We start from the raw sequence: 387528 nt of genomic DNA, 5'->3' as shown, positions 1-387528 counted from the left end.
CTGTATTTGAATATGTTGTAGTATTAGCTGAAAGCGAAATAATAGTACTAAAACCACTGCTTGCTGATAAAGAACGCTGAAGGACAAAACCTGTTTCATTCGAAGAATTGTCAGACATGGGTAAGATTGAGTCAGATGGATCCCGATGCGGTAGCTGTAAGATTGGAAGGAACGGCGGGTAGGGTAGGAGCGCCTGTTTGTGGTAACCTGGCAGTAGTGCCTCAGGCTACAAAATACCCTTGTTGTCAGTTCCAAAATCAAGGTCATATGCATATCCGCCGGAAATAGTTGCTGTCCATGCTGATGTGCCATCACTGTTAACTTCATGCAACAGCCTCTGAAATAATACTGGCTCAAGATAGGCTGCATTTGATGCATCCAGTTTCATCATGGCATGTGATAACAGATTATAAGAAGGACCATCAGCATCCAGGTTTTGCCACAAAACATTGCCATTAATATCGAACTTCATAAATGCAGCACCAGCAGTTCCGGAATTAGGGAATCCGCTGATTACAGGATTATTATCAGTTCCTGTTTCTACCCGAAACCCTGCAATAGGATTAATTTTCTCCCAAATTAATGAACCAGCCGGAGATATTTTTTTCAGTATACTTCCAGTGGCACCAGTTACATATTGACCATTAATAAGTGTAGATTCCCGAAAACATCACCGGCAGCATCACCCACTGTTAAGCTATTTATGCCGGCAAGGTTCCAGATATTATTTCCATCCAGGTCGATTTTTGCATAGCCATTTATGCTCCCATAAATCGATCTGCAAGAAATAAGTAGTTTATTATCAGGTGTAAACTTAAAATTCACAGGTACGCCAATCCCTGCATTATCAATATATGACCACAATGCATTCCCTGATGAGTTAAACTTTTTGACTTTGCAGAGCAGTCAGGGAGTTGCGTAGGTACATAAATATTATCCTGTGCATCAATCAAACATTTTTGTGGAGAGGGAACCATCAAAATCGACTTCACTTTTTCTCTCCATAATAAAGTTCCAGATGAACTAAACTTCCTTAAGAAGCTGTTGGCGTTGGTTAAATACTTCCTGATCAGTTGTCCCTGAAACAATAACATTTCCCTGGCTGTCTGTCTCAACCCAGGTAGCAACCTCATGCCTGGTTGTATTAGTATTATCATAAGCCACCTCCCATAAAATGTTTCCATTTTGGTCCCACTTTGTAACAGTAATATCTCCTGCGGCATTATAATCCCAGTTTGCAGTATAAACGTTGTTCAATGCATCCGTTGCAGAGGCTACTCCTCCTGGATAGTTTGCCCATAAAACAGTTACCTGCGCCTGGACATAAAACCCTGCCAGTAGCAATGCAATTAGAAAAATTTTTTTCATACAATAATTTTTAGGTTTTAGGTTTTTGGTGAATTATTCCATGCATTCAATTTGCAAATTCACTTCTCTGATTAATTGTGAATAACGTAAAAAGCATCATAGCAAGACAGCAATACTGAGCTTTCAGTTATATTGCTTCTGGATAAATACAAAGGTAATTCAAATGGAAAGTCTGTTCAGTGACTAAAGTTACACCGGCATAATTATCTCAATAGTATCATTATGTTGCCTGAGTAAATGCTGATTTTCGAGTTTCTTGATCAGGCGGCTTACAACTTCTCTGGCCGTCCCTAATTCAGCAGCAATCTCTTTATGAGAAATTCTGACATGGTTTTTTCCTGTTAATCTTGCTTTTACGCTCAGGAAATCAAGTAATCGTGTATCAAGTTTATGATATAAGAGTCCATGAAAATTGAGCAAAAGCTCAGAATAACGAAGTTCATACTGTTCATAAAATAAAAGGTTGATCCTTGGTAATTCAATAACCCATTTCGATATCTTTTCCATTGGAATGAGCAGCACAGTGCTGTTTTCTTCAGTGTTGTACTATTTTACTCTTTTTTTTTTTTTAAGGCCTGATGAAAAGGACATGATGCAACTTTGTGCTGGCTGAATATAATAAAAGCAGGGTTCTTTTTCTTCAAATTGGGTAATTACTTTCACCAGTCCGTTGATGACTATAGGAATAAATTTAATATACTGGCCATTTTTAAGCAATTCAGTTTTCACTTCAACCTCCTTAACAATCCCAATATCAAAAATCTCATTGAGAAGTTCATCCCCCAGGAAATATAGTGTTTTCTTCAATGATGCTTTATCATTCATCAGCTCATACAATTAGGAATAGGATACTCATATACAAATATAACTGATTTTAAATTGAACCAACATTGAATTCAATATCAAAAACTGTAATATATCTATGTTTTTGTTATATTAGTACAGATGCGAAGAGTGCATACAGAGGTAAGGTCTACTAAAAGTCGAAGACCTTTAGTTTTACATTATTATACAGAATTTGAAACAAAAAGTCTGGCAGCAAAAGAGGAGTACTTCTACAAGACTATTAATGGTTATATCTTTCTGAAAACTAAAGGAATTATTTGATTTTCACACTGAGCTTAGTCTACATCAAACAATTCAACTTGCCTATTCAATAATACTTCCTATTTTTGCAACTGTTTATTACTAAGGAGATGCCAGAGTGGTCGATCGGGGCGGTCTCGAAAACCGTTGACCCCGCGAGGGGTCCCAGGGTTCGAATCCCTGTCTCTCCGCTGATTCAAAAAGTGAAAAAACGCAAACCACTGAAAATGAGTACTTTTTCAGTGACTTGTTCTTTTTAGCGAGGCAAAAAATGGCTATTTAAGGCTATATTTAAAGTGGAGAAGAGGCGGATATTTTCAAAAAATACAATGTCTACCGAATAGAGCCTTTTTCATAGAATATCAGTGATTTGCTTTGCAGAAACTTGCTCGAAAAATATAGTTTTGCTAACCTAAATTACATTACTATGTCTTGAGTAACATTCTCTGTAATCTACTACATTAACCGTAAAAAGGTCAGAAAAAATCATTAAAATTGCCCCCTTTCATTTTGTGTAATCGGAAGAAATAAGGGTCATAGATATAGGATGGACTATAACCACTTTTGTTCCCACTTTCCCATCTGGTTGCAAACACATCTTCTCTGCCCTTGAAAAGGGATTTGAAGATTATTAATTTCTGTGTCAATGAATCTATGAGCACCATTTAGAATTTAAAGAAGATTTAAATTTTCTCTATCAATTCGTGTTTTACTAATTCACAAGCAACCAGAGGATTATAATCTATACCTGGGCGAAGAATAGCATGCATATCGCTGGAAAATTCCTTATCCTTCATCTTTTCATCCAAATTATTTATAAACATGTTAGAGGATGGAGACTGGCCTTCTGAAAAACTCATATATCCTTTGTAGCACTTGATCAAGTCATTAGAGTGAATGTTATAATGGGTTAGTGCCCAATATAAATCAAACAGGTCCCTTCCTTTTCTTCTTTGATATAACGCTCTTAGTTTTGTCCCTAAGAGTTCTTCTAGTGTGAATGTAGTCAGTTGACAGCCACCTGAAAACCACGAGTTCTCCATTTGAAAAGTAAATTCCTGTAAACCAAGGATGTTAAAATGTTCCCGGGTGTTGATCTCTATTTTTAACCTCATATTAATAACCGGCTGAATTTCAGTTTCAAACCGATATAGGATCGTATTGTTATGGATGTGTTGCTTTACCGTCCTTTTGGTCCCCAGGAATGAAAGTTTTTCCCGTATTCTTTTTAATACCGGACTTATAGGTCCTTGTTCTATTTGTACCAGGTCAATATCTTCGGAATATCTCGCCTGTGGTTTCATAAATAGCTTATGTAAGGCGGTTCCACCTCTAAATGCCAGGCTATTCTTAATTAAATCATCGGAAAATAATTCAACCAAAGACCTTTCAATAATCAAATCCTGTTCAATTTGAGCATTTGTTTGCCATGGCGCTCTTTCCTGCCATTCGTAAATAAAAGCTCTTGGTATCATATTTCATCTTCGATATTAGAATTCACAATCAACTTCCATTTTTCATTCCATATCCCAGTTTTGTCAGTTGAAGATTTCAAAAACACTTTTTTCATGCTTTCAGTAGCCAACTTATTCTCAAAAATACTTGCAAGCTTGTCATTCATTAGGATATGTTCAGCTATAAATCCTGCACGTTGAAATGTGCTTACAGGGAAGTCAATCTTAACCGCTTCTTTCATCCTGGTTATGCTTATGCTCTCCGATAATTCTCTAAGGACTGAAATAATTCGGTTGAAACCTCCAATGCCCTGTTCAAAATAAATCAGATCAAGAAAAGTAAGTTCCTTATTTGAGATCTTAAAGTAACCTGTATCTGTTTTTTTTTCTTCAATTCCAGAAGTAGAGAGAATCTTCTTTTCTGAGAAATTTATCAGGGTGTTCTTGCTTTTTATCGTCCGTGGTTTTGGAGATTGAGTCAAAACAAAGAACTCCTGTGGCTGCTGATGAGCCGCTCCATGGAACATAGCTGCACTTATTAACCCTACATAATACTTCTTTGCCAGGTACCTCATTAGTTCATCTATATACAACTCTACAGGAATTGAACCCATTTTCTGGTACTCGACGGGAATCACTGTATAAAACCCTCTTCTGATATTGATCACCTCACCTTTATCCCGGAGTCTATCAAGATCCTTTCTTATATTCTTAACTGTCTTGGGAACTTTTTCGATGAGTTCATCTATCGTAAAAGCATATCTGCCGTTGCTACGTATAACCTGCAGAAAATCATTCGTGTGTTTAATCGAACCATTCATAGTAAGATCGTTTCTAACAGCATGCAATATACCCTTTTTTTCGGGGTTTATTGCAAGTGGATTATAGAATTATATTCTTATTGATTAAATGAATACGTTTCCGGGGATTTTTGCGATAATCATAGTATGTAAAGGCATTAGCCAGGTCAGTAAACTGCCAGTTTTCGAAAAAATCAGAAAAAATATTGTGTTTCAGGAGCAGGATGACATTGACGCTTTAGGGAAAGCGGTTGATAGCTTTGAGAAGCCATTTTAATCGCTTGATAATGAGGGATTGTTCCCATGTATATGTGTGGAGTCATACGAGCGAGAAAAGTGCAAAACTAATGGTATAAGTCAGAGAAAAGGAAGGTCTCCAAATATTCAGTGTTTTAATCTTATACCGAAGCTAAGTAGTTTTCATTTTTTATTCTGCCGCATCTTTCTGCATTACGCCTATCTAGCAGATTTGCGTTTACAGATCCGGTAAGAAGGACCATAGATTCACATCATATAAAGAAATTCTTTGTATCTTAGTATTTTATGCAAACTGAAATCATTTCTGTATGTTGTATGAGTAAACACATACATCAGATTAATTAAATGAAGATATATATCAAATATATGGTCTCAATCCGATGCAAAATGCTGGTGAAATCGGAGTTGGAGAAACTGGGACTGCAATTTGGTGTAGTAGATTTAGGTGTTGTGGATATAAAGGGTTCATTAACTGATGAACAACATGCTACACTGAAATCTGCCTTGTTGAAATCCGGTCTCGAATTGATGGATGACAAAAGATCGATTCTTATTGACAGGATAAAAAGCCTGATTGTTGAAATGATTCACTATTCGGATGAGATGCCAAAGGTGAAAAATTCTGAATATATCAGTGAAAAGCTGAACATGGATTATACCTATCTCACTAATCTGTTTTCAGAAGTAACGGGTGTTACTATCGAACAATATATTATTAATCATAAAATTGAAAAGATTAAAGAATTTTTGCTCTACGATGAATTGAGTATTACTGAAATTTCATATCGACTGAATTATAGCAGTGTTGCACATCTTTCCAATCAGTTTAAAAAAGCAACAGGCCTGACTCCTTCTTATTTCAAATTGCTTAAAGGCAAGAGAGTTGAAGCAGGAAATGTGTGAATCATGCAACTGTTTTCTGTAATCATGTAATAACTTAAGTGTTTCAGGGTTGCACCTTTGCAAAGTGAAACCTGCTTTACTTATCAATTTTGGTGAAGCAGCCATGATCTGCCACATTGTGGCGGATGCCACTTTTAAATTGAAATACATGAAACCATTGAAAATTGTATTAGCAGGAATAATCTTTTTCCTTGCAGGGGCTTCTCATGCACAAATTGATGTTAATATTACTATTGGTTCTCCACCTGCATGGGGACCTGTTGGGTATAGTGAAGTAGAGTATTATTACCTCCCCGATGTCCAGGCCTATTATGATGTGCGAACTTCAATGTTCATCTACAATTCCCGTGGTGCCTGGATTCATAGATCCTACCTTCCATACAGATACAGGAATTATGATCTGTATCATGGCTATAAGGTTGTTTTAACTGACTATCATGGCAAAACTCCTTATGTACATTATGGTGAACATAGAAAGAATTACGGTAAGGGTTATAAAGGATCACATCAGAAAACGATAGGTGAACGTCCCTCAAATCATAACTCCAGAGCTACCAGGCACAATGTAAGAAGCAAATCAAACCATGACCAGGGTAGAGATGCCAGGCACTCCAATGATTCCAGGGGGAAACATAATTCAGGTAAAAAAGGTGGTAAAAAGAAATAGTGCAGTTGACATTTCTACACATTTAACACTCAATTGAACTTTTCGAAGAAACAGGATTTTGAAATGAAGGACATTATAGTTGTTGAAAAATCGAAAGCAATGAGTATAGCCGAAACTATCGAATATGTTAAACATTCGGTAGTGATAAAACCTATACTTAGTAAAGTCACAGGTAACATTAGTACTATTTCTTTTGATGCCGGTGAATCCTTACTCGAGAAAATAATACCCTTTGACAGGTTTGTACAGATTATAGAGGGTATTTCAGAGATTGTCATTGATGGAGTGTCATTTAATTTAAGGGTTGGACAGTCTATCATTATTCCCGCTCATTCTTCCTATCTGCTGAAAGCTAATGTGCGGTTTAAAATGATCTCTACGATCATAAAAAGCGGATATGAATAAGATCTAATCAACTTAATTTGAATACCATGAAAAAGAAAAATATTATTCTGCTAGGGATAGCTGTGTCATTATACATGATTATCTCACAAAATTATTGCTTCGCACAGGGGAGGATTGCTGATTATCGCGACATGATCCAACTGGGTGTGAAAGTGGGTACTAATTACTCCAATGTATATGATACTAAAGGAGAAGAGTTTAAAGCCGATCCTAAGTTTGGACTTGCAACAGGTGTATTTGTAGCCATTCCTATTGGAAAATACCTGGGATTCCAACCTGAAATTCTTATCTCACAAAAAGGATTCCATGCTACTGGTAAGTTCCTGGGAATCTTATATGATTATACAAGAACCACAACTTATGTAGATGTTCCTCTATTGTTTTCACTAAAACCAACGCCATTCCTGAACCTGGTGGCAGGGCCCCAGTATTCTTACCTGCTGAAACAAAAAGATGATTTTGATGGCTCTTTTTTTACGATCCAGCAGGAGGAAGAATTTAACAATGATGATCTCCGTATGAATACCTTGTGTTTTTTGGGAGGACTGGATATTGACCTGAATAATTTTGTAATCGGTACAAGAATGGGTTGGGATCTTTTTGACAACAATAAGGACAATACGACCACAACGCCCCGATACAAAAATGTCTGGTTCCAGGCTACAGTTGGCTACAGATTGGTAAACAACTGAAATAGATTCATTTAAAAGAGTTATTTGAAGTGTTAATTTAAATACATGAAATCGTAAACCATGAAAAAAATAGGCTTTATTATGCTTGTTGTTCTTTTTTTCCTTGGAACAACTTTATCGGCACAGAAAGGAGAACAACATGGAAAAACCTTGAATCTCGGATTGGGGATTGGCGGTTACTCCGGCTATTATGGATATTTAGCACGTACATTGCCGGTCTTCCACATTAATTATGAATTTGATGCTGCCAGGAATTTTACGTTGGCACCCTTTATTACCGTGTTCTCTTACAGGGGTGATTATTATCGTGAAACGGTTATTCCACTGGGTGTAAAAGGCTCCTATTATTTTGACCAGGTGTTTGAAGCCGGTCCTGCATGGGATTTTTACCTGGCCGGTTCACTGGGATTTGCAATCAGAAACGCAAGCTGGGATGAAGACTACCATGGAGACAGAGATTATTATCATAGGGCGAGTCCTTTATTTCTTGATATTCATGTAGGTACAGAATATCATTTCAATAGCAAAGTCGGAATGTTTCTGGACTTGTCCAGCGGTGTTTCAACCATTGGGCTTGCAATCAGGTAATTGAAACAGAAAGGCAAGATTCTTAAATAAACACAGTACTAATACATAAATATCATGCCAATAGTTACCATATTAATCATTCTTGTAGTTGCCGGTGTTTTGCTTTGGCTAATCAATACTTACATTCCAATGGATAATAAGATCAAAACGATTTTGAACGTTGTGATTGTAATTATCGTTATCATTTGGCTCCTGAAAGCATTCGGAGTTTTTGATGATTTGATGAATATCAGGGTATAAATATAGCCGGTGTAAATGCTTGAAGGACTGAACAGGTGCTACACGAGTTTAATTAGTGTATGTACCTTTCAGTTCGTCAAGTAACTCTTTGAGGTTCACTGTAGCATAAGTGGATGCATGGTTGGACATTGCATAGGGAATAATAAGGTCCTGGTTGTGGATGATAGAACCACAGGAGTAGATAACATTCGGGACATATCCATCCCTTTCTGTTTCGCTCGGTACTATTAAAGGAGTGGATAATCTTCCTATCTCATTTTCAGGATGCTCAAGTTCAAACAAGGATGCGCTGATCACACATTTTCTCATCGGTCCGATGGCATGTGTTATCACCAGCCAGCCTTCATCAGTTTCTATAGGAGAGCCTGCATTTCCAATCTGCAGAAGTTCCCAGGCATATTTAGGTACCTGGATCAGTTGAGCATCCTGCCAGGTATAAATATCATCCGAATAGGCGATATAGTTATTTACCCCATCAATTCTGCATAACATAGCATATTTCCCATTGATTTTACGAGGGAAAAGAGCCATTCCGCTACTCCTGGCTATTGTGCCGGATAATGGCTGAACATTAAAATGGTAAAAATCGGTGGTATATAGAATTTTAGGCATGATGTTGATTCCATCATTGGCAGAAAGCGTTGCAAAGTAGGTCACTTTCCCGTTTTCATCTTTAAACTTCACAAAGCAGGCATCTTCAATTCCTTTTTGTTCTGTTGGGGAAATCGGAAAAATTACCCTTTCAGAGATGGCGGAATCCATAGAGAAGTCTATTTCATAATAAGCAGAAGCCAATCCAATCATCTGGTTCATTTGCAACTCATTAGAAGAGGAGGGTAGGGCTTTTTCTTCAGCCAGGCAATGTTCAAGTTCCTTAAAAGTAAAACTATCGCCTAACTTGTCAAGGATACTGCCAAGAGTGAATTCATGGCCATTGTGTTGTAGTTCAGATAGTTTTGCCTGAAAGGAAACCTTGTTAAAGACGACTTGTTTAACAATATCAGCCTCAGAAAGTAGTTTTCCGACCGGTTCGAGGGTGAGATTATTTTCTTTATCCAAAATACCATTTCGATACACAATAGAAGAGATATGCCCTTCTCCAGTTGCCCTGAAACTAAAAATAACCCTTTTTTCACCGCGTCCTATCCCTGATTGATCGGGATCTTCAAGTAAAGAAGGATTGTAGAAAGCAGCAGATTCAACCGAATATTCCATCGTAAAATAGGATCCAATCAATACTTTCCTTGAATAGTTAAGCTGATCTGCTGATATTCCATCCACTGGAAACAAGCTTTGCAGTTTTTCAAAATGTTTTTCAAATATCCTGGAAATATTCCGATGTCGGGTAGAAAAATCCCTAAGTAATTGATTCATAGATGAATTGACTTCCGAATCCGACATTAAAAGTACTGATTTAATGATCTCGATGCTTCTTTCGTTGGTGGTTTTAAGGAAGCGTGGAATGATTCTGCTGGAGTCGGGTGAGAATTGAATGTCTTTCCTGATAGCTGTTACTTGCATCCTAGTAGTTGTTAGTTTAGGTTCACTAATAGTTAATTGAAATTCAGTGAATTAGTAATTGATTTATAATGAAAAAAATGAATATTTAGTGAACATTTTTTACAAACAGGACATCCATGCAATTTACTTTTCATCACTGGCATTCCCGGAGTTTTTTAACACTTCCAATAATTCCTTCAAATCGACTGTAGCATAGGTTGAAGAATGGTCTGACATAGCATAGGGGATGATAAGGTCATCATTATGAACAATGGAACCACAGGAGTAGATTACATTAGGGACATATCCTTCTCGTTCTGATTCACTGGGCATCATTAAGGGGTCGCTGAGCCGTCCAATCTCTATTTCAGGATTATTGAGATCAAATAATGAGGCACCCAGGGTGTATTCGCGCATGGAACCGACCGCATGTGTAATAACCAGCCATCCATCCTTTGTTTCAATCGGGCTTCCTGCATTTCCAATTTGTACCAGTTCCCAGGGGAATTTGGGGCGCTGAAGGATTTTTGCTTCCCTCCAGATATTGATATTATCAGAATAGGCGATATAGTTATTCACTCCATCAATCCGGCAGAGCATGGCATATTTCCCGTTAATTTTCCTTGGGAAGAGTGCCATCCCTTTATTCTGGACGATCTCTCCATTAATGGGTAATATTTTAAAGTTATAGAAATCAGTTGTGCTGATCAGCTTAGGCATAATGGTAATGCCATCATAGGCTGTGTAGGTAGCATAGTAAGTGATTTCCCCGTTATCGTCAGTAAATTTTACAAACCTGGCGTCTTCAATTCCTCTTTGTTCGGTGGCAGAAACAGGAAAGATTACCCTTTCAGAAATGGCTGAATCGATGGAAAAGAAAATCTCATAATGAGAAGATGCTAACCACATCATCTGGTTAATGATTTTTGCCTGTTCTTCGGTGATCCCTGGTTGCTTTCTGAATTTTTCGATATTCATCATCAATTCACCATAGGTAAATTCTTCAGGAAGCTGATCCATGATAAAGCCGGGAGATGTCGTAACGGGTTTTAAAGGTAAAACTTCCGGACTTCCTACAATAACAGGGGGAATGATGTTTCCCTGATCCGGTTTTTCATCATGTTTATCCAGGATAGCAGGGGAGATCGCATTTCCATACTCTTTCATCTCTTCAAGCTTTTCCTGGAATGATTTTTTTTTATACGCATTCCTTTTAATGACATCAGCTTCAGCAAGCATTCTGCCCACTGGTTCCAGGGTAAGGTTATTGTTTTTATCCAGCACTCCTGAGCGGAAGACAATGGATGAAATATGTCCTTCACCTGTAGCCCTGAAACTAAAAATGACTCTTTTTTCATCAGGTCTCGTTTCTGACTGATCGGGGTTTTCCACTACAGAAGGATTGAAGAAAGCTGCAGATTCAATGGAATATTCCATTGTAAAATAAGAACCTATTAATGCTTTCTGAGCAATAGACAGATCCTCTTCATTCACTTCAATTTTTTCAAAGACCGGTTCCAGCTTTGCAAAATGTTTTTCGAATATTTTGGAAATATTCCTGTGCCTTCTTGAATAGCCCCGCAATAACTGGCTCATTGCAATATTTACATCCTTTTCAGGCATAGCAAGCACTTTCCTTATGATGTCAGCCGATCGCTCGTCATTCATATAAAGGAAGCGGGCAATAATCCTTGAAGGATCCGGGGAAAAAGTAAACTTCTTTCTTATTACCTCAACTTGCATGATTTCAATTCTATAACATTGTGAAAAGAGGAAGGATTACTCAGGCTTTGAGGCAAATGAATCAGAGAAAAAAGCAGTAAACACACAACAGAAGAAAAGAACCTTTACTTGTAGTTTGAGAAATATTATTCTCTGACAACTCAGGTGGAGGATCACACAAAAGTACGTTAATAATCAACAAGTGTGAATTATATAAGTAATTCCAAAAGTTATGTAAGACTTGAGGCGGTAATCAGAAATACCTTTGTTTTGATCGTAAAAATCCGCCTTAATGCGGACCAACAGCAGAGGCTAAAAGTACTCATAAACATTTGCTTCGAGTCCAGGGATTTTCCAGGAAAGATTCTGGATTTTTACAGATACATCGACTTCATTTTACTTAACAAAACTAACATCATGGGAAATCTACTTTATGTCATAGCTGTCATTCTGGTAATTGGATGGGCAATTGGCTTTTTCGCTTACAGTGCAGGATCAGTGATTCATTTGTTATTAGTCATTGCTCTAATTGCAATAATTTTCAGAATTATCCAGGGAAGAAAAGTAGTTTAATTTAATTAATCAAGTAACCTCAAAAACAATGAAAAAACTAGCAATTTGCTGTTTATTGGCAACAGGATTGTCATTATCAGTTTTACCATTTCAAACAGCCGCTTCAACCCCAGCTCCATCTGTAACGATGGAAGCACCTAAACCTCCTGTTTCTCCCCAGGCTAAAGCTCTTTTACTCCGGCTGGATGAAATAAAGGCTATGGATAAATCCGAACTTAAAGCCTCTGAAAAAAGAGAACTCAGGAAAGAAGTCCGGTCGATTAAACAACAACTCAAGGAAATGGGCGGATATATTTATATATCTGTAGGAGCTGCACTTCTGATCGTTTTGTTACTTATCATCTTATTATAAACCTTGTAAAGCTAAAAATTATGAGTACAGGTAAAATATTATTGGGCATAGCAGCAGGAATTGCTGCCGGTGCATTATTAGGAATTCTCTTAGCTCCTGACAAAGGGAAAAATACCAGGAGAAAAATCGGTAAGAAAGGTGAAGACTATGTGGATGCTGTCAAGGACAAGATCAGTGAATTTATGGATACAATTACTGAAAAATTCCAGGCGGTTAAGGAAGAAGTTGAAGATTACACCTCTCAAACGAGTAACCCTGTTGCAGGTAATCCAAAAGAAGAAAAAACTGCATAGAGAAGGCAAGTTTGCTTGTGGTTTTATTCATGAGACTTTCTTAATGTAATAAATTCATTAGCAGAGCAGCTAAAGGCTTAGCCGAATTACCTGGAGAAACGAACTCATGAGGTATCCCGTCTCGTCATTTTTGACGAGACGGATTCCTATCATATCTGTGAATATTCTAAAGTTTGGAAAGCAATTGAATCGTTGGTTTCGGCTCATGATCACCATTACTACTTAAAATCCAATTTTCAATGTCTGCCACATGGAAGAAAAAGAAAAATTAATAGAATCGCTACTCGAAAAGTCAATTGATTATGGAAAAACTTCATTTGAGTTAGTCAAGCTTAAAGTTCTTGATAAAACTTCAAATGTAGTTTCTTCATTTATTCCACATTCGGCAGTTTTTTTCCTGGTGGCTTCGTTTATGCTTTTCCTGAATTTAGGATTGGCACTGTGGATAGGAGAGCTGCTTGAGAAAACTTATCTAGGCTTTTTCGTAGTTGCCGGTTTCTACTTTATAGTTGGAGTCATTATTCATGTGTTTCTACACAAATGGCTCAAGAGAACATTTCGCGACTACATTATTAAACAAGTACTTAAATAAAGCCTGATGGAAAATATTACAACATCTTCAGAACTTTTGGAGGCTATCAAAATATTGGAAGCAGAGCAGGATTTTAAAGGCCAGGTATTAAAGACACAATTCTTTCTTACTTACGAAAGCCTTAAACCTATCAATTTGATCAATAGTACCTTAAAGGATATATCTTCCTCACCCTACCTGCTCGATAATATTCTGGGAACGGCTATGGGACTTGTTTCCGGATTTTTATCCAGGAAACTGATTGTAGGTGGCTCATCCAGTATCATCAGGAAACTGCTGGGTTCTATACTGCAGTTTGGGGTGACAAATATTGTGGCGCAGCACCCTGATATGCTGAAAAACCTGAGTCATTTTATTATGCAATTCATCTCACCCAACAAATCTAGCCCTGATAAGCCATGATAATAAAAGAATTTCATCTTCCATTTAGTTTAAAGGTGGTTTTTTTTTTCATTGGAATAATTGCCTTCCTTACCCTATTATATGTAGCCCAAAGCATTCTTATTCCCCTGGTTTTCTCAATCATTTTTGCCATAGTACTCCATCCTCTGGTAAATTTCCTGGTTAAAAAGCGTTTTAATCGTGTTGTAGCCATTGTAATAACAATTATCCTGATCTTTATAAGCATAGCAGCTATTGGAGGGTTGCTTATTTCGCAGATCAGCAAATTCAGTGAATCATGGCCGGCACTGGTTGAGAAATTTACTGCACTATTAAATAATACAATTACGTGGGCTTCAGGCTATTTTGATATAAGTCCCAGCAAGATCCATGGGTGGATAACTAATACAAGGAATGAGTTAACTCATTTTAGCGGAGTATCCATCGGAAAGACCATCATTAGCCTGGGAAGCGGACTTGTTGTAATCTTCCTGATGCCGGTTTATATATTCCTCTTGCTCTATTATCATCCCCTTTTACTGAAGTTTTTACATATGGTTTTTGCAGATGGTAATCAGGGCAAACTGACGGAGATAATTTCACAGATAAAAACCGTGATCCAGCGTTACCTGGTAGGTTTGGTTATCGAAGCAACCATAATTGCAGCAATGGAGATTTCTGCATTGCTACTTCTGGGGATTGAATATGCCTTATTGCTGGGAATCCTGGGGGCACTGTTGAATGCTATTCCCTACATAGGAGGCCTTGTTGCTGTGGCCTTGCCAATGATGGTTGCACTGGCAACCAAGTCATCTGCATGGTATGCATTATATATACTGGGCATCTACTATTTTATCCAGTTGGTTGATAATAATTACATCGTTCCTAAAATCGTGGCATCCAAAGTCAAGATCAATGCGCTGTTCTCCATCATTGTCGTAATTGTCGGGAACGCGTTATGGGGAGTTCCCGGCATGTTCCTTTCAATCCCGATGTTAGCCATCGTAAAACTCATATTTGACCATATCGATGAACTGAAACCCTGGGGATACTTATTGGGGGATACGATGCCACCTATGCTTAAAGTAAAACCCATTCGCTTACCCCGAATTAAACTGACTCCAAAGAAAAAATGATAAAGGTTACAAAAGAAGGAATCTTACTTTCAAAATCTCAGCTGGAGTTTGAAAATGAAGCTGTGATGAATCCTGCGGCCATTATTGATGGAGGAACAGTTCATCTTATCTATCGTGCAGTGAAAGAAGGCAATTTTTCGAGCCTTGGTTATTGCAGACTTGAAGGGCCGCTCAAGGTTGATGAAAGATGGGATGAACCGATCCTCAGTTCAGAAATGGAATATGAATCCCATGGGCTGGAAGATCCCAGAATTGTTAAGATTGAAGAATGCTATTATCTTACTTATACTGTTTATGATGGAATTAGTGCTCTTGGTGCTTTAGCATTATCTAGGGATATGAAAATGTTTAAAAAGCATGGGATTATTACACCAATGGTACATTATGATGAATTTGTTTCATTAGTTGGATCAGATAAACTACTTCATAAAAACTATATCCAGAACCAATTGTTTTATGAGAAGTTAGATGATAAGGAGGGTAACGCTCTTACCTGGGATAAAGACGTTGTTTTCTTTCCTCGTAAAATCAATGGTCAACTGGTTTTTCTTCACAGGATCAGACCTGGAATTCAAATTGTTACCATCAATACTCTGAACGAACTCTCACAGGATTTCTGGTTAAATTATTTGAAAAACTTCAGAGATCATATAGTACTTGATCCCATATTTCCCCATGAATCCAGCTACATTGGAAGTGGATGCCCCCCAATTGAAACAGAGTATGGCTGGTTATTGATTTATCATGGGGCTGCAGATACTGAAAAGGGGATGTATTACACCGCCTGTGCAGCAATGTTAGATCTAAACATTCCTTCCAAGGTTCTGGCAAGATTACCCTATCCTTTGTTTCGTCCTGATTACGATTGGGAAGAAAACGGAATAGTGGATCATGTTGTATTCCCAACAGGCGCTGTGGTTTTTAATGAGAGATTGTTTATTTACTATGGTGCCGCCGACTCCAGGATTGCATGTGCATCCATCATACTGGAGGAATTGATCACAGAACTGATGAGCTATGCTGTAAAGGATGAAACAAACACTCATTCAAATACTTCAATCGTTGTCAGTGATCTTACTACAGATATTTCTGAAATGTGGAAACCCGTTCAGAAGCTTGAAACTACTAAAAACCAACTCCATGAAAAATAAAGCTAATTCCAACAAGACCAATGATATACAAGATATTCAGGAAGGGGTATTTGGTCGGGAAAATATAGAATATCCTTCTGCTTTACCCTTGCAAAATCCATATATATCCAGGAATGAACCTGTTAAACCTTTACTTGAAGTACTGTTTATTTCGTCCTATCCTCCAAGGGAATGTGGTATTGCAACCTATTCCCAGGATCTGATCAAGTCATTGAATAATAAATTCAGCAATTCATTTGCCTTATCTGTTTGTGCACTGGAATCAGGAAAAGTAAACTATAGTTATCCTGAAGAGGTAAAGTATATCCTTGATACCTCTAAAGAAGATGCGTTTAAAAAGATTTCTGAGAGTATCAATAAGGATGACAATATACAAATGGTGCTTATTCAGCATGAATTTGGATTCTTTAATTCGCAGAAACAGGCGTTTTTAGATTTCCTGAGAAGTATCCATAAACCCGTAGCAATCGTTTTCCATACAGTACTGCCAAATCCTGATGACAGGCTGAGGTCAGAGGTAAGGGAAATTGCAGATGCTTGCGTTTCAATTGTGGTAATGACTAATCATTCAGCAAAAATACTCATGCTTGATTACAGGATTTCTGAGCAAAATATTTCAGTAATTGCACATGGGACTCACCTTGTTACCCATCAAAGTGAAGAATTCCTGAAAATGAAGTATGGATTAAAAGACAAAAAAGTACTTACCACTTTTGGACTGCTTAGTTCCGGAAAAAGCATTGAAACAACATTACATGCTATGCCTGAAATCCTTTTAAAGAGCCCGGAAGTTGTATTTCTGGTCATTGGGAAGACTCATCCGGAGGTGGTGAAATCAGAAGGTGAAAAATACCGGGAAATGCTTGAAAATACAGTAAAGGAATTAAATCTCCAGGAACAGGTTAAATTTATCAATCAGTATCTTGCATTGCCTGAATTGCTCGAATACCTTCAGTTAAGCGATATCTATCTCTTTACAACCAATGATCCCAACCAGGCTGTTAGCGGGACATTTGCCTATGCTATGTCCTGTGGTTGCCCTATTCTTTCCACTCCAATCCCGCATGCAAAAGAGGTTCTTACAAAGGATACCGGAATCATATTTGATTTTCGTGATTCAGGTCAACTGGCTAAAGGAGTTGTCCACCTTTTAAATAATGAGCCTCTTCGCAGAAGTATCATTATAAATACCTTGCAAAAAATTGTCAGTACGGCATGGGAGAACTCAGCAGTAATGCATGCCAAGCTTTTTGAGAAGATTACAGGTACGGGGGAAGCTGTTAAATATAATCTCCCTCAGATCAATCTTGCCCACCTGAACCTTATGACAACAGAAACAGGAATCATCCAGTTCTCAAAACTGAACCATCCGGATCTGGATTCAGGGTATACCCTTGATGATAATGCAAGGGCCCTGGTTGCAATTAGCATGTATTACAAAATGACAGGCTATGAACAGAATATCATAGACATTCGCAAATACCTGTCTTTTATTGGCAGCTGTCAGCAAAAGGATGGGAATTTCCTGAATTATATGGATGCCGACCTTCAATTCACCTCCCAGAATGAAGATGTCAACCTTGACGATTCCAATGGAAGGGCCATATGGGCACTGGGTTATCTGATATCCTTAAAGGAAGCGCTGCCCGCTGATATTCATTCCCTGGCAAAAGCTATATTTGAACGTTCCCTTCCACATATAAGTAAGGTATATTCTACCCGTTCAATGGCTTTTGCAATTAAAGGGCTTTACTACTATAACAGGACGAATCCATCCCACACTGCAGTTGAATTAATCAGAACAATTGCTGACCGTCTGTCGAAAATGTATCATCATGAATCAAATATTAACTGGGAGTGGTATGAAAGCTATCTAACCTATGCTAATAGCGTATTACCGGAGGCTATGCTGCTTTCCTGGTCAGTTACGGGAGAAAACCTGTATAAGGAAATAGCTCTCTCATCCATGAAGTTCTTGTTGTCACAAACATTCAATGAAAATGGAATAGAAGTAATTTCAAATAAAAACTGGCTGCTCAAAGGAGAGAAACCTGGGCATTATGGTGAACAACCTATTGATGTGGCTTATACAGTTATGACGCTTGGGATGTTTTATGAAGCTTTTCAGAAGGAAGAATACAGGTTGAAAATGGAAATAGCTTTCAACTGGTTCTTGGGGGATAACAGGTTGCATCAGATTATTTATAATCCTTGTACAGGAGGATGTTATGATGGTCTTGAAGAAACACATGTGAATCTCAACCAGGGCGCAGAATCTACAGTCAGTTACCTGATGGCCCGATTGTCGATGGAATCTTTCCGGCAGGAAGAGACTCCCCCGATGTTTCCCGTTCGCAAACATGCCCGCATCAATCCTACTCAGAAGCGGTTGCTCTACTCAACTGACGAAAAACAATTTAGCCAGCCAATCCTCCGGTCACAACCTCAGAAGTTGGACTAAAAGTTTACTGCTCTTCTTCTTAAAAGGTGTGAATTGTATAAAAATTCAATTGAATTGTATAATTCAATTGAATCCCTTATGACGCAATTTTATGGTTAAAATGTATCATACTGAACGATACAGATATCCGTTCCGGTTGAATAATTGGCTATCTTATGAACATACTATTGGTTTACCCGATTTATCCAGATTCTTTTTGGAGTTATAAGCACGCCCTGGGTTTTATATCAAAGAAAGCGGCGGTGCCTCCACTCGGGCTGATTACAGTTTCTGCATTACTGCCACTTTCATGGAATAAAAAGCTGGTGGATATGAATGTGACACCTTTGTTGCAGCTAGATATCCAATGGGCAGATTATGTTTTTATCAGCGCCATGTATATCCAGAAAGCCTCCGTTGATAATGTGATTGTGACTTGCAGGAAGGCCGGTGTAAAAGTTGTTGCCGGTGGGCCACTTTTCACACAGGAATATCAGAATTATCCTGACATTGATCATTTTGTCCTGAATGAAGCCGAAATAACAATGCCCTTATTCCTTCAGGATATTGCATCAGGTAAAGTTCCTCAAAAGGTGTACTCATCTGATGAATTTGCCGATATAACTCAGAGTCCGATTCCTGATTATCATTTGCTTTCAAGGAAAGATTATGCTTTCATGAATATCCAGGTTTCAAGAGGATGCCCATATGCATGCGATTTTTGCGAAATTACAACCCTTCTGGGGCAAAAAGTACGCATGAAAAAGCCTGCACAAGTGGTCCGGGAGCTGGAAGCTTTGTATACACTGAACTGGAGGGGATCCGTTTTTATCGTGGATGATAACTTTATAGGCAATAAATATGAAATTAAAACGAAATTGCTACCGTTGCTGATCCTCTGGATGCAGGCACATCGTTTCCCATTTTCGTTTAATACACAAACTTCAATAAATCTGGCCGATGATGAGGAGTTACTGAAGATGATGACGGAAGCGGGATTCAGTTCCACATTCATTGGGATTGAAACAACGGACGAAGAATCGCTGGAGGAATGCAATAAGGTTCAAAACAGAAACCGCAATATGTTGCAAAGCATACATACAATCCAACGCGCCGGATTGATTGTTTCAGGTGGATTTATTGTTGGATTCGATAAAGATCCGCCTACGGTTTTCAGAGAACAAATTGAGTTTATTCAGAAAAGTGGTATTGTATCTGCAATGGTTGGTCTTCTGAATGCACCCAAAAACACGAAGCTCTATAAACGGCTGGAAGCTGAAGACCGGCTGATTAACGAAGGTTCTGGAAATAACACAGATCAGTCAATGAATTTCATCCCACGAATGAACAATGATTTGCTGCTTGAGGGGTATAAAATGATCATCCAGGAAATTTATACCACAAAGCCTTATTACGATAGAATCAGAAGATTGCTTATGAACTATGAGCCTCCAAATATTGGACATGTAAGGATCAACTCACAGAAAATCATGGGATTTCTAAAATCTGTCATAATCTTAGGCCTGCTTAAGGAAGGAAGAAGGGAATACTGGAGGTTTCTTTTCTGGACGCTGCGCAAGCGGCCCGGATCCCTGGCTGATGCTATTGAATATACCATCTATGGGTTTCATTACAGGACTGTATTCGGACTTTAATCTGGATTTTTACTCTTGGTGCCGTGGCTGAGGAATGCTTGTGAGTTAATGAGAGCGGCCCCCCGGTTGGCGCCAACTACCCACGGTAATTCCACCTGTAAAGCAACGTATGGAATAAGGCGCAGGCCTGCGAAGCCAATAAAGTTCAAAAAAAAGAGCTACTGATTTGAACAGTAGCTCTGAAAAGGATTGATTGTGCTTTTTTACCTCTTGACAAATTTCTCCGTGGAATTGAATCTTAGAGATTTGATTTTAACAAGGTAAATCGCAGGGGGGAAAGAAGAAACATCTAAAGAAATGGTGCTCATATCTGAATATTGCCTGTTAATAAGGGCTCTACCTGACATGTCCAATAAGATAAGTTCAACACTTTCAATGATAGGTTCATCGAATTTGATATTCAATGTACCATCAGTAACTGGATTAGGAAAGATATGCATTGAATTGGACACTTGTGCGAATTCACCTGAAACACTTGAATTCCGGACCTCAATGCCAAAGGTTTGAGTCACTTCACCTGAGGCAGTAAACCCCTTCAAAAGAACCTGGTGGCTTCCAATATCATCCATTCCAGGCGTCCCGGCTAAAGATGCAGTTCCATTTTGATTGTCAGTAAAAGTTAGCCATTCAGGCAGGTTTTCTATGCTGTAGTTTACCAGTTCCTGGTTACTGGAAAGGCATACCATATCATAGGAATAGGTATCCCCCACAATAATGGTGTTGAGTGGAGTTGTAACTATGGAAATGGTTGGGACTGATTTACTGCTAATTACATTAATGGTCATTGTCCCGGTGGAGGATAGGTTTCCGGCACCATTATCCCTGGCTTTCACTTTGAGGTAGAAAACAGGTGTGCTGGAATAATTGAGAGCACTACTGTTGTTAACATAGAGTTTACCCGTGGTGGAGTTAATAGAGAAGGCATTACTGGTATTACCACCTGTTATCGAAAAAGTTAAAACTTGCCCGGCATCAGGGTCGGTGGCAACTATGGTGCTTACCAGTGAACCGTTAGGTGCAAATTCAGCAACACTGAATGACTGATTGCCTATTACAGGCTTATCATTTAAATTAATTAAGTTCACTGTGATAGTAGCCGTGGCTGAAAGGGGAACTGTTGCGTTATCAGTAACTTTAACACTGAGTGAATAACTAGGTGTAGATTCATAATTAAGTAAAGATGAATTAGTTACAATTAATTTTCCGGTGGCAGAATTAATTGCGAAAACACCTCCTGTATTTCCTGAAAGAATCACATAACTCAATAATTGGCCTGCATTTGGATCAGAGGCTACAACAATACCGACTGTGGTTCCATTAGGTGAATTCTCATTAATGGAGAAAGTTTGATTGCTGATCACCGGTGGAAGATTAGTCGCCGGTAAAACGTTGATGGTAATGACTGCATCATCAAAAAGGCTTCCTGTGCCATTGTCAGTAACTTTAACAGTCAGGGAATAAAGTGGATTTGAAGAGGAATTCACTAAGATGCTGTTTGCCACATAAATAGCCCCTGTAGATGGATTAATGGCAAATGCAGTGCCAGTATTTCCCGCAGTGATAGAGTAAGTCTTTGTCTGGCCTGCATCCGGATCTGTTGCAACAACACTTCCAACGAATGTCCCGTTTGGTGATAAATGGACAATACTGAATGTTTGATTGTTTACAACTGGTGGCTCATTCACATTATTTAGTGAAATATTGACAGTAGCCTGACTGCTCAATGCACCGGTACCATTGTCCTGCACTTTCACAACCAGTGCAAAAGCCGGTGTTGTTTCATAATTGAGCGCTGTAGAAGTGGCAACCTTAATAACACCGGTAGCAGCCACAATTGAAAATGCACTGTTGATGTTTCCGGATATAATAGAGTAGGTGAGGGTCTGCCCTGAATTTGGGTCAGTCGCAACCACTGTCCCTACGGTAGTGCCATTGACTGAATTTTCATTTAATGAGAATGATTGGTTTACAATCACTGGCGGAAGGTTAGTACCCTGGAGTACATTAATGGTAATAATGGCATCATCAAACAAGCTTCCGGTACCATTGTCAGTTACCTTAACAGTAAGGGAAAACAACGGGTTTGTGGCATAATTCAGGATGCTGCTGTTGGCAACAGTAATAGCGCCTGAAGATGCATTGATTGCGAATGCGGTACTGGTATTTCCGGCGGTGATGGAAAAGGTTTTGGTTTGCCCGGCGTCCGGATCTGTAGCAACAACAGTCCCAACAAGGGTTCCGTTTGGCGATAACTGAATAATACTGAAGGATTGGTTGTTAACAACCGGGGGTTCGTTAACATTAGTCAGCGCTACAGTTACTGTTGCCTGGCTGCTCAATGTTCCCGTTCCATTATCCATAACTTTTACTACCAGCGCAAAGGAAGGGGTTACTTCAAAATTGAGGGCTGTGGATGTAGCTACTTTAATGATACCTGTAGTGGCTACAATAGTAAAGGCATTATTTGTATTGCCTGATAATATAGAGTAGGTGAGGGCCTGACCCGCATTAGGGTCAGTAGCCACTACCGTGCCCACTGTTGCACCATTTGCAGCATTTTCATTTAAGGTGAATGTTTGGTTAACAATCACCGGTGGAAGATTAGTGCCCTGGAGAACATTGATGGATATTATGGCATCATCAAACAAACTTCCGGTACCATTATCAGTAACCTTAACCGTGAGGGAAAACAACGGGTTTGTAGCGAAATTCACAATGCTGCTGTTGGCAATTGTTATTGCTCCTGAAGATGCATTGATTGCGAATGCGGTACTGGTATTTCCGGCAGTGATGGAAAAAGTTTTGGTTTGCCCGGCGTCCGGATCAGTAGCAACAACAGTCCCAACAAGGGTTCCGTTTGGCGATAACTGAATAATACTGAAGGATTGGTTGTTAACAACCGGGGGTTCGTTAACATTTGCCAGCGCTACAGTTACTGTTGCCTGGCTGCTCAATGTTCCCGTTCCATTATCCATAACTTTTACTACCAGCGCAAAGGATGGAGTTACTTCAAAATTGAGGGCTGTAGAAGTAGCGACTTTTATGATACCAGTAGTGGCAACGATGGAAAAAGCATTATTTGTATTGCCTGATAGTATGGAATAGGTGAGGGTCTGACCCACATTAGGATCAGTAGCTACTACCGTACCGACTGTTGTTCCATTTGCTGCATTTTCGTTCAGTGTAAAGCTCTGATTGAGGATGACAGGCGCCTGATTACTTGTTCCTGTTGATTCAAATACCCCCATATCAGGAGCTGTACCTGTATAAGGTAAACCAACATTTACACCGGCATTAATGAGGTCAGAAGTGGATGCAAGACGCAGGAAATTTAAAACCGGTAAACTGCCATCAGCCTGCCTGGCTCCGGCCATCCCGGTTGTATCAGTTGTTACAAAGTCTGCACCATTAAGTGTGACTCCCCCGTTCCATGTATTGTACTGGTTCACAGAGGCTACATTTACTGAGGCATTGGTTCCGTTTAAATAAGCAGAATTGTTCTTTAGAATATGTGCATCAGAAAACTTCTGGTAATAGAAACCACATCCGTTATTCCTGAAAGCAGTACAATTATATAATGTACTCGGAAAGTGATTCAGACCATTACTATTAAAGTTTTCATCAAAACCATTCAGGTAATTGTCGTAAGCAAGGCAGTTTGTGAGTTTCCTCAGCTGAGTGGTAATGACTCCATTGGTATTGGGCCCAAGTTTGAACCCACTTCCATTGCCTGTATGAGACATATTAACCGGAGAATATCCATTAAGGAAGGACCAGCAGTTGTCAAGAGTAACATAAGTATTACTGCCGAAAAAGTCGAATCCATCATCACTGTTGAACCAAGCCCTGCAACCCCTGAAAATATTATTGTCTGAGGTCGTATTGTTGGTCATCCCAAAACCATTTGAACCATCATAAGGCGTGGCAGAAATCGGGTCCTCATTATGATGGGAATCACAGTTCAGAATCAGATTATTATCACAGCTGCTAGAGATCGTGAAGCCATAACCGCCAATCCGATCAATCTCGCAATTTTCAATCGTACAATTATTGGAGCTGGATGCCAGCATAAAACCAATGTTACAGTCGGAAACCTGTGGAAGTTTGGTGATTCTTAATCCACGAATGTGAAGGTAGCTTGACCAGCCTGTCGCAACGGCAATGGTGGCTGCGGTGAAATTCCCAAGTCCGAAACTGAATACCGGTTTTTCGTTTGGATAGGCCAAAACCCTGATGGGATTGGCAGCAGTACCACTTTTGTTCTGCATGCGCTGCACAACTGTATAGTTATAAGTGCCTCCACGAACATAAATGGTATCCCCTGATAAAACCTTTGTCCAGGCTTTATTCAGATTGAAAAAAGGAGAAGTAATTGTGCCTGTATTGTTGTCGTTACCCGTAGGGGAAATGTAGTACTTACTCGCAAAAACTCCTGCAGAGTAAAATGACATTGTAAGGGTAAGAAGAAGGAAGATTATTGTTTTCAGACGGTTTGCAATGCTGAGAAATGATACTTCAGCTACCGGTTTATTTGAGTTTAACTGCAGGGCGCAGTTCGTGATGGTAAGCCAAGTGGGTCGAGTTTTCATTTTAGTTGGGTTAGTAAAATGAGCAGTAAAAAGTAGTGAAACAAGGAATCTTGATTCCGAATTTACTTCGGGTTAATTCTTATTTTAATGCAATCAGAAAAATATTCCTTGTTGAACGTATGCGTGTTAAAACTTAAACAATACAAAGTTACACATTAATAAGATAGCCAATTCTATTTAGGTATTACAGTACCACAATTTATATTCAATCTAAATAGTATATGAGTTAACTATCTGTATATGAGTATTATAAAAACTTGAAAATTTTATTTTACAGTAAAATTATTTTTCATCAGGCTATTTTGACCAATAAAGTGGGCAACTCAATTCCATTTGTTTTTGATACCGGGGAATAGCCTTTGAGGGTTTACTGCTGCTTGATTTCTGTAATCAAATTCATGCATCCGGGTACGTTAAATGTGTGAAAGATGTAATTAATACTAAAATTAGTGTAACTGAAGCAGTATTCGGAGAATGCACCTTTGTATTGTGATTTAAAGGAATGACCGGCTGCTTATAACTAGTCCTCCGGTATCTGTTTTGCAGACAATCTTCATTTCCAGGAATGGTCATTGAAAGATGGAATGATACAGGGAGGATGAAAACTAATTGTGCATACATGAAAAAGATCCTACCTGTCATCAAGGTACTCCCCAATATTCAGCACGCTAAAAAACACATTATCAGGCTGAGTGAAAAAACCATTGAGAAAACAGAGAAAGCCAATACCTTTCTTACAGATATTGCAAATGTAACGCTCTTTATAAGTCGCATTGTTCAGGAAACATTTTCTCGAAACTTTGAATTCAGGGAATTTTTCAGGCAGTGTTTCCAGATTGGTTACAAATCTTTACCGCTGGTATCAATTACCGGGGCGATTATGGGATTGGTTCTCACTATTCAATCCCGACCGGTACTGGTTGATTTTGGTGCAGTTACGCTCTTGCCGGGGATGGTTGCAGTATCACTTATCCGGGAAATGGGGCCTGTGATCACTGCCCTCATTTGTGCAGGAAAAATAGGTTCCGGAATGGGTGCAGAATTAGGCTCCATGAGGGTAACAGAGCAGATAGATGCCATGGAGGTATCATCTACCAATCCCATGCGGTTCCTTGTGGTTACAAGGGTATGGGCTGCCACGCTTATGATTCCGCTACTCATCCTGTATGCCGATGCTTTTGGGATACTGGGCAGCTGGGTAGGGGCTAATATCAAGGGGGATGTCTCATTGGTGTTATTTTTCTCCCAGGCTTTTGGTCATGTGCATTTTACGGATCTATTCCCGGCCATCATCAAATCATTTTTCTTCGGTGCGGTTATTGGATTGGTGGGCTGTTACAAGGGATATACTGCGGGACGTGGTACTGAAAGCGTTGGTATTGCTGCAAATTCAGCGGTTGTACTGGCTTCACTTCTCGTCATTATTGTTGATATGATTGCGGTTCAAATTACTGATATGCTGATGCCATGAAAGACATTCAATTAAAATCGGTACAATCAGATCCTGATGATTTTTCATCGGATGGACCCGTGATTGAAATCGAACACCTGAAAATGTCTTTTGGGAACCAGGAAGTGCTTAACGATGTTTCCTTAAAACTGGAAAGTTTTGAAAACCTGGTGGTTCTCGGAAAATCGGGAAGTGGTAAATCAGTGCTGATAAAGTGCATTGTCGGGCTCTTACAGTCGGAAAGCGGAACCATACACGTGTTCGGGAAAGATGTGACTTCTCTTAGCCGGAATGAAATGGGTGAAATCAGGGAAAAAATTGGATTCCTGTTTCAGAGTGGTGCTTTGTATGATTCTATGACTGTGAAACAAAACCTCGAGTTCCCATTGATTAGGATGAAAAAACATCTCACGGCACTTGAAATTAAGGAGAAAGTGGAAGAAGTACTTGATAATGTTGGATTATCAGATGCCTTACATAAGATGCCCTCCCAATTATCTGGTGGGATGCGTAAAAGAATCAGCCTGGCCCGGACCCTGGTGGTGGATCCGAAAATCGTTCTTTATGATGAACCTACCACCGGGCTCGATCCGATAACCTCTGATGAAATCAGCTCCCTGATTAACGATGTAAGGGAAAAGTATAAAACTTCCTCAATCATCATTACTCATGACATGGATTGCGCCAGGAAAACAGCAGACAGGATCATTATGCTGCAGGATGGAGGAGTTTATATGCAAGGTAAGCCCAAGGTTTTCGAAACATCTTCCGATCCAATCATTAAAGCATTCTTTCATTAAGCAGGAGTTTAGGCTCCTAAGGATACTAACTATACAACTGAAACAGAAATGGATACACATAGTCAAAAGTTTAAAGTCAGGCTGGGGATGTTTATCACTGGCGGACTGGCAATTTTCATCCTTGCCATATTTATCATCGGGAAACAGAAAAACCTCTTCGATCCGGTAATAAAATTGACTTCTACTTTCTATAATGTTAGTGGATTGCAGGTTGGAAATAATATCCGGTTTTCTGGTATCAATGTAGGAACGGTTGATAATATCACCATCATTAACGATTCGACCGTCAAAATTGATATGCTGATCAGGAAGGATGTGAAAAAATTCATCAAGACAGATAGTGAGGTAGCCATTGGCTCCGAAGGTCTGATTGGTGACCGCTTGCTGGTAATTACCCAGGGAAGTACTGAAGCCGCAGTTGTAAAAGAAGGGCAAAGATTACCATCGGCTGAGCCTATCGAAACTGATGCCATCATGGCAAGTCTCCAGATTACAGCGGGATATGCTGAAATAATCTCACAGCAACTTGCTGAGATAATGTACAAGATTAACAGTGGAAACGGAACATTGGGAAGGCTGATCCAGGATTCAACCATTGCTGACAACCTGACCCAAACTATGGTGAACCTGAAAAAAAGTTCTAAAGGCCTGGATGAAAACATGGAGGCAGCGAAGCATAATTTCCTGTTAAAAGGCTTTTTTAATAAAAAGGCGAAAGCAGCAGAAAGAAAGAAAAAGGAAGCGCTGGAGCTGAAAGAATCTCAGAATGAGAAAAAGAAGTAGTTGCCTTGAATGTGGGTTTGTACCCGGCCACCCTTTTGTCTTGTCCTGAAATAGGTTTACAGAAAAAGTAAACTAAAATCAGGACTATACATTTGGAAAATTATTCTGGATTCTGTCCGCCTGAGGCGGATGGATTCTGGAAGCCTTCGGCTTGGATTCTTCACTGAATGGCATTATTAGACCAATCTCTACCAAAGCATTTTCGGATGAGAAAAGTGATCATAATCTTACTTTGTATGGCATCCCTGCTTTCATGTAAAACGTTGTATGGACAAACTAAACCTGTAGCAACCGACACTGTCAGGTTGTATAAAAACATTGAAACCTATTCCGGAAGAAATCAGTTTACCCGGTTCATGTATCGCTTGATATTCAAGCCGGTATCTGATAACGTCAAGAAGAGTGATACTCGCAAAAAAAAGTATAAGAGGTCTGTTCAAAAACCATATAGCAATTTTGAAGGCAAAATCATCAGGAATATATCAATAGTAACCCTGGATCCTTTCGGATTTACCGTCGGAGATACGCTAAAATACAACCTCAATTTTCTTACCGCTGCAGGGAATGGGCTTCACGTAAAATCACAGCATATTACCATCAGGAATTTATTGCTCATCCATAAAAATCAGGTGTTTGACTCATTGCTGGTGAAAGAATCTGAGCGATTGGTGAGAAGCCAGACCTATATCAGGGATGTATCATTTTATGTAGCTGCTACCCATAAAAATTCTGATTCAGTAGATGTGTTCATTCGGGAACTTGATAACTGGAGTATCATCCCCAATTTTTCTGCTTCACCTTCCGATATAACGATAAACCTTTCTGACAAAAATTTCCTTGGTACCGGACATGAGTCAAAAAACAAATTTTCCTGGAATCCCAAAACTAGAAATAATGCTTACAACCTCGGGTATTATATCCCAAATATCAGGAATTCATTTATTAGCGCTTCCATTGGGTATAATACGGATGAATTCAGGAATTACAATAAAATCCTGGCATTCGACAGACCTTTCTTTTCCCCCTTTGCAAAGTGGGCTGCAGGAATAAGTATCACACAAAAGTTTCAAAGAGATTCCATTTGGAATTCTGAATCTCAATATGTTGACCAAAGGGTCAGGTTTAACACCCATGATTACTGGGCGGGTATTGCCATACAGTTATTCAAGGGTAATTCAGAAAACAACAGGACCACGAATTTTATCTCAACGCTTAGATACGTCAGGATCCGATACCTTGAAAAACCGGAAAATGAAATAAATGAATTGCCTCGCTTTTCTGATGAGAATTTCGTTCTTGCAAGTTTTGGGGTTTCAACCCGGAAATACATTCAGGATACCTACGTTTTTCGTTATGGAGTTACTGAAGATGTACCTATTGGTAAATTATTCAGCATCACTACCGGTTTCCAGAAAAAGACTTCCGGGCGATTTTTCCTCGGTGCCCGTATCGCATGGGGCGATTACTATAACCTCGGATACCTGGGATCAAATCTTGAATTTAATACCTTCTTTAATGGTTCTCATCCGGAACAGGGCACCTTCGTCGCCGGCATCAACTATTTTACCGGGTTAAAAGTGATTGGAAAGTGGAAGTTAAGGCATTTTGTTAAACCTCAACTCACTATGGGACTTAACAGGTTTGAGAATGATAGTCTGACACTTAATGATGGCTTTGGACTGGATGGGTTTAACGGGGCAGGACTCACTGGTACCAGCAGGTTGTTATTCACATTCCAAACCCAATCATACGCACCATGGAATGTCATTGGCTTCCGTTTCGGACCTTTCCTTGTATGCTCAATAGGCTTGTTAGGCGATGAAGTGAACAATTTTAAAAATAGTAAGGTCTACTCACAAATTGGACTTGGAGTTCTGATAAAGAATGAAAGTCTTGTTATTAACTCTTTCCAGGTATCTTTCTCATACTACCCGGTTATTCCGGGCAGGGGTTTTGATATCTTAAAATTCAACTCCTTCAGGACTACTGATTTCGGATTCAGGGACTTTGAGATTGGGAAACCAGTCATTTCATCATTCCGTTAATCCGGAAGTAGTAAAGGAATCGTTTTCAAAATCTTGATATGAAGCAATTTACTGACATTTTTAAGAAAATCGGGCATCTCATGAAGGTGACGGCCAGGGAATTTATTGAAGATGATGCCGTAAAACTGAGTGCAGCCCTGTCATACTATACCATCTTTTCATTACCACCTTTGTTGATTATCATTATAAGTCTTAGTGGATTATTCTTTGGTGATGATGCAGTACGTGGGGAGCTATTCAGCCAGATAAACGGACTGGTAGGCAATGCTTCCGCTTTACAGATACAGGAGATTATAAAGAACGTTAAGCTTTCGCATAGCAATGTATTTGCTACCATAGTTGGAGTCATTTTCTTACTGGTAGGAGCATCGGGAGTGTTCGCTGAAATACAGGATTCTATCAATTTCATTTGGGGTATCAAAGCTAAACCTAAAAGAGGGTTTATCAAGTTCCTGAAAAATCGCCTGATGTCGTTTTCAATGATCGGATCAGTAGGATTCCTGTTACTGGTAAGCTTAATTATCAATTCACTTATGGATATCCTGAACAGGAGGCTTGCATTGTATATTTCCCATGAATCAGTTACCCTCTTCTATATCCTGAACTTATTGATTGTTTTCTTTATAATCACACTATTATTTATCCTGATATTTAAAACCTTACCTGATGGGAAAGTGAATCTGCGCGACAGCTTCGTCGGAGCTTCTTTCACAGCATTCCTCTTCATGATCGGGAAATTTGCCATAGGTGCTTACCTGGGCCGGTCATCCATTGCATCCTGGTATGGAGCGGCAGGTTCCGTTATCCTGATCCTGGTCTGGGTGTATTACTCTGCCATCATCTTATACTTTGGCGCTGAATTCACCAAAGTTTATGCATTTAATCACGGACAGAAAATAATCCCGAATGCGTATTCTGTCCGCATCCAGAAGGAATACTGATTCTTACCTGAGAAATTGACGGGCTTTATGGATTTTATTCCTTTTGGCTTAGGTGTGAATTTTACAGATATATTGATCAGTTATATAACTCTACTGCATGCTTTGAATCGCACCTTTGGCATGTCTCAATTCATTGGGATGTGGCAAAAAAAAACAGGTGATATAGTCATGATGGGTATAAAACACCAAACGAAAATAATAATATAATCAACCGGGTGGATTCGCAGTATGTCGGGAAGGCCGGCTTTTGACCCGTAAAAAATGAAAATTACAAATGAAAATATATAAAACCAGGTTAGGAAGGGTCACCATTCGGATAATCATTTCATGCCTGATCCTGTTGGTTTGTGCTATTCTTTTTATTTCCCCGATTGCAAAGTACCTCGTGGAAAAGTATGATGAAAGATACCTCGGCAGACAAATAACAATGGATTGGATATATGTAAATCCTTTTACAGGATTTATAAATATCCATAATCTTAAAATCTTCGATTCCCAAAGTATCGATAGTACTTCGAACGATAGCATCGCCTTCTCAGCAAATAGTGTGAAAGCTAATTTTGCAGTGTTTAAACTCTTGTCGAAAACGATTCAAATAAGCAGTATCACTTTAGTCAAACCCAATGGAATAGTAGTTCAATCCGGAAATAAATTCAATTTTGACGACCTGGTACAAAAGTTTTCATCTCAAACATCTGACTCAATAGCTACAAAATCAGGATATCAATTCAACATCTATAATATTAAAGTAATTGAGGGTGAATTTTATTACAGGGAGCAGAAAATCCCTATCAATTATTCCATCAGGAATGCCAATTTTGAAAGCAAAGGAAAGCGATGGGACAGTGATAGCCTTTCGGTACTTTTCAACTTCCATTCGGGGAATGGGAAAGGATTTGCGGATGGTGATTTTATGATCAATTTCAATAACCTGGACTATCGCTTCGATGCTGTTATTAAAGAATTTGACCTGGCTATCCTTGAACAGAACCTCAGGACGATGTCGAATTATGGCCACTTCATTGCCAGTCTTAATGCCGACTTTATTGCTTCCGGGAACTTCAGGGACCTGGAAATCCTCGATGCGAAAGGATTATTTGAATTGAATGATTTTCATATTGGCAGAAAAAAGGGGGATGATTATGCGGCATTTCAGAAATTGTCCGTTCAAATCACGGAACTGAGCCCGAGAAACCGCCTATACCTGTTTGACACTATTTCAGTAAGCCATCCCTATTTTAAATATGAAAGATTTGATTACCTGGATAACCTGCAAAGGATGTTTGGAGAAGATGGAGCCAACATTCAGGCATCCCTGGCAACACCAGCACGATTCAACCTGGTAGTTGCTATTGCCGGTTATATTAAATCATTGGCTAAGAATTTCTTCAGAAGCGACTTCACCATTAATAAACTGCAGGTTAAGGATGGTTGCCTTGAATTTAATGATCATGCACTCAATGAAAAGTTCTCCGCAAAAATTAGTCCGCTGGAAATTGATGCTGATTCTGTCGACCGCAATCATAAAAGGGTAGGGGTGATATTGCGAGCTGGGATTCTGCCCTATGGAAAGGTTTTGCTCACGCTGGATATAAATCCAAGGGATAGCGGGGATTTTGAATTTCGATACCACCTCCAGGGCGTTTCCATGGCAATGTTCAATCCATATCTCATCTCATACACCTCCTTTCCTCTCGACAGGGGCACCGTCGAACTAAAGGGAACCTGGTTAGTCAGGAATTCAATGATTAACAGTGAGAACCATTTAATACTGATAGATCCAAGGATCACGAAACGTGTCCGTAACAAGGCGACAAAGTGGATACCCCTGCCATTGATCATGGCTTTTGTTCGTGAACGAGGAAATGTGATTGATTATGAAATTCCAATCAGCGGGAGCCTTAAGGATCCGGCATTCAATCTGAAAGATGTGCTCCAGGACTTATTGAGCAATATTTTTGTGAAACCGGTTACCACCGCTTATCGTATGCAGGTAAAATCAGTGGAAAATGAAATTGAGAAATCACTCACACTAAAGTGGCCTTTGCGGAAAGGGAAACTGGATGCAAAACAAATTAAATTCTTAGGGAAAATGGCTGATTTCCTGGCCGATAACCCTGCTTCTTCAGTAGATGTATATCCAATGCAATTCGAGGATAAGGAGAAAGAATATATCCAACTGTTTGAAGCCAGAAAGAAATACTTCCAGGTGAAAAATCACCTTAATGCAAAATCACTTAGTCAAACGGACTCAATAAAAGTGGAAAAGATGTCGGTAAAAGACTCCCTTTTTATCCACTTTCTGGATGCATTTGGTTCAAATAAATCGATGTTCACAAACTATGAGAAATGTCATAATCTAGTGAGTGAACAAGCAATTCTAGCCTTGTTCGAAAAACTTAATAAAGAAAGATGGGAGTTATTCATTTCCTGTTTTCCTGAAAAAACCATAAGTCAGAGAATTCACAGGCATAAAGCAGTCAGTACAATTCCCTTTAACGGGTATTCGTATTATAAGCTTTCTTACAAAGGAACCCTTCCTTCTTCCTTGCTAAAAGCCTATGAAAAAATGAACGATTTAAACAGTGAAGCCCCCAGGAGCAGGTTCAGGAAATACAGGGAGAAAAATAATACCGGCCCGATTAAAAATTGATTTTCAAAACATGTGAATCATGTAAGGATTATATTTAGTTATGTAACATAGTTCATAGCAAAGTAGCTCAATTTTGCATATCTAATTCCAAGTTATTATGAAAAACAAAATACCAATGCATCTTTTGGTGGTTACTCTTATCATGCTGATATTCATATCATGCGGACCCGGGAAAAAGCTTCTGTTATCCGAAGCCAAAGTTGATGCGCTGGAAAAAGCAAATTCTGCTTCCGCTAAACAATTATATGAATGCGATAACCAGCTCAATTCACTGAAACTGGAGAAAACCAACTTGCTGCTGGCCAATGCCAGGTACCAGGATGATTTAAGTGCATTAACCACATCTTCTGATCTCACCATTGCTGACCAGGCAAAAAGATTAAAAAATCTCCAGGAAATTATTCAAACACAAAAAAATGCAATGACCACTTTAAAGTCATCATTGACTGATGCACTTGTTAAGTATGGCTCCGATGAACTTACTGTTTACTTCAAAGATGGTAATGTACATGTGGCATTACAGGAAAAATTGCTGTTCAAATCCGGAAGTGATGTTGTGGATCCAAAGGGGAAAGAAGCGCTCAAATCGCTTTCAGAGGTTCTCAATAATGCTGGAAATATAACTGTTCTCATTGAAGGACATACCGATAATATCCCTATCAAAACAAAAGTCTATAAGGACAACTGGGATCTGAGCACTGCCAGGGCCACTGCTATTGTTCGTATCCTGACAGCTGATTTTGGTTTTGATTCGAACAGGATCACCGCCTCGGGCAAAGGTAAATTTCATCCGGTAAATACAAATGAATCAGTTGAAGGACGTGCCGGAAACCGCAGAACAGAAGTCATCCTGTCACCTGATATGAAAGAACTGTATTCATTGTTAAATCAATAGATTAATTTGAATCTATCCATGAAATTGCTGAAACCAAAAATTGCCATAATTGGTGCCGGAAATGTGGGAAGCACTTTTGCATTTTCATTGATGATCAGTGGATTGGCCAGGGAAATTGTACTGATTGACCTGAATGAGGAATTGGCAAAGGGAGAATGCATGGACCTGAATCATGGCTTGAGTTTTAGCCACCCTACAAAGATCTATGCTGCCGGTTTCGAAGCCTGTAAAGAAGCAGATATTGTGGTAATTGCAGCTGGGGCTAACCGTCAACCCGGGCAATCCAGGATTGATTTATCCCATGAAAATGTAGCCATTTTTAAACAGGTCATCCCTGAAATTATCAAAAATACTACAGAGGCAATTCTATTGGTCGTTACCAATCCGGTCGATATTCTAACCTATGTTACACTGAAACTTTCAGGGCTTCCTGTTGGAAAGGTGATTGGATCAGGTACCGTATTGGATACGGCCCGTCTAAGATTCCTGGTCAGCGAATTCTGCAGAGTCGACCCGGGAAATATACACGCATACATCATAGGTGAACACGGTGATTCAGAACTTGCAGTCTGGAGTAATGCTACCATTGCAGGAATGCCAATTGATAAATATGCCGAATATGCTCAAATGGAAAATGTAAACACTGTTCTGGATCAGATTCTTACTCAGGTAAAAACTTCCGCCCAGCAAATCATTAAAGCTAAAGGGGCAACAAATTACTCTATCGCATTGGCATTATTGAAGATTACAAGGTCTATCCTCAGAAGTGAAAATACAATTTTGCCTGTATCGACTTTAATCACTGACTATTACGGAATGAGTGATGTCTGTATCAGTGTTCCATCCATCATAAATAGCAGCGGTATCGATCACTATCTTCAACTTGATCTTACTGAGTATGAACAGAAATTATTCAGAAAATCAGCTGAAAGTCTTAAACTCATTATTAAAACCATCCGGCTTTAAAAATTCAGTGAATAATGTAATTTATTCTCAGAATTGTATAAAGTAAAAAATTGATTATCAGGGTATTTTTATGATTATTATGGAAAGCAAAAATTCTCCTCGTACTAAATCTGGAATCGTAATGCCTGCAATAATTTGTCCTGCTATTTAGAGAGAGCGGAAATTAGCTTCCACAATATTAATGCCTTGGATTTTTCGAATACCAGTATTGTAATACATTGCGAATGAAGGGACTGCCTTTTTAAAGCACTGCAGGAAATCAGGGCAGGGGGAATAGATTGCAGAAGTGAAATATATGAAAACTGATAAAAGTACTCATCAATCAAGGCTTGTAGCATCAGAAATCCGCTACCGGCGCCTTTTTGAGACTGCAAAGGATGGTATTTTGATTATAAATCCTACCACAGCGCAAATCGTAGATGCAAATCCATTTATCCTGGAAATACTACAATGTGATCTGGAACATGTTACCGGAAAACAACTTTGGGAAATCGGGCTGTTCGCAAATAAGGAGGAGTCGAAGAAAGCGTTCAAAGAATTAAAAGTGAACCGGTATATCCGGTTTAATGACATGCCTTTACTCCGGAGGAATGGTCATACTGTGGCGGTGGAATTCATCAGCAATGTTTATAAAGTGGACAATTTGGATGTCATCCAGTGCAATATCAGGGATATCTCTGCCCGAAAAAGTGCAATGGAATCACTGCAGGAAAATGAGCAATTATTATCCAGGACCCAGCAGATTGCCCATATTGGCAGCTACATGTATTACTTCAAAGATGACGAAGTAAAATGGTCAGATGAAATGTATCAGATCTTTGGAATGGTAAAGGAAACTTTTAAATTATCTATAGAGGCCTTTATTAATTGTATTCATCATGACGACAGGCATTTATTGCTTGAATGGATTTCAAAAACTTCCGGAGGGGGCACTCCTGCGGAGTTGGATTTCAGGATCATACGACCCGATGGTTCTGTCCGGGAGTTGCATGGAACAGGAATTCTTCAAAATGATGCATCAGGGCAACCTCATCATGTAATCGGTTCTGCACAAGATATTACTGAAAGGAAAACCATTGAGATTGAGCTCATGAACAGTGAAAAGCATCTGAAAGAACAAAATGTACAAATCACAGAACTTAATAACAGCTATTTACAATTGAATGAAGAATTAAAACAAAGCTTACGGCAAATTCAGACCATGAATAAAGACCTCCTGATTGCCAAAAACAAAGCAGAAGAATCTGATAAACTTAAAACTTCATTCCTGGCAAACATAAGTCATGAAATCCGTACTCCCATGAATGCCATTATGGGGTATTCTGATTTTTTACTGGATGTTAATCTGAACAAAACAAAAACGGAACAATTTGTCAGGATTATTCATAACAGTTGCAATCAACTCCTGTCAATAATCAGCGATATCATTGATATTTCAAGAATTGAATCGGGTGAACTGGTGATTAAAACTACCAGGGTCAACCTTAATCAAATTCTGTATGAAACCTTTAATGCCTACAAAGAAATATCAAAGGTAAAAGGAATTAACCTGGTATATAATGCCAGGCCAGAATATCAATATGTTGAGATTGAAACCGATCTGAATTGGCTAAGACAGGTGATTAACAACCTGATGTGTAATGCCATAAAATTTACCAGGGCCGGAGATGTCACCTTTGGATTTGAGATCAAAAAAGATTTCACCGAATTCTATGTAAAAGATTCGGGTATAGGAATCGATAAGAAACACCATTTAAAAATCTTTGAAAGGTTTAGGAAAATTGATGCATCAGCTGATACTCTTTACGGTGGTAACGGATTAGGCCTTTCCATTTCCAAAGCATTGATCGAAAAACTGGGAGGCTCCATCTGGCTTCAGTCAGAACCGGGTAAGGGCTCATCTTTCCATTTTACTATACCTCTCATTTTAATCATTAATAAAACCGCTCAGGAAGAAAATAATATCAAGGTTCAGGTTTGCCCCGACTGGACTTCAACTACCATTTTAATTGTGGAAGATGATGTTTCCAATCATATATACCTCGAGGAAATCCTGAAACCCTTAAATGTCAGGCTGTATCATGCCTGGGATGGAGTCAATGCAATTGAAATCGTTAGAAATCACGATGATATTTCCATCGTCCTCATGGACATCATGATGCCATTATTAAACGGAATAGAAGCAACACGCATAATTAAATTAATTAACCCAACGCTTCCGGTAATTGCTTTGACGGCCTATGCAAATGACTCTGCAAAACTACAAGCCCTGGAAGAAGGTTTTGATGGATGTTTGTCGAAACCCATGCAAAAAAGTACCCTCATCGAATTTATAGCAAAGCATCTAAACTTCTAAAAAACAATAAATTGACAAATACAGATTTTCAAAGCAAGCTGATAAATCTACAGGCAAGTCTTTTAAGGCTGGCCTACAGATTGACCTACAATAATGAAGATGCTAAGGACCTTGTACAGGAAACCTTATTAAAAGCATTAATCTACAAGGAGTCATTCAGGTCTGATTCAAACCTGAATGCATGGGTGAATACCATTCTGAGAAATACCCATATAAATAATTACCGACGCTCACTGTGTCATAATGCTCTGATTGCGCAATCTTCAGAGTTGAAGACAGGAAATATGGAACATATCTATGGTAGCGAAGAACCTGATTCCATCTACACATCGAAAGAACTTGAAAGAATCATAGAATCACTCGACGATCACCTGAAATTACCTTTCAAAATGCATCACACTGGTTATAAATACAAAGAAATTGCTGAAGAACTGGAATTGAAAATCGGGACAGTTAAAACCAGGATTTTTGCTTCCAGGAAAAAGATCAAAAGCCAGCTTAACTGGCATTAGCCTTAATAGCTCTGGCTGATCCCAGGTTATGCAGCCCGGAGAATAAAATCAAAATTACAGTGTAAAGTACTGCTTACAAGAATAACATTAATTCAAAATCATCATGAAATCACATCTCAAAATAATTCTGATAGGGTGTATGATCCTATTCATGGCTATACTGATGCCGAACCAGTTAAAATCACAGCAATATTCGGTGAGTTTCCAGGTATTCTATGATCAGTTAAGTCCATACGGACAATGGGTGGATTATCCAAATTACGGATATGTCTGGATCCCTGATGCAGGGCCTGATTTTGTGCCATATGCATCTGATGGTTACTGGGTAAACACTGATTATGGCTGGACATGGGTTTCTGATTATGAATGGGGATGGGCTCCTTTCCATTACGGACGCTGGGACTACAGTGATTATTACGGATGGCTTTGGGTGCCTGATAATGAATGGGGGCCTTCGTGGGTTACCTGGAGAAGAGCTGAAGGTTATTATGGCTGGACTCCAATGGCACCAGGTGTGAGCATTGAAATTAGCCTGGCCAGGAATTACAATCACCAAACAGATCACTGGATTTTTGTCCGTGATCAGGATTTTGAAAGACCCCATATTAACAGGTATTTCGTTGATCGCAACCAACAGGCAAGAATCATCAACAATTCAACGGTTATCAATACTACTTATATCGACAATAGCCGGAATACTACTTATATCACAGGACCCGGAAGGGAAGAGGTACAAAGGGCTACCGGAAGAAAAGTTAACCACGTTGCTATTCAGGAAAACAATAAACCGGGCCAGCAATTGAGGGATGGACAAATGAACATATATCGTCCCAGGGTAGAGCGGCATAGTGAAAAAGCACAGAAACCCGCACCTTCAAAAATCACGAATATAAAGGATGTGAAACGCCCTGCCGAACGAAACATTTTAGCCCAGCCCAATAACCAAAATCCAGCGCAAAATACCAGGCAGGATAAACAAGCCGGAAAGGTAGCTCCTAAGGGAAATAATAAGGCAACACCCCTTCAGCCCCGCACTAATGAGCCAAATCAGAGGAATAACTCAAAAAAGCAGGCAACGGATGTGAAATCTGAAAAGAGGAATAAAACTGAAAATTCGAAAAAACAGAATCCAACATTAGAGAAACCTTCTGGTAATGAACCGGAAAGGCGACAACCTGCAAGGACTCAGCCCACAAATAACCAACAGAAAAATAAAGCGGTTAATCAAAAGATAGAGAAGCCTTCCAGGAATGAATCCCGACCTGCAAGGACTCAGCCCGCAAATAACCAACAGAAAAATAAAGCGGTGAATCCAAATGTTATTAAACCTGGAAATGAACCGGCAAAGCAACAACAAAATGCTGTTGAACCAGGAAAGAATAAAAATCCCCGGAATGTGAAGCCTCAGAATACAAATCCCACAAAAAACAAGGAGTCAAGGAAGAGCCGGAAAACGACCAAACCCCGTGAAAATGGTACAAATGATCCGAAAAAAGATCCGCGGTAAAGGGTCAGAAAAGGGTTATTCTATTATAAGTTGAATCTAATATATGTAACAAATTTGCATTTATAGATGTGTGAATTATGTAATTCTGATCAAGAATTATATAAGTGACTTGGTGAATCAGTGAATTATTTTTACATACTGCGTAAACTTGATCAATATAAATTGGGCAGGTTTTAGTGACGAATCCATTTTGTGGAACTTGAAATCGAGCGAACCTGAGTTTAAAATTTAACTAAATATATAAAAGAAGCTTTATTTTAAATCTTAATGAAAAATATCAAGTTAAGCCTATGAAAAAATCATCCATGGTACAAACAGATTTCCAGGCAGTTAGCAACATGAAAGGTGTTAGTAATAAGTCAGTGAATACTACCAAATTATTCAGCAATGTTCAGATGCAAAAGCTGATTGAAAGAAATGCATACCTGGAGGAACTTATAGAGCAAAGAACTGTAAAGCTAACAGAGGTTGTCGCAACAAATACCAAGTTTATATCCATCATCGCACACGACCTGAGAAGCCCCTTTAATTCTATTATCGGGATACTCGAAATACTCAAGGATAGCCTGGGAGAATATGATATTAATGAAATTGAGAAGTATATAAATATGGTTTCGGAATCTGCCAACCGTACACTGAACCTGCTTGATAACTTGCTGGTATGGACGATCTCGCAGAACAAGGAGAAAAATTTCAACCCTATAAAAATCAATTTACATGAACTTTTGGATGATGAAGTAAATAACAATGAAACACATGCGGTTCAGAAACGTATTACTCTTAATCATTCCATTAAACAAGATATTTTTATAAATGCAGATGTGCAGATGATCAGGACCATCCTGAGGAATTTGATTGGAAATGCCATAAAATTCACTCCTCCCGGCGGGGAGATTACGATAACTGCTAAAGAGAATCTGCATTTTGTTCAGATTTCTGTAAAAGATACCGGGATTGGTATCTCCCTTGCGGAACAGGCTCAACTATTCAAAGGATCGTCAATCCATTCAACAACAGGTACCAATAATGAGCCAGGCATGGGAATCGGATTAATCCTTTGCAAGGAATTTGTTGAGTTGCATGGCGGTTCCATCAAAGTTGAAAGTAAGCCTGGAATTGGAAGTACCTTCAAATTTACAATTCCAAACTATCTGTAGTAATACTTTGGTTATAGGGTTACTAATATTCTCATCAAAGGCAATTATACAGGTGCAGAACTGCTTTTAGGTAAGTCAGGTGGCAAAAAGATATTCCTCCAGGTATCATTCAATTTGTCAGCTTAACCCGCCAGGTATGGGTTTACTTTGATCTAATAGTTAAAATTGCTACATTTGTAGAAATGGCTTTCAATTTTCAGGTATAGGTTGAAGGATCCAAGTGAATCAGGAACTACTAATCAAAGAACCTTTAAAGCCTGCGGGTATTGAAGATTTAAGGAAAAAGGGAACAATGCAAAAAAAAGATCTGCCCAAAAATAGTAAGAAACTTCCAAAAGAAGTCACAATAAAGGATCACTCTACTTTCCCAATCGTTGGAATCGGAGCGTCGGCAGGTGGTCTTGAAGCATTGGAACTTTTTCTGAGTAATGTAGAGGAAAATAGTGGAATAGCCTATGTTGTGGTTCAGCACCTGGATCCTACCCAGAAAGGTATGCTCCCGGAATTACTGCAAAGAGTATCTAAACTTAAGATCTTTCAGGTAAAGGACCGGATGGCTGTAAAACAAGATTGCGTTTACGTGATACCTCCCAATAAAAGCATGTCAATCCTGAATGGCGTGCTTCATTTATTTGACCCTGTTGAAGTAAGAGGCCTCCGGTTGCCTATCGATTATTTTCTTCGTTCCCTTGCCGACGATCGCAAAGAAATGAGTGTCGGGCTTATTCTTTCCGGAATGGGATCTGATGGGAGCCTCGGACTTCGTGCAATTAAAGAAAAGAATGGAATTGTAATGGTGCAGGATCCTACTACGGCAAAATTCGATAGTATGCCCCGTAATGCCATTGATTCTGTGATTGCTGATATTGTTGCCCCGGCTAATGAAATTCCTTCCAAACTCCTCGATTTTCTAAAACATATTCCAATCGCCAAATATGGCCTTGATAGTGAATTGTCAGATCAGAGCGGACTTGAAAAAGTGATCATACTGCTTCGCTCTAAAACAGGAAATGATTTTTCATTATACAAAAAAAATACCTTATACCGCCGGATTGAAAGAAGGATGGGAATCCATAAAATTGCCAAATTAACTTCCTACGTGCGCTTTTTGCAGGAAAATCCTAAAGAAGTGGATATCCTTTTTAAAGAACTCATGATTGGAGTAACCAATTTCTTCAGAGATCCAGGAGTATGGGAAAAAATACAGGATGCCATTTTACCGGACCTTATTTCCAGTCTGCCGAATGATACCATATTCCGTGCCTGGGTTCCCGGATGTTCGACCGGAGAAGAAGCTTATACCCTTGCAATCATTTTTAAAGAAGTACTCGAAAAAATGAATCCGCATGGAGGGATTTCACTTCAGATATTTGCAACGGATCTCGACAATGATGCCATTGAAATTGCCAGGAAAGGGTTATACCAGTCTAATATTGTGGCTGATATTTCAGCTTCCCGTCTCAGCCGATTTTTTGTAGCTTCTGATGAAGGGTACAGAGTTAATTCCGAAATCAGGGAAATGGTGGTGTTTGCACAGCATAACATCATTATGCATCCCCCATTTACCAAGATTGATATACTCTCTTGTCGTAACCTGCTCATATACATGGATGCAGAACTTCAGCAAAAATTGCTTGGACTTTTCTATTATAGCCTGAATCCTTCCGGAGTGCTGGTTCTGGGAAGTTCAGAATCGCTGGGATCATTAGGCCATCTGTTTGGTGCTATCGACAATAAATTAAAGATATATAAGCGATCCGTTACTTTACAGGTGCCGGAATTCTTTGATTTTCCATCCTCTTTTTCCAGGTCTAAACCATCCAATATTGAAAAACCTACCGTTGCTAAATCAGGGAAAAATATCCAGGAACTAGCCGATCAACTTATACTTGAGCAGTTTGCTCCGGCAGGTGTCCTGGTAAATGAAAACGGAGATATAATTTACATCAGCGGAAGAACGGGGAAATACCTCGAACCTGCTGTTGGTAAAGCAAACCTGAACATTTTTGCGATGTTAAGGGAAGGATTACGGCACGAATTCCCGATGTTCTTTCGGAAAGCTTTGGTCTCAGAATCTCCTGTTTATATGTACAATGTCAAGGTTGGGACCAATGGCGGCACTCAGCTTATTCATGTTACCATTCAATTGATTAAAAAACCTGAGCACCTTCATGGTATGGTAATGGTTATCTTCTCTGATGTAGCTGATACCCCTCATAGCAGGATCAGTCTGAAAAAAGGAGAATTTAAACAAGACCCCTCTCAGCAGTCAGCACTAGAGACCGAATTGCAACATACCAAAGAAGAAGTACAACATATCCTCGAGGAAATGCAATCCTCACAGGAAGAGTTGAAGTCCGCAAATGAGGAATTGCAATCTACAAATGAGGAATTGCAATCCACTAATGAGGAACTAACTACCTCCAAAGAAGAAATGCAAAGCTTAAATGAGGAACTGCAAACGGTAAATGCGGAATTACAGTCGAAGGTGGATGATTTTTCTCACCTGAATAACGACATGAAGAACTTGCTCAATAGCACCGACATTGCAACATTGTTTCTCGATAAAGAATTGAATATTAGGCGATTTACCATCCAGGCTACACGAATTTTCAAATTGATCAGGAGCGACATTGGCAGGCCATTTACAGATCTTGTTTCGGAATTGGAATACCCGGAACTGGCTAATGATGCTATTGAAGTGCTGCGATCTCTGGTCTTCATGCAAAAACAAATTCCAACGAGGGATGGCCGATGGTTTTCAACCCGAATTATGCCTTATAGAACCTTTGATGATCGGATTGATGGATTGGTCATTACATTCATCAATATCACTGACCTTAAACAGGTGGAAGTAAAACTGCGGGAAACAGAACATTTTAATGAAGTGCTGATGATGTCTTCGTCTGCTTTGATTATCAATCTTTCTAAAGAAAGTAAAATACTAGAGTTTAATCATTCTGCAGAAACAATACTGGGGAAAAAGAGGGAAGAAGTTTTAAATCAGAGTTTTATACAGTTATTTGTACCAAAGCCTGACCAGAAGGAAGTGGAGAGGAAAATCTCCAATATGAAGGATGACGTATCAAACGTTAGCTTCATGACCAGGTATAAAACCGCTGAAACCAAAAACATGACCATTGAATGGATTGGAATTAAAAAACATGATAGCCAATCAAATCATACAGGATTAATAATAATTTCTAAAACAATAAGTCATGATTGAAGAAGAAGAAATGGATCTGACCAATGCTCAATTGCTGCGACTAAAAGCTGAAGAAAGACTAAAAGTTCATAAACAGAAAGCAGAAGACATTATTCGTGAGATGGATTTAAAAAGGATAGTCCATGAACTGCAGGTGCATCAAATCGAACTTGAACTCCAGAATGAGGAGTTGATGAAAGCTTTCCAGATTGCCGAAAATGCACTTAAAAAGTATACCATGCTGTATGACCTGGCTCCGGTTGGCTTCTTTACCCTTGACACCGAAGGTTATATCTCTGAATTGAACTTCACAGGTGCTGAACTGCTGGGAGACAAAAGGTTTGTTTTAATCCATAAAAATTTCAAGCTTTTTGTTGCTGATTCCTCAAAGCATGAATTCACTGCATTTTTGAATAATGTGTTTGCTTCCGGCAAGAAGGAATTCTGTGAAGTAACATTGAGTTACGATAATAAGCTTTTAGGCAATGTATATATAGAAGGAATTCTGACCAGTGAAGATGGCGATTGTTTACTAACGGTAATGAATCTTTTTAATTTAAAAACCTAGAATCTGCCTAACAAGCTAAACATAATCAAGTAATAGTAACATAAAACCAGGTGATGATCTTACATATCAGGAATATGGTGAGTGATCGGTGTAAGATGATCGTGAAATCCGATCTGGAAAAGTTGGGCCTGCCTCATATTCGGCTCGAACTGGGGCTGGTAGAACTCGGGGATAACATAACTGCTGAACAATATAATCTCCTGGATTTAAATCTGCGAAATTCAGGGCTTTCCATCATTGAGGATAAAAAAAGCATTCTTATTGAGAATATTAAAATAGTAGTGATCGAACTGATCCATTATTCAACTGAAGCGTTAAAAGTAAATTTCTCCACCTATTTAAGTGATCGGTTACAACATGACTATACCTACTTATCGAACTTATTTGCAGAAAATGAACATGTTACAATTGAACATTTCTTAATTTCACATAGAATTGAACGGATCAAAGAGTTACTGATCTATGATGAAATGAATATTAATGAGATTTCGTATCTCATGCACTATAGCAGTGCAGCCCATCTTTCAAATCAATTCAAGAAAATGACGGGCCTTACTCCTTCACAATTCAAGCATCTCAGGCTTCGAAGGCGAATCACACTCGACAAGGTGTGAATGATGTAAGTTTTTTCTGAATATATGTAATACTTCCTGCTCCTGAAAATCACAATTTTGCAGGAGTTCCCGGATTGTTTCAGGGGTTGATGGAATGATCAAAATCCATCTTTACTTTAAAAACTACATGTTCAAAAATCTTATATGAAAACTAAGAAAATTACCAAGGTATTGATTGCTTTGGATTATTTCCCAACAGCCCAGAAAGTTGCTGAAATGGGCCATGAACTGGCAAAAGAAATGAATGCTCAAATCTTCCTTGTTCATGTAATTTCTGACATAGTTTATTACAGTACTGTGGAATATTCACCAATCATGGGATTTTCAGGATTCCTCAATTTGGACCCCGATGAAACCAATGGAATTAATGGTTTGAAAAAAGCAGGCCTTGATTATTTGGAAAAAACCAAGGTGCACCTTGCCGACTGGACAATTAAGACCATCATTAAGGAAGGTGAAGTTGCTCCTTCAATACTGGAAACTGCAAAAGAAATCCATGCCGATATTATCGTCGTGGGTTCCCATAGTAGAAATTGGGTGAAACATATCCTGATGGGAAGTGTCACCGAAGCCGTGCTCCATCATACAGCTATTCCTCTCATTATCATTCCAACTAAAAATTAAAAAGCGTTTATTTTTATTGCGATTCATGAGACTTTTTAATAAAAGGTGCTCAAACACTGAAAGAACAATTTTATGAACAGACGAGTGATTGTTAACACACTTTCCACGATGGTATTATTCATCGTCCTTATTTTTGTATGGGTAGATTGCCAGGCAGAACAAAGTATCATGGGAGTAAACGGGGCCATCATTGGCAACCTGAACTGGATACAAATTATACTAAGCCTGGTAATTGGAACTATTTTAGGCTTCATTCTTGCCCTGGCATTAATTAAAAGAGAAAGATAACAACATTGATAATTTAGGATTATTACGCATCAGGGATTTGTGATGAATCAGTGAATCATATAGTTATATATCTCAATTATGTAAGGACTTTCAATATGATTAGAGTGAAATTTGTTATGGGATAAGAATTCATTTACCCAATAATCAAATTGATAATGAAAACTAAAAAAATCGAAATGCAGCCGCTCGAGGTTAAATTCGACAAGGTAACTTATTTAGAAAATTTAAAAATCGAGTTAAGAACAAGAATCATTAAACCTTTTGCGAAGTTGATTCCTGTCGCTGGATTGACAATCATCGGACTTTTTTTTAATAGTTGTACCACCGGTTATGTTGCAACAGAACCAGCCCAGGTTGAGTATTCTAGACCTGTGAGACCAAGTGAACTGCATGTTTGGATTGATGGGGATTGGAAGTATAATCGCCAAAATCATACTTATATACAAAGAAATGGGTATTGGAATAAACCAGTTCCCAGTCGCACCTGGGTGGCCGGCTATTGGCAATCAAGTCACAGGGGACAATACTGGATTCCTGGGCATTGGCAACGTAATTACAGGTAAAAGCCTTTTATCGCTATTCATAAGTACGAGTAAATTCTTATAAGTTTGGAATTGACTATTCCCGGGCTTTTGTCGTGATCTCATAACACGGTATGTAAAAATGGACTTCATCGACTACTATAAAATTCTGGGAATTGCTAAATCTGCAACGCCTAAGGAAATAAAGAGTGCATACCGAAAACTAGCCAGAAAATTCCACCCGGATCTAAATCCTAATGACAAGAATGCTAAAATTAATTTTCAGCAGATCAATGAAGCGAATGAAGTATTAAGTGATCCTGAAAAACGCAGCAAATATGATCAACACGGATTAAACTGGAAACATGCTGATGAAGCTCAGGATTCCGGACAAAAATACAGGCAGTCGGCAGGTCCACAACATGCTGGAAGAGCAGCTTACTCAGATGAAAGTGATTTTTCTGACTTTTTTGAGTCTTTGTTCAGCGGTCAGCAATCATCCGGAAGCCGCCGACAGGCTAAATTCCGTGGCACTGATTATAATGTAGAACTACGGATGGAACTTGCGGATGCGGTAAAAACCCATAAACAAACGATCTCTGTAAATGGAAAAAAATTAAGAATTAATATACCTGCAGGAGTTGAAAATGGCCAGACCATTAAAATAGGCAATCATGGCGGGCCAGGTATTAATGGTGGACCAAATGGTGATCTGTTCATTTCATTCTCCATCGCCAATCACCCTGCTTTTAAAAGGTTAGGAGTAAACTTATATACAACTGTTGACCTTGACCTCTTCACTGCCATCCTGGGTGGGGAAATGATTATTGATACCCTGAACGGGAAAGTAAAACTTCTTGTGCCTCCTGAAACACAAAATGGGAGCAGGGTTAAACTTAAGGGTAAGGGCTTTCCTTACTACAAAAAGGAGGGACAATACGGGGATTTGATAATTACTTATATGATCAAAATACCCTCCCAATTAACAGAAAAACAAAAGTCCCTTTTTACTGAATTGTCAAAATTGTAACCGTGTATGATCTGAATCTGATATAATCCAACTTAAAGGATGTCAGAACCTCAGTTTTAAAAGAATGATCAAGGGGGATAAAATGTCAGCAACCAATCATATTTCTTTAATTGCCATTGACGAATTCTGTCTCCAACATAATATTGAGCATTCGTTTATCAGTTCATTACATCATTCTGGAATGATCAGGGTTACTTTCATTGAAAAATCCGGATACATCGAAGCAGACCAACTTGAATATCTTGAAAAAGTTGTCCGTTTATATTATGATCTGGATATCAATCTGGAAGGGATTGAAACGATAATTCATCTTCTAGATCGCTTGCAATATCTTCAGAATGAAATAATTAAACTAAAGAATACGCTAAATCTGTATGAAAGTGACTGACATTCAATCTGTGAAATTTGCAACTCTTTGCCTGAATAATGTAACAGTTTAATTATGGTAAGTGTCCACCTTTGTATCGTGAAAATAAATTCACTCCTGTAATCGCCAGCAGCGTGTAATTAAAATATCAAATCGATGAATACAATAGAATTAAAAGGAAATTGGAATGAACAGAAAGGCAAGTTAAAACAGAAGTTTGGCTTCCTGACTGATAATGACCTGATGTTTGAAGAAGGAAAGAAGGATGAAATGCTGGGAAAATTACAGATAAAACTCGGCAAAACGAAGGATGATTTACACAAAATGATTGAAGGTCTTTAAACATTAGATTTGGAAGAGTGCCAATCAGTGGGAAATACCACTGAAAGGTACTCTTTCTTTGATTTCTGGCAATAGATTAGAAATACTAAGGCTCATAAAAAACAAAACCACAATGAAAAAATACATATATACTTTCGGAATCATTGGTATAATCATATTTGGAACTTTTGTAACCGGCTGTAAATCGGATGCTCAAAAGGAACGCGACGCACGCAATGAATTGAACGATATGCTAGACGATGCTGGCAATGACGTTCAAAAAGTGGCTACTGCAGAAGAATGGAGCGTATTTAAAAAAGAAGCTGAGATAAGAATTAAAGAAAATGAAATACGCATTATTGAACTCAGAGCAATCAAGGATAAACCGGGCAAAGTATTTGACGAGATTTATCTAAATAAAATTGAAAAGCTGGAGCAGCAAAACATTGACCTTCAGGCAAGAATAGATATTTATGAGAAAAATCAAAGTAATTGGGCTGCATTCAAGCGTGAATTTGATCATGATATGGATGAACTGGCCAAGGCTTTGAAAGATGTCACGGTTGATAATAAGAATTAATGTTCTATTACATATTCATCTTGAAACCCCAGCCTTCAGGCTGGGGATACGCAAGAGAACAAACCCATGGCCTTAAGGCCTGACTTATTGGTATTGCCGCTGGGTATAAAAACAATTTAATTCTGAAACCAGCTATTCAGGCTGGTTAGATTATATATTCATCTTGAAACCCCAGCCTTCAGGCTGGGGATACGCAACAGAACAAACCCACGGCCTTTAGGCCTGACTTATTGGTATTGCCAATGAGCATAAAAGTGAAGAATAATTGTGCCGTCGCTCAGAAATTTTTGTTAATCTAATTGATCCCAATTCTTTAGGCTGGTTCAGACTAGTAGGTTGGAAAATTGAATATAGAAAGAGGTTTGCCTCCCTTTTCGAGACAACCTCCTCTTATTTAGACTCATATGATAAACATATCCCTTACCGTACCGATAGCTTGCCTGAATATATTTCATTCTTGCTTCCCAGGAGTCTGTATACATAAATGCCCGGCCACAATTGGGAAACATCTGTAGTTGTATTTTTTCTAACGGTTTGATCTATTAATTTTCTGTGACTCACATCATACACCTCTAATCTGAGCTCAGGGGAAATAGATTCCCAGTTGAAGGATACAACAGAGGAAGCAGGTTGAGGATAGACACTGATTTGATCCGCTTCAACAGTTTCAATCCCGGTAATATTTACTTCAGAGTAATTAAAAATGCTCTTCCCGGTTAATTCGAATGAACTTCCTGAATATTCTGTGATATCAAGCAGCATATGCTGAAGTCCGGAGATTCCCTGCTCAAAGATCCAGGGTAGTATCAGATCATTGTATGTGAAATCATTGTTATAACTAAAATCATATTTCCCGGATACAATCCATACCGATCCATTCCATTCATATTCCATGTCCTGTACCATATTCATGTTTCCATCGTAGGTATATTCATCTTTAAAGCCATTCTCCCATTGGTTTGACACGGAATTCCACTCATAATCCATTTGAAGTATTAAAAAGTCATACGAATTGTACGTGTACTCAGTCTTTGACAAATTCATCCAGTCATTGCCCATAAAGTCCCACATATAAAAAGTAGATTCTATGATCAGGTTATTGACATTATAGGTGTTTTCAGTCTTGCTGCTGTTCATCCATTGGCTTGTAGACATATCCCACCAAGAGTTGATTTCTTCAGTAAGGTTGCCATACATGTCATAAAATCTTTCGATTCGACCGGACATTTCCCAGGAGGTTGTTGTTTCATCCCAATAATAGCTGTAACCAATGGTCAGGTTGCCCTCAGTATTATATGTATACAGATATCTATACGCTTGTATCCACTCACCTGATGTTTCATCCCAGGCATAGTCTGTATCAGATATTCTGTTACCATTTTCATCGTATCCGAATTCCTTTTTACTCAAAAGCTCATAATTCTGGTTTACTTCATTCCAGCTTGAGTACAAATCTGAGGTATTGTTGCCATTTCCATCATAATTGAATTCATTCAATGAACTATTCACCCAGATTGAACCTACAGCATCGTATTCTTTGTATTCATAAGTATCCAACTGTTGCATTATTGCCAGGGCTTTTTTATTTTGATACGCGTAATTGCCCGGATTGGAAAGGCCTGTCTTTATATTAGTATTGATGAAGGAACTATTGCAGGCGGCGGGGACTCGCATCTGCCTGAATTGTTGGTTATGTTCAATTAAAAAAGGGTTCCCGAACTTACTTTGCCCAAACATTGTAAGGGTCAAAAGTCCGAAAATTAGGAAAGTAAAGGTTGTTTTCATCGTCGTAAGTTTTTAGTGAACACTATGCAGTTACTATAAATCCTTATTCCTGACACGGACTGGATCTACTTAGCTTATTATGCCTGGTATAACTCACTGACATTAGAACTGCATCTAGTCAGAAAGCTACTCAGAATATAACAAGTGGTAGTTTGCAAAGTTTGCAGCATAAGTAATTATTACTCAGGAAAATGATAGGGCTTTGCGAATGATGACCTATAGATTCCTACCCATGAATGGAATGATAATAAAAGGAAAAAAAATACACGGTTTTGATGATTACTTTTTATGTCATCATACATTAATGATTGAGTTGAATTAGATAAATATTCCTTCATTTCAATTGTGCTGAAAGATATGAAGGATAGGGTCAATAGGCAGTAGTATCTTGAAAAGGGCATAGTTATTACATTATGTGATAATTATGATTCTTTACTATGCATGCTGATGTTATTCATTTTTTATATGAGACTTTTTAGGTTACTCTCTCATCGCTCGGCTACTCCCATCAAATTTTGGGGTAGAATTCTTTTTGCCAGACAACACATAATTCCTGCTAGTTTAATTTTAGCTGTAACCTTTGCCAGTATTGAGGTTCAGGCACAAATAACTACCCTGTATTCTGAAAATTTCGGCACAGGAACCGCATTTCCTGCCGGCTGGTCAGCAGCTAACAGCAGCACCTGGACAATCAGTACCTCAAATTCTTCTACAACTCCCCAGTTTTCCGGAGGAAGTAATGCCGCTGCCGGTTCCAGTAGCAATTCAAGGACAATTACGTATTCAAATAACTTATCATCAGTAGGTTATAACAGTATTACTGTACTTTGGGCTGCCAGGAAATCTATAAATAAAACACTCACTTTCGAATGGTCTGCTGATGGCTCAAATTGGAATACGCTTGGAATAACAGATGTCGCGAATAATTCCACCTGGGCCTGGATCAACGGAGGAACAGGAACCAGGGTAGCCCTGCCAGCCGGTGCAGCAAATGCGGCAAACCTTAGTTTCCGCTGGACTTTTGATACTGATGGTACAGGTGGGGCTTATCGAATTGATAATTTTACAGTTGAAGGATGCCAATTGCCAAATGCACCCGGCACTATTACAGGAAGTACCTCACCGTGCTCAGGAACCAGCCAGGTTTATTCTGTAGTAAATGTAGCCGGAGTTACCTACACCTGGACTTTTCCTGCAGGATGGACAAAAACAGCTGGTGGAACTACTAACTCCGTTACTGTAACGACTTCCGGAAATTCAGGAAATATTACGGTGACGCCTTCAAACAGTTGCGGAAATGGAACTGCATCAACACTGGCAGTCACAGTTTCAGGCATTCCTTCTCAGCCTTCTGCGATCACCGGTACTATTACACCTTGCCAGGGGACAAGCCAAACTTATTCAGTTACCAATGTGGCAGGTGTTACATATTCCTGGACTCTGCCCTCCGGCTGGACCCAAACAGGGGGAGGGAGTTCCAATAGTATCACGGTAAATGCAGGTGCCTCATCCGGAAATATCACTGTTACTCCGTCTAATGCATGTGGAACAGGTCCTTCACGGCAATTGGCTGTCACACCGGTTTTATCCATACCAACCTCATTAGGTGCAATTTCAGGAAACACGTCCCCTTGTCTTGGTAACACGGAATCATATTCAGTTTCAGCTGTTTCCGGAATTAATTACACCTGGGTGGTCCCTGCAGGTTGGACAATACTCTCCGGACAAGGTACAGCAGCAATTTCTGTAACCGTGGGTGCTGCTTCAGGAAATATCACTGTAACACCCTCAAATTCATGTGGTAATGGTCCAAGCTCTGATCTTGCAATTACTGTTCAGACTATTCCGGCACAACCCGGTGCAATCACTGGAAATACTTCATGTTGTCAGGGTGCTTCACTAAGTTTTAGCGTTCCGAATGTTGCAGGGGTGACATTTACATGGCAATTCCCGGCAGACTGGACCATTACTTCCGGTCAGGGCACATCTGCTGTGACAGTCACAGTTGGTAGTATAGCAGGGAGTATTGTAGTTACCCCTTCAAACATCTGTGGACCCGGACCTTCAAGATCCATGGCAGTAAGCATTATAAACATACCTTCTCAACCTTCCGCTATCTCTGGAAATGCCATTGCCTGTAAATTATCAACCCAGGCATACAGTGTTATCAATGTGGCTGGGATTACTTACACCTGGACCGTTCCTGTGGGCTGGACCATCAATTCTGGGCAGGGAACCAATTCGATACTTGTTACCACTTCCGCAAATAGTGGGAATGTCACCGTTACTCCCTCTAATGCATGTGGGAATGGCACTTCACAATCCTTAGCTGTTACCATTCAGATTTCAGCTCCATCACTTCCATCAGTTATCACTGGAAATACGGTTCCATGCTCAGGGTCAACAGCATCTTATTCAGTTGTTAATATCCCGGGAACCACTTATTTATGGAGTGTCCCGGCTGGCTGGACCATAAGTTCAGGGCAGGGCAGCAATTCCATTACTGTCACCGTTGGGGCCACACCAGGCAATATTTCGGTAAGTCCATCCAATACCTGTGGGGGAGGGGCTTCAAGGACACTGGCAGTGAGTCCTCTTTCAGCAATTCCTCTCCAGCCTTCACCTATTAGCGGAAATGATACGGTTTGTGTCGCTTCATCGCAGGTTTATTCCGTAACAAATGTTGCCAATGTCACTTATACCTGGTCAGTACCAGCCGATTGGACACTCATTTCCGGGCAGGGTACTAATAGCATACAGGTTACGGTTGGAACGACTTCAGGAACTATTACAGTTACCCCTTCCAACTCATGCGGCAATGGCTCTCCATCATCCATTACTGTCGTAGTAGAAAGTTTGATTCCACCTCAGTCCGGACCAATAAGCGGTTCTCAAACACCTTGCGAAGGTTCAGTGCAGGTATATACCATACCAGCCATTACCGGTTCAACTTTCCATTGGACGATTCCTGCCGGATGGATTCTCCAGAGTGGTCAGGGAACCCATACCCTGACGGTTCTGGTTGGAAGTAACAGCGGAAATATTGCTGTATTTGCTTCAAATTCATGCGGGAATGGTCTTTCAGACACTTTTCCGGTAACTGTTGACCCACTGCCGGTTTCGGCAGGAGTGATTTCAGGCAGCAATAGTCTGTGCAGAGGGGAAATACAGAATTTTTCAGTAACTGCGATTTCGGGAGTTACCTATACATGGTCAGTTCCGGGAGGATGGGTAATTCTTTCAGGACAGGGAACTTCATCAATCAGTGCATCCACAGGAAATACCACTGGTAATGTAATAGTGGTTCCTTCAAATTCATGCGGCAATGGACCGGCTTCAAGCCTGATGGTGAATATTAAAGATACTCCCCAAGCCTTTACAGGGAATAATTCAACGATATGTGAAGGCGCCAGCATCCAGATTGGAGGGCCTGCCGTACCAGGGAATACTTATTCCTGGACTTCCGATCCTCCCGGTTATTCCTCTACTGAATCTGATCCCACAGTAACCCCGACAACTTCAACAACATACACCTTGATTGAAGTGAATCAGGTTACCGGTTGTTCAGACACGAACAGTGTTACTATTACTTTGAATCAAATTATCACAGTCACAGTAAATCCTTCCTCACTCGAACAAACCATCTGTTCTGGCGAGAGCACTCATATAGTGCTGGGTAGCAATATTACAGGCACATTGTTCAACTGGGAAGCAATATTGACCACCGGATCAGGAACAACCTTCAATGCAAATGGCACCGGTACTCAGATCAATGAATTGATCATGAACACTTCCGGACTTGTTTCCCAGGTTACATATAATATCACTGCAACAGCTAATGTTTGTACCAACACTTCCACATCCGTATTAATAAATGTTAATCCTGCTCCTGTTGTTCCATCTCAAACAGCCACAATATGCAGCAACTCAGCATCAGGATTGCTTTTAGATGCCAGCACCAATGCAGAACCTGTAGCTTCTTATAATATATTTTCAATTAATAGCAATGGTCTCCCTGCTGTGGCAGGTAATCCCGTAACCGGGACAGGCTTTTCTGAAACAGTGATTGCTGATGATGCCTGGTCAAATACTACACTTCTTCCGGTGGATGTGCTCTATACCTTAGAACCGGTTAGCGCATCAGGATGCAAGGGTGATGTTTTCACTGTTAAACTCACAGTTCATCCCAGGCCCATTCTGACGAATGCCACAGCTGTTGAAATATGCAGTGGTGCAACAACTAATATTCCACTTACATCAAATATACCCTCATCTTATAGTTGGACCATCGGAACAATAACAGGTGGAATTACCGGTGCTTCAGCTGGTACAGGAGACCTTATTTCCCAGGTATTGAATAATCCGGGTAATGCTTTAGATGGAACAGTAGAATATCTCGTTGTGCCAACTTCCGGGTCGGGTTCATGCCAGGGAATTCCTGTTTCAGTAATTGTCACAGTTCATCCAAAACCTTCGCTGCTGAATGCCGCATCATACAGTGTTTGCAGCGGTTCAGCTTTTTACCTTACACTGGCAGCATCAGTAACTTCAACTTATACATGGTCAATAGGCACAATCTCGGGGGGCATTTCAGGTTATTCCCCTGGTACAGGAAATGAAATCAACCAGGTACTTCTGAATTCCAGCAATAGCATTGCAGGAAGTGTTCAATATATTGTAGTTCCGACCTCCCAAACTAACTTATGCCAGGGTAATCCTCTGACTATAACAGTCACTGTTAACCCCATTCCAACAGTGAGTGCTTCATCCTCTGCTGCATCTGTTTGTCCGGGATCCCTGTTTAACCTGAATTCATCCTCATCATGGGCTGCATCACCTACCATTATGAGTGAAGACTTCAATGCGGCTACCAATACCTGGGCCCGGACAAATACTTCTACCGGTGGAACAACTGCAAATGCAACCTGGACATTAAGGCCTGATGGCTACGTGACGAATAGCCAGACTCTTCATTCCAACGATGTAAGTCAATTCTATCTTTCCGACAGCCGTTCTCAAAATGGCACAGTTACCGCGACCACGCTGGTTTCTCCACTATTGAGCACTGTTGGATATTCCGATTTATCACTTTCATTCTGGCATTATTATGACTTTAACAGTACTACTGGAGAGTCTGCCAAAGTTGAAGTTTCCACTAATAATGGGACTTCCTGGTCAACGGTAGCTACCTACACCAATGACAGGGGGTCTCCCGGAAGTTTTCAAAATGTGGTACTCTCACTAGGTGCTACCTATATCAATAGCAGTACTTTCTTAGTAAGATTCAACTATTACTGTGGTTCAAACAGGGGACGCTATTGGGCTATTGATAATGTAGTCCTCACAGGAACACCTACTAATCTGCCGGCTATCAGCTGGAGTTCCAATCCTGCCGGATTCACATCTACTGCAGAAGATCCTGTGGGAGTTACACTTACTACAACTACACAGTATCTGGTTTCTTATACAGATCCTTTAACAACCTGCAGTGGAAATGCTTCTGTTACTGTGAATGCTTATCCAGTGCCGGAACCTGAAATTGTTGCCGATTATTGCAGCGTTCCCGGCATGATTGTGCTCACGGCTTCAGGTGGTGGAACTTACCTCTGGAATACAGGAGAAACCACTCAAGCAATAAAAGTGGATATCGCCGGGATGTACAGTGTTGTTGTGACAAATGCCAATGGATGTACCGGTGCTGCATACCTTTCAGTTTCTTCCGAACTGGTTGTAAATGGTGACTTTTCTGCAGGTAATACAGGTTTCACCTCAGGTTATGCTTATGACCCCACTGCAAATGGATTGGTTGCTCCGGAAAGTGAATATGCCATTAACAGCAACGCGAATTTTAACCATAGTAACTTCTGGGGCTATGACCATACCACGGGTAGTGGAACCGGTAATGCCAATTTCCTTATTGTTAACGGAGCTAAATATGCTCCTCAGCCCTTTGTTTGGAGAGAAACAGTAACTGTCCTTCCGAATACAGATTATTACTTTTCTGCCTGGGCCATCAGCTTGAATAATGTATCTCCCTATGCTGAACTTAGATTCTCAGTAAATGGTACTCAGGTTGGAACTACTGCTTTTCTAACCGCTGGACAAAATATACTCAATAATCCCTGGCTGCTCAAGGATAGATTCTATGGTACCTGGAATTCAGGGGCTTCAACCACTGCTATAATTGAAATTCTTGACCTCAATACATCAGCAAACGGAAACGATTTTGGTATTGATGATATCTCGTTTGGAACCCTGGCCCCAATCCCATTTTCTACTGACCCTACTTGTAGTGGAGATGGTATATTCTGTGAAGGTGAAAACGTTCAACTGTTTGCAAACCTGACAGGTGGAAAGCCCCCGGTTTCCTACTCATGGACAGGTCCGGGAGGATTTACCTCCACTCTGAAAGATCCTGTAATCAATGGGATTACAACGAATGGCAGCGGAAGGTATTATCTTTCTGTATCTGATGGTTATGGCTGTCCTCCACTTACCGATTCCATTGATATTATTGTCTATCCATTACCTTCAGCATCTATCACAGGACCCACTTCTGCTTGTCTGTATTCCATTTCCCCGATCCTTACTTTCACAGGAACAGATGGGACAGCACCTTATACTTTCCTTTATACCATCAATGGTGGTGCACAGCAATCCATCACCACAACATTTGGTTCATCAGTGGAACTGTCAGTTCCCACTAATATGCCCGGGACATATATTTATACCATCGTTTCAATCAGTTCAGATAATGGCTGTTCCCAAACTCAGAATGTAAGTCATACCATCACGATCAATTCCCTGCCCACTTGTATCATCAGTGGTTCCAGCCCGGTTTGTCCCGGGACTTCCGGAAATCAATATTCAGGACAGGCAGCAATGAGCAATTATGCCTGGTCGATCTCAGGAAATGGTGCTATTACTGGTCCATTTAATGCTCAGGTAGTAAGTGTCACTGCAGGTGACCTCTGTGATGAAACATTCCTGCTGACATTAATGACAACTGATGTTAATGGCTGTAATGCAATTTGCCAGGAAGAAATTCTGGTTGAAGATATTAATCCTCCCGCATTGTCTTGCCCTGCATCTGTAACACTTCCTGCTGAACCGGGAGAAGAATTTGCCAACGTTTCTTTATCAGCTCCTTCAGCTGCCGATAATTGTTCTGTTGCAGATTCATTGATCTTTTCATGGAGCCTGTCAGCACCTTCAACGGGGGCAGGGACCGGTTTTATTCCGTCACCCTACCAGTTCAATGTTGGAACAACGACCGTAAGCTATACTGTGACCGACTTATGTGGAAATTCATCATACTGCAGCTTTACTGTAACAATTACACCTAACGACCCTCCTGATATCACCTGTCCGGCTGATATTTTGCAGAATACACAATCCGGTTTATGCATAGCTTCATTAGATCCAGGGATACCTGCTCTCAATTCCGGGGCTTTACCTGTAAGCTGGCAATGGCAAATGTCTGGGGCAACAACAGGCTCCGGTACCGGGATTCCGATTCTTCCAAACCCCTATACCTTTAACCTGGGTACAACCACGATTCGTTGGATTGCTTCCAATATCTCAGGTTCTGATACATGCTACCAAACAATAACAGTAGTTGATGATCAGCCACCTGCATTTGTATTGCCGGGACCCTTTAGTTTCTGCGTTGAGTCGATTAATACAGCAGTTTATTATGACCCAACCATGGATATTCAGCCAGATCGACCTGAGTATTACACATTTATAGCAGGAAGTACAACTTTTGACCTGGATATTTCCGCTATTACCGATAACTGCAGCCTGGGTTGTACTCCGGAAATCCGCTGGCACATCGATTTTGCTGATGGAAGTATCCTCCCTGCTTTACCCTCATTGTATTTCACCGGACAACCATCCACCTACAGCAGTGATATTCAGTTCCCGGGAATATTAACCGGTAACCTGATCCATAAAATCAGCTACCAGGTGGTGGACTGCAATGGAAATGCATCTGCAATTTATGAAGTCAATATAACCATAACTCCTCGTCCAAACGTAATTAAACAATAATAAAAAATCAACTGATGTCAAACTAATAGTATGCCTATGGATAAATAAAAAAAATTAACATCTGACCCAACTCAATCACTAATTCAATGAATTATGAACATTAACAACAATTTTGAAAAAAGCAAAGAAAACAAAGTTTCATTCACAATCAATTAAAAATTAAAAACATGAAAAAGCAACTTTTATTAATGTTGGCAGCTTTCCTGGCCATAGGTATCTCTACATCCATGGCTCAGTTAGCTCCAAGAACGATCACCTGTCTTCCCGCTGATGCTCTGCATCCTATTGCAGGTACACCTTACACTTATGAAGTGAATGTTCCCACCCCTCCGGGTACTAAGACCTATTTATGGAGAGTTACACAAGACCAGACTTTTATCACAAATAAAGTACTGGTTGCCACCCCGGAAGTTCCCGGTACCAGTGCATTCCTGGCAGCAGCAGGTGCCAATTATAACGTAGGAACAGTTGATGGTAACTCAATTTCACTTACCTGGAACAGTTTTACCTACGATCCGGCAAACCCTGTATTCGTAATCATCAATGTGGTGAATGATAATGGCACCTGTAGCCCTAATAATATGAAGGTTTACAAGATCCAGCCTATCAATGCTTTCACCCTTGATATTGCTAACCTTAATGCAAGTAAAGTGCTTCAGCCGGGTTACGGAACAAACATCGACCGTTGTATCTCCGACATTGTAAGTGCTGATTATGATGCAACAGCACCTGAAGGAGTTATATATGATTTCGGTGCAGATACACTCTATTATGAAGTGTCTGCTGCTAACTGGTCTGTGTCTTGGTTACCCAGCATCACCATTGCCGGTTTAGATCCTGAAGAAACAGTTTCAGAAGTAGTATGGTCTTCCGCTACCTCTTTTGCTGCAACTCATGCAATGACTTTGGCAGCAGGTGTTTATACTTCTGTTGATCCCGTTGTACCTGGCACAGGAACTACCATTGGTGCAGCAGGGGAATCCATCTTTATTCGCATCATCATCGACCATTCAAATGGTGCCAGCAATTACGAAGGACTTACTGCTGAGCAGGTTGCAGTTGCTGTCGATGGTATTACAATGCTGTCAGCTACTCCTCCATTAGGTGACGTTCATCATGATAATGGCCCCAATTCACCTCCTTGTCCAAACCTGGTGGTTGATGGCTTTACCAATGATATCGCCTACCAAACGATCACTCCAAGACCGGATGTACAGGCTGTTACACCAACACCTTTCTTACCGGTTAAGCCATAACGGCATGATCATACCTTGTTGCTTTTTCATACTAATGACTCCTTTTACCTGCAGTTGAATGGCAGGTTAAAGGAGAGGTAGTATGAGAAACAAATAGAATGAGCGGATATAAAACCGGCAGATGCCATGTGAGCCTTGTGGCTCAGGAAAAATACAGGCATTTCCTGGTCGATTTGATGCACTTTCTGTAAGAACTTCAAATTCAGGAGACGATCCTGGAAGAAACATTTCTGAAAGATATGATCTGAAATATGCAATCATGACATCATGAATCATGCACCATAACATGAGTGCAATGGCAGCTTCTCTTTCTTGAAAAGGGTAGGGGCCTTATTGTATTTATTGGAACTGGTATTCATCCGATCATTATAACTGATGTAGGATGAAGATGAGCTTCATGCATTGTATAATCATATCCTGTGATGTACACTAGTATTGCGATTGAATGATTCAAATCTGACTCAATTGAAGTCAAATGAATAGATTCTATAATAAACATGGTCCACTCCCTGGTCATGGCCAGATCTTAACGAGGCATGCAAGGGATGGAATTGGAGCTGATAGTAGCATAACCCATGCAAGAGATGGAACATTTGCCTCTTATAGGGCAATTAAGCTCAGGCAAAGTTCCGGTCCAATGCCCAGGGATGCCACAATCATTGCTGTATTCAAACGGAATAATCGCAGAATTCTCCCTGAACATCATGATCTGATATTCAGTCAAATCTGGCGAAAAATCAGGTTCCGATGGCGAAAAAAGATGGCAGGAAACCGGCCCTTAAGACCGGTAATGGGAGAGGTATGCCCTCTTGGGTCCTACTTAACCTGGAATTAAATGCTTGATAATAATGTGAATAGGTGATAAAATGTAAAAAAAAGAAGTAGAAATGTCAGAAAACTATCCTGGCTGCTCGAAAGTACTTTTTCACGAAAAAAAATAACAGTTACTCGTCTGAATGACACAGTTTAAACACATAGGGTACCGATTATTACTGGTAGGAATACTGGTAATGACTATGGCTTCTGCCATGGCCCAGGTATCTGTGTCAGCTGGTCAGACTTATAACCTTTCTGTGATTGCCGTTCCAGGTGATACCTATTCCTGGGAACTCTATAATGAGGTCGATGGAATTAACCTCGCCAATACTCCCGGAAATTGTCCGAATTCTGAAGCTTTCTTCTTAAATGGTGTCTCAACTGGCCCTGATGTAAGTGTTACCTGGCTCATTCCGGGTACATACTTCTACAAAGTAACTGCCTCACGGGCCGGATGTACAATGAACCTGAAAGTGGGTAAAATGACAGTACTTGAATCTCTTCCAACTGCAGTTATTGCACAACCTGAACCCATCTGTACAGGAGATACCTCTGCACTTAATATCCAGTTAACCGGCGAAGGCCCCTGGTCTGTGACGCTGTTCGATGGAACCACATCTCAAACATACTCTGATATAACTTCCAGCCCTTTCATCATTCCTTTGAATCCTTCGGTAACAACATCTTACCAGGTACTTGAAGTAAGTGATGCTAACGGAACCAATAACGTACCCACACTGCCGGTCGAACTTATGGTTAAACCTCGCCCTGTGAGTTCACATATATATCAATACTGATAGAAATGCATAAAGTGCTCAGATACATATTGTTCGCTATACTGTTGGTGATTGGACTCCAATCATTCAGCCAGTATAGTATCGACAAGGTATGTATTGGAGCCGTTCGCCATTACAGGATCGATGGTGAACCAAATGCAACTTATACCTGGAAGATCGAAGATCCTTCAGGCACTCAAAATATACTTCTAAGTACCGCCGACACAGTTGAAATTGAATGGAATGTCACTGCAGGACTTTATCAGCTTTCTTGCATACAACATTCAGCAAATGATTGTGATGCAGTCATGGAATTAGGTACTATTGAAGTATTTGCTCAGCCTTTTGCTGATGCAGGCCCTGGATTCATATTGTGCAATACTTTACAGGTTTCTGTTACCGGTGCCCAGGCATCCGATTACAGTTATTTAGTCTGGAGTAGCAATGGAGACGGCTATTTCAGTGATTCAAGCCTGCTTAATCCCGAATATTTTGCTGGTCCGGATGATATACTTCAAGGAACAGTCATTCTTACACTAACAGCCTATGGCAATGGGAACTCTAACGCATGTATCCCCTCAACTTCATCACTGGAAGTTACTATCGATAATCTTTCAATCTTATCCGTTCAGGCAATAGATGCCACCTGCGGACAATCAAACGGCAGCATCCAAATCTCAGCCACCGGAACCGGAACCCTGCAGTTCAGCATCGACAATGGAACAAGCTGGTCAACCGACAGCCTGTTTACGAATCTGTCAGCCGGTACCTATAATATAAAGGTAAAGGATGACTTCTGCGAAACACCTTACCTGAATAACCCGGTAATCATCAACAGCCTGGGTGGCCCGCAGATTCTGGCCGTCACTGCAACTGATGCCACCTGCGGACAATCGAACGGCAGTATCCAAATCTCAGCCACCGGAACCGGAACCCTGCAGTTCAGCATCGACAATGGAACAAGCTGGTCATCCGACAGCCTGTTTACGAATCTATCAGCCGGCACCTATACTATTAAGGTAAAGGATGACTTCTGCGAAACGCCTTACCTGAATAACCCGGTAATCATCAACAGCCTGGGTGGCCCGCAGATTCTGGCCGTCACTGCTACTGATGCCACCTGCGGACAATCAAACGGCAGTATCCAAATCTCTGCCACCGGAACCGGAACCCTGCAGTTCAGCATCGACAATGGAACAAGCTGGTCATCCGACAGCCTGTTTACGAATTTATCAGCCGGAAGCTACACTATTAAGGTAAAGGATGACTTCTGCGAAACACCTTATCTGAATAACCCTGTAATTATCAACAGCCTGGGTGGCCCGCAGATTCTGGCCGTCACTGCTACTGATGCCACCTGCGGACAATCGAACGGCAGCATCCAAATCTCGCCACCGGAACCGGAACCCTGCAGTTCAGCATCGACAATGGAACAAGCTGGTCATCCGACAGCCTGTTTACGAATTTATCAGCCGGCACCTATACTATTAAGGTAAAGGATGACTTCTGCGAAACACCATATCTGAATAACCCGGTAATCATCAACAGCCTGGGTGGCCCGCAGATTCTGGCCGTCAATGCTACAGATGCAACTTGCGGACAATCGAACGGCAGTATCCAAATCTCAGCCACCGGAACCGGAACCCTGCAGTTCAGCATCGACAATGGAACAAGCTGGTCATCCGACAGCCTGTTTACGAATCTGTCAGCCGGTACCTATACTATTAAGGTAAAGGATGACTTCTGCGAAACACCTTATCTGAATAACCCTGTCATTATCAATAGCCTGGGTGGCCCGCAGATTCTGGCCGTCACTGCTACTGATGCCACCTGCGGACAATCAAACGGAAGTATCAAGATCAGCGCCACCGGAACCGGAACCCTGCAGTTCAGCATCGACAATGGAACAAGCTGGTCATCCGACAGCCTGTTTACGAATCTGTCAGCCGGCTCCTATACTATTAAGGTAAAAGATGATTTCTGCGAAACACCTTACCTGAATAACCCTGTAATCATCAACAGCCTGGGTGGCCCGCAGATTCTGGCCGTCACTGCTACTGATGCCACCTGCGGACAATCGAACGGCAGTATCCATATCTCTGCCACCGGAACCGGAACCCTGCAGTTCAGCATCGACAATGGAACAAGCTGGTCATCCGACAGCCTGTTTACGAATCTATCAGCCGGTACCTATACTATTAAGGTAAAGGATGACTTCTGCGAAACACCATACCTGAATAACCCGGTAATCATCAACAGCCTGGGTGGCCCGCAGATTCTGGCCGTCACTGCTACTGATGCCACCTGCGGACAATCGAACGGCAGCATCCATATCTCTGCCACCGGAACCGGAACCCTGCAGTTCAGCATCGACAATGGAACAAGCTGGTCATCCGACAGCCTGTTTACGAATCTGTCAGCCGGTACCTATAATATAAAAGTAAAGGATGACTTCTGTGAAACACCTTACCTGAATAACCCGGTAATCATCAACAGCCTGGGTGGCCCGCAGATTCTGGCCGTCACTGCTACTGATGCCACCTGCGGACAATCAAACGGCAGTATCCAAATCTCAGCCACCGGAACCGGAACCCTGCAGTTCAGCATCGACAATGGAACAAGCTGGTCATCCGACAGCCTGTTTACGAATTTATCAGCCGGAACCTATACTATTAAGGTAAAGGATGATTTCTGTGAAACACCTTATCTGAATAACCCTGTAATCATCAACAGCCTGGGTGGCCCGCAGATTCTGGCCGTCACTGCAACTGATGCCACCTGCGGACAATCGAACGGCAGCATCCAAATCTCAGCCACCGGAACCGGAACCCTGCAGTTCAGCATCGACAATGGAGTTAGTTGGACATCTGACAGTGCATTCCTCAACTTGGATCCGGGAACTTACCAGCTCTGGATCAAAGATTCCTACTGTGAATTCCGGGATCATGAACCAATTGTAATACAAGATCTTGCAGGACCACGGATCACTGAAATGAAAACTTCAGGAATAAGTTGTCATGGAGGGAATGATGGTTATGCAGAAGCTATTGTTGAAGGTGGAGTTGCACCAATTACCTATTCATGGAATGATCCGGCAAATCAGCATACTGCCCGCGCTGTCGGTTTGGTAGCTTCTACCTATATTGTTGTAGTTTCTGATATCAATGGCTGCATTGATACAGATTCAATCGTTCTGACACAGCCGGATTCATTGCTTATTTTCCAGGCTGCATTAACACATAATTTATGCTTCGGTGATAAGGCAGGTTCGATTCAATTAGCTGTTTCAGGAGGTATTGCACCTTACGAGTACAGTTGGAATGGCATCGAAGGTAATAATGGAATAGATAGCCTGGGTGCAGGCTGGTACCAACTCCATCTAATTGATCATGCAGGTTGTGAGATCGATACTCTTTTCCGGATTCTGGAACCTGAACGCCTGGAAGCCATTGCTGAAATTACCACAGCCGTTCAACTCATTGGCGGCTCTGCAGAGATAACTGTTACTGCAAATGGCGGATTGCCACCATATGTTGGAACTGGCCAGTTCTTTGTATCTCCGGGTGTCCAAACCTTTACCGTGGTGGATTCAAATTTCTGTACGGATGAAGTAACAATAAATGTTCCTGATGCCGGGAAGCTAATGGCAGAAGATGTGGCAGCCTGTCTCGGAGATTATGTCGAATTACCCATTATGGTATATGGTTTCAAGGACATTGTTTCCTTCGGACTGAATCTGAAATATGATCCGGAAATCATGAATTGTGAAGGATTCAACTATGCTGATCCTGACATTAAAGATGCCTTGTCAGTAAAAGCCGATTCATTGAGTGGCAGGGTTTCCATTCAGTGGACTCAAAGCACTCCTGCTTCCATTGCTGATAGTGGACAACTGATCAGGCTTATTTTCAAAACCAATGAACCTGGAAAATGTCATGTGGATCTTGATGATTCAATACCAGGATATAACATCTTCTTTAATCAGGATCATCACCAGATCAATGTTCAGTTTGAGGCTGGACAGGTGAATGTTATAAGACCTGCTACTGTTGAGATTATTGGGGATAAGATGCTGGAAGCCGGTGATCCACTGGAACTCATTGGGAATGATCTGGACCGGTAACCCTGTGGACATTTCTTGGAAGAGTCCGGGTAATGCTACTACTCATGGCAATTCTCTGACAATTGATCATGTCAGGGAGTCAGACCAGGGATTCTATTCCATTTTTATTATCGACAAAAATGGCTGCATGACCGATGATACTGCCTGGATTAGTGTAGGTAGCCGGCAGCTATCAAGAATCGAAGTACCGAGTGCTTTCACACCTAATGGCGATGGATTGAATGATGTTTTCCTTGCTTATACAAATCTGGATATTGAATTTACATACAAGATGATTGTCTTTAATAAATGGGGACAACAGATATTTGAATCTGATGATATCAAACAGGGATGGGATGGAACCTTTAATGGCCAACCTTGTCAGACTGACCTTTATACCTGGTTGGTTTACTTTAGTGTTCCACCATATTATCAAATGGAACAGGAATCGCCACTCCGCGGTGTTGTGATGCTCATGAAATAATCCTTTAGCTTTTTTATGAAACTCTCTTTTGTCTTAAGAGGGTTAGATATTTTGGGAAAATGTCCCAAAATTGTACTATTTGTAATAAGTATAGATTCCTGAAAAGGTGAAGTTATTATCAATATATTATATATTATATTGAAATACAGGTGTTTGTAAATTTTGGCATAAGAATTGAAATATGCTAATCGCACCTACACAAGATAGACTTTTTAATAAGAATCAAATAGTTTAAAGGTTTTCATAAAAAGTTCATTATCTTTGTATAAGCCTGAAGAAGAATAAGTTTATTCCAATCCGGCTAAGGTTGCAACCCAAGAGTCCTACTGCTTTTACTACTGCTTAGCTAGTTTCACTACATTACTACTACTCTTACAATGCAATCAAAAACGAACATCTTTTTTCTTTTCATACTTCTGGCTGCCTCAATAAGGTCTTTTAGTCAGGATGTTGCGTTTTCCCAGTTTTATGCCAATCCTCTTTATTTGAATCCAGCTCTTGCAGGAGCAAAACTTTGTCCGCGTCTTACCCTTAACTTTCGCAATCAATGGCCTACCATTAGTGATGGCTATGTTACCTATAGTGCTACTTATGATGATCACCTTGAATCTGTTTCAGGTGGTGTTGGTTTGATGGCTACCTCAACAGTGGCTGCAGGTGGAGCTTATAATATTTTCAGCGGAAGCGGAATTTATTCCTATCGCTTGCAAGCATCCAGAAGTCTTGTTTTCAATGCAGCTTTCAAGGTTGGTTATACCCAGTACCGCTTAAATTGGGATAAGTTCGTTTTTGGTGATCAAATCAATGTTAACACCGGTGTGCTTAAACAAACATCCGAAACTGCACCCAGCAGACCTAATTATGGTGATATCGACCTTTCAGCAGGATTTTTGGCTGGATATAAAGAAAGCTTGTATTTTGGTCTGGCTGTTGATCACCTTAACAAGCCGGAAATGTCATTTTACGGAAACAATACCCTAAGAATGGACTACAGACTCACCATTCATGCCGGTGCATTGTTCGATTTTGTTCAGGGTATGGAAGGAGAAGATCTTCGTAATTTCTCCCTTTCACCAAATGTTGTTTACTTCCAACAAGGTAAATTCCATCAACTGAATTTAGGGATGTCAGTAAATATGTATCCTTTTGTAGGCGGCCTTTGGTTCAGGAACAATATTGAAACTTCAGATGCTGTCATCGTATTACTAGGATTCCAGCAAAAACAATTCAAATTAGGTTACAGTTTTGATTATACTATTTCCAGGCTAGGTGTTCAATCAGGCGGAGCTCATGAATTCTCTGTTACATACCTGTTTAATGCACCTAAGAAAAATTTCCATATCAGGGAACTGAAATGTCCCAGCTTCTAATCCCAGCCTTTTTACTCCTTTATTACTTCTGGTTTTCTACTGTTTTCTCAGTGTAAATTGAATCAAAGAGATACCATTCCTATTATCTTTATTTTATTGTAAAAGTTCTCAGGACTTCTCATTAAAACCTGTTTCCTGAAATCAGCTATCTTTACAATTAGATTTAGCACTGAACCACACTAATGATAATAAAACCCGGAAGGATACTCGCATTCCTTTGTGCATTAATTATGCACCTTTCGGTAACTGGTCAGGATTCAGTGGGTTTCGACTGGAAAGATAGTAGCAGGGTATATAGAAAGATTCAGAATTATTCGAACAAAAGAGGATTGACAAGATTGATCTATCCTGTTTTTTTTAAATCGGCCCCTGCTGAATTACAGGATAGAATTGAAGGGCATGATAACAGTAGCCTAACTCCAGCATACCTGGAATGTGAAAATAAAATCATCCGTTCAGTCCGGGTTGAAGTATTGGATCCATTTGGTTACAGGGTATCAGATTCTGCCGGAAAACCTGTAGATAGGGTAGCTAAAACCGGTAATTATTTGCATGTGAAGACTTTGCCTCTTGCTGTAAAGAACTTACTCCTTTTCAGACGGCACCAGGCCTTCGATTCCTTGTCAGTTATGGAGTCATTGCGACTGCTGCGTAAACAGTCTTATGTCAGAGAGGTATATATGGAGCTGGCAGTAGTAAACGATTCCATTAATGTCCTGCTCAAAATTCAGGATGTCTGGAGTATTGTTCCTGATGGAGCCCTTTCCGGGAATCAACTATCTCTTTCGCTTAAAGAACAGAATTTCCTGGGATCAGGTCACCAACTCAGGGTGGAACAAATGAGAAACCTCGATATATTCAGAACCTGGTATGATGTTGGATACCAGATACCTAATGTGTATAATACCTTTATAAGTGCACAGCTTCGGTATTCTCAATCAGAAAATGGGGGTTATAATAAATACCTTCATATCGACCGTCCATTTTATTCAACCTATACACAATGGGCCGGTGGACTTTCTTTGGAGCAGAAATACGGAAGGGATTCCCTTTTACTGACTTCAGGCAAATTCCTTCAGGATTATCGCTTTAACACTCAGGACTATTGGGTGGGAAATTCAATTCCTGTTTTCCGGGGCACATCCGAAGTGGAAAGAAATACACATCTGATACTTTCCAACCGATGGATAAAAAAACGATTCTTTGAAAAACCTTCAGAAACAATCGATACTTCATTCAGATATGCTGATGAATCCCTTTATCTGCTTGGTATAAGCCTTAATTCCAGGAAGTATATTCAGGACCGGTTTCTCTTTCGGTATGGTTTCATCGAAGATATCCCGATTGGAAGGTCATATACCGTATTGGCCGGGATCAGGAACAGGAATTCAGTGGTTTCATACTACCTTGGGTATAAAAGTCTTTGGGCTGATTATTACAATTTTGGCTACCTGGCATTCAGGTTCGAACTAGGTACATTTTATACCGGACTCAAGCGGCAGGAGGGAAGCCTTCTTGCAGGAAGTACCTATTTCACAAAACTCAGGAAGATAGGAAATTGGAAATTCAGGCAGTTTGTAAAATCAGAATTCGTAATGGGCTTCAATCGTTTGCCATTGGAATCGACTTCCTTTAATTCCTATATGGGAAGCAGTGGATTTGACCTGGAAGCACAAATGAGCACTGCTAAGTGTATCCTTACCTTCCAGACGCAATCCTATGCCCCATGGAGTGTCATCGGCTTCAGGTTTGGCCCATACCTGCTTGGTAGTTTAGGTATGATGTCGGATGCCAATGGGAGTTTCAGGGGCAGTAAGATTTATACGCACCTTGGAATAGGAGTGCTTATCAAAAACGATTTCCTGAATGCCAGTTTCTTGCAGATATCACTATCATATTATCCTGTTATACCCTCGCAGGGAAATAATGTGATCAAAATGAACACATTTAACACAAGAGACTTCGGTTTAAAAGAGTTTGAAACCGGAAAACCTGAAATTGTTGAATTTAACTAATCGTTTTAAACATCTTCAGTAGAATGAAAAAGCAACTCAATCCCCTTCAGGATTTCGATTGAAGTTTTAGGATTATTTGTTTAATGGATTGTAAGCCAATTTCTTGTATATCAATCTTGTCGGGATTCTTGAAAATATACCCGGCAACATCATCCCCTGCTGAGAGATTGTCAAAATTGTCCACTTTACACCTGAATACCAGGTCGAGGGTTTCATAAATCACTCCACTGAAAAGATACTGATTCGGATAAGAGCCCATAAAATCCATTGTGGAGATTTCCAGGTCAAGCTCTTCTTTGATTTCCCTTCTTAATGCCTGATCAGCATTTTCACCCATATCCACAAATCCTCCCGGAAGATCAAGCAATCCTTTTCCCGGATCTTTAGCCCTGATAGTCAGTAAGAGCTGACCCTTTTCATTGAAAATTAGCCCAGCTACTGCAGCTGCCATATTGAAATACCAATCGAGCCCACAATCCGGGCACTTCATCGATCTTATACTGGCCTCTTTTATCCGGGCAGATCCACACCTTGGACAAAACTTAAAAACTTGGATGGGGAAGTTTAATTTGCTCATCAGATGCCATAATTAATTGCTATAAACAAGCATCATATAATATTTCAATCGGATGAAATGCCTTCCTTCCGGTGCCATCCTTGATCTGGTGCCTGCAACTGGTCCCGGGAGCTGCTATTATTACGTTTTCTGAAGAATTTCGTACTTCAGGGAATAATACCAGTTCTCCCACTTTCTGGGAAAATTCATAATGCTCTTTCTCATATCCAAAGGAACCCGCCATACCGCAACATCCGGATTTGATTTCTACTATCCTGTAATTGGCAGGTAACGACAACATCTCTTTTGTGGGTCCTGTAGATGCAAGTGCTTTCTGATGACAATGTCCATGCAGTTTAATGCTTTCTTGCCTGCTGGAGAACTGATTCGATTGTATCTTTCCCTTTGCTACCTCCTGCATTATAAATTCATCAAACATCAGGCAGTTTCTTGATAGTTTGATGGCAGCATCTTTTAATTCGCTTCCGACCAGGTCAGGGTACTCATCGCGGAATGACAGAATGGCAGAAGGTTCAATGCCTATCAAAGGAGTCGCATCATTCACCATATCCTTTAAAGAATTCACATTCCGGATGGCGAACTTTTTGGATGCTTTGACTAAACCCTTCGATAAGTAAGTGCGGCCACTTTGTGTATGCGCCGGTATTTCAACTTTGTAATTAAGTTTATTCAGCAACTGTATGGCTTTGATTCCCACGGTCACATCATTGTAATCAGTGAACTCATCAGCGAAAAGATAAACACCTCCATTGCTGAAATTACTTCCCTTATTCCCGTTTATTTTAAGCCAGGCACGAAGGGTATATTTATGAAGTACGGGAATGGATCGCTTAGGTGCAAAGCCTAGTGTTTTCTTAAGCAGGCTGCTGGTCAATGGGTTGGTAACTACCCAGTTGAAAACTGAAGGCAGGATCATCCCGAGTTGGTTAATCAGTGTAATATTGGCTATGAGCCGTGTACGAATGGGTATTCCATGGTTCTTATACCAATGTTGAAGGAATTCAGCCTTGTACCTGGCCATATCAACATTCGACGGGCATTCGCTTTTACAACCTTTGCACGAAAGGCACAAGTCCATCACATCATAAATTTCCTTGTGGTCGAAACGATTGGGCTTCGTTGAATGAGTCAGGTATTCTCTTAAAATGTTTGCCCTGGCTCTTGTGGAGTTCTTTTCATCGAAAGAAGCCATATAACTCGGACACATCGTACCTCCCATGATGGAAGATTTCCTGCAATCAGCTGAACCATTGCACTGTTCGGCTGCCCTCAGCAATCCATGTGTCCTTGAAAAATCGAAATAGGTTTCAGGCTCATCAACCTGTTGTCCGCTGTTATACCTCAGCTGGGAATTCATTTTAGGCGTTCGGGTAATCTTACCCGGATTGAATATCCCTTCCGGATCCCAGCACTGTTTGAGCTCTTCCAGCAAGCGGTAGTTCTTTTCTCCGATCATCAGGGGGATAAATTCACCTCTTAACCTGCCATCACCATGTTCTCCGCTGAGGGATCCCCTGTATTTTTTTACAAGTTTTGCCGTTTCAAGCGCTACGGTATGGAAAAGTTCAACATCTTTTGCTTCTTTCAGATTCAAAACAGGCCTCAGATGAAGTTCTCCCGTTGCAATATGAGCATGATATACACAACTTAATCCATACTGGTCGAGCATCAACTTGAATTCCGCAAGGTATTCAGGTAGCACTTCCGGATTCACTGCGGTATCTTCAACAACTGCCACGGGCTTGGCGTCGCCCGGTACATTGGAAAGCAATCCTAATCCTGCTTTACGCAATGCCCATACTTTATTAATATCTTCACCCTTTATCAAAGGGAAATGGTATCCATAACCCGCAGTCCTGAAATCGGATTCAAGCTTGCTGGCTTTAAAATCAAGTGCTTCCTTAGTTTGTTCTGCCAGTTCAATGATGAGTATCGCAGCAGGATCTCCCTGCAAAAAGAAGCGGTTCTTGTTTTGAGAGATATTTGATTTGGTCTGCTGAAGAATGATGTCATCCATCAGTTCAACAGCAACAGGATTGTGTTTTAATGCCACTAGATTTCCTTTGAAAGCATCTTCAAGTGAACTGCAGTGAACACACAAAAGAGCTTTTTCAGGAGGTGGAAGGGGAACCAAATTGAGCTTGATTTCTGTTATCAGGCATAAAGTGCCTTCTGAGCCTGCAATTAATTTACAGAAATTGAATGGCTGGCTACCGGCAATAAAAGGGTTTGAATCAAGGAGTAAGTCTAAAGCATACCCGGTATTCCTGCGATGAATCGATGGGTCGGGGTATTGTTGAATGATCTCTGATTGATGGCCGGGATCGGATAATATTTCATTAATATTCTGATAGATACTCCCTTCAAGATCTTTCTGAAGACATTTCTTTGCAAATTCTTCTTTTGTCAACGAATTGAAAACCACTTCCTGGCCATTACTTAAAATGGCCTTTATTTCGAGGGTATGGTCACGCGTGCTCCCATAAACTAGAGAATGTGAACCACATGAATTATTGCCTACCATCCCACCAATCATACACCGGCTGGAAGTCGAGGTCTCAGGGCCAAAAAATAATCCTTTCGGCAATAGTACTTTGTTTAATTCATCAAGTACTACTCCAGGTTGAACCCTTACCCAATGTTCAGACTCATTGATCTCAATAATGGAGGTAAAATGCTTTGAAATATCAACAATTATCCCTTTCCCAACGACCTGTCCGGCCAATGAAGTTCCTGCTGCTCTGGGAATAAGAGGTATTTTCATCTGCCTGGCAAATCCAACCAGGTATTTGAGATCGGCATCATCAACAGGAATGGTTACAGCTAACGGAAGTTCCCTGTAGGCTGAAGCATCTGTTGCATACATTAATAGGCTGGCCTCATCAACCAGCACATCTCCCTTAAGGTGAGTTTTGAGTTCCGAAAGTTTGTTATGAGGAATCATATGCGTGATCACTATTCTTTGGTACAAATGCCATGAAAACACTTTCAATACATCATGAAAGACTTCAGGTGATTATATGTAAGTGATTTATTAATAGCAGTATATGACTCAGATAGCTATTCCTCCAAAAGATCTTTCAGTGGCTTGAAATAGTATCTGTCCCATCCATCTGCAATATTTTCAAATGCATCATCAGGAATATCAAGATGCAGAACTTCTACCCTGGTATCCTTACCTTCCGGTTCAAGGGTGATGGTTACAATTGAATTGCCTTCTTCACCTTCAAAATCCCATTTCTGTTTCAAAAGTTTATTAGGTATAATTTCAAGATTAATACCTGTGATATCACCATCCCATAGTGAAAACTCGGTACCGGCTTCCGGAATCATGACAGCCGAAGCCCCGGTCCACATTTCAATGGTCAATGGGTTAGTTAATGCTGTAAAAACATCCTCAGGGAGGGATTTGATATGATAGATCTTTTTTAAGTTCTTCATGATTTCAGAAAGTAATGTTTAAACCTGGTTGTACCGTTATCATCGGCATTTTCAGGATTCTGTCAGTTTTTATTATAAAGTTGGCATCCCAGAAAGTGAACACAGCTTCAGAGTAACTGTATTCCGACTGAAGGAATAGTTCCACATGGTCAAAAAGCTTGTACCTGAGGTTGAGACCTGCCGAGAATGCAGGGGTAGTGCTAATAGCCTGGGTTTTGACCCAGGATAGTTTTCCAATAAAAAAATAGGTTGCTGCATAGAGCTGGTCAGGGGACTTCGCTCTGCAAACTCCACCCTGGGCATTCAATGCCAGGTTAAATCGCTCGCCCATTGGTAAAGAGTAAGCGCCTCCAATCAAATACTTAGAAATCTCATAGGCTCCTGATTTTATCCAAAGATCCTCCAATGCAGGGTCATCGGCTTTTTTATCCTTGACATAATAGCCGGAAGCTATAGGAAAATATGATACTGATGCACTTCCACTAACACTTAAAGATTTGGAAAAATGCCACCCACCCTCAGCTGTGAAATTACTTCCGAGCAGCGCATAAGCACCGTATTCAACATTATCCTTTTTGAATTCATGTGATGCAAACTGGCCTAAAGGGAGGGAAAAACCATATCTGGCACCCAACCAGAAAGGCCTTTGCTGGGAAAACACAGCAATCGGGCCTATCCATAGCAGCATCAACAACAGGTACTGAAATATTCGTTTATGCATTTACTTCTTTTTTATATACAGGGTATTCAGTACCCATTTTCAGTATTACTTTTTGTAGAAATCGGTGCTTTCAAAGATTTTATCCGCTGATTTTGCGATAAAACCGGAGTAAAGCTCGCCATCTGTATCCGGGTACCTGCGGGCAAATTCATAATAACAGGAAGGGATATGATAAATCCCTTCAATGAATTGGATCGGAAGTATACCGGCTTTTGTGCTCGACTGTTCAAGAAGTTCAGCAGGGGTGCCTTTTACACGTCCTCCGGATTCATTCAGGAGAAATCCTTTGTCATTCAGAAATTGATTCACAATTTCAATGGTATTCAGCTTTTTTAAATGATTGATACTGACGGTAAAATGATTTACCCTGAATCCGTAAACATACAACCATGCTGCATATTCCGACTCCTTTCTCAACATCTCATAAGTTGAATAGGAAGGCATACCCCATACATCGCCTGCATAGATCACCTCATTACTGAAATATAGAGATTCAGGTAATCGGGCAATAATTCCACTCACCACCTGCTGAAGTTCCGGGCTGAAATGTTCAGTCATCAGCTGACTGATAAAAACCCTTGGAGCTTCTGCCCAGTCAGGGTGTTCATAATGCTTGGCCGTCAGGTGTTTATCTTCAAAAACGTAGTAGCCTTTCTGAACGTATCCGGCCAGCAGGAACGGACGGGACAGAACATCCACATTAATATGAGGATGATAAAATGTGCGGAATGCAATATGATCATTCTCAACGATCTCTCCTTCTGCAACAAAAGCATCATAAACTTGCTTAGCTTCAGGGTTTTGAATGATATAATCCTGCCACAACTTTTCAAATATTTCTTTAGCTTTCTCCATTATTCAGGTTATTGGGTTATTGAATGACGAAATTACATAAAAGGGATCAAAAGTAAAGGTTCTTGTTATTCATCTGCCTTAATTAATTCGATCTTTTAATAGTCCTGGTATGCATGGAATTAGCCCTTTTTAAGATTCCCTTACCAAAAATATTCGATATTTCAGTTGTTTTACCTGGGTTCATTCCTAGATCTACCATGGTATTAATGCAAGATGAGATAGCTGCAAAAAATAAAAAAGCGCCTGTTGAGGCGCTTTCATCCTAAGTTTTCAGTATCAATTTATTTGCTTCAATACTAATACCCTTAACTCTGTTTCACCAGGATTCTCAAGGCTCCTGGAGGTATTTTCCAATATCTCTATGCTGTCAAATGGCGAAACAACAGATTTTCCTTCTTCAGTGACAAGGATTCCAGAACCCTGTAAAATACAGAATACTACCCTGACCGGGTTCTTGTGTAAAGGAATACTCTCGTTTGGTTTGAGGCATATATGTACTACTTCGAGACGTTCAGACTGATACATTCTAAAGGCCTCAAATTCAGTGGCAAGTTTCTCAGCGTTTTTCAGATTTTTAATCGAAATATTCATGTTTGATTTCTTTTAGTGTCTGGAATCAAATAAATGTACCAGGGCGAAGAGTGGATGCAGATATATCATCCTTGGTCCTGACCATTTCATGACAGTCTTCATTTTTTCTCTTTGTTCTTTTGAATAACAATGAACCACACAATCTTTACAAACAGGCTTCTCATCACCAAATTTACATCTTTCAAGCCTGGTATCTGCATAGCGGATTAAATCCTGGCATTCAATACATGGAACCTGATCAGTGGAATGATTTTTTTTGCAATACATTCTGATCATGGTTGTTACAATGATGAATTCTCTCTTCCGCCTGTTTTGAAACAATAGCATGATGACTGTTCAAAGAATTAAACTGCTGGCAGATTCCTGATCATGATAAGTAACATCTTAAAAGGTTTGATGGCATTAACAGCATGTGGAATACCGCCCGGCATAATAATGCTCTGACCAGCCTTGAGCAGATTGGGATTTCCATTGATCACTATTTCAGCTTCACCATCCAGTACCTGCACCAGGGCATCAAACGGAGCAGTATGTTCACTTAGCTTTTGCCCTTCATCAAAAGCAAATAAGGTGACATTCCCATTTTCTTTCTGGATGACTTTTTTGCTTACAATCCCTCCGGCAGAGTAGTCAACTTTTTCTGAAAAACTAAAAGTTTTTCCGGTTTCAAATACATTGGGTTCCATAGTTTTATGTTTAAATGGATTAATTTTTCTTTTCAATTGACCAGCCGGTTTTTAGTCCAATGATAAACCAGCCCAGGGATAATGTTCCGAGAGCAAATATAGTATCTCCGATTACCCTTAGCCAACGGAATGTTGATAAAATATCACTCTGAAGGAATTCTGCAGAACGTGCATACCATAAACCGTATTTCACACTCACCCAGGTTTGAGCAAGTCCGACAGGTAAAACACTCAGAAGAACCATCAATGCTAAACCGATATTGATCGACCAGAATGCAAACCTGATATAGGTTGATTTCCAGGTGGCATCAGGGTTCATCGTTCTAAGGACAAATAACATAAGCCCAATTCCCAGCATTCCGTATACACCAAATAATGCCGTGTGGCCATGCACCGGGGTGGTGTTCAACCCCTGCATATAATAGAGGGCAATTGGAGGATTGATCAGAAATCCAAAGATTCCGGCTCCTACCAGGTTCCAGAATGTTACTGCCAGGAAACTGTAAATCGGCCACCTATAATTCCTGATCCAGGTGTCAGATTTTGCAATTTTTAAAGTTGAATGGGCTTCGAAACCTAAAAGAACCAGGGGAACAACCTCCAGGGCACTGAATGTTGCCCCTAAAGCAAGGATGGCTGTTGGAGTACCGGTAAAATACAAATGATGGAAGGTGCCGATGATACCTCCTGAAAGAAAAACAATGGTAGAGAATAAAACATTACTTGTCGCTGTCTTAGTCCTGACAAGGTTTAATTTGACAAAAAGAAAGGCGATGGCAACTGTTGCAAATACTTCAAAGAAGCCTTCAACCCATAGGTGAACAACCCACCATCTCCAATATTCAGCAATAGCCAGGTTGGTCTGTCGTCCCCACATAAGCCCTGCACCATAAAAAGCAGCAATAGCTATGGAAGCGATCAGGAACATGGTAAGCAAATGCCTGTTTTCATCCTTTTTTGTAATGGCTGGCCAGATGGCTCTACCCATCAGGAGTAACCATAAAATAAGGCCTATAAAAAGAAATGCCTGCCAGAACCTTCCCAGGTCAACATACTCATATCCCTGGTGACCAAAGTAGAAATTCGAGACAAGTCCTAATTTTTGCATGATTCCAAACCATTGCCCTGCTAATGATCCAACAACAATGACGAGGAGTGCCATGAACAGGAAATTAACTCCAAACCTCTGAAACTTTGGCTCATGCCCCGAAATTGCAGGTGCCAGGTATAAACCGGTGGCTAACCATGAAGTAGCTATCCAGAATATTGCCAGCTGAACATGCCAGGTTCTGGATAAGGAATAGGGGAGGAAGTCGGAAAGCGGGAAACCATAGAAAGCTTGTCCTTCCACACCATAATGTGCTGTTATAATTCCCATCAGGACCTGAACAAGGATTAATCCGGTCACTACCCAGAAATATTTGAGAGTGGCTTTCATCGAAGGAGTCATGGCCAGACCTAAAAATGGGTCTCTGGTCAATCGTTCTATTTCCTCTTCTTCCCGGGTCCGGGCATAATACCAGGCAAGCAATCCAATACCTGCCAATAATACGATAACACTGAAACCTGTCCATAGTATCAGTGAACTTGTAGGTGTATTTGCTACCAACTCTTCTGACGGCCAGTTATTGGTATAACTGATATCACTGCCTGGCCTGTTGGTGACACATGCCCATGATGTCCAGAAAAAGAATGCATTCATTTTCTGCATCCTGTCCAATGTTTTGATGGTGTTGGCAGGAATTGCATAAGCATCTCTCAAAGCCGATTTTGAAGTGTCACTCATGAAGAGCCCGGTGTAATGCTCGCTAACCTGCCTGATTGCTTCAGCTCTAACCACCGAAATCGTCAACTCCTTTTTATCAGGATCATAAGTATTTGTCCTAATGTCTTTTTGAAGCCTTGCCTTGTATGCCGCCTGCTTTTCCAAATCCAAAGCTGAGAAAGTGGTGCTATCATTATTCAATGCATAGGATTCCAGCATGAAACTTGCTTCCCGGTGCAGCCAATCTGCCGACCAGTCTGGTGCAACATAGGATCCATGTCCCCATATCGTCCCAACTTCTTGTCCTCCAATTGATTGCCAGATGTTTTGTCCATCCTTGATATCCTGTCCGGTAAAGAGAATTTTTCCATCCGTTGATTTAACAAAATCAGGGATCGGGGGAGCCTGACGGTAAATTTCCTTTCCATAATACCCTAGAACGGCGAAAGAAATTACCATAACAGCAATAAAGCCAAACCAAAGTTTTCTGTTTTTCATTTTGTGTTTATTTATGAGTACTTAAATACTTAATTAAAACTATAAAAAAAGCTCCTTTCAATGCAAATGAAAGGAGCTGGCCCTTTTAACTCATTCAGAACTAATGACCTCACCTTTAATGCTGATGATAGATTTGTGGACCGGTATGGTCACATTGGCTTTTTGAACAGCTAGTTTCACCAATTGAAGCAGTCCGCCACAACACGGAACTTCCATCATAACAACCGTTATGGATTGAATATTTGCCAGGGTAATCATGGCAGCAATTTTATCAATATAGGATTCTTTATTGGAGTCGAGTTTTGGACAAGCAATGGCTAATGCTTTTCCTTTCATAAAAGTGCCATGGAAATCTCCCATGGCAAAAGCTGCACAATCTGCGGCCAGAAGTACATCAGCGTTTTGAAAATAAGAAGCCTGGGGGTTCAGGAGATGAAGCTGAACAGGCCATTGCCTTAGTTCTGAAGGTACATGAGAAGGAGTAGTAGTTTCAGCAACCGATTGGTTTAATTTATCCATATCAATCTTGAAATCCATCGGTTGTGACCCGGAACAACCGCACATCGGGGACGATTTGGATTCCTTAATGGCAGCCTGCAGATTATGAACTACTGAGGCTTGGGCAACAGCAGCTTCCGGACTAAGATCGATGTCATTTTCTTTTATATAGGCGATTGCCTCCTTTAAAAGTTCAAACTCTTTATGGTCTCTTAAATGTTCAAGATGGGCAAGTATGGTATTTCTACCCTGCTTAGAGATAATCTCCATTACTTTGGTTTCGTTGTAAGCCTCTGCTTCCCTTTCAATGATCTCAATGGCACCTTCAGGACAATGCCCGATGCAGGCCCCTAATCCATCACAAAACAGGTCACTGATTAATCTTGCCTTTCCATCAATAATTTGTAAGGCACCTTCATGGCAATTTGGAATGCATAAGCCACATCCATTGCATTTCTCTTCATCAATTTGAATGATCTTTCGAAGCATATATTTTTGGTTTGGTTGTTAGATCTGATATCATGGTCTGTTTCAGGTATAAAACAAATTCTTCTGAAAAAATTTCAGCTTTAAGACCAAAAACACAACTAATAAATGGACATTTTTCCTCGGGTATGCCACAAAACTTACAATCTATCTCACCTTCAATAAATTCATAAACTTCCAGGAGGGTGATCTGGTTGGCTGGTTTATTGAGAATAAATCCTCCATTTGGACCACGCGTCGATTTTAGATAATCATTTTTTACCAGGAGTTGCATCACCTTTGAAAGATGGTTCGAAGATGAGCCAGTCAGCTTTGCAATCTGCCTTGCATTCAACATCTCAGGACTGGACGCAATGATTGCCAGGCTATGAATAGCTATTGAAGCCGCTTCAGAAATATGTACAATCTTGCTCAATTCTAAATAGGAATTTAAGTATTACAATGCGCAAATATACATTGTTTTTAGACTTTTGGTGTTTTTGTTAAAAAAATCTTTTATTACAATTTGAAAGGGGAGAAGAACAAACCTTTAGTTCTAGAGCAAATCGGCCAGTGTATGGCTATTTAGGTGATCTCTGAATAGTTGACTCATCTGTAGTACAACGGTCCCAAGAATACATTTGCCAAAAGGGCATACAGGCTTGTCATGAGGACATTCTACAACTTTAACATGCCCTTCAATAGATTCATAAATCTGAAGTAAGGTAACACTACCAGGATCAACACTCAGTTGAAATCCTCCCGAAGGGCCCCTGTTTGAGAGCAAAAAACCTTCTTTCACAAGGCGTTGCATCACTTTGGCAACATGATGGCGGCTTGAGCCGGTAATATCAGAGATTTTCTGTACATTCACTGTTTCTCCTGCACGTGCAACCAGCACCATTCCATGCATTCCTATTGAAGCTGCTTCTGAATATGAAACTATTTTTGCCATTTTGATAATTGGGTATTTATTTGCTCAAATGTCGATACTTTTTTATTACTAAGTTTGACTTTTCATAAATTTCGAATCATTCTAAATAATTTCAGGAATGGTTTTTGCTATTTCCCATCCCATAAAATCTATAAATCATGAAAACGTATAAGTATAAAATTACTGGTTTCCTCATTATTTTGCTCTCCGCGCTTACGATGAATTCCTGCGATGTTCTTCAACAAGCATCTCAAATGGCAAATCTTTCCAAGTGCGAATTTAAATTACAGTCAGTCAATCAATTAACCTTGGCTGGGATTAATGTACAGAGCATTCATAAATACTCTGACCTCACACTAAAAGATGCCGCTAAGCTTACTGCAGCAGTTGCCTCAGGACAATTCCCTCTCGACTTTACGCTCAATATTGAGGCTAAAAATCCAAATACTGCCGCTGCAGGAATTACAAAGTTAGATTGGATTCTCTTCATTGACGGGATAGAAATGACTAAAGGAGTCGTAAATCAGCAGGTTACAATACCCGCCAATAATGGCATCGCTGTTATTCCTATGAAGATGAGTGTTGATCTGAAGCAAGCCCTTTCCGGCAAAAGCCTTGATGCTATTGTGAATTTCGGATTAAATCTTGCTGGTACCGGAAATAAACCTACCAGATTTACTATGAAACTTCAACCAACGATAAATGTTTCTGGTTTTCCTATTACCTATCCCGGTTACATTACTTTCGGTACTGAGTTTTCCGGTAATTAAGGATATAAGTGAAACTGTTATCTTTGAATGTCTGAAACAATTAATATGAAATCCATTAAATCCTGGTTCCCGAACTTTACTATACTGCATGTTCTGGCCTTGGTGCTGGGTTTTTTACCCTCTTTGTTTTTCCTTCTATTCCTGATAGGTGATGGTGTAGCAGAAATAATTGATGGCAAATTGGGTGTTGTCCCTATTTTAATCATGATGCTGCTTACAGTTTCCGGGTATGTATTAGCCTGGAAAAGACAAAAAAAAGGTGGTATAGTGATGATCGCAGGTGGAGTGATCATGGGGATATACCTGTTAATTTCCGGCGGCTTCCAGGGATGGCAAATGGCATTGCTATTTTCTTTGCCTTTTGTTCTTCCGGGTGTTCTTTTAATGTCCCCTGCAAAAGTTCATGAGTCTAAGTGAAAATGATTCATTGAGTTATTTCTTGCCAAATTTTTTGAGGTTTATCTCAAACTAATAGTAGCTAATATAGCTCACTTCAACTAAAAAAAGAGGCTGTCTCAAAAGGCGTAGTCAACTTCGGCTCCGCACAGTCTGACCACTAAATCTCATCCATTTTTTCAAATCGAGTGAAGACGAGATTATGACAAAATGTTGAATTTGAGACATCTTCATTTATTGACTTGAAAGATGATACTGTAACTCAGGAGTTCAGGCCTATTTAATCAGAAAATATTCATAAATCATCTTGAAACCCCAGCCTTTAGGCTGGGGTTGTCAATACCAAGTAAGAGCGGCCTTTAGGCCTGACTTATGGAATGAATAATTAACCTATTATGATAACATTTACCTTCATAATTGTTGTTGTTTCAGTATGAAATTTCGGGCATTGTTTTAGTGAATATTGAAAGAACAAACAGGAAACATTTTTCTGCTCAACTTCAAACCAATCTGTCAGGCCTAAAGGCCACGGTTTTTGTTGAGCAGCATGTCCCCAGCCTAAAGGCTGGGGTTACAAGATGTAAATGTCTCTCTAAAAAAAGGAGACCGTCTCAAAAGTTTTGAGACAGCCTCTTTTTCATAATTCGGAGGATAAATTATAAGAGTCCTCCATTTTTATAGATCTGTAATTGTGCATCATAACACTTATTGATCATAACTGTTTTGTTGCGGGTCAGGTTATTTAATTCCCCTGTTTGAATATTGATTCTGACTTTGTCATCCTGCTCCAGTCCGAGTTCTTCAAGTTGACCGGCACTATAGGTGAGGATTGGCATGGCAGCATTAATAGCATTTCGCTCATATATGGCACCAAACGATTCAGCAATAATGGCAGATACACCCAGGGAAAGGAAGCAATCCACCGCCTGCTGTCTTGAACTTCCTGCCCCGAAATTCTTGGTTGTAAATATGATATCTCCTGGCTGCGCTTTCTTGGCAAAGTCTTCATAGCCTTTCAGATTGTCGAATGAATACTGTCCCATCTCTTTAATATTAGTGATGGTTAAGTACCTGTTATGGAAGATCATATCAGTATCGATATCATCTCTGCGGATTACCCATGCTCTTCCTTCAAATATGAAAGGCTTTTCAGTGATCTCCCTGGTAACTACTTCCCGGGCTTTCATCTCTTTCTTAGCAAATAAAGCGGGTTCATCTGGTATTTCATCGGGAGTGGTAATGAATCCGGCGATGGCTGAAGCAGCAACAATTTCAGGGGAAGCAAGATACATGGAACCTTTTCCCTGTTTGCCTGAGAAATTCCTGTTTCCTGTGCTGATACTGATCTCTTCGGGGCCGTTTTGTCCCACTTGCCCTGCAGCACAACCCGCACAACCTGCATTGGAAACTAAGGCACCTGCGTCCTTAAAAATCTGGATAAGGCCTTCATCTAAGGCCTGACGCCAGATAGCATCAGTTGAAGGGACTACCTTGAATACTACTCCGGGGGCAACCCGCCTTCCTTTTAGGATATCAGCTGCTATGCGGAGATCCTCAATTCTCCCATTTGTACAACTGCCCAGGAATGCAGAATCAATCTTTGTGTTTTTAACCAGCGAAACTGGTGAATCGTCATGCGGATGACCAGGGTTGGCAACCATCGGAACAAAGGCCGACATATCGATTTCATGGGAAAAAACATAGCTTGCTCCTTCATCCGGGGTAACCGCTTGGAAAAGCTTGCCAGTCTTTGCATAGAGTTCTCCCAGTATCTTATCATTTGGAGTAAAAAGCAGAATAATTGCCCCCATCTCTGTCGCCATAGAGGCAATGGTGATTCTTTCATCCAGGGTAAACTCTTCCACAGGAATTCCACTAATCTCTACAGAATAGCCCAAAAGTTTATTGGCGCCATAAATGGCCAGAAGATTTAGGATCACATCTTTGGCAGATACATTGGAAGGTTTTTTCCCATTTAGTATAAGCCTTACTGATTCAGGTACTTTAAACCAAACAGATCCTTTTGCCCATGCAGCAGCAATATCCTGGTCGCCCATCCCTTGTCCGAATGCCCCAATTGCACCCATAATGTTGGCATGCGAATCAGTGGATACAAAAGTACTGCCAGGAAAAGCTAACCCTTTATCAATGGCAAGGTGGGTACCTACTCCTGAATCAATATCATAAACCTTTATGTCATTCTGCCTGGCAAACAGCCTGCAAAAATGCTGATTGGCAGCATATTTCTGATCACTGCCTCCAGGATTGCAATCGAAAGTGAAGAAAGTCCTGGATGGATCATGTACAGTTAACCCATTGTTAAGAATATTTTCAACAACATTGGCTCCTCCAAAATCCCTGGCAGCACGGGCATCAATAAATACATCCACAATATCCCCTGGTTTCACAATCGACTGGTTCGAATGTTGGGCAATAATTTTCTCTATGATGGTCATCATATTATATAAGGTTATGGGTTAATAAGTTAACATTGATCTGTCACTATTTTATTAAAAAGCAGTTGATTTTGCTGCAATTCCTGACATGGATTCTTCCTAAACAGTATCTTCAACACAGATGTTGAGTTACCGGTTAACACGAAAATCAGAAGATTTAGAGCTTTAGTCTTTCACGAAATGGTTCAAATGTCATGAAATCAGCATGATGCACTACATATGCTTCAACTGAACGCTTTACCATGTCGCCTTCTCCTGCATGGGTTGCAATGATGTGACAAACACTGGCGGGAACACCGCACTGCTCTGCCAGAGAAACGCCTGAAAAGGGATGACGCACGTATTTACCATAACTTCCTTGTACAGATTTTCCATCCTTTAATTCATATTCAAGCAATTTTCCAACATCGGCCAGAATAGCACCTGCAATAAGGACATCCATATTTACAGGGAGATCATCTTTGAAGAATTTATTCATCTGATCTCCGCAATCTTTGGCAATATGCACAACCGCCCTCTTATGTCCCATGAAGGTAACCTTGAGGTCAGGCCCACAAAGAAGGGTGAAAGGAATGGTATTCAAATCCTTGGGAGTCAGCACACTCTTTTGAAGTGCCAGTGCCCAGGTATGGGTAGTTTGTTCTTTAAGTGATGAATCATTGATCCATTCAAGTTCAGGCCATAATTCCCTGGCTTGTTCGATAAATTCAGGTTTAATCACCATATACTTATATCTTTTGATTGAAATTAATGTATTTCTTAATATAATCCCCTTTGTCTAAGTAATAAACAAAGGGGATTATTCATTCAGCTTTAAATACTAGAGCTTTGCAATAATGGCATCAGCCATCTGACGGGTTGAAGCGGCACCCTGATTTACTACATCAGGTGAACCTCCCATTTTCAACATGTCGTACGCCATCACCTTACCTTCTTCAACCACCATGGAAATTGCTTTCCTGATCCGGGTAGCCATCTCACCTTCACCAATATGGTCAAGCATCATACAGGCTGACATCACCATGGCTATCGGGTTGACTATGGAAACTGGGTAATCTGCATACTTAGGTGCTGAACCATGTGTAGGCTCAAAAACAGCAACTTCAGGACCAATATTGGCACTGCATGCAAATCCAAGACCTCCGACAAGTCCGGCGAATCCATCGGAAACGATATCTCCGAACATATTTCCGGCAACAATAACATTATAAGTTTCAGGATTCTTTGTCAGCCACATCATTTGGGCATCAATGTTTACATCCTGAACACGAATATCAGGGTATTCATTCTTCGACATTTCCTGTGCAACTTTCAGCATCATTCCGGAAGTCTCACGGATCACATTAGGCTTTTCGCAAACAGTAACTGTTTTAAACCCTTTTTCTTTAGCATATTCAAATGCAGCTTTTACGATCCGGGTAGTATATTTTTTTGTGAAAATACGAGTTGAAACAGCTAGTTCAGGACGAGGGCACCATGCAAAATTTTCTTTGAATTTAGGATGGCTCATGAGGGCTTCATAAACAAGATCCGAAGGATTTGTCCATTCAACACCACCATATAATCCCTCAGTGTTTTGACGGAAAATCATGGTATCGATAACAGGCTCATCAATCGTTCCGCCCTTTCCCCTTCTGATAAAATTCAGAGGGTTTCCTTTAAAAGTCCGGCATGGACGCTGGCAGATATCCAGATCAAACATCTGGCGCATGGAAACAATTGGACTATAATAGGTATATCCTTTGCCCTGAAGTTCAGGAGCAAGTTCAGATGCAGCTTTGTCCTTTGGCTTGGAAGTAATAGCTCCAAAAAGCGCTATTTTGTGTTTCTTGAGAAGCTCTATTGTGCGATCAGGAAGAGGGTTTCCTTCCTTGCACCAGAATTCCCATCCAATGTCACCATTTACATATTCAGCATCAAAACCGGCTGCATCCAACACGCGGATAGCCTCATCCAGTACTGCTTTCCCGATGCCATCTCCGGGCATCGCTACAATTGTCCTTTTTGCCATAAACTTGGTTTTAACAGGTGTTAACTACTTCTCTATTTATGGTCAAAATTAGAATATCAGCGGAACATTGCAAGCATCCTGAAGAAAAAAAAACTAGAACTATTCACATCGAAATTTGTAATTTTGTGGCCCTTCCAAATTGGTTGGTAATAGGAGAATGTTGACAAATAGTATTGATGAATCGACCGAATTATAGCAGTTACCTTACTACCCCCGTTTTTAAAACTATATCAGATACTGCAGCTTCGCTTAGCACTGATGCCTATGTAATTGGTGGTTTTGTGAGGGATATGCTCCTGAAACGCCCTTCGAAGGATATAGATATTGTTACTTCTGGAGACGGAATTGAGCTTGCTGAAAAAACAGCCAAAGCCTTGGGAGTAAGGAAAGTGACTGTTTTTAAGAATTTTGGGACAGCAATGTTCATGCTTGATGATTTGCAGCTTGAATTCGTAGGTGCAAGGAAAGAATCTTATAGAAAAGAATCCAGGAAGCCTGCCGTTAGCCCTGGTACAATCAGTGATGATCAGCTAAGACGTGACTTTACTATTAATGCACTTGCACTTGACCTTGGTACTGCTCAATTCGGTGATCTTATTGACCCTTTTAACGGATTGACAGATTTATCGGAAGGGATTATCAAGACGCCATTGAACCCGGATATCACCTTTGCTGATGACCCTCTCAGAATGATGAGGGCAATCCGTTTCGCTACCCAATTGGAATTTACGATTTATCCGGATACTTTCCAGGCAATCAGGCGAAATGCTGAGCGAATAGAAATCATCTCCAAAGAACGTATTACCGAAGAATTAAATAAAATAATTCTCTCATCCCGTCCTTCAACTGGTTTCCTGTTGTTGGATGATTCCCATCTTCTGGAAAGAATTTTTCCACATTTTGTTGCATTGAAAGGTGCCGAAAATATTGATGGTAAGGGTCATAAGGATAATTTCTACCATACGCTCGAAGTGGTGGACCGGATTGCCCCAAACACAGATAATCTTTGGCTCCGTTGGGCTGCTCTCCTGCATGATATTGCCAAACCGGTTACCAAGCGTTTTGATCCGGGTACCGGCTGGACCTTTCATGGACATGAATTCAAGGGGATGAAAATGATCCCTGCAATTTTCACTTCCATGCGACTGCCATTGAATGAAAAGATGAAATATGTTCAGAAACTGGTTCAATTGCATCTTCGTCCAATTGTGTTATCGGAAGAAGAAGTCACTGATTCAGCAATCCGGCGTCTCCTGTTCGATGCCGGAGATGACATTGACGACTTGATGACCCTCTGTGAAGCAGATATAACCTCAAAAAATCCCGAGAAAGTTAAAAGATACATGGGTAATTTTGAGATCGTCAGGAAAAAACTTAAAGAAATAGAAGAAAAGGATAAGCTTCGGAACTGGCAACCACCGATTTCAGGGGAATTGATCATGGAAACCTTTGGTATTTCTCCCTGTAAAGAGGTAGGAATCATCAAGACTTCTATCCGTGAAGCAATACTCGACGGAATTATTGAAAACTGTTTTGAAGATGCCTATCATATGATGCTGGCTGAAGGCCGGAAATTGGGATTCAAAACTGTTACCGAATCTAATGTTACAAATCCATCTGAAAGCAATAAACTAGAAAAATAATTTTGTATTTTTTTGTAACTTTACGTCTGATTTAAACCACCAACACACTATGCAAGCTTACCGATTCAGGCTGTTGTACGATGATCAGGAAGATTTCCTAAGAGATATTGAGATCAAGCCTGGTCAAACATTTAAGGAGTTTCACGAAATTGTCCAGAAATCTGTTGGAATTGAAGGACAAGAACTCGCATCTTTCTTTGTTTGTGACCGAAAATGGAATAAAAGTAAAGAAATCACTCTCATCAACATGCTTGCTGAAGCAGATGCCCCGCAAACAATCGATGAATATGATGAAGATGCACCGGTAAAGAATCATATTCCGGTGATGGTAATGGATGATGTAAAAATCAGGGATATCATTGAAGATCCTCACCAGAGACTACTTTATGAGTATGATTTTCTCAATCCGCGTACTTTTTTCATTGAACTCATCCGGATACTCGATGCCGATGAGAAAAAGGTTTATCCTCTCTGCGTAAAACAGGAAGGTACCCTCGCCGCAATGGTTATACCCAATTATGAGTCCTTCCTCGACGATCCCGACGAAGAAGCAATGCTGAGCGAACTTAACGATCTTATCAAAGATGGTGATATGGAAGAGGAAGTTGATGAAAATTTCTCTACAGAACCGGAATGGTAGAATTATTAAAGTCATTCACAGCATCTTCTAATATCTGATTTCAGATGCTGACCACACTTCTTGTTATCGCAGGCCCTACTGCAGTGGGCAAAACTGCTTTTGCCATCGAACTTGCTAAAAGTCTTGATGCAGTCATTATTTCAGCGGATAGCCGGCAATTTTATCAAGAACTTAATATAGGTACTGCTAAACCTTCTGAAAGTGAATTAGCAGCCATTAAGCATTTTTTTGTTGGCCACCTCTCTGTTAATGATTACTACAATATTTCCAGGTTTGAACAGGATTGTCTTTCGATCCTGAAAGAATTATTTGTCAATAAAAAAGTAGTCCTCCTGGTAGGGGGATCAGGTTTATATATTGATGCTGTTTGTAATGGTGTAGATGAGTTTCCAGACCCGGATCCTCAAATTCGTCATGATCTGAAGAAGGTTCTGGCAGATAAAGGAATTGAAGGACTCAGGGAATTATTGCAGAAATACGATCCTGCTTATTATCAGCAGGTTGATCTTTCAAATCCAAACCGTATCCTAAGAGCATTGGAAGTCTGCATAGAAACTTCAGTTCCTTATTCTGAACAACGGCTAAATCAATCCAAAACAAGATCTTTTAATATCATTAAAATTGGCTTAAACCTGCCAAGGTTACAGCTATTTGAGCGCATCAATCATCGGGTGGATGTAATGATGCAAATGGGATTGCTGGATGAAGTAAAAAGTCTGAAACAATACCAGCAGTTGAATGCTTTGAATACAGTGGGATATAAGGAGCTATTTGATTATTTGGATCATAAATCCACCCTGGAACAAGCGGTGCTGGATATTAAAACACATTCCAGGCGCTATGCCAAACGCCAGTTAACATGGTTCAGGAAAGATCCGGATTATCATTGGTTTGAACCCTCCCAAATTAAGGAAGTAATGGAACTACTCAATAATCTGGGAGTACAATAAAGATATTAACCGGTAATATTGGTAGATTATCTAAGCCATTTATTGAGCCAGTTAAAGAACTCTCTTTGCCATAATACCGAATTCTGGGGTTTCAATACCCAATGATTCTCTTCCGGGAAATGCAGGTATTTCGAAGGAATCCCTCTTAATTGTGCTGCATTGAAAGCCGCCATTCCTTGGGTAAAAGGGATACGGTAATCATTTTCTCCCTCAATGATAAGAATTGGAGTATCCCATTTATCAACAAAATTGTGCGGTGAATTGGCATAGGAATGAGCAACTTTGGGATTATTCTTTTCCCAGTAGGGTCCACCAAGATCCCAATTGACAAACCACATCTCTTCAGTGGTAAGATACTGATCTTCCAGGTTAAACATTCCGCAATGAGAGATAAATGCTTTAAATCGCTTTTCATGATGTCCTGCTAACCAAAGCACTGAGAATCCGCCATAACTAGCTCCTACAGCACCTAGTTTTTGTTTGTCAACAAATGGTTCATTCGAAAGTGAATCAATAGCCACAAGATAGTCTTTCATATTCTGACCTCCATAATCACCGCTGATCTGATCATTCCATTCCTGTCCGAACCCTGGTAAACCTCTTCTGTTAGGGGCAACAATAATAAAATCATTGGCAGCCATTAGCTGGAAATTCCATCTGTAGGAGAAGAACTGGCTCACCATCGTTTGAGGACCTCCTTCACAGAAGAGCAGTGTGGGATATTTTCTGTTGGGATTGAAATCAGGGGGATAGATGATCCAAACCAACATTTTTTTATTGTCGGTAGTGGTAATCCAACGTCCTTCCACTGTAGCAGAGCGGACCGTTTTTAATAAATCTGTATTGGTGAAAGTCAACTGCTTTTCCGTTCCGCTGGCATCTATTTTAAAGAGTTCTGCAGGGGCAAGCATGGATTGGCGTGCTCCAATGATATCTTTCCCGGCGAGGAGTATTGACAGGTAATCGTGCATCCCTTCAGTGAGGGGTTTAATATTTTTATTTGAAAGATTCAATGTATAGATTTGGGTGGTCCCATGATGCCCGCTAAGGAAATAGAGTGACCTGCTATCTGACGACCATACAAAGTTGCTCGAACTTTGATCGAAATGAACCGAGTAATCCTCATATTTACCATTCTCAGTCTGGTAAATCATTATCCTATCCTTATCTGCTTCAAAACCATCCCTTTCCATGGATCTCCATACGATTTTCCGACCATCAGGTGAAAAAACAGGGTCCTGGTCATATCCCATATTCCCGGCACTGATATTTCGAACATTTTGCCTGGCAATATCATACAGAAAGATATCTGAGTTAGTGCTGAGGGAATAATCCTTCCCTACCATCTTCTTACAGGTATAAGCAACCATGGTTCCTTCCGGGTTCCAGGCAATTTGTTCCATACCTCCCCAGGGAAGCATCGGGGAGTCGAATCGCTCTCCTTGCATAATATCAACTCCTGCTGCCATTTTACCCTGTACAATAGAGGCAATGAAAATATGACTGTAAGAATAATCACTCCACGAATCCCAATGCCTGTACATCAGATCTGTTTCAATCCTGGCATTTGCTTTAGGCAGATCAGGATACATATCAATAACAGATTGATCCAGTTTCACCCGAAGTGTATATAGAATTGCATTTCCTGAAGGTGAATAGGAAAATCCTGTAATATCACCATTAACATCTGATATTTGAATCACACCACTGCCATCAGGGTTGGCTTCAAATATTTGCATGGATCCATTTTTGGAGGCTAAATAAGCAATCTTTGTTCCATCAGGTTTATAAACCCCATTATATTCACTTCCTTTCGATGAGGTAATATTCCTGCTGTCACCTCCGGTAACCGGAATCAGGAAAAGATCGCGGTTCCCTTTGTTTTCAGCCAGATCATAACGTGTAATGCCATACATCACATTTTTTCCATCCGGGGATAGTTGTGGTTCACTAACCCTGCCTAGTTTCCACAGGAACTCTGGTGTAAACCTTTCAGGGGTCATACTTTGCTGAGCTTCAGTATGTAGAAAAATTAATGCAGACAGGGCAATTAGAAATAGCTTCTTCATCTGGCTTTAGATTGAGTTTATGAGCAACGAAAATACTTGAAATGCGATTTCGGGACACAAATTATTAAAACTTTCCCCACTTTTGCATTGCGGGTAATTTTTACGCAAATTAGGTGAAGATCAATAGGGATCACATCTATTCGTAATTTTATATCTCTGTTAACTTATCATTTTAAGCTGTTTTTATGCTGATTTCCAGGATAGTAAAAGAACAATTCAAGCATCAGCCACTCCAACTGATCCTTATTATTGCAATCATTCTCCGGTTGCTGGCAGCTATCTTCTCAAAAGGATTTGGTATGCATGATGACCATTTTCTTGTCATAGAACCGGCTCAGGCATGGGCTGATGGTATTAACTATCAGGGATGGTTGCCTGGGGGAAGAACAAATGTTCAACCTGATGGACATAGCCTGCTCTATTCAGGCCTGCATTTTTTATTTTTCTGGTGCTGTAATGCAATCGGATTGTCGGATCCACAGATCAAGATGTTAATAGTAAGAGTAATACACGCTTTTTTTTCGCTGCTGATTGTAGGCTATGGCTACAAAATAGCCAGGAAAATCTCAAACGAAGAGGATGCAAAAACTACCGGACTGTTGCTCGCTTTACTCTGGTTCTTCCCAATGCTGGGAGTGAGAAACCTGGTGGAAATAGTGTGTATTCCTTTCCTGATGGCTGCTATATATGAACTTCTGAAAGCTGAAGAATCGGACAAACCCTTGAGAAAATATCTGTTGGCTGGAATTATCATTGGCATTGGCTTTTCAATACGTTTCCAGTCAGCCGTTTTTATTAGTGGGGTAGGACTTGTTTTACTCATCCTTGGAAAGTGGAAACCCACGCTCGTTTTTAGCCTGGGCGTTCTGTTAGCCATCATTCCCGTTCAGGGTGCTATCGATTTCTTTGTATGGGGTTTTCCATTTGCCGAATTAGGGGAATATATAAGGTATAACCTTGAAGCTGCCAACGATTACATCACAGGGCCCTGGTATAACTATATACTATTAATAGCAGGAATCCTTCTGCCCCCCATTTCATTCTTCCTCCTGGCCGGGTTCTTTAAAGTCTGGAAGAAACACCTGTTGATCTGGTTGCCATCTGTTCTTTTCCTGGTATTCCATTCTATTTTCCCTAATAAACAGGAAAGGTTTATATTTCCCATTTTACCCTTTGTTATTATCCTTGGGACCATTGGCTGGAATGAAATCATCAGGGAAAGAAAATTCTGGTTAAAACATAAAACCTTTCTGAAGGGTTCCTGGATATTTTTCTGGGTATTAAACTCCTTATTATTATTAGGGATTACATTCAGTTATTCAAAGCGCTCAAGGGTAGAAGTTATGTCTTACTTATCCAGGTATAAAAATATTGATGTACTTCTTCTGGAAGATACCAATCATGGGAGTGCTAAAATGCTGCCACAGTTTTATTCTGGACAATGGATGCAGGTAATCTCCAAAACCAATGAGGGAATTTCATGGCATTGTTCTGTGCCGGATTGTGATTCTACAGATATCGTGAATGCAAGGTTCGTTTGCTTTTTTGAAGAAACCAATCTCGATAAACGCATTGAAGGTCTGAAAGAAACCTTACCTCAACTCGAATATGAAACAACCATCTATCCCGGGTATATTGATAAGGTTATGTTCTTTCTGAACCCGGTCAACCTTAACCAGACAATAATTGTTTATAGGAATAAAGCATTTTTTCCTGAAAAAGTACAATAATGATTTTCGAAGAAGCAAAACAACGGATAAAGGAGCTTTCAGAAGAACTCAACTACCATAACTACCGGTATTATGTGCTGGCACAACCGGAAATATCAGATTATCAGTTTGATCAGAAAATGGAAGAACTGATTAAACTGGAGAAGGAGTTTCCTGCACTTCTGCAAGCTGAATCACCTTCTCAACGGGTTGGTGGACAAGTTACTAAGGAGTTCCAGTCCGTCAGTCATATTTATCCTATGCTTTCCCTGGGTAATACTTATTCAGAAGAAGAATTAAATGAATTTGATCTCAGGGTTGGTAAGTTACTGACAGAACAGGTTGAATATGTCTGTGAACTAAAGTTTGATGGGGTTTCCATTAGCCTGGTTTATGAAAATGGACGTCTGCTGAGGGCTGTTACCAGGGGCGATGGGGTTAGCGGTGATGACGTTACTGCGAATGTTAAAACAATAAAAAGTATTCCATTAGTCTTACACGGCAACGATTTTCCGGATCATTTTGAAGTCAGGGGAGAAATTTTTATGCCCCGCAAAGGCTTTGAACAATTTAACAGTGAAAGAATGGAAATAGGGGAGCAGCCATTCGCCAATCCCAGAAATGCGACTGCTGGTAGCCTTAAAATGCAGAACTCTGCTGAAGTAGCCCGCCGGCCTCTGGATAACTATGCGTATTATCTGCTCGGAACAAAAAGAACCTATGAGACTCATATGTTGAGTATTGCAGCATTGAAATCATGGGGCTTCAAAGTATCAGAAAAAAGTAAATTATGTCATTCCATGAGTGAAGTAGTTCAATTTATTCATGAAATCGGCAAGATCAGGGATAAACTTCCCTATGATATTGATGGCATCGTAATTAAAGTGAATTCTCTGGCACAACAGGAATTACTTGGATTTACAGCAAAATCACCCCGCTGGGCTATATCATACAAATATAAAGCAGAACAAGCAGTTACTCAATTGTTATCTGTCGATTACCAGGTGGGTCGGACAGGAGCAGTTACTCCTGTGGCCAATTTGAAACCTGTGCACCTGGCAGGTACAACCGTTAAAAGGGCAAGTCTTCATAATGCAGATATTATTGAAAAACTGGATATCAGGATTGGAGACCAGGTTTTTGTAGAGAAAGGTGGAGAAATTATCCCTAAAATCACCGCAGTTGATCTGACTAGAAGAGATCTGTTTTCTGAACCATTGCGTTTTATTTCCAGTTGTCCTGAATGCGGCACCGTACTGGAAAGAAATGAAGGGGAAGCTGCCTGGTTTTGTCCTAATGAAGATCAATGTCCTCCCCAGATTAAAGGCAAATTAGAGCATTTTATCAGTCGAAAGGCCATGAATATTGATACTTTGGGAGAAGGGAAAATTGAAATCCTCTTTGATAATGGTAAATTGAGAAATGCCGCTGATTTGTACTTGCTGTCTTCTGACCAGCTCTTAGGATTGGAAAGGATACTGGAAGGAGCCGCAGGAGAAAAAGATAAAAAGATTAGTTTCAGGGAAAAGACTGTTGAAAATATTCTTAAAGGAATAGAATCTTCCAGGCAAATTCCCTTTGAAAGGGTATTGTACGCTATTGGAATTAGATATGTTGGTGAGACGGTAGCTAAAAAACTTGCCCGTCATTTTAAAAGTATGGATAAGCTGACCCAAGCTTCTTTCGATGAATTAATAACTGTTGAGGAGATCGGGGAGAAGATAGCCGGAAGCCTGGTTTCTTACTTTTCTAATCCTAAACATCTTGATCTTATTGAAGCTTTGAGAAAAGCAGGACTAAAGTTTGAGATGGAAGAAACAGCCATTTTGTCAGAAGTATTATCAGGCAAAGTATTTGTGGTAAGCGGAGTATTCAGCCAGTTCTCCCGCGATCAGATCAAACAGATGATTGAACTGCATGGAGGAAAAAATACAGGATCAGTTTCAAAGAATACAGATTTCTTGTTAGCCGGAGATAAAATGGGCCCTGAAAAGCAAAAAAAAGCTGAACAACTGGGTGTGAAGATCATTTCTGAAGAAGAGTTTATACAAATGCTGGGTACCTGATTTCCTTTCATTTACTCTTTCTGACTGAGTTGATGCACACAAAACTTATAGATGATGCGCAGCAAAAAGGAAATAGAAAAACTCAGTTCTGATATCCACTCACTCGTTCATTTGAACCGATTGAAAGAGGCTTTGATTAAGCTCTCTTCCCTAATGGAAGGCATTCATATTGCTGATCATACATTGCAGTATGAGAACCTGGATCAAACCTACAGGATGCTCCTTGAATACACATTCAGGAGTGTTCCGGATCCTCAGCGAAATAAAATTTATCAATCTTTAAGGGTCTCTATTTTAGAACTCACTGATTTGATTCAGCAGAAAGCACTCTCCAATACCGGGATGCATATCTACTCATTAAAATCAGTCCTTGAGAAAGAAAAGGAAATGGCAAAGGAAGAAGCTGCCAGAAAGCTGGATTCTTTGCACTTTGATAAGGAATTAGCCAGGCTGCTGCATGAAACCGATGTAGAAGGAGAAGAAATAGATTCCACTGTTCCTCACATTTCTCCCCGCTTATTTCAGTTGATCTGGCTTACAGATAAATATGTAGATACTGATCTTCGTCTGCTGGCAACTATCAGGAAAACAGATGAGTTGCCCTGGTATGAAAAAAGTTTGGCAGTTAGTGCTTTGACTTTAAGCCTTTTAAACTGCTTTGATAAAGAAAAATTCCTGGTATTGATTGATTTCTACAATGACCAGCAGGACCAGGTATGGCAAAGGGCTTTAACAGGCTTGGTAATAGCTATTTATTTGTATGGGCACCGAATTGAACTATATCCGGCCATTAAGGAAAAATTGGGGGAATGTATTCAGGAAGAGTCCTTTTTTCAGCACATCCAAATGGTGTTGATCCAGATTCTCAAAGCCAGGGAAACGGAAAAACTTACCACCCGGTTCAAAGATGAAATTCTTCCTGATGTCCAGAAATTTGAATCAAAGATTAAAGAAAAACTTGATCTTGACAACCTTTTAGCTAATGATTTAATTGAAGATAAAAATCCTGACTGGGAGAAAATTTTCGAAGATAGTCCAGATTTATTGGGTAAAATCGAGAAAATGTCTGAAATGCAGATGGAAGGGTTAGACCTGTTCATGGGCACTTTTGCAATGCTTAAGAATTTTGATTTTTTCCGTGAGCTGTCTAACTGGTTCAGGCCTTTTTATAAGGAAAATGATACTGCTATCGAATCGATCCAGGGTGATCCTGTTCAACGAGAACGGTTCCTTACCGGAATGGAAGAATCATTTTACATGTGCAATTCTGATAAATATTCATTTTGTCTTAATGTAGGACACCTGCCAGAAGAACATAGCAAGAATCTTATGGGGCTCTTTAATTTAGAGGCTGAGAGTCTTCATGAAATCAGTCTGGAGGATAAAATACTGCATAAGCCTGAAAGGGAGAATTATATTTTCACTCAGTATATTCAGGATCTTTACCGCTTCTTCAAACTGCATCCCTTCAGAAATGATTTCAGGGATATTTTCGCCCTGGATTGGGATATTCAGGGATCGGGACTCTTTAACCTGATCAAAGATTCTCCAGAGGTATTAAAAAAGGCGGGTCATTTCCTTTTCGAAAAGGAACATTACAAGGAAGCCATTCATATTTTTGAATATCTTTCCACTATTCAGAACCCTGAGCAGGCTGTGATTGAAAAACTTGCCTATTGCTACCAATTGCTGGGTGATTATCAAAATGCATTAAAATATTATAAAAAGGCCGAAATATACGAGACTAACCGATTATGGAGTGTTAAAAAGATCATATTTTGCTATCGGAAATTGAATGATAATCTCTCTGCATTGAAATGGTGTCAGGATGCTCTCCTAATAGCTCAGGATGATATTTACCTGCACACTATGGCCGGAAATTGCCTGCTCGATGAAAAGCAATTTAATGAAGCCCTGGATCATTATTTCAGGGTTGAATTTCTTTCACCTGACAATAAGAAAATTCTGCGACCTATTAGTTGGTGCTGCCTGGTTTTAAATAAACTCGAACTGGCACAGAACTATTCGAACCAGGTTCTTCTTGATGAACCATCTGCTCATGACTTCATAAATGCCGGCCATATTGAGTTGTGTTTGGAAAATAAATCCAGGGCGATGGAGTATTACCGACAGTCAGTCGCAGGGGATGAAATTAGCTTTGCCCGATTTAATGAAATCCTGGCATCGGATTCTGAATTCCTTTTGATGAATGGTGTTAATGAAGAAGAATTGCCCATGATTTCTGATTACCTGAGATACAACTGATTCATCATTCAAAATAGCTTTAACAGATTTTAATCTTTTTTTGCTGTTCTATAAGTCATAATGGTGCAATAGTTGTTATTGATAAAGGATTTTTAATCCCGGATACTATGAAAAAGATCTATTTATTTTTTCTGACATTTGGACTTGCTCTCTCAATTTCAGCGCAACTACCCAATCCAGGTTTTGAGAATTGGACAACAGTAGGAAGCTTTGAAACACCTGATTTTTGGGGGAATATGAACGCATCTACTTCTGGTTCTGGAGTTTATACTATTACCAAAGGCGTTTCCGGACCAGCTTCAGGTGCAGCTTTTGTAAAGCTTATGACCAAGGATGTAGCTGGAACCATTACACCTGGCATAATTGTCAGTGGAATGCTGGATGAAGCTACCCTCAAACCAAAATCGGGTATTCCATTTACAGGCAGACCGGAAAAACTAAAGGGAAAATGGCAGTTCATGGGATATGGAACTGATGTTGCAACGTTTAGTGGCTGGTTAACCAAATGGAATACGTCCGTTCATCAGCGCGATACCATTGCAATACTATCGGGAAATACCAGTGGAATGCTTCATTCCTGGGGTGATTTTAACTTTCCATTCACATATCGATCCGCGGCAATTCCTGATTCTGTTGTCATTATGATCTCATCCAGCTCTTCAAATCCGGTAAAGAATAGCTTTATATGGCTGGACGATCTGGCTTTCGATGGTACTGTTACATCAGTTGAACCATTAACAACAAAATTAGAGGTTAATGTTTTCCCTAACCCGGCATCGCAATTTGTGAAAGTATCTTTCTATAGTCCTAAAGGTGACCAGGTAAACTTTATATTAAATGACAATATCGGTAATCGGGTAGCAGAGTATCAGTTTGATGTTGCTCCGGGATCGAATACCGTTATGCTGGATCTTTCCTCAGCAAGAATACATAATGGACTCTATTTTCTCAGTATGCATGCTTCGTTTGCTGCACAAACACGAAAGTTGGTGATTAAGAAATAAAGGTTTCAAACTAGTCCATAAACAGTAAGAGCAGGCCTTGAGCCTGCTCTTACTGTTTATGTTTTGAAGAATTTATTGAGGCTGAGAAATGATGATCTTTTGAGAATATTCTTTGCCTTGTATTCTGATTTTCAGCACGTAAATGCCATTCGAAACCTTAGTGGAAACTCGTACAATATTGTGGTTGGGCTCTGAATAACTTACCCTGCGCCCCTGGGCATCAAACATAGTTATGTTTTCAATAGGGTTGTTTGCCTGAACTTCAAAAAAACCATCTGTAACAGGATTGGGATAGACCTTGATATTGGTGGTTGTTTTTTCTTCAATTCCAACATTTGAGTCACATTCAAGTAAAATTGTCCATCCTTCTGCGGTGATCTCATTATTAGAATGGAATTCAAAAGTAAGAGCACCCAGTATGTTAGTCGATTGAATATCAGCAGGGAGCTGATTACCGCAGTAGGTACCTATCAGGGCTGATGAAGTTGTGGTTCCGTCATAAACCTTTAACCAGTCATTTAAACAGTCCTGCGAATCTTCAAGGTTGAACCTTATAAAACTGGCCTTTAGCTTATTATTTTGTCCTGTAGGAGATATTGTCATCACAGTTGATTCATTATTTGAATATGCAGTTGATGCTCCGCCGGAATCAAAAAACAATGCGTCACAGATAGTAGCTGATTGATTTCCAATATTTAAACCTTCCTTGACTGAAATATAACCTTCTTTAACCAGTGAGTCATTACTTCCGGTCCTGCTGATGACAAGTTTTACATTGAAATTCCCGATTTCATTATAAACGATGGCAGGATTCTGGTCAATTGAGGATGAAGGTGTGCCTCCCTCAAATTCCCATCTCCAACTATCCGGACTCCCTGCTGATTGATCCTGGAAATGAACAGATGATCCTATCTGCACATAATTCACATCACTGGTGAAGTTGGTGTGAAGTTTACCATCATACAACTGAACATTGAGATCAAGTTTCTGGAAATCTGTAATCTGAACAGTTATGGTTTTGGGATAATGACCTGCAGCAGAAAAAGTAACATTATATTGACCTGCTTTTAATAATCGATGGTAATCACCCACTGTGGGATCAGTAAAAACATGTGAACTATCCTGGTCATGTCCGGAAATAAAAACCCTCGCATTTAAAGGAGCACCAGTAATTGAATCAGAAACTACTCCGTGAAGGCCATAATTGCATTGTTCAATATAATTGAGGAGTGAACGGTAGTTATAATTCCAATGATTAATCAATTGATTGGCAGGCAGCAGCTTAGTGTTAGAAATTTCCATAGTAACTTCCCTGCAATTCCTGAAGAAATTCATGTAATCCTGCCGTCCGCCGGTAATGGTATACCAGGCATAACCATTGGTAATCCCATTATCAAAATCTCTTAAGTAATTTGATGGGGCATGAGCATGAACGGTATCAGCATATTCCCGGCATACATGTACCCACCAGTCATTATCTGCGGCAAGACGTGACCAGGTATCCCAGGGATAATTGAGCACTTCAGCACCCCCGTGGAAATTTGCAGACATGACAAAGTGGTGAAATCCTGCGAAATTCATAAAGGCAATAGTTTCAGGTTGCCATGGGTTACCATCAGGATGTGGGCCTGCAGCAGGGTCTGCATAATTCCTGTTGAGATCAACATTATTGGCATTGCCCCGGGTAGCTCCATTTACAGAACCATTACCACCTTTATAGGTTCCATCAGGATTAGCGAGCGGGTTAATATAAATTTCAGTATTGTTGATCATCTCTGTGATCCGCGGATCAGTGGTGTAGTTGGTGAGGAGATAATCGATAAGGTGAAGCATCAGGATATATCCGGTTGTTTCATCCCCGTGAATGGAAGAGGTGTATAAAAATTCCGGTTCATTTTCTTGAATGTCAGGGTTATCTGTGATTTTTAAAGCCTGAATTTTACGACCACTGCTTAGTGTGGTTATGGTGATCAAACGGCATATATCGGGGTTATTGGCTGCAAAATCCGACATAATTGTTTCATAGGCAGTATAGGTAGGATAATAATTCCAGTCCAGTACCTGTTTTGGATCATCAGACATCTCGGCATAAACTGAAAGTGAAGGAGGCAAAAGTGTCTCAAACTCCGATGTGTATTCCAGGAATTTCTGAAACTCTTTTTTATTGGCATATGCAATGACCTGATTCCCTGTAATTTTATCTACAGATATCATCCTTGAAATCAATCCAATATCTTGCCTGTCTTCAAGGTTAAACTGAAAATAGACTTCTCCACGGCTATCTAGTTGTTGGTTGGCACTCTCCAGGTTCCTGGAATTATCCTGTGCAGAAACATTTATGATCAGGAGAATACCTGCAATTAGGGTAAAAAGTTGTTTCATTTATAAAAGTTTTTTAAGCAGTAATGAGTTTTACTTGCTGGCATCCAGTTCCTGAATGAGAGATGCTATCTGGTTATAGATGTTTTTCTCTACTTTAACTAAAGGTAGTCTAAGGTTGTTTGCCAGTATTCCCTTGATTTCCAATGCAGCTTTAATTCCTGCCGGATTCCCGTCAATGAATAAAGCCTTAATAAATTCAGTTAGTTTGAAATGTAACTCCCGGGCTTTCTTGAATTCACCTTTTAATCCTAATTGCACCATTTGAGAGAATTCCTGTGGATATGCATTAGCCACAACAGAGATCACACCTTCACAACCCATAGATAACAATGGTAATGTTAACAGGTCATCACCTGAAATAACAAGAAATTCCTTAGGCTTGTCTTTTACAATATCCATTATCTGTTCAAGATTTCCAGAGGCTTCCTTGATGCCGATGATATTATCAAAATCATGTGCCAGCTGCAGGGTTGTCTCAGCTTTCATGTTCACACTTGTCCGTGAAGGAACATTATACATGATAATAGGCAAAGGGCTGACAACTGAAATATTTTTATAATGCAGATACAATCCTCTTTGTTGGGGTTTGTTATAAAATGGAGTAACCGTCAGGATGGCATCAAAGCCATCACAGGTGCAGGACCTGAGCACATTAACTACATCCTGTGTATTATTACCTCCTATACCCAATACGAGTGGAACGCGTTTGTTGACAATTTCAACAATATACTCAGCGAGGGCATGCTTTTCTTCTTTGTTCAGAGTTGCCGTTTCAGCCGTAGTCCCTTGAACAACAAGATAATTGATGCCACCTGCTATACAATGTTCGACCAGTTTCTCAAGTGAGCCGAAATCAATGGTTCCTTGTTTATGAAAAGGCGTGACCAGGGCAACACCAGTTCCTTTGAATCTTGAATTCATCTTATGATTCTGTATTAATTTTATTCAGATAATGCATGACCTGTTCAATAAAATACTCCAATGTTGAATCCTGGGGGATGTCAATCATTAGATCATAGTAGTGTTGATGTGATTCGTCAAAACGACCAATTTTAAGACTTGCTTTTGCATTGGCAGCAAGATATAGTAAAGGAATATACTCCTTTAAGGAAAGATCAATCAATATATCGAATTCTTCTTGTAAGAAATCCTTAACAAAAGGTTTTACAGGAAAATAATACCAATTGGTGTCCTTTACAGTAAGGATATCCTGCATTAATTTGGGGATGAAATAATGAGGAATAACCTTTTGATCAGTATAACAAGCCACTTTTACTTTTATGTTTCTATCACCTAGTAACTTAAGTAGATCTTCAATTTTTTTATAGCTATCTTCATCAGGAATATAATAAAGCAAAGCTATATACCTGGAATTATCAAGATTCAAAGGTTTCCTTGTACGCGAGAGCTTCTGATGCTCCTGTTCAAGGTTTTTACGCGCGAAACGATACCGGATATTATTTATTAGACTCAAGGAATCAAGTATTTAAGTTTCTTAATCCTTCGCATTTAGTAGCGATTATGATCAATCGACGTGCTAAGTTAAACAATTTGATACTTTACAGTATTTAAGCTTCGAATTTTATTTATGCCTTTACTTGAAACAACTATTGATTACTAAGGTTTATTTTCTGTACTTTTTTCAATGTTAGCAGGTTAAGTGGATTGCTTCCAAGATTCCTGATATTATTTCCACTAAATCGTAGCACCTGATCATAATACAACACAACCACCGGCGCTTTTTTCATGATCAGCTGATCCATCTTCATATATAATTTTCCTCTTACACTGTCATTCCTTTCTGTTAAAGCCTGGTTATAAAGTTTGTCAAATTCTTTATCAGAGAAATGAGTATAATTGGGCCCAACCGGACAGAAATTAGCAGTGGTAAAAAGTGATAAGTAGTTTTCAGCATCAGGATAATCGGCAATCCATGAACCGCGGAAAAAAGGCACTTCCGATTTGGCAATCATATCACGAAGGGTAGCCGGAGGGGAAACATCAATGCGAATATCGAAACCTAATTCATTCAGCTGGCTCTGTATATACTTGCACAGATCCAGGTAGGATGCATTGGTTGATAGAGTTATAGGGGGCAATCCAGCCCCACCGGGGTAACCGGCTTTTGCCATTAGTTCCTTTGCCAGGGCTGGGTTGAAATTATAACCGGGTATCTCAGAGGTCTCGAACCAGGGCAAACCGGGTGGAATAAATCCTGCAGTGCCTGCAATACCAATATTATTGCGAAGATATTGCATCATTTTAACTCTGTCGAATCCGTAATTGATTGCCTGCCTGATATATTGATCGGAAAGTGGATTGTTTGCATTTGACCTCATACTGCTATCCACCAGTATGCCCAGGTACTCAGTATTAAGGTATGGCGCTTTAGTAAGTGAAATCTTCGATGCATACTTCGGGTTTAACTCTCCTGAACGACTAAGTAATTCATCTTTATAACTGGCATCAATTCCAGACATAAAATCGAGGTTCCCTTTGATAAATTCCAGGAATGCTGATTGCTTATCAACAATAAAGCTTACGGAAATGGCATCCAGGTAGGGGAGGGTGGCTCCATTTTCATTCTCAAAATAGTGCTGGTTCTTTTCCATTACCAGTTTTACACCCTCTTTCCAATATTTCAATCTGAATGGACCTGTTCCAATCGGATTTTTTCTGAAATCAGCTCCATAGGCATCAATAGCCTCCCTTGGAATTACAGAACAGTATTGCATACATAATAAGCCTGGAAAGGGTGGGAATGGTGATTTTAGCCTGATTTCCAGGGTAGTGTCATTCAATGCTTTAAAGGCATATTTGTTATTAACCTGTTCAACCTGGTTAAAAATCCAGGCGCCTGGGGATGCTGTAGTGGGGTCTGTCAGTCGGTTGAAACTATATACAAAATCATTCGCAACCACTTTTCTGCCTTTCCCGAAAGTGAAAATTCCGGAGTCATGAAAATAAACATCATTGCGTAAATGAAAAGTATAAACTAATCCATTCTCCGAAATAATCCAGCTTTTAGCAATACAAGGTTGTGGGGAAAGCTGTTCATCTAACTGTAATAAACCATTGAAAAGCTGGTTAATAGCCCAGATATTAGCCTGGTTCCTTGCAAATGCCGGATCAAGAGAACTGATTCCTGAGGATTCATTGTACCTGAAAACTGTTCGTTTGTTGTCTGATTTTTGTGAATGCCTGCAGGAAGAAATCAAACAGAAAATCATCAAAACAAAGAATAATGCTAAGAACCTGGGCATAGAAACTTATTTAAGCTTCAAAATTAATTAAAGGAAGGACGTACAGAGAACCTAATTGTAAATGCAATGCAATTTTCCTTTAGAACTGGTTAGCCACATGGATACAGATTGTACCCTTAACAGATTACAACATTTGGCAATAGTATAAGCAATAGTTATCATTTTGGCTATTCAAATAACCTTTACCTTTGTGTCAATAACAAATACTACTGATATGAATCGCATCTCCTTACTTACTTTTTTCCTTCTTATTTCTTTGCTCACGACTGCACAAGTCCAGAAATTCTCAAGGGGACATGAATACTGCCATGCAAAAAAAATCCAAAATGAATTATCCGGCATGTCGAAGCAATTCTCTCCAAATGCCCCGGCTCATTCTTTTGATGTTTTGGACTACTCCATGGAACTTGACCTGATGAATAACTATTCATCCCCATATCCCAGGAATTTTCAGGGTAACATAGTGATTCAATTCAGAATTGATACTGCTTTAAACGCGATAGAACTTAATGCAAATACTCTGTCACTTACGATTGATTCGGTCGGTATGGCAGCATCTGCTTTTACACATTCAAATAATCTTTTAAATATTTCACTCGACAGGACCTATCTGCCTGGTGAAATAGCAATGATTAAAATTTATTATCAGCATAATAATGTGGAAGACAATGCAGTATATGTATCCGGAGGATTCCTTTTCACCGATTGTGAACCGGAAGGTGCAAGGAAATGGTTCCCCTGTTACGATCATCCCAGTGATAAAGCCACAGTCTCAGTTAAGGCTAAGGTCCCTGCTAATGTCAAATTGGCTTCCAATGGCAGGCTGCAGGATTCCATTCCCGGAACCAATTCAATTACCTATCATTGGATAAGCCGTGATCCTGTGGCAACTTACCTTGTTATCCTTACCTCTAAAGTGAATTATAAACTGGATATTGTCTATTGGACCAACCCCAATACCAATGAAGTGGTACCCATGCGTTTCTATTATAACAACAATGAAAACCCCGGACCTATGGAGGCTATCATAGGGGATATGACTACATTCTTTTCTCATGAATTTGGGGATCATCCTTTTGAAAAGAATGGTTTTGCCACTTTAAATAATCAATTTGCATGGGGCGGAATGGAGAACCAGACATTAACCAGTCTTTGTCCGGATTGCTGGGACGAATGGTTAGTAGCGCATGAATTTGCCCACCAGTGGTTTGGTGATATGATCACTTGTGCTACCTGGGCAGATATTTTCCTAAATGAAGGTTTTGCAACATGGACTGAAGCTCACTGGACTGAGAATGTGTCCGGATATAGTGCCTACAAAAATGAAATAGATGGAAATGCCAGCTATTACCTGTCAGCGAACCCGGGTTGGGCAATTTCTAACCCTGACTGGGCGGTTAACACGCCAAGTTCCAATACCTTGTTTAATTATGCCATCACATACATGAAAGGTAGCTGTGTGTTGCACCAATTAAGATATGTATTGGGTGACAGCCTTTATTTTGCAGGTATCAAAGCCTATGCAACTGATACAGTAGATTTCAAATATAAATCTGCAACAATAGGTGATTTTAAAACCAAGATGGAAACTGTCACCGAACAGGAGCTGGATTGGTTCTTTGATGCCTGGATATACAAACCTAACCATCCCTCTTATAAAAATGTCTATTCTTTTAAACCCCTACAGGATGGTAAATGGCAGGTGACCTTTACTGCACGCCAGCAACAGGCTTCATTATATTATTGGCAGATGCCCATTGAATTAAGAATCAGTTTTATGAACCTCACTGACACCATAATCAGGGTTTTCAACAGTTATAATAACCAGATTTTTACTTTTGAATTTGATCAGCAACCCGCCAACCTACAGTTTGATCCTCATAATGATATTGTCCTAAAACAAGCCAGTACCATTGTCTCTATCGATGAACCTGAAGCTCAGAATCCGGGAATATCAGTATTTCCAACGCAGTTTGATAGTCAGGTAATTATAAGGTATTCACTTGACCAGCCTTCTAATTCAAATATAACTGTAACTGATCCAATGGGTAGGGTCGTTTTTCAGAAGTCGCTGCCAAAACAATCAGCCGGAATCCATGAATTCGAATGGGATGGTAGTAATTTGCCCTCTGGTTTTTATTTCCTAAACTTTAGTTCCGGAAACCAGGTAAAATCTTTTAAAATTATCAGGCAATAACAATGAATATGGTGTTCTGGCCATAAACAGCAGAGGCTTAATTAATCACAATACTGAATAAAACTTTTCGCCCGGGAAACTGTCATGCAACAGATTCCCGGGCGATTCATTTATTGTGTAGTAAGCTAAGCTAATTCAGATTAAGGGGGGAGTCAACTTTTTCTTTGGTAAGTCCAAGTTCAATCACTTCGATCATTTCATTGATGTAATGAAAATTCACCCCTTTAATGTACTCTTTCTTGATGTCCTCAATCTCTTTTCTATTATCTGAAGAAAGGATGATATCTGTAATCCTTGCACGTTTTGCGGCCAGTATCTTCTCCTTGATTCCTCCTACAGGAAGAACCCTTCCCCGAAGAGTGATTTCGCCGGTCATGGCAAGTTTACTCTTTACTTTTCGTTGGGTAAATGCAGAAGCCAGGGCCGTGAACATTGTGATCCCTGCGGAAGGACCGTCTTTTGGTGTGGCACCCTCAGGAACATGAATATGAACATTCCATTTTTCGAATATTTCAACAGGAATACTGAGCATCCAGGCATGTGCTTTCAGGTATTCATAAGCAATGGTTGCTGATTCCTTCATGACATCTCCAAGGTTTCCGGTAATTGTGAGATTACCCTTTCCCGGACTTAAACTGACTTCAACAAAAAGGATCTCACCACCCACTGCAGTCCAGGCTAATCCTGTCACCACACCGGCAACTTTATTGGAAAAGCTCTTTTCTTGCTGGAAAATCGAATTTCCAAGAATACCCTGGAGGTTATCAGGGGTAATAGACTTATTAAAAGTCTCATTCATAGCAATATATTTTGCCCTGCTTCGGATAACTTTGGCAATATTTTTTTCCAGCAGACGAACACCCGATTCCCTGGTATAGTCTTCAATAAGTTTCTCCAGTGTTGCTTTAGGGAAGGAGATCGTTTTTGTAGTCATGCCATGCTCTCTCAATTGCTTGGGAATCAAGTGCCTTTTGGCTATTTCAATCTTCTCTTCAAGTAAGTAACCACTCAGGTCAATAATCTCCATCCTGTCGCGAAGAGCGGGATGGATGGTACTCAATGTATTGGCTGTGGCAATGAACATTACCTTAGAGAGGTCATATTCGATTTCAAGGAAATTATCGTAGAAAGCCAGGTTTTGTTCAGGATCCAGTACTTCAAGCAAAGCAGCCGAAGGGTCACCATTTACCGTCATACCTGAAACTTTATCGATTTCATCAAGAACAAATACAGGGTTTGAAAATTTTGCTTTCCGAATACTTTGTATGATCCTGCCGGGCATAGCTCCAATATAGGTGCGTCTGTGGCCTCTGATTTCTGATTCATCATGCAGGCCCCCTAAAGACATTCGAATATAACTGCGTCCTAATGCTTTGGCGATAGACTTTCCGAGGGAAGTTTTACCAACACCCGGAGGGCCCACCAAACAAAGAATGGGTGATTTCATGTCACCTTTGAGCTTAAGCACTGCAAGGTATTCAATGATACGTTCCTTTACTTTGTCCATTCCGTAATGGTCTTTATCCAAAACATCCTGGGCATTTTTCAGATCAAAATTGTCTTCTGTATAGCTTTCCCATGGCAGATCAACAATAGCTTCCAGGTAATTCAACTGCATGGAATATTCCATTGCAGCAGGATTCATCCGGATGATTTTGCTCATTTCCTTGTCAAATGTAGCCCCTACAGATTCGGGCCATTTTTTGGAAGCAGCCTTTTGTTTTAAATCATTCAGCTGCTGCTCATTGGGATTATTTCCAAGTTCTTCCTGGATAAGCCTTAGTTGCTGGTTTAACAGATAATCACGCTGCTGCTTATCCATATCAACCTTCACTTTATTCTGGATCTGGTTCTTTAGGTCAAGCATTTGTAATTCCTTGGTAAGCAGCGACAATACCATATTTGCCCGCTGATCCAGATCCTTTATACCAAGTAAGTTCTGCTTTTCTGAAAGCTCAATATTAAGGTTAGAAGCTACAAAATTCACCAGGAAGACAGAACTCTCAATGTTTTTTATTGCAAAAGCCGCTTCACTGGGCAGATTAGGTGACTGGCTGATGATTTGAATAGATAAATCTTTGATGGAAGCTATAAGTGCTTCAAAAGATTTGTCATCCTTTAAATAGGCAGAAGGAGAATCAAACTCAGCAACCGAGGCCTTGAAATAAGGGTCACTCTGAAGCAGATTCCCTAATTCAAATCGTTTCTTTCCCTGGATAATGGCGGTAGTATTGCCATCAGGCATCTGGAGTATTTTGATAATATAGGCTACCGTACCAATCCTGTTGAGATCTTCAAATGCCGGGTCTTCGATTTCAGGATCTTTCTGGGAAACAACTCCAATGATCCGGCTTCCTTTATAATATTCCTTTATCAGTCGAATTGATTTATCCCTTCCAACTGTGATGGGAATCACAACACCGGGAAAAAGAACAGTATTTCGTAAAGGTAATATGGGTAAATCTGCAGGTACTTTTTCTGCATTGATTAATTCTTCGTCCTCCGCTGAAAGCAAAGGAATGAATTCAGTTTCATCTTCAAGCAAGTTCGACATCTTTTTCTTTCAAATTATAAACTTATTAGGACATGTCATTATGACATACACCCGAAACCTCCTGCTATCAGGATGAGTGGTGAGGAAAAGTCAATAATCATGCCACAGAAGGAGAACAAGGTAATTCCTGCGTTGTTCAGATAAAAATAAGGGAATTAGAGAATATTGGTAAAAAAAAAGCTGCCATCAAGGCAGCTTTTATATCTGGAAAGCCGTTTTATTTGGCTTTATTTTTCATTTGGAGATGTTTCTCAAATTTCTGACGGAACTTATCAACACGACCGGCAGTATCAACCAGTTTAATCTTACCAGTATAGAAAGGGTGAGAGGTGTTTGAAATTTCAAGCTTGACAAGTGGGTATTCCTTGCCGTCTTCCCAAACAACTGATTCTTTAGTGGCAACCGTTGAACGGGTCATGAATGAATGATCATTTGAGATATCTTTAAATACGACCAGTCGGTATTCTTTGGGATGGATGTCTTTTTTCATATAAATTTCCTGCTTTATTTGAGGGCTGCAAAATTATGCTTTTTTTAAATAGAAACAAATATTGTTGGAATTTTCTTGCAAAGAAGCATTGAAATCATAGTCCAATGAGGAATTTTAATGTATCTACTCCATCTGCATACTCCCATAATGCTGGTTTCTGGGAGGTTCCCGGCTCTGTTTTACCATCCGGATGTCCGGCCATTACAATACACTGAATATTGGAGCTTTCTGCTTCAAGGAAAGTATCCAGCACCTCAATACTGTCATAATAGCCGAAATTTACAACGGAAACCGGTGAAGCAAAAGCATCATTTTCAACCATAATAAGGGTGCCATTGTCATAAAAGTAAGCCAGGTTCATCTGAAGAATCGTCTTTTGATAAATGTAGTTATTCATATACTTATGGTGATCATTGAGAAGTGCTGAAAATGAAGTACAGGCCTCCAGGATCAATTGAGGATTATATCCACGGGGCAGGTAAACTTTTGAGATACTTCTGCAGCCTAATCCGAAGAACTGGCAAATATCAATTCCTAATGCCTGCAAATCCTTCTCCGTCTCATTACCTTGTATAATGGCTACCCCATTCCTGGTTTTCCTTATAATATGAGGAACATCTGCAAAATAATACTCAAAATAGCGGGCAGTATTATTGCTGCCAGTAGCAATCACAGCATCATACCCTTTCAGCTTTTCATTTTCAAATTCTACCATTTGAATAAACCCTGGTTCGATGGTGCAAAGAAGTTCATGAATCGCTGGCAAAAGAATGGAATCATTCCTTGAAAGTTTCCCAATGAATTTATTTCCTGAAAGAAGTATACATAAGTAATCATGCATGCCCACCAGGGGAATGTTTCCAGCCATGATTACAGCAATTTTTTTCATCACAACCGGATCCATTGACCCGCTATAGGGAAATATCCATTGCTGCAAATTCGATTCTGTGAGTGTTTCAGCCCATGTTGACATCGCAAAATGGATGTTGGTACCTGTAAACCAGGGATTCATAAGGGATGCCTTAGCGATTGCAGAATCCAGTATAACACATTCATTTGATGTCCCTGAAAGAATGCCAAGGTAGTACTCTTTAATAATGGTGCCCAGGCGAACGAAACTCTGAATTCTATTTTCCAGGGTTGGAACTGTTGTCATATTTTGAGGTGTTTATGGGTCTTCCTTTTAAGAGACTTTGTTAATATTCAACAGTAATCTTCAAACCGGAAGGATTGATAATCAGTAACTTCTCCCTGAATCCGGGTACCGGGCTTGCATCAGGCGATTTGGATAGCAAAATTACCGCTTAATCGTATACTTTTGTATGATAATTCATTACAATACTTATGAGTTTAAAAAACAGCTTCATTCTAATCATATTCTTGCTTGTTATTTCAGGCCATAAATCTTTAAAGGCTCAGATTCCAGGCGAATTTCAGCAGCAGGAAGACACGTTGGTGAAAATGGGGACTCAACTATGGAAAACTAAAAGTGACTCTGTAAAACTACAGCTTAATGAGAAAATGACAAATAAACTCATGGCTGTGCTATCTTCGGAAGGAGCCTTTGAATATCCATTTGATTCGCTGAAAGGAATATCAAAACTCAAGGACAAAGACTCCCGCTTCAGGCTTTTTACCTGGAATGTTCCACTTTCAGAAGGATTCTTTCATTATAATGGTATTCTGCTGACAGAAAGGGGTAATATCGTTTTGATGAAGTCAGGAGAATCCAACCTTACCGGATTTCCAAAGGAGAAGATTCCCCTGGATCAATGGTATGGTGCCATATATTATTCTCTTGTCGAAAAGTCTTACAATCATAGAACCTATTATACACTGTTAGGTTGGGATGGACATAATGCGACCTCAAATTTCAAAATAATTGATATTCTAAGCTTTGATGATTCAGGCACTCCTTTTCTTGGTGAAGCTGTTTTTAAAACCAAGGAAGGATTAAAATCAAGGGTTCTCATTGAGTATGCTGAAAATGCAAATGCATTATTAAGGTATGATTACCAGAAATTGATGGTTCAGAAAGGGCGTCGAACCAGGGAAGTACCTGAATGGATGATAGTAATGGACCGACTGGCACCAATGGATCCTAGTTTGACAGGAATAGGAAGGTTTTATGTCCCTGCTGGAGATACATATGATGCTTATATTTTTAAAGAAGGATACTGGGTTCTGGCAGAAGATATTATGGTTGAGAATCCAACCCTCCAAGCTCCCGGAAAGAAAGCCAAAACGAGATGATTTTCATGTTTTAAAGGCTTGTTTCTAATCTTCATTTCGATTGGAAATGCTGAATTTGAAAGGGTTTGCAAGACTTCTTTCCGGGATAACTTTTTCTATTCAGAATTGCTTTCGCAAACCTTCCAGGAATGAGTATAAAAAGTATCTGATTTTTTTTTGAATGAATTATTTGTTTTATAGCTTTGTATCAAGATTCAGAAGGTATCTATAAGAGTAACAGTTATTTTTGATTGTTAGTCAACTCACAGAATAATAACTTTTTAAAGAATTAACTAAACCTTTTTCGTATGAAAAAACACAATTTTAATGCCGGTCCATGTATCCTTCCCCAGGTGGCTATTGAGAATACTGCCAAAGCAATTCTTGATTTCAATGGAATTGGGATGTCAATTCTGGAGATTTCTCATAGAAGCAAAGATTTCCAGGCTGTAATGGATGAAGCAGTTAGTCTCTTTAAAGAAGTACTAAATATTCCTGAAGGTTATCAGGTTCTCTTCCTTGGAGGTGGAGCCAGTCTTCAGTTCTGCATGGTGCCTTTCAATTTTATGAACAAGAAAGCTGCCTACCTGGAGACAGGTGTTTGGGCAAAGAAAGCTATTAAGGAAGCTAAATTATTTGGAGAAGTAGCTGTTGTGGGCTCATCTTCTGATAAAAACTTCACATATATTCCCCAGGGATGGGAAGTTCCTGCAGACGCAGATTATTTCCATATCACTACCAATAATACGATTTATGGGACAGAAATCAGAACAGATTTTGATTGTAAGGTTCCATTGATTGCTGATATGTCGAGCGATATCCTAAGCCGTCCGGTTGATGTTTCAAAATATGCCATGATTTATGGTGGCGCGCAGAAAAATGCAGGTCCTGCTGGTGTTACTTTCGTTATTGTTCGTGAAGATATGCTGGGCAAAGTTGAAAGGGTTATTCCTACTATGCTTGATTATCGCACACATATTAAAGAAGGATCTATGTTCAACACACCTCCTTGTATTAATATCTACACTTTAAAGGAAACCCTTAAATGGGTAAAGGATATGGGTGGTGTAAAGAAAATGGAAGAGCTTGACAATGCAAAGGCCAACCTTCTGTATAATGCCATTGATAATAGCAGGATGTTTGTCGGTACCGCCGTGAAGGAAGCCCGTTCAATCATGAATATTTGCTTTGTCATGAAAGAAAAGTATGCCGATAAGGAAGACGCTTTCATGGAATTCGCCAAAACCAAAGGAATGATTGGTATCAAAGGCCATCGGTCAGTTGGAGGTTTCAGGGCTTCAGCTTACAATGCACTACCTATTGAAAGTGTCCAGGCATTGGTCGATTGTATGAATGAATTTGAGAATATCCACGCTTAATTGATTTGATCCGGACAGTTAATGGTTAAATGTCCATTCTTACACTAAAAACATACCTATGAGAAAGATTTTAGTTGCAACAGAAAAACCTTTTGCCAAAGTTGCAGTAGAAGGTATCCGCAAGATTATTGATAATGCCGGGTATGAGTTACTGCTACTGGAGAACTATACTCTGAAATCAGATTTAATTGCTGCTGCTGCAGAAGCCGATGCCATCATCATCCGTAGCGATATTGTCGATAAAGATGTACTTGAAGCATCCAAAAAAGTAAAGATTGTTGTTCGGGCAGGAGCTGGTTATGACAATATTGATCTTGAATCCGCAACAAAACAAGGAGTAGTCGCAATGAATACCCCCGGTCAGAATTCAAATGCCGTTGCAGAACTCGCAATTGGTATGATGGTAATGGCTGCCCGTAACAATTATAATGGCACCTCAGGTACTGAATTGAAAGGGAAAAAACTGGGTTTACATGCCTTCGGATATGTTGGAAAAGCCGTAGCAACCATTGCCAAAGGATTTGGAATGGAAGTTTATGCCTACGATCCATTTGTATCAGAAGAAACCATGAATGCAGAAGGAATCCACTGGATGGCAACGGCCAATGAATTATACCAGACATGTCAGTATATTTCTCTGCATATGCCGGCAAATGCTAATACCAAGAAGTCTATCAATTACGACCTCCTTTCAAAAATGCCTAAAGGTGCTACCCTGGTAAATACCGCCAGAAAGGAAGTTGTTGATGAAGAATCTCTGGTTAAGATTTTCACAGACAGGCCTGATTTTAAATACTATTCTGATGTGGAACCCGATTGTAAATCGATGATTGCTGAAACATTTTCCGGGAGGTTCTTCTTTACCCCTAAGAAAATCGGGGCACAGACTTCTGAAGCAAATAATAATGCCGGATTAGCTGCTGCCAACCAAATAGTTGATTTCTTTGAAAAGGGTGACAAATCATTCCAGGTCAATAAATAGTAGACGACCTCGGGTATTTTGATTAAAAAGTGTAATAAGGCAACCTGATTTCCAATAGAATAGAAGTTTTTTTTTCTTTTGTTTTGCGATGTTCGTGAAATAAGAAACTCTAGATTTTTAAAAAAAACAAAGAAATCAGGTTGCCTTGAATTATTTTATTTATTTTTTTCTTTATATTAGCATGTTTTTATTACCAAATCTGCGTATTAGTATTTTCGGATGTTACCAAAAACCCATCAAACTTAAATTTTAATTAACATGGAGACTGATCTTGAAAAAACTACAACATTTTTTCGCTTTGAAGACCTCAGGGTCTATCACAAAGCACTTGATTATATTGATTGGGTTTATAAGAAGGTAAGTATATTCTCCGAGAATGGACATTCTTCCCTGTCTAAAAGATATTACGACTCTGCCCAGGCTATTGCCCTCCATATAGCGGAAGGTTCAGCCAGGAACAAAAGCCAGTTTATTTATTATCTCAAAATGGCCAAAAGTTCGGTCAGGGAATGTGTAGTACACACCTCACTCGCTGAAAAACAAAAGCTTATTTCAACAGTTGAACAAGATGAGTCAAGGCATCAATTAATGGAAATGACCAAAATGCTGGGAGCATTAATTGGATCATTGCAAAGATCAGCCGGTATAGTCGATACCGATGACGATTGATCCTGTCCTTCAATGACCTGACATTTTCAGATCAAATATTTCTGAAAAAAATCTTTATAATTTCTAACCGGTTCAAGTCACATTGTGCCGGTTTTTATTATTTTGCAGCTTTATTCAATCTGCCCAAAATATTTTTTATACCAGTCTATAGTGTTGAAAAACAATGTCCTAATTAATAATTAACCTGTAATACCATGTCAATAGTTAAACCTTTCAGGGGATTGCGCCCTCCGGTACAGCTGGTAAAACAATTAGCCTCACGTCCTTATGATGTGCTGAACTCAGATGAAGCTCGCATTGAAGCCGATGGAAATCCATATTCATTGCTTCATGTCACTAAAGCTGAAATTGACCTTCCAGTTGGAATTGATGAACATAGCCAGGAGGTTTATGATAAAGTGGTCGAAAATTTCCGGTCCTTTAAAAAGAATGGCTGGCTGATACAGGATGAGGCAGAAAAGTTATACATATATGCTCAGACCATGGATGGACGGACCCAGTATGGTATCGTAGGTTGTACGCATATTGAAGATTACTTCAATAATCACATTAAAAAGCATGAACTTACCAGGAAAGATAAAGAGGAAGACAGAATGATCCATGTCAGGATCACAAATGCAAATGTGGAACCAGTCTTTTTTTCCTATCCGTCCAATCCTGAAATAGATAGTATGGTGGCTGCGATTGTAACAAAGGAAGCAGCTGTATATGATTTTATTTCAGATGATGGATTCGGGCATCACTTCTGGATTATCAATGATAAAAATACCATCAACAGGATAGTAGAAATCTTTGAAAAAGAAATCCCCAGTATTTATGTTGCAGACGGCCATCACCGAACAGCTGCGGCTGCCAGGGTCGGACTGGAGAAAAAACAAAACAATCCTTCTCATACAGGAAAGGAAGAATATAATTACTTCATGTCTGTTTTATTCCCGGATAATCAGCTGAAAATCATTGATTATAACAGGCTTGTCAAAGACCTCAATGGATTGAGTACAGATGAATTTCTTTCCAAACTGGAGGATGTTTTCATTATCAAACACTCCGGTAAAGAAATTTATAAACCTTCTGGACTTCACAACTTTTCAATGTACCTGGGAGGCGAATGGTACTCACTCACTGCCAAACCCGGGCATTACAACGATGCTGATCCTATTGGTATTCTGGATGTCACCATTTTATCCAATCTCATCCTCGAACCCATTCTGGATATCAAAGATCTTCGCACTTCTAAAAGAATTGATTTCGTAGGCGGAATAAGAGGTTTATCAGAACTGAGTAAAAGGGTAGATAAAGGAGACCATGTGGCTGCTTTTGCCTTATATCCGGTTTCTATGAAACAACTGATAGATATTGCAGATACCGGTAATATAATGCCTCCTAAAACAACCTGGTTCGAGCCAAAGCTAAGAAGTGGATTAGTGGTTCATTCACTTGATTGATAAGGATCATCCTATTATTTAATATCCCGGGAATGTTGATTTTATCAATTTTCCCGGGATACTTTTTTTTAAAAGAATGGAATTTCAAAGGAAAGGACAGTATCACAAAATACTAATCCCTATTATCAGTTCATATACTTCCTGATCACGTTCAACAGTTGGTCGGGTTTGATGGGTTTATTAAGGAAATCAACACAACCGGCTTCAAGGCTCTTCTCTTTTTCCCTGGGTAATGCATAAGCAGTAAAACTGATGATAGGAAGTTCAGGGTATATCTGAAGGATTTCCTGAATGGCTTCATAACCGGTCTTAACTGGAAGCTGGATATCCATAAGAATCAGATCGATGTCAGAATGTTCCTTAACAAGATCAATGGCTACCTGTCCATTAGGCGCATGCAAAAGGGTTACCTGTGTAAACTTCAGAACTGCTTCCATCAGGATGTAATTTTGATCAATATCTTCCGCAATCAGAATCTTTTTATTCTTCCAGTTAATGGTATCGTCAACAGAAAATGCTGCTATATTTTCTACTTCTACAGCCCTGTAAGGAAGTGTAAACTGGAAAAGTGAACCTTGGCCGGGCTCCGACTCAAGCCAGATAGAACCTCCCATCAATTCAACAATATTCTTTGAGATAGCTAATCCAAGTCCGGTGCCTCCATATTTCCTGGTTGTGCTTTGATCCAGCTGACTGAAACGTTGGAACAAAAGCTGCTGCTTTGATCGCAATATCCCAATGCCCGTATCACGGACAAAAAACTGAATAATGGAATCCTTAAAGGTATAGCCAAATTCAATCTGACCGAACTCGGTAAATTTTAATGCATTACTCAAAAGGTTCGTTAAAACCTGGTGCAATCGCAATGGGTCTGCAATGGTAACCAGGGGTGTATCAGATGAAGGGAGATTAAGTTTTAATTCCAGTTCACTCTTATGGCTTCTATTCTTTATTTCAGAGAATGTACCATAAAGGTTTGCCAGTAATTTATCTATATCGCATTCAGCATCAGTTATTTTAAGTTGACCGGCTTCAATTTTTGCAATATCAATAATGTCATTGATGATATTCATTAATGATTCGCCGGATAATTTAATTTTTGAGATAAAATCTTCCCGGTCCTCTGGTGCAAGATCCTCATCGGAAAGCAGGTCAGAGAATCCGATAATTGCATTCATGGGAGTCCGAATCTCATGAGACATATTAGCAAGAAAAGCAGTCTTCAGCCGATCAGATTCTTCGGCTTTTTCTTTTGCCATGATCAATCGCTGCCTGGTTTCCTCCATTTCAGTAATATCCCGGCTTATGCCGATAATTCCTAAAACCTTTCCTTCTGTATCAAAATAAAGTGTTTTTAAGGTGTCTGCCAATACTTTCCTGCCATCTGGATAGGTAACCCAGTCAGTGGATCGGATAGGTTCCAGGTTACTCATCAGCCTTCTGTCTGTTTCAGTATAAAGATCAGCATGTGCCTTTGAGAAAAGATCATATTCAGTTAAACCACGGATTTCGGCAGATTTTTTTCCGATGTATTTCTCAAAAGCCCTATTACATCCAACAAAAAGGCTATCAGTACCCTTGAAAAATATCATATCAGGAATAGAGTCGATCATATACTTTAACCTGCTTTGTTCAGTTTCTAAATCAGTTTTAATACGATCGCGCTCACTGATCATATGGTTGGCTGCTTTTGCCAGGGTTTGAAATTCCCTGAAATGGATCTGTGACTCATCAATTTGCTGCAAGTTTATAGATGCATTCTTGAAGAATTTTACAAATAACCTGATATTTGACGATGAAAGATTGGTTATATACCGGGTAATGAAGTATATGATGAGAACCAATACAATCATGAATATGACCAGACTGATAAATTTTGAAATCATCGATTGCCTGAGTTCAGCTTTCCTGGCCTGTAAGATGGGATGGATATCATTGGTATGCATCCCTGTTCCTAAAATCCATTTCCAATCAGCAATACCGGATATATAGGATACTTTTTCTGAATAACCTGATGAAGAATCCTTTGCCCAGGAATAATTTAGGTAATTACCTGAAAGACTATTGGCAAACTCCAGTTCTTTCTGAAAGATATTGATCCAGTTTGTATCCTGTCCTTGAGTAATTTTAAGTGGTATATGCTGCAAAACACCTTTAGTGATCAACCCAAATCCATCAAAAGTATTGATGAAAATGTATTCTCCATTTTCATACCTGATGGTAACAAGACTATCCAATACCAGTTCCTGCATCAGACTGGTAGAATCAGACAGTTGGTAAACAGCATGAAGTTGGAAGTTACTGCCAGGAATAGTACCGAATGAAATACATTTTGGCTGTTTATTTTGTGCAAAATATTTCCAGCCATCAAAAATTGGAGAGGACTTGGAGGTTGCGCTGAACTCTTTATATCTCTTCCAAATTGAACTATTTGTGAGTTCAACAGATGAATCGGGTTCACTGGTAAAGACAGGCTGACCTGTTGAATCTGAAATGGCTATCTGTAACTTGGAAGTAAGAAATAACAGGTAAAGACTATCTGCAATTTCGGGTTTTATTTTCAAAGGTTCACCAGGTGTGATGATCTTTCCACGGTTGAATAAATCAATAGCCTTGGATATTTTATTATTAATATGTGCATTGATAAAGTCAACGGAATGGGTCCTAACGAAATGAATATAATCCTTGGCAGCCAGAATCCTGTACTTAAGCTCATGCTTTTGTTGTTCAGGGAATTTAATCCTGAGTGATTCAGTTTCAGCTTTATAATGTTGATAATCTGAAATAGCGATATAAGTTATCAGGCAGAGAACTGTCAACATAGCTACAAACAAAGAAATAAGGAAAAAAATCTTTGAAAGGCTTGGTGTACCTGAAGGGCTTTTATCTGAATTATTATTATTGAACTTAATCAAATTCATGTTTATGGGTTTATTTTTTTTCTCCGGCTTTATCACACGAATATAACCATTATTATGGTTTTTTGGTTTATTTGAATAAGAAATTAAATCTTAAACGCCAACTTCAAAGCCTTATTAACATTTATTTACTCATATATAAATAGGTAATATCTTCGCCTAGGATCAAATTGCATAATTTTGACATTATTAAAAGATATTATTCCGGAAATGACTTTAATACAGAATTTTCTCAGCATACGGCAATCCTTACCTGGAGAAGTAAAATTAATTGTAGTTTCAAAATTCAAACCAGTAGATTCCGTTGGAGAAATATATGAAAATACCAGGCATTTGGATTTTGCTGAAAGCAGGGTTCAGGAATTGCTGCAAAAAGCTCCTTTGCTCCCGGAAGCTATCCATTGGCATTTTATAGGCCATTTGCAAACCAATAAAATAAAAAGCCTGATTCCTTTTACTAAACTTATCCAGAGTGTGGATAGTTTCAGGCTTTTGAAGGAAATTAACAGGGAAGCTGAGCGCCAGGATAGGGTGGTGGGAGTGTTATTACAATTCTATATTGCCCAGGAAGAGACAAAGTTTGGACTCAGCCTGGAGGAATCATGCCAGATGCTTGAATCAGACGAATTTAAAGGTCTCAGGAATATCGATATAAAAGGGGTAATGGGAATGGCATCTTTTACTGAAAATTTTCAACAAGTCCGCCAAGAGTTTAAAAGCCTCCGAAGTCATTATGAATACCTGAAATCAAACTATTTCAAAGAAAGAGAGACCTTCAGTGAGGTCTCAATGGGGATGTCCGGCGATTACAAAATTGCGGTCGAAGAGGGGAGTACCATGGTAAGGGTTGGTTCACTCATATTTGGTGAACGATGAATTTTTATCAACCCGCCAGGAAGACTAACCAAAATTGAACAATCTGAACCCCATATAGATCAGGGCCGACAGGATCATGGATACAGGAATTGTGAGTATCCAGGCATAAAGCAGGTTAATAGTAACACCCCACCTTACAGCAGTAATTCTTTTTGTAAGACCAACCCCCATAATAGCACCGGTTATAGTATGAGTTGTGCTGACAGGAATTCCAAAAGCATCAGTCCCAAATAAGAGAATAGCACCTGCACTTTCAGCAGCCACGCCTTCAAATGGAGTTAGTTTGGTGATTTTGGAACCCATTGTTTTCACAATCCTCCATCCTCCTGATAGAGTGCCTGCACCAATCGCTGCATAGCATCCAAAAACTACCCAATGAGGAATCGCATGAATCTTACCGGCATCATTAAATGTGATATGGGCCCAGGCTGGGATATCAGAAGGGTCTACTCCGTTGAAATACACCAGCAAAGTTGCAGCAATGATACCCATTACTTTCTGTGCATCATTTCCTCCATGCCCCAGACTGAATAGGGCAGAAGATAAGAGCTGAAATTGTTTGAAATATTTTTCAAGTATATGAGGATTGCCTTTTCTGAATATATTGAGAAGTAGTACAGAGATCAGGTACGACATGATCATACCCAGCATTGGTGCCAGGAAAATGAAAGCTGCAATTTTTATAATTTTTTCTGAATGGACGACTCCCCAGCCTGCATGAGCAATGGCAGCACCTGCAAATCCTCCCACTAATGTATGACTTGAACTTGAAGGGATGCCAAGGTACCAGGTGAGTAAGTTCCAAAGTATTGCGGCAATTATGCCTGCCAAAATTACTTGTAAAGTGATGGCATCGGTTTCAACAACTTTAGCAATGGTATCAGCAATCTTAAGTTCAAAAATCGCATAAGCAAGAAAATTGAAGAAAGCTGCCCATAATACTGCCTGAAAAGGAGAAAGAACCTTTGTTGATACAACGGTCGCAATTGAGTTTGCTGCATCATGAAATCCATTGATGAAATCAAACAAAAATGCAAGGGATACGATAACTAGTAATAAAGTGAAGTTCATTCCTTCGAAATTAATCAGTTTCAGCCTGAGAATTGCACTTGTCTAAGCCATTTTAACAATTAACGTGGAAAATACATTCGCAACGTCATCACATTTATCGATGGCTTTTTCCAATGATGCCAGGATATCTCTCTTTTTAATCAGGTTGATAGCATTAGTCTCATTTTCAAATAATTCTGAAAGAAATTTTTGATAAATATCATCAACAGTGCTCTCCAGTTGGTTGATCTTTGTGCATGAATCCTGGAATTTGTTAAAATCACTCGCATTCTTGACACTTCTGAGGACAAATTGAATCTCCTTATTAGCCGAATGAATACAATCCGCTATCTGAACAAATTCATTGGGGAAACTTGGGAGCTTATAAAAATGAATCCGCTTGGAAGTGGTATGAATATAATCCACTACACTGTCCATCGTTGAAATGAGTTCATGAATATCTTCCCTGTCGAATGGAGTAATAAATGTTCCATTTAACTCATCCAATAACTCCTTAGTAATTTCATCTCCGGTATGCTCAGCATCTTTTATGGCCTTAATGTAATCAAGCCTTGTTTCCATATCACCTTCACGAATCAACTTTATCAATAATTCTGATGTATATACCAGATTATCAGCAGCTTTGTTGAACAAAGGGAAGAATTTGCGGTCCTTGGGAACCAGAAAACTAAAAATGCTGTCAAGTTTCATAATACGTATTTGTACTTTTGAATTAGGTGACGCGAAATTATGAATATTAATAGGATATTAAAAAATTGTTAATAAATCGGGATAAGAAGTTTGGATATCATGGTAATCACCCTTAAACATGACTTTGCCTGCGTATCCCAATCATTCATCGAGTAAATACTATGGTATACCGAATGAATTTCAAGTCGTTTTCACCAAACCCTATATTTGAAAACTGATGAATAGTGAAATCGACCAGTTTCAATACTTTTACCTAAATAAATAAGTTAAATGATAATATATAAACGATTGAAATACATAGTCTTAAAAATTGTATTGATTGTGATTACTCTTATACCTGCTATGGCTACATCCGGCTTAGCAGCCGCTATAGGCTCAATGGATTCCTTATTCCTTGCAAAGAAACATATTTCAGCTTCTGCTATACTTCAGGCTCCGCGGATTGATGGTAAACTGGATGAAGCCTTCTGGTCAACATTACCTGTGGCCAATAATTTTGTTGTTTATGCACCCGGAAACGGCAAACATCCGCAACAACCCACCGAAATCAGGTTCGCTTATGATAATGAAGCACTGTATATTGGCGCCATAATGTTTGATAATCAGCCGGATAGCATTTGCCAGGAATTGGGCAAAAGGGACCAGATTGAAGCTTTGAATACCGACTACATCTCCATAGATATCCTTCCCTATAATGATGGTCTCAATATGTATGAATTCAAGGTTAGCCCGGCAAATCTTCAGAATGACTGCAAGTATTCAGCTATCGGTCAGGACTTTAACTGGGATGCTGTATGGGAAAGTGCTACACAGATCAATAAAGATTCATGGGTTGCTGAAATAAAAATTCCCTATTCAGCCCTGCGATTCCCAAAATCCCCTGTACAGGTTTGGGGTATCAACATGTGGCGGAACCTTCACCGGAATCATGAATACTCAACCTGGTCGTATGTTGATAATAAAGACCAGGATATTTTCAAATATTATGGAACACTCCAGGGGATTAAAGATATTGATCCGCCAGTCCGGCTTTCAATCACACCTTACCTGGCAGGGTATCTCGAAAAGAATCCCGGTGTAAAAGAATGGGAGTATTCAGTGAGGGGAGGGCTGGACCTGAGGTATGGAATCAATGAGAGTTATACCCTTGACATGATGCTGATCCCGGATTTCGGACAGGTGCAATCAGATGACATCATCCTAAATCTAACCCCGTTCGAAGTCAGGTATGATGAAAAAAGACAATTCTTCTCTGAAGCCACAGAATTGTTTAATAAGTGCGAAATCTTCTATTCAAGGAGGATTGGAAGCATACCACGAAACTATTTTGCTCCTTATGAAACAGCTTCTTCAAGTGAGAAAATCATTGAGAATCCATCGGAGACAAGGATTATCAATGCCACTAAAATATCAGGAAGGAACCAGAAAGGACTGGGGGTAGGATTTTTTAATGCGATGACAACTCCCGCGAATGCAACCTTGAAAGATACACTGTCGGGAGTCCAACGAAAGGTGCAAACCCAGCCCTTCACCAATTATAATGTATTTGTCCTGGATCAGAACCTTAAGAACAACTCTTATGCTACCCTGATCAATACCAATTATTGGGTCCCGAATGGTAAATACCTTGCCAATGTGACTGGCTTTGAAACCAGGCTCAATACCCGCAGTCGTTCAATTGCTTTCCTTGGCAGAATCAATATGAGCCAGATCCAGGAGAAATCCCTGGCTAACCGCACCGGTTACCGATACCTTCTTTCTTTCTACAAGCCTAAGGGCAAATTCCAGTACGAGGTGATGAGGGATGCTATTGACAAAAAATATGATCCCAATGACATGGGATATCTTTCCAATAATAACGAGGCACAGAATTACCTTCGCCTTTCATATAACCTGTTTGATCCATTCTGGAAGCTGCAATCTTCACAATCGGACCTGGTAGTGTTACATCGGAGCCTGAATACAGCAAATGAGTTCATCTCCATACGGATACAGGAAAGCAATATGACCACATTCCGCAATTATTGGTCTAATTTCCTGCAGTTTGGCACGAATCCAAAGGGTTATGTTGATTTTTATGAGCCTCGTGTCCCAGGTTGGAAATATGTAAAGCCTGCCTCTATGGATATGAATTGGAGAATTGCTTCTGATAACCGTAAACCTTTCAGAATCCATAACAGCCTGGGGTTATCGAATGCAGCCAGGAATGATAATTTTGCCTGGTTCCTGGAAACCACGGCACGGATGCGGTTTTCTGATAAGTTTACAGTAAGCATGCTGATTGGATACGACAAGAATTTTAATGATTATGGATGGGTGCAAACTGATTATGATTCTATTTCACAGCCAGTAATCCGGTTTGGAAGGAGGGATGTAACCAGTATCAGCAATATCCTGAACCTCAAGTATATTTTCAATACAAAGATGTCGTTGAACCTTAGGGGACGGCATTACTGGTCGAGGGCTGAGTACTTTGATTTTTATACCTTACAACAGGATGGATCACTCAAGAGCGGCGACTTTACGGCGAATTCATCCTTAAGTTTCAATGTATTCACTGCCGATCTTCAATATGTATGGTATTTTGCCCCTGGCAGTGAGATAAGCCTGGTTTGGAAGAACTACATCAATACCTATGATGACCGCATGGAACTCAGCTACAGGGAGGATTTAAGGGATACATTAAGAGCTCCTCAGGCCAATAGTTTTTCGGTAAGGATACTATATTATATTGATTATGCAAGGGTGAAATCAAGGCTTGTCAAATCCTGATTGCAATAATTCTTGCACTATAATCCCAAAGATGATGGATAAAATAAAAAAAGTCAGGATAACATCCTGACTTTCAGATTTTTGTGATCCGCTTGGGATTCGAACCCAAGACCCCATCCTTAAAAGGGATGTGCTCTACCTACTGAGCTAGCGAATCATCCTCGAAAAGAGGGTGCAAAATTAGGACTATTTCCCATTTTTGCAAAAAAAATAGAAAAAAAACAGCAATCTCCTTTATTACAGAGGGTTGTGGACTGATTTGCAGGTAAAGTTTAGTGTGCCAGAGTGAGCAAGAGTGAGCTAAAGTGAACTAAAGTGAGCTAGAGTGAGCTAAAGTAGAGTGAGCTAGAGTGAGCTAGAGTGAATTAGAGTGAGCTAAAGTGAACTTAAGTTGTCAATTGAATCCGTGGGTGTCCGCGTAGAAATCCGTCCGTCAGCTGACGGATCCGCGTTCCATTTTTCACAGACATCGAAAAATAGCCATTATTTGCCACAGTATGCTATCAAGACAATTAACCTCATTTTCAAGCCAAAGTCTCCCTTAATTTTCAAATTTTCAAATTGACTAATTTTCAAATTGTCGAATTGTCGAATTGTCAAATTAAAAAACCAATTCCCCTTTCCCTTCCCTGGTAACAACCAATTCATCACCAGTACAATCCACAACAGTAGAAGGGATATTTCCGCCGAAACCACCATCAATCACAATATCCACTTTGTCCTGGAATTTCTCATAGATCAGTTCCGGATCTGTGGTATATTCCAGGATTTCATCATCATCATGCACAGAAGTTGACATTATAGGATTGCCCAATTCTTTAACAATTTCACGAATGATTGAATTATCGGGGATACGGATGCCCACCGTCCGCCTTTTACTTTGAATATGCTTAGGCACATTGTTATTGGAATCAAGAATAAAGGTAAAAGGTCCGGGCAGATTTGCCTTCATGATCTTAAAGGTGTGATTATCAATGGGCCGGACAAACTCTGAAAGCTGGCTCATGTCATGGCAGATGAAGGAGAATGTGGATTTCCCTGGCTTATAACCACGAAGTTCAGCAATCCTTTCCACGGCTTTACTTTTAAAAATATCACAACCGATGCCATAAATTGTATCAGTCGGGTAGATGATAATCCCCCCGTTTTTCAGGCAATCAACGACCTTACGGATGGCACGCTGGTCAGGGTTTTCCGGATAGATTTTAAGTAACATATACCAGATTCTTTAAATGTGGAAAGTGATCTTAAGACAGGAAACAATGTAGCAGCAAAAAGACTATTATGCCATTTTTTTTGCGTCCTCTACAAATTTGGCAATTCCAAGGTCGGTAAGTGGGTGGTATAATAACCCAAGTATCGAGGAAAGAGGACTGGTAACCACATCTGCACCGAGTTCTGCACATCTGATAATATGAAGGGTATTACGGATAGAAGCTGCCAATACCTGTGTTTCATAACCATGAATCCTGTAAATTGTGACAATCTGATCAATGAGTTGTAAACCATCAACACCGGAGTCATCAATCCTCCCAATGAAAGGAGAAACATAGGTAGCACCGGCTTTAGCTGCCAGAATTGCCTGACCGGCTGAAAAAACCAAGGTACAATTGGTAGCTATGCCTTTATCTGAAAGGTATTTAATTGCCTTAATTCCATCCTTAAGCATCGGGATCTTGATAACAATATTAGGATGAAGTGCAGATAGTATATCAGCTTCCCTGATCATCCCTTCAAAATCAGTTGAGAAAACTTCAGCACTCACCGGACCATCAACAATATTGCAGATATCAACATAGTGCTTCAGGATATTGTCAGTCCCTTTGATTCCTTCTTTAGCCATCAGGGAAGGATTGGTGGTTACTCCATCGAGAATTCCAAGGGCGTTGGCTTCCTTGATCTGGCTCAGATTTGCTGTGTCAATAAAGAATTTCATGCCTGAATGTTTTAGTTGTATAATGCAAAAATAAGAATCATCAACGCGGTTCTCGCAAAAAGTGAGTAACTTATGAGAACTTAATATTGGAACAACAATATTTTGGAGACTGTAATAATCAAATGCCTATTCTGGATTCTTGAATTCTTTTGTTTTTATGCAACAATACCAATAAAAAATGGGTAAGCTACTTATATCGCACCGCTCAACCACTTACCCTTGCTACATTCCTGTCCTGGGGGAGTTCAGAGGGAGCTGGTCGTATAAGACTTACCCACTGCAAAATTACACTTTTTTTCATTCCTGAATAACTATACTGCTAATTTATTGACTTGTCAGTTACTTTCTTACTTTTGCATGAATCCCAAAAATATTTGTCTTATGGAAACAAAATCAAATGTTTTCTGTTCATGCATTAGGTCAGGCTCGATTGATTGGAAGTTAGGTATCTTGTTTTTTGTCTTATTATATATACTTGGAATTCAATTTGTTGGAATATTGAAGCCAATACTTTTACTTGTTGTTGGAATAGCAATTAATATAGTGCTACTTGTAATTCTGCTTAAAATTGACTAGTCAGGCGGTTTATATCAATTTTGGATAAGGCTTTTTCTTTGGCTTATATTGTAATAGTTGTAGCATTGTTGGTTTCATTTTCAATTATGTTTTCTACATTTTTTGATCCTGAAGCCATGAAGAACACATTATTAAGAAGCCAAGGATTGGATGGAAAATATATGTCAGGTAAAGGGTTCAGATGAGCAAATGGAAACCAGTTAAAAACATTGACCAGATATTCAAAAGCGGTTCCGTTTCTCGGCAATCAAAGGTTTTGGTGGAAATCTCCTTGGGAGGTATCATTGCATTAATTGTTGAGCTATTCATTAAAAGGAGAACAGATAATTTATAACTCAAGTACTGGACTAAAACTGAGAATTAATGGATATTTCAGTTGTAGTCCCTGTTTTCAATGAAGATGAGTCATTGCCTGAACTCTGTGCATGGATACATAGAGTGATGGCTGCACACCAGTTTACTTATGAAGTCATTCTTATTGATGACGGTAGTAGTGATAACTCATGGGCTGTTATTGAAGAGTTGCACGCAGAAGATGCAAGTGTCAAGGGAATAAAGTTCAGACGAAATTATGGCAAATCTGCTGCATTAAACCAGGGCTTTCAACTCTGCCAGGGTAATGTAGTGATTACCATGGATGCAGATATGCAGGATAGTCCGGATGAAATACCGGGACTTTATGAAATGATTGTCAGTCAGGGATTTGACCTTGTATCGGGTTGGAAAAAAGTGAGGCATGATCCTTCATTATCAAAAAACATCCCTTCCAAATTCTTTAATCGCACAACCTCCTGGATGTCAGGTGTTAAATTGCATGATCATAATTGCGGATTGAAAGCCTACCGGAAAGAAGTGATAAAAAGTATTGAAGTGTACGGGGAAATGCATCGTTTTATTCCTGTTATTGCTAAATGGGCTGGGTTCAGGAAAATAGGGGAGAAGGTTGTTGAACATCGCCCCCGTAAGTATGGCATCACCAAATTCGGGCTGGAACGTTTTGTAAATGGTTTCCTGGATTTGATCTCCATCATGTTCGTTTCACGTTTCGGCAAGAAACCTATGCATCTCTTCGGGTTATTGGGAAGTATCCTGTTTTTCTTCGGCTTTGTTATTGCTGTTTACCTCACCTACACTCGTTTTTTCATGGACGGCTACAGAATGACAGAGCGCCCCATTTTCTTTTTTGGCCTGCTGGCAATGATATTGGGAACTCAACTCTTCCTGGCTGGCTTTCTGGCTGAAATGGTGGCTCGAAATGCCCCTGAGCGAAATCACTATCTGGTGGAAAAAGAATTGATCTGACCCTGTATAATCTACATCCTCATTGATACAAAAGAATTACAAGGTCATTATCATCGGTTCTGCCTATCCTTTTCGCGGGGGTGGAATTTCAACCTATAATGAACGATTAGCCAAAGCTTTCCAGGACAGGGGCGACAGTGTCCAAATCTATACTTTTAGCCTGCAATATCCCTCATTTCTATTTCCCGGGAAAACCCAATACTCAACTGAAGCCCCACCTCCCGACCTTGATATCAAAATTGCCGTTAATTCAATTAATCCATTTAACTGGATCAGGATTGGAAGAGAGATTGCCGAACTGAGACCTGATTTAGTCATTGTCAGGTACTGGATGCCTTTTATGGCACCCTGCCTGGGATCAATTTCAGGAATTATCAGGAGAAACAGGCATACGAAAGTGATTGCTATTACTGATAATATTATCCCTCATGAGAAAATGCCGGGCGGGGAATGGCTTTCCAGGTATTTCGTCAAACGCTGCGACGCATTCATAACAATGTCGAAAGCAGTCCTGGCTGACCTGGGCAACCTCGATTCAAGTAAACCCAGACGGTACCATCCGCATCCTCTGTATGATAATTTTGGAGCCTCAATTCCTAAAGAAGAAGCCAAAAGAAATCTCGGATTAGAGCCTGAATACAGTTACTTATTATTCTTTGGATTCATCAGGGAATATAAAGGGCTTGATTTACTGCTTAAAGCTTTCGCCGACTCCCGGCTCAGAAAATATCCTTTAAAACTTCTAATTGCCGGAGAGTTTTATATAGATTCTGCCCCGTATATTGATATGATCAAATCGCTGGGGTTGAGTGATTTGGTAGTGCTTCATACACAGTTTATTCCCAATACAGAGATCGTTAATTATTTCTGTGCCTCTGATATTGTTGTGCAGCCTTATAAGGAAGCTACCCAAAGTGGGGTAACACAAGTAGCCTATCATTTTGACAAACCCATGATTACCACTAATGTGGGCGGCTTGTCGGAAATGGTGCCTGATGGTAAAGTAGGCTATGTGGTAGAGCCGGAAATTGAGGATTTATCCTTATCTTTGATTAAATACTTTGAAGAAAAGAAAGAAATTGAGTTTACAGAAAACGTAAAAGAAGAGAAAAAAAGATTTTCATGGGATTTGTTGATAGATCAGATCTACCAGTTATATGATGAGTTATAGGATTTTTCACAGTTCACTTGTATGCTGTTTGATAATTGAATATTTATTTAGTTGAAATACAGCTTAATACTTTTATTATGAAAAAGCTATCGACTCTTCTCTTTTTTCTATTAGTCCTATTAGATACGCAGGCACAAGTAACCTTAGTTCTGAATCCCGGGCCTGAAGACGGAAAAGATGCCAATATCCGGACGGATCAGCCAGGTTCCAATTACGGAAATAGTATGGATTTTATAGCCAATGCTTTTACTGCACAGAGCTTTTTCTTTGTCCAGAGAAGTTTCATGGCAATTGACCTTTCCTCTATCCCGCAAGGTGCACAAATACAACATGCTGATATCAGCCTATATTGCAATACGATCAGTGGACATGCTCAATATCAGTATGGAGAAAATGAATGTGTTTTACAAAGGGTAACCCAGGATTGGCAGGAATATGGCATCACCTGGGATAATCAGCCTCAAACTACTGCTGAGAATCAAGTACATTTATCCATCTCAACCCATCAGGTTGAAGACTACCCAAATATTGATATTACAGAATTGGTGAAAGATATGTTGCAAAATCCTTCAGAGAGCTATGGCCTGATGATCCGGTTAATCATAGAGGATCGTTATCGAACAATGGTTTTTGGCTCCTATGATCATCCCGATCCACTCAAACGTCCTGTAATCACTATCGTATATGATTCTTGCACAGCAGATCCTGTAAATGTAGCATTTTCATATTCAGCCGGAGATTCACTAACCATCGCTTTCAATGATATGTCAAATGGTGTAACAGAATGGAATTGGGATTTTGGTGATGGAACCTATTCTGATCAGCAGAATCCGATCCATACATACCTTTCTCATGATAATTACCAGGTATGTCTCACGGCTCGTAATATGTGTTTTTCCGGAACCTACTGTGATTCAGTTGAACTATGCTCCACTCCAATTGCCTTATTTCACCATAGTAACCTGAATGATAGTCTTGTTAGCTTTACTAATGCATCTCAAAATACAACAGGCTGGTTATGGGAGTTTGGAGATGGAATAGTTTCAACAGAAGAGAATCCTGTGCATTCCTATTCTTTCTCAGGGAACTACCAGGTATGCCTGTCAGCACTCAATCCATGTGGATACTCTGTATATTGTGAAGATGTAGAAGTTTGCAGGGAGGTGTTATCACATTTTTCCTTTGAAGTTGTTGATGATTCCATCGTCAGGTTTACAAACCTTTCGCAGCATGCAACAACCTGGCTTTGGGATTTCGGGGATGGAACTTATTCTACTGAGTTTGAACCGGAACATACTTTTGAGGTTCCTGCTGCTTATAGTGTGTGCCTGAGAAGTATGAATTCCTGCAGTGTTGAATCAGAGTGTAACAGGGTGGAACTTTTAGGTCCTCCTCAACAGACGCCTCTCACAGAACCTTTGATTATTTTCCCTAACCCCAGTCGATCGGGGTTCACCATAATGCTGCCTGATTCAATAAATTCAGGATTTGTCAGGGTGATGGATATGAACGGACATCTTGCTCACGAAAGGGTTATTGGTAATGATATTTCAGAGATTCAAATTCCAAAACTGGAAATTGGAATCTATGTTGTGGAAGTACAAATCGATGGCAGGAAATTTAAATACAAGATACTTGCACAATAAAGTTGGAGAATGGTAATAAGAAGTAAAGCACCCTTACGATTAAGTCTTGCCGGCGGAGGATCCGATGTTTCACCTTTCAGTGATCTTTATGGAGGTGCAATTTTAAACATTACACTGAATCTCTATGCTTATGCAAGTATAGAACCTACAACTGACGGATTGGTGACACTGGTGCAACCGGATAAAGGCCTTTCAGTGTCTTTTGAAGCCGGGGAAAAAGCAAATATCCAGGAAGGCTGGGAACTACAGACCGGTATTTATAACAGGATGTTGGATGATTTTATCAGGGAACCTTTGTCTTTTAGGCTCACAACAATGCTGGATGCCCCTGTGGGATCAGGATTAGGTACCTCATCCACGCTTGCAGTAGCTATTCTCGGAGCTTTTACAGAATGGCTTCATTTGCCACTGGGTGAATATGATATCGCCCACCTGGCTTATGCTATCGAAAGAATTGACCTTGGAATGGCAGGAGGAAAACAGGATCAATATTCCGCCACATTCGGAGGGGTAAATTTCATGGAGTTTTCCGGACAGGATCATGTAGTGGTGAATCCATTAAGAATTAAGGATGACTATCTGAATGAGCTAACTAATAATCTTTTACTCTATTATACCGGCACAACCCGTCAGTCTGCAAACATTATAAGTGTACAGCAGCAAAATGTGAAAGAGGGAAATATAAAATCAGTGGAAGCCATGCATCAGATGAAGACACAGGCCATCATGATGAAGGAAGCACTTCTTAAAGGGAATCTGGATAAGATAGGTGAGATATTGAATTATGGATGGCATTATAAGAAACAAATGGCAGAGGAAATTACAAATCCATTTATCGAGGAAATCTATGATACGGCTATGAATAATGGGGCAACAGGTGGAAAAATATCCGGTGCCGGTGGCGGTGGATTTATGGCCTTTTATTGCCCGGGGAACAGTCGCTTTACTGTCCAAAATGCATTGCTCAGATTCGGCGGATTCGTTCAACCCTATGAATTTACTTCTTGTGGGTTACGAACATGGACTATTTAACATTGGCCTTCAAGAAATTCAATGTACAATTTCCTGTCTGCATCAGAGTTAATAAATCAACCCCTATCTTTGTTCCTTTCAAGTCAATCATTTCCTGACTTTGAGCTGATTTCCCCGATCTTTAACCCATACTGATCCTAACCTGCTAATTACACAATGAAAGACATTATTATAGCGTCTATCCGTGAATCCATTTTTGTAAAAACAAAAGTTCTTGAGGATGAATACCTTATTCAAACAATAGGCGAATCAGCCCGTCAATTAATCAATTGCTTTGAATCAGGAGGAAAAGCTTTATTTTGTGGAAATGGAGGAAGCGCTGCTGATGCTCAACACCTCGCTGCTGAGCTATCAGGTCGGTTCAATTATGACCGGGAACCATTGAATGCTGAAGCTTTGCATGTGAATTCATCCTATATCACAGCCGTAGCAAATGATTATTCTTTCGATGAAGTTTATGCCAGGATGGTCAGGGGAACTGGAAAAGAAGGCGATATTCTGATAGGATTATCGACTTCAGGTAACTCACGTAATGTTATCAGGGCCTTTGAAGAAGCAAAATTGAAAAAAATGAAAACCATTGCATTTACCGGGGCTACCGGTGGAAAGCTGGCTTCATTCTCTGATTTCCTTCTAAAAGTACCATCTACTGAAACACCCCGGATTCAGGAGGCACATATTATGATTGGCCATATTATTTGTCAGATAGTTGAAAGTGGCTTATTCCCAAAAGGAAAATAGAAACCATTCTCATACCATTTCAATTGACATTTAAAACAAACCTACATGGCCGATGTTATCATTTTAGCGGGTGGATTGGGTAGCCGGTTACAAGGAGTACTCGGAAATATACCCAAATGCATGGCACCGATTGCAGGAAAACCATTCCTTGATTATCAGCTCGAATACCTTCAAAAAGAGGGCTTTAATCATGTGATTGTCTCAGTTGGTTACCTTAAAGAGCATATTATCAGCCATTTTCAGGTTCACTCAAAAAAATATTCAATTCAGTTTTCCATAGAGGATGAGCCATTGGGAACCGGTGGAGCCATCATGAAAGCACTTGATCTGTGTGAAACTAATTTAGTGTTAGTGCTGAATGGAGATACCTTTTTTCCTGTGGATATCAATAGGATGATTGAAATTCAAATAACAAAAGATGCAGATGCCTTAATTGCCATGAGGGAGGTTCCTGATGCAGGTCGATATGGGAGAATCCAGACAAACCTGGATGGAAGGATTACTAGTTTTAGTGAAAAAGATTCCTCCATGGAACCTGGTTTAATTAATGGAGGTATTTACCTGTTTAAAAGAGATTTAATTGAAAAAAGTGGCTTTAAAGGTCGGTTTTCGCTGGAACATGACCTTTTGCCACTGAGCTGCCAGACAAAAAAAGTATATGGAGTCCTTTACAATGATTATTTCATTGATATTGGGATACCTGAAGACCTGGAAAAAGCAAGAAAGGAAATTCCGAAAAATGAATAATCCAATAAACAAATTGGCCGCAGGGATCGTTAGTGGAGACTGGACACTCTTCCTTGATCGGGATGGTGTTATCAATCGCAGGATACCAGCGGATTACATTAAATCACCGGAACAATTTGAATTCCTGCCCGGGGTAAAGGAAGCACTTGCCATGACAAGTAGTCTGTTTCAAAAAATATTGGTAGTTACCAACCAGCAAGGAATTGGAAGAGGAGTCATGACTTCATCTGATCTGAATAAAATCCATGAAAAGATGATCAATGATATTGCAATGGCAGGGGGGAGGATAGACAAGGTATATTTTAGTCCTGATCTCAATCATACCGGAAGTTTCACCAGGAAACCGGCTGTCGGGCTTGGACTTAAAGCCAGGAAAGAATTCCCGGAAATCCGTTTCAAGAAAAGCATTATGGTAGGAGATACCTTCTCCGATATGTTATTTGGAAGGCGATTGGATATGACAAATGTGCTGATTTCTTCTGACGCTATGGAAATTAGGGTTTGCAGTGAATTGCCCGATTTTGTGTATCCTGATTTAATTAGCTTTGTGAATGAATTAGTTTTGGATAAACCCATCAAATAAACCGACGTTTGACCCCTTCAACCATTTTTATAGCTTTCCTGGCCTACACAGCCCTCCTTTTCTATGTCACCTGGCTCACAGCCCGGAAGGCAAATAATGAATCCTTCTTTATTGGAAATAAGACATCTCCATGGTATGTAGTGGCTTATGGTATGATAGGGGCATCTCTTTCAGGTGTTACTTTTATGTCGGTTCCCGGATGGGTTGGTACTACAGGATTCACTTATTTTATGGTGCTGGTTGGATACCTTTTCGGATACCTGGTGATTGCAACCGTTTTAATGCCAATGTATTACCGTCTGAACCTGACATCCATCTATTCCTATCTTGAACAAAGGTTTGGATTCTGGTCTTATAAAACCGGAGCCTTCTTCTTTATCCTTTCCAGGACTATTGGCGCCTCTTTCCGAATGTTTTTGGTAGTTAATGTGCTTCAGATATTTGTATTTGATGCCTGGAATGTACCTTTCGGATTAACTGTCTCAATATTTATTCTGCTCATTATACTCTATACCTTCAAAGGGGGGATCAAGACCATTATCTGGACTGATACCTTACAGACCACATTCATGCTGATTGCAGTAGGAATGTCGATTTACCTGATAAGTAAAGACCTGGGTTTTGGATTTGGTGAAATGATCACCACCGTTGTGAACAGTGACTATTCAAAAATGATTGAAACTGACTGGCAGAGTAAGCATTATTTCCTGAAACAAATCCTGAGCGGGATGTTCATTGCCATTGCGATGACCGGGCTCGACCAGGAAATGATGCAAAAGAACCTGAGTTGCAGAAATATCAAAGAAGCACAGAAAAATATGTTCAGCTTCAGTACAGTGCTGATATTTGTAAATCTAATGTTCCTGTTCCTGGGTGCTGTATTGTTTCTCTACGCAACACAACATGCAATAACACTCCCTGAGCGATCTGATGACCTTTTCCCTACCATCGCTATCAATCACCTTGGCCCTTTAGCCGGACTCATTTTCATTATTGGTTTGATTTCAGCTGCTTACCCTAGTGCCGATGGAGCACTTACTTCACTAACTACTTCTTTTTCAATCGATTTCCTGGGACTTCAGAAGAAAACCCACCTTGATGAAAAGGCACAGCAAAAGATCAGGTATTGGGTTCATATTAGCTTTGCAATCCTTTTATTGATAGTCATTATTGTTTTCAGAGCGATTAATGACAGGGCTGTGATCGATAAACTCTTTACAGTTGCAGGTTATACCTACGGGCCATTGTTGGGTCTTTTTGCATTCGGATTATTTACGAAACAGCAGGTAAAAGATGCTTGGGTGCCCGTCATTGCTTGTTTATCGCCAATCATCTGTTACTTCCTGAGTGAGAATTCTGAATTACTCTTTGGCGGGTATAAGATTGGTTTTGAACTGCTTCTTGTCAATGGAGCACTAACATTCCTCGGATTGGTAATACTCAGAAAAAGAAAAGTATGATGTTAATGGGATGTTTAAAACTTACGAGTCTCAGCAGGTCTCACTTTGCGCCCTTTCTTTAATTTTACCAGGCTAATATCTTTAGAACTATGTCAAATATTCGGTTTAAAGCACTTGAACTGGCAATTTCCAGGTCCAGGAGAATTTCGGAAAATAAGACTCAGAAAATCTCGGATTATTTTGGTGAACTTACTTTCAGTCCGGCAGTGATGACGGAATATCTCTCCAAGAAATCTATTGAAAGCTTAGAGGCTTCAATAAACAAAGGAGATAAGATTGATCGTAATTTAGCTGATCAGGTTGCCAATGCTTTAAAAGAATGGGCAATTTCTAAGGGTGCAACTCATTATACCCATTGGTTTCATCCATTAACAGGAGCCACTGCCGAAAAGCATGATTCGTTTCTAAACCCGGTAGGGGATGGGAAAGCTATTGAATATTTCAGCGGTAATGAGCTGATACAACAAGAGCCGGATGCTTCCAGTTTTCCTAGCGGTGGAATCCGAAATACCTTTGAAGCCAGGGGGTATACAGCATGGGACCCTACATCAACTGCATTCATCATGGATGATACCTTGTGTATCCCCACAATATTTGTTTCTTACACCGGGGAAGCTCTTGATTATAAGACACCTATGCTGAAAGCGCTGCATGCCTTGGATAAGGAAGCTACAGCTGTCTGCAAATATTTCGATTCTTCTGTTGAAAAGGTCATTGCTACCCTTGGCTGGGAGCAGGAATATTTCCTGGTAGATACAGCTCTTTTTCACGCCAGGCCTGATATGGCCCTGACAGGTCGCACGCTGTTTGGACATGCTTCTGCGAAGGATCAGCAACTTTCAGATCATTATTTTGGAACCATCCCTGAGAGGGTTATGGATTTCATGAAAGAATTTGAATATGAAGCTCACAGGCTAGGTATCCCGGTTAAGACAAGGCATAATGAAGTTGCTCCAAGCCAGTTTGAATGTGCCCCTGTTTTTGAGGAAACTAATGTGGCAGTCGATCACAACCAGTTGTTGATGCACATACTGGAAAAAGTAGCCAAAAGACATAACCTTACGATTCTGCTGCATGAGAAGCCCTATCAAGGCATCAATGGTTCCGGGAAACACAATAACTGGTCCTTGCAAACTAATACCGGTGCAAACCTCCTATCCCCGGGAAATACCCCTGGTTCTAATCTTCAGTTTCTCACCTTCCTGGTAAATATCATTAAAGCCGTTGATCAGTATGCTGATTTGCTCAGGTCAAGTATAGCATCTGCAAGCAATGATTTACGTTTAGGCGCAAATGAAGCTCCGCCGGCCATCATGTCAGTCTTTATTGGTTCCCAGCTTAGCCAGATTTTAAATGAAGTTGAAAATTCAACGGGAATTGCTAAAAAGCAGCCTGGTAATTCAATCCCGGCTGCATTGAATATACCTAAAATACCTGAAATTTTACTGGATAATACGGATAGAAACAGGACTTCACCTTTTGCCTTTACAGGGAATAAATTTGAATTCAGGGCAGTGGGTTCTTCCGAGAGTTGTGCTAAACCAATGATTGCACTTAACCTTATTGTAGCGGACCAATTGCGGATCTTCAGAGCAGAAGTGGATTCCATGCTTCAACAAGGACGGAAAAAGGAAGAGTCCATTTATGAAGTAATCAGGAAATATATTGCTGAATCAAGAAAAATACGTTTTGACGGTAACAGTTATAGTGATGACTGGATCCAGGAAGCAATTAAAAGAGGCCTCTCCAATATTTCCTCAACTCCTGATGCTTTGAAGGTTACGGTTAAACCTGAAATAGTAAGTTTATTTGAACATCACCAGGTTCTAAGCAAAAGAGAATTGTTGGCACGATTGGATATCAGCCTAGAAAACTACCTTAAAAAAGTTCAAATTGAATCAAGAGTTATTGGTGACCTCTCAATCAATCATATTATTCCAACAGCCATAAGATATCAAAATACCTTGATCGATAATGTAAAGGGTTTGAAAGAAGTGCTTGATAATAAAACTTTTGTGAAGCTTTCGAATAACCAGATGCAGAATATTAAAGAGATTTCGGAACATATATCAATCATCCGCACCCTGGTGCATGAAATGGTCGAAAGTAGAAAATTGGCTAATAAAATCGAAAACCTGGAAGCTAAAGCATTTGAATACAATCAAACCATTATTCCATTTTTCGAAACCATCCGGTATCACGTTGACAAACTGGAATTGTTGGTAGATGATGAATTATGGCCTCTGCCAAAATACAGGGAACTGCTTTTTATTCGATAAATATCAGATTAACAGAGGGTTTTAATCATCTAATTAAATAAACCCTTTATGTATGAACGGGTTAGTTCCTGCTTGGGATTACTGAAGAACTCATCTGCTGGCCCCTGTTCAATGATCTCTCCCAGGTACATAAAGATCGCATAGTCGGCAATTCTGCGTGCTTGCTGGAGACTGTGAGTCACTACGATAATGGTGTATTGACTTTTCAGATCAAAAAATTTCTTCTCTACCACTTCACTCGAAATGGGATCAAGCGCAGAAGTAGGTTCATCAGCTAAAATGATATCCGGATCCACCGCTAATCCTCTGGCAAGGCAAAGGCGCTGCTGCTGGCCGATAGAAAGTGATGAAGCTGGGTCATGAAGCCTGTCCTTTACCTCATCCCATAAATTTACAAGCTCAAGATAATGCTGAACCCTCTTTCTGAGTACTTGTTTGTTCTTTCTTCCACTGATCTTCAGTCCATACGCTACATTATTGAAAATATTCATAGGAAGGGGATAGGGCCTTTGTGAAAGCAATCCCATTCTTTTGCGAATCATTGTAATGTCAGAATCAGTATGCAAAATATCCTCGCCATCAATAACAATGGTTCCTTCTACCTTTACATTGGAATAAAGATCAGTCAGTCTGTTCATGCTTTTTAAAAGCGTTGTCTTCCCACAACCAGAAGGCCCGAGTATCACAGTAATCTGTTTCTCTGGAATACAGGTTGAAACATCCTTGAGGATATGTTGTTTCCCAATGTGGAGATTCAAATGGCTTATTTCAACTTTACATTTACTCATAAAGTTATTTGATTTTGTGCTTATGGTAACTTCTGGAAGAAACCCTGGAGACAAGGCTTATAATAAGGATGATCACAGTAAGAATAACGGCAGATGCATAGGCTCTTTGCTTCACTTCTTCAATGGGTGAACTAAGCTGGAAAAAGATAGCCAATGGCAGTGTTGCAGTAGGTTGTGTAAGGGAAGTGGGCAAATTGTCAGTATATCCGGTGGTAAAAAGAACAGAAGCCGCATCACCAATGGCCCTTCCAAATGAAAGAAGCATGGCTGTCGTAATCCCGGAGATGCATTGTTTAAAATAGACCTTGTATGATATTTCCGATTTAGTGGATCCCAGTGACAATGCAGATTCAAGTAATCCAACCGGCACAGTTTTCATTACTTCATCGATGGACCTGATCATGACGGGAATAATAAATAAGGTTACTGTTAACATTCCTGCGAGCAGAGAGGACCTCATCCCTAAGAATAACATCACACTAAAACCAAAAGCCCCATATACTATTGATGGAATTCCCCACATCACATCCAGCATGAAACGAATGGAGCTCACAAGTTTCCTGAATTTGTACATATGAATGTTAATGAAGAGAGAGACAGGGAATCCGATGAGAAAGGCAATAATTGTTGCACCAATAGCAAGATACAGCGATCCCAGGATAGCATTTAATATGCCTCCCTCTTTCCCGAAATAGAATCCTCCTTTTGGTAACTGGCTGATCATACTCCAGGAAACTGCAGGTAATCCGTATTTGAGAATACTATAGATGATCATACATAAGGAAAACAAAATCAAAGAAGTAGCAAGGAACATTACTACCCTGAAAAAGAGTTCTTCATATTTCCTTATTTGAGTCATTTTCATATTAGCCTATATTTTTCTCCAGTCGATGAATCAGCCATCGTGAAACAACATTGAACAATATCACTATTACCAATAGTACCAAAGCAGCCAGCATTAAAGCTGAATCATACATTGGGATGGAAAGCATTTCACCATAATTGTTGGCAATCAAAGCCGGGAGAGGATATCCTGGCTGGAGGGCCCCAGTAGGAATCTGGGTTACATTTCCCACTACCATGAGAACGGCAATGGTTTCGCCAAAAGCTCTTGACAACCCCAAACTAAAGGCAGACACAATCCCGGGAAATGCTTTTTTGAGTAGTACATGTTTTATCACCATCCAGCGTGTGGCTCCCAATGAAAGGGTGACTTCAGTAAGTTCTTCAGGGATCGTTCGGAATACCTCAATGAGGATATTCAAAATGAAAGGTATGATCATGACTGCCAGTACAATACCACCACTTAAAATACTGTAGCCGGTAATTTGCTTATCGAAAATAGGGCCAATAAAATCACCTACCCAGGGAACAATCACCAGCACACCCCAAACTCCAAAAATTACAGAGGGTATTCCAGCCAGGATATCTATCACAGGATGCATGATCCTTAAAACAATGGGTTTGGCATATTGCGTAAGATGTATTGCAGATAAGAGGCAAATCGGGCCAGCCAGTATCAAGGCAATGATCGTTACCCATAAGGAGCTGATAATAAAAGGAGCTAGCCCAAAATGACCGGAAAGGGGTTTCCAGCTAGTTGAAAACAGTATCTGAAATAAGGACTGATCTTTAAGCAGGGGGGCTGATTTCAGGTAAAGACCAATTCCAAGTAAGATGGGCAGCAGCATTGAGAATGCCAATGCAATGACCATCCATAAAGTGTGGGCCTTGTTCCTGTTATACCTGTTTAAAAGTGCAAATTTCAATGATAACTTTGTTTTTATTACAAATATACTTTTCTGTATTCCCGCAGATGATTGTATCAATAAAAATAAATGTCTATCAATCTGATAAACAGCCTAATGGTGTATTAATGCATGTCTAACAATGATAGAATAACAGTATACAAAGATAGTTGGTTCACTTATATGAATAAACTCACGAAAAGTAAGTTCAAAGCAATAAAATTGAATTATTGGGAAAATCCATTAATTTTGAACAAATGTTCTATTTGATACTGGAATTCAATGAAAAAACAGTTTATCTTTCTATTACTAACAGGATTCATTTCTGCCGGAAGTGTTTTCGCTCAGATCGATGTGCAAAAAGTAGGACGCGACTTAATTGAGCCTTCCCAGGATGGATTTTTTTATTCACTTCCCCGCACAGGAATAAGGGTTGATATTGAAGTAAAAAAAACGCAAAGAATTAAAGGCCCCTATTCAGAATTTGCGGATAAATATCTGGGACTATCACAAGTTGTAAATCTCAATAGTATTGAATATGAGATTTCTACAGTCAAACTTTCAATCGTTAATTCCCCGGATCCTGAAGAATACTATTTTGTAAAAAGTACTGGTAGTAAAAAGGACAGACAATCCCTAGAACTCTCCTTGTCGGAAAAAGGCTCACTTATTGGAGTAGAAGGGAAAAACCGGAAATTTTCGGACGATACCGATTCAAAAACAATAGCTGCTTCACGACTTTCTGTCCCGGAGGTTTCAAACCCCACAATGTTTGAACGGGTTGATACTGTAATCAGAAGAATTAGTGTAGATACTACTACCATTGAACAGAAAGTGTTTAAGAAGATTTCTTCAGCTAAAACCCCGGAACAAAAGGCTAAAGAGGCTGCTGATTTTATCCTGAAACTGGATGAAAGCATGTTTAATCTTATTAATGGTTACCAGGAAGTTAGTTATGAAAAAGGTACAATGGAATATATGTATGCCCAGATGGAAAAATTGAAGAATGATTATCTTCAACTTTTTAAAGGAGTTACCGGGGTGTACAAAGAGAATTTTTCCTTTACCTATTTTCCAACAAAAGAAAATGACCCTTCAACAATAACGCTCTGTAGGTTTTCATTGAGCAAAGGGATAATGGATAAGTCACTAAATGCAGGCGACCAGATTCAACTGGAAATTCAGAGCCTTGAAAGGTTAAAAGGGATTCGCAACTTTATTACCCAACGAAATCAAACCGATTCTAAAGCAAAAGGCATTTATTATTGTATTCCGGAAGAAGCATTGATTTCAATAAAGATCGGCGGACAAGTAAAGATTGAGTCACAATTCCCCATCAATCAAATGGGTATTGTTACCTTCCTGCCCTCAACTTCTACCGATAATCTGGAGCTCTACAACAATACAGGAGGCTTAAAACACGTTAAAGTCTGGTAAACAGATCAGCCTATGAAGTTAATAGAAGTGGTCAGCCGGGTGGTAAAAATTTCGTTGTTGCCTAGTCTTCAATGGAAAGTAATTAGAGAAGATACTGATAGTAGCAAAGAACTTCTTCTGGGTTATGCTTTTCCTGTCATTCTATTTAGTGCTATTGGACGTTCCATAGGACTATTTATCAGTGTAAAGCCGGTTTTAGGTTTCTCCTGGATGTTATTGTATGTCCTGTCATTCAACCTTGTTTCATGGGTTGCCATTCCTTATCTCCTGATAATATTTGCTACTTATCTGATCTCTTTTGCGATCCCTCGCCTGGGTATAGCAACCGATTTTAATAAAACACTAAAATTGGTGCTGTATACTTTTACTCCTCTTTTTATAGCAACATTCATCATTTATCTGCATCCATTGCTGCGGATACTCATTCCTTTGGGAATTTATGTATTCCTTGCCTATACTTTCTACATATACTGGTATGGAGTGAAGGAACTCTTCCTCATCAGCCTGGAGAAAAAGATTGGATTCATTGTGGTAACCATTGCACTGGCTTTTGGAGCAATTTTCATTGCTCAGCACATTTATGGACTTCTGATCGACTGGTTTGTTCCCGGAATGGAAGCGTATGTAAAGTAGAACCTGGATTAACTGATAGCTTTCCTGATTTTGATCAATATCTCCATCAATTCTTCTACCCGGTCCAATGCCAGCATGTTGGCACCATCCGACTTTGCCTGAGCCGGATCAGGGTGAGTTTCAATGAATAATCCATCCACCCCGACTGCAATACCAGCTTTGGCTATCGTAGGGATGAGGTCAGGCCTTCCACCTGTGACGCCTGAAGATTGATTGGGTATTTGCAATGAATGTGTTACATCCAGAACCACAGGCAGACCTGATTTCTGCATTTCAGGAATATTTCGGTAATCCACCAGGAGGTCATGATATCCGAACATGGAACCTCTCTCAGTAAGCATGATTTTTTGATTTCCTGTTTCTCTGACCTTTTCAGCAGCAAACTGCATTGTCTCTGCAGAAGCAAACTGACCTTTTTTAATATTGACCACTTTTCCTGTTTTCCCGGCTGCTTCAAGCAAACTGCTTTGTCTGCATAGAAAAGCCGGTATCTGGAGGATATCAACATATTCTGCCGCCATGAAGGCATCTGATTCTGAATGAATATCAGTAATTACAGGGATGATGAATTTTTTACTGATAGCCTTTAGAAGTTCCAGAGCCTTAATATCGCCAATCCCGGTAAAGGAGCTGCTTTTCGATCGATTGGCTTTCCTGAAGGATGCTTTGAAGATTAAAGGAATGGAATATTTGTCAGAAATCATGACCAATTGTTCTGCAACTCTCCATGGATTGCTTTCATCTTCCACAACACATGGGCCTGCAATTAAAAAAAAGTTACCTGAATCGGTATATTTTAATCCTGGGAGATAATCATTGATTTGCATGGGCTGTAGATGATATTTTCAGACTAATAGACTGTTTAAGTTTAATTGTATTCGGGTTTATTAATATTCTGAATTCTTGAATTCTCCCACAGGGAATTCTGGATTCTTGGATTCTTGAATCTTGGATTCTTGAATTCTTGAATTCTTGAATTCTTTTACCCGCCACTTTAGTAATGATATTTTTCTTTCCAACGTTTTTTCAACAGTTCCCTTGTTTCAAATTCCCGGGCATTTTTACCGGGATCATAAAATCGTGTACCTGAAAGTTTATCAGGCAGAAACTCGAGATCGACAAAATTCCCTTCAAACTGATGTGCGTATTGATAATCCTTCCCATAGCCAATGTTCTTCATGAGTCGGGTAGGGGCGTTTCTGAGATGTAAAGGAACAGGGAGGTCGCCATATTTTTCAACAGCAGCAAGGGCATCTTCAATAGCCATATAACTTGCATTGCTTTTAGCTGAATTAGCAAGATAAATGGCAGTTTGAGAGAGAATGATCCTGCTTTCAGGATATCCAATTTTATTCACAGCATCAAAACAGCTGCTGGCCAATAATAAAGCATTGGGATTAGCATTTCCGATGTCTTCTGAAGCCAGGATTAACATCCTCCTGGCAATAAATAGCAGGTCTTCTCCTGCATTAATCATCCGCGCAAGCCAATATACTGCTCCATTCGGATCAGACCCTCTGAGCGACTTTATAAAGGCTGAAATGACATCGAAATGAATTTCACCTGATTTATCATACATGGCAATATTTTGCTGTATGATGGAAAGGGTATTTTCATTATCGATGATTACCGCCTTATCTGATGCTGACAAGGCATTTACAACAATATCAACGGCATTGAGAAGTTTTCTGGCATCTCCGCCTGATACTCTGAGAAGTGCCTCTGATTCTTTCACTTCAATACGAATACCCAGGTTTAGTTCAAGCTGTTGCCGGGCATTTTCTATAATAGTCAGCAAATCCTCCACTTCCAGAGGTTTGAGGATGTAAACATTACACCTGGAAAGAAGAGGGGATATTACTTCGAATGAAGGGTTTTCAGTGGTTGCACCAATAAGGATTACAATACCTTTTTCAACAGCACCCAATAAGGAATCCTGCTGCGACTTGCTGAAGCGATGGATTTCGTCGATGAAAAGAATGGGTTGAGAAGATTCCTTCCTGGCATTTTCAATAACTTCTCTCACTTCCTTTACTCCCGAATTGATGGCACTTAAGGTATGGAAGGGACGACCGGTACTCTGAGCAATGATTAAGGCTAAGGTCGTTTTTCCAACGCCTGGCGGACCCCAGAAAATCATGGAATGTACTTTCCCATTCTCAATCATATTTCTGAAAGCAGTGCCCTTCCCAGCCAGGTGTTGCTGTCCGATATAGTTATCAAGACTGGAGGGCCTGAGTAATTCAGCTAATGGAACTGCGTATTTGCCAGTGTTTTCCAATCTCGAACAAGGATTTGATTTTCTATACAAACTTACACAATAAATCTGTGACCTAGTTCTGCCCATTATGAAGATTTTCATATTATAACAGCATCAATATTTAGATATTGCCAACCAAAATCCTTTGAGGATGCTACTTATATTATTTGATTAAACAAAAAAGTTATCAACAAGCAAAATGTTAATAATCTGAATATTAGGGACATACAGGATTAAAAAAAATATTTTTGATTTTTATGTTAGAAAGATGTTACATCAATGAAAATAGCAGTACTTTTGCAGCGTTTTTTAATTAAACCGCGTCATGAAAAAATTATTCGCATTATTACTCGTTGCTGGTATGGTTGCTGTTGTTGCATGTGGCCCTAGCGCAGAAGAAAAAAGAGCTAAAGAAGTAGCTGATTCAACTTTACTTGCTGATTCATTAGCACAGGTACAAGCTGCTGAGCAGGCTAAAATGGATTCATTAGCAAAAGTAACAGCTGATTCAATTGCAGCTGCTGCTCATGCTGATTCATTAGCAAAGAAGCTCATCAAGTAATTAAGGAGTTAAATCCTTATTAAGAAAAGGAGCTGAATAAGCTCCTTTTTTTATTTGTATATCATTTCTATATTTGTATTCAGCTATTGATATAATCCCTGAAAATAACATGCGACATATTAGTTCCATCGATTTGAAAACCAAATTGGACCAGGGAGAGGATATTCAGATCATTGACACACGTGACCCAATAAAATTTGAAGAGTGTCATATTCCCGGTGCTATTAATATTCCCCAGGTAGATTTACCGGAAAAAATGGATTTGATTGCAAAAAATATTCCCGTAGTGATTTATTGCCTTTATGGAGTGAAAAGTGAAGCTCCCTACCTTTTTCTCAGGGAGAAAATGAAAATGAAAAATGTGTCCATTCTTGAGGGTGGGATCTATCAATGGGCTAATGATGTTGATCAGTCATTGCCAGTTTTCTGATATCAAAATGTAAGTGGGGTTTATCCTATCCTGATTCCAATTCCTAAAAGTATTCTGAAAGCAACGAGTGCGATTATGGTTACAACCATAGGACGAAGCATATACCTAATAGACTTCTCTTTCTCATCGAAAAAAAAGATGGTATTTCTGTGAAATCCCAAAAATAGGGGGATCAGAATAAATCCCGGAGTGATGATCAGCAAAAGCTCATATATTGAGAGAGGGAAACGAATGAAGATAATTATAATGGTTGAAATCAGGTAAGGATAAATAAATTGCTGCAACTTGAATGCCCTCCGGGTTTCATGTCTGCTTGAATTATAATAGGAATTCGCAGAGAGATACATTGGCTTGACCAGCAGGCTGCCAGTCCCAAGGATGATAAGTAAGCCTAAAAATAACAAGAGCATTCTCTCTGTTTCTTTGAAGTACATCCATTCATACACATATCCCATCCCTTCATAAATGAATGCCCCAAGAACTATTGACCCCACAAACATATTGAGGCCATGTACAAATACCCAGAAAAATAATAGCTTAAGTACACCTTCCAATGTCATCGCCTTGATGAATACTACCAGTCCAATCAAACCAAAAACGAGTGATATAGTGCAACCAGAAGAGAAAACCATCTTCACGGAATCAAATGTCCATGAATGGGCATCAACAATAAAAAGTACTTTGTTGTGGTAAAGTATGGCTGGAATGTCAAAGTAACTGGCAGTAAAAGCAGTCACTAACTGAAAGAAGAAGTAAATAATGAAATAAGCTAACAGATAATAGACTGTAGAATTGACTAAGATTCCTGCAAATTTTCCCGGAGTTGAGTTCATCTTTTCAAATATAAAATATCCTGCTTTTATTAATTTCATTGTGTTCTATGAAATTAATAACGTGGAATAAGCTATTTCCATTCGATTATTAAAAATCAACAAACCCTGATTCTATGCTATCAGAACCAGATTTAAAGATAATAATAATTCTTGCAATATTTACAGTTGCCCTATATCAGCTATCTGGGCGGATGAATAAACTCCTTCATCCTGTTTCTTGCGGATTTCCTTAAAAGCTTCTATAGTATATCTTACATCTTCAAGTGTATGATCTGCAGTTGGAATTAACCTGATCAGAATCACTCCTTTAGGCACAACTGGGTAGGTTACAATTGAACAGAATATATTATAGTTTTCTCTTAGGTCAACTGTGATATTGGTAGCTTCAGGTATGGTGCCATTGAGCATTACAGGAGTAACAGGCGATCCTGAAGGTCCAATATTAAAACCTGAGTCGACCAGTCCTTTTTGCAGAGCATTTACAATTAGCCATAGCTTTTCCCTGTACTCTGGTTGAGTCCTTACAATCTCAAGTCTTTTCAAGGCTCCGATTACCATAGGCATAGGCAGTGATTTTGCAAAAATCTGGGACCTCATATTGTGTTTCAGGAAGTCAATTACAGGTTCTGTAGTAGCTACGAAGCCACCAATTCCAGCCATGGCTTTGGCAAAAGTGCCAAAGTACATATCAACACCATCCTGTACACCAAAATGTTCATCTGTACCTGCCCCGGTTGGACCCATTGTGCCGAATCCATGCGCATCATCAATAAGGAGGCGGAAATTAAACTCTTTCTTTAATTCTACAATCTCATCAATCTTCCCAAGATCCCCTGTCATTCCATACACTCCTTCAGTAATCACCAGAATTCCTCCACCTGATTGGTCGGTAAGCCGGGTGGCTCTTTCTAATCCTTTTCTCAGATTGTCAATATTATTATGTGGATAAACAAACCGTTTTCCCATATGTAATCTCAACCCATCAATTATGCAGGCATGTGCTTCACTATCATACACTACAACATCATTTCTGTCGAGCATAGCATCAATTACTGATAGCATTCCCTGGTACCCGAAATTGAAAAGATAAGCAGCTTCTTTTTTTACATAGGATGCGAGTTCCCTTTCAAGCTTTTCATGAAAATCTGTCTGGCCACTCATCATACGAGCTCCCATAGGATAAGCCAGTCCCCATCTTTCTGCTGCTTCTGCATCTGCTTTCCTCACTTCCGGATGATTGGCGAGTCCAAGATAGTTATTCAGGCTCCAGATCAATCTTTCTTTGCCCCTGAAAATCATTTTATTGCTAATCTCACCTTCAAGTTTTGGAAACATGAAATACCCGTCTGCCTTCTTTGCATACATACCTAATGGGCCCAAGTTTTTTACCCGTTTTTCAAAAAGATCCACTGCGCTTAATTTTTAGGTTAATTTTAAATCAGATTGCTGTTGCAAAACTAAGGAATTCTTGCTTGCTGGTCAGTCAGACAAAAAAAAACATTATCAACCAATTCAGGTTAATAATGAAGTACTATTGAAATTTGACTATAAAATCTCTTAACTTTTTTTGGGACTTTGCTAAGCATAAGCAACGTAATTTTGAATTTATAATTCTTGCACCGGATTATCTATGGATATCAGCAAAAGCATACAGGAGCCAGTGGTTATACATTGGTTTCGAAGGGATCTTCGACTCCACGACAACACCTCTCTCATCAAAGCTCTTGAATCAGGCTATAAAGTGTTGCCAGTATTTATCTTTGATGACGAAATACTTGCCCCTCTAAAAAAACAAGACCCCCGAATCAGTTTTATCTACCAGGCTCTAAATGGCATTCATTTGCAATTGGCTGAAGTAAACTCCGGAATTCTTATTCAAAAAGGGACTCCTTTAAAAGTTATGGAGAACCTGGCTGGTGTTTACAACGTGCAGGCTGTATATGCCAATCATGATTATGAACCCTATGCTGTTAAAAGGGATGAAGCAGTAAATGAAATGCTTTCAAAGAAAGGGATCGCATTTGTAACTGCCAAAGACCAGGTAATTTTTGAAAAGAATGAAATCAGCAAGATTCAGGGTGGCACTTATACCATATTCACTCCTTACAGCAATGCCTGGAAGAGCAAATTCCAATCAGAGCAGGATTCTTTTAAGCCACAAAATATCAGCAAAAGTCATCTGTTTAAATTCGCTTCAGGTAACTTCAATTTCCCATCATTAGAATCACTTGGCTTTACTGAAATTAAAGGGATTTTTCAAGCACCTGCAATTGATGAATGTAAGATTAAAGAATATGATGCTGTAAGGGACTTTCCACACCTGGATGCTACCTCCCGATTGAGTATTCATTTGCGTTTTGGTACGATAAGTATCAGGGAAATAATACATAAAGCCCTGGTACTAAATGTTACCTGGCTGAATGAACTTATATGGAGAGAGTTTTTTATGCAGATTTTATGGCATTATCCTCATGTTGTGGAGAATAGTTTTAAGCCAGTTTATGATCGAATTCAATGGAGGAATAATGAGGCGGAATTTAGCCGCTGGTGTGAGGGAAAAACAGGCTATCCATTGGTAGATGCCGGGATGAGGGAGTTAGCTGCGACTGGCTTTATGCATAATAGGGTCAGAATGATTACAGCTTCTTTTCTAGTAAAAGATCTTTTGATAGATTGGAGGTGGGGGGAATCCTGGTTTGCTGAAAAATTAATGGATTTTGAACTTTCCTCCAACAATGGTAATTGGCAATGGGCGGCAGGTACAGGCTGTGATTCAGCCCCATATTTCAGAATATTTAATCCGGATACTCAGACCCAAAGATTTGACCCGAATCTGATCTATATCAGGAAGTGGATTCCTGAACTGGAATCAGGTGAATACCCATCCAGGATTGTCGATCATTCATTCGCCCGGAAACGTTGCCTGGAAGCATATGCAGTTGTTAAGGGATAGATTAACTGGTATTCTGAATGAAGCTACAGAATACAACCATCAGAAATAAATTTAACTAACAGTAAATAAGTAATATAACATAATTTTTCAGTGACAATAAGGCTGTATAAATTGCGTTATTAATATTCATCCAAAATTTGTACTTTTGCAAAATGGTAAAAAGGCGTTATCTTATCTTATTATTCTCTGCTGTTCTTGTATTCACATCATGCAGTAAATACCAGAAGTTACTGAAAAGTTCTGACAATGAACTGAAGTATACGAAGGCTATCGAATTCTATGATGACGGAGAATATTATAAAGCTCAACAGTTATTTGATCAGATTCTGGTTTTCTTCAGAGGTACTGAACGAGCTGAAAAGATTGCCTATTATAATGCTTATTGCTACTATAAAGAAAAGGATTACATCCTGGCAGGCTATTATTTTGGCAATTTTACCTCCAGTTACCCTAGCAGCCAATATGCTGAAGAATGTGCATTTATGAGTGCTTATTGCAGTTATCATGATTCTCCGGCACCAAGTCTTGATCAGACCAATACTCAAGCTGCCATAGCTTCTCTGCAGTTATTCATAAACCAGTATCCAAATAGTCAAAGGATTGATCAATGTAATCAACTCATTGATGAATTAAGAGAAAAACTCGAAAAGAAGGCTTTTGATATTGCAATGCTCTATTACAAAATGGATGATTATAAAGCCGCAATACTTGCTTTGAATAATCTGTTAAAAGAATACCCTGATACCAAAGAGAGGGAAAAAGTTCTCTATTCGCTGCTGGATGCTAAGTATGAATATGCAGTAAACAGTGTTCAGGAAAAGAAAAAGGAAAGGCTGGAAGCAGCCCTGGAAGCTTTCAAAGTTATTCACTCAGAATTCCCTGCTGGTGCCTATGCATCTGAATCTTCGGCAATTCAAAAGAATCTTCTGAAAGAGATGAAATTAAATTAGTGTAAAAATCATTTTTAACCCATCTAATATACCATGGATTACAAAAAACTGAAAATCGAAACAACCACGGTTACCAGGAACATGAGAGAATTGAATGCTCCAACCGGAAATATTTACGAATCAGTTGCAATTCTTGCTAAAAGATCTAACCAGATCGCTCAGGAGATCAAGGAAGAGTTAAATAGCAAAATTGAAGAATTTGCTACACCTAGCGATAATCTCGAAGAGGTATTCGAAAACAGGGAGCAAATTGAATTGGCTAAGTATTATGAACACCTTCCAAAGCCAACCTTGATTTCTACCAATGAATTCCTGAATAGCCAGATATTCTATCGCAATCCATTGAAAGAAAACGCCACTGATTTCTAACGTTGTTTCACGCAAATCATGCTAAGAGGCAAAAAAATCCTGATTGGAATAACTGCAAGTATTGCTGCTTATAAAATTCCTATTCTTATCAGGTTATTGATCAAACAGGGTGCTGAAGTCAAAGTAGTAATGACGAAAGCAGCCTGTGATTTCGTTACACCTCTTACACTCTCCGCGCTTTCACAGAATCCGGTCTCAATTGAGCCTTTTAGTGAATCTGATGGCAGATGGCATAGCCATATAGAATTGGGTTCCTGGGCAGATGTATACCTGATAGCTCCATTATCAGCCAATACAATGGCTAAAATGTCAACAGGGATTACAGATAACCTTCTTATGGCTACCTACCTGGCAGCCAGGTGCCCTGTTTTCTTTGCACCTGCAATGGATGTCGATATGTTCAATCATCCCACTACTCAGGACAATATTAGTCGCCTGGTTTCATTTGGGAATATCCTCATTAAACCAACAGAAGGTGAATTGGCCAGCGGCCTTTCTGGTTTTGGCAGAATGGAAGAGCCTGAGAAAATTGTTGAGATTATAAGTCTCCATTTTAAAAATTCAGAATCATTTAAAGGACATAAATTCCTTATTACCAGTGGACCCACACTTGAACCTATCGATCCGGTCAGGTTTATAAGTAATCATTCATCAGGACAAATGGGCAATGCACTTGCTCTTGAAGCGGCAAACAGGGGTGCTGATGTTATCCTGATAAGCGGCCCAGTAAAAGAATTACCGCAACATCCCGGAATCCAAATCATTCAGGTAAATACTGCCGGTGAAATGTTTGAAAAATGTATGGAAGTATTTCCAGATACAAATACTTGCATAATGGCTGCAGCTGTTGCTGATTATAAACCAACACAATCTGCTGCTGAAAAAATCAAGAAATCTGCTGATACGATTACCCTTGCATTAACACGCACGAAGGATATTCTCTCGGAACTGGGAAAAAATAAAAAGGAAAACCAGCTTCTGATTGGCTTTGCGCTTGAAACAAATCATGAAATTGAAAACGCCAGACAAAAATTATATACGAAAAACCTCGATTTCATCGTTCTTAATTCTTTAAGGACAGAGGGCGCTGGTTTTGGATTTTCGACCAATCAAATCTCAATTATTGGTAAATCTGGCCAGGTAATTGAATACGAAAAAAAATCAAAAGTGCTGGTTGCTTGTGATATACTGGATTATCTTAAAGCTTGTCAACCATAATCTGATTATTATACACCCTGAATGATGATTAAAGTACTTCGTCTGATTATTATTGTCATAGTATTCGCTCTGCCAATGTGGGTGAATGGACAGGAATTTATTTGCCAGGTCCAGGTAAATGCACCCCAGGTTGAAGGATCTGAACGTAAAGTATTTCAAACTCTTCAGCAATCGATCTATGAATTTGTGAATAACAGGAAGTGGACAAATTATACTTTCAGGCCTGAAGAACGTATCGAATGTTCCATTCTGATCACAATCTCTGACCGGCTTTCGTCGGATCAATTCAAAGGAAAAATTAATGTGATCCTTCAACGTCCGGTTTACAAAACATCTTACAACACTACATTATTGAATTATCTCGATAAAGATTTTGATTTCCGTTATGTAGAGTTTGAGCCTTTAGATTATAATGATGATGCATTTACATCTAATTTAACCTCTGTATTGGCTTACTATGTTTATATCATGCTGGCTGTTGATGGTGATTCATATTCCAAGTTTGGCGGCACTCCTTACTATGAAAAAGCCAGGGCAGTTATCAATGCTGCACAAAATGCCCCGGAAAGAGGTTGGAAAGCGTTTGAAAGCATGAAAAACCGCTACTGGCTAGTGGAAAATATGCTGAACAGCACTTACAGCCCGCTTAGGGAAGGCATTTATCAATACCATCGCCTTGGACTTGATATCATGACCGATAATATAGATCTTGGCAGATCAGCCATAAATGATTGCCTTGAGAATTTTCAACGTGCAGGTCGTGAAAAACCAGGTTTGTTCACACTTCAGCTTATGATGGATGCAAAACGGGATGAATTGTTGAATGTTTATTCACAAGCATCTCCTATGGATAAGACAAAAGCTGTCAACATCCTGAAAGAATTGGATCCTGCCAATTCATCCAAATATCAGCAAATCATGCAACAGCAGCAGCCCGGTCTTGGTGGCAAATAACGCTGTTTCCTCTTTTTTTCCTATATTTGCCTTACCTCACAAGTAAACAGTATGCTCCTTAACCTCACGGTTGAGAATTTCATTCTCATCCAGAACCTTGAGCTTGAATTGTCTGGAGGATTTACATGCATCTCGGGTGAAACGGGAGCTGGTAAATCAATCCTGGTTGGTGCATTGGGGTTGATTCTTGGGTTAAGAGCAGACTCTCAGGTTTTAATGGATAAAAGTAAAAAGTGCATCGTTGAAGGGACTTTCACTTTGGACGGGTATGGCCTGGAAGATACTTTTGAAGCATCAGATCTGGACTATGAATCCGTTTCCATCTTCCGCAGGGAAATAAATCCATTGGGAAAATCCAGGGCATTTATCAATGATACGCCTGTAAATCTTACTGTGATGAAGGAGATAGGGGAGAAGCTGTTGGATATACACTCCCAGAATCAAACACTGGATCTCAATGGAGCAGCGTTTCAATTAGCCATGATTGATTCCTACGCAGGGATTTCTTCTGAACTTAAGAGGTATGAAATTCTGTATAAACAGTATTTGGTTGTGCAGAAACAACTTGCAGCATACATTGAGCAAGAAAAAAAATCCAATGCCGACAGGGAGTATTTTGAATTTCAACTGGAAGAGCTGACTAAAGCTGAATTGATTCCTGGAGAAGCAGAGGAATTTGAAACCGAACTTGAATTATTGAATCATTCAGAAGAAATAAAAGTAAGATTATTCTCATCCCTTAATCTTCTGGATAATGAGGATAACAGCATCCTTTCAAGGCTCTCTGAAGCTCGTCAGACCATTGAACAGGCTTCAAGGTATACCGGGAAACTTGAATCTATCAATGAACGAATTTCCGGCTGCCTGATTGAACTCAAGGAATTAACATCTGAACTCAGGAACTTATCTGAACATATTCAACATGATCCGGATAGAATCATGTTTATCACTCAACGCCTCGACCTCATTTATAACCTGATGCAAAAGCATAAGGTGAAAGAGATCGAAGAATTGATTAAATTGCGGGAACAGTATGCTTCAGGAATTAGTGAAATTGAATCAATAGGCGACCGAATAGAAAAACTCACCGCGGAATTGAAAAGTCTGGAAAAAGATCTTGCCGAAGTTTCACAGGTATTACACGAGAAACGCCTGAAGGTTTTTCCTGGTATTGTTACTGAAATGGAGGTGCTGTTGAATGAATTGGGAATGCCTGCAGCTAAGTTTCACATCGACAATAAAGTAATTGATCATTATACGGCAACTGGTAAGGATAAAGTGAGTTTTATGTTTGCAGCCAATAAAGGCAGTGAACTTAAAGAAGTACAGAAAGTGGCTTCGGGTGGAGAACTGTCAAGGTTGATGCTTGCCATTAAATCATTGGTTGTTAAAAGAAGCCTGCTTCCTACAATCCTGTTTGATGAAATTGACTCCGGTGTGTCCGGGGAAATTGCAGGTAAAATTGGAAATATCATGAGAAAGATGTCTGCAAACATGCAGGTTGTCGCTATCACACACCTTCCTCAGATTGCTGGTAAAGCTCATCATCACCTTCTTGCCTACAAGGAGCATGGTGAAGTGAATACTATCTCAAATCTTAGAAAGCTTTCAGACGAAGAAAGGGTTAATGAGATTGCCAGGATGCTGAGTGATGAAACAATTACTGATACTGCCAGGGCAGCAGCAAAGGAATTAATGATAAATTGAATATAGCCGGCTTAAAAAAAAATATTAATCGAAAACTAAATACTATGTCATATAACTTACTAAAAGGGAAAAAAGGTATCATTTTTGGGGCACTGAATGAAAGGTCAATAGCTTGGAAGACAGCTGAAAGGGCATATGAAGAAGGTGCTGAATTCGTTCTCACCAATACGCCGATGGCCTTAAGAATGGGAGACACTGATAAACTGGCTGAGAAATGCAACACAATCGTGGTTCCTGCTGATGCTACCAGTGTTAAAGACCTTGAAGCATTGTTCAAAACCACACTTGAACACTTTGGCGGTAAAATTGACTTTATCCTTCATTCTATAGGGATGTCACCTAATGTGCGGAAAAAAATTCCTTATGATGACCTGAATTACGAGTATTACCTCAAAACCATGGATATTTCCGCGATCTCATTTCATAAAGTCATCCAGGCCGCTAAAAAGCTGGATGCCGTTAATGAATGGGGATCAATAGTTGCCCTTTCCTATATTGCTGCCCAACGGACGCTTTTTGAGTACAATGATATGGCCGATGCTAAAGCCGCCCTGGAAAGCATTGCACGCAGTTTTGGCTACATCTATGGACGGGAGAAAAAGATCAGGATTAATACCATCTCTCAATCACCAACACTAACCACTGCCGGTAGCGGCGTCAAAGGAATTGACGGATTGATGGACTTCACTGAAAGGATGTCACCGCTTGGGAATGCAACGGCAGAAGAATGTGCTGATTATTGTATCACATTATTCAGCGATCTAACCAAAAAAGTGACTATGCAGAACCTTTTCAATGATGGTGGGTTCTCAAGTATGGGGATGAGTTACCGTGCTATGAATATGTATAATAAAAGTCTTGAATGTAAGGATTGTCACTCCAATCCACATAATGAAGATTCTGAATGATATCAGAATCATTTTAATCTTACTCTAAATTAATAGTATAGCCATATCCTTCCCCCGGATTTACAACCGGGGGAATTTTATTTTCAGTCACCGGACTGGTGTAGGTAATATTTATTGTTGGCTGAGGCTTAAGATGCGCTGGTAAGTCAAAGCGAATTCGGGTTTTCATCTTGGTTTTCATCCGTATTCCCCTGTTTCTCTTTGGGTCATAACGTAAAAGGCTAACAAGTCGCAAAGCTTCTTCATCACAGCCAAATCCAACACCATGAGTGATAATCACATCACCAACCGTTCCAATGTTATCAACTGTGTATTCCAGGTATACTGTGCCTTCAATAAGATTTTGCAAAGCTTCCTCAGGATAAATCAGCTGCTCTTCAATAAACTTAATGAAAGCTTGCTTCCCCCCGGGGTATGATGGGATTTCAAGGAATTTTTTCTCTTTATGGCCTTTATCGCTTCTGTTCTTCATCGTACTTCATGCATCAGGATAGGTTTTTGCATAGATAACCATGCTTATCACCACAAAGATAAAACTATTAACTGACCCTGATTATTCATATACTGTGGAATCCACATTACCTTTAGTTTTATTATTAACTTCCTTTTTCTATTTTTGCAGCAGCCTATCTGATATATACCTATTTTAATAAGTATATATTTTAGAGATAAGAATTTTGAAATTAATGCCAAAACATGAAGTATAGAATCGTAGTCTTAGCAAAGCAGGTACCCGATACGCGTAATGTCGGGAAAGATGCCATGAAGGCCGATGGAACGGTTAATCGTGCAGCCTTACCTGCAATTTTCAATCCGGAAGATTTGAACGCTTTGGAACAAGCACTTAGAATTAAGGACAGGTTTCCTGATTCAGAAGTTATCGTACTTACCATGGGACCCTTTCGTGCTGCCGAAATTATCAGGGAAGCGCTATACCGGGGTGCAGATAAGGGATATCTGATTACTGACAGGAAATTTGCCGGTAGTGATACCTTAGCTACTTCTTATGCCATTTCATTGGCCGTTAAGAAATTAGCTCCTTTCCATTTCGTGATTTCTGGCAGACAGGCTATTGATGGAGATACCGCACAAGTCGGGCCTCAAACAGCAGAGAAATTGCATATTCCGCAGGTCACCTATGCAGAGGATATTCAGAATATCGATGGACTTAGTGCTTTTATCAAGAGACGACTTGAAATGGGCGTAGAAGTGGTGAAATCCAGTTTACCGGTTGCTATTACTGTGCATGGCTCGGCTCCATCATGCAGGCCCCGCCTGGCAAAACTTGTTATGAAATATAAACATGCCCGCACTGTAACTGAACTCCAGGAAGAAACTAAGGATTATACTGATTTATACTCCCACAGGCCTTATCTTCAGATCGATGAATGGACCGTTGCTGACCTGGATGCTGATGTGGAGAATCTTGGGTTATCGGGTTCGCCAACTAAGGTGAAGAAAATTGAAAATGTGATTCTGGCTCATAAGGAAAGTAAGAAATTGACTGCCGATGATAAAGATATGGAAGGGCTAATGCTTGAATTGATTCAAAGCCACGTCATAGGGTAATTCAACAAATTATAAACTGAATAAAGACCTACAAGTGAATAATATATTTGTGTATTGTGAAGTTTCGGAAGAAAAGTCAATCTCCGATGTCAGCCTTGAATTACTTTCAAAAGGACGTAAATTAGCTAATGAACTGAAGGTAAAGCTTGAAGCCGTTGTACTGGGTAATAAAGTCCAGAATCTGGAATCAACATTATTTCCTTTTGGTGTGGATGTAATCCATCTGGCAGAGGATAAAAGGCTCTTCCCATACCTGACCTTGCCTCATTCGAAACTGCTTATCGATCTTTTTACAAAGGAGAAACCTGAAATTGTACTGTTTGGTGCTACCAGCATTGGGCGTGACCTTGCACCCAGGATTGCTTCTGCTTTGAAATGCGGATTAACCGCCGACTGCACTAGCCTGGAAATAGGAGATCACACTGAAAACAAAACGCAGAAACTTTATAAAAATCTTCTTTACCAGATTCGCCCGGCATTTGGTGGCAACATCATTGCTACAATCATCAACCCCGATACCCGGCCTCAGATGGCTACTGTCCGCGAAGGTGTCATGAAAAAGGAAATTGTTGGCACTGATTATAAAGGTATAGTTAAACCATTAGATGCCAAGTCTTTACTTTCTGATGAAGACTTTGTTGTAGAAATAATCGAAAGACATATTGAAAAAAGTAAAGTGAATATTAAGAATGCAGGCATCATTATCTCCGGTGGATATGGTGTTGGTTCAAAAGAAAATTTCAAACTGCTTTATGAACTGGCAGAAGTTTTAGGTGCAGATGTTGGTGCAACACGAGCTGCTGTAGATGCAGGTTTTGAGGACCATGAAAGGCAAATCGGACAAACTGGTGTAACCGTCAGGCCAAAGCTATATATCGCATGCGGAATTTCGGGCGCTGTTCAACATCGTGCAGGGATGGATCAATCTGCCCAGATTATTTCTATTAACACTGATCCTAATGCACCTATTAATTTCATTGCAGATTATACAATTATTGGCAGTGTTACTGAGGTGATTCCTAAGATGATCAAATACTATAAGAAAAATTCCAAGTAATTGAAAATCTTGAATCAAGAAAGCTTTATTTAAACCATAACCTGAATTTAAAATGGAAAATTTCTATACTGATAATCCCCACCTAAACTTCCAGTTGCAGCATCCTTTAATGGAAAAAATTGTCAGGCTCAAGGAAAACAATTACAGGGATCACGAAGCCTTTGATTATGCTCCTATGGACTTTGAAGATGCAGTGGACAGTTATCATAAGGTGCTGGAAATTGTCGGGGAGATCTGTGGAGAAGTAATTGGTCCGAATGCTGAATCTGTTGATCATGACGGTCCACAATTGATAAACAATGAAGTGCAATATGCCAAAAGGACCCAGGAACATCACGATGTACTCACAAAAGCGGGCCTGATTGGAATGTCCTTACCCAGGGAATATGGCGGACTGAATTTTCCAATGGTGCCTTATGTTATGGCAGCAGAATTGGTTTCCAGGGCTGATGCAGGGTTTGCAAATATCTGGGGTTTACAGGATTGCGCTGAAACTATTCATGAATTTGCTTCTGATGAAATTAAGAATGAATACCTTCCTCGTTTTAATAAAGGAGCTACTGCCGCTATGGATCTTACCGAACCAGATGCAGGAAGTGACTTACAGGCTGTCCAACTGAAAGCTACCTATGATATTCAAAAGGATACATGGTATCTGAATGGAGTAAAAAGGTTTATTACAAACGGTGATGCTGATATTTCTCTGGTATTAGCGCGCTCAGAAGAAGGAACATCAGATGCACGTGGTCTTTCATTGTATGTTTACGACAGGGCCCATAAAGCTGTCTCTGTTAGAAGAATAGAAAATAAACTGGGTATCAAAGGGTCACCTACCTGTGAACTTGTCTTTAAAAATGCCCCTGCAAAACTGATAGGTGAAACCAAACTCGGACTGATAAAGTATGTGATGTCACTGATGAATTCAGCCCGCCTGGGTGTTGGGGCTCAATCAGTTGGTATTGCTGAAGCTGCTTATCGGGAAGCTGTAAAATATGCCCATGAACGTGAACAATTCGGGAAAGCCATTATTCAATATCCGGCAGTTTATGAAATGTTGACTGTTATGCGGGTAAAAATAGATGGAATCAGGACTTTATTGTATGAAACAGCGCGTTATGTAGATATGTATAAAGCCTATTCCTTTATTCAGCATGACCGGAAACTGGAAGCCCAGGAAAGGGATGAAATGAAGTATTATCAGAAAAATGCTGATGTATTAACTCCTCTGCTTAAACTTGTTGCCAGTGAATATTGTAATCAGATTGCCTATGATGCGCTTCAGATTCATGGCGGAACAGGATATATGAAGGATTTCCCTGTAGAACGCATTTTCAGGGATGCACGTATTACCACCATCTATGAAGGCACTTCTCAGCTGCAGGTAGTTGCTGCAATACGCGGTGTCACAAATGGTTCCTACCTGAAGCTGATGAAGGAATATCATGACAAAGTTGTAAAACCTGAACATGAATACCTCAAGTCGTTGTTGGAAAAAATGACGGATCAATATGCTAAAACGGTAGAGAAAGTTACTGAGTTCACTGATAATGAATATATTGATTATCATGCCCGCCGACTTGTTGAAATGGCCGGAAATATTTTAATTGGACATATGCTTCTGCAAGATACCAACCGTGAAGCATCCTATAAAATCAGCGCAGACATTTTTATCAGGAAAGGAAGAGCCGAAAATATTGCCAGCGTTAGCTACATCAATAATTCGCATCCCAAGGATCTTGGAGATTTTAAAATGATCTGATACGATAATCTTAAAAAAAATGCCGGTTCATATGACCGGCATTTTTTTTATCAATCTGTTGAATCTTATTATTCAAACGTTTCAGTCTTCTCGGGCAGGAGTGATGGTTCAATCGCAATAGAAATATCATTGGCCTCAGTATCGAAATCAATCTTTATTCCATCCCCTAATTTAAGGTTGGTTTTTATAATTTCCTCAGCCAGTGTATCTTCAATATACTTTTGAATGGCCCGCTTCAATGGACGAGCACCAAATTGTTCATCCCATCCTTTATCTACAATGAAATCCTTTGCAGCTTCAGTAATTTCAGGATGATATCCCATTTTACGAATCCTGTTGAAGAGATTTCTCAATTCAATATCAATGATCTTATGTATATCATCACGTCCAAGTGAATCAAATATTACAACATCATCAATACGGTTCAGGAATTCAGGGGCAAATGCTTTCTTCAATGCATTTTCAATGACTCCCTGAGCAAGCGATGCACTTTGGGTTTGCTTGGCATTTGTACTGAATCCTACACCGGCACCGAAGTCTTTCAATTGCCTGGATCCAATATTCGAGGTCATGATCACAATAGTATTTTTGAAGTCAACTCTGCGGCCAAGACTATCAGTAAGAACACCATCATCCAAAACCTGTAAAAGTATATGGAATATATCAGGATGGGCTTTTTCAATTTCATCCAGAAGGACAATAGAGTAGGGGCGACGCCGTACTTTTTCTGTCAGCTGGCCACCTTCTTCATATCCAACATATCCCGGAGGTGCACCCACGAGCCTGGATACGGCAAATTTCTCCATGTATTCACTCATGTCGATTCTTACAAGTGCGTCTTCAGAATCAAATAAGTATCTGGCAAGTACTTTGGCAAGGTGTGTTTTCCCAACACCTGTTGGTCCTAAAAAGATGAAGGTACCGATGGGCTTATTAGGATCTTTCAAGCCAGCCCTGTTTCTGCGGATGGCTTTTACAACCTTCTTGATTGCATCATGCTGACCGATAACAGAATCCGCCAGCTCATCCTCCATATTGATTAGTCTGTCACTTTCATTTTGAGCAATCCTTTGTACCGGAACACCTGTCATCATGGCCACTACTTCTGCCACATTTTCAGCAGAAACTGGTTCACGATTAATTTTAGACTCATCTTCCCAACGCTTTTTCTGTGTTTCAAGATCAGCTTGTAGTTTTCGCTCGGTATCCCTGAATTTCGCAGCTTCTTCAAATTTCTGGCTTTTTATAGCCTTCATTTTCTTTTGACGGGCTTCTTCTATAAGACTTTCAACATTGATGATCTCAACCGGGACATGCATATTGGAAATATGTACCCTTGCACCAGCCTCGTCAAGTGCATCAATAGCCTTATCCGGAAGAAAACGGTCGCTGATATAACGGTTTGTCAGTGAAACACAAGCCTCAATAGCTTCCGAAGAATAGTTTACAAGATGATGATCTTCATACTTTTCTTTAATCTGGTTTAGGATCTCAATAGTCTCTTCCGGAGATGTTGGATCAACCAGAACTTTCTGGAATCTGCGTTCCAGAGCACCATCTTTTTCAATATACTGACGGTATTCATCAAGAGTTGTAGCCCCAATGCACTGTATTTCGCCTCTTGCCAATGCAGGCTTGAACATATTGGATGCATCCAGTGAACCGGAAGCATTCCCTGCACCAACGATGGTATGGATTTCATCTATGAAAAGAATGATATCCCTGTTCTTTTCCAGTTCATTCAGAACAGCTTTCATTCTTTCCTCAAATTGCCCGCGGTATTTCGTACCAGCAACAAGAGAGGCCAGGTCAAGGGTAAAAACACGTTTATTGAAAAGTGCACGTGAAACTTTGCGTTGAACGATCCTTAAGGCTAATCCTTCTGCTATTGCTGATTTACCAACGCCAGGTTCACCAATCAATATGGGATTATTCTTCTTTCTGCGGCTAAGGATCTGGGATATCCTCTCCAGTTCTTTTTCCCTTCCAACAATAGGATCCAGTCTGTTTTCCTCTGCGGCACGTGTTAGATCCCTTCCAAAGTTATCAAGAACAGGTGTTTTTGATTTACTGTCGCCGGGTTTCTTTAATCCACCCAGACCACCAGCTTCATCAGGATCTTCATCCTGGGAACCACCTGGTAATTCGTCACGAAAATCAGCACTTTCCTGCCCCTTACTCTCATTAAATTCTTTTAATGAATTTTCAGAAGAACCAGTTAGATATGATTTTACCTCTTCTTTAACAAGTTCGTAAGTAACATTATACTTACGCAGACTCCGGGTAACAAGGTTGTCCTCATCTTTAAGGATGGCAAGTAAGAGGTGTTCAGTACCAATTAGTTCGCTATTGAATAACTTTGCTTCAAGATAAGTAAGCTTCAATGCTCTTTCAGCCTGCTTAACAAGAGGGAGATTCTCCAATTCACGTTCTTTCCTTGAATGATTGGAGATGGCTGTTTCTATGGTTTTCTTCAGTTCAGTGACATCAACATTAAGGTATCCGAGAATCCGCAGAGCTAGTCCTTCTCCTTCCCTGATAATCCCCAATATCAGATGTTCCACCCCGATATAATCATTACCTAGGCGGACAGCTTCTTCCCGACTGAATGAAAGGACATCTTTAACCCTTTGTGAAAATTTAGCTTCCATGAATAATAACTTTCCTTTCTTTCTGTTTAACTAATTCCTTATTCATATTTCCCTGCAAAATTACTACATAAACATACAACTGGGAGAATAGTTCTAAAATTACCTGTTTCAGTTGAGTGGAAGATTCTGATCCAACATATTTTTCAACATTAAACTGTTAGTAAAGCTCCACAAAATCAATGCCTGAAGCAGTTTTTATATTAAAAAAATGGTTACTTTCGTAATATTATTGATTGAAACATAACTAATTAATTTAGACGGGGTTACGAAATGGATAATGTTCAGGACGGAGAAAGAATTGTACAAGTAAATATTGAAAATCAAATGAAAGCGGCTTACATCGATTATTCGATGTCAGTCATTGTTTCAAGAGCACTTCCTGATGTAAGGGATGGATTAAAACCGGTCCATCGCCGTGTTTTATTTGGTATGCTGGAACTTGGAGTGCTATCAAACAGACCTTATAAGAAATCTGCCCGTATTGTTGGGGAAGTTCTTGGTAAGTATCATCCGCATGGCGATAGTTCTGTTTACGATGCTATGGTTCGTATGGCTCAGGAATGGTCATTGAGATATCCTTTAGTCGACGGACAGGGAAACTTTGGGTCGATTGATGGAGATAGCCCTGCGGCGATGCGTTATACAGAAGCCCGGCTCAGAAAGATATCAGAAGAATTATTGGCTGATATCGATAAGGAAACTGTTGATTTCAGGTTGAATTTTGATGATACCCTAGAAGAACCAACTGTTCTTCCTGCGAAAGTTCCAAACTTACTGATCAATGGATCATCAGGAATTGCAGTGGGTATGGCAACCAATATACCTCCTCATCATCTTGGTGAAATCATTGATGGCTGCATTGCTTATGTTGACAACAGGGATATTACCATAGAGGAATTGATGAAATTCATCATTGCTCCTGATTTTCCAACCGGAGGAATCATCTATGGTTATGATGGTGTAAGGGAGGCTTACGAAACAGGGCGTGGCAGAATTATGATGCGTGGTGAGACCACTATCGAAACCGATGAAAAAGGCAGAGAATGTATCATAGCCAGTTCTATTCCCTACCAGGTGAATAAGGCAGAAATGATTAAGAAAACTGCCGACCTTGTTAATGATAAAAAAATTGAAGGAATCCATGACATACGCGATGAAAGCGACAGGAACGGATTACGGATTGTTTATGAACTCAAAAAGGATGCTGTTCCCAATGTTGTTCTGAATAAACTTTATCAATATACTGGATTGCAGACTTCCTTCAGCGTTAACAGTATTGCATTGGTAAAAGGAAGGCCTTATCAGCTCAATCTCAAGCAGATGATCACTCATTTCATCGAGCATCGCCACGAGGTTGTAATTCGCCGTACGCAATATGAACTGCGGGAAGCTGAAAAAAGAGCCCATATCCTTGAAGGTTTATTGATCGCTATTGATAATATTGATGAAGTTATCTCTATAATCAGGGGATCTAAAACACCGGAAATTGCACGCACAGGTCTTATCGAACGATTTGAACTCACTGAGATTCAAGCTCGTGCCATTCTTGATATGAGATTGCAGCAACTTACCGGACTGAAGAGAGATGAGCTTAGGAAAGAATATGAAGAACTTCTGAAAATGATTGATTACTTCCGTTCAGTTCTGGCCGATGAATCACTCAGAATGGAAATAATAAAAAATGAACTTGCTGAAATCAAGGAAAAATATGGTGATGTGCGACGTACACGAATTGAGCATACTGCCAAAGATTTCCGGATTGAAGATACTATTGCCGATGAAGCTGTTGTGATTACCATCTCACATATGGGATATATCAAACGTACAGCTCTTGCAGAATATAAAAGACAGAACAGGGGAGGCCGTGGTGCTAAAGGATCGGATATAAGAGATGAGGATTTCCTTGAACATCTTTATATCGCTACCGCACATAACTACATGCTCTTCTTTACTGAAAAGGGGAAATGCTTCTGGATGAGGGCATTTGAAATTCCTGAAGGTGCTAAAACCTCCAAAGGCCGGGCAATTCAGAATCTTCTTAACATAGAATCAGATGATAAGGTTCGGGCAATTATCAACCTGAAAGATCTCAAGAATGAAGATTATGTCAATAACAACTTCATCATTCTCTGTACAAAGAAAGGAACCATTAAAAAGACTTCCCTGGAAGCTTATTCACGACCACGTGTAAATGGTATTAATGCAATTAATATTAATGAAGGTGATCAGTTACTTGAAGCACGATTGACAGATGGGGCCAACGAAATTGTAATGGCTCTGCGCTCAGGACGGGCTATCAGGTTCAATGAAAGAAATGTTCGTCCAATGGGACGTAATGCTACAGGAGTGAGAGGAATCACTCTTGCTGGTAAGGACGATGAAGTCATTGGCATGATCTGTGTTAATACTGAGGCCGAAGATATACTCGTTGTTTCTGAAAATGGATATGGCAAACGGTCGAAACTAGATGATTACAGGGTTACCAACAGGGGAGGCAAAGGTGTAAAAACGATCAATGTCACAGATAAAACCGGTAAGCTGATCGCTATCAAAAATGTAACCGATTTCAATGACCTGATGATTATTAACCGATCAGGATTAATTATCAGGATGGCCGTCGGTGACCTTAGAATTATGGGACGAGCAACTCAAGGTGTCAGACTTATTAATCTTAAAGATGATGATACAATTGCCGCTGTTGCTAAGGTAGAAGTTGATGAAGATGATGAGATACTGGATGAAAATTTTGGTGATGATTCAGCTGATGTAGACGGGATGAATATTGAAAACCCAGTTACCAACGAAACTGACGCTCCAGCCAGGGATACTGACAAAACTCTTCCTGATTCAGATGAAGAAAGTCAGGATGAAACTAAATAATCCCCATCTTTAATTAAAAACAGGATATTTGAAATTAACTAACATTCAAAACCTAATACTAAAGCAAACATGAAAAGAACCATCCTCTTGTCAGCCTTCCTTATCCTGGTAGGGATGACATTTGCCCAAATGAAAAAAGATCGCACAAGTGCCTATAATTACTGGCAAAAAGGCGATCTGCTCAAGGCTAAGGAATTTATTGACAAAGCTACAGCTTACCCTGAAGCTGCTACTGATGCCAAAGTTTGGTATTACAAAGGTGGAATTTACCTCGACCTGCAAATGAAGCCTGAATTCAAAATATTGGCTCCGGATGCATTGAATATCTCTTATGATTCCTATATTAAATCAAAAGCTTTAGATGCCAAGGATGAATATAAGAGTGATATCGTTTTAAGGATGCAACAAATTGGTGGACAGTTATTTAACGAAGGTATCAATTTCTTCACTGCCAATGATATTGATAATGCCCTAACTAACTTTGAACGGGCGATTTCTATTGGAAGCGACAATAAAATAGTAGATACATTGGCTATCTATGGTTCTGCTTTGTGCTATGAGAAAAAGGGAGAGAAAGCCAAAGCAATTTCAACCTATGAAAGCCTGATTTCAATGCAGATGAATGAAAAAAGTGTCTATTCATCATTGGCAATGCTTTACAAGGAAAACGGTGAATTTGAAAAGGCAACAAATACTATCGAGAATGGCCTGGTCAGATATCCTGGTGACAACGATCTGATCATTACGCAGGCTAACCTGTACATTTCTACCAATCAACATGAAAAGGCTTTAATAAGCCTGGGTATTGCTAAAGAAAAGGAACCCAATAATACGTCCATTCAATATGCAATTGGAGTTACTTATGACCTTTTGAAAAATGACACCATGTTACCACAAGCTGACAGGGATAAATACTTTAATGAAGCCATTAAAGCTTATGAGGAAACTTTGAAGCAGGATCCAACATTTTTTGATGCACTGTTTAATTTGGGTGTATTGTTTTTTAATAAAGGTGGAGATATCATCAATGCTGCCAATAAACTGCCTTTAAGTGAAACAAAGAAATTCGATGAATTAATGGCTCAGGGAAATGTTTACCTGAATAAAGCATTACCGTATTTTGAAGACGGCGAGAAAATAAATCCTAATGACAAGCAATTATTGGTTTCATTGAAAGAAATCTATACTCGTTTGAATATGCTTGACAAAATGAAAGCTGTAAACGATAAATTACAATAAAAGTAAGATAGGAGCCTGATCGGCTCTTATCTTTAATATTTACTATTTAACATAATATAAATTATAGGCTATTTGTAACACAATCATTTTTCGATTTAACTTAGCTAATCCCACTAAAATACAACTTATGTTTGTTTATCTATTTATACTCAAACAGACGCTCTGAAATCCATTTTCAACTCTGAGATCAGAATTACAGGATACTTTAGAAAACAAGTCAACAATTATCTATTTTAGTATACTCATTAATGGTCCTGAAATCATGAAGCTATTTCGGCGGATTTTATTGACGGTTCTTGTACTGGTCATTGTTCTGGTGCTTACCGGGTTTTTATTGCCCAGGCATGTAAGGATTGAACGATCACTTGTAATGCCGGCCTCCAGGGATTTAATTTTTGAACAGGTAAATGATTTCAGGAACTGGCATGGTTGGTTACCTTGGCTAAGCCTGGATTCAACTATGCAAGTGACCTTTTCCGGTCCTCAATCAGGGGTTGGTGCATTACTTATCTATGAAAGTAACCACAGCGATGTTGGGAATGGGAAACTACTAATAACTGACAGTCAGCCTTATGATTCAATTTTACTGGATCTTAATTTTATGGAAAATGGTACCTCTACCGGTAAATTCCTTTTTACCAGTGATGATCAGGGTACATTGGTAAGGTGGATTTTGGAAAGTGATCTTGGTGATAACCCTATTTCCAGGTGGTTTGGTTTGTTTATGGATCGAATGGTTGGAAATGATTTTGAACAAGGACTGGCAAATTTAAATGAGATTACCTCAAAAATTCCGGCAAAACCGATTATAGCTGTTCTTGAGAAGGAAATACCTCAAAGAATTGTTCTTAGTATCAGGGATACTGCATCACCTTCTACAATAGAATCAAAACTAGAGGATTTTTACAAGAAAATTTCCACAGTAATTAAGCAAAAGAAACTTACAACTACCGGGGTTCCTTTCTCTTTATACCATTCTTATTCTCCTCAATCCTTTGACGTGGAAGCCGGGATTCCTGTGAATAAAAAGATCACAAACACCGGAGAAGTTGAATGTAAGGAATTTCCAGCAACAAAAGCAGCTATGGCTAGTTATTTTGGTCCTTATACCACCACAGCCATTGTTTATGAAGCCATTGAGAAGTATATAAAAGAGAAATCCCTTATTATAAGTGGCGGGCCTTGGGAAGAATATATTACCGATCCCGGCATGGAACCAGATACCAGTAAATGGCAAACAGATATCTATTTTCCTTTAAAATAGCCCCTCCCCTTTTAATGACAAATAAATCTAACTAAATAAATATCAATTACATATCACATACGAGCCATGTCCAACCTGAAAAATAACATTCCTGCCATCATTACTATCGACCCCTGGCTTCAGCCTGTTACCAATGATGTAATAGCCCGGTATGAACGATTTATTCAGCGCCTCACCGATATTGAAACGAATCATAAAGGTATTAGCAAATTTTCATCAGCCTATCAATATTTTGGAATTCATTTCAATGCAGATGAAAATTGCTGGATCTATCGGGAATGGGCACCTGAAGCACATTCATTATATTTAACCGGTGACTTCAATGATTGGAATCAAACATCCCATCCCCTGCTGAGGATAGACAATGGTGTTTGGGAAATAAAGCTGGATTATTCCACTTACAAAGACAGTTTTATCCATGAGAGTAAGGTTAAAGTGCTGGTAAATAGTCAGATAGGATCAAATCTTCGAATTCCAGCCTATATTTACAGGGTACTCCAGGATGATGACACAAAGAACTATTCAGGGCAATTGTGGTTTCCGGAAAAATTTGACTGGAAGAAAGATTCCTTTGATCCGGCTTCAATCGGGCAACTTCTCATTTATGAAGTACATGTGGGTATGGCTCAGGAAGAAGAAGGCATTGGCTCCTATAAGGATTTTACGAAGAAGGTACTACCCCGGATTAAAAAGGCGGGTTACACTGCGATTCAGATGATGGCCATCCAGGAACATCCTTATTATGGTTCATTTGGATACCATGTAGCCAATTTCTATGCAGCTTCATCGCGATTCGGTACACCTGAGGATCTTAAGGAACTCATCAGGACTGCCCATAAAATGGGATTAGCTGTAATTATGGATATCGTTCATTCCCACACTGTTAAAAACCTAAATGAAGGATTAAACCTATTCGATGGTTCAGAGCACCAGTATTTTCATCCAGGTCAAAGAGGCGAGCATCCTAATTGGGATTCAAAACTATTTGATTATGGTAAACCAGAGGTTATACAATTTTTACTCTCTAATGTGAAGTTCTGGTTGGAAGAGTTCCATTTTGATGGTTTCCGGTTTGATGGTGTGGGATCTATGATGTATTATCATCATGGAGATGAACCAATTGATAACATTCATAAGTTTTTTACCGATGGTGTTGAATGGGATGCTGTGACTTATTTGCAGCTCGCCAACTATCTTGTTCATAAAATTAAACCCTCGGCAATAACTATTGCTGAAGATGTAACTGGAATGCCAGGGCTCTCTATGAGCCTTTCTGATGGTGGCCTGGGCTTTAATTACAGGCTAGGTATGGGTATCCCTGATTTCTGGATTAAGTATCTGAAAGATCTTCCTGATGAAGAATGGAGTATCCGCGAAATGTGGCAAGTGCTTAATGATCGCTTACCCTACGTGAGTACTGTTGCCTATTGTGAATCACATGATCAGGCGTTAGTTGGAGATAAGACCATTGCTTTTCGCCTGATGGATAAAGAGATGTATTTTCATATGCAGGTTGATGATACAAACCCTGTAATCGATAGGGGCATCTCATTACACAAATTAATCCGTCTTTTTACCATTTCTCTCGGAGGCCAATCCTATCTCAATTTCATGGGAAATGAATTTGGTCATCCGGAATGGATTGATTTTCCCAGGGTCGGCAATGACTGGAGTTATAAACATGCCCGCAGACAATGGTCACTGTTGGATGATCCAATGTTGAAATATCAGTTTCTGGCTGCATTCGATAAGGAAATGATTGAACTTGTCAAGAAACAGGAATTGTTGACCTCATCATTATATGCCAATGAATTGAACATTGATGATGAAAACAAATGCATTATCTATGAAAGAGGAAATTTGATTTTTATTTTCAATTTTCATGTTGATAGGTCCATTCCTGATTATGAATTTTTTGTTCCAAAGAAGGGAAAGTACAAGGTAATTCTTAATTCTGACAATAAAGCTTTTGGCGGGCATGGCAGAATTGATGAGTCAATACAGTATCAAACGATGCCTGAACAGCATGGAAAATCAAACAGATTAAGAATTTATCTCACTAATCGAACAGCTATAGTCCTGGAACAAATTAAACACTGAAAAAACCATTTTATTTAAAGCATTTGTTAATTAATCTAAATATTGATTGTTTTTTGATTTTTTCCGTATAATTGTAACATCAATGATTTGAAGATTTGAATTATGAAGAATGAACGTAAAAAACTAATAATCAATTATCAGAGTGCTTCTCCGGAATTGATGGAAGCTATTAGGAAGAAATATCCGCTGGGTTGGGTTAATCATACATTCAAGGTTAAAACCGGCGCTGATTCATTTTTCTTTGCCATTACTGTGGATACAGATGAGGCAAGCTACCTTATTAAAGTCCCGGTAAAGATCGATAACAAGTCAGAGAAAGATGATGAAGACTTTTTCGATGAGTCCACTGATACAAAAGAATCCGGAGATGGAGTTCATGAAGAAGAGGATCACGATCAGGAAAAAGAAGAATTGTGATCATTAACAACTTTTAACAAAGAAGAATAGCCTCTAAGTCAAACATAGTATTATTTTAGCGGTGTAAGTCAACAACATTCAACCATAATGGTTTAATAAAAAAACAGGGAAAGGGACACGATGTGTCCCTTTTTTTTATCCTACAAGGATATTAATCTCAGAGTATCGGTATTTGGTATAATAAGCTTTTCGGGTAATAGCAAGAGCAAGAGTTAATGTTCCAATTCTTCCGATATACATGGTCATGATCAGAATCATTTTCCCGGCATAGGAGATTGAAGAAGTCACCCCTGTAGATAATCCAACCGTTCCAAAAGCAGATATCTCCTCAAATAAAAGGTTAATAAAGGGAATGTCCCCATCAGTGATTGATAGCATAAATGTTGAGATGAAAATCAGCGAAAGCGAAAAGAGTGCAATAGAATAAGCTTTATTAATATTATCAAGAGAGATGGTATGTTTTTGCATTTCAAGGTATTTTCTTCCCCTGATGGTATTCCAGGCTGACCTTAGAATGATGGCAAAAGTTGTTGTTTTAATCCCTCCTCCGGTAGATCCGGGGGAAGCTCCAATATACATCAGCATCATCATAAAAATCAGGACAGGTTGTGCCAGTCGGGTAAAATCCACTGAATTGAACCCTGCAGTTCTGCAAGTAACGGATTGAAATACAGAGGATACTATACTCCCATAAAGGCTGTACCCGGAAATGCCTTTATTTCTTTCAACAAGGTAAAAAACCAATGCTCCGGCAATTATGAGGACCAGCGATGTATTTAGAGATACCCTGGAATGAACAAGCAATTTTTTCCATTTCAGTTCATGCCTCAATTTGATTCTGCGCACACTAAATATATCTTCCAGTACGATAAATCCAATTCCACCCAGGAAAATAAGTGCCGCAATAATCAATTGGAGGTTGTAGGCATGCCGGATACCGATATCATAAAGATTGTCAGTGAATAATGCAAATCCTGCATTATTGAAAGCTGATACAGAATGAAATAATGAAAAATAAATTTTCTGCCCCATTGTACTGAAATGCATTTCATTAGGCCATGTAAGGAAGATAAGTACAGCACCGGTCAACTCAATTACAATGCTAAACATGAAGATTTTTCTCAAAAGTATCCTGGTATTACTCAATTTATCTGTAGAAATAATATCTTTCAGGAGAGACTGATACTTCAATCCGGCAGCACTTTTATAAAAAGTAGCAAAAAAAGTAGCAAAAGACAATATATTCAAACCACCCAGTTGTATCAGGAACATAATAATTGTTTTCCCTTTAAAAGTAAATGCAGTAGCTGTGTCAACTGATGTGAGTCCGGTTACACAGCATGCGCTGGTGGAAGTAAACAATGCATCAATCCATCGGATTCCCTTTACAGTCATTTCGGGAAGCATTAACAAACCTGCTCCGCTAATAATTAAAAGTATGAATGACATTGAGAGCAAGGCAGATGGGCCGAGTTTAAAAATGGCTATTTTTTGGCTTGCTTTTCCAACTTCGATGGCTATAATGAGAAAAAAGTAAATCTGAATAAATAGACCGTAGTACACGGTCATATTTGGCATTCCTAAGTTAATAAAAGTGGTTTTTACCACTGAATCACCCATGATTAGTGATGCGATCCCATCCAGCAAAACAAGCAGCAATATCAATCCCTCGAAAGAATTGCTTTTAAGAAATTCTAAAGGATGGAAGTGGTAGAATATTTTAATGAGGTATTTAAAGATATAAAAGGTAAAACTTAATTTTATAACAAGGATAGTAAAACTCTGAGATTCAGGTGTAACAGGGAATCCATGATAATAAATGATTGTTCCGATAGCAATAAGAGATACCAGGAAACTCAAGGCACGCATACTAATAATTACATAGTTCTTGTGCCTGTAAAGCTTGATATTAATATTTTCTCTAACCCTATCGAGTTTTCTGAAAGGCATAACTATAGATTCAACTATGCATTAATTTCAAGAAATCTATCAATATCCTTGTTATGCCCAAAAATAACCAATCGATCAGATGCCTCAAGCATTTGTTTTGAATCCGGAACCCCTGAGATATGGTGCTCAGTAATTGATTTCCCATCCTTAAATGTCTTGATCTCTTTTTTAACAGTGATAAGGCTTAATTTATACTTATCCCTAAGGTCAATGTCACCAAATGTTTTATTAATACAATTGGATGGGCTATAAATTTCTGCAATTCTATGATCATCGGGTAATTGCAGGTAGCTTACAATACTCGGGTTCAGCATTCGTTCAGCGACAAGTATCCCTACTTCTTCTTCAGGACTAAGTATTTCCTTAATACCCATCTTCTCCAGGATTATCCTCTGAGCTTCGCCATTTGCCCTGGTAATGACACGTTTGATGTTCAAATCCAACAATATGGATGTACATAATAAACGTTGTTCAAAATCCGAACCTATAGCCACAACAACGGCATCAAATTCTTCGATATTCTGCGACTGCAACGCTCGTTTGTCGGTAGCATCCAGCGCTACAGCATAGGCTACATCATCTCCGATACTATCAATGATTTCTTCATCACTATCAATCGCCATTACTTCATATCCTTTATTGGACAATGCCCGGGCGATTGCTTTTCCGAACTGACCAATACCAATGACGGCATATTTATTGGAGGCCATACAATTTTATTGAGGCGGTAAATTTAGTGTAATATCCTGCTTAAAACAACATATACAAACAATTGTGATTTTTTCAAATATTGATGGAATCAATAAAAAATGATGGGGAACTTCCTATTCAGGAAAGTTCCCCATCCCAGCATTAACAACCGTAGTTGCTAATCTGGCCGGATTATTGCCTCGCAGAATCCCTTTTACTCCCTGGAGAGTGATTGGGTAAGTGATACTTCAGACCGAAGCCTTTCATCAACTTAGGTTTTCTTGTCCATTGTGTCATTTCTCGCGAAAATGTTCCTTCCGGACAATCATAACTTCCTGATCTTTTGAGAGAAACGTGAAGTTATGCACCAATTTCTGCGGTTGAGGCTGCTGCAGGAGGTATTTGCTTTCACAAACGCACCGACAGCCGAATCCTAAAACCTGATGCCAGTATTTCAGGACCTCATTTCCCGGATTGCCCGGCCTAAACCGAAAATCTCTTGATTTCTTTTTGTTTCTGTCGCCAGATCCATTCTCGAAATTAGGGAAATGTACCTCTGCTAACCCGGATACCGATTCAAAAGTTTCCCGTAGAAAACTCCCTGAACGTATGATTGCTGATTATTAATGGCTAGATCCTTGGCTTCTTTTTCAGGTGAGTGATCTTTCGATACTCTCGCCTGTTGTATCTTTTTCTGTTGTTTCCAACAAAATAAAATACTTTAGTTACTTCAGACCTGAAACCTTATGTTTGTTCTCCTCTTTCGAGTATTACATTCAGAGGTTTCTTAACCATTAAATTTCAAGCATTCATGCTAACAATATCTTCCTTAACAGTTTCTCTTTGCAGAGGGTTGCTTTGGAATTCGAAAAGAATTTTTCTTTTGATAGAATCACCCTCTTCTTTGCCAGCTATCCTGATTAAATCCGGTGAATTAAAATTAATACCTGGTGACCACTAAAGTCAAGTGTTAATCGATATTTTACTTCACATAATTTGAACTTAGGATATGAACAATTGTTAATAACGGTTCACATATGTTTTATCCAGTATATCAGTGTTTTAGGAAGATTAACTTATGATGATTACAATATTTTGATTTCTGGAATACCTTTTTTAAAGCTTATTATCAAGCATTTTATGGTCGTCCCTGAATACTTCTGCCCATGATCCAATTTCAAAACCCAGCGACTTCCAAGTAGGTCACCGATTTCAATCTCATCAAGATTGCCCTGCGAATCATTAGAGAAAACCTGGAATTGATAGATTTCTCCGATTTTATATTTTGGGTGCTCTGGTTCAAGAAAGATCCTTCCTGTACAATTTATTTTCGATACCAGGCAGGAAATGCGGCTCATTTTCGCCATCGGATAATTGGCATAGGGTGAAGCTTCCAGGAAATGTTTCATTCTGTTTGGATCTGATAAAATGAAATACTCCTTATGATCCTGAAGCATAACCTTGTCTAAGATCATGAATTCATATGCAAACCCTTCCTGCAAATGGATTTTATCTTCATGAAGAATTGGCTTAGTCATAACGATTCGTTTACTGCTCTCTTATTACTCTTTTAACTCCTTTGAGTTTTGAAAGCCTTGCTGTGATAAGATCAAGATGAGATTTACTGTCAACGTTTATGGAAATTGTGCCTTCAAATTTTCCCTGGTTAGAGTTCAGGTGAATGGACCTGATATTTGCATTCAGGTCTTTTGTAATAATATCTGAAATGCTATTCAACATGCCCATTCTATCTTCACCGGTGATTTTTAATGTGGCAATATACGAAGTTACTTCTGCATTTTGAGCCCACCTTGCAGAAACAACCCTGTATGGATACCTGCTCAGCATTTGAGGGGCATTAGTGCAACTTGTGCGGTGAATCTTAATACCTTCAGCTACTGTTACAAAACCGAATATTTCATCACCCAGCACCGGCATGCAGCATTTGGATAATTTGACATCAGCAAGAGGAGTATTTTCATTGATTATGACCAGTGTTTTATGGGTTAATTTCTTTGAGACCTTCTGCTCATTTTTGGGGAAAAGTTTTTCAACAGGTTTAAGATCTTCTGCCTTAGGTGATGGATTTAATGCTTCCCTAGTTTTCTGAAGATCATATTTTTCCTCTGCTATCCCATGAAACAGATCGAGAATACTAGCTGCTTTAAAATAGCTGACCAATTTATTTCCTATTTCATCGGAGTAATTGATTTTCAACTGGCTGAGTTTTCTCATTAGCATACCTTTCCCAATATCAGCCCTGGAGAATTCTTCATCTTTCAGGCATCGTTTGATCCTGGTAATTGCTTTAGTTGTAGTTGCATAAGTAAGCCAATCCTTATTTGGTTTTTGGCTTCTTGAAGTTATTATCTCAACCTGGTCACCAGTTTTCAAAACGAATTTCAGAGGTACATAAAGGTTGTTAACCTTTGCTCCAGTGCATTTTTGCCCGATTTCAGAATGAATATCAAATGCAAAATCAAGTACAGTTGCTCCGGCTTTTAACTTCTTCAGATCACCCTGGGGAGTGAAAGCATAAACATAATCTGAGAACAATTCCATCCTTGTGGAATTATCCATCTCATCTTCTCCAGGTGTATAGTTCTCTAAAATTGACCGGATGTTTGCCAACCATTTTTCGGCCGATTCTTCAGCATTTGCAGTCTGTTCCTTATATTTCCAATGGGCAGCCCTCCCCTTCTCAGCGGCTTCATCCATTCGGGCAGAACGAATCTGCACTTCAATCCATTTATCTTTAGGTCCATGCACCGTAGTGTGTAAAGACTCATAACCATTTGTTTTTGGAGCAGAAATCCAGTCTCTTAACCTGGATGGGTTAGGTGGATAAATATTGGTAACCAACGAATAGGATTTCCAGCAATCGGATTTTTCATCTTCTAAAGCACTTTTTGTGATTATCCGGATGGCAAAAAAATCAAAAACCTGTTCGAAATCGATATTCTGTTTTTTCATTTTATTCCAAATAGAAGGAATCGATTTTGTACGGTATTTAATCTCGAAATCCAGTCCATTCGACTTCAGTACATCCTGAATAGGGCTGATAAATTGCTGAAAGTATTTTTGTTGCTCTTCCTTGTTTTCTTCAATTTTTATTGAAATTCTATTAAATATTTCCGGATATGAATGTTTCATGGCCAATTCTTCGAGTTCATTCTTGATCCTGTACAGGCCAAGTCGATGAGCCAAAGGTGCATACAGTCCGGAAGTTTCAGAAGAAACCTGGAGCTGCTGTGATTGAGGCAATAAATCAATGATTCTCATCAAGTTCAAACGATCAGCCAATCGGATCAGGATTACACGAATATCGGTTGACATGGTCAAGAGTAGTTGGATAAAATTCTCTGAATTGATAGAAACTTTATTCAACCTTAATGCTGTAATTCGATGAAGATTGGATATAATAGCAGCTACTCTTTTCCCATATTTCTTTTCTATGTCCGGCATTTTTTCATTATCCAGCAATGGCACATCCTCAAGCAATGCCGCGATAATGCTGGTAGTATCGAGTTCCATTTCTTCTGCAACAATTCCGGCAACAGAAACTGAATGAATGAAGTATGGGTCCCCATTTTCTCTCAATTGATCTGCAAAAATTTCGATGCCATCCAGAAAAGCTTGCCGGATCAATTTCCTATCTTGCTTTGAAGTAATATGTTTGCAGGATGTGGCCAGCAGTTTGTACTGGTGCCGGATCACTTTTCTCTGATCTTTATCTGTAATAGAATTTATTTTCATGATGTTCTTTGCATTCTTAGTATGAAAAGTATATCAATCTTATGACTTCACTCTGGCATAAAAAACGCCCTTTTGAGAGGGCGTTTAAAGTCGCTGGAGTTTAAAATCGCTTTTCAGCTCACTTGACCTTTACGCCCACTTTAGGTTTAGTTGTGGGTTGTGTATTATTATTAGCCGGATCAGAGGGAGGACTTTGGGTGTTTGTATTAACGGCCTTTCCCTGTTGATAATACTTCATCGCTTCCGGGAGGAAGGATCGTATCTGTGCTATCCGTCGTTCATCACTGGGGTGAGTACTAATGATTTCAGGTGGTTTGTTGCCTCCCTGAGCAGCCATTTCCTGCCAGAAAGAGATGGCACGTTCCGGATTATAACCAGCCATTGCCATAAAGATTAAACCTAACTTATCTGCTTCCAATTCATGTTGACGGGAATAAGCCAGCTGGCCAAGTTGTGATCCCACTCCGTAAGCCATCATGAAGATGTCCTGGGTTTGCTGCGGTTTTTGTTGCATGGCTACAGCCAGTGAAATACCACCTAACTGGATGGCAAGCTGCTGGCTCATTCTTTCATTTCCATGATCAGCAACAGCGTGGGCTATTTCATGTCCCAGAACAACAGCCAGACCTGCATCATCTTTTGTCAAGGGTAAAATACCTGTGTAAACAACCACTTTTCCACCTGGCATACACCATGCATTAACATCTGCACTTTGTACTGTGTTGAATTCCCATTTATACCCTTCAATCCTTTTAGAGAATCCATTCTCATTCATGTATTTATTCACAGCTAGACTTACTCTCTGTCCAACACTAGTTACTAATGCAGATTGCACAGTGGGTGGATTTACGGGAGGATTATCTTTAAGGAATGAAGTATAAGATTCGTTTCCCATCTGAGCCATTGTACTGGATGGTAGCAACTTAATTTGTTTTCTTCCTGTAATAGGTACCTTTTGACAAGCAGTAACTAATAATAATACAGCAAGCATAGAAATTGACACTCTGATAAGTTTCATTTAGTATGTTTTTAAGTATATAAACATTCAATTTACTATTATATATACATTGGTCTATGAAGAAATGTTCTCCAATTCTTACGAAATTTGGGTTATTAAGCCCCTGCGTTTCATCTCATCATGAAAAGCTTGTAACTCCGACATCTCTCCTTTTTTTACGGCACATTTCCCATTTGTATGAGCTATTATGGCGCATTGTTCTGCCTGTTCTGCCGAATGCCGGCAAACCTCCATTAAAGACTCAATAACATAATCAAAAGTATTAATGTCGTCATTAAAGAGGATGAGTTCATTTCCCTGGTTTTCAATATCCAGAGGATTAAGAGAGAAATCTTTTTTTTCTTTAATCATGACTAAAAATGTTACTGCAAATTTAGGCAATTACTCTCAAAATCTTATTCATACCCTGATTGTAAAACCTATTAAGCCTATTTTTGTTTCTAATATTATATCCAGTTTATCAAAACATGTACCAGATCGTATGATGTCAGAGAATTCCCATGATCTCAAAAAAAATAATCTTGCAGAAAGAATTACATCAATAAAGCAACGTTGCTCCCTACCCTTACCCGGAACTGATTCACATTGGCAGATGGCTCCTGCTGTAAGAAAAACTACCTTGCACACCACTCCACCTTCTGATGCTATTGTTAGTAGTGTTTTAATATTGTTGTATCCATGGAACCAGCAACTGTTCACCGTAGTTATGCAAAGGCCAGAGTATGAAGGTGTTCATTCTGGTCAAATAAGTCTTCCGGGTGGTAAATCAGAACAAGGAGATGAATCGCTTGAGGCTACAGCTTTGCGTGAGACTCAGGAGGAGATGGGCATTGACATATCAAAGATTCATATATTGGGTACCCTAAGCCCATTGTATATCCCGCCTAGCAACTATATCGTGTATCCTTATATTGGATTTTCTGAAGAAAGACCAAGGTTTATAGCAGATCCGATAGAAGTGAAAGAAATCATTGAATTCAACATAGAAGACATTCTGAAACCAGAAAATATCGTTCAAAAGCAACTTCAGTTTAGAAATGATTACACTATGGATGTTCCCGGGTACCGCATCGGGAATCACTTTATCTGGGGTGCTACAGCAATGATCTTCAGTGAAATGGCTGAAATACTCCGACAAATAGGAAATTAATTCTGACCATCGTCAAGATGTTTGGGAAATACTATTTCTTCTGATAATATACGATTTTACCATTGAGAATTGTATAGGCCACTTTTGTTTTCAGAATTTCATTTTCAGGGATTGAAAGAATATCTTTATCAAGAACAACAAGGTCGGCATATTTATCAACCTCAATACTACCCCTGTATTGTTCTTCAAATGCTGATTTTGCCGCCCAAAATGTAATACTTTTCAGAGCATCCAATCTGGATAGAGCATTCTCTTTTTGAAAGCCATCCTGGGGATTCCCATCAGCATCTTTCCTGCATACTGTTGCATAGAATGTAGCTAATGGATCAATATTTTCGACAGGGAAATCAGTGCCATTAGCTAACCAGCCATTTTGCATCATAAGTTTCTGATAGGCATAAGCATTTTTCAAGCGGTTGGTTCCTAATCTAGTGCGGGCCCAGGCCATATCAGAAGTGGCATGTGTACCTTGAACAGAGGGTATTATGGAATATTTACCGAAAAGATCAAAATCTTTTTCATTCACAACCTGTGCATGTTCTATTCTCCACCTGAGATCATTTTTTTCACCCAGAAAACCAGCATAAATGCGTAATACTTTTCTAATTGCTGAATCACCTATCGCATGTGTGTTCACCTGGAAGCCACTTTTATGTGCCCTGTTGCAGATATACTTCATTTCTGTATCCCGAATGGCCATGATTCCTTTATTACCAGGATCATCTGAATATGGCTGAAGCAAGCATGCTCCCCTGGAACCGAGGGCCCCATCAGCATAAATCTTAACTGAACCTACTCTCAAAAAAGGAGTTCGATATCCACTACTCTTCATAAAATAATCCATATTCTCTTCAGTAGGGTTAATCATGGCATCGATTCTCATTTGAAGCGCACCTGACTTTAACAAAGTATCATAAAGTAAAATTGTTTCCTTATCGATTCCTGCATCATTAACACCTGTAAGGCCTACTTGATAACAAAGGGCTGCTGCCTGTTGAAGTAATTCAGTCATTTCAGTATCAGTTGGCTGAGGAATAACAGCCTTTAGAAGGTCAGCTGTGTGTTCCAGGAAAATACCGGTGGGTTTTCCCTCAATCAATATTGCTTCCCCTGAAGTAAAAGGAGGATGCAAACCAGCTTTCCTGATTGCTGCATTATTTGCCAGGACAGCATGTCCATCAACACGAGTGAGAACAACAGGAATATCAGGGAAAAGACGGTTAAGCTCTGCATTGTCCGGGAATTGTTTTCCCGGCCATTTGTTTTGGTCCCAGCCTCTACCCATCACCCACCGATCAGGATAAGTTGTATGGTAGTCGCTGATGATGGAAAGAACATCTTTAAATGATTCCGCTTTACTGAGATCCGCATATCTCAGAAATTGAGCAAAGCCTGAAAAATGAGAATGTGCATCAATAAATCCCGGGTAAACTACCATGCCTTTAGCGTTGATATTATTATCAGACCAGTAACGACTTCTGATATCAGCATCATTTCCAACTGCAAGGATTTTACCATCCCGAATGGCTAGGCTAGAAGCTTTACTATCGGTACTATCCAGAGTGTAAATCAGTGTATTATAAATGATCAGGTCTGCTTTCCTTTTTAGATCATGGCAAGAGTTAAGCATCAAAAAAGTAGTTAAAGTGAACACAATGGTGAATATTGGTCTCATAAAATCAGGTATCTCTTGAATAATAAGTTGTAAATTTATTATTTATCTGCATAGTCCCGGCAGAAAGAAAAAGGAAGTATTCGTGTATATTTCAGGATGATGTGTAAGATAATTAACAAATTCTTACAATAATTGTTAGTATAAATAACTGATTGATGGCCTAAGCCGGCTGGTTTTTTTTACATTTGCTACCTTAATTCAATAAACCATGAACAAGTCCCTATTAACCCCAAAATTCCTTTTTATTCTTAGTGTAATTTTTATCGGGGCCATGTTGCGTCTAATTCCCCATTGGCCAAACTTTACTCCAATTGCTGCAATTGCTTTATTCGGAGGGACTTATTTAAAGCGTAAAGATCTTGCTTTTATCATCCCTATAGTAGCTATGCTGTTGAGTGATGCCATCATAGGTTTCCATGAGGTAATGATTCCTGTTTACATTAGTTTCCTTATTATAGTATCGATGGGTTTCCTGTTGAGAAAGAAGCTGGGAGCTTTAAATATTCTCTCTGCATCCCTTGCTTCATCTACAATATTTTACCTGATTACCAATTATGGATCCTGGTTAACCGGAATGATGCCATATAGTCCTGACTTTCCAGGTTTATTGCAAGCCTATATTGCAGGACTCCCCTTCTTCCTGAATGGAATAATTGGAGATGTTTTCTTTGTTTCTGTATTCTTTGGAGCTTATCACCTGGTTACCAGTAAGAGTGAATATTTTGCCAGGTAAATAAAGTCTTTATATTTGAGAAGACTCCTGCCTAAAAGCAGGAGTTTTTTTTTATTCAATAACTAGTGCTATGTTTCAATTCTACATTTTACATATTCATTGAAACGATGAATAATGGAGAAAATGTTGTTTCGTTTCAGGTAAGGTCAATGCAGAAGTTTGATAAAATTAAAATACCTTTGTATATTCATTCGGCAGCATTGACTTGAATGGCAATCAAAATAATAATAAGATGAAACTTGTTGGATTTAAGACAGTTAAGCCTCGTCAATTCAATTATAAACCACTCTTTTATAATAAGGAGCAGGAAGAATTTGAGCAACGTCTGCACAGAGCCAGGTTAGCAGGAGAAAATAATGATGAGACTTCGCAACTAAGAGAAAAGATGCATCAAAGCTGGAAGTTGAAGGAGAAAATGGAGCGCAAACAATCTGGCACAAGAAAACTTATTATTGCTTTATTCCTGGCCCTACTGTTGCTATATTTTATTTTCGTTGTCTAATTAGCGCAAAACATAAAGCTTTTGTGCGTACCTTTTCTAAGTAATATTTACCATGTCCGATTTCATACGGTTACTTCCGGATTCTGTTGCCAACCAGATTGCTGCTGGTGAGGTGATTCAGAGGCCTGCTTCTGCCGTGAAGGAATTAATGGAAAATGCAATTGATGCAGGAGCAACACAAATCAAACTGATTATTAAAGATGCCGGGCGCACGCTAATCCAGGTAATCGATAATGGTACAGGTATGACTGTTACTGATGCCAGGATGTGTTTTGAAAGACATGCTACTTCAAAGATCAGAGAAGCCAAAGACCTTTTTGCTATACGTACACTTGGATTCAGAGGAGAGGCATTAGCTTCAATAGCAGCAGTTGCCCAGGTGGAACTCAGAACCCGCAAAGAAGCGGATGAATTGGGTACTTCAGTGATTATTGAAGGATCCAGAATTAAAAGCCAGGAGTCTGTGAGTTGTCCGAAAGGGACCTCCATTTCAGCAAGGAATTTATTTTTTAATATACCCGCCAGACGAAATTTTTTGAAGTCAGATTCTGTTGAATTCAGGCATATTCTGGAGGAATTTCAACGAATCGCCCTTGTACATCCGGATGTTGAGTTAAGCCTGGTTCACAATGAGAAACCGGTTTTTCAACTTAGTAAAGTCAATCTCAGACAACGGATTGTTCATCTTTTTGGCAGTAATATTAATGAAAAGCTTTTACCAGTAGATATGAAGACTGAGCAGGTTCAGATATTCGGATTTATTGGTAAACCAGAGGCTGCAAAAAGGACGAGAGGTGAACAGTATTTTTTTGCCAATGGAAGATTTATCAGGCATTCCTATCTTCACCATGCTGTGGAACAAGCGTTTGAAGAACTGCTTCCGGAGTCTGCGATTCCTTCTTATTTCCTTTTTATTGAAGTTGACCCTCTCACTATAGATGTCAACATACATCCTACCAAAACAGAAGTAAATTTCCAACACGGTCCACTTTTGTATGGATCGATGCGATCAGCTGTTAAACATGCACTGGGAATGTTTACCCTTACTCCTATCCTGGATTTTGAAAGGGAGGCTATATTTGACCACCCTTTACCACCGGGTCATGAGGTGAAAGCTCCCACGATCAGGATCAATCCGGATTATAATCCTTTTAATCAGGTAAAGCCTGTACTCCAGAAACCAACAGAAGGTCTGCGTGCAAACCGCGATGAATGGGAAAAGGTGTATGAAATTGTCAGATCTTCCAATGATCTGGAGCCAGGTGCAAACAAGTCAGAATTGTTTGAAACAGATTTATCATCAGCAACCAGGAATAACCATCCAACAGAATTGATGGTAAATTCATTTCCTGCTGCCAAACTTATTCAGGTTCAAAACCGTTATATTATATCCAATGTTAAATCAGGTTTACTAATTGTTGATCAGCAAAGGGCGCATGAAAGGATACTTTTTGAGCAGATTAGCACGATGCTCGAAAAGGAACCAGGAACCCAACAGTTGAATTTATTTCCGATAACCATCCAATTATCCATGGTTGACAGTGATATTCTAATTGAGATTAAGAATGATCTGTGTAAACTTGGATTTGATATTAATGAATTAGGAGGTGGTTCGTTCGTGGTAAATTCAATTCCTGCTTCCCTGCCAATAAAAGCAATAGAAGAATTCATTGGTGAGATTCTCGAAGATTACAAGAAAAATAAGGTAGAACCTGGATCTGCCGGTAGAGTGAAATTTGCAGGGATTTTGGCCAAAACAATTGCTATAAAATCCGGCAAAGTATTGCAGACGGAAGAAATGCAATCCTTGATTGATCAACTTTTTGCTTGTAAAGTACCAGATATGGCTCCGGATGGAAAGCAGATATTGCGGATTCTTAATCAAATAGAAATTGAAAAATTACTTCATTAAACACTTAAAATCAGCATGAGTTACGGACAATATAGCCCTACAGGATTCAGAGTCTTACCACCTGTTGTCAAGAATATAATTATTCTGAATATTTTGTTTTTCCTTGCCACAATCGGGCTTGGAAGTGCAATGAATATTGATCTTCAGGATTTACTTGGGCTTCATTACTTTGCTTCAAGTGAGTTTGCTCCTTATCAGTTCATTACCTATATGTTCATGCATGGGGGCTTTTCGCATATCTTCTTCAATATGTTTGCCTTATGGATGTTTGGTAGTGTCCTTGAGAATGTTTGGGGACCAAGAAGGTTTATAATTTTTTATATTTTTACAGGCATTGGAGCAGCATTATTACATTATCTCATTTTCTACATTCAAATAAATCCTGTGCTTCAACTCATGGAAGGTTTCATCAACGATCCTAACCTTGCAAATCTTCAAACCTTTATCTCTCAGCATAAATTCGCTGTCAATGAGAACTCTGTTGAAATGTATGATGAGTTTCAGCGTTTTTCATCCACACTTGATATTTTACAAAGAAACCCCGGTAATATCGAGGCATTGCAGGAATCAGTAAATTTTGTTTCTGATTATAAGGAGTATTATCTCAATTTGCCTACTGTTGTGGGTGCTTCGGGTGCAATCTATGGATTATTGCTTGCCTTTGGAATGTTATTTCCTAATTCATTGATTTATTTATATTTCTTTATCCCTATAAAGGCAAAGTGGTTTGTAATTCTTTTTGGAGCATTGGAATTAATTTCAGGCTTCTTCGATACTGGGGAAGTGGCCCATTTTGCTCACCTTGGAGGGATGATTTTTGGCTTTTTCCTGATTATCTATTGGAAAAGACAAGAAAAGAACCGAAGAAACAATAATTTGTATTAGTCCTAACTTGAAATAATGTAATCCTAAATGTTTCAGAGTGTTCCGTTAGGTGATAGAATCCGTATTTTTTTGAGAGATCATTCCTCATTAAACAGGTTGATATTGGTGAATATTTTGGTTTGGTTTATCATCAACCTCCTGAGAGTATTTCTTTTTCTTTTTCAAACGCCAGAGAATCCTATCGAAACTGAATGGATACTTGCCATTGAAAAGTGGCTTGCTGTTCCGGCAGGATTGGATCAATGGTTAAGCAAACCCTGGACCGTTATTACCTATATGTTTCTTCACCTGGATTTCTGGCATCTCCTGGTGAATATGTTATGGCTTTATTGGTTTGGGAAGATCTTCCTGGAATTCATGAATGGAAGACGATTATTATTCGTTTATCTTTTTGGAGGCATACTGGGTGCACTCACATTTATGGCAGCCTTTAATGTCTTCCCTGTCTTTAGTCAAAGCCTGGGAGTTGCAGTAGCTATTGGAGCGTCGGCTTCCGTGCTTGCGGTCGTAATTGCAACATCTACACTTGTTCCTAATTATGCAATAAACCTTCTTTTTATAGGACAGGTAAAAATCAAGTACATTGCACTTTTCATGATTATAATGGATGTTTTCATGCTGCGTTCCAGCAATGCAGGCGGACATTTTGCCCATTTAGGGGGTGCTCTTGCCGGTGTGATTTATATACTAGCTGTCCCATCCGGCAACTTTGCTTTCTCTGATCCTATTCGTAGTTTCCTTCGTAAAACAGGGCTGAGTAAACGAAAGATAAAACCTGTCTATAAATCAGGCAAACCATTATCAGATGAAGAGTATAATGCCATGAAGGCGCTAAGTCAAAAGAAAATAGACGTTATCCTGGATAAAATCGCAAAATCTGGATATAAGAGTCTGACTGAAGAAGAGAAAGAATTCCTGTTTAAGTTTAGTAACAAATAATGTAAGAACGCCTGAACCAACAAGGAATCATTGAATAGAAAATCATCTCAAATGAATTAAATAGAACCGCGGGAATCCGGTAATATATGGTGAAGAAGAGCAATGCAAAACCTAAAATTGTTAAGACATCAATTCCGACCAAGTTGATGATCTTCGTCAATATTGTCTTTGCTTTTCTGCTTATCTGTTCCTATATAGCCGCCAGAGTGTCTCCGGCTGATTTCTGGCCACTCGCATTTGCAGGCCTCTCCTACCCTTTCCTGCTTATTATCAATCTTTTCTTCGTTTTGTTCTGGATTGTATTCTTAAAGCGTTACTTTTTAATCTCACTTATTTGTATTCTATTGGGATACAATCAGTTCCATTCTTTTATTCAGTTTAGGGGAGCTTCTGAAAAAATTCTTGAAAAAGACGGCTTAAAAATCATGTCCTACAATGTGAGGCTATTTGACCTATATAACTGGAAAGACACAAAACTCGTTTCCAGGTCGAGGGATGGCATTTTTGAACTGATTGGAAATGAAAATGCTGATATTCTTTGTTTGCAGGAATATTATAATGGTAAGATGTATGCAGAGACCATCAAGAGCAAACTGAATGCAAACTATCATTATGAGGCCTATATTGACAACGGAAAGAAGCTGCTTCCATTCGGTTTAATCACGTTTAGCAAATATCCTATCATTTCCAGTCAGAAGATTTGTTACCTGAATACTTACAGAAATTTCTGCATAATAACTGATATAGCACTTCCACACGATACGGTAAGGGTAATAAATACCCATATGGAATCGATACGGTTTGGGAAAGAAGACTATTTATTTGTCAATGACATCACCCGTAATTCAGTGAAAAACAATGACTTTACGCAAGGATCGAAGTCAATTCTCTCAAAAATGAAGAATGCATTCATTAAGAGGTCTGTTCAGGTAGATGAATTATCAGCACTGATCAGTAATTCTCCATATAAGGTCATTCTTTGTGCAGATTTCAATGATACACCTACATCCTATGTGTACCGGCAAATTGCTAAAACGCATACTGATACATTTAAAGCAGCGGGTACCGGCTTAGGTCAGACCTATGCCCAGATCCTGCCTATCCTCAGGATTGATTATATATTCACAGATCGAACATTTAAAGTATTGGATTACAAGACCATTCACAATGAATATTCAGATCATTATCCCATTATTACTACTATCAGTACCAGGGAAGAATAATCCCTGTTCAAATCATTTTCTTGAACTTCAAATCCATGAATTTTAAATTAACATCAGAATATTCTCCAACGGGCGACCAACCGGAAGCCATCAAGCAACTGGTTGAAGGCCTCAACCGAGGAGATGCTGCCCAGGTGCTCTTAGGAGTTACCGGGTCAGGCAAGACCTTTACGATTGCCAATGTCATTCAGGAGGTCAATCGTCCTACCCTTGTACTCAGCCATAATAAGACGCTTGCAGCCCAACTATACGGGGAGTTTAAGCAGTTCTTTCCTGAAAACAGGGTTGAATATTTTGTTTCATATTATGATTATTATCAACCGGAAGCCTTTATCCCTGTGACAAATACTTACATTGAAAAGGATCTTTCCATCAATGAGGAGATTGAGAAACTGAGGTTAAGTGCATCTTCGGCTTTATTGTCAGGCAGACGGGATGTGATAGTTGTTTCATCTGTTTCCTGTATTTACGGTATTGGAAATCCGGAAGATTTCAATAATAGTGTCATCAAGCTTCAGAAAGGTGATAATCTTAGCAGGAATAAATTTCTTCATGCTTTGGTTGAGAGTTTGTATTCAAGGACTGAATTGGATCTGAGCAGAGGAAAGTTCAGGGTGAAGGGAGATACGGTAGACATTTTCCCGGCCTATGATGATATTGCTTACAGGGTCATATTTTTCGGTGATGAAATAGAGTTAATTGAATCATTTGACCCATTGAATGGTCGTGGGATTGAAGAATTGACAGAGCTAGTATTATTTCCTGCCAATATCTTTGTTACATCGAAGGAAAAGATGAAGGATGCTATTTGGGATATTCAGTCTGACATGGCCCGACAGGTAGAATACTTTAATAGTATTGGAAAGCATCTTGAAGCCAAACGTCTTGAAGACCGTGTTACTTATGATGTGGAAATGTTGCGGGAACTGGGGTATTGCTCTGGAATTGAGAACTATAGCCGTTACTTTGATAACCGAAAAACCGGTGACCGTCCATTCTGCCTGATTGATTATTTTCCTGATGATTTCCTGATGGTCATTGATGAGAGTCATGTGACTGTTTCACAAATCAGGGCGATGTATGGTGGTGACAGATCACGCAAGCAAAACCTTGTGGAGTATGGATTCCGGCTACCTTCCGCGATGGACAACAGGCCATTGAAGTTCGAGGAATTTGAAACAATGTATGAGCAGGTTATTTACGTGAGCGCCACTCCGGCTGATTATGAACTGAAGCAGAGCGAAGGCGTGGTGGTGGAACAACTCATCAGGCCTACCGGATTGCTGGATCCACGTATTGTTTTAAAGCCTAGCCTTAATCAGATCGATGACCTTTTGGATGAGGTTGAGAAGAGAACACAGGTTGGTGAGAGAACCCTGGTAACAACACTAACAAAGCGAATGGCCGAAGAACTCACAAAGTATATGGCTAAGGTGGGGATACGATGCCGCTATATTCACTCTGAAGTGGATACCCTTGAAAGAATTGAGATACTGAGGGATTTGCGTCTGGGAACATTTGATGTACTGGTGGGCGTCAATTTGCTTAGAGAAGGATTAGACCTGCCGGAAGTTTCTCTTGTGGCAATACTGGATGCAGATAAAGAGGGATTTTTGCGATCAGAAAGGTCTCTAACCCAGACTGCTGGTCGTGCTGCCAGAAACATCAACAGCCTTGTGATCTTCTATGCTGACAAGGTGACTGATTCGATGCAGAGAACCATAGATGAAACCAGCAGGAAAAGGGAAAAACAGATACAATATAATACTGAACATAATATAACTCCCACTCAAATCCTCAAAACAACAGGAGAGATTATTGGTCAGACATCTGTTGCCGATTCCCGTGTGAAAGCGCCAAAAGCCTATGTAGAAAAAGTTGAAGCCAATATAGCTGCAGATCCATTGATTCAATATCTAAATAAAGATCAGTTGAAGAAATTAGTGGATGAGACACGCAGGGCTATGGAGAAGGCTGCAAAAGAACTTGATTTTTATGAAGCGGCACGGCTAAGGGATGAGATGCACGTTTATAAAACAAGGCTGGAAAGTATCAGTAAATTGACCTGAGGATTATTCACGATTATTTTAAATGAAAGTCAGATAAATGCTTGAAGAACAAATCGCAAATGCAATACATGCTTCTATACTGGCTGGAAAAGCAATAATGAATGTATATAGCCAGGACTTTTCTGTTGAATTAAAAGCAGACCAAAGCCCATTAACATTGGCAGATCAGCATGCACATGAAGTAATAAAGAAGTTGTTAACACCCGGTATTCCTTTGTTAAGTGAAGAAGGCCAATCTTATCCCTATGAATTGAGAAGCAATTGGGAAGAGTATTGGCTTGTGGATCCATTAGATGGAACAAAAGAGTTTGTGAAAAGGACCGGTGAATTCACTGTTAATATTGCAAGGATCAGGCATGGTAAGCCAATAGCCGGGATTATTTATGTACCGGTTACGGGGTTATTATATTTTGGCATTGAAGGTTATGGTTCCTATCGTTACTTAGTGAAGAACCATATTCTTCCGCAGATCACCTTAAACCAGGTAATTGAGTTATCGGATAAGCTTCCTGTGACTAAAAATGAAGGCCAATTTGTGGTTGCCAGCAGTGTTTCACATATGAACCAGGAGACTACCGATTTTATAAAAAATGCGGTAATTGGAATAGAAAAAGTAGAATATCTTTCAAAAGGCAGCTCCTTGAAATTTTGCTCCCTGGCAGAAGGCACCGTGGATCTCTATCCCAGGCTTGGCCCTACTATGGAGTGGGATACTGCGGCAGGACATGCTATTGCTCGCTTTGCCGGTTGTTATGTTAATGAGTATCTTTCAGGGAAAGAAGTTGTTTATAATAAGGAAAACCTACTTAATCCTTGGTTTATTGCAGGCAGGGAATGATGCTTTCATCCAAAATAGGCATTAGTATAGCATTATTTATTTCATGGATATAAAAAAAAACTGCCAGGAAAACCTGGCAGTTGAAGTTTTAGAGTGAGGATGATTTATTTACTCACTTTCACCAATTCCACATCAAATACGAGTGGGGAGAAAGGTTTGATTATTTCACCACTTCCGGCTCCACCATAACCCAGCTTTGAGGGAATGATAAGGATTGCTTTACCACCTTCATTCATCAGGGCGATACCTTCATCCCATCCTGGAATTACTTGTCCGGTTCCTAATGGGAATTCGTAGGGTTGAGCAGGCTTTCTTTCCAATGATGAATCGAATACGGTTCCATCAAGGAGTCGGCCTGTATAATGTACACTTACTTTTTTGCCTGCTACAGCTTTTGCACCTTTACCTTTAACTTTTTCAACATAATATAGTCCGGAGGCAGTTGGTTTTGCTGTGATTCCTTTTTCTTTCAGGTAACTCTGGATCAAACCAGGTTCCTTTGCTTCAGCAGCTTTGACTTCCGCTTTACTTTTAGCTTCCTTGGCAGCTTGTTCCTTCTCGTGTTCTGCTTTGGTTTTTATCTCCAATACTTCAACATCATAGATAATAGTACTATAAGGTGGTATGATATCATTTCCACTCATATCCCTTCTTCCTTTTTCACCAAAAGCCATTGATGAGGGAACAATTACACGGGCTTTTGAACCATTTTTCATTTTGCCTATGGCTTCATCAAAACCTTGTGTATCAAAAGGTTGACCATATTCAAATGTAATAGGTTGTTTCCTGTCAGATGTTGAAAACACTTTATTTTCATCGATGGTTAATACAGAGAAATCAATCTTGACCATGTCACCTTTCTGGATTAAACGTCCAGAGCCGGCTTTCTCCTCAATGAAATAGATTCCTGATTCAGATGGAGTTACTGTTATTCCTTTGGCTGAGATATAGGCTTGCAGTTTTCCGCCTTCTTCAGCTTTGAACTTCATCGCACGGGCTTCTTCGGCTTTCTTCATCTGTTCCAAAGACTCAATACTAAGTACTTTCACATAGAAATAAATCATGCTTGTACTATCAATTCCTGCAGGAACAGAAGGATATTGAGCTGTTTTTGTGAAAAAATCTTTAGCATTCAGGATAAAAGAGGCACTATCACCCTGGTGAAGCATTGAAAAAGCATCGAAGACATCACCTTTAAATTGCGGTGTTTGCAGACTAATCTGGAACGGTTTGGCCATCTCTTTAGAATCGAAGAATACGCTATCCTTTCCATCTATCTTAACCTGGTATTTAATTTGTAAAGTCAGGATAAAATTGGTATCGGCTTTAATTGAATCTTTGTTTTCAACATAAAATTTATAGTAAAAGCCATTGTCGGACTTTTTATAGCCTGGATACTTGGAGCATGAATAGAGAATTAATGCTGCAGCAACCAAAAGCAAGGTGATTACACTTAGTTTTCTCATTTTTAAGGATTTTGAATTTAATTGATTATTAATTATTCTGACAGATTACAATTATTATTTCGCTCTTTCAATTCCGGCGAATTCCAGGTCGTAGATCAAGGTAGCCTTGCCCGGGATTCGGTTCTGATCTCCAATAAGACCGTGAGCCAAATGCGAGGGCATGATTATTTTTGCTTTATCTCCCACCCGCAAAAGCAGTATGGCTTCTTCAAGCCCTCCTTCTACTCCACCACTTCCTATTCTAAAGGTTTTTGGGCCTGATTCCTTTGAAGAATACACCACTTCGCCAGCGATCAGTCGTATTTCATAGTTAATCGTAGCTATATCTCCAATAACAGGCTTTTCACCATTTCCTTCCTGATTTATCATATACCTTAGTCCTGTGCCGGTCTCAATCATTTCCCAGCCATATCGTTTAATAAGGTTCTTGATTTGTTGGTCCTCCAGATCGACTACCTTTTTATTAGCATTGATGATTTCTTCATTCAACTGATTATTACCAGGTAATACTCCATTCTTTTCCACATGAGTTTGAGAGCAACTGGAGAATATCATCGTGCTTACTAAAAGCATCATCATGTATGTCCTCATAGGTAGTCTTCCATATTTGAGGTTAAACTTGCCTGGTATTCCACCAGGAGAGCCTCAAAGTGCTTTAATGTGAGTTCCATAGATTCCATCGAATCAGCTCCGGCGGCATTTTTATGACCTCCACCCTGAAAATGTTTCCTGGCAAACTCATTAACCGAAAAATCACCTTTTGAACGGAGTGATATCCGGATACGATCCTCTCTTTCAGTAAATAAAGCAGCAAGACAAACATTTTGAATACTTAAAGCATAATTCACTACACCTTCAGTGTCACCGGGTTTATAATCAAAATCTTCAAGGTCAGATTTTGTGAGCCAGATATATGCCGTAGAAAATTGGGGAAGGACTTTTAACCTTGCCCCAAGACAATGTCCCAGGAGGCGCATTCTGCTTTCAGAATAGGTATCATAAACCATCCGGTGAATCTTTTCAATATTGATACCGGTAGATATCAACCTGGAAGTGATATTGAAGGTTTCAGGCCGGTTACATGAATAGCTGAAAGAGCCTGTATCAGTCATAATTCCTGTAAACATGCATTCAGCCATTTCCCTGGTAACAGATTCACTATAGCCCGCTTCATCAAGCAAATTGAATAGTAACTCAGATGTTGAGGAAACTTCAGTCACAGAAATTGAAAGGTCAAATTCATTGGAAGGAAAAGGATGATGGTCAATCATTACCTTAGTAGCTTGAGAATCATCCAGTTGTTTCGAGAAAAACTTAACACGACTGCTTGAATTATAATCCATGCAGAAGATCAGGTCGGCATCAGATATTAATTCATTTCCAACTTCAGGATCAGATTGGTAAATTATGAGTTCACTACAGCCAGGCATCCAATGAAGAAATGATGGAGGCTCATTGGGAACCAATACCTTAACATCATGGCCCAAAGGTTTGAGGAAATGCATAAGCGCCAGTGAGGCACCGATTGTATCTCCATCAGGATTATAATGTGCAGTGATTAATACACTGACCGGAGAAGAAATCAGCTTCCTGAAATATTCAACAACGTTGTCGAGTCTGTTCAATAGTATGTAAGTCGATTATTTGGATTGCAAAAGTACCAATTTTAAACATTATACCTTAGATATCGTTAATACAATATATTTGCATAACTAAAAACAATAATGATGTCAGGTACAATTACATTTACAATGATTAAACCCGATGCTGTCGAAGCCGGGAACAGTGGATTAATAATTGACCATATCCTGAAACATGGATTTGGAATTAAAGCTTTAAAGCTGGTTCATTTGAATAAATCACAGGCTGAAGCATTCTATGCAGTTCATAAAGAAAGACCATTTTTCAGTGGCCTGGTAGAATTCATGACCTCAGGACCGGTGATTGCAGCTGTTCTGGAGAAGCAAAATGCTGTAGAAGCCTATAGGGAGCTTATTGGATCAACGAATCCGGAACAGGCTGCTGAAGGTACTATCAGAAAACTCTATGCGAAGAATATTCAGAATAATGCTGTTCATGGTTCTGATTCCGATTCAAATGCAGAATTAGAAAGCAGCTTCTTTTTTAATCATTTTGAAAGAATCTAGGACTCCGGGTAATATTCCAGGAACGATCTGTCAGTATAAAAGAAGAGTATCTTTTCTACCTTTTTATGTTTAACCACTATAGAATCCATTTCTATAGTGGTTTTTCCCTTTTTATCGGGTTCACTTTCCTGCTTTCTGGATAATGGAGTGGGTTCATCAAAACTTGGTAAAGATGGAGAACCAGTGGAAATATCTTCCGCAGGCATTGTTTCCGTAAGTATTTCAGGTGATTTTACAGCTTCATTATCCTCAAATGCAGGGGATATTTGTGCACTAAACAGGTCAAAGGCTTGATTATTTCCTGCTGAAGAAGGAAAAAGATTATTTTCTGCTTCCGGAACTTTTTGAGTCTCTCCCTTTATCATTGACCCTTTACCCATGATCAACCATTCCATATTTACTTCAGGAAATCGCTGCAGTATCTTCTGGACAAAATCGAGACTGGGATTATTTCTGCCAGAAATGATATGTGAGATTCCTGACTTCTGAACACCTATCTCATCTGCAAATTGGGCAGAAGTATAATTCAATGCCCTAATCAAAAGTATAATTCGATCTTTCACAATCGTAATCTTAATTATTTGAAATTTCTACAAATGTAGTTATTTATTATTACATATGTTACTGGAAAAATGTTGTCTATTTCGAACTGTAATCACTGTAGTTGATCTTTAAATATATTATGTAAGTAAATATGCTTATAATGTTGATAAACAAATAATTAAAGTGTATATATTATATATATTACAAGGCCAAATAAACAGGGCTTTTTATTAATGTATTACTTCATATAAATCTCATTATAAACAGAATATCAGGTTATTATAATTCAATATCTATTAATTTTCTGTCTAAATATCTGGATTGTCAGATTACATTTGTTAACTCGAAGAATACAAATGTTTACTTCTCTCATTTATAGCAATATAGACATCTGTAATCAAATGCTTGTATACAAGTGTACATTTGTAATTATACAGATTACATTTGTATGTTTACAGATGTTATTGGTAGTTTTTATTAAAACTATATCTCAAAAATTAATTGCTCCCTCCTACCCAAGAGATTAGTGATAAGTTTCAACAGGTCATTATTTCTGAATGTTTAAATTATGCCTGGATCGCAGATCCGAGCTTTTTACCTTTTAAGTGCTCATAGGTGAAATATTCCCCTATTCTCCCTGATAAAGGAGAAAATATTGAGTTCTATCGGCGTTGTAAACTGTTTATTTCTTCATGAATGATCTATGAGAGTAAGCCGTAATAAAAAATAAGATGTTATTTGAGCTGATAAACAGATTTAATATATTCATATATGTAATATGATATATTTAAAGGAGTCAATAATATGCAGAGAAAAAAGTGCTTGATACTTATTATAGAAAATCCGGATTACGAATCCATCATGACATAAAAGCAACTACACCCAATGGATTGAAAAGGGTCTCATTAGAAAAAGAAGGATAATTTTAAAAGGATTTAGCTTTTCTGAATCTTAGTTGTCAGAACTGCACCCTGAGATCTAACTTTAAGGATATAGATACCGGACGGAAGGAATGATAGTCCTGTAAGGTTGAAAGCAGTATTCCGATGAATCAACTGTTCATTTACATAAATCTTTTTCCCTTGCATTGTGAAGATTTCAACTACAGCCTGTCCTTCAGACACATCACCCTGTACCTCCAGAACATCATTGAATGGGTTAGGATATGTTTTTAGTTTTCCAGCCAGGATACTCTCTTCTACCTGCGATATTCCAAGTGCATAATAAGCATCGGCAAAATTTGGTATTCCCCACCCGATTAAGGTGTCAGGGGCTGTGGCCAGGCTGGCAGTTGATTTTATATTCTCAATAATCTGCATATTGGTTAGTAAGGGTGCAGCCTGCCAGTAACATGCTGTGATGCCGGCAATAATGGGTGAAGAAAATGATGTACCACTTCCGAATCCCAGGCCCCATGGGCTATAAACTGCTGAGTTTTGTCCTTGAGAGGAGATCACTGGTTTTATACGTCCATCTGAGGTCGGACCTTTTGAGCTGAAATACGCATAATTACCAAAAGCATCCACTGCTCCAACTGTGAAGACGCTATCCCCATCAGCAGGGGCTCCAATATAGGTCCAGGGATCAGCCCCTGAGTTACCAGCGCTATTGACTACCAGGATACCTTTTGATGCTGCCATATCGGCTCCTAATGTGATGTATGTGGTATTGCCGTCCATGTCAGCATAGGTGTGATTGGAAGCAGGATCATCAAACGTGGTGTATCCCAGGGAAGAATTGATAAGATCGGCTCCAATGCTATCGGCATATTCTGCTGCATTAACCCAGTAGTATTCTTCCATTATATATTCGGATGCTGCATCTTCTGACCGGAGCAACCAATAATCCGCTTTAGGGGCTGTACCTACCAACTCGCCGGGAATCAGGGCTGCCATGGTTGATAGTACCATCGTACCATGTGCGCTAATATTGGTATTATAGACATTACCCGCAGGATCAACGAAATCTTTTACTCCCTTTATTTGGTTATTCAATCGGAGACTATCAAATGCAGGAAGAAAATCAACACTATTGAAACCTGCATCAAGCACTGCAATTGTCATTCCTTGTCCGCTAAAACCATGATTATGAAGAAATTCCCCTTTCATCATTGTAATCTGGTTTTCACCGGAACCATAACTATAGGTGTTGGATGAAACTGATTTTATATTTCCCTTTGAATTAGGTGCAAAGCTTTCGTTTCGAAAAAATGATTTTGAAGTATTTTCAGTAACATCTGTTTTGGAATTATCCAGGGGAGATATTTTTTTTATGAAAGTAAGCTCTTCCAATGCCTCTATGGTTGCAGGCGGGCATTCAATTACCACATAGTTAAACCACCTGGACTTTGTAATAATTTTTGCTCCCAGGGAAGTTACCTGGTTGACATAATATTGATTTACAGGAAGATCTGAAGTTTCAATACTAATATTCTGCTTTTGTCGCCTTTCAAGAGATTTCCTGGAAAGGAAAGTTTCAGGGGTTGATTTAAGGTGGGCAGAATTGCCTTTATCTTTGAAATTCACAAGAAAAAAAGCAGTGTTTGATTGAGCAATAAGAGCAGTCTGGATAGCCAGAAGCAGTAATATAATTGAGATGAGTTTCATAAGCCGTTTAGTATTATTTACAAAGGTAACAAATATCTCACATTCTTGTTTAAATCAGATTCGGGCCGGCATCTTCATCTTGCTTACTTTTGTCTTATTGAATTTACATCCATGCGCATTGATATCTTAACCATTTTCCCTGAAATGTTTGCAGGGCCTTTTGATCATTCCATCATTAAACGAGCCGTCAGCAAAGGGTTGGTTGAAATTTTCATCCATAATATACGCGACTATGCCAGCAATAAACACCGGAATGTGGATGATTATGGCTTTGGTGGTGATGCCGGGATGGTAATGATGATTCAGCCCATCGCTGATTGTATTGACAAACTTAAGTCGGAACGTGAGTATGATGAGATCATTTTCCTTACTCCTGATGGTCTTTTACTCGATCAGCCAACGGCGAATATACTTTCTCTTAAAGGAAACTTAATAATGCTTTGCGGACATTATAAAGGCATTGATGAACGCTTAAGAGAGCATTTTATCACCATGGAAATATCAATTGGTGACTATGTATTATCCGGGGGAGAGCTGGCGGCTGCTGTTTTGTCAGATTCTATTATTCGACTTATACCCGGAGTGCTTAATGATGAGACCTCTGCCCTATCAGATTCATTCCAGGATAATTTATTATCGCCACCAGTTTATACACGGCCTGCTGAATACAAAGGATGGAAAGTTCCGGATGTATTGTTATCAGGGAATGAAAAAGAGATCAGGAAATGGCAGATGGAAAAATCCCTGGAAAGAACCCGGGAAAGGCGGCCAGGGCTACTTCAATAAATACGATATCAAAAGAAATAATCCCGGAATGATCATGGTGGCATCCACGGCCAGTGAATACCATGCATCGGAACAATCAACTTTAGATTTCCTATAGATGGATGTGAGGTACACAACCGGCAATAGCATGGAGAAGAGATGCTCTGAATCACCTCCCGTATTATAGAAGCAGAATGATAAGAAAAGCATCCCGGTCAGTGAAAGGTAGAATGATATATCCAAATTTAAAGGCCTGAAGAACAGTATATTTTTATCCTTCTGCGTGATGCAGCGGTCTTTGTATTCAAATAGCATACAAAGCTGGAAAATTAACAGGAAATGATAGGTAACGATTAAAATCAATGTCTGACTCCATTCGATCCCATCGTTATAAAGTGGCAAGAGAGAAGTAACGATGGTCCAGATAATTGCCAGGTAGATGGTTTTCAGGTAGATAATCCATTTCAGGATAAAGGAATCAGAAGATATCAGCCTCGGTAGTGAATAGATAAAAGTGAAAATGGCCAGAATAAGGATTGGGAGCCATTTCCCGGGCAGGAAAAAGAGAATACAAAACGTGATGAACAATGATAAAACAGATAGAATTAACAGGAACTTTCTGTGTTGTTGTATCCATAAGATTCTTTCTGTCAAGGCATTGCCAGTGGGTTTAAAGTAGGCATGGAAACAATAACTGCTCAATGTGGCAAAAAATACCAGTAAAAGCATTTTTGGATCTGTATCGTCCAGTATTATTTCAGTAGTTTGCCAGGTAAGTGATACCGCGCAAAATGCTATGATGAAATTGCCAAAAGCAATATATTCAACCCATGTTTTAACATATCTGTCAAACTTGTGGTACATGGTGCATACTCCTATTTTCCATCCGCTTAAAGATAATGCATTGACTTATCCAGATCATTGATGAGAACTTCGGGATCTTCCAATCCCACCGAGAACCTTATCAGGTTTGGAGGGAGTTTGCTGTAGAGTCCCGGTCTTACAAAGGTGCAGGATGGAATAATAAGGGATTCATATCCTCCCCAGGAAACTGCCATTCGCCAGTAAGTTAATGAATTACAGAAGGCTTCAATTTTAGCAATATCAGTAACCCTGGTTTTTATGGTGAACAATCCACTGCCCATTTTCATCTGACGGGAAGCCAATTCCTGTTGAGGATGGTTTGGATGTGATGCATAGTATATCTCACTTACAGCCGGCTGATTTTCAAGATATTTGATCACTTCTTTGGTGGTGTTGGATATCCTTTCAAGTCTGAGCGGCAAGGTCCTTAGTCCCCTGATGATCAGCCAGGCATTAAATGGAGAAAGGATACCTCCAAGGGTGAGAAATTCATTATGAAAGATTTTATCTATCATTTCCCTGGAACCACAGCAAACTCCGGCAACTGTATCAGAATGGCCACCAAGGTATTTGGAAGCAGTATGGCAAACCAGGTCGATACCCATGCTGATAGGCTGCTGAAATAATGGCGTTGAGCAACTATTGTCGATGATTGTAATAATGTTGTTGTCTTTCGCCAGTTTGGCCACTGCTTCCAGGTCCTGCAATCTGAATGTCCACGAATTGGGACTTTCCAGGTAGATGAGCCGTGTATTGGGGCGGATGCAGGTTTTATATTCATCAATGTTATCCCCATGGATCATGCTTACTTCTATCCCGAATTTTGGCAGGATGTTCCTGGTTAGCAGGGTTTCTGTCCATGAGTAGGGTTCAGATACACAGATAACATGGTCCCCGGTCCTGACATTAGCCATTATTGATGAAGAGATTGCAGCCATTCCACTTGCAAAGACCAGTGCATCTTCAGCACCTTCCAGAGCCGCCATTTTTTTTGTAAGCAGGTTGATGGTCGGATTATTTCCCCTGGAGTAAATCCAGTGATCTTTTTCATGGGTAATGGCATCCCTGAATTGTTCAACTGATTTGAAATAAAAGTTGCTGGTCTGGTAGATCGGTGGAGAAACCGGATTGACATCTTCCCCCAGTTCTTCTCCTAAAACATTGATAATATATGAGATATCCATATCTTTGCGGGGTATCAAGTGGATTTATCCGTGCAAGGTTTAACTCATTTTTTGTCTGGAATACAAATGTATCAAATAGAAAATTGGTCAGTTTGCAGGTGGATACAAAGAGTTATTAACAATTGTCTGTAGAAAATTAACAACACAATTTGTTTTTTTTCAGAATTAAAACGTATCTTTGCACTCCTTTTTTTACGAACACGCAATAATAATAGATAAAGCAATGAGCAAGAAGAAGTTAATCGAATATGTTGAAGAACATTTCGTTACAAAGCAGCAGTTACCTACATTCAAGGCTGGGGATACTATTACGATCCATTATAAGATTAAGGAAGGTGATAAGGAACGTATTCAGCAATACCAGGGAGTAGTTCTACAGCGTTCAGGTGAAGGTGCTACAGAAACTTTTACTGTTCGCAAGGTTTCCGGAACTGTTGGTGTTGAAAGGATTATTCCTGTATTTTCTCCATTTATTGATAAAATTGAAGTCAATAAACATGGTGCTGTTCGTAGGGCCAGGATTTTCTACCTGCGTAAGCTCAAAGGGAAGAAAGCACGTATCAAAGAAAAACGCATGTAAGCATTTCTCAATATTTTCAGGGCTGTCCATTTATGACAGCCTTTTTTTTTCTTATTTCTTCCATATTTTCATCCTCAGTCGATGTTTCTATATTTGCAGACTCAATTATTATATTATGCAGGAAGAATCACAGGTACTCGAACGCCATCTCATTGAAATGCTTACCCTGGCAGGGGAATATTGCATTATGATGGAAAAACTGGAACAAGTTGAAAAGGATGATTTATTGATCTTTCTTCAGAAGGTTAGTCCTATTCTTTATATCAAGGGTTTATTGTTCCCTGTGACCCCTGAACCGGAAGAAGGGGGTGATGAAAGAATGGTTACCGAGGAACAGTGGGAACAGGTATTTAATAGTATAAGAAATAAGTTGGGAGAAGCAGACAAGTTTCGATTCTTTGACCCAATTCAGGAAACCGGTGAAGATATTCAGACCTTCCAGCTATCTGAGATCTATGCGGATGTTTACCAGGACATGAAAGATTTTGCCTGGTTGATGACAAAAAACACTCTTTTAGCCAGGCAATTTGCAGCATTTAATATCCGGAAATATTTCATTGAAAATTGGGGCTACAAGCTGCTTAAAGCCCAGATAATCCTTCATTCCAGGTTGATTAAAACCAAGGAGACAAGTGATTTTGAACTGGAGGAAGAATAAATAACCCTCCCCCTGCTCCTACCTTCCAATATTTAAGATGTATATCTAAAATTCATTGATGTATTTCTTACCTTTGTACATTATTTAGACTAAATAAAAATAATTCATTGTGACCTTACTGGATGTAGCTCTTGGAGAGAAAGCCGTTATCACGAAAGTGAAAGGCAGAGGTGCATTCCGTAAGCGAATTACTGAAATGGGGTTTATAGTGGGCAAAGAGGTCACTGTAGTGAAAAAAGCCCCCTTACAAGACCCTGTTGAATACAATATTCTGGGATATAATGTCACCCTTCGGAATAGTGAAGCCAAACTTATTGAAGTTAGTGAACTGACTGAAGGTAAAGTTCCTGAAATTAACTATTCCGGGACGTTTCAAACAGAACAGGAGGTTGCCTATTCGGCTCCCAAGGGTAAGGTTATAAATGTTTGTCTGGTCGGAAATCCAAACTCAGGTAAAACAACGCTTTTTAATCATGCTTCCGGTTCAAAGGAAAGGGTTGGAAATTATAGTGGTGTGACTATAGATGCAAAAGAGGCACATTTCAGGCTGAATGATTACAATATTATTATCACTGATCTGCCTGGCACTTATTCGATTACAGCCTATTCTCCGGAGGAGTTGTATGTCAGGAATTTTATCAGCGAAAAACTCCCTGATATTGTTGTGAATGTGGTTGATTCATCTAACCTTGAACGGAACCTATTCCTGACGACCCAGTTGATTGATATGGATATCCAGGTTGTGGTCGCGTTAAATATGTATGACGAGCTTCACAGGACCGGGGACAAACTTGATAGTGAATACCTGGGTAAGATGCTGGGAGTTCCTTTCGTTCATACTGTTGCCTCAAAGGGGAAAGGGATTCAGGAACTCTTTCAGAAGATCATAGAAGTATATGAAGGCCGTGATGAAACCACAAGGCACATTCATATCAACTATGGAAAATCGTTGGAGCAGGCGATACAAAATATTCAACAAAAGATTCGGATTCCCGGGAATGTCGATTTTATGACAACGATATCTTCCCGGTTTCTTTCCATAAAACTGATCGAAAAGGATCGTTCGGCCAGAAATCTTGTGAGAACTTTTTCTAATGCTGACGATATCATTAATGTTAGCCAGGAAGAGATCACCAGGATTGAAAACGAACTCAAAGAAGATAGTGAAACCCTGGTTGCTGATGCCAAATATGGGTTTATTGCAGGAGCCCTTGCTGAGACTTTGATTCCAAATCCGAAAACCCAGAGAAGAAAAAGTGAGGTTATCGATACCATTATCACTCATAAGGTGTGGGGAATTCCTGTCTTTGTATTTTTCATGTGGGTAACGTTCTATAGTACTTTCAAGTTAGGCAATTATCCTATGCGGGGGATTGAATGGCTTGTTCAGTTTATTTCAGCAGAGCTTCAGACAGCACTGCCTGATGGGATGTTCAGGGACCTATTGATACAGGGAATTATAGGTGGTGTAGGTGGTGTCATTGTATTCCTTCCCAATATCCTCCTGCTATACCTATTCATTGCCTTAATGGAAGATTCCGGTTATATGGCAAGGGCTGTATTCATCATGGATAAACTGATGCATAAAATTGGCCTTCATGGGAAGTCTTTCATACCCTTAGTGATGGGATTCGGCTGTAATGTTCCGGCCATCCTTTCCACCAGGGTAATCGAAAGCCGTCGTGACCGGATCATTACAATGCTGATCAATCCATTCATGTCGTGCAGTGCCCGTTTACCTGTGTATATTCTATTTATTACTGCATTTTTCAAAGACTACCAGGGCAGTATCCTTTTCGGAATGTACAGTTTTGGAATATTGCTTGCCATTGGTTCTGCCCTATTGTTTCGTAAGACCTTATTCAGGAAGAAAGATGTTCCGTTTGTCATGGAACTGCCCCCTTACAGAGTGCCCACAGTTCGCTCAGTTGTAAGACATATGTGGAGCAGGGCAGTACAATACCTTCGCAAAATTGGAGGTGTAATCTTAATTGCTTCCATTATCATCTGGGCTCTGGGATATTTCCCACACCAGGTTTCGGATGAAAAGAAATACCAGGTGCTGAAAGAAGAAGTTCAGAAGAAGTACATTGAGTCGATGAAAAGTCCAAATCTGACTGATGCGGAAATACTTACACTTAAGGACCAGGAAAGAGCAGAGCTATCCGTGATTCAGCTTCAATATAATTCAGAATTGCAGAAAAACTCATTCATTGGTCGTATCGGGCATTTTATGGAGCCGGCAATGAGGCCATTAGGTTTTGACTGGAAAATGAGTGTCGCCATTCTTTCCGGGGTATCAGCCAAGGAGGTAGTGGTAGGTACTTTGGGTATTTTGTACCAATCAGATATGAATGCACCCAATGCAGATAAGACCCTTGCCAGCAGGCTTCAGACCCAGCAGTATACCTATGGATCAAAAATTGGAGAAGCAGTTTTCACCCCATTGGTTGCCATGAGTTTCATGTTATTTATACTCATCTATTTCCCCTGTATTGGAGTGATTTCAGCCATTAGCAGGGAATCGGGGAGTTGGAAATGGGCTGCATTCATTGTGGTATACACTACAGTCCTGGCTTATTTGGCATCATTAATATTTTACCAGGTTGGAAGTTTGTTTGTTTAGTTATGAAAGATTTTTTTGAAACCTTAATTCATCAAAGAACCCTCGTTTTCTACCTCATTTTAGGTGTGGTGTTGTTACTGACCCGTATTCCGGTGGCTGGAAAATACTTCAGGAGTGTCAATACGCTGATTCATGAGGCAGGACATGCATTTATGACTTTGTTGCTTAGTGGTGAAGTAATTGCTATTAATATATTTGCTGATACCTCCGGGAATACAGTCACGAAAGCAAGTAACAAATTTTTCCAGGTACTGATAGCTGCAGCAGGTTACCCTCTTTCTGCCATTATTGGATTCATTCTGATGTTCATGCTATCAAATGGTTATTATTTATATATACTTTTTTTCTTTGCAAGTTTAACCTTGTTATTAATGGTCCTTTCCATCCGAAATGGTTATGGATTATTCTGGGCCGGAACATTCTCACTGCTTAATTTGTTACTTATATACATCAATGACGGCAACTGGATTTTTATTGCAGCAACTTTTTTCTCCTTAATTGTGCTTACTGATGCTGTACTAAGTTCTGTTGTTTTATTTGTAATCACTATCAAAACCCCAAAGAAAGCGGGCGATGCCACAAATCTGCATAAATTCACCAAGGTACCTGCAGTGATCTGGTCCATCCTGTTTTTAGTTTTCTCAGGAATTATGGCATATTTAGCCATCCTGAAGTATTTCCCACCATTGAAAGACATCATTTCATCGTAGCATGCAAGAGATCCTCACATACAGTATCCTGGCTTTAACCCTGTTATATGCGGGGTGGAAACTTTTCAGGATGTTTCTGCCTGAAAAAAAGAATGAAGTAGGCTGCAGCAGCGGTTGTGGCTGTGATACTGTGAAACTAAAGAAGGAAATCCTGGACCGTAAGCTACTCAACATGCCAGTAAAGGAAACAGTGCCCCCTGTTGTCAAAAGTCAGGTTTAGTTCAGTTAGCCAATGCCATAAAAACTGAATCTACTGAATGATTATTCTCATTCAATCTGTTTTCTGAAATCAAAGAAATTATTTTCCTGAAGATTTATCAAGCCTGTTAAGACCTTTTGCGGCTTTTTCGTCATTGACCCGCAGTTTCAGGACCCTTTCATAATCCAGGCGTGCTTTTGGCTTATCACCTTTTAATTCATAGGAATAGCCCCTGTTAAAATAAGCATCGGCAAAGGTTGAATCGAGACTGACCGCCTTAGAAAAAAAATCAATTCCTTTATCAAAGTCCTTTTGATACACAAGGTTGACATAGCCGGAATTGTAGATAGCGAGTTTATTTTCAGGATCGATCTTCAGCATACGGGCATATTGTTCCAAAGCCAAGACAGGTTTTTCATTTTCCTGGTACAACATTCCGAGGTTATACATGGCTTCGAGGCTTGATGAGTCTGCCTTTATTGCATTACTAAAATAATCCATTGCCATGGCAGGCTTTGAACTGGTAAATGAATAACCCAGTTGCATCAAGGCATCATAATGTTTTGGATCATGCTGTACTGCCATCCTGAAAGCTTCAACTGCCTTGAGTTTTTCGTTATTCTCATCCAGGGCGACTCCTTTGATATAATATGCATCAGCAGTTTTTGGGTCCAGTTCAAGCACTTTTTCAACTGAGAGTGCACAATTCTCATAATCTTTCATTACGAGGTAGAGTTTAGCCTTTTCCAGGTATGCTTCCTTGTTAGCCGGATCCAGGCTATTGATTGAATTGAGCGCTTCCAGTGCCTGTTGAGGTTTCCCCATCATAACATGTACCTTTGACAGAGATAGCAGAGCATGGGTATTCTTAGGCTCTGAATTAAGTACAATATTAAGGTCAGCCAGTGCATCATTCAGTTTCTGATGATTGATAAAGTACTCTGCCCTTTTCAGGTAGAGGCTCATATCCTTATCGTTTTCAGAGATTGCTGCATTCAGAATAGCAAGTTCCTGGTCGGTGTCCAGATTTTTATCAGGACCTTTTGATTTCGGCTTACATGAAATAAGCTGGATTTGAAGGATCAGAATGCTAATGAAAAGTAAGTATTTCATTCAAAAAGGTATTTGGGTAAAATTTGAATTGCGAAGCGAGTACTACATTTTCTGCAAAAATAGATACTCCTTCCCTGATAATGATCAAAGAAGGAGTATTGATTTAAATAATTAGTCGGATCGTCAGGGTTTTATTGCTGCAACGACCAGTTTTTCAATTTCCTCGCAGAGTTCGGGATTATCGGCTAGTAATTTTTTAAGCGCATCTCTTCCCTGTCCAAGTTTGGTTTCCCCATAGCTGAACCATGAGCCACTTTTCTTGATAATATTATGTTCTACACCAATGTCGATGATTTCACCATACTTGGAAATACCTTCTCCATAAATGATGTCAAATTCTGCTGAACGGAATGGAGGGGCTACTTTGTTCTTGACGACTTTAACCTTTACATGATTACCGATAGCAGTATCACCTTCCTTGATCTGGGTTTGTCTGCGGATATCGAGGCGAACTGATGCATAGAATTTAAGGGCATTACCACCGGTAGTAGTTTCAGGGTTTCCGAACATAACACCGATTTTTTCCCTGAGTTGGTTGATAAAAATGCAGCAGCAACCTGTTTTGCTGATAGTTGAGGTCAATTTTCTAAGGGCCTGTGACATTAACCTGGCCTGAAGGCCCATTTTTGAGTCACCCATTTCCCCTTCAATTTCACTTTTAGGTGTCAGTGCTGCGACAGAATCGATTACAATTACATCAATAGCACCCGAGCGTATCAGGTTATCAGCAATTTCCAAAGCCTGTTCCCCGTTATCAGGCTGGGAAATCAGCAGGTTTTCAATATCAACACCCAGGCGTTGAGCATAGGTGCGGTCAAAAGCATGTTCAGCATCAATAAAGGCAGCTATTCCCCCGGTTTTTTGGGATTCAGCGATTACATGCAAAGCCAGGGTTGTTTTACCAGAAGATTCAGGTCCGTAGATTTCAACGACACGCCCTTTTGGTAAACCACCAATTCCTAATGCAGCATCCAAACCGAGTGAACCTGTTGAAATAGCAGGAGTATCATCGATTGCCTGATCACCAAGCTTCATAATGGTACCTTTCCCGTATGTTTTCTCGAGCTTATCGAGGGTCAGTTTCAGTGCATTTAATTTGTCTGTTTTCTCGTCTTTACTCATAATTTGTAATATTAAAATTTCATTGATGATATTGTTGTAAAAATTAGGATAATATTGAATCCCAACCATAAAAGGAATTGCATTTTCAGCCACTTCCCTTATGAAGGTGATGGGTGTAATGTATTAGAACACAGTTATTTGTACCTACCAGAGTGGAATCAATATTCTCTTTGACAAATATAGACAGATTGGCATGAAAAAATCCGGGTGAAAACCGGATTCTTGGAATTATTTATTAACAATAACCCTTTCTAAAACGCCCCCATATTAAGGATCAGCCCAGAATCTGGCTTGTATGATTTTTCGTATCTACTTTACTTATGACTTCCTGGATCAGTCCGTCCTCAGAAATGACAAAGGTCGTTCTAAGGACTCCTTCATAACTTTTTCCCATAAATTTTTTAGGCCCCCAAACTCCGTATGATTGGATAATATTTTTTTCAGGATCTGGAAGTAATGGAAAAGGAAGATGGTATTTTTCGGCAAATTTCTGGTGCGATTTACCCGGGTCAGGACTTACTCCTACAACCTTATAACCTTGTTTTAGCAATGAATCATAATTGTCCCTCAGATCACATGCTTCGGCTGTACAACCGGGTGTATCATCCTTAGGATAGAAATACAGCACCAGTTTACTTCCTTTAAGTGTTTCTAGACTTATTATGTTACCATTTTGATCGGTCCCTTCGAAAAATGGAGCGGGATCACCTTTTTTTAATACAGACATTGGAAGATATTATTAAGTGTTTGTTTAACCTTTACTCTTTCGATAATAAACAATAAATTTTTAAGATTGTTTTCCCAGATAAAAATTACAAAACTCTTTTAATCCACAAGTCTCACAGAGTGGTTTTCGGGCAATACAAACATATCTTCCATGCAGAATGAGCCAATGGTGTGCTTTAGGAATGAGATCTTCCGGTATTCCTTTTACCAGTTGCATTTCAGCCTCATATGGAGTTTTGGCATTGTGAGTCAGGCCGATTCTTGCTGATACTCTGAACACGTGGGTATCCACAGCCATCGCCGGTTTATTAAATACTACCGATGCGATCACATTTGCAGTTTTCCTTCCAACTCCCGGTAGTTTCTGTAAGTCATCAATGTCTTCCGGTACTACTCCATTGTAAAGGCTTATTAATTCCCTGGCCATTCCCATCAGGCTTTTAGTCTTATTATTGGGATAGGAGCAACTTTTTATAAGTTCAAATACTTGTTCGGAAGAAGCTTTTGATAAAGAACTTACATCAGGAAATTCCTTAAAGAATGGAGGGGTGATAAGGTTCACCCTTTTGTCAGTACATTGAGCCGAAAGGATAACAGCCACCAGCAATTCATAGGGACTTTTAAACTTAAGTTCAGTTTCAGCTACAGGCATATTTTCCTGGAAGTACTGAATGAACATCTTATATCTCTGGGCGTTGGAAATTCCGGAATTCATTTCCATTGTTGATTCAAATATAGGAATCATAAAGATCCCGAATTGAAAGGAATAAAAAAACCCGCTCGACGGCGGGCTATAGTATTTTAATTAAGAATCAGGAAGCAGTTTCCTGTCGTGTTCGTTTTTAAAACCTCAAGGGCCAATGAATAATGTAAGATCATCTTCAGGTTCTCCTTAGAAGGAATCCTGGAAGAAGGAGAATTCTGGCGATTTGAACGGGTTTTTAAAAGAACGTTTTCCAGAGTAAAGTGTTTTGTCATGCACCTGGGATTGGTTATCAATACCAGGAAAACGAGAATTACACCCTATTATTGTAATTAGGAAGATTTTTTTTAGACAGTCAGCGTAATTTCTTTCCTGTCAATCATCTTTCTTAGATTGATAAGGGCATAGCGCATCCTTCCCAGAGCAGTATTGATACTAACATCTGTTTGTTCGGCAATATCCTTAAAGCTCATATCAGCGTAATGACGCATCAGTAATACTTCCCGTTGTTCTTCGGGTAAATAATTAATCAGGCGTCTCACATCCTCATGAATCTGGTCAACGATGATCCTTTCTTCAATAGAATCATCAATAATCCTCAGATTATCAAAGATGTCCCCATCTTCCTGGTTGTTTTCAACTACAGGAATCCTCTTGGATTTACGGTAGAAATCAATAATCAGGTTATGGGCAATGCGCATAACCCATTGAATAAACTTACCTTCTTCTTTATAGGTTCCCGATCTCAAGGTGTTAATAACCTTAATAAAGGTATCCTGGAAAATGTCATCAGCCAGATGCCTGTCTCTGACAACAAGTAGAATGTAAGAATATACTTTTTGCTTGTGGCGTGTAATAAGGACCTCGAGACTAGAGTGATTACCTGACAGATAATCGCTTATTAGCTCCTGATCGCTAACAAAGGGGGCTTCCATCGCTCCGGAATTAGTTAGTAAAAGGTGAGTCTAAAAGCGTAGAAATCTGTCGATAAAGGTCCTCCTATTATTATAATTTCCTGTAGATCAAGAAATTGCTGGATTAATACTTTTTAGCCTTAAGGCTGATTGTTATGCAAATATAAGACTTTTTCCGAAAAATCAATATTTTTCGTAAAATTCTTTACCTATTAATAACCCATTCCATAAAAAGGTAATATGAAATTCCTGAAAACATGATGAGTATACTCGGATGAACAAGGGTAAGTATTAAAAATGTTGATCCTGAACTTTCATGTAATTCTCAAAAGGAATGAGTACTTTTGCAGCTTGAAAACCGATAGGAATGGCCAGCATTCGCCATTCTCACAAACCTTTATATAACAGCAATTTACAATCAATTATCCATGTCAGTTTACGATATTGATCAGTTAGATCCACGGAAATTTATACTGATAAAAGGGGCCAGGGTGAATAACCTGAAAAACCTTTCAGTTGCCATACCGCGGAATTCACTGACCGTGATTACAGGGTTATCAGGATCTGGAAAATCGTCATTGGCATTTGATACTTTGTATGCTGACGGGCAGAGAAGATATGTGGAGAGCCTGAGTGCATATGCCAGGCAGTTTCTAGGAAGGATGAGCAAACCGGAGGTGGATTATATCAAAGGTATTGCCCCGGCCATTGCTATTGAGCAGAAGGTAAATACAAGGAATCCCCGATCAACCGTAGGCACATCTACAGAGATCTATGAATATATTAAATTGTTATTCTCAAGGATAGGAAAGACTTATTCTCCCATCTCCGGCAACCAGGTGAAACGGCATTCGGTGACAGATGTAGTTGATGCTATTAAAGCTTTTCCAAACGGCACCAGGGTTTTAGTCTTTTGTCCGATTGTACCCAAGGAAGAAAGAAGCCTGAAGGAGCATTTGACTGTAATTCTTCAGCAGGGTTTCTCAAGGATTTTACATCATGGAGAAACCAGGAAATTGGAAGATGTTATACAGGAATCTGAGCATCTAGCGGCTTCGGAGCTTTTCATCCTGATAGACAGATTTACGGTGAATCAATCAGATGATGATTTTACTTCCAGGGTGGCAGATTCAGTTCAGACTGCATTTTTTGAAGGAGGTGGAAGCTGTTTTATTGATTATCAATATGATGATATCAAAGGCCAGGAGGAATTCAGTAATCGTTTTGAATTGGATGGGATTTGCTTTGAAGAGCCTTCAGTTCACTTATTCAGCTTTAATAACCCTTACGGAGCCTGTAAAACCTGCGAAGGCTTCGGGAGTGTAATTGGGATCGATGAAGATCTTGTGATCCCTGACAAAAGCCTGTCAGTTTATGAGGATGCTGTTGCCTGCTGGAAGGGTGAAAAGATGAGTGAGTACAAGAACGAACTCCTGAAGTATGCCCATAAGTTTGATTTTCCTGTTCATAAATCATATTTTGAGCTTACCGCAGCCCAGCGAAACCTGCTATGGGATGGAAATCAGTATTTTGAAGGGATTCGATCCTTTTTCAATATGGTAGAAAGCCAGACCTTTAAAATTCAGTACAGGGTCATGTTATCCCGGTATCGGGGCAAAACAATTTGTCCTGATTGCAAAGGAACGCGTTTGAGAAAGGATGCCAACTATGTGAAGATTGGAGGCATTTCAGTTACTGACCTTGTATTAATGCCAGTTTCCGGCTCCCTGGAATTTATGGATCAGCTGGCATTATCTGAATTCGACCAAAAAGTTGCCGGAAGGCTTATTATTGAAATCAGGAACCGTTTAAAGTACTTATCAAATGTAGGCCTCTCCTACCTGACGCTTAATCGATTGTCAAACACACTATCAGGGGGAGAATCCCAAAGAATCAATTTATCCACTTCATTAGGAAGTAGCCTTGTCGGATCTATGTATATCCTTGATGAACCCAGTATTGGGCTACATCCCAGGGATACCCACTTATTGATTGACGTTATCAAAGGATTAAGGGATATAGGCAACACCGTGATTGTGGTGGAGCATGAGGAGGAAGTTATCCGTGCGGCTGACCAGATTATTGACATTGGCCCTTTGGCAGGCAGCCATGGCGGGGAATTGGTATTCCAGGGAACAATGAAAGAACTGGAATCTGACACAAAAAGTCTCACCGGAAAGTATCTCAGGGGTGAGTTGAAAATTGAAGTGCCCCCCTCTCGCCGCAGATGGCATGATTATATTGAAGTTAAAGGTGTAAGGGAAAATAATTTAAAGAATATCAATGTACGATTCCCATTGAAGGCACTGACTGTTGTTACCGGTGTAAGCGGTTCAGGAAAAACATCATTAATAAAGAGGGTTTTATACCCGGCCATAAAGAAGATGTTTGGAGGCTATGGTGAACGTACCGGCAAATTTGATAAGATTGAAGGAGATTATAGCAGGATCAGTAATATAGAAATGATCGATCAGAACCCAATCGGCCGATCTTCCCGCTCGAATCCGGCAACATATGTAAAAGCCTACGACGAAATAAGGAATCTATATTCCGACCAGCCTTTATCCAAGTTAAGAGGCTATAAACCCGGCTATTTTTCATTCAATATTGAAGGCGGACGTTGTGAGGAATGTGAAGGGGATGGAATTGTTAAAGTAGAAATGCAATTTATGGCTGATATCCATCTGACTTGTGATTCCTGCAAAGGAAAGCGATTCAAGGAAGAAGTACTGGACATTAAATTTCATGAGCATAGCATTTCAGATATTTTAGGGTTGACCATAGAGCAAGCCATAGAGTTTTTTATGTCCCATGAATCACATCACAGCAGTTGCCATAAGATAGTTACCAAACTTAAACCACTGGCTGATGTTGGATTAGGCTACTTAAAACTCGGACAGTCGTCGGACACTTTTTCAGGTGGAGAAGCGCAGCGTATCAAACTGGCTTCATTTTTAACCAAAGGAATTTCGGATTCCCCTACCCTGTTTATTTTTGATGAGCCTACCACCGGACTACATTTTCATGATATCAGCAAGCTACTCATTGCATTCAATGAACTGATCCTCAGGGGGCACACAGTTATTGTTATCGAGCATAATCCGGAAGTGATCAAAACTGCTGATTGGGTGATTGACCTGGGACCTGAGGGAGGAGATGCTGGTGGTTATCTAGTATTTGAAGGAACTCCCGAGGAGCTTGTAAAATGTGAAAATTCTTATACCGGCAAATTTCTGAAAGATAAACTGACTCGCCCAAAAACTTAGTTAACATGAGAATCCATTATCTTCAGCATGACGCCTTCGAGGACCTTTCCTCCATAGGAGAATGGGCTCAGCAAAAGGGACATGTTTTGAGTTATTCCAGGATGGATCTTTTGGATGCCCTGCCTGCAAATGATACTTTTGATTGGCTCATAGTTATGGGCGGGAAAATGGGGGTTTATGAAACACAACAATACCCCTGGCTTGGTGAGGAAATCAATTTTATCAGTCAAGCCATTGATTCAGGAAAAACTGTAATGGGAATTTGCCTGGGTGCCCAGTTAGTAGCAGCAGCTTTAGGTGCCGGTGTTTATCTTAATGATCAGCCTGAAATAGGTTTTTACCCGGTAAAATTTAATGAAAAAGCCAGTAAAGACAATATATTCAGATTGTTTGGAGAAGAACGGATTGTACTTCATATCCATAATGACACCTTTGACCTGCCGGAAGATGCAGTATTAATGGCAAGTTCAGCAGCTACAGTAAATCAGGCCTTCAAGTATAAGGATCATGTATATGCGCTTCAATTCCATTTTGAAGTCAATACTGAAAGGGTGGATCGTTTCATCCTTGAATCGATGCAGGCTTTACCGGAAGGAAAATGGATTCAATCCAACCATAAAGTTAAGGAACTAACAAAAGTATGTCATGAAAATAACTTCATTCTCTGGCAAATCTTAGATGCGCTTGAATTGCAGTCGACCCACAAATAGATGTGCCTGAACTTCTGTAATATTTTGACAAAGTTTTTCTTAACTTTGCACAAAAATTCAGAGGAAAATTGATATAATTGACTGAAAATCAATATTTAACATAAACTTAACATCAAATAACAATGAGTCAAAAAAAGTATGTTTATTACTTTGGTGGTAAAAAAGCCGAAGGAGAGGCCACAATGAAGAACCTCTTAGGTGGTAAAGGTGCCAACCTTGCTGAAATGGTGAATCTCGGACTCCCGGTACCTGCCGGTCTTACTGTTACTACAGAAGGTTGTACCGATTATTATGAGAACGGTTGTGCTCTACCAGCTTCACTTATGCCAGAGGTTTGGGAAGGGATGAAGAAAGTTGAAAGTGAAATGGGAATGAAGTATGGTGATTCAGAGAATCCCCTGCTTATGTCATGTCGTTCAGGAGCCAGGGCTTCAATGCCTGGTATGATGGATACAGTATTGAATGTTGGGCTTTGTTCTGCAACCATTCCAGGTCTGATCAAGAAGACAAATAATCCGAGGTTTGTTTGGGATTCCTATCGTCGTTTGATCATGATGTATGCTGATGTTGTGATGGAAAAGGCTGAAGGTATCGAGCCTGTTGATGGCAAGGGTATCCGCAAGCAGCTTGATGATATGCTGGACACTTATAAGCACAAAAAAGGTGTTAAATCTGATACTGATCTAAGTTCTGATGATCTGAAAGCACTTGCTGATGCATTCAAAGTTAAGGTAAAAGAAAGTCTTGGTAAAGAATTCCCGGACGATGCAAGGGAACAACTCGAGGGTGGTATTAAAGCTGTTTTCAAAAGCTGGAATGGAAAGAAAGCTGTTTCTTATCGTCGCATTGAAGGTATTCCTGATGATTGGGGAACTGCTGTAAATGTTCAGGCAATGGTGTTTGGTAATATGGGTGATTCATCAGCAACAGGTGTTGCTTTCACCCGTAATCCAGCTACCGGTGAGAACCTGTTTTATGGTGAATGGCTTGTAAATGCCCAGGGAGAAGACGTAGTAGCAGGTATTCGTACCCCTAGTCCTCTCAATGATGACACCAAAAATGAGCAGAATGCGCATCTGCATAGCATGCAGGAATCAATGGCCGTTACTTATGTTGAACTCGACAATATTCGCACGATTCTTGAGAAGAGTTTTAAGGATATGCTTGATATTGAATTCACTATCCAGGAAGGCAAACTTTACATGTTACAATGTCGTGCAGGTAAACGTACCGGCACAGCCGCACTGAATATGGCCATGGATATGCTTGAGGAAGGACTGATCGATGAGAAGACAGCAGTTATGCGTGTAGATCCTGCACAGCTTGACGAGCTCCTCCATCCTATTTGCGATCCTGCAGAAGAGAAGAAAGTAAGTGTTATTGTGAAAGGACTACCAGCTGGTCCGGGTGCCGCTGTTGGAAAGATTGTATTTACTGCTGAAGATGCAGTAGCATGGCAACGTAAAGGTGAAAAAGTGATCCTTGTCCGTGAAGAAACCAATCCTGAAGATGTAGAAGGTATGCGTGCTGCTGAGGGTATTCTAACTGCCCGTGGTGGTATGACTTCACATGCTGCACTCGTAGCCCGTGGATGGGGAAAATGCTGCATCGTGGGTGCCGGTAAACTTCATGTAGATGTATCAACCAAGCAGGCTAAGATTGAAGGCAGTGATATTATCCTGAAAGAAGGAGATATCTTAACTCTGAACGGAACAAAAGGTCACGTATACCAGAATGCACTTCCATTAATGGATGCGACTGAGAATCCACGTTTCCAGACCTTCATGAAAATTGTTGACAAGTATCGTACAATGGGTGTCCGCACCAATGCTGATACTGCAGTCGATGCAAAGAATGCACGTGATTTTGGTGCTGAAGGGATTGGCCTTTTCCGTACAGAACATATGTTTTATGGTAAAGGATCTGAGCAGCCATTATTCCTGCTTCGCAAGATGATCCTGAGTAATGGACTTGAAGAACGCGTAGCAGCACTTAATGAACTTTCTGTTTTTGTAAAGAAAGACATCAAGGCTACACTTCTTGCCATGGACACCCTTCCTGTTACCTTCAGGTTATTGGATCCGCCATTACATGAATTTGTTCCTCAGAGTGCCGAAAAACAGGCTGAATTAGCAAAGGCACTTGGAATATCTTCGGAGGCTGTTGCCAAACGAGGAGAAGGTTTACATGAATCCAATCCAATGATGGGACATCGTGGTGTCCGCCTTGGAATCACTTATCCGGAGGTTTCTGAAATGCAGATCAGAGCAATTTTTGAAGCAACTGTTGAGCTGATCAATGAAGGTCATGATCCACATCCTGAAATCATGGTTCCTGTTACCTGCGAAGTTGGAGAACTTGATTTCACCAAGAAAATCGTGGACCGCGTTTATGCTGAAGTTTGTGCCAAATTTAGTATTAAATCCATTGATTATAAATATGGTACAATGATTGAGATTCCAAGGGCTTGCCTATTGGCTGATAAAATGGCCATGACTGCTGAATTTTTCTCCTTTGGAACCAATGACCTTACCCAGATGACCTTTGGTTTCAGCCGCGATGATATTGGTGGATTCATGAATGAGTACCTGGATATGAAAATCCTTGCAGCAGATCCTTTCCAGACCATCGACCAGGATGGAGTTGGACAGTTGATAAAAATGGCTGTAGACAAAGGACGTGCAACCCGTAAGGATCTTAAGGTTGGTATTTGTGGAGAACAGGGAGGCGATCCTGCATCTGTTGAATTCTGTTTCAAAGCAGGTTTAACCTATGTAAGTTGTTCACCTTTCAGGGTGCCAATTGCCCGTCTCGCAGCCGCTCAATCTGCTATTAAAGCCAGCAAATAAATCCAGGAAATTCCTGAAATATTAGAGAATCAAAAAAATTCTCAATTAAAAAAGGCAGTAACGTTTGTTTACTGCCTTTTTTTATATTTGCAAGAACCAAACATATTAACATATCTGATTTTTTCAATTCTAACACTGAAACCAAATCAACCAATAATAACTTCAAATTTAAGCAATGGCAAAAGCTATTAATCGTCCAGGCGTACTGATTGACATTGAGCAGTATGGCATTAAAGGAATTGAAGAGGTATATTATAACCTCTCTTTTGAAGAACTATTTAAACATGAAACAGATCCGTCGCTGATTGGATTTGAGCGTGGAACTCTATCAACACTGGATGCGATAAACGTTGACACTGGTGTTTTCACCGGTCGTTCACCAAAGGACAAGTACATTGTTATGGATTCGGTGAGCAAGGACACAGTTTGGTGGTCGACCATTGGGAAAAATGATAACAAACCCATTTCCCCAGAGGTATGGAATCATCTTCATGATGTGATTGTCAGCCAGTTAACCGGTAAAAAGCTTTATGTTGTAGATGCTTATTGTGGTGCAAATCCTGATACGCGTTTGAATGTACGTTTTATCATGGAGGTAGCATGGCAAGCTCATTTTGTGAAGAATATGTTCATTCGTCCGAGTGATGAAGAACTGGCAGGCTTCAAACCTGATTTTGTGGTGTTAAATGGTTCCAAGACGACCAACCCGAATTGGAAGGAACAGGGCTTAAATTCAGAGAATTTTGTTGCTTTCAATCTTACAGAAAGAATGCAATTGATTGGAGGATCCTGGTATGGAGGTGAGATGAAGAAAGGGATTTTCTCTATGATGAATTATTTCCTTCCCTTAAAAGGAATTGCTTCAATGCATTGTTCAGCAAATATGGGTAAAGAGGGTGATGTAGCGATCTTTTTCGGACTTTCAGGTACCGGGAAGACCACTTTGTCGGCTGACCCAAAAAGGGCTCTTATTGGTGATGATGAGCATGGATGGGATGATGATGGTGTTTTCAATTTTGAAGGAGGTTGCTATGCTAAATGTATCAACTTAAGCAAGGAGAATGAGCCGGATATTTATGCTGCTATTCGTCGTGATGCACTTCTTGAGAATGTAGTACTTAAAGCTGATGGGACACCTGATTTTGCTGATTCATCCAAGACTGAAAATACAAGGGTTTCTTATCCAATCTATCACATAAACAATATTGTAAAACCTGTTTCCAAAGGAGGTCATGCTACAAAAGTGATCTTCCTCACAGCAGATGCATTCGGAGTATTACCTCCGGTATCTATTCTTGATGCTGATCAGACCAAGTATCATTTCCTTTCTGGCTTCACCGCTAAGCTTGCTGGCACCGAAAGAGGAGTTACTTCGCCACAACCTACTTTTTCAGCATGTTTTGGAAATGCCTTTCTTTCCCTGCATCCCACAAAGTATGCTGTTGAACTGGTAAAGCGAATGGAAAAATCCAATGCGAAGGCTTACCTGGTAAATACGGGTTGGAATGGCACCGGGAAAAGAATTTCCATTAAGGATACCCGTGGTATAATTGATGCCATCCTGGATGGGAGTATTGATCATGTACCCACCAAAAAACTCTCCTATTTCAACCTTACCATTCCTACAGAGTTACATGGAGTAAACACCGGAGTGCTTGACCCTAAAATGACCTATGCCCAGCCTGAAGAGTGGGAAGAAAAAGCTAAAGACCTGGCTAAAAGGTTTATCGACAACTTTGCCAAATACACAGATAATGAAGAAGGCAAGCGATTAGTTGAAGCCGGCCCGAAACTCTGAAAATAAGAAAATTAATTATAAACCCCTTTGAAGTATAGGCTTCAAAGGGGTTTATAATTTCAATCTAATCATGTTAATTGAGTACAATTAATTCATTAGTGCAGTAAATAAACAACATTCAAGCCTGGAAATGAAATCTCATGTATTCTTGTTTACACTCATTCTAAAGAAGAATTTCCTTTAATATCAAGCCTTTAAGCATGTATTTAAATCAACAATACTAAAAAAAGTGAAAACAATCGTATTGATTTTTAAATTAATGCACTACATTTGTGATTGTTTCCTTAATTTTAATTCTTAATACGCATCACAATGTCCACTGGAAAGGTTAAATTTTTCAACCAGCAAAAAGGTTTCGGTTTTATCCTGGATGATGAAACTTCAAAAGACGTATTTGTACATGTAACTGGTCTTATCGACAAAATTAAAGATGATGATCTGGTAACGTTTGATATTGTTGAAGATCGTCGTGGTCCTAAAGCAATCAATGTCAGACTGAGCTAATAACTGCTGCATTGATAAGATTTGAAAGCTTCCTTTCGGGGAAGCTTTTTTTTATTTTCAAGGAAACCCGCCTGAATACTCATATCAGGTATTTTTGCACTAACCAAATCCAGCATTTTGAATATTCTACAAGCAGAACATCTTTCCAAGTCCTATGGTGAAAAGGTATTATTTGATGATATCAGTTTTGGTATTGAGAAAGGTCAGAAGGTCGCCCTGATTGCAAGAAACGGCACAGGGAAGAGTACATTAATGAAGATTTTAACAGGATTGGATGCTGCGGATTCTGGAAAAGTGACCATCAGAAACGGGATAAGGATATCATTTCTCGACCAGGATCCTCCTTTTTCAAATGATATTACGGTTTTGGATGCCATCTTCTCTTCTGAGAATGAGGCATTAAGGGCTTTGCATGATTATGAATTATCCCTTGAGCAGATGAGGCTTAACCCCGGACCTGTAAGCGACAGGAGATTAAGTGAGAGTATGCAAAGGATGGACGCTCACAGAGGATGGGATTATGAAACCCGTGCTAAGGAAATACTTGGGCAATTTGCCATTCATGATCTCTCGCAGCCAATCCGGGAGTTATCGGGCGGACAGAAGAAGAAAATTGCGCTGGCACATGCATTGATTGGAGAACCGGACTTACTACTGCTTGATGAGCCTACCAATCATCTTGATTTTGAAATGATTGAATGGTTGGAAGAATACCTTTCGAGAGAGTCACTGAGTTTACTGTTAGTTACTCATGATCGCTATTTCCTGGATAGTGTGTGTGATACTATCCTTGAAATGGAGCGAAATACAATTTTTCCTTATCGTGGGGGCTACTCTTATTACCTGGAGAAAAAGGCTGAGAAAGAGCTTTCTGAAGAACTTTCTCAAGAGAAGGCTAAAAACCTCTATCGTGTTGAGCTGGAATGGATGCGCAGGATGCCCAAAGCCCGGACAACCAAATCGAAATCGAGGATTACAGCCTTTGATGATGTTAAGGATAAAGCTAACCGAAAGAATGCGGAAAAGAACATTGAGTTTGGTGTAAATGCGAACCCATTGGGCGGCAAGATCATTGAAGTGGATAATATCACTAAACGATTTGGGAATTTTACAGCAGTTGACGACTTTTCCTACATTTTCAAACGGGGAGAGAAGATTGGGGTTTTAGGTCTGAATGGTTCGGGAAAATCAACCCTTTTAAATATTATATCAGGCCAAATGAGGCCCGATATAGGTAAAATTTCAACAGGCCAAACTGTTGTCATGGGTTATTATACCCAGGAAGGATTAAAGCCGAAAGAAGATCTCCGGGTTATCGATATAGTAAAATCAGTTGCGGAGGAGATACAGCTAAAGAAAGGAAGTATGTCGGCTTCTCAGTTCCTGCATCATTTCAACTTCAGTTATCCTGTTCAACAAGCCTATTTCAGTAGTTTGAGCGGGGGTGAAAAAAGACGTTTGTACCTGCTTCTTCAATTAATAAAAAACCCCAATTTCCTGATCCTTGATGAACCGACCAATGACCTGGACATTCAAACACTGCAGGTATTAGAGGAATTTCTCATTGAATTTCAGGGCTGTTTATTGATAGTTTCCCATGATCGTTTTTTACTCGATAAATTATGTGATCATGTATTTGTTTTTGAAGGGAATGGCAAAATCAAGGATTTCTATGGAAATTACAGCCAGTATTACCAATTTCGAATCCGTGATCAGAAACAGCTGAAACAGTTACAGGCCTTAGAAGATAAAACACCTAAAGTAAACAGGGAAAAGAAAGGTCCGATTAAGCCTAGTTATAAGCAATTAAAGGAATTCGAAGGGCTTGAATCCCTTATTAATCAATTAGAAGAGGAAAAACAGCTTGTTTTGCAGAAGCTGAATGATGGAACTGCACCGATTGATGAATTGAATACCCTATCAATGAGATACAATGAACTGGACAAGGAGATAGAAATAAAAACACTTCTTTGGATGGAGCTTGGAGAGATCATTGATAATACAGGCAAAACAGAGTAATCCTCAATTAAGGATCAGGGTAAAATCTGCAGAATCGTTTACATTTAATATTCCTGGCATAAAATAAACCCGGTAAGGTTTTTATGCTTACCGGGTACATCTAGCCAACCATTATTCCTCAAGTCATGGAATAATCTCTTTCCATTTCAATGATAGAGTTGCTGAGCATTCCGGTATCCGGAAATGTTGAGGAACCAGTCATAGTATTCATTTCCACTGGAAACACTCCAGGGGACGAACTTTGTATAACCATTGAGAATGGGTATTTTTTCAGCGGGATAATCAAATTTTTCTACTGTATTCAGGCACCAGGGAAGGTTATTCCTGGTGACATAATATCTGCCTGATGCGGGATCGGAGTCGTCGCTTCCTGTGCCAAATAAGGTCATATCAGCGAGGCTCGTGGGAGGTTGATTGATCAGATGAACCTCTTTCGAACGGTCACCATTTACAAAAATAAATGGATTATAAGGTGGAGTGCCAATTGCACTAAGTGCCTGTGGACTTGTAAATGCAATGGAGACAGAAAGTGTGTCAGGTGTTCGGTAAGGTGCACCTACTGTTGTATTGACACCAGATCCGGAGATATGAGGCAAGATATGATAAGCGTTGTCGAAGAGAATAAATGTAGCTTTCGATTGTGCAGCCTCGGTACCATTTGCTGCCAGCGTTATGATATTCTCAGAAAGTTCATATCCTGAAAAAGATGAGATAACATTGGGGCTTACAGGAAGCTGGAATCCGAAACCACTTTCATAACCAGCTCCAATAGCTCTTAGAATATATTTTGCCTGTATACCAACCACCTTATTTTGGCCATTAGTAACCTGGTTTACATGATAATCGATAACGATATCATTAAAATCATAGTCACCAACTGAGGGCCAGAGGTCTTCAAAAGCGAGAGAACCGGTTGAACCTTCTGAAGGGTAGTAGTTATTAAATGCTTTCCCTGCATCGTTGGGATAATCGTCGAAATTATCTGAAATTCCATCCTGGTCAGAATCGGTTGCAGTATAATTAGGCAAAGGAACATGGCTAACATCAACAGCTTGAATGGGATCGGCTGACACATAGAATACTGCGTCATTGAAATCATTATCAGAACTCTGATCACGTTTAATATCTTCAACACCCAGGAGAAATTTACCCCGTCCAATATCGTTGCAAAGGATAAAATGCTGCTTTATAGAAGCGTTAGCCTCCGGATTCAAGTTTTTATCGCTGTAGAAAATCCAGTTGCCATTGGTGATGGTACCATTCCTAAAGCCATCGGAAATTAAGACCCAACCAATGGAGGTTCCGGGAGGGTACTGGCCAATATAAACTTTATTTCCTGCTACAAGTCCACCCCCACTTCCCTGGAATGATGCGTTTGGGAAGACAATATGGATGGAATCGATATCACTCACTGTTGCTGGAACATCGCCCTGGGTATAGGTATAAAAGCCCAGTACGTTTCTATAACCGGCACCCTCATGGACAAATGTAACCCATACATTACAGGCTTCATCCAAAAGCAGGTTCTGTACATTTCCAGCATCAAAGTATTGTGGGTGACTTGTCGGGAGTGCAATCCTTTCGGGAAGGGTGGCATTGATATCCTGAATCATGGATGCATCAATGATATCATTTTGTGGTTCCAGGTAGTTTGGGACACCAGAGCTATTATAGGTCCCCAGGGGAACAAACACACTATTTGTACTCTTAAAGAAAGCACCTCCCCCGCTTTTAAACTTTTTTTCTGCTTTTCCGCCAAGTTTACAATATAGCATTCCGGATTCAATCTGTATGGTTTGCATATTGACAAAGCCAATAGCATCGGTTCCAATCATCAATTGTTCCATGTATGCAGGAATGGAATATTCACATTCGAAGATACCTTTACTATCAGTGATCCCACTTACCAAACGTTTTCCGCCACTATCAGGGTGAGCCGTATAAACATCAACCCGCATACCTTTAACAGGACCATCGTTATTATCCAGCATATTAACGAGGATTGTAACCGGTTTCTCTGTTTTAAAGGTAAATTCCTTATCAACTTTTAGTTCGCTCATATTATCAATGATAACCGGGAATTGCATATCCTTGGTGCAGGAGTTCATAACCCATACAATAATAATTAGCAGGCTTAGAACAAAGAAGATTCTTGAACGCATAGGCTTTAACTTTGATTGAAGTATTTATTACTGTGATAAAATGCTTGTCAAAAGACAGTATTTGTCAAGTATTAATAGCCAATAGCGTTAAAGGAAATAGGTTTCCGGACAAAAAAACAGACTATCTAAAATACAAGTTGGCCTCTTTCATTGATTCAATCTTGTAACCCCAGCCTTCAGGCTGGGGTTTGTCAATACCAAGTAAAAGCGGCCTTTAGGCCTGACTTATGGAATGAAAGGAATTAATCAACCTGTTATGATTACATTTACCTTCATAATGGTTGTTGTTTCAGAATGAAATTTCGGATATTGTATCAGTGAATATTGAAAGAACAAACAGGAAACATTTTTTCTGCTCAACTTCAAACCAATCTGTCAGGCCTAAAGGCCACGGTTTTGTTGAGCGGTATGTCCCCAGCCTAAAGGCTGGGGTTACAAGATGCATATGTATTCATTTATCCATTACAGCTTTCACAATTTTATTCAGGATAGCTTTGGAATTTAACCCTGTAATAGGATGCATCCACCTCCTGATATTTTTATGTTTGAATAAAAACTCAATAGATAATCTAAAAAAAGAGGCTGTCTCAAAACTTTTGAGACAGCCTCTTTTAAAATAATCTTTTGAAATAATTAGTTTTGAGCCAGCATAACAGGCATGACTAACATAAGTATGTTTTCATCTTTTGATTCGGCCATAACCGGAAGTATGATTCCGGCGCGTGTAGGTCCAGAGAGTTCGAAGCATATTTCTTCAGTTTCCAGGTTGCTAACCATATCAAGCAGGAATTTTGAATTGAAGCCAATTTCCATATCTTCACCTTCATAGGTACATTTCAGGCGTTCGATACCTTCATTGGAGTAATCTATATCTTCGGCATTCATAAGCAGTTCCTGACCGCTAATGCGAAGCCTTACCTGGTGAGTACTCTGATTGGCAAATGGTGAAAGGCGCTTTACAGTATTGATAAAGGCCAGGCGATCAACAACGAGTTTATTTTTATTATCCTTAGGAATAACGGCTTCATACGCAGGATATTTACCTTCAATCAGGCGGCTGTATAACTGAACCCCCTGAAAAGTGAATGAAGCATTGGTAACATTATAATCTACCTGCACAGGGAAGTCATCGTTAGCCAGGAGGTTTTTCAGTACATTAAGTGGTTTACGCGGGACAATAAAGGATGCTGACAAACCAAGATTTGCATCCATACGGCGGTAACGAACCAGTTTATGAGCATCTGTAGCTACGAAGGTGAGGTAATCAGGGGTAAATTCAAAGAAGACCCCACCCATTACAGGACGAAGTTCATCATTACCTGTTGCAAATACGGATTTTGAAATACCTGCAGCCAGCAGGGCTGAAGAAATTTCTACAGATGTAGTTTCTGAAAGTGCAGGAAGTTGAGGATAATCATCGGCATTATGGCCTGTAAGCTTATACTTGCCTTCGCTGGACTGGATTTCGACCCCCAGGGTATTATCATCAATGGTAAAATTAAGGGGGGCATCCGGGAGATATTTAAGAAAATCGAGGAGTAACTTGGCTTGAATAGTAATTCTACCTGGTTCGTCAGCCATGGTGGTTTCCATTGACATTACCATGGTTGTTTCAAGATCTGTAGCCGTCACCTTTAAAGTTGAGTCTTCCAATTCGAAAAGGAAATCATCGAGAATAGGAAGGGTATTACTGCTGTTAATCACGCCGCTTAACGACTGAAGTTTCCTTAAAAGGAGGTGACTGTTGACGATGAATTTCATAGCTATCGGTATTTCAATAAATTAGCTTGATTTATATGGTGATTGTAAAAGTATAAATCTTATTTGAGAAAAGAAAGCCACTATTTGTTAAGATATGAACATATTATTAATAGTCCGCTACCCGTTGATTCAAGGCTTATTCAGACTTTTTTTTAAAGCTCATTTTCAACTCCTCTCCCTTGATCAGTCGTTTGATATTCTTATGATGAGTAAGTGGAACAAAAATAGCGATTAGTATGGCAAGAACCTGCAAAGAAAGAGTAGTTTCCTTAAAAACAAAGATTACCAGGAAAGGGAAGAGCAAAGCACTGGTGATAGAAGCAAGGGAAACAAACCTGAAGAGCATAAATACAATGATGAACCAGAGCAGGATGACCAGGAATGCATAGGGGTATAAAGCAATGATCATCCCAACGAGTGATGCTACACCTTTACCGCCTTTAAAACCTGTATAGATAGGAAAAACATGGCCAATGACAGCCAATATACCGAGCAAAATTTTATAGTTAGTTAAGGCATCACCTGTAAAAATCCCTGTTGCGAAGAAAGGTGCCAATTGCACAGCAGTCCAGGCTTTTAGGGCATCGATTAATAAAACAATAATCCCTGCTTTTAATCCAAGTACCCTGATTGTATTGGTAGCCCCGGCATTACCGCTGCCTTTTTTCCTGACATCCACACCATAAAAAATATTCCCTATCCAGACTGCTGATGAGACAGATCCCAGGAGGTAAGCGACGATTCCACCTATTGCAGGCAGGAGGTAAAAATCATTCATAGATTGTATTTTCAGGTTAACTTATGAAAGATAAAATTAATAGGCTAAGCAAATGGTGATTGCAGAAATGTTTCCGGACGATTATTTATTCCCCTTTTAATTGCTTCATTTTTCTCAGGAAAGTAGTCTTCTTATCAGATGTCGAGATAATAAACTGATAGCTGGGTTCTCCATTGCCTGATTTGATAACACGCTGATCCTCTTTGAGACCGGTAAGCTTATCATTGAATTCCTTGTTTGTGGATAGTACCTGCATTGTTCCCCCGGAATAGGAGAAAAAGTACCATTTATCAGGAGCAGGTTCAAGATAGATACTGAACATATCTCCGGTTCTTCTTTTAATGATTTCCACATGGCCGTTTACATAACGGTTTACGGATGTTTTACCGAAATTACTGATCCCGATCCTCCCCTGGTTAATATAAGACCTGATTTCAGGATTCCAGCCCAGGTTAAGGTCGCAAAGTACCATGCTATAATTAAGGACATCAGGGAATTTCCTGTACTGGCCATACAAACTCAATTCGGTGAGCAGTTTATCGGCTTCCTCCTGCCCGACGAGTTCCCTCAAAGGCTTGGTATAATTAATACTACTAATATCTATCCCATTTAAATCAGAAGCATTGATATCATCGGCCAATATTTTTAAGGCATCATCAGAGAAGAAAAAATCCAGGGCAGTCATGATGTTTAGACCTACTGAATCAGAGATTGTTGAGAAATTCACTCTTCCTGCCGAAGTCATATTCAGTCGTCCCATATCACCAACCAGGTTCATTTTGCCTTCTCCTGAAATGACACACCGATTGGTATTCAGAGAAAGTGAATTACCGGCTATTGTCAGGTTTTTATGCTTGGCTTCATTAGTAACCCTGTATTCTGCTTTTGCGACATCATAGGTTAGTAATCCATTTGCACTGAGGAGGTCCTGGTCAGTTACATTATCAGGTTTCACAAAGAAGCCCGGTTTAAGTGTATTTTCTGTAAGGGAATAGAATATTGATACCCTTAACTTTCCGTCGCCTGTATTTTCAATATCACCTTCTACCGGTATCATAATGAGTTTCGGGTCCAGTTCAGCCCTGAGTTTAATCCATTCTTTAGTGATTTTTTCACATTCATGTTTTAGCTGGTAACCGCCTTCGAAGTACAGAGGTTTCTTCTCAGCATGGACTTCCATTTTTCCCTGGAACCCAAAATACCTGTTGAGGGTGAATTCCAGCGAATCGGTAATTTCTGAAAGTGCATAACTGTTGCCTTTAGAATTAACCGCAATATGGCGCATAAACAGTGTTTGCTTATCTCCATCTGAAGGAACATAATCATAAAGGCCATTAGCCGTATAACTATTTTTCGATTCTACCTTTACAGAAGCATTATAAAAGGTATGAAATTTATTGGTCCGGTTGGCAAGAACAGATGCTTGTTTCAGCTCCTGGATAATACCTTCCTTGGCTATAGTCAGTTTCCCGTTTCTAGGGAAGATGGCTGCATCAGCAATCCTCAGAATTCGGGCATCTTCTACTTGCAGAACATTAGTAACCAGATCGTAAATAGCAGTCATAGCAAAAAATCGCAATGAATCCTGTTTAGGGTCAGTCGACACATACCTTTCAGCAGCCGGATCGAGATTGATCAGTTCTTCAGGCGTCATTTGCATATATTTCTCCCGTGTAAATGAAGTCTGGTTCACTAACTGAAGCTTCCGATGGTCCATCAGCCAATCGAATTCATCCACGACACAATTGATTTTATTGACCGGGAACTCCATCAATGCACCCTTTCCGGAAGCTGTGAAATGACCTTCCCTATTGGTAAAATCTATTTCAGTGCGGAAGACGTGTACCTTCAGGGCCTCCTCTTTATGATCCGGGGTATACAGCGTAAAATCAGCAGTATCTGAGGTAAATGCATTTGCATTAAAGGTGTAAGTATTTGATCGTACTTCAGCATCTTCAAAAGCCAATAAACCTTTACCTCTCAATCCATTAGGAGAAAGAGCAAGGTCGCCATCCAGAGATGCCTTATCATTAAACATTGATATTTTGTCCTCTGTGGAATTGCTGACATACATCACATCTTTTCCGGGTATGAATTTCACCCTGGCATCTTTCACTTTTGCATCCGGATTTTCAAATTGTCCGACCCGTCTTGCCAGGTCATAATCTTTAACATTCCCGGAAGTTGAATCAGGACAGATAAGAAAATCATTTGAGTGAGTTACAGAAGAGAGATAGGAAAGTGTACCTGAGCCTCTTAATCCATTATTACTAAGTCGCAAAGTATCTGAAAAAGTTCCTTTCCCTCCATACAGAGAGAGTCCGGGAGGTGGAATTACCCGTTGAAATCCCAGGGAATAATCTCTTTGGACACTCAATGGCTGATCGATATCAGGCAAGAGATCCCCAGAAATAAGACGGCCTTTGAACTGAACATTTTCTGCAGGCAAACGGTTCAGGCTATCCATTGAAAAAGGATCTACGCTATAATAGAATTTATCACGCTTATAAACACCTTTCACTATATTTTTCCTGTCAAAATAAACAAAGCTATTATCCTTACTTGTAAATCGAGGGTATTCCTGTAATGATTTCCTTCCGGATTTACTATTTGGGGCATCAACTTCCAAAACCCCACTCATGTCGGCAATCACATTCTTAACCCTAACTAATCGTCGATATCCTCCCTGGTCAACCTCCCATGAGGGGACTGCAAGAACCATGGAATCAACCTGTGGCAGATTGATGAGAAATTTGTCATAATCGAAGGAGCATTCATGGGCATAGAAATCGAAGAATCCTGCATGAACCCTGCCTTTAAACAGGAAATCCCGGTTACGTTTAAGGATAATTTTCTGATCCTGAGGAATTACGTATACATATTGTGAATCGCTGAGCATCACCTGCTGAACACCTTGAATAGTAAGGTCCATGGTTTTCAGGTCAAGGATAGCATTGCTTCCTTTTTCAACAAATGAGTTGAACTGTATAATATCAAAATCCTTTACTCCATTATGAGATGCAAGGAATTCGGTAAGTCGGGGTTTTAAAGTAACGAAATCATTATCAATATCGAAGATCAGGAAACCGGCGTTGGCCAGTTTGATCATTTGGACCCTTACCTGTTCGATGGGTTTTTTGATGTATGTGGCAAGGTCTTCCACAAAGAAACGATCGGTGGAATGGCGGCGCGCATAGATAGAAACCTGGTTTACAGGATTTACATCATCAATTCCCTGAAGTTTATCATATCGGTAAGCAGAGAAATAGTCGGAGGATTCAAACAAGGCTTCCCCTTTAGACCTTATACCTCTAACAGCCTCAAAACTTAACTCATCGCTGTCCAGTTTCCAGTAAAGTGCTTCAGGGATCATATCAATTTTATGATATGAATTAAAGAAAGGACTTTGAGAAAGGCCCTGATCAGCGCGAATCATGGCTATTTCATTGTTTTCCAGGTTATAACGAACCTGAACTCCCGGATGGAAGATTGAATCACTCCCGAAATATACGATAGCGATAGCCCTGGCAGAAACAAACCTGTCGGGGCGAATAACGAACTCCTTGGATCTCAATTCGATGAATGGTTCTTTATGCCTTGAGATCATTATTTTTGCCAGGTTATTGGTAGAAGGGAACCCGATGACCCTCATACCTTCCAGGGAGAATCCCCCTTCATACTCAACATCTTTGAATAAGTTAATGATTACGCTACTCCCCGGGTACATCGAGAAACGGGGATATAAAGCTTTTTCTGCCACAACATCAGTGATTACCTTTTCGTCGAGTTTGCCCAGCAAAGGTTTCTTTATGAAGCCTCCATGGTACATGGTGACAGAATCTGCAGAATAAAAGGTGACCTTCGTGTTTATAGAATAATCGGATAAACTGGCATAAACTTCATCGCGGGAAAGACCAACACGATCCCAATAAACTTTGCCGCCGGAACCATACCACCTTTGAGTTAAGGGGTAGAAGGTACCTGATGTATTGTAGATGCATGCGCTATCCCCTCTCACCACGCACGCCAGGGAGGTTTTAGAAAACACAAAAGAAGGCACTGAATCGAAAGAAAAAGTAAAAACAGCTTCCCTCGTATACCAACCCTCAGTATTGGACTTTAAAAATGCTTTATCCTTCACCATAAGATTGACCTGGTTCAGATAAAGGCTGAAGTTCCTGGCAGGGTTTTTACCTTTCAAACAATAGAAAACGCTGCGATGAAAAACATCCATGGATTCCTGGTCATAATTATTCCTTACCAGGGAGGAAATGGCATTCAGGTAAGTGATATAAAAGGGTGCTACCGTTAATTTCTGATCGAGGAGTTCTGCCGACACTTCCATCACTTGCTGTTTCTGTCCGGGAGCCAGGAGATTGGAAGTCCAGAGGTAATTTAATTCTGACAGGCTTTTTCCTGCCTCATCCCTGTCATGGTCTCCAACCGATCTGAAGTGAATAGTCAAGTCATCAATAAACAATGTATCTACAGTAAATACCTTATGTTTCTCCTGGGAGGATGCGATAAAAAACATCCCGGAGAACAACAGAAGCAAGAGCAGATCCTTTGTTTTCATGTCAGAATTAAGGTGATAAACTTACTTTTCAAGGATGAAGCAAGCGGATGTCCATCGGTTTTCGATTTTAGAAGAAACGAATTTAAGTCCTGAATCAGCACATTTCTGGCTGATCATGGGTAAATCTTCTTCATAGAATCCACTCATCACCAATAAACCTTTATCCGGGAGACAGGAAACATAGTCAGGAATATCTCTCAGAAGGATATTCCTGTTGATATTTGCAAGGACTACATCGAATTTCTTTCCTTGTAAGAGTGAGCTGTCTCCGAATAAAACTTCTATTTGTCCCTGATTATTGTGCAGGACGTTTTCGAGGGCATTATTAAAGGCCCATTCATCATTATCGATTGCAATGATCGGGGATGCGTTTTTCATACCTGCGAGAATGGCAAGCACAGCAGTTCCGCTACCCATGTCCAGAAGGCTTTTCCCTTCAACATTTAGCTCCAGCAGGTATTGAATCATCATGCTGGTTGTTTCATGGTGAGCTGTTCCGAAGGACATTTTAGGTTCGATCACGATATCGTAAATGATACCCGGAATCGGTTCATGAAAAGGAGCTCTAACGGTGCATAATCCTTTGATTGTGACAGGTTCATAGGCACTTTCCCAAACGGCATTCCAGTTTTGATCCGGAATTTCTATGATTATGAATGAACTGAGCAGTTCTTTCATTTCATCAGATGAGAGTTCCTCTTTAATCTTTTGAGTATAGCTATCAAAGGGAATGAAAGCCTGTATTTCGTCAGCCTCTTCCACGAAGCTTTCGAAACCTATCTCTGCCAATCGTGCAATAAGCAGATCAGCTGTATGATTCCCATGAGCAGGGACACACCGGACTTCGATATAGTTCATAAAAGAAAGGAAAACCCGACCAGTAATTGCAGGGCGGGTTTATTCCGTATTAGTTATAAAAGATCAGAATGAATTGACTATTTTCACAAAATCAGTCGCTTTGAGAGAGGCTCCACCAATCAGGCCGCCATCCACATCAGGATTTGCAAAGAGTTCAGCAGCATTTTGAGCATTGCAGCTTCCTCCATAAAGGATAGTGATTTCAGATGCAATCTCTTTACCAAATTTTTCAGTCAGTAAACTGCGAATGAAAGCATGCATTTCCTGGGCCTGAGCAGGGCTGGCTGTAACGCCTGTTCCGATAGCCCAAACTGGTTCATAGGCAATAATAACAGCCAGTATGGCTTCTTTGCCAAGGTGGAATAAGGCATCTGAGACCTGGCCTCTTACCACATCAAAATGTCGTTCTTCCTGACGTTCTGCAAGAACTTCACCACAACAATAAATTGGGGTAATCCCAAATTTCAGGAGTAAGTCCAATTTTTGTGCGATATTCTTGTCATTCTCCCCGAAGTAGGTACGACGCTCTGAATGCCCTACAATGCAATGAGTTACATTCATGGAATGCAACATAGCTGCAGATATCTCCCCTGTGTATGCACCTGTTTCCCACTGACTCACATTCTGAGCACCTACCAGGAAATCATTGTCGGATGCGATATCACAAGCCATTTCAAGATAGGGTGAAGGTGGACAAATGATCACATCCACTTCTCCCCTGCCTTTTTCTTTTAGTTCATCTGCTATTTCGAACAGCAGGTCATCAGCCTCCTGGAAGGTCTTATTCATTTTCCAGTTTCCGGCTACTATGTTCTTTCTCATGATATATTAGTTTTTAAGTATTGCTAATTAGTTATTGATTAACAGATATTTAGTGGAATTAAAACTATGTTCTTTGCCTAATCATCCTGCCTCAAATTTTCTCTTTTTTAGGATTAGTTCCTGCTTTCACAGATTTCTACCTGGTTAAGAATATCGTATCCTTGGATCGAGTAATCCATAGATGATATCTACAAAAATATTAATAATGATCAGGATAACCGAGATAAAAAGGACAGCACCCATAACAACAGGGAAATCATATTTTTCGAGTGCATCAACAATAACTACCCCTACTCCTTTCCAATCGAATACATATTCCACGAAAACAGCTCCGGCCATCAATGAGGCGAACCATCCTGAAACGGCTGTTACTACAGGATTTAAAGCATTTTTTAAAGCATGTTTTATAAGGATTTTCCAACGTGGCAAACCCTTTGACCTTGCAGTACGGATATAATCCTGGGATAATACATCAAGCATTGATGACCTGGTAAGTTCTGTAATAATTGCCAATGGTCGAATCGCAAGCGTGAAAGCAGGGAGGATGAGATTTTTCAGATCAAGATATTCTCCATTTCCGAAATCATCAACAGTATAAAGACTGCCAAACATATTCAGGCCTGTATATTCGGCAAGGACATATGCAAAAAGCCAGGCAATCAGGATTGCAGCAAAAAATGAGGGCAATGACATCCCGAATACGGAGATTACCATTGCGGTACGATCAAAAATACCATCCTTGAAAAGAGCCGACAGTATCCCGATTAAAAGGCCCAGGATTGTAGCAACCAGCATTGCAACCGAAGCCAGGATCATTGTCGGGGGGAATGCTTCTGCCAGTATATCGGCTACAGGCCTTTTGCTTTGATAAGATTTTCGCAGGTAGGGTTGTTTGAGGATCAAAGTTTTACCGCCAGACCATTTCAATAAAGGAATATAAGATTCATACCGGTTGGAATCGAGGTAAAAAGTATTCTTCAGATCTTTCAAATTATGAAAAGATACAGGAGACAGATCATTCAGAAACAGCAGGTACTGAACAGTTACAGTTTTATCTCTTCCGAGGTCTTTGTTGATAGCTTCTACCGAAGCGATATCAGCCCTTTGTCCGAGCACCATCCTTGCAGGATCACCGGGAAGCACATTAAAAAGGAAAAATATTAAGGAAACTACTCCGAATAGTACAAGTATCCCATACCAAATCCTTTTGACGAGATACCTGATCATCGTTGTAAGTTAAGTGTTAGGTTATAAAGCATATTTCCTGCTGAAGGCTTCAAAATCAGGCAAGTCTCTCCAATGCCATTTATTGATAATCACTCCCCCTTTCAGTAGCATGATCCCAGGATTTGAACGGACCATGGTTTTAAGAAGAATATCATCAGCAGTATAAAAGTCAAGTTTCAAGCGGTTATCCAGAGCAAATTTGTTTATCTCAGATGGTTCAGCACTTACAAGCACAGCTGTAGGAATGGATTTCCCGGCGGCCTGCTGGCAAAAAGTGTTGATCTCATTAAATGCATTAAGGTTTGTGGAACTGAGGCTATAGGCATTAATAATCAGCTGGTATCCCTGATTTCTGATAATCGATTCAGTCACATTGTTTTGCGCGGTATCAATGATTACAAGGTTTTTACCATAATACTCATTCGGATCTACAACACGCTGTGAAATGAACTCATTTTGAGCCATCCAGACACTGTCGTCGTAGGGGTAATTTGGTGACAGGAATTCTTTTTGAACTCCGCTGGTCTTATTCTTATAAGTAAGATAATACTCTGCCGGTTTTGGATTATCGGCATATAATTTATGACCTATTTTCCACTCGGTGAAATCAACTAAAGGCAAATGCATGTAGCAATAGGAAGAGAAACCGGCAAAAAGTAAACCGAATACAATTGTGGCAGTCCATTGCATTGAAGGTTTTAAAACAGACTTAAATTTATTCCTATAGAAAAGGACAAAAAATGCCAGCGTCAGCAGTACCAGGTTTTTATAGAAGGTCTGCCAGTTGGTTAGTTTGATGGCATCGCCGAAGCAACCGCAATCGGGCACAGGCGTATAGATTGCGTCGTATAATGTAACGAATGTGAAGAAAATCATCATCAAAAGCAGCAGCCAGGAACCCAGTTTCATTCTAAGGTTGAAGAACACCATGACTCCAATCATAAATTCGAGGGTACACAGTCCAATGGCAAGGATCAGAGCCAGTGGGATGAAGAATTCCCAATGGTATGCTATGAAATAATCTTCCATTTTATAAGCTGTACCAAGAGGATCGACGCCTTTGACAAAGCCCGAGAACATGAAAGTAAGTCCAGCCAGGAATCTGCTGATGTAAGCAATTATTTTCATTTCAGAGGATTGGTATTTAACAGGATTAAAGACATTTCAGATAAAGGTTTTGAATTAGCATCCATCTACTCAAACTAACTATGTATTAAATATCAAAAGCAGAAAGACCGGATTTCAAGACATTCTATTTCATTTCTTCGAGAAGAATTAATGCAAACACGGAGTAATTGATGATATCCATATAATTTGCATCCAGTCCTTCAGAGATGATGGTTTTACCGTCATTATCCTCAATTTGTTTTATGCGCAGAAGTTTCATCAGGATAATATCTGTAAGAGAGCTGATCCTCATTTGACGCCATGCTTCACTATAATCGTGGTTTTTATCAGCCATAAGTCCCCGGGCTTCAAGGCAATGGTCATCGAACATTTTGCTGACCTTGTCAGGATCCATATGAGAATCCTCAGAAGCTCCCAGTCTCAACTGAATCAGTGCCATGATAGAGTAATTGATAATACCTGTAAATTCAGGCTGAATCCCTTCATTTACTTTACTCTCACCTTTTTCCTGAATGCTTCGGATACGACTTGCCTTGATATAGATCTGATCAGTGAGGGAAGAAGTACGAAGAATCCTCCAGGCAGTTCCATAATCCTTCATTTTAGTCATAAAGACCTGCTTACATCCGGAAATGATCTTATCGAACTGTTCAAAAGTGGTATTAGGCATAGAATCAGTAACTTTGCAACTTAATAGAAATACATGCTTGCATGGCATATTCGAGAGATAAAAGTACAGCTTTTTCCAAAACCCCCTTCATACAATGTGGTGATAAAATCATTCAGTTGAAAGAAGCGGTTATCATGGGTATTTTGAATATTACCCCAGACTCATTTCATGATGGAGGTCGCTATGACACGAAAGAAAAATACCTTCAAAGAGTTGGGCAGATGCTTGAGGAAGGAGCCGAAATCATTGATATTGGAGCTGTTTCTACGCGCCCAGGGGCAAAAGAAATCAGTCTGAAAGAGGAAACAGACCGTCTTGTTCCCGCATTAAAAGCAATTACTTCTGCTTTCCCCCGAGCTATTTTATCAGTAGATACCTATCGTGCTGAAATTGCCCATATTGCAGCAGAAAATGGTGCAGGGATGATCAATGATATTTCTGGTGGAAGGATGGATGCCGGCATGTTCAAAACAGTGGCCGGGACCGGATTACCTTATGTTATGATGCATATGCAAGGTACACCGCAAACCATGCAGAAAAACCCGGTTTATAAAGATCTCATTGGAGAAATCAGGGAATACTTTTCATCTTCAATTGAAACTGCTATGAATGAAGGAATTAGTCAGCTTATATTGGATCCCGGTTTTGGGTTTGGCAAGACCCTGGAACAAAACTATGCTATACTGAACCATCTGGAACAGCTAAGAATCGGACCACATCCACTATTGGTAGGTGTTTCCAGAAAATCGATGATTTATAAGCTGCTGAATAGTTCCCCCGAAGAAGCCCTGCATGGAACAGCCGTCTTACATACTTTAGCCTTATTGAATGGGGCTGATATCCTAAGAGTACATGATGTAAAGGAAGCTGTGCAGGTTCGGAAACTTGTGGGATTTTATCATAACCAGGGAAATTTGAATTCAATTACTGCGGATACTCCCTGACAGAGGATAAAAAAGCGAGAGAACACATCCTTACTTTTCATTACTTTTACCAATGAAATTCCAGGCTGAGTTCATTGTTGGTTTAAATGACATAACCGACTATCTTAGTGATTGATTTCTTCGCACAGTAATATAAATTATGACACAGCTTTTGACTTTAATCCCTTTATTTCTGCAAGTCAGAATACTCGATGTAATTGATATACTGCTTGTAGCCCTATTGCTTTATTCGCTTTATAATTTATTGAAAGGAACGGCTGCGGTAAATATCTTTTTAGGGATACTTGCCATTTTCCTGCTATGGCGGATTGTAAAATCACTGGGAATGGATTTATTGAGTGATCTGCTGGGAGCATTTATTTCTGTAGGCTTTATTGCATTCATTGTGGTTTTTCAGCCAGAAATCAGGAAATTCCTGCTGGCGATTGGCTCACCAGGCTTTGTAAAGAGCAACCGACGTATGTTTTTATTCTGGAAGGTCAATCTGAAAGCCAGGGATTTGGAGGATATCGACCCTGTAGTGCAGGCTTGTCACAGGATGTCACTTTCAAGGACAGGTGCCCTTATTGTAATAGCCAGGCGCAATGACCTCACAGAATATACAGATACAGGAACCCTTATTGACAGCCAGATTACGGATCAGCTTATTGAAAGCATCTTTTTCAAGAATACTCCCTTGCATGATGGGGCTGTAATTATTTCTGAGAACAGGTTAAAAGCAGCCAGGTGCATTCTTCCTGTAACTGCCAGTATGGATTTGCCTTCAGAACTGGGATTGAGACATCGTTCGGCGCTGGGAATCACAGAGAAGACTGATGCTATTTCTATCATAGTATCAGAACAAACAGGCAAAATATCCTATTGCAAAGATGGGGAGTTAACCCTGGATGTAAAAGCTGCAGGATTGAGCACGATGCTTTCAGAAGACTTTATGATGAAATGAAATACCTTCTTTAATAAGGACAGTTATCAGCGACTCCCGTTTAATACCTTTTTTCTTCGATAAAATTTAATACGGTATCTGGTTCAAGATAAATCACAGAATCATTTGCATACCGATATTCAAATTCTTTTATTTTTTCCTGAATCAGAGCCTGGAGGAAGTCAAGTCCATTTAGAACATCGCGATACATTGGATGATCGGGATACTTGACAAGAAATTCCCGGTATAAAGAATCAGCCCTATTCAGGTTTAATAAGTAATTTTCCTGGACATATCCTTCCATAAAGAAACATAAAGGGGCTTCAGGAGAAGAAGGGTATCTGCGTTGGATATCCTTTATCAAATACATTGCTTCATCAGTTTTCTCCAGGTTTAGCATAATATTAGCTGACCTATACTGATAATCGGGTGCGAGCGTATCAAGCGGGTAACGATTGAAGTAAAAAGCATATTCTCGTAAAAGTTCAATGGCTCTGCTGGTATCAGCAATTGGCATATGGCTGATAAGTCTTTCCATCTCTGATATCTTTTTGATTTCCTCTCTTTTAAAAAAAGCAAGTATCAGGTAAAAAGCTATCAATATGACAGTTGCAATAGAATACAGAATAATTTTTCGTGTTGAAACATACATAGTTGAAAGATATTACAATTACTGTAATAGTGATCCTTCTTTTTAAAACTAAGTTAAGAAATCTGGCAGAATGTAATTACTACAAAAATAGAAGATAGAATGAAATATTTACAGATTATTCATTATTCATTTTCGCTTCGAAGGAAAGATCATTTTATATCGTGCATCTATTTCTCCCCGTGTTATCTCTGTTAATTTCCTTTTCAGCATTATTTTCCTGAGGGCGTGGATTTTATCGACAAAAAGGATCCCCTCAAGATGATCATATTCATGTTGAATCACCCGGGCAATAATTCCTGAAAACCATTCATCATGAGCTACAAAGTTTTCGTCCATATATGAAAGCCTCACTTCTGCCGGCCTGATGACATCTTCATGAATATCCGGAATACTCAAACAGCCTTCGTTGTAAGGCCATTCCTCTCCACGCTGTTCAATGATACGGGCATTCAGGAACACTTTTTTGAAACCAGCGGCTTCAGGGTAATCCTGTTCATAAGGATTTGCATCGATAACGAACAAACGAATTTGCTTATTTACCTGGGGAGCAGCTAATCCAACACCTACTGAGTAATACATGGTTTCCCACATATCTTCAACCAGTTGGGTTAGTCCGGGGTAATCAGGTGTAATATCAACGGAAACCTTTCTAAGATTTGGATGTCCGAATGCTACAATGGGTAAAATCATGGGGTTAATTAGTATTTCGTTTTAAAGATGTCAGGATATTTAACAAGGATAGTTACTAAAGGTTTATTCTTCACGAGATGCTTTGAAAGATTTCATTTCCATATATGATTGCAGAATCAGTACAGCACTCACTTTATCTACCAAAGACTTATCCTGACGGTCCTTTTTCTTTGCCCCGGAAAATAGAATGGCTTGTGATGCCATTTTTGAGGTAAATCGTTCATCAACCCTTTCCACCGGGATGAGAGGAAATGTTTTTTTCAGGAGGTTAACAAAAGGATCAATATACTTAGCCGATTCCGAATCGCTGTAATCCATTTGCCGGGGTTCCCCTACCACAATACAATCTACTTTTTCATGCGACACATAATCCTTCAGGTATTGAAGTATATCCCTGGAATGGATGGTATCGAGCGGACCAGCGATCATCTGACCTTCATCTGTAACAGCGAGCCCTACCCTTTTCTGTCCGTAATCAATTGCCAATATGCGTCCCATGGTGCAAAAGTATTGATAATTTGACAATTCGGCAATTCGACAATTCGACAATTTGACAATTCGACAATTTGACAATTAGACAATTTCCCGAAGGGAAGCCTTTGGCTCGACAATTTGAAAATTTGAAAATTTGAAAATGAAAGTAGTTGCATTGCACCTAATCTGTTTTCGATGAGGACACCAGCTAACACTAACTCACTCTAGTGCGCCCTCCAGTTTACTCTTGTTCATTTTAGCCTATGCAAAGCCAAACACCGTTTGGTCCGACGAGCTCACTTTAGCTCACTTTAGCTCACTCTAGCTCACTTTAGCTCACTTTAGCTCACTCTAGCTCACTTTAGTTCACTCTAGGCACTCTAGCTCACTTAATCCGAATCCTTTTTATTTCATTTCTGCCAAAGAAGGTAGGAAAATACATTAATTCAGCCCGTGCAGGAAGAAGGGTAAAACTACCGTTATACCTGGGCAGAAGTTTGATCTCAAAAGAATGTGTACCAGGATACAGCCGATTACAGAAGATAACAGCTTTGTCACGGTAATATTCCCTGTACTCTTCTCCAGAATGCCAACCGGGTTTTTCATCGTATGAACAGCCTGCGGGGATTGGAATTTCAATCATCACATAATCAGCAATTTCAGGGACGATCACTTTGACTTTGAGGATGGTACTTTTTGCAGCTGTAAGATTGTTGACAACACTCCCCATTTGGGTAAGTTCACTCTGAATCCTGAAGGTACTATCAACCGGTTCAGGGTGGGCATTGAAATTTCTAGTATACCTGGTCAGATAAACAGGGAAACTTCCTGTTTTAGTGACCATGACCGGCGATTCTGCTGATATTGATTTTGTGAAAGGGAATTTGCTAACCTCTGAATTAAATGCCCCTTCGAATTTGAGAATGGGTTTGCTAAACTTCTCGTTCTTATTTAAAATTGAGGGAAGTAAAGTGCTGATTACATTTGCGTTTTCATAGGTATTCGTCCATCCCCGATAATTTCTCTTCCCCAGCAGGTAAGCCTTAATATAGGGTAAATATTTCTGGCTAAGGCTATCCTTTTCAAGAATCCGATAGGCACAAAGTGTTGATGAAATACTACCATTTGAAAAGTAGTCACTATTTGCTTCACTTCCCCAGTAAATATTTCCCAGTAAAGTGGTCTTACGGGAGGCAATCACACTATCAACAGGAACCTTCATTCCATGTAACTGCCTTAATTCAGCCAATTGAAGCCATTGAAGGGGCAATATAATGTTCTCTTTCTCTGCTTCCAGGATAAGAGAAGAATAGTCAACCTGGGCTTTCAGCCACCCAAGCATATAGATCATTTGAATTTTTTCATAACCATAAGTTCTGGAAAGCCTATAAACCAAGCTGTTAATAATTTCCTGGTTGTTAATATTAACAGTAAAACCAGCTTCTCTGGCTTTTATGAGTGCTTCAATCACATGAGTTGATATCCAGGGAACTGAACGACTGATGTCCCACCAACCCCATACATGATCTTCATTTTGGTTTTTCTCAAGTTTGGTGATCATTTTTCTGATGTCTTTATCACCGGAAAACTTCTCACCCAGGAATTCGCAGATTTTTTTCTCAGCCAGGAGCCCTAATATTTTGGAAGCCAGTTGCTCATTACATAAGTAAGGATAATACCTTAATTGCGACAAATCCGACTTAACCAGCTCAAGTATCTCAGCGTCGGCTGAAATTGTGTACTCTATTTGTCCGGGAACTGGTTCAAAAACAAAAGTACTATCCTTGTCCAAAACCATGAAAACCCCTTTCGTTTCTTCAATTCCAAATTCTTTAACCGGTAAATCCCTGATTTCCCCATCAAAATATCCATCCTCTTTATGCAGTGAATATTTAACTTCGAGGGTATCAGCATTTCCACAGCTTAGCTACAGCGTATCTTTTAATGAGGCTATGCAACAGGTTGTTTGTCCGCCCGACTTAATCCCATTCAGTTCAAAAGTTGTGGTTAATGGGATACTATCCTGCAGATAGTTTGCGACCGTCCCTACTACTGTTGCAGTATCACCCCTAACCAGGAAGCGGGGAAGGTATAATTGGGCCAATAAAGGCTTGAATGAAGCAACATATTTCACATGGATCCCTGAATGCCTTTTCCCATCCATAGCCATTACATAAGTGCTCCATTTGGTAATATCATCAGGATAAGTAACAGAGAATTTAGCTTTACCATCAATATCAGTGGTAAGAACTGGTTTCCAGTAGGCACAATCGGAGAAATTACTCCTCATGGACGAATTATAACCTGAAAGCACATTTAAAGTATTATCAAGGGAGAGTTCTGCGGGAGTTGATGGATATTCAATATCCGGAATACTTCCAGGAAATGTATACTCACTCATTTCAATATTAACTCCGGCAACTCTACCAGACAATCCAGCTATTACATCAGAATCAATTGAACTTGATCCCCTTACTTGAATACCATCAATATATTCAACAGTAGAGTATGCATAAGATTTGCTGGTTTTTGATATTCCCATTGCAGTGACCACAACCGCTTCCAGGTTGGTGGATGAGGCTTTGAGATTGATTACCATAGGTGAACTTGTAACAATTGGTATGGTACAGGGGGTATAGCCTACATATGCAATTGTTAACGTAGAGTATTCAAAAGGAAGGTTTAATTCAAATCTGCCTTCCATGTCAGAACAGGTCCCATTTTTTGTCCCGGTTATCAAAATGTTTGCAAAAGGAATTGGGTCATGGGTGTCCTTATCAATTACAACTCCCCGGCATTTCGTTCCGCCTCCGGGAGAATTCCTGCTCTCTTCCAGCATACTCCTGAAATAATTCTGCTGACCAAGGGTATTTTTATCTGAATGTACTCTGATTCCCTGGAGGATAGCAGTTGAAATCGCTTCCCCGGTTTTGTCACGTTTGAAGTTATCAGGTGTAAGAATTCTCAGGAAGTTTTCACCTCCCTTTTTTAACTGGATGGTATCTGAGAAGAAATAACTTTCATCTTCCATGATGATCATGATACAATACCTGGCAGGTTGCAATTGCTTGAATTGTTTAGTATTACCATTCAGAAATATATTCCCGGTTGTTGAATCGCAATTTATCAATAACATATTTAAGGGCTCCGAAAATTTCTTGAGGAAACTTTGTTCCAGTTCGATCTTTAGCAAGCAGCTACCCTTCGAATTCCGGATATCTCCATCATAGGTATATTCTCTTCGCATTTTATTAATCAGGGCCTTTTCATCCGATTGTTGCCGCCACCATGAATAGACCTGGTCACCGATTTGAGTTTTACAATTGGTTGAATACTTCAATAATTCCAAAGGTGCAACCGAACGCATTTTAATCAGGCCTGATAAAAACTCATACTCAAATCCTGGTTCATGGTTAAACCCATGTTCCATATAGCCTGGCATCCGAAAACGTGTGAAAGACTCATCCACAGGTCCTACCAGTACTCTTTTTTTCGATGCATCAGTTAACGGGAAAATCCGAAACCCTTGTTCCAGGTAGGTGTTATATCCTGGTACTGAAAAGCCCCTGTATGCCAGGACATATTTCGACAGATTTTGTATTTCCTCAAAGGTGAAATTCCGGGTTCTGGGTTTTGAAAGAACATACTTTGCTTCAACTTCTTCGCTGAATGAGAAAATGGTTTTCATTCCAGCCTTGCATTCTAAATGTTCACTAAGCTTAATTTCTTTATTACCAAGCAAAAACCGAAAATGATGCTTGCCAGGAGATATACGGAATGAATAGGGCCCTGGATTATCAACCCAGTTAAAATAGAAAGGTCTTTCATCAATGTATAATACCTTAATGGGCAGGATTTCTCCTTTTTCAATAATAAAAGGCGCTACCTGAGTAATCTCATTTTCAGCAGGATATGTATAAGTATATATTTTTTCACCCGGATACAGAAAATGATAATACTCAATTGTATCAAGCCCAAACTGATTTCTGAAGTATTTAAAATCCAGATGCATACTACCAGTGGAATAGAATTCTACATCGTCATCTTCTTCGTTTAAAATTTTGAACGAGTTATAAAATTTCAGTGATTTTGCTTCTGACATGAACACAGGAATTATTGGGTTTTCTGAGTGAAACTTGCTTGTTATTCCATAACAACACAGGTCGACTCCAGGTACCGGTTTTCCTTTAGAATCCTTCACTGTAATTTCTATTTCTGCTTTCTGTCCTGGATAAACCTTATTAGGTTGGTTAACACGAATGTCCAGGAGATTCTCATTTCGTGTGATTCCAATCACTTTTTTCTCTGCTTTTCCAGCCCATATATAATGTACGCTTAGGAGAAAATTGTCTGTGTTCTTACTTACTTGCCAGTATTCCAATTGTTTATCATAGCCTTTATCCACAAGTTTGTTACCCTGGTAAAGGAACCAGGAAAATGGCAGATTCCGGGGATTCGAAGTTTGAATAAAAACAGAATCGGAGGTCCTTTGAGTGAAAAATTCGATAAGGGGCGATTCTTCAGTCATATCTATGGATTCACTATCAAGCCCTTTAGCATCCAGTTCATATTCATAGCACAAACGATCAATCAGTTCAGTATGTGGTAAACTTACTTCCCTGGAAAATAATTCATCATACTCTTCATTCCATCCGCTGATTTCAGCTGCTATTTCTTTATTCAAACCTGACTCTTGAGCTGAAAACCGAATACTGTCGCCAATCAATTCAATTTTCAGGTGTTCAGATTTGTAATCATAGGTAACAAGGGTATCCCATTCTGTTTTTTCATTATCTCCAGAAAAAAGCCTGGTTTTCAATTGATAGGTAAGTTTCAATTTCCCAAAAATGCTGTCAGGGATCAGAATGGAAGCTTTCCCATTTTCGAGTGTTTGTGTATGTTCCCAAAGTTTGTCCGGAACGAAAAGTCTGTTATCATAATATTTGCTGATATCTTTTGTCAGTAATTCGAGTTCGACACGGCAATCCGGTAAGGGCATCCCATTGTCATCTTTTGCTGTGACATTGATCGAAAAAGGCACTCCATTATATTGCATGTTGTAAGGCACACTTACTTCGATTTTATTTCGTTTCAGTTCATAGTCTTCATATAAGAAAGTACAGGACGAAATTCTCTCTCCAAAGTCCTTTTCTGTGTTCAATACCAGCATATACTCCTTATCAAGTATCATTTTCAGGGAATCGTTCAAAACAAAATCAAAAACAAATGCCCCGGGTTTCACCGGATATAGTTTCCCAAGAAAAATGCCATAATCACCACTATAACCCCATCGTTTTTGCAGGTATAACCAGGAAGGTTCATCATAGGGCAAACCATTCTGAGTCATTACGACAAATGATTTCATTTTTATTGTATCCAAAGGACGGAACATGGGCTTATTTAAAACCATATATCCCTGATATTTAGATCTATAGTATTGATTGTAGCCATTTCTCCCCGGACTAAATACATCAAATATCCTATATCTTAGACTTCTGAAGTACCTCCATGAAGGATTGTAATTTCTTCCTTTAATCAGGCTTCTGACTCCATAGTAAGGCAGGGTAACAAGGCTATATGCAGGTCTGTATAAATACCTTAATGGGCTCGAATTTATCGTCTCTATATAAATTCGTTTAAAAAGTTCTGTTTCTCTTTGATCAGTAATCCTATAATAGCTTGAAACACCTGCCCTTGTTACAGAAAGGATCCCCTCTTTTTCAGTTTTCCTGAGATAATATGTCTGAGTCAGCGCATCAAATTTGAGCGTTTTGTGCTTTATTTTTATGATTGCATCTGATAACGGCTGACCCATTGAATCGAGAATACTCACACATAAATCCTGGCTATTATTATGAATATGAACTGAATAATCAGCAATGAAAAAGTAATTGAACTCAAGACGGTTTCGAACAGCTTCGACTTCAAGGAAGTTTCCTGAAGTGAGATTAAGATCTTCGATATCTAAATCAGGCGGTACCGAATCAACAAGAGTGTGTAAAAATGAGCGGTCTACACAATCTATTCCTTTTCGTAATATTTTCTTTGCTTCAGCATCTGTAAGCTTGAATATATAGCCATAATATGAGGAATGTCGGCTTTTTATCAGATCCTTCTGCTGAGCCAGACTGAAGCTGCTAGTAAACAGCAATACAAACAAAAAAAATAAGGTGAAATATCTATGAGACATGTTGATCATAATTAGAATTTTAATAAATCATTAGTGGTGAAACTCCCAATTATTTTATTGAGATTGACTAGCTAATATAGTTTAAATAGGTTTTTGCAAATGCAGATTTCATTGTTTTTTCCATTACCTCATCAATAACTAACAGTATTGATTCTAATTTTCCATTTTGCCCCGAAGGTGAGCCCAGGGTTCATTTTGCATTTTGCCCCAAAGGGGAGTCTTCGGCTTATTTTGGATTTTGGATTTTGGATTTTAGATTTTGGTGCGCCAGCTGGCGGATGGATTTTTCATTTTACCCCAAAGGGAAGCTTTCGGCTCACTTTGCCTATTTCATTTTGCACTTTTTGTATTTTTCATTTTGCTCTTTTCGTTTTGCACTCTGCATTTTGCATTATCCATTTTTCATTTTCTCCACCATCAATAGGAAATAAAACAAATCCATAATTTTATCATCTGATCCATACCCCATCATGACCGATATCATCCAGTCCATCCAGCAGGAACTTATCCGCAGCAGTGATGAGAAAACCATTAAAACAAGTCAGCATTTTTTCAAGGAGAAAATTCTCACTTATGGGGTAAAAGTACCCTTGGTGGGTAAGATTGCGAAAGAGCACTTCAAACTTGTTAAGCATTTGCCTAAAAGGGAGATATTAAACCTTTGCTCACAACTTTGGGCAACAGGGTATCTTGAGGATTCATTTATTGCCTGCAATTGGTCTTATTTTATTCACAAAGACTATGATGCATCTGATTTTTCCATTTTTGAATCATGGGTAGAGAAGCATGTAAATAACTGGGCCAGTTGCGACACCCTTTGCAATCATACAATCGGGACTATAGTTGAGCAACACCCTGAATTGATTTCCCGTCTGAAAGCCTGGACTTTATCCTCCAATCGTTGGACACGTCGCGCAGCTTCAGTATCCCTTATCATTCCGGCAAGGAAAGGACTTTTCCTGGATGAGATATTTGAAATAGCATCAATCTTGTTGCTCGATTCTGACGATATGGTTCAGAAAGGATATGGATGGATGTTGAAATCTGCCAGCCAGGCCCATCAGTCTGAAGTATTTAACTTTGTAATGAAACACAAAGCAGTGATGCCACGGACCGCATTACGATATGCCATTGAAAAGATGCCGGCAGAATTGAAGGCAAAGGCAATGGCGAAATCATAAGCTGAACTCCGGTAAAAGATCCAAGGCAACCATTTTGATGAATAAATTGTTTTAAGTATTTTAAATGAGAATAACCTTATGGCTAATAACCAAGTTCTCCAGGTACAATCCCTTGTAAAAGAGTTTAAGAATGTACTTGCTGTTGATCATATTTCCTTCAATGTTGAAGAAGGAGATATCTTTGCTTTTCTGGGTCCGAATGGTGCAGGAAAAACAACCACTCTCCGCATAATCCTTGATATTATCAGGGCCGACCAGGGAACGATAGAATGGCGGCTTCCGGGAATGAATGGAAATACTCCTGCTGCTGCAAGCATTGGATATCTGCCAGAGGAAAGAGGGTTATATACCGACATCCCTATCATCCGATCATTGATCTACCTGGCTTCTATTAGGGGGATGGAGCCTGCCAAGGCAAAAACTTCTGCTATGGAATGGCTTGAAAGAATGGAATTAGCCGATAGGGCAAAGGATAAACTTCAGACATTATCGAAAGGAAACCAGCAGCGTGTTCAGTTCATAGCTTCCATTCTGCACAAACCCGCATTTGCAATACTTGATGAGCCATTTTCAGGCCTTGATCCCCTGAACCAGGAGAAATTTATTGACTTTATGAAGGAAATTAACAGGGGTGGTACTACTATTCTGTTAAGTGCTCACCAAATGCCACTGGTTGAAAAGGTTGCAAATAAAATCTTTCTTATTCACCAGGGTAAAGAGATTTTCAATGGCAGTTTGAGTGATATCTACAAACAACATGGTCAACAGAATATTTTGGAAATCAGCTATTCATCTAGTGTTCCAATGGCTCAGCTCAAGTCCATGGAAGAAGCCATGGAAATAGAAATCATTAATGAACAGCAGGCAAGAATTATCCTGAAGGCCGGCATTGAAATTAACCGCTCATTGGCTGCATTATCAAAAATGGAAGGAATTACCCAGATCAGGAGTTTTTCAAGCAGTCTGCATGACATATTTCTCAATCTAGTAAAAAACAACAACAATGAGATATTATAAGCAAGTTCTGACGGTCACCATGTGGGAATACCGCAGATTTTACAAGCTGAAGAATGAGCTTCTTGGCATCATCATTATGATCATCGTTTTTAGTCTGAGTTATTTTGTAAGCAAATATGCCTTATCCGGTTCGAAGGAAAAACCAGAAATTGCCATGTTACAAGATACAGATACCTTACTGATCAGAATGTTATCAACTTCATTTGAAGTGAAAACCCTTGCTTCCTCTGAATATCAGCCTTATATCGATAATATAAAGAAATTGAAGAAGGGCATTTACCTGGCTCAGGATGGGGAAGGCTTTGTTTTGCAATCGTGGAATAAACCCGGGAAAATGAAGCAGATTAAGGCAACTCTTGATGAGTACAGCATGGAGATCAATAGGAATAAAGCAGGGCTTCCTCCGGAAACTCTTCAAAGGATACTCAAAGCACCTGAAGTTAAGGAATCTTACTTTATTGACCCTAAGACACATGACAGGAAGACCCTTGCTTACTTTTTCGCCGGGCTAATGATTATGGCCGTTTTTCTCAGCTTTACTTACCAGTTTACAGCCATCACCGGAGAGAAACAGCTAAAGATTACTGAACAGATTATTTCTGCTATAAAACCACAAGTCTGGATGGACGGTAAAATACTTGGAATTGCTCTCACAGGCCTTTCTTCTATGCTTACTTATTCTGTGATAGGTGCTTTAGGGGGAATTCTCTTCTTCCAGTTTTCCGGGACTCCTGTATCCTCTATCCTGCCCTATTTGCATTTGCCTTCTATCCTGCTCTATTTTGTATTCACTTTAATCGGCATACTCATTTGGAATGCCTTCATGGCAAGTGTTGCTTCTGTAATAACTGATCCCAATAATTCAGGCAAGAGTTCCTTGATGTTGCTCCCGTTATTGTTTGTACTAACTGCATTTCTGGTGATTAAAGAACCGGATAGTGGATTTTCAATATTCCTTTCCTGGTTCCCGCTCACATCAGCATCTGCAATGCCTATACGTTGGGCCATCACAGAAGTATCAGCCCTTGAAGTTTGCGGCTCATTTCTGGTCCTGATCGGTACATTTTATTTCTTCAGGAAGCTTGCCGCTAAAATATTCCATGTATCGGTACTTATCAGCGGTAAAGAACCCAGCTGGAAGGAGATCATCCTGTTATCAAGGGAAAGAATTTAACCAGGTCTGAACCTGTGAGAAGTTATCTAAATTGTCTGGATACGATTCTTTGTCCATGTTTATTGGTCATGATAGTTTGTTATATTCGCCTGTTAATACATGCACCAAATGGTTTTGACTTTTAAAAAGTATATTACTTTCCTCTTGTTCGGATTTATTTTATTGAGTTCCTGTAAGAAAGATGAATCTGAGGACCAGCTTCTGCGATTTGATGGAATGGTAATCGATTTTTTCAACCAGGATGCTTTTCCTAATACCTCAGTAGTGTTGCATACCGGCAGTGGTATCAATGTGATGGATAGTGCATACTTTGTCCAGGAACAAATTGACTCAGTAAAGACCAATCTGAGCGGACGTTACAGTTTCAGCATAGACAATGAGAACCGTCAAATTTATAAGTTAAGGGTGAATAAACCCGGATACTTACAGGTTCTTGAGCCGGGAGTTCTGGCCACAATGGTGGTTCCGCAATTAAACACAGATACCATTTTCATTGGCAAATCTGCAAAATTGGTGTTTTCTGCTGTTAATAATGACCCGGCTGACGGAGATGAGCTTTCGGTGATCTTTTATTATAACATGCCCAATTCCTTACCAGGGCAAAGGGAGTGGGTTACAAAAGAAATACTGGTTAACGAAGGATTGGACCCTAATAGTTTTAGTCTCAACAGGGAATATTTTTTTGATCTGAATCATACCCTGAAGATGGATGTTATCACGAAGAGGATGATACAGGGAGATCCTGTTTATAGTACACAATCCCTGGAGTATAATTTATCACATGATTATACCCAACATGTATTGATAACTTTTTAACTAATCCGGTTTTTCAGCTTTCGTGAAAACAATCAATAATACTACAACCACAATAATCGAATCCCTATTTTCTTTCTAATATCATCACAACAAAACAACAGCATGCAACAGCACCACATTCAATCTTCTGCCAGTTTTAAAATGATGGCAGTCAAGTCCATCCTGTCTATTCTCCTGTTTATCGGAACCTACATTCTGATGATAGCTTCAGCACTTGCGCTCACTTTTGCAACAAGCTATTTAGGTATCATGCTAATCACTTTACATCCCTCCTTTTTGACACTTATATTAGGTGCCGGACTTATCAGTATTGGGGTTTTAGTGACTATTTTCCTGTTTAAATTTATCGCCAAGAAACATGTAGTTGATCGTTCAAACCTGGTAGAGATCACCTGGCAACAGGAGCCTGCACTTTTTGCCTTCATTGAGGAAATCGTAAAGGAGGTAAATTCACAGTTCCCCAAGAAAGTTTATATTTCTTCCGAGGTAAATGCTTCAGTGTTCTATGATTCCAGTTTCTGGAGCATGATATTGCCGGTACGGAAAAATCTCCAGATTGGTTATGGGCTTGTGAATGCAGTTACCATAACTGAATTAAAAGCGATCCTTTCCCATGAATTTGGCCATTTCTCACAACGCAGCATGAAGGTAGGGAGCTATGTGTATTATGTGAACCAGATCATTTATAACCTTTTGAATGAGAATAGCTCCTTTGAAATTCTGGCAGGGAAATGGGGAAGCGTTAATAATACACTTGCCTTTTTTGTCGGCCTGGCAGTAAAGATCGTGCAAGGAATTCAATGGGTACTGCGGAAAGTATATAAAATCGTGAATCTCAACTATCTGAGCTTATCCAGGGAGATGGAATTCCACGCTGATGAGGTGGCTGCTAATGTTACAGGACATGAACCACTGATTTCCTCGCTCCTGAGACTGGATCTTGCTTCCTATTCATACAATATTATCCTTGATTTCTATTCTACCAGGATCCCTGAATGTGTCAGAACAAAAAATGTGTACCCGCAACAGCAATTTGTGATGGTATTCCAGGCAGGACTTAACAATGTTCCGGTTGAGAATAACCTCCCAACTATAAGGTTGGATGACCTGGGAAGGTATAATAAATCAAGGCTTTTCATCAAAGACCAATGGGCTTCCCATCCAAGTCTGAAGGAAAGGATTCAAAAACTCCAGCAGTTGAGTATTCCTTTGAAAAACAATGATACAGCCAAAGCAAGCCTTCTTTTCAAAAATCCTGAAGAAACCCAGCAAATGCTTACGGAGTATGTCTTCAGCGAAGTAAAATATGAAAAAGAAGTAACAGACCTGGAGACCCGGAGTTTTGAACATGAATATGTAACAAATTTTCAGGAAATATCCTTTTCGGCCTTCTTTAATTCTTATTACGACAATAAAAACCCCGGGCTGTTCAGTACAGATCAGCTTGAAATAACTGACAGTAATATTTCCGATGCTAAGGATCTGTTCAGTGATGAAGTAGTGGATATTGTATATACGATCAACTCACTGGAAGCAGATATTGCAACGCTCCGACAAATTGGATTGCCTGATTCAGAGGTCAGGTCATTTGACTTTGATGGGAAAAAATATCGGCATAAAGACTGTAATCCCTTAATCAAGGAATTGGAAGAAGAACTGATAGAATTAAAGGAAAGAATAGAGGAACATGACCTTACAATCTATCATTACTTCCTCCAAAAATCCCGGGAAAAGGGAAGAGAAACAGAGTACCTGGAAAAAGTTGAGAACTATAAAGCTTTTGATCTTGCCTATGAAGATAAGATCAAGATCTGCATCAAGGTGAAGAAATTATCAGAATTTATCTATGTAACCACTCCATTTGATACCATTCGTGTAAACCTCATTACCTTAAGTTATGCCGAGGAAGAGTTAAAACTGCAAATCAGAACACTAATGGAAGAAGAATACTTCCAGTCTCTGATCACCGAAGATTTACGAAAGACTTTCACTGATTATACTTCAAAGGAATGGCAGTACTTTACAGGGAATCAGTATGAAGAGGGAGCGTTAAATGTTCTCTTTAGTAGTTTAAATTCTTATGAATGGATATTGAACCGGGCCTACATGAAATACAAGAAGGACTTGCTGATCCTGATGGAAGAACTGGGGGGTAGTCAGCAATAAATTAACGAAATAGTATATTTTTCTTACTTTCGTGCAATAAGTCAGACATTTCGGACTTATTACCCTCATCTGAATGCAGTGAATTCACTGATTAAGAATATTTTATTGCTAATCAAACCAACTGATTTTCCATGAAGAAAACCTGTATATTTCTTTTTTTAATGATCTCTGCCTGGGTATTAAACGGGCAGAATCCCGGCCAGTTAAATCAATTTCAGGAGAATACCATCCTCATAAAAGGCACAAAGGTTTCCATGGTTCCGCCGCTTGGTTTTGTTGAAAGCACAGAATTTAAAGGTTTTAAACATCCCGGGGATCCGTCATGTATGATTATGATTACTGAAATCCCTGGTCAGTACTCTGAAGTTGCAAAAGGATTTAGTGCTGAAAAGCTTGCCAGTAGTGGCATGAAATTGAATAAAAAAGAAGAAAAGCTTATCAGTGGACAACCAGCCAGTTGGATGGAGATTAACCAGTCCTCAAGTTCTACCAACTTCTCAAAAATTGTGATTCTCACCTCACAATCTAACTCATCACTGATTATCAATGGCGTTTATCCAAGAGATTCGGTCGCAACCGGGGAACTTATCAGGCAAAGTCTTCTTACCTTATCGATTGACACTTCCCTCAAGATTGATCCACGCAATGAATTGGATTACAGTCTTTATGAAAAAGCAGGACAATTTATATTTGTCGGAGTGATGGGAAATGGAATGCTCTTCAACAGGGATGGCCTCACTCCTACCCGTTCTGCTGATAAGACCATGTTAATTACCGATAAATCATATAGTAACCAACCAATACCTGATCGTAATATCTTTAGTATTTCCCGTTTAGGCAAGTATCCTCAGAAATTTGAATGGCTAAAAGAAAGAGGAATCGTAGAAAGCACCCTCGATGGCCTTGATGGTCTGGAAATTTATGGGAGAAGCACCCTGACAAATGAGGATATCTGCCAATTGATCCTGTTTGGGGAAAACGGAGGTTATTACTTGCTGGTTGGCACCTATCCTACGAATCGTCCTGAATCTTTAAAGGATATTAAAGCAGTGTTTCAAAGCTTTAAGAGGACAATAAAATATTATGTTAACATACTAAGAAATTGTCCAAGAATGCTATTCTTTGAGAAGCCAGAATCCAGAATAGTTTTCAAATTAATAGTTCCATTTTTTCTATTCTGACCTGCCAGACCGTTAGATATCCAGCTTAAAAAACTCAGTTTATCAGTCGGGCAGATTCCTGAATACTGAATTCTGTCCGCCTCAGGCGGATGACTAAATTTTAATAATTTTAAACAGTTACTTGAAACCAACCGGCTGCCCGCATTCTAAAATTTGCATTCTTAGACAATCTCTTAATTTAGGTAAAGAGCTTAATCACTAAACTTTTGAAAGTTTAAAACAAAATGTCCTATGAAAGCCATTATACACACCCGGTATGGCCCCCCGGAAGTAGCAAAACTTATGGAGGTTGAAAAGCCGCAACCTAAAGAAAATGAGGTGTTGGTTAAAGTGTATGCTGCCACGGTAAATCGCACTGATAGTGGCTTCAGAAGTGCTGAATATGTCATCTCAAGGTTGTTCAGCGGCATTTTCCGTCCAAAACATCAAACCCTTGGAAATGAGTTCGCCGGAACTATTGAAGCCATTGGTGAGAACGTAAGCCTGTTTAAAACCGGCGACAAAGTTTTTGGATACAACGATATCAGGTTTGGAGCTCATGCTGAGTATATGTTGATGCATGAAAATGAAGCTATTGTGCATATGCCTAAAAACTTGAGTTTTGAACAGGCTGCCTGCCTTACAGAAGGTGGTCATTATGCGCTCACTGATATTAGGGCCGCAAAGGTTACCGCCGGTCAGAATGTGATGGTTTATGGCGCAACAGGTGCAATTGGATCGGCAGCTGTGCAGTTGCTGAAACATTTCGGTACCAGGGTTACGGCTGTATGTAATACCAAAAACATTGAACTCATCAGGTCGCTCGGAGCTGATGTTGTAATTGATTATATGAAAGAGGATTATACCCTTACCAGTGAGCGTTATGATTTTGTTTTCGACGCGGTGGGTAAAAGTTCATTCGGAAGATGCAAACCCATTCTGAAAGACAAGGGTATCTATATTTCGACGGAACTTGGAAAAAACTGGGAGAATATTTTCCTGGCGCTTTATACTCCATTGTTGGGCAAGAAGAAGGTCTTGTTTCCTATGCCTTCCATCAATACCCAGGATCTCATTTTTCTAAAAGAACTAGCTGAAAAAGGTGAATTCAGGCCTGTGATTGACCGTTATTATACTTTGGAAGAAATTGTTGAAGCCTATCGCTATGTTGAAAGCGGGCAGAAAACTGGCAATGTGGTATTAAAAGTCTATCAACCCTAACTGATTTTCACCCGGAACTTTCATTTTCGTCCCATATCTTTAGCTTAGATCAAATATCTGATTATTAAGATATTGAATCTTAAGCTCGTTTTCAAGGATTGATATTTTTCGTTTTATGCCGGAGTGATGTCAAAGTTCGGATGGCAAAAAGCGCACTTAAAACTATCAGGATGGCTGCCATCATAAAAGGTGCTCCCGGAAAGTAAATCGGGGCGTTTTTGGTGGTAAAATAAGAAAACAATCCGGTCATCAACACCGGGCCAATGATGGAGGTTACACTCATCAGGCTGGTTAATGCTCCCTGAAGTTCACCCTGCTCATTGGAAGGTACCTGGTTTGATATGATACTTTGCAAGGCAGGATTGGCAATTCCACCCAGACTTAAAGGTATCATGATGAAATATAACATCCATGCTTCAGGGGCTAAGGATATAAGCAACATCCCAACAAAATAAAACCCCAGTCCCACATAGATAGAATTTATATTTCCCAGCCTCGGGTTCAGCACTCTTGTGAGTCCTCCCTGAACAATCGCCATCAACAATCCGACAAGTCCAAGTGAATACCCTACCTGTGCTTCATTCCAGTGAAAAGCTTCCATAGTAAAGAAGGTCCAGGTGCTCTGAGTTGCAAATCCAGCAATATAAACAAAGATCAGAGAGCCTATCATTCCTGAGATTACGGGATATTTGCGTAAATGCATTAAGGCTCCCAAAGGATTGGCCCGTTTTAAATCAAATGGTCGCCTGTTGGACTTGTCAAGTGATTCGGGCAGAACGAAATATCCGTAAATCCAATTAAGAAATGTAAGTCCTGCAGCTACAATGAATGGCAATCGCATTCCGTATTGCCCTAAAACACCACCAAGGACAGGCCCAATGATAAATCCCAGCCCAAAGGCAGCACCAATAAGTCCAAAATTTTGTGTCCTTTTTTCAGGAGAACTGATATCGGCCACATAAGCTGAAGCCGTAGTAAAACTTGCCCCACAGATACCTGCAAGGATTCGTCCCAGGAACAGCCAGCCAATGCTAGGTGCAAAAGCCAGAAGGATATAGTTCAATCCAAACCCGAATAAAGAAACCAACAGCACAGGCCTGCGCCCGTAGCGATCACTGAGTCCTCCCAGTATCGGGGCGAAAATGAATTGCATGATGGAAAAGGAAAACATCAGCCATCCGCTATAGATAGAGGCATTGCTAAGGTCACTGCCAAGGAGATGACTAATATACTTCGGTATCACCGGAATAATAATACCAAAACCAATTACATCCAATAAAAGGGTTATAAAAATAAATCCCAGTGCGGGCTTACGATTATTTAACATGACAATTCCAAACAATATTATTCTACAATTCTGAATCTTAATTTATAACTGCTTCATTATGCACATAAAAAGACATGACAAAGTAAAATCAAGTCTTCCAAACATGAAACCTAAATTCAGTAAAAAGACGAATTTAGCTGTTGAAAGAATGATTCAGGTTTCTCAGCATGAATATCATTTAAAAACAATCCAGGAAGTCAAAAGTTTAACCGGTATTCTAAAGGGAAATAAAGTGAGCTAGAGTGAGCTAGAGTGAACTAAAGTGAGCTAAAGTGAACTAGAGTGAGCTAAAGTGAACTAAAGTGAGCTAAAGTGAGCTAAAGTGAACTAGAGTGAGCTAAAGTGAACTAGAGTGAACTAGAGTGAGCTAAAGTGAACTAAAGCAACTGGATTTAACTAAAGTGAGCTAGAGTGAAGGTCTGAAGTCGACTAATGTCATTTTGAACGACAGATAAAGTAGAATGCACCATCTTTCATTTTCAAATTTTCAAATTTTCAAATTTAAAATTGTCGAATTGTCGAATTGTCGAATTGACAAATTAATGTACATTCGTTTCTTGTAAATAATTTCATTTTTTCTATGGATCGTTTGATATTATCCATTTTCTTGTTTTGTTGGATCTCACTTTATTCTCATGGCCAGGAATTTCCGGCAGAATTAATCCGGCAGGAAACCTCCATTCATTTTGATGATGTATATCTTTTGCATGATGAAGCCTTTGAAATCCAGGTAAATAACCGGGCTGGAGAACGATTTACCAAGGTTCAGATTCCATATTCAAGGATGGTAAAGATTACGGACATACAGGCATCAATTACAGATACCCTGGGAAAAACCATCAAAAAGCTGAGTAAGAGTGATATTACTGAACGGAGTAATATCTCTGAAATCTCATTATATGAAGATCATTTTATTAAGGAATTTACTCTTAAGCATAACATTTATCCTTATAGACTGCGATATTCATATACTTACGTCCAGAAGGAATTCCTGCAACTGGAAGAATGGACCCCGGTGCTCAGCAATGATGTTCCGACCCGACTTGCTTTACTTAAAGTTGATCTTCCTGTTGACTTTAAAATTGCGTACATCCATCATAATACTGATTCCTTCAGGGTGGATAGCCTGAAGAATAGCACGATCTATCACTGGAGAGCGTCCTATTCCGGTAAATTGGAAGAAGAGAAATATGCTCCTTCTGCTGCACGATTTCAACCCCAGGTGAGTATAATGCCCTTGAAATTTACCTATGAAGAATCCGGGTCTTCTGAAAACTGGCAGTTTTTCGGCAGATGGCAAGCCTCATTGCTTAAAGACCTTAATGACCTTCCAGAGGATGAAATCTTTAGAATCCATCAGTTAGTTATGAATATGACGGATAAAAAAGCGATTATCCGGAAACTGTATCATTTCCTTCAGGATGAAACAAGGTATATCAATATCAGCATTAAGACCGGCGGATTCAAACCCTATCCTGCTTCCTATGTTGCCAAAAAGAAATATGGAGATTGTAAAGCACTTTCTGTTTATTTCAGAGCAATCCTTGATGAAGTTGGAATCCCGTCATTCTACACGAAGATAAATGCAGGAACAGAAATTGAACCTTTGGACCGTTCATTCCCTTCTCAGCAATTTAACCATATCATTTTATGTGTCCCGATTGAACAGGATACACTGTGGCTTGACTGTACCAGTATTGAAGCGTTTGATTATCAAGGCACTTTTATCCAAAACCGAGATGTACTAGTAGTGAATGGAAATAGGAGCTTTTTAAGCAGGATCCCGGCTTTACAACCTTTTGAGGTGCTCAATAGCAGGACTTTTCATGTCAGTTACCAGGAAGAAGGTAATATTACAACAGTTGGAATTGATAACATATACAGAGGGAACGAATACACTGAATTACTGAATTATAAAAAATTTGTCCCTGAGAATATATTGGAAAAGGAGTTGAGAAAAAGATTCAATGGAATAAAGCTTCAACTGGATACCTTTCAACTTATGGTTCAACCTCGGGATAGCACATTCATTCAATTAAAAGCGAATGCCATCACTGACGAGATTTTCAAATACTATGGCAAGGATATCCTGGTAAACCTTATACCCTTCGAAATTCAGATGCCTGAAAAAAATGAGAAACGCAGGTTACCACTTCAGATTGATTTTCCAATATATAAAACTGATACTCTCTACTATGCTTTGCCGCCACATCGCAATCAGCCACCTATACCGGATAATATTTTAATGGAATCGGAATTTGGCGAATATGGCCTCTCATATAATTATCAGGAGGGTAATTTAAGAGTTATCAAGACCTTCCTACTCAACCAGGGTAATTACCCCAGGAGTTCCTATAAAGCATTCTATGAGTTCATTACAAAAATAATTTCCTATGAAAATTCAGCACATATCGTACTTCAAAAACCCTGATTGCATGAGATGCTTCAGTTTTCTTTTCATTTTTATTTTGTATATCTCATCCATAAATGCGCAGGATTCTCCCAGGGAATTTGGTAAAATCCCGGGAGAGGAGCTCGAAATGACAACTTATGCATTGGATAAATCTGCCGGTGCTGTTGTATTATATGACCTGGGGAAATCTGAATTCATTCATACAGATGATGGCTTTGAAGTTCTTTTTGAAAGAACTACCCGAATTAAAATCCTTAATCAGACCGGAATTCGATGGGCAGAAATTGAAATTCCATTTTATCGGGAAGGGAACATATTTGAGAAAATATTTGATCTAAAAGCTTTCACTTATAATGTTGAAAATGGGAAACGCCAGGTCACAGAGCTGAATAAGGAAGATTATCATGATGAAAAAGTAAATGAATTCTGGTATTCCAGGAAATTTGCCATGCCGGATGTTAAGGACGGATCTGTAATTGAGTTGCGATATTCAATACGTTCTCAATACCTTTTTAATCTGAGAGATTGGGAGTTTCAATGGAGAATCCCTGTTGTTTACAGTGAATACCAGGTAAAGATGATTCCTTTCTACGAATATTCATGGATTTTACAAGGTGCCACTAAGTTTACCCAACAAAATTCTTTCCAGGAACCTGGCAATGCCCGCCAGCTGGGAAGTGTCAGCTACTATAATCTTGTTCACAAGTATGTGATGAAAAACGTGGCAGCATTCGGGGATGAGGAATTCATCACTTCATACAACGATTATGTAATGAAGATAGATTTCCAGCTCGACAAAATTAATTATCCCTCAGGTGGCTCACTACAAATACTGACCACATGGCCGGAAATGATCAAAGACCTCCTAAAGAATAATGATTTTGGGAAATTTGCAAAAAAGAGTGAAAAGGAGGCAGACGATTTGTTTAATCTACCTGTACTCATGACCCTTTCACCTCAAACCAGGTTTGACACGATTATCAGCTTTGTTAAGGCAAATTTCAACTGGAATAAGACCAAGAGCAAGTATGCAAGAAAATCTGTTTCTGAACTGGTAAAGGACAAATTTGGAAATTCAGCGGAGATCAACTTATTCACAGTCGGACTTTTAAACGCAGCCGGGATTGAAGCCTATCCCCTGCTTGTGAGCACACGCGAGAATGGCAGAATAAAAAGTGATTTCCCTTTTCTGCATTTCTTCGACTATGTTGTAATAGCAGCTACAATTGAGGGTAAAACCGTGTTGTCAGATGCCACAGAAGTCTTACTTCAGAACGATAGAATTCCCCCCAGATGTATCAATGATAAAGGATTACTGATTAAGGAAACAGGAAAAGGCCAGGTAGTATGGATCGGACTTGAAAGTCTCACCGTAAGTGATACACGAACAAGTTTCCAGATGAAAATAAAGGATGGTAATTTCAGTTCAGAAGTAAAAATTAGTCTTTCTGAGTATGATGCCCTGAAAATGAGAAACAGGTACCGCAATGATGTCCGAAAATTTCTCGATAAGCCTGAAACTGAGCAGTACCTAGTTCCCGATAGTTCCATTCATGTTGAAAATTTCATTAATCGTTCGCAAAAATTCAAGATCGAATACACTGCCCTTGGTAAACTGGAACAGGTCAACAATAAGCTGTACATTACACCTTTCCCGGAAGAAGTAATGACCACCAATCCCCTAATACAGCCAAACAGGGCTTATCCGGTAGATTTGATTTATCCTCAAAGGCGATATTATTATTCTATCATTGAAATACCTGAAGGCTATGATGTTGATTTCCTCCCTTCTCCTTATTCAATCTCGAATGATCTCTTTGAATTGTCCTATGATGCCAAAGTCGAAGGAAACAATATGATTGTCAATTTTGCATATTTCTTTAAGAATCCTATTTATTACTCATCAGAGTACCAAAGGATAAAATCCTATTTCAAGGATATTACAAAGAAAGGAAATGAAAAATTAGTCATCGCAAAAAAGCCTTAAGATCTCTGTTTTGTTAGCTTCTTACTTTTTCATTCGTTATTCTGTGTTAAATATTCGTTTCACAGTTAATCCTAAAAGGTTACCAAATCTAACACAAAACAAAATCTATATAATCTTTACTTTTCATTCATTATTCTGTGTTAAATATTATTCATTTTAGGTGTCAACAGTTAAATTCTCATGAGTAATTGAACTTATCTTATCACAAAACCCAAAATCTTCAGGCGATTTTCATTTTCATTCTTATTCTGAGTTGAATATTTTTCATTTTTGATTTATCATTTTGCATTTTGCACTTTTCATTTTACACTTTTCATTCTGCATTTTAAAGTCCCCACGAATCCTCCCCATCTTCATATCACTTGATTTATTTAAATTTACAAAAAATCTGCTCATAAATGAAAAGAGTTCTGTTGCTTCTGGCCGAAGGATTTGAAGTACTTGAAGCCAGTGCCTTTATTGATGTTATAGGCTGGAATTTAGTTGACGGAGATCATTCCACTGAATTAAAAAGCTGTGGTTTGAGAAAAGAGATTAACAGCGCCTTTCATCAGAAGTTCATCGTGGATCATCTTATTGAAGATATCCAACCCGATAATTTTGATGCTCTGGCTATTCCTGGAGGTTTCGAGGAGTATGGATTCTATACGGATGCCTATGATGAAAGATTTACAGGATTGATCCGATCCTTTCATCAACAGCAAAAAAGTATTGCTTCTATATGCGTGGGAGCTCTTCCATTAGGTAAAAGTGGGATTCTTCAAGGCAGACAAGCTACTACTTACAATGGGAGTCCGAAACGCCTGGAAATGCTGAAGGAATTTGGTGTCGAAGTCTTAAATCAACCCATAGTGAAAGACCTGAATATTATCACCTCCTGGAATCCATCCACTGCAGTTGATGTAGCTTTATATCTGCTTGAATCACTCACTTCGAAGGATAATGCCTTATATATCAGGAAAATCATGGGATTTGACCGTAAAGAGACCTGGGAAATAGACTGACATCAAGGTCTCTAATTCTTCTTATTCTATTTTATTCACTTCAATTGTATTACTCACAGATGAGTATCTCGATTTTGTCATACAGTTACAAATCTTCTATCCAGCGATGAATTCAATGGGGAATGATGATGGAAATATTCGCTCCGTCAACTTCATTATTTGTTAATTTAGCGGATTAATCAGTCATTTCTTCCCTCTCACTCATAATTATCGGAATTTGCCTAAAGTAGCTGTAGTCATATTAAACTGGAACGGGAGGGAGTATCTAAGGAAATTTCTTCCGTCGGTGATCAGCTATAGCAATGGCGAAGCCGAGGTGATCATTGCTGATAATGCCTCTACCGATAGTTCAATCGAATTCCTGGCAGAAAATTATCCTGAACTAAGGATTATCCAGAACAGGACCAATGGAGGTTTTGCCAAGGGGTATAATGATGCCCTTGTGCATGTGGATGCCGATTATTACGTGCTTCTAAATTCTGATATTGAAGTTACTCCAGGTTGGATTAAACCGGTAATTGATCTCATGGAATCTGACCGGACAATAGCTGCCTGTCAGCCAAAGCTGCGATCATACCATCATCCGGAAAAATTTGAATATGCCGGTGCAGCAGGAGGATATATCGATCATTATGGATATCCTTTTTGCAAAGGTCGCATGTTCCAACATCTGGAAGATGATAAGGGGCAGTATGATGAAATCAGTGAAATATTCTGGGCAACAGGTGCCTGTATGTTTGTGAGAGCGGAGCTTTATCATCGCCTGGGTGGACTTGATGCTGATTTCTTTGCACATATGGAAGAAATCGATTTCTGCTGGAGGCTGAAAAATGCAGGCTTTAAGATCATGTATTGCCCCGATTCTGTAGTATTTCATGTAGGTGGAGGGACACTGCCTAAAAAATCATCTTTCAAGACCTATCTGAACTTCAGGAATAACCTGGCCATGTTGTTTAAGAACCTGCCCGGACGACTACTGATCCCTGTTTTATTATTGCGCTTTCCTTTGGATGGACTGGCAGCCTTCAAGTTTTTATTCGATGGCGGATATGCTGATTTCTATGCGGTACTCAGGGCACATTTATATTTCTATCGAAATTTCCTAAAATTACATAGCAAACGAAAAGAGGTTGCTGAACATCATTATGTTAGTTGCATCTACCGGGGGCACCTTATCATTGACTATTATATCAGGCATAAACGTATATTTCCCCAACTAAAGCCTGAAAAATTCTCCAAATAGAAGAACAAGAGATTTACATTTTGGATTTTGGATTTCGGATTTTCAATTAGCTCACTTTAGTTCACTCTAGTTCACTCTAGCTCACTTAGCTCAGCTCACTCTAGTTCACTTTAGTTCACTTTAGCTCACTCTAGCTCACTCTGGCTCATGCTTCCACTAGCCAGGATATTGCTGCATCCCGGGTGGAAAAGATTTTAACTTTAAAATTTAAGGCTAAGTAAGTCTCTTTTTCAAAAAGCATGCTGATTGCTGTAGCAGTTGGAGTGGTGGCAATGACAGCTTCTTTTTTGTTTCTGAGAATATCTTTGATTGATTTTAAATAATCCCATATGATTTCTGTTTTATGGACAGAAAAATCAAAATCGGCGTCTGAATAATCACTCAGGAGGTTGTAACCTTTGGATCTGAATTCATCCAAAAGAACGAGGTCTTGCCATGCAATTCCAATATCTTCAATTTTCAACATACCTTGATGATAGTAGGTAACAATTCTTTTGTCATCATCAATAATAAAACGATAAGAACCATTCATAATTTAAATAATTTAGAGATTAAATGAAAACAATTAGCTCTGATAAGCGAAAAAGGCAGTCTGAGTCGACTAGTTTTTAAAATGATGATATATCTGTAGTATAAAGTTATTCAGAAACAGAAAAAAAAACAATTATCTGAACAAAATGTTTAAAACCTCTACCAACTTTGAATCAAAAATTAAACTTATTAGTTTTTACTCTGTTGGTTTACCTATTTTTGTCTACGTAAGGCTTCAGCAGTCAAGATAGGAGAGTGCGAGAATCAGAAATAAAACCCTGTAATTATTTCCTTTTTGGGGCTGATAATTTCATTCATTTTATCATAATAATATCTGAATTATGAAAATAGTAATCATAAATGGACCCAACCTGAATTTATTAGGTAGCAGGGAAACCGGTATCTATGGTAATGAATCCTTCTCCGTGTATCTTCAAAAGCTTGATAAAGAATATAAAGACGTTGATTTCGAATATTTCCAATCGAATGTGGAAGGGGAATTGATTAACAGGATTCATGAAGCTGACAGATCAGCGGATGCTATTGTGCTTAATGCAGGTGGGTATACACATACATCTGTTTCCATAGGCGATGCAATCAAAGCCATTTCAATTCCGGTGGTTGAGGTACATATTTCAAATATTCATGCCCGGGAGGATTTCCGGAGCCGTTCAATGATTTCTGCAGGTGTTAAGGGAATTATTTCAGGGTTTGGACTCGATTCATACAGGCTAGCCATTGAGTTCTTAGCAGGTAGTGCTCTCAAATAAAGGCTAAAATCAGGCTGTCACATTTCTCCAAGATCCAAGACCCATCCGCCAGCTGGCGGACAAGACCAAAATCAATATCCAAGGGACCCAAATCCATATCCAAGATCTAAAATCCGACATCCGGACACATCCACATCCGACATCAGACATTAAACATCCGACATCCCACATCCCACATCAGACATTAAACATCCGAAATCCGAAATCAAAAATCAAAAATCCAAAATATTCGTACCTTTGTCTCCTCATGAATCGGGGTGCCCTAAACAATCGGGCTGAGATCAAACCCATATAACCTGATCCGGGTAATGCCGGCGTAGGGAATGAAGGGAAACTTTGAATGATTCGCCGTTGGCGGATTGCCCCCTTTCAACATTCAAGGTTTAACTTAACAAACATCAAATCAGGTATGAAAAGGAACGTCCTTTTTGCATTGCTTTCTGCATTTGTTTTGCAATCCTTTGCACAATTCGCCATCAAAGGCAAGGTTATGAGTCATGACCTGAAGGAACCACTTTCAGGGGCTCACATCATTCTTGAAAACACTCAATTACGAACGATCACAGGTTCAAATGGTGAATTTCAGTTTGGGAAATTAAAAAGTGGTTCATATACCCTCATTATCAGCTACCTGGGTTATGCAACTGAAATGCGGAAGGTAGCACTTCATTCAGACAGTAACATTGAAATCGAACTTCTGCCAAGCGCATTCATGGCTGATGAAATAATTATACATTCAACCCGTGTTGATGCAAACGCGCCTATCACTTTTCAGGATATTTCCCATACTGAAATCATGGCATCTAACCAGGGGAAAGACCTCCCAATGTTACTTTCCGGATCTGTTTCAGCGGTTACCACTTCCGATGCAGGAAATGGAATAGGATATACAGCCCTGAGAATCAGGGGGACAGATATGACCAGGATTAATGTGACCATAAACGGGATACCATTAAATGATCCTGAATCGCATAATGTCTTCTGGGTTGACCTGCCTGATTTTGCTGCCTCTACTGACAATATTCAGATTCAACGGGGTGTTGGTACATCTACCAATGGTGCGGCAGCATTCGGTGCCAGTATTAATCTCCTCTCCTCTCCTATTCCTACAGAACCCTATGGGGAGATTTCAGGCGCTTTGGGTTCCTATCAATCCTCTCGCCTTTCAGGATCATTTGGGACAGGTCTGATCAATAAACACTGGAGTTTTAGTGGAAGAATTTCCGATGTAAGATCAGATGGATTTATTGATAGAGCCGCTTCTAACCTTCAATCCTATCATATTGGCGGTTCTTACTCTGATAAACTGAATTCTCTGCGGTTTAACCTGGTTTCAGGCAAGGAAACAACTTACCAGGCCTGGGATGGAATACCTGGTTATATTCTTGACACAAACCGAAGATTTAATGGCATGGGAGCTTATATGGATGCCAATGGAAAGCTCCAGTATTATGAAAATGAAACAGATAACTATAAACAAACCCACTACCAGTTGCTCTATTCACGACAGCTAAACAAATCACTCTTCCTGAATGCAGCAGCCCATTACTCCAAAGGAAAAGGATATTATGAACAATTCAGGAAAGTGATGATTTGATAGATTATGGAATTCAACCGATCCATTTACCGGGACCTTATCTTGTTCAGCAAGGCGATACCCTGTATTTCCCTGACAGCCTGGTTACCAATGCTGATCTTATACGCCGGAAGTGGCTTGATAATGATTTTGCCGGCATAACCTATTCTTTGTCCTGGAAATCAGGTCCGCTTCAGACTTCTGTGGGAGGATCATGGAATATATATGTAGGCAGGCACTTTGGAAGGGTAATATGGTCAGAAATTGCAATGGCAGCGCCTCCTGATCTCGAATGGTACCGGAGTAAAGCACAAAAACAGGATTTTAATATCTATGGTAAAGCAAACTACGATCTTTCCCGGGTTTTCAGCTTGTTTGCTGATCTTCAGTTAAGAAGGATTAATTATGGAATTGATGGAATCGATGATGATTCAAGAGATATTACCCAGGATCATAATTTCACCTTTTTTAATCCAAAAGCAGGAATTAACGCCACAATAGATGAAAACAATGCTGCCTATCTTTCTTTTGGTATAGCCAACAGGGAACCCAATCGGGATAATTTTGTAGATGCAGATCTGTCAGAAACTGCACCTCGCCCAGAAACCCTCTACGATTTTGAAATAGGCCATAAATACCAGTCAACTCATGTTTTGCTGAGTTCTAATCTGTATTGGATGCTTTATAACGATCAATTGGTACTCACAGGTGCAATCAATGATGTAGGAGCTCCGGTAATGGTAAATGTTCCTGAAAGCTACCGGCTCGGACTAGAAGTTTCCGGGAAAATAGAGTTTACAGACAAACTGAATTGGGGATTGTCAGCAACGATAAGTAGGAACAAAATCAGGAAATTCACTGAATATGTCGACAATTGGGATACCTGGAGCCAGGAGAGCTTTGAGCATCAGAATACTGATCTTTCATTCTCCCCCTCGCTGATTCTGAATAGTGACGTGCAACTCAAGCCCCTAAAGAATCTCAGCATACATTTTATTTCTAAATATGTAGGGAAACAGTACCTCGACAATACACAGGATGAATCCAGGAAACTGGATGCATACCTGATCAATGACCTTCGTTTTTCTTATAGTTTCTTCCCAGCATTCCTTAAAGAGCTCAGAATTAATGCTTTTATAAACAACATCTTCAATCATGAATATGAGTCTAATGCATGGATTTACAGATACATGGAGGCTAATGAAATGAAAGTGCTTGATGGGTATTACCCGCAGGCAGGTATTAATTTCATGGCAGGGATGAGCCTTAAATTCTGAAAGGAAGTAAAATAATAGGGACTGCGAGTTTTCTTATATTTGCAGCCCTATGGCAACCGACGAAAACCAAGTTAGGATAAAGAACAAGAAGGCATGGCATGAGTATATGCTCATGGATGAATTTACAGCAGGGATCGTGCTGTTGGGTACTGAAATAAAAGCTATCAGGGAAGGGAAAGTGAATCTTACCGATAGTTATTGTGTATTCAATTCAGATGAGCTGTTTGTTGTGAATATGCATATATCGGAATACAAATATGGCAATCAGTTCAATCATGATCCTAAAAGGCCCCGAAAGTTGCTTCTGAGTAAAAGAGAATTGCGAAAACTCCAGGGAAAAGCAAAAGACAAAGGGATTACAATCGTTCCGGTTGAACTGTTTACCAATGAACGGGGACTTGCGAAACTCACCATTCACATTGCCAGGGGCAAAAAAACCTACGACAAACGTGAAACTCTGAAATCCAAGGATCAGAAGAGAGAGATGGAAAGGCGTCAGGAAGATTGATCTCTTTTCTGATCTCAGTAATACTTTTGATTCTATCATCGCGTTATTGATAAAAATCTTGGTCCATGAAAATTATCCTCTTCGGAATACTCCTATCCATCCTTTTCCCTTCTTTTACCATTGCTCAGGCAGAAAATACTGAACCAGCAGCAGATGTAGTTACTTGGTACTCTTTCGAAGAAGGCATGAAACTGGCAAAGAAGAAAAAGAAGTATGTAATCGTTGATATTTATACTGACTGGTGTGGTTGGTGCAAAAAAATGGACAAAGAAACATTTTGCAACCCTGATGTAGTTAAATATCTGAATGAACATTACGTTGCAATAAAGCTCAATGCTGAAGAAAAATCCCCTATTGCCTTTAATGGAATGATTTATAATAACCCTGCCCCAACCAAACAGCGTTCCACTCACCAGCTTGCCATTGCTCTGGCTGGTTCAAAACTGGCTTATCCCACTTATGTTTATCTTGATTCAAAAGGAAACTCAATTACCGGTACCCAGGGTTATTCTCAGCCTGAAGACCTGATACCATTGTTGAAATACATAGGAACTGGAGCCTATAAGTCCAAAACGTGGAAGGATTTTACTGACTCAATTGAAAATACTAAATAGTTAGCAGTTTGGAATTCCATCTGATTCAAAACAAACAACCCCGAATATTCGGGGTTGTTTGTGATTGAAAATTGCTAAGTATTATCTGGTTAGCAATACTTTAAATTGTTTCTGTTCTTTATTTCCAATTATCCTTACAAGGTAATAACCTGCAGGTTGATCTTCAATATTTACAGTATAAAGATTCTCTGATTTCTCAGGAATGATGAAACGACTCACCTCTTTTCCGGATACATCATAAACAGCAATATACCGGTAATCACCAAATCCATTAGTGGCTTCAACATTGATCAGGCCATTGGTTGGATTCGGGTATACCAGGTATTCAGCACTTTCTTCCATCGACAGCCCTTCTGCTTCTTTTGCAGTGGTATACTTGTAACGAAGTTTAGTACTAGTGGTATTTGTACCACATCCATAAACAGTTGTAACCAGCTTCACAGTCCCTGTAAATGTGGCTGTCCAGATTATCTTGGCATCATCTCCACATGCATCATCAGAATAAGCAATAAATGCATCAGTGGTTCGGTTGCGCAGAGTTAGTTCTGAATCATAAGATGCAGTTGCACCATCCGCACTACAGTATGAAAAATGGTAAACTCTCCCTGAAGTTACATTGAAAACTGCATACTCTCCGGCATAAATTGAATTCTGCGTTTTCCAACTGGTAGTAGGCGTCAGGGTTGAGCTCGGGTATAGGGTAGTGCTGTTACATCCCTGTGAAACGACCTGAACTACTATCGTCACTGAGGAAACATTATTGGTTTCATTACTTTCTGCAACCTGTGCATCGGCATCAGCTACAAACAGAATATACCAGGTACCGGCAGCTGTCGCAGAAGGAATGGTCAGCACTTCACTTACAGCTAATCCTGAACCGATTCCAAGTGATGTGATAGCATCAGTTGCCAGGTAGGTATCCCCAGTTCCATAAACATTATCAGCAGAAAGATAATATTTCAGGTTGGATGCAGCAGATATCGCAGTTCCCTGGTTAAATACCGTACAAGATGCAGTAGTAGTCTGACCTGCATTTAGTGTAGCAGGTGCAGCAGCCGGGGTTTGTACCAATAGGTCAGGACTCCCTGCAGATGAGGTTATCACTACCTGGAAACTGCTGACATTGTTACTTTCATTGGTTTCAGTTACCTGCGCATTTGCATCGGCAAAGAAAAGGATAAAATAGGTCCCCGGGGTTGTTGAAGATGGAATCGTTACTACTTCACTCACCGCAGCTGAAGCACTTGCATTGAGCGCTGTTACTGCATCAGTGGCAAGTAAAACATCTCCTGCGCTATAAGTATTATCTGTTGACAAATAGTACTTCAGGCTGGATGCTACTGCACTTGCTCCTCCCTGGTTATAAACTGTGCAGGAAGCAGTAGTAGTAAGGCCATTTTGAATGGAAGACGGACTAGCGGATGGATTTTGCGCCACCAGGTCTGGACCTGCCGGAGCTGTACCTACCTGGAATGAAGCAACCCTGGTCTTACGTGCTTGTGAAACTCCAATATACTCTGTCGTAAACCAGAATGTTTTATCATCAGCTGGATCAACACTTAATCCTGCATAATCTCCCCAACGGTTGTAAGAAGTTTGGGAATAAGCTCCGGTTGTAATGGTCTGTTCAGCCAGGTCCAGAGCTCCTGCACCAGTTGCATATGCTGTAGATGATTGTCCGGTATAGCGAATACCCGGATAAACAGTTGTACTTGAAATAGAGTATCCTAAACCTATTTCATTCTGCCCGTTTAACCGTATGCTCCCCATCCAGCGAGAATGTGCATCCGGGGCATAGGTTCCTGATTGGCGCAAACTCCAGGTACCAGAAGTTTTACGTAGTTCATACCACCTTATACCTGCATGGTCGGTATTATCAACATCAACAGTATGACAGCATACCAACGTTTGGAAAGTACCGAAATTCCTGTATTGAGGTGCATTCATGACAACCTGTGGAATAGCATCCAGTTCCCTGGTTGTTCCCGGCTGTTTGATATTATCCCAGTTAGCGCCAAAATTGCTGTCGAAAGCAGGAACGGATAGCTGCTGCACCCTGTTAAAAGTTGAAGAAGTGGGCGTTGTCCAGTTAACAGCCAGCTCATATATCCAAAGCTGGTCGCTTCCTCCTGCGATAGCATCATCGTTGATCGTAATAAATAAACCGGGACTACCGGCTGGTGCAAATGTGCCATCATTATCAACCGGAGGAACGCACATAAATCCATCAATGGTTGTGGGTCTCCATGCATTGTCGAAACCTACCATCTGGGGAGTTAGTCCATTCAGCATCTTCGACCTTTCAAAAACATAGATGTCCTTTTTACCAGTAGCACTATTATTGGTACCCATATAATATCCATCCTGCCATATCCCAATTTTTTCATAATCGGGCATATCGTCAACATCAAAAGAATACCTGTGCCAACTGCCGGTGGGATCATTGGTTTGAGACACAGCAACCAGCATATAGTCATTGGTTCCACATATGGAGAACTCAATAACCAGCCATCTGGCGGCTTGTTCATCATAGAGGACAATTGGATCACCATCATTACAGGTAGCGCCTGTAACACTGCCGAAAAGCAGGTTTAAATTTGTGGGACCTGCAACCAGTGCACCTGTTTTTGAATAGATTGCATAAACAGAATTCACTGTCTGCATGTAATGATTAGGGCCGGCAGTACCATTGGCATCGGGTGGGAAATAGGGGGAACTTTGTCCGTCAAATGAAACAATCGGAGCTTTAACAGCCTGTGTTTTGCCCATAGTTCTCTGCCATGCTGGATCATCCCCAACCGGCAATGCAATTGACTGATATGGATAGACTCTCTCTCTCATATCTTCATTCCTGGGTTTATTGGCATCCAGTATCATCTTTTCATATTCGTCTTCAGTAAGGGCCGGCATATCACGTAATGGCCCCGAAAGACCGTGATACTGTCCAACTCCGATCACCGAAGGACTAATGGCTTGATCCTGGGCCGACAGCCATAAAGCAGAGAAAACAAACGCAGTTACCCATAGTAGTAGTAAACGATTCTTCATACCTGATTAATTTTAGTGAATAATGAGTAAGATATATCTTAGATTAAAAATATGAATTTTATTTTGATCTCCATTCAGATTTATTTTTTTTAATCAGTTCAAACAAAACCTGAATGAAAGCCCTTCATTTTAAACAGACCATGTTTTGATGTGAAATCTATATTTTTGTTACCCAATCAAAAAAGCCTATGGAGTTAATACCCTTGATTTCCGATTTATGGAAAATGGATGGCGGAGTTGCATTTGGAGTGGTTCCTAAAAGTATTTGGAATCGCAACAATATGGCTGATGAAAATAACATGATGCCAATTGTCACAAGATGCCTTCTGGTCCGTTCAAATGAACGACTCATCCTCATTGATGCAGGGATGGGCAATAAGCGAGATGAAAAATACTATAAAGTTCGTTTTCGTGATCCTTCGGTCAGTTTATTGAAAGCATTGGATGAAATTAAAGTGAAGCCTGAAGAAATTACTGATATACTCCTCACCCATCTCCATGACGACCATGTTGGAGGGGTGACTCAAATCAATGAAAAGGGAGATTTGATTCATGTTTTCCCGAATGCAACATATTATTGCTCATTTCAGCAATGGGAATGGGCCATTCATCCCAATAAAAGGGAATCTGCGGCTTATTTTAAGGATAACCTTTTACCAATGTTGGAAAGTGGAAGGCTTCAACTTCTGAATGAGGAGACAGAACTATTCCCGGGGATAACACTGAGGATCTATAACGGGCATACTATGGGACAGCTGATTCCATTTATGCAAATTGAAGGAAAAACCTATGTATTTATGGGAGATTTCATTCCAACAGCTTTTAATATCCCGATGCCTTTTGTTCCGTCAGTGGATATTCAACCCCTTTTAACCATGGATGAAAAAGCTGCCTTTATGAATGAAGCAGCTGACAACAAATACATATTGATTTTCGAACATGATTATTACAATGAATGTTGTACTTTAATGCATGGTGAAAAGGGAATTGTTATGGATAAGAGTTTTAGACTGAATTCACAGAACTATGAATAACCTCGAAACAATAGCAACCATAGAAGAACTTAATGGACGATTAGAAGGTGAGAGCCCGGAATACATCCTTAAAGAAGTTCTCAGCCTGTTTGGTAATAAGATCCGCTTCTCCAGCAGCCTGGGGGCTGAAGACCAGGTTATCACCGCTATGCTGGCAGGAATCGATAAGAGAGTTTCTATTTTTACTTTGGATACAGGCAGGATGTTTCCTGAAACCTATGAGGTACTTCATCGGACTATCAACAGGTACGGAATTCCCATTGATGTGTATTTTCCTGATGCAAAAATGGTGGAAACAATGGTGAACACCAAGGGGATTAATCTCTTTTACGAGAGTGTGGAAAACAGAAAAGAATGTTGCAATTTAAGGAAAATAGAGCCTTTAAAAAGGGCATTAAATGGACTGGATGCATGGATTACCGGCTTACGTCGACAGCAATCAGTTACCCGAACCAATTTCCGGCTGATCGAATGGGATGAAAATAACCAGCTCATTAAAGTAAATCCATTGATTGAATGGTCAGATGAAATGGTATGGGATTATATCCATAAAAATAATGTACCCTATAATAAACTTCATGATGCAGGGTTTCCCAGTATAGGTTGCCAGCCATGCACGAGGTCCGTAAATAAAGGGGAAGATATTCGTGCGGGGCGTTGGTGGTGGGAATTACCGGATAATAAGGAATGTGGATTACACAAAAAGGAATCCTGATTATAAATTGAGCATTATCTGGAAATCTCCTGTCGTTAATTACAGTTTTTTTTAAGTTTTTATTCAGCTGGAAAACATTGAACCGGGCATCGACTTTATAAAATATTTTATACAGCCATAAGCATTACAGCAAGTTAGACCGATCCTCCAGATCATCAATTTGCTTGTTAACAAACTGTTAATATCATTATTGAGAACTATTAAAAATAATTAGTACTTTTGCACCCGCTAAATTTTTAGACTTAGTATTCACCAAACTTTATTAAAATGATTGCTAAAAGACAGTATCTTAAATCAAAACCTGTTTGTAAAGTTACTTTTCAACTTTCCTCAGAAGCAAAGCATGTTGCCTTAGTTGGAGAGTTCAATGGTTGGAACGAAGCTTCCACCCCGATGAAGAAATCAAAAGACGGCATTTTCTCAGCATCACTCGAGCTTGAAACCGGACGCGAATATCAGTATCGTTTTCTCGTGGATGGCAGTAATTGGCTCAATGATGAGCAAGCTGACAAACATGTACCTACTCCACTTGGAAACGAGAATTCAGTAGTTGTACTCTAATTACTGAAACAACATATAGACTAATCACCTTGAATGAGGGTCATCAACTGGCCCTCATTTTTTATTTCTGCATGTTTACATCCAACCCTGTTGCAAATTCCTACACAATTCATAAAATCTTTTTCAGGTTTCATAAACATTACCATGAGTTCTCCTCCGCACTCACAATTTCCATAAACAGGAAGACCTACATTACATTCAGGACAAACAAGGTTCAATAGTTCCCCTTCGTGTAAATCAATATCAATGCTAATCCTGGATTTGTCACCATATACTGGACTTAGGGCAATAAGGCCTTTCCCGGAAACCTGGTTTACTCCGATGACTATACCATCATAGTCTCCAAACCGGGCCTTTTTATGAATGAGTCTGTGCCCATTCGGACAAAAGCATTCTTTAATTACGATAATTTCCTTTGTTGCAACCTGATGCTTCTCCGGCACAGGAATAATCATAATTCCCTTTTTATCAAATAGTTTCATTTGATTAGGTTTTATTGTCACTAATACCAATGCCTGCATATTCAGGTGAGAATGCAGGCTATTTAGAGCACAATGTTTATCCTGAGAACTATATGTAGCGGATCAGACTTTATGTGATCCGATATTAAAGATATGAAAAAAAATCACAAAAAGCAAATCTCTAATCGAAACGAATAGCCTTTACAGGACTGATACGAGTAATAATATAAGAAGGTATGATAAGCATCAGGCTACATACAATAAGGGTCCCAATGTTCAAAAGCAATATCTGTCCAATGGCAAGGTTGATAGGCACCACACTCATAAAATAGGACTCCTCCGGCAAATGAACAAGTCCGAATTGTTGCTGTAAATAGCACAGTAAAATACCGGCAATATTGCCTATTAGCAATCCTTGTGTGATGATATAAACTGCATTGTAAAGGAATACCTTCCTGATACTTCTGTTTCGCATTCCGAGGGCTTTTAACACCCCTATCATTTGTGTTCGTTCCAGTATCAGTACCAGCAAGGTGGAGATCATGGCGATTGTAGATACCAACACCATCAAAACAAGAATAATTACAACATTCATGTCCTGGAGTTCCAGCCAGTCGAATAATTGCGGGTAGATTTCAGTAATTGACCTGGCATCAAGCTCATAACCAATATTTTTATAAACCATTTCCGTAGTTTCATCAATCTTATCAAAATCATTGATCATTACTTCGAAACCTGATACCTGGCTGGAATCCCATCCATTTAGTTTTTGAATATGACGGATATCACCAAAAATATAGAGCTTATCAAATTCTTCAAGACCTGTATTATAAATCCCTGAAACGATAAATCTCCGCCCTCTTGCCTGGTTATCCACAATAAAATAGGTTCTTAAAGGATCGCCTATCTTGAGCTTCAATAGTTTGGAAAGTCCAAGGGAAATGAGTACAGAATCATTCGCTTCCTGCTTTCCAGCCATAAACGTGGATCCTCCTACTAGCTTGTCTTTGAAGAATGACCAGTCAAAATCAGAACCTATGCCTTTCATAACTACTCCCTGCATCTGTTCTTCTGTTTGAATAATCCCGGCTTTGGTAGCAAACACCTGGATATGCCTTATTCCCGGCAGTTTCTCCAATGAAGGGTAAAAATCCTGCTTCATTGGAATTGGAGGATATTCAAAGGAATTACTTAAATTGAACTTTGCAATTTGTATATGCGCCCCAAAACCGGTAATTTTATCCCTGATCTGTTGCTGGAAACCGGTTACTATTGCCACGGAAATGATCATTACCATCAGGCCAAGAGCTATGCTGGCAATAGAAATCCTGACCACAGGACCGGAAAGTGTTTTTTTTCCGCCCCTGATCATCCGCTTAGCTATAAATAATTCAAAATTCACCGGATATGCTTTCAGGCAAAGGTAGGAAAAGGACAGAATGTGTTGACACAGCAGTTTGAACCATATCTCTAATTCACTGAATTGATACTAAATTAAGCCCAATGAAGCTAATAGCCAGTGTTGCAATATTGTTTTACCTGGTAATTCCTTTCTTTTCTTTTGCAGATGGGAACCTGGTGATCCCTGCTTCTTACAGGATGAATGAGTATCTCCCGATGCTGACAGGACAAAAAATTGGATTGGTTGGAAACCATACCTCTATGGTTGGCAAAACTCATTTAGTTGACACCTTATTATCAAGGGGTATCAAAATAGAAAAGATTTTCAGTCCGGAACATGGATTCAGGGGAAATGCCGCTGATGGTGCCCTGATTGACAATGAAACCGACTCTAAGACCGGCATTCCGGTTGTTTCATTGTACGGCGACCATAAGAAGCCAAAGCCTGAGGACATGAAAGGCATTAATATCATGATCTTCGACATCCAGGATGTAGGATGCAGGTTCTATACCTATATATCCACCCTGACTTATGTTATGGAGGCATGTGCAGAGAATAATATTCCTCTTATCCTCCTCGATCGTCCCAATCCTAATGGTTATTTTATTGATGGCCCTGTGCTGGAGCCAGCATTTACCTCCTTTGTTGGATTACACCCGGTGCCCATCGTTTATGGCATGACCATTGGCGAATATGCTCTCATGGTTAACGGAGAGAAATGGTTGAAAAACGGAATTCATTGCAAACTGGTGGTAATTGAATGCCGTAAATATTCTCATAGCACCCGATATCAATTACCTGTCAGGCCTTCACCCAATTTGCCAGGGATGAATTCTATCTATTTATACCCCTCACTTTGCCTTTTTGAAGGTACAGTAGTAAGCATTGGAAGAGGAACAGATTTTCCTTTTGAAATCTATGGACATCCTGACCTGAAGTCCGGGAATATGGCCTTTACCCCCATACCTATTTCGGGAGTTAGCGACAAACCACCCCTCGAAGGAATTGAATGTCATGGTTTCAGACTTTCAGAAGAGGTCGCCAGGCTGAAACACCAGGGTGAAGTGAACCTTGATTGGTTGATTAAGGCTTATACGGAACTCAACATGAATTCCAGATTTTTCATTCCCTACTTTGATAAACTTGCAGGCACCGACAAACTCAGGAAGCAGGTGATGGAAGGCATGTCAGAAGAAGCAATCCGCGAAAGCTGGCAAAAGGATCTTACCCATTTCAAAAAAACCAGGAATAAATACCTGCTTTATCCTGATAATCAATAATCCTACAGCATGTTAAACTCTCATAGTTCTTACTTTATCCCGGATATTAAAGAATAGCATTTGTTTTATGATATCAGAAAGACTGAAAAACCTTTTTATTTCGACAGTTTTGCTGCTTATTATTTCTACTCCATTTCGGGGTTTGACACAGCAGAGTCTCTGGAGGAGCCTTGATATTGAAGATGGAATTCCTGATCCTTCTGTCACTTGTTTCTTAAGGGTTCCAAATGGACTTTTATATATGGGTACTTCCACCGGTTTGTACTGCTTTGATGGTACGGAGTATCGAAAAGTGCTTTTTCCTGACAGTCTGAAAATCAATCCTTTCATCAGTGCTTTAGGAACTGATGGAACCTATATTTATGCAGGTGCGCGGAATGCTCTTGTCAGGTTTAATCCCGCCAACGAGACCATTATTTCGTATAAAAGCAATCAAACCTTTCATTCAGGCGTGAACCGGATAGCTTTTAACAAAGACAGTACTCACCTATATGGACTAACCCATATGGGAATATTTGAGATGGATATCAGGGCCGGCAAAATGGATATGCTCGACACCATTGTGACGCCTGGTACCTATGATTTCATGCTTGATGAAGATGGGTCACTGGTGTTTTATACTGTTAAGTCTTTGATTAGGTATAAGTCCGGAAATCAACAGTTAATACTGTCAGATTCAGCTATACTGGGAGCCGCCTGGTGGGAAAAAGAAAATTGCTGGATAATTGCAAAAAAGGACGGATTATACCGGCTTCAAATCAATGCGAAGAAGTTAATACGACTACCTTATAAAGTAACATTTGCACCTACTTCCCGACGATTATTGAACAGGGACAGCAAAGAGCTTATCTGGTTTTTCAGTGAACAGGGAATGGGAGTCCTTCGGTCATTAAATGATCCTCAACCATTATTCTTTACCAAAGAAACAGGTAATGAAGCAACAGTAACTTCAACCTCTCCAAACTGTTATTACTTCGACCCATCAGGAGTTCTTTGGGCGGGTGGCGATGGAAGCGGAATGAGTTACCAGGATCATAATTCATCGAAAATTTCTTTCCTGACAAATGAAAAGCCGGATGCCGTTCATTCTGGTACTTCCGAAAACTGGATGAAACAGGAAAGTGATAATTGGCTCTACTAATGGGTGCTGCATTGGACAATTCGCAGGGCGCAGGTCTCAGACTTAAAACTCGTCCCGACCTCATCTGTTAGCAGATTTCCTGTTTGCTCAGTCATTGACTATGATCATAACGATTACCTTGTAGCAACCTACGGAAAAGGCTTCTGGCTGATGAATAAAAGAACTTATTCGTTTAAACCACACCAGGTTATCAATGCGGCTATCAAAACTGAATTTAGTTATGGATGCAAACGATTATCCGATGGAAGAATACTTCTTCAAACCAATATCAGTCCATTTATTTTTGATCAGAAAAGTCAACAGATCATCTATTTCAACCAGGCTTATGTCCGCTCAGACAATGTTTTTAGTGCCTATGAAGATCAATCGGGCCATTTGTGGCTGGGGACAGGCCTGGGACTTAAAATTTTTGACCGTAACCTGAAACTGGTCCATTCTTATTTTAGTAATACTGATGAAGAAAACACTATTTGCAGCAATGTAATTCTGGATATCAAACCAGGTCAATGGGTCAACCTTTTATCTTGCTACCATGGGAGCCGGCCTGTGTTCTTACGATACTACCACCAGGATCTTCAGCTCTATACCACTGGCAACCTCACCAGTAAATGTGTATGGAATACTCTTCCCTGACAGGGATCATCTGTTGCTTACCTCTAATGGACTTTGCCTGCTGAATAGAAAATCCTTGAAATCTACTCTGATAAACCGTTCCAATGTACTGCCATTCAATGATTTCAACCAGATGGCGTTTTATATGGATGATGAGGTAGTAATGGTCGCGGGGGAGAAAGGCATGCTTACATTCTATCGAAAAGATATTCCTGAAATATTCCATTCAAAGCAAAAAATTTCTGTCCTGTCAGGATTTCACAGCATTTCTTCCATAGTAGTACCGGCAGGCAATCAATCGCTTGATCTCACAGTATTACTTAGTGCGGGACTTCCTCATTTAAAACCGGTTTTTGAATATCAGTTAGAAGGAGTAGATGAAAACTATCATCGAACTTCAAAAGCCCTGAATAAAATCATTTACAATTATTTACCTCCCGGGAAATACGCCTTGAATATCAGGTTGATCGATGAAACAGGCTACCTGAATGCAGATAATATCAGTATCTCCGTAGTAGTAAAGCCAAAGGTCTGGCAGACTACCTGGTTTAGAATATTTGCAGGGCTTCTGGTAATTGCAGCCATCTTCTTCATTGTCAGGTATTTCTCCTATATCAGGCTTCGCTGGAAGTTACAAAAGCTAGATGCTGAAAGAAAGGTCGCACAGGAAAGGACGAGGATCTCAAGGGAATTACATGATAACCTTGGCAGCCAGCTCACATACCTGATTTCAGGACTGGAAGCAACCGAAATGCTGATTGAATTTGACAAACTTGATCAGCTACCCTCCAACCTCGATAAACTGCAACAAGCAGCCAGGGAGAGCATGCAACAGCTTCGTGATTCCATCTGGGCACTGGCACCTGGCTCCATGACCAGCAGCAGCCTGGCTGTTCAGTTCGAAAAGTGGTTTTTCCGTATCATGGAAAGTAAACCTGGGATTAAATGCATGTTTTTGAATCATCTCGATTCCACACTTCAAATTGACCCTATCATAGGACTAAATCTTTTCCGTATTATGCAGGAATCTGTTCATAACACCCTGAAACATGCCAAAGCAGGAATTCTTAAGGTAGTTATAGAGGAAAATGAGGAATATATACGCATTGTCATTGAGGACGATGGAAGAGGCATTCAGACAGATTCAACTGAAGGGCATGGACTTCTTTCCATGAGACAAAGGGCGGCAGATATACATGCTGATCTGAAGATCAGTGGAAATCATCCGAAAGGTACAATTGTAGAGATGATGATTGCAAAAAATAGGCTGAATGGCTGATATATATTTTCATCAACTGAGCTAAACTTGCCATGAAAACAGGAATACCTATGAAGATCGGGATCGTGGATGATAATATCCGCCTGGCAAGACAGCTGATGCAGAAACTCCAGCTGGTTGACAATATCAGCCTGCTGTTTCATGAGGACCGTGGAAGGAAGGCAATTGACTGGCTGAAGAATAATCATCAGCATCCTGACATCATCCTGATGGATATCGAGATGCCAGATATGGATGGAATAGAAACAACCTTCAGGATCAGGCAGTCGTATCCGCATATCAAGGTGATCATGCTCACTGTATTCGAAACTGAAGACAATATCTTCAATGCCATCAAAGCCGGGGCTACCGGATATCTGCTCAAGGATGAAAAACTGGGCAAGATGCTTGCTTCTTTCGAAGAGGTTATGGAAGGCGGAGCCCCCATGTCGGCGCTCATTGCTTCAAAATCACTGAAAATGATGGTATCGGGGTATAAACCGGAAGCAAAAGCTGTCATAAGTCCAGAGTCAGATGAACAGTTAACCAGGAGGGAAATAGAAATCCTTGAACAACTTGTGCAGGGCTCCAGGAACCAGGACATCGCTGAGAAGCTTTTCATCAGTCCTTCCACAGTGAAAAAACACATTGAAAATATCTACCTCAAGCTTCAACTTAAATCCAGGGTAGAGCTTGTGAACTGGTATAATAAGGTCTGAAAGCTCCGGATTTTTGGTTCGATGACTTTGAGAAAGCTGGCAGTCTGGGCCGTTGGCTCACTTGATTCTTCAGCGACATTTCCTCTATAGAACATTTTGTTCTGAAATAAAACAGCCCCATTAACAGGGGCTGCTTTGTTAAAAAGTATAGTATTTCAGATTCTGCTATTCATTATATCTGAGTCCATGGATTGAATAGGAAAAATAATAGCTGTTCACACCCCAGCTTTTTTCTAAAGTGATATAAATATATGGAAACTCCCTAAGTTCTTCTTTTGCTTTGGAAAAGTCTGATTTTTCGCTGAGGGTAACTGCTTTCGGATAAATAAGATATCCAAACACCAGGTTTGAGTATTCTTCAGTGATATTATACGATTCACTTAAGGCAAGTTCTTGCAGGCATGATTGATAAATACTATTAACTGATTGACTAAACTGGGCCTTCAATGGTTCGTACACTTCTTCCAGACTACTTTCACCAGCACTGGTGGCATTGGATCGAAGATGCATTTCCCATTCGGTATAGGTGTGTCCGGGATACCTGGCTGATTGCTGGGCCTCAGCTTTTCCGATCCAGCCGCTTTTCAATCCATAGGGTTCAACGAACGTTGGATTTATATCAGTATTTCTAACCAACGAATCCGGAATACCCGGCCGGAAGGATGGAAAACCCTGGGCACTTTCGTTAAACGAGTTGATGAATATTTCGCAGTAATTGACCTGAGCCTTGATCGACAAGGCCCATATCAGCCCAATAAAAAGTGCAATGCCTCTTTTCATAAATCTTAGGATATTGAGATGAATTCAATTTTCTTTTTCCTGGGAGAGGCAAATTTGATTTCTACCCAGTATTTTGTTGCATAAAATTTAATGTAATCTTCCGTTTCCTTAGCAGAAGGAAATTTTTCCTTGATCTCCCTGACCGACATTCCGAAATCAAGGCCAAATGGCAATTCCCCCCTGAAGGAACCATAAGCGCTATTATTCTGAAATGTAATCCTTTGAATCCAGGTATCCGGGCAATAAAAAGTAAGTCCCTTCCCTGCTTTTACTCCCGGCATATCGTCCTTCATATCATAAGCTTTAATCAGTTGTTTCACCTGCTCGGATTCCATAGTTAGTCCTAAACAAGGTGCAATGTTGTCTCCATCTCTAAGATCCTGGGCGTCCAGGGAAAAACTTACGAGAAACAATAGCACAAGTGCCGTGCTTTTAAAAATGTTATTCATGGTTTTCATTTTAGTCGTTATACATCAGAAAATGAATGATGATTGAAATAACAGTACCTTTTTTTATTAGCTGTAGAATCATTACCGTCATTCTCATCAGAAGGATCTGTATTTTTTTCGCAGGCCGCTAAAAAGAAGGCAACAAAAAGCAAAAAGGACATAGGGAAGAATAGTTTTCTGATCATGTTGTAAAGCATTAAGGAGCTGATTATTGAAAGAGGGAACAAATATTATTTGTATTTGAATGGCTTCCAATCACCTTTAATCCACATATTTAATTCATAGTTTGCCCCCAAAGCCAGTTTATTCACAAGTTTTCCAATCCCCTCGAAGCGGTAAACCTTACTGGTTTTGTTTTCCATTGAGAGAACCACATTCATGGCAGCTTCTTTCTCACCTCCCAGTTTCTTAGCTGAATAAACCACATAGTCGTTATACCCGGTAGCAGGGTTAACAGCCACATATCGCTTATCAGGATCCTTTGGTGTAGGATTTTTCCCATACATGGCATAATTCATCGATTGTACAGAAATAGTCCCTTTATCATCAATTCCCATTTCGATTTTTATAATGAGCACAGCATCAAGTCCTAATTCTTCTGCTTTGGGACCAATAGCTTTTACAAATCCGGGAACCGTAAAGTTTTCGGCATAAAAGAAATTCTGCCCTTCAGGGACAGCAATGGTATTGGCAGCACTTTCACCGCTAAACACCTTCGCACTTGCTTTCTCTTCGTAGTTGAAAGAATTATAGGCCTGACGAATCGCATCTGATGTAATAAATTCTTCCGGTGTTAGAAGTTCTGACCCAAAATACTTAAAGTTCTCTTTTAGTTCTGGCAAAGCTTCCTCATAAATGAAACCAGCCATTGCCCGAGTATTATCGATTGAAATTGAAGCACTTTTTGTTGTAGTCACGGTATATGAAATATCAGGACCACCATACTTCTTTACTTTCGCATCAAAAAAGCCAGGATCAAATACAATAAATGAAAGAAGCCCCACTCTTTTTGGAAAAACCTTCATTGATGGAGGCCAGGTGAACATCCCATGACCGTCGTCGAAGCCCTGGTTCTGGTACATCATTGGTTTGCTGTATTTCCAGAAATCATCATCAGGCAGCGCCAGGAATTTTTCGATGGTCATAGCCTTATCGAAAGCTTTAACCAATTTAGGATCTGTTTCCTGGGCATTGGAAGAAAAATATAATATGGCTACCAGGAAAGTTAACAGGAAGGATGTAGTTTTCATTGTCAGGGTTTTGGTTTATTATTTTGTATTTACCAAATTGTTACCCGACAAAATTAGATTCCTACATATGTTTGACCATTAGCCGTTCGGCGTATTTTATTTCAATTACGGAAGAATGAAAAATTAATCTTTTAATAATTAAAATATTAAGGAAGGATCAAGGCAAAAAATAACGTAGAGACAAGGCAAACAATAACGTAGAGACAAGGCAAAAAATAACGTAGAGACAAGGCAAGCCTTGTCTCTACGTTAATCACAATTAAATTTTCGCAAAAGGATTATTTCACCAATCCCGGATAAACCTTCAATGCTTCACCCAAACAAATCACGGCATTTGCAAGGTCTTCCTTCTTTAATACGTAAGCGATACGAACTTCATCCTTACCTAGTCCGGGTGTCGCATAAAAACCTGAGGCTGGAGCCAGCATCACGGTTTGGTTGTTATAGCTGAAATCCTCGAGCAGCCACTGGCAGAAGGTATCACTATCATCAATCGGAAGGCGGACGATGGCATAGAAAGCACCTTTTGGTTTAGGAGCGAAAACGCCCGGAATTTTATTCAGAGCCTCAATCACGAAATCGCGGCGATGGATATATTCATCATAGACTTCCCTGAAATATTCGGCGCCTGTTTTTAATGAGGCCTCCCCTACTACTTGTCCGAGTGAGGGTGGGCTCAGCCTTGCCTGGGCATATTTCAGTGCTGATTGGAGAATACCTGTATTACGGGTTACAAGTGCACCAATTCGTACGCCACATTCGCTATATCTTTTTGAAACTGAATCCATCATGATGGCATGTTGTTCCAGACCTTCCAGTTTCATCACTGAAAAATGCTCATTCCCACCATAGCAGAACTCTCTATATACCTCATCTGCAAAAAGATATAAATCATGTTTCAATACAAGGTCGCGCAATTGTTCCAATTCCTGACGGCTATAAAGGTAACCGGTGGGATTATTAGGATTGCATACCATGATTGCCTTGGTTCTTGGTGTGATCACTTTCTCGAACTCACTAATAGGAGGCAAAGCAAATCCATCCTCAATCTTAGCTGTGATGGGTTTTACCACCACATTGGCAGTTAAGGCAAATGCATTATAATTAGTATAGAAAGGTTCAGGGATAATAATTTCATCCCCTGGGTTCATGCAGGAAAACAAGGCAAAAAGAATTGCCTCTGAACCACCGGTAGTAATTAGTATTTGTTCATGGTCAACGGTAATGCCAATTTTACCATAACTTTCAGCCAATGCCCTGCGATAAGATTCATTCCCAGCCGAATGGCTATATTCGATTACTTTCCCATCATAATTCCGGATTGCATCGAGTGCAACTTCAGGAGTACGGATATCAGGCTGTCCAATATTAAGATGATAAACTTTAACCCCTCTTTTTTTTGCTGATTCTGCATAAGGAACCAATTTACGAATCGGAGAAGCCGGCATTTGTTGGCCACGTAATGAGATGGTAGGCATGATAAATAATTTTGAGTTGGTTGGAAAAACAGGGCAAAAGTAAGGATTTCACAACAGGTGGGTAAAGACTTTTAAAAATATATTCCTCAGATAAATATATCTTTAAAGCAATAGCTATAAAATGAGAAAGTATTGCAGAACCAGGCCTGCCGGCAGGTGAAGGTCCCTGACAATTCTTCACAGACAGAGGAAATAACTGAAATGATGGATACAGTACTGAACTAGTCAGGTTTGAAGAGAAGTATATTAATAAAATGAAAAAGCCCGGAATGACGTACATCCGGGCCTAAAAGTGAGGGGAAATAAATATTATTTAGCTATGGGAGCAGCACCTTCATTTTTAACAGGCATACTGGCACCATCTACTTTTTCAACAACAGTCCCAATAATATGCAGCTGAACAGAAGTATTTGAAGCATTTGATGTTACTGTAACAGTTTTATTAATGGGTCCAACACGGTTTGTATCATATTTTACCTTGATAACATTTGATTTTCCTTTGAGGATGGGTTCCCTGGGCCACTCAGGAACTGTGCAACCACATGATGAAGTTACATTTGACAGTATGAGAGGTTCAACTCCTGTATTTTTAAATTTGAACTCACATACACCATCACCACCTTTAACAACTGTACCATAATCATGGGTTGTTTTTTCAAAATTGATGGTTGGGGCATTTTTATTCACTGCAGGAACCGGGGTTGCATTTTGAGCGGCTAATGCCATTACAACCAAACTGATCATTAGGGTAAACAGAACTCTTTTCATTGTGTAGGAAATTATAGAGATTAAACTTTAAAATATGCTTTTTGTTCGTTCGGTTCGAAAACCGGCTGAATATTCTCAATTTTCGTGCCAGAATTTCCTTGATTAAAGGAAAATCAAAGGTACTTTTTTTTAACAAAAGTAGTTCAATTTTATAAATTTGTAAAAAATCAATCCAATGAATAAATCAATATCTTTCTTCCTCCTGGTCCTGGCATCAGTCTTAATGCTCAGTTCTTGCTGCGTGTGTCATAAATCATCAAAAAATGCTGCGACCATGTCAAAACTCCCTGCCCCACAAGTAATTATTTACCAAACCAGGGCTGATTACTCACAACTGGTTCCAATCATACTGTCAGCCGACAAAAAGTCAGTTGTTTCCTACCCTGATATCAGGGATGTTTATACCAATGGTGCACTGGCTTACCCAACTCAGTTGAAGAACGGATATTTTCTTGATAACCGGGGCATTACCCCGGATGTTGCATTTATTAAGCTGAAATATGAGGAATATGCTGCCTTACCTAAAACTCCTTTAGCCGATGAACTGCTTAAAATGGTTGTGGATGCTGATCCCATCAAGAAAATGTATGCCTGTGGACTGCGTAACAGCTTCAGCAACCTTACCGAGGAGCTTAATGCCCGGATTGAAGCAGGGGATTTTAAGGGGTTTACTACACTTAAATAGGTGTGCTGGTGCTGGGTGCTGGTGCTGAGGGTGCTGAGTGCTGAGGGGTGCTGGGTACTGAGTGCCCCAATGTGGAACCTTTGGCTTTTGGTGCTGAGTGCTGGGTGCCGAGTGCTGAGTGCTGAGAACTTCTGAATAAGGTGGGATTAAGCTTTGTTGATGAGATTCCGATTGGGGCAGTATTTACGGTTCAAGTCCAAAGTCCAAAATCCATCCGCCAGTTGGCGACCAAGTTCCCAGATCCCCTGCTTAAAGGGGGTGTCTTCCGGATTGTTTTATCACTCTGTAAATCCCCTTTCGGCTCCGCTAATGAGGACAGGAATCCCTGGTCTTCTTATCAAATTGAAAGGCTACTCTTCGGGTCATCTCCTAATCCCCTCATCTCCTAATCTCCTCATCCCCTCATCTCCTAATCTCCACATCTCCTCATCTCCTCATCTCCTCATCTCCATCTCCTAATCTCCTCATCTCCCTCATCTCCTCATCTCCTCATCTCCTAATCTCCTCATCCTCATCTCCTAATCTCCACATCTCCTAATCTCCAATCTCCTAATCTCCTAATCTCCTAATCTCCATCTCCTCATCTCCTAATCTCAACATCTTCTAATCTCTATCAAACCGAATCGATTCCAGGGATTTAATGGCTCTGTCGGAGAAGAAATCGGCGGCAGGAAAGAGTTTGAAATAACCGCCATCTTCATCTTTGGCTGAGTTGAAAAGAAGTACTTCTGCCTGGTCATTTCGGTTCATTACCTCACTGTAAGTATACACAGCATGATAGCCATCCTTGCCGGTCATGACAAAAATTCCTGTTTTAAGGCTTTCCACATCTTTTGCAAAATATTTAGCCAGCACATCTTTTAATAAGACCCCTTCAAAAGGTGTAGTTCCATGAATCCCGGTTCCCCGGCCATAAAATACGGAAGGAAAAATCATTGAGGATAAACCTGGTAAATTCGTAACAGTTTCTTTGATCGCTTTTCCATCGAGGATAGAAAAGGAATCTGCATACATGGGTTTCATCCCTTTCTTAATGGTAAATTCCCCTTCATATGACCGCACAGTAATTTTTGTAGGGTTCGAAATATTGCGATGAGTTAAAAGGTCGGAAGCAACTACTAATTTTGATTCTACAGGCAAAGGCCACAACTCCTTGGTTTTGGAAGGAACAATTCTGGCTACTTGAGTGGCAATAAGAATTTCATGACGATGGATAGGATAATAAATCTCACCCCAGCTTAGAACCACCTTATCACCCTTATCATTCTCCACTTCCACATACAGGTCGATGATGGGTGGAAATGCTGCTTCATTCTTTTTCTTCAATACTACCTGGTTAAGCAGATCATATAAGGAATAACCATCGAAACGGTAGGCCCCTGTAAACTGGTCGGTTGTTTCATGTAGTACGGCTTCTTTGACCACAACTGAACGAAGTTGTAATGCGGACACATCCACAATTCCCGGATTAGAAATTTCTCCGCCAATAGTGATGGTTCCCAGTGGTAGCAGGTTAGTTTCGGCATCATCATAAAAATCGTTGGTCTGGGCATTCAGGAGGAATGGTACCAGCATCAACATTAAAACACTAATTTTCTTCAGCATATGGATCAGAGTTTAAAGGATATTTCAGCTGTAATAAAGCGGCCGGGACAGACAGCATATTTACTGTCGTAGTATTTGGTATTAAAAGCATTCTGGATAAAAAGAGACGCTTTGAATTTGCCCAGGAATTCTTTCCAGACCTTGATATCAAATGTTGAATAGGCAGGATATTGACTTATAAGAAGCACCTCATCAACAGTATTATGGTCATTCACATACATTGCACCATTGTAATGATATAACAGGCTCAGATTAATAAATGGATGATTCCAGGTGGCACCTGCCGAAATGATATGCTCAGGAACATCTGTGAAGTATTTACCGGCCAGGTCGATTGTATCATTTTGATCGATTCTTCTGTATTCCAGAATTCGTGACTTTGAATAGCAATAATTGGCAAAAAGCTGGAGTTGGGAATTCACTTCAAGACGAATTTCAGTCTCAGCGCCTGCCATTTCAACATCAGAAATATTAGCACGTATAAAAATCGGCCTCTCACCAAAGTCCATATCAATGGTCTGCCCGTTTGAAACATAATATTGGAAATCCTTGCCCTTGGAATAGAACAGAGAAGCATTCCATTGTAACCGATTGAAAGGTTTCCAGTCGGCTCCTAATTCAAAATTATCAAGATACTCCGGCTGAAGGGCTGGATTTGCAATCTTAAATCCTCCTTTTATCCTTCCCGACCTGCAAAGATCATCCAGGACTGAAGGCCTGAATCCTCGTGAATACATGGCATAAACCCGGCCTTTTTCCTTCAGTTTATATTGCAGTGATAAGCGAGGACTGAGTGCGCCCCAGCTTTGTTCGGGCATATCCGGCACTTCATACTCATTCATAAAGGAGGTTTCGGGGCTGGGGTTCTCAATCCTGAATGACCCGTCGTAAAAGGTAGCCCTGTCATACCGGATACCTGCAATCATCCGGAAACGGCCATCCATCAAGCTTATCTCATCCTGCGCATAGACTGCAAAAGTATGCATCCTGCCTTCGTTAAAGACAATATCTGTCGAGGTGAAATATTTATCGTAAGCATCCACAGAGCCATTTTTGTAGTCGAAACCTGCGGTCAATAGATTTGACTTTCCGGCTTTTTGTGAGACAGTTGATATCCATCCAAAGTCTCTTCTTACTGAGAGCACATCATACCAGGTATAGTCATCTTTCAGGTATTCATTAACCTTCTTGTAATTCTCGGTAAGACTGAATAAAGAGGAATTCATATTCATGTTGCCGATTTTTCCTTTGTAATTAAGGGTAAGGCCATAGGAATCATGATCGGTAACGTTTCCATCTTCCAGATGCACTTTCTCGCCTGTTCCGCGATGATCGTTGTAATAGTTAATCACAGCCTCAATTCGATGTTTTTCTCCCAGTTTAAGTCCAGTGCGGGCATTTATCCCGAATTCCATCAGGTTTGATTTAATAATGTAAGGATTGGCTAATCTGTCGGCTTCAGATTGTGTGATGTATCCATCACTCTGACGATAAAAGGTACTCACTCCCCAATACATCTTATTGGCAGGACTTTTCAGGGCTTTATTTCCGCCGGCCATAACCTTAGCACCCATGGTATTGAAGGTGCCAAATTCAAGTGAAGCCCGTGTGTACAATTTTTCAGCAGGAGGTTGTGTAATAATATTGATTACTCCACCCATTGCATTACCACCATACAATGCTGATCCGGCACCTTTAGTGATTTCTACTTTGCGTACCATTTCCATATCAATCATATTCCAATCCACAGTGCCCCCATCCGATTTATTAATAGGAATACCATCCAGTAGTACCATCACCCTGCCCTGTTCTTTACCACTCAATCCACGCATGGTAACAATGGCTTTAGTGCTAAAAACCCCAAAAGGCCTGCTCCAATTGACACCAGGTGCATATTTGAGTATTTCATCCACTGTCCTGACAGGTGAATTGGCGATAAATTTCGGGCTGATCAAATTGACCCTGACGGGAGTTTCAAGAATGGAATTGTCGGTCCTTGTAGCAGTAACCACTAGCTCATCCATCAATATTTGTGAAGGTCTGAGCTTAATAATCAATATCTTACCATATGATTCAGTTTTTACAAGAGTATCCAGGGAGGTAAATCCCAGGCAACTGATCGTAATTCTAACTGCTGAACCTCTCAATCCGCACAGTTCAAAAATCCCTTGAGAATCACTGGCTGTTCCAGAGGATTCTGAAAACCTGATGTGTGCTGAAGAAACAGCCAATCCTGTTTCAGCATGAATAACCCGGCCTTTGAGACAAGAAGCAGTTTGTGTAATAGCTGGAATACCTGATAGCAGACAGGATACCAGGAAAAAAGTCTTGACTAACTTCAATTGCATCATATCAGGAAGGTTATTTCTGAACTTTAATTGATAATTCCATAGAACCATCGGCTGACTGATCTGCGCGGATTACTTTGATCATGCCATACTTCCCTGATTGGGTCTTGAAAGGAACCACTTTGCCAGTATAGCAATACTTACAATTCCCACTCACTTTTTCCGGTTTGAATCCTGAAACGAGCAGGCTGTCATTTTCGGCTGCGTCAAATTGTTGAAAAGAGATCAGGTTATTGTCGGAAGTCACATAATCGTAAACTGTTGACGATTTAACGGGCCAGGTTCCGATTTCGGGATAATAAGCTATGGAAGCTGTATATCCCGGGCAGGTAAATGAAGGGGAAGGCAAACCTGAAGTAACATAATAATAACCCAGCCAATCGATTTCAGCTTCATGTCCCAAAATATTTGCTGAATTATAGCTGACCCCGTTTTCAAGGTCAAGATATTGATCATATTGGCTGTTATCCTGCAATCCAACAGTAATAGAAGGTATATATATAATTTCACCGTATGAACTGCCGCTATCCTTGAAAACATTAAAACTCACAGAAACTGTGTCGCGATCGGCATTCATTACCAGTATTTTCCATCTCTCGAAAGAGTTTGTATCCTTGGAGAAAATATAATCTTCATCAAATCCTTCATTTCCCACATAAATGCCTTTGTCGAGCTGGGTAAAAGTTCCAGATGGGGTTGATTTTTCAATCCGGATATAGGTTAAAGGGGATCCTCCACCAGAAGCCTGGATTCCAATCCTTATTTTCCCTCCCATTGGGACATAGGCCCCATTTGCAGTATATGCCACACCAGTTTTAAGGAACAGGGTAGATTTTCCAGGGCTATCCTCCTGGCTGCAGGAAAAAAAGGACAATGAAAGAATAGTGAGGAATGAAAAAAGCCACAAGGTGAAAACTCCACCTTGCGGCCTCTTCATATTCATTGGTTGTAAAGTATACATCCCAAATCAGTCGTTATTTCTGAATTTTTACTGAGAATTCAAGGCTTCCATCTTCAACACCGGTAACATTTGTCACCTTGAGAAGCCCCAATTTGCCTGATGCAAGTTTAAATGCATATACATCACCAGCAGTCAATAATTTGGCTTTTTTGAATTTGTTATCCGGATCGAAGGATGCAGCAATAAGGGCATCATTAGTAACCAGATCAAATAGTGTTGCATTCAGGTCTGTCTTTGTAAAATAGGTTACATTCTTCGTTGTGTATTCTGAAGGAGCTGTTCCCCCGGTAAAAATACCATTAATGTTGGAACCGGGAGCTGCAAGAGCCATCAGGTTCACTGATGCTGCATTCTCATAGAAGCAGAACATATCTATATCTGCCTGGTGATTGAATGCTTCATCCTGAGTGTATGTGGTTGCTGCATTATTGCTGAAGGAAACAAATCCTTTTGCAGTAGTGTTATTTTGGGCACCTAAAGTTATTCCTGAAAAACTGTTGATTTCTCCAAAATTCCCGGTAACAGTGATAGAATCGGAATCAATATTTCCAGCGATATCAGTACTGACAAATTTCCATACTTCTTTATCAAGGAAAGTTTTGTATGAACCTATATTAATAGTGAAATCATGGGTTGAGATGGTAGAATCCACTACATTGGTTCCATTGGCATAAACCTGGAATTTTACCAGTTTATCTGTTCCATTGGATTTAACATGAATACCAAATAACATGGAATCAGCAAATGGCAGGGCTATATCAGATGAAATATAACCGGCACCGGTAGTGAAGGTTTGAACAGGAGGAATGGGATCTTCCTCTTTGTTACAACCTGAAAAAATAATGGCAGTTCCAAACAACAGTAGGATTGCAGAGAGAACCAGATGTTTCATAAATCAATAAATTTTTCGTTAAGAATTTGCATGCATATCGGTGGCAAATGTACATTAAATTGATTTCAGCAAACCGGAATACAAAAAAATATAATCCTGCTCTTTAGGGATTTTAACATATCAAATAATTTTCATGTATCAGGAAATGTTAACTTTGCACTTTGTTTTCATTGAAATGTCGAAGTGCTCCTTGCATCAGACACCGCTCATATCTAATCTTAAACAGGATTTGGAAAACATTCAACCTCTAGTTAAAGTCCTTGATGGCCGTAGTTTATACTATGCTTTCCTTGCAGGCGCACAGCGTGTTTTTGAGAACCAGGGACTGATAAATAAAATCAACGTTTTTCCGGTAGCGGATGCTGACACAGGTACCAACCTGGCCAGTATGATGCGCTCCATAGTTGACAGCCCAATTCCAACAGATAATATAAAGGTAACTGCTACAGCTCTTGCTGAAGCCGCCCTTGTTGGAGCCCGTGGCAATTCAGGGATTATTTTCGCACAGTTCCTTTATGGGTTCAGCAATGAAATTGAATCAGAAGTGGAATTCACGGTGGGTAACTTCGCCAAGTCGGTCCGCAATGCCGTTACCTATGCTTATGAAGCCATTGCAAACCCTGTTGAGGGAACAATGATTTCAGTAATCAGGGAATGGGCAGAGTTTATTTATAAGATGAAGGAATTGATCGACGATTTCGTTGAATTGCTGATCAAAGCTTTCCAGATTGCAAAAGATTCCTTGGTTGCCACAACTTCTCAACTTGAAGTTTTAAGAAAAGCAAATGTAGTAGACGCTGGTGCCAAAGGGTTTGTATTATTTCTTGAAGGAATGATTGATTTCTTTAAGAATCGCCAGACCATCCGCAAAGTTTCTTTGGCAGCCAATGAAATTACAATTCTTGACACCGACACTTTTTCTCATGAAGAGATAACTTTCAGGTATTGCTGTGAAGCCCTTCTTTCATTGGATGCCCATCCCAAAGAAAACAAGGACAGCATCCGCAAGTCGATTGAAGGTATGGGTGATTCTATGGTGGTTGCCGGTTCGGACAAGAAACTCCGTTTCCACATCCATTCCGATGATCCTATTGCACTGTTTGATATTGTTGGCAAAAGAGCTTCGATTACCTATCAGAAAGTAGATGATATGGTAATGCAAAGTGATATTGCCCATAACCGCAAATGGCCTATTGCACTTCTTACCGATTCAACCAGCGACATTCCGCAGGAACTGATTGAAAAATACCAGATTCATATTGTTCCTTTAAGCTTGCATGTTGGGAGCAGTCATTTCCTTGATAACACCACTATTTCGTCCGATAAGTTCTATAATCTTACTCGACACCTCCCCTGTTTATCCTACCACTGCACAACCTTCTTACAAGGATTTCATCAATCGCTACTCATTCCTTGGCACCCACTATGAGTCCACCATTGGTATCCATATCAGCCATGCATTCAGCGGCACTTTCTCAAATAGTGAGAGGGCTGCAAAAGCTGTAAGCGAACAATCTGGAAAACGGATTTCAGTTCATAATTCCAACAGGGTTTCTTCTGCATTGGGACTTATTGTTCTAAGGGTAGCTGAAGCCATTGAGAACGGAATGAGTCACGATGAGATCACTGCCCTGATTCCGGAATGGAACAAAAAATCCAGGATTCTGGTCAGTGCCAAGACTGTGAAATACCTGGTGAAGAGTGGAAGACTTAGTTATTCAAAAGGAATGATGGGCAAGTGCTTGGGTTAATCCTATCATTACCATGACTGAAGAAGGTAAGGGAGATACTTTTGGAAAAGCTTTCAGTGAAGCCGGCAGTATGAAACGGGTAATGAAGGAAATTGATTCTTTAATAGCCAGCCAGCAATTCTGGGGATATGCCATTTCTCATATCAGAAACGCATCTTCTGCTCAGTGGTATGCTAATCAGCTGGAGCAGCTTACCGGTGAGAAACCTAAATTCATCAACGACTGCAGCCCTGTTTTGGGTGTAAATGGCGGACCAGGGACTGTGGTAGTTTCTGTTATGATGAAATAGCACTCACATCAATATATTATTCAGGAAACTGATAGGGATAGGTCATAAAATCTATCCCTTTTTTTGTGTTTCCTTCAAAATCGAAAAATGTAGCATTTTCCCAGGAAGATCCATTCCCCCAGGGTGTCTTTAATTCTGAACTGATCCAAGCAGGTTCCCAAACCATTAACCCGTCACCTCCTGCTTTTATCACTTTATCAGTCAGGGCTACATAAAAATCATACTGACCCTTTTCAGTGAAGGGATAACCAGCAATGGCCGGTTGATTACCAAACAGGTTTATATAATTATCAGCCCCCTGAATAGTCCAGGGATAGACCGTTTCAACCACCATTACCTTTCGTTGGTATCGGTTTTTAAAGCGGGTAATGGCATTGCCAACATTAGCCAAAGGAGTATCCGTATGCCATAATGGATAGTATGAAAATCCCACAATATCGAAATCTGTTACTTTCGCTTGCTGTATAACCTGGTCAAACCACCATTCCACATGCCTGGGTTCCGCAATGTGAAGGATGATCTGAGTTTTGATGGCTGACTGGGAGGAAACATCCCTTACAGCCTTTATTCCCATATTCAGAATTTCTCCCAGGGCCTCCCAGTTGCCGTTACATGCATTTAAATCAGGGAAAGCTGCCGGGGCTGAAGTTATCAATAAACCACAGTTGATTTCATTCCCTATCTGTACCATCTCTGGCATCAGTCCCTGACTATCAAGATATTTTAAGGTTCGATATGTGAATTGATAAACTGAATCTTTGAGTACTTGCAGTGAATTGATGGATTGCCATTCAGAAGGGACATCCTGATGGGATGGATCAGCCCAGGTATCAGAATAATGAAAATCGAGGTTCACTCCCATTCCTAAAGATTTAGCCCTGCGAATTGATTTTTCCACATCAGCAAGGTCGCTGTACATTTGAGTTCCTTCAGCACCATACACTTCCTTTGTCCAAAGCGGGTGATTCCACAGCCGGATCCTCACCAGGTTACATCCATGGTTTTTGAAAATCAGGTACGGATCAACAATTTTCCCGGAGTCGCGGTAAATCCCACCATGATCCTGAACTTCATTAACATAAGAAAGGTCGGCTCCCATACAGAACTTATCCAGTGTATAAAATACCTTGTCAGATGTATCAGTGGGATCAGGAATTACAGGGTCATCTGTCTTCTTTGTACAGGAAGAAAGCAGGAAAAGTGCGAGACAGGACAGAAGCAGGAAGCTTTTCATCAGGACCAGTGCTGATTTATAGAATGAAGGCCAAAATTACGATTATTTTGCCCACCCCTGAAAATGCTAAAATGCAATGCAGATATTAATTACGTTGAGTGTTTTGTGAGGCCAAACATCAACCATTGGGAAAATCGAAAACCCCCTTGGGGACAAATGCCCCCCCCGGCCGCAGAATGAAAATGTAAATGCAAAATTCCTAAATCAAATAATTCAGGTTCCAGAATCAAGAACCAAATTCCAAATGAAAAAGGGGGTTTTTTTTTTTGGGCGCGCTCAAAATTAAAATCAAGTCAAATCTCAAACCAATTCCAAATCAAGTACCAAAACATCCCGGTGGACCAAATCTCAAGAACCAAATCCAAGTAGCAAATCCTAAATCTTAATTCCAAAAATCCGTAATCCGAAAATCAAATATTAGACATCAAACATCTTCCAATATAAAACAAAAAATATTTATCTTTCCGCTATGTTTAAGGAACACTTTACCCTCGCAGCTTTGCTCATTTTCTGCATGATGAGCTTTCTATTCCTTTTGGCAACAATGAAAAAGGACAATTCTATTATTGATATTTTCTGGGGAATTGGATTTATCCTGATTTGTTTTTCCGGATTAATGGTAGATCAGGTTTACACAGCCAAACACATTCTCTTGAATTCACTGGTGGTGATATGGGGATTAAGGCTATCCATGCACATCTATTTCAGGAACCGTGGGAAAGGTGAGGATTTCAGGTATAGAAACTGGAGGGAGACCTGGACCTTATTCCTTCTCAGAAGTTACCTGCAGATTTTCATGCTTCAGGGTGCCCTGATGCTGATCATCGCATCGCCTGTTATCCTGGTTAACTCCTCCCCTGACGGCAGTATAGGCTTTCCTGAAATAATGGGTACCCTTATTTTTCTTTTCGGATTCCTTTTCGAAAGCATTGGTGATTATCAGCTGAGAAAGTTCAGGCAGAACCCCGCCAACAATGGAGTACTGATGACCAAAGGATTATGGAAATTTACCCGCCACCCTAATTATTTTGGCGAATTTATTGTTTGGACAGGAATCTGGCTGATAGCGATCCCGGAAGTGGATGGTTTTTTTACCATCATCAGTCCTGTGATCATGTTCATATTATTAAGGTATGTATCAGGGGTGCCGATGCTTGAAAAAAAGTACCAGGGAAAGGCCGAATGGGAAGAATATGCTGCTTTGGTTCCACCCTTTTTCCCCCGAATCAGGAAAATGAAATAATAGCAGCTTTTGCCATCTGATCAATACAGAACCGAAACAGGTTTACTATTAGTCATCTGATGTACAGTTTCTTCTTTTAAGTATAACTCTTTCTAAGCAGCAAATTCTGCAAAGCATGAGTATAATTTGCTAATTTCGCTTTGAATTTCAGAAGCTTCTTCCTAAAAAATTGTGACGATCTTACTGATTATCAAACCCTTGATTAATAAAAGCCTATGATCAGCCCTCAGCTCATCCAACCTAAAAGCATTGTTATTGTCGGTGGCTCAAACGATATCACCAAACCTGGTGGAAAAGTCCTGAAAAACCTCAAGGACCATCATTTCAACGGGCCTTTATATGTTGTCAATCCAAAGGAAAGCAGCATACAGGGACTGGATTGCTATCCTTCAGTATCAGAACTGCCACAGGTTGACCTGGCCATTCTTGCTATAGCTGCAAGATTTTGTCCTGAAACTGTTGAGATTCTTGCAAGGGAGAAGTCAACAAGGGCATTTATCATCCTTTCTGCAGGTTTTCATGAGGAAAGTGAAGCAGGTGCCAGGCTTGAGGAGCAGATTGTTAATACCTGCAATCAATATGGTGCAAGCCTGATAGGGCCTAACTGCATTGGAATGATGAATCCGTTTCATACCTCTGTTTTTACTACTCCTATTCCTAAACTGGATTCTCAGGGCGTCGACTTTATCTCAGGTTCAGGTGCAACTGCAGTTTTCATTATGGAAGCTGCCATGCCTAAAGGACTCACTTTCTCAAGTGTTTATTCGGTAGGAAACAGTGCTCAATTGGGTGTGGAAGATATCCTGAAACACCTGGACGAGACCTTCGATCCTGAAAAAAGTTCGAAAATCAAGCTGTTGTATGTGGAGAGTGTAAACAAACCACAGATGTTACTAAAACACGCCTCATCGCTAATCAGGAAAGGCTGTAAAATTGCTGCTATCAAAGCCGGAAGCTCTTCGGCAGGCAGCAGGGCAGCTTCTTCACATACAGGAGCCCTTGCAAGCCCCGATGTGGCAGTGGATACACTATTCCGCAAAGCCGGTATTGTACGTTGCTATGGAAGGGAAGAACTGGCAGCTGTAGCATCTATTTTCATGCATAAAGAGCTAAAAGGAAAGAATATTGCCATCATTACCCATGCCGGCGGGCCTGCTGTGATGCTTACAGATGCGCTATCTTCAGGAGGCCTTGAAATCCCAAAACTGGAAAGCCCCGAACTCCTGGAAAAACTTTTCCCCGGATCATCCGTTGCCAATCCTATCGATTTCCTGGCTACAGGGACAGCGGAGCAACTGGGTGAAATCATTGAATACTGCGATAAGAAATTCGATAACATCGATGCCATGGCGGTAATCTTTGGCAGTCCGGGATTATTTGAGGTGTATGATGTTTACAAGTTACTGGATGAAAAGATGAGAAGCTGTTCCAAGCCCATCTACCCTATTTTACCATCCATTATCAATGTTAAGAACGAAATCGACTATTTCCTCTCTTTGGGCAGGATTAACTTTCCTGATGAAGTGGTTTTCGGCAATGCCTTGTGCAAAGTATTCAATACCCCTGCCCCTGCTGAGGAATTTACTCTGCTACCTGAAGTTGATGTTGATAAAATCAGGATGATTATCAACGATAATGAATCCGGATACCTTCACCCTGAAAAAGTGCAGGAATTACTGGATGCAGCCGGAATCCCAAGGGCCGGTGAAGCTGTTGTGAACAGTAAGGAGGAAGCCATTCGTGCAGCCAGCAAACTGGGACTTCCTGTGGTAATGAAAGTTGTAGGGCCAGTGCATAAGTCAGATGTTGGCGGTGTTGCCCTCAATGTGGATAATTTCGATAAGGTAGCCTCTGAATTTGAAAGGATGATAGTTATTCCTGAAACCACAGCCATCCTGATCCAACCTATGCTTACCGGACAATATGTTTATGTGGGAGCCAACTATGAGCCGAATTTCGGGCACATGATACTCTGTGGAATGGGTGGGATTTATATTGAAGTACTGAAGGATATTCAATCAGGACTTTCCCCCGTTTCTGCAGTTCAGGCATCACAGATGATTAAGCGTCTCAAGAGTTATGGCATTATCCGAGGTATCCGGGGCCAGGAAGGCATCAATGAGGATCTTTATGCAGAAGTTATCAGCAGGGTTTCAGCGCTTTGCGAAGCTGCTCCTGAAATCATGGAAATGGATCTAAATCCACTTATCGGCAATATGAAACAATTAGTTGCTGTTGATGCCAGGATTCGAATCCAGAAGTAAAGGCAAAAAGCAGTTATTCAGCCTCTAACCCTTTTGCCAGTTTTTCGCGATTATATAATTCTACAATCCTTACCATATCGTCGGGATGCAGTGCATTTGCCCTGTTAAGCAAAGCTAAGGTGATGGCAAGTGGAAAACTCGCGAGCAGTAAATACTTGCTTTCTTCCAAATTGGTCATATTAACCAGGATTGCACCCACAACAATTCCAACAGCAATACCCCGGGTGATTTTTTGCCTTTTCTGATTACTGAATTTTGATGCAAGGGTATATGCTTCCGGTGTTTCTTTAAGGTACTTTTCCGAAAACTCTTTTAAGGTTTCCTGGCTAAGGGAGATCATGGTTGATGAATCCTGTGCCAGTGTTACCATGTAACCAAATCGTTTCCAGTACCGCCTCATTCCCTTTATTTCAATGATCATATTGTTTCTGTATACTCCATTTTCAGGATCGTGACTTACCATTTCCACCCAGCCATTGGTCTGGGGAATGATACGGTAGGCATAAAGGTTCATTTTTCCTTTTACAAGTTGTTGGGCAAAAACGTAATTATCAGCAGAAACCTTGCAAGCCCGGTAATAGTTACCGCCTATTTCGGCAGCATAAATCCTTGATGCAGGGTAGTAACGTCCGGGAACACTCCAAACCGACAACAACTGATCTGTGAAATTCTTCCTGATGTATGCAAAATCCCTGAGAGTATCGATAGATGTCGTCCATATGACTGCAGGCTGATAATCAATAAAAGGAATATCATCCCGGTCGTCATCCGGAATAATTTTTTTGGAAGTTATGGAATCAGGACTAATGGAAACATCAGAAGGCGACGATTTACGTGTACTTACCTGACTGTAGACCTGCAAGTTGAATAGAAATACAAATAACAGCAGCATAAAGGAGAACTTGCTGAAGAGTCTGAGGTCAATGAAACTCATATATTTTGACTTATTCAATATTACAACAGATTGGATATCTAGCAAAACAAATCTAGTATATTTACCTGCTGAATATTACCGTCCCATGAAAAAAACAGACCTCTACCTGATTGCCTTTATCTTATTGTTATTCTGTCCTTTCATCTTCGTGCCATCCATTTACCAATTCTATAACGACTTCAACAGGGAACATGGCATGCTGATGAGTTTTATCAAGTTTGCTATACTGGCCACAATGGGCGAGATGATTGCACTTCGCATCCGGAAAGGGGTTTACAATGAAAAAGGTTTTGGAATACTGCCCAGGGCAATTGTATGGGGTTTCCTCGGACTAACGATTAAATTTGCTTTCACTGTATTTTCATCAGGAACTCCGATCTTCCTTGAATACCTGGGAATGGAAGGTGCAACGTCTATCATAAAGTCAGCATTCAGTGCTGAAAAGGTACTTGTGGCATTTTGCATTTCAACAGCCATGAACCTTGTATATGCACCGGTAATGATGACGCTGCATAAGATCACTGATATCCATATCCTTCAGACAGGGGGAAGTCTGAAAGGTCTCTTCACTCCTATCCCTTTTGGTGCGATTTTTCAAAAAATCAACTGGGATGTGCAATGGAATTTCGTCTTCAAAAAGACGATCCCCTTTTTCTGGATCCCTGCCCATACCATCACGTTCTTGCTTCCTATCGATTTCCAGGTGCTTTTTGCCGCATTGCTGGGTATTGCCCTCGGGCTTATTCTTACGTTTGCCAGTTTGGGAGGGGCAAAGAAATAGGTTACTCCTTATAACAAGGTCGACACGGTAATTGCGATTGCATTGGTAAGAATAAATCCGGAAATAATGGTGACGATTCCTACAACCTTCTTGTTGCTTCCCAGGTAAATTACAACACTCATGGCTGTCATGAGTATTAAGATAATGGCAATTGGCAGAAATTTTATGGCATGGACCTCATCAAATGCAAACATGAATGCAACAGGCAGGAAACCATAAACCATAAAAATCAGTATACTTTTGTCGTTTTTGACTTTCTGATATAATTGTATCAGGGGATTCAATGAAAAATGCAGAGTAAGAGCAACAAGCATAGTGATGGCTAATGGCAGTAATCCATAGAGTCCCAGGAGTTGCCTTCCCATAAGCTGAGGAATTGAGATACTTGTCAGGTATATGCTGGTCAAAATGCAGAAACCAATTGAATGGATGGTCCAGACAGGAAAATCTTTCACCCAACCCCAGGCGAATAGCAGGAACATTGAAAAGATTGAGATTATTAAAGTGGTGTAATAAACCGACTTATCCACTACAATAAAATCAAGAAACCACGAAATTCCTAATAGGCAGATCGGAATAATTGCAAAAATGGTGGTTTTGGATAGGGCCAGGCTTTTCATAAAGCATTCAATATCAGCAGAAAGTTTGTACTAACAGGTAGTATATCAAACTTTAAGGTTGCATACCATCCTACAGTAGTTTGCTTTATTTCAATATTTCAACCGGGAAATCATTCCCAAACCCATAACTTGCCGGGTATTGAAGGGTTCCGCTATATTTTTTCATCAGTTCAGGTACACCCTGCTGCAGGTAGTTTTTCAGGCCGTTCACTGTGATCATTTTGTCGGTAGCTGCTGATCCTTTCAATGCTTCGAGCAAAACATAAGTAAATGCTCCATGCCCTAACTGCGAAAACTCGTTTGCGTATTGTTGGGCTCCACTGGCTGCCATCCAGTGTGTACCGGTACTTCGCGAAACCACAGCAATACTCTTTTGCTGATCACCATCGGCTGTAAGCATTTCGTTAAAAGCACCAGCGCTTTGGCAGGCATCGAGGATAAACAACTGTTTCTGAGCGGCGATATCTATGGCATACTTTTGCAATATTTTCGCAGGTATACCTTTGGTTTCCAGTTCCGTTTGTGCATTTTTTAGATTGCTCACATCATTGGGTACCAGGTAAAACTCTTTGTCCTTTCCAATCACACCATGGCCGGCATAATAAAACACAAATACATCCAGTGGTTTAGCGGTTTTCTGAACTTCGGCAAATGCATCCAGAATACCTTTCTTATTGGCCTCATTATCAGTTACAAACCAGGTTTTTATATCAGATAGAACTGTTTTGGTGTCTTTTTCTATCTCTTCTTTAAAAGCAGTAGCATCGGCCAGGGCATAGTTTAATGACAACTTTTCATTCTGGTATTTATTGATTCCAACCACCACCAGGAAGAGCGTTGCATTTTTATCCACTTCATCAATGATACCATTTCCAACTTTTGGAGCAGGCAGAGTTCCTTCAGGCTTAGCTACCGACTGGTATTTAACCTGAATTTCATCCGGTTTGCTTTCTGTTCGTTGACTGTTTAGTGCTATGGCTCTGAAAGTATTTACACCCGGCATTAGAGTAATAGTATATTTTTTTGATTCTGTGTTTGTTACATCATCTGTTACAAACAATCCACGTGTAGCCAGGTTCACAATTTTACCATTGTGAAACAATCGGATTTCATCGATTTTATCGTTTTCAGCTTTTGCATTTACAGTGATTTGAGCTAAACCTGTTGTATTTGTATATGAAGGCATTCCCTCATCTTCCACAAATAAATTGCGGGTCTTCTGTTCGTACGAAATTTTTACAACGGGTGCTTTCTTCAGGTTATCAAAATCAATATCAATAGGAGAAAAACGTTCACCTGCCAGCAAGCGGGGTAAAAGCCTGGGTGTATAAAATTGTTCGTACAAAATTTCGAGCGGGAATGTATTCAGACCCTTTACAAAATAGATATCTTTCTGAGCTTCGGGAGAAGCATCAAAGTGCCCGTCGGGCATAACAACTGCCCAGTCGCCGGTAGCCGGCACAGGATAAAGTGTAGCCGCTAATTTTTTGGTTTCCAGGTCCCATAGTTTCACTTTGAATTCCTGCGTATTCGAAAACATAAAGCGGTTGTTCTTTGTAATCGTTATAGCGCGTATGTTTTCTTTTTCATTGAATGTAATGGTTTTAGATAAGTCCAGTTTTTGCTGCAGTATATCATAAAAATACACTTCCACAACCCCTTTATTCTGATCAGTAAATACCAAATATTTTTCATCGGCAGTAAAAGTCCTGAAACGAAAATGATTCCCGTTGGGCAATACTTTTGAAATTTGTCTTACAGTACCCGTGGCCACTTCAATTAGCAACTGACAATCATAGGAATAATTGCGACCATTTGTTTCATAAGGGTCCAGCGTAAGATAAGTGTCTTTGGACGAGAATACCATTCCAGCAGCAGTTTGCGAGTTAGCTGGTATTGTGAATGTTTTTATCAGGCTACCATTTGCTCCATCCAATAATTGTATTGAACTATACCCCCATTCATCTTTTACAATCCTTGTATTTGCAACAGCAATCGTACTGCTTGTATTGCTGAAAGCAGCTGCATCAATTTCCTTCTTTCGCCAAAGAATCTTTTTACTATCAATATCCAAAACTACCAGTTCATCAGTGTTAACAGGATCCGGGCTATCACTATATCGCCCTATGGTTTTATCTTCCAGGGTATGCAAAAGGTATTTATCATCATAGGAAATACTCAGAAGTTTTGAATCATCGTAACCCACTTGCTGTTTATCCTCAAAATCAATACTGGTTTTTGTTTCCTGATCAACTTCCTGCTGGTTTTTGTAAAATTTTGTCCCCTTACGATTAATCTGAATATGATACCGGGTGTAGGGACTATCCATTGAGGTAGTTGTTTTTATTGCCCCTGATGCCAGGTTCCAGTTTATGATCTTATTATCCTGCTCGATGTATAACCCGCTGACGTTTTCGAGCAACTGATGATAAGCCATATACGCCTGTGTTATACCTTTTAACCTGCTGATTACATTTCCGTTTTCGGCACTCAGAAACTGAAACACATTGTAATAACCAACCAGCACTTTGGTGCCGTCGTCGGAGAAACGCACTAATCCTCGGCGGGAAGCATATGAAACGGGACAAAGGATATCCGTTTGTGGCTGTTTCCAAACCTCCTTTTTAGTTACCAGGTTTACCATTAATTGGTGCTGTGCGCAAAGAATCAATAGTTTTTTGCTATCAGGTGAAAATCCAGCATTGTTCAAAAATAACAGGTTTGAATTGTCCCAAAGGTCCTGTCTTAGTTTATCCGCAGGGTATGAATAGGCATAAATGCTTTTTCCTGATTCAATTTCAATAATTTCAAGCGATAAATTATTGCCGGCCATAATGTACTTTCCATCGGGCGAAAACTGGGTGAATGTAATTTTTGGATAATCTGCATTCTCTTGAACCAGGTTGAATTTAATCACTTTTATAACCTCCCCGGTTGGCACTTTGCAAAGCTGTACTTTACTTTCATAGGCTATGGCAAGGAAGTTAAGTTTTTCGGAATAATGCTGCACAACATCATAATGCTCCGGTACAATCCTGCATAAAAAGCCTTTCTCGCGGGTATTTATAATTCCATTCTCGAGATACAAGCCTGATTTTCGGTAATATGAATAGGTAAATTTGTTTGACTCGTTCGTTTTTGTAACAGGCCCTTCACTTACAGTATTGCCTGAATAATCAAGAGTCCTGAATTTGTAATCATTAGTTACAACATCGATAGATTTATTGTCAAGGCCAAAGTCAGCAGCCAGTATATTTGGGAATGACTTTAATTGCTTTCCTGAACCCAATTCCCAAAGCATTAGTTCCATTTTATCATCCACGGTCAGTCCCAGTTTATTGTCGGGCGAAACAGATACCATCATAGCCAGGCCTTGAACACCTGATTTTATGACAAGTTCCGGCTTTTGAGCAAAGGACAGGAGTGGAAAGAAAAACAGAATTACAAGTAGTTTTTTCATAGGGATGGTGATAGAATTATAGAGAAACCACAAATCATTTTGCAGAAGAGAATTTGTGGGTTAGAAATTTTATTTCAGGGTTTAAATGTTGAGTCTGCTCCAATTTTAAAATTCACTTTGGTTTTTCAATATCTCGTTTTTGGCCAACCAATATGAAATCTTTATCGTTTATCATTGCTTCTTTTTCATGGGCATTTTCCAAGGCACCATGATTATGTGGTACACGTTTATAACTGGCAATTTTATAGGCTTTAGCCTTGGTGAATTTGTCGAAATTCTGCACCTGCAATTCATATGTTAAAAGTGCATCAGGAAAGTTTTCCTCTTCATTCATCCATTTGATATACGCATAATCCTCAGGAGTAAAAACTTTTGACAACTGAGCTTCAACATCTTCGGTGAAGTCGCCAAAAACCGGGTAAAAATCGTCAGTAGTATAAATGGTGACAGGCACAGCTTCGATATTGCTGAAACGGTTGTTTTGAAATTTCGACTGGCTAAATGCTGTATTCAGAACAAAGACAAAAATCAGGAAGGTGCAAAATTTTATACTTTCATTTTATTGATATTAAGGAGGTAATTATTAATTATGCTTAATTTCAATCATCAGCGGAACCACGCTTCCGGTTGCAAACTCTGTGCTTTGGTTATCATCATTTTCAACCGTAAGGTTACGTGAACTGTATTTCACGTTTACCTGAAACCCTACCGTGGCGGCATCGTATTTTATTTTGTCCTTTGCAATTAATTTATCGCCCAATGCTGCTATTATTTTTGCCGATAAACCGCCTTTAGTCTTGTTCATATCGGCCAGCATATCATTCATATCAAGTGGCTCTTTCGAATACAGGATAAGCAGGTAATCCGTACCCTTGTTTTCATCCATTTTTATGATTTTGGTATCCGAAGGAAAAGCAACAATACTATTGCTTCCAACGTGAGTAGAGGTTAAATCGTCAAAGGGCAGAATACGGTTGATTTTACCTGTAAGATCGGTTGCGAATGCATAAATGTATGCTTCTTTATCAATTGTCATGTAAAAACGAAATTTGGTGCCGCTGGTATAGCTGTTCATCATGGTATAGGCAACCAAATCCTCTTTTGCTACAACATCTTCTTCCACCATCAGGTTACGGGAAGAAATTCTATTCACTGGCATATCTTCACCTGTATTCAGTTTGAATTCAATACTGCCACTCAGACTCATGGTTTTAACCTCAGGTTCAGGCACCGGTACCGGCTTCGGATCAGGCTTGGGTTCAGGGTTAATATTATCGGTTGGATCGGGAGTAAATGGATTCCCAAATACCTGCAAACCTAATATACAATAGCGGGAATAGTCCTCATAACGCATCCAGACATACCCCTTATCAGCCCAATTTGAGCCCCAGCTATTCAGTATACGAAATGCGCCGCCGGATTTGTTATCGTCGAAACCAACTACTGCCATGGCATGTCCGTTGTGTTTCCAGCTCTTGTCAACTTCAGTTGGATCTGAAATCCACACATCAGATTTAATCTTGAAGAAGCTTTCCGGCAGATGAAATCCTCCTGAAACCGGAGTTCCTTCAAGCAAAGCCTTTTTGGTCATGTCAATCATCTCCTGGGATGTTTTCTCATATTCACCGGGGGCAAAAAGAACAGAAGCATCCTTTATGGTATATTTAAGCGCTTCAGAAACTGCATCGGTACTGAATTTAACATCACAACTATAAGGAACTGTCCGTATAAAGGGCGTTCCCATATTCATAAGAGTCATTACTGCAATAATTGGATCACTGCCATATTGACAATTAAAATCCGTAGAGTCTTTTATCAGGTCATATAAATAACTCGGAGAGAACACATACTTATCAATGATCGACTTGTTGGTAATCTCATGGGTTTTTGCATATAAAATTGTAGCAATGCCATATCCATTGGCAAATGCGACACAGGTACCATGATCACCCTGGTCACCAGGAGTTGGGCAATACTGTTCGAGTGAAGCCTGTTCAGGCATGCCACGAAAACTTTGGAACGAAAGCTGAACCTTACGAGGGGTTTTTGCAATGGTAGCCATATCGAAATTGGCACCCATACCCCTACGATCCTGGGCTGTTGAATGTTGTAATAACATAGTTACCAGGAAGAAAGCAGTTAAAAGAAGAGTTTTCATAGACATTGTGTTGTTGAATTATAGCTTTGAAATTTCCAGGTTGAAATGTATTTAACTCTTTTAAAATCATTTTACAGAAAATCGTAAAGCACAAAGAGTATCAGACACTTCAAGTAATTTGACATTATTGATTCTTTTAGTTTTCCTCATTCATCTAAGGATACCAAATCATGATGTTACTTTATTTACTTTTAAAAGAGATTATAGAATCAAAATGTCTAAACAATAGGAAACTGCACCAGTGGCGCAGTTTCCTTGAATACTCACAAACTGAAGATATATTAAAATTTAGCAGCAAATTTTCCATCCTGAATGGTTACCTGACTTCCAAGATTATCATTATTGAGAACGCCGCTGAATGTACCTTCTATTTCTGTAGCAGTTGATTTGGTTACAATTACGGTAAATACCGGACTTACATCCGCTGCCCATCCATCTGAACCATTAGAATAAGAAAAAGCAAAATCACCAGAGTTATTACTGGCTGAAGTATAAGTTCCTGTTGCAATATTTGCCGGAAGAATCATCAGAACAATTTCAGTACTCATTCCAGTAAATGAACTACCTGAAATATTCATCAGCACATCGGATTTTAGCACTGATGACAACTGAATATTTGAATTAAAAGAAGAGGTGGCAGCACCTGAAACAGTGCAGGAAATCTGGCTTTTCCCGGGTAAAAGTGATGTTGCTCCGGAATCGTCGGATTCTTCTTTTTTACATCCGGAGAGTAGTGATAATACAGTCAAAAACATGCTAAATGTCAAGAGTCTGAAATTCATTGTTTAAAAGTTTATGGTTAATAGCTGGGTTGGTTTAAAAATATCTTTTTTTTACAGGATGGAGCAAAGCATAAGGACTTTGGCTTCCTAAAACTCATGAATACCAATGGTTTATCAAACTCTATTGTTGGCACATTATTTAAACTGTTGTTGTTACTGAAAAGAATTATTATTTTAATATTCATGGCAAATCAGGTAATTTAGAATGGCAAATGTACCGGCATTAAAAGCCTTCTGAAATACATCAAATGATGTATTACCCCGGGTCTATGCTACAGACGAAAAATCATGAAAAAGGAAACACCTGATACTAATCAGTCACACCAGCTCAATCTTATAGAACTGCCAATCAGGGGCAGAAAAGACTGTAATGAAAAGAGAAGAAATTTATTAAGCCTGGAAAACACTCAAAACCATTTACGTTTTAGTGCGAGTCCCACGGCCTGTGTTTTTGAACTAACATGTAATTTCTTATAAATATTTGCAAGATGAGTGCGCACCGTTGCCGGGCTGATATCAAGTTTTTGAGAGATACTTTTATGATCAAGACCATTTACCAGGCATTCCAGAACTGCGATCTCTCTTTCCGTGAGGGAGGTCTCGGATTTAATGGTACCCTCTGAAGACCTTGATTTACCTCCTTTAGCCAGCAAAAGATCTAATGCTTTCCGCGCGATCGCAGGACTCATAACTGCTCCTTTACCGTCTGACACCAGTTTTATATGTTCAATGATGGTATCTGTATCCTCATCTTTCAATAAATATCCGTGAGCACCAGCCTTGATAGCACTAAAAATAGCATCATCGCTATCGAATACCGTTAGCATAATATACTTAACATCAGGATAAAGTACCGAGGCTGTTGCTACTGTTTCAATACCATTCAGCACAGGCATTTCTATGTCCATTATTACAACATCAGGTTGACAGAATGGCTGGATGGATTTCATATAGGTCAAAAACTCCTGTCCGTTACTTGAAGTATGTGTTACCTTGATTTCGTTAGTATATTGCAAACGGCTTTCCAGGGTTTCCCTCACATGGTCACGGTCATCAACAATTGCTATTTTAATCATTTGTCAAAATTCTGTATTGATTCGTCTCAATGCAATACATCAAACGATGTAGAGCGCAACAATTACTGTAGTTCCTTCATTTATAATACTTTGCAAAGTAAGCTTAGCGCTTATTTCATCTGCTCTTACCTGCATATTCTTTAAACCATGCCCATTTATCACGTTGTTGGGATCAAAGCCAATGCCGTTATCGTTGATTTTTACTATAATTCCATTTTCTCCATCATAGCTAAGTGAAATGCCAATATGAGATGCTTGAGCATATTTCAATGCGTTGTTCAACGATTCCTGAACAATCCGGAAAAGGTTGAGTGCCTGGGTAGTATTTAAATTGATGGGCTTATGGGTAACTTCATCAAAAGTGAAATGAACAGGGGAACTCCTAAGAATTTGGCTGGTATAGTATTTTATCTTATCGAATAATTCTTCAGTAGTAATCTGGCTTTTATCCATCACCCAAATCGAATCCCGGAGCCCCTGGATTACAGCTTTAGTATTTTCTTTTATTTCATTTAAATCTTTCATTTCCAGTTGTTGCTTCTTCCCTATCCAATCCATAGTATTTAACATCATACTCAAACGGGCTCCAACATTATCATGCAACTCCCTGGCTATTTGAGACTTCTGTTCAAATAAGCGGCGCTCGTTTTCTATTTCAAGTTGCTTTTTCCTCACACGGGTTTTAATAATCCGGCGAATGAGAATAAATATGAGACCATGAAATAACAGAACTGCCGGGATTATAAACCACCATTTCATGTAAAAAGGTGCATGGACTATCAATTGAATTTTTTTTTCGATAAAGGTTCCACCTTCAATTTCTCCTCTGAGCAAAATTGTATAAGTACCCGGTGACGGCTTAGGCATTCTGATGGGATTCGCAGTATTGGATCGACGAAAATTATTGTCAATACCCTCAATTTTATAACTGTAAATTAATTTAGCGGATGCAGAAGTACTTAGCAAACTATAATTGATTCCGAATGACTCATTTTCAGGGTACAGATGAATACTTTGAAGAAAGCCTGGATTCAGCCTGCGATCATATATCGTATCGTCAACAAAGATATCCTGAACTATTAAAAATGGCCTGACTGGAGCCAAAGCAGTAATTGGCTCTTTGAAAGCAGTAATTCCTTTAATATTCCCAAAGTAGAATCGCCCTTTGGCATCAATGACTGATGCACCTCCATTATGCTCTGATTCCTGAAGCCCATCCGCTAAAGTATAGTTCCTGATTTTTTTGTAGCAATATGAAAACTACTGATTCCCAAATTTGTACTTAAAAATAATACAGAGCTGTCATTGCTGGGTTGAATGGAATAAACCACATCGTTATTCAGGCCATTGGAAGTATTGAAAGACTCAATCAGATGCTTTTCTTTGTCATAATGTTCCAGCCCCGAACGGGTGGCCAGCCATAAAGATTTATCCCTACCCCAGGAATAATCTATAAACGAACCTGAAAATGGCTTATCCGTAATTATAATGGAGAGAGACTTAGCATCAATTTGAGCCCCGGTTTCCTGATTGCTGCAATAGATCTGCTCTAAAAAGGGATTGTAAATCAAACTTTCTACCGGATAGCTCAGGGGTATGGATTTTTCTACTTTCAACTGTCCATTCACATATTTGCAGCGGCATAGTTGATTTTCATTATAAATAAGCAAAATATTGGGTTGAGATGTTACGATGATTTTTGAAATGGAAGCAATCGGAGAAGGAATCTGCTTGATTTGAAAGCTTTTAGTATCGAAAGTATACAATTCACCTTTATGCTTATTTAGCAGGATGGTAGTACTGTTTATCCTGGCAGAATTGAATGAACTGCTTAAAATGCTGCCCTTTGAAAGCAATGAATGGTGGCTGTTTGTGTTAATATTTACCAGCCGGGGCACCTCAACCAGCGGACAAACCAGTAGTAAACTGTCGTTTATGGCTTCAATGTCCATGATGATATTATTGGAGCTTCCATAATCCGTCAAATATTGAAATCGCTTCAAGTGATTACGGTTCAGCACTTTTATACCATTTGTCTCAGTACAGACCCAAATGTTCCCTTCCTTATCGATAAAAAGTTCGGAAATATGCCTTAAAAGAGGGCTTTTGGTGTCATTCTCGAAACCAAAGATTTCTCCATACCTTCCCTGTCGGAAGTTAAACGGCAATATACCATCACGCAGCGATATCCAGATCCATTCCTCATCCACCACTACGGCTTTTGAGTATAGTTCATTATTTGACAGTTCCATTTTACCTGTATCAAACACTTTCTTTACATTGGTAATCTGGTCGACTGATAATATGCTTTCAGGATGTATTTGAAATAATTGGTTATTTACAAATTCAAAGGAAACTGTTTCATGCACTGAATCAAGGGTACACAAACGTGTTTTAATATCAAAAACGCCAATATAAGGGCCCATAAAATGAGACAGATACACTTTCCCCGATTTGATGTTGAAATAAGCATCTTTAATCCTGAAATCGCTTTTGAATTCGCGGGAGCTCGATATCCAGGAAATTTTACCTCCTGCATACATGCCGATTCCTATGCCTGAAACCACAAACCATAGTTCATCATTATCTCCGAAACAAACAGGATAATACTGACTGCGATTATTAAAAACCCTGTTCTCATGTATCAGCAGTTTGACAGATCTACTATGAATACTATATCGGCATATGCCATAATCACTGCCAATAATCACATCGCCATTGTCAGCTTGTAAAAATGAAAAATTTGTTTTACCAAGGATATTCCTTTGCTCCTTGTCGAACTCTATTATCCGGGAGCCGTCATACCTGTATATACCGTTTGTAGAACCAAACCAAATAACACCTGTGACATCCTGGTACATCGAGTATACTCCGGGAATACCAGCCTTATGAGCCAAATCAAAATCCTCAAAATGATAACGCCCAATTTCTTGTCCTTGCACTACCATTTTCAATGAGAGCAGATAAAGCAAGAAAAGCAGAAGATTGAGTTTTTTCATTCCTGATGATAAATAATTGACATTAAAAAGGATGCTGTTGACTGCACTGAACCGGAATAAGGCTTGTCAATACTTATTCCGATTGTCAAACATAAGATTAAAATCAGAATATATTGTATCAGGATAATATCTTTCCCTTACAGTTGAATACAATGGAAAATAATCTTAAGTGAGAAAAAAAATCTTGAGTGCCTTGGCCGACTGGTGTGGCCAGGTTTTATTCTAAAATCAATAATGAGTCGCTAGTTAACAGTTTTCATTTTGCTTTTTTCCCAAAAGGGAAGCCTTTGGCTCATTTTTCATTTTTCATTTTGCTTTTTCACTTTTTTCATTTTACTTTTTTCATTTTGATTTTTTCATTTTTTCTTTTGCTTTTTCATTTAGCTTTTTTCATTTTTCATTTTGCTTTTTGAATTCTACATTGGGATTGCGCTCAGGAACACAGGACAATCGCAAATCTAAAGACTCCCCATCCGGCTATCTTCAAGCCAAAGGCTCCCCTTCCTGGCATTTTCAAATTTTCAAATTTTCAAATTTTCAAATTACCTAAGTGTTTCACTGATTATAATCATTCTAAATTCCAAATCAGGCTCGAAAAAGGCATTAAATTGTTTTACAAAGTGCTACCAAATGTTAATCTTTGCATTCAACCAACCTCAATTCTCAAACCTCGAAATTAACTGATAACCAGATGAAAGCGGCAACCAAAGACACCCCCGTCAACTACGACGTAGTTACTGACCAGATCAAGGAGTTAAACGTCCCTGCGGTAGGAAAAGCTACTATCAGGGAAATCAAACGACTGGTGGATAATATTGAAAGGGAAACCGGAACCAAATTTATCCGTATGGAGATGGGTGAACCCGGATTACCGCCTGCTGCTGTTGGAACAGAAGCTGAAATAGAAGCATTACGCCGGGGAGTTGCCGCTATCTATCCCGACATCGATGGTATTCCTCCTTTGAAACAGGAAATTTCAAAATTTGTAAAAAATTTCCTCGATATTGAAGTGAAACCTGAGGCTTGTATTCCCACAGTTGGTTCTATGCAAGGTGGGTTTGCTGCCTTTCTGACCCTGGCCCGTATGAATGCAAAAAGGGATACTACCCTGTTTATCGACCCGGGTTTCCCTGTTCATAAGCAGCAGCATAAGGTGCTTGGACAAAAATTTGAAGCTTTTGATGTATATAATTACCGGGGTGAGGCTTTAAAAGAGAAGTTGGAAAGCTATTTCAGAGTAGGTAATATCCATTCTGTACTCTATTCGAATCCTAATAACCCTTCATGGATATGCTTCACCGATGAGGAGTTACAAATTATCGGCGACCTCGCTAATAAATATAATGTGATCATTCTTGAAGACCTGGCTTATTTCGGAATGGATTTCCGGAAGGACTACAGTAAACCAGGTGTCCCTCCCTATCAGCCTACCGTTGCAAAATATACAGAGAACTATATACTCTTTATCAGCAGTTCAAAGGCTTTCAGCTATGCTGGCCAACGAATCGGGATGATGGTCATGAGTAATAAGGTTTTTACCACAAAAGCTCCGGATCTTCTGCGTTATTACAGTAGTGATATTTTTGGCAGGGCAATGATTTTTGGAACCGTATATTCACTCAGTTCTGGAACAGCCCATTCTGCACAATATGCCTTAACCGCTATTTTGAAAGCAGCTAATGAAGGTAAATTCAATTTTGTGAATGATGTGAAGGAATATGGGGAGAAAGCCAAGATCATGAAAAAATTATTCCTTGATAATGGATTCCGGATTGTTTATGATATGGATGTGGATAAACCCATAGCTGATGGTTTCTACTTTACCATTATGTATCCCGGGTTTGAAGGACCTGAATTGATTGAAGAACTGCTATATTATGGTATAAGTGCCATCTCACTCTCGATCACCGGAAGTGAACATACAGAAGGATTAAGGGCCTGTGTGTCATTGGTCCAGAGAAGTCAGTTCCCCGACCTCGAATTCAGGCTGAAGAAATTCAGGGAGCATCATCCTATTGAATTATAGAATACTTGCGACACGGATATTGGCTTATTTGCACGAATAAGATTCTCAATAAGTCATATCTAATTAAAAATATGTAATTTACACTTTTGAACGCGGGTTTTAAAATTCTATCCTGAAGAATCAATTTAAACTGATTATAAATTCGGTCTGAAAACGAACATTGCAGGTTTTAAGGCGAATCAATAAGGGAGAAAATTTTAACTTCGCCCCAAATTAAGTGAAACTCTTAAACTATGGCAAAGAATAAAGGCGAGATCGTTGTTGATACCGAAAGATGCAAGGGATGTGAGGTTTGCATTCCAGTGTGTCCGGAAGAAGTAATCGCAATGGCAAAGCAGGTAAACAGAAAAGGGTATCATTATGCCCAGCCTACCAATGATTTATGCACAGGCTGCACAAATTGTGCTGTGGTGTGCCCTGATGGTGCCATCACTGTTTACAGGAAAAAGTTCACGGAATAATAGAAACTGAAATACGCTTTTTGATGAAAGAATTACGATTAATGAAAGGCAATGAAGCTTTTGCTGAAGCTGCCATTCGTGCCGGTGCTGACGGTTATTTCGGATATCCCATTACTCCTCAATCGGAAGTGATGGAATACCTGATGGTTCAAAAAACCCATGAACGTACTGGTATGGTTACTTTACAGGCTGAAAGTGAAGTGGCTGCCATTAACATGGTTTATGGAGGTGCAGGATGCGGAAAGAGGGTACTTACTTCCTCTTCAAGCCCCGGTATCAGTCTTAAACAAGAAGGAATTTCATACATAGCCGGTGCTGAACTACCCTGCGTGATTCTAAATGTTGTCCGTGGAGGTCCTGGTCTTGGTACTATTCAACCTTCCCAATCGGATTATTTCCAGGCTACCAAGGGTGGCGGACATGGCGATTACCGTTTAATTGTTCTGGCTCCTTCATCAGTGCAGGAAATGGCTGATTTTGCCGGCTTAGGCTTCGAACTCGCTTTTAAATACCGTACCCCGGTGATGGTATTATCTGATGGAGCCATTGGACAGATGATGGAAAAAGTAGAACTGAATCCACAAACTCCAAGGTTCACCGAAGAAGAGATTATTAAGAACACTCCATGGGCCACTACAGGTAAGACTAAGGATCGTGAGCGCAATATCATCACCTCCCTCGACCTGGAATCCATAAAGATGGAAAAACATAATGAAGTACTTCAGGCAAAATACCGTGAGATAGAAAAAGCTGAAGTCCGATATGAAAAGATAGGCTGTGAAGATGCTGATTATGCTTTCATCGCCTTTGGCACCAGTGCCAGGATCTGTCAGAAAGCAATGCAGCTGGCCCGTGAACAAGGTATTAAGGTAGGACTCATGCGTCCCATCACCCTTTTCCCTTTCCCAAAAGCTGTAGTTGCACAGATGACCGAAAGAGTGAAAGGCATTTTAGTTGTTGAAATGAATGCCGGTCAAATGATCGAAGATGTGAAACTGGCAACAGAAGGAAGAGTCAAGGTTGAGCATTTCGGTAGAATGGGTGGAATCATTCCATCACCTATAGAAGTAGTGGAAGCCTTGAAAAAACAAATTATAGGAGGATAGTATCATGGCAGAATTCAAAACCAACCCCGAAATACTTCAACCAGAAAACCTGGTTTATAAACGCACGGACCTTCTTACTGAGAAAGCGCTCAGCTATTGTCCGGGTTGCGGTCATGGAACTGCTCACAGGGTTATCATGGAAGTGCTTGAAGAAATGGATATCCAGGATAAGACCATTGGAATTGCTCCGGTAGGTTGTTCTGTTCTTGCCTATGAATTCATGAATATCGACATGCAACAAGCTGCCCATGGCAGAGCTCCAGCCCTGGCCACTGCTGTAAAACGACTATTCCCTGAGAAATTCGTTTTCACTTACCAGGGGGATGGTGACCTTGCTGCCATCGGTACCGCTGAAACCATCCATGCCTGCAACCGTGGCGAAAATATTGTTATTGTTTTCATAAACAATGGCATCTATGGTATGACCGGCGGACAAATGGCACCCACTACCCTACCCGGGATGAAGTCAAGTACTTCCCCTTATGGAAGAGATGTGGCTATGATGGGAAATCCATTGAGAATCACTGAATTGGTTGCCCAGCTTCCCGGAACCATCTACGTAACACGCCAGGCTGTGCATACACCTTCTGCCGTTCGTAAAGCCAAAAAAGCTGTTCGTAAAGCATTTGAAAACCAGAAACTCAATAAGGGACTTTCCTTTATCGAAATCGTTTCCAACTGCAATTCAGGCTGGAAAATGACGCCACTCCAGTCAAATGAGTGGATGGTGGATAATATGTTCCCTTATTATCCTCTTGGGGATATTAAAGTGAATGAGTAAGAAGTGCCCCGAAGGGGAGCCTTTGAGTGCTGGGTGCTGGGTGCTGAGTGCTGAGAGGATGACCTATCATCATTTTTTCTTACAATCAGATAAGAAATACGTATTGCTAAAAACTAATAATCGCTAGTCACTAAAAACTAATCACTATTCACTAAAAACTCACTAGTCACTAGTCGCTATTCACTAATCACTGATCACTGCCAGAAGCAAAAACAAATATATCAAGCCATGACTGAAGAAATTATCATTGCCGGATTCGGTGGACAAGGAGTCCTTTCAATGGGAAAGATTCTTGCTTATTCAGGAGTAATGCAGGACAAGGAAGTAAGTTGGATGCCATCCTACGGCCCTGAAATGAGAGGGGGGACTGCCAATGTTACCGTTATTATCAGTGATGAAAGGATCAGTTCACCGATTCTGAATGCTTATGATACTGCGATTATACTGAATCAGCAAAGCATGGACAAGTTTGAGCATTCGGTTAAACCAGGCGGATTATTAATCTATGACCCTAATGGAATCACCAGGCATCCTGAAAGAAAGGATATAAACATCTATACCATTGAGGCTGCTGAAACGGCCGGTAAGTTAGGCTTGGCCAAAGTATTCAATATGATTGTTCTGGGGGGATACCTCAAGTTAAAACCCATTGTTGGAATGGAGTATATTCATAAAGGACTGGAAAAATCCCTGCCTTCCCGCCATCATGGTATGATCCCCGAAAATGAAAAAGCAATTGAAACCGGCAAAGGTCTTGTGAAAGAAGTACAGTTAGTATAATTGCGAACTTCAAGATTTATTGAGATAAAGACTTGCAAAATATGCAGGTCTTTATTTTTTAAAAGTGATAACGTCTCTTCTTTTAACTACCAGGTAGGTTGGCCTGACAATATACTTTAGGAATTCAACCATTCCCGAAACCCCGGGGTCCGGTCGATGCTTACCACAACTTCCTCACATTCCACGGCAGCAGGTTGTAATTCCAGCTTAATACGCGAACGCGACCAGGCAAGCATGCTTTTGATGGCATCCATATTCACAATAATCTTTCGGTTGATGCGGAAAAATTTCGCAGGGTCGAGCTGTCCCTCCAGGCTGTCGAGGGTAAAATCGATGGGATAAGATTGATTCTGAAACGTTTTGAGGTAATTCCCTTTGTCCATCACATAGAAATAAGCAATTTCTTCGCATTCCACTTTTCTGATCCTGTCACCAAACTGTATCAGGAATCTTTTTCTGAAAGCAGGCTGTTTCCCCTGGATTGATTCAAGCAGGCTTCTGAAATCAGGCTGCACAGGTCCCGACAAGCGTTCGAGTTTATGAAGGGCATTTTGCAGATCCTCCTTACGAACAGGTTTCAAAAGATAATCAACGGAATTCAGTTTAAAAGCCTGAATGGCATATTGATCATAGGCTGTAGTGAAGATCACAGGGGTATCTGTTTCCACTTCTTCAAAAATGCTGAAGCTGAGTCCATCAGAAAGCTGAATATCAAGAAAGATCAGGTCAGCTTTGTTGTTTTGTAACCATAGCACCGATTCCCTGATCCCCGGGAGCCTGGCTACCACCTTTGCCCCGGGATTCAGCTCTTTGAGCAGGGCTTCCATCCTGTCGGCTGCAAGCGATTCATCCTCAATAATTACAACTCTTCTATCCATTTCAGTCATTTTCAATTAAAGGCAATTTTGCCACATAATGCAGGTTTTCGATTCCAAAGGAAGGCTGCTGTTCAGCAATCATCTCATATCTCTTTTTAAGATTACGCAGGCCTATTCCGGTGCTCTTTGAGCCTGAAAACTTAGCCTGTAAGTTGTTCCTGATATAAAGGAATCCTTCCGTTGTATAAATTTCCACTATCAGGGGTGCTCCTGTTTCGGCCTTATTATGTTTGATGGCATTTTCGAGAAGGAGTTGAAGGCTGAGCGGAGGAAGCAATTTCTCAAGCATTTCTGATTCAATATGTATCTCAAAAAGCAGGGAATCGCCATACCTGATCTTTTGGAGGAACATATATGCCCTGCTGAATTTCATCTCTTCCTCCAGCGTAACCACTTGCTTTTCAATGGTATCAAGTACATATCTGTAGACATAGGCAAATTCTTCAATAAATTCCTGTGCCTTGTGGGTATCCTTGTTGATCAGTCCGGATAGGACATTCAGACTGTTAAACAGGAAATGGGGATTTATCTGGTTTTTCAGCACCTCGAATCGGATGCCAGTGAGTTCACGGTGAAGTTCTTCTGCTTTTCGTTCATTCATCCTCCCTTCCCTGAAAAACATCCAGGCTTCCAGGGCAACCACAAGCAGTATATTAGCAACACTGGCAATTAATGAATTAGTCACTATTACCATGGTCAATGACTCATCATACGCATCTATAGCATTAGCCAGCAGGGTAATGCCACTACCCAGGAAGACAGAAATCAGCAGACTTACCAGTATTTCAATCGAAATACGTTTCAAGGACCTGCCTGCCCATGGAAATCCTTTATTCAACCAGCATATCAGGTAGTAATTCACTGAAATGAGAATGATGGAGGCAAGAGTAGTAAGAAGGGTTCCATATACCCACCTGAACAGAAAGCTATAGGGAGTGAAACCACTGATAAACCCTGTATAGTAGTTATAGCTGATGATGCAAAATTGAATGATTGCCGACAAAACAACAGCCAGCACCCAGCGATACTTTGCCGGCAATTCGGGTTTGTCTGTCCTGGTTTTAGTCATTAGTAATGTTAGTAATTGATGCGATAACAAGACGGTCAATAATCTTACCTAAGCCGTTTGAATATGTTTCCTGCGGAACAATATTACACCGGCAATGAAGTATATCGCAGTAAGGCAAATTAGCATCAGAAGTTCATACCTGATCTCCTGGAATCCCGCCTTATAAGTAAATATCTTATTCAAAGCAGCAACGGCATGGCTGGGTGGCAGAAGATCCACCAGTGCAAAGCCATTGAACACTTCATTTCTTGGTAAAGGTAGCATAGCTCCGGAGAAAAACATGAGGATAAAGAGGGGGAAATTCCCCAGGATCATGACCATCCCCACAGTTTTACAGAATGCTACAAGTAAAAGGCTGATGGCAATAATGGAGAGAATGGTTAAAGAACATACAAGCAATACAAGCAACATGGAACCTTCATTACGAAAGCCCAGGGCATCAGCTAATGCCAGGGTGACAGCAAAAGAGATAATTCCTACTACCCACTGAACCAGTGTGTTACCAACTATATAATCAAGAACATTCATACGACTTATTTTCAGCCTTAGCATGGTCTTATCCTCAATATCTCTTATAAAAATGAGTGATGCAGATAATAACAACATGATGATTGAAAAAACGAGAATTCCCGGGACATAAACCTCAAATTCAGTCCTGCCACCAGTATTTCCCAGGAAGATTTCTTCAAATATATAGGGATATTGCTGCTCACTGTGCCTGCTAACCATTTGATCGATAGCCTGAAGCATGAAAATCATACCTACCGAGTACCTTGGATTGGAGGCATCTCCATATATTCTGAATTGAGGGATACCTCCTGCAACGACACTATCAGCAAAACCCTTCGGAATAAGCAGCATAGCATCCAGTTTACGGTCAATGAGCTTCTGTTTGGCGAGTGTAGTATCTGTAAAGTTCTCAATTTGCAGGACAGCACTGCCATCCTGGTATTCCTGACTCCTGAGGGATTCCAGCAATTCCCTTTCAATCGTGGTTGAAGGCGCATCTTTCCAGATCAGGGCTACATGGTATGATGTGGAGCCCCCGCTGGTTATCAGGTAATAGATAAGGACAAAGAAAGGTGCTGAAATCAGGGTTAACAGCAGGGCCCAGTAATCGCGCAACTGCATGATAAGGGCTTTTTTTATGATAGCCAGAATCTTCATATCAATCTCTTAATGTTTTGCCGGTCAGGCTAATAAATACATCTTCCAGTGAGTTTTCCCTCAGGTTCAATCCTTGTATGGAGAGATGCTGACGAGTACATTCAGAGAGTATTCTTTCCATTTTCTCAATAATTCCGAAAGCCCTGAAGTAAAGGATATGCTCCTTCAGCAACGGAGCATTTTCCAGGAAATTAAATCCCTGAAGATCCGGTGAATTTCCGGCAAAGCGGATTTCAAGGACATCTCCCTTCCCAAGGGTTCTCTTAAGGATTTCCGGTTTATCGGTAACCAACAGATGCCCTGAATCGATGATCGCAATCCTGTCACATACCCTTTCAGCCTCATCCATATTGTGGGTGGTAAAAATTACTGTTTTTGTTTTAGAAAGGGAAAGGATGAAATCCCTGACAAGCACTCTCGATTGAGGATCGAGGCCTGCTTCCGGTTCATCAAGGATCAGAATCTCCGGATCATGCATCAGCGCCATAAGAAGATTTAGCCGGCGTAACATCCCTCCAGATAAAGTCCTGGCCAACGACTTGCTTTTAGCAGCTAACCCCAGCCTCTCCAGTAAAACATCTGCTCTGTTTCTGGCTACTCTAGATTTCACTCCATACATCGAAGCAATAAACAATAATTGCTCTTTACAAGTCAGCTGGTTCCAGACGATTATATCCTGGGGGCAGAGCCCCACTTTCTGACGGGAAATTGCAAGGTCAGGTTTTTGGCCGTTTATCCATATCTGGCCTTCATCTTCCTTCAGCAATCCAGTAATCATTTTTATGGAAGTGGTTTTACCGGCTCCATTGGGACCCAGGAATCCGAAAACTTCTCCCTTCTTAATTTCAACGGAAAGTGAATCTACCACCTTTTTCCCGTTGAAGGATTTGGATAAACCACTGGTCTGTATAGATAATTGTGACATGATAGGGCTGAATGTATTTAAAATTCCCGGGTAAAATAAAAAGTAAATTTAATAAATGAAAGGCAGATTGCAAGCTTGATAGTACCTTACAATCTGCCTCCGAAATACTAAAAGATTCCATAACGAATTCCTACTCCTGCATTGAAATTCTCCAGGAAATTCTCAGAAGTTTCCTTCAGCTTAACAGGTGATGTAGTGCGGTAGGAACCGTTGATTCCCAGCCACCAATGTCCTCCAATCCTTCCAAGTATTGAAACACCGGGTTCGAATACGGCAAAGGTTTCCTGGTCAATCACTTCATCGTACCAGGGACGGGCTTCAGCATAATCCTTATCATATTTATACATGGTGATACCGGTTCCTGAGAAAATGGAGGCACCTACTTTAAAGCGATCTCCAATAGGTTGCAGATATTCCACAAATGCGCCTGAATACCCTGCTTCGAGATGATAGGTGCCATCGGAAACCAGTGAATTGAATTTCCTGTCATAGGAAAGTCCGTAAGCTGCCAATCCCACAGTGAGTCGTTTGTTGAACACCAGTCCGGCTTTTACTCCAAAATTGGCTGCCGGCTTGGATAATAGTTCGGTATAGGATCCTGATATTTCACCGTATAAACCAAGAGTTTTCGTTTTGTTTTTTCCCTGGTACGACCATAGGTAATCCTTTGTGGTTTCCTGACTGAAAGCCTGGAATGAAAAAGCCAGGAACATGAGAGCTGCAATGATGATTTTTGTTTTCATAATGTATTAGTTTAAAATTATTTTTGTTTTATGCGGCAAAAGTAAATTGTAGTTTTTGCCCTGTATAATCATATATTGTGAGTGTGGGGATTGAGCTGTTGAAAGTGAAAATCCGGGTGTTGAATGATTTAAGGCAGCATATGATTGATCAGGAATCATTAATTTTGCAGCATGAGATTTCAAGACCTTGCTTCCATTGAGGAGAAAAAGAATTACCTGGAAGCCAGGGTTGAGGAATATAACTGCAAGGATTTTATAGTTAAAGATCCCATCAGTATCCCGCATCATTTCACAAGTAAGGAAGACCGTGAAATTGCTGGCTTCCTTTCAGCAACACTGGCATGGGGAAACAGGACTCAGATCATAAGAAATGCGAATGCTCTTATAAAACTGATGGACGATGCACCTTTTCTCTTTCTGAAGGATGCCAGGGAAAAAGAGTTTTCAAAGTTTTTGAGCTTTGTACATCGCACCTTTAATGGAGAAGACTGCTTATTCATACTGCAAGCTTTGAGGAATCTGTACAGAGATGATAGTGGAATGGAAGAAGCTTTTGCCATGGGTTACAGGAAGGATGGCAGTGTAAAGGAAGCCATACTTTCTTTCAGGGAAAAAATGTTCACGACTATCCACCTTAAGAGGTCAGAAAAGCATATTTCAAACCCCGGGTCAGGCTCAGCTGCCAAGCGAATTAACATGTTCCTGCGATGGATGGTACGAAAGGATGAGCAGGGAGTAGATTTTGGAATCTGGAAAACCATAGCTGCCTCTTCACTGATGTGTCCTCTTGACCTCCATTCGGGCAGAGTGGCCCGCAGACTGGGACTATTGAACCGGAAACAGGATGACTGGAAAGCTGTGGAAGAACTAACAGCAGTACTCCGTCAATTTGATGCACTGGACCCGGTGCGTTATGATTTTGCACTTTTTGGAATGGGTATTCATGAAAAAACAGCCTGATGGAACCGATGAACATCAACAGTATTGCTAATGAAGTGGCAGAGAATCCCGCCATTATGCTCTATTTCTTTAATGATAACTGCCCTCCCTGCCTGGCATTGAGGCCAAAGGTGGAAAACCTTGTAAATGAGGTTTTCCCAAAAATGAAACTGATCTTTATCAATGCAGCTGCTCATCCTGAACTTGCAGCCGGCTACAGCATTTTCGGTGCTCCTACCCTACTCGTGTATTTCGATGGAAAAGAGGTTTTCAGGGAAAGTAAATATGTTTCTGTCGACAGCATGAAAGAGCGGATTGAAAGGTATTACCATCTTATTTTTGATACCGGGGAATAATTCTGAATAAACTTTTCTGAACAATACTCAAACATTCTTGTTTAATAGATTAAAACAAAACATTAAACAACATGAAAAAATTATTGCTCATAATCGCTATTGTTATGTCATTCAGCGCTTTTGCCCAGAATACCGCCTTTTATGCCCTCAAGACCAAAACCATTGACGGCAAGGAATTCAGTTTTTCTTCACTAAAAGGGAAGAAAGTGTTGATTGTAAATACAGCTTCCCGTTGTGGTCATACACCGCAGTATAAGGACTTACAAGCCCTTTACGAAACATATTCTTCCAAAGGCCTGGTAATCATCGGCTTTCCTGCAAACAACTTCCTGAGCCAGGAACCAGGTTCTAACTCGGAAATCAAGCAGTTCTGTACAGAGAAATACAATGTTACCTTCCCAATGATGCAAAAGATTTCGGTGAAGGGAGATGATATGGATCCCATTTATAAGTGGCTGACTCAAAAATCGGAGAATGGAGTCATGGATGCACCTGTTACCTGGAATTTTCAGAAGTTTATGATTGATGAAAACGGAAAGCTAATTGGGATGGTTCCACCTAAAGATAATCCTAAAACCCAAAAAATACTGGATTGGCTTGATAACAAATAGAAATACCAAAAACTCAATAATATAGATATGTATATATCTATCAATTGATTACAGGATTTGATATTAATAAAACGTAATGGTTTTTAAGGGAAGCAGTTGCTTCCCTTTTTTATTTCTATTTTTAGGATCGGAATTAACGCATGATCACCTAACGGTATAAGCTGGTTTTCATTTCGCCTTACTTCACAATTTAAAGTTATGTTACCACAGGTCTTGCCAAATATATGGTTTACGGGCTTAGTGCGAAGAACATAGCTGAGATTGTACCGCTTACCTAAAATAATGTGCCAATAAAAAACCTTACTTTTGCTTATGAGCACGAACGAAATAAAAGGTACACAGACTGAAAGGAACCTCATGGCTGCTTTTGTGATGGAATCACAGGCCTATCAGAAATACCTCTGGTTTGCCAAAGTAGCTAATAAAGAAGGATTTCAGCAAATGGAAGCAATTTTTGCGGAAACAGCAGAACAGAAAAAGTCCCATTGTAAAACCTTATTCAGATTCCTTGATGGCTGTGAGGTGCAGTTAAACATCAATCTCAAAGCTGAACCCATTGCAGGAACACTGGAGAACCTGGTGGCTTCCGCGGCGGCAGAGACTGAACAGGAAGAAAAACTCTATAGTGAATTTGAGAAAACGGCCTGGGAAGAAGGCTTCAAACAAGCTGCTACCAAACTCAAACTCTTCCGGCAAATTAAAAAATTCTATGCATCCAGGTTCAATAAACTCGCAGAAAACATCAGGGAGGATAAAGTATTCAAACGAGAGGGAAAAGTTAAGTGGATTTGCAGGAAGTGTGGACTGATCTATGAAAGTGACAGGGCTTTGAAAAATTGTCCGGGTTGTGAACATCCACAGGCTTATTTCGAAATTTTAGCAGAAAACTACTAAGCAAATGTTACCTTGAACAAATCAGGTTAATTAAACATTATATTACATTCAGATCGAAAGCATTGTTGCCATTCACATTCAAATGAAGATTCGTTTTATATGACACCAAAAGGAAACAAAACATCGGTAAAACTCAACCCCGTATTCGATAAACAGGAAGTACTGAACGATTACAGGATTGCTTTTGAAAGCAGGCAGGCCAGTTTATTGGGGAGAAGAGAGGTACTTACCGGCAAAGGTAAATTTGGGATTTTTGGTGATGGTAAAGAGGTGGCACAACTTGCGATGGCGAAAGTTTTCCGTAACGGTGACTGGAGATCAGGATATTATCGGGATCAAACTTTCATGCTTGCTACAGGTATGATGCAGTTGGAAGAGATCTTTGCCCAAATATATGGCGATACTGATATTGAGTTCAACCCTATGAATAGTGGCCGACTGATGAATAATCATTTTGCTACCCGCAGCCTTGATGAACATGGAGAATGGAAGAATCTCATGCAACAAAAGAATTCTTCTGCAGATATTTCGCCCACAGCCGGACAAATGCCCAGGTTACTCGGCCTTGCCCTGGCGTCCCAATTGTTCCGCAAAAACAAGGAACTGGATGAGTTTGACCATTTTTCTGATCATGGAAATGAAGTAGCTTTTGGAACTATAGGAGATGCCAGCACTTCAGAAGGTCATTTCTGGGAGACCATTAATGCTGCCGGTGTTATGCAGGTACCGATGGCCATTTCAGTATGGGATGATGGGTACGGAATTTCTGTAGCCAATGCCCTTCAAACTACCAAACAAAATATCTCTGAAGTCCTGGGTGGCTTCGAGCAAACAAAAGAAGCACCCGGATACAGGATTTTCAAATCAAAGGGTTGGGATTATCCTTCACTTTGCCAAATGTATGAACAAGGCATAGAAATCTGTCGCAAAGAGCATGTACCTGTTTTATTCCATATCAACGAACTTACTCAGCCACAGGGGCATAGCACCTCCGGTTCCCATGAACGGTATAAATCAACTGACCGCTTGAAATGGGAGAAGGAATATGACTGTGTTTCCAAAATGCGGGAATGGATCCTGGAATCAGGTTTAGCCAACCTGGAAGAGATTGATGCACTTGAGCACAAGGCTAATGCAAGGGTAAAAGAGGCAAAGAAAAATGCTTGGAAGAACTACTCTGCCCCTATGATTTCCATGCGTGACGAGTTTCTGAAGCTGGCAGATGTTACCACATGTAATTGTGCTAAAACCAATCACATAAATGCCATCAAGCAGGATCTCCGTCAAGTAGCCGAACCCATCCGGAAAGATGTGATGTCTTCGGCTAAAAAAATCCTGCGCCTGATCTGCAATTCCTGCAGCAATCCCAATAACTCTCTGAAAATCAATGTAACGAACTGGCTAAATGAAGCCATGTCCGACAGCAGGAAACGTTATAACACCTTACTATACAGTGAGTCAGCGCATGCCGCCCTCAAAGTCACCGAATTGAAACCGGAATATTCTGAAAATTCTCAAATGGTCCCAGGGCGTGAAATTTTGCGTGATAATTGGGATTACATTCTGGAGCACGATAAAAAGGTTTGTATTTTCGGAGAAGATGTAGGAAAAATCGGGGGTGTTAATCAGACCTATGAAGGACTCCAGGCGAAGTACTCAGAAAACCGGATCTTTGATACCGGGATTCGAGAAGCAACCATTATTGGACAAGGGATTGGATTAGCCATGAGGGGATTACGTCCCATAGCCGAAATTCAATATTTTGATTACCTTTTATATGGGTTACAACTGATCAGTGATGATATTGCTACCCTTCAATACCGCACCCGTGGCGGACAAAAGGCCCCTGTAATCATTTCAACCCGTGGACACAGGCTTGAAGGAATCTGGCATTCCGGTTCCCCCTGAGTATGGTCATCAATTCCATTCGTGGGGTGTATGTGCTCGTCCCCAGGGATATGACAAGAGCCGCAGGTTTTTACAATACTATGCTTCTCTCTGATGAACCTGCACTTATTATTGAGCCACTGAATGGTTACAGACTGCGTGAGAAAAGACCTGAAAACATAGGTACTTTCCGCATTCCAATCGGTATCCCGGAAATTATTACCGAAGGGACTGATGTAACCCTGGTTACCTATGGTTCCTGCGTTAGAATTGCCCAGGATGCCGTTGAACAGCTGAAGGATTTCCATATTTCAGTGGAGTTGATTGATGTTCAATCGCTGGAACCCTTTGATATAAATCATATGATCAAAGAATCCCTCAAAAAAACCAATAAGATTGTATTTTTTGATGAGGATGTTCCCGGAGGTGCTACAGCCTATATGATGCAAAAAGTCCTGGAGGAGCAAAAAGGATTTTATCACCTGGATGCTGAACCAATAACGGTTACAGCCCAGGCACACAGGGCAGCCTATGGCACTGATGGTGATTATTTCTCCAATCCGAATGCTGAAGATGTTTTCGATGCCATTTATAACCTCATGCATGATGTGGATCAGGTGAAGTATCCGAAGATATTCTGAAGCAGGTACCTTGACTGCTATAGCGAACGGCACTTTCCATCATTAAAATATCCTGTATACGCAAATAAAATAAGTAAGTTGGATTACCAACATTTACTCTATTTGAACATTTTTTGATAAATAAGATCATTTCATTGATTCTATTTTGTATATTTACTTAAAATTTGGATCAAAATGACACTATTACCATATTCCGAAGAGCAAATATTGGATCGGCTTAGATTTGAGAATCCATGGTGGATCACAGGACAGGTTGAAGAATACTACACCTCGATGCAACGAAGGCTTTACTTTGATCTTTTTAAGCCCTTAGTCCTTGAAACTGAGATCCGAAGAGCCATAGTTTTAATGGGTCCCAGAAGAGTCGGGAAGACTGTAATGTTATATCATACAATCCAGGGATTGTTGGACAAGGATTTCGATCCCTTAAAAATTGTATTAATATCTATTGAAACTCCCATTTATAACAATATAAGTCTTGAGCAGCTTTTTACTTATTGCCGGAAAGCAACTAAACAAGAAAATCCAAAAGGTTGGTACGTTTTTTTTGATGAAATTCAGTACTTAAAAGATTGGGAAATTCACTTAAAATCATTAGTTGACAGTTTTCCCAATACTAGATTCGTAGTATCAGGATCAGCCGCAGCAGCATTAAAATTAAAAAGTATCGAAAGTGGAGCCGGAAGATTCACAGATTTTATGCTTCCACCATTAACTTTTAACGAATTCCTTCATCTTAAAAAGCTTGACAGACTCATAACAGAAAGTAAAATTGATTGGCAGGGAAGTATAACTAAGTTTTATAGCACCAATAATATTACAGAACTTAATAAGTACTTTCTTGACTACATAAACTTCGGAGGTTACCCTGAAGTAATTTTTTCAGAAAAAATTCAAAGTAATCCTGGACGATACATAAGAAGTGACATCATCGATAAGGTATTGTTACGTGACTTGCCTAGTCTATATGGAATCAGAGATGTACAGGAATTGAATTCTTTGTTTACTGCCATCGCTTACAATAGTGCTGGTGAGGTAAGTCTGGAAGAATTAAGTAAAAACTCCGGGGTACAAAAGAATACTATTAAGCGATATATTGAATACTTAGAAGCTGCATTCTTAATAAAAGTTGTTCATAAAATATCCAACAAACCTAAACGTTTCCAGAGGGCAACACAGTTTAAGATTTATTTAACAAACCCATCCCTGAGGAGTGCATTATTCGCTCCCATGCAATCTATGGATCCATTTATTGGAAACATGGTTGAAACTGCCATTTACTCACAATGGTTGCATAGAGAATGGTTCACACCTTATTATGCAAGGTGGCCAAAAGGAGAAGTTGATATGGTTAAGCTTGATGAGAAAAAATTCACTCCACAATGGGCTGTTGAGATCAAGTGGAGTAATCATTACTATGAGAAACCCGGAGATTTAAAAGCGCTCATCCGATTTTTGAAAGAAAATGAACTACAAACCGCCCTGGTAACAACAATAGATAAAGAAGGCACAAAAGAAATTGAAAATATTAAAATATCATTTGTTCCTGCAGCAGTATATGCCTATTCTGTTGGAATAAATACCATACTTCAAAAACAAAAACGCAACTTATAATAATTTATTAATCAAGCAATTATTATCAAAAATACTAGGTACGCATACAGACTGATTGTGATTGTTTTTCCAATGCTAAAATCCAATCAAAACTAACCACGCTTTGCCTGGGAACCTTTGCTTATTATTCTCTCCATTGTTCTTTTCCGGTTAATAAAGCTTTTACAAAGGGATTAGTCCTTTAGAAAAATCATTGTAATTTTGCTGTCAATCCATTGATGCTGGTAATCCCTTCAGGGAATTGCAGCACCAACGAGCAAAAGTTGAGCTATCAGGAGTTTCAAATCCCAGGTAATTGACGAATGCAGAGACCGAGGCTGATGTTATTGGTAGGCAAGACCTATGAAACCTTCTTTCCCGAAGGAACTGGAAAAGGCATTAAGTTTCTTTCTGACAAATACGGAAAGAAAAAACAGAATAAAGAAGAAGAAACTACAGAAACTCCATGATCCGACAATTATATTATCTCTTACCCGCAACACTTAGGCTGAAGGTCAGGCGTCTGATTTTCATGCCTTTAGACTTATTTGATTCTTTAAGTGGTAAAAGGCCAAAATGTGTTCCTCCCAGGGGAAAGGTTTTTGTCGGGTATGGGGACTATGTCAGGCAAGGACAAAAATTCCTTGACTATTTTAAAACTTATGGTGGTTTGAAACCGGACCATCATGTACTTGATGTTGGCTGCGGAATCGGAAGAATGGCTTATCCTATGACCCGGTATCTTAATGAACAGGGTTCGTATGATGGATTTGATATTGTAAAGGATGGCATAGATTGGTGCAATAAGAATATTTCCATTCAATATCCCAACTTTCGATTCCTGCATATTGACCTTTATAATCAGTTATACAACACCCAAACCCGCTCTTCGGCAGATAATTTCAGATTTCCTTACCCGGATGAATCATTCAACTTTGTATTTCTAACTTCTGTATTTACCCATATGATGCCATCGGAAGTCAGTCATTACTTCAATGAAATATCCAGGGTAATGAAGCCCGGTGGAACCTGTTTTGCCTCTTTCTTTCTGCTGAATGACGAATCGGAAGCTTTACTGAAACAACAACCTACTCATATGAATTTCCCTATTGATAAAGGGTTTTACCGGCTTCATTCTTCCAGGGTAAATACTGCTAATATTGCTTTCAAGGAAGAATGGGTAAAGGACGAAATGAAAAAATCAGGCCTGGTAATGAATTCCATCCATTATGGTGGATGGTGCCCAAGGAAGGAGTTCCTGGATTACCAGGATATTATAATCTGCTCTAAAAGCATGAATGCCCCGGAGTAAGAATACACAAATTTCTTCATGCATTACAACCAAATGCCATTAGCCTTACCCTTAGTATTTGAATAAAAGAATAAACTGATCAGTACTTTATTTCTCCGTTTATTCCCCATTCAAAAAATCACAAACATAAACTTTGCCTACCAGGCTCTAAATCAACCTATAGCTTACCACCCTTATCCACCCTCATCCGTTTTGCAACTCAGTGTCATTATAGTCAATTACAACGTTAGGTACTTCCTGGAGCAATGTCTGCATTCAGTTAAGGCAGCATGTTCCGGACTTGAGGTTGAGATATTTGTTGTGGATAATGCATCAGTGGATGGCTCGGTGAAGATGGTTAAGCAGAAGTTCCCTGAAGTTCAGCTTATTTCCAATGAAGAGAATATAGGCTTTGCCAGGGCGAATAACCAGGCAATAACCCTGGCTAAAGGTGAATATATCCTGCTGCTCAATCCGGATACCGTTATTGAAACCGATACTTTCACCAAGATCGTTTCCTTTATGGAGTCACATCCCGATGCCGGTGGCTTAGGGGTAAAAATGGTGGATGGAACCGGTCGATTCCTGCCTGAATCGAAAAGAGGTTTGCCAAAACCCGATGTTGCATTTTACAAGATATTCGGATTATCAAAGATTTTTCCGCACTCTCCAAAATTCAGCAGGTACCACCTTGGTTACCTTGACAAAGAGAAGATTCACCAGGTAGATGTACTTTCGGGGGCCTTTATGTTACTCAGAAAGACAGTGATTGACAAGATCGGGTTGTTGGATGAGCAGTTTTTTATGTATGGTGAAGATATTGATCTCTCATACCGTATTACCCAGGCAGGATACAAGAACTATTATTTCCCTGAAACCCGGATCATTCATTATAAAGGAGAGAGTACAAAAAAGGGCAGTCTGAATTATGTATTTGTGTTCTACAATGCAATGATCATCTTTGCCCGGAAACATTTCTCAAAAAACAATGCCAGGCTTTTCTCCTTCCTGATTAACATGGCAATCTATTTCAGGGCCTTTCTTTCACTGGCACACAGGGTGCTGAAAAAGGCTTTCCTTCCTATTCTCGACATAACCTTCATACTCGCTGGGATTTTTATAATTTCAGGATATTGGGAACATACAGTCATTTACCCTGACGGAGGTCACTATCCATCAGCATTCTACGAATATGTGCTCCCTGCATATGTATTAATCTGGCTTCTTGCTGCCTATTTTTCCGGTGGATATGACCGTCCGGTAAGAATCGTGAAAAGCCTGCAAGGAATTGCCACCGGAACCATTATCATTCTTGTGGTATATGCCTTGCTGCCAATGCAATTCCGGTTCTCACGAACACTTACTCTCCTGGGCGCATTATGGGGCATGGTTTCAATGTCGGCGATACGGCTCACTCTGCATAGTATTGGTATTGCGGAGTACAGGTTCGATACAGGAGAAAGTAAAAGGTTCCTGATTGTAGGCGAAGAAACAGAAAGCTACCGGGTGGCTGAACTGCTTAAAAAAGCCCTTTCCAATGCGGGTTTCGTCGGACTGGTGAAGTCAGGAAATGGTCCGGTTGAGAGGAACGGTTTTATCGGGAACCTGGCACAAATCAAGGAAATCATAAAAGTCTATTCTATTGATGAAATTATCTTTTGTGCAAAGGATGTCCCTGCCCAGGATATTATTGATCATATGTCTGAATTACAGGGAACTAGTATCGATTTCAAAATTGCACCTCCTGAAAGCCTTTCGATCATTGGCAGTAACTCCATCAATACTGCCGGCGACCTTTATGTTATTGATATTAACTCAATTAACAAAGTAAGCAATCGAAGAAATAAAAGGGTTTTCGACATATTTACCAGTCTGGCCCTTCTTATTACCTATCCAATTACTGCATTTATTGTAAAAAATCCAGGTGGTTTAATCAGGAATATTCTACGCGTTTTTGCTGGTTTTCGCTCCTGGACTGGCTACCATCCCATAGGAAGTCATGATCATAAGTTACCAGGAATCCGGGAAGGAATTCTTAATCCTGCTGATGCACTCAAAAACATTCAACTTGATGATGTTACCATTGGAAGATTGAATTTCCTTTATGCGCGTGATTACCGCCTTTGGGGTGAATTCAAACTCCTTTTCAAAGGGTTCAGAGAATTAGGGAGAAAATAAACACTTGCTTTTGAACCAAATTAAGCTGAAATTTGTTTAAGGTAAGCCTACTGAAAATTAAACGTGAGTTTTACTACTTTTGTTTTTGTATAAAATTGATTGACATAGCATTATGGCAAATTTTGAATTAATTATGCCCAAATTGGGCGAAAGTATCATTGAAGCAACCATTGTCCGTTGGTTGAAAAAGGAGGGCGATGCTGTTACTGAAGACGAACCAATTGCTGAATTATCTACAGACAAGGTAGATTCAGAAATCCCCTCCCCTGTTGCAGGCACTATACTCAAGACCTTTTTTAATGAAGGGGATGTTGTACCTGTTGGTAAAATTATTGCCCTCATCGACTTAACCGGTGATGGCGTCGTTGATGAATCTGTAAAGACTGAAGCAATCCAAACATCTTCAGAACCGGTTTCTGCAACTCCGAATACAGAAGTATCTGTTGCTGCTGCTGCTACTGATGTCGTAGCAGAATCCGACCGCTTTTATTCACCTTTGGTACGTAGTATAGCAAAGCAGGAAAACATACCCCTTTCAGAACTTGAGTTAGTTCCAGGTTCCGGGAAAGAAGGCCGGCTCAATAAGCAAGATATCCTGAACTACCTGCAAAACAGGACTGCTGCACCTAAGGCAGTTTCGGCTCCTGCTACAACAGCACCCACCCAGCCAAAAGTAACAGCCCCAACAATTACGTCTGCCGCCGGAGATGTGGTGATTGACATGGATCGTATGCGCAGGTTGATCGCCGACCATATGGTGATGTCGAAAGGTGTTTCCCCGCATGTTACCTCCTTTATCGAAGTAGATGTAACCAATATTGTACGTTGGCGCGAAAAGGTAAAAGATACCTTCCAGAAACGTGAAGGGCAGAAAATCACCTATACACCGATCTTCATTGAGGCTGCAGCCAAAGCGCTGAAGGAATTCCCAAATGTAAATGCTTCTGTTGACGGATATAAAGTAATCCAAAGGAAAAATATTAATATCGGGATGGCAGCTGCACTTCCTGATGGCAACCTCATTGTTCCTGTTATTCGCAACGCTGATCAGAAAAACCTTCTTGGATTGGTAAAGGATGTCAATGACCTCGCTGATCGTTCCAGGAAGAATAAACTGAATCCTGACGATATACAGGGAGGGACATTCACAGTCACCAATTTCGGCACATTTGACAGTTTGACCGGTACACCTATTATTAATCAGCCACAGGTTGCCATCCTTGGAATCGGTACTATTAAAAAACGTCCCTGGGTTCTTGAAACGGCTGAAGGTGATGTAATTGCAATAAGGCATATTTGTATGTTGTCACTCGCCTATGATCACCGTATTGTTGACGGTGCACTCGGGGGACAGTTCCTCAAAAAAATGCAACAGGTACTCGAAAGCTTCGATGTAAATATGAACATCTAAAAGATTTCAGTTTGTTTATGGTGGAAAATCCGGGTGAGCGACCTTTGTTTACCCGGCATTTTTTTTGAGATCATCAAGGTTTTAATGCTGAAATCTTTGTGAAAACTATTTACCTGATCCTGAAAAAATATAGGTATCCTGAGTACCTTTGAATTTATTCCTCTCATCATATTAAATAACTATCAATTAATCCCTCTCATGGAGCTTAACCTTTCCCGATCACTGGTAATTTTTGACCTTGAAACTACCGGAGTTAATATTGCCACCGACCGTATTGTTGAAATAGCCATCCTTAAGATTGCACCTGACGGACATGAAGAATTCAAACGTCATTTAGTCAACCCCGGTATTCCAATTCCACCTGAAGTGACTGCCATTCATGGAATCAGTGATGAGGATGTGAAAGATAAGCCACTATTCAAGGATATTGCGGGCAACCTGAATGCATTTATTCAAAATTGTGACCTGGTAGGTTACAACTCCATTAAATTCGATATTCCTGTGCTGGTGGAAGAGTTTCTTCGGGCCGGAATTGAGTTTGAGCTGAAGAGCCGTAGGTTTATTGATGTGCAGAATATCTTTCATAAGATGGAGCAACGCACACTGAAAGCTGCCTATAAATTCTATTGCAGCAAGGAATTGATCAATGCCCACAGTGCTGAAGCCGATACCAGGGCTACTTATGAAATTCTGAAGGCACAGCTCGATCGCTATACCGACACTGAATATACCGATCATGAGGGGAAAGTGTCAAAACCAGTTGTAAATGATGTCAAAGCCTTGCATGATTTCTCTTTTTACAATCGAAATGCAGACCTGGCAGGGCAAATCATCTTCAACACCAAAGGACAGGAAGTATTCAATTTTGGAAAGCATAAAGGGAAAACCGTTGAGGAAGTATTCCGCATGGAACCTTCATATTACGATTGGATGATGAAGGGAGAATTCCTCCTATCCACTAAAAAGTTAATTACCGCGATCAAACTCCGGAATTTCAATAAGGGTTAATATTATTAATAGAGAAAGAGCGTGCTCTTTCTCTACGGGTTTTATTCCAAAAAATGAAAAATGTATTGCCATGAAGATCATCTGCATAGGCCGCAATTATTCTGAACATGCTAAGGAACTTAGCAATGCAATCCCAACGGAACCGGTATTTTTTCTCAAGCCTGATACAGCCCTGCTGATCCGCAACCGGCCGTTCTATTATCCTGAATTCACCTCCGACCTACATTATGAGTGTGAGATTGTTTACAGGATCTGCAAGGTTGGGAAGCATATAAGTCCGGCATTTGCTCACACATATTATGATGCCGTTGCCCTGGGCATTGATTTTACTGCCAGGGATCTTCAACAGAAAGCCAAAGAAAAAGGCTTGCCCTGGGAAAAAGCCAAAGCTTTCGATTATTCCGCCCCGGTAAGCAGTTTCAGGCCTGTTTCAGAATTTCCTGATGTGAATAACCTGAATTTCCACCTCACCCTGAATGGTGAAACGGTGCAGAAGGGTAATTCATCTGAAATGATCTTTCCTATTGACACTCTCATATCCTATGTTTCCCAGTTTATCACCTTGCGAACCGGCGACTACATTTTCACCGGAACCCCCGCAGGTGTGGGTCCTGTAAAAATTGGCGACAGGCTGGAAGCTTTCCTGGAAGGAAAAAAAATGATGTGGTGCGAGATAAAATAATTCGGGTAGTGATTAGGGTTAAAGTGTTCCAGGTGGCTATAAACATTTGAATGTATATGCCAAAAGGAATTGAAGAGAAGTTACCTTCCTGGCTGCACGAAAGATTGAGCCGATTACGATGCTTGAATACCTGATGAAGCCCTTATCATAAATAACCTAAATTCCCATCAATATACTTCAGGAATTTTTCTTTATACTGCTTGCTTACAGGTATATATACATTCCCATCGTAAACAATCCTGTTCCGTTCAATCACTGATATCTTTGAAAGATTGACAATAAACGAGCGATGAACCCGCATAAACTTTTCCGGGGGTAGTACTTCTTCTATGCTTTTCAAGCTTAAAAGAGTCGTTATCGGGTTGCTATTGTTCAGATAAATTTTGATATACTCGTGCTGGCTTTCAATGTATTTTATATCGGTAAGCTCAATTCGGATAAGTTTATAATCGGATTTAACAAAAAGATGATTCGCTTTGGTCGTTACGCTTTCCTTCTGATTATTTGAGGTGAGTTCTATACGATTTTTAACCTTATTGACCGCTTTCAGAAAATTGCTGAATGAGATTGGTTTTAATAAATAATCGACAGCTTCAACCTGGAAACCCTCCACTGCATATTCGCTGTAGGCTGTAGTGAATACTATGTAAGGTTTGTTTGTCAGCGATTTTGCAAACTCCATTCCGCTGATCTCAGGCATATTAATATCGATAAAAAGGAGCTGAACATCAACAGAATTCATGACGTTCATCGCCTCAGCTGCACTTCTGCACTCAGCCGCCAATTCCAGGAACGGAACTTTTCCGATATAAGCTGCAATCTTTTTTACTGCAAGCGGTTCATCATCAATAACTATGCAAAGTATGTTCATACCGGAATTGTGAGGTTTACCCCGAAATCAATTTCGTTGTCGGAGATTACTAATTCATAATCCTTTTCGTACAACAGATCGAGACTTTTCCTTATGTTCTCAAGTCCAATTCCCGAATATTCGTCAAACTGATTTGCAGCTTTTTTGTGTTTGCTATTCCTGATGTTACAAACCAGAGAATTATCATGGAATTGCAGTTCGAAATAAATATACGATTTCATCGGATAACTCACACCATGTTTAAAGGCATTTTCGAGCAATGAAATAAATAACATAGGGGGAATTTTAATATCCGGGATTTGATCTGGGATCAGTATTTTAACATCTACTTCTTCTGAATGCCTGAGTTGCATTAGTGAAACAAAACTTTTAATAAACTCTATCTCTTTGTTCAATTCAATCACATTTTGAGCCGAATCATAAAGCAAGTAACGCATAAGAGTTGAAAGCCTTTCAATAGCGTCCTGTGCTTTTTCAGTATCCATTTCAATAAGTGCATGGATGTTATTCAAAGTATTCATGAAAAAGTGCGGACTTACCTGGTGCTTCAGGAGAGCAAGGTTTGTTTTAAGCTGTTCCTTCTCGGCATCTTTACGCAGTTTCTCCTCGCTCAGCCATTTAGACATCAGCTTTACAGTTGTGCCGGCACCTACCAACAGGATACAAATGATAAAATTATCCGCGAAAGCCATAACAGGAGGCTTTCCTTTATGGGCATTCATCATGGGAGGCGTTGAATTTTCGGCTGGTACTTCAGTTTTAGTTCCAGGCTGAGGAGGAAATACTTTGGGGCCGAGAATGTTTAATCCTACCACCAAACCAATCAGAACCGACACCATCACAAAGTAATACCTGTATTTCTTTGTTAAGAGCAACCGGGGTACCAGGATATATACATTGATCAGAAAAAGAACGAGAAACCCGAAAACATGTGCCCAGTTTTTTATGACCTCTTGCCAGTTAATGTGTCCTGAACTTCGCTCACTGAAATATGGCACAGAAAAAACGAAAGCCCAAATCAGGAAATATGAAAATAATTCGATTCTGCGGCTGCTTAAAGTGATTCTTGTCATCTCTCAAATGTATAAAACATCTTTAAAACTGTATTTTATAAATCACATTCGGGAAAAACCCGAGCTGGTAGGTGGTGTTTAACGACCGGCTTCTGTCATCATAGCTTTGTGAGAAAACATTATCATTGTTCGTGATGTTTTGCAGGTCAATGGAAAACGACTGCGAAAGTTTTTTCGTCCGGCTGTTGTGCGTATAACCGAGCTTGAAATCCAAACGGAAGTAATTGGCATAAAAATCCGAATAGGCATCGGTAGATAATTGTTCGCGGCCTGTGGCAGCCGAAGCCTCCAGATCAATAGGGGTGTAAGCCCTTCCCCCTGCATTGGTGCATTTTATATCGGCTGATATTTTGTTCTGTTTTTCGCTTCCCACCTTCCATTCTTTTCCACCCAAAATATTGAATACGTATTTCCCGTTGAATGCTGTGTTTCGCTCTACTCCATCGCTTCCTTTATACTTAGAACTATAAATCGAGGAAGTAAACAAGCCATAATATCCGCGGCTGAAAAATTTCTCTAATGTCAGTTCTATTCCATAGTTTGTCCCGGTTCCATTATTTGCCAGACTATCTTCCAGATCGGTCTTAAAACCTGCTCCGGTATTTAGCATTGAATAGCTGCTCGAAAAAGTGTTTACCGGCACATTGTAGAGTGACTGATAATAGACCTCTGTTTTCAACCGCCAGTCTTTGAAAGGCTGCAAATCGTAACCCAATACGAAATGATGGCTTTTGGTAAAATCAAGGTTCTCATTGTTATAAACATAGGAGTCATCAGCAATCTGAGTTTGTAAAAAGTAAACATTTAGGGGTTGCGTTTGTGAATGGAGTCCATAGCCAAAGGTAAGGCTGCTTTTAGAATCAATTTCATATTTTAACCCTAAACGTGGCTCGACTGAGAGAGAATTATTCAGGAAAAACAGCTGGGAATGTAAACCCGCATTGAGAGTGAGCTTATCATTAAAGCTATACTTGGCATGCATGTAGGCCTGCGCCAGATTTGTGTAACTATTATAATCCCATATCTGTTTAAATTCTGAGAGGGGATCTCTTTTCTCCCTGAAATAAAGGTTCAATCCAATCACTTCATCCTGGATTCCAATTTTTACGAATAACCTTGAGTTTATCTTGGAATTGAAACTGCTTGAAAAATTATATCCTGTCCTGGTAACCTTATTCTCTGATTTCGTATAAACTGAATCAGTCATTCTGTCGAAGCTATAATCTGTTTGTCCCGACTTTGAATAGTTTAACCCAATATTGGAACTAAAATAGGATTTGCTATTCAGTTGTTTGAAATGTTTTATCCCGATAATGCCGATTTGACTGCTCAAATCATGTCCGCCACCTTCACCTCCATACAACTCACCTGAATTGCCACCAGCAATATTGATGGTACTTGTGGCAAGAATGCCAAACAGTGTAAACCTGCCCATTTTGGTGTTGCCGCTGTTTACATTAAATGACAAATCCTGATACGAAGGCAGGGCCGTTGTGCCAATATCAATGCCTGCTGCCTGGGCTACACCAGCCAGTGCATAGCGGTATCCAACAAGATATGATGAAGCATTTTTCTTACTGATTGGCCCTTCGGTAGTAGCTTCGAGGCCGGTGATCAGACCAGCCTGCAGAGTGGTTTCCCGTTTCTGTGTATTTCCATTTCTGAAACCCAGGTCGAAAACCCCGGCCGTGGCATTGCCATATTCGGCTGGAAATGCTGAGGTCAGGAAGTCGGAACTTCTCAAAAGGTTGGTATTTAACGCACTCACAGCTCCACCGGTTGTACCTACCGTTGCGAAATGGTTAGGGTTGGTAACGTTCATTCCATCAATGCGCCACAAAACACCAACTGGCGAATTGCCCCGGATTACAATATCGTTTCTGCTGTCGTCAGGTGCGCTTACTCCGGCGAAATTAGCTGCCAAACGGGCGGGATCACTTCGCCCCCCTGCATAGCGGTTTACTTCCTCAGTTGAGAATGTCCGGGCACTAACCGGGACTAAATCGTTCAATGTTCCCGCCTTGTTGTTTGATGTTATCACCACCTCATTCAAGAGTTTAAGGTCTTCTTCCATCACTATATCCAGCACAACTTCTTTACCTGAAGTCACCACAACATTAGTTGCAAATGCATCTTTATACCCAATATATGAAACCTTTATTTCATACCTGTCAGGTGGCAGATCCAGAAGAACATAATTCCCATTTAAGTCAGTTGCCGTTCCTTTGTTCACTTTACTGTTGACTAATTGAACGGTTGCTCCGGGAAGTATAGTTTGCGAAAGTTTGTCTGAAATAATACCTCTAATATTCTGCCTGTTATTTTGAGCAGTTGAGAGCAGGGTAAGGAATATTGAAATTATTAAAAGGCATTTTTTCATGTCTTATTCATTTGTATTTATAGGTCACATGGAGGACAGCAGATCGATCATAATATCAACCCTGCTAAGTAATGCCATTATCAGGAATGGCTATTTAGAACTTATTTCTTCTCCGATTAATTCAACAGCTGTGTGCTACCAGCTTCAATGGTAAATACTTTCCCATTCATTCTCACATACACAGTTATCGAACTTGGATTTGTAACCATGGTTTTGTCGACAGAAAATTTGAGATTTTTAAAGGCATTGATATAATCCACCAACTCTATTTGTGTGGTATAGTATATTTCAGGATTATTGGAAATCATTTTGAAAAACGTCTCCACTTCTGCCCATTTATTACCGGGTCCTTCATATTCCCAACTATGTCCCCATACATAAAACAAGGCCAATGACTTCGAATTCAGAAACTCATTTGTAAGCTGATAAAATTGTCCTAATTCTTTTATGTCGTTTGCCGTGTCGTTGGGTATATAATTTGTTTTTCCGAATAAATGAATGGAAGGCTGCCATTTAAGAAATTCAGTGGGCAGATTGAAGTTGTATGTATCACCGACAGTTCTTGCGTATTCGATGCCTAATCCGCTTATTGCCTCAATTACAAGATCGCTGGTATTTCCAAAAGGATACGACATTCCACGAACAGGATAAGCTATCAGTCGCTCCAATTCTCTTCTATCCTCCAGCACTTCATAAATCACATCGACTTTTGATAGCGAAGGCAGACTTGGATGATTAGCCGTATGACCGGATACTTCGTGTCCCTTGTACAGGTTTTTAATCTCTTCTTTGGTGAGATAATCCTTTGTCCCGAGTTTATTGGAGTTAAGATGAAAAGTCCCAATCAGACCATACTCATTCATCAATTTCACCAAATGCCTGTCGGCTACATTTCCATCATCAAAACTCAAAATCAATGCTTTGGATTTGCCCTGCGGGAAAAGCATTTCTATTGGAATACTGCTCTTTGCGGGAGCAGTATTGGTTTGTGCGTTTATGAAATTTATAAAAATAAACAAAGCAACAAATGCAACTATTATTCTCCTTTTACTTTTCATACTATTCACTTATTTAATTGTTCTTACCAATCGTACATAGTTTAACACCCGTTCCTCTCCTTCGCCGGTTCCTACTATCTTTTTGTCAAAGCGCACAGCACCGGCACCGTGAAGGTCTTCGCCGCTTCCATTTTCTGCCCGGCCAAAAGCCACATACCAGGCATTGTTGTAAGTGCCGGTTGGATTTGAAATTGCCGATGTACTTGTCCAGTAATAGGGGTAGTCGGCCTTTCCGCCATCGTTCAGAATAGCCGTACAACTGAACATGGCATTGATTGCCGGTCCCACATTGGCTGGGTTTGTTGCACCTGGAGACCGTGTGTAATCCACCAGACTTTGTAATTCTTTTGTATTGGGTAAACGCCAATCGTTGTGCCCCAGATAATTTGCGTTATTCTGCGTTTGCGCATAAGCCAGTGCGTGTTCCCAATCCATTCCCGAACCGTTGTCGGTTTGTTGCCACATTAAGCCGGTAGCCAAATCGGAAATAGTACCATCGTTGTTGTTTTGGAATAAATTGACGCCATACGAAAGATTGCCGCGTACACAACGAACAAAGTGTTTTGGACCTACGCTGATACTATACGATTTAATATGTCCGGTGCCAAAATTCACACCAAAGGCAAGTTCTGCTCCGGGCGTTTCCCCGTTTACATTGCCCATTACTCCGGTATATTTGTCGCTACTCCAGAATATTGCGTGACTAAGGTCTTGTTCATCTGTATATTTAATATCAAAATATTTTGTATCAATCCAAGGCCAACCGACACTTGCATTCCATAAAGAGTATAGCTCCTTGATGGTAGGCACGCGCCAGTCGTTATAGCCGCCATAGTTTTGTTTGTTCAGATTGTCAACTTCAGTCTGAGTTTCTGCCCAGTAATACATACCACCGGAAGTTGGTTTTTCATAGGTTTTCTGCCAGGTTAAACCGGTAACTTCGTCTTTTACCGTAAGTCCATCACTGCTTTTGGTATAAACAGGTGCTGTATGGGTAAACTGAGCATCCTGACCAAAAAAGGCTTCTCCCAAAATAGGGATGATAATGTTGCCGTCATTGTCCCAGGATTTGGTTTGACTTGTGCCGAGAAGCGGATAGCAACCTGCGTAAGCCGCTTCGCGAGGAACGACTTGTAAATCTCCGGAAATTGTTGAAGTATCATCTTTTTTGCACCCTGGGAGACTAATGCATACAAGGAATAAGCCACCTATCAGAATTGATAGTTTGCTATTGCAATTAACTTTTGATTTCATTGTTTTCGTGATTAAATCGAAAACAAAGGTCAGGTTTGTGAAATCTCCAGGGAAATATAATCACTCGATGGCAGGAATATGTCTCCAAAATACTGATTTTTATCTCTCAGGTTCATGTTGGAGATGCTATTCTTTTCAAAAGGAATATCTTATAATCTTACTAAAAGGAAATAGCTCTTTTGCAGGCTGAAGGGCCAACGTTGCAAGGCCTTCTTGTGTGGTGGCCTTGGCGCTGGGACGAAGGCCTTGGCGGGGGCCAGTTTTTTATCACATTTTAAAATATATCTAATGGTGTTTGGACTGCCATTGTTCCACACATCAAATATTGTCCATTTGGCAACAGCACCACTGAGGCCATTTTTTTAAACCATGAAAAGGAATTAATCACGGAGCATTGCAATGGCCTTTGATTATTTGTAAACATTTTATTCATTATTGCAGGTTTCAGTTAATCCAGTTGTATGTCCACTAACTGAGTCCCCATTCATTTTCTTGATTTTCCACTTTCTTTCCATAAACTCGCCTATAAAACTTTAAGAATATAGTTTATATCTTAACACAATACACCTTTTTCACCATTCCAATTAGCTAAAGTGTCCATTATTATTTCTTTTGATTGTTCAAATCTGTTTTCAAGGCTATCAATATAAACCTGATAGGACCTAGATTCAAGATTATCAATTTTACTTATAAATTGTCTGTTTCTTTTAACAGCTGAGAACATTCTTTGCCTGAGATTTGTCATGACTTACTTTGGAAGTCTTTTAAAGCAGCAAAAGTAGGCAAGCTTAACCCCATTGATTTCACCAGCAATTTCTACCACAAATGGATTTGACTTTATTGACAGAGTTGAATCTGCAAAAAACTCTTGTCAACTTCTGATGAACCCTCAACATATCGTCAATGATCATATCTTTTTGAAATATGAGTCAAGTTTTAGATTGTTAGATCAATCAATTTCCGAATGAATTGTTTCGATAATCATTATTAATCCATCATTTCGACCTATTTTTAAAAGTATTAAATCCATTGAAAAGCTAGGCTGAAAGTCACATGGTCTAATTCCTTTAGTTGGTTTATCTAAAATTTCTTGAATTATTTCTCAACAAGTTTTTATCGATAGAACCAAGTATTTTTTTGTCATTCATTTTACCTTTCAAGAGCAATCGTCCATTTAGTCCCACCCAACCCAATTATATAAAGCTATCCAAATGGAGAAGAGAATTTTCTGTAAAACTTCTTTTGGGACTTGATACTTTGGCCACGAATTATTTAAGTGTTCACTGGTTGATTTAATCAACTCTCGAGGATAAATTTAGTACTTATTATGCCAAGATGCACAAGCTGCCAGTTAGCGTTGATTTTAGAAATTACATTAAATTTATCTATTATATTTGCTTCTTCAATGTGCCTAGTCAGTTCCGCTTTAGCTTCCAAGCTCGGTATCTGTAGTGTCCTCAATATTCACATTTGAGCCAAGTCATTATTTTAAAAGTTGACGGGCCTCATGTAAACGGAATTTGTTTTTCCATTTCTAATCTTGGATGAGTCAAAGATGTTTCGATATGATTTCTCGAAATAAACCAGAGTATTCTGATCAAAATCCTTCCTCCATAGAAATCTGTTATCATCCATCCAATAACGGAAAGGGTTGAAATTATGGAGAATATTATTAATAAATTATTCTTCATAGGAGGTCTGATTCAATGCTAACTAATTACCAGGCGCTATAAAAACCTGATATCATCAATCACCGTTGAGCCGGCGGCTTTATTAAGCTTATCGAGCAAACTGGTCTTCATATAGGTCAATTCCTGTTTCAGCGCGGCAATATCCGTCTTAATACAAAGTACCCGATTCTGAATGTACAATTCCCGGGTGTGACGTGCAATTAACTTTCCGGCGACCTGCTCCCATGAGCCAATCAAGCGGGTTTCAAGAAGTTTATCCTCAAGTTTATAATCCTTGAGCATTTTCTCAATTGCATCCTTTAAGGATATTTCTGTGGATCGCCTGCTCATGAATGACTCATTAATTGAATAGTAGAACCTTTGATTTCAAAAATTTTATGTGGGATCGACGATGTATCGAAGGATCTCATTATTCTTCCTGATTCCGTATCCGTAATGAAAACCTGTCCGAAACTATCTTTCGCAACCAGTTCAATGATCTGTTGCACCCTGTCAGGGTCAAGTTTATCAAAGATATCATCGAATAATAGCAGGGGTTTGTAAGACACCAGGTTCCTGGTAAAATCGAATTGAGCCAGCTTCAATGCAACAGCAAAGGATTTCTGTTGTCCCTGGGATCCAAATTTCTTTACGGGATATCCATTAATATCGAAAATCAGGTCATCTTTATGAATCCCTATTGTTGAATATCTTGTGACTAAATCCTTCTCTGTCGCAGCACTCACCAGGTCGAAATATTCACCTGTATGTTGATGCGATTCATAGCGGATATCCACCTCTTCCAATCCGCCACTGATGAAATTGAAATAATGACAGAAAATGGGTAAAAATCCTTCCAGGAAACTCTTTCTTTTCTGGAAGATCTGGGTGGCAGGTATTGACATTTGTTCATCCAACATCGACAACAACACCCTGTCGGGATGCCTTGATTCAGAGAACTGCTTCAGTAATGAATTTCTCTGTTCAAGTAAGCGGTTATAGCGAATCAGATCTTCAAGATAGAGCTTATCGAATTGGGAAATTACTGAGTCGATGAACTTTCGCCTCACATCGCTGCCTTCGTTAATCAGGTCCCTGTCATAAGGAGAAACCATCACACAAGGGAATTGGCCAATGTGCTCCGACATCCGGTCGTACTCTTTTGCATTTAGTTTCAACTGCTTTTTTGATCCGATTTTCTGTATACAACTAACAACTTCCGGCAATCCTCCATTTCGCTGGTAGGTCCCGTGAATGGCAAAGAATTCCTCTCCATGCCTGATATTCATGGTATCAACCGAGTTGAAATAGCTTTTGGTAAATGACAGGTAATAAATAGCATCCAGAAGGTTGGTTTTCCCAACACCATTGTTCCCTACAAAGCAATTAATCTTTTCAGAGAATTCCATCTCTGAGTGAACATAACTCTTGAAGTTAATGATATTCAGCTTTTTAAGAAACACTTTAACAGGACTTTCCGGTTGAATTTACCATAATAATTCTATGCTACGAAAGTAAGCATTGATATATAAACTTAAGAAAGTCTAAGGAATTTCTTATCAACTAAAATCTCCGTTTTCAATGACATCAGCCACTTCTTCCATCAACCACTTTGGGGTAGAAGTTGCTCCTGTTATTCCAACAGAGTTTATATTCGAAAACCATGTTTCATCAAGTTCATGAATACCATGCACAAAATTACTGTTTGGGTTAACTGAGCGACAGACATTATAGAGAAACTCCCCGTTTGAACTTTTTTTATCACTCACAAAAATAATGAGATCATGAGACGCGGCAAAACTCTTCAGGCTCTGAGTCCGGCCTGAAACCTGCCGGCAATAGGATTTATTAATTACCAGGTCAAGGTTCCCGGCTTTTGTCATTCGTCCCTTTACCAGGTTAGCAATCGACTGGTATGATTCAAAACTCATGGTGGTTTGTGAAAACATCCTGATGGGTTTTGAATAATCAAGCCCTTCTAAATCCTCAGCTTTGTGGATAATGATGGCAGTACCTTCAGTTTGACCCAATAAACCGGTAATTTCAGGATGTCCGATTTTACCAAAGATCACTATCTGTGTATCCTTCCCTGCTTCTTCATGATACAGTTTCCAGATTCTTTCCTGAAGTTTTAATACTATCGGGCAGGTCGCGTCAATGACTTCTATGCCTTTTTCTAAGGCAGATGCATATGTTTCAGGAGGTTCTCCATGAGCCCTTATGAGCACGCTCTGACCTGAATAGTCTGCTAGTTCATCATGCCGGATCACTTTCATTCCCTTGGCAATCAGACGTTCCTGTTCAGCTGTATTATGAACGATATCCCCCAGGCTAAGGAGTTGACCATGCCGGGCTAATTCAATTTGTGCAGTTTCTACCGCCTTTTCCACCCCAAAACAAAACCCGGCATCAGGGTCAATGGTCACATTCATTATCACCAGTATTAATGAACGAAAATAGACATTATTAAATGATAAACAGTATAAATGTCAACGAATTACTGCTTTCTTTTGATTAAACCATTTGCAAAGGGCTGAACAACCTGTCAAATGCAGAAATGTGAATATTTCATATCTTTAATCCCAGAAATATAAAGTGAGTTATGCAGGTATTAAAATTCGGGGGGACTTCAGTCGCCAATAGTGCAAATATTAAGAAGGTAATTAGTATTGTCACCAAATCTCTTGCTAAAGATCAGACTATCATCGTAGTTTCTGCATTAGGAGGTTCAACTGACCTGTTAATTGAAGCCGGCAAACTGGCATCCATTCAGGACAGTCAGTATCTTCAGAAACTCAAGGTTTTTGAGGACCGTCACTTACAGGTTGCCAGGGAATTATTGAGTGAAAACCAACCCAATCCTATTGAGAGACTTATTAAAACCAACTGTCTAGAGTTGGAGAGTCTGTGCAAAGCTGTGTTTCTACTAAAAGAATTATCACCCCGCACTTTGGATAATATTGTCAGCCACGGAGAATACCTTTCGTCGCAGATAATCTCTGCTGCAATGGATTACCAGGGGATAAAAAATATTTGGCTTGATTCCAGGAAACTGATATGCACAAATTCCAGCTTTGGAACAGCTGTTCCTGATATGAAAGTAACAAACCAGTTGATCCGTGACTTTATTAACGAGCATCCGGCTGATCTCTACCTGGCTCCTGGTTTTATAGCTTCCAGCCAGGAAGGGATTACAACCACCCTTGGCAGAGGCGGTTCAGATTATTCCGCTGCCATCTACGCAGCTGCTACGGATTCAAAGGTCCTTGAGATATGGACGGATGTTTCTGGGATGATGACTGCAGATCCGAGAGTTGTTGTGAATGCCAGGGTAATTCCCTCCATTTCCTATAAAGAGGCCATGGAACTCACACATTTTGGTGCCAAGGTGATTTACCCTCCTACCCTTCAGCCCTTAATGAGCAGGAATGTGCCGATCTGGATCAAGAATACCTTTAACCCGGATCATGAAGGAACTTTAATAGAAAGCAATGTTTCTGAGAACAGCAACCTGGTAAGAGGCATTTCCAGTATGAATAAAATTGCATTCCTCAGCCTGGAAGGCAGTGGTATGGTAGGTATTCCCGGGTTTTCCAGGAGGCTCTTTGGCTCATTATCGGAGAAAAAGATCAATGTGATTCTGATTACTCAGAGTTCATCGGAACATTCTATTTGTGTGGCTGTGGATGAAGCCAATGCCAACAGGGCAAAGAAAGCTGTAGACCATGAATTTGCTGTCGAAATAACATTAAACATCGTTGAACCTTTACAAATTGAAACCGGGTTATCCATCATCGCACTTGTGGGTGATAAGATGAAAAATCACCCGGGAATCAGTGGTAAAATGTTTGGTGCTTTGGGAAGAAACAGTGTGAATATCAGGGCAATAGCCCAGGGATCTTCAGAGAAAAATATTTCTGCTGTTATCAGTACAAATGATGTAACAAAAGCAGTGAATGTCTTGCATGAGGAGTTCTTCGAATCGTCCTATAAACAGGTGAACCTATATGTAATTGGCATAGGTAATGTAGGCAGCCGATTGATGGAACAGCTCAGGAATCAGCAACAATACCTTCTCGGGAACCATCGGCTTCAACTAAGGGTGGTAGGTATTGCCAACAGCAGGAATATGATTCTGAATGAAAATGGTATTAACCTGGATAAATGGAAGGAAAATCAAGGTTCGGGGGAGGCGATGAGCCTTGAAAAATTTACAAGATATATTATTGATAAGAACCTTAGAAATTCAGTATTGGTCGACATCACATCGAATGCAGGGATCGTTGAAACATACCTGGATTTGCTTAAAAAAAGTGTTGCCATTGTTGCCTGTAATAAGATCGGGGCTGCATCCACCTATAAGAGTTATAGTTTGCTCAAGGAAACCGCAAGGGAATTTAACACCTCCTATTTATTCGAGACCAATGTTGGCGCCAGTTTACCAATTATCGGTACATTAAACGACCTGGTAAGAAGTGGTGACAAAATTCATCGGATTGAAGCGGTGCTATCAGGGACATTAAATTTTGTATTCAATACTTATAATGGAACCGATAGTTTTGCTTCCATTGTGAAAAGGGCCCAGGATGAAGGTTATGCTGAACCGGATCCCCGGATTGACCTTTGTGGAACGGATGTAATGCGAAAGATTCTCATTCTTGCCAGGGAATCAGGATACGCGATGGAAATGGAGGAGATTGAATCATTCGGCTTCCTTCCTGAGTCATGCCTGGAAGGTGATGTCAGCCAGTTCTATGCGGAAATGGAGAAGCATGAAGAGCATTTCCGAAAGCTATTCCTTGAAGCAGATGCAAAAAAGTGCAAGCTAAAATTTGTTGCCAGCCTGAATAATGGGAAAGCCTCTGTGGGATTGCAGCAGATTGATGCTCAACATGACCTTTATCATTTATACGGGAAAGATAATGTTGTACTATTTTATACCGACAGGTATGTAGAACAGCCATTAGTTATAAAGGGAGCCGGGGCCGGAGCCGATGTAACCGCTTCCGGAATCTTTGCAGACATCATCAGGGCTTCACAAACATCCTGATATTATTTCCGGGTCCAATCACCCAGGTTGGTGGTCAATGTTACGTAATTCCTTGCACCTACAAGATGATAGGTAGCCCTGGAATAATTGATGCTGAATTTCGAAACATTGATCCCTATTCCCCATGAAAAGCCAACGGTGCCGGGACGTGAATCAATTTTAAGTTCCTGGCGTCTCTGGAAGTTATAACCCATTCTCAGGCTCAGAAATTTTGCGGGAATAAACTCCCCTCCCAGCACTACATGCCTGAAAGCTTTATTGGCAAAATTATCCAGGCTGCTTTGTGAAACGGCCTGGCCTGTAAATGGGTCGATCTCTTCTCCAAGTGATTCGTAGGTAAGATCCCATTTCTCCAGGTGCTGCAACAGGATCGAAAACCTAAACGGAAGATGCTCAAGCCTTTTCGAAACCCCCAGTTGAATTTCAAAGGGCAGAGGCTGCACTCCATTAGATGTATATGAGGTCAATTGTCTTCCAATATTACTGAAGACAAGGGATACACAAGTGTTTTTATTGGGGAAATAACTGCCTGCAACATCTACTGCTAATCCCATTGAACTATAAGCCTCAAGATCAGAATAGATCACCTTAAAGTTTGCCCCTATGGAGAAAACAGAGTCCAATACTCTTCCCCAACCAAGGTTAAGGGCATAATCACCTACCTTGAAATTTCCCGCAATATCACCGGTTTCATTGGCATATTTAAATTCACCATAATCAAGAAACTGAAGGCTTCCGGTAAAACTCCCCAATTTCTGAAAAGTCCTGGAATAGGCTGCATAACCGAAATTGACATCCGAGTAATTATTCACATAGCTGAAAGCCAGCTTATTGTTCATTTCAGGTGTGATCAATGAGGGATTTGGGATCGCAAGACTCAGGTCATGATCACGAATACTTGCAAAATTTCCACCTAAAGCAGCTATACGCGCTGAATTAGCGATAGACAAAAAATCATAGGTGCTTTTACCACCTGTCTGGGCCCCGGCTGAACCCACCAGGAATACATAGGAAATGAATAAACAGGCGAAGAACTTCGATATTTCTCTCACAAACAAACAGATAATTGGTTAATAATGGCCACTGTCATCCTACGAACACGGGATTGACGGTGTCATAAGTTGTGATAAAGGGCAAAATTGCTTTGGCTTGGTTGTATGGATATAAAATCATTATTCAAGTTTCATAACTGACCCCGAACCTTTGATCTCGGTGCTCACATCCGGGCTACCTTTATAATATACGTTACCACTTCCCCTGATCTCAACATTCAGGGCTGTTGTGGCCATCACCTTACAATCACCTGAACCGTTGATGGTAACACTAACTTTTCCTGCCGCCAATCCGGAAGCATCCACATCTCCTGAACCATTAACATTCACCCTTTCATTCTTTGAAGAGCCTCTCAGTATAACAGCTCCTGAGCCGTTGATCTTGCTCACTATATTCTCAGCTTCAATATCCAGATCTATATCGCCTGAACCATTTATACTCAGCTCAAGATCGCCTGCACGAAGGCGGGAATTCGACCTGATGTTACCAGAACCATTGATAGAGAGGGATTCCAGCACCCTAACAGGAATTGTGATCGTAACCTGTTCACTGCCAAGTATGCATTTATTGGATTTAATCTTCAGTGTCCCCCCTGACTCATCAAAAACATAGGTCTCGATCACATTACTTTCACCTTCGATTTTCAGGAAATCAACGCTGTCAGAAATCAAAAGAAGATTGGCATCACCCGATAACCGAATATCCCTGATTTCACCAATTGTCACATTTTTACTGGTCAGTTGCCCATTTCCGGTGATACAATCTTCACAAGAGGGAAATAAGCTACTAATCAGGAGAATACTGAATGCCCAAATTACTAATTGCCTGGTTTTCATAGTACTGGTTTTAATAAGAGAAAGAACTGATGAATGCTGCTACTATTGATTCTGTTGCCTGATAAGGTTTAATGCCCCACCAGCTTTAAACCAACTGATTTGCATAAAATTGTAAGAATGGTTCACAGTGAATTGCTCGGAAGTTCCATCTTTATGATGAAGAATGGCCAGGAGGGGCTTATCTGCTGAAAATGTTGTTAAACCCAAAATATCTATCCTGTCATCTTCCCTGATTTTATCATAATCTGCTTTATCGGCGAAAGTCAATGCCAGCATTCCTTGTTTCTTGAGATTTGTTTCATGAATCCTGGCGAAGGATTTCACAAGTATAACCTTCACACCCAGGTGCCTTGGTTCCATGGCAGCATGCTCCCTTGAGGAACCTTCTCCATAATTTTCATCTCCAACAACGATCGAACCGATCCCAGAAGCTTTGTAAGACCTGGCAGTATCAGGCACAGAAGCGTATTCACCACTCATTTGGTTCTTAACAAGATTTGTCTTTTCACCAAAAAAGTTCACGGCTCCGATTAGCATATTATTTGAAATATTGTCGAGATGGCCGCGATAACGCAACCATGGCCCTGCCATAGAAATATGATCGGTTGTGCATTTCCCCTTTGCTTTAATGAGTAAAGGCATTTGGGTATAATCCAACCCTGACCAGGCACTGAAAGGTTCGAGAAGTTGCAGACGTTCTGAGTCTGGTTTAACACTTACCTCAATTCCTGAACCATTTTCCGGAGGTGCCAGGTAACCGGCATCTTCCACATCAAACCCGGCCGTTGGAAGTTCAATTCCCTGGGGTTCATCCAGCTTAACCCATTCCCCTTTAGAGTTTTGAAGGCTATCCGTTAATGGATTAAAGCATAAATCCCCGGCTATGGCATAGGCAGTCACAATTTCCGGAGAAGCAACGAAACTATGTGTATTTGGATTCCCATCATTACGTTTGGCAAAATTCCTGTTGAACGAGGTAATAATGGAATTACTGCGTTCCGGGTCATCAGTATGACGCTTCCATTGTCCAATACAAGGGCCGCAGGCATTGGCCATCACAACGCCGCCTATTTTGCCAAAAGTGGATAACAATCCATCTCTTTCGGTGGTAAAACGAATAAGTTCCGACCCGGGAGTAATAATAAATTCAGCTTTGGCATCCAGGTGTTTATCAATTGCCTGTTGCGCTAGTGATGCCGCCCGGGTGAGATCTTCATAGGAAGAGTTGGTGCAGGATCCAATGAGACCTACTTCCAGTTTCCTTGGATAATTTTTCTCTTTTACAATCTTTACAAATTCAGAAACCGGGTAGGCTGCATCAGGTGTAAAGGGACCATTGACATGGGGTTCAAGTTTGTCCAGGTCTATATCGATTACCTGGTCGAAATACTTTTCAGGATGCAAAGCAATGTCGCTGTCAGCCCTCAGTTCATTCCTGATACCATCGGCCATAAGGGCAATTTCAGTCCGCCCGGTTGCTTTCAGGTATGCACTCATTTTATCATCATAACCAAAGATCGAAGTGGTTGCCCCGATTTCAGCGCCCATATTACAAATGGTTCCTTTACCTGTGGCAGAAATGGCATCAGCACCCTCACCGAAATATTCCACGATAGCACCGGTTCCACCTTTAACGGTCAGAATACCAGCCACTTTGAGAATCACATCCTTTGCTGATGTCCAGCCACTCATTTTACCGGTAAGCCTCACTCCTATCAGTTTGGGCATTTTAAGCTCCCAGGCCATACCGGCCATTACATCCATAGCATCTGCACCACCTACACCAATGGCAATCATGCCAAGGCCACCGGCATTAACCGTATGTGAATCAGTTCCTATCATCATTCCACCGGGGAATGCATAGTTTTCGAGAATTACCTGGTGAATAATTCCTGCTCCCGGTTTCCAGAATCCAATGCCATATTTGGCTGAAATAGATTCAAGGAAATCATATACTTCTTTATTTTGATCCTTTGCAAGATTCAAATCCTTTTCTGCTCCTACCGAGGCCTGGATCAGGTGATCACAATGCACCGTACTCGGCACTGCTGTCCTGTTTCTTCCGGCAGTCATAAACTGTAGCAATGCCATTTGAGCGGTTGCATCCTGCATGGCAACCCTATCGGGTCCAAAATTCACATAATCTGCACCTCTTTTAAAAGGCTCTGTGGGTAACTTATCCCACAGATGGGTATACAGAATCTTCTCACTTAATGTTAAATCCCTGCCTATCAGCTGCCTGGCTGCAGATACCCTGGCAGGAAATGAATCATAAACTTTTTTAATCAGGTCAAGGTCAAATATCATATCTAACAAATTTACATTAATTGCATATCGCACATCTAAATTACATTTTAGGCATGAATTAAACAAGTAAGCGCATTGTTCGTTCATCTTAATTAAATACTTTTGTGCATATGCATAAATTGGTCTGTACTGTTATAGCTGTATTTCTGGTGGCTGTCCTGCTGTTTAACCTGGTGGGTTATATGGTAGTAGGCCCCGTGATGCAAGCGTTTCACAGGCATAAAGTATTCTCTGAAATTCGCAAGAGTAATGTGATTGAAACTGTTGATCTTACATTTGTTAAAGGCTCTGTTAAGGTGATATTGAAGGGGGGTAAGAAAGAGATTCTGTACAAAGGAAAGATGTATGATATCGTGAGTATGGTTGATCATGGGGAGAAAATTACCTATACATGTAAGCCTGACCATAAAGAAGACAAGATTATCAGTATCTCTAAAAATATGGACAAGGAAATGCAAAAAAAGTTTCCTTCTTCAAAAAATGCACGAATGTTCCTTGAACACTTGGTGAAGATTGCTTTTATACATCAGCCAGAAAATTTTTCTGTTTACAGAAGTTCAGTCATTCTTGTAACACGTCAGTTTTCATTCTATCATGATCCTTTGTTACAGGTGCCGGATCAGCCTCCTCAATTTTTCAATTATTTATTTTTACCGGCTATTTCTTAATAACCTCACCTGAAATCCGAAAGGTGAATTATTTTCAATCATGTGTGATCATGGTTGAAAGATGGATTTTATCCATTTGAATGGCAGACTATTCTGCCCGGAAATCTCAAAGCCGGAAATCTATTAATGTTACTAAAGGGAAAAACTTCCCATAATCTGAAATTATATGAAAAAACTAGTACCACTCCTGGTATTGATGTTATCCTGTTTTGCAGCAATACCGCAATCAGTGAGGGTCCTTTCTGCAACCGACCTTCAACCAGTCAGTCAATGCCTGATTTATGATCAGAATAAAACCATTTCAGCAGTTACAAATCAACAAGGAGAAGCAGATGTCTCAGCATTTAAAAAAGATGATCTCCTGATTTTCTCCCACATATCTTTCACCATCCTGGAGATGAAAAAGACTTCTCTCACAGGAAATCTGACAACAGTATTATTATCGGCATCGGTCATTAATCTGAAAGAAGTAGTCTTTTCAGCCAATAAGGTTGAAGAAAAATATGTGGATCTGCCGGCTAAAATTGATATTCTGCCTGCAAGGTTAATACAATTTGGCAATCCCCAGACAACCGCAGAATTACTGCAACAGAATGGTACTGCCTACATACAGCAAAGTCAGCTTGGAGGAGGAAGTCCTGTAATTCGCGGGATGGAAACCAACCGGGTTTTGATTGTGATTGACGGTGTCAGAATGAATAATGCCATTTATCGTGCCGGCCATCTACAGAATGTGATCACTATTGACCCGAATATATTAGAGAGGGTTGAGGTAGTGCATGGACCAGGATCCGTGATTTATGGCAGTGATGCTATGGGGGGAGTGATGCATTTCTATTCAAAGAACCCGATTCTTTCAACCAACGGAAAAGTATTCAGTTCTGGTAAAGCTATGTTCCGTTATGGAAGTGCTTCCCAGGATTATTCTCAAAGTTTCACAATGAATATCGGTGGAAAGAAATTAGCTGCAATTTTTGGCGCCAGTACAAAAAACATTGGTGATCTAAGGCAAGGCAGTAAACGTGACAGTAAATACGGGGACTGGGGGAAATGCCTGTATTATGCTGAGAGAATTAATGGAGTTGATTCAATGATGGTCAACAGTGACCCCCTTGTTCAGAAAAACTCCGCGTACAGCCAATATGATATCTTCTCGAAAGTGCTTTGGAAACCCAATGAAAAAGTATCCTTCCTCCTGAATGGACAGTATTCGAATTCAAGCAATATCCCTCGTTACGACCGGTTAACAGAAATGTCGGCAGGCAAATTAAAATATGCTGAATGGTATTATGGCCCTCAAACCAGGGCGTTAATTTCCTTAAAAGCCGACTTCGCTAAGGGCTCAAAGTTATATGACAATGCGTCCTTATTGGCGGCCTGGCAGTATATTAGTGAAGACAGAGTGAGCCGGAGTTTTGGCAAAAGCAAGAAAAAAAACCAGGAAGAAACTGTCCGAATCTTTTCAGTGAATGCTGACTTCATGAAAAAAATATTTTCAAGAAGTGAATTAAGGTATGGATTAGAAGGAAATGTGAATTATGTGGACTCGAAAGCCTATAATAAGAACATCAAAACGGGAGAGATCACAAATGATGCAGCTACCCGTTACCCTGATGGTGGTGGACAGATGATGAGTTTCGCCGGTTATGCTTCCAACAATTGGGAAATCAATGAAAAGTTTATTTTTTCACAGGGCATCCGGTTAAATACTGTCTCCCTTGAAGCGGAATATACCCAGGAAATGTTGAATCTCATCAAGTTCCCCTTTGATGCAAAGATGACACAGGATAATACAGCAATTAACGGAAGCCTCGGTTTGGTGTTCTTTCCAACAGAAGGCTGGAGGCTGGCAACTAATTTTTCATCAGGTTTCAGGGCACCCAATATTGATGATCTCACAAAGTTGAATGATTCAAACAGTACAGACCAGCTTATCATTGTCCCTAATCCTGACTTGAAGCCTGAAGCTGCATACAATGCTGAACTGACAATAGAGAAAACCTTCGATGAAAATGTACAGCTTAGCATCACAGGGTTCTACACATTGCTGGCCGATGCTTTTGTCATCAGCCCTTTCCTTTATAACGGACAGGATTCCATTGTCTTCGATGGTAGCCTTGCAGCTGTGCAGGCAATGCAGAATGTAGAAAAAGCAACGATTTTAGGATTTGAAGCTAATGCTGTTGCGCGGTTGACAAAACATATCTCCGTGAGAAGCAATCTTACATTTACCAAAGGAACCATTACAGAAGGTGATGTTCCGCTGGATCATATCCCTCCTGTTTATGGAATGACTTCATTAAAACTGGAGTATCCGAAATTTACCGGAGAAATTTTTGCCCGGTACAATGGATGGAAGCATATTGAAAATTTCAGTCCAAGTGGTGAAGACAATCAAACCTATGCAACTGCAGATGGTATGCCGGGTTGGTATACCCTGAACATGAGGGCAGGATACCAGTTTAACAGGTATCTTAACCTACAGTTTGCAGTGGAGAACATCCTGGATCAGCATTATCGTAACTTCGCCAGTGGTATCAGTGCCCCTGGTAGAAATTTTATGCTGACACTGAGAACCGGTTTTTAAATTGTACATTATTTCACCCTGTTGGTTATTTATTTCAATTGTGCGAATAATCAGGTTTTCCCACTCCTGACAGATTATTCCGGTTCGGTAAATATTATAAGCTAAAACCGACAAAGTTGCAGTTGAACATATAATCAACAGGGTGTATATATTTAGAAACTGTCAAAAATTATAATGTAGTACAATACGAATTCAGAATTCATCCAGTAAGAATAATCAAGTTTCGCAAAATGAAATAGCAACGGTGTAATGGGTAGATTAAGCCTATGACTTACTGTATTCTTTCTGTAAAAAATTATCAAATTATTACTACTTTTTAACATTATTCTATTAGCAGCCCTCATTCTTCTCTAATACTGGCATAGAAGTTAAATATTAAATATTTTTTCTAAATATTAATACGCTCTTAATATTAATTCCCTATTTTTACTTTTCTATTGGTTGTTTTCATCCCGGCAACCTTCTAAATTTTCTTAGCGGTTCCCTCGTCCCACTCGGTTACTTGTTCCCATTAATCAACCTCTGAGAATGAATCAAAACTTCGCTTTAAAGACTCTTGGCTTTTTTACGCCCTCTGCAATTCAATCTAAGTTAGCTATCCGAAAAGGCCGGAATAAACTGAAGATTGGAGATTTCGCAAATGCAATGATCGACTTTGATGAGGCCATTGAGTTAAACCCAACAGGATACCTTGCCTATTATTTCAGAGGAAATGCCAAACTTAGCCTCAATGACCTCAAAGGCGCTATATTAGATTATTCTAAATCTATCAGTTACAAACCTTCTTTTGCTGAAGCATACCTTAACCGTGGAAATGCATATTTTTTGCTCAAGCAATTCCCTGAAGCACTCAAAGAACTCGACAAGTCTATTGAACTGGATCCTTCATCCCTGGCTTATTGCTATCGTGGAAATACAAAATGTGAGTTGCATGACCTGGAAGGGGCTTTAAAAGATTATTCAAATGCAATAAACCTGGATGAATTTGATACGATTTCCTTGTACAATAGAGGCAATGTCAGGTTACAAATGGATGATCCCCGTGGTGCTTTACAGGATTATAATTCTGCCATTAAGTTAGATCCTCAGTTTGCACTCGCCTATGTTGGAAGAGGTAATGCAAAGATTTCGCTGGGTAGTCAAACCGGTGCTGAAATTGATTGGAAAAAAGCTGAGAGATTGCATATCAAGGCAGAAGAACGAGTTTTTAAAGAAGTCATCTAAGCATTTTACCCACTTATTCATTTTTTTTCATTCATACTTCCTCATTCCAAATAGAATGAAGTGGATAATTATTTTATTCATTTTCAAATATTTACAACATAAAAAATACTCTCAGGCATTCAAAGTAATCAACAGCCTGTATACTTTCTAAAGTTTTCTCAACAATTGCGTGAAAAGGTATGTAACCTTTTCGGACAAAAGCAATTAATTAATAAAATCTCAATCTACTTTTAACTCCTATACTCTTCAATGCTAATAATTTTGAAACCTGTCTGGTACTATTTATTATTAACAAAAAACATCCTCTGTCATGAAAGAAATGGCCAAATCAATCCTCAGCAGACTTAGTTGCGACAAAGACTTATTCAATAAAGAACTTCGAAAGTTGATCATGTGGATGGGCAACAATACTGAAGAAATTGAAGAACTTAAAAAATGGTCACATCAGTATTTCCCAAACATTTACCAGGAGAGTAGCACGAAAATTCATTCAGAAACAATGGCACATCCTGCAACCCAGGAATAAGAAGTGGTGCTTTAGTCAATTGTGACAGGCTGCAGTGACAATGATGTCATGATTTAGAATGCCTGAACTTGTCCGGTTGAGATTGTAACAAACCTGAATTTCATTTTAAATTATTCCAACTGAATTTTCCCACAGACAATTTGGATATCGGTACCCTTTTGTCGATTAACACCGGGTTTCATATCCGGAAAAATATTAGAATTCCTTCCTTTCATTTCTTATGTTCCAACTTTTATCCCGGGAAATTATCCCGCAGAAGTTCTAGTAACATATTCATATTGAAGATAGTATAATTTTTAGTTGAAATTATCGGTGAAAAGTCATACCTTTAAGTTGGTTGTATTTTTCTCAGTTTTCAGAAACCAGGTACTTAAGAAAAACGGCCAGAATAATCTCACCTGTCATGAGAAAGGACTATCATCGATTACGTAAGTTCGTCATGGGATATCTGGCAGGTATTTTTATTTTCATGTTTCTGTTTCCTTTTGTTATCCACCTGATTTCCCTTGCAGATAGATGGAGAACAGAAATAAATGCAATTATCCCCCAGGAAACCAGGCTATACCTTGTTTTGCCCATCATCATTACGGGATGTGTTTTTGCAATCTGGTCAAACATTTACCTTGTAATTCAGGGCAATGGTGGTCCGGCGGAAGGATTTGGAATAGAGATCAGTCCCAGGACACAGAACCTGGTTACAAAAGGGCCTTACGCTGTTAGCAGGAATCCAATGGTTTTTGGAGTACTTTGTTTGTATTTCTCTTATGCCTTTTACCTGGGATCTCCTCTTTCCATAATAGGGTTGATTGTATTTCTTTTTTTTGTTACCACTAAAATCCTGAGAGTAGAAGAAAAGCGATTACTCAAGGATTTCGGGGAAGTCTATAATACCTACCGTCGTAATACCTCCAGAATTTTTCCAGGTTTGTATCGAAGAAAATTGAATTAAAAAGTTCTACCACAGCTATTAAATGAACATATTTCAATATGGCAATCAATTCATTCTTAATGAAACTCCAGACTGCAACATTTTCTCCCACTCAATGGTTATATTCATCAAATTTGGCTTTATGCCTTATTTCTTGTGAATTTCTGTTTAACATCCAATACTGATCCTCATCCTTTTCGTACTTTCACTTTTTAAAATTTTTTCTACGATGGATTACTTATTTGAAGGTGTTAAGGAATTTAATTCAAAGGATTTCATTGAGCACGAGGAACTTTTTCAGTCACTTGGCAAGAAACAATCGCCTCATACCTTATTTATCGGATGTTCTGATTCCCGGATCGTTCCAAGTCTGATCACACAAACCCTGCCAGGGGAGTTATTTGTGGTCAGGAACATAGCCAATCTTGTGCCCTATTACCGGGACTCCAACGAATTTCTGTCTTCTACATCGGCGATAGAATATGCCATTCAGATGCTAAATGTGTCCAATATTCTTATATGCGGGCATTCAAACTGCGGAGGATGCAATGCCTTGTTTTTTGATGAAGAAACTCTGAAGAATTTGCCTCACACCCGGAAATGGCTTGAATTGGCATGGCCTGTCAGAGAGGTAGTATTGAGAGAAGAAGAGTTAGTTAGAGACCCCGTTAAAAGAGAATGGGTTACAGAACAGTTGAATATCATTGAACAGATGAACCACTTACTCACTTTTCCTTACATCAGGGAAAGATATGCCCGACAGGAGATCAATATCCTTGGCTGGTATTATATTATTGAAACCGGGGAGATATTTAACTATGATAAAGAAGAAAGAAAATTTATTAAAATTGAATAAAGTACCGGAGGTGTCATTTTCTTCTCAACATAAACAGAAACTATCCAATAGCCTCAATGGCAGTCAAAAGCAAATCTCACTTTTATCCGAGTGTATCAAATAATTAAAAAATCTTGACGATGAAAAAGTACATGATTGAGATTAAATGGGGTGTTTTATTTGCAGTGATGAATCTTTTATGGATGATGCTTGAAAAATCCATGGGGCTGCATGATGAATTCATTGAAAAACATGCAACTTATACTAATCTTGTTGCCATTCCTGCTATTATCCTTTATGTGGTAGCTCTGCTTGATAAGAGGAAAAATGATTACAATGGGGTGATGACGTTTAAACAAGGATTCATTTCCGGACTCATCATCACCCTGGTGGTTACCCTATTAAGTCCTTTAACCCAATACATCACCTCAATGTATATTACACCTGAGTATTTTAATAATGTGATCAATTATACTGTTGAGAATGGAATGTTGACAAAGGAAGCGGCTGAGAAACAATTCAATCTGAATAGTTATATCATACAAGGTCTGCTCTTTGCCCCTGTTATGGGTATCGCCACTTCACTCATCGTGGCTTTATTTACACAGAAAAAGCCTGGTAAATAATGGACAGATGAATGTTTTATGACCAATATTTTATCCGACAACTTATTTCCTAAAAATCAAATCCCCCCGCATTAGCTGCAAGGGGGATTCTCACCAGAGTGATTCAGTATTAATGAATCCGAATTATACAAACAAATTTAATATAATCCATTACAAATAATTCATTCAACTGACAATATTTCTGTGATTTTACTTTATTCTCAATTCAAAAAAAGGTAAGAGATAAATAAATTCACTTTTAAAGCCACGACTATAACTTCAGATTTAGAGCAGATAAATGTACTTCTAATTAGCTCTGCACAAAAATTGGTAAAGGATTCCTTTTAATGAGAATTATTAAGAAAAAGTGAATTTACTCAATAATAAGCTTTTTTATGAAGCATTTTGATGAGGAGTCTATCAATCTGATTGTATAAATTCCCTTTGATAATGAACTCAGATTAAAGTTTGAAGTAGCATCTGTTAAATTAGTCCGGTAAACACTCACACCTAACGTATTAATAAGCTCAACCGCAATAGGACTTTGACCTGAGGCTGAAGAACAAATAGTAAGATTACCCTTTGTGGGATTTGGAAACAGCCTTATTTCCGAAAGCGGGATATTATTGACTCCAACAATAAAGGGCAATTGGATAAGTTGAACAACCACCGGATCGATGCCTTCTCCCTCGACACTTATGTTGGCCTGTCTTTCGTTTTGAGTAAGATTCTGTAAATAGGTAACATTCAGAATGGAAGTCCCACTGCCTGAGGTGGTGGGAAAACACCAGTCAGCATCTGTTTGAGCAGTCCAATTAGTATTTGAATTGATTGCATATGAAGCCACTCCGGCCTGATAATTAACTACCTGCGTTGCAGGGGCTACTGTCAGCAACGGGAGTGGACCGCTTTGAGTAACAGTTACAATAACATCACTAACACCATCAGCTGACACAGTGATCTCAGCGACCCTGGTTACAGCAAAAGTATTTTCGGAGTAAGTGGCAAATAAAGTTCCGTTGCCGCTGCCTGAAGGAGTTACAGCACACCATCCGCTGTTGGAGGATGCTGTCCAGTTAAGGTTAGTACTCACTGAAAAATTCGTTGTTCCGGAAAGATTGCCGACACTTTGATCTGGAGGAGCCACACCCAGGAATGGTAAGGCGGCATTCTGAGTTACGGTGACTGTTACAGGCGACAAACCGGAAACTGATACAGTTATAGTTGCTATTCGGATTGCCAGGGATATGTTTGCCTCGTATGAAGCCTGAAGGATACCATTTCCGGTTCCGGAAGGTGTGACTGAACACCAGGATTGATCACTGACGGCAGTCCAGGCTGAATTTGTTGATATATTAAAATCGGTGCTCCCAGAGGTTGAAGGAACATTTTGATTTGATGGATCAACTACAAGGAATAAATTACTTTCACTTTGAGTAACCGTAACCGTTACAGATGGCAATCCAATGGCTGATACCTCAATTTCAGCAACCCTGGATGACCCTGAAGTATTTTCCGCATAAGTTGCAACAAGATTTCCATTTCCTGAGCCGGATGGAGTGACTGAGCACCAGGCTTGATTCGATGTGGCAGTCCATGCAGAGGATGAAATAACTGAAAAAGTCGTATTTCCGGCCAAAGCCCCTACATTTTGATTAGGGGGTGTTACAGATAATGTTGGAACTGTAAAAGCCTGGGTTACTGTCACAACAACCGGGGGCAAACCAGTAACAGTGACTGTAATGTTAGCAACCCGTTGGATATTGCTTGTGTTTTCATCATAATTTACTACAAGATTTGCATTTCCACTGCCTGAACCTGAAGCAATTGAACACCAGGTCTGATTTGAGACTGCTGACCATGAAGAATTGGACAAAATCGAAAACTGTGTAGTACCTGCCGGGGCTGTGACATTCTGATTTGAAGGAGTTACCAGCAACGAGGGACTACTCCCCGATTGATAAATGGATATATCATCGAGATAAATATTTGCAGCGGATGGGGTTGTATCAGTCCGGTGCCTGAACCTGAAGAAGAAGTTATTCCCTGCATATGCACTCAGGTCATGAATGCGCTGTTGATAGGAAGTATTGGGTGAAACCGGGGCAAGAAAGTCGAGTGAAGTCCAGGTTAAACCTCCATTTGTACTTACTTCAAAGAATGTGGTATCATGTCCTGCTACTTTATTAATATTTGAGTTTTGCCAGTAATAAGAGATGGAATGCTGCGGAGGCAACAACACCTTCGGCGATCTGAGAATTGCCTGAGTAGTATAGGTATACCATGAACTCTTGGCACAAAGCTCTCCGGAATGCTGATTCACACTATACTCATACCATGAAACATCCGGATCAATAACCCATGCACTCACCACCGGGTAGGTATGAAATATGGTTGAGTCTTCAAATCCTTCCTGGTATGGGAATTCATCGATTACTACTTCAGTTTTAAATTTCCATAAGGGAGAAACTTCCTGTTGTGATCCATTCCTTGCAATGACTTTCCAGTAATGTACCACGGAGTCAGCAAGTAAAGCACCGGGAGTAAATGTATTAACACCTGGAATGGCAGGAGCATTATTGACGACCATTGGCAAATTCTGTGGATCGGTTCCGAAAAACAGATCATAATGGGTAGTATTTGCTCCCAGTGTCCAATTAAGGTCAGTGGCAATTGAAACCACGGTTGCATTATCTGCCGGAATTGGGTTTGCAGGTGTTGCCGGACCTGAACCGGCATAGTAGAACCGCATATTCGCCAAAGAGCTTGGATAAGGGTTCAGATATCCTGTTTGTGAAGGCAGCGGAAAATTTACATCGTTACCACAGTTCTTATTATCATTGATCACGGATGCAGTGGAATTAAATACAGGCCCATAACTTGTGCCCCAGCGATTTTCCCAGTGAAAAATGATATTTTGAATCCCATCATATGGAATCGGAGTAAGTAAAGTGATTTCATTCCATCCGGTCTGAAAGGTTAAGTCACCCTGAAATCCCAGGGTGTAACCGGTATTGAGCGGATCTTCATAATTTGCGGCAGCAAAAGTTGAATTGGAGGATAACTTAAAATATATCTTTTGATTTGTTACCGTCTTTGGACCATTGGTGCAATTAAGGCCAATTTTAGTAATGGATTTGGCTTCGCCCAATGCTGATTGATTATAGATAAGTGAACTCCAGGAATAATTCCAGTATGAATAAACAGGCATTGTATTACTCACGGTCCCGGTTCCGATTTCGACATAATTCTGTCCAAACGATACTGACGATAAAATCAAAAAAACACAAAAAATGTAGTGCACTGTTTTCATACTAATTACTTAAGGATTTAAATGGTAATTATCTGCAATCCCAAACTTGTTTGGAACAATGACAACAAAATTGCTGTTTTTAAAAGATATGAAGGGTTTATACAGGTGCGGATTCACGAATTAACACCCATGCACGGCAGAATCTGACAAAAACATTGTTTTAGTCTGTCCTTACATTTTGTAAATAAGAATGAATATTTTTGCTTCATCTAAGCAAAACATGGAAACAATCATCACGACACTTTATGCTATTCCTGTATACCAGTGCCTGGTGCTTTCAATATTACTAATTTTCAGCAACAGGAAGAATCCGGGAAATTCCAGGCTAATACTTGGAATTTTCAAAATTATGCTCACTATTTACTTTGCCTTTAACCTATTTTACAGGTTAAAGCTTTTTTCCCTGAACAGCCAATTATATGTATTAATTCTTCCTCTCATTTTAGGACTTATTCCTGTTTTCTATTTATACATTATTTCCATTACCCGCTTAGATTTTTCATTCACAAAAATTAAGCTATTGCACTTTCTCCCATCTCTATTCATCTTTTTACTTAATTCTCCTTATTTCTTGCTCAGTGAGACTGAAAAACTGCAATTTATCACCTACGGTTTCAGCCTGGATCAAAGCAACGGGCAATTGAAATACCTATTGCTGGTATATCTGCTAAGCAACTACTTGCTGATCAATATTCAATTGATATGGTATAGTATTTTAGTCTGGAAAGAGTATAAAGCGCATAAACTTTTCATTGAGAGCAACTATTCATATACTGAGTTTATCGACCTGGATTGGATCAGGACTTTCATCATTTCTTTTGTATTCTTTTTCATGTTCAATAATCTGATGTATATCATAGGTTTTCGTCACCAATTTTTTCCACAGCTTATCTTTCTATTGGCTTTGTGTATTATTACACTTTTTTCAGGCATCCACGGACTTTTGCAGAAGCGACCGGAGCCTTCAGGAAGTGATCTTTTTACGAATGAAAATACCCGCGAAAAACCCTACATACAGCCAGAAATTGATGAAATAAACATAAATGCCGGGAATCAAATTCAGATAAAATATTCAGGTTCAGCTTTAACTGATGATCATGCAATTAAATTAAAGGGTGAACTCAAGGAATTAATGAAGAACAAAAGAGTTTTTACCAATGAAAATTTATGTATTGATGATGTAGCTGTCTTACTGCATACGAACAGTAAATATATCTCACAAGTTATTAATGAATATTATGAGCAGAACTTCTATAATTATATAAATTCTCACAGGATTGAAGAAGCAAAGAGTATCATAAGGATGCCAGGGAGTGAAAAATACTCACTTCAGGGAATAGCCAATATGGTAGGATTTTCTTCCAAATCTACCTTTAACAAAGCCTTTAAGAAATTCACAGGTAATACGCCAAGTGAATACAGAAATCAAACATTAAATTCCTGATGGAGGAAGACGCTTATTTTCCAATGAGTAAGTGAAATCCCTCACAAGTCCTGTTATGCACCTTTCTCTCCAATAAACTGATCTTCCTTATTCTTAAAAAGGACATTAAAAGTAGTAAGGCTTCCATAACAGCGTGTCACATATTGTTGCATTTCAACCTTTTCTTCATCAGTGAGGTTACTGGCATTAAGCTTGGCTTCAAGAACCCTAAGCCTGTCGCGCAGCATAACAATCTTATGAAAGAAAGCATCCATCGGTATTTCCTTTTCTTTTAGCCCAACTTCGCCTGGAATAAGGATCATCTTTCCACCCGTCCATTTGCTCCCCATCGAAACTGTTTCCTGGACATCACTAAATCGTCGGAGTACTCTGATCAGGCTTTTCTCAATTTTTTCATAGGTTGTAAGATCTGAAGGAGTTTCAACACTTTCAATAATTTCAAAACCTTCATAATCGCGCATTATCTGGCGAACCCCACTTTCAATGAAACAAATCTCAAAAGCATCAGAACGAAGTTGAACAATTACACCTTTCCCAAACTGTGGATGTTTCACCCTGGAACCAACCCCTAACGAACTATCAGTCATATTTGAAGTTTTTTTCTACAAAAATATCAGTTTGGAGCATATGATTGAATTAAATATCGCTTTAGCTGCTTTACTTAATTCAATGTCTTGATCGAAACTTTTCAAAGAGTTCCTTGTTATAATGACTCAAAGATAAAATGAGCAATATAATCTTCGCAGATTCAATGATTTCGGAGCATCAGGATGAGTTGAATTCTCACATGAAAAGCAATCGTATCGAATTATAAACTAAACATATAATAAAATGAAAATCGCAATATTAGGCACAGGAATGGTTGGGGTTGCAATTGGAACTAAACTGGCTGAACTGGGTCATGAAGTATTTATGGGTAGCCGTTCAGAAAACAATCCAAAAGCTATTGAATGGGCTTCTTCTGTTGGAAAGAATGCATCCTATGGCACATTTTTCAAGGCTGCTGCATTCGGTGAAATTCTGTTTAACTGTACTTCAGGACAGGCATCACTGGAAGCACTACAACTGGCAGGCAGGGAAAACCTTTCCGGGAAAGTACTTGTGGATGTTGCCAATCCTCTTGATTTTTCCAAAGGAATGCCTCCATCATTAACAGTATGCAATACAGACTCTCTCGGAGAAGTTCTTCAGCGCCAATTCCCTGATTTAAAGGTTGTTAAAACTCTTAATACTATGAACTGCCAGTTGATGGTGAATCCTTCACTATTGGGAGAAGCCACAAGCATTTTTGTAAGTGGCAATGACAAATCAGCAAAAGCTACAGTGAGTACATTATTAACTGATTTCGGCTGGAAGGATATTACTGATCTCGGCGACATTACAACTTCGCGGGGGACAGAACAACTTTTACCTATATGGGTCAGATTGATGGGAGCATTGAATACTCCGATGTTTAATTTTAAGATTGTCAGATAAGCTAATAACTTCGGGCTATCCCCTTTAAAATCTCCCTGATTTCAAGAACTTGAGGCAGAACAGGCTGGTGATTATCATTTGTAATGATAAAATCAGCCTGTTTCATTAATAATTCAGGGTCGCTTTGATGGCTCATCCTTTGAAGTACATCACCAGGTGCTACTTTATCGCGTATGACCACCCGTTCCACGCATAGTTCCCGGGGAGCATATACAACAATATTTCGGTCCATTAATTGATAAAATCCACTTTCAAAGAGTATGGCTGCTTCATGAACAATGATATCGTCCAATAGATGCCCTTTGCACCATTCTTCAAAATCTTTCCCAACCAAAGGATGGATAATGCTGTTCAGAAACCGGAGTTCATCAGTATTATTAAATACAATAGATGCCAGTTCTTTTCTATTGACGCTCCCGTCTGCAAACAAGATGGAAGCCGTGAAATGATTTCGCAGAATACTGATAACATCCTCCCGGAGAAGCATCTTTTTTGCCTCTCTATCAGCCATATAAACAGGAATTCCCAGTTTAGAAAATATCTCTGCAATTAGTGATTTCCCACTGCCGATGCCTCCGGTAAGGCCTACTTTTATCATTTGGCGATGATAATATATTCAACCTGGTCAGGTTTGAGCTTACAGGATTTAACATTATATGGGATCCTGTTGAGCAATACCTGTAATCGTTTATTTGCAGCAAGCATATTGGGGGAAGCGATTACTGTTGCTGAGAAACTACTGGCATCAATATCATGATAATCATTCAAAGGGACCAGGCATCTTACTTCCACCTGGTCAGGAAATATGCGTATAGGTAAAATATTACCGGTAACAGTAACAGGGATATTAAAAACAGCTTCAGTGTATTTTTGCACCTTCACTTTAAGTGTAACAGAATCTTCGGAATACCTTAACATATTCCCCCTCAGTGACCTATGAATAGGAATGGTAACATTTCGGTTACTGTCAAGGTTATTCATTTCAAAGTGCACGGTTCTCACAGACCTTATGGTATCAATTACATCCTTGATACTGGATACAATAATTGAATTGGGGCTATATTCAATGGAATCGTAAAGCTGATACTGATTTTTTAAGTTGTAGGCTACATCTAAACGGACAGGTACTCTCTTTTTATAGATTTCGGAAAACCGGAAAAAGAGTGTGTCCGGCCTGACATGGGTGATAGATTTTGCATATCCCAATTGTCGGCCCACTTGTTCAAACAATCCGCTACCCGGAATAAAAGCCGTGTACCCTTCTTCATCATGCCTGATTCTGAGATCCGAAAGATCCAGTTCAATAATTTTTCTTTTATGCATAAACTGAGCCACCAGTAGCTCAAATCCCTGGGCGTTCACACCCACAGCAATAGTGCTATCCTCCTGGTTAACAAGCAGAAGGTCTTCAGGAACATTTTTGAAAGTGATCGTGTAAACAATATCGGTAGTATAATCCTTCATCAGCTCAATGAATGCCCACATAGCTGCTGACAGGAAAAGGCAAACCAGGAAGACCAAAAGCTTCACCCGTAATTTTCTTTTCTGGGGCTTTTGTGCTTCCCGGTTTTTATCTCCGATTACAGGGCGATCATCGATCTCCATAATACACCCTTAAGAAAGGTAAATGATAAATTTTAGTCCGGATTATTTAGCTGGCTCACCTGTAAGTTGATCCTGAGCATCTGTAGCAACGGCACTTTTTTCAATTTTGAGCCTGTTTCCACCTTCTACTTCAATGGTACAGGTAGTTTCCTGCAACTCAACGATTCTTCCGTGGATACCGCCAATTGTAATAATCTTCTGGCCTTTTGCCAATGATTCACGATATTTCTTTTGGTCTTTTTGTTTTTTCACCTGAGGGCGAATAAAGAAAAAGTAGAAAACCACAAAAATCAGTACCAGGAAAATAAGGGAACTGGCCATACCCCCTCCCCCGCTTTGTCCAGCTGGAGGAGCCATCAATAATACGCTTGCTAAAGTCATGTTTGTTTTGGGTTAAATTGAATTAATCATTTATTCTTCGGGCTCAATAACAAGAGCCTTGATACTTAATTGAGTCGTAGGCGGTTGAGTATTACTGAAAACAGTAATGGATTTATTTTGAATACCATGTCGGCCTTCACTGTCGAAGCTTACATCTACAGTTCCATCTTCACCCGGTTTAATAGGTTGTTTTGGATAATCAGAAACCGTACATCCACATGAGGTAGTAACCGTTGAAATCACCAGCATCGAATTACCGGTATTTTTGAATTTGAAGGAATAGGTAACTTTCTCACCGGTCTGAAGTTTACCGAAATCATGAAAATCTTTTTCGAAGCTTAGCACAGGCAAAGCATCTTTATCTGCTTTTCCGGAAGCTGTATTCGGATTATTCACAACACCAGCGGGAATGTCCTGCCCGGAATCACCGGATTTACATGAACTTAAACCGATAAGCAGGATGAGAACCTGAAAATAGACAAGCAAAATTCTTTTCATTGCATTCCTCAATTGTGTTGCAAAGGTATTAATTAATCCTGTGACTGAATCATATTAAGAATTCCTTTACGCTTAACTTCATTCAGAAAGGGCTTAAGCTCATAGATTTGTTACTATACGGATTGGACGTCCCTGACAATATATACATCATATTCACCCAGGTATTGAAAGCCATACTTCTTATACAAATGAACGGCAGCAAGATTGGTAACATGAACTTCAAGTTTAAGCTGGTATCCTATCTTCCGCGCTATTATCAGCGTTTCTTCCAATAATTGATTTGAGAGTTTTTGCCCCTGCCAGGCTTTTGCAATCCCAAAATGATGAAGGTAAGTCCTGCGGTAATCAACAGTAAGCCACGAAGTGCCTATAATCTCTTCTGTATCAGGATGAATCATCAATAATAACCGTCCATCATGATCCAGTGTCCTGCAAATCACCTCCGGTGTATCTCCGCGATGCACGCCTCCAAGACCGATGTGGCTCCAGAGAGTATTAACCTGTTCGAAATCTCCGGGAGAAAAATCACGAAAGATCATTTTCATTTGAAGGAGTATTTATCTGCAAAAATTAAAATCCCAGATCACAAGATTATTCTAATAATCCGCGGCCGGTCTTTTTTATCCTGCCATTCTGCTTGAAGTCAACAATCAGTTTATCGAGGATCCCGTTAATAAATACCTTACTTTTCGGTGTACTGAAACCTTTGGATATCTCGATATATTCATTCATGGTAACTTTAACAGGAATAAACGGGAAATCGATGAATTCAGTGAGTGCCAGTTTTATAAGGATGGTATCCATCAATGCAATACGATCAACATCCCAGTTATCGGCATATTGAGAGATCACCCCGGTAAATTCCTCATCATGAAGAATAGATTTCCGATACAACTGCTTCACAAAGGTAAGATCCTCACTCCCGCCCGGATCATCCTGGTCCTTCAGTAAAGTGGGCAGAGCCTTGAATTCGTCCCATTCCACTTTGTATCCTTTGATCGTTTTCAGGACCATAGTGAGAGAAATATCAAAATCATCAGACCAGTAAAGGTTTTTCTCTTCGTAGAAGCTTTGTAGCAATTCTGATTCTGCAATCAGTTTGAGGAAAATATCTTCAACGATTTGCTTATCCAACTGGTAACTGGAAGTTTCAGCTGCCATATAAGCAATATATTCAGGGAGTTCCTTCAACTGGTTATAGCATTTCCTGACAATCTCTTCCTCATCGATCCAATTGATCTTATAGGAGTTGTAACGCTTCTTGTATTCACGGTTGTTAGTCAACTGCTGAATAAAGCTGTTTTCAATAAAACGGGTATTGGGATCCAGGTCTTCTGCTGTCGGAAGGTATTTCAGTTTGTTGTCTTCTAATCTTTTTGCCGCGAATTCTGACAATTCAGCAAGGAAAGACAATTGATAAATAAATAGCTCGTAAAGTTTATCGAGACTGTTAAGGAGATGCTTCTCTCCTACGTTGATATCTTCAGGGCCGTCCTGGAGAAAAGCATAAACCGCCTGCATCACCTTGATCCTGAGAAACCTTCTGCTTAACATAGATGTGAATGAACTTTAGTAAATGAAAGTGCAAAAGTACAGGTTTTCACGAAATAACCATATGATTCAAAACTTCTGAAGAAAATTTAAAAAGTCATTGATTTTTACAGAACCTTTAAATCGCCTCATTATCATATACTTTGATGATATATGAGATCAATATCTGAAAAGAATTTAAGTCAATAAAAATTTAATAATTTGAGAATAGATTAACTGCTTTGAGAATAAAATAATCTTTATAAATTTGCGTTAATTGTACCAAAACAATCTATAACTATACCTATTTCGAAAATGGAAGACTTCGACCACCAGGAGAACAGGGAGGACGTATTCTCGAGGGCTGTGAAGGCAGGGAAACGCACGTATTTTTTTGATGTTAAACAAACCAGGGCAGATCAGTTTTATATCACCATTACTGAAAGCAAGCGGCGATTTGACAATGCCCAGGGGAAATTCTTCTATGAGAAGCATAAACTTTTTTTATACAAGGAGGATTTCGAAAAATTCAAAAATGGCCTAAGCGATGTGATTTCCTTTATTGAGACGGGTGTAATTCCTCCTGAACGGGAATACCCTGAAACAAGGAGCAGTCGTGTAGATGTTGATTTTGATGACCTGGATAAAGTCTGACCCCGGATCAGAAATAAATAACTGGCCTTAGATTTCTTTGAATCACCTGATCGAAAACTTATCAACACGGTCAGGATTTCATTCTGCCTTTATTGTATTTTTGCAAACCCATTGAAAAAGTTGCAATTGATTGCAACTGATAATCATTTGTACTTGAGTAGATCGGAAAAATAATGCCCCAGGGCTACACACTGAATAGAAAACATACATCGGATGGGTAAAGTAATTACTATAGCAAACCAGAAAGGTGGTGTAGGTAAAACTACCACAGCCATCAATCTGGGTGCAGCATTTGCAGTATTAGAAAGAAAGACACTTATCATTGATGCTGATCCCCAGGCAAATGCTACTTCCGGGGTTGGCTTTGATCCTAAAACCATAAAGACCAGCATTTACGAATGTATCGTTGATGATGTAGATGCACGAAACATCATTCTGAATACAGAAACTCCGAATCTCGACTTATTGCCTGCCCATATTGACCTGGTTGGAGCTGAAATCGAGATGATCAATATGCCGAACAGGGAGAAGATGATGAAGAAGGTGTTGGAGAAGCTGAAAGATGATTATGAGTTTATTATCATCGACTGCTCTCCTTCTCTTGGTCTTGTTACAGTTAATGCCCTGGTAGCAGCTGATTCTGTAATCATTCCCGTTCAATGTGAATATTTTGCCCTTGAAGGATTGGGCAAATTGCTGAATACTATCAAGATTGTACAAGCAAGATTGAATCCTGATCTCGACTTTGAAGGCATTCTGCTTACCATGTATGATTCAAGATTACGCCTTTCAAACCAGGTGGTGGAAGAGGTAAAAACGCATTTCCAGGATATGGTTTTTGAAACCATAATATATAGAAATACCCGATTGGGTGAAGCACCCAGTTTTGGTCAGACCATACTTATGCATGATGCTGCAAGCACAGGAGCTATCAATTATCTCAACCTGGCCCGCGAAATCCTGCAGAAGAACAATTTGACCATTTTAAAGCAGGAAGACAAAGAAATTAAGGTGGATTAATCATGACAAACCTAAAGAAGCGTGCCTTAGGGCGTGGCCTCAATGCCATATTGGAAAGTCCGGAAACAGATATCACTTCCAGGGATATTTCCGGTTCTTATGTAGCCGGGGCTATTGCCAATATTCCTATTGATAATATTGACAACAATCCTTTTCAACCCAGGGAAGAGTTTGATGAGAGTTCATTGAAGGAACTGGCCGATTCCATTGCAGAACAAGGCATTATTCAACCGATCACTGTCAGGAAAATGGGCTATGATAAATATCAGCTCATTTCAGGTGAAAGACGTCTCAGGGCGTCCAAACTTGCTGGCTTAAGCCATGTTCCTGCTTATATCAGGGTTGCCAATGATGAGCAAATGCTTGAATGGGCATTGATAGAAAACATTCAACGCGAAAGCCTGAATGCCCTTGAGATTGCCATCAGCTATAATCGCCTTCTTGAAGAATGTGACCTCACCCAGGATGAATTAAGTAAAAGGGTAGGGAAAAACAGGACTACCATCTCCAATTATATCCGCCTGCTTAAACTACCTGCTGAAATTCAGGCTGCCCTCAGGGATGGCACACTTACAATGGGTCATGCCCGTTCACTGATCAATGTTGAAAAACCTGATTACCAGCTTAATATATCCCGCCGAATCATAAAGGAAGGATTATCTGTCAGAGAAGCTGAGAAACTAGTTCAACAAATCGACGAGATTCCAGTTCCCCGTACTAAAGCTCAGCCTCAGCAAATTCCGGATATATTGGAAACGAAACGGGCTTCCCTTCAGTCGAAATTAAATGCAAAAGTAGAGCTTAAACGCGGCCCTAAAGGAAAAGGCACCCTTATGATCCAGTTTAAGTCGGATACTGACCTCGAAAAGATATTGTCAGCAATCGGCATAGAATAATCTGTGATATTCAGGTTCATCCATAAAACGTTTATTCGTCTGTTTCTTTGCAGACCATCCTTACAGCAAGGCATACCCATCCTTTTAGCTCTTGTTTTCATGTTTGGATTAAATCAGCAATCCAATAAAGCCATTGCACAAGATACCGTTAGGTTGAAAAACTTGCCGGACACTTCCGGAATCAAGGTACATTCTCCAAAGAAAGCGACTTACTATGCCATGATACTGCCTGGACTGGGACAGGCCTATAACCACAAATACTGGAAGATACCTATTGTTTATGCCGGGTTTGGCACTATGGCATATTTCATCTCTTTTAACACGAAAAACTACAGGCTGTTCAGGGATGCATATGCTTATACATCAGCTTCAGCTACTAATAATCCCACAACACTTGAATTATCAACTGCATACGTGGAAAACCCTTCGCGGTTTATGCCCATGCCACAGCCTGTTACTCCACCCAATGATCTTTCGCTGAGATATTCCAAAGATCAATTGCTGGTCGGAAGGGAGTATTACCGGAGAAACCTTGAAGTATCCTATATCGTAACAGGTGTATGGTATATACTTACCGTTGTTGATGCTACAGTGGACGCTCACTTCTTTGACTATAATATAAGTGATGATTTGTCCATGAATCTCAATCCCTGGATCACACCACCTTCTCCTTTATATAAACAAGGAGCCGGGTTGATGCTTACCTTTAAATTTTAAAAGGATCAGTAAAATGAAATTAGCCATCATTGGTTATGGAACAATGGGCAGGGAAATTGAAAAAATTGCCCTCCAGCGAAATCATGAGATAACTGTGATTATTGATAATGAACAGGACTGGGAAACTGAAGGAAAGCGCCTGCATGATTGCGATGTTGCTGTTGAATTCACCACTCCCTCTGTCGTTCTCGACAATCTGAATAAATGCTTCAAGTCTGGAATCCCGGTTGTTACCGGAACAACAGGCTGGCATTCCCAAATTGATGAAGTTTCGGCTGCCTGTACCAGGGAAAATGCAGCATTATTCTATGCATCTAACTTCAGCATCGGTGTCAATATATTCTTTGAAATCAACCGAAAACTTGCCTCCTTACTCCAATCTCAGGATTCATATACCCCTGAAATTACTGAAATTCATCATACAAGGAAGAAAGATGCTCCCAGCGGAACTGCTATATCGATTGCTCAGGATATCATTTCAGCAAACAAACGTTATCACTCATGGAAACTTGGGCCTTCATCAGCCGGCGAAATTCCTGTCACTGCTATCCGGGAAGGTGATGTCCCCGGAACCCACCTGGTTCAATGGCAATCAACCAATGATACAATCAGTATCAGGCATGAGGCAAAAAACAGGATAGGTTTTGCCCAGGGTGCAATACTTGCTGCAGAATTTATGGTTGGAAAGCATGGTATTTTTAGCATGAAGGATTTGCTTAAGATCAATGTTTAAAGCAACTACCTGCATTCTTGACTATTAACACTAATTAACGAACGCAACTGATCATAATCCAAACGATTACATGATATTTGTACCCTAAAAAAAACAGTTTAGGAATCAGGCTTGCAAATTTTACACACGAATCATCATACCTGTCAAATTGATTTTTCCGAAATTGAAAATTAAATTGAATACCATTTAGAAAATATCCAATAAACCTTACCGCCTTATGGATCTCATGACAATCATACTCATCTTCATCTTATTGTTTCCAATATTGCTTTTCTGGATATTCAAGGACGCCGGAAAACCTTCATGGCAAGCATTGGTACCCGTTTACAACTATTATGTGTGGATAGAAATCATTGGAAAAAAATGGTGGTGGTTTGCTTTAATGTTTGTCCCCTTCATTAACATCTTCATGATCATGCTTATGATTGTTGAAACGGTGAAGTGTTACAAAAAGAATTCATTAGGTGAACAGGCGCTGGCTGTTATTTTTCCTTATGCATACCTTCCCTGGATCGGGTTGGCATCTTCAGAAACATATACAGAACCCTCCCTCCTGCCAAAATATAAGAAGTCAGTTACAAGGGAATGGATTGACGCGATCATTTTTGCAGTTGTCGCTGCTTCCATTATCAGGATATTTATGGTAGAGGCTTATGTTATTCCGACTTCTTCCATGGAGAAATCATTGCTTGTTGGCGATTACCTGTTTGTCAGTAAACTTAGTTATGGCCCAAAAATTCCCACGACTCCCCTGGCTTTTCCCTTTGTTCATCATACTATGCCATTGACTAAATATACCAAATCTTATGTAGAATGGATCAAATGGCCTTTTACCGCTTCCCGGGCTTTACTTCTATCAAGAATAATGATGTAGTAGTTTTCAATTATCCTGATGGTGATACTGTTTCACTTAAAGTTCAAAACCAGAGTTATTATGGCCTGGTCAGGGAATTGGGGCGTGAAAGAGTATGGAATGATAAGTACAACTTTGGTGATATTGTCGCTCGTCCGGTTGACAAAAGGGAAAACTATATTAAAAGATGTATTGGTATACCTGGTGATAATCTTGAAATAAAAGACCAGGTAGTCTATATCAATGGAAAAGCATCAGAACTTCCTGAAAATGCGCAATATAAATATCGTATTAAGACTGACGGCACCTATTTCAATCCAAAAGTGCTTGACAAGCTTAATATCACAGAAGATGTTGAAGAAACAGGGGTTGAAAATGAATTTTTGCTTGTACTCACTTCAGAGTCTCTTGCCAAGGTAAAAGAAATCAGTAGTGTACTTTCAGTCGAAAAATACATTCAACCCAAGGGTTACTGGTAGCTTTATATTTTCCCCTTTGATTCGACTTATGCATGGAATATTGACAATTTCGGGCCACTTCATATACCTAAAGCAGGAGAAACTGTACCCTTGAACCTTCACACTCTTCCTTTATACCATAGGATAATTGAAGCCTATGAACTGAATAAGGTGGAAGTGAAAGGTGATAAAATATTTATCAATGACAAAGAAGCCAGCAGTTACACCTTCAAATTGGATTACTACTGGATGATGGGTGATAACAGGCATAATTCTGCTGATAGCCGTTTCTGGGGATTTGTGCCATCCGATCATATTGTCGGGAAAGCTGTATTTGTCTGGTTGTCGCTCGACTCAAACAAATCTCTTTTCAATGGCAAGATCCGCTGGAATAAACTCTTAAGAACCGTTAAATAATTATTTGCCGGAATCATCCGGACAATTTACGGCAAACTGCTTCGTTACTTTATCAATTCAAACACAAAAATCCAAATTCAATGATTAAAAGGACCGTTTTCTCCCTCGCTTTAATTGCAAGCCTTGTATTTACAGGTTTCGCCCAGACAAAGAGTTTCACAGGAACCATTACTTATAAGATCACCTACCCGGCCAGTCTTTCTGCTGCTATGGCTGCTGCTCTTCCTTCATCAATTGTAATGCAAATTAGTTCCAATAAAGCCAAATTTGAAGTAACACTTCCCAATGGAAAGCAAACCTTCATTGTAAATGGTGACGAAATTTCTGTTACCCGTCTGATGGATCTGGCAGAAGGAAAATTCTATATTAAGAAAACTAAAGAAGAATTCCAGAAGGAAGACGCCCCATCGTTTATGCCGCTTAAAGAATCCAAGACAATTGCCGGATACAAGTGTAAATCCGGTGAAATTAGCTACAAGGATCGTGGTGGTAAGGTTCAGAAAAGCACTGTTTACTATAGTGATGAACTTGGCTCTAATAATATTTACTTTAACACCATTGCTAAAGGTGTAAAAGGCATTCTGCTCGATTTTGATTACTCAGGATTAGGCGCACCTATGCATCTTACTGCTTCAGAAATAACTTCCGGAAGGATTTCCAATAAAACCTTTGAAATCCCGACCGAATACAAACAGACAACCGAAGCAGAACTACAGAAATTACGCCAGGCTAATAAGAGCAGATAATGCTTTTAAATCCCCCTTTCAGGAAGAATCCTCCTTCTTTAGGGGGATTCTTTTTTCTTTGACAATCAATCGATAAGCCATTACTTCATTTTTCTTACTTTTGCATCAATAACTCTCCTTTATCCCTAATGGTTGGGGAACAAAAATCAATAAGTAAAGGAAAGCCTGATGGATATTGAAATTCCGGAATATGCAGGAGAAAATAACCAATTTTATGCCTAAAAATACCCTGAAGCAGGTGGCCCAAAAAGCCGCCGAGCCGAAGGATCAAAAGGATAAGAAAGAAAAGAAAAACCGTCAATCAAAAACTGATAACGACGATCTGAAAGAACCCAATGTCGGGCGTTTAGAAAAGGTCGCCCAGGTTGTCGGGATTTTTTCTTTACTGGCTTCGTTCTTTTTCCTGGTTACCTTCATCTCCTACCTGTTCAACTGGTTCAACGGTGGAACAGATGATATTTTCTCCAATATCAGTTTTTCCAGGGTTTTCTCCGATAAAAGCCTTGAAACACATAACCTGGGTGGCCGCCTGGGTGCTGCTTTATCCACCCTGATGATCAAACAAGGGTTCGGGATCGGAACATTTTTCCTTGTCATCTGGATGTTCATCCTGGGAGTAAGACTTTCCTTAAACATATCATTATTCCACTTGGAAAGAGTTTCGGCATTGCCGTATTGATGATGGTCTGGCTTTCAGTTGCATTAGCTTTCCTGTTAAAAGGAACTCCTGCATCCATACTGGGTGGAATTTCAGGTTTGAAACGTCTATATGGCTCGAAGGACTTATGGGTAAAATGGGTTTATCTCTGTTACTTGTTTTTGTGCTTGTGGCATTCCTGGTAGTGGTATATAATTTTTCACTGCATGCTTTTAAACAACGAATTATTGATCGTAAATCAGCTTTGGAAGATGCCGGTTCAGATGATGCTGCGCTCAATAATCAAAAAAATTCAGTTTCTCCCGATTTTCCTGTCGATAAGTACAATACAGTGGAATTTGCAGTGAAGGACGAGAGTATCCATGATAAAGAAACTAAACAAACTGAAAAGAATCAGCCATCTAATGAAAGACATATTGATTTTGAACCTGTTACAGTAGCAACAACCAAGCAAGCACCGGCTTCCAAAGTTGAATTCACTGTTGAGCCTGTCAATAATCCTCCTTTCACCCCGGTAACACCTGCCACTCCGCTTCTTAAGATTGATGAACCGGAAGAAGAGATAGAAACCAATGATACCTCCGAGCATCATACTATCGATACACCTTATGACCCAACCCTGGACCTGGGCACTTACCAGTTGCCGGGTATTGATCTGCTGGATGAATACGGAGGAGGTTCCATTAATGTTAACAAGGAAGAGCTGGAAGCCAATAAAAACCGGATTGTTTCTACTTTAGGGAATTATGGTATTCAGATCGACAAGATCAAGGCAACCATTGGACCCACAGTCACACTCTATGAGATTATTCCTGCACCAGGTGTAAGGATCTCCAAGATCAAGAACCTGGAAGATGATATTGCTTTGAGTCTTTCAGCGCTTGGAATCCGTATCATTGCTCCTATTCCCGGTAAGGGAACCATCGGTATTGAAGTACCCAACCAAAAGCCGGAGATTGTTGGAATGAAGACCATCATGGGTTCTGAAAAGTTCAGCAATACCCGTTTTGACCTTCCTTTCGCCATTGGAAAGACCATTGCCAATGAGGATTTCATAGCTGACCTTACCAAAATGCCCCATATCCTTATGGCAGGAGCAACAGGACAAGGTAAGTCTGTAGGATTGAATGCCATTATAGCATCACTTTTATATAAGAAGCATCCTGCAGAATTGAAATTTGTGATGGTGGACCCCAAAAAAGTGGAGTTAACACTATTTTCAAAGATAGAAAGGCATTACCTGGCTAAGCTCCCCGATTCGGAGGAAGCAATCATCACTGATACCAGGAAAGTGGTCAGAACCTTGAATTCGCTCAACATCGAAATGGATCAGCGTTATGATCTGCTGAAAGATGCGCAGGTGCGAAATATAAAAGAGTATAATATAAAATATATTGCCCGGAAACTCAATCCTGAACAGGGCCATCGGTTCCTGCCCTACATTGTGGTTGTAATTGATGAATTTGCTGATCTGATACTCACCGCTGGTAAAGAGGTAGAGCACCCTATAACGCGTCTGGCCCAGTTAGCAAGAGCCATTGGAATACACCTTGTAATTGCCACACAGCGACCCAGCGTAAATATTATTACCGGAACAATCAAAGCGAATTTCCCGGCACGTATCGCTTTCAGGGTAATTTCCAAGATCGACTCCAGGACCATTCTTGATACAGGAGGAGCTGATCAATTGATTGGACGAGGAGATTTACTTATGTCACAAGGTGGTGATATTATTCGTCTGCAATGTGCATTCATTGATACCCACGAAATAGAAAGAATCACTGAGTTTATTGGTTCCCAAAGAGGCTATCCATCAGCTTATGCTCTTCCCGAATTCAATGAAGAGGATACTGTACCCATGGAAGATATGGATCCTAATGAGAGGGATGAATTATTTGAAGAAGCAGCATACCTGATTGTAGCCTCACAGCAAGGCTCTACCTCCCTGATCCAAAGGAAGTTGAAACTTGGTTACAACCGTGCAGGCCGAATTATTGACCAATTGGAAGCTGCCGGAATTGTAGGTCCATTCGAAGGCAGTAAAGCCCGTGAAGTAAGAATTGCAACAGAATTTGCTTTGGAACAATATTTGAAAGATATACGGAGCAAAGAAAATCATAATGAATTCTAACAAATCATATAAATGAAGAAATCCATCATCATTTCAATACTCCTGGCAATAGCCATCGGAAGTTATGCCCAGGGTGACACAAAAGCCACTACCATCCTGAATGAAGTTTCCGCGAAAACGAAGGCTTACAAAACCGTTCTGATTGATTTCACCTACACCATGGAGAATAAGAAGGAGAAAATCAATGATAAATTCAATGGAACCCTAAAATCCAAAGGAGATAAATACAAACTGTTGGTTGCCAGGCAGGAAGTGATATCTGACGGAAAAACAGTGTGGACTTACCTTAAAGATGCCAACGAAGTTCAAATCAACAATGCAGGAGTGGATGATGATTCCTTTACCCCAACGAAGTTATTAAGCAATTATTCAAAGGAATACAAATCGAAGTTTATTGAAGAGAAAGGGAATACCCAGATTATTGAACTTTATCCTCTTGCAAAAGGAAAATCATTTATTAAGGTGAAACTTTCGATTGACAAAACGAAAAAACAAATTCAGCAGTTTGTCATTCATGATAAAGGGGGGAGTGTATTTACTTACCTGGTGAATAAATTCGTCACCGATCAACCCATAAATGACAAGGAATTTACTTTCAATAAAGCCGATCATCCCGGGGTTACCATTGATGATATGCGGTAATCAACGTAGAAAGAGACTGTTGAGAAAGGAATTCCGGTGGGATTCCTTTTTTTATTTCCCGGTCTTTGACTTGTTTTCTTCCACCCTGAATTTCACGATCCGTTCAATCAGGTCAAAAGGAACAGGCTGGTCCAAGGGTTGCACAGATCCTTTACCTTGTTTAAATTTTGAAAGCTCGACCATAAATTTAGCATGCCCGGTTGGGGTAGCATAAAAACCCAGATGCTTTGGGTAAGCGGCATAGTAAACCAATGGCTTTTTATTCAATTTGTAGGCAGGCATTCCATAAGCCATGGATTCAACAGCTTCCGGAGCAATTTCTTTGATCAGTTTCCTTAGTTTATTTAATATTTCCTGCACATTTTCAGGGAATTGAAGAATGTAATTTCCTACTTCATCCATAAGTACTGATTTATAAGCAATGTGTATAGAAGTTCTGAAGCAAGAATCTTGATTGAACCCAAATTCTGCTATTGCAAAATAATGAACTTTCTGGCACAAATAAAATTCGTACCTCTTACTTTTGCGATATAATAACCAGGGGGTAACTTCGCACAATTAATTGAACAATAAGATGTTAATTGACTTTCAGATTCAAACTTCATTTTACCTGAAAAATCGTAAACCTGCACACTTTCAATTAATTCAGAAGATGTCACAATCAACTCTTTATTAACAACTTTTAGCTTAATACTCTTTGATTCAGAAATCTCCGGATCAATGCTCTCATAGTATTCAATACTAGTAATCGTATCTCCTGTCACTAATCCGAATCCTGGAGTTGAATTATATGCCCATGAGTCAATAAAAGCTTCAGCATAGCTATCCCCCCAGGCATCCATCAAAGTAATGTCAAACTTGAGTTTGAGCCAGCCATAGGTATACACTCCATTATCCATTAATCTGAATCCCGCATATAATGATGGGTAACAATGCATATGATACACAGGATCATAAATCAATAAAGAACCACTATAAGTCCAGTTTAAGTTGCTGGAAATTGTATCGCCTTCATGTAAACCGGCAATACTACATGGATAATTCTCTGATCTGACAAACTCGGTTTGTGAATTGAACAGTGGAAACCTGGCTTCGAATGATTCATTTGTATGAGGTGAGACATAGGCATAGGAATATGACAGAATTAATTTCAGATCATCAATGCTGTCATTATTCAGTCTAAGCTGAATGCTATCTTTTGCACTGGTTCCATTCTCTGTTACAATCATATATTTGTCCGGGATTTCATCATGGAAAACAACCTGGGATGAGGCTGAAACTATCGCATGCATAAAGAAAATAAACATGATATTCTTTTTCATAAGCAGATTATTTGATATTTGAATTCTATATACTAACAAAGTTAAAAAACTTCACTTTTGAGATTTAAATCTTACTTAATAAAAATCTTCAATATTCTCACATTTCCAAATTTCTAAATTTCTAAATCATTTTTATACAACTGTTTCAAAATCTTTTTCCCGATACTTTTAAACCCCGGACTTCCTTCTGACATTTGAAATTCAATGGTATCAATCAATTCATTGCTTATTTGAGGCATTTGCTTGGAAACCTCAAATAAGATCAGCATATAATACATCTTGGCTGCAACGGCTTCGGATTTTGACAATAGCCATTCAAAAGAAAGATTGGTCAGTTCACCCAACCTGTTTTCAGGCAATGGGTTTCTTGAAATCATCCTTAATCCGTGGCGTTTCATTCCGTCGTGACCGAACGTTGGCAATAGGTCGATCAAAGTTTCCAGGTAGGGTTCAACCCAGGATGGCTCATTTTCACTTGCAGTATCAATGATCCAGGCAGCTCTGCGGGACAAGGGGCCTCGATCAGAGAGGTAAATCTCCCATAAGGCATGAATTAACTCAGGCTTCTTCTTAACAATGTTTCCTACAAAATCCGTATTAGCCCGGGAATTTTCCAGCATGAGCAGGGCGTGCAACTCATCATTTTCCATACATGAATAAGTCTAAAAGCCAGATGTGGCAAACATATTTACAATCCATCAAATTTATCAAAATCCTCTTTTCTTATTCCATGATTGTCAGAATTTAGAAGCATACTTTCCTTAATGGTTGGTATCAATTTTTTGAGGACTTTTGCAGACTGAAATTTGAATTGTTGATGAAGAACCGTATAATCGTACTTGTTGGTTCAATTGTATTCTGGTATCTGTTTTTGTACTGGGAAGAATAGCATTCCTCCTGATTCAGGCACCTTCCCAGGCTGGATTCACTTTCCCGGATGCCTTGAATACGATCAGGTATGGATTTCTGTTGGACCTCTCTATGTCCTCCTACATTGCTATATTCCCGGGACTCTTGCTTTTTTTCAGCTCTTTAACAGGGCCCGGGTATATGGTACCCTTCTTCAGAGTATACCAGGCAATTGTTTCAATCATTATTCGTCTGCTGCTGGTGGTAGATATTTCACTTTATTCGTACTGGGGATTCAGACTGGATGCCACCCCTTTGTTTTACATGGGCAATCTGAAAGCTATGACTGCATCTGCCGGTTTCTGGACGTGGTTTTTGGGACTTCTTGCTGTTGGGGTTCTTGCATTTGTGGTATATAAACTTTATATGATGCTCTTTATTCACAAGATTCGGTCACTGAGTAAAGACAAGTTATCTCTTTTCATCTCCCCCTTTTTATTAATGGCATTATTCATTCCAATCAGGGTGGAATTGGAGTGTCCTCCTCACCATTAGCTCGGCTTATTTTTCAAGTAACCAGTTTGCCAACCATGCTGCAATTAACCCAGTCTGGAATGTGGCCTTTTCTATCACTGAATCCAAAGATCTTGAGAAGAGATACATTTATTTTGAGAAATCGAGGATGAATGAACTGGTAAAACCGATGTTAGATCAAGGTGAAGGTATTATACCAGTTTTAAAAACTGATCGGCCAAATATCATTTTCATTATTGTTGAAAGTCTTACTGCTAAAGCCGTTGGAGTAACCGGAAAGATAAAAGGATTACCCCAAACCTGGATAGCATAGCCAAAGAAGGGATACTTTTTTGACAAAGTATTTGCAAGTGCAGATCGCACCGATAAAGGTATTGCAGCTGTACTAGCGGCCTATCCCTTCACTACCCGGATCTTCACCATTGAAATACCAGAAATTAACTGAAAACATCAGCTTTTTACCTAAAATTCTCAAAAAAGCTGGATATACTTCTTCATTTATTTACGGTGGAACCCTTGATTTTGCCAACTACAGGTCATTCTTGATCCAGGCAGGATTTGAACATTTTATCTCAGAACCGGATTTCAGAACCGATCAGCTCTCTTCGAAATGGGGAGCCTGGGATCACATCGTTTTTGATCGATTTCTGAAAGAAACACCTTCAGAAGAAACATCCTTTTTTAAGACCATTCTTACATTAACAAGTCATGAGCCTTTTGATATCCCTGTTGAACCTTTGATGAAGGGAACTGATATGGAGTCAAATTCCTGAGCTCTCTCCATTATACGGATATGGCGATCGGAAACTTTATCAGGAAGCAAAGCAACGAACCTGGTGGAATAATACACTGGTAGTGATCATTGCTGATCATGGTACAAAAATCCCTGGAAATTCAGGTTCTGAAGATTTCTTCAGACAGCATATACCAATGATCTGGTGCGGGGGAGCTTTATCAAAAAGTGACACTGTCATTCACACTATCTCATCGCAGACTGATCTTGTAGCAACTTTACTCAGTCAGCTAAACTTAGAAAGCAAGGAATTTATCTTCAGTAAGAATATATTGAGTAAGAAGCCTAATCCATTCGCTTTTTACACCTTTAATGAAGGCTTTGGTTATCTAACTGCCAATGACTTCCTGATTTATAACCTTGTAACCAATTCATTTACACATTCAACTGAAGTTACAGGTTCCGAATTACAGCAGCAATCCAAAGCCTATCTCCAATTGCTGTATACTGATTTTTTTAAGCCGGAAGGATACTGAAACAAGCATCGGTTCAACCAGCCTTCTATAGTGCATAGCCACATCATTATCCAAAACATGTATATAGAATCTCATTTTCTATAGGTGTTATTCATAGAAAAATCCTAAGCCTTTTAACCTGCCCCTTCATCGCATTTATCAATCAGGGCCCTGAACCACAATATGCCGGGCCGAATTGTTATCAACAATAATCAGGTCTTCAGCATCGATGAGTCCATCACCATTTATATCTTCAGTCAAAAAGCCCTTTTGAAATGCCGAAGCACAAGATTCAACATTTAAGATATCATTAACATCAACATAACCATCCTGGTTGATATCTCCCGAATAGATCAAAGCATGCACCCCATCACTTAAAAGATTCTGTCCATAAACACTTGTTATAGATGTGGTAAAATCGACATAAAGGTTATTCCCTTCCATTACGATGGCGGTTGCCGACCATATGGCAACACTATTTCTGTGGCGGATAATCAGATAGTAAGCACTATTAAAAGATGAAGGCAGCCTCATAAGAACCAATCCCTGGTTGTTTAATGCCAAATTATGAGAAGAAAATACTTTTGTAAAAGGAGCATAAGCCTCGGTCAATTCTATTGAAACTACATCCACAATATCGTCCGGAAAAACATTTCCCAATTCAGTTTTTGCTGTTGATAATAAACCCGGTCCGTGTTGAAATAATCCTTCAGGAAAGACTTTGACTATCATCTGTTTAGATAATTGAACATCAGCAATCATGAATGCATAATCCTCTGTTTCACCGCTGCATACACCACAAGCACAGAAAAAGGAGTCATTATTTACCTGGACCCTTATACGAGACCTTCCTGTAACAGAATTGAGAGGTACCAGGACAATGCCTGTATATAAACCCGCTCCTGCCCTATCTAAGACTATTAACTCATTCTCTTCAAAATACATATCCCTGTTCCAGTCCAACCAAACCCCACATTTGCTGATACCAGGTGTTTCAGACGAAACCCGCACTAAGATTGGATAGCGTAGGCCTGCATACACCATCGTACTCAGATTTTCAATCATTGAATAGCCACCCTGGCTGTAATTTGTCAAACTGATAATATTCCCAAATCGCATCTCCTCAATAAATACTTCACCATTTCCATTTACCAGGCAGTAACAAGGTTCGCCTACATTAATCAGTGAATGGATTATTTTCGAATCATACCCATACGCATTTGTAACGGTGAGACTTACAGAAAATACGCCAGGTTCAGGATAGATTACATTGGGATGTTGTTCACCTGAGGTTTGATTTTGAGCACCTTCAAAGCTCCAGTCCCAACTTTCTGGAGAATAAAGCGAATAATCCTGGAATTGAACCATTTCCCCGGCACAAATGCTCAATGAAGAGGCTGTAAAATCAGCCAATGGGGGTTCATAATCTGCAACCAGCCGGAGCACGGTTACACCCCAGTGGAGCATGCCGGCATAGTTCTGACCCCAAACCATTGAATGAACAGAATAATCCCATGTATCATGCAGGTAAATGTATTGTCCCGTCTGGTCATAACCAAAGCCAAGTACACAATGACCTGCTAATTGAATTAACACCGGCCTTCCGTTATCAATCTCTTCCATGAACTGATTGAAGGTAAAACCAGTTTCATTGCCATACATCCCGGCAACCAATTGTGTATAGTTTTCGATGAGCATACATTCCTTTGACTCATAGAACAGGCGCAGGCCATGACAACCATCCCGTTGATTCGGCTCATTCCCGGTATAGTCATATAAAGGGGCACCATCCGGAAGAAAAAAGAATCTTGTATTTCCATCAGCATTGCTAAAAGCCGACTGGTTGGAACCCATAAAATCCCCTGTACAATCTTCATCTGTATGTCGGTTCCGGTTAAGACTGATATAAGGATCAGGTCCGTAATGATGGTATTGGTACCAGAAATCATCTACATGGCCATAAGACTGCCTTTCATCCAGTCCCAACATAGTAGCGCTCAGAGGACATTGGTTCCTGATTTCTCCATTGATATTCACTGTGCCCCAAAGGATGTTATCCAGAGGCATGAGGCCTTCATTTGAAATCCCTGTATATAACCCGGGATACCCATGATTATCGTAATATCCGGCAGCCATTGCCCCCACAGTATTTGCACAGCCAAAAGACCAACTGTAAGCAGGGACATCATCAAGCAACACTGCGGTTGGGCTTATGGTCGCAACAGGCATCCTGAAAAGAAGCGGCAGAACTCCCGGGACTTCTATCTCAACCACTTGATTATTTGCTTGATTATGCCTTTTTACAATGAATGAATCCAATTGCGACCATGGTAACTGACTGTAAAGACAGGGAATTGATAATTGAATAAACAGGAAGATGAAAAGTAAATTTCTCATGATAGTAAAAAATTAAATAGTTAATAATGAATACGATAAACTAAAATGGAAGTCCAAACCTTGGGCAATAAAATTGCCTGGTTGACACAATTCTTATTTCTAAATGTCCTGAATCAATTTGTAAAACAGGAATGAGGTACTCTGATGAAAACTGTAATAATTAATGTTAATAATAGAAGAATCAAAATTATTTAACTATGCAGCGAAACGCAATAGACTGTTAATAACTACTACCAGTTTTTATCAACAACCAGGGTAAATACCATTATGACTCAATATTATTTAATTCCAAATTATAATCAAACTGCAGGTCTTCATGCAAATTTGCAATCACCTTTCTTACTTTCAGCACCTGCCGTTCCTTAAATTTCCCAAGTGTCACTGATGAATCAAAAGAGTAAGCCGTTTCCTTCAGAGTTTTCAAATAATACATCAATAAATCAACCTCTGTTTCTTTTTTACCTGAAAAACGGCAGTATTTATTAGTGACTTTCAGGATTTTCCTGCATCCTTTGAGGAAAAAGTAAGCATTATTGCTATTAATATTCTCAAACCCTTGATGAATCTCATTCTTTACAGCCTGTATAAAACCATTTTCATCCCCATTGTAAAAAAGGAGATAGCTTATTAACTCTTTATTTTCCTTTTTGTATCGGGCCAATCGGCTGCATATCTCTACTAATTCCTTGCTTTTCAAGGTTCCCAGAGATCGTTTAAGTTCATTAATTCCTGCTACTTCCATTATTTTTAACTAAAGAGGTAGTTAAAAGTAATAAGAATTGACAATGAAGGCTGATATGCTATTTGCTTATTTTTGTAAGGATTGCAAAATCGGGTTCAATTTGACTGGATTTACAATAATTCCCAACTTCAAACTAAAGGTATGATTCATAAAAGGCTTTATTATCTGGTGATAATATTCCTGCAGCTATCAGGAATTACAGGAAAGGCTCAAGAAAACAACCGTTCCATGGCACTGACAGATTTTGCCATAAAAACCAGGGAATATCAAGAAGGATTTGTCAGAAGTTTGCCAGGCAATGATTTCAGTTATCATAGTTTCCGGAATGATCTTACAGATGCTTTGCTTACCCGCTGCAACGATGGCTCTATGGCTATTGAATGGCAAACTTCAGAAGTGAATGTAGAACCAGGAAAGAAAGGCTCAGGTTTCGTGTGGATTGCTGCTATAGATATGACTGATGCTTCCGCCACATTTGATGTTTATATCAATGGAGTCAAGCGTTTTATCATCCCCACAGGAAACAGGGAGAAATTTGAACTGGAGTCGGAAGATGGAGGCATCCTTGCCTTTATCACTGTTGAAATGGATCAACACTCTGATGCTCATGGATATATGTCACTCTGGGCACCAAATAGCTGGTTAAGTCCAGGAAAACCTCTCGATATTAAAATAGTAGGATCAGCATCAGGAAGCAATAGCTGGATCATCATCTATAAAGCACTTGATGCCTTCTCCTATTTACAGGAATCTGTGCGTTATAATTCCTGGGCTAAACTATTGATCAGCGGGGCGAAATCCAGTCCTCAACTCCAGGTGCAGCTTCCTAAAACATATGCAGGGAAAACCGTTTCTGTGAAAATCAATAAGAAATCCTACCTGCTGAATGTGACTGATGAATCAGGGAATCAAATCTGCAGACTATCATTAAAGAAAGCTATTCCCGTTGGAGCATCAGTTGCAATTTCCGATGAGTATGGTGAAATCCTGAGTTTACCATCCATTGATGCAGAAGGAAAATCCACGAGGCTCACCTATAAGGCATTATTACAGGCTGATGTAATAAAAGGAGAGAACTCATACGAAATCCATGCGATAAGGACGTATAAGCCGAAAACAGTGAGTTCGTTAAAAGCACTTGCAGGTTCAGGTCTTGCAAAAGGAACCATTTACCTCATGAATTCGAGCCACCAGGACATTGCATGGATGGATTCTCCTGAAAAATGCATACTTCTGAGGGATACAATGTTACTCACACCTCTTTTTGATAAAGCACAAACAGACCCTGAATACAGGTTTGATATCGAAGATGCATTGATGCTTAAGGAGTATATCACCAGGCATCCTGAAAGAAAAAGTCTAGTCGCAAGCCTGCTAAAAAGCGGGAATTTATCTTGTGGCTCAAGTTATACCCAACCTTATGAAGAGATTCTTTCAGGTGAAGCCCTTAGCAGGCAGTTTTATTTTGGAGCACGGTGGCTAAAGAAGGAATTCGGCTATACTGCCAACACTTACTGGAACCAGGATGTACCGGGTCGGACCTTGCAGATGCCACAAATTCTACAAAAATCGGGAACGAATTTCCTGGCCCTCAGCCGCATGGAAAAAGGAATATTCAAATGGTATAGCCCGGATGGCTCATTTGTAACCACCTATTCAGCAGGTCATTATGGAACAGATTTCACCCCACTGCAAAGAAATTTTTATGAAGCAGCTGAGTACATTGCTAAAAACTCAATGAGCTGGAAAGGATACTATGAACCCAATGCCGATAATCCTGTCATTCCTTTGTTTTCTGATTGGGATATGAGTCCTGCCAAAGACTATAGCCATTTAATCAGGGACTGGAATCAGATCACGGAAATACAGGATGAAAAGGGCAATTATATACCTATTGAATTACCGAAGATTAAACTTGCACTGACACCGGATTTCATCAATGAATTCAGCAACAATGCATCGATCATTCCTAAACATCAAGGAGAAAGACCGGCAGTATGGCTTTATATTCATGGACCCACCCATCAGAAAGCCATTAAAGCCAGCCGGGAGGCGGACATCCTATTGACTGCTGCTGAAAAATTTGCAACAGCGAATGCCTGGACAAATCAGTCCTTCAGAAATTACCCGGTGGATAAGCTCAATGAAGCATGGGAATCACGCATTTACCCTGATCATGGCTGGGGTGGTAAACATGGCGACATTACGGATGCCCTCTTCCAGGAAAAGTATTATCATGCCAGGAATCTTGCTGAAGAAATACTGTTTTCAAATCTTAAGGACATCGCTTCAAGGATAGTATTGAAAAGAAATTCAATGATACCCTTAGTCGTCTTTAATAGTGTGAGCTGGGAACGCTCTGACCCGGTTTTTGTCCCGGTTTCCCTGGATCCGGCGTATGCCTGGCAGCTTGAAGTTCAGGATGCATCCGGAAATATAAAACCCTGTCAATTAAGTGATATAAAACAATATAGTGATGGTTCTATCCGATCTGCAAAACTATGTTTTGTGGCTGAAAAAGTACCCTCTATAGGCTATAAAACCTATTATCTCAGAGCTTCAGATAAGAAATCATCCATCGATCAAAACAAGCATACAGGTACCTTTGAGAATGAATTTTACTCAGTGAAATTAACCGCAGGTGGAATCGCTTCTCTCTATGATAAAGTGTTGAAGCAGGAAATTCTGGATACTACAACTTTTAAGGGTGCCGAAGTTTTCACACTTCATTCAGAAGGAACCGGTGCGGGGGAATTTGCAGATATTCAGCAAGTGGATATGCAAGGTCTTGATAAGGCATCCAACTATCCATCTCAATGGGTTTGTATGGAAAATGGTGATGTCTATACT

At 39.8% G+C, this 387528-nt stretch carries 324 protein-coding genes, 2 tRNA genes, 1 other RNA gene, 2 pseudogenes and 1 riboswitch (1 of these 330 cut by a window edge); of the genes and pseudogenes, 189 read left to right on the top strand and 140 right to left on the bottom strand.

Annotated features, from left to right (window positions below; all coding sequences use genetic code 11):
- Window positions 1–226 precede the first annotated feature (226 nt).
- From IPH84_01835 to IPH84_01815, 5 genes are all read right to left on the bottom strand, one after another.
- A complete protein-coding gene (locus IPH84_01835; GenBank protein MBK7171982.1) occupies window positions 227–472 on the bottom strand; it encodes a hypothetical protein in 246 nt (81 codons plus the stop codon).
- 158 nt (window positions 473–630) lie between these two features.
- Window positions 631–864: a hypothetical protein gene (locus IPH84_01830; protein ID MBK7171981.1), complete on the bottom strand. Its 234-nt coding sequence runs from the start codon at window positions 862–864 to the stop codon at window positions 631–633.
- Between the two features lie 159 nt (window positions 865–1023).
- Window positions 1024–1368 (bottom strand): hypothetical protein, encoded by a 345-nt coding sequence (locus tag IPH84_01825; protein MBK7171980.1) that lies wholly within the window; start codon window positions 1366–1368, stop codon window positions 1024–1026.
- A gap of 189 nt (window positions 1369–1557) precedes the next feature.
- A complete protein-coding gene (locus IPH84_01820) occupies window positions 1558–1875 on the bottom strand; it encodes a Crp/Fnr family transcriptional regulator (protein ID MBK7171979.1) in 318 nt (105 codons plus the stop codon).
- 39 nt (window positions 1876–1914) lie between these two features.
- Window positions 1915–2193 carry a hypothetical protein gene (locus tag IPH84_01815; GenBank protein ID MBK7171978.1) on the bottom strand — a complete coding sequence of 93 codons (279 nt, stop codon included), beginning with the start codon at window positions 2191–2193 and terminating at the stop codon, window positions 1915–1917.
- A 365-nt stretch (window positions 2194–2558) separates the two neighbouring features.
- On the opposite strand from IPH84_01815, the gene IPH84_01810 reads away from it, so the two are divergent.
- Window positions 2559–2642: transfer RNA gene (locus tag IPH84_01810), tRNA-Ser, on the top strand.
- Between the two features lie 495 nt (window positions 2643–3137).
- Here IPH84_01810 and IPH84_01805 read toward each other — a convergent pair.
- Window positions 3138–3929, bottom strand: coding sequence for a nucleotidyl transferase AbiEii/AbiGii toxin family protein (locus tag IPH84_01805; GenBank protein ID MBK7171977.1), 792 nt, complete (start codon window positions 3927–3929; stop codon window positions 3138–3140).
- Entirely contained in the window at window positions 3926–4729 is an 804-nt protein-coding gene (locus IPH84_01800; protein MBK7171976.1) for a type IV toxin-antitoxin system AbiEi family antitoxin domain-containing protein, read from the bottom strand. Before IPH84_01800 ends, IPH84_01805 begins: the two co-directional genes overlap by 4 nt.
- Window positions 4730–5311: 582 nt before the next feature.
- On the opposite strand from IPH84_01800, the gene IPH84_01795 reads away from it, so the two are divergent.
- The 6 genes from IPH84_01795 (at window position 5312) to IPH84_01770 (ending at window position 8461) form a co-directional block, all read left to right on the top strand.
- On the top strand, window positions 5312–5869 hold the full coding sequence (locus tag IPH84_01795) for a helix-turn-helix transcriptional regulator (GenBank protein ID MBK7171975.1): 558 nt from the start codon (window positions 5312–5314) through the stop codon (window positions 5867–5869).
- A gap of 148 nt (window positions 5870–6017) precedes the next feature.
- Window positions 6018–6536 (top strand): hypothetical protein, encoded by a 519-nt coding sequence (locus IPH84_01790; GenBank protein ID MBK7171974.1) that lies wholly within the window; start codon window positions 6018–6020, stop codon window positions 6534–6536.
- A gap of 63 nt (window positions 6537–6599) precedes the next feature.
- Window positions 6600–6941, top strand: coding sequence for a cupin (locus tag IPH84_01785; protein ID MBK7171973.1), 342 nt, complete (start codon window positions 6600–6602; stop codon window positions 6939–6941).
- Between the two features lie 26 nt (window positions 6942–6967).
- Window positions 6968–7633 (top strand): PorT family protein, encoded by a 666-nt coding sequence (locus tag IPH84_01780; GenBank protein MBK7171972.1) that lies wholly within the window; start codon window positions 6968–6970, stop codon window positions 7631–7633.
- A 60-nt stretch (window positions 7634–7693) separates the two neighbouring features.
- Window positions 7694–8221, top strand: a complete 528-nt coding sequence (locus IPH84_01775) for a hypothetical protein (protein MBK7171971.1) — start codon at window positions 7694–7696, stop codon at window positions 8219–8221.
- A gap of 54 nt (window positions 8222–8275) precedes the next feature.
- Window positions 8276–8461: a hypothetical protein gene (locus IPH84_01770; protein MBK7171970.1), complete on the top strand. Its 186-nt coding sequence runs from the start codon at window positions 8276–8278 to the stop codon at window positions 8459–8461.
- A gap of 48 nt (window positions 8462–8509) precedes the next feature.
- Here the strand turns inward: IPH84_01770 and IPH84_01765 are convergent, their stop codons facing one another.
- Together IPH84_01765 and IPH84_01760 are read right to left on the bottom strand one after the other, a co-directional pair.
- Complete coding sequence (locus IPH84_01765; protein MBK7171969.1) at window positions 8510–9982, bottom strand: glycoside hydrolase family 130 protein; 1473 nt, start codon at window positions 9980–9982, stop codon at window positions 8510–8512.
- A 123-nt stretch (window positions 9983–10105) separates the two neighbouring features.
- Window positions 10106–11557, bottom strand: coding sequence for a glycoside hydrolase family 130 protein (locus tag IPH84_01760; protein MBK7171968.1), 1452 nt, complete (start codon window positions 11555–11557; stop codon window positions 10106–10108).
- Between the two features lie 543 nt (window positions 11558–12100).
- Between IPH84_01760 and IPH84_01755 the strand changes: the two genes are divergently transcribed.
- The 9 genes from IPH84_01755 to IPH84_01715 all read left to right on the top strand — a co-directional run bounded on the left by IPH84_01755 (window position 12101) and on the right by IPH84_01715 (window position 20256).
- A complete protein-coding gene (locus tag IPH84_01755; GenBank protein ID MBK7171967.1) occupies window positions 12101–12256 on the top strand; it encodes a lmo0937 family membrane protein in 156 nt (51 codons plus the stop codon).
- Between the two features lie 28 nt (window positions 12257–12284).
- A complete protein-coding gene (locus IPH84_01750; GenBank protein ID MBK7171966.1) occupies window positions 12285–12608 on the top strand; it encodes a hypothetical protein in 324 nt (107 codons plus the stop codon).
- A gap of 20 nt (window positions 12609–12628) precedes the next feature.
- Window positions 12629–12901: a YtxH domain-containing protein gene (locus IPH84_01745; GenBank protein MBK7171965.1), complete on the top strand. Its 273-nt coding sequence runs from the start codon at window positions 12629–12631 to the stop codon at window positions 12899–12901.
- Window positions 12902–13151: 250 nt separating this feature from the next.
- A complete protein-coding gene (locus IPH84_01740) occupies window positions 13152–13493 on the top strand; it encodes a hypothetical protein (protein ID MBK7171964.1) in 342 nt (113 codons plus the stop codon).
- A gap of 6 nt (window positions 13494–13499) precedes the next feature.
- Window positions 13500–13895 carry a hypothetical protein gene (locus IPH84_01735; GenBank protein MBK7171963.1) on the top strand — a complete coding sequence of 132 codons (396 nt, stop codon included), beginning with the start codon at window positions 13500–13502 and terminating at the stop codon, window positions 13893–13895.
- Entirely contained in the window at window positions 13892–15010 is a 1119-nt protein-coding gene (locus tag IPH84_01730) for an AI-2E family transporter (GenBank protein MBK7171962.1), read from the top strand. Before IPH84_01735 ends, IPH84_01730 begins: the two co-directional genes overlap by 4 nt.
- Window positions 15007–16161, top strand: coding sequence for a pesticidal protein Cry7Aa (locus IPH84_01725; GenBank protein MBK7171961.1), 1155 nt, complete (start codon window positions 15007–15009; stop codon window positions 16159–16161). Before IPH84_01730 ends, IPH84_01725 begins: the two co-directional genes overlap by 4 nt.
- Window positions 16151–18622 carry a glycosyltransferase gene (locus IPH84_01720; protein ID MBK7171960.1) on the top strand — a complete coding sequence of 824 codons (2472 nt, stop codon included), beginning with the start codon at window positions 16151–16153 and terminating at the stop codon, window positions 18620–18622. The genes IPH84_01725 and IPH84_01720 overlap by 11 nt, the downstream gene beginning before the upstream one ends.
- Before the next feature lie 155 nt (window positions 18623–18777).
- Window positions 18778–20256, top strand: coding sequence for a B12-binding domain-containing radical SAM protein (locus tag IPH84_01715; protein ID MBK7171959.1), 1479 nt, complete (start codon window positions 18778–18780; stop codon window positions 20254–20256).
- 203 nt (window positions 20257–20459) lie between these two features.
- Here IPH84_01715 and IPH84_01710 read toward each other — a convergent pair whose 3' ends face one another.
- Entirely contained in the window at window positions 20460–24845 is a 4386-nt protein-coding gene (locus IPH84_01710; GenBank protein MBK7171958.1) for a cadherin domain-containing protein, read from the bottom strand.
- A 619-nt stretch (window positions 24846–25464) separates the two neighbouring features.
- Between IPH84_01710 and IPH84_01705 the strand changes: the two genes are divergently transcribed.
- The 22 genes from IPH84_01705 to IPH84_01600 all read left to right on the top strand — a co-directional run bounded on the left by IPH84_01705 (window position 25465) and on the right by IPH84_01600 (window position 49028).
- Window positions 25465–26316 (top strand): ABC transporter permease, encoded by an 852-nt coding sequence (locus IPH84_01705; GenBank protein ID MBK7171957.1) that lies wholly within the window; start codon window positions 25465–25467, stop codon window positions 26314–26316.
- Window positions 26313–27095, top strand: a complete 783-nt coding sequence (locus IPH84_01700) for an ATP-binding cassette domain-containing protein (protein MBK7171956.1) — start codon at window positions 26313–26315, stop codon at window positions 27093–27095. The genes IPH84_01705 and IPH84_01700 overlap by 4 nt, the downstream gene beginning before the upstream one ends.
- A gap of 48 nt (window positions 27096–27143) precedes the next feature.
- On the top strand, window positions 27144–27878 hold the full coding sequence (locus IPH84_01695; GenBank protein MBK7171955.1) for an MCE family protein: 735 nt from the start codon (window positions 27144–27146) through the stop codon (window positions 27876–27878).
- A gap of 236 nt (window positions 27879–28114) precedes the next feature.
- Window positions 28115–29923: a hypothetical protein gene (locus tag IPH84_01690; GenBank protein ID MBK7171954.1), complete on the top strand. Its 1809-nt coding sequence runs from the start codon at window positions 28115–28117 to the stop codon at window positions 29921–29923.
- 38 nt (window positions 29924–29961) lie between these two features.
- Window positions 29962–30864: a YihY/virulence factor BrkB family protein gene (locus tag IPH84_01685; protein MBK7171953.1), complete on the top strand. Its 903-nt coding sequence runs from the start codon at window positions 29962–29964 to the stop codon at window positions 30862–30864.
- Window positions 30865–31138: 274 nt separating this feature from the next.
- Entirely contained in the window at window positions 31139–33517 is a 2379-nt protein-coding gene (locus IPH84_01680) for a DUF748 domain-containing protein (GenBank protein ID MBK7171952.1), read from the top strand.
- Between the two features lie 97 nt (window positions 33518–33614).
- Window positions 33615–34412: an OmpA family protein gene (locus tag IPH84_01675; GenBank protein MBK7171951.1), complete on the top strand. Its 798-nt coding sequence runs from the start codon at window positions 33615–33617 to the stop codon at window positions 34410–34412.
- 18 nt (window positions 34413–34430) lie between these two features.
- Window positions 34431–35378, top strand: coding sequence for an L-lactate dehydrogenase (locus tag IPH84_01670; GenBank protein MBK7171950.1), 948 nt, complete (start codon window positions 34431–34433; stop codon window positions 35376–35378).
- A gap of 295 nt (window positions 35379–35673) precedes the next feature.
- Window positions 35674–37734, top strand: a complete 2061-nt coding sequence (locus tag IPH84_01665) for a response regulator (GenBank protein MBK7171949.1) — start codon at window positions 35674–35676, stop codon at window positions 37732–37734.
- A gap of 11 nt (window positions 37735–37745) precedes the next feature.
- Entirely contained in the window at window positions 37746–38246 is a 501-nt protein-coding gene (locus IPH84_01660) for a sigma-70 family RNA polymerase sigma factor (protein MBK7171948.1), read from the top strand.
- A gap of 103 nt (window positions 38247–38349) precedes the next feature.
- Window positions 38350–39753 (top strand): hypothetical protein, encoded by a 1404-nt coding sequence (locus tag IPH84_01655; GenBank protein ID MBK7171947.1) that lies wholly within the window; start codon window positions 38350–38352, stop codon window positions 39751–39753.
- A gap of 290 nt (window positions 39754–40043) precedes the next feature.
- A complete protein-coding gene (locus IPH84_01650) occupies window positions 40044–40910 on the top strand; it encodes a HAMP domain-containing histidine kinase (GenBank protein MBK7171946.1) in 867 nt (288 codons plus the stop codon).
- A gap of 292 nt (window positions 40911–41202) precedes the next feature.
- Complete coding sequence (locus IPH84_01645; GenBank protein ID MBK7171945.1) at window positions 41203–44136, top strand: PAS domain-containing protein; 2934 nt, start codon at window positions 41203–41205, stop codon at window positions 44134–44136.
- Window positions 44129–44683, top strand: a complete 555-nt coding sequence (locus IPH84_01640) for a hypothetical protein (GenBank protein MBK7171944.1) — start codon at window positions 44129–44131, stop codon at window positions 44681–44683. Before IPH84_01645 ends, IPH84_01640 begins: the two co-directional genes overlap by 8 nt.
- A 53-nt stretch (window positions 44684–44736) precedes the next feature.
- Window positions 44737–45297 (top strand): helix-turn-helix transcriptional regulator, encoded by a 561-nt coding sequence (locus tag IPH84_01635; protein MBK7171943.1) that lies wholly within the window; start codon window positions 44737–44739, stop codon window positions 45295–45297.
- 144 nt (window positions 45298–45441) lie between these two features.
- Entirely contained in the window at window positions 45442–45921 is a 480-nt protein-coding gene (locus IPH84_01630) for a universal stress protein (protein ID MBK7171942.1), read from the top strand.
- 72 nt (window positions 45922–45993) lie between these two features.
- Window positions 45994–46209 (top strand): hypothetical protein, encoded by a 216-nt coding sequence (locus IPH84_01625; protein ID MBK7171941.1) that lies wholly within the window; start codon window positions 45994–45996, stop codon window positions 46207–46209.
- Between the two features lie 155 nt (window positions 46210–46364).
- Window positions 46365–46772 (top strand): YXWGXW repeat-containing protein, encoded by a 408-nt coding sequence (locus tag IPH84_01620; GenBank protein ID MBK7171940.1) that lies wholly within the window; start codon window positions 46365–46367, stop codon window positions 46770–46772.
- 100 nt (window positions 46773–46872) lie between these two features.
- Complete coding sequence (locus IPH84_01615) at window positions 46873–47760, top strand: J domain-containing protein (GenBank protein ID MBK7171939.1); 888 nt, start codon at window positions 46873–46875, stop codon at window positions 47758–47760.
- 82 nt (window positions 47761–47842) lie between these two features.
- A complete protein-coding gene (locus IPH84_01610; protein MBK7171938.1) occupies window positions 47843–48148 on the top strand; it encodes a chaperone modulator CbpM in 306 nt (101 codons plus the stop codon).
- Between the two features lie 135 nt (window positions 48149–48283).
- The gene (locus IPH84_01605; protein MBK7171937.1) at window positions 48284–48469 is read left to right on the top strand and encodes a CsbD family protein; all 186 of its coding nucleotides are present in this window, start codon (window positions 48284–48286) and stop codon (window positions 48467–48469) included.
- A 112-nt stretch (window positions 48470–48581) separates the two neighbouring features.
- Window positions 48582–49028, top strand: a complete 447-nt coding sequence (locus tag IPH84_01600) for a hypothetical protein (protein ID MBK7171936.1) — start codon at window positions 48582–48584, stop codon at window positions 49026–49028.
- A gap of 420 nt (window positions 49029–49448) precedes the next feature.
- On the opposite strand, the gene IPH84_01595 is transcribed toward IPH84_01600, so the two are convergent.
- The gene (locus IPH84_01595) at window positions 49449–50813 is read right to left on the bottom strand and encodes a T9SS type A sorting domain-containing protein (protein MBK7171935.1); all 1365 of its coding nucleotides are present in this window, start codon (window positions 50811–50813) and stop codon (window positions 49449–49451) included.
- A gap of 465 nt (window positions 50814–51278) precedes the next feature.
- Here IPH84_01595 and IPH84_01590 point away from each other — a divergent pair, with 465 nt between their 5' ends.
- The 5 genes from IPH84_01590 to IPH84_01570 all read left to right on the top strand — a co-directional run bounded on the left by IPH84_01590 (window position 51279) and on the right by IPH84_01570 (window position 63209).
- Window positions 51279–58865: an HYR domain-containing protein gene (locus IPH84_01590; GenBank protein ID MBK7171934.1), complete on the top strand. Its 7587-nt coding sequence runs from the start codon at window positions 51279–51281 to the stop codon at window positions 58863–58865.
- 167 nt (window positions 58866–59032) lie between these two features.
- Window positions 59033–60121, top strand: coding sequence for a hypothetical protein (locus IPH84_01585; GenBank protein ID MBK7171933.1), 1089 nt, complete (start codon window positions 59033–59035; stop codon window positions 60119–60121).
- A gap of 475 nt (window positions 60122–60596) precedes the next feature.
- The gene (locus IPH84_01580) at window positions 60597–60956 is read left to right on the top strand and encodes a hypothetical protein (protein ID MBK7171932.1); all 360 of its coding nucleotides are present in this window, start codon (window positions 60597–60599) and stop codon (window positions 60954–60956) included.
- Between the two features lie 121 nt (window positions 60957–61077).
- Window positions 61078–61734: a hypothetical protein gene (locus IPH84_01575; protein MBK7171931.1), complete on the top strand. Its 657-nt coding sequence runs from the start codon at window positions 61078–61080 to the stop codon at window positions 61732–61734.
- A gap of 5 nt (window positions 61735–61739) precedes the next feature.
- Window positions 61740–63209, top strand: coding sequence for a hypothetical protein (locus tag IPH84_01570; protein ID MBK7171930.1), 1470 nt, complete (start codon window positions 61740–61742; stop codon window positions 63207–63209).
- Between the two features lie 446 nt (window positions 63210–63655).
- Here IPH84_01570 and IPH84_01565 read toward each other — a convergent pair whose 3' ends face one another.
- Both IPH84_01565 and IPH84_01560 read right to left on the bottom strand, forming a co-directional pair.
- A complete protein-coding gene (locus tag IPH84_01565) occupies window positions 63656–63808 on the bottom strand; it encodes a hypothetical protein (GenBank protein MBK7171929.1) in 153 nt (50 codons plus the stop codon).
- A gap of 84 nt (window positions 63809–63892) precedes the next feature.
- Entirely contained in the window at window positions 63893–64045 is a 153-nt protein-coding gene (locus IPH84_01560) for a hypothetical protein (protein MBK7171928.1), read from the bottom strand.
- 660 nt (window positions 64046–64705) lie between these two features.
- On the opposite strand from IPH84_01560, the gene IPH84_01555 reads away from it, so the two are divergent.
- The 4 genes from IPH84_01555 to IPH84_01540 all read left to right on the top strand — a co-directional run bounded on the left by IPH84_01555 (window position 64706) and on the right by IPH84_01540 (window position 69684).
- Window positions 64706–65836, top strand: a complete 1131-nt coding sequence (locus tag IPH84_01555) for a hypothetical protein (protein ID MBK7171927.1) — start codon at window positions 64706–64708, stop codon at window positions 65834–65836.
- Window positions 65820–66299 carry a gliding motility-associated C-terminal domain-containing protein gene (locus IPH84_01550; GenBank protein MBK7171926.1) on the top strand — a complete coding sequence of 160 codons (480 nt, stop codon included), beginning with the start codon at window positions 65820–65822 and terminating at the stop codon, window positions 66297–66299. The genes IPH84_01555 and IPH84_01550 overlap by 17 nt, the downstream gene beginning before the upstream one ends.
- Window positions 66300–66676: 377 nt before the next feature.
- Entirely contained in the window at window positions 66677–67669 is a 993-nt protein-coding gene (locus IPH84_01545; GenBank protein ID MBK7171925.1) for a PorP/SprF family type IX secretion system membrane protein, read from the top strand.
- 182 nt (window positions 67670–67851) lie between these two features.
- Entirely contained in the window at window positions 67852–69684 is a 1833-nt protein-coding gene (locus IPH84_01540) for a hypothetical protein (GenBank protein ID MBK7171924.1), read from the top strand.
- Between the two features lie 46 nt (window positions 69685–69730).
- On the opposite strand, the gene IPH84_01535 is transcribed toward IPH84_01540, so the two are convergent.
- The 5 genes from IPH84_01535 to IPH84_01515 form a co-directional block, all read right to left on the bottom strand.
- A complete protein-coding gene (locus tag IPH84_01535) occupies window positions 69731–70261 on the bottom strand; it encodes an NUDIX domain-containing protein (GenBank protein MBK7171923.1) in 531 nt (176 codons plus the stop codon).
- 19 nt (window positions 70262–70280) lie between these two features.
- Window positions 70281–73205 (bottom strand): FAD-binding protein, encoded by a 2925-nt coding sequence (locus tag IPH84_01530; protein ID MBK7171922.1) that lies wholly within the window; start codon window positions 73203–73205, stop codon window positions 70281–70283.
- A gap of 116 nt (window positions 73206–73321) precedes the next feature.
- Complete coding sequence (locus tag IPH84_01525) at window positions 73322–73702, bottom strand: SRPBCC domain-containing protein (GenBank protein MBK7171921.1); 381 nt, start codon at window positions 73700–73702, stop codon at window positions 73322–73324.
- Window positions 73703–73706: 4 nt separating this feature from the next.
- Window positions 73707–74423 carry a hypothetical protein gene (locus tag IPH84_01520; GenBank protein ID MBK7171920.1) on the bottom strand — a complete coding sequence of 239 codons (717 nt, stop codon included), beginning with the start codon at window positions 74421–74423 and terminating at the stop codon, window positions 73707–73709.
- A gap of 45 nt (window positions 74424–74468) precedes the next feature.
- A complete protein-coding gene (locus IPH84_01515) occupies window positions 74469–75278 on the bottom strand; it encodes a DUF1338 domain-containing protein (protein MBK7171919.1) in 810 nt (269 codons plus the stop codon).
- A 113-nt stretch (window positions 75279–75391) separates the two neighbouring features.
- Here IPH84_01515 and IPH84_01510 point away from each other — a divergent pair, with 113 nt between their 5' ends.
- A complete protein-coding gene (locus IPH84_01510; GenBank protein MBK7171918.1) occupies window positions 75392–75544 on the top strand; it encodes a hypothetical protein in 153 nt (50 codons plus the stop codon).
- A gap of 10 nt (window positions 75545–75554) precedes the next feature.
- On the opposite strand, the gene IPH84_01505 is transcribed toward IPH84_01510, so the two are convergent.
- The 7 genes from IPH84_01505 to IPH84_01475 form a co-directional block, all read right to left on the bottom strand.
- A complete protein-coding gene (locus tag IPH84_01505; protein ID MBK7171917.1) occupies window positions 75555–75869 on the bottom strand; it encodes a cupin domain-containing protein in 315 nt (104 codons plus the stop codon).
- A gap of 12 nt (window positions 75870–75881) precedes the next feature.
- Window positions 75882–76196 carry a nitrous oxide-stimulated promoter family protein gene (locus tag IPH84_01500; protein MBK7171916.1) on the bottom strand — a complete coding sequence of 105 codons (315 nt, stop codon included), beginning with the start codon at window positions 76194–76196 and terminating at the stop codon, window positions 75882–75884.
- Window positions 76197–76213: 17 nt separating this feature from the next.
- Window positions 76214–76555: a cupin domain-containing protein gene (locus IPH84_01495; GenBank protein MBK7171915.1), complete on the bottom strand. Its 342-nt coding sequence runs from the start codon at window positions 76553–76555 to the stop codon at window positions 76214–76216.
- A 19-nt stretch (window positions 76556–76574) separates the two neighbouring features.
- Window positions 76575–78818: a nitric-oxide reductase large subunit gene (locus IPH84_01490; GenBank protein MBK7171914.1), complete on the bottom strand. Its 2244-nt coding sequence runs from the start codon at window positions 78816–78818 to the stop codon at window positions 76575–76577.
- Between the two features lie 90 nt (window positions 78819–78908).
- A complete protein-coding gene (locus IPH84_01485; GenBank protein ID MBK7171913.1) occupies window positions 78909–79805 on the bottom strand; it encodes a 4Fe-4S binding protein in 897 nt (298 codons plus the stop codon).
- Window positions 79780–80217 (bottom strand): Rrf2 family transcriptional regulator, encoded by a 438-nt coding sequence (locus IPH84_01480; protein ID MBK7171912.1) that lies wholly within the window; start codon window positions 80215–80217, stop codon window positions 79780–79782. The genes IPH84_01485 and IPH84_01480 overlap by 26 nt, the downstream gene beginning before the upstream one ends.
- A 120-nt stretch (window positions 80218–80337) precedes the next feature.
- A complete protein-coding gene (locus IPH84_01475; GenBank protein ID MBK7171911.1) occupies window positions 80338–80736 on the bottom strand; it encodes an Rrf2 family transcriptional regulator in 399 nt (132 codons plus the stop codon).
- 137 nt (window positions 80737–80873) lie between these two features.
- Between IPH84_01475 and IPH84_01470 the strand changes: the two genes are divergently transcribed.
- Window positions 80874–81485: a hypothetical protein gene (locus IPH84_01470; protein ID MBK7171910.1), complete on the top strand. Its 612-nt coding sequence runs from the start codon at window positions 80874–80876 to the stop codon at window positions 81483–81485.
- Between the two features lie 45 nt (window positions 81486–81530).
- On the top strand, window positions 81531–81902 hold the full coding sequence (locus tag IPH84_01465; protein ID MBK7171909.1) for a hypothetical protein: 372 nt from the start codon (window positions 81531–81533) through the stop codon (window positions 81900–81902).
- Between the two features lie 635 nt (window positions 81903–82537).
- On the opposite strand, the gene IPH84_01460 is transcribed toward IPH84_01465, so the two are convergent.
- From IPH84_01460 to IPH84_01450, 3 genes are all read right to left on the bottom strand, one after another.
- Window positions 82538–84337, bottom strand: coding sequence for a 3-isopropylmalate dehydratase large subunit (locus IPH84_01460; GenBank protein MBK7171908.1), 1800 nt, complete (start codon window positions 84335–84337; stop codon window positions 82538–82540).
- A gap of 157 nt (window positions 84338–84494) precedes the next feature.
- The gene (locus IPH84_01455; protein MBK7171907.1) at window positions 84495–85061 is read right to left on the bottom strand and encodes an HDIG domain-containing protein; all 567 of its coding nucleotides are present in this window, start codon (window positions 85059–85061) and stop codon (window positions 84495–84497) included.
- Between the two features lie 96 nt (window positions 85062–85157).
- Window positions 85158–86348, bottom strand: a complete 1191-nt coding sequence (locus IPH84_01450) for an isocitrate/isopropylmalate dehydrogenase family protein (protein ID MBK7171906.1) — start codon at window positions 86346–86348, stop codon at window positions 85158–85160.
- Window positions 86349–86524: 176 nt separating this feature from the next.
- Here IPH84_01450 and IPH84_01445 point away from each other — a divergent pair, with 176 nt between their 5' ends.
- From IPH84_01445 to miaA, 3 genes are read left to right on the top strand one after another with little or no spacing between them, the layout of a single operon-like run.
- A complete protein-coding gene (locus IPH84_01445; GenBank protein ID MBK7171905.1) occupies window positions 86525–87991 on the top strand; it encodes an HD domain-containing protein in 1467 nt (488 codons plus the stop codon).
- Between the two features lie 49 nt (window positions 87992–88040).
- Window positions 88041–88631 carry a hypothetical protein gene (locus IPH84_01440; GenBank protein MBK7171904.1) on the top strand — a complete coding sequence of 197 codons (591 nt, stop codon included), beginning with the start codon at window positions 88041–88043 and terminating at the stop codon, window positions 88629–88631.
- Between the two features lie 44 nt (window positions 88632–88675).
- Entirely contained in the window at window positions 88676–89581 is a 906-nt protein-coding gene (gene miaA, locus IPH84_01435) for a tRNA (adenosine(37)-N6)-dimethylallyltransferase MiaA (protein MBK7171903.1), read from the top strand.
- A 26-nt stretch (window positions 89582–89607) separates the two neighbouring features.
- Here miaA and IPH84_01430 read toward each other — a convergent pair whose 3' ends face one another.
- Window positions 89608–91650 carry a S9 family peptidase gene (locus IPH84_01430; protein MBK7171902.1) on the bottom strand — a complete coding sequence of 681 codons (2043 nt, stop codon included), beginning with the start codon at window positions 91648–91650 and terminating at the stop codon, window positions 89608–89610.
- A 185-nt stretch (window positions 91651–91835) separates the two neighbouring features.
- Here IPH84_01430 and IPH84_01425 point away from each other — a divergent pair, with 185 nt between their 5' ends.
- The 4 genes from IPH84_01425 (at window position 91836) to IPH84_01410 (ending at window position 98694) form a co-directional block, all read left to right on the top strand.
- Window positions 91836–93380 carry a glycosyltransferase family 39 protein gene (locus IPH84_01425; protein ID MBK7171901.1) on the top strand — a complete coding sequence of 515 codons (1545 nt, stop codon included), beginning with the start codon at window positions 91836–91838 and terminating at the stop codon, window positions 93378–93380.
- On the top strand, window positions 93380–95425 hold the full coding sequence (gene ligA / locus IPH84_01420; GenBank protein ID MBK7171900.1) for an NAD-dependent DNA ligase LigA: 2046 nt from the start codon (window positions 93380–93382) through the stop codon (window positions 95423–95425). Before IPH84_01425 ends, ligA begins: the two co-directional genes overlap by 1 nt.
- Window positions 95426–95479: 54 nt before the next feature.
- On the top strand, window positions 95480–97690 hold the full coding sequence (locus tag IPH84_01415) for a hypothetical protein (protein MBK7171899.1): 2211 nt from the start codon (window positions 95480–95482) through the stop codon (window positions 97688–97690).
- 107 nt (window positions 97691–97797) lie between these two features.
- Window positions 97798–98694 carry a T9SS type A sorting domain-containing protein gene (locus tag IPH84_01410; GenBank protein MBK7171898.1) on the top strand — a complete coding sequence of 299 codons (897 nt, stop codon included), beginning with the start codon at window positions 97798–97800 and terminating at the stop codon, window positions 98692–98694.
- A 72-nt stretch (window positions 98695–98766) separates the two neighbouring features.
- On the opposite strand, the gene IPH84_01405 is transcribed toward IPH84_01410, so the two are convergent.
- From IPH84_01405 to IPH84_01390, 4 genes are all read right to left on the bottom strand, one after another.
- Window positions 98767–101076 (bottom strand): T9SS type A sorting domain-containing protein, encoded by a 2310-nt coding sequence (locus IPH84_01405; protein MBK7171897.1) that lies wholly within the window; start codon window positions 101074–101076, stop codon window positions 98767–98769.
- Window positions 101077–101106: 30 nt separating this feature from the next.
- Window positions 101107–101997, bottom strand: a complete 891-nt coding sequence (locus IPH84_01400; protein MBK7171896.1) for a 4-hydroxy-tetrahydrodipicolinate synthase — start codon at window positions 101995–101997, stop codon at window positions 101107–101109.
- A 1-nt stretch (window position 101998) separates the two neighbouring features.
- Window positions 101999–102550 carry a hypothetical protein gene (locus IPH84_01395; protein MBK7171895.1) on the bottom strand — a complete coding sequence of 184 codons (552 nt, stop codon included), beginning with the start codon at window positions 102548–102550 and terminating at the stop codon, window positions 101999–102001.
- A gap of 133 nt (window positions 102551–102683) precedes the next feature.
- Entirely contained in the window at window positions 102684–104339 is a 1656-nt protein-coding gene (locus IPH84_01390) for an ABC transporter substrate-binding protein (GenBank protein MBK7171894.1), read from the bottom strand.
- A 214-nt stretch (window positions 104340–104553) separates the two neighbouring features.
- Here IPH84_01390 and IPH84_01385 point away from each other — a divergent pair, with 214 nt between their 5' ends.
- On the top strand, window positions 104554–106536 hold the full coding sequence (locus tag IPH84_01385) for a T9SS type A sorting domain-containing protein (protein MBK7171893.1): 1983 nt from the start codon (window positions 104554–104556) through the stop codon (window positions 106534–106536).
- A 130-nt stretch (window positions 106537–106666) separates the two neighbouring features.
- On the opposite strand, the gene lon is transcribed toward IPH84_01385, so the two are convergent.
- The 3 genes from lon to IPH84_01370 all read right to left on the bottom strand — a co-directional run bounded on the left by lon (window position 106667) and on the right by IPH84_01370 (window position 110736).
- Window positions 106667–109090 carry an endopeptidase La gene (gene lon / locus IPH84_01380; protein MBK7171892.1) on the bottom strand — a complete coding sequence of 808 codons (2424 nt, stop codon included), beginning with the start codon at window positions 109088–109090 and terminating at the stop codon, window positions 106667–106669.
- 217 nt (window positions 109091–109307) lie between these two features.
- A complete protein-coding gene (locus tag IPH84_01375; protein MBK7171891.1) occupies window positions 109308–109580 on the bottom strand; it encodes a type B 50S ribosomal protein L31 in 273 nt (90 codons plus the stop codon).
- Between the two features lie 94 nt (window positions 109581–109674).
- Window positions 109675–110736, bottom strand: coding sequence for an acyl-CoA reductase (locus IPH84_01370; protein ID MBK7171890.1), 1062 nt, complete (start codon window positions 110734–110736; stop codon window positions 109675–109677).
- Between the two features lie 188 nt (window positions 110737–110924).
- Here IPH84_01370 and IPH84_01365 point away from each other — a divergent pair, with 188 nt between their 5' ends.
- The 5 genes from IPH84_01365 (at window position 110925) to IPH84_01345 (ending at window position 116287) form a co-directional block, all read left to right on the top strand.
- Window positions 110925–111833: a hypothetical protein gene (locus IPH84_01365; GenBank protein MBK7171889.1), complete on the top strand. Its 909-nt coding sequence runs from the start codon at window positions 110925–110927 to the stop codon at window positions 111831–111833.
- Window positions 111834–112120: 287 nt separating this feature from the next.
- Window positions 112121–113191, top strand: a complete 1071-nt coding sequence (gene serC, locus IPH84_01360; protein MBK7171888.1) for a 3-phosphoserine/phosphohydroxythreonine transaminase — start codon at window positions 112121–112123, stop codon at window positions 113189–113191.
- Between the two features lie 58 nt (window positions 113192–113249).
- Window positions 113250–114173 (top strand): 3-phosphoglycerate dehydrogenase, encoded by a 924-nt coding sequence (locus IPH84_01355; GenBank protein MBK7171887.1) that lies wholly within the window; start codon window positions 113250–113252, stop codon window positions 114171–114173.
- Window positions 114174–114431: 258 nt separating this feature from the next.
- Entirely contained in the window at window positions 114432–114842 is a 411-nt protein-coding gene (locus tag IPH84_01350) for a four helix bundle protein (protein MBK7171886.1), read from the top strand.
- Between the two features lie 194 nt (window positions 114843–115036).
- Window positions 115037–116287: a DUF1015 domain-containing protein gene (locus IPH84_01345; GenBank protein MBK7171885.1), complete on the top strand. Its 1251-nt coding sequence runs from the start codon at window positions 115037–115039 to the stop codon at window positions 116285–116287.
- Between the two features lie 125 nt (window positions 116288–116412).
- Here IPH84_01345 and IPH84_01340 read toward each other — a convergent pair whose 3' ends face one another.
- Window positions 116413–119208 carry a cache domain-containing protein gene (locus IPH84_01340; GenBank protein MBK7171884.1) on the bottom strand — a complete coding sequence of 932 codons (2796 nt, stop codon included), beginning with the start codon at window positions 119206–119208 and terminating at the stop codon, window positions 116413–116415.
- Between the two features lie 207 nt (window positions 119209–119415).
- Here IPH84_01340 and IPH84_01335 point away from each other — a divergent pair, with 207 nt between their 5' ends.
- Window positions 119416–120081, top strand: a complete 666-nt coding sequence (locus tag IPH84_01335) for a YggS family pyridoxal phosphate-dependent enzyme (protein MBK7171883.1) — start codon at window positions 119416–119418, stop codon at window positions 120079–120081.
- 24 nt (window positions 120082–120105) lie between these two features.
- Here the strand turns inward: IPH84_01335 and IPH84_01330 are convergent, their stop codons facing one another.
- On the bottom strand, window positions 120106–121152 hold the full coding sequence (locus IPH84_01330; GenBank protein MBK7171882.1) for an inorganic phosphate transporter: 1047 nt from the start codon (window positions 121150–121152) through the stop codon (window positions 120106–120108).
- A 42-nt stretch (window positions 121153–121194) separates the two neighbouring features.
- Window positions 121195–121842 (bottom strand): DUF47 domain-containing protein, encoded by a 648-nt coding sequence (locus IPH84_01325; GenBank protein ID MBK7171881.1) that lies wholly within the window; start codon window positions 121840–121842, stop codon window positions 121195–121197.
- Window positions 121843–122163: 321 nt separating this feature from the next.
- Here IPH84_01325 and IPH84_01320 point away from each other — a divergent pair, with 321 nt between their 5' ends.
- The gene (locus IPH84_01320) at window positions 122164–124614 is read left to right on the top strand and encodes a carbohydrate binding family 9 domain-containing protein (GenBank protein MBK7171880.1); all 2451 of its coding nucleotides are present in this window, start codon (window positions 122164–122166) and stop codon (window positions 124612–124614) included.
- Window positions 124615–124698: 84 nt separating this feature from the next.
- Here the strand turns inward: IPH84_01320 and IPH84_01315 are convergent.
- The 4 genes from IPH84_01315 to ffs all read right to left on the bottom strand — a co-directional run bounded on the left by IPH84_01315 (window position 124699) and on the right by ffs (window position 126826).
- A tRNA-Lys gene (locus IPH84_01315) sits at window positions 124699–124771 on the bottom strand.
- 444 nt (window positions 124772–125215) lie between these two features.
- Window positions 125216–125830, bottom strand: coding sequence for a threonylcarbamoyl-AMP synthase (locus IPH84_01310; protein MBK7171879.1), 615 nt, complete (start codon window positions 125828–125830; stop codon window positions 125216–125218).
- Window positions 125831–125896: 66 nt separating this feature from the next.
- Entirely contained in the window at window positions 125897–126550 is a 654-nt protein-coding gene (gene fsa / locus IPH84_01305) for a fructose-6-phosphate aldolase (GenBank protein MBK7171878.1), read from the bottom strand.
- 177 nt (window positions 126551–126727) lie between these two features.
- An RNA gene (gene ffs, locus IPH84_01300) (signal recognition particle sRNA small type) lies at window positions 126728–126826 on the bottom strand.
- Between the two features lie 663 nt (window positions 126827–127489).
- Between ffs and IPH84_01295 the strand changes: the two genes are divergently transcribed.
- The 9 genes from IPH84_01295 (at window position 127490) to IPH84_01255 (ending at window position 138087) form a co-directional block, all read left to right on the top strand.
- Window positions 127490–128428, top strand: coding sequence for a glycosyltransferase (locus IPH84_01295; protein ID MBK7171877.1), 939 nt, complete (start codon window positions 127490–127492; stop codon window positions 128426–128428).
- A gap of 25 nt (window positions 128429–128453) precedes the next feature.
- Window positions 128454–129599 (top strand): glycosyltransferase, encoded by a 1146-nt coding sequence (locus tag IPH84_01290; GenBank protein ID MBK7171876.1) that lies wholly within the window; start codon window positions 128454–128456, stop codon window positions 129597–129599.
- Between the two features lie 77 nt (window positions 129600–129676).
- Window positions 129677–131245 (top strand): DNRLRE domain-containing protein, encoded by a 1569-nt coding sequence (locus IPH84_01285; protein ID MBK7171875.1) that lies wholly within the window; start codon window positions 129677–129679, stop codon window positions 131243–131245.
- A 9-nt stretch (window positions 131246–131254) separates the two neighbouring features.
- On the top strand, window positions 131255–132277 hold the full coding sequence (locus tag IPH84_01280) for a dehydrogenase (GenBank protein ID MBK7171874.1): 1023 nt from the start codon (window positions 131255–131257) through the stop codon (window positions 132275–132277).
- A gap of 156 nt (window positions 132278–132433) precedes the next feature.
- Window positions 132434–133018, top strand: coding sequence for a D-sedoheptulose 7-phosphate isomerase (locus IPH84_01275; protein ID MBK7171873.1), 585 nt, complete (start codon window positions 132434–132436; stop codon window positions 133016–133018).
- A 45-nt stretch (window positions 133019–133063) separates the two neighbouring features.
- Window positions 133064–133765 (top strand): nucleotidyltransferase family protein, encoded by a 702-nt coding sequence (locus tag IPH84_01270; GenBank protein ID MBK7171872.1) that lies wholly within the window; start codon window positions 133064–133066, stop codon window positions 133763–133765.
- Window positions 133758–134348 carry an HAD-IIIA family hydrolase gene (locus IPH84_01265; GenBank protein ID MBK7171871.1) on the top strand — a complete coding sequence of 197 codons (591 nt, stop codon included), beginning with the start codon at window positions 133758–133760 and terminating at the stop codon, window positions 134346–134348. Before IPH84_01270 ends, IPH84_01265 begins: the two co-directional genes overlap by 8 nt.
- A gap of 8 nt (window positions 134349–134356) precedes the next feature.
- Window positions 134357–135808: a sodium:solute symporter gene (locus IPH84_01260; GenBank protein ID MBK7171870.1), complete on the top strand. Its 1452-nt coding sequence runs from the start codon at window positions 134357–134359 to the stop codon at window positions 135806–135808.
- A gap of 89 nt (window positions 135809–135897) precedes the next feature.
- Entirely contained in the window at window positions 135898–138087 is a 2190-nt protein-coding gene (locus tag IPH84_01255) for a glutamine synthetase III (protein ID MBK7171869.1), read from the top strand.
- A gap of 29 nt (window positions 138088–138116) precedes the next feature.
- Here the strand turns inward: IPH84_01255 and IPH84_01250 are convergent, their stop codons facing one another.
- From IPH84_01250 to pstC, 3 genes are read right to left on the bottom strand one after another with little or no spacing between them, the layout of a single operon-like run.
- A complete protein-coding gene (locus IPH84_01250) occupies window positions 138117–138875 on the bottom strand; it encodes a phosphate ABC transporter ATP-binding protein (protein ID MBK7171868.1) in 759 nt (252 codons plus the stop codon).
- A 4-nt stretch (window positions 138876–138879) separates the two neighbouring features.
- Window positions 138880–139740, bottom strand: a complete 861-nt coding sequence (locus IPH84_01245; GenBank protein ID MBK7171867.1) for an ABC transporter permease subunit — start codon at window positions 139738–139740, stop codon at window positions 138880–138882.
- Between the two features lies 1 nt (window position 139741).
- On the bottom strand, window positions 139742–140590 hold the full coding sequence (gene pstC / locus IPH84_01240; protein MBK7171866.1) for a phosphate ABC transporter permease subunit PstC: 849 nt from the start codon (window positions 140588–140590) through the stop codon (window positions 139742–139744).
- Between the two features lie 315 nt (window positions 140591–140905).
- On the opposite strand from pstC, the gene IPH84_01235 reads away from it, so the two are divergent.
- Together IPH84_01235 and IPH84_01230 are read left to right on the top strand one after the other, a co-directional pair.
- Window positions 140906–142060, top strand: a complete 1155-nt coding sequence (locus IPH84_01235) for a DUF4831 family protein (protein ID MBK7171865.1) — start codon at window positions 140906–140908, stop codon at window positions 142058–142060.
- Between the two features lie 12 nt (window positions 142061–142072).
- On the top strand, window positions 142073–142693 hold the full coding sequence (locus tag IPH84_01230; protein MBK7171864.1) for a DUF1282 family protein: 621 nt from the start codon (window positions 142073–142075) through the stop codon (window positions 142691–142693).
- Window positions 142694–142701: 8 nt separating this feature from the next.
- On the opposite strand, the gene kdsA is transcribed toward IPH84_01230, so the two are convergent.
- Window positions 142702–143520, bottom strand: coding sequence for a 3-deoxy-8-phosphooctulonate synthase (gene kdsA, locus IPH84_01225; GenBank protein MBK7171863.1), 819 nt, complete (start codon window positions 143518–143520; stop codon window positions 142702–142704).
- A gap of 167 nt (window positions 143521–143687) precedes the next feature.
- Window positions 143688–145040, bottom strand: coding sequence for a replication-associated recombination protein A (locus tag IPH84_01220; GenBank protein ID MBK7171862.1), 1353 nt, complete (start codon window positions 145038–145040; stop codon window positions 143688–143690).
- Window positions 145041–145278: 238 nt separating this feature from the next.
- Between IPH84_01220 and IPH84_01215 the strand changes: the two genes are divergently transcribed.
- Together IPH84_01215 and IPH84_01210 are read left to right on the top strand one after the other, a co-directional pair.
- On the top strand, window positions 145279–145515 hold the full coding sequence (locus IPH84_01215; GenBank protein ID MBK7171861.1) for a hypothetical protein: 237 nt from the start codon (window positions 145279–145281) through the stop codon (window positions 145513–145515).
- 109 nt (window positions 145516–145624) lie between these two features.
- Window positions 145625–145945: a rhodanese-like domain-containing protein gene (locus tag IPH84_01210; GenBank protein ID MBK7171860.1), complete on the top strand. Its 321-nt coding sequence runs from the start codon at window positions 145625–145627 to the stop codon at window positions 145943–145945.
- A gap of 20 nt (window positions 145946–145965) precedes the next feature.
- Here the strand turns inward: IPH84_01210 and IPH84_01205 are convergent, their stop codons facing one another.
- Together IPH84_01205 and IPH84_01200 are read right to left on the bottom strand one after the other, a co-directional pair.
- Window positions 145966–146817: a hypothetical protein gene (locus IPH84_01205; GenBank protein ID MBK7171859.1), complete on the bottom strand. Its 852-nt coding sequence runs from the start codon at window positions 146815–146817 to the stop codon at window positions 145966–145968.
- 120 nt (window positions 146818–146937) lie between these two features.
- On the bottom strand, window positions 146938–148188 hold the full coding sequence (locus tag IPH84_01200) for an aminotransferase class I/II-fold pyridoxal phosphate-dependent enzyme (GenBank protein ID MBK7171858.1): 1251 nt from the start codon (window positions 148186–148188) through the stop codon (window positions 146938–146940).
- A gap of 220 nt (window positions 148189–148408) precedes the next feature.
- On the opposite strand from IPH84_01200, the gene IPH84_01195 reads away from it, so the two are divergent.
- The 7 genes from IPH84_01195 (at window position 148409) to IPH84_01165 (ending at window position 155837) form a co-directional block, all read left to right on the top strand.
- The gene (locus IPH84_01195) at window positions 148409–149731 is read left to right on the top strand and encodes a deoxyribodipyrimidine photo-lyase (GenBank protein ID MBK7171857.1); all 1323 of its coding nucleotides are present in this window, start codon (window positions 148409–148411) and stop codon (window positions 149729–149731) included.
- A 152-nt stretch (window positions 149732–149883) separates the two neighbouring features.
- Window positions 149884–150681 carry an outer membrane protein assembly factor BamD gene (gene bamD, locus IPH84_01190; GenBank protein ID MBK7171856.1) on the top strand — a complete coding sequence of 266 codons (798 nt, stop codon included), beginning with the start codon at window positions 149884–149886 and terminating at the stop codon, window positions 150679–150681.
- A 33-nt stretch (window positions 150682–150714) separates the two neighbouring features.
- The gene (locus tag IPH84_01185) at window positions 150715–151050 is read left to right on the top strand and encodes a DNA-directed RNA polymerase subunit omega (protein MBK7171855.1); all 336 of its coding nucleotides are present in this window, start codon (window positions 150715–150717) and stop codon (window positions 151048–151050) included.
- A gap of 15 nt (window positions 151051–151065) precedes the next feature.
- On the top strand, window positions 151066–152268 hold the full coding sequence (gene coaBC, locus IPH84_01180; protein MBK7171854.1) for a bifunctional phosphopantothenoylcysteine decarboxylase/phosphopantothenate--cysteine ligase CoaBC: 1203 nt from the start codon (window positions 151066–151068) through the stop codon (window positions 152266–152268).
- A gap of 24 nt (window positions 152269–152292) precedes the next feature.
- The gene (locus tag IPH84_01175) at window positions 152293–153222 is read left to right on the top strand and encodes a DUF4835 family protein (protein MBK7171853.1); all 930 of its coding nucleotides are present in this window, start codon (window positions 152293–152295) and stop codon (window positions 153220–153222) included.
- Between the two features lie 51 nt (window positions 153223–153273).
- On the top strand, window positions 153274–154929 hold the full coding sequence (gene recN, locus IPH84_01170) for a DNA repair protein RecN (GenBank protein MBK7171852.1): 1656 nt from the start codon (window positions 153274–153276) through the stop codon (window positions 154927–154929).
- Window positions 154930–154973: 44 nt separating this feature from the next.
- Window positions 154974–155837, top strand: coding sequence for an enoyl-ACP reductase (locus IPH84_01165; GenBank protein ID MBK7171851.1), 864 nt, complete (start codon window positions 154974–154976; stop codon window positions 155835–155837).
- A gap of 19 nt (window positions 155838–155856) precedes the next feature.
- On the opposite strand, the gene IPH84_01160 is transcribed toward IPH84_01165, so the two are convergent.
- A complete protein-coding gene (locus IPH84_01160; protein ID MBK7171850.1) occupies window positions 155857–156309 on the bottom strand; it encodes an energy transducer TonB in 453 nt (150 codons plus the stop codon).
- 224 nt (window positions 156310–156533) lie between these two features.
- On the opposite strand from IPH84_01160, the gene IPH84_01155 reads away from it, so the two are divergent.
- Genes IPH84_01155 through IPH84_01145 form a run of 3 tightly spaced genes read left to right on the top strand, consistent with a single transcriptional unit; the run spans window position 156534 to window position 160222 of the window.
- Window positions 156534–157406, top strand: coding sequence for an electron transfer flavoprotein subunit beta/FixA family protein (locus IPH84_01155; GenBank protein ID MBK7171849.1), 873 nt, complete (start codon window positions 156534–156536; stop codon window positions 157404–157406).
- A 34-nt stretch (window positions 157407–157440) separates the two neighbouring features.
- The gene (locus IPH84_01150; GenBank protein ID MBK7171848.1) at window positions 157441–158463 is read left to right on the top strand and encodes an electron transfer flavoprotein subunit alpha/FixB family protein; all 1023 of its coding nucleotides are present in this window, start codon (window positions 157441–157443) and stop codon (window positions 158461–158463) included.
- A gap of 52 nt (window positions 158464–158515) precedes the next feature.
- Window positions 158516–160222 carry an acyl-CoA dehydrogenase family protein gene (locus IPH84_01145; protein MBK7171847.1) on the top strand — a complete coding sequence of 569 codons (1707 nt, stop codon included), beginning with the start codon at window positions 158516–158518 and terminating at the stop codon, window positions 160220–160222.
- Between the two features lie 68 nt (window positions 160223–160290).
- On the opposite strand, the gene IPH84_01140 is transcribed toward IPH84_01145, so the two are convergent.
- Window positions 160291–162873, bottom strand: coding sequence for an ATP-dependent Clp protease ATP-binding subunit (locus IPH84_01140; protein ID MBK7171846.1), 2583 nt, complete (start codon window positions 162871–162873; stop codon window positions 160291–160293).
- 270 nt (window positions 162874–163143) lie between these two features.
- On the opposite strand from IPH84_01140, the gene gyrA reads away from it, so the two are divergent.
- The 5 genes from gyrA (at window position 163144) to IPH84_01115 (ending at window position 170773) form a co-directional block, all read left to right on the top strand.
- Complete coding sequence (gene gyrA, locus IPH84_01135; GenBank protein MBK7171845.1) at window positions 163144–165753, top strand: DNA gyrase subunit A; 2610 nt, start codon at window positions 163144–163146, stop codon at window positions 165751–165753.
- Window positions 165754–165822: 69 nt separating this feature from the next.
- On the top strand, window positions 165823–166992 hold the full coding sequence (locus IPH84_01130; protein ID MBK7171844.1) for a tetratricopeptide repeat protein: 1170 nt from the start codon (window positions 165823–165825) through the stop codon (window positions 166990–166992).
- Window positions 166993–167254: 262 nt separating this feature from the next.
- Window positions 167255–168256, top strand: a complete 1002-nt coding sequence (locus tag IPH84_01125) for an SRPBCC family protein (GenBank protein ID MBK7171843.1) — start codon at window positions 167255–167257, stop codon at window positions 168254–168256.
- A 66-nt stretch (window positions 168257–168322) separates the two neighbouring features.
- On the top strand, window positions 168323–170356 hold the full coding sequence (locus tag IPH84_01120; GenBank protein ID MBK7171842.1) for an alpha amylase C-terminal domain-containing protein: 2034 nt from the start codon (window positions 168323–168325) through the stop codon (window positions 170354–170356).
- Window positions 170357–170458: 102 nt separating this feature from the next.
- The gene (locus IPH84_01115) at window positions 170459–170773 is read left to right on the top strand and encodes a hypothetical protein (protein ID MBK7171841.1); all 315 of its coding nucleotides are present in this window, start codon (window positions 170459–170461) and stop codon (window positions 170771–170773) included.
- Between the two features lie 135 nt (window positions 170774–170908).
- Here the strand turns inward: IPH84_01115 and IPH84_01110 are convergent, their stop codons facing one another.
- The 6 genes from IPH84_01110 to IPH84_01085 form a co-directional block, all read right to left on the bottom strand.
- On the bottom strand, window positions 170909–172723 hold the full coding sequence (locus IPH84_01110) for an ATPase (GenBank protein ID MBK7171840.1): 1815 nt from the start codon (window positions 172721–172723) through the stop codon (window positions 170909–170911).
- Window positions 172724–172737: 14 nt separating this feature from the next.
- On the bottom strand, window positions 172738–173433 hold the full coding sequence (locus IPH84_01105) for a TrkA family potassium uptake protein (GenBank protein ID MBK7171839.1): 696 nt from the start codon (window positions 173431–173433) through the stop codon (window positions 172738–172740).
- 1065 nt (window positions 173434–174498) lie between these two features.
- Window positions 174499–174951, bottom strand: coding sequence for a hypothetical protein (locus IPH84_01100; GenBank protein MBK7171838.1), 453 nt, complete (start codon window positions 174949–174951; stop codon window positions 174499–174501).
- Between the two features lie 10 nt (window positions 174952–174961).
- Window positions 174962–177169 (bottom strand): bifunctional (p)ppGpp synthetase/guanosine-3',5'-bis(diphosphate) 3'-pyrophosphohydrolase, encoded by a 2208-nt coding sequence (locus tag IPH84_01095; GenBank protein ID MBK7171837.1) that lies wholly within the window; start codon window positions 177167–177169, stop codon window positions 174962–174964.
- A 118-nt stretch (window positions 177170–177287) separates the two neighbouring features.
- A complete protein-coding gene (locus IPH84_01090) occupies window positions 177288–178187 on the bottom strand; it encodes a M48 family metallopeptidase (GenBank protein MBK7171836.1) in 900 nt (299 codons plus the stop codon).
- Between the two features lie 78 nt (window positions 178188–178265).
- Window positions 178266–178538, bottom strand: a complete 273-nt coding sequence (locus IPH84_01085) for an ATP-dependent Clp protease adaptor ClpS (protein MBK7171835.1) — start codon at window positions 178536–178538, stop codon at window positions 178266–178268.
- Window positions 178539–178671: 133 nt separating this feature from the next.
- On the opposite strand from IPH84_01085, the gene IPH84_01080 reads away from it, so the two are divergent.
- Window positions 178672–179337 (top strand): CoA pyrophosphatase, encoded by a 666-nt coding sequence (locus tag IPH84_01080; protein MBK7171834.1) that lies wholly within the window; start codon window positions 178672–178674, stop codon window positions 179335–179337.
- 31 nt (window positions 179338–179368) lie between these two features.
- Here the strand turns inward: IPH84_01080 and IPH84_01075 are convergent, their stop codons facing one another.
- Complete coding sequence (locus IPH84_01075) at window positions 179369–181012, bottom strand: amidohydrolase (GenBank protein MBK7171833.1); 1644 nt, start codon at window positions 181010–181012, stop codon at window positions 179369–179371.
- A 208-nt stretch (window positions 181013–181220) separates the two neighbouring features.
- Here IPH84_01075 and IPH84_01070 point away from each other — a divergent pair, with 208 nt between their 5' ends.
- The 8 genes from IPH84_01070 to cysQ all read left to right on the top strand — a co-directional run bounded on the left by IPH84_01070 (window position 181221) and on the right by cysQ (window position 190113).
- Window positions 181221–181745 carry a hypothetical protein gene (locus tag IPH84_01070; protein ID MBK7171832.1) on the top strand — a complete coding sequence of 175 codons (525 nt, stop codon included), beginning with the start codon at window positions 181221–181223 and terminating at the stop codon, window positions 181743–181745.
- 232 nt (window positions 181746–181977) lie between these two features.
- Complete coding sequence (locus tag IPH84_01065) at window positions 181978–182247, top strand: hypothetical protein (protein MBK7171831.1); 270 nt, start codon at window positions 181978–181980, stop codon at window positions 182245–182247.
- A 52-nt stretch (window positions 182248–182299) separates the two neighbouring features.
- Window positions 182300–184159: a DNA mismatch repair endonuclease MutL gene (gene mutL / locus IPH84_01060; GenBank protein ID MBK7171830.1), complete on the top strand. Its 1860-nt coding sequence runs from the start codon at window positions 182300–182302 to the stop codon at window positions 184157–184159.
- A 15-nt stretch (window positions 184160–184174) separates the two neighbouring features.
- Window positions 184175–185044 carry a rhomboid family intramembrane serine protease gene (locus tag IPH84_01055; GenBank protein ID MBK7171829.1) on the top strand — a complete coding sequence of 290 codons (870 nt, stop codon included), beginning with the start codon at window positions 184175–184177 and terminating at the stop codon, window positions 185042–185044.
- Window positions 185045–185149: 105 nt separating this feature from the next.
- Entirely contained in the window at window positions 185150–185983 is an 834-nt protein-coding gene (locus tag IPH84_01050) for a rhomboid family intramembrane serine protease (GenBank protein MBK7171828.1), read from the top strand.
- 86 nt (window positions 185984–186069) lie between these two features.
- Window positions 186070–187206 carry an endonuclease/exonuclease/phosphatase family protein gene (locus IPH84_01045; protein MBK7171827.1) on the top strand — a complete coding sequence of 379 codons (1137 nt, stop codon included), beginning with the start codon at window positions 186070–186072 and terminating at the stop codon, window positions 187204–187206.
- Between the two features lie 35 nt (window positions 187207–187241).
- A complete protein-coding gene (gene uvrB, locus IPH84_01040) occupies window positions 187242–189275 on the top strand; it encodes an excinuclease ABC subunit UvrB (protein ID MBK7171826.1) in 2034 nt (677 codons plus the stop codon).
- Between the two features lie 37 nt (window positions 189276–189312).
- Window positions 189313–190113 (top strand): 3'(2'),5'-bisphosphate nucleotidase CysQ, encoded by an 801-nt coding sequence (gene cysQ / locus IPH84_01035; protein MBK7171825.1) that lies wholly within the window; start codon window positions 189313–189315, stop codon window positions 190111–190113.
- Window positions 190114–190217: 104 nt separating this feature from the next.
- Here the strand turns inward: cysQ and IPH84_01030 are convergent, their stop codons facing one another.
- The 3 genes from IPH84_01030 to IPH84_01020 all read right to left on the bottom strand — a co-directional run bounded on the left by IPH84_01030 (window position 190218) and on the right by IPH84_01020 (window position 193204).
- Window positions 190218–190787 (bottom strand): FKBP-type peptidyl-prolyl cis-trans isomerase, encoded by a 570-nt coding sequence (locus IPH84_01030; GenBank protein ID MBK7171824.1) that lies wholly within the window; start codon window positions 190785–190787, stop codon window positions 190218–190220.
- Between the two features lie 846 nt (window positions 190788–191633).
- A complete protein-coding gene (locus IPH84_01025) occupies window positions 191634–192170 on the bottom strand; it encodes an FKBP-type peptidyl-prolyl cis-trans isomerase (protein ID MBK7171823.1) in 537 nt (178 codons plus the stop codon).
- Window positions 192167–193204, bottom strand: coding sequence for a bifunctional oligoribonuclease/PAP phosphatase NrnA (locus tag IPH84_01020; GenBank protein MBK7171822.1), 1038 nt, complete (start codon window positions 193202–193204; stop codon window positions 192167–192169). The genes IPH84_01025 and IPH84_01020 overlap by 4 nt, the downstream gene beginning before the upstream one ends.
- A 102-nt stretch (window positions 193205–193306) precedes the next feature.
- Here IPH84_01020 and ndk point away from each other — a divergent pair, with 102 nt between their 5' ends.
- Entirely contained in the window at window positions 193307–193726 is a 420-nt protein-coding gene (gene ndk / locus IPH84_01015; protein MBK7171821.1) for a nucleoside-diphosphate kinase, read from the top strand.
- Here the strand turns inward: ndk and IPH84_01010 are convergent.
- Both IPH84_01010 and IPH84_01005 read right to left on the bottom strand, forming a co-directional pair.
- Complete coding sequence (locus IPH84_01010; GenBank protein ID MBK7171820.1) at window positions 193723–194289, bottom strand: helix-turn-helix transcriptional regulator; 567 nt, start codon at window positions 194287–194289, stop codon at window positions 193723–193725. The genes ndk and IPH84_01010 overlap by 4 nt on opposite strands.
- 915 nt (window positions 194290–195204) lie before the next feature.
- Complete coding sequence (locus tag IPH84_01005; protein ID MBK7171819.1) at window positions 195205–196875, bottom strand: S8 family serine peptidase; 1671 nt, start codon at window positions 196873–196875, stop codon at window positions 195205–195207.
- A 111-nt stretch (window positions 196876–196986) separates the two neighbouring features.
- Here IPH84_01005 and trmD point away from each other — a divergent pair, with 111 nt between their 5' ends.
- The gene (trmD, locus tag IPH84_01000; protein ID MBK7171818.1) at window positions 196987–197661 is read left to right on the top strand and encodes a tRNA (guanosine(37)-N1)-methyltransferase TrmD; all 675 of its coding nucleotides are present in this window, start codon (window positions 196987–196989) and stop codon (window positions 197659–197661) included.
- On the opposite strand, the gene IPH84_00995 is transcribed toward trmD, so the two are convergent.
- Both IPH84_00995 and IPH84_00990 read right to left on the bottom strand, forming a co-directional pair.
- The gene (locus IPH84_00995; protein MBK7171817.1) at window positions 197650–198504 is read right to left on the bottom strand and encodes a hypothetical protein; all 855 of its coding nucleotides are present in this window, start codon (window positions 198502–198504) and stop codon (window positions 197650–197652) included. The two genes, trmD and IPH84_00995, sit on opposite strands and share 12 nt — an antisense overlap.
- A gap of 26 nt (window positions 198505–198530) precedes the next feature.
- The gene (locus IPH84_00990) at window positions 198531–199688 is read right to left on the bottom strand and encodes an aminotransferase class I/II-fold pyridoxal phosphate-dependent enzyme (protein ID MBK7171816.1); all 1158 of its coding nucleotides are present in this window, start codon (window positions 199686–199688) and stop codon (window positions 198531–198533) included.
- A gap of 223 nt (window positions 199689–199911) precedes the next feature.
- Here IPH84_00990 and rplS point away from each other — a divergent pair, with 223 nt between their 5' ends.
- From rplS to IPH84_00965, 5 genes are all read left to right on the top strand, one after another.
- Window positions 199912–200268, top strand: coding sequence for a 50S ribosomal protein L19 (rplS, locus tag IPH84_00985; GenBank protein MBK7171815.1), 357 nt, complete (start codon window positions 199912–199914; stop codon window positions 200266–200268).
- 115 nt (window positions 200269–200383) lie between these two features.
- Window positions 200384–200926, top strand: coding sequence for a DUF5063 domain-containing protein (locus IPH84_00980; protein MBK7171814.1), 543 nt, complete (start codon window positions 200384–200386; stop codon window positions 200924–200926).
- Window positions 200927–201035: 109 nt separating this feature from the next.
- A complete protein-coding gene (gene feoB, locus IPH84_00975) occupies window positions 201036–203552 on the top strand; it encodes a ferrous iron transport protein B (protein MBK7171813.1) in 2517 nt (838 codons plus the stop codon).
- Between the two features lie 2 nt (window positions 203553–203554).
- Entirely contained in the window at window positions 203555–204262 is a 708-nt protein-coding gene (locus IPH84_00970) for a M50 family metallopeptidase (GenBank protein MBK7171812.1), read from the top strand.
- A gap of 1 nt (window position 204263) precedes the next feature.
- Entirely contained in the window at window positions 204264–204482 is a 219-nt protein-coding gene (locus IPH84_00965) for a hypothetical protein (GenBank protein ID MBK7171811.1), read from the top strand.
- A gap of 78 nt (window positions 204483–204560) precedes the next feature.
- Here IPH84_00965 and IPH84_00960 read toward each other — a convergent pair whose 3' ends face one another.
- From IPH84_00960 to IPH84_00935, 6 genes are all read right to left on the bottom strand, one after another.
- Window positions 204561–205574, bottom strand: coding sequence for a tetratricopeptide repeat protein (locus IPH84_00960; GenBank protein MBK7171810.1), 1014 nt, complete (start codon window positions 205572–205574; stop codon window positions 204561–204563).
- Between the two features lie 123 nt (window positions 205575–205697).
- Window positions 205698–206696, bottom strand: coding sequence for a recombinase RecA (gene recA / locus IPH84_00955; GenBank protein MBK7171809.1), 999 nt, complete (start codon window positions 206694–206696; stop codon window positions 205698–205700).
- A 274-nt stretch (window positions 206697–206970) separates the two neighbouring features.
- Window positions 206971–207423 carry a thioredoxin-dependent thiol peroxidase gene (gene bcp / locus IPH84_00950; protein ID MBK7171808.1) on the bottom strand — a complete coding sequence of 151 codons (453 nt, stop codon included), beginning with the start codon at window positions 207421–207423 and terminating at the stop codon, window positions 206971–206973.
- A 60-nt stretch (window positions 207424–207483) separates the two neighbouring features.
- Window positions 207484–208125: an endonuclease III gene (nth, locus tag IPH84_00945; protein ID MBK7171807.1), complete on the bottom strand. Its 642-nt coding sequence runs from the start codon at window positions 208123–208125 to the stop codon at window positions 207484–207486.
- Between the two features lie 98 nt (window positions 208126–208223).
- Window positions 208224–208400 carry a hypothetical protein gene (locus IPH84_00940; protein MBK7171806.1) on the bottom strand — a complete coding sequence of 59 codons (177 nt, stop codon included), beginning with the start codon at window positions 208398–208400 and terminating at the stop codon, window positions 208224–208226.
- Window positions 208401–208472: 72 nt separating this feature from the next.
- The gene (locus IPH84_00935) at window positions 208473–209060 is read right to left on the bottom strand and encodes a sigma-70 family RNA polymerase sigma factor (protein MBK7171805.1); all 588 of its coding nucleotides are present in this window, start codon (window positions 209058–209060) and stop codon (window positions 208473–208475) included.
- 407 nt (window positions 209061–209467) lie between these two features.
- Here IPH84_00935 and uvrA point away from each other — a divergent pair, with 407 nt between their 5' ends.
- The 6 genes from uvrA to IPH84_00905 all read left to right on the top strand — a co-directional run bounded on the left by uvrA (window position 209468) and on the right by IPH84_00905 (window position 220185).
- The gene (gene uvrA / locus IPH84_00930; protein ID MBK7171804.1) at window positions 209468–212305 is read left to right on the top strand and encodes an excinuclease ABC subunit UvrA; all 2838 of its coding nucleotides are present in this window, start codon (window positions 209468–209470) and stop codon (window positions 212303–212305) included.
- 5 nt (window positions 212306–212310) lie between these two features.
- On the top strand, window positions 212311–213015 hold the full coding sequence (locus tag IPH84_00925; protein MBK7171803.1) for an amidotransferase: 705 nt from the start codon (window positions 212311–212313) through the stop codon (window positions 213013–213015).
- A gap of 122 nt (window positions 213016–213137) precedes the next feature.
- Entirely contained in the window at window positions 213138–215864 is a 2727-nt protein-coding gene (locus tag IPH84_00920; protein MBK7171802.1) for a pyruvate, phosphate dikinase, read from the top strand.
- Between the two features lie 175 nt (window positions 215865–216039).
- Window positions 216040–217662: a phosphoenolpyruvate carboxykinase (ATP) gene (gene pckA, locus IPH84_00915; GenBank protein ID MBK7171801.1), complete on the top strand. Its 1623-nt coding sequence runs from the start codon at window positions 216040–216042 to the stop codon at window positions 217660–217662.
- A gap of 312 nt (window positions 217663–217974) precedes the next feature.
- Window positions 217975–218166 (top strand): cold shock domain-containing protein, encoded by a 192-nt coding sequence (locus tag IPH84_00910; GenBank protein MBK7171800.1) that lies wholly within the window; start codon window positions 217975–217977, stop codon window positions 218164–218166.
- Window positions 218167–218280: 114 nt separating this feature from the next.
- Window positions 218281–220185, top strand: a complete 1905-nt coding sequence (locus tag IPH84_00905) for an ABC-F family ATP-binding cassette domain-containing protein (protein ID MBK7171799.1) — start codon at window positions 218281–218283, stop codon at window positions 220183–220185.
- Window positions 220186–220331: 146 nt separating this feature from the next.
- On the opposite strand, the gene IPH84_00900 is transcribed toward IPH84_00905, so the two are convergent.
- The 9 genes from IPH84_00900 to IPH84_00860 all read right to left on the bottom strand — a co-directional run bounded on the left by IPH84_00900 (window position 220332) and on the right by IPH84_00860 (window position 234167).
- Window positions 220332–222347, bottom strand: a complete 2016-nt coding sequence (locus IPH84_00900) for an LruC domain-containing protein (GenBank protein MBK7171798.1) — start codon at window positions 222345–222347, stop codon at window positions 220332–220334.
- A gap of 633 nt (window positions 222348–222980) precedes the next feature.
- Window positions 222981–224108, bottom strand: a complete 1128-nt coding sequence (dnaN, locus tag IPH84_00895; GenBank protein ID MBK7171797.1) for a DNA polymerase III subunit beta — start codon at window positions 224106–224108, stop codon at window positions 222981–222983.
- A 136-nt stretch (window positions 224109–224244) separates the two neighbouring features.
- On the bottom strand, window positions 224245–224886 hold the full coding sequence (gene plsY, locus IPH84_00890; GenBank protein MBK7171796.1) for a glycerol-3-phosphate 1-O-acyltransferase PlsY: 642 nt from the start codon (window positions 224884–224886) through the stop codon (window positions 224245–224247).
- 85 nt (window positions 224887–224971) lie between these two features.
- A complete protein-coding gene (locus tag IPH84_00885; GenBank protein ID MBK7171795.1) occupies window positions 224972–229462 on the bottom strand; it encodes a hypothetical protein in 4491 nt (1496 codons plus the stop codon).
- Window positions 229463–229483: 21 nt separating this feature from the next.
- Complete coding sequence (gene prmA, locus IPH84_00880; GenBank protein ID MBK7171794.1) at window positions 229484–230320, bottom strand: 50S ribosomal protein L11 methyltransferase; 837 nt, start codon at window positions 230318–230320, stop codon at window positions 229484–229486.
- Between the two features lie 63 nt (window positions 230321–230383).
- On the bottom strand, window positions 230384–231142 hold the full coding sequence (locus IPH84_00875; GenBank protein ID MBK7171793.1) for a triose-phosphate isomerase: 759 nt from the start codon (window positions 231140–231142) through the stop codon (window positions 230384–230386).
- A gap of 144 nt (window positions 231143–231286) precedes the next feature.
- On the bottom strand, window positions 231287–232369 hold the full coding sequence (locus IPH84_00870; GenBank protein MBK7171792.1) for an ABC transporter permease: 1083 nt from the start codon (window positions 232367–232369) through the stop codon (window positions 231287–231289).
- Between the two features lie 21 nt (window positions 232370–232390).
- Entirely contained in the window at window positions 232391–233497 is a 1107-nt protein-coding gene (locus IPH84_00865; GenBank protein ID MBK7171791.1) for a DoxX family protein, read from the bottom strand.
- Window positions 233498–233621: 124 nt separating this feature from the next.
- On the bottom strand, window positions 233622–234167 hold the full coding sequence (locus IPH84_00860) for a DUF1599 domain-containing protein (protein ID MBK7171790.1): 546 nt from the start codon (window positions 234165–234167) through the stop codon (window positions 233622–233624).
- A 41-nt stretch (window positions 234168–234208) separates the two neighbouring features.
- On the opposite strand from IPH84_00860, the gene folP reads away from it, so the two are divergent.
- Window positions 234209–235111: a dihydropteroate synthase gene (gene folP, locus IPH84_00855; GenBank protein MBK7171789.1), complete on the top strand. Its 903-nt coding sequence runs from the start codon at window positions 234209–234211 to the stop codon at window positions 235109–235111.
- 139 nt (window positions 235112–235250) lie between these two features.
- Window positions 235251–236054 carry a TIGR00159 family protein gene (locus tag IPH84_00850; GenBank protein MBK7171788.1) on the top strand — a complete coding sequence of 268 codons (804 nt, stop codon included), beginning with the start codon at window positions 235251–235253 and terminating at the stop codon, window positions 236052–236054.
- A gap of 40 nt (window positions 236055–236094) precedes the next feature.
- On the opposite strand, the gene IPH84_00845 is transcribed toward IPH84_00850, so the two are convergent.
- From IPH84_00845 to IPH84_00825, 5 genes are all read right to left on the bottom strand, one after another.
- Window positions 236095–236571: a tetratricopeptide repeat protein gene (locus tag IPH84_00845; GenBank protein MBK7171787.1), complete on the bottom strand. Its 477-nt coding sequence runs from the start codon at window positions 236569–236571 to the stop codon at window positions 236095–236097.
- Window positions 236572–236811: 240 nt separating this feature from the next.
- Window positions 236812–237375 (bottom strand): peptide deformylase, encoded by a 564-nt coding sequence (gene def, locus IPH84_00840; protein MBK7171786.1) that lies wholly within the window; start codon window positions 237373–237375, stop codon window positions 236812–236814.
- Between the two features lie 63 nt (window positions 237376–237438).
- Window positions 237439–237873, bottom strand: a complete 435-nt coding sequence (gene ruvX, locus IPH84_00835) for a Holliday junction resolvase RuvX (protein MBK7171785.1) — start codon at window positions 237871–237873, stop codon at window positions 237439–237441.
- Between the two features lie 361 nt (window positions 237874–238234).
- Window positions 238235–239647: a hypothetical protein gene (locus tag IPH84_00830; protein MBK7171784.1), complete on the bottom strand. Its 1413-nt coding sequence runs from the start codon at window positions 239645–239647 to the stop codon at window positions 238235–238237.
- A 129-nt stretch (window positions 239648–239776) separates the two neighbouring features.
- On the bottom strand, window positions 239777–244039 hold the full coding sequence (locus IPH84_00825; GenBank protein MBK7171783.1) for a carboxypeptidase-like regulatory domain-containing protein: 4263 nt from the start codon (window positions 244037–244039) through the stop codon (window positions 239777–239779).
- Window positions 244040–244509: 470 nt separating this feature from the next.
- Between IPH84_00825 and IPH84_00820 the strand changes: the two genes are divergently transcribed.
- From IPH84_00820 to IPH84_00790, 7 genes are all read left to right on the top strand, one after another.
- Window positions 244510–245220, top strand: a complete 711-nt coding sequence (locus IPH84_00820) for a DNA alkylation repair protein (protein MBK7171782.1) — start codon at window positions 244510–244512, stop codon at window positions 245218–245220.
- A gap of 78 nt (window positions 245221–245298) precedes the next feature.
- Window positions 245299–246237: an ATP-binding cassette domain-containing protein gene (locus IPH84_00815; GenBank protein MBK7171781.1), complete on the top strand. Its 939-nt coding sequence runs from the start codon at window positions 245299–245301 to the stop codon at window positions 246235–246237.
- Window positions 246224–247411, top strand: coding sequence for an ABC transporter permease (locus IPH84_00810; protein MBK7171780.1), 1188 nt, complete (start codon window positions 246224–246226; stop codon window positions 247409–247411). Before IPH84_00815 ends, IPH84_00810 begins: the two co-directional genes overlap by 14 nt.
- A 108-nt stretch (window positions 247412–247519) precedes the next feature.
- Window positions 247520–248227: a hypothetical protein gene (locus IPH84_00805; protein MBK7171779.1), complete on the top strand. Its 708-nt coding sequence runs from the start codon at window positions 247520–247522 to the stop codon at window positions 248225–248227.
- Between the two features lie 144 nt (window positions 248228–248371).
- Entirely contained in the window at window positions 248372–250393 is a 2022-nt protein-coding gene (locus tag IPH84_00800; GenBank protein ID MBK7171778.1) for a M48 family metalloprotease, read from the top strand.
- A gap of 131 nt (window positions 250394–250524) precedes the next feature.
- Window positions 250525–251574 (top strand): hypothetical protein, encoded by a 1050-nt coding sequence (locus IPH84_00795; protein ID MBK7171777.1) that lies wholly within the window; start codon window positions 250525–250527, stop codon window positions 251572–251574.
- 231 nt (window positions 251575–251805) lie between these two features.
- The gene (locus IPH84_00790; GenBank protein MBK7171776.1) at window positions 251806–252774 is read left to right on the top strand and encodes an NAD(P)-dependent alcohol dehydrogenase; all 969 of its coding nucleotides are present in this window, start codon (window positions 251806–251808) and stop codon (window positions 252772–252774) included.
- 91 nt (window positions 252775–252865) lie between these two features.
- Here the strand turns inward: IPH84_00790 and IPH84_00785 are convergent, their stop codons facing one another.
- Complete coding sequence (locus IPH84_00785; protein MBK7171775.1) at window positions 252866–254101, bottom strand: TCR/Tet family MFS transporter; 1236 nt, start codon at window positions 254099–254101, stop codon at window positions 252866–252868.
- A gap of 580 nt (window positions 254102–254681) precedes the next feature.
- On the opposite strand from IPH84_00785, the gene IPH84_00780 reads away from it, so the two are divergent.
- The 4 genes from IPH84_00780 (at window position 254682) to IPH84_00765 (ending at window position 260748) form a co-directional block, all read left to right on the top strand.
- A complete protein-coding gene (locus IPH84_00780) occupies window positions 254682–256532 on the top strand; it encodes a DUF3857 domain-containing protein (GenBank protein ID MBK7171774.1) in 1851 nt (616 codons plus the stop codon).
- Window positions 256533–256536: 4 nt separating this feature from the next.
- Entirely contained in the window at window positions 256537–258501 is a 1965-nt protein-coding gene (locus IPH84_00775; GenBank protein ID MBK7171773.1) for a DUF3857 domain-containing protein, read from the top strand.
- A 398-nt stretch (window positions 258502–258899) separates the two neighbouring features.
- Window positions 258900–259505 (top strand): DJ-1/PfpI family protein, encoded by a 606-nt coding sequence (locus IPH84_00770; protein ID MBK7171772.1) that lies wholly within the window; start codon window positions 258900–258902, stop codon window positions 259503–259505.
- Between the two features lie 217 nt (window positions 259506–259722).
- Window positions 259723–260748, top strand: a complete 1026-nt coding sequence (locus tag IPH84_00765; protein ID MBK7171771.1) for a glycosyltransferase family 2 protein — start codon at window positions 259723–259725, stop codon at window positions 260746–260748.
- A gap of 145 nt (window positions 260749–260893) precedes the next feature.
- On the opposite strand, the gene IPH84_00760 is transcribed toward IPH84_00765, so the two are convergent.
- Entirely contained in the window at window positions 260894–261280 is a 387-nt protein-coding gene (locus IPH84_00760; protein MBK7171770.1) for a hypothetical protein, read from the bottom strand.
- A 340-nt stretch (window positions 261281–261620) separates the two neighbouring features.
- Between IPH84_00760 and aroQ the strand changes: the two genes are divergently transcribed.
- From aroQ to IPH84_00735, 5 genes are all read left to right on the top strand, one after another.
- Window positions 261621–262049: a type II 3-dehydroquinate dehydratase gene (gene aroQ / locus IPH84_00755; protein ID MBK7171769.1), complete on the top strand. Its 429-nt coding sequence runs from the start codon at window positions 261621–261623 to the stop codon at window positions 262047–262049.
- A 243-nt stretch (window positions 262050–262292) separates the two neighbouring features.
- Window positions 262293–262389: riboswitch (TPP riboswitch) on the top strand.
- 69 nt (window positions 262390–262458) lie between these two features.
- Entirely contained in the window at window positions 262459–263646 is a 1188-nt protein-coding gene (locus IPH84_00750) for a TonB-dependent receptor (GenBank protein MBK7171768.1), read from the top strand.
- Window positions 263643–264902 (top strand): TonB-dependent receptor, encoded by a 1260-nt coding sequence (locus tag IPH84_00745; GenBank protein ID MBK7171767.1) that lies wholly within the window; start codon window positions 263643–263645, stop codon window positions 264900–264902. The genes IPH84_00750 and IPH84_00745 overlap by 4 nt, the downstream gene beginning before the upstream one ends.
- A gap of 49 nt (window positions 264903–264951) precedes the next feature.
- Entirely contained in the window at window positions 264952–265410 is a 459-nt protein-coding gene (gene smpB, locus IPH84_00740; protein ID MBK7171766.1) for an SsrA-binding protein SmpB, read from the top strand.
- 65 nt (window positions 265411–265475) lie between these two features.
- Window positions 265476–266024, top strand: coding sequence for a DUF255 domain-containing protein (locus IPH84_00735; GenBank protein ID MBK7171765.1), 549 nt, complete (start codon window positions 265476–265478; stop codon window positions 266022–266024).
- Window positions 266025–266105: 81 nt separating this feature from the next.
- Here the strand turns inward: IPH84_00735 and IPH84_00730 are convergent, their stop codons facing one another.
- On the bottom strand, window positions 266106–269072 hold the full coding sequence (locus tag IPH84_00730; protein MBK7171764.1) for a T9SS type A sorting domain-containing protein: 2967 nt from the start codon (window positions 269070–269072) through the stop codon (window positions 266106–266108).
- A gap of 188 nt (window positions 269073–269260) precedes the next feature.
- On the opposite strand from IPH84_00730, the gene IPH84_00725 reads away from it, so the two are divergent.
- The 3 genes from IPH84_00725 to IPH84_00715 all read left to right on the top strand — a co-directional run bounded on the left by IPH84_00725 (window position 269261) and on the right by IPH84_00715 (window position 271382).
- A complete protein-coding gene (locus IPH84_00725) occupies window positions 269261–270106 on the top strand; it encodes an MBL fold metallo-hydrolase (GenBank protein MBK7171763.1) in 846 nt (281 codons plus the stop codon).
- Window positions 270099–270821: a phosphoadenylyl-sulfate reductase gene (locus IPH84_00720; protein MBK7171762.1), complete on the top strand. Its 723-nt coding sequence runs from the start codon at window positions 270099–270101 to the stop codon at window positions 270819–270821. The genes IPH84_00725 and IPH84_00720 overlap by 8 nt, the downstream gene beginning before the upstream one ends.
- Before the next feature lie 267 nt (window positions 270822–271088).
- The gene (locus IPH84_00715; GenBank protein ID MBK7171761.1) at window positions 271089–271382 is read left to right on the top strand and encodes an isoamylase early set domain-containing protein; all 294 of its coding nucleotides are present in this window, start codon (window positions 271089–271091) and stop codon (window positions 271380–271382) included.
- A 20-nt stretch (window positions 271383–271402) separates the two neighbouring features.
- Here the strand turns inward: IPH84_00715 and IPH84_00710 are convergent, their stop codons facing one another.
- Window positions 271403–271864 (bottom strand): hypothetical protein, encoded by a 462-nt coding sequence (locus IPH84_00710; GenBank protein ID MBK7171760.1) that lies wholly within the window; start codon window positions 271862–271864, stop codon window positions 271403–271405.
- A gap of 160 nt (window positions 271865–272024) precedes the next feature.
- On the bottom strand, window positions 272025–273245 hold the full coding sequence (locus IPH84_00705) for an ABC transporter permease (GenBank protein MBK7171759.1): 1221 nt from the start codon (window positions 273243–273245) through the stop codon (window positions 272025–272027).
- 101 nt (window positions 273246–273346) lie between these two features.
- Here IPH84_00705 and IPH84_00700 point away from each other — a divergent pair, with 101 nt between their 5' ends.
- The 5 genes from IPH84_00700 (at window position 273347) to IPH84_00680 (ending at window position 278255) form a co-directional block, all read left to right on the top strand.
- Entirely contained in the window at window positions 273347–274525 is a 1179-nt protein-coding gene (locus tag IPH84_00700) for a DUF1343 domain-containing protein (GenBank protein MBK7171758.1), read from the top strand.
- 142 nt (window positions 274526–274667) lie between these two features.
- Entirely contained in the window at window positions 274668–275666 is a 999-nt protein-coding gene (locus tag IPH84_00695) for a hypothetical protein (GenBank protein ID MBK7171757.1), read from the top strand.
- Between the two features lie 3 nt (window positions 275667–275669).
- Complete coding sequence (locus IPH84_00690) at window positions 275670–276299, top strand: hypothetical protein (GenBank protein ID MBK7171756.1); 630 nt, start codon at window positions 275670–275672, stop codon at window positions 276297–276299.
- Entirely contained in the window at window positions 276199–277557 is a 1359-nt protein-coding gene (locus tag IPH84_00685) for a hypothetical protein (GenBank protein MBK7171755.1), read from the top strand. The genes IPH84_00690 and IPH84_00685 overlap by 101 nt, the downstream gene beginning before the upstream one ends.
- Window positions 277558–277607: 50 nt before the next feature.
- A complete protein-coding gene (locus IPH84_00680; protein MBK7171754.1) occupies window positions 277608–278255 on the top strand; it encodes a response regulator transcription factor in 648 nt (215 codons plus the stop codon).
- A gap of 165 nt (window positions 278256–278420) precedes the next feature.
- On the opposite strand, the gene IPH84_00675 is transcribed toward IPH84_00680, so the two are convergent.
- The 6 genes from IPH84_00675 to IPH84_00650 form a co-directional block, all read right to left on the bottom strand.
- Window positions 278421–279035, bottom strand: coding sequence for a hypothetical protein (locus IPH84_00675; GenBank protein ID MBK7171753.1), 615 nt, complete (start codon window positions 279033–279035; stop codon window positions 278421–278423).
- 5 nt (window positions 279036–279040) lie between these two features.
- Window positions 279041–279484 (bottom strand): hypothetical protein, encoded by a 444-nt coding sequence (locus IPH84_00670; protein MBK7171752.1) that lies wholly within the window; start codon window positions 279482–279484, stop codon window positions 279041–279043.
- Window positions 279485–279501: 17 nt separating this feature from the next.
- Entirely contained in the window at window positions 279502–279669 is a 168-nt protein-coding gene (locus tag IPH84_00665; GenBank protein ID MBK7171751.1) for a hypothetical protein, read from the bottom strand.
- Between the two features lie 45 nt (window positions 279670–279714).
- Window positions 279715–280734, bottom strand: coding sequence for a hypothetical protein (locus IPH84_00660; protein MBK7171750.1), 1020 nt, complete (start codon window positions 280732–280734; stop codon window positions 279715–279717).
- Window positions 280735–281012: 278 nt separating this feature from the next.
- Window positions 281013–282212, bottom strand: coding sequence for a pyridoxal phosphate-dependent aminotransferase (locus IPH84_00655; protein MBK7171749.1), 1200 nt, complete (start codon window positions 282210–282212; stop codon window positions 281013–281015).
- A 309-nt stretch (window positions 282213–282521) separates the two neighbouring features.
- On the bottom strand, window positions 282522–282980 hold the full coding sequence (locus IPH84_00650) for a DUF1573 domain-containing protein (protein MBK7171748.1): 459 nt from the start codon (window positions 282978–282980) through the stop codon (window positions 282522–282524).
- Window positions 282981–283254: 274 nt separating this feature from the next.
- Between IPH84_00650 and IPH84_00645 the strand changes: the two genes are divergently transcribed.
- On the top strand, window positions 283255–283665 hold the full coding sequence (locus IPH84_00645; protein ID MBK7171747.1) for a hypothetical protein: 411 nt from the start codon (window positions 283255–283257) through the stop codon (window positions 283663–283665).
- Window positions 283666–284268: 603 nt separating this feature from the next.
- Here IPH84_00645 and IPH84_00640 read toward each other — a convergent pair.
- Genes IPH84_00640 through IPH84_00625 form a run of 4 tightly spaced genes read right to left on the bottom strand, consistent with a single transcriptional unit; the run spans window position 284269 to window position 289471 of the window.
- Entirely contained in the window at window positions 284269–285270 is a 1002-nt protein-coding gene (locus tag IPH84_00640) for a hypothetical protein (protein ID MBK7171746.1), read from the bottom strand.
- Window positions 285271–285275: 5 nt separating this feature from the next.
- Window positions 285276–287612, bottom strand: a complete 2337-nt coding sequence (locus IPH84_00635) for a TonB-dependent receptor (protein ID MBK7171745.1) — start codon at window positions 287610–287612, stop codon at window positions 285276–285278.
- Between the two features lie 19 nt (window positions 287613–287631).
- Window positions 287632–288555 (bottom strand): hypothetical protein, encoded by a 924-nt coding sequence (locus IPH84_00630; GenBank protein ID MBK7171744.1) that lies wholly within the window; start codon window positions 288553–288555, stop codon window positions 287632–287634.
- 37 nt (window positions 288556–288592) lie between these two features.
- Window positions 288593–289471, bottom strand: coding sequence for a hypothetical protein (locus IPH84_00625; GenBank protein ID MBK7171743.1), 879 nt, complete (start codon window positions 289469–289471; stop codon window positions 288593–288595).
- Between the two features lie 145 nt (window positions 289472–289616).
- Between IPH84_00625 and IPH84_00620 the strand changes: the two genes are divergently transcribed.
- Both IPH84_00620 and IPH84_00615 read left to right on the top strand, forming a co-directional pair.
- Window positions 289617–290900 carry a DAK2 domain-containing protein gene (locus IPH84_00620; GenBank protein MBK7171742.1) on the top strand — a complete coding sequence of 428 codons (1284 nt, stop codon included), beginning with the start codon at window positions 289617–289619 and terminating at the stop codon, window positions 290898–290900.
- Window positions 290901–291235: 335 nt separating this feature from the next.
- Window positions 291236–291511 carry a DegV family protein gene (locus IPH84_00615; protein MBK7171741.1) on the top strand — a complete coding sequence of 92 codons (276 nt, stop codon included), beginning with the start codon at window positions 291236–291238 and terminating at the stop codon, window positions 291509–291511.
- 16 nt (window positions 291512–291527) lie between these two features.
- Here the strand turns inward: IPH84_00615 and IPH84_00610 are convergent, their stop codons facing one another.
- Window positions 291528–292745 (bottom strand): glycosyl hydrolase 53 family protein, encoded by a 1218-nt coding sequence (locus IPH84_00610; GenBank protein MBK7171740.1) that lies wholly within the window; start codon window positions 292743–292745, stop codon window positions 291528–291530.
- Window positions 292746–293259: 514 nt separating this feature from the next.
- Here IPH84_00610 and IPH84_00605 point away from each other — a divergent pair.
- Together IPH84_00605 and IPH84_00600 are read left to right on the top strand one after the other, a co-directional pair.
- The gene (locus IPH84_00605; protein MBK7171739.1) at window positions 293260–293988 is read left to right on the top strand and encodes a DUF1295 domain-containing protein; all 729 of its coding nucleotides are present in this window, start codon (window positions 293260–293262) and stop codon (window positions 293986–293988) included.
- 215 nt (window positions 293989–294203) lie between these two features.
- A complete protein-coding gene (locus tag IPH84_00600) occupies window positions 294204–296252 on the top strand; it encodes an acetate--CoA ligase family protein (GenBank protein ID MBK7171738.1) in 2049 nt (682 codons plus the stop codon).
- A 13-nt stretch (window positions 296253–296265) separates the two neighbouring features.
- On the opposite strand, the gene IPH84_00595 is transcribed toward IPH84_00600, so the two are convergent.
- A complete protein-coding gene (locus IPH84_00595) occupies window positions 296266–297186 on the bottom strand; it encodes a hypothetical protein (protein MBK7171737.1) in 921 nt (306 codons plus the stop codon).
- Between the two features lie 85 nt (window positions 297187–297271).
- On the opposite strand from IPH84_00595, the gene IPH84_00590 reads away from it, so the two are divergent.
- Window positions 297272–297967: a hypothetical protein gene (locus IPH84_00590; protein ID MBK7171736.1), complete on the top strand. Its 696-nt coding sequence runs from the start codon at window positions 297272–297274 to the stop codon at window positions 297965–297967.
- A gap of 8 nt (window positions 297968–297975) precedes the next feature.
- On the opposite strand, the gene IPH84_00585 is transcribed toward IPH84_00590, so the two are convergent.
- From IPH84_00585 to IPH84_00550, 8 genes are all read right to left on the bottom strand, one after another.
- Window positions 297976–298587 carry a hypothetical protein gene (locus tag IPH84_00585; protein MBK7171735.1) on the bottom strand — a complete coding sequence of 204 codons (612 nt, stop codon included), beginning with the start codon at window positions 298585–298587 and terminating at the stop codon, window positions 297976–297978.
- 85 nt (window positions 298588–298672) lie between these two features.
- Window positions 298673–302047 carry a caspase family protein gene (locus IPH84_00580; protein ID MBK7171734.1) on the bottom strand — a complete coding sequence of 1125 codons (3375 nt, stop codon included), beginning with the start codon at window positions 302045–302047 and terminating at the stop codon, window positions 298673–298675.
- 112 nt (window positions 302048–302159) lie between these two features.
- A complete protein-coding gene (locus tag IPH84_00575; GenBank protein ID MBK7171733.1) occupies window positions 302160–302501 on the bottom strand; it encodes a hypothetical protein in 342 nt (113 codons plus the stop codon).
- Window positions 302502–302630: 129 nt separating this feature from the next.
- On the bottom strand, window positions 302631–304205 hold the full coding sequence (locus tag IPH84_00570) for a DUF4384 domain-containing protein (protein ID MBK7171732.1): 1575 nt from the start codon (window positions 304203–304205) through the stop codon (window positions 302631–302633).
- A 281-nt stretch (window positions 304206–304486) separates the two neighbouring features.
- Window positions 304487–304987 (bottom strand): hypothetical protein, encoded by a 501-nt coding sequence (locus tag IPH84_00565; GenBank protein ID MBK7171731.1) that lies wholly within the window; start codon window positions 304985–304987, stop codon window positions 304487–304489.
- A 407-nt stretch (window positions 304988–305394) separates the two neighbouring features.
- The gene (locus IPH84_00560; protein ID MBK7171730.1) at window positions 305395–306063 is read right to left on the bottom strand and encodes a response regulator transcription factor; all 669 of its coding nucleotides are present in this window, start codon (window positions 306061–306063) and stop codon (window positions 305395–305397) included.
- Between the two features lie 39 nt (window positions 306064–306102).
- A complete protein-coding gene (locus tag IPH84_00555) occupies window positions 306103–307167 on the bottom strand; it encodes a hypothetical protein (protein MBK7171729.1) in 1065 nt (354 codons plus the stop codon).
- Window positions 307168–307283: 116 nt separating this feature from the next.
- Complete coding sequence (locus tag IPH84_00550) at window positions 307284–309062, bottom strand: hypothetical protein (protein MBK7171728.1); 1779 nt, start codon at window positions 309060–309062, stop codon at window positions 307284–307286.
- A 691-nt stretch (window positions 309063–309753) separates the two neighbouring features.
- Between IPH84_00550 and IPH84_00545 the strand changes: the two genes are divergently transcribed.
- From IPH84_00545 to IPH84_00525, 5 genes are all read left to right on the top strand, one after another.
- The gene (locus tag IPH84_00545; protein ID MBK7171727.1) at window positions 309754–311088 is read left to right on the top strand and encodes a pyridoxal phosphate-dependent aminotransferase; all 1335 of its coding nucleotides are present in this window, start codon (window positions 309754–309756) and stop codon (window positions 311086–311088) included.
- A gap of 233 nt (window positions 311089–311321) precedes the next feature.
- Entirely contained in the window at window positions 311322–311549 is a 228-nt protein-coding gene (locus IPH84_00540; GenBank protein ID MBK7171726.1) for a 4Fe-4S binding protein, read from the top strand.
- A gap of 20 nt (window positions 311550–311569) precedes the next feature.
- On the top strand, window positions 311570–312655 hold the full coding sequence (locus tag IPH84_00535) for a 3-methyl-2-oxobutanoate dehydrogenase subunit VorB (GenBank protein MBK7171725.1): 1086 nt from the start codon (window positions 311570–311572) through the stop codon (window positions 312653–312655).
- 4 nt (window positions 312656–312659) lie between these two features.
- The gene (locus tag IPH84_00530; GenBank protein MBK7171724.1) at window positions 312660–313436 is read left to right on the top strand and encodes a 2-oxoglutarate oxidoreductase; all 777 of its coding nucleotides are present in this window, start codon (window positions 312660–312662) and stop codon (window positions 313434–313436) included.
- Window positions 313437–313664: 228 nt separating this feature from the next.
- The gene (locus IPH84_00525) at window positions 313665–314216 is read left to right on the top strand and encodes a 2-oxoacid:acceptor oxidoreductase family protein (protein ID MBK7171723.1); all 552 of its coding nucleotides are present in this window, start codon (window positions 313665–313667) and stop codon (window positions 314214–314216) included.
- 116 nt (window positions 314217–314332) lie between these two features.
- Here the strand turns inward: IPH84_00525 and IPH84_00520 are convergent, their stop codons facing one another.
- The 5 genes from IPH84_00520 to IPH84_00500 all read right to left on the bottom strand — a co-directional run bounded on the left by IPH84_00520 (window position 314333) and on the right by IPH84_00500 (window position 318998).
- Entirely contained in the window at window positions 314333–315094 is a 762-nt protein-coding gene (locus IPH84_00520; protein MBK7171722.1) for a response regulator transcription factor, read from the bottom strand.
- 1 nt (window position 315095) lies between these two features.
- The gene (locus tag IPH84_00515; GenBank protein ID MBK7171721.1) at window positions 315096–316163 is read right to left on the bottom strand and encodes a histidine kinase; all 1068 of its coding nucleotides are present in this window, start codon (window positions 316161–316163) and stop codon (window positions 315096–315098) included.
- A 48-nt stretch (window positions 316164–316211) separates the two neighbouring features.
- A complete protein-coding gene (locus IPH84_00510; protein ID MBK7171720.1) occupies window positions 316212–317330 on the bottom strand; it encodes an ABC transporter permease in 1119 nt (372 codons plus the stop codon).
- Between the two features lies 1 nt (window position 317331).
- On the bottom strand, window positions 317332–318255 hold the full coding sequence (locus IPH84_00505; protein ID MBK7171719.1) for an ABC transporter ATP-binding protein: 924 nt from the start codon (window positions 318253–318255) through the stop codon (window positions 317332–317334).
- A 107-nt stretch (window positions 318256–318362) separates the two neighbouring features.
- Entirely contained in the window at window positions 318363–318998 is a 636-nt protein-coding gene (locus tag IPH84_00500) for a hypothetical protein (GenBank protein MBK7171718.1), read from the bottom strand.
- A 171-nt stretch (window positions 318999–319169) separates the two neighbouring features.
- Here IPH84_00500 and IPH84_00495 point away from each other — a divergent pair, with 171 nt between their 5' ends.
- The 12 genes and pseudogenes from IPH84_00495 (at window position 319170) to IPH84_00440 (ending at window position 332489) form a co-directional block, all read left to right on the top strand.
- Window positions 319170–319958, top strand: coding sequence for a TIGR02757 family protein (locus tag IPH84_00495; GenBank protein ID MBK7171717.1), 789 nt, complete (start codon window positions 319170–319172; stop codon window positions 319956–319958).
- Entirely contained in the window at window positions 319958–320293 is a 336-nt protein-coding gene (locus tag IPH84_00490) for a thioredoxin family protein (protein MBK7171716.1), read from the top strand. Before IPH84_00495 ends, IPH84_00490 begins: the two co-directional genes overlap by 1 nt.
- Before the next feature lie 71 nt (window positions 320294–320364).
- Window positions 320365–320904 (top strand): glutathione peroxidase, encoded by a 540-nt coding sequence (locus tag IPH84_00485; GenBank protein ID MBK7171715.1) that lies wholly within the window; start codon window positions 320365–320367, stop codon window positions 320902–320904.
- 312 nt (window positions 320905–321216) lie between these two features.
- Window positions 321217–321798 carry a rubrerythrin family protein gene (locus tag IPH84_00480; protein ID MBK7171714.1) on the top strand — a complete coding sequence of 194 codons (582 nt, stop codon included), beginning with the start codon at window positions 321217–321219 and terminating at the stop codon, window positions 321796–321798.
- A gap of 99 nt (window positions 321799–321897) precedes the next feature.
- Window positions 321898–324326, top strand: a pseudogene (locus IPH84_00475) (transketolase).
- Between the two features lie 174 nt (window positions 324327–324500).
- Entirely contained in the window at window positions 324501–325940 is a 1440-nt protein-coding gene (locus tag IPH84_00470) for an ATP-binding protein (protein ID MBK7171713.1), read from the top strand.
- A 302-nt stretch (window positions 325941–326242) separates the two neighbouring features.
- Window positions 326243–326389 (top strand): hypothetical protein, encoded by a 147-nt coding sequence (locus IPH84_00465; GenBank protein MBK7171712.1) that lies wholly within the window; start codon window positions 326243–326245, stop codon window positions 326387–326389.
- A gap of 62 nt (window positions 326390–326451) precedes the next feature.
- Window positions 326452–327231 (top strand): class I SAM-dependent methyltransferase, encoded by a 780-nt coding sequence (locus IPH84_00460; protein MBK7171711.1) that lies wholly within the window; start codon window positions 326452–326454, stop codon window positions 327229–327231.
- A 192-nt stretch (window positions 327232–327423) separates the two neighbouring features.
- Window positions 327424–329388, top strand: coding sequence for a glycosyltransferase (locus IPH84_00455; GenBank protein MBK7171710.1), 1965 nt, complete (start codon window positions 327424–327426; stop codon window positions 329386–329388).
- A gap of 112 nt (window positions 329389–329500) precedes the next feature.
- Window positions 329501–330799 (top strand): 2-oxo acid dehydrogenase subunit E2, encoded by a 1299-nt coding sequence (locus tag IPH84_00450; protein ID MBK7171709.1) that lies wholly within the window; start codon window positions 329501–329503, stop codon window positions 330797–330799.
- 198 nt (window positions 330800–330997) lie between these two features.
- Window positions 330998–331807 carry a 3'-5' exonuclease gene (locus tag IPH84_00445; GenBank protein MBK7171708.1) on the top strand — a complete coding sequence of 270 codons (810 nt, stop codon included), beginning with the start codon at window positions 330998–331000 and terminating at the stop codon, window positions 331805–331807.
- Between the two features lie 70 nt (window positions 331808–331877).
- Window positions 331878–332489: a fumarylacetoacetate hydrolase family protein gene (locus IPH84_00440; GenBank protein ID MBK7171707.1), complete on the top strand. Its 612-nt coding sequence runs from the start codon at window positions 331878–331880 to the stop codon at window positions 332487–332489.
- A 145-nt stretch (window positions 332490–332634) separates the two neighbouring features.
- On the opposite strand, the gene IPH84_00435 is transcribed toward IPH84_00440, so the two are convergent.
- From IPH84_00435 to IPH84_00400, 8 genes are all read right to left on the bottom strand, one after another.
- Complete coding sequence (locus IPH84_00435) at window positions 332635–333360, bottom strand: response regulator transcription factor (GenBank protein ID MBK7171706.1); 726 nt, start codon at window positions 333358–333360, stop codon at window positions 332635–332637.
- Entirely contained in the window at window positions 333357–334433 is a 1077-nt protein-coding gene (locus tag IPH84_00430) for a histidine kinase (protein MBK7171705.1), read from the bottom strand. The genes IPH84_00435 and IPH84_00430 overlap by 4 nt, the downstream gene beginning before the upstream one ends.
- A 22-nt stretch (window positions 334434–334455) precedes the next feature.
- A complete protein-coding gene (locus tag IPH84_00425; protein MBK7171704.1) occupies window positions 334456–336813 on the bottom strand; it encodes a TonB-dependent receptor in 2358 nt (785 codons plus the stop codon).
- Between the two features lie 116 nt (window positions 336814–336929).
- Entirely contained in the window at window positions 336930–337760 is an 831-nt protein-coding gene (locus IPH84_00420; protein ID MBK7171703.1) for a polysaccharide deacetylase family protein, read from the bottom strand.
- Window positions 337761–337880: 120 nt separating this feature from the next.
- A complete protein-coding gene (locus IPH84_00415; protein ID MBK7171702.1) occupies window positions 337881–338903 on the bottom strand; it encodes a DUF1566 domain-containing protein in 1023 nt (340 codons plus the stop codon).
- Between the two features lie 1949 nt (window positions 338904–340852).
- Window positions 340853–341146, bottom strand: a complete 294-nt coding sequence (locus IPH84_00410; GenBank protein ID MBK7171701.1) for a DUF721 domain-containing protein — start codon at window positions 341144–341146, stop codon at window positions 340853–340855.
- Window positions 341143–342258 carry a DNA replication/repair protein RecF gene (locus IPH84_00405; GenBank protein MBK7171700.1) on the bottom strand — a complete coding sequence of 372 codons (1116 nt, stop codon included), beginning with the start codon at window positions 342256–342258 and terminating at the stop codon, window positions 341143–341145. Before IPH84_00405 ends, IPH84_00410 begins: the two co-directional genes overlap by 4 nt.
- A 96-nt stretch (window positions 342259–342354) precedes the next feature.
- Window positions 342355–343227: a 4-hydroxy-3-methylbut-2-enyl diphosphate reductase gene (locus IPH84_00400; protein MBK7171699.1), complete on the bottom strand. Its 873-nt coding sequence runs from the start codon at window positions 343225–343227 to the stop codon at window positions 342355–342357.
- A gap of 170 nt (window positions 343228–343397) precedes the next feature.
- On the opposite strand from IPH84_00400, the gene thrA reads away from it, so the two are divergent.
- A complete protein-coding gene (gene thrA / locus IPH84_00395) occupies window positions 343398–345845 on the top strand; it encodes a bifunctional aspartate kinase/homoserine dehydrogenase I (protein MBK7171698.1) in 2448 nt (815 codons plus the stop codon).
- 2 nt (window positions 345846–345847) lie between these two features.
- Here thrA and porQ read toward each other — a convergent pair whose 3' ends face one another.
- From porQ to IPH84_00380, 3 genes are all read right to left on the bottom strand, one after another.
- Window positions 345848–346897 carry a type IX secretion system protein PorQ gene (gene porQ / locus IPH84_00390; GenBank protein ID MBK7171697.1) on the bottom strand — a complete coding sequence of 350 codons (1050 nt, stop codon included), beginning with the start codon at window positions 346895–346897 and terminating at the stop codon, window positions 345848–345850.
- A gap of 120 nt (window positions 346898–347017) precedes the next feature.
- Window positions 347018–347734, bottom strand: coding sequence for a DUF2807 domain-containing protein (locus IPH84_00385; protein ID MBK7171696.1), 717 nt, complete (start codon window positions 347732–347734; stop codon window positions 347018–347020).
- Between the two features lie 42 nt (window positions 347735–347776).
- Entirely contained in the window at window positions 347777–350041 is a 2265-nt protein-coding gene (locus IPH84_00380; GenBank protein MBK7171695.1) for an aconitate hydratase, read from the bottom strand.
- A 110-nt stretch (window positions 350042–350151) separates the two neighbouring features.
- Here IPH84_00380 and IPH84_00375 point away from each other — a divergent pair, with 110 nt between their 5' ends.
- From IPH84_00375 to IPH84_00345, 7 genes are all read left to right on the top strand, one after another.
- Window positions 350152–350709 (top strand): hypothetical protein, encoded by a 558-nt coding sequence (locus tag IPH84_00375; protein MBK7171694.1) that lies wholly within the window; start codon window positions 350152–350154, stop codon window positions 350707–350709.
- A gap of 166 nt (window positions 350710–350875) precedes the next feature.
- The gene (locus IPH84_00370; protein MBK7171693.1) at window positions 350876–353296 is read left to right on the top strand and encodes a TonB-dependent receptor; all 2421 of its coding nucleotides are present in this window, start codon (window positions 350876–350878) and stop codon (window positions 353294–353296) included.
- Window positions 353297–353824: 528 nt separating this feature from the next.
- Window positions 353825–354520 carry a tetratricopeptide repeat protein gene (locus tag IPH84_00365; protein ID MBK7171692.1) on the top strand — a complete coding sequence of 232 codons (696 nt, stop codon included), beginning with the start codon at window positions 353825–353827 and terminating at the stop codon, window positions 354518–354520.
- A 310-nt stretch (window positions 354521–354830) separates the two neighbouring features.
- Window positions 354831–355046 (top strand): hypothetical protein, encoded by a 216-nt coding sequence (locus tag IPH84_00360; GenBank protein ID MBK7171691.1) that lies wholly within the window; start codon window positions 354831–354833, stop codon window positions 355044–355046.
- A gap of 403 nt (window positions 355047–355449) precedes the next feature.
- Window positions 355450–355995 carry an isoprenylcysteine carboxylmethyltransferase family protein gene (locus tag IPH84_00355; protein MBK7171690.1) on the top strand — a complete coding sequence of 182 codons (546 nt, stop codon included), beginning with the start codon at window positions 355450–355452 and terminating at the stop codon, window positions 355993–355995.
- Between the two features lie 208 nt (window positions 355996–356203).
- Window positions 356204–356830: a carbonic anhydrase gene (locus tag IPH84_00350; GenBank protein ID MBK7171689.1), complete on the top strand. Its 627-nt coding sequence runs from the start codon at window positions 356204–356206 to the stop codon at window positions 356828–356830.
- A gap of 119 nt (window positions 356831–356949) precedes the next feature.
- A complete protein-coding gene (locus IPH84_00345) occupies window positions 356950–357435 on the top strand; it encodes a DUF4199 domain-containing protein (protein MBK7171688.1) in 486 nt (161 codons plus the stop codon).
- Window positions 357436–357787: 352 nt separating this feature from the next.
- Here IPH84_00345 and IPH84_00340 read toward each other — a convergent pair whose 3' ends face one another.
- Window positions 357788–360637: a T9SS type A sorting domain-containing protein gene (locus tag IPH84_00340; GenBank protein ID MBK7171687.1), complete on the bottom strand. Its 2850-nt coding sequence runs from the start codon at window positions 360635–360637 to the stop codon at window positions 357788–357790.
- Between the two features lie 310 nt (window positions 360638–360947).
- Between IPH84_00340 and IPH84_00335 the strand changes: the two genes are divergently transcribed.
- The gene (locus tag IPH84_00335) at window positions 360948–362171 is read left to right on the top strand and encodes an AraC family transcriptional regulator (protein ID MBK7171686.1); all 1224 of its coding nucleotides are present in this window, start codon (window positions 360948–360950) and stop codon (window positions 362169–362171) included.
- A 53-nt stretch (window positions 362172–362224) separates the two neighbouring features.
- Here IPH84_00335 and IPH84_00330 read toward each other — a convergent pair whose 3' ends face one another.
- On the bottom strand, window positions 362225–362758 hold the full coding sequence (locus tag IPH84_00330) for a hypothetical protein (GenBank protein MBK7171685.1): 534 nt from the start codon (window positions 362756–362758) through the stop codon (window positions 362225–362227).
- Between the two features lie 244 nt (window positions 362759–363002).
- Here IPH84_00330 and IPH84_00325 point away from each other — a divergent pair, with 244 nt between their 5' ends.
- Complete coding sequence (locus tag IPH84_00325; protein ID MBK7171684.1) at window positions 363003–363647, top strand: NAD(P)-binding domain-containing protein; 645 nt, start codon at window positions 363003–363005, stop codon at window positions 363645–363647.
- 1 nt (window position 363648) lies between these two features.
- Here IPH84_00325 and IPH84_00320 read toward each other — a convergent pair whose 3' ends face one another.
- The 6 genes from IPH84_00320 to IPH84_00295 form a co-directional block, all read right to left on the bottom strand.
- Complete coding sequence (locus IPH84_00320; GenBank protein ID MBK7171683.1) at window positions 363649–364245, bottom strand: dephospho-CoA kinase; 597 nt, start codon at window positions 364243–364245, stop codon at window positions 363649–363651.
- Window positions 364242–365252 carry a hypothetical protein gene (locus IPH84_00315; protein MBK7171682.1) on the bottom strand — a complete coding sequence of 337 codons (1011 nt, stop codon included), beginning with the start codon at window positions 365250–365252 and terminating at the stop codon, window positions 364242–364244. The genes IPH84_00320 and IPH84_00315 overlap by 4 nt, the downstream gene beginning before the upstream one ends.
- A 42-nt stretch (window positions 365253–365294) precedes the next feature.
- Window positions 365295–365633: a preprotein translocase subunit YajC gene (gene yajC / locus IPH84_00310; protein MBK7171681.1), complete on the bottom strand. Its 339-nt coding sequence runs from the start codon at window positions 365631–365633 to the stop codon at window positions 365295–365297.
- 30 nt (window positions 365634–365663) lie between these two features.
- Window positions 365664–366131 carry a DUF1573 domain-containing protein gene (locus tag IPH84_00305; GenBank protein MBK7171680.1) on the bottom strand — a complete coding sequence of 156 codons (468 nt, stop codon included), beginning with the start codon at window positions 366129–366131 and terminating at the stop codon, window positions 365664–365666.
- Between the two features lie 113 nt (window positions 366132–366244).
- The gene (locus tag IPH84_00300; protein MBK7171679.1) at window positions 366245–366676 is read right to left on the bottom strand and encodes a GNAT family N-acetyltransferase; all 432 of its coding nucleotides are present in this window, start codon (window positions 366674–366676) and stop codon (window positions 366245–366247) included.
- Between the two features lie 46 nt (window positions 366677–366722).
- Window positions 366723–367685: a transcription antitermination protein NusB gene (locus IPH84_00295; protein ID MBK7171678.1), complete on the bottom strand. Its 963-nt coding sequence runs from the start codon at window positions 367683–367685 to the stop codon at window positions 366723–366725.
- 291 nt (window positions 367686–367976) lie between these two features.
- Here IPH84_00295 and IPH84_00290 point away from each other — a divergent pair, with 291 nt between their 5' ends.
- The 10 genes and pseudogenes from IPH84_00290 (at window position 367977) to IPH84_00245 (ending at window position 377586) form a co-directional block, all read left to right on the top strand.
- On the top strand, window positions 367977–368315 hold the full coding sequence (locus IPH84_00290) for a DUF3276 family protein (protein MBK7171677.1): 339 nt from the start codon (window positions 367977–367979) through the stop codon (window positions 368313–368315).
- A gap of 213 nt (window positions 368316–368528) precedes the next feature.
- Window positions 368529–369335 carry a ParA family protein gene (locus IPH84_00285; GenBank protein MBK7171676.1) on the top strand — a complete coding sequence of 269 codons (807 nt, stop codon included), beginning with the start codon at window positions 368529–368531 and terminating at the stop codon, window positions 369333–369335.
- 2 nt (window positions 369336–369337) lie between these two features.
- Window positions 369338–370231, top strand: coding sequence for a ParB/RepB/Spo0J family partition protein (locus IPH84_00280; protein ID MBK7171675.1), 894 nt, complete (start codon window positions 369338–369340; stop codon window positions 370229–370231).
- Window positions 370232–370330: 99 nt separating this feature from the next.
- Window positions 370331–370948, top strand: coding sequence for a hypothetical protein (locus IPH84_00275; GenBank protein ID MBK7171674.1), 618 nt, complete (start codon window positions 370331–370333; stop codon window positions 370946–370948).
- Between the two features lie 13 nt (window positions 370949–370961).
- Entirely contained in the window at window positions 370962–371681 is a 720-nt protein-coding gene (gene dapB / locus IPH84_00270; GenBank protein MBK7171673.1) for a 4-hydroxy-tetrahydrodipicolinate reductase, read from the top strand.
- A 382-nt stretch (window positions 371682–372063) separates the two neighbouring features.
- Window positions 372064–373409: pseudogene (gene lepB / locus IPH84_00265) on the top strand (signal peptidase I).
- Between the two features lie 80 nt (window positions 373410–373489).
- Entirely contained in the window at window positions 373490–374155 is a 666-nt protein-coding gene (locus IPH84_00260; GenBank protein MBK7171672.1) for a hypothetical protein, read from the top strand.
- Between the two features lie 190 nt (window positions 374156–374345).
- Window positions 374346–374834: a DNA translocase FtsK 4TM domain-containing protein gene (locus IPH84_00255; GenBank protein ID MBK7171671.1), complete on the top strand. Its 489-nt coding sequence runs from the start codon at window positions 374346–374348 to the stop codon at window positions 374832–374834.
- Window positions 374835–374940: 106 nt separating this feature from the next.
- Window positions 374941–376944 carry a DNA translocase FtsK gene (locus tag IPH84_00250; protein MBK7171670.1) on the top strand — a complete coding sequence of 668 codons (2004 nt, stop codon included), beginning with the start codon at window positions 374941–374943 and terminating at the stop codon, window positions 376942–376944.
- 12 nt (window positions 376945–376956) lie between these two features.
- Window positions 376957–377586, top strand: coding sequence for an outer membrane lipoprotein carrier protein LolA (locus IPH84_00245; GenBank protein MBK7171669.1), 630 nt, complete (start codon window positions 376957–376959; stop codon window positions 377584–377586).
- A 51-nt stretch (window positions 377587–377637) separates the two neighbouring features.
- Here the strand turns inward: IPH84_00245 and IPH84_00240 are convergent, their stop codons facing one another.
- The 3 genes from IPH84_00240 to IPH84_00230 all read right to left on the bottom strand — a co-directional run bounded on the left by IPH84_00240 (window position 377638) and on the right by IPH84_00230 (window position 379558).
- Window positions 377638–377988 carry a DUF1801 domain-containing protein gene (locus IPH84_00240; protein MBK7171668.1) on the bottom strand — a complete coding sequence of 117 codons (351 nt, stop codon included), beginning with the start codon at window positions 377986–377988 and terminating at the stop codon, window positions 377638–377640.
- A gap of 68 nt (window positions 377989–378056) precedes the next feature.
- On the bottom strand, window positions 378057–378908 hold the full coding sequence (locus IPH84_00235) for a T9SS type A sorting domain-containing protein (protein MBK7171667.1): 852 nt from the start codon (window positions 378906–378908) through the stop codon (window positions 378057–378059).
- 113 nt (window positions 378909–379021) lie between these two features.
- Window positions 379022–379558 carry a hypothetical protein gene (locus IPH84_00230; GenBank protein MBK7171666.1) on the bottom strand — a complete coding sequence of 179 codons (537 nt, stop codon included), beginning with the start codon at window positions 379556–379558 and terminating at the stop codon, window positions 379022–379024.
- Between the two features lie 292 nt (window positions 379559–379850).
- Here IPH84_00230 and IPH84_00225 point away from each other — a divergent pair, with 292 nt between their 5' ends.
- The 4 genes from IPH84_00225 to IPH84_00210 all read left to right on the top strand — a co-directional run bounded on the left by IPH84_00225 (window position 379851) and on the right by IPH84_00210 (window position 381560).
- Window positions 379851–380312 (top strand): hypothetical protein, encoded by a 462-nt coding sequence (locus IPH84_00225; protein ID MBK7171665.1) that lies wholly within the window; start codon window positions 379851–379853, stop codon window positions 380310–380312.
- A 61-nt stretch (window positions 380313–380373) separates the two neighbouring features.
- Window positions 380374–380604 carry a hypothetical protein gene (locus tag IPH84_00220; GenBank protein MBK7171664.1) on the top strand — a complete coding sequence of 77 codons (231 nt, stop codon included), beginning with the start codon at window positions 380374–380376 and terminating at the stop codon, window positions 380602–380604.
- 109 nt (window positions 380605–380713) lie between these two features.
- Window positions 380714–381064, top strand: a complete 351-nt coding sequence (locus IPH84_00215; GenBank protein ID MBK7171663.1) for a sulfatase-like hydrolase/transferase — start codon at window positions 380714–380716, stop codon at window positions 381062–381064.
- 82 nt (window positions 381065–381146) lie between these two features.
- Complete coding sequence (locus tag IPH84_00210; protein ID MBK7171662.1) at window positions 381147–381560, top strand: hypothetical protein; 414 nt, start codon at window positions 381147–381149, stop codon at window positions 381558–381560.
- A gap of 138 nt (window positions 381561–381698) precedes the next feature.
- Here the strand turns inward: IPH84_00210 and IPH84_00205 are convergent, their stop codons facing one another.
- A complete protein-coding gene (locus tag IPH84_00205) occupies window positions 381699–383936 on the bottom strand; it encodes a PKD domain-containing protein (protein ID MBK7171661.1) in 2238 nt (745 codons plus the stop codon).
- Window positions 383937–384201: 265 nt separating this feature from the next.
- Window positions 384202–384678: a hypothetical protein gene (locus IPH84_00200; GenBank protein ID MBK7171660.1), complete on the bottom strand. Its 477-nt coding sequence runs from the start codon at window positions 384676–384678 to the stop codon at window positions 384202–384204.
- 141 nt (window positions 384679–384819) lie between these two features.
- On the opposite strand from IPH84_00200, the gene IPH84_00195 reads away from it, so the two are divergent.
- Window positions 384820–387528, top strand: partial view of an alpha-mannosidase gene (locus IPH84_00195; protein ID MBK7171659.1) — the 5' portion only. Its footprint extends 849 nt past the window's final position; 2709 of the gene's 3558 nt are visible here — the first part of the coding sequence; it begins with the start codon at window positions 384820–384822; its stop codon lies off the right edge, out of view.

Source organism: Bacteroidales bacterium, from assembly GCA_016707785.1.
Lineage (GTDB): Bacteria > Bacteroidota > Bacteroidia > Bacteroidales > UBA4417 > UBA4417.
The sequence above is the reverse complement of the archived record's forward strand: the minus strand, read 5'-3'. Positions and strand labels throughout refer to the sequence as shown.

Excerpts from the sequence above, each read along its gene's own strand:
- IPH84_01835 (MBK7171982.1), bottom strand. The coding sequence starts at position 472 with ATGAAGTTCGATATTAATGGCAATGTTTTGTGGCAAAACCTGGATGCT.
- IPH84_01825 (MBK7171980.1), bottom strand. The coding sequence starts at position 1,368 with ATGAAAAAAATTTTTCTAATTGCATTGCTACTGGCAGGGTTTTATGTC.
- IPH84_01820 (MBK7171979.1), bottom strand. The coding sequence starts at position 1,875 with ATGGAAAAGATATCGAAATGGGTTATTGAATTACCAAGGATCAACCTT.
- IPH84_01815 (MBK7171978.1), bottom strand. The coding sequence starts at position 2,193 with ATGAATGATAAAGCATCATTGAAGAAAACACTATATTTCCTGGGGGAT.
- IPH84_01805 (MBK7171977.1), bottom strand. The coding sequence starts at position 3,929 with ATGATACCAAGAGCTTTTATTTACGAATGGCAGGAAAGAGCGCCATGG.
- IPH84_01800 (MBK7171976.1), bottom strand. The coding sequence starts at position 4,729 with ATGAATGGTTCGATTAAACACACGAATGATTTTCTGCAGGTTATACGT.
- IPH84_01795 (MBK7171975.1), top strand. The coding sequence starts at position 5,312 with ATGAAGATATATATCAAATATATGGTCTCAATCCGATGCAAAATGCTG.
- IPH84_01790 (MBK7171974.1), top strand. The coding sequence starts at position 6,018 with ATGAAACCATTGAAAATTGTATTAGCAGGAATAATCTTTTTCCTTGCA.
- IPH84_01785 (MBK7171973.1), top strand. The coding sequence starts at position 6,600 with ATGAAGGACATTATAGTTGTTGAAAAATCGAAAGCAATGAGTATAGCC.
- IPH84_01780 (MBK7171972.1), top strand. The coding sequence starts at position 6,968 with ATGAAAAAGAAAAATATTATTCTGCTAGGGATAGCTGTGTCATTATAC.
- IPH84_01775 (MBK7171971.1), top strand. The coding sequence starts at position 7,694 with ATGAAAAAAATAGGCTTTATTATGCTTGTTGTTCTTTTTTTCCTTGGA.
- IPH84_01770 (MBK7171970.1), top strand. The coding sequence starts at position 8,276 with ATGCCAATAGTTACCATATTAATCATTCTTGTAGTTGCCGGTGTTTTG.
- IPH84_01765 (MBK7171969.1), bottom strand. The coding sequence starts at position 9,982 with ATGCAAGTAACAGCTATCAGGAAAGACATTCAATTCTCACCCGACTCC.
- IPH84_01760 (MBK7171968.1), bottom strand. The coding sequence starts at position 11,557 with ATGAGCCAGTTATTGCGGGGCTATTCAAGAAGGCACAGGAATATTTCC.
- IPH84_01755 (MBK7171967.1), top strand. The coding sequence starts at position 12,101 with ATGGGAAATCTACTTTATGTCATAGCTGTCATTCTGGTAATTGGATGG.
- IPH84_01750 (MBK7171966.1), top strand. The coding sequence starts at position 12,285 with ATGAAAAAACTAGCAATTTGCTGTTTATTGGCAACAGGATTGTCATTA.
- IPH84_01745 (MBK7171965.1), top strand. The coding sequence starts at position 12,629 with ATGAGTACAGGTAAAATATTATTGGGCATAGCAGCAGGAATTGCTGCC.
- IPH84_01740 (MBK7171964.1), top strand. The coding sequence starts at position 13,152 with ATGGAAGAAAAAGAAAAATTAATAGAATCGCTACTCGAAAAGTCAATT.
- IPH84_01735 (MBK7171963.1), top strand. The coding sequence starts at position 13,500 with ATGGAAAATATTACAACATCTTCAGAACTTTTGGAGGCTATCAAAATA.
- IPH84_01730 (MBK7171962.1), top strand. The coding sequence starts at position 13,892 with ATGATAATAAAAGAATTTCATCTTCCATTTAGTTTAAAGGTGGTTTTT.
- IPH84_01725 (MBK7171961.1), top strand. The coding sequence starts at position 15,007 with ATGATAAAGGTTACAAAAGAAGGAATCTTACTTTCAAAATCTCAGCTG.
- IPH84_01720 (MBK7171960.1), top strand. The coding sequence starts at position 16,151 with ATGAAAAATAAAGCTAATTCCAACAAGACCAATGATATACAAGATATT.
- IPH84_01715 (MBK7171959.1), top strand. The coding sequence starts at position 18,778 with ATGAACATACTATTGGTTTACCCGATTTATCCAGATTCTTTTTGGAGT.
- IPH84_01710 (MBK7171958.1), bottom strand. The coding sequence starts at position 24,845 with ATGAAAACTCGACCCACTTGGCTTACCATCACGAACTGCGCCCTGCAG.
- IPH84_01705 (MBK7171957.1), top strand. The coding sequence starts at position 25,465 with ATGAAAAAGATCCTACCTGTCATCAAGGTACTCCCCAATATTCAGCAC.
- IPH84_01700 (MBK7171956.1), top strand. The coding sequence starts at position 26,313 with ATGAAAGACATTCAATTAAAATCGGTACAATCAGATCCTGATGATTTT.
- IPH84_01695 (MBK7171955.1), top strand. The coding sequence starts at position 27,144 with ATGGATACACATAGTCAAAAGTTTAAAGTCAGGCTGGGGATGTTTATC.
- IPH84_01690 (MBK7171954.1), top strand. The coding sequence starts at position 28,115 with ATGGCATCCCTGCTTTCATGTAAAACGTTGTATGGACAAACTAAACCT.
- IPH84_01685 (MBK7171953.1), top strand. The coding sequence starts at position 29,962 with ATGAAGCAATTTACTGACATTTTTAAGAAAATCGGGCATCTCATGAAG.
- IPH84_01680 (MBK7171952.1), top strand. The coding sequence starts at position 31,139 with ATGAAAATATATAAAACCAGGTTAGGAAGGGTCACCATTCGGATAATC.
- IPH84_01675 (MBK7171951.1), top strand. The coding sequence starts at position 33,615 with ATGAAAAACAAAATACCAATGCATCTTTTGGTGGTTACTCTTATCATG.
- IPH84_01670 (MBK7171950.1), top strand. The coding sequence starts at position 34,431 with ATGAAATTGCTGAAACCAAAAATTGCCATAATTGGTGCCGGAAATGTG.
- IPH84_01665 (MBK7171949.1), top strand. The coding sequence starts at position 35,674 with ATGAAAACTGATAAAAGTACTCATCAATCAAGGCTTGTAGCATCAGAA.
- IPH84_01655 (MBK7171947.1), top strand. The coding sequence starts at position 38,350 with ATGAAATCACATCTCAAAATAATTCTGATAGGGTGTATGATCCTATTC.
- IPH84_01650 (MBK7171946.1), top strand. The coding sequence starts at position 40,044 with ATGAAAAAATCATCCATGGTACAAACAGATTTCCAGGCAGTTAGCAAC.
- IPH84_01645 (MBK7171945.1), top strand. The coding sequence starts at position 41,203 with ATGCAAAAAAAAGATCTGCCCAAAAATAGTAAGAAACTTCCAAAAGAA.
- IPH84_01640 (MBK7171944.1), top strand. The coding sequence starts at position 44,129 with ATGATTGAAGAAGAAGAAATGGATCTGACCAATGCTCAATTGCTGCGA.
- IPH84_01635 (MBK7171943.1), top strand. The coding sequence starts at position 44,737 with ATGATCTTACATATCAGGAATATGGTGAGTGATCGGTGTAAGATGATC.
- IPH84_01630 (MBK7171942.1), top strand. The coding sequence starts at position 45,442 with ATGAAAACTAAGAAAATTACCAAGGTATTGATTGCTTTGGATTATTTC.
- IPH84_01625 (MBK7171941.1), top strand. The coding sequence starts at position 45,994 with ATGAACAGACGAGTGATTGTTAACACACTTTCCACGATGGTATTATTC.
- IPH84_01620 (MBK7171940.1), top strand. The coding sequence starts at position 46,365 with ATGAAAACTAAAAAAATCGAAATGCAGCCGCTCGAGGTTAAATTCGAC.
- IPH84_01615 (MBK7171939.1), top strand. The coding sequence starts at position 46,873 with ATGGACTTCATCGACTACTATAAAATTCTGGGAATTGCTAAATCTGCA.
- IPH84_01610 (MBK7171938.1), top strand. The coding sequence starts at position 47,843 with ATGTCAGCAACCAATCATATTTCTTTAATTGCCATTGACGAATTCTGT.
- IPH84_01605 (MBK7171937.1), top strand. The coding sequence starts at position 48,284 with ATGAATACAATAGAATTAAAAGGAAATTGGAATGAACAGAAAGGCAAG.
- IPH84_01600 (MBK7171936.1), top strand. The coding sequence starts at position 48,582 with ATGAAAAAATACATATATACTTTCGGAATCATTGGTATAATCATATTT.
- IPH84_01595 (MBK7171935.1), bottom strand. The coding sequence starts at position 50,813 with ATGAAAACAACCTTTACTTTCCTAATTTTCGGACTTTTGACCCTTACA.
- IPH84_01590 (MBK7171934.1), top strand. The coding sequence starts at position 51,279 with ATGAGACTTTTTAGGTTACTCTCTCATCGCTCGGCTACTCCCATCAAA.
- IPH84_01585 (MBK7171933.1), top strand. The coding sequence starts at position 59,033 with ATGAAAAAGCAACTTTTATTAATGTTGGCAGCTTTCCTGGCCATAGGT.
- IPH84_01580 (MBK7171932.1), top strand. The coding sequence starts at position 60,597 with ATGAATAGATTCTATAATAAACATGGTCCACTCCCTGGTCATGGCCAG.
- IPH84_01575 (MBK7171931.1), top strand. The coding sequence starts at position 61,078 with ATGACACAGTTTAAACACATAGGGTACCGATTATTACTGGTAGGAATA.
- IPH84_01570 (MBK7171930.1), top strand. The coding sequence starts at position 61,740 with ATGCATAAAGTGCTCAGATACATATTGTTCGCTATACTGTTGGTGATT.
- IPH84_01565 (MBK7171929.1), bottom strand. The coding sequence starts at position 63,808 with ATGGATACTGCCGTTCGATTGTCCGCAGGTGGCATCAGTAGCAGTGAC.
- IPH84_01560 (MBK7171928.1), bottom strand. The coding sequence starts at position 64,045 with ATGGATGCTGCCGTTCGATTGTCCGCAGGTGGCATCAGTAGCAGTGAC.
- IPH84_01555 (MBK7171927.1), top strand. The coding sequence starts at position 64,706 with ATGAAAACTTCAGGAATAAGTTGTCATGGAGGGAATGATGGTTATGCA.
- IPH84_01550 (MBK7171926.1), top strand. The coding sequence starts at position 65,820 with ATGATCTGGACCGGTAACCCTGTGGACATTTCTTGGAAGAGTCCGGGT.
- IPH84_01545 (MBK7171925.1), top strand. The coding sequence starts at position 66,677 with ATGCAATCAAAAACGAACATCTTTTTTCTTTTCATACTTCTGGCTGCC.
- IPH84_01540 (MBK7171924.1), top strand. The coding sequence starts at position 67,852 with ATGATAATAAAACCCGGAAGGATACTCGCATTCCTTTGTGCATTAATT.
- IPH84_01535 (MBK7171923.1), bottom strand. The coding sequence starts at position 70,261 with ATGAGCAAATTAAACTTCCCCATCCAAGTTTTTAAGTTTTGTCCAAGG.
- IPH84_01530 (MBK7171922.1), bottom strand. The coding sequence starts at position 73,205 with ATGATTCCTCATAACAAACTTTCGGAACTCAAAACTCACCTTAAGGGA.
- IPH84_01525 (MBK7171921.1), bottom strand. The coding sequence starts at position 73,702 with ATGAAGAACTTAAAAAAGATCTATCATATCAAATCCCTCCCTGAGGAT.
- IPH84_01520 (MBK7171920.1), bottom strand. The coding sequence starts at position 74,423 with ATGCATAAACGAATATTTCAGTACCTGTTGTTGATGCTGCTATGGATA.
- IPH84_01515 (MBK7171919.1), bottom strand. The coding sequence starts at position 75,278 with ATGGAGAAAGCTAAAGAAATATTTGAAAAGTTGTGGCAGGATTATATC.
- IPH84_01510 (MBK7171918.1), top strand. The coding sequence starts at position 75,392 with ATGGAATTAGCCCTTTTTAAGATTCCCTTACCAAAAATATTCGATATT.
- IPH84_01505 (MBK7171917.1), bottom strand. The coding sequence starts at position 75,869 with ATGAATATTTCGATTAAAAATCTGAAAAACGCTGAGAAACTTGCCACT.
- IPH84_01500 (MBK7171916.1), bottom strand. The coding sequence starts at position 76,196 with ATGCTATTGTTTCAAAACAGGCGGAAGAGAGAATTCATCATTGTAACA.
- IPH84_01495 (MBK7171915.1), bottom strand. The coding sequence starts at position 76,555 with ATGGAACCCAATGTATTTGAAACCGGAAAAACTTTTAGTTTTTCAGAA.
- IPH84_01490 (MBK7171914.1), bottom strand. The coding sequence starts at position 78,818 with ATGAAAAACAGAAAACTTTGGTTTGGCTTTATTGCTGTTATGGTAATT.
- IPH84_01485 (MBK7171913.1), bottom strand. The coding sequence starts at position 79,805 with ATGCTTCGAAAGATCATTCAAATTGATGAAGAGAAATGCAATGGATGT.
- IPH84_01475 (MBK7171911.1), bottom strand. The coding sequence starts at position 80,736 with ATGGCAAAAATAGTTTCATATTCAGAAGCAGCTTCAATAGGAATGCAT.
- IPH84_01470 (MBK7171910.1), top strand. The coding sequence starts at position 80,874 with ATGAAAACGTATAAGTATAAAATTACTGGTTTCCTCATTATTTTGCTC.
- IPH84_01465 (MBK7171909.1), top strand. The coding sequence starts at position 81,531 with ATGAAATCCATTAAATCCTGGTTCCCGAACTTTACTATACTGCATGTT.
- IPH84_01460 (MBK7171908.1), bottom strand. The coding sequence starts at position 84,337 with ATGACCATCATAGAGAAAATTATTGCCCAACATTCGAACCAGTCGATT.
- IPH84_01455 (MBK7171907.1), bottom strand. The coding sequence starts at position 85,061 with ATGGTGATTAAACCTGAATTTATCGAACAAGCCAGGGAATTATGGCCT.
- IPH84_01450 (MBK7171906.1), bottom strand. The coding sequence starts at position 86,348 with ATGGCAAAAAGGACAATTGTAGCGATGCCCGGAGATGGCATCGGGAAA.
- IPH84_01445 (MBK7171905.1), top strand. The coding sequence starts at position 86,525 with ATGAATCGACCGAATTATAGCAGTTACCTTACTACCCCCGTTTTTAAA.
- IPH84_01440 (MBK7171904.1), top strand. The coding sequence starts at position 88,041 with ATGCAAGCTTACCGATTCAGGCTGTTGTACGATGATCAGGAAGATTTC.
- miaA (MBK7171903.1), top strand. The coding sequence starts at position 88,676 with ATGCTGACCACACTTCTTGTTATCGCAGGCCCTACTGCAGTGGGCAAA.
- IPH84_01430 (MBK7171902.1), bottom strand. The coding sequence starts at position 91,650 with ATGAAGAAGCTATTTCTAATTGCCCTGTCTGCATTAATTTTTCTACAT.
- IPH84_01425 (MBK7171901.1), top strand. The coding sequence starts at position 91,836 with ATGCTGATTTCCAGGATAGTAAAAGAACAATTCAAGCATCAGCCACTC.
- ligA (MBK7171900.1), top strand. The coding sequence starts at position 93,380 with ATGATTTTCGAAGAAGCAAAACAACGGATAAAGGAGCTTTCAGAAGAA.
- IPH84_01415 (MBK7171899.1), top strand. The coding sequence starts at position 95,480 with ATGCGCAGCAAAAAGGAAATAGAAAAACTCAGTTCTGATATCCACTCA.
- IPH84_01410 (MBK7171898.1), top strand. The coding sequence starts at position 97,798 with ATGAAAAAGATCTATTTATTTTTTCTGACATTTGGACTTGCTCTCTCA.
- IPH84_01405 (MBK7171897.1), bottom strand. The coding sequence starts at position 101,076 with ATGAAACAACTTTTTACCCTAATTGCAGGTATTCTCCTGATCATAAAT.
- IPH84_01400 (MBK7171896.1), bottom strand. The coding sequence starts at position 101,997 with ATGAATTCAAGATTCAAAGGAACTGGTGTTGCCCTGGTCACGCCTTTT.
- IPH84_01390 (MBK7171894.1), bottom strand. The coding sequence starts at position 104,339 with ATGCCCAGGTTCTTAGCATTATTCTTTGTTTTGATGATTTTCTGTTTG.
- IPH84_01385 (MBK7171893.1), top strand. The coding sequence starts at position 104,554 with ATGAATCGCATCTCCTTACTTACTTTTTTCCTTCTTATTTCTTTGCTC.
- lon (MBK7171892.1), bottom strand. The coding sequence starts at position 109,090 with ATGTCGAACTTGCTTGAAGATGAAACTGAATTCATTCCTTTGCTTTCA.
- IPH84_01375 (MBK7171891.1), bottom strand. The coding sequence starts at position 109,580 with ATGAAAAAAGACATCCATCCCAAAGAATACCGACTGGTCGTATTTAAA.
- IPH84_01370 (MBK7171890.1), bottom strand. The coding sequence starts at position 110,736 with ATGACAACAGTTCCAACCCTGGAAAATAGAATTCAGAGTTTCGTTCGC.
- IPH84_01365 (MBK7171889.1), top strand. The coding sequence starts at position 110,925 with ATGAGTTTAAAAAACAGCTTCATTCTAATCATATTCTTGCTTGTTATT.
- serC (MBK7171888.1), top strand. The coding sequence starts at position 112,121 with ATGAAAAAACACAATTTTAATGCCGGTCCATGTATCCTTCCCCAGGTG.
- IPH84_01355 (MBK7171887.1), top strand. The coding sequence starts at position 113,250 with ATGAGAAAGATTTTAGTTGCAACAGAAAAACCTTTTGCCAAAGTTGCA.
- IPH84_01350 (MBK7171886.1), top strand. The coding sequence starts at position 114,432 with ATGGAGACTGATCTTGAAAAAACTACAACATTTTTTCGCTTTGAAGAC.
- IPH84_01345 (MBK7171885.1), top strand. The coding sequence starts at position 115,037 with ATGTCAATAGTTAAACCTTTCAGGGGATTGCGCCCTCCGGTACAGCTG.
- IPH84_01340 (MBK7171884.1), bottom strand. The coding sequence starts at position 119,208 with ATGAATTTGATTAAGTTCAATAATAATAATTCAGATAAAAGCCCTTCA.
- IPH84_01335 (MBK7171883.1), top strand. The coding sequence starts at position 119,416 with ATGACTTTAATACAGAATTTTCTCAGCATACGGCAATCCTTACCTGGA.
- IPH84_01330 (MBK7171882.1), bottom strand. The coding sequence starts at position 121,152 with ATGAACTTCACTTTATTACTAGTTATCGTATCCCTTGCATTTTTGTTT.
- IPH84_01325 (MBK7171881.1), bottom strand. The coding sequence starts at position 121,842 with ATGAAACTTGACAGCATTTTTAGTTTTCTGGTTCCCAAGGACCGCAAA.
- IPH84_01310 (MBK7171879.1), bottom strand. The coding sequence starts at position 125,830 with ATGTTACTTAAAATCTATCCGGAAAACCCTGACCAGCGTGCCATCCGT.
- fsa (MBK7171878.1), bottom strand. The coding sequence starts at position 126,550 with ATGAAATTCTTTATTGACACAGCAAATCTGAGCCAGATCAAGGAAGCC.
- IPH84_01295 (MBK7171877.1), top strand. The coding sequence starts at position 127,490 with ATGGATATTTCAGTTGTAGTCCCTGTTTTCAATGAAGATGAGTCATTG.
- IPH84_01285 (MBK7171875.1), top strand. The coding sequence starts at position 129,677 with ATGAAAAAGCTATCGACTCTTCTCTTTTTTCTATTAGTCCTATTAGAT.
- IPH84_01280 (MBK7171874.1), top strand. The coding sequence starts at position 131,255 with ATGGTAATAAGAAGTAAAGCACCCTTACGATTAAGTCTTGCCGGCGGA.
- IPH84_01275 (MBK7171873.1), top strand. The coding sequence starts at position 132,434 with ATGAAAGACATTATTATAGCGTCTATCCGTGAATCCATTTTTGTAAAA.
- IPH84_01270 (MBK7171872.1), top strand. The coding sequence starts at position 133,064 with ATGGCCGATGTTATCATTTTAGCGGGTGGATTGGGTAGCCGGTTACAA.
- IPH84_01265 (MBK7171871.1), top strand. The coding sequence starts at position 133,758 with ATGAATAATCCAATAAACAAATTGGCCGCAGGGATCGTTAGTGGAGAC.
- IPH84_01255 (MBK7171869.1), top strand. The coding sequence starts at position 135,898 with ATGTCAAATATTCGGTTTAAAGCACTTGAACTGGCAATTTCCAGGTCC.
- IPH84_01250 (MBK7171868.1), bottom strand. The coding sequence starts at position 138,875 with ATGAGTAAATGTAAAGTTGAAATAAGCCATTTGAATCTCCACATTGGG.
- IPH84_01245 (MBK7171867.1), bottom strand. The coding sequence starts at position 139,740 with ATGAAAATGACTCAAATAAGGAAATATGAAGAACTCTTTTTCAGGGTA.
- pstC (MBK7171866.1), bottom strand. The coding sequence starts at position 140,590 with ATGGTCATTGCATTGGCATTCTCAATGCTGCTGCCCATCTTACTTGGA.
- IPH84_01235 (MBK7171865.1), top strand. The coding sequence starts at position 140,906 with ATGAAAAAACAGTTTATCTTTCTATTACTAACAGGATTCATTTCTGCC.
- IPH84_01230 (MBK7171864.1), top strand. The coding sequence starts at position 142,073 with ATGAAGTTAATAGAAGTGGTCAGCCGGGTGGTAAAAATTTCGTTGTTG.
- kdsA (MBK7171863.1), bottom strand. The coding sequence starts at position 143,520 with ATGCAAATCAATGATTATCTCCCAGGATTAAAATATACCGATTCAGGT.
- IPH84_01220 (MBK7171862.1), bottom strand. The coding sequence starts at position 145,040 with ATGGGCAGAACTAGGTCACAGATTTATTGTGTAAGTTTGTATAGAAAA.
- IPH84_01215 (MBK7171861.1), top strand. The coding sequence starts at position 145,279 with ATGAAAAAATTATTCGCATTATTACTCGTTGCTGGTATGGTTGCTGTT.
- IPH84_01210 (MBK7171860.1), top strand. The coding sequence starts at position 145,625 with ATGCGACATATTAGTTCCATCGATTTGAAAACCAAATTGGACCAGGGA.
- IPH84_01205 (MBK7171859.1), bottom strand. The coding sequence starts at position 146,817 with ATGAAATTAATAAAAGCAGGATATTTTATATTTGAAAAGATGAACTCA.
- IPH84_01195 (MBK7171857.1), top strand. The coding sequence starts at position 148,409 with ATGGATATCAGCAAAAGCATACAGGAGCCAGTGGTTATACATTGGTTT.
- bamD (MBK7171856.1), top strand. The coding sequence starts at position 149,884 with ATGGTAAAAAGGCGTTATCTTATCTTATTATTCTCTGCTGTTCTTGTA.
- IPH84_01185 (MBK7171855.1), top strand. The coding sequence starts at position 150,715 with ATGGATTACAAAAAACTGAAAATCGAAACAACCACGGTTACCAGGAAC.
- IPH84_01175 (MBK7171853.1), top strand. The coding sequence starts at position 152,293 with ATGATTAAAGTACTTCGTCTGATTATTATTGTCATAGTATTCGCTCTG.
- recN (MBK7171852.1), top strand. The coding sequence starts at position 153,274 with ATGCTCCTTAACCTCACGGTTGAGAATTTCATTCTCATCCAGAACCTT.
- IPH84_01165 (MBK7171851.1), top strand. The coding sequence starts at position 154,974 with ATGTCATATAACTTACTAAAAGGGAAAAAAGGTATCATTTTTGGGGCA.
- IPH84_01160 (MBK7171850.1), bottom strand. The coding sequence starts at position 156,309 with ATGAAGAACAGAAGCGATAAAGGCCATAAAGAGAAAAAATTCCTTGAA.
- IPH84_01155 (MBK7171849.1), top strand. The coding sequence starts at position 156,534 with ATGAAGTATAGAATCGTAGTCTTAGCAAAGCAGGTACCCGATACGCGT.
- IPH84_01145 (MBK7171847.1), top strand. The coding sequence starts at position 158,516 with ATGGAAAATTTCTATACTGATAATCCCCACCTAAACTTCCAGTTGCAG.
- IPH84_01140 (MBK7171846.1), bottom strand. The coding sequence starts at position 162,873 with ATGGAAGCTAAATTTTCACAAAGGGTTAAAGATGTCCTTTCATTCAGT.
- gyrA (MBK7171845.1), top strand. The coding sequence starts at position 163,144 with ATGGATAATGTTCAGGACGGAGAAAGAATTGTACAAGTAAATATTGAA.
- IPH84_01130 (MBK7171844.1), top strand. The coding sequence starts at position 165,823 with ATGAAAAGAACCATCCTCTTGTCAGCCTTCCTTATCCTGGTAGGGATG.
- IPH84_01125 (MBK7171843.1), top strand. The coding sequence starts at position 167,255 with ATGAAGCTATTTCGGCGGATTTTATTGACGGTTCTTGTACTGGTCATT.
- IPH84_01120 (MBK7171842.1), top strand. The coding sequence starts at position 168,323 with ATGTCCAACCTGAAAAATAACATTCCTGCCATCATTACTATCGACCCC.
- IPH84_01115 (MBK7171841.1), top strand. The coding sequence starts at position 170,459 with ATGAAGAATGAACGTAAAAAACTAATAATCAATTATCAGAGTGCTTCT.
- IPH84_01110 (MBK7171840.1), bottom strand. The coding sequence starts at position 172,723 with ATGCCTTTCAGAAAACTCGATAGGGTTAGAGAAAATATTAATATCAAG.
- IPH84_01105 (MBK7171839.1), bottom strand. The coding sequence starts at position 173,433 with ATGGCCTCCAATAAATATGCCGTCATTGGTATTGGTCAGTTCGGAAAA.
- IPH84_01100 (MBK7171838.1), bottom strand. The coding sequence starts at position 174,951 with ATGACTAAGCCAATTCTTCATGAAGATAAAATCCATTTGCAGGAAGGG.
- IPH84_01095 (MBK7171837.1), bottom strand. The coding sequence starts at position 177,169 with ATGAAAATAAATTCTATTACAGATAAAGATCAGAGAAAAGTGATCCGG.
- IPH84_01090 (MBK7171836.1), bottom strand. The coding sequence starts at position 178,187 with ATGAAACTTATCAGAGTGTCAATTTCTATGCTTGCTGTATTATTATTA.
- IPH84_01085 (MBK7171835.1), bottom strand. The coding sequence starts at position 178,538 with ATGATTAAAGAAAAAAAAGATTTCTCTCTTAATCCTCTGGATATTGAA.
- IPH84_01080 (MBK7171834.1), top strand. The coding sequence starts at position 178,672 with ATGTCAGAGAATTCCCATGATCTCAAAAAAAATAATCTTGCAGAAAGA.
- IPH84_01075 (MBK7171833.1), bottom strand. The coding sequence starts at position 181,012 with ATGAGACCAATATTCACCATTGTGTTCACTTTAACTACTTTTTTGATG.
- IPH84_01070 (MBK7171832.1), top strand. The coding sequence starts at position 181,221 with ATGAACAAGTCCCTATTAACCCCAAAATTCCTTTTTATTCTTAGTGTA.
- IPH84_01065 (MBK7171831.1), top strand. The coding sequence starts at position 181,978 with ATGAAACTTGTTGGATTTAAGACAGTTAAGCCTCGTCAATTCAATTAT.
- mutL (MBK7171830.1), top strand. The coding sequence starts at position 182,300 with ATGTCCGATTTCATACGGTTACTTCCGGATTCTGTTGCCAACCAGATT.
- IPH84_01055 (MBK7171829.1), top strand. The coding sequence starts at position 184,175 with ATGAGTTACGGACAATATAGCCCTACAGGATTCAGAGTCTTACCACCT.
- IPH84_01045 (MBK7171827.1), top strand. The coding sequence starts at position 186,070 with ATGGTGAAGAAGAGCAATGCAAAACCTAAAATTGTTAAGACATCAATT.
- uvrB (MBK7171826.1), top strand. The coding sequence starts at position 187,242 with ATGAATTTTAAATTAACATCAGAATATTCTCCAACGGGCGACCAACCG.
- cysQ (MBK7171825.1), top strand. The coding sequence starts at position 189,313 with ATGCTTGAAGAACAAATCGCAAATGCAATACATGCTTCTATACTGGCT.
- IPH84_01030 (MBK7171824.1), bottom strand. The coding sequence starts at position 190,787 with ATGGCTTTTGGTGAAAAAGGAAGAAGGGATATGAGTGGAAATGATATC.
- IPH84_01025 (MBK7171823.1), bottom strand. The coding sequence starts at position 192,170 with ATGAGGACATACATGATGATGCTTTTAGTAAGCACGATGATATTCTCC.
- ndk (MBK7171821.1), top strand. The coding sequence starts at position 193,307 with ATGTCAGGTACAATTACATTTACAATGATTAAACCCGATGCTGTCGAA.
- IPH84_01005 (MBK7171819.1), bottom strand. The coding sequence starts at position 196,875 with ATGAAACTCATCTCAATTATATTACTGCTTCTGGCTATCCAGACTGCT.
- trmD (MBK7171818.1), top strand. The coding sequence starts at position 196,987 with ATGCGCATTGATATCTTAACCATTTTCCCTGAAATGTTTGCAGGGCCT.
- IPH84_00995 (MBK7171817.1), bottom strand. The coding sequence starts at position 198,504 with ATGTACCACAAGTTTGACAGATATGTTAAAACATGGGTTGAATATATT.
- IPH84_00990 (MBK7171816.1), bottom strand. The coding sequence starts at position 199,688 with ATGGATATCTCATATATTATCAATGTTTTAGGAGAAGAACTGGGGGAA.
- rplS (MBK7171815.1), top strand. The coding sequence starts at position 199,912 with ATGAGCAAGAAGAAGTTAATCGAATATGTTGAAGAACATTTCGTTACA.
- IPH84_00980 (MBK7171814.1), top strand. The coding sequence starts at position 200,384 with ATGCAGGAAGAATCACAGGTACTCGAACGCCATCTCATTGAAATGCTT.
- IPH84_00970 (MBK7171812.1), top strand. The coding sequence starts at position 203,555 with ATGAAAGATTTTTTTGAAACCTTAATTCATCAAAGAACCCTCGTTTTC.
- IPH84_00965 (MBK7171811.1), top strand. The coding sequence starts at position 204,264 with ATGCAAGAGATCCTCACATACAGTATCCTGGCTTTAACCCTGTTATAT.
- IPH84_00960 (MBK7171810.1), bottom strand. The coding sequence starts at position 205,574 with ATGAAATACTTACTTTTCATTAGCATTCTGATCCTTCAAATCCAGCTT.
- recA (MBK7171809.1), bottom strand. The coding sequence starts at position 206,696 with ATGAGTAAAGACGAGAAAACAGACAAATTAAATGCACTGAAACTGACC.
- bcp (MBK7171808.1), bottom strand. The coding sequence starts at position 207,423 with ATGTCTGTATTAAAAAAAGGTGATCCCGCTCCATTTTTCGAAGGGACC.
- IPH84_00940 (MBK7171806.1), bottom strand. The coding sequence starts at position 208,400 with ATGACAAAACACTTTACTCTGGAAAACGTTCTTTTAAAAACCCGTTCA.
- IPH84_00935 (MBK7171805.1), bottom strand. The coding sequence starts at position 209,060 with ATGGAAGCCCCCTTTGTTAGCGATCAGGAGCTAATAAGCGATTATCTG.
- uvrA (MBK7171804.1), top strand. The coding sequence starts at position 209,468 with ATGTCAGTTTACGATATTGATCAGTTAGATCCACGGAAATTTATACTG.
- IPH84_00925 (MBK7171803.1), top strand. The coding sequence starts at position 212,311 with ATGAGAATCCATTATCTTCAGCATGACGCCTTCGAGGACCTTTCCTCC.
- IPH84_00920 (MBK7171802.1), top strand. The coding sequence starts at position 213,138 with ATGAGTCAAAAAAAGTATGTTTATTACTTTGGTGGTAAAAAAGCCGAA.
- pckA (MBK7171801.1), top strand. The coding sequence starts at position 216,040 with ATGGCAAAAGCTATTAATCGTCCAGGCGTACTGATTGACATTGAGCAG.
- IPH84_00910 (MBK7171800.1), top strand. The coding sequence starts at position 217,975 with ATGTCCACTGGAAAGGTTAAATTTTTCAACCAGCAAAAAGGTTTCGGT.
- IPH84_00900 (MBK7171798.1), bottom strand. The coding sequence starts at position 222,347 with ATGCGTTCAAGAATCTTCTTTGTTCTAAGCCTGCTAATTATTATTGTA.
- dnaN (MBK7171797.1), bottom strand. The coding sequence starts at position 224,108 with ATGAAATTCATCGTCAACAGTCACCTCCTTTTAAGGAAACTTCAGTCG.
- plsY (MBK7171796.1), bottom strand. The coding sequence starts at position 224,886 with ATGAATGATTTTTACCTCCTGCCTGCAATAGGTGGAATCGTCGCTTAC.
- IPH84_00885 (MBK7171795.1), bottom strand. The coding sequence starts at position 229,462 with ATGAAAACAAAGGATCTGCTCTTGCTTCTGTTGTTCTCCGGGATGTTT.
- prmA (MBK7171794.1), bottom strand. The coding sequence starts at position 230,320 with ATGAACTATATCGAAGTCCGGTGTGTCCCTGCTCATGGGAATCATACA.
- IPH84_00875 (MBK7171793.1), bottom strand. The coding sequence starts at position 231,142 with ATGAGAAAGAACATAGTAGCCGGAAACTGGAAAATGAATAAGACCTTC.
- IPH84_00870 (MBK7171792.1), bottom strand. The coding sequence starts at position 232,369 with ATGATCAGGTATCTCGTCAAAAGGATTTGGTATGGGATACTTGTACTA.
- IPH84_00865 (MBK7171791.1), bottom strand. The coding sequence starts at position 233,497 with ATGAAAATAATTGCTTACATCAGCAGATTCCTGGCTGGACTTACTTTC.
- IPH84_00860 (MBK7171790.1), bottom strand. The coding sequence starts at position 234,167 with ATGCCTAATACCACTTTTGAACAGTTCGATAAGATCATTTCCGGATGT.
- folP (MBK7171789.1), top strand. The coding sequence starts at position 234,209 with ATGGCATATTCGAGAGATAAAAGTACAGCTTTTTCCAAAACCCCCTTC.
- IPH84_00850 (MBK7171788.1), top strand. The coding sequence starts at position 235,251 with ATGACACAGCTTTTGACTTTAATCCCTTTATTTCTGCAAGTCAGAATA.
- IPH84_00845 (MBK7171787.1), bottom strand. The coding sequence starts at position 236,571 with ATGGAAAGACTTATCAGCCATATGCCAATTGCTGATACCAGCAGAGCC.
- def (MBK7171786.1), bottom strand. The coding sequence starts at position 237,375 with ATGATTTTACCCATTGTAGCATTCGGACATCCAAATCTTAGAAAGGTT.
- ruvX (MBK7171785.1), bottom strand. The coding sequence starts at position 237,873 with ATGGGACGCATATTGGCAATTGATTACGGACAGAAAAGGGTAGGGCTC.
- IPH84_00830 (MBK7171784.1), bottom strand. The coding sequence starts at position 239,647 with ATGGTTTTGGACAAGGATAGTACTTTTGTTTTTGAACCAGTTCCCGGA.
- IPH84_00825 (MBK7171783.1), bottom strand. The coding sequence starts at position 244,039 with ATGTCTCATAGATATTTCACCTTATTTTTTTTGTTTGTATTGCTGTTT.
- IPH84_00820 (MBK7171782.1), top strand. The coding sequence starts at position 244,510 with ATGACCGATATCATCCAGTCCATCCAGCAGGAACTTATCCGCAGCAGT.
- IPH84_00815 (MBK7171781.1), top strand. The coding sequence starts at position 245,299 with ATGGCTAATAACCAAGTTCTCCAGGTACAATCCCTTGTAAAAGAGTTT.
- IPH84_00810 (MBK7171780.1), top strand. The coding sequence starts at position 246,224 with ATGAGATATTATAAGCAAGTTCTGACGGTCACCATGTGGGAATACCGC.
- IPH84_00805 (MBK7171779.1), top strand. The coding sequence starts at position 247,520 with ATGGTTTTGACTTTTAAAAAGTATATTACTTTCCTCTTGTTCGGATTT.
- IPH84_00800 (MBK7171778.1), top strand. The coding sequence starts at position 248,372 with ATGGCAGTCAAGTCCATCCTGTCTATTCTCCTGTTTATCGGAACCTAC.
- IPH84_00795 (MBK7171777.1), top strand. The coding sequence starts at position 250,525 with ATGAAGAAAACCTGTATATTTCTTTTTTTAATGATCTCTGCCTGGGTA.
- IPH84_00790 (MBK7171776.1), top strand. The coding sequence starts at position 251,806 with ATGAAAGCCATTATACACACCCGGTATGGCCCCCCGGAAGTAGCAAAA.
- IPH84_00785 (MBK7171775.1), bottom strand. The coding sequence starts at position 254,101 with ATGTTAAATAATCGTAAGCCCGCACTGGGATTTATTTTTATAACCCTT.
- IPH84_00780 (MBK7171774.1), top strand. The coding sequence starts at position 254,682 with ATGGATCGTTTGATATTATCCATTTTCTTGTTTTGTTGGATCTCACTT.
- IPH84_00775 (MBK7171773.1), top strand. The coding sequence starts at position 256,537 with ATGAGATGCTTCAGTTTTCTTTTCATTTTTATTTTGTATATCTCATCC.
- IPH84_00770 (MBK7171772.1), top strand. The coding sequence starts at position 258,900 with ATGAAAAGAGTTCTGTTGCTTCTGGCCGAAGGATTTGAAGTACTTGAA.
- IPH84_00760 (MBK7171770.1), bottom strand. The coding sequence starts at position 261,280 with ATGAATGGTTCTTATCGTTTTATTATTGATGATGACAAAAGAATTGTT.
- aroQ (MBK7171769.1), top strand. The coding sequence starts at position 261,621 with ATGAAAATAGTAATCATAAATGGACCCAACCTGAATTTATTAGGTAGC.
- IPH84_00750 (MBK7171768.1), top strand. The coding sequence starts at position 262,459 with ATGAAAAGGAACGTCCTTTTTGCATTGCTTTCTGCATTTGTTTTGCAA.
- smpB (MBK7171766.1), top strand. The coding sequence starts at position 264,952 with ATGGCAACCGACGAAAACCAAGTTAGGATAAAGAACAAGAAGGCATGG.
- IPH84_00735 (MBK7171765.1), top strand. The coding sequence starts at position 265,476 with ATGAAAATTATCCTCTTCGGAATACTCCTATCCATCCTTTTCCCTTCT.
- IPH84_00730 (MBK7171764.1), bottom strand. The coding sequence starts at position 269,072 with ATGAAGAATCGTTTACTACTACTATGGGTAACTGCGTTTGTTTTCTCT.
- IPH84_00725 (MBK7171763.1), top strand. The coding sequence starts at position 269,261 with ATGGAGTTAATACCCTTGATTTCCGATTTATGGAAAATGGATGGCGGA.
- IPH84_00720 (MBK7171762.1), top strand. The coding sequence starts at position 270,099 with ATGAATAACCTCGAAACAATAGCAACCATAGAAGAACTTAATGGACGA.
- IPH84_00715 (MBK7171761.1), top strand. The coding sequence starts at position 271,089 with ATGATTGCTAAAAGACAGTATCTTAAATCAAAACCTGTTTGTAAAGTT.
- IPH84_00710 (MBK7171760.1), bottom strand. The coding sequence starts at position 271,864 with ATGAAACTATTTGATAAAAAGGGAATTATGATTATTCCTGTGCCGGAG.
- IPH84_00700 (MBK7171758.1), top strand. The coding sequence starts at position 273,347 with ATGAAGCTAATAGCCAGTGTTGCAATATTGTTTTACCTGGTAATTCCT.
- IPH84_00685 (MBK7171755.1), top strand. The coding sequence starts at position 276,199 with ATGGGAGCCGGCCTGTGTTCTTACGATACTACCACCAGGATCTTCAGC.
- IPH84_00680 (MBK7171754.1), top strand. The coding sequence starts at position 277,608 with ATGAAGATCGGGATCGTGGATGATAATATCCGCCTGGCAAGACAGCTG.
- IPH84_00675 (MBK7171753.1), bottom strand. The coding sequence starts at position 279,035 with ATGAAAAGAGGCATTGCACTTTTTATTGGGCTGATATGGGCCTTGTCG.
- IPH84_00670 (MBK7171752.1), bottom strand. The coding sequence starts at position 279,484 with ATGAATAACATTTTTAAAAGCACGGCACTTGTGCTATTGTTTCTCGTA.
- IPH84_00665 (MBK7171751.1), bottom strand. The coding sequence starts at position 279,669 with ATGATCAGAAAACTATTCTTCCCTATGTCCTTTTTGCTTTTTGTTGCC.
- IPH84_00660 (MBK7171750.1), bottom strand. The coding sequence starts at position 280,734 with ATGAAAACTACATCCTTCCTGTTAACTTTCCTGGTAGCCATATTATAT.
- IPH84_00655 (MBK7171749.1), bottom strand. The coding sequence starts at position 282,212 with ATGCCTACCATCTCATTACGTGGCCAACAAATGCCGGCTTCTCCGATT.
- IPH84_00650 (MBK7171748.1), bottom strand. The coding sequence starts at position 282,980 with ATGAAAAGAGTTCTGTTTACCCTAATGATCAGTTTGGTTGTAATGGCA.
- IPH84_00645 (MBK7171747.1), top strand. The coding sequence starts at position 283,255 with ATGTCAAAACTCCCTGCCCCACAAGTAATTATTTACCAAACCAGGGCT.
- IPH84_00640 (MBK7171746.1), bottom strand. The coding sequence starts at position 285,270 with ATGCTGAAGAAAATTAGTGTTTTAATGTTGATGCTGGTACCATTCCTC.
- IPH84_00630 (MBK7171744.1), bottom strand. The coding sequence starts at position 288,555 with ATGAAGAGGCCGCAAGGTGGAGTTTTCACCTTGTGGCTTTTTTCATTC.
- IPH84_00625 (MBK7171743.1), bottom strand. The coding sequence starts at position 289,471 with ATGAAACATCTGGTTCTCTCTGCAATCCTACTGTTGTTTGGAACTGCC.
- IPH84_00620 (MBK7171742.1), top strand. The coding sequence starts at position 289,617 with ATGTTAACTTTGCACTTTGTTTTCATTGAAATGTCGAAGTGCTCCTTG.
- IPH84_00615 (MBK7171741.1), top strand. The coding sequence starts at position 291,236 with ATGACTGAAGAAGGTAAGGGAGATACTTTTGGAAAAGCTTTCAGTGAA.
- IPH84_00610 (MBK7171740.1), bottom strand. The coding sequence starts at position 292,745 with ATGAAAAGCTTCCTGCTTCTGTCCTGTCTCGCACTTTTCCTGCTTTCT.
- IPH84_00605 (MBK7171739.1), top strand. The coding sequence starts at position 293,260 with ATGATGAGCTTTCTATTCCTTTTGGCAACAATGAAAAAGGACAATTCT.
- IPH84_00600 (MBK7171738.1), top strand. The coding sequence starts at position 294,204 with ATGATCAGCCCTCAGCTCATCCAACCTAAAAGCATTGTTATTGTCGGT.
- IPH84_00595 (MBK7171737.1), bottom strand. The coding sequence starts at position 297,186 with ATGAGTTTCATTGACCTCAGACTCTTCAGCAAGTTCTCCTTTATGCTG.
- IPH84_00590 (MBK7171736.1), top strand. The coding sequence starts at position 297,272 with ATGAAAAAAACAGACCTCTACCTGATTGCCTTTATCTTATTGTTATTC.
- IPH84_00585 (MBK7171735.1), bottom strand. The coding sequence starts at position 298,587 with ATGAAAAGCCTGGCCCTATCCAAAACCACCATTTTTGCAATTATTCCG.
- IPH84_00580 (MBK7171734.1), bottom strand. The coding sequence starts at position 302,047 with ATGAAAAAACTACTTGTAATTCTGTTTTTCTTTCCACTCCTGTCCTTT.
- IPH84_00570 (MBK7171732.1), bottom strand. The coding sequence starts at position 304,205 with ATGAAAACTCTTCTTTTAACTGCTTTCTTCCTGGTAACTATGTTATTA.
- IPH84_00565 (MBK7171731.1), bottom strand. The coding sequence starts at position 304,987 with ATGAATTTCAGACTCTTGACATTTAGCATGTTTTTGACTGTATTATCA.
- IPH84_00560 (MBK7171730.1), bottom strand. The coding sequence starts at position 306,063 with ATGATTAAAATAGCAATTGTTGATGACCGTGACCATGTGAGGGAAACC.
- IPH84_00550 (MBK7171728.1), bottom strand. The coding sequence starts at position 309,062 with ATGAAAAAACTCAATCTTCTGCTTTTCTTGCTTTATCTGCTCTCATTG.
- IPH84_00545 (MBK7171727.1), top strand. The coding sequence starts at position 309,754 with ATGAAAGCGGCAACCAAAGACACCCCCGTCAACTACGACGTAGTTACT.
- IPH84_00540 (MBK7171726.1), top strand. The coding sequence starts at position 311,322 with ATGGCAAAGAATAAAGGCGAGATCGTTGTTGATACCGAAAGATGCAAG.
- IPH84_00530 (MBK7171724.1), top strand. The coding sequence starts at position 312,660 with ATGGCAGAATTCAAAACCAACCCCGAAATACTTCAACCAGAAAACCTG.
- IPH84_00525 (MBK7171723.1), top strand. The coding sequence starts at position 313,665 with ATGACTGAAGAAATTATCATTGCCGGATTCGGTGGACAAGGAGTCCTT.
- IPH84_00520 (MBK7171722.1), bottom strand. The coding sequence starts at position 315,094 with ATGGATAGAAGAGTTGTAATTATTGAGGATGAATCGCTTGCAGCCGAC.
- IPH84_00515 (MBK7171721.1), bottom strand. The coding sequence starts at position 316,163 with ATGACTAAAACCAGGACAGACAAACCCGAATTGCCGGCAAAGTATCGC.
- IPH84_00510 (MBK7171720.1), bottom strand. The coding sequence starts at position 317,330 with ATGAAGATTCTGGCTATCATAAAAAAAGCCCTTATCATGCAGTTGCGC.
- IPH84_00505 (MBK7171719.1), bottom strand. The coding sequence starts at position 318,255 with ATGTCACAATTATCTATACAGACCAGTGGTTTATCCAAATCCTTCAAC.
- IPH84_00500 (MBK7171718.1), bottom strand. The coding sequence starts at position 318,998 with ATGAAAACAAAAATCATCATTGCAGCTCTCATGTTCCTGGCTTTTTCA.
- IPH84_00495 (MBK7171717.1), top strand. The coding sequence starts at position 319,170 with ATGAGATTTCAAGACCTTGCTTCCATTGAGGAGAAAAAGAATTACCTG.
- IPH84_00490 (MBK7171716.1), top strand. The coding sequence starts at position 319,958 with ATGGAACCGATGAACATCAACAGTATTGCTAATGAAGTGGCAGAGAAT.
- IPH84_00485 (MBK7171715.1), top strand. The coding sequence starts at position 320,365 with ATGAAAAAATTATTGCTCATAATCGCTATTGTTATGTCATTCAGCGCT.
- IPH84_00480 (MBK7171714.1), top strand. The coding sequence starts at position 321,217 with ATGAGCACGAACGAAATAAAAGGTACACAGACTGAAAGGAACCTCATG.
- IPH84_00470 (MBK7171713.1), top strand. The coding sequence starts at position 324,501 with ATGACACTATTACCATATTCCGAAGAGCAAATATTGGATCGGCTTAGA.
- IPH84_00465 (MBK7171712.1), top strand. The coding sequence starts at position 326,243 with ATGCAGAGACCGAGGCTGATGTTATTGGTAGGCAAGACCTATGAAACC.
- IPH84_00460 (MBK7171711.1), top strand. The coding sequence starts at position 326,452 with ATGCCTTTAGACTTATTTGATTCTTTAAGTGGTAAAAGGCCAAAATGT.
- IPH84_00450 (MBK7171709.1), top strand. The coding sequence starts at position 329,501 with ATGGCAAATTTTGAATTAATTATGCCCAAATTGGGCGAAAGTATCATT.
- IPH84_00445 (MBK7171708.1), top strand. The coding sequence starts at position 330,998 with ATGGAGCTTAACCTTTCCCGATCACTGGTAATTTTTGACCTTGAAACT.
- IPH84_00440 (MBK7171707.1), top strand. The coding sequence starts at position 331,878 with ATGAAGATCATCTGCATAGGCCGCAATTATTCTGAACATGCTAAGGAA.
- IPH84_00435 (MBK7171706.1), bottom strand. The coding sequence starts at position 333,360 with ATGAACATACTTTGCATAGTTATTGATGATGAACCGCTTGCAGTAAAA.
- IPH84_00430 (MBK7171705.1), bottom strand. The coding sequence starts at position 334,433 with ATGACAAGAATCACTTTAAGCAGCCGCAGAATCGAATTATTTTCATAT.
- IPH84_00425 (MBK7171704.1), bottom strand. The coding sequence starts at position 336,813 with ATGAAAAAATGCCTTTTAATAATTTCAATATTCCTTACCCTGCTCTCA.
- IPH84_00420 (MBK7171703.1), bottom strand. The coding sequence starts at position 337,760 with ATGCTTTTCCCGCAGGGCAAATCCAAAGCATTGATTTTGAGTTTTGAT.
- IPH84_00410 (MBK7171701.1), bottom strand. The coding sequence starts at position 341,146 with ATGAGCAGGCGATCCACAGAAATATCCTTAAAGGATGCAATTGAGAAA.
- IPH84_00400 (MBK7171699.1), bottom strand. The coding sequence starts at position 343,227 with ATGAATGTGACCATTGACCCTGATGCCGGGTTTTGTTTTGGGGTGGAA.
- thrA (MBK7171698.1), top strand. The coding sequence starts at position 343,398 with ATGCAGGTATTAAAATTCGGGGGGACTTCAGTCGCCAATAGTGCAAAT.
- IPH84_00385 (MBK7171696.1), bottom strand. The coding sequence starts at position 347,734 with ATGAAAACCAGGCAATTAGTAATTTGGGCATTCAGTATTCTCCTGATT.
- IPH84_00380 (MBK7171695.1), bottom strand. The coding sequence starts at position 350,041 with ATGATATTTGACCTTGACCTGATTAAAAAAGTTTATGATTCATTTCCT.
- IPH84_00375 (MBK7171694.1), top strand. The coding sequence starts at position 350,152 with ATGCATAAATTGGTCTGTACTGTTATAGCTGTATTTCTGGTGGCTGTC.
- IPH84_00370 (MBK7171693.1), top strand. The coding sequence starts at position 350,876 with ATGAAAAAACTAGTACCACTCCTGGTATTGATGTTATCCTGTTTTGCA.
- IPH84_00365 (MBK7171692.1), top strand. The coding sequence starts at position 353,825 with ATGAATCAAAACTTCGCTTTAAAGACTCTTGGCTTTTTTACGCCCTCT.
- IPH84_00360 (MBK7171691.1), top strand. The coding sequence starts at position 354,831 with ATGAAAGAAATGGCCAAATCAATCCTCAGCAGACTTAGTTGCGACAAA.
- IPH84_00355 (MBK7171690.1), top strand. The coding sequence starts at position 355,450 with ATGAGAAAGGACTATCATCGATTACGTAAGTTCGTCATGGGATATCTG.
- IPH84_00350 (MBK7171689.1), top strand. The coding sequence starts at position 356,204 with ATGGATTACTTATTTGAAGGTGTTAAGGAATTTAATTCAAAGGATTTC.
- IPH84_00345 (MBK7171688.1), top strand. The coding sequence starts at position 356,950 with ATGAAAAAGTACATGATTGAGATTAAATGGGGTGTTTTATTTGCAGTG.
- IPH84_00335 (MBK7171686.1), top strand. The coding sequence starts at position 360,948 with ATGGAAACAATCATCACGACACTTTATGCTATTCCTGTATACCAGTGC.
- IPH84_00330 (MBK7171685.1), bottom strand. The coding sequence starts at position 362,758 with ATGACTGATAGTTCGTTAGGGGTTGGTTCCAGGGTGAAACATCCACAG.
- IPH84_00325 (MBK7171684.1), top strand. The coding sequence starts at position 363,003 with ATGAAAATCGCAATATTAGGCACAGGAATGGTTGGGGTTGCAATTGGA.
- IPH84_00320 (MBK7171683.1), bottom strand. The coding sequence starts at position 364,245 with ATGATAAAAGTAGGCCTTACCGGAGGCATCGGCAGTGGGAAATCACTA.
- IPH84_00315 (MBK7171682.1), bottom strand. The coding sequence starts at position 365,252 with ATGGAGATCGATGATCGCCCTGTAATCGGAGATAAAAACCGGGAAGCA.
- yajC (MBK7171681.1), bottom strand. The coding sequence starts at position 365,633 with ATGACTTTAGCAAGCGTATTATTGATGGCTCCTCCAGCTGGACAAAGC.
- IPH84_00305 (MBK7171680.1), bottom strand. The coding sequence starts at position 366,131 with ATGAAAAGAATTTTGCTTGTCTATTTTCAGGTTCTCATCCTGCTTATC.
- IPH84_00300 (MBK7171679.1), bottom strand. The coding sequence starts at position 366,676 with ATGAAAATGATCTTTCGTGATTTTTCTCCCGGAGATTTCGAACAGGTT.
- IPH84_00295 (MBK7171678.1), bottom strand. The coding sequence starts at position 367,685 with ATGTTAAGCAGAAGGTTTCTCAGGATCAAGGTGATGCAGGCGGTTTAT.
- IPH84_00290 (MBK7171677.1), top strand. The coding sequence starts at position 367,977 with ATGGAAGACTTCGACCACCAGGAGAACAGGGAGGACGTATTCTCGAGG.
- IPH84_00285 (MBK7171676.1), top strand. The coding sequence starts at position 368,529 with ATGGGTAAAGTAATTACTATAGCAAACCAGAAAGGTGGTGTAGGTAAA.
- IPH84_00280 (MBK7171675.1), top strand. The coding sequence starts at position 369,338 with ATGACAAACCTAAAGAAGCGTGCCTTAGGGCGTGGCCTCAATGCCATA.
- IPH84_00275 (MBK7171674.1), top strand. The coding sequence starts at position 370,331 with ATGTTTGGATTAAATCAGCAATCCAATAAAGCCATTGCACAAGATACC.
- dapB (MBK7171673.1), top strand. The coding sequence starts at position 370,962 with ATGAAATTAGCCATCATTGGTTATGGAACAATGGGCAGGGAAATTGAA.
- IPH84_00260 (MBK7171672.1), top strand. The coding sequence starts at position 373,490 with ATGATTAAAAGGACCGTTTTCTCCCTCGCTTTAATTGCAAGCCTTGTA.
- IPH84_00255 (MBK7171671.1), top strand. The coding sequence starts at position 374,346 with ATGCAGGAGAAAATAACCAATTTTATGCCTAAAAATACCCTGAAGCAG.
- IPH84_00250 (MBK7171670.1), top strand. The coding sequence starts at position 374,941 with ATGGGTAAAATGGGTTTATCTCTGTTACTTGTTTTTGTGCTTGTGGCA.
- IPH84_00245 (MBK7171669.1), top strand. The coding sequence starts at position 376,957 with ATGAAGAAATCCATCATCATTTCAATACTCCTGGCAATAGCCATCGGA.
- IPH84_00240 (MBK7171668.1), bottom strand. The coding sequence starts at position 377,988 with ATGGATGAAGTAGGAAATTACATTCTTCAATTCCCTGAAAATGTGCAG.
- IPH84_00235 (MBK7171667.1), bottom strand. The coding sequence starts at position 378,908 with ATGAAAAAGAATATCATGTTTATTTTCTTTATGCATGCGATAGTTTCA.
- IPH84_00230 (MBK7171666.1), bottom strand. The coding sequence starts at position 379,558 with ATGGAAAATGATGAGTTGCACGCCCTGCTCATGCTGGAAAATTCCCGG.
- IPH84_00205 (MBK7171661.1), bottom strand. The coding sequence starts at position 383,936 with ATGAGAAATTTACTTTTCATCTTCCTGTTTATTCAATTATCAATTCCC.
- IPH84_00200 (MBK7171660.1), bottom strand. The coding sequence starts at position 384,678 with ATGGAAGTAGCAGGAATTAATGAACTTAAACGATCTCTGGGAACCTTG.